Genomic DNA, 337,861 nt, shown 5'->3' with positions numbered 1-337,861 from the left:
CCATCAACGGCCGAGGGAGTCGGCATCGTGATGCCCAACCCTACATTGCAGCGGACCTGCGCCAGCTATGCTGGCTGGTCCGCTGAATTCGCACGTTAGCCCGATGACCTACGATCCAATTTCGGACGTCGCCGACGAACCTCTGACCGTTCTACTCAGCGTTATAGACGCGCTCGCTGAATATCGTGCGTTGTCAAAACTTGATCTCCTGCCCGGAGTCGACACGACCGCCGAAAGAGGTCGGCTCACTGACTTAGTCAATGGGCTTACCGATCAGTTGCTTGCCGGGGTAGCAGAGCATCCGTCCAAGCTGTGGGTCATGCGGAAGTTTCAAAGCACGCTCCTGCGACTCGAAGATCACGACACCGAGGCCCGAGAGCATTTGGGCATGGAGTTGGAGAAGCTTATGGACATCCTGGGAATCGAGAGCTCTGATGGCCTTCTCTCGTTTTATCTTGGTGGCCTGTGACCGGGCTAACTGGTCTTTGCAGCGGATCGCCTGCGGCGCCCGCTGAAATTCAACTACAAGGGCATCCCCATTCGTCAAGCAATACCCAGCCAAGATGAATCGCGGCGCGATTCATCTTGGAATTGAGATCGGTATTCCGCCCACCACGACAGCAGCGCAAGAAGAAGAACAAGGATGCGGACTGCAAAACTACAACCGGCCTTTGTTGCAGCGGTTTGTGCTGCTGGCCCTGATGAAAGACGCGCGCGAGGGCTCCCATCGTTAGCCGCGGTTGTCGATGACGCCGCCTTGAATTAACCGAGCACTCCCCATGCGGGTCCAACCTTGTTCCATCAATGCAGGCATCTCGCGGTTGCAATTTCGATGTCCGGGGCGCAGCCTGCTGGTCGGAGGGTGAATCGTCGGGGCTCGCGTGGTTTACGCCGCTGCAGGCGGTTTGAAATCCTCGCCCTTGGCCAGCATCGCCCAGGCCATGCGCGCGTGCTTCGCCGCGATGGCGACCACGGCCGTCCAGTACCCGCGCCGCTCGGCCAACTGTGTCGCCCAGCGGCTCGGGCGGTCATGCTTGTCATTGGCCGCCGCCAGCACGGCGCGGGCACCCAGGATCAGCAGGGTTCGCAAGTAGCTGTCGCCGGCTTTGGTGATCCGTCCCAGCCGTGGCTTGCCGCCCGAGCTGTATTGCCCGGGTACCAGGCCGAGCCAAGCGGCGAATTGCCGCCCGTTGGCAAAGTCGTGGCCGTGGCCGATGTGGGCCAGCAGCGCGCTGGCGGTGGTGGGGCCGATGCCGGGCACCTGCATCAGCCGCTGCGACCGATCCTCCGCTTGGGCGATCAGTCGAACATGGCCGTCGTAGGCGTCGATGCGCTCGTCGAGCCGGCGCAGTTCGTCCAGCAGATCGGCGCCGACGGTGCGCATCCAGCCGGGCAAGCGCTCCAGGTGCTCGGCGGCTTGGCGCCGCACTGTCTGCGCCTTCAGCGGCAGCACGATGCCGAATTCGCTGAGCAGGCCGCGCAGCCGGTTGATGCACGCCGTGCGGGCCTGCACCCAGCCCTGGCGCGCGACATGCATGGCCAGCCGGGTCTGGGACAGTTCGCTCTTGACCGGCACGAAGCGCATCGCCGGGCGCTGCACGGCTTCGCAGATCGCCGCGGCATAGGCCGCGCCGTTCTTGCCGCGACGCCCGCTCATGCGGTACGGCGCGACGAACTTCGGTGCCATCAACCGCGCGGTGTGGCCGAAGCGAGAAAACTGCCGGGCCCAGTGGTGCGCGCCGGAGCAGGCTTCCATGCCGATGGTGCACGGCGGCGGCTTGACGACCAGTTCCAACAGCTGGTCCCGACGCACAGCCGGGCGCGCCAGCGCGGGCTTGCCGCGTTCATCCACGCCATGCAGGGCAAACACGTCCTTCGCCAGATCGATACCCAAGGTCAGAATGTTCATGGACATCCCCTCCGATGAAAACGACGATGAGATTGCGTAACCCCATCGTCGCACTCGGTGCCTGCCGACGCTTCAGGTCAAACCTGCAGCGGCGTTGTCGGGACGGGGATGTCCCTTTCATTCGTTAGGCGTCATGGACACTGGCCTCATCACGCGTTTCGTCGCAGCCCTAGAAGCAACACCTTCGACTGAAGCCGCACGGTCAGTCGTTGATGATTACGCGGGGGCACGGGGCAGGGCAGCGAGCGAATTCTTGAACGAACTGGCTATCTCGGTGGGAGAGGGGTTTGCTTCTGGTGGGATCGGCTTTGACGAAGCGATGGGTACCATGGCTGGCATCTATAACGCTCTCTTCCCTAGCGACTTGCTCATCGCAAAGGATGGAGAGTCGCTTGCGTATCGGCTGTATTGGGCGCTTGATGAAGGGGAGTACCGCGTCGAAAGTGACGGCAACACTGATCCCATCGAAGCACGAGCGCTGCCCGCAGTTCGAAGGGTGCTTGCAGAAGCAAGTCCCCCTTCGCGGGCACAGCGGCAATGACGCCTAACCTTTCCATCGAGCGGACGGTCTCCGGCGCACTTTGTGCGCCTACGTCCGCCGCTCACGTCGTTAGACCCCGCACTCGCATCTGACGGAGCACGCCATGGAGATCTCCGCCACTGTCACGAGCTCATCCTCGGCTCACGAGGCAACCGTCCGCACGGGGGCAGCTTCGCAGCCTCTCGCCGTACCGGCGAAGGCTGGCGGTCGCGGCTCTGCTATCAACGGTGGCGAGTTCCTGATGCTTGCTCTTGCCACCTGCTACTGCAACGACCTATATCGCGAAGCGGAGCGTTTGCGCATACCGATTGAAGGTGCTCAGGTCGAGGCAACCGCCGAGTTTCCCGGGATTGGCCTCGCAGCCACAAATATTCGCTACCGTGCAACCGTCAAGTCTTCGGCCAGTGCCGAGGTCTTGGCCCAGTTGCTGCGCGAAACCGATGCGGTGGCTGAAGTCCACAATACCGTCCGTGCCGGCGTGCCCGTCAAATTACTTCGTGAATGAGCGCGGCGATGCACCAGCCAGCGGGAGGCCGGCCACCATGGAGGAACAGACTGCCCCCGTGCTGAAAAGACGCCGGGGCGCAAGGAGATCGGAATGAATCCATCGCTCGATCAACTCGCCAAACAGGTCGACTTGAACGCGCCGTCCAACGAGCGCCTGCGCCTCGCGTTCGGCCACGCCTGCGTGCTCCGCGTGCAGCACCTGCTCGAGGAGCCGGCCGTGGCCGATTGCCTCGGGGGTCTGGGCCAATATCTGGGCGGATCGCTGAGTCGCACGCAGCTTGAGCAGCTTGCCGCCGAAGCAGCTCGCCTGGCCAATCACCACCAGGGTTCGAAGTCGATCGACGGCTGCGGTCATGCCGCAGTGTCTGCAACCTACGCCGTCGCCAACGCGCTGGCGGGCAAGGCGCTGGCGGCGGCCGAGTACGCCGCCTATGCCACGGTATATGGCCAGGGCGGTTACGCGGCGGTCGCCGATCTGGAGTCCTTCGAGCCAGAGTTCGATTGGCAGGTGCAGTGCCTCGCATCACTGGCGGGGCAGGAGCCCTCGCCGCACCGGCCGCCGCTCGTCGCTTCGGAGCAAACCTCATGACCGTCAAGCGCATGGACAACGTCGGCATCGTGGTGGAAGACATCGATGCCGCCATCCAGTTCTTCATCGAGCTCGGCCTGGTCCTCGAAGGGCGCATGCCGATCGAAGCCGAATGGGCCGGCCGCGTCACCGGCGTGCGCGGCCAGCGCGTCGAGATCGCCATGCTGCGCACGCCCGACGGCCACGGCCGTGTCGAGCTCTCGCGCTTCAACGCGCCCGCCATCGCGTCCGATCACCGCACCGCCCCGGTGAACTCGCTGGGATACCTGCGCGTGATGTTCACCGTCGAGGACATCGACGACACCCTCGCCCGGCTCAGCAAGCTCGGCGCGACGCTGGTCGATGAAGTCGTCAATTACGAAGACGTCTACCGGCTGTGCTACATCCGGGGCCCCGAAGGGATCCTCATCGGCATCGCCCAGCAGCTCGGGCAGCAGGCCGCCCGGGCCAACCCCGTGGAGCGGCAGCCTTGAGGCATCGGGCGTCGGCGGCCCAGGGGCCGCACCCGGCTGACGCCACTGCTGGACCCTGACACACTGGGCGCCGGCGGCCCGGTGCGTGCTGCCTGCGCCGGCGGTGCCGTCCTCAGCCGCTCCCTGCTGTTGATCCTGCAAACCGAAGGAGTCGCATCCATGAATGCTTCCCGCCCCAGCCCGATCACCCCGGCCCTGCTGGCCGCCGCCTTGGCCGCCGCGCTGTGCGCGCCCGCGCAGGCCCAGGAGACCGTCATCCCCATCGGCCTGAGCAGCCCGCTGTCGGGCCCGCAGAGCGCCTACGGGCAAGACAACGTGGCCGGCGCCAAGCTGGCCGTCGACGAACTGAACGCCCGCAAGCCCCGCATCGGCGGCAAGCCGGTGCGCTTCGAGCTGAAGGCCGAGGACGACCAGGCCGACCCGAAGCAGGGCGTGGCCGTCGCGCAGAAGTTGGCCGATGGCGGCGTGCGCTTCGTCGTCGGGCCCTACAACTCCGGCGTGACGATGCCGGCCTCGCGTGTCTATGACCAGGCGGGCATCGTCGTCGCCACGGTGTCGTCCAACCCCAAGATCACGCAGCAGGGCTACCAGCGGCTCTTCCGCATCGGCGCGGCCGACACCGCCCTGGGCGTGAAGATGGCCCAGTACGCCGCCAAGGAGCTGAAGCTCAAGCGCGTCGCCGTCATCGACGACCGCAGCGCCTACGGCCAGGGCCTGGCGCAGGAGTTCGCGGCGGCCGCCAAGGCCAGCGGCATGGAGGTGGTGAAGACGGAGTACGTCTCCGACAAGACCACCGACTTCACGCCCGTGCTCACCGGCATCAAGGCGGCCAAGCCCGACGCCGTCTTCTTCGGCGGCTATTCGGCGCAGGGCGGCCCGATGGCGCGGCAGATGCGGCAGCTGGGCATCAACGCCAGCCTGCTGGGCGGCGACGGCATCTGCTCCGCCGAGACGGCCAAGCTGGCCGGCGGCGACACCGTGGGCGAGAACGTCTGGTGCACGCAGGGCGGCGCGATGATCAACCGGGCGAATGAAGGCCAGGCCTTCATCAAGGCCTACCGCGCCGCCAATGCCAACCGCGATCCGCTGACCTACGCCGCCGCCTTCTACGACGGCGTGCACCTCTTCGCCCACGCCATGCAGCAGGCGGGCAGCACCGATCCGGCCAAGGTGGCGGAGGCGATGCAGAAGGGCAGCTACAAGGGCGCGGCCGGCACCTACGAGTTCGATGCGCAGCGCGACCTGAAGTCGTCGCCGGTGACGGTGTTCAATTTCAAGGCGGGGCAGCCGAGCGCGGTGACGTCGTACTGACGGCCTGCCGGCGGCCATAACCAGCAGGGGAGCAGCCGCGTGTTTTCGCACATCATGGTGGGCGTCACCGACTTCGAGCGGGCGCTGGCCTTCTACAGGCCCGTGCTCGATGCGCTGGGCATCGCGTTCCGCTTCCAGGAGCCCGGGCGCCCGTGGGCCGGCTGGCAGTCGTCGCCGGATCCGCGGCCGCTCTTCTTGATCGGCCGCCCGCACGACCAGCAGCCGCACCATCCCGGCAATGGCCAGATGGTGGCCTTCCTGGCGGCGTCGCGGGCGCAGGTCGACCACGTCCATGCGCTGGCGCTCCGGCACGGCGGACGCTGTGAAGGTCCGCCCGGCTTGAGGCCGGAGTACCACGCCCACTACTACGGCGCGTACTTCCGTGACCCGGAGGGCAACAAGCTGTGCGTCGCCTGCCATCAGGCGGAATGAGCTGCTGAACAAGCTCTCCGCACAGGCGCCGAACACCGAGGAGGAACGCCATGGTGACCCCACCCGCAGCAGCGGCTGCCAAGGACGACGCCGGCAAGCCCAAGCCGGCGCCGTCGCTCGCCGACATCGTGCCCACGGTCTACTACGACCTGATCGCGCGGGTCTGCCCCGGCGCCGCGTTCTGGATCACTCTGTCGCTGGTGTCGCCCGAGGTGCAGCGGGTCTTCAGCGTCGAGAAGATCGGCGGCACGTCGCTGGTCCTGCTCATCCTGCTGAGCTACCTGGCCGGCATCGTGCTGTCGGGCTTCTGCCTGGTGTGGGACGCGATCTCCTACCGGCTCCTCAGCGCCCCCGGCTGGCTGAGCAGCCCGCTCGGCCTCAGAAGCAGCCACGGCCTGGCCCGGCAGTGGCAGCTGGTGGCGCAGAAGATGGAGGCCATCGCCAAGGCCTCGCACGATCCCGGACGCATCGTCACGAAGGCGCTCGCCGAGGTCACGCTGTGCCAGAACCTGCTCACCGGCCTGGTGGTTCTGGGCGCGATCGGCCTGTACAGCAGCGGCCGCCATTTCTTCAGTCCGGCGACGTACCCGGGCACCTTCGGCGTGGTGTTCGTGGCCTTCCTCGTCTCGATGCTGTTCCGCCAGGCCATGTTCCTCGGCCGCACCGAGGCGCTGTACGAGATGCACGTGCTCGGCAAGTCGGCCTGAGCGGCCTGCACGCTTCATCGACGTTCCATGTCCGACGTCGATTCCGCCCCGCGCCTCACATGATCGTAGCCTGCGGGCTACAATGCGCACATGCGAGTTGAGAAGACCGACGAGTACCGCGCCTGGATCGACAACCTCAGGGATCCGGCCGGTCGGGCTCGCATCCTGATGCGTGTAGACAGGCTCATACACGGCAATCCTGGCTCGCACCGGAACCTGACGCACGGCGTCTCCGAGCTCAAGGTCGATGTGGGTCCCGGCTATCGCGTCTACTACACGCAGCGAGGAAGCCGCCTCATCCTCTTGCTCGCCGGCGGTGACAAATCGACGCAGGCGAAGGACATTGCCTGGGCCATTCGACTTGTGCAAACGTATGGAGAGTAGAAACATGGCCGCCCCTGCTCGCAAGAAGCCCTCCAAGCTGAAAACGTCCACTTACGACGTTGCTGAACACCTGCGCACGCCAGAAGAGATGGCTGCCTATCTCGATGCATGGCTCGATGAGGCGCCGGATGACGTCTCAGGCATTGCCCGGGCGCTCGGCGATATCGCCCGTGCCAAGGGAATGAGCCAGGTCGCCAAGGAGGCTGGGCTGAGCCGTGAGAGTCTCTATCGCGCGCTCAGTGAAGGGGGCAATCCCAGCTTCGCCACGGTGCTCAAGGTCGCCAGGGCCCTGGGGGTGCGCCTGCACGCTCAACCGGCTTGAGTGTCGCGCCCATCAGTTCGCATCTTCACCGAGCCCCATGCCCGACGGCAACCTCTACGCCGCCTCCGACGCGCCCGCCGCGGGCGAGCGCTTCGATACCCTGCTCCAGCACCGGCAACTGGTGGTGGAGCGCATCGTCAGCGCCGCGGGCGCCTCGTCGGCCGAGTTCGTGCAGGCGCAGGACGAGTGGGTGCTGCTCGTCCGCGGCTCGGCCGTGCTCGAGGTCGCCGGGCGGGCGAGGGCGCTGGAGGCCGGCGACTACCTCTTCCTGCCGGCCGGCACGCCCCACACTGTGAAGCACACCTCCGGCGGCGCGCTGTGGCTGGCAGTCCACCTCCACCCTGCGCCTGCGCCGCCCGCCGGTGACCCGCCTCCCTGACTAGGCGCCGGCCCCGGCGCCCTGCGGCAGGTCCTCGTGCAGGCACAGGAAGTTGCCTTCCGTGTCCTTGAACCACGCCGCCTTCTCCGCGCCGAGCACGCACACGTGGTTGACCGTCTTGAAGTCGGGGAAGTCGTAGTCCTCGAACACGACGCCCGCCCGCTTCAGCGCCGTGATGGCCGCGTCGATGTCGGGCACCTGGAAGCTGATCGCCGTGTGTTCGGCCTTGGTGCCGTCCGGCTTGGGGAACAGCGCCAGCGTGCTGCCGCCCACCTGGTAGACGAACTTGCCGTCCGGCCGCAAGCCGCCGGGCACCAGCCCCAGGCGGGCCTCGTAGAACGCCCGTGCGCGCGCCATGTCGATGACCGGCAGCATCGTGGTAACCGCAGCATTGGCCAGCATATGCACTCCTTTCGCCCAAGGTCCGGGGACGGGCCGGCGGGGTGGGCGCAGGCGCCTCGGGCCGGCTTCTCAAGCATAGGCGGCGATGGCCGGCCCTCCAGGGCCCCGAACAGGGCGTGCCTGCGCCGCCGGACGTGACAATCGCCGGCCGCCACAGATGCCCCCGGGAGACGACATGAAGGCCGATCCACACGCAGACCTCCTCGATACCCTGAAGGCCCGCTTCGACAGGCACATGGCCCGTCATGAAGGCCTCGAGTGGGCGAAGGTCCAGGCCCGGCTGGCCACCCACCCGGGCAAGCTGCGGGTGCTGCAGGAGATGGAGCACACCGGCGGCGAGCCGGACGTCGTCGGCCACGACCCGGCGACGGGCGAGTTCACCTTCGTCGACTGCGCCGCCGAAAGCCCTGCCGGCCGCCGCAGCGTCTGCTACGACCGGGAGGGGCTCGAATCGCGCAAGGAGAACCGGCCCGCGGACTGCGCCGTCGACATGGCGGCCGCGATGGGCGTCGAGATCCTGACGGAGGCGCAGTACCGCGATCTGCAGCAGCTTGGCGCCTTCGACACCAAGACCTCGAGCTGGGTGCAGACCCCGCCGGCCATCCGCCGGCTCGGCGGCGCGCTGTTCTGCGACCGCCGCTACGGCCACGTCTTCACGTACCACAACGGCGCGCAGTCGTACTACGCGGCACGCGGCTTCCGCGGCCTGGTGAAGGTCTGACGGCGCCGGGGCGGCCCGCCCCGCGCGTTCATTCGTCGTCGGCTTCCACCAGCACCCCGCTGGTGACGATGTGCTGCGCCGCGCCCTCGATGTCCAGGCGCAGCCCCTCCACCGCCATCGCCGGATCGCGCCGGACCATGCCTTCGATCATGCGGGCGTGCTGGATCACCGGCATGCGCTGCGCCACCCGCTGCGACTGGCCGCGCAGGTCGTAGTTGAGGATCGGGCCGATCCGCAGCCACAGGCTCTCGATCATCTTCAGCAGCGTGGGCATGCCGGCGGCGCGGTAGGCGCTGAAGTGCAGCTCCTTGTTGAAGGTGATGAGCTTCGACGCGTCGGGCTTCTTCAGCGACATCTCGCGTTCGAGCCGGTCGTTCCAGCCCTGCATCTCGGCCACCAGCGCGTCGCTGGCGTGCTGCGCGGCGCGCTCCACCGCCAGGCCTTCCACGTGGATGCGGATCAGCGTGATCTCGCGGAAGCGGCTCACCTTCATCAGCGGCACGCGGATCGCGCGGTTGGGCGTGATCTCCAGCGCCTGCTCGGCCACCAGCTGGTACATGGCCTCGCGCACCGGCATCACGCTCACGCCCAGCGCCTGCGCGGTGCTGCGCAGCGATATCTGCTCGCCCGGCATGAGCTGCCCCGACATCAGCAGCTCGCGCATCTGCGCGTGCACGTCGGCGCCCAGCGTCTGGCGCTTGGCTACAGGGGTGACGAGGGCGGTGAGGGCCATGGCCGATTGTAGATAGGGTATCTCCTGTGCTGCTATCTGTGATCACAGATATACATTGAGTGCATTCCCCTAGCCGATCCGACAACAGGAGACACCCGTGAGCCATTTCGAGCGTCCGTCTTCGCCAGCGCTGCTGCCCTCGTCCGCCCGCCGCCGCCTCGTGCTGGGGGCCACCGGCGCCGCCGCGCTGGGCCTGGCCGCGCCGGCCCTCGTGCGTGCGCAGGCCGAGGCCTTCACGCTCGGCCACCTCACGCCGCGCACCGGCTTCCTGGGCCCGATGGGCGAGTACGCGGTGATGGGCGCCACGCTGGCGGTGGAAGAGGTCAACGCCGCTGGCGGCGTGCTGGGCCGCCCCTTCAAGTTGATGAGCGAGGACAGCGTCAACCCGCAGACGGCCTCGTCGAAGGCGCAGCGCATGGTCGAGCGCGACAAGGTCTTCGCCCTGGTCGGCGAGATCAGCTCGGCCTCGGGCCTGGCCATCTCCCAGGTGGCGGCGCGTGCCGGCAAGCTCTTCTTCCAGACGGGCTGCAACTCCGACGAACTGCGCGGCAAGACCTGCAGCCGCACCATGTTCCACACCGAGGCCAACAACTCGATGTACGTCAACGCCATGGGCCGCGCGCTGCTGCGCGACAACATGGTCAAGGGCAAGCGCTGGATGGCCTTCACCGCCGACTACGCCTTCGGCCACGACCTGTTCGCGCGCACCAAGGCCTTCATGGAAGCCAACGGCGCGGTGTTCGTCTCCAACGACCTGGTGCCGACCGACACCACCGAGTTCAGCTCGCTGATCCTGAAGATCCGCCAGCAGAAGCCCGACCTGGTGATGAGCAACCTGGCCGGCAACCAGACCACCAACTTCATGAAGCAGTACAACGAGTTCAACCTGCCGATCCCGCTGGCGGGCGCGGACCTGAACTGCGTGAGCATCTGGGGCGCGGGCCGCGAGGGCTTCAGCGGCGTGTGGCCGATCATCTGGACGCACCAGGTCAAGGCGCCGTCGGCGCAGGCCTTCGTCGCGGCCTTCAACAAGCGCTTCGGCAAGCCGCCCGAGAACCAGGCGGTGTCCGACTACCTGGCCGTGAAGATCATCGCCCGCGCGATGAACGAGACCAAGAGCGACGACCTGAACAAGCTCATCGCGTACCTGGAAAGCGGCGTCAAGTTCGACGTGCTGCGCGCCCGCGAAGGCTCGTTCCGCAAGGCCGACCACCAGCTGCTGTTCGAGATGTACACCGTCACGCCCAACCCCGACAAGAACGCCGGCAAGTGGGACGTGATGACCACCAGCGCGCCGGTGCCGGGCCCGAACGAGAGCCTCGAGATCCTGCAGCCGCAGGACAACACCTGCACCTTCGCCTGACGTCGACATGGCGCTGATCTTCATCGCCGAGCAGGTCGCCAACGGCCTGCTGCTGGGCTTCTACTACCTGCTGATCGCGCTCGGCCTGTCGATCATCTTCAGCCTGGGCGGCATCGTGAACCTGGCGCACGGCGCCTTCTACGCGATCGGCGCCTACCTCATGGTGTCGCTCACCGCGGTGATGGGCTACGGCGCGGCCTTCGTCGCTTCGCCGCTCATCGTCGCGGCGCTCGGCATGGCGCTGGAGCGGCTCTTCCTGCGCCGCTTCTACCAGGCCGATCCGGTGCTGAGCCTGCTCTTCACCTTCGGCCTGGCGATGGTGATCGAGCAGGTGCTGCGCATGACCTTCGGCGCCTCGCCGCTGCAGTTCAGCACGCCGCCCTTCGCGCGCGGGCAGTTGTCGGTGGGCGACTTCATGTACCCCAACTACCGGCTGGGCATGTTCGTCGTCGCGCTCGGTGCGCTGGTCTGCACCTGGTGGGTGCTGCACCGCACCTCGTTCGGCAAGGTGGTGCGTGCCGGCATCAACGATCCGGACATGGTGCGTGCGCTCGGCATCTCGCTCAAGCCGGTGCTCACCGCGGTCAGCGGCATCGGCATCGGCCTGGCGGGGCTGGCCGGCGCGCTGATGGCGCCGCTCACCGGCGTGCACCCCGCGATGGGCCACGAGATCGTCACCGCGGCCTTCGTCGTGGTGGTGATCGGCGGGCTCGGCAGCTTCTGGGGCGTGGTGCTGGCCGCGATGCTGGTGGGCGTCATCCGCGGGCTCACCTCGTACTTCTATCCGCCGGCCTCCGAGGCCTCGCTCTACCTGCTGATGCTGGTGATCCTGCTGCTGCGGCCGCGCGGCCTGCTCGGCGAACGCATGCACCGCCTCGAATGAACGGGAACCCCATGGACGCCAAGCTCCGCACCCATCCCTCCGGCCCGGCCGCCGGGCCCAGCCCGCAGGCCGCCAAGCCCGCGCTGACCCGCGAGCACAAGACGCTGCTCGCCCTCGCCATCGGCCTCGTGCTGCTGCCGCAGGTGCTGCTGGCCGGCGGCCTCACCGTCACCTCCGCGGTCGACTGCGTGGTGCTGGCCATCGTCGGCCTGGGCCTGAACGTGCTGCTGGGCCATGCCGGCCTGGTGTCGTTCGGCCACGGCGCGTGGTTCGGCATCGGCGCCTACGCGGTCGCCATCCTGCAGCTGCGCTGGTTCCCCGAGCAGGTGCTGCTGCCCATCGCCGGCATGCTGGTGCTGCTGGTGGCGGGTTCCGCCGCCGTCGGTGCGCTGGTGCTGCGCCGGCGCGGCGTGTACTTCTCGCTGCTGACGCTGGCCTTCAGCGCGCTGTGCTTCGCGGTGGCCTACCGCTGGACGGCGCTCACCGGCGGCGAAAACGGCCTGGGCGGCATCCAGCGCGGCACGCTGTTCGGCGTCGCGCTCGACACGCCCGCGGCTTTCTACACGCTGGTGGCGGTCATCGGCTTCCTGGTGGCGGCCGCGCTGCTGCGGCTCACCGAATCGCCCTTCGGCAAGGTGCTGCTGGCGATCCGCGAGAACGAGACCCGCGCCGCCTTCCTCGGCTACCCGGTGCGGCGCTACAAGCTGCTGGCGTTCATCGTCTCGTCGACCGTCACCGGCCTGGCCGGCGGGCTCTTCGTGCTCAACCACCGCATCGCCTCGGCCGAGAGCCTGTCGGTCACGTTCTCGGGCGAGCTGCTGGCCATCGTGCTGATCGGCGGCATGCGCAGCTACGCCGGGCCGATCATCGGTGCGCTGTTCTACCTGCTGTTCCGTGAATACCTGTCGATGCTGACCGAGAACTGGCTGCTGTACTTCGGCCTGGTGTTCATCGGCTTCATCCTCTTCTCGCCGAGCGGCCTGGTGGGCGTGGGCACGCGGCTGTGGCGCATGGTGGTGCCCGAGAAGACCACCGAGGCCGCGATGTCGGCGCGCAGCACGCCGCCCACGGTGGGCGAGTTCCCGGCCTTCCTGCCGCACAGCCGCGGCGAGTCGGTCAAGGCCCGGGGCATCACCAAGAGCTTCGGCGGCGTGAAGGCGGTGGCGGGTGTCACCGTCACCGTGGCTGACCGCGGCGTGCATGCGCTGATCGGTCCCAACGGCGCGGGCAAGACCTCGTTCTTCAACCTGCTGTCGGGCATGTTCGCGCCCAGCGCGGGCACCGTGGCCTTCGCCGGCCGGCAGCTCGAAGGCGCGTCGCCCGACCGCGTGTGCAGTGCCGGCATCGCCCGCTCGTTCCAGATCACCAACCTGTTCAAGGGCCTGAGCGTGCGCGACAACCTCGTGCTGTCGGTGATGGCGCGCAGCAGCGCGCGCACCTCGCCCTGGCGGCGGGTGGATGCGCTGCCCGACGTGCAGCGCGAGACGGACGAACTCACGCGTTTTCTCGGCATCACCGGCATGGAGCACGCGACGGCCGAAGACCTGTCGTACGGCGGCCAGCGCCTGGTGGACATGGGCCTGGCGCTGGGCTCGGCGCCGCGCGTGCTGCTGCTCGACGAGCCGCTGGCCGGCCTGGCCGTGGCCGAGCGCGACCGCATCGGCCGCCTGATCCGCGCGCTGGGCGACCGCATCGGCGTGCTGCTGGTGGAGCACGACGTGGACCGCGTGTTCGCCATCTCCGACCACATCACCGTGATGAACCAGGGCCAGGTGCTGGTGGAGGGCAACTCCGCACGGGTGCAGGCCGACGAGCGGGTGCGCGAGATCTACATCGGCTCGGGCACCGAGGCGCTGGCGCAGAAGGTGCCCGCATCGCAGGTGGCCGAGGCGGTGTCGCTGAAGGTGCAGGGCATCGAGGCCTTCTACGGCAAGAGCCACATCCTTTCGGGCATCGGCTTCGAGGCCCATGAGGGCGAGATCATGGCCGTGCTGGGCCGCAACGGCGCCGGCAAGTCGACGCTGCTGAAGAGCCTGATCGGCCTGGCGCGGCTGGGCGACGGCGAGGTGCACATCGCCGGCCAGGCGGTGCGCACGCCGGTGCCCGAGACCATGGCGCGCCTGGGCATCGCCTTCGTGCCGCAGGGCCGGCGCCTGTTCCCCGGGCTGACGGTGCGAGACAACCTGATGCTGGGCCGCCTGCGCCGCAGCGGGCCCGAGGCCGATGCGTGGAGCGACGAGCGCATCTTCGAGGTGTTCCCGCGGCTGCGCGAGCGCTACGAGGTGAATGCCGAACTGCTGTCGGGCGGCGAGCAGCAGATGGTGGCCATCGCCCGCGCGCTGGCCGGCCACGTGCGCGTGCTGCTGCTCGACGAGCCGTTCGAGGGCTTGTCGCCCGCGATGACGGAGGAGGTCTTCAACGCGGTGCTGCGGCTCAAGGGCAAGGTCACGATCCTGATCGTCGACCACAACCTGGACCTGACGCTGGCGCTGTCGGACACCGCGCTGGTGCTCGACCGCGGCCGCGTCTCCCACTTCGGCCCGGCGCTGCCGCTGCTGAAGGACCTGGCCTTCCGCCGCGAGAAGCTGTGGGTCTGACTTGGCGTGTGATGGACGGAGACATTCGATGACATGGGCTGAACCTTCACTGGCATCCAAGCGGGTGCTGATCACGGCCGGCGCCGACGGCATCGGGCTGGAGATCGCCCGGGCGTTCTCGGGCGCCGGCGCGCGCGTGCTGGTGTGCGACGTGCGGCAGGAGAACCTCGACCGGCTCGACGCCGACCTGCCCGGCGTGCAGGGCGTGCGCGCCGACGTGTCGAGCGAAGCCGACGTGGCCGCGCTGTTCGAAGCGGTGGATGCCCGGCTGGGCGGGCTCGACGTGCTGGTCAACAACGCAGGCATCGCGGGGCCGACCGGCGGCGTCGAGACACTGTCGCTCGCCGACTGGGAGCGCACGCTGGCCGTCAACATCACCGGCCAGTTCCTGTGCGCGCGGCTGGCGGTGCCGCGGCTGCGCCAGGGCCGGGGGCCGTCGATCATCAACCTGTCGTCGGCCGCGGGGCACCTGGGCATGCCGGGGCGCTCGGCCTATTCGGCCTCGAAGTGGGCGGTGGTGGGCTTCACCAAGTCGCTGGCCATCGAGCTGGGCGGCGACGGCATCCGCGTCAACGCCATCCTGCCCGGCGCGGTGGACGGGCCGCGCATCCGCGCGGTGATCGCCGCCAAGGCCCAGGCGCTGGGCAAGCCGCTGGAGGAAGTGACGCGCGACTACACCGGCCAGGCCGCGCTGGGCCGCATGGTCACGGCGCAGGATGTCGCCCACATGGCGCTGTTCGCCGCCAGCGACCTGGCGCGCAACGTCACCGGCCAGGAACTGGCGGTCGACGGCCACACCCAGGCCCTGAGTTGAAGGAGCACACCGCATGAAAGTCGCCGTCATCGGCACCGGCCTCATCGGCCAAGCCTGGGCCATCGTGTTCGCCCGCGGGGGCTGCGACGTGGCGCTGTGGGACGGCGACGCCGCCGCGCTCGACCGCGCCGTGGCGCTCATCGCCGGCCAGCTCGACGAGCTGCAGGCGCAAGGCCTGGTCGACGATGCCGCCGCGCTGCGCGCGCGCCTGCAGCCTTGCGCCACGCTCGAAGCGGCACTGGCCGGGGTGGCCTACGTGCAGGAGAACCTGCCCGAGGTGCTGGCGATCAAGCGCGACATCTTCGCGCGCCTGGACGCCCTCGCGCCGCCCGGCGCGGTGCTGACCAGCTCCACGTCGAGCATCCCCGCCTCCGCCTTCACCGAGGACCTGCCCGGCCGCCACCGCTGCCTGATCGCGCACCCGGTGAACCCGCCGTACCTGGTGCCGGTGGTCGAGCTGTGCGGCGCGCCGTGGACGGCGGCCGACGCGGTGCAGGCCGCCGACGCGCTGATGGTGCGCGTGGGCCAGCGGCCGGTGATCGTCAAGCGCGAGCTGGAGGGCTTCATCCTGAACCGGCTGCAGGGCGCGCTGCTGCGCGAGGCCTTCCGGCTGGTGGAGCAGGGCTACGTCGATGTGGACGGGCTGGACGCGACGATCCGCGACGGCCTGGGCCTGCGCTGGGCCTTCATGGGCCCATTCGAGACCATCGACCTCAATGCCCCCGGCGGCCTGGCCGACTACTGCGGCCGTTACGGCGGGCTGTACCAGTCGATCGCCGAGGAGCAGACCTCCACCGAGCCCTGGTCGCCGCAACTGGTGGCCGCGCTCGACGCCGAACGCCGCGCGCTCCTGCCGGCCGACCAGCTCGTGCAGCGGCGGCTGTGGCGCGACAAGCGGCTGATGCAGCTCGCACGCCACAAGCGTGAAGCGGCGCAAGAAGACTGAACCTGTCCAGACAACCCACCGAGGCCCACACCACCATGGCACGCGCATCCCGCAAAGTCATCATCACCTGCGCGCCCACCGGCGCGATCCACACGCCCAGCATGTCGCCGCACCTGCCGGTGACGGCCGACGAGATCGCCCGCGCCGCCATCGACGCCGCCGCCGCGGGCGCCGCCATCCTGCACCTGCATGCACGCGATCCGAAGGACGGCAAGCCGTCGCAGGATCCGGACCTGTTCCGCCCCTTCCTGGCGCAGATCAAGGCCGCCACCAACGCCGTGATCAACATCACCACCGGCGGCAGTCCTCACATGACGGTGGACGAGCGCATGCGCCCGGCCACTACCTTCCAGCCCGAGCTGGCCTCGCTGAACATGGGCTCGATGAACTTCGGCCTGTTCCCCATGCTGCAGCGCTTTCCCGAGCTGAAGCACGACTGGGAGCGCCAGCACCTGGAGAACAGCCGCAACCTGGTCTTCAAGAACACCTACGCCGACATCGAGCGCATCCTGGAGCTGGGCAACGCCAACGGCACGCGCTTCGAGTTCGAGTGCTACGACATCAGCCACCTCTACAACCTGCACCACTTCGTTGAGCGCGGGCTGGTGAAGGGCCCGATCTTCATCCAGTCGGTGTTCGGCATCCTCGGCGGCATCGGCCCCGACCCCGAGGACCTGATGCACATGCGCCGCACGGCCGACCGGCTCTTCGGCGACCAGTACCGCTGGTCGATCCTCGGCGCGGGGCGCCACCAGATCCCGCTGGCCACGATCGGCGCGGCGATGGGCTCGAACGTGCGCGTGGGGCTGGAGGATTCGCTGTGGATCGGCCCGGGCCAGCTGGCCGCCTCGAGCGCCGAGCAGGTCACGCGCATCCGCACCGTGCTGGAGGCGCTGAACCTGCAGATCGCCACGCCCGACGAGGCGCGCGACCTGCTGGGCTTGAAAGGCGCGGCCGGCGTGGCATTCTGAGGGCATGGGCACATCGCTGTTCGACCTGGCCGGCCAGGTGGCCGTGGTCACCGGCTCCAGCCGGGGCATCGGCCTGGCCGCCGCGCGTGCGCTGGCCGGGCAGGGCGCCACCGTGGTGCTGAACGGCCGCCGGCCGGAAGCGGTGCTGCCGGTGCGCGACGCCCTGCGCGCCGATGGCCTGGCGGTCGACGTGGCGTGCTTCGACGTCAACGACGTGCCGGCCGCCACCGCGGCGCTCGACGAGCTGCAGGCGCGCCACGGCCGCATCGACATCTTCTTCGCCAACGCCGGCATCAACCACCGCGCGCCGCTGCTCGAGTTCGAGCAACCGGTGTTCGAGCAGGTGCTGTTCACCAACCTCACCGCGCAGTGGGCGATCGCCCGCCACGCGGCGCGGCACATGGTGGCGCGGGGGCATGGGCGCATCCTGTTCACCGGCTCGGTGACGGCGTTGCGCGGGCGGCGCAACGTCACCGCCTACACCGCGGCCAAGGGCGCGCTGCATGCGCTGGTGCGCCAGTGGTCGGCCGAGCTGGCCGACCGGGGCGTGACGGTGAACGCGCTGGCGCCGGGCTACATCCGCACCGAGCTGACGCAGGCGCTGCAGGACGATGCCGAGTTCGACGCCTGGCTGCGCGCGGCCACGCCCGCCGGGCGCTGGGGCACGCCGCAGGACCTGGCGGCGGCCGTCGTCTTCATCAGCTCGCGCGAGGCGGGCTTCATGACGGGGCAGGTGCTCACCGTCGACGGCGGGCTGACGGCGGCGCTGTAGCGCGCCGCCGCTAGGCCTTGCGTCCGCGCGGCGGCAGGCTGCCGTCGAACAGCAGCACGGCCTGGCCGCGGCCCTTGGCCGCGTACATCGCCGCGTCGGCGTGGCGCAGCAGGGTGTCTGCGTCCAGCCCCGCCTCCGGGTGCACCGCGATGCCGATCGACGCGCCGACGTCGAGCTTCACGCCGTCGATCTCCATCGGCGCGGCGATCTGCTCGGCGAGCCGGTGCGCCAGGCCCAGCGCCTGGTCGGGCGCCTGCACATGGCGCTGCAGGATCGCGAACTCGTCGCCGCCGATGCGCGCGACCATGTCGGTGTCGCGCGCCACCGCGCGCATGCGCAGCGCCACCTCGGCCAGCACCTTGTCGCCGGTGGCGTGGCCGTGCTCGTCGTTGATGGGCTTGAAGCGGTCGAGGTCGATGAAGTGCACCGCGAAGGGCTCGGGGCTGCGCTGCAGCGCGGCGGCCAGCTGCTCCAGGAAGACCTCCCGGTTGGCCAGCGCGGTCAGGCCGTCGTGTTGCGCGACATGGCGGATGCGCTCCTCGTGGCGCCGGCGCTCGGTGATGTCGGTGTAGGTCCGCAGCATGCCGCCGCCGTCGATCGGCACCGTGCATACCTCGATCACCCGGCCGTCGGGGCGCTTGCGGTCGTAGACGTTCGGCCGGTCCAGCATGCCGCCTGCCGCCACGATGCGGCGCACCTCCTCCGGCGCATCGGCAAATTCGTCCTGGTGCACCTGGTAGTCGATCACCGCCTGGAAGTGCGGCTTGCCGGCCATCAGCGCCTCGGGCAGGCCCAGCAGCTCGATCGCGCGCCGGTTGCACACCTCCACCAGGCCCCGGGCGTCGACCATCACCACGCCCTGGTCCATCCGCTCCAGCGTGGCCTCCAGCAACGCGGATTTCGCGCGCAGGCTGGCTTCGCTGTCGCGTGCGCGCTGCTCGGCCTCCCGCAGCTGGCGCTGCTGCCGCTTCAGCGCGGTGATGTCGGCGTGCACCGCGAACACGCGGCCGTCGGGGCGACGCTCCTCGATCACCCGGCTGCAACGCCCGCCCGGCAACGGCACCTCGAAGGGCGCACCGGTGAAGCGCATGCGCTCGGCCAGCACGCTCAGGCCCTGCTCGAACTCGGGCGCGTCCTCGCTGCCTTGCCAGGCCTGGCGGTACACCTCGGTGAACTGCCGCCCCCGCGCCGCCACGCGATCGGGCAGCCCGTAGATCACGACGAACGCCTGGTTCACTTCCAGCAGCTGGCCGTCGTCCGCCGCCACGGCCACGCCGTCGGCGATGTGGTCGAACCACGCCGTGCCGCCGAGCGCATCGGGCACCGCCTCGCCGGCCGGCGTCGCGGCGGGTTCGGCGCCCTCCTGGCGCCGCCACATCCGCAGGCGGCCGCCCTGCGGCAGCGGCAGCGATGCCACCTGCAGCCGCTGGCCGCGGTGCTCGAACGAAAAGGGCCGCCGCTGCGCATGGTGCCGCGCGACGCCTTCTTCGACGTAGCGCTCGAGCTGGGGGCGTTCCTCGGGGCCGAGCCGGCCTTCGTAGAAGCGGCGCAGGTTCTCCCGGTACGGCTCGCCGACGTGGATGTGCGCCGCGTGCTCCGGGAAGAAGACGAGGAAGTGCCGGTTCCATACCTGCAGCCGGTCGTCTTCGTCGAATGCGCACAGCGCCACGTCGAGGCTGTCGAGCATGTCGGCGAGCACCCGCAGCAAGGGAAGGTGACTGACCATCGAGGGGAGCCGTTTCGAGTCGCGAGCAGTACCCATGCTACCGAGGTGGCGGCGCGGCCGCGTGGTGGCAGACCCTCAGCGGGGCGCCGCCGCCGCCGTTCCCCGCGGCAGGCCGGCTCGCGTTGCCTTGCCGGGGGTGCGTTCCTATAGTGCCTGGGCACCCCGGAGCTTGCGATGCAGACGCCAACAGACGCCCCCCGCCCGTTCATGGACTTCGCGGCGCAGCTGCGGCCTCAAAGCGTGCTGCGCGCGGCCGTCACCTCCGCCTATCGGCGGCCGGAGCCCGAGGCCGTCGCCCTGCTGCTGGAGCAGGCGCGGCTGGCGCCTGCCCAGGCAGCCGCGGCGGAGCAGCTGGCCGGCCAGCTCGCGACGACGCTGCGCGAGCGCAAGTCGGCCGGCGGCCGCGAAGGGCTGGTGCAGGGCCTGGTGCAGGAGTTCTCGCTGTCGAGCCAGGAGGGCGTCGCGCTGATGTGCTTGGCGGAGGCGCTGCTGCGCATCCCCGATGCCGCGACACGCGACGCGCTGATCCGCGACAAGATCGGCGACGGCAACTGGGCGGCGCACCTGGGGCGCAGCGGCTCGCTCTTCGTCAACGCGGCCACCTGGGGGCTGGTGGTGACCGGCAAGCTCGTCACCACGCACAACGAGACGGGGCTGGCCAGCGCGCTGGCGCGGGTGGTGGCGCGCAGCGGCGAGCCGCTGATCCGCAAGGGCGTGGACATGGCGATGCGGCTGATGGGCGAGCAGTTCGTCACCGGCCAGACGATCGACGAGGCGCTGGCCAACGCGCGCCGGCGCGAGGCCGAGGGCTTCCGGTACTCGTACGACATGCTCGGCGAGGCGGCGCTGACGGACGCCGACGCGCAGCGCTACCTGGCGGCGTACGAGGCGGCGATCCACGCGATCGGCCGTGCGTCCGCCGGGCGCGGCATCTACGAAGGGCCGGGCATCTCGATCAAGCTCTCGGCGCTGCACCCGCGCTACAGCCGCGCGCAGGTCGAGCGCACGATGGCCGAGCTGTACCCGCGGCTGCGCACGCTGGCGCTGCTGGCGCGGCACTACGACATCGGCCTCAACATCGACGCCGAGGAGGCCGACCGGCTGGAGCTGTCGCTCGACCTGCTGGAGCTGCTGTGCGCCGAGCCGGGGCTGGAGGGCTGGCACGGCATCGGCTTCGTGGTGCAGGCCTACCAGAAGCGCTGCCCGCACGTCGTCGACTTCATCGTCGATCTGGCGCGCCGCACGCGGCGGCGCATCATGGTGCGGCTGGTGAAGGGCGCCTACTGGGACAGCGAGATCAAGCGCGCGCAGGTCGACGGCCTGGAGGGCTACCCGGTCTACACCCGCAAGGTGCACACCGACGTGAGCTACCTGGCCTGCGCGCGCCGGCTGCTGGCGGCGCCCGACGCGGTGTTCCCGCAGTTCGCCACCCACAACGCCCACACGCTGGCGGCCATCCACACGATGGCGGGGCAGAACTACCACGCGGGGCAGTACGAATTCCAATGCCTGCACGGCATGGGCGAGCCGCTGTACGGCCAGGTGGTGGGCACACGCGCCGAGGGCGGCCTGGCGCGGCCCTGCCGCATCTACGCGCCGGTGGGCACGCACGAGACGCTGCTGGCCTACCTGGTGCGCCGGCTGCTGGAGAACGGCGCCAACACCTCCTTCGTGCACCGCATCGCCGATGCCGGCGTGCCGATCGCCGAGCTGGTCGCCGACCCGGTGGCGGCGGTGGACCGGCAGGCTGCGGCCGACGGCGAGGCGGGGCTGCCGCACCCGGCCATCCCGCTGCCGCAGGCGCTGTTCGGGCCGGCCGGCACGGCGCGGCGCAATTCGAGCGGCATCGACCTGTCGAACGAGCACCGGCTGGCCTCGCTGGCCGGCGCGCTGCTGAGGCCGGGGCAGGCATGGAGCGCGGCGCCGGTGCTGGCGGGCGCCGACCCGTCGGCCGGCACCCCGCAGCCCGTCACCAACCCGGCCGACCGGCGCGATGTCGTCGGCCACGTCGTCGACGCCACGCCGGCCGATGCAGCGCAGGCGGCGGCTGCCGCCGTGGCGGCGCAGCCCGCGTGGGCCGCGACGCCGCCGGCCGAGCGCGCCGCGCGGCTCGAGCGCGCGGCCGACACGCTGGAAGCGCAGATGCAGCCGTTGCTCGGGCTGATCGTGCGCGAGGCCGGCAAGACGCTCGCCAACGCCGTGGGCGAGGTGCGCGAGGCGGTGGACTTCCTGCGCTATTACGCCGCGCAGGCCCGCGCCGAGCTGACCGAGGCGCATGCCCCGCTGGGGCCCATCGTCTGCATCAGCCCGTGGAACTTCCCGCTGGCGATCTTCACCGGCCAGGTGGCCGCGGCGCTGGCCGCCGGCAACACGGTGCTGGCCAAGCCCGCGGAGCAGACCCCGCTGATCGCCGCGCAGGCCGTGCGCCTGCTGCACGAGGCCGGCGTGCCGGCGGGGGCCCTGCAGCTGCTGCCCGGCCCGGGCGAGACGGTGGGCGCCGCGTTGGTGGCCGACGAGCGCATCCGCGGCGTGATGTTCACCGGCTCCACCGACGTCGCCCGGCTGCTGCAGCGCAGCCTGGCCGGCCGGCTCGACGAGCGCGGCCAGCCGCTGCTGCTGATCGCCGAGACCGGCGGGCAGAACGCGATGATCGTGGACTCGTCGGCGCTGGCCGAGCAGGTGGTGGCCGACGTGATCGCCTCGGCCTTCGACAGCGCGGGCCAGCGCTGCTCGGCGCTGCGCGTGCTGTGCCTGCAGGAAGACTCGGCCGACCCCGTGCTGGCGATGCTGCGCGGTGCGCTGCAGGCGCTCTCGCTGGGCGTGCCCGACCGCCTGTCGACCGACGTCGGTCCGGTGATCGACGAGGCGGCGCGCGAAGGCATCGAGGCGCACATCGCCGCGATGGCCGCGCAGGGCCGCCGGGTGCTGCGCCTGGCGGCCGATGCGCAGGCGATCGCGTACGGCAGCTTCGTCGCCCCGGCGGTGATCGAGATCGAGTCGCTGGCCGAACTGCAGCGCGAGGTCTTCGGGCCGGTGCTGCACGTGCTGCGCTACCGCCGGGAACGGCTGGACGCCTTGATCGCGCAGATCAACGCGACGGGCTACGGCCTCACGCTGGGGCTGCACACCCGCATCGACGAAACCATCGCCCAGGTGACCGAGCAGGTGCACGCCGGCAACCACTACGTCAACCGCAACATCGTCGGCGCGGTGGTGGGCGTGCAGCCGTTCGGCGGCGAGGGGCTGTCGGGCACCGGGCCGAAGGCGGGCGGGCCGCTGTACCTGCGGCGGCTGGTGGCGGGCGGCGCATGGCCGCCGTCCCCCGCGGACCCGGTGCCGCCCGCGGCCGTGGTCGCGGCGCCGGGTGCGCGAGCGCAGGCGCTGGCACCCCTGCTGGCGTTGCGCGACGCGGCGCAGGGATCGCCCGCGCTGCGGGCCTGCTGCGCCCGCCTGGCCGACGACACGCCGGCCGCGGCGCAGCAGGTGCTGCCGGGCCCGACGGGGGAACGCAACCTCTACCGCTGGCTGCCGCGCACCGCGGTGCTCTGCCTGGCGGGCGACGCGGACGACCTGCGCTGCCAGCTGGCGCATGTGCTGGCCGTGGGCTCGACGGCGGTGTGGCCGGCGGAGGGCGCGGGCCGCGCGGTGTTCGACACGCTGCCGGCCCTGGCGCGCGCGCGCGTCCGGCTGCTGGAGGGCACGGCACCGTCGGCGCTGCGCGAGGCGGCCTTCGATGCGGTGCTGCTGCACGGCACCGCCCAGGCCGTGCAAGAGGCCAGCCGTGCGCTGGCGGAGCGCGCCGGCCCCATCGTCGGCCTGCAGGCCGCGGCCCCCGGCCGCCACGAGGCGGGCGCTTTTTTGCTGGAGCGGCTGCTGGTCGAACGCAGCGTGTCGATCAACACCGCGGCGGCCGGCGGCAATGCGAGCCTGATGGCCCTGTCCTAGGCTGGCGGCGGTGGGCGCGGCTCAGCGCGTGGCGTGGCGCCGGTCGCGGGCGGTCAGCCAGGTGCCCAGGGCCCCGCACACGCCGATCATCGCGATGCCGGTGATCGACCAGCCGTCCGGCACATGGGAGAACGCGATCCATCCGGCAAGCGTGGCGAAGGCGATCTGCAGGTACAGGTAGGGCGTGAGCACCGCCACCGGGGCGCGGCTGTAGGCGAGGATGAGCAGGTAGTGCCCCAGCGTGCTGCAGATGCCGATCAGCACCAGCACCGTCCAGACACCGGCGCTCAGCGGGGTCCATGCGAACGGCAGCAGCACCGTCGCGAGCCCGGCGCCGATGCAGCCGGTGTAGAAGTGCATGGTGGCGGCGTCTTCCGTCTTCGCGAGCCGGCTCGTCAGCAGCTGGTAGGCGGCGTTGGTCGCCACCAGGCCGAGCGGCATCAGGCTGGCCACGGTGAACATCTCCCCGCCGGGCCGGATGACCGTGAGGGCGCCGACGAAGCCGCCGCCCACGCACAGCCAGCGCAGCGGCGTGATGCGCTCGCCGAGCGAGGTGGCGGCCATCAGGGTGATGATCAGCGGTGTCAGCATCACGATCGCGGTGAACTCGCCCACGGGCATGTGGCGCAGGCTGAGGTACGAGAACGCGCTGGAGGCCGTGAGCAGCGCGCCGCGCGCGAACTGCAGGCCGGGCCGGCGGGTGCGCAGCATGCCCAGGCCGCGGCGCGGCAGCATGGCCAGCGCGGTCACCAGCGCCTGGAAGAGGTAGCGGAACCAGACCGCCATCACCACCGGCACGACGTTGCTGACCATCTTGGTGCCGGTGTCGAGGCCGGCGAAGCAGGCGACGGCGATCACGACGAAGCCGATGCCTTGCAGCGGGCGCTGCACGCCGCTCACCATGCCGTGGGGCCGGGCCCCGTCGACCGGCGGCCCGGCGCCGTGCCGGCAGGGGCGTGGTGGAGGCCGCATGCTTCGGCGGTGGCGGTACGGCGGCGCGGGAACATGCGCGGATTGTCGCGCCTGCGCAAGAATGCGGCCCTTATGTCCCAGCTCGGGTGGTCGTGCGTCGAACAGGCCTGCCGGTGCGAGCAGGCGAGGGTGCCCTTCCTGCTCGGCCGGACGGCGGTGGGCAGCGTCGGCGTGGCGCACCTGGGCGTGCTGGCGTTGCTCGCCGCGGCGTCGACGCGGCCGGCCCTGTGCCGGGTGGAGGCGACCGGGGTCGGCCTCTCGCAGGCTGCGCAGGCGACGGCATGGTTGTCGGAGGTCAACGACCGCCTGCGTGCGCGTGGGCTGATTCCCGGCTGGCGCGACGAACGCTACGCCGTGGTCGATCCCGCCGCGGCGGCGGGCGCGCCGGCCCTGGCGGTGATCGAGCGTGCGGCGGCGCGGTTCTGGGGCACGCTCACGGCCGGCGCGCATGCCAACGGCTATGTCGCCGATGCCTCGGGGCGCCCCACGCACCTCTGGATCGCACGGCGCGCGCTCAGCAAGGCGACCGACCCCGGCAAGCTCGACAACCTCGTCGGCGGCGGCGTGCCGCTGGGCCAGTCGCCGTTCGAGACGCTGGTGCGCGAAGGCTGGGAGGAGGCGGGGCTGGCCGCGGCGCGGTTCGCCGCCGCGCAGCCTGGCCGGGTGCTGCGCCTGCACCGGGACGTCCCCGAAGGCCTGCAGGCCGAGCGGCTGCATGTGTTCGACCTCGCGCTGCCTGCCGGCGTCCAGCCGGTCAACCAGGACGGCGAGGTCGCCGAGTTCCATTGCCTGCCCGTGGACGAGGCGCTCGCCCGGGCCCGCGCCGGCGAGATGACGGTGGACGCGGCGCTCGTGACCCTGGACTTCGCGCTGCGCCGCCGGCTGCTGCCGCCGCATGAGCACGACGGCGTGGCGCAGGCCTTCGCGCGGCTGTGCACGGAACCGGACGGCGTTCAACCCGTCTGAAGCCTGAGGTCAAGCGCGCTGAACAGGCCCGGTGCGCGCCGTCGGCACACTGCCGAGCCATGTCGTCCCCGCCCCTGCGCTACACATCCACCGCGATCGCGCTGCACTGGCTGCTGGCCGTGCTGATCATCGGCTCATTCTTCGTGGGGCTGCAGATGACCGGCATGCCCTTCTCGCCGCAGCGCCTCAAGCTCTACAACTGGCACAAGTGGGCGGGTGCCGTGATCCTGGGCCTGTCGGCGCTGCGGCTGCTGTGGCGCCTGACGCACCGCCCGCCGCCCGACGTGCCGATGCCGGCGTGGCAGCGGCGGGCCGCGCACGGCACGCACCACCTGCTGTACCTGCTGTTCTTCGCGGTGCCGCTGGTGGGCTGGGCCTACAGCTCGGCCTCGGGCTTCCCGATCGTGGTGTTCGGCGTGCTGCCGCTGCCCGACTTCGTGCCGGCGGACAAGGCGCTGGCCGAGGCGATCAAGCCCTGGCACGGCCGGCTGGCCTACGCGATGGCGGCGCTGGTCGTCCTCCATGCGGCCGGGGCGCTCAAGCACCATTTCATCGACCGCGACGGGCTGCTGCGCCGCATGCTGCCCGGCCGCCCCTGAGGTTCTCCATGTACAAGCACACGATCCCGTCTTCCGCCGCCCGCCCGCTCCTCGTCCGTGCGCTGCTGGCCGCCGCCGTGTGGGCGGCGGCATCCGCCTCGCCCGCCTGGGCGCAGGCCGATGCCAAGCTCGTGCCGGCGCAAAGCGACATCCAGTTCACCAGCCGCCAGATGGGTGTGCCGGTCGACGGCAAGTTCCGCAAGTTCGACGCGCAGGTCGCCTTCGATCCCAAGAAACCCGAGACCGCCCGGATCGGCCTCACCATCGACCTGGCCAGCATCAGCCTGGGCGCGCCGGAGAGCGAGGCCGAGGTGGTCAAGCCGCTGTGGTTCAACACCGCCAAGTTCCCGCAGGCGAGCTTCCAGTCGACCACGGTCAAGCCGACGGGGGCCGGCAAGTTCGACGTGGCGGGCAAGCTGACGATCAAGGGCCAGGCGCGCGACGTGGTCGTGCCCGTGGCGCTGGCCCAGGCGGGCGGCACCACGACGGCCACCGGCGCCTTCACGATCAAGCGCGGCGATTTCAAGATCGGTGAAGGCGAGTGGGCCGACACCTCGATGGTCGCCAACGACGTGCAGGTCAAGTTCAAGCTGCAACTTACCGGCATCGGCGCACTCTGATCCGGCTCCGCGCCCGCGCCGGCGCCCCCTCTTTCCAACCCTTGCTCCTCTTGCCGAGGATGTCCGACCCATGAAAAAAACCGCTCTCGCCCTCGCTGCCACCTTCGTCGCGCTGGCGGCACCCGCCCACGCCAACACCTACGCCATCGACCCGACGCACACCTTCGTGACCTTCGAGATCGACCATTTCGGTACCTCGACCAACCGGGCGCGGTTCGACAAGAAGGAAGGCTCGGTCAGCTTCGACCGCGCGGCCAAGACGGGCAAGGTCGAGATCACGATCGACACGACCTCGGTCAACAGCGGCACGGCGCCCTTCGACAAGCACCTGCAGAGCAAGGACATCCTGAACGCGGCCGAATTCCCGACGGCCAAGTTCGTCGCCGACAAGTTCAGCTTCAACGGCGACAAGGTCACCGAAGTCGGCGGCTCGCTGACGCTGCTCGGCAAGACGCTGCCGGTCACGCTGAAGGCCAACAAGTTCAACTGCTACAACAGCCCGATGCTCAAGCGCGAGGTGTGCGGCGGCGACTTCGAGACCACGATCGCCCGCAGCCAGTTCGGGGTGAACTACGGCTTGAACTACGGCTTCAGCGACAACGTCCGGCTGATCGTGCAGGTGGAAGCCGTCAAGCAGTAAACGTCCAGCGCCGCGGGCCGAGACGAGCCGGCAGGGTCATGCAAAAAAGACATACCGTTACGTTTACCCGCCTGTAGGGTGGTGGCGTTCCCCCTTTGAAGCTTGTACGCTACAAGAAATTAAGGGAGAACCCGTACATGAATCAACAAAGAGCCGTCCAAATGGCCATGGTTGTCGTCCTGCTCGTCTTGGTGGTATTCCAGGGCGTTCTGTAGCCGCCGCGGCCATCCCGCCAAGAAGGCGCCTGGGTTCCAGGCGCCTTCTTGCGTTTCGAGGGTCCGTGCCTGTGCGCAAGGGCGCGGCGCGGGTCAGGCTGCAGGTGCCGTGGCCGTTTTGGCGGCCAGTTCGGCGCGCAGCCGCTTGAGGCGCTCGCGCGGGTCTTCCTTGTTGTGCGATTCGTGCAGCTTCATCTCCAGGATGAAGCGGCTCGGGATGCCTTGCACCGTCTCGCGGCCCTTCTTGCGGCGCCGCAGCGTGCTCACCGCCAGCGTCGTGCGCGCGCGGGTGATGCCCACATACATCAGGCGGCGCTCTTCCTCCAGCCGCTCGGGCGTCATCTCTTCCGAATCGCTGCGGAACGGCAGCAGCCCTTCGTTGATGCCGACCAGCGTGACGTGCGGCCACTCCAGGCCCTTCGAGGCGTGCAGCGTCGACAGCGTCACCACGTCCTGCTCGTCGCCGCGCTCGGCCAGGCTGATGATGACGCTGATGGTCTGCGCCACCTCGAGCACGCTCTTCTTCTCGGTCTCGAAGGTGCCGCCTTCCTGGGTGATCTCGCCGCCGCAGCGCTTGGCGATCCAGTCGACGAAGTCCATCACGTTGCTCCAGCGCGCGGCGGCGAGCTTCTCGCTCTCCTCGCCGTCGTACAGGTGCTGCTCGTAGCCGATGTCCTTCAGCCATTCCAGCAGCAGCGCCTTGGCGTCCTCGCCGCCGGTGGTGTGGCGGGCCTTGTGTTCCAGGTCGTTCAGGTAGCGGCCGAACTCGTGCAGCCCGCCGATGGCCTTCGCGTTGAGCGCGACGCCCAGGCTTTCGGAGAACAGCGCCTCGAAGAGGCTCAGCTTCCACTTGCCGGCGAATTCGCCCAGCTTGCCCAGTGTCTGGTGGCCGATGCCGCGCTTGGGCGTCGTCACCGCGCGCAGGAAGGCGGGGTCGTCGTCCTGGTTGACCAGGAGGCGCAGCCAGGCGCACAGGTCCTTGATCTCGGCGCGGTCGAAGAAGCTCTGGCCGCCCGACACCTTGTAGGGGATCTGCGCGCCGCGCAGCTTCTGCTCGAACACACGCGCCTGGTGGTTGGCGCGGTAGAGCACGGCGAAGTCGCTGAACTTCACCTGTCCGCCCTGCGCACGCAACGACTGGATGCGCGCCACCGCGCGCTCGGCCTCGTGCTCCTCGCCGTCGCACTCCATCAGGTGCACCGGCTCGCCGTCGCCGAAATCGCTCCACAGCTTCTTTTCGAAGAGCTTCGGGTTGCCGGCGATGACGTTGTTGGCCGCGCGCAGGATCGAGCCGGTGGAGCGGTAGTTCTGCTCCAGCGGGATGACCTTCAGGTTCGGGAAGTCCTGCGGCAGCCGGCGCAGGTTGTCGATCGTGGCGCCGCGCCAGCCGTAGATGCTCTGGTCGTCGTCGCCCACGGCGGTGAAGCGCCCGGCGATGCGGTCGTCGGGGTGGCTCACCAGTGCCTTCAGCAGTTCGTACTGCACGGCGTTGGTGTCCTGGTATTCGTCCACCAGCACGTGGCGGAAGCGGCCCTGCCAGGCGGCGCGCGCCTCGTCGTCGGTGGTCAGCAGCTTCAGCGGCAGGCTGATGAGGTCGTCGAAGTCGACCGCCTGGTAGGCCGACAGGCGCTCCTCATAGAGCTTCATCACGCGCGCGGCCACCTGCTCGTCGGCGTCCTTGGCCGCGTGCAGGGCGCTGTCGCTGTTCAGGCCCTGGTTCTTCCACAGGCTGATGGTCCACTGCCAGCGGCGCGCGGTGGCGGCGTCGGTCGTGCCGCCGGCGTCGCGCAGCACGCCCAGCACGTCGTCGCTGTCGAGGATCGAGAACTGCTCCTTCAGGCCGAGCCGCGTGCCGCTCTCGCGCAGCATGCGCACGCCCAGCGAGTGGAAGGTGCTGACGACCAGGTCCTTCGCCGCGCGCGGGCCCACGAGCGACTTGGCGCGCTCGCGCATTTCCTGCGACGCCTTGTTGGTGAAGGTGATGGCCGCGATCTGCCTGGGCTCGAGCCCGGCCTGCAGCAGGCGCGCGATCTTGTGGGTGATGACGCGGGTCTTGCCGGAGCCGGCGCCGGCCAGCACGAGGCAGGGGCCGTTCAGGTGGTGCACGGCCTCGAGCTGCGCGGGGTTCAGGGTGTCTGCCATGGGAGGCGCGCATCATAGGCGGGGGCCGGTATCCCGCTGCTACACTCGGCCACCATGTTCATGCCACGCAAACTGACGACGAGGTCGAACGACCGGGGAGCCTGGCCCTGGCGTCGCCAGCCTGCTTCCGCCGTCTAGTTTGCCACGGGCTTTACCCTCTGCATGCCGGTTGCTGCCGGTGCCGCATCGGGCCTGAGACCGCCTACCGCTTCCCCGCATTTCCGTCGATCGACCCGCGCCGCTGCATTGGCTGGCGGGGTCCGGAGGGCTGAACACATGATCACCGAACTCGAATTCAAGAGCCTCGCGTCGCAGGGCTACAACCGCATCCCGCTGATCGCCGAGGCGTTCGCGGACCTGGAGACGCCGCTGTCGCTGTACCTGAAGCTGGCCGGCGGCCAGAAGTACAGCTTCCTGCTGGAGTCCGTCGTCGGCGGCGAACGCTTCGGGCGGTACTCGTTCATCGGCCTGCCGGCGCGCACGATGCTGCGCACCCGCGGCTTCGGCGCCGAGGCCGTCACCGAGGTGGTGACCGACGGCGCCGTGGTCGAGCGTCACGAAGGCAACCCGCTCGACTTCGTCGCGGCCTACCAGCAGCGCTTCAAGGTGGCGCTGCGGCCCGGCATGCCGCGCTTCTGCGGCGGCCTGGCCGGCTACTTCGGCTACGACGCGGTGCGGCACATGGAGCCCAAGCTTGCGAAGACGGCCAAGACCGGCGGCATCGACACGCCGGACATCCAGCTGCTGCAGTGCGAGGAACTGGCCGTCATCGACAACCTGTCGGGCCGGCTCTACCTGATCGTCTATGCCGATCCGTCGCAGAGCGAGGCTTACTTCCGCGGCAAGCGCCGCCTGGCCGAGCTGGCCGACAAGCTGAAGTACAGCGTCACCGCGCCGGCCGTGAAGCGCGGCGCCTCGTACGCGGTGGAACGCGAGTTCGACAAGGCCGACTACCTGAAGGCCGTGGCGGTGGCCAAGGAGTACATCGCGGCCGGCGACATGATGCAGGTGCAGGTGGGCCAGCGGCTGAAGAAGCGCTACACCGAGTCGCCGCTGTCGCTGTACCGCGCGCTGCGTTCGCTGAACCCGTCGCCGTACATGTACTTCTACGACATGGGCGACTTCCAGATCGTCGGCGCGTCGCCCGAGATCCTGGTGCGCCAGGAGCACACGGCTGACGGGCAGAAGGTGACGATCCGCCCGCTGGCCGGCACGCGCCCGCGCGGCGCCACGCCCGAGCTCGATGTCGCGCTCGAAGCCGAGTTGAAGGCCGATCCGAAGGAGCGCGCCGAGCACCTGATGCTGATCGACCTGGCGCGCAACGACCTGGGCCGCATCGCCAAGACCGGCAGCGTCAAGGTGACCGAGGCCTTCGTGGTGGAGCGCTACTCGCACGTGATGCACATCGTGAGCAACGTGGAGGCCACGCTACTCGACGGCACAACCAACCTCGACGTGCTGAAGGCCACGTTCCCGGCCGGCACGCTGACCGGCGCGCCGAAGATCCGGGCGATGGAGATCATCGACGAGCTGGAGCCCGTCAAGCGCGGCATCTACGGCGGTGCCTGCGGCTACCTGAGCTTCGCCGGCGACATGGACGTCGCGATCGCGATCCGCACCGGCATCGTCAAGGACCAGACGCTCTACGTGCAGGCGGCCGCGGGCGTGGTGGCCGATTCGGTGCCCGAGCTCGAATGGAAGGAAACCGAGGCCAAGGCCCGCGCGCTGATCCGCGCGGCCGAGCTCGTCGAAGAGGGCTTCTGACGTGGCGCCCGCCATCCTCAAGCTGGGCGCGGTGATGCCCGGGGTGCCCGATGTCGATCACCCGAAACCCGAGCGTCTGATCCGTGGCAACCCGCGTCGCGAGACCTGGAACGTCGCTGAACTGCCGGTGCGAGGCCAGTTCTACACCGGCGTGTGGCGCTGCGAGCCCGGCCAGTGGCGCATCGCCTTCGGCCCGGCGGAGGTCGAGCTCTTCACCGTGCTGCAAGGCCGCTGCCGCCTGCATGCCGACGACGGCACCGTGCAGGAAGCCGGCCCCGGCGAGGCGCTTTTCATTCCAGCGGGTTTCACCGGCGCCTTCGAGGTGCTGGAAACCCTGACCAAGACCTACGCGATCGTCGACGGCGACGCGGCCCAGTCGTAAGGAGCGGACGATGCTGCTGATGATCGACAACTACGACAGCTTCACGTTCAACCTCGTCCAGTACTTTGGTGAACTTGGCGAGGAGGTGAAGGTGTTTCGCAACGACGAGATCGACCTCGCCGGCATCGAGGCGCTGAAGCCCGACCGGCTGGTGCTGTCCCCCGGCCCGTGCTCGCCGGCCGAGGCGGGCATCTGCGTCGAGGCCATCCGCCACTTCAAGGGCAAGCTGCCGCTGCTGGGCGTGTGCCTGGGCCACCAGGCGATCGGTGCGGCGCTGGGCGGCCAGGTGATCCGCGCGCAGGTGCAGATGCACGGCAAGCTGAGCCGCATCAGCACCGACCGGCAGGGTGTGTTCGCCGGCCTGCCGGAGCAGTTCGATGTGGTGCGCTACCACTCGCTGGCGATCGAGCGCGAAACGCTGCCGGCGGAGCTGGTGGTCACCGCCACGACCGATGACGGCGAGATCATGGGCGTGCGGCACAAGGAAGTGCCGCTGGAAGGGGTGCAGTTCCATCCGGAATCCATCCTCAGCGAACACGGCCATGCGCTGCTGCGCAACTTCCTGCAGTTCCGCGTATGAACGTGATCGACCTGCGCAGCGACACCGTCACGCGGCCGACCGCCGCGATGCGCGAGGCCATGCTGCGCGCCGAGGTGGGTGACGACGTGTTCGGCGACGATCCGACCGTCAACGCGTTGCAGGCGCGCATCGCGCGGATGCTGGGCTTCGAGGCCGCGCTCTTCATGCCCACCGGCACGCAGAGCAACCTCGTCGCGCTGATGACGCATTGCGGCCGCGGCGACGAGTACCTGGTCGGCCAGATGGCGCACACCTACCGCTGGGAAGGTGGCGGCGGCGCGGTGCTGGGCAGCATCCAGCCGCAGCCGATCGTGCAGCAGCCCGACGGCAGCATCGCGCTGGCGGACATCGAGGCCCACATCAAGCCCGACGACGCGCATTTCGCGCGGACGCGGCTGCTGTGCCTCGAGAACACCTGGGGCGGCAGCGTGCTGCCGATGCCGTACGTCGAGGCGGCGACCGCGCTGGCGCGTTCCCGTGGCCTGGCCACGCACCTCGACGGCGCACGGCTCTTCAATGCCGCCGTGGCGCTGGACCGGCCGGCCAGCGACATCACGCGCCATTTCGACAGCGTGTCGGTGTGCGTCAGCAAGGGGCTGGGCGCGCCGGTCGGCTCGGCGCTGTGCGGCTCGCGCGAGTTCGTCGCCCGCGCGCACCGCTGGCGCAAGATGGCCGGCGGTGGCATGCGGCAGGCGGGGGTGATCGCTGCCGGCGCGCTGCATGCGCTCGAGCATCACATAGCCCGACTGGCCGACGACCACGCCCATGCGCGCCGGCTCGCCGAAGGGTTGCAGGGCCTGCCCGGCGTGACGGTGCAGGTGCCGCAGACCAACATCGTGTTCGTCGATGTGCCGGCGGAACGCTCCAATGGCCTTGTCGAGCGCCTGGCCCAACGCGGCGTGCTGTGCACCGGGCTGTACCGGCTGCGCTTCGTCACCCACCTCGACGTGAGCGCGGACGACATCGAGCGTGCGCTCCCCATCCTGCGTGAGGCGCTGGCTGGCTGAGGCTGCCGGGCCGACCTGTTGCTCCCCGCGCTGGTGCGCCGACAATCCGCCGCAGCGCCAACGCCAACTTTCTGCACCATGACCATCAGCAACACCGACGCGCTGACCCGCGTCATCGAGCACCGCGAGATCTTCCACGACGAAATGCTGTCGCTGATGCGCCGCATCATGACGGGCGAAACCTCCCCGGTCATGATCGCCGCGCTGGCGGTGGGGCTGCGCGTCAAGAAGGAATCGGTCGGCGAGATCACCGCCGCCGCGCAGGTGATGCGCGAGTTCGCGACGCCGGTGGCGGTGGCCGACCGCACGAACCTCGTCGACCTGTGCGGCACCGGCGGCGACGCGGCGCACAGCTTCAACATCTCCACCGCGTCGATGCTGGTGGCCGCAGCCGCCGGCGCACGGGTGGCCAAGCACGGCGGGCGCAGCGTGTCGTCGAGTTCGGGCAGCGCCGACGTGCTGGAGGCGCTGGGCGCGCACATCGACCTCACGCCGGAGCAGGTCGCGGCCTGCCTGGCTGAAACGGGGATCGGCTTCATGTTCGCGCCGAACCACCATGCGTCCATGAAGCATGCCGCGCCGGTCCGCAAGGAACTGGGCGTGCGCACGATCTTCAACATCCTCGGCCCGCTGACCAATCCGGCCAACGCGCCCAATCAGTTGATGGGCGTGTTCCACCCTGATCTCGTCGGCATCCAGGTGCGCGTGCTGCAGCGGCTGGGCAGCGAGCACGTGATGGTGGTGCACGGCATGAACGGCATGGACGAGCTGTCGCTGTCGGGCGAGTCGATGGTGGGCGAACTGAAGGACGGCGCGGTGCGCGAGTACGTGGTGCATCCCAGCGACTTCGGGCTGCCGGTCTATGACTCGCGCGTGCTGCGGGTCGCCAACCGTGACGAGTCGGTGCTGTGCATCCAGCGTGCGCTGGCGAACGAGGACGGCCCGGTGCGCGACATCGTGCTGCTCAACGGCGGCGCGGCGCTCTACTGCGGCAATGTCGCGACATCGGTCGCCGAGGGGGTGCGCATGGCGCGCGAAGCGGTGGCCTCCGGTGCGGCGGCGGCCAAGCTCAGCCAGTTCGTGGCGGCCACGCAGAAACTGAGGCAGGTGGCATGAGCGCGCCGGGCTGCTCCCAAGCGCTCGTCCCGGGGCACGCAGTGCGGAGGGTCGTCCTGTGAGCGACATCCTGAAGCGCATCGTCGAGGTCAAGCACGAGGAGATCGCCGCGGCCCGTTCGCGCCGCGATCTGGCTTCCGTTCGCCGCGAAGCGGAGGCGCGGCGCGATGTGCGCGGTTTCGAAGCGGCGCTGCGTGCAAAGGTCGCTGCGGGACACGCCGCGGTGATCGCGGAGGTGAAGAAAGCGAGCCCCAGCAAGGGGGTGCTGCGCGAGCACTTCGTGCCGGCCGACATCGCGGCGAGCTACGAGCGTGGCGGTGCGGCCTGCCTGTCGGTGCTGACCGACGAGCGCTTCTTCCAGGGCTCGGCCGCCTACCTGCAGCAGGCGCGGGAGGCCTGCACGCTGCCGGTGCTGCGCAAGGATTTCATGGTCGATGCCTACCAGGTGTTCGAGGCGCGGGCGATGGGCGCGGATTGCATCCTGTTGATCGCCGCCTGCCTCGATGACGCGCAGATGGCGGACCTGGAGGCCACCGCGGACGCGCTCGGGCTGGCGGTCCTGGTGGAGGTGCATGACGGGGCCGAACTGGAGCGGGCGCTGAGGCTGAAGACGCCGCTGGTCGGCATCAACAACCGCAACCTGCGCACGTTCGAGGTCACGCTCGACACGACCATCGGCTTGTTGCCCGGGGTGCCGGCCGATCGGCTGCTGGTGACCGAGTCCGGCATCCTGGGCCGGGGCGATGTGCAGCGCATGCGGGGCGTCGGCGTGCACGCCTTCCTGGTCGGGGAAGCGTTCATGCGGGCCGCGGAGCCGGGCGAAGCGCTGGCGGCGCTGTTCGGCCCGTGACGGCCGCGAACCGGCTCGATCGCCCCCTGGCCGAGCGCCTGCAAGGCGTCGGCGCAGGGTGGCAGGCGGTCGTCGACGCCTGGCGGGCCACCGAGGCCGGGAGGCGGCTCGTGGCTCATGTCGACGCACGTGTCGCGGCGGGCGCGGTGGTCTACCCGTCCCATCCGCTGCGCATGCTGGAACTGACACCGCTGGACGCGGTGCGCGTGGTGATCGTCGGCCAGGATCCGTACCACGGCCCAGGCCAGGCCCAGGGGCTGGCGTTTTCGGTACCGGCCGGTGTGCGCATCCCGCCGAGCCTGCGCAACATCTTCAAGGAACGGCAGCGCGACCTCGGGCTGCCGCCGCCGGCCGCCGGCGACCTGACCGCCTGGGCGCGCCGGGGCGTGCTGCTCACCAACACGTCGCTGACCGTCGAGGAAGGGCAGGCTGCCAGCCACGCGGGACGCGGCTGGGAAGCGCTCACGCGGGCGATCCTGCACCGCGTGGCGGAACATCCACGCCCCAAGGTCTTCATGCTCTGGGGCGCGCATGCGCAGGCCTTCGCCGAGCCGATCGCGGCGGTGCATCCGCAGCACCTGCTGCTGTGCGCCAATCATCCTTCGCCGTTGTCCGCGACCCGGGGCCCGGTGCCCTTCATCGGCTGCGGACACTTCGGCCGCGCCGACGCGTTTCTGTCGTCCAACCAAACTTCGGTGCAGATGGATTGGACACTCGGCTGAACGCTGCTATACTCATCGGCTCGCCCAGGAGGGGTGCCCGAGTGGCTAAAGGGGGCAGACTGTAAATCTGTTGGCTTACGCCTACGCTGGTTCGAATCCAGCCTCCTCCACCAAAGCGAGTTGTTTGAAGAAGTTGAGTATCAGGTGCTGACTCCCGGGCGGGAGTAGTTCAATGGTAGAACCCCAGCCTTCCAAGCTGATGACGCGGGTTCGATTCCCGTCTCCCGCTCCAGTGTGTCGACACAGCTTTGCGCCGCAGAGGTCGGTGCAAGTCTGTGTCGATGCCCATGTGGCTCAGTGGTAGAGCACTCCCTTGGTAAGGGAGAGGTCGCGCGTTCGATCCGCGCCATGGGCACCACCGTCAACGTGTAAAAAATCGTTTCTCAGCCAGGAGCGCGCAAATGGCAAAAGGTAAGTTTGAGCGGACCAAGCCGCACGTGAACGTGGGCACGATTGGTCACGTGGACCATGGGAAGACGACGCTGACGGCGGCGATCACGACGATTCTGTCGGCGAAGTTCGGCGGCGAGGCGAAGGCGTACGACCAGATCGACGCGGCGCCGGAAGAGAAGGCGCGCGGGATCACGATCAACACGGCGCACGTGGAATACGAGACCGCGAACCGGCACTACGCGCACGTTGACTGCCCCGGGCACGCCGACTACGTGAAGAACATGATCACGGGCGCGGCGCAGATGGACGGTGCGATCCTGGTGTGCTCGGCCGCTGACGGCCCGATGCCCCAGACGCGCGAGCACATCCTGCTGGCCCGCCAGGTTGGTGTGCCGTACATCATCGTGTTCCTGAACAAGTGCGACATGGTCGACGACGCCGAGCTGCTTGAGCTCGTCGAGATGGAAGTGCGCGAACTGCTCAGCAAGTACGACTTCCCCGGCGACGACACCCCGATCGTCAAGGGCTCGGCCAAGCTGGCGCTCGAAGGCGACAAGGGCGAGCTGGGCGAGCAGGCCATCCTGGCGCTGGCCGATGCGCTGGACAGCTACATCCCGACGCCGGAGCGTGCCGTGGACGGCGCCTTCCTGATGCCCGTCGAAGACGTGTTCTCGATCTCCGGCCGCGGCACCGTCGTGACCGGCCGTGTCGAGCGCGGCATCGTCAAGGTTGGCGAAGAAATCGAAATCGTCGGCATCCGCGCCACGCAGAAGACCACCTGCACGGGCGTCGAAATGTTCCGCAAGCTGCTGGACCAAGGCCAGGCGGGCGACAACGTCGGCATCCTGCTGCGCGGCACCAAGCGTGAAGACGTCGAGCGCGGCCAAGTGCTGTGCAAGCCGGGCTCGATCAAGCCGCACACGCACTTCACCGCCGAGGTGTACGTGCTGAGCAAGGAAGAAGGCGGGCGCCACACGCCGTTCTTCAACAACTACCGTCCGCAGTTCTACTTCCGCACGACGGACGTGACGGGCGCGGTGGAGCTGCCGAAGGACAAGGAAATGGTGATGCCTGGCGACAACGTGAGCATCACGGTCAAGCTGATCGCGCCGATCGCGATGGAAGAAGGCCTGCGCTTCGCCATCCGTGAAGGCGGCCGCACCGTCGGTGCGGGCGTCGTCGCCAAGATCATCGAGTAAATTGTAGTCAAGGCTGCAGGGGCATAGCTCAATTGGCAGAGCGTCGGTCTCCAAAACCGAAGGTTGGGGGTTCGAGACCCTCTGCCCCTGCCACCGAAAGCCGCTGAACTCGGCGTCCGGTGAAGCCAAATCAGCCCGCGGGTGGTGCGCGACTCCAGCGCCGGCCCGGCGGGCTTTGCTGCTGGTGCGTGTCCATCGTGATGGTGCCGGGCGGTTCACGATCCCATTGAATTGAATTGAAAGCGATGGCCACCACCAATCCTCAAATCGAAACCGTCTCCAGCGGTGCCGACAAGGCCAAGCTGGCCGTCTCGGGTGTGCTGGTGGTCGGCGCGGTGGCGGCGTTTTACCTCCTTGCGGCCCAACCGCTGTGGCTGCGCGTGATCGCGCTGCTGCTGCTGCTGGCCGCCGCGGTCGGCATCTTCCTGGTGTCGGAGAACGGCAAGCAGCTCATCGCGTTTGCACAGGATTCCGTGCGGGAAACCCGCAAGGTGGTCTGGCCGGCCCGCAAGGAGGCGATCCAGATGACGGGATACGTCTTCGTGTTTGTGTTTGTCATGGCGCTCTTCCTGTGGCTGACCGACAAGACGCTGGAATGGGCCTTGTACGACCTGGTCCTGGGCTGGCGGCGTTGACGCAAGCGAGAAGAACATGACTGAAACCCAAGTGACTTCCACCGAGGCTGCGGCCCCTTCTCCGCTGCGTTGGTATGTCGTCCACGCCTATTCGGGCATGGAGAAGGCGGTCGAGCGCAACCTGCGCGAGCGCATCGATCGTGCCGGCATGAATGCCAAGTTCGGTCGCATCCTGGTGCCGACCGAGGAAGTCGTCGAGCTGAAGAACGGCAAGAAGGCGGTCACCGAGCGTCGCTTCTTTCCCGGCTACGTGCTGGTCGAAATGCTGATGGACGACGAGAGCTGGCACCTGGTGAAGCACACCAGCAAGGTGACGGGCTTCGTCGGCGGTGCGAAGAATCGACCTGTGCCCATCTCCGAGGCAGAGGTGATGAAGATCGTCAACCAGATGCAGGAAGGCGTGGAGAAGCCGAAGCCGAAGGTCGAGTGGACCGTGGGCGAGACCGTCCGTGTCAAGGAAGGTCCCTTCACCGACTTCAACGGCGCCGTGGAAGACGTCAACTACGAGAAGTCCAAGGTCCGTGTGTCGGTCACCATCTTCGGTCGCGCCACCCCGGTCGAACTGGACTTCTCGCAGGTCGAGAAGGTCTGAAGTTTCAGGACAGGCGGCGCGGCGCGACCCGGCGCTCGCCTTTCGTCATTGCAACAGGGTCGCACTAGACGAGGAGTCGGGCCTGCCGGAAGGCGGGTTGGGCGCTTGAACTCGAAAGGAGCCATTCATGGCAAAGAAAATCGTCGGCTTCATCAAGCTGCAGATCCCGGCCGGCAAGGCCAATCCGTCGCCGCCGGTCGGTCCGGCGCTCGGCCAGCGCGGCCTCAACATCATGGAGTTCTGCAAGGCGTTCAACGCGCAGACCCAGGGGATGGAACCCGGCCTGATGCTGCCGGTGGTGATCACCGCCTTCGCGGACAAGTCGTTCACCTTCATCCTGAAGACGCCGCCGGCCACCGTGCTGATCAAGAAGGCGCTGAAGCTGGACAAGGGCTCCGGCCGCCCCCACCTCGAGAAGGTGGGCAAGCTGACGCGTGCGCAGATCGAAGAGATCGCCAAGACCAAGCAGAAGGACCTGACGGCAGCCGACCTGGAAGCCGCGGTCAAGACGATTGCCGGTTCCGCCCGTTCGATGGGCGTGCTGGTGGAAGGAGCCTGACATGGCCAAGCTGACGAAAAAAGCCAAGGCCCTGCAGGGCAAGGTCGACAGCCTGAAGCTGTATGCCATCGATGACGCGCTGAGCCTGGTCAAGGAATGCGCGACCGCGAAGTTCGACGAATCGATCGACGTGGCGGTGCAACTTGGCATCGACGCCAAGAAGTCGGACCAGGTCGTGCGCGGCGCCGTCGTGCTGCCCAACGGCACCGGCAAGACCAAGCGCGTCGCGGTGTTCGCGCAAGGCGCCAAGGCCGAGGAAGCCAAGGCCGCCGGCGCTGACGTCGTCGGCATGGAAGACCTGGCCGAGCAGATCAAGGGCGGCAACCTGAACTTCGACGTCGTGATCGCTTCGCCGGACACGATGCGCATCGTCGGTACGCTGGGTCAGGTGCTCGGTCCGCGCGGCCTGATGCCGAACCCGAAGGTCGGTACCGTCACGCCCGACGTCGCCACCGCCGTGAAGAACGCCAAGGCCGGCCAGGTGCAGTTCCGTGTCGACAAGGCCGGGATCATTCACACCACCATCGGCCGTCGTTCGTTCGAGTCCGACAAGCTGGTGGGCAACCTGGCTGCGCTGCTGGAGGCGCTGAACAAGGCCAAGCCGGCGTCGAGCAAGGGCATCTACCTGCGCAAGGTGGCCGTGAGCTCGACGATGGGTGTGGGCGTGCGCGTGGACGCATCGACCATCACCCTGCAGCCGCAGGCCTGAATCGGTTGAAAGCCGTGCGCGAGTCTGGCGCACGGCTGACGAATTGGTGGGCCGCCGCAGCTTGAGCAAGGCCGCGGCGGGTCATCCAAGACCGCTGGTGGCGTCTGTGCGTTGCGCAGGCGCCGTAATCGAGGTCCGGGGGTCTTCCTCGGGCCGAAGCCAGCGCAGATGGCGTCCCGCTGTTTTCCCTGGAAACAGATGGTCGCTGCAATCCGGTGTGCCGGACGTGTCCGCAAGGACGCCAAGGCACGTGATGTGAGGAGCAGACCTTGAGTCTCAATCGCAACGAGAAAGCTACCGTGATCTCGGATGTGGCCGCGCAGGCAGCGCGGTCGCAGACGCTCGCGCTGGCCGAGTACCGTGGCCTCACCGTGGCTCACCTCGACAAGCTGCGTCGCGACGCGCGGGAAAAGGGCGTGTACCTTCATGTTTTGAAGAACACGCTCGCCCGACGCGCCGTGGCCGGCACGCCGTTCGAGGCTGCCTCGGAAGCCATGGTCGGTCCGCTGATCTACGGTTTTTCCGAAGACGCCGTCGCCGCGGCCAAAGTCCTGTCGGACTTCGCCAAGGGCAACGACAAGCTGATCGTCAAGGGCGGTGCCTTTGGCGGCAAGGCGCTCGATGCGGAGGGTGTGAAAGCCCTGGCGTCGATCCCCAGCCGCGAAGTCCTGCTCACCCAACTGGCCGGCCTGCTGCAGTCGCCGATCGCCCGCTTCGCGCGTGCGGTGGCCGCGGTGTCCGACAAGAAGGGCGGCGGCGCCGAAGCAGCGCCTGCCGAGGCAGAAGCTGCCGCAGCCTGACGACACGCATTCAAGCAAATCATCTGTTTCGAGGAATCCAAAATGGCATTCGACAAAGACGCTTTCCTGTCCAGCCTGGACACCATGACCGTGCTCGAACTCAATGACCTGGTGAAGGCCATTGAAGAGAAGTTCGGCGTTTCGGCCGCTGCCGTGGCCGCGCCGGCTGCTGGCGGCGGCGGCGCTGCCGCCCCGGCTGCCGAAGAGAAGACCGAATTCAACGTCGTGCTGCTCGAAGCCGGCGCGAACAAGGTTTCCGTCATCAAGGCGGTGCGCGAACTGACGGGCCTGGGCCTGAAGGAAGCCAAGGACCTGGTGGACGGCGCTCCGAAGCCCGTCAAGGAAGCCATTCCCAAGGCCGACGCGGAAGCCGCCGTCAAGAAGCTGGTGGAAGCTGGCGCCAAGGCCGAAATCAAGTAATCGATCGGTTCGAAGCCAAGGCTGGGTGCTCTACAGGCGCCCAGCCTTTCGCGCTTCAGGGTTTTCCTGTCTTGAGGTCACTCGGAAAGGGAAAAGGCGGCAGAATCTCCGCCCTTCCTTTTCCAAGTGTTCTCTGATCCGACTGCAGAGAACAGGTTTGGTCGGACTCCGGTGCAACGCCGGGGTTGTCCGCCAGCGGTTGGTAGTGGCCAACCACCAAGCCTCGGGTGCAAGACCCGAGTTGCCAGTCGCCGACGAAATCTCTGCCACGGCCAGGCGGTGGTTTTCGACACGGAGTGTTCAATGGCGCAAGCATCCCCCAACTACAGCTATACCGAGCGCAAGCGGATCCGCAAGAGCTTCGGCAAGCGCGAGAGCGTTCTCAACGTCCCCTACCTGCTGACCATGCAGCGGGAGTCCTACGTCGCGTTCCTGCAAAAGGACGTGGCGCCTGCCAAGCGCAAGCCCGAGGGGCTGCAAGCTGCCTTCCTGTCCGCGTTCCCGATCGTGTCGCACAACGGGTACGTGGAGATGAAATTCATCGAATACAACATCGCGAAGCCGCCGTTCGACACGCGCGAATGCCAGCAGCGCGGCCTGACCTACGCCGCCGCGGTGCGCGCGAAGCTGCAGATGATCATCTATGACCGTGAAGCCGCGCAGGCCAAGACGGTCAAGGAGATCAAGGAGCAGGAGGTCTACATGGGCGAAGTGCCGCTCATGACCGACTACGGCTCGTTCATCGTCAACGGGACCGAGCGCGTCATCGTCTCGCAGCTGCACCGGTCGCCGGGCGTGTTCTTCGAGCACGACAAGGGCAAGACGCACAGCTCGGGCAAGCTGCTGTTCAGCGCGCGGATCATTCCGTACCGCGGCTCGTGGCTCGACTTCGAGTTCGACCCGAAGGACATCCTGTACTTCCGCGTCGACCGCCGCCGCAAGATGCCGGTCACGATCCTGCTGAAGGCCATCGGCCTGAACCCTGAGCAGATCCTGGCCCACTTCTTCGTCTTCGACAACTTCCGTCTGATGGACTCGGGCGCGCAGATGGAGTTCGTGGCCGACCGCCTGCGGGGCGAAGTCGCGCGCTTCGACATCACCAACAAGAACGGTGAAGTCGTCGTCGAGAAGGACAAGCGCATCACCGCGCGCCATGTGCGTGCGCTGGAGCAATCCGGCACCAACCACATCACCGTGCCGGAAGACTTCCTGGTCGGCCGCGTCGTCGCACGCAACATGGTCGACCCGGACACCGGCGAGATCGTGGCCAAGGCCAACGAGGAGCTGACCGACACCTTGCTGAAGAAGCTGCGGCAGTCGGGCATCAAGGAGATCCAGGCGCTCTACACGAACGAGCTGGACGAAGGTGCCTACATCAGCCAGACGCTGACCAGCGACGAAACCGCCGACCAGCTGGCCGCGCGCGTCGCGATCTACCGCATGATGCGGCCCGGCGAGCCGCCGACCGAAGACGCGGTGGAAGCGCTGTTCAACCGCCTGTTCTACAGCGCCGACACGTACGACCTGTCGCGCGTGGGCCGCATGAAGTTCAACGCCCGCGTGGGCCGCGACTCGGCCGAAGGCGCGATGACGCTGTCGAACGAGGACATCCTCGACGTCGTGAAGATCCTCGTCGAACTGCGCAACGGCCGCGGCGAAGTCGACGACATCGACCACCTGGGCAACCGCCGCGTGCGCTGCGTGGGCGAACTGGCCGAGAACCAGTACCGCTCGGGCCTCGCCCGGATCGAGAAGGCCGTCAAGGAGCGCCTCGGCCAGGCCGAGACCGAAGCCCTGATGCCGCACGACCTGATCAACTCCAAGCCGATCTCCGCGGCGCTGAAGGAGTTCTTCGGTGCGTCGCAGCTGTCGCAGTTCATGGACCAGACCAACCCGCTGTCCGAGATCACGCACAAGCGTCGTGTCTCGGCCCTGGGCCCGGGCGGCCTGACCCGCGAGCGCGCCGGCTTCGAGGTGCGTGACGTGCACCCGACCCACTACGGCCGGGTGTGCCCGATCGAGACGCCGGAAGGCCCGAACATCGGCCTGATCAACTCGCTGGCGCTGTACGCACAGCTCAACGAGTACGGCTTCCTCGAGACGCCCTACCGCCGGGTGAACGACGGCCAGGTCACCGACCAGATCGACTACCTGTCCGCCATCCAGGAAGGCAAGTACGTCATCGCGCAGGCCAACGCGTCGCTCGACGATGCGGGCCGCCTGGTCGACGAGCTGGTCTCGGCGCGCGAGAACGGCGAATCGGTGCTGACCTCGCCCGAGCGCATCCAGTACATGGACGTTGCGCCGACGCAGATCGTGTCGGTGGCTGCGTCGCTGGTGCCGTTCCTCGAGCACGACGATGCGAACCGCGCACTGATGGGCGCGAACATGCAGCGCCAGGCCGTTCCGACCCTGCGCCCCGAAAAGGCGCTGGTGGGCACCGGCGTCGAGCGCGTGGCGGCCAAGGACTCGGGCACCGTCGTGGCGTCGCGCCGTGGCGGCGTGGTGGACTACGTCGACACCAACCGCATCGTGATTCGCGTCAACGACGACGAGACGGTGGCCGGCGAAGTCGGCGTCGACATCTACAACCTGATCAAGTACCACCGTTCGAACCAGAACACCAACATCCACCAGCGCCCGATCGTGCGCCGGGGCGACAAGGTGTCGGCCGGGGACGTCATCGCGGACGGTGCGTCCACCGACCTGGGCGAACTGGCGCTCGGCCAGAACATGCTGGTCGCGTTCATGCCCTGGAACGGCTACAACTTCGAAGACTCGATCCTGATCTCCGAACGCGTGGTCGCCGAAGACCGCTACACCTCGATCCACATCGAGGAACTGGTGGTGATGGCGCGCGACACCAAGCTGGGCTCGGAAGAAATCACCCGCGACATCCCCAACCTGTCGGAGCAGCAGCTAGCGCGCCTCGACGAGTCGGGCATCGTCTACGTGGGCGCCGAGGTGAACCCGGGCGACGTGCTGGTGGGCAAGGTCACGCCGAAGGGCGAGACCACGCTGACGCCGGAAGAGAAGCTGCTGCGCGCGATCTTCGGCGAGAAAGCTTCGGACGTGAAGGACACGTCGCTGCGCGTGGACCAGGGCACCAACGGCACCGTCATCGACGTGCAGGTCTTCACCCGCGAAGGCATCCAGCGCGACAAGCGGGCGCAGCAGATCATCGACGATGAGCTCAAGCGCTTCCGCCTCGACCTGAACGACCAGTTGCGCATCGTCGAGGCCGACGCGTTCGACCGGATCGAGAAGCTGCTCGTCGGCCGGACCGCGAACGGCGGCCCGCAGAAGCTGGCCAAGGGCACCGCGATCGACAAGGCCTACCTGGCGTCGATCGAGAAGTACCACTGGTTCGACGTACGCCCGGCCGAAGACGACGTGGCCAACCAGCTCGAGTCGATCAAGAACTCGCTGGAGCAGACGCGCCACAGCTTCGACCTCGCGTTCGAAGAGAAGCGCAAGAAGCTCACGCAGGGCGACGAGCTGCCGGCCGGCGTGCTGAAGATGGTCAAGGTCTACCTGGCCGTCAAACGGCGCCTGCAACCCGGCGACAAGATGGCCGGCCGCCACGGCAACAAGGGTGTGGTGTCGAAGATCGTTCCGATCGAGGACATGCCCTACATGGCCGACGGCACGCCGTGCGACATCGTGCTGAACCCGCTGGGTGTTCCGTCGCGGATGAACGTCGGGCAGGTGCTCGAGGTTCATCTGGGCTGGGCCGGCAAGGGCATCGGCCAGCGCATCGGCTCGCTGCTGCAGCAGGAATCGCGTGCCGCCGAACTGCGCAAGTTCTTCGACGAGCTTTACAACAAGTCGGGCGGCAAGTCGGAAGACCTGTCGTCGTTCTCTGACGACGAAGTGGTCGAGATGGCGCAGAACCTCAGCAACGGCGTGCCGTTCGCGACCCCCGTCTTCGACGGCGCGGCCGAAGAGGAAATCCGCGGCATGCTGAAGCTGGCCTACCCGGACGACATCGCCAAGGCCAAGGGCCTGACCGAGACGCGCACCCAGGCCACGCTGCATGACGGCCGCACCGGCGATGCCTTCGAGCGTCCGGTCACGGTCGGCTACATGCACGTGCTGAAGCTGCACCACTTGGTCGACGACAAGATGCACGCCCGTTCCACCGGCCCGTACTCGCTCGTCACCCAGCAGCCGCTGGGCGGCAAGGCGCAGTTCGGCGGCCAGCGTTTCGGCGAAATGGAAGTGTGGGCGCTGGAAGCCTACGGCGCCTCTTACATCCTGCAGGAGATGCTGACCGTCAAGTCGGACGACGTGAACGGCCGCACCAAGGTGTACGAGAACATCGTCAAGGGCGAGCACTCGATCGAAGCCGGCATGCCGGAGTCGTTCAACGTGCTGGTGAAGGAAATTCGTTCGCTCGGCATCGACATCGAGCTCGAGCGCAACTAAGGGAACAGGAGAAAAGGCATGAAGGGACTACTCGACCTTTTCAAGCAATTCACGCCCGACGAACACTTCGACGCGATCAAGATCGGGCTGGCCTCGCCCGAGAAGATCCGCTCGTGGTCGTTCGGCGAAGTGAAGAAGCCCGAGACGATCAACTACCGGACGTTCAAGCCCGAGCGCGACGGCCTGTTCTGCGCCAAGATCTTCGGCCCCATCAAGGACTACGAGTGCCTGTGCGGCAAGTACAAGCGCCTGAAGCACCGTGGCGTGATCTGCGAGAAGTGCGGCGTCGAAGTCACGCAGACCAAGGTTCGCCGTGACCGCATGGGTCACATCGACCTGGCGGCGCCGTGCGCGCACATCTGGTTCCTGAAGTCGCTGCCGTCGCGTCTGGGCCTGGTGCTCGACATGACGCTGCGCGACATCGAGCGTGTGCTGTACTTCGAAGCCTATGTCGTCGTCGACCCGGGCATGACGCCGCTGAAGAAGTTCTCGATCATGAGCGAGGACGACTACGACGCGAAGCGCATCGAGTTCGGCGAGGAGTTCGTCGCCCTGATGGGCGCTGAAGGCATCAAGAAGCTGCTCGAGGAGATGGACCTCGACGTCGAGATCGAGAAGCTGCGCGGCGACATGACCGGCAGCGAGCTCAAGATCAAGAAGAACTCCAAGCGCCTGAAGGTGATGGAAGCCTTCAAGCGTTCGGGCATCAAGCCGAGTTGGATGGTGCTGGAAGTGCTGCCCGTGCTGCCGCCGGACCTGCGTCCGCTGGTGCCGCTGGATGGCGGCCGTTTCGCGACGTCCGACCTGAACGACCTGTACCGCCGCGTCATCAACCGCAACAACCGCCTCGCGCGGCTGCTGGAGCTGAAGGCGCCCGAGATCATCGTCCGCAACGAAAAGCGGATGCTGCAGGAAGCCGTCGACTCGCTGCTCGACAACGGCCGTCGCGGCAAGGCCATGACCGGCGCGAACAAGCGCGCCCTCAAGTCGCTGGCCGACATGATCAAGGGCAAGAGCGGCCGCTTCCGCCAGAACCTGCTGGGCAAGCGCGTCGACTACTCGGGCCGTTCGGTCATCGTGGTCGGCCCGACGCTCAAGCTGCACCAGTGCGGCCTGCCGAAGCTGATGGCGCTGGAGCTGTTCAAGCCCTTCATCTTCTCGCGCCTCGAGGCGATGGGCATCGCCACGACCATCAAGGCGGCGAAGAAGGAAGTCGAGTCCGGCACGCCGGTGGTCTGGGACATCCTCGAAGAAGTCATCAAGGAGCACCCGGTCCTGCTGAACCGCGCGCCGACGCTGCACCGCCTGGGCATCCAGGCGTTCGAGCCGGTGCTGATCGAAGGCAAGGCCATCCAGCTGCACCCGCTGGTCTGCGCGGCGTTCAACGCTGACTTCGACGGCGACCAGATGGCCGTCCACGTGCCGCTGTCGATCGAAGCGCAGATGGAAGCCCGCACGCTGATGCTGGCTTCGAACAACGTGCTGTTCCCGGCCAACGGGGAACCGTCGATCGTGCCGTCGCAGGACGTGGTGCTGGGCCTGTACTACGCGACCCGTGAACGCACCAACGGCAAGGGCGAGGGCCTGGTGTTCTCCGACGTGGTCGAAGTCCAGCGCGCGCTGGACAACGGCGTGGTCGAGATCACCGCGAAGATCGCCGTGCGCCTGGTGCAGTACACGAAGAACAAGGATACCGGCGAGTTCGTGCCGGAGACCAAGCTCGTCGATACCACCGTCGGCCGCGCACTGCTGTCCGAGATCCTGCCCAAGGGCCTGCCCTTCAGCAACATCAACAAAGCGCTGAAGAAGAAGGAGATCTCCAAGCTCATCAACGTGTCCTTCCGCACCTGCGGCCTCAAGGAGACGGTGGTGTTCGCGGACAAGCTGCTGCAGTCGGGCTTCCGCCTGGCCACGCGCGCGGGCATCTCGATCGCCATCGACGACATGCTGGTGCCGAAGGAGAAGCAGGGCCTGATCGACCGCGCCGAGAAGGAAGTCAAGGAGATCGAGCAGCAGTACGTCTCGGGTCTCGTGACGGCCGGCGAGCGATACAACAAGGTCGTGGACATCTGGGGCAAGACCGGCGACGAAGTCGGCAAGGTCATGATGTCGCAGCTGTCCAAACAGAAGGTGACCGACCGCCACGGCAACCAGGTCGACCAGGAGTCCTTCAACTCCATCTACATGATGGCCGACTCCGGCGCCCGGGGTTCCGCCGCGCAGATCCGCCAGCTGGCCGGCATGCGGGGCCTGATGGCCAAGCCGGATGGCTCGATCATCGAGACGCCGATCACCGCGAACTTCCGCGAAGGCCTGAACGTTCTGCAGTACTTCATCTCGACCCACGGTGCCCGTAAGGGCCTGGCGGACACGGCCCTGAAGACCGCGAACTCCGGCTACCTGACACGCCGTCTGGTCGACGTGACGCAGGATCTGGTGGTCACCGAGAACGACTGCGACACCGAGAACGGCATCGCGATGCGCGCGCTGGTCGAGGGTGGCGAAGTCATCGAGTCGCTGCGTGATCGCGTGCTGGGCCGCGTCGCCGCCGTCGAAGTGCTGCATCCCGAGACCCAGGCGATCCTGGTGCCGGCGGGGCAGATGCTCGACGAAGAGACGCTGGACGTGCTCGAGTCGGCAGGCGCCGACGAGGTGAAGGTCCGCACGCCGCTGACCTGCGCCACGCGGTTCGGCCTGTGTGCCAAGTGCTACGGCCGCGACCTGGGCCGCGGCGGCCTGGTGAACGTCGGCGAGGCGGTCGGCGTGATCGCCGCGCAGTCGATCGGCGAACCCGGCACGCAGCTGACGATGCGTACGTTCCACATCGGCGGCGCCGCATCGCGCGCCGCCGTGGCGAACAGCGTCGAGGCGAAGAGCGACGGCATCATCGGCTTCAACGCCACGATGCGCTACGTGACGAATGGCAAGGGCGAACTGGTGGTGATCTCGCGTTCCGGCGAAATCGTCATCCTCGATCCGCACGGCCGCGAGCGCGAGCGCCACAAGGTGCCGTACGGTGCCACGCTCAACGTCACCGCAGACCAGCAGATCAAGGCCGGTACGGTCCTGGCGAACTGGGATCCGCTGACCCGTCCCATCATCACGGAGTTCGCCGGCAAGGCGCGCTTCGAGAACGTGGAAGAGGGTGTGACGGTCGCCAAGCAGGTCGACGAAGTGACGGGCTTGTCGACCCTGGTCGTGATCGACCCGAAGCGCCGCGGCGCGACCAAGGTGGTGCGTCCGCAGGTCAAGCTGCTGGATGCCGCCGGCCAGGAAGTGAAGATTCCCGGCACCGACCACTCGGTGACGATCGGCTTCCAGGTCGGCGCGCTGATCCAGGTGCGCGACGGCCAGGACCTGGCGCCGGGCGAAGTGCTGGCACGTATTCCGGTCGAAGGCCAGAAGACGCGGGACATCACCGGCGGTCTGCCGCGGGTGGCCGAGCTGTTCGAGGCGCGTTCACCGAAGGACGTCGGCACGCTGGCTGAGCGCACCGGCACGGTGTCGTTCGGCAAGGAGACCAAGGGCAAGGTGCGCCTGCAGATCACCGATCCGGAAGGCCAGGTCTACGAGGAACTGGTGCCGAAGGAAAAGAACATCCTGGTCCACGAGGGCCAGGTGGTGAACCGCGGCGAACTGATCGTCGACGGCGCGGCGGACCCGCAGGACATCCTGCGCCTGCTGGGCATCGAGGAACTGGCGCGCTACATCGTCGACGAAGTGCAGGACGTCTACCGCTTGCAGGGCGTGAAGATCAACGACAAGCACATCGAGGTGATCGTTCGCCAGATGCTGCGCCGCGTGCAGATCGTCAACCCGGGCGATTCGTCCTACATCGCCGGCGAACAGGTCGAGCGCTCGGAGCTGCTGGATACCAACGACCGCCTGCGCGGCGAAGGGAAGATCACCGCGACGCACGCCGACGTGCTGCTCGGCATCACGAAGGCTTCGTTGTCGACCGATTCGTTCATCTCCGCCGCGTCGTTCCAAGAAACGACGCGCGTGCTGACCGAGGCGGCGATCATGGGCAAGCGCGATGAGCTGCGTGGCCTGAAGGAAAACGTCATCGTCGGCCGCCTGATCCCCGCGGGCACCGGCATGGCCTTCCACGAGGCTCGCCGTGTCAAGGAAGACATGGACGAGAGCGAACGCCGTGCGATCGCCCTGCAGGAGGCCGAGGAGCTGGCGGCAGCCCAGCTGGCGGCCGTTGGCAGCGACTCGCCTTCGGACGACGCGGCCGAGTAAGCATCGGCACCGGGCCTGGCAACAGCGCCCCGGGTCGAACAAAAGGGCAGCTTCGGCTGCCCTTTTTCCTTTTTGGTGCTCCGCCACTCAGGCGGGGGCGGCAAAAGCCTGAATCCAGCGCTCCGGGGTCACCACGTCCACATCCCATCGGCGCGCACGCTTGGCCAGCTTCAACAGCGCACGATCGCGGGTGAGCAGCCAGCGGACGCGGAACACGACGGCGAAGTCGATGAACACCTGGTCGTCCGCGTCGGTGCAGTGCAACCGTTCGCCCGCGCCCGGCGCGTGCAGGGGCCGGAGCTGCGCATGCGCGTCCCAGCACGACAGCGCCTGGCTGCCCGCATCGGGCGGGCCGCCCACCCCGCGACCCAGCACGTGCGCCAATTCGTCGCGCATGCGCTGGCAGGCCAGCCACTGCACGCGGCCTGCGCGAATGGCTTCAGCGAGTGGACGCACCACGGGGTTGTCGAAGACCATCCAGTCGAGCACCACGTTGGTGTCCAGCACGGCGCTGGGGATGTTCTGCATTCCTACGGCGTTGCTTGCTGTCTCTCAGGGGTTCCGAATATACTCGCCGGTTCTTCGGCAGATCCTGCTGCGCTCTTTGTCGCCTGCTGCTTCCCGCGCGGTCCGCGTTTGAGAGTGCTTGTCAGGGGCGTTGGTGGGTCTCCCGAAAGAAACCATTGCGTGACTTCAAACGGGAACAAGTCCACATGCCTACCATCAACCAGCTCGTGCGCCATGGCCGTGAGGTCGAGGCCACGAAATCCAAGTCGCCTGCTATGCAGGGCGGCCCCCAGCGCCGCGGTGTCTGCACCCGCGTCTACACCACCACGCCGAAGAAGCCGAACTCCGCGCTTCGTAAGGTTGCCAAGGTGCGCCTGACCAACGGCTTCGAGGTCATCTCGTACATCGGCGGTGAAGGCCACAACCTGCAAGAGCACAGCGTCGTGCTCGTGCGTGGCGGCCGGGTCAAGGATCTGCCGGGTGTGCGCTACCACATCGTTCGCGGCTCTCTTGACCTGCAAGGCGTCAAGGACCGCAAGCAGGCGCGTTCGAAGTACGGCGCCAAGCGCCCGAAGAAGGCTTAAAGCCGAAAGCGCAATCGGAACTCGCCGATTGCACGTTGCGGTGAGCCTGCAGGTTCGCCGAGTAAGTGGGTGGCCTCATGTCATATGGCCGTCCGCGGTGCGGGATGAAATCCGTGCCAACTGAAGCTGAAAAGGAAGATTGAAATGCCACGTCGCCGCGAAGTACCCAAGCGCGAGATCCTGCCCGACCCGAAGTTCGGCAGCGTCGATCTCTCGAAGTTCATGAACGTCGTCATGGAGTCCGGCAAGAAGGCCGTGGCCGAGCGCATCATCTACGGTGCCCTCGACCAGGTCGAGAAGAAGGCCAACAAGGATCCGCTCGAGATCTTCATGACCGCGCTGAACAACGTGAAGCCGATGGTCGAAGTGAAGTCCCGCCGTGTCGGTGGTGCGAACTACCAAGTTCCCGTGGAAGTTCGCCCCGTCCGCCGCATGGCGCTGGCCATGCGTTGGCTGAAGGACTCGGCGCGCAAGCGTGGCGAGAAGTCGATGGCTGCCCGTCTGGCCAATGAGCTGCTCGAAGCCTCGGAAGGCCGCGGCGGCGCGATGAAGAAGCGCGACGAAGTGCACCGCATGGCCGAAGCCAACAAGGCCTTCTCGCACTTCCGCTTCTAAGCCGACCTTTCCAACGTTCCCTTGGCCGCTCCTCGGGTTTACACGAACCCGCGAGCGGCCCCTGCATTTGGAGCTACACCATGTCCCGCAAGACCCCCATCGAGCGCTACCGCAACATCGGTATCTCGGCGCACATCGATGCTGGCAAAACCACCACGACCGAGCGCATCCTGTATTACACCGGTGTGAACCACAAGATCGGCGAGGTGCACGACGGCGCTGCGACGATGGACTGGATGGAGCAGGAGCAGGAGCGGGGGATCACGATCACCTCGGCCGCCACGACCTGCTTCTGGAAGGGTATGGACATGTCCTACCCGGAACATCGCTTCAACATCATCGATACGCCGGGGCACGTCGACTTCACCATCGAGGTCGAGCGCTCGATGCGGGTGTTGGACGGCGCGTGCATGGTGTACTGCGCGGTCGGTGGCGTGCAGCCGCAGTCCGAGACGGTCTGGCGCCAAGCCAACAAGTACAAGGTGCCGCGCCTGGCATTCGTCAACAAGATGGACCGCACCGGCGCCAACTTCTTCAAGGTCTATGACCAGATGAAGGCCCGGCTGAAGGCCAACCCCGTGCCCGTCGTCGTGCCCATCGGCGCCGAAGACAACTTCAAGGGCGTGGTTGACCTCTTCAAGATGAAGGCGATCATCTGGGACGAGGCCTCGCAAGGCATGAAGTTCTCGTACGAGGACATCCCGGCCGAACTGCAAGCTGAGTGCGAGAAGTGGCGCGAAGGCATGGTGGAGGCTGCGGCTGAAGCCAGCGAAGAACTGATGAACAAGTACCTCGAGTCGGGCGAACTGACCGAGGAAGAGATCAAGCAAGGCCTGCGCATCCGGACGATCGCGACCGAAATCCAGCCGATGCTGTGCGGCACCGCCTTCAAGAACAAGGGTGTGCAGCGCATGCTGGACGCCGTGATCGACTTCCTGCCTTCGCCGATCGATATCCCGCCGGTGGCTGGTACCGATGACGACGAGAAGGAGACCACCCGCAAGGCCGACGACAACGAGAAGTTCGCGGCCCTGGCGTTCAAGTTGATGACCGACCCGTACGTCGGCCAGCTGACGTTCGTCCGCGTGTATTCGGGCGTGCTGAAGTCCGGCGACTCGGTCTACAACCCGATTCGCGGCAAGAAGGAGCGCATCGGCCGGATCCTGCAGATGCACGCGAACCAGCGCGAGGAAATCAAGGAGATCCTGGCGGGCGACATCGCCGCTTGCGTCGGCTTGAAGGACGTCACCACCGGCGAAACGCTGTGTGATCCCGACTCGGTGATCACGCTCGAGAAGATGGTGTTCCCGGAGCCCGTGATCTCGCAGGCCGTGGAGCCGAAGACCAAGGCCGACCAGGAAAAGATGGGTATCGCCCTGGGCCGTCTGGCGCAGGAAGATCCGTCGTTCCGCGTACGCACCGACGAAGAGTCCGGCCAGACCATCATCTCCGGCATGGGCGAACTCCATCTGGAAATCATCGTCGACCGGATGAAGCGGGAGTTCGGCGTGGAGGCGAACGTCGGCAAGCCGCAGGTGGCTTACCGCGAAACGATTCGCAAGGCCGTCGAGGACGTCGAAGGCAAGTTCGTTCGACAGTCGGGCGGTAAGGGCCAGTACGGCCACGTCGTGCTGAAGGTCGAGCCGCAGGAACCCGGCAAGGGCTTCGAATTCGTCGATGCCATCAAGGGTGGCGTGGTGCCGCGCGAGTTCATCCCGGCGGTCGAGAAGGGCATCATCGACACGCTGCCGAACGGCGTGCTCGCAGGCTACCCGGTGGTGGACGTGAAGGTCACGCTGACCTTCGGTTCGTACCACGAAGTGGACTCCAACGAAAACGCCTTCAAGATGGCGGCGTCGATGGGCTTCAAGGACGGTTGCCGCAAGGCCAATCCCGTCATCCTCGAGCCGATGATGGCCGTGGAAGTCGAGACGCCCGAGGACTACGCCGGCACGGTGATGGGCGATCTGTCCTCCCGCCGCGGCATGGTGCAGGGCATGGACGACATCGCCGGTGGCGGCAAGATCATCAAGGCGGAAGTTCCGCTGTCGGAGATGTTCGGCTACTCCACCACGTTGCGTTCGGCCACGCAAGGCCGGGCCACGTACACGATGGAGTTCAAGCACTACAGCGAAGCTCCGAAGAACGTCGCCGACGCGATCATCACCGCGCGCGGCAAGTAAAACGCTGTTCTAAGCCGGTCTTCGGCCGGGTGCCGTTCGCTGCCAGTGGCGAACGAGTCAGCATCCGGCCGGAAACCTAAAACCCCGCACTGGAACTGCTCTTTGATACGGAGAAATTGAAATGGCAAAAGGTAAGTTTGAGCGGACCAAGCCGCACGTGAACGTGGGCACGATTGGTCACGTGGACCATGGGAAGACGACGCTGACGGCGGCGATCACGACGATTCTGTCGGCGAAGTTCGGCGGCGAGGCGAAGGCGTACGACCAGATCGACGCGGCGCCGGAAGAGAAGGCGCGCGGGATCACGATCAACACGGCGCACGTGGAATACGAGACCGCGAACCGGCACTACGCGCACGTTGACTGCCCCGGGCACGCCGACTACGTGAAGAACATGATCACGGGCGCGGCGCAGATGGACGGTGCGATCCTGGTGTGCTCGGCCGCTGACGGCCCGATGCCCCAGACGCGCGAGCACATCCTGCTGGCCCGCCAGGTTGGTGTGCCGTACATCATCGTGTTCCTGAACAAGTGCGACATGGTCGACGACGCCGAGCTGCTTGAGCTCGTCGAGATGGAAGTGCGCGAACTGCTCAGCAAGTACGACTTCCCCGGCGACGACACCCCGATCGTCAAGGGCTCGGCCAAGCTGGCGCTCGAAGGCGACAAGGGCGAGCTGGGCGAGCAGGCCATCCTGGCGCTGGCCGATGCGCTGGACAGCTACATCCCGACGCCGGAGCGTGCCGTGGACGGCGCCTTCCTGATGCCCGTCGAAGACGTGTTCTCGATCTCCGGCCGCGGCACCGTCGTGACCGGCCGTGTCGAGCGCGGCATCGTCAAGGTTGGCGAAGAAATCGAAATCGTCGGCATCCGCGCCACGCAGAAGACCACCTGCACGGGCGTCGAAATGTTCCGCAAGCTGCTGGACCAAGGCCAGGCGGGCGACAACGTCGGCATCCTGCTGCGCGGCACCAAGCGTGAAGACGTCGAGCGCGGCCAAGTGCTGTGCAAGCCGGGCTCGATCAAGCCGCACACGCACTTCACCGCCGAGGTGTACGTGCTGAGCAAGGAAGAAGGCGGGCGCCACACGCCGTTCTTCAACAACTACCGTCCGCAGTTCTACTTCCGCACGACGGACGTGACGGGCGCGGTGGAGCTGCCGAAGGACAAGGAAATGGTGATGCCTGGCGACAACGTCAGCATCACGGTCAAGCTGATCGCGCCGATCGCGATGGAAGAAGGCCTGCGCTTCGCCATCCGTGAAGGCGGCCGCACCGTCGGTGCGGGCGTCGTCGCCAAGATCATCGAGTAATTGCGTGACGGCCCGGGTTCTTGCGAGCCCGGGTTCCACAACCTCGCAGCTTCGGCTGCCCGCTCTTTGAAGGAATCGTCATGCAAAAGCAAAAGATCCGCATCCGCCTGAAGGCTTTCGATTACAAGCTGATCGACCAGTCGGCCCTCGAGATCGTCGACACCGCCAAGCGTACCGGCGCCATTGTCCGTGGCCCCGTGCCGCTGCCGACGCGCATGCAGCGTTTCGACATCCTGCGTTCGCCGCACGTCAACAAGACGTCGCGTGACCAGTTCGAAATCCGCACCCATCAACGCCTGATGGACATCGTCGATCCGACGGACAAGACGGTCGACGCGTTGATGAAGCTCGACCTCCCGGCCGGTGTCGACGTCGAGATCAAGCTGCAGTAACGCATTGAGCCGCTTTCCAGCGGCTTGCCTGCGGTGGGTGGCTCAATCTGCTACACTCGCAGGCTTTTCGCGCCAGCCCTAAGGGGTTGGCGACGAAAACCTAGTCAACCCGGCCAATCGATGTCGGGTGTTGTGCAACCGGGCTCTCTGCATCGGCAGGGGGCTGGAGAAGAACCATGACGACCGCAAGCGCGAGCCATCGGCTCGGATTGCTGGGCCGCAAGGTGGGCATGATGCGCATCTTCACGGACGACGGCGATGCCGTGCCCGTGACGGTGCTCGACGTGTCCAACAACCGCGTCGCCCAGGTCAAGACCGTCGAGACCGACGGTTACAGCGCCATCCAGGTGGCGTTCGGCACGCGTCGCGCATCGCGCGTGACCAAGCCTGAAGCCGGTCACCTCGCCAAGGCGGGTGTGCTCGCAGGCGAAGTGCTCAAGGAATTCCGCGTGCCCGCCGAAGTGGCGGCCGAATACAAGGCTGGCGGCACCGTGCCGGTGACCTTGTTCGCCGCGGGCCAGGTCGTCGACGTGCAGGGCACGTCCATCGGCAAGGGCTTCACGGGCACCATCAAGCGCCACAACTTCGGTTCGCAGCGCGCGTCCCACGGTAACAGCCGTTCGCACAACGTGCCCGGCTCGATCTCGATGGCGCAGGATCCGGGTCGTGTGTTCCCGGGCAAGAAGATGTCCGGCCACCGTGGCGACGTCACCGTGACGACCCAGAACCTCGACATCGTGCGCGTCGACGAAGCCCGCCAGCTGCTGCTGGTCAAGGGTGCCGTCCCCGGTGCCAAGAACGGCCACGTGGTCGTGCGCCCGGCGATCAAGGCCAAGGCTGTGAAGGGAGCCCAGTGATGCAGCTCGAGCTCCTGAACGAACAAGGCCAAGCCACCGACAAGGTGGAAGCACCCGATACCGTTTTCGCCCGCGACTACAACGAAGCGCTCGTGCACCAGGTGGTGGTGGCCTACCAGGCCAACGCCCGCCAAGGCACGCGTGCCCAGAAGGATCGTGGCGTCGTCAAGCACTCGACGAAGAAGCCGTTCCGCCAAAAGGGCACGGGCCGCGCGCGTGCCGGTATGACGTCGTCGCCGCTGTGGCGTGGGGGCGGTCGGATCTTCCCGAACAGCCCGGACGAAAACTTCACCCAGAAGGTCAACAAGAAGATGTACCGCGCCGGCATGGCGTCGATCCTGTCGCAGCTCGCGCGCGACGGTCGCCTGGCGGTGGTGGATTCCTTCACTGTTGATTCGCCGAAGACAAAGCAGCTCGCCCAGAAGTTCAAGGGCATGGGTCTGCAGTCGGTCATGGTGATCGCCGACAGCGTCGACGAAAACCTGTTGCTGGCATCGCGCAACCTGGCCAACGTGCTGGTTGTCGAGCCGCGCTATGCCGATCCGCTCTCGCTGGTCTTCTACAAGAAGGTGCTGGTGACCAAGGCGGCCATCGAGCAGCTCAAGGAGATGTTTGCATGAGCACCGCTCCGCAAAAATTCGATGAGGGCCGTCTGGCCCAGGTGCTGGTCGCGCCGATCGTGTCTGAAAAGGCCACCAGCGTGGGCGAGAAGAACAACCAGGTGTTGTTCAAGGTCCTGCGCAATGCCACCAAGCCCGAGATCAAGGCGGCCGTCGAGCTGATGTTCAAGGTCGAAGTGGACTCCGTGCAGACCGTGAACCAGAAGGGCAAGGTCAAGCGATTCGGTCGTTCCATCGGCCGTCGTGACCATGTCAAGAAGGCCTACGTCTGCCTGAAGGCTGGCCAGGAACTGAACTTCTCCGGGGAGAGCGCGTAATGGCTGTCGTCAAAGTCAAGCCGACTTCGCCTGGCCGCCGTGCCGTGGTGAAGGTGGTGCACAAGCATCTGCACAAGGGCAAGCCCGAGGCATCGCTGCTTGAGCCGCAGAAGCAAAACGCCGGCCGTAACAACAACGGCCACATCACGATTCGTCACCGTGGCGGCGGTCACAAGCAGCACTACCGTGTTGTCGACTTCGTTCGCAACAAGGACGGCATTCCGGCGAAGGTCGAGCGCATCGAGTACGACCCGAACCGCACGGCCCACATCGCGCTGGTGTGCTACGCCGACGGTGAGCGTCGCTACATCATCGCGCCGCGCGGTCTGGAAGTCGGCGCGACGCTGCTGAGCGGTGCCGAAGCGCCGATCAAGGCGGGCAACACGCTGCCGATCCGCAACATCCCGGTCGGTTCGATCGTGCATTGCATCGAGCTGCTGCCCGGCAAGGGCGCGCAGATCGCGCGCTCGGCCGGCACCTCGGTGACGCTGATGGCGCGCGAAGGTTCGTACGCTCAGCTTCGCCTGCGTTCCGGCGAGGTTCGCCGTATCCACATCGATTGCCGTGCCACCATCGGTGAAGTCAGCAATGAAGAGCACAGCCTGCGCCAGTACGGCAAGGCCGGTGCGATCCGCTGGAAGGGCATCCGCCCGACCGTCCGCGGTGTGGCGATGAACCCGGTGGATCACCCGCACGGTGGTGGTGAAGGTCGTACCGGCGAAGGCCAGGTGCCTGTGTCGCCGTGGAACACGATGACCAAGGGCTACCGTACCCGCAGCAACAAGCGCACGCAGACGTTCATCGTCTCGCGTCGCAAGAAGTAAGAAGGCGGAGGACACCCATGACACGTTCTCTCAAGAAGGGCCCCTTCGTAGACCATCACTTGCAAGCCAAGGTCGAGAAGGCCGTGGCCATCAAGGACAAGAAGCCGATCAAGACCTGGTCGCGCCGCTCGACGATCCTGCCCGAGTTCATCGGCCTGACGATCGCCGTGCACAACGGCAAGCAGCACGTGCCGGTCTACGTGAGCGACCAGATGGTCGGTCACAAGCTGGGCGAGTTCGCGCTGACGCGGACCTTCAAGGGTCACCCGGCCGACAAGAAGGCCAAGAGGTAAGGGGCAGCGACGATGGAAACTCAAGCAATCGTTCGCGGCGTGCGTCTTTCCTGCGACAAGGGCCGGCTGGTGGCCGACCTGATTCGCGGCAAGAAGGTCGATCAGGCGCTCAACATCCTGACGTTCACGCCCAAGAAGGCCGCCGGCATCATCAAGAAGGCGCTCGAATCGGCCATCGCCAATGCCGAGCACAACGATGGTGCCGACATCGACGAACTGCGCGTCAAGTCGATTTACGTCGAGCAAGGCGCGACGCTGAAGCGGTTCTCCGCCCGGGCCAAGGGCCGCGGCAACCGCATCAGCAAGCCGACCGCGCACATCTACGTGACCGTCGGCAACTAAAGGAAGACCATGGGACAGAAGATCCATCCAACCGGCTTCCGCCTGCCCGTCACGCGTGCGTGGGCCTCGCGCTGGTTCGCGACGAACAAGAACTTCAGCCAGATGCTGGCCGAGGACTTGGATGTCCGCGACTACCTGAAGGCGAAGCTCAAGAACGCCGCGGTGTCGCGTGTGCTGATCGAGCGTCCGGCCAAGAATGCCCGCATCACCATCTTCTCGGCGCGTCCGGGCGTGGTGATCGGCAAGAAGGGCGAGGACATCGAGAACCTCAAGGCCGAGCTGACGCGCCGCCTTGGCGTTCCCGTCGCGGTGAACATCGAAGAAGTGCGCAAGCCTGAAGTCGATGCCCAGCTGATCGCCGACTCGATCACCCAACAGCTCGAAAAGCGCATCATGTTCCGCCGCGCGATGAAGCGCGCCATGCAGAACGCGATGCGCCTGGGTGCCCAGGGCATCAAGATCATGTCGTCGGGGCGCCTGAACGGCATCGAAATCGCACGATGCGAGTGGTATCGCGAAGGCCGTGTGCCTCTGCATACGTTGAAGGCGGACATCGACTACGGCTTCTCCGAGGCTAAGACCACGTACGGCATCATCGGTGTCAAGTGCTGGGTCTACCGAGGTGACCGACTGGCCAATGGCGAAGTGCCGGCGCTGAAGTCGGATGTGCCGGAAGACGATCGCCGTCCGCGTCGTGGTCCGCGCCCCGGTGGTGCTCCGGGCGGTCGTGGCCGTCCTGGTGAGCGCCGCGATGGCGCTGCGCCTTCGGGTGACGCCCGCGGGCCGGCCGGTGCGAAGCGCGTGCCGCGTACGGCCGCTGCACCTGGCGCCAAAGGAGAATAAACATGCTGCAACCCTCTCGTCGTAAGTTCCGCAAGGAACAGAAGGGCCGCAACACCGGCGTGGCCACGCGCGGCGCTGCCGTGTCGTTCGGCGAATTCGGTCTCAAGGCCACCGAACGTGGTCGCCTGACTGCGCGTCAGATCGAGGCGGCTCGTCGCGCGATCTCGCGTCACATCAAACGCGGTGGCCGTATTTTCATCCGCATCTTTCCTGACAAGCCGATTTCTCAGAAGCCGGCGGAAGTCCGGATGGGTAACGGTAAGGGCAACCCAGAGTACTACGTTGCCGAGATCCAGCCAGGCAAGGTGCTGTACGAGATCAACGGCGTGCCGGAAGCGTTGGCCCGCGAGGCGTTCACGCTCGCTGCAGCCAAGCTGCCCTTGAGCTGCACCTTCGTGGCGCGCCAAGTCGGCACCTGATCGAAGGAAACACCATGAAAGCATCCGAACTGCGTAGCAAGGACGTGGCGGCGCTCGAGAAAGAAGTCTCCGACCTGCTGAAGGCCCATTTCGGCCTGCGCATGCAGAAGGCGACTCAGCAACTGAGCAACCACACCGTTCTCGGCAAGACGCGCCGCGACATCGCTCGCGTCAAGACCGTCCTGGCCGAGAAGAAGAAGGAGGCCGCGAAATGAGCGAGCAAGCCACCGAGCAAGGACAAGACAAGGTGACGCCGAACCGCGTCCCTCGCTCTTTCATCGGCACGGTCGTCAGCGACAAGCGTGCGAAGACCGTGACCGTGCTGGTTGAGCGGCGTTTCATGCATGAGCTGTACGGCAAGATCGTCGCCCGCTCCAACAAGTACCATGCGCATGATGAGTCCGGTGAGTACAAGACAGGCGACGTGGTGGAAATCACCGAAGGCCGTCCCATCTCCAAGACGAAGTCTTGGCGCGTGACTCGCCTGGTCAAGAAGGCGGAAGCGGTCTAAGGCTACTTACGTTGCATCATCATGGCGGCCGGTGCACTCGAGGGTGCACCGGCCGTTTTCTTTGACTGTTGGGCCATTTCCGGCCTCTGGGGGATCGAGCCATGCTGAAAGTAGGGGACCGCTTGCCTGCGGTCACATTGCAGGAGTTCGTCGACACGGCAACGGAGGGTTGCGCGCTCGGCCCGCGACCGGTCGATGTGACGTCGGACGCGGCTGGGAAGACTGTGGCGGTTTTTGCGTTGCCAGGGGCTTTCACGCCCACCTGCTCCGCGAAGCACGTACCCGGCTATGTGGCGCTGGCGGACGAACTGCGGCGCGCGGGCGTGCATGAGATCTGGTGCGTCTCCGTGAACGACGCCTTTGTCATGGGGGCCTGGGGAAGAGAGCAAGGCGTCGCGGGCAAGATCCGCATGCTGGCGGACGGAAGTGCGGACTTCACCAAAGCTGCCGGCCTCACGCTGGATCTCACCGGGAAAGGCATGGGGGTGCGGTCGCAACGCTATTCGATGCTCGTGGTCGATGGCGTCGTGCGGGCGCTTCACATCGAGGCACCTGGCAAGTTCGAGGTCAGCGACGCCCAGACGATGTTGAAGCTCGTGCAGCAGCAATGAAGATTTTTCCCGGCGCTGTTGACATGGTGGCGCGCGGGAGCTGATAATCCACCCTTCGCCGCAAAGCTGATCCTTGCGCGCACCCGGCGCCCGCCGGCTGTGCAGGGATTGGTCAGCGGATCCGCCCACACCACGGGCCCAAGACTGCCTGACATCCCGGCCACACAGGTCGGGGTGGCTGGACAAGTTGGGATGACAACATGATCCAAATGCAATCGCGGCTTGACGTCGCGGACAACACTGGCGCCAAGTCCGTCATGTGCATCAAGGTGCTTGGTGGCTCCAAGCGCCGCTATGCCGGCATCGGTGACGTGATCAAGGTCAGCATCAAAGAAGCTGCGCCTCGTGGTCGCGTAAAGAAGGGTGAGGTTTACAGCGCTGTGGTGGTCCGCACCGCCAAGGGTGTGCGCCGCCAGGACGGTTCGCTTGTGAAGTTTGACGGCAACGCTGCGGTGTTGCTCAACGCCAAGCTGGAGCCCATTGGTACCCGCATTTTTGGTCCGGTGACGCGCGAGCTTCGTACCGAGCGCTTCATGAAGATCGTGTCGCTGGCGCCGGAAGTCCTCTGACGCTCGCTACTCAAGGACAAGCCATGAACAAGATTCGCAAAGGTGACCAGGTCGTCGTGTTGACCGGTCGCGACAAGGGCAAGCGAGGTGTGGTTGCGCAGCGCGTTGATGCTGACCGCATCGTCGTGGAAGGCGTGAACCTCGTGAAAAAGCACGTCAAGCCGAACCCGATGAAGGGCACGACCGGTGGTGTTGTCGACAAGACGATGCCTATCCACCAGTCCAACGTCGCGATCTACAACGCGGCCAGCGGCAAGGCTGACCGTGTGGGGGTCAAGGTGTTGGCCGACGGCAAGAAGGTGCGAGTCTTCAAGTCCAGCGGCGAAGAGATCAAGGCTTAAACATCATGGCGCAAGACAAAGCGGCCCAAAAGGCGGGCAAGGCTCCCAAAGCCGAGAAGTCGGTTGCGGTGCCGGCGGGTGAATCTTCTCCGGTTGGTGTGGCTCGCCTGCAGGCGATCTACCGCGAAAGCATCGCGCCGGGTCTGATCGAGAAGTTCGGCTACAAGTCGTCGATGGAGGTGCCGCGCATCTCCAAGATCACGTTGAACATGGGTGTCAGCGAGGCGGTTTCGGACAAGAAGGTCATGGACCACGCTGTGGCCGATCTGACCAAGATTGCCGGACAGAAGCCCGTGGTGACCAAGTCCAAGAAGGCGATCGCGGGTTTCAAGATTCGAGATGGCGTGCCCATCGGCTGCATGGTTACTCTGCGCGGCGTTCGGATGTACGAGTTTCTTGACCGCTTCGTGACCGTGGCGCTGCCGCGTGTTCGCGATTTCCGTGGTATCTCTGGCCGTGCTTTCGATGGTCGAGGCAACTACAACATCGGCGTCAAAGAGCAGATCATCTTCCCGGAAGTCGATTACGACAAGGTGGATGCGCTGCGCGGTCTGAACATCAGTATCACGACCACCGCCAAGACCGACGACGAAGCCAAGGCGTTGCTGACGGCCTTCCGCTTCCCGTTCAAGAACTGAGGTGCCTCGTGGCCAAAGTTTCCCTGATCCAACGTGAACTGAAGCGCGAGCAACTCGCTGCCAAGTATTCCAAGAAGTACAACGAGCTCAAGGCCGTCATCAACGACGCCAAGCGCACGGAAGAAGAGCGTTACGCTGCTCGCCTGGAACTTCAAAAGCTGCCGCGCAACGCTTATCCGACGCGCCAGCGTAACCGTTGTGAGTTGACCGGGCGGCCTCGTGGCACGTTCCGCAAGTTTGGGCTGGCTCGCAGCAAGATCCGTGACTTGGCGTTCAAGGGTGATATCCCTGGCGTCATCAAAGCCAGCTGGTAATCGGCAGTCGAAGGAGATCCATAAATGAGCATGAGTGATCCGATCGCCGACATGCTGACTCGCATCCGCAACGCGCAGATGGTCGAGAAAGCTACGGTGACGATGCCGGCTTCAAAGCTGAAAGTTGCGATTGCCCAGGTCCTGAAGGATGAGGGCTACATCGACGGTTTCGCGGTGAAGGGCGACAGCAAGGCTGAGCTCGAGGTGACGCTGAAGTACTACGCCGGACGCCCGGTGATCGAGCGTATCGAGCGTGTCAGCCGCCCGGGCTTGCGGGTCTACAAGGGCCGGCACGACATCCCGCAGGTGATGAATGGCCTGGGAGTGGCGATCGTCACGACGCCGCGTGGTGTGATGACCGATCGCAAGGCGCGTCAAGCTGGTATCGGCGGCGAAGTCCTTTGCTACGTCGCATAAGGAGAGGCTGAAAATGTCCCGCGTAGGAAAGATGCCGATTGCCGTGCCGCAAGGCGTGGAAGTCGCAATCAAGGGCGGCCAGATTATGGTGAAGGGTGCGCTGGGCTCTTTGTCCCGCCCTTCCCACAGCTTGGTTGAAGTGAAGGCTGATGCTGGCAATCTGCTGGTATCGCCCGTGGATGAAAGCGCGACTGCAAATGCCATGAGCGGCACAGTTCGTGCGCTGGTTGCGAACATGGTCACCGGCGTCAGCAAGGGTTTCGAGCGTAAGCTCAACCTCGTCGGCGTGGGCTTTCGTGCCCAAGCCCAAGGCCAAAAGCTGAATTTGCAGATTGGTTTTTCGCACCCGGTGGTGAAGGACATGCCTGCGGGGATCACGGTCACGTGCCCCACGCAGACGGAGATCGTCATCAAGGGCGCAGATCGTCAAGTCGTGGGCCAAATTGCTGCTGAAGTGCGCGCTTTCAGGCCGCCCGAGCCCTACAAGGGCAAAGGGATCCGCTACAGCGACGAACGCGTGGTTCTCAAAGAGACCAAGAAGAAGTAAGGAGCGGGCAGATCATGACGATGACGACCAAAAAGGAACAGCGGCTGCGCCGCTCGCGTCAGACGCGTGCGCGTATCGCGATCCAGCGCGTGGCGCGCCTGACCGTGTTCCGGTCAAACCTCCACATCTACGCCAGCGTCGTTTCCGACGATGGTACGAAGGTGCTGGCCAGCGCTTCGACCGCAGAGAAGGAAGTGCGCGACCAACTTGGCGCCGCCGGCAAGGGCGGAAATGCCGCGGCGGCCACCATCATCGGCAAGCGCATTGCGGAGCGGGCAAAGGCAGCTGGCATCGACAAGGTCGCATTCGACCGGGCTGGTTTCGCTTATCACGGTCGCGTGAAGGCGCTTGCAGAGGCGGCGCGCGAAGCCGGCCTGCAGTTCTGATCGGATTGAGGAACTAGAACATGGCGAAGTTTCAACCTCGCGCCCAGACCGAAGGCAATGACGACGGTCTGAAGGAAAAGATGATCGCGGTGAACCGCGTCACCAAGGTGGTCAAAGGCGGTCGCACGCTGAGTTTTGCGGCGCTGACGGTCGTTGGCGATGGCGATGGCCGGATCGGCATGGGCAAGGGCAAGGCCAAGGAAGTGCCGGTAGCGGTGCAAAAGGCCATGGACTCTGCGCGCCGCAACATGGTCAAGGTCTCGCTGAAGAACGGCACCATTCACCACACCGTGCGTGGAGTTCATGGCGCCGCCAAGGTGATGATGGCGCCGGCGAAGCCGGGTGACGGGATCATCGCCGGTGGCCCCATGCGCGCCGTCTTCGAAGTCATGGGTGTGACCGACATCGTGGCCAAGAGCTTCGGCTCGACCAATCCGTACAACATGGTTCGCGCGACGCTCGACGCGCTGAAGAACTCTACGACGCCTGCTGCTGTCGCTGCGAAGCGTGGCAAGACGGTCGAAGAACTCTTCAACTGAGCCGCCGCCTGATCGGGAAATTCACATGTCCGACAAGAAAACGCTGACCGTCAAGTTGGTCAAAAGTGTCGCAGGCACGCGCCAGTCGCACCGCGATACGGTGCGTGGCTTGGGGCTGCGCAAGCTCAACAGCGAGCGCCAGTTGGAAGACACGGCCGCTGTCCGCGGAATGATCAACAAGGTTTCTTACCTCGTTAAGGTGCTCTGATGCAACTCAACACGATCAAGCCGGGTAGCGGCTCGAAACATGCAAAGCGTCGTGTAGGGCGCGGTATCGGTTCTGGTCTTGGCAAGACTGCGGGACGGGGGCACAAAGGCCAGAAGTCTCGCGCTGGTGGCTACCACAAGGTGGGCTTCGAAGGCGGCCAAATGCCGCTGCAGCGGCGCTTGCCCAAGCGTGGCTTCAAGTCCATGTCGCTGAAGTTCAACGCCGAGATCACGTTGGCCGATCTGCAATTGCTGGACGCGGACGAAGTGACGCTGGTGACGCTGAAGCAAGCTGGCCTGGTCGGTGAGCTGGCGAGGGTCGTGAAAGTGATCAAGTCCGGCGAACTCAGCAAGAAGGTCGCGCTGCAAGGCGTCGGTGCTACTGCAGCAGCCAAGGCCGCTATCGAGGCTGCCGGCGGCTCGCTCGCCTGATATCGCGCACGGCGCAAGGACGATTTCGCGTGGCAACCAACGCCAATCAGCTAGCCAAAAGTGGGAAATTCGGCGACCTGCGTCGTCGCCTCGTTTTCTTGCTGTTGGCGCTGGTCGTCTACCGCATTGGTGCTCATGTGCCCGTGCCAGGTATCGATCCAGTACAACTGCAGCAGCTCTTCAAGAGTCAGGGCGGCGGCATTCTGAACTTGTTCAACATGTTCTCGGGTGGTGCGCTGTCGCGCTTCACCGTGTTCGCGTTGGGCATCATGCCGTACATATCTGCGTCGATCATCATGCAGTTGATGACCTACGTCGTACCGTCGCTGGAGGCGTTGAAGAAGGAAGGCGAAGCCGGCCGCAGAAAGATCACGCAGTACACCCGTTACGGTACGCTGGGGCTCGCCATATTCCAATCCCTGGGCATTGCGCTGGCGCTGGAAGGCTCTCCGGGACTGGTGCTTGCGCCGGGCTTTGGCTTCCGCCTGACGACAGTGGTGAGCCTGGTGGCCGGCACCATGTTCTTGATGTGGCTGGGCGAGCAAATCACTGAGCGGGGGCTGGGTAATGGCATTTCGATCCTGATCTTTGCCGGCATCGCGGCGGGTCTGCCGAGCGCCATAGGTGGTTTGTTCGAGCTGGTGCGTACCGGCGCGATGAGCACCATTGCAGCTCTGTTCATCATTGCGGTGGTTGTGCTGGTGACTTTCGCGGTCGTGTTTGTAGAGCGAGGTCAGCGGAAGATACTCGTCAACTATGCCAAGCGCCAAGTTGGCAATAAGGTCTACGGCGGGCAGTCGTCGCACCTGCCGCTGAAGCTGAACATGTCGGGCGTGATTCCGCCGATCTTTGCATCGTCGATCATTCTGCTGCCCGCAACCGTGGTGGGTTGGTTTGCCACGGGCGAAGGTCTCCAGTGGTTGAAGGATATCTCATCCGCGTTGTCGCCCGGGCAGCCGATCTACGTGATGCTCTACGCTGCGATGATTGTGTTCTTCTGTTTCTTTTATACGGCGCTGGTATTTAACAGTCGTGAAACAGCGGACAACCTGAAAAAGAGCGGCGCATTTATTCCAGGTATTCGCCCCGGTGATCAAACGGCCAAGTACATCGACCGAATTCTGTCTCGGTTGACATTGTCTGGTGCCGTCTATATTACGGCGGTCTGCTTGTTACCCGAGTTTCTAGTCCTGAAGTACAACGTTCCGTTTTACTTCGGTGGCACGTCCTTGCTTATCATCGTCGTCGTGACCATGGACTTCTGGGCTCAAGTCCAGAGCTATGTGATGAGCCAGCAGTATGAGTCGTTGCTGAAGAAGGCCAACTTCAAGGCGAGCTGAGGCGTTAGACCAGATGGCTAAAGACGATGTCATCCAGATGCAGGGGGAGATCTTGGAAAATCTCCCTAATGCGACTTTCCGCGTAAAGCTTGAGAATGGACACGTTGTTCTTGGGCATATTTCCGGAAAGATGCGCATGCACTACATCCGAATCCTTCCCGGCGACAAGGTCACCGTGGAATTGACCCCGTATGACTTGAGCCGGGCACGCATCGTGTTCCGAGCGAAATAAGGAGAAGACCATGAAAGTTGCAGCATCGGTCAAGAAGATGTGCCGCAATTGCAAGATCATCCGCCGCAAGGGGGTGGTACGTGTGATTTGTACCGACCCGCGCCACAAGCAGCGCCAGGGTTGATCTGCATCGAACGAGAGTAAGAGGACACCATGGCACGCATTGCTGGTATCAACATCCCGCCGCACAAGCACACTGAGATCGGTCTGACCTCCATTTATGGTATCGGCCGCACGACCGCGCAGAAGATTTGTGATGCTGCCGGCATCGAGTACAACAAGAAAGTCAAGGATCTGACTGACGGCGATCTGGAGAAGATCCGGGACGAGATCGGTCGGATGACGATCGAGGGTGACCTTCGGCGCGAGCAGTCGATCAACATCAAGCGGTTGATGGATCTGGGTTGTTATCGGGGCATGCGTCATCGTCGTGGTCTGCCGCTCCGCGGTCAGCGCACGAAGACCAACGCGCGCACCCGTAAGGGGCCGCGCAAGTCTGGTGCGCTGGTGAAGAAGTGATCGGCGCAGTCGGCAACGGATTGAAGGAATAAGACATGGCCAAGGCACCTAATAACAGCGCTGCTCGACGGGTTAGCAAGAAGGTTCGCAAGAACATCGCTGACGGCATCGCTCACGTGCACGCGTCGTTCAACAACACGATCATCACGATTACCGATCGCCAAGGCGGCGCCTTGTCGTGGGCATCCAGTGGCGGTCAGGGCTTCAAGGGTTCGCGCAAGAGCACGCCATTTGCGGCGCAGGTGGCCGCGGAGACGGCGGGTCGCGCCGCGCAAGAGCAGGGCATCAAGAACCTGGACGTTCGGATCAAGGGCCCTGGTCCTGGCCGTGAGTCGTCTGTTCGTGCGCTCGCTTCGCTTGGAATTCGCATTACTTCGATTTCCGACGTGACGCCAGTGCCGCATAACGGCTGCCGTCCGCAAAAGCGCCGTCGTATCTGATTGGATTTGACTGCGTCGGCGGCGTCCGAGGGCGCTGCCGGCGTTTGTCCTTCAGCCCACCGTTTGCATCGTGACGTCGGTGCAAACTCGCGCGACAAAATCGGTCGCGTTTGATTGAACCAAGGAATACCAAGTGGCACGTTACCTCGGCCCGAAGGCCAAGCTCTCCCGCCGTGAAGGCACCGATCTGTACCTGAAGAGCGCGCGTCGCGCGATCGGGGACAAAGCCAAGTTCGACAGCAAGCCGGGCCAACATGGCCGTACCAGCGGGTCGCGCACCAGCGACTTCGGGCTGCAACTGCGGGAGAAGCAGAAGGTCAAGCGCATGTACGGCGTGCTGGAACGCCAGTTCCGCCGCTATTTCGAGGAAGCCGAGCGTCGCCGTGGCAACACGGGCACCAACCTGCTGGCTCTTCTCGAATCCCGTCTGGATAACGTCGTGTACCGCATGGGCTTCGGATCCACTCGCGCAGAAGCCCGCCAGCTTGTTTCGCACAAGTCGATCACGGTCAACGGCCAAGTCGTCAACATCGCTTCGTACATGGTGAAGGCCGGTGACGTTGTAGGTGTGCGCGAGAAGGCGAAGAAGCAACTGCGCGTCACGGAAGCGTTGAAGCTGGCCGAGTCGATCGGCCTGCCTGCCTGGGTTGAAGTGAACGCTTCGAAGCTCGAGGGCGTGTTCAAGAAGACCCCTGACCGTGACGAGTTCGGCGCCGAGATCAAAGAAGCGCTGATCGTGGAACTCTATTCGCGCTGATCGTCGCAAATCACGCGCGGGTGGCCTGGAAGGCTGCGCGCGCGTGTTGTCGTTTTCGGCCGCTGCATTTGCCGGGCACGCAGCGGATACGTAAAGCCCGGCATGTCCATCAGCCTTATCGGTGTAACGAGCCGAGGGTATTGACAGGAACACCACTCAATGCAAACCAATCTGCTGAAACCCAAAGCCATTCAGGTCGAGCCGCTGGGCGATCGCCGTGCCAAGGTGACGCTGGAGCCGTTCGAGCGTGGCTATGGCCATACGCTGGGGAACGCCCTGCGTCGTGTGCTGTTGTCCTCGATGGTGGGTTATGCACCGACGGAAGTCACGATCGCAGGTGTGTTGCACGAGTACTCCACCGTCGATGGCGTGCAGGAGGACGTGGTTCACATCATGTTGAACCTCAAGGGAGTGACCTTCCGCCTGCACAACCGCGACGAAGTGACTCTGGTGCTGCGGAAGGAAGGCGAGGGCCCTGTGACGGCGGGCGACATCCAAACGCCGCACGACGTCGAGGTGATCAACCCCGATCACGTGATCGCGCATTTGGCCAAGGGCGGCAAGCTCGACATGCAGATCAAGGTGGAGAAGGGACGCGGCTACGTGCCCGGTAATCTGCGACGTTTTGGTGACGAGCCTACGAAGTCGATTGGCAGGATTGTTCTGGACGCATCTTTCTCGCCGGTCCGCCGCGTGAGCTATGCCGTCGAAAACGCCCGTGTCGAGCAGCGAACTGACCTCGACAAGCTCGTGATGGAGATCGAGACCAACGGCGCGATCAGTCCGGAAGAGGCCATCCGCGCATCGGCGAAGATTCTTGTGGAGCAGTTGGTAGTCTTTGCGCAGCTGCCTCACGAGGATGGGGAGATCTTCCAGACTGCGCAACCTGCGCGCGCCGGCGGTAATTTTGATCCGATTCTGCTGCGACCCGTCGACGAACTGGAGTTGACCGTTCGTTCCGCGAATTGCCTGAAGGCCGAGAATATTTACTACATCGGCGATCTCATTCAGCGCACGGAAACTGAACTGCTGAAGACGCCGAACTTGGGTCGTAAATCTTTGAACGAAATCAAGGAAGTGCTCGCGTCGCGTGGCCTGACGCTGGGTGCTCGACTGGAGAACTGGCCTCCTCAAGGTTTGGACAAGCGTTGAACGACGCTGCCATGTGCAACCCCCGGTACCTGATCCGGCCGGGGTTCAATAAGTAAAGGAACGCACCATGCGTCATCGTAACGGTCTTCGTAAACTCAACCGCACCAGTGCGCATCGCCAAGCGATGCTGCGCAACATGGCCAATTCGCTCATTCAGCATGAAGCCATCAAGACCACGGTGCCCAAGGCCAAGGAACTGCGTCGGGTGGTGGAACCCCTGATTACCCTGGCGAAGGAGCCCACGCTGGCCAACCGCCGCCTGGCCTTCTCGCGCACGCGTGATCGTGATGTCGTCACCAAGCTGTTCAATGAACTGGGTCCGCGGTACCAGGCACGTCCCGGCGGCTACACACGCATCCTGAAGATGGGCTTTCGTGTCGGTGACAACGCACCGATGGCATTCGTGGAATTGGTTGACCGTCCTGAGCCCGTGGCGGCCGAGCAGGCAGTTGAAACCACGGAGTGAGACACCGCTCCCGGCGCACAACAGAAATTTTGTGCGTGGGGGCTGTCAGCATGCGCAAACCATGCTACACTTCTAGCTTCCGTCGCGGGGTGGAGCAGTCTGGTAGCTCGTTGGGCTCATAACCCAAAGGTCGCAGGTTCAAATCCTGCCCCCGCAACCAGAATCCGAGACAGGCCCCCACGAAAGTGCGGGGCCTGTTTTTATTTGGGGCCCTTCTTGCGCCGCGCGGGATTTTTTTGATCCGACCTGCATCGAACGGGTCCTCTAAACCAAGGACGGCAACACCGTGTTCATTTCCGAAGCTTTCGCACAAACCGCTCCCGCCGCGGCCGAAGGAGCCGGCTCCAGCCTGCTGAGCATGCTGCCTCTGGTGCTGATGTTCGTGGTGCTCTACTTCATCATGATTCGCCCGCAGATGAAGCGCCAGAAAGAGCACAAGGCGATGATCGATGCGATTGCGAAGGGCGATGAGGTCGTGACCGCGGGCGGGCTTCTCGGAAAGATCAGCAAGGTGGGCGAGAGCTTTGTCCACGTGGAGTTGGCGAGCGGTGTCGAGGTGCAGCTGCAGCGCACCGCGATCACGCAGGTTCTGCCCAAGGGCACGATCAAGTAGTCCGCCACAGTTCGCTTTCAGCCTGGTGGCATTGCTCGCCAGGGAGGTGTTTCGATGAACCGCTATCCATGGTGGAAGTACGCGATGCTTGTCGTCGCGTTCTTCATTGGGCTGCTTTACACGCTGCCGAACTTTTTCGGGGAAGCGCCTGCCGTGCAGGTGTCCAGCGGCAAGGTGACTGTCAAGATCGACTCCTCGATGGTCGCAAGGGTCGAGCAGGTGCTGTCCCAGGCCAATGTCGTGGCGGACTTTGTGCAATTCGACGGCAACTCGGTCCGCGCTCGGTTTTCGGATCCGGATACCCAGATCCGGGCGAAAGATGTTCTGAGCAGGGCCCTCAACCCCGATGCTGCCGACCCAGCGTACATCGTCGCGCTCAACCTGGTGAGCCGATCGCCGTCTTGGTTGACTTCGATGCGCGCGCTGCCGATGTATCTCGGCCTGGACCTTCGGGGTGGTGTCTACTTCCTGATGCAAGTGGACATGAAGTCAGCGCTGACGAAGCGCGCCGAGGCGTTGACGGGTGACATTCGCTCGTTGCTGCGCGATAAGAACATCCGCCATGCGGGCATTTCTCGTGAAGGCAACGCGGTGCGAGTGGTGTTTCGCGACGCTGCGACTTTGGGGGCTGCGCAGTCGGTGTTGCTCGCAAGCTTGCCCGACCTGCAATGGACCCAAGGCACCGCCGGGAATGGTGACTTGCAACTCACCGGCGCTTTAAAGCCCCAGGCTGCGGCGGCCGTGCAGGAGGCCGCGCTGAAGCAGAACATCACGACGCTGCACAACCGCGTCAATGAGCTGGGCGTGGCAGAGCCCGTCATTCAGCAGCAGGGCGCTGATCGGGTCGTCGTGCAGTTGCCTGGGGTACAGGACACGGCCAAGGCGAAAGACATCATCGGCCGCACCGCCACGCTGGAGGTCCGGCTGGTGGATGACAGCACGGAGGCGGCTGCAGCTGCGATTGGGTCCGCGCCCGTGCCGTTCGGTACCGAGCGGTACGTCGAGCGCGGCGGCGCGCCGTTGATCGTCAAACGCCAGGTCATCCTGACCGGCGAGAACCTCACGGATGCGCAGGCAGGCTTCGATGGGCAGAACCAGGAGCCGGCTGTCCACCTGACGTTGGATGCAAAGGGTGCGCGTATCTTCCGCGACATCACCCGGGAGAACGTCGGCAAGCGCATGGCGATCCTGCTGTTCGAGAAGGGCAAGGGTGAAGTCGTCACGGCTCCCGTCATCCGCAGCGAGATCGGCGGCGGCCGTGTGCAGATCAGTGGCCGCATGACCACGCAGGAGGCCAACGACACGGCGTTGCTTCTGCGCGCGGGGTCGCTTGCTGCACCGATGGAGATCGTCGAAGAAAGAACAATCGGTCCGAGCCTCGGCGCAGACAACATCGCCAAGGGCTTTGATAGCGTGATGTACGGCTTCGCCGCGATCGCGCTGTTCATGTGTTGCTACTACCTGCTGTTCGGCGTGTTTTCGACGATCGCGCTGGCCTTCAACCTGCTGCTGCTGGTGGCTGTGTTGTCGATGCTGCAGGCGACGTTGACGCTGCCCGGCATGGCGGCGATCGCGCTGACGTTGGGCATGGCGATCGACGCAAACGTGCTGATCAACGAACGGGTCCGCGAGGAACTGCGCAATGGCAGTTCGCCGCAAGCGGCCATCCAGGCGGGGTACGAGCGTGCATGGGGCACGATCCTCGATTCCAACGTGACGACGATGATTGCAGGCATCGCGCTGTTGGCCTTTGGCTCTGGCCCCGTGCGTGGGTTCGCGGTGGTGCACTGCCTGGGCATTCTCACTTCGATGTTCTCGGCCGTCGTGTTCTCGCGCGCCCTGGTGAACCTGTGGTACGGCCGCAAGAAGAAACTCAAGTCGGTGTCGATTGGCCAGGTGTGGCGGCCCGACAGCGATCAGACGACGGCGGCCAAGGCCTGACCGCGAAGGGACCGATCCATGGAGTTTTTCCGAATCCGTCGCGACATTCCGTTCATGCGCCATGCCTTGGTGCTGAACGTGGTGTCCGCGGCGATGTTCTTCGCCGCAGTGTTCTTTCTCGTCACCCGCGGTCTGCATTTTTCGATCGAGTTCACCGGCGGCACGGTGGTCGAGGTTGCCTATGCGCAGCCTGCCGACATCGACAAGGTCCGCAGCACCGTGGAAGGCATGGGCTTCGGCGAAGTCCAGGTGCAGAACTTCGGGACATCCCGGGACGTGCTGATCCGCCTGCCGCTGCGCGGCGACGTGAAGCAGACGGAGGTCGTGGGCCGCGTGTTCGCCGGTTTGTGCCAGGCCGAAGGCGGCGGTGTCGAGTCGACGACGGTGACCACGCCTCAAGGCGAGCAGGTCAGCAAGCAGCAGTGTGTCAAGGGGGCGGAGCATCCGCTCGAGTTGTCGCGCAGCGAAGTGGTGGGCCCGCAGGTCGGGCGCGAGCTGGCCATCGACGGGGCGAAGGCGCTGGCCTTCGTGATCATCGGCATCGTGATCTACCTGGCCATCCGTTTCGAATGGAAGTTCGGGGTGGCAGGCATCATCGCGAACCTGCACGACGTCGTCATCATCCTGGGATTTTTCGCGTTCTTCCAATGGGAGTTCTCGCTCACCGTGCTCGCGGCGATCCTGGCCGTGCTGGGCTATTCGGTGAACGAGTCCGTGGTCATCTTCGACCGGATCCGCGAAGCGTTCCGCAAGTACCGGAAGATGACCACGCCCCAGGTCATCGACCATGCGATCACCAGCACGATCAGCCGCACGATCATCACGCACGGATCGACCCAGATGATGGTGTTGTCGATGCTGTTGTTCGGCGGGCCTTCCCTGCACCACTTCGCGATGGCCCTGACGATCGGCATCTGCTTCGGTATTTACTCGTCGGTCTTCGTTGCTGCGGCCATCGCCATGTGGCTGGGAGTCAAGCGTGAGGATCTCGTGAAGGGGTCTCCGACGGGCAAGGCCTCTGACCCCGACGATCCGAACGCCGGGGCGGTGGTGTAGAGTCGATTGCATGTCGACCTCAGCCGACTTCTCTGCACTCGCGGGCCAAGTTCGGCGCCTCTATACGGAAGAACTGGTCAAGGGGATGGCCGGGGTTGTGAGCGCTGCCGAAACAGCCGCTCGCAACCAGCTCGACAAGCCGGCAGACTACGCGACGGGACAGCGCCGCCGCAATACCGTAGCCGCCCTGCAGACCGGCAGTGCTGCCTGGCACCAGGCGATCGTGGGCGGTTTGCGCAATGCGATGCTCTACGGCGTGTCGGCAACGCGGCCGGGCGATCTGCCTCGCTCTCCGCGCGGTGTTGAAGACAAGTTGTCGCTCGTCGACGACGACACGATAGAGCGCGAGATTCTCGGTTCCCGTTTGGCGCTGGCCATCATGGACAAGGCGTCCTGGGAGTTCACCGATCTGCGATCTCGCATGGCGGTGCTAGAGCGGCGAGAGGAACTCGAGCCCAACGACATGATGCGGGCGCACGTGCTGGCGCGCATTGCGGTCGATGCTTGGTGCAACGCTGGGCTCTCGCTGGAAGCGTGGCGCGATTTGCAGCAGGTCTTGCACGAGGAACTGGCGGCGCTGGGCGAGTCGGCTTACCACCAGTGCAACCAATGGCTCGCGGCGCATCAGGTCTTGCCTCAGGTGGACCTGCGTCCGATGATCAAGCGGGGCTCGCAGGGAGCGTCGTCTTTCGGCGCATTGCCGTCGCGGGCGGGCGGTGGCGCGAGCACGCCCGGCGTCTTGCTGCCGGGCAACCAGCCGGCCACGTTGGCGCGATCGCGCCCTGCGGTCATGGGCTATGCAACCCCTGGCATGCCTCGCGGTTCGGCTGGTGCGGTTCGTCCGGCGCAGCATGCGGGCCTCGCCGACGAGACCCGGCTGATGACCGCCGCAACGCCGTTGCCGCGCGGCGGTGACCATGCAGAGGCGGTGCTGGGACGGTTGAACAAGCTCGTAGGGCGTCAATTGCCGGAGTTCACCGAGAGCACCCAGCGCGGTACTTCCCGCTCGGCCTCACCAGGGCTGACGGCCGCGATCGGCCTCGCACAGCAGGGCATCCAGCGGCGGTTCAGGGTGACGCAGCCCGGTGCACAGGCGTCGGTCAGCCCCCCTACGCTGATCGAGGACCTCCAGCAGCGCAAGCAGGTCTTGAAGAACGCGGCGGAAACGCCGGTGGAGCGGGCCACGATCGAGATCGTCGCGCTGCTCTTCCAAGCCATCCTCACCGAGGAAAGCATACCGGCGACGGTGCGCGTGTGGTTCGCCCGGTTGCAGATGCCGGTACTGCGGGTGGCGGTTGGGGAGCCTGACTTCTTCGCCACGACGGACCATCCCGCGCGCAAGCTGATCGACCGGATGGGCGCCTGCGTGATGGGCTTCGATGCCTCGTCACGGGCGGTCGGCGACGCGCTCGAGCGTGAGATCAAGCGCGTCGTGCAGGTCGTCGAGGCCTACCCCGACACGGGGCGGCGTGTGTTCCAGACGGTGTTGACCGAGTTCGAGAAGTTCCTGGAGCATTACTTCAAGAACGAGAACGAGACGACTCGCAAGGGCGTGTCGCTGGCGCAGCAGGTGGAGCAGCGCGAAACCCTGGCGATCCAGTACACGATCGAGCTACGAAAAATGCTCAACGAGGTGCCGGTGCAGGAAGGCGTCCGCCAGTTCCTTTTCCAGATCTGGGCCGACGTGCTGGCCATGACCGCGGTGAAGTACGGCGGCCAGAGCGACGAGACCAAGAACATGAAGCGCGCTGCCGCCGATCTCATCTGGTCTGCCAGTGCGAAGGTCTCACGCGAAGACCGCGCTGAGGTGATCCGACGGCTGCCGCCGCTGCTGAAGATCCTGCGGGACGGCATGGCTTCGGCCGGTGTGGCGCCCGACAAGCAGGACGAGCAGGTGCGGGCGCTCAACAACTCGCTGGCTGCAGCATTCACCGCCAAGGCCGCAGCGATTCCGCACGATCGGTTCGAGGAACTGATGGAGCGCCTGGAAACCTTGGAAGAGCTGCTGCCGGACTCGCAGGACGTTCAGATCGACGAGTCGACGGTGCTTGACCTCTCGGGCCATGAAAGCTCGGAACTCGAAGTGGCGACCGAAGGAGGATCCGCGCCAACGCCGGCCATGCTCGCCTGGGCGAGAGAGTTGCAGGTGGGGAGCTGGTTCATGCTCGATTTCCGGGGGCGCAACGAGCCGGTGCAACTGGCCTGGCAGGGCCTGCGCCGCCAACTTTCGCTGTTCGTGACGCCCAGTGGTCGCTGCGTGCTGTTTCAGCAGCAACGGCTGGCGGCCTTCCTGCAGGCGGGGATGTTGCTGCCCGCTCAGGACGAGGCGCTCACCGTGCGTGCCACGCGCAACGCATTGGCCCGGCTCGACGTGGACCCGGCACGTTTGTTGAATTGATCCTGCCCGCCGCCTGCAGGCGGGGCAGCGGCCCCCAGCCGGTCAGTGGATCAGCCGGTCTTCCGGTGCCACGAAAAGTTCGTCCAGCACCAACGTATCCGGCTCCTTGCCGAGGCTCCAGAACACCATCAGGACGATGATCTTGATGTCGTCGAGCGGTATCGGTGCGACACCAATCGCGCTGGCACGATCGACGACCATCTCACGCAGGGGCGGTGGCAGCACGCCTGCCGATTCGAGGAAGCTGATGAAGCTGATCGACTCCTCGCCGAGCAGATCCTGCTCGGCCGCGGTGTAAACGCGGATGCTGGACTGCTGTTGTTCGCCCGTGTAGCACTCCGCGACGGTCGCCAAGCCATCCAGCCACGACAGCGCTTCCTGGATCTCGTCGGATTCGAACCCCGCGGATGACAGCTTTCGCGTCAGTTGCTCATGGTCGGGGCAGGCATCCGGCCGCCAGTAGTTTTCGTACAAATACACGAGCACGTCGAACATGGAATTGACTATACCCCAGGGGTTTTTGGCTAGTCGCCGAAATGGTGGGGCGGCGGTGGTGGAGCCTGCTCAGGCGATCGCGCGATCGTTCAAGCCAGGCCGCGGCGCTGGAAAAAGCCGCCGGGCAGGCGGGTGACGGCGCCATCCAGCTCCAGCTCCAGCAGCCGGGCGTTCAGCCGCGGTGCTGGCCAGCCACAACGGTCGATCAATGCATCCAGCGTGGCCGGTTCATGGCCGAGTGCCCGCAAGACAGGATCGGTGTCATCGGGGACCTGCGCTGGCCTGGCGGCCGGCGGGGAAGCCTGCACCGGTGACCAGGCGCGGAGTTCGCACAGGATGTCCTCCACCTGCTCGACCAGCGCAGCGCCTTGCCGGATCAGGGCGTGGCAGCCCCGGGACTGCGGGGCGTGGATCGACCCCGGGATGGCGAAAACCTCCCGGCCGCCTTCGGCGGCCAGCCGCGCGGTGATGAGCGAGCCCGATGCCAGGGCCGCCTCGACGACGAGGGTGCCGCGGGTCATCCCGGCGATGATGCGGTTGCGTAGCGGGAAATGTTCGCGCAAGGGCAGCGAGCCGAGCGCAAATTCCGACAGCAGCAGTCCTTCACGTGCGATGCGGTGGGCGAGTGCCCGATGGCGGCCGGGATAGACGCGGTCGAGTCCGGTGCCCACGACCGCGATCGTGCTGCCCGGGCCGTCCAGGGCGCCCTGGTGCGCCGCGCCGTCCACACCCAGCGCCATGCCCGACACGACCGTGAACCCGGCTGCACTCAGCGCCGCACCGAACGCCTTCGCGTTGTCCGCCCCCTGCGCGCTCGGGCGGCGGCTGCCGACGATGGCGATGCTCGGCTTTGCGAGCAGTTCCAAACGCCCCTGCGCATACAGCATCAGTGGTGGATCCGCCGTCTCGAGCAGCAGTGCCGGGTAGGCCGGATCGCCCAGCGTGATCACGGCGCGTTGCTCGCCACGGGCCAGCCAGGCCAGCGTGCCTTCGATCAGGTGGGTCAATCCGTCGCTGGGCGTCGACAGGGCCAGCGCAAGCGCAGGGCCGATCACGTCGGCCAAGGCAGCCTGCGGCGCTTGCACCGCAGCCTGCGGGCTGCCGAACGCCGCCATCAGCCGCCTGGCGCGCGAGCGGCCGATGCCCGGTGTTTCGAGCAGTCGCAGCCACGCCGTGAGTTCGTCCGTGTCGATCACGGCGAGGCGGGGGTCAGTCTGGCTGCGTGAACCGGTCGCCGGCCCGGACGGGCGCCTGCACCTGGAGGATCAGGGCGTACGACACACGGTCGAACACGCTGAAGACGAACAACATGCCGTGGCGCTCGTCGGGCAGCTTCATCACCGCCCGCTCCGGATCCTGGCGGTCGACCACCGTGGCGCCACGCTGCCAGAGCGCCAACACATGCCCGCGCTCCATGCCGTCCGCCGATCCGCGGTTGAGCGAGACGATCTGGTTCTGGCCTGCGCTGAGCGCGTCGCCGTACACCGCGATGATGCGGCCGTTGACGGCAGAAGCCGGTGCATGCGGCGCATAACTGCTGAAATCGCGCGCCGGCACCGGGACCAGGCGATCGCCGATACCGACCTCCTCCCGATTGCCCGTCACCCGCACCGTCGCCGGCACGACCTGCGATTTCCCGTTGTCCAGCGTCAGTGTTTCGCCGGCGCGCACGTATTCCGCGGTCCCGACGAAGCGTGCTTCGTAGCCCAGCACTTCCTGTGTCTCGGGGTCGCGCAGGGGCTTGGCTTCGCGGAACAGCCGCCAATCGCGCAGCCCGCCCATCTCGCCGCGCACATAGGCGAGATCGCCCCGCGCCATCAGCACGCGGCCTTCCGGTGCCGCGACGACGCGGGGTGCCGTCACCAGCTCATCGCCGGTGAAGACGACCGCTTCGTTCAGGAAGGGCGCGATGAGGTGCAGGGGCACGGAGGAGATCGCGTCGCCTCCGACCGGGCCGCTGCGCACCCGGGGTGACAGCTTGACGGTGCCGCCGTCGCGCACCGGCTGCGCAAGCCGCAGGCGAGCCCGTTCGCCGCTGCGGTCGAGGTAGAGCACCTGGCCGGGATAGATCAGGTGCGGATTGCGGATCTCGGACAGGTTCATGCCCCAGAGCTCGGGCCAGCGCCACGGCCGGCGCAGGAAGATGCCTGAAATGCCCCACAGCGTGTCGCCCGCCTTCACGGTGTACGAGTCCGGTGCTTCCGGCGCCAGTTCGTCGAACGGTACGCCTTGCTGGGCGACCTGCTGCGCCGTGCTGCGCTGCGCCGGCGTGACCGGAAAGTTGGGCTGCGCCGTGGCGGCCGCGGCGGCGGCGAGAAGCACCAGGCCCAGCCCGGCCCCGACGGGGGCGGCAAGGCGCTGGCGCGGCGGGCGACGGATCATGGAAGGCTCTCCGGGGCGATGACAATCACGGCCAAGGGCGACGGTGCAAAATCACGGGCTGCCGCCGGTTTGCGACGAAGCATCCGCGTGACCTCGATCCTCGTCGCGCAAATGCTCACATGTTGCCGTAGATTTTGTCCGTAGACCCTTGATCTCGCAATGAAAGCGCCCATTTGTGGCGCTGTGCGCAAAGCGGCTTTCTGCTAGTCAATCCGCCCGCGCCGTTTTCCGCATTCCTCCCATGGCCTTGCTTTCGATCCTCCGTTACCCCGATCCCCGTCTGCACACGGTCGCCAAGCCCGTGACGGCGGTGGACGACCGCATCCGCCAGTTGGTCGACGACATGCTCGAGACCATGCGCCATGCGGAGGGCGTGGGCCTGGCCGCGACGCAGGTCGACGTCCACGAGCGGGTGATCGTCATGGACACCTCCGAGACCCGCGACGAGCCGCGGGTGCTGATCAATCCGGAGATCGTTGCGCGCAGCGAGGAGCGCGTGGTGGGCGACGAGGGCTGCCTGTCGGTGCCGACGGTCTACGACCGGGTCGAGCGCCATGCGCGGGTGACCGTTCGCGCCCTCGGCCGTGACGGGGAGCCGTACGAATTCGAGGCGGAGGGGCTGACCGCCGTCTGCGTCCAGCACGAGATGGACCACCTGATGGGCAAGGTCTTCGTCGAATACCTCAGCCCCCTCAAGCGCAACCGCATCAAGAGCAAGATGCTGAAGAAGGCGCGGGAAGACGGCCAGTGACGGCCGCCCTGCGCGTCGCGTTCGCAGGCACGCCCGAGTTCGCGCAGGTGGCGCTGGCCCGCCTGCACGGCACCGGCTTCGAGGTGCCGCTCGTGCTGACCCAGCCCGATCGCCCGGCGGGCCGCGGCATGAAGCTGCAGGCCTCGCCGGTCAAGCAGTTCGCTGCGGCCCATGGGATCCCTGTCGTCCAACCGCGCAGCCTGCGGCTCGACGGCAAGCACCCCGACGAGGCGCAGGCGGCGCGCGCCGCGCTCGAAGCCTGCCGCGCCGACGTGATGGTGGTGGCGGCCTACGGCCTGATCCTGCCCGCGTGGGTGCTCGAGCTGCCCCGGCTGGGCTGCCTCAACATCCACGCCTCGCTGCTGCCGCGCTGGCGCGGCGCTGCGCCGATCCACCGGGCGATCGAGGCGGGCGACAGGCACACCGGCATCACCATCATGCAGATGGACGCCGGCCTGGACACCGGTGACATGCTGATGGTCGAGCGCTTGCCGATCGAGGGTGCAGACACGACGGCGACGCTGCACGACCGGCTGGCAGCCCTGGGTGGCCGGCTGATCGTCGAGGCGCTGGAGGCGGCGGCCTGCGGCGGCCTGAGGCCGACGCCGCAGCCCGCGGACGGCGTGACCTACGCGCACAAGATCGAGAAGTCGGAGGCGGCCATCGACTGGCGCCAGCCCGCGGGCGCGATCGCCCGGCGCGTGCGGGCTTTCGATCCGTTTCCCGGCGCCAGCTTCGACTGCGGCGGCGAGCCGGTCAAGCTGTGGCAGGCCGAGGAGCGCCCTGAGCTCGGCGGGGAGCCTGGCACCGTGCTCGCCGCGCCCCCCGGCCGGCTGGTCGTCGCGTGCGGCGAGGGCGCGCTCGAACTGCACATGCTGCAGCGCCCGGGCGGCAAGCGGATCCCGGCAGCGGCTTTTTTGCAGGCGAGGCCCGGGGTTCGTGCGGGCCTTGTCCTGGCCCCCGGCGCCGTCCGGGCGGATTGAACTCCGCGCGGGCAGCCGCATCTATCGCGGCAACGATGCCTGATGGCACGACGAAAGGAACTGCTCCATGTTCAACCTTCTGAAGACCGCTGTGCTGATGGCGGCCATCACGGCGCTGTTCATGGCCATCGGCGGCCTGATCGGCGGCCGAAGCGGCATGATGATCGCGTTGATTGTCGCGCTGGGCATGAATTTCTTCAGCTACTGGTTCAGCGACAAGCTGGTGCTGAAGATGTACAACGCGCGGGAGGTCGACGAAAGCACCGCGCCGCAGTTCTATCGCATGGTGGCCGAGCTGGCCCAGCGCGCGCAACTGCCGATGCCCAAGGTCTACCTGATCCAGGAAGACGCGCCCAACGCCTTCGCCACCGGCCGCAACCCCGACAACGCCGCCGTGGCCGCCACGACGGGCATCCTGCGTGTGCTCTCGGACCGCGAATTGCGCGGCGTGATGGCACATGAGCTGGCGCACGTGAAGCACCGAGACATCCTGATCAGCACCATCAGCGCGACGATGGCCGGCGCGATCTCGATGCTGGCGAACTTCGCGATGTTCTTCGGCGGCCGTGACGGCGAAGGCCGGCCGCAGAACCCGATCGTCGGCATCCTGGTGATGATCCTGGCGCCGCTGGCGGCCAGCCTCATCCAGATGGCGATCAGCCGCGCGCGCGAGTTCGAGGCCGACCGCGGCGGCGCCGAGATCTCCGGCGACCCGCAGGCGCTGGCCAGCGCGCTGCAGAAGATCCACAACTATGCGCGCGGCATCCCGTTCGAAACGACCGAGCGCCACCCCGAGACGGCGCAGATGATGATCATGAACCCGCTGTCGGCCGGCGGCCTGCGCGGGCTGTTCAGCACGCATCCCTCGACGGAAGAGCGGGTGGCGCGGCTGCTGGCGATGGCGCGCTGAAGCGCGGCGCGCCGCCGTTACGAGGCCGTTACGCGGCGCAGCCTCAAGTCGCCCGGCGCGTCGACCGAAAAGGCGGGGACGACCGTTCCGTTCCCCGCCATGTTCCGCCCCCTGCTGCCCGCCATGTTCCTTGCCGCCGCCGTGTTGTCCGGCTGCGAGCGCCTGGGCATCGAGACGCCCGAGTTGCTCGCGCAGCGCAAGGAAGCCGAGAGCAAGGCGATCGGCGCGGCCTGCCGGCACGCCGCCCGCGCCATCGAAGATTGCTACACGCTGAACAAGAAGGCCGACAAGGCCGCCATGTTCGCCGGCTGGCGCGAGATGAACGACTACATGCGCGAGAACCAGATCGAGCCGGTCACCCCGCAGATCGCCCGTGCCGATCCCGCGCCCCAGCCCGCCTCGGCGCCGGCCGAGAACGCCGACGCGGCGGATGCCGAGAGCGACAAGCCGGCGGCCAAGGGCCACGGAAAGCAGGCGTCCTGAACTCGATTTCCGTGCCAGGCTGAAGCCGGTGCGCAGCGCGGTCGCCGCGCAGCGCCGACAATGGCGCCAATGAACCCACAGAGTTCTTGTCACCTGCCTGACATGCGGGCCTGGCGCCATCCCGAGTTCCGCCGCGGTGCCATCGAGATGCTGGAGATCGCGCCGGGCATCGCGGCCTGGGGCCTGGTGGCCGGTGTCGCGATGGCCAAGAGCGGCCTGTCGATGCCGATGGCGATGTTCATGTCGCTCATCGTGTTCGCGGGCAGTGCGCAACTGGCGTCGGTGCCGCTGATCGCCGCGGGCGCGCCGATCTGGGTCGTCTGGGCCACCGCGCTGTGCATCAACCTGCGCTTCGTCGTCTTCAGTAGCCAGTGGCGTCCCTACTTCGGCCACCTGCCGAAGCGCATGCGCACGCTGCTCGGCTACTTCACGGCCGACCTCAACTACGTGGTCTTCATGCGCCGCTTTCCCGATCCGCGGCCGGCGCCCGAACAGTTGCCGTATTTCTGGGGCGGCGTGGGCTGCAACTGGATCTTCTGGCAGGTGCCCTCGTTCGCCGGCATCGTGCTGGCCGACCAGATCCCGGCCTCCTGGGGCCTGGCCTTCGCCGGCACGATGGCGCTGGTCGGCCTGACGGCGACGATGCTCGGCAGCCTGTCCACCTGGGCGGCGGCGGGGGTGGCGGGCTGCGCGGCGGTGGCCGCCTATGCGCTGCCGCTGCGATTGAACATCGTCATCGCGATCGCCGCGGCGGTGGGGATGGGCGTGATGCTCGAGCACATGGGGCTGCGCCCGAAGGGGCCGGGCCGGTGAGTACCTGGGAGACCATCGTCACCATCGTCGGCCTGGCCGCGATCACCGTGCTCACGCGCTCGTTCTTCCTGATCCCCGACCGCGAGGTGCCCATCCCGGCCTGGCTGCGCGAAGGCCTGCGCTACGCGCCGCTGGCGGCGATGGTCGCCGTGGTGGTGCCGGAGCTGGTGCTGGTGCAGGGCGAGCTGATCGGCACCTGGCGCGATGCACGCCTCTTCGGTGCCGCCGCAGGCGGGCTGTGGTTCTGGTGGCGCCGCGGCATGCTGGGGACCATCGTCGCCGGCACGGCCACGATGCTGCTGCTGCGCTTCGGGCTCGGTTGGTAGCGATCCTAGAATCGCGGCCTTCAGTTCCGAGGGCCCCATGAACGTCATCCGCTTCTCCGATCTCATCGCGCAAGGCCGCGTCGCCGGCCAACGGGTCTTCATCCGCGCCGACCTCAACGTCCCGCAGGACGACCACGGCCGCATCACCGAGGACACGCGCGTGCGCGCCTCGGTGCCGTGCATCCGGGCCGCGCTCGACGCGGGCGCCGCGGTGATGGTGACCTCGCACCTGGGCCGCCCGACCGAGGGCGCGTTCAAGCCCGAGGATTCGCTCGCGCCCGTGGCCGAGCGCCTGGGCGAGCTGCTGGGCCGCGAGGTGCCGCTGGTCTCGAACTGGGTCGACGGCGTGGACGTGAAGCCCGGCCAGGTCGTGCTGCTCGAGAACTGCCGGGTGAACAAGGGCGAGAAGAAGAACGACGAGGCGCTGGCCAAGAAGATGGCCGCGCTGTGCGACATCTTCGTGCACGACGCCTTCGGCACCGCCCACCGCGCGGAGGCCTCCACCTACGGCATCGCGCAGTTCGCGCCGGTGGCGTGCGCCGGCCCGCTGCTGGCGGCCGAGATCGACGCGATCAGCCAGGCCCTGGCCAACCCGAAGCGCCCGCTGGTGGCGATCGTGGCCGGCTCCAAGGTGAGCACCAAGCTCACGATCCTGCAGGCGCTGGCCAGCAAGGTCGACGGCCTGATCGTCGGCGGTGGCATCGCCAACACCTTCATGCTGGCCGCCGGCCTGCCGATCGGCAAGAGCCTCGCGGAGCCCGACCTGATCGGCGATGCCAAGGCCGTGATCGAGGCGATGAAGGCCCGCGGCGCCGAGGTGCCGATCCCTGTCGACGTGGTGGTCGCCAAGACCTTCGCCGCCGATGCCCCGGCCACCGTGAAGGCCGCGGCCGACGTGGCCGCCGACGACATGATCCTCGACATCGGCCCCAAGACCGCGGCGATCCTCGCCGACAAGCTCAAGGCCGCCGGCACCATCGTCTGGAACGGCCCGGTGGGGGTGTTCGAGTTCGACGCCTTCGCCGCGGGCACCGAGACCATCGCCCGCGCGATCACCGAGAGCAGCGCGTTCAGCATCGCCGGCGGCGGCGACACGCTGGCGGCCATCGCCAAGTACGACGCCAAGGTGGGCTACATCTCGACCGGCGGCGGTGCGTTCCTCGAGGTGCTCGAGGGCAAGACGCTGCCGGCGTTCGAGATCCTGACCAAGCGCGCCGCAGGCTGAAGCGCCGCGCCCGCCAACCCCTGACGACGGGCCGCTCCACGCGGCCCGTCGCCGTTGTGCGCGGCCACGCAGCCCCGCATCGGCCCGGCGGCGCCGGCATAAACCAAATTCGCAGTGGGAATACAGGCGGTACAACGCGGTTCCGCAGTACGCTGCGGAACCTTGCGTGAAGCTTGCAAGGCTGAATGCGGAGACCCCGAGGAGACCCCATGGCAAAAGAACTTTCCCCTGCAGAGCAGGCCCTGCGCGACGCCGCGTTCGAATACCACCGCGCACCGTCGCGGGGCAAGATCTCGGTCACGCCGACGAAGGCGCTGGTGAACCAGCGCGACCTGTCGCTGGCGTATTCACCCGGTGTCGCCTACCCCTGCCTGGCCATCGAGGAAGACCCGAACGCCGCCGCCGAATACACCTCGCGCGGCAACCTGGTCGGCGTGGTCACCAACGGCACCGCGGTGCTGGGCCTGGGCGACATCGGCCCGTTGGCCGCCAAGCCGGTGATGGAAGGCAAGGGCTGCCTGTTCAAGAAATTCGCCGGCATCGACGTGTTCGACATCGAGCTGGCCGAGAAGGATCCGGACAAGCTGATCGAGATCATCGCCGCCCTGGAGCCCACGCTCGGCGGCGTGAACCTCGAGGACATCAAGGCGCCCGAGTGCTTCTACATCGAGCGTGCGCTGAAGGAGCGCATGAAGATCCCCGTCTTCCACGACGACCAGCACGGCACGGCCATCATCTCGGGCTCCGCGCTGCTGAACGGCCTGGAGCTGGTGGGCAAGAAGATCGACGAGGTGAAGCTGGTGGCCTCGGGCGCCGGCGCCGCCGCGATCGCCTGCCTCGACGTGATGGTGGGCTTGGGCGTGAAGCGCGAGAACATCTTCGTCGTCGATTCGCGCGGCGTGATCCAGCACGAGCGCGAGGATGCCCGCACCGGCAAGCTCGACGAATCGAAGCAGCGCTACTGCCAGCGCACCAACGACCGCACGCTGGCCGACGTGGTGAGGGGCTGCGACGTGTTCCTGGGCTGCTCCACCGCCGGCGTGCTGACCGGCGAGATGGTGGCCACCATGGCCCCGCAGCCGCTGATCCTGGCGCTGGCCAACCCCGAGCCGGAGATCCGCCCCGAGCTGGCCAAGGCGGCCAAGCCCGACTGCATCGTCGCGACCGGCCGTTCGGACTACCCGAACCAGGTCAACAACGTGCTGTGCTTCCCGTACATCTTCCGCGGCGCGCTCGATTGCGGCGCCACCCGCATCACCGAGGAGATGAAGCTCGCCTGCGTGCGCGAGATCGCGGCACTGGCCAAGGCCGAGATCAGCGACGAGGTCGCCGCCGCCTACCCGGGCCAGGAGCTGCACTTCGGCCCCGAGTACATCATCCCCAAGCCCTTCGACTCCCGGCTGATCCTGCGCATCGCGCCCGCGGTGGCCGAGGCTGCCGTGGCCAGCGGCGTGGCCACGCGGCCGATCGCCGACATCGAGGCCTACCGCCAGTCGCTGACGCGCTTCGTCTACCAGACCGGCATGGTGATGCGGCCGGTGTTCGCCGCGGCGAAGGCGCAGCCGGCGCGCGTGGCCTATGCCGAGGGCGAAGACGAGCGCACGCTGCGCGCCGTGCAGATCGTGCTGGACGAGGGCCTGGCCAAGCCGATCCTGATCGGCCGGCCGGCGGTGATCGCGATGCGCATCGAGCGCGCCGGCCTGCGCCTGAAGCCGGGTGTCAACGTCGAGATCGTCGACCCGGAGAACGACAACCGCTTCCGCGCGTACTGGGAGGACTACCAGCGCCTGATGGGCCGCGAGGGCATCACGCCCGACATGGCCAAGGCCGCGGTGCGCCGCTCCAACACGCTGATCGCGTCGCTGATGGTCAAGCGAGGGGATGCCGACGCGATGCTGTGCGGCCTCGTCGGCCGCTACGACCACCACCTCGACCATGTGCGCGACGTGATCGGCCGCTCGCCCGACGCCAGCACCTTCGCCGCGATGAACGCGGTGCTGCTCGAAAGCCGCATGCTCTTCATCGCCGACACCTTCGTGAACGAGGAGCCGAGCGCCGAGCAGTTGGCCGAGATCGCCTCGATGGCGGCCGACGAGCTGCGCCGATTCGGCGTGCAGCCGAAGGCGGCGTTCCTGTCGCACTCGATGTTTGGCTCCAGCACGCGGGCGTCGGCCAAGCGCATGCGGCAGGCGGCCACGCTGTTCCGCCAGCGCAATCCGGATGTGGAGTGCGAAGGCGAGTTGCACGGAGACGCCGCGCTCTCGGCCGAGATCCGCGACCGCTTCCTGCCCGACAACCAGCTCACCGGCGAAGCCAACCTGCTGCTGCTGCCGAACATCGACGCCGCCCACATCCTCTTCAACGTGCTGAAGATGACGAGCGGCAACGGCGTCACCGTGGGCCCGGTGTTGCTGGGCGCGGCGCGGCCGGCCCACATCCTCACGCCATCGGCCACCGTGCGCCGCGTGGTCAACATGACGGCGCTCGCGGTGGCCGACGTCGCCGCACGCACGGCGGGCTGACACGTGAACGGAGCAGCATCCCACCCCATGAATCGACAAACCAAGATCGTCGCCACGCTCGGCCCCGCGTCCTCGTCGCCTGAAGTGCTGGAACGCATGATCCGCGCCGGCGTGGACGTGGTGCGCCTGAACTTCTCGCACGGCAAGGCGCAGGACCACATCGACCGCGCCGCGCTGGTGCGCGAGGTGGCGCAGCGCGTGGGCAAGGCGGTGGCCATCATGGCCGACCTGCAGGGCCCGAAGATCCGCGTCGGCAAGTTCGACGGCGGCAAGACCGAGCTCATCCCGGGCCAGTCCTTCGTGCTCGATGCGGGCCGCACCGAGCTCGGCAACAACGACGGCGTCGGCCTCGACTACAAGGAGCTGCCGCGCGACGTCAAACCGGGCGACACGCTGCTGCTGAACGACGGCCTGCTGGTGCTCGACGTGGATGCCGTGGCCGGCGAGCGGGTGCACACCACCGTGCGCATCGGCGGCGAGCTGTCGAACAACAAGGGCATCAACAAGCAGGGCGGCGGGCTCACCGCGCCGGCGCTCACCGGCAAAGACATGGAGGACATCAAGACCGCCGTGAGCTTCCAGTGCGAGTACGTGGCGGTGAGCTTTCCCAAGAACGCCACCGACATGGAGATGGCCCGCCAACTCGCCAACATGGCCGGCGAACCGTGGCGCCACAAGCCCGCGATGATCGCCAAGATCGAGCGCAGCGAAGCCATCCCGGTGCTCGAGCAGATCCTGAAGGCGAGCGACGGCATCATGGTCGCGCGCGGCGACCTGGCGGTGGAGGTCGGCAATGCCGCGGTGCCGGCGCTGCAGAAGAAGATGATCAAGATGGCGCGCGAGATGGACAAGGTCGCCATCACCGCCACGCAGATGATGGAGAGCATGATCGTCAACCCGGTGCCCACGCGCGCCGAGGTGAGCGACGTGGCCAACGCGGTGCTCGACGGCACCGATGCGGTGATGCTCAGCGCCGAGACGGCCGCCGGCCGCTACCCCGTGGAGACCATCGAGCAGATGGCCGCCATCGCGCTGGAAGCCGAGCGTGCGGAAGACGTGCGGCTCGACGCCGACTTCCGCAACAAGACCTTCGGCCGCATCGACCAGTCGATCGCGATGGGCGCGCTCTTCACCGCGCACCACCTCGGCTGCAAGGCGATCCTGGCGCTGACGGAAAGCGGCTCCACCGCGCTGTGGATGAGCCGCCACCGCCTGCACACCCCGATCTACGGGCTGACCAGCCAGAGCACCAGCGAGCGGCGCATGGCGCTCTACCGCAACGTGCGGCCGATGATCATGCCCAACTTCACCGACCGCGATGCCGCCCTGGCCAAGGCCGAGGCGCTGCTGGTGGAGCGCGGCGTGCTGATGCCGGGCGACACCTATGCCATCACCTGCGGCGAGCCGATGGGCTACCCCGGCGGCACCAACATGCTGAAGGTCTGCCGAGTGGCCTGATCAGTCGATGCGGAAGGAGACGCCCGTGATGAACAGGGTGTCTCCCTTCTTCAGCCCGGGGCCGGGGTCGCTGTCGTAGCGATGTGACACGGTGGCAGTCAGGCTCAGGCGCTGCGTCATCGCGACCGACAGGCCCGCGTCGAAGACGGCGCGGTACTGGCTGTTGTTGCGCAGGTTGGGCAGCACCGTCAGCTTCTGCTTGAAGCTGGTCGTGTCGGTGAACTTGTGGGTCGATTCCTCCGACAGGATCAGCTCGAGGTTGTTGTAGCGGCTGCGGGACTGGCCGTCGACGATCTCCGGCTCCACGTAGCGCTCCCGCGAGTACCCGAGGCCGCCGGAGACGTCGAAGGTCAGGTCGTCGCGACGGATCACGTGGTAGCCGAGGCCGCCGCCCACCGAGGCGCGCGAGGAGAGGTTGGCCGGCTCGTCCCGCAGCGCGTCGAACTGCCCGAAGCCGAAGACGCGGGTCGTGATGTCGCGCTGGTAGTGCACCCCCGCGGCCACGCGGTTCTCCGATTCGGCGCCGTCGTTGTTGACGTAGAGCGCGCGTCCGTTGAGCGAGAGCTTGTCGAACGACCTCGCCTTCACGGCTTCGCCGCTGAGGTTGACGGTCGTCGAGTCGCTGTTGCCCGATGAAACGCTGGCGCCGGCGGTGAACAGCGCGCGCCACTGGCCGTCGTTCTTGATGGTCACCTGCGCCCCTGAGGCGAGGGGCGCGGCGATCAGGCAGGAGGCCACGAGGATATGCATCGGCGGCATGGGTTCTTCCTTTCCGGGTCGAGTGGATGACGCGGGGCTGTTGGCAACTGCCGCTCCCGCGGTGCTGCGGTGCAGCACCCGCTGCGCCGGGTTTGCGTGGCCGGTGCGTCCGCGCCGCTTAAAATCACCGCCTTCGGCTGTCGCGTGGCGACCGCGCGCGCCCCCAGATTCCATCCACTCTTCAGGAAGCTCGACATGCCTCTCGTCTCGATGCGCCAACTGCTGGACCACGCCGCTGAAAACGGCTATGGCATCCCGGCCTTCAACGTCAACAACCTCGAGCAGGTGCAGGCCGTGATGGCCGCCGCCGACGAAGTGGGTGCCCCGGTCATCCTGCAGGCCAGCGCCGGGGCACGGAAGTACGCCGGCGAGAGCTTCATCAAGCACCTGATCCAGGCCGCCGTCGAAGCCTACCCGCACATCCCGCTCGTCATGCACCAGGACCACGGCACCTCGCCCAAGGTCTGCGAAGGCGCGATCGGACTGGGCTTCGGCTCGGTGATGATGGACGGCTCGCTGATGGACGACGGCAAGACCCCGGCCTCGTTCGACTACAACGTCGACGTCACGCGCAAGGTCGTCGACATGGCGCACAAGGTCGGCGTCACCGTCGAAGGCGAACTGGGCTGCCTCGGCAACCTGGAAACCGGTGATGCCGGCGAGGAAGACGGCATCGGCGCCGTCGGCAAGCTCGACCACAGCCAGATGCTGACCGACCCCGAGGAAGCCGCGGTCTTCGTCAAGGCCACGCAGCTCGACGCGCTGGCCATCGCCATCGGCACCAGCCACGGCGCCTACAAGTTCAGCCGCAAGCCCACCGGCGACATCCTGGCCATCAGCCGCGTGAAGGAAATCCACAAGCGCATCCCCAACACCCACCTGGTGATGCACGGCTCCTCGTCGGTGCCGGCCGAACTGCTGGCCATCATCAACCAGTACGGCGGCAAGATGAAGGAGACCTACGGCGTGCCGGTCGAGGAGATCCAGGAAGCCATCAAGCACGGCGTGCGCAAGATCAACATCGACACCGACATCCGCCTGGCGATGACCGGCGCGGTGCGCAAGTTCATGGCCGAGAACCCGGACAAGTTCGACGCCCGCGAGTGGCTGAAGCCCGCCCGCGAAGCCGCCAAGCAGATCTGCAAGCAACGCTACCTCGAGTTCGGCTGCGAAGGCCAGGCGCCGAAGATCAAGGGCATCACCCTGGCCGAGATGGCCAGCCGCTACGCGTCGGGCGCGCTGGCGCAGACCGTGGTCTGAGCACGATGAGCGAGATCCCCGCGCTGCACACCTCGTCGATCCGTTCGCTGCCGCTGCTGGCGCGCGGCAAGGTGCGCGACAACTACGCCGTCGGCGACGACCGCCTGCTGATGGTGGCGAGCGACCGCCTCTCGGCCTTCGACGTGATCATGGGCGAGCCGATCCCCGGCAAGGGCGAGCTGCTCACCAAGATGGCGCTCTTCTGGTTCGACAAGCTCAAGGGCATCGTGCCGAACCACCTGACCGGCGAGGCGCCGGAAAGCGTGGTCGCGGCCGACGAGGTGGCGCAGGTGCGGGGCCGTTCGATGCTGGTCAAGCGGCTGCAGCCGCTGCCGATCGAGGCGGTGGTGCGCGGCTACCTGGCCGGCAGCGGCTGGGCCGAGTACCAGGCCAACGGCCAGGTGTGCGGCGTGCCGCTGCCGCCGGGGCTGCGCAACGCGAGCAAGCTGCCCGAGCCGATCTTCACGCCGGCCACCAAGGCCGAGATGGGCACGCACGACGAGAACATCTCGTTCGAGCGCATGGTCGAGGTGGTGGGCCGCGAGCGGGCCGAAGAGGTGCGCCGCATCGCGATCCGCCTGTACGCCGAGGCGGCCGCTTACGCGCTCACCAAGGGCATCATCATCGCCGACACCAAGTTCGAGTTCGGGCTCGATGCCGACGGCACGCTGACGCTGATGGACGAGGTGCTGACGCCCGACTCCTCGCGCTACTGGCCGGTGGAGAGCTACCGCGAGGGCGAGAACCCGCCGAGCTACGACAAGCAGTTCGTGCGCGACTGGCTGGAGCAGGTGCGCATCGACGGGCAGCCGTGGGGCAAGCAGGCGCCGGCGCCGGCGCTGCCAGCGGACGTCGTCGACCGCACGGCCGACAAGTACCAGGAAGCGTACCGGCGCCTCGTCGAGGCGGGCTGAGCCCGCGCCGGCCATGCGATCGCGCTTGCTCACCCGGCTCGATGGCGCGATCGCGAAGGCGCGCAATCCGGTCGAGGTGGCGTGCCTGAAGGCCGAGCGGGCCTGCTTCCTCGCGCGGCAGGGCCAGATGGCCCAGGCGCGCATGCTGATCACCGCGTTGCAGTCCCAGTTCGCGTGGCGCCCTCACGCGGCGGTGAGCGCGTGGCTGAGCCTGGCCGAGGGCCTGCACGACTACTACACGCACCTCGGGCCTTCGGCCCGCGACCGCGTGCTGCGCGCCCACGCGCTGTCGGGCGCGGCGCACCTCGCCCCGCTGCGCGCCCTCAGCGCGGCCTGGCTGGCGCACATGGACGTGGCCAACCACGACATGGTGCGCATGGCCCAGCACGTGCACGAGGCGCTCGCCAGTGCACAAGCCGACCACCATTCGGCACGCTCGCGCGCCTGCCTCGTCGTCGCCTATGCCTACCACTTTGCCGGCGACGAGCGGCGTGCGTTGCCGTGGTACGCACGCTCCCGCTTCCATGCGGCCGCCGACGGCGACGAGGCGCACCTGTCCGCGCTGATGCACAACCAGGCCTCGCTGCGCGGCAGCCAGGCACGGCTGGCCGCGATGTTCGGCGAGGGGTCGGCCGACGTGACGCGCCAGGCCCTGATGAGCACCGAGTCGATCACCCGCTTCGACGCCGGCATCGGCGCCGCGGCCCTGGTGTCGCTGGTGCCGATGGTGCAGGCGCAGCTTCTGACGCACGACCAGCAATGGGCCGAAGCCCTGGCGGTCTACACGCAGCACTACGACGCCGCGCTCTCGGAAGGCCTGGAGCGGATGAAGCCCTGCTTCCTGGCCGACATGGCCTGGTGCAGGCTCCAGCTCGGCGATGCGCAGCAGGCCCAGGCCGATGCCCGGGCCGCCGAAAGCAGCCTGCGCCAGCCCTGCGATCTGGACGACCGCGCGCTGGCCGAGGCGCGCCTGGCGCAGGTGTTCGACAAGCTGGGCGAGGCGCGCACCGCCGCGGTGCTGCGCGAAAGGGCCCGCAGCGACCTGCAGGCCCACCGGGGGGAGCAGGAGCGCCTGGTCGCGTTGCTCGACGAGGCGCTGAAGGACATCGTCCCGGCGACCGCGTGACGCGGTCTCAGAACAGCGCCATGCTCAGCTTGCGGCGGTACTGGTCGATCACCGGGTCGGCCGGCACGGCAGCTGTCTTGCCGGTGACTTCCAGCGTGCCCTTGGCTTCCGCCGCCGCAGGCTTGGGGGCCGGCTTGGCCATCACCTCGAGGATCGCGACGTAGGTCTTGCGGGCGAGCTCCTCGGACCACGCCTTGTCGCGCATCACGATCTCCAGCAGCTCGTCCATCGCCTGCGTGAAGCGGCCGGCCGCGAAGTGCGTCTGCGCCAGCTCGAAGCGTGCGTCGAAGTCGCGCTTGTTGGCCTGGAGCGCCGCGGCGAGCGCCGCCTCGCTGCGTGCCGTGGGGGCCTTCTCGCACGCGGCCAGCCAGTGGCCGAGCGCGGCGATGCGCGCGTCGACGAGGGCCTTGCTCGCCACCGGTTCGTAGGCGCTGCGGGCCTGTTCGACGAGGCCGTTCTCGATCAGCAGCTTCACGTAGTCGCAGCGCACGGCGTCGTTGCCCGGGTCGATCGCGACCGCGTGCTGCAGCTTGTCGAGCGCGGCGCCGGTGTCGCCGTCGGCGGCGAGCGCCTCGGCTTCCTCGGTTTCCTGCTCGGCCTCGAGCGCATCGGTCGACGGCACGTGCTTGTCGAGGAACTGGCGGATCTGCGCCTCGGGCAGCGCCCCCACGAAGCCGTCGACAGGCTGCCCCTGGTGGAACATCACGCAGAAGGGGATGGAGCGCACGCCGAAGGCCTGGCTCAGCTGGCCGGCGATCTCGGGCTGGTCGTCGCTGTTGAGCTTGGCGAGCGTGAAGCGGCCGGCGTATTCGGTCTCGAGCTTCTCCAGCATCGGCCCGAGCGTGCGGCAGGGCCCGCACCACGGGGCCCAGATGTCGAGCAGCACGGGCTGCTGCATCGATGCTTGGATGAGGTCGGCCTCGAAGTTCTGGAGCGTGATGTCGATCATGGCTTCTAAGGAGTTGAATGCGGACGCCTACAATTCAAGGCTTCCTGCATTCCACGGAGCGAGCCTTGACAAGCGCCCCGCCCGTGGTCGGTGTGGTGATGGGCTCCAGCAGCGACTGGGATACCCTGCAACACGCGGCCGCGATTCTCGCCGAGTTCGGCGTTCCCTACGAAGCCCGGGTCGTCTCGGCCCACCGCATGCCCGACGACATGTTCGCCTACGCCGAAGGCGCGCAGCCGCGGGGCTTGCGGGCCATCATCGCGGGTGCCGGCGGCGCCGCGCACCTGCCCGGCATGCTGGCGGCCAAGACGGTCGTGCCGGTGCTCGGCGTGCCGGTGGCCAGCCGGCACCTGCAAGGCGTCGATTCGCTGCACTCCATCGTCCAGATGCCCAAGGGCATCCCGGTCGCGACCTTCGCCATCGGCACGGCCGGCGCCGCCAACGCGGCGCTGTTCGCGGTGGCGATGCTCTCGGCGGGCGACGACGCGCTTCGCGCCAAGCTCGAGGCCTTCCGGGCCCGGCAGACCGAGGCCGCGCGCGCGATGACGCAGGATCTGAAGTGAGCGCCGCGGCACCTCGTGCGCCGATCCTGCCTGGCGCGACGCTGGGCGTGATGGGCGGCGGCCAGCTCGGCCGCATGTTCGTGCATGCCGCGCAGGCGATGGGCTATGCCACCGCCGTGCTCGAAGCCGACGCGGGCAGCCCGGCAGGCCAGGCGTCCCAGCACCACATCGCTGCCGGCTACACCGATGCGCAGGGCCTTTCGGCGCTGGCGCAGTGTTCGGCCGCGATCACCACCGAGTTCGAGAACGTGCCCGCCCAGGCGCTGCGCACGCTGGCGGCGCAGCGGCCCGTGGCCCCGGGCGCCGAAGCGGTGGCCGTCTGCCAGGACCGCGCGGCCGAGAAGCTGCATTTCCAGCGCTGCGGCGTGCCCTGCGCGCCGTTCGCGGTGATCGAGACGGCGCAGCAGCTCGCCGCCGTGCCGGACGCGTTGCTGCCCGGCATCCTCAAGACCTCGCGGCTGGGCTACGACGGCAAGGGCCAGGCGCGCGTGGCGGACCGGGCCGGGCTGGCGGCGGCGTGGGCCTCGCTCCAGCACGCACCCTGCGTGCTGGAACAGCGCCTGCCGCTGGCGCACGAGATCAGCGTCGTGCTGGCGCGCGGCGCCGATGGCGCCTGCGTGCACCTGCCGGTGCAGCAGAACCTGCACCGCGAGGGCATCCTCGCCGTTACCCAGGTGCCGGCGCCCGACGTGCCGCAAGCGCTGCAACAGCAGGCGGTGCACTGCGCCGAGGCGGTGGCGGGGTCGCTGGACTACGTCGGCGTGCTCTGCGTCGAATTCTTCGTGCTGGCGGACGGCCGGCTGGTCGCCAACGAGATGGCGCCGCGGCCGCACAACTCGGGCCACTACAGCATCGACGCCTGCGACGTGTCGCAGTTCGAGCTGCAGGTGCGGGCGATGTGCGGCCTGCCGCTGGCCGCGCCGCGCCTGCATTCGCCGGCGGTCATGCTCAACCTGCTGGGCGACCTGTGGTTCGGCGCGGACGGCGCCGAGCGCCAGCCGCCCTGGGCGCAGGTGCTGGCGCTGCCGGGCGTGCACCTGCACCTCTACGGCAAGGCCGAGCCCCGCCGCGGCCGCAAGATGGGCCACCTGACGGTCACCGCCGCCGATGCGGCCGCGGCCAGGGCGGTGGCGCTGCAGGTCTCGGCGCTGCTCGGCCTGGCGGCCTACTGAGGCGGCCGCCATGCGACTGGATGCGCAGGACCCGGCGGCCATCGACGAAGCTGCCGACAGGCTGGCCGCGGGCGAACTGGTGGCGTTCCCGACCGAGACCGTCTACGGGCTCGGTGCCCGGGCCGACGACGACGCCGCGGCAGCGCGCATCTTCGAGGCCAAGGGCCGGCCTGCGGGCCATCCGCTCATCGTGCACGTGGCGGATGCCGCCGCGGCCGCGGCCTTCGCGGCGCAGTGGCCACCGCTCGCGCAGCGGCTGGCCGAGCATTTCTGGCCGGGTCCGCTGACCGTCATCGTGCCGCGCGCCGACGGCGTGGCCGCGGTGGCGGCCGGCGGGCAGCCCACGGTCGGCCTGCGCTGCCCGTCGCATCCGGTGGCGCTGGCGCTGCTGCGCGCGGCTGCCGCCCGCGGCGTGCGCGGCGTGGCAGGCCCCAGCGCCAATCGCTTCGGCCGCGTGAGCCCGACCACGGCGGCGCATGTCGAGTCGGAGTTCGGCGATGCCGTCGCCGTGCTCGACGGCGGCGCCTGCGACGTCGGCATCGAATCGGCCATCGTCGACTGCACACGCGGCGTGCCGGTGCTGCTGCGCCCGGGCGTCCTGACGCCGCAGGAGATCGAGCAGGCCGCCGGCCAGCCGCTGGTGCGCCCCGACGGCCAGGCGCCGCGGGCCCCGGGCACGCTGGCCTCGCACTACGCACCGCATGCCAAGGTCCGGCTCATGCCGGCGGCCGCGCTGCGCGAGGCGCTGGCGGTGTTCGCCGATGCGGCGACGGCCGGCAACACCCGCTCACCGACCGGCAAAACGCTGGCGGTATATTCCCGCACCGTGCTGCCGCCGCCTGGCGCCGCTCACCATCGGCGCATGCCGGACGACGCAGCCGCCGCGGCGCAGGCCTTGTTCGCCACGCTGCGCGACCTGGACGGCACCGGCGTGTCGCTGATCTGGGTCGAGCAACCGCCCGCCGGGCCCGAATGGGACGGCGTGCGCGACCGGCTGCAACGGGCCGCGGCTGATTGATCCAACGGAGAACCGATGAACTTGAAGAAACTTTGGCGCGGCGCTTTCGCGATCGGCGCGGCCGCCGTGCTGTCGGCATGTGGCGGAGGGCAGGTCGATGAGTTCGAGCCGTCGCGCCTGCTTGCCTTCGGCGACGAGATGAGCATCATCGTGCCGGCCGACACCACCGGCGCCGGCGGCGTGGCCCTCAAGAAGGGCAGCAAGTACAGCGTCAACTTCGTGGACAGCGACGGGGCGCTGAACTGCCGGACCTATCCCCTCTGGACGCAGTACGTCGCCTCCGGCTTCGGCTTCACGTTCGAAGGCTGCAAGTCCGGCACCGAGGAGGCCAAGGCCCTGGTGCTGGCGACCGCCAACGCCAAGGTTGCCGATTTCGAGGCCCAGATCAACGGCGCCAGCGCCCTGACGAGCAAGGACCTGGCGACCGTCATGGTGGGCACGCACGACGTGAAGGAGCTCTACGAGCGCCTGCGCGACGGCGGCGGCACCGTCACGCGGGCGCAGGTCATCGAGGAAGCCCAGGCCCGCGGCAAGCAATGGGGCGAGCTGATCAACAAGCTGGCCAAGGCCGGGCCGCGCGTGGTCGTCTCGACGATTCCCGACCTCGGCCTGTCGCCCTACGCCAAGGCCGAGAAGGCCGAGGCGCTGCTGTCGGAGCTGGTCAAGGAATACAACCTGGCGATGCGCCTGGCGCTCATCCAGGACGGCCGGCTGATCGGCCTCGTCTTCGGCGAGCTGGAGACGCAGGAGATGGTCAAGTACGACGGCAACTACGGGCTGGACAACGTCACCGAGGCGATCTGCGCCGACACCGCCGTGCTGCCCAACTGCAGCAACAAGACGCTGAAGAGCGGCATCGCCGAGGACAAGGTCGACAACTACCTGTGGGCCGACAGCTTCCGCCCGGGCACCGAGTTCCACGAGCGCATGGGCGATCTGGCCGAGTACCGCGCCAAGAACAACCCGTTCTGATCGTTCAGGGCGGGCCGCCCGCCGGCCCGTCGTCCAGCGTCCACTGCACCAGGGCATCGAAGGCCGGCCGCGCCGCGGCGGCATTCGGGTGGTTGACGATGGCCACCACCAGGTAGCGCCGGCCGCTGTCCCCGAGCACGTAGCCGGCCACGCCGGCCACGTCGCGCAGCGAGCCGGTCTTGAGGTGCGCGCGGCCGGCCGGCGCCTGCGAGCGCCGCAGCGTGCCGTCGGTCGCCGTCGCCGGCAGCGACGCGACGAGGTCCGGCATCACCGGGCTGCGCCAGGCCGACTGCAGCATCCGCGACAGCAGCCCCGCAGTCAGCCGTGTGTCGCGCGACAGGCCCGAGCCGTTGTCCAGCTGCAGCCCGTGCAGCGCGGCGGCGGGCAGGCGCAGGCGGTCGGCCAGCCAGCGCAGCAGCACCTCGCGCGCCGCCTCGGGCGATCCCTGGCCGCCGCGTTCCAGCCCCAGCGTGAGGAACAGCTGCTGCGCCATCACGTTGTTGCTGTACTTGTTGATGTCGCGCACCACCTCGGCCAACGGCGGCGACGCGAACTCGAAGCTGGGCGGGGTGGCGGTGGGGGCCGAGCCTTCGCGCACCCGGCCCGCCAGGCGACCGCCGGCGTCCTCCCACATCTGCGCGATCAGGCGTGCCGCATAGGTCTGCGGCTGCTGGTCGGCGACCGGCCATTGCCGCTCGCCGCAGGCCTCGGCGTACCGGCCCTCGAAGCGGACGTTCGACGGCTCCTCGAAGCGTGCGCGCAAGGCGCCGCGCCAGTCGCCGCAGGCCCCGGCGGCGAGCGGCACCTCGGCCTGCACTGCCGCGCCGGCGAGCACCGGGTCGGCGCTCACCACCGCCACCTGCCGCGCCGTGTCGGGCGTGAAGCGGTAGACGACGGTCTTCTGGTTCAGCAGCAGCGCGTCGGCCCGCACGTTGTAGGGCCGCAGCGGTTCGTTGTCGAAGTCGCCCGGTGCCGCCCGGGGCGGCGCAAAAACGCTGCCGTCGAGCACGATGTCGCCGCGGATCTCGCGCACGCCGGCCTGCTGCACGCGGCGCAGCAGCAGCCACACCCGCTCGAGCACGAGCTTGGGATCGCCGCGGCCCTGGATGATCAGGGAGCCGTCGAGCACGCCGTCGTGCACCTCGCCGTTGAGCCAGACCGGCGTGTTCCACGTCCAGGCCGGGCCCAGCAGGTCGAGCGCCGCGTAGGTCGTCAGCAGCTTCATCAGGGACGCCGGGTTGAGCGGCCGGTCCGCCTGGTGGCGCAGGCGGACGCTGCGTGCGGGCGGGGAGCCGGCGGCGTTGGCACCCCCGGCGTTCGCCTCGGCGCCGACCTCCTCGACCACGACGGAGAGCGCCTCCGCCGGAATGCGCTCGCGCTGCAGGACCGCCGCCACCGCCGGCGGCAGCATCGGCGCGGCCTGCAGCGGGGCGGGCGGCACCACCACGAGCGCAGCGGCCAGCAGGAGGTGCTTCGCGACCAGGTGCGCGGGCATCGTCGCCGCGCGGGAGAACAGGCAGGGCGGCAGGGGCATCGGGGCATGATCGCACGGGCTCGCCGAGCCGGGCACAGGCCTGCCGGGAGGCCCGGCCGGGCACGGGCTTCCCCTACACTGGACACCATGTCGTCGTCGCCCATCACCGCGTGCACCACGCACGCCGAGGCCGCTGCCGCCTCGCCTGCCCTGCTGGCCATCGACACCTCCACAGAACGCCTGGCCGTCGCCGTGCAGGCCGCGGGCCGCGAGGCAGGCGTGAGCGAACCCGGCGGCGCGCTGGCCTCGGCGCGGCTGCTGCCGGTGGTGCAGATGCTGCTGGCGAAGCTGGGCACGCGCCTGTCGGCCCTGGACGCGATCGCCTTCGGCCAGGGCCCGGGCGCGTTCACCGGCCTGCGCACGGCGTGTGCGGTGGTCCAGGGGCTGGCGCTGGGCGCCGGCAAGCCCGTGCTGCCGGTCGACAGCCTGGCCCTCGTGGCCGAGGATGCCCGGGCGCAGCTCGGCGATGCGGCGGGCACGGTGTCGGTGGCGATGGATGCGCGCATGGACGAGATCTACGCCGCCACCTACCGCTGGACGGGCAGCCGGTGGCAGGTGCTGGCCGCACCGGCGCTCTGGGCGGCCGATGCGCTGGCCGCCCGCTGGCAGGCCGAGCCGCCCGCCTGCGTGGCCGGCTCGGCGCTGGCGGCGTTCGGCGAGCGCCTGCCCACCGGCGCCGCCCGCCGCGTGATGCACGAGCATGACCGGGCCGCGGCGCTGCGGCGGCTGGCGGAGCAGGCCTGGCATGCCGGCCTGGCCATCGATCCCGCGCTGGCGCTGCCGCTGTACGTGCGGGACAAGGTCGCGCTCACCACCGCCGAGCGGGCGGCGAAGGTGCTGCCGTGATGCGGGCGGTGTCGCGTTGAGCGCCTTGCTGCAAGCCGTGCCGCCGCCACCCTGGCGGCGCTCGCCGATGACGCTGTCGATGCTCGACGCGGTGCTGGCCGTGGAGCAGGCGGCCTACCCCTTCCCGTGGTCGCGCGGCAACTTCATCGATTCGCTGGCCGCGGGCTACGCCGCCTCGGTCCTGTGCGCCGCCGACGGCGCCCTGATCGCCTACGACGTCGCGATGCGCGGGGTCGACGAGATGCACCTGCTGAACCTCACGGTGGCGCCCTGCTGGCAGCGGCAGGGCCATGGCCGCACCCTGCTCGATGCGCTGGCGGCCGATGCGCGGGCGGCCGGGCTGTCGCGGCTGCTGCTGGAGGTGCGCACGAGCAACGAGCCTGCGCGGCTGCTGTACGAGAAGACCGGCTTCCGCCACATCGGCCTGCGGCGCGGCTACTACCCCGCGCCGGGCGGCCAGCGGGAAGACGCCCTGGTGATGGCGCTGGACCTGGGAGCGTTCGATGCGCTGGAATGACCGCCAGCGCGCGATGCTCGGCGAGATGGGCATCCGCCTCTTCGAGCCGCCCGGCCACGCGGCCGGCCAGCCGCCGCCGGCCGATGACGCGCCGGCGGCGCCCGTCGAGCGCCCGGTAGAGGTCGCCGCGGCCGCACCACCGGCTGCCGCCGCCGCGGCGCCGGGGCCGTCCTCGATCGCCACGCTCGACTGGCAGCCGCTGCGTGAGGCGGTGGCGGCATGCACGGCGTGCCCGCTGTGCGCGTCGCGGCGCAACACCGTCTTCGGCGTCGGCAACACCCGCGCGCACTGGATGATCGTCGGCGAGGCGCCCGGCGAGCAGGAGGACCGGCTGGGCGAGCCGTTTGTCGGGCCGGCCGGCCAGCTGCTCGACAGCATGCTGCAGGCCCTGGGGCTGACGCGGGCCGAGGCGCCGCCGGCGCAGCAGGTGTTCATCGCCAACACCCTGAAGTGCCGACCGCCGCGCAACCGCAATCCCGAACCGGCCGAGCTGGCCCGGTGCGAGCCCTACCTCCAGCGGCAGATCGCCCTGGTGCAGCCCCGCGTCATCCTCGCGATGGGCCGCTTCGCGGTGCAGGCCCTGCTGCGCAGCAGCGAGCCCATCGGCCGGCTGCGCGGCCGGGTCCACCAGTACGAGGGCGTGCCGCTGGTCGTGACCTACCACCCGGCCTACCTGCTGCGCCAGCCGGCCGACAAGGCTCGTTCGTGGGACGACCTGTGCCTGGCGGCACAGGTGCTGGAAGGCCGGCTGGCGCCGGCCTGACGGCCGTCAGCCCTTCGGCGCTTTCACCGGCCGCGTCCACCCCGTCAGGGCGACCTGCTTCGCACGCGCCACGCTGAGTTGCCCGGCAGGGGCGTCCTTGGCGATCGTGGAGCCGCCGCCGATCGTCGCGCCGTCGCCCAGCGTCACCGGCGCCACCAGCACGCAGTTGCTGCCCACGTGCACGTCGTTGCCGATCACCGTGCGGTGCTTGTTCGCGCCGTCGTAGTTGGCGGTGATCGATCCGGCGCCGAAGTTCACCCGCGCGCCCACGGTGGCGTCGCCCAGGTAGGCCAGGTGGTTGGCCTTGGCGCCGTCGGCCAGCGTCGAGTTCTTCACCTCGACGAAGTTGCCGATGTGCACCTCCGCGCCCAGCTCGGCGCCCGGCCGCAGCCGGGCGTACGGGCCGATCAGCGAGCCCGGGCCCACGTGGGCCTGCTCGATGTGGGTGAAGGGGTGGATCACCGCGCCGGCGTCGATGCGCGCATCGCGGACCACGCAATGGGCGCCGATGCGCACGCCGTCGCCGAGCTGCACGTCGCCCTCGAAGATGCAGTTGACGTCGATCTCCACGTCGCGTCCGCACTGCAGGCTGCCCCGCACGTCGAGCCGCGCCGGGTCGGCCAGCCGCACGCCGGCCTCCATCAGCGCCTGCGCCTGGGCGGCCTGGTGCAGCCGCTCGAGCTGCGCCAGCTCGGCCGGGCTGTTCACGCCGCGGACCTCCGCCTCGCTGCGCGCCGCCGAGGCGACCACCGGCAGGCCCTGCGCCACGGCCATGCGCACGATGTCGGTGAGGTAGTACTCCTGCTGCGCGTTCCGGTTGTCGAGCGCCATCACCGCCTGCTTCAGCCACGCCGTCGGCGCGGCCATCATGCCGGTGTAGACCTCGCGGATCTCGCGTTGCGCCGGCGTGGCGTCCTTGTGCTCGACGATGGCCGCGACGCCGCCGGCGGCGTCGCGCACGATGCGGCCGTAGCCGGTGGCGTCGGGCAGCGTCACCGTGAGCAGCGCCAGGCGAGTGCCGCCGCAGGCATCCGCCAGCGCCTGCGCGGTCTCGGTGCGGATCAGCGGCACGTCGCCGTTGAGGATCAGCGTGGTGCCGTCCTCGTCGAGGTGGGGCACCACCTGCTGGATCGCATGGCCGGTGCCGAGCTGGGGCACCTGCTGGACGAAGGCCACGCCGGGCACATGGATTGCCTTCTCGACCTGGTCGGCGCCATGCCCGACGATCACGAGCGTGCGGCGGGCCGGCAGCGGCCGCGTGCTGTCGAGCACGTGCAGCAGGAGGCTCCTGCCGGCCAGCCGATGCAGGACCTTCGGCCGGTCGGATTTCATGCGGGTGCCTTTGCCCGCGGCCATGATGACGATGTGGAGAGCCATGCGTGAACCGAGCAGTGATGTGCTTTGGCGGAGGTGGACGCGGATTATCGGCGCGGCCCTCCTGGCGGCCGCGGTCGCCGGCTGTGCGGTGGTGCAGCTGGCCTACAACCAGGCGCCGCAGTGGGTGGCCTGGCGGCTCGGCGGCTACGTGGACCTCGACGACGACCAGGGCCCGCGTGCGCGCGAGGCGATCGATGCGTGGTTCCGCTGGCACCGCAGCACGCAGCTGCCCGACTACGCGGCGCAGCTCGCGCGCCTGCAGTCCCAGGTGATGGCCCCCACGACGCCCGCGGCCGTCTGCCAATGGGAGACCGAGCTGCTGCAGCGCGCGGACGCCGCACTGGCGCAGGTGGTGGCCCCGGCCGCCGCGATCGCGGTGACGCTGACGCCGGTGCAGTGGCAACAGATCGAACGCCGGTACGAGAAGAGCAACGAGGACTGGCGAAAAGACTTCCTGCAGCCCGACCTGCGTGTGCGCCGCGAGGCCCACCTGGAGCGCAACCTCGAACGGCTGGAGCGCCTGTACGGCCGGCTCGATGCGGCGCAGCAGGCCCGCGTGGCGGCGGCGCTGGCGGCTTCGCCCTTCGATCCGCAGGCGTGGCAGCAGGAGCGGCTGGCGCGCCAGCAGGACACGCTGCAGACCCTGCGCAGCCTGGCGCCGGAGGGCCGGGCCGTGCCGGCGGCCACGGCGCAGGCCGCGGTGAGGGGCCTGCTCGACCGCTGGGTGCGCTCGCCGCGCCCGGCCTATGCGGCCTACCAGCGCAAGCTCAACGACCACAACTGCCACTGGATCGCCGAACTGCACAACAGCACCACACCGGCGCAGCGCCAGCACGCGCGCGAGCGGCTCAGGGGCTGGGAGGCCGATGCCCTGGCGTTGTCGCGGCGCCCCTGAGGCGCCGGCGCGAGGTGCCGCCGGTCAGCGGGCCATCGGGACGGTCACGCGCCGCGGGCTGACGGCGGGGGTCGGGAAGTCCTTCAGCGCCGCCTCGTACATCGCGGCCAGCGTCTGGGCATCGCCGCTGGACATGCCGTCGGTGACCGCACGCGACTCGTACAGCGGCGCGCCGGTGGCGCGGTCGCGGATCAGCACCGCCACTTCGCGCTCGTAGCGCTGGCTGTCGAAGCGGTAGCTGAGGCCCACGCCGGAGCGCCAGCCGCCGTAGCGCCCGTAGCCGAAGCCCCAGTTCCACCACATGGGGTCGTCCCAGGGGGCGCTTTCGTAGCGGGTGATGCGCGAACCGAGCTGCACGGTGACATCGGCCCGCGCCGGATCGGCTGCGGGCTTGAAGCCGGCCTGTTCCACCGCCGCGCGCGCGGCGTCCTCCAGCGCCGCCTGCTGCTGCGGCTGCGCGGCCTGCGAAGGCAGGCGCTCGAACACATAGGTGCCCGGCGCCCGGCCCGCCGGCCAGGTGCCGTAACTGGACACGTCGCTGGTCACGCTGTCGAGCGCGGCGCAGCCGGCCAGCACGGCCAGCGCCGCCGCGGTGGCGGCCAGCCGCACGCCACGGGCCGCAGGGGAGGACAGGAGCTTCATCGCGGTTCCCTTGTATCAGTCGTCGAGCCGCAGCTTCACCACCGAAGGGGCTGCAGGCTCGCAGGGGTCGTCCTCGTCGAAGGCCTTGTCGCCCGCGGGATCGGCCACGCCAGTGGCTTGGAGGCTCGTGAAGGGGTACAGGTTCCTGTCCATCATGTGCGAGGGCACGATGTTGCCCATCGCGGTGAACATGTTGTCGATGCGGCCCGGGTACTGCCGGTCCCAGTCGCGGATCATGGCCTTGATCTGCGCGCGCTGCAGGCCTTCCTGGTTGCCGCACAGCGTGCACGGGATGATCGGGAACGCGCGGTGCTCCGCCCAGCGCTCCAGGTCGGTCTCGGCCACGTAGGCCAGCGGGCGGATCACCACATGCTTGCCGTCGTCGCTCACCAGCTTGGGCGGCATGCCCTTCATGCGGCTGCCGAAGAACATGTTCATCAGCAGCGTCACCACCATGTCGTCGCGGTGGTGGCCCAGCGCGATCTTGGTGGCGCCCAGTTCGCTCGCGACGCGGTACAGGATGCCGCGCCGCAGCCGCGAGCACAGCGAGCACATCGTCTGGCCTTCGGGGATCAGGCGCTTGACGATCGAATACGTGTCTTGCTCCTCGATACGGAAGGGCACCCCCACCTGCTCCAGGTACGCCGGCAGCACATGGGCCGGGAAGCCCGGCTGCTTCTGGTCGAGGTTGACGGCGACGAGCTCGAACGGGACCGGCGCGCGCTTGCGCAGGTTCATCAGGATGTCGAGCAGCGCGTAGCTGTCCTTCCCGCCCGAGACGCAGACCATGATCTTGTCGCCCGCCTCGATCATGTTGAAGTCGGCGATGGCCTGGCCCACCTGGCGGTGCAGCCGCTTGCTGAGCTTGTTGGCTTCGAAGGCGGCCTTGCGGTCGGCGCCGGCGGCTGGCGGGGTGTCGAGGGCGGTGTCGCTCATGGCAGATGCTCTGTTCTGTGGCGCGGCTCAGCGCCGGATGCCGAAGACCTCGACGCCCACGGCGTCGCAGTCGGGGTAGACGTCGGGTTTCTCGGTGGAGACCCGCGCGGCCTTGACCCGCGGGTTGGCCAGCAGCGCCTTCAGCACGTCGTCGGCCAGGGTTTCCTGGAGGTGCACATGGCCGCGCTGCACGCGCTCGGCCACCGTGCGCCGGATGAAGTCGTAGTCGACCACCTCGTGCAGCGCATCCGCGACGGGCGTGGAGACCGCCAGCGGGATGAACAGGTCGACGTTGATCAGCACGCGCTGCTCGCCGCGCTTCTCGAAATCGTGCACGCCGATGTTGATCCACACCTCGTAGTCGCGCAGGAAAAGGCGCCGGCAGTCGGCGAGGTCGGGGTGCAGGAGGTTCATGAGGCGAGGAACATCACGTCGCGCGGCTGGGCCGCGAGGTGCTGGCCGCCGTCGACCAGGATCGTGGTCCCGGTGATGGCGGGCGATTCGAGGACGAAGCGCACCGCATGCGCCACGTCCTCGGGCGTGGAGGAGCGCTCCAGCGGCGTCATGCGGTGCGCCCGCTGGAACTCGGCCTCGCTCATCGGACCCGAGGGCAGCGTGACGCCGGGCGCCACGCCCGCCACGCGCAGGCACGGCGCCAGCGCCATCGCGAGCATCGTGGTCGCGCTCTCGAGCGCCGCCTTCGACAGGGTGTACGAGAGGTGGTCGGGGTTCGGGTTCCAGAGCTTCTGGTCGAGCAGGTTCACCACGCAGCCCCGTGCGCCGCGCGCCTGCGCATGCGCATGCAGCGCCTGCGCGAGCAGGATGGGCGCGGCGGTGTTGGCGCGCCAGTGGCGCTCCATCGTGGCGTGCTGGAACGAGGCGGCGTCGTCGTGCTCGAAGACCGAGGCGTTGTTGACCACGGCGTCCAGCTGCCCGAGGCGCTCGACCACGGCGGGCACCAGGGCGCGGCAGGCGGCTTCGTCCGCCAGGTCGGCGGCCAGCAGCTCGGTCCGCACGCCCAGCGCGCGCACGTCGTCGACGGTGGCCTGCGCGTCGCCGTCGATCTGGTGGCAGTGCACCGCCACGTCGAAGCCATGGCGCGCCAGGTCGAGCGCGATCGTCCGGCCGACCCGCCGGGCCGCTCCGGTGACGAGCGCAACGCGTCGCGTGACCATGGTTTCTAGAATGCCGGAATGCACGAAGTAGAACCCGCCAGTGTATCGAGCGCCCTGCTGGCGCACCTGCGCGGGGAGATCGCGCGCGCCGGCGGCTGGCTGCCGTTCGACCGGTACATGTCGGCGGCGCTGTACACGCCCGGCCTGGGCTACTACGCCCACGGCAGCGTGAAGTTCGGCGCCCTGCCGTCGTCGGGCAGCGATTTCGTGACCGCGCCGGAGCTCTCGCCGTTGTTCGGGCAGGCGCTGGCGGTGCAGTCGCGCCAGGCGCTCGACGCCACCGGCACCGACGCGCTCTGGGAGTTCGGCGCCGGCTCCGGCGCGCTGGCCGAGAGCTTGCTGCAAGCGCTGGGCGACCGCGTGCGGCGCTACACCATCGTCGACCTGTCCGGCAGCCTGCGCGCACGCCAGCAGGCGCGGCTGGCACCCTTCGGCGACCGGGTGCGCTGGGTCGACGCGCTGCCGCCGGCGCTCGAGGGGGTGGTCGTCGGCAACGAGGTGCTCGACGCGATGCCGGTGCAGCTGCTGCACTGGGACGGCACGCGTTGGTGCGAGCGCGGCGTGGCGCTCGACGCCGACGGCGCGCTGGCCTTCGCCGACCGCGCCACCGGGCTGCGCCCGCCGGTGCAGGCCCCGTTCGTGCCCGGCACCACGGTCGAGATCCACCCGCAGGCCGAGGCCTTCGTCCGCACGCTGGCCGAGCGACTGCAGCGCGGCGCGGCGTTTTTCATCGACTACGGTTTCCCGGAGGACGAGTACTACCACCCGCAGCGCACCGGCGGCACGCTGATGTGCCACCGCGCGCACCAGGCCGACGCCGATCCGCTGGCCGATCCGGGGCTGAAGGACATCACCGCGCACGTCAACTTCACCGGCATCGCGCTGGCGGGGCAGGACGCCGGGCTGGAGGTGCTGGGCTACACCTCGCAGGGCCGCTTCCTGCTGAATTGCGGCATCGCGCCCGCGATGGCCGAGGCCCAGGCCCGCGGCGACGTGCGCACGCTCGCGAACGCGCAGAAGCTGGTGGCCGAGCACGAGATGGGCGAGCTGTTCAAGGTCGTCGGCTTCGTCCGCGGCGAGCCCTTCGACGCCGTCGGCTTCAGCGCGGGCGACCGCTCGCACCGGCTGTAGCCGAGGCACCGCGCATGCGCTGGCTCATCGTCTTCCTGCTCGCCTGCCTGATCTTCAACGGGCTGCAGCACTGGCTGCGCCGCATCGGCCTCGGGCGGCTGCCCGGCGACTTCCGCTTCATCCTGTTCGGCCGCGAATGGTTCCTGCCGGTGGCCAGCAGCCTGGTGCTGAGCCTGATCGCGATGGGGATCGGGATGCTGATCTGACACGGCCGCAGAATCGGCGCTTTGCGCGGGGCGCGGCCATGTACGCATCGACCTTCATCTTTGCCAAGAAGCAGTACGACGACGAGTTCCATCGGCTCGACGAAGCGATCGCGACCGCGGCGCGCGCCATTCCCGGCTACATCGGCGAGGAGGCCTGGGAGAACGCGGCCACGGGGCAGATGTCGAACGTGTACTACTGGGCCTCGCTCGAAGCGCTTCAGGCGCTGATGCAGCATCCACGGCACCTCGAAGCCAAAGCGGCGCAATCGAGGTGGCTCGACGGCTACCGCGTCGTCATCTCGCAGGTGCTGCGCAGCTATGGCGACGAGGGGCTGGCACACCCGCTGTCGGGCTTCAGCGCGGCCTGATCAACAGTCCGTGCCGGCGTCCAGCCCGGCCGCCAGCGCCGCCGTGCGCGCCTCGCGCACCGCCTCCCCCACCGCCGGCCCGCGCAGGCCGCGCGCGGCGGCCGCCGCCGACGCCGCCTGCGCATCCACCCCCTGCACGATCGACAGCGCCTTCAGCAGCCGCGCCCGCTGTGGGTAGGGTGCGTCCTCGAAACCCGTGCGCCCGCGTGCATCGCACTCGCAGGCCAGCAGCATCTGGGCGAAGCGCTCGGGCCGGCGCAGCGCGTCGCAGCGCTCCAGCAGGCGCATCACCGCCGCGGCGTTCAACTCGGCGCTGCGGTGCACGTTGCCGTGCTCGCGCGCGGTGACCTCGCCCAGCTCGCGGCACTCAGCCGGCACGCGAAGGCGTTCGCACAGCCGCTGCACCAGCTTCACGCTGCGCGCCTCGTGGGCGATATGGCGCGGCCATTCCTCGGGCGGCGTGCTGCCCTTGCCGAGGTCATGCACCAGGCAGGCGAAGCGCGCGGGCAGCGGTGCGTGCAGGCGTGCGGCCATGTCGACCACCAGCATCACATGCACGCCGGTGTCGACCTCCGGGTGGTGCTGCGGCGGCTGCGGCACGCCCCACAGGCGGTCGACTTCCGGCAGCAGGCGCTGCAGCGCGCCGCACGCGCGCAGCACCTCGAACATGCGGCTGGGCCGCGCCTCCATCAGCCCGCGCGACAGCTCCTGCCACACGCGTTCGGGCACCAGCGCGTCGACCTCGCCGTCGGCCACCATGCGCCCGGCCAGCGCCATCGTCTCGGGCGCGACGCTGAAATCCGGCCAGCGCGCCGCGAAGCGCGCCAGGCGCAGGATGCGCACCGGGTCTTCGGCAAACGCGCCGGACACGTGCCGCAGCACACGTGCCGCCAGGTCCTGGCGGCCGCCGAACGGGTCGATCAGCGTGCCGTCCTCGGCCTCGGCGATGGCGTTGACGGTGAGGTCGCGCCGCTGCAGGTCTTCCTCCAACGTGACGGATGGATCGGCGTGCATCACAAAGCCGCGGTAGCCGGGCGCGGACTTGCGCTCGGTGCGCGCCAGCGCGTATTCCTCGCGCGTCTGGGGGTGCAGGAACACGGGGAAATCGCGCCCCACCGGCACGTAGCCCAGCGCCCCCAGCTGCTCGGCCGTGGCGCCCACCACCACCCAGTCGCGGTCGCCCTCGTGGGGCCCGTCGGGCTGGCCGGCCTGCTCGCGCAGCAGGCGGTCGCGCACCGCGCCGCCCACGCCGTAGATGCGCATCGCGGCTGCTCGCCGGTCAGCGCCGCGCGGTGGCGCGCAGCGGATCGAGCCGCGCCACACCGTCGCGCCGGCCGAGGTAGGAAGGGGCGACCTGCTCCAGCGGCGCCGGCGTGATGCCCAGCGCCGGCAGCCCCGGCAGCGCGCCGGTCGCGACGTTGGGCACCTTCATCGAATCGAGGTTGTCGCACGACATCAGCGGCTCGCCGGGCATCAGCGACATCGCGCCGGCCTGCAGCCGCCCGAGGGCGCCGGGCAGGGCGAGCACCGGCCGGGGGTGGCCCGCCCAGCGCCCGGCCAGCCGCACCAGTTCGCGCAGCGTGTAGACCTGCGGCCCCGCGCACTCGTAGGTCTGCCCGATGGTCTCGGGCCGCTCGAGGCAGCGCACCAGCGCTTCGGCCACGTCGTCGACCCAGCAGGGCTGGAAGCGCGCATCGGCCCCCGCGAGCGGGATCACCGGGAACACGGCCTGCAGCCCGGCGAACGTGTTCAGGAAGCGGTCTTCCGCGCCGAACAGCACCGAGGGCCGCAGCACCGTGAGGTCCAGCCCCGAGGACTCGAGCACCGCCTCGCCGGCGGCCTTGCTGCGCAGGTAGCGCGACGGCGCGCTGCTCGACGCGCCGAGCGCGCTCACGTGCAGCACGCGCCGCACCCCGGCGGCGCGGCAGGCTTCGGCCAGCTGCCGGGGCAGTTCGGCATGCGCGCGGCGGAAGGCCTCCTCGCTGCCGTGCAGGATGGCCACGAGGTTGACCACCGCGTCGCAGCCGTTCAGCAGGCGTGCCAGCTGCCGCGGGTCGTTGACGTCGGCCTGGACGACCTCCACGGTGGGCAGGAAGCGCAGCGCGTTGCCGCGTGCGGCGCGCCGCGTCGGCACGACGATGCGGCCGCCGGCGCCGCCGCTGCGGCGTACCAGCCGTTCGACGAGGACGCGGCCGACGAAGCCGGTGCCGCCCAGCACGAGGATGTTGCGCAGGTGGTTGTCTTGGTTCATGGCAGGTCCCGGTCGTTGGTGATCGGCGAGCGCGGGCCGATCGGGCCGCCCAGGCGCGGCTTCAGGGCAGGGGGCTTGCCGGTGATCAGCGCGCTGTACACCGTGGCGTTGCCCAGCACCTTCTTCACGTAGTCGCGCGTCTCGCTGAAGGGGATGTTCTCGGCCCAGGCCGCGGCCTCCACCGTGGCGCCTTCGCGCCAGCGGCGCGGCCGGCCCGGCCCCGCGTTGTAGGCCGCGGCGGCCATGGCCTGCGAGCCGCCGAAGTCGTCCAGCGCGAGCTTCAGGTAGGCCGTGCCCAGCCGCAGGTTGGTGTCGCGGTCGTTGATCATGTCGGCGCTGTAGTCGAGGCCGATCTTCTTGGCCGTCCAGCGTGCGGTGGCCGGCATGATCTGCATCAGCCCCGAGGCGCCCACATGCGAGCGCGCGTCCATGATGAAGCGCGACTCCTGGCGGATCAGGCCGTACACGTAGGCCGGATCGAGGCCGATCGAGCCGGCCTGCTCCACCACGTGGCGCCGCAGCGGCATCGGGTAGCGCTGCTCGAGGTCGATCTCGTTGCGCGTGCGGTCGCTGGTGTTGATGCAGCGGTCCCAGACCTCGCGCTCGCAGGCCCACTGCGCCGCGGCGAGCAGCTCGCGGTCGGCCATGCCGCGCAGCGTGAAGTTCCATTCCCGCACGCCCTCGCTGCGCAGGCCCAGGCCGATCAGCTGCAGCGCCCGCTGCAGGCCCGGGTTGGCGCGCGCGGCGGCCCGCTCCTGCGCGGTGAGCGGCGCCGGCGCCGGCGGCAGCGCGAGGCTGCGGCCGAGGTCTTCCGTGGCGAGCTGGCCGTAGAAATGCAGCGGCGATGCGATGGCCTGCAGCACCGTCTCGGCCTCGCGGCGCTGCTCGTCGCCCCGCGGGCCCTGCGGCGCGGTCTCGCGCAGCGCGCGGCCCTTCCAGTACTGCCAGCCCGCGTCGGCCTGCTCCTCGGCGCTCATCTCGTCGATCGCACGGGCGACGATGGCCCAGCGCTCTGCCGCCGGGAAGCGCAGCGCGCTGCGCACGGCCCAGGCCAGCGTGTCGTCGGTCCATTGCGAATCGCTGGCATGGGGCTTCTGCTCGCGCTGGGCGAAGGCCTCGGCGTAGGCCGTGACCGCGTCGGCCTGGAGCTTCTGCGCATGGCTGCGGCCCACCTGCGACCAGGCCCAGCCCGCGGGCGCCTGCGGCAGCAGCCGCGCCCAGCGCGCGCGCAGCAGCGCGGTGGCGTTGTCCGGGTCGTCGGCGGCCATGCGGGCCAGCGCCACCGCGGTGACTTCGGCGGTGTCGTGGGTCATCACCACGGCCTTGCGGCCCAGCGGCTTGGCCGGCTGCGCAAAGGCCTCGGCCACCGCTGCCGCGAGCTGCGGGCTCACCAGCGCGGCGGCGGACCGGGCGGCCGCGGGCTTGTTGCCCTCGGCCGCCTGGCGGATGCGGCGCCAGACGTCGTCCTTCGTGAAGACCTTGGCTTCGTACAGCGTGGCGGCCATCAGGGCGCAGCCGTCGTCGAGGTCGCGCTGCGCGAGCCAGGCCGGCAGCGCCGCATCGCGCACCTGCTGGCCGTCCAGGTGCGCGGTGAGCAGCGCGTAGCAGGTGACCTGGCGGTCGTCGTTCATCCGGAAGCGCGGGAAATCGCGGCTGAAGTTGGCCCAGTCGCGCCGCTTGCCCAGCTCGAGCAGCCAGTCGTTGCGCAGGCGGTCTTCGACGTAGCTGCCGGGCCAGCGCGCGTAGAAGGCTTCCAGTTCGTCCTGCTGCGCCGTGTTCAGGCGGCTGCCGAGTTCCCAGTAGTCGACCCAGGACGCCAGCGGATGGCGGGTGGCTTGCGCGGCGTCGCGCAGCGCGACCAGGCGCACGCGGTCTTTCTTGCGCTGCGCCTCGCGGGCCTCGAGCACGAGGCCGTCGGCGCCCTGGGCGCGCACGAGCGGCGCCTGCGTGGTGAGGAGAAGGGCGGTGGCCAGGCCGATGAGGCTGGCCAGGGGGCGGGGCTTTTGCATCGGTGCTTCGGTGAATGCGTGGAGCGGCCGCGGTGCGTTGAAGGCGCTGCGGCGCGGGCGGGGGGCGCAGGGGGCGCGGCAGATGGATTTGAATGTAGCGCAGCGGTTCCGCCGCGCGTTGACAAGGGCCCGCCCTCGTCAGGCGGATTCGCCCAGCGTTCGCCGCGTCTCGCGGGCCTGTTCCACCACCCAGTCGATGAAAGGCTGCAGCTCCGGCCGGCGCTGCGCGTTGCTGCCGTGGATCAGCCAGTAGGCGAAGGGCGAGCGCTCGCGGCCCGCCTCGCCGAACGGTTCGATCAGCTCGCCGCGCTGGATCGACTCCTGCACCAGCGCCAGCCGCGCCAGTGCCACCCCTTGCGCCGCGAGGGCCGCCTGGATCTGCTGGTGGGTGTAGTTCAGGTAGATCCAGCGCAGGGGCTCGAGCTGCGGTTGCCCGCGCTGGCGCAGCCAGTAGCGCCAGGTGAGGAACTCGGCGCTGGGGCGGTGGTCGTCCTCCTCCAGCAGCGCATGGCGGGCCAGGTCGGCCGGATGGGCGAGGGGCGGCGCCTGCCCGCGCTGCGCCTGCTCGGCGAGCACCTGGCAGACCACCGGCGTGAGCACCTCGCCGAAGAGGTGGATCGAACCAGGCGGCGCCTGGTCCGGGTGGCAGTAGCGCAGGCCGATGTCCAGCTCCGGGTCGTCGATGTCGAGCAGGGCATCCGTCGCGGAGATGCGGATGTCGATGTCGGGGTGCATGCGCTGGAACGAGTGCAGCCTCGGGATCAGCCACAGCGATGCGAAGGACGCGAAGGTGGTCACGCCGACATGCCGCCGGCCGGCCGAGACGCGGATCTGCCGCACCGTGGCGTCGAGCCGGTCGAGCAGCGGCGCGGCCGAGCGCAGCAGCGTCGCCCCGGCGCCGGTGAGCTCCACGCTGCGGGTGCCGCGCAGGAACAGCACGGCGCCCAGTTCTTCTTCCAGCGCGCGGATCTGCCGGCTGATCGCCGACTGCGTGAGGTGCAGTTCCTGCGCCGCGCCGCTGAAGCTCAGGCGCCGGGCCACCGCCTCGAAGGCGCGCAACGGGCCGACGGAGAGGGGGCGCTGCCGCAGTCTATTCATGATCAATGCGCATCAATCGGGGTCGAACTGCTCATTCGACAGGGGGCCTGTCGTTGACGAGAATTTCCTCTACACACCCAGCCACCGGAGTATGTCATGAGCACCGCATTGATGAGCTTTTCGCAAGCTGACGCAGCGGCTTGGTCCGTTGCCTTGCCGGCCGGTACCGCTCGCCGCATCGCACCGGCCCGGCATGCCCGCTGGCTCGCGGTCACCGAAGGCCAGGTCTGGCTCACGACCGACGACGCCCGCCCGGGTGCCGGCGGCGACATCTGGCTCTCGCCCGGCGAGGGCCATGCGCTCGGCGCCGGCGTCGAGGCGGTCGTGGAAGGGCGGGCCGCCGCGGTCTTCCAGCTGGTCGAGGCGCCTCAGCCCCGTACCGTGCCCGGGCGCAGCGCCTGGCAGCGGCTGGGCGGCGCGCTGGAGGCCTCGCGGCGTTCGCTGCAGTTCGGCGCGATCGCACCGACCTGCGTGTGATCCGTGCGCCGGCTCAGCGCCGCTGGCGCGGCCGCGGGGCCGCCAGGGCCGCCTGCAGCGCCAGCCGCGCCCAGGGCTGCATCAGCGCCGGCGATTCCATCGCCTCGGCCGGCGCGGTCCAGTAGTTCATCGTCACGCGCCGGTCGCCCTTGGCTTCGTAGGTGAAGGGCTCGCAGCCGGCCTCGCGGAAGCGCGCCTGCGTTGCCTCGTTCGCCTTCAGGTACAGGCGCTCCCACGCGACGATCGCGATGAAGTGCCCGTCCAGGTAGATGCCGTGGCCGCCGAACATCCGCCTGGCGCGCGCGTCGCCCAGCGGCGCGAGCAGCTCCAGGCAGTGGGCGACGATCGGGTCGGCGGGGGCGGTGGCGCGCATCCGGGCAGTCTAGGCCGGCCACAATCGGGTTTCCGCCACCGACCCCCTCGCCCGCCATGCCTGCCGACTTCAGCCTGGAACCGTCCCGCGACAAGAAGGTGCTGCGCCGCCAGCTCCAGGCCGAGCGGCTCGCGATGATCGACCGCCACGAGCGCGCGATGCACCTGCAGCGGGTGCTGCGCGTGTGGCTGGTGGCCCGCAAGGAGACGACGATCGGCGCCTACTGGCCCATCAAGGGCGAGTTCGATGCGCTGCCCGCGCTCTTCCGCTGGAGCGAAGCCGACCCGGCGCGCCGCATCGGCCTGCCGGTGATCGACCGCGAGACCAAGCAGCTGCGCTTCCACGTCTGGTACCCGGGGTGCCCGATGGAGGAGGATGCCTTCGGCATCCCCAAGCCCAAGGACACCGAGGAATTCCAGCCGCAGATGCTGCTGGTGCCCTGCGTGGGCTACGGCCCCGGCGGCGTGCGCCTGGGTTACGGCGGCGGCTTCTACGACCGCACGCTGGCGGCGATCGAACCCAAGCCGTACACGGTGGGCGTCGGCTATTCGCACGGCTTCCTGCCGTGGCTCCAGCCCGAGCCGCACGACGTGCCGCTCGACGCGATGCTCAACGAGGACGGCGTCGTCGCCGACGCCGATCCGCAGTGACCTGAACCTGCCTCAGGCGGCCGGGCCGAGCTGGAGGCGTTTGCAGAGCTCCAGCGTCAGCGGGCTCTGGTTCATCGTGTAGAAGTGGAGGCCCGGCGCGCCGCCGGCGATCAGCCGCTCGCACAACGAGGTGACCACGTCGAGGCCGAACGCGCGGATCGAGGCCGCGTCGTCCAGGAAGCCCTCCATCTTCAGCGCCACCCAGCGCGGGATCTCGATGCCGTCGCGCTGCGCGAACTGCGCGATCTTCGCGAAGTTGTGGAAGGGCATGATGCCCGGCACCACCGGCACCTCGGCGCCCAGCTTGCGGGTCTGCTCGACGAAGTGGAAATACGCGTCGGGGTTGAAGAAGAACTGCGTGATCGCGGCGGTGGCGCCGGCCTTCACCTTCTCGACGTAGTGCTGCACGTCGCGGGCGGCGTAGCGCTGCTCGGGGTGGTATTCCGGATAGGCCGCCACCTCGATCTGCCAGTCGGGGCCCTGCGTCTCGCGGATGAAGCGCACCAGCTCGGCGGCATAGCGGAACTCGCCCGCGACCGCGGTGCCGCTGGGCAGGTCGCCGCGCAGCGCGACGATGCGGCGGATGTTCTGCGCGCGGTAGGTGGCCAGGATCTCGGCCAGCCCGGCGCGCGTGGAGCCCACGCAGGACAGGTGCGGCGCGGCCTCGAAGCCGGCCTTGGCGATGGCGCTCACGGTGGCCAGCGTCTTGTCGCGCGTGGCGCCGCCGGCGCCGTAGGTCACGCTGAAGAACTCGGGCTTCAGCGCGCCCAGCTCCTGCACCACGGTCTTGAGCTTGTCGTCGCCGACCGGGGTGTTGGGCGGAAAGAACTCGAAGCTGATCGGCACGGTCATGGGGTTGCTCTCGGAAGATCGGGGGTTCGTGCGTGCACGAAGAACTCGGTGTTGCCGTCGCCGCCGGCGATCGGGCTCGGGAAATAGGCGGCCACCGCCAGCCCGTGCGCGGCGCAGGCCTCGCGGATGCGCTGCTCCACCACAGGGTACGACGCGGCGCTCTTCACCAGGCCGCCCTTGCCGATGTCCTGCGGCTGCAGTTCGAACTGCGGCTTCACCAGCATCAGCAGCTCGCCGCCCGGCTCGAGCAGCGGCGCCAGCGCGGGCAGCACCAGCGTGAGCGAGATGAAGGACAGGTCGCCGGTGACGAAGCCGAAGCGCCCGAGCCCGGCGTCGACATGGCGGGCGTTGACGCCTTCCAGCGCCTGCACGCGCGGGTCGCCGCGCAGCTTCGGGTGGAGCTGGCCGTGGCCGACGTCGATGCCGACCACACGCGCCGCGCCGCGCGCCAGCAGCACGTCGGTGAAGCCGCCGGTGCTCTGGCCCACGTCGAGGCAGGTGCGGCCGGCCACGTCGACGCCCGCCTGTGCAAGCGCGCCTTCCAGCTTGAGCCCGCCGCGCGACACCCAGCGCAGCTCGGCGTCGTCGGTCAGCTCGACGGTGCAGCCTTCGGGCAGGTCTTCGCCCGCCTTCTTCGGCACCTGCCAGCCCTGCGGGCCCTGCCAGCGCACTGCGCCGCGCTCGATCAGCCGCTGCGCAGCCGAGCGCGTGGGCGCCAGCCCTTGCTGCACGATGAGTTGGTCAGCGCGTGTCACAACCGTGGATAAGGAAAGGCGAATTGCTCCAGCAGACACCGCGGATCCGGCTCTGCCGGTCCGCTGGTGGCGCCCCCTTGAGGGGGAGCGCCGGAAGGCGCTCCGGGGGTGGTCTCAATACCTGTACGTATCGGGCTTGTAGGGGCCGTTCTTGTCCACGCCGATGTACGCGGCCTGCGCGTCGGTCAGCGTGGTCAGCTGCGCGCCCAGCTTCGACAGCTGCAGGCGCGCGACCTTCTCGTCCAGGTGCTTGGGCAGCACGTACACCTTGCCGACCTTGTATTCCTTCGGCTTGGTGAACAGCTCGATCTGGGCGATGGTCTGGTTCGCGAAGCTGGAGCTCATCACGTAGCTCGGGTGGCCCGTGCCGCAGCCCAGGTTCACCAGGCGGCCCTTGGCCAGCAGGATGATGCGCTTCTCGGGCTTCTTGCCCTTGGCCGGGAAGATCACGTGGTCGACCTGCGGCTTGATCTCTTCCCACTTGTACTTCTCGAGCGACGCGACGTCGATCTCGTTGTCGAAGTGGCCGATGTTGCAGACGATGGCCTGGTCCTTCATCGCGGCCATGTGCTCGTGGCGGATGACGTCCTTGTTGCCGGTGGTGGTGACGAAGATGTCGGCCTTGTCGGCGGCGTACTCCATCGTCACGACCTTGTAGCCTTCCATGCAGGCCTGCAGGGCGTTGATCGGGTCGATCTCGGTCACCCACACCTGGGCCGACAGCGCACGCAGCGCCTGCGCCGAGCCCTTGCCCACGTCGCCGTAACCCGCCACGACGGCGACCTTGCCGGCGATCATCACGTCGGTGGCGCGCTTGATGCCGTCGACCAGCGATTCGCGGCAGCCGTAGAGGTTGTCGAACTTGCTCTTGGTGACCGAGTCGTTGACGTTGATGGCGCGCAGCATCAGCGTGCCCTTGGCCGACATCTCGTTCAGGCGGTGCACGCCGGTGGTGGTTTCCTCGGTCACGCCGATGATGTTCTTCAGGCGGCGGCTGTACCAGGTCGGGTCGACCTTCAGCTTGGCCTTGATCGCGGCGTGCAGGATCTTCTCTTCCTCGCTGGTGGGCTTGCCCAGCGCCTTGATGTCCTTCTCGGCCTTGGCGCCCAGGTGCATCAGCAGCGTGGCGTCGCCGCCGTCGTCGAGGATCATGTTCGGGCCGTCGGCGCGGCTGCCGCGGGTGGGCGTGAACTCGAAGATGCGGTGGGTGTAGTCCCAGTAGTCTTCCAGCGACTCGCCCTTGACCGCGAACACCGGCGTGCCGGCCGCGGCGATGGCGGCCGCAGCGTGGTCCTGCGTCGAGAAGATGTTGCACGAGGCCCAGCGCACTTCGGCGCCCAGCGCCTGCAGCGTCTCGATCAGCACGGCGGTCTGGATCGTCATGTGCAGCGAGCCGGTGATGCGCGCACCCTTCAGCGGCTGGGTCTTCGCGAACTCCTCGCGGATCGCCATGAGGCCGGGCATCTCGGTCTCGGCGATCTTGATCTCCTTGCGGCCCCACTCGGCGAGCGACAGGTCGGCAATGGCGTGGTCGGGGGCGGGGACGGGTTTGAGGACGGCGTTCATAGAGGGCTCCGGTTCAAGGGGCCCGCCGAATCGCGAGAAGGGGAGGAAGGATCCGCTCACCCAGGACACGACTCGTGCGGGTGAGCGTTGTTGCAGGCCGCGGCGGCGGGTGCCGCGGCGGTGGTCCGAGCCTGGGGCACGTGCCGTGCCTTGCAACGCTCCTCGGAAAGTGCCGGGATTGTAGTGGCGTGCGCGGCCGCCTGCCGACGGTGCAAACGCCGGAAAAGCCCGGTCGAACGCGGCCATTCGTCTGTGCAAGACTGGCGCCATGTCCCTCCCCCCGTCCGCCGCCCGCCCCTGGGCGCAGGCGCCGGCGGCCGCGCTGGCGGCCGTGCACGGCGTCTTCACCGACATCGACGACACCCTGACGCGCGACGGCGCGATCGATCCGCCCGCGCTGGCCGCGTTGCAGGCGCTGCACGAGGCCGGCGTGCCGGTGATCGCCATCACCGGCCGGCCGCTCGGCTGGAGCCGCGAGCTGGCCAGCCGGTGGCCGTTGCGCGCCATCGCGGCCGAGAACGGCGCGGTGGCGCTGCTGCGCGAGGGCGGCGGCTGGCGCGAGGCGTATGCCCAGGACGAGGCCACGCGCGCGGCCAACGCCCCCCGCCTGCGCGCGGCCGCCGCCCGCCTGCTGCACGAGGTGCCCGGCGCCCGGCTGGCGCGCGACAGCGCCGGCCGCGTCACCGACATCGCGATCGACCACAGCGAGTTTACCCACCTGCCGCCCTCGGCCATCGCGCAGGCGGTGCGGGTGATGCACGAGGAAGGCATGCACGCCAGCGTCAGCTCGATCCACATCAACGGCTGGTACGGGGGGCACGACAAGTGGAGCGGCGCCTGCTGGATGCTGCAGGCGCTGGCCGGCCGCGAGCTGCCCGATGAAGTGGACCGGTGGATCTACGTGGGCGACTCCACCAACGACCAGGCGATGTTCGCGCGCTTTGCGCTGAGCGTCGGCGTGGCCAACCTGCGGCGCTTCGCGGCCGAGCTGCACACCTGGCCGGCGTACCTCACCCACGGCGAGCGGGGCGCGGGCTTTGCCGAAGTCGCGCAGCGCGTGCTGGCCTGCCGGCCGGGCGCGCCGGGGCGGTGAAGGCCGCGCCCGCACCCGGCATCGGCACCGCGCTGGCCCTGGCGCTGGCGGCCGCGGTGTCGCTGGGCCTGGCGCGGTTCTCCTACGCCTTGCTGCTGCCGCCGATGCGCGCCGACCTGGGCTGGAGCTACTTCACCGCCGGCGCGATGAACACCGTCAATGCCGCCGGCTACCTGGCCGGCGCGCTGCTGCTGCCGCCGCTGCTCGCGCGGCACGACGCCCGGCGGGTGCTGCTGGCGGGCAGCGTCGGTGCCGCGGCGCTGCTGGCGGCCCACGGCGCGGCCACCGGCGAGCTGCCGCTGTTCCTGCTGCGCTTCACCACCGGCGTGGCGAGCGCGGCGACCTTCGTGGCCGGCGGCCTGCTGGCCGCGCGGCTGGCGCAGTCGGCGCCCCATCCCGGCCTGGTGCTCGGCCTCTACTACGGCGGCACGGGCCTGGGCATCGTCGCCTCCGCGCTGGCCGTGCCGCCGCTCGCGGCGCGCAGCGGCCTGCATGCGTGGCAGGGCGCCTGGTGGGCCCTGGGCGCGCTGGCGGCGCTGTGCACCGCGGCCCTGGCCGCGGCGACGCGGGGCCTGGCGTCGCCGAAGCCGCCGGCCGCGGCCGCCCGCGAGGCGGTGCGCTGGCGCCGCTTCGGCTTCATGCTGGCAGGCTACCTGATGTTCGGGCTCGGCTACATCGGCTACATGACCTTCGTGGTCACGCTGCTGCGCGAGCAGGGCCTGGCCGAGCCGCTGATCGTCGCCTTCTACGTGGTGCTCGGGCTGGGCGTCGTCGCGTCGTCGTGGCTGTGGGCCGGCCTGCTGCAGCGCTACCGCGGCGGGCAGCCGCTGGCGCTGCTCAACGGGCTGCTGGCGGTGGCGACGCTGCTGCCGGTGCTGCTGGCCCACCCGGTGGCGGTGTTCGCCTCGGGCGCGCTGTTCGGCGGCGTGTTCCTGTCGGTCGTCGCCTCCACGACCGCGTTCGTGCGCCACAACCTGCCGGCCTCGGCGTGGCCCGCCGGCATCAGCGCCTTCACCATCGTGTTCGCGGCGGGGCAGATCGTCGGCCCCAGCGTGGTGGGCTGGATCGCCGACGGCCCGGGTGGGCTGGCGCGAGGCTTCGTGTGCTCGGCCGCGGTGCTCGCGCTGGGCGCCGCGATCGCGCTGCGTCAGCGGCCGCTGGGCTGACGCGGCGGGCCGGTCGGCCCGTGGCGCGGCTCGGCACCGCGCACCTCGAAGCGCACCTGCTGCACGAGCCGCCCATCCCGGCCGTGCAGCGCCAGCACATGCCGGCCGGGCCAGGGTGCCCACTGCAGGTGCGACCCTTCGCCGATGCGTCGGCCGTCGAGGCGCCAGACGCCGTCGGCGCCCTCGAAGACGATGCGCTGCGCGCCGGGCGGCATGTCCGGGTCGATGGCGAACAGGCTGCCGTCGCGCGGCTGCACGATGCCGAAGGGCGCACGCTGCGCGCTGCGCTGCCACACGGCCTGCTCGGTGCCGGCGATGAACCACTCGTCGCGCGGCGCCTCGTCCATCCCCTCGAAGCGCACGGCCTGGCGCAGCACGCCCGCCGGCGCGGCGGGGCGGGCTGCGCGCTCGCCGTCCTGCAGCGCCTGCACGATGCCGCGCCAGACCGGCGCGGCGCCGGTGGTGCCGCTCACGTGGTGCATCGGCTCGCCATCGGCATTGCCGACCCAGACGCCCACCGTGAAGCGCTCGGTGAAGCCGATGCACCAGTTGTCGCGCAGGTCCTTGCTGGTGCCGGTCTTCACCGCCGCGAAGCGCCGCGTGACGAGCGGGCTGTCGAGCCCGAAGGTCAGCGCGCGGGCGTTGTTGTCCGCCAGGATGTCGGCCACGAGCCAGGCGGCCCGCGGGTCCATCACCTGCAGGCCGGCGCGCGCGGGGGCCGGGCGGCCCGGCGCGGCCGGCAGCCACACGGCCGGGCCGAAGCGCCCGCCGTTGGCCAGCGCGCGGTAGGCGTTGGCCAGGTCGAGCAGCGTGACGTCGGCGCTGCCCAGCACCAGTGCGTGGCCGTGGTACCCCGCGGTGTGGTCGATGTGCAGGCCCAGCGCGTTGAGCCGCTCGAACACGGCGTCCGGGCCCAGCATCGCGCCCACCCGCACCGCCGGCACGTTCAGGCTGGCGCCCAGGGCGCTGCGCGCGCTCACCCAGCCCTTGAAGCGCCGGTCGTAGTTCTGCGGCTGGTAGAGCCCGCCGATGCCGTCAACGCCGGTGGCCAGCTCGGCCGGCGTGTCGTCGAGCAGGCTGGCGGGCGTGATCAGCCGGCGCTCGAACGCGAGGCCGTAGACGAACGGTTTCAGCGTCGAACCGGGCTGGCGGCGCGCCACCACCGCATCCACCTCGTGCGCCGCCGACAGGCCCGCGCCGGCCGAGCCTACCCAGGCACGCACCTCGCCGCTGGCGTTGTCGATCACCACCACGGCGCCGTCCTGCACGTTGCGGCGCTGCAGCTCGGCGAGCTGCTGGCGCAGCGCCTGCACGGCCAGGCGCTGGACCGCTGCGTCCAGCGTGGTCCGCACGTCGCCGCGGACGGGGGCCCGGCTGCCCAGCGCCTGCACCACGCGGCGCGCCAGGTGCGGCGCCAGCGGCTCGACGGCGGTGGGCCCGGGCCGCCGTGCCAGCGCGTGGGCGGCCAGGGTCTCGATGCCGGCGCACGGCAGCCGCTGCGCCTGGAGCACGCCGCAGGCGCGGCGGGCCACGTCGGCCGCCGCGGCGTTGGGTGCGCGCACCAGGGCCGACATCACCGCCGCCTCGGGCGCGTCGAGCCCGCTGGGGTGCTTGCCGAAGAGCTGCTGCGACGCGGCCGCCACGCCCACCAGTTCGCCGCGCAGCGGCACGCGGTTCAGGTAGGCCTCGAGGATCTCGGTCTTGCGCCAGCGCGCCTCCAGCTCGCGCGCCATCGCGATCTGGCCGATCTTCTGCGCGACGCTGCGCCCGCCGGCCGGCCGCGCCAGGCCGTCGTCGAGCAGGCCGGCGAGCTGCATGGTCAGCGTCGAGCCGCCCTGGGTGCGCGTGTTGACGGCGTTCGCCCAGGCGCTGCGCGCCAGCGCCGCCCAGTCGACGCCGCTGTGCGCCCAGAAGCGCCGGTCCTCGCCGAGCACGAGCGCGGTCCGCAGCGCGGGCGACACCTCGTCGAGCGCCGTCCAGGGGCCGACGCGCACGCGGGAGTCCACGCGCACGCCCTGCAGCGGCTCGCCATGACGGTCGCGCACGACGATGTCCGACGGCAGGTGCGCGGCCCGCACGTCGGCGAAGCCCGGCAGCCCCGCGGCCAGCGCGCCGCCCGCCGCCGCCGCGGTGGCGGCGAGCGCGGCAAGGGCGCGCCGGCGCATCGTCAAGGCTGCACCTCCAGCGTCTCGTTCGGCACCTCGCCGAAGACCTCGGGCGCGTACATCGCCTCGACGCGGGTGGGCGGCAGCGCGAAGCGGCCGCTGCTGTTCAGGCGCAGCGTGTACTCCAGCAGGTGGGTGCCGCGCGGCATCCACTCGTGGTACGCGCGCCAGGCCGCCGGCGCCCGCTCGACGTAGGCCAGCAGCGCGCCGCCCTCGCGCCGCTCGCCGCGCGTGGCGATCTGCGAGTCGCGGTTGCCGCCGCCGCCCAGCACCGTCGCGCCGGTGGGCAGCGGATCGCTGACGACCACCCAGCCCATGTCGCCCAGGGCCTGGAGCTCCAGCCGCACCCGCAGCAGGTCGCCGCGCGACCACCGGCCCGGCGTCTTCTGCGCCACCGGCACGATGCTGCGGCCGATGCGGTAGCCGGCGGCGACCGGCGCCTTGAGCGGCACCGCGGCCAGCGCCTGCAGCGTGGCCCAGGGCCGGCCGCTGCCCTGCTGCGCCAGTTCGAGCGTGGCGGGGGCGCCCTCGGGCCACGCCAGGCTGAGCGCGCCGCCGGCCGGCTGCAGCGCCCAGTCGAACGCGCCGCTCTCGGCGCCCAGGCGCACCGCGGTGCGGCCGGCCACCGGCGTGCCCTCGAAGGCCGCGGAGAAGCGGTCGAGCGCCAGCGATCCCCACAGGTTGGCCGGGGTCGTGCGCCAGGCGCCGCCCTGCTGGCGGGCGAGGGCGCCGGTCACCAGCCGGGGCAGCTCGGCGCGCCACGAGGGCTCCTCGAGCAGCGCCAGCACCAGCCGCGCGGCGTTGGCATCGGCGCTGTCCATCAGCCACCACCAGCCGTCGCTGTCCTCGGTGGAGAAGCGCAGCGTCGTGCCGCTGTAGGCGAGCCGCGCGCGCAGCAGCTGCCGGGCCTCGTCGAGGCGCTGCGCCCGCCCGGGCACGCCCTCCACGCGCTGCAGGATCTGCAGCCAGTCGATCAGCGCCGCCGTGGGCCAGGCCGCCGGCGCGATCGCGATCGACCCGAGCATGCGGGCGCTGGCACGGCCGTGGCGCGACAGCGCCTCGATCGCCGCGAGCTTGCGCACGTCGAGGTCGGGCCGCGGCGCACGCGTGCTGCGGGTGAGCCGGCCTTCGACGAAGGCGGCCAGGCCCTGCAGCATCGGCTCCAGCGCGGACGCCGGCAGCGCGAAGCGCGGGTCGAGCAGCGCGGCTTCGTGGCTGGCCTGCACCAGGTAGGCGGTGAGCCGGTCGTGGCCGCGCGGCGCGTCGCCCGCCGCCGGCGGGAAATACAGCGCGAGGCCGTCGCTGTCGAGGTGGTCGGGCAGCTCGGCCACCACGCGCTGCCAGCGGGTGGCGTCGCGCAGCCCGATCGCGACCGACGCGCGCTGCTCCAGGCAGCTGTACGGGTAGGCCTCGAAGAAGCGCCGCAGCCCGGGCAGCTCGGCCGACAGCCGCGGCTGCAGCGCGATCTGCACGCCGCCGGCCTTGGGGCCGTGCGCCGGCAGCGCGTCGGCCGGCGCGGCCAGCGGCACCGAGAGCGTGCCGTCGAGCTGCGTCAGCGTGGCCTGCATCACCCGCAGCGGCACCGCGGGCGCGATGGACTGCGTGATGCGCAGCTGGTCGCGCGCGGCGCCGCCCCGTTCGGCGACCGCGGCCTCCCAGGCCAGCAGCTGTACGCCGGCAGGCACCGTCACGGGCCACACCACCTCGGCCGCGCCGCCGGCGGGCAGGCTGACGCTGCGCGCCTCCAGGCCCGGCACGCCGGCCGCCTTCAGCGTGGCCTGGACCTCCATCGCGCGCGAGGTGGTGTTGCGCAGGGTGAAGACGGCGTTGTAGCTGTCGCCCTCGCGCGCCAGCGGCGGCAGGCCGGAGAGCATCTGCAGGTCCTGCGAGACGCGCACCTGCGTGCTGCCGGAGCCGAAGCGGTCGGTGCCCGCGTCGGCGACCGCGACGAGCCGGAAGCTCGTCAGCGAATCGTTCAGCGGCACCTCGATCGACGCTTCGCCGCGGGCGTCCAGCTGCACGTCGCCGCGCCACAACAGCAGGGTGTCGAACAGCTCGCGCGTGGGGTTGCGGCCCCCGCCGCCGCCGGCGGGCACCGCCTTGCGGCCGTAGTGCCGGCGCCCGATGACCTCGCCCTGCGCGGTGGCGGTCTGCACGCTCCACGGCCGCGGCTGGAACATCGCGCCGAGCAGGTCCCACGAGGTGTTGGGCTGCAGCGCGAGCAGGCCCTCGTCCACGGCGGCGAAGGCGACCGACGTGCCCGCCAGCGGCTGGCCGCCCTGCGTCACGCGCACCTTGACCTTCGCCGTCTGCCGCACCTGGTACTGCGGCTGGTCGGCGCTGACCTGCACGTCGAGCCGGTGCGCATCGAGCCCGACCTGCAGCTGCGTCGCGCCGAACTTGTAGGCCGGCTTCGCGAGGTCGACCATCGCGGCGGGGGGCCGCCAGTCGGGGGCCTCGTGGCGGTACGCCCGCCACCAGTCGACCGGCGCCCGCCAGCCCCAGCGGAAGAACGAGTACCAGGGCACCTCGCGCAGCCGCCCGCGCAGCGCGAGCACGCTGACGTAGACGTTGGGCGCCCAGGAGCCGGCCTCGTCGCCGCCGGCCGCCGCGCCGCGCGGGATCGGCACCTCGATCACCGGTTCGGCGCCACGCAGCGCAACCACCTGGGTGTGCAGCACCCCTTCGCGCTCCACGGCCACCAGCGCCGTCGCTTCCCGGAACGGCATGCGCACCTGCAGGCGCGCGGTGCCGCCGGGGGCGACGCTGCGCTGCTCGGGCAGCAGGTCGATGCGGTCGTCGTTGTCCTGCGCAAACCAGAACTCGCCCTGGCCGGTGATCCAGACTGAGGTGGCGGCCTGGGCGGTGCGGCCGGCGTCGTCCTTGGCGCTGGCGACCAGCTCCACCTCGCCCGCCTCGGCCAGCGTGGCCTCGCACAGCACCAGGCCGCGCGCATCGCTGCGGCCGGTGCACAGCGTGCCCAGCGCCTTCACTTCCCGCCGCTGGTCGTAGGCATAAAAGCCGCCGACGAGCCGCTTGCGGCTGCTGATCCACTGGGTCCGCCGGCCGGCCACCTCCACCGTCCGGCCCGCCAGCGGCCGCCCGGCGGTGTCGAGCGCCACGGCCTGGAAGCGAAGCTGCCCGGGGCTGGCCGCCCAGGACCGCGCCCGCACGCCGACCACGACCGCGGCGGGCCACAGCGCGAGGCGCTGGCTGGCGGTCTGCACCTCCCCGTTGGGATCGTCGAAGCGCAGCTCGGCGACGAGCTCGGTGGGCGTGCGCGACGGCGGCAGCCCATCGATCGTGATGCGCGCGGCGCCTTGTGCATCGGTGGTGGCCGCGAGCTTGTCGGCCACCAGCCGCGCGCCGTCGGGGGTGGTGTCCTCGTCGGCCGCGGCGTCTTCCCGGCCGGGTTCGCGCGGCGGCTGGAAGCTGTAGTCCTCGTAGCCCGGGAAATCCACGCCGCGTTCGCGCAGCAGGGCGCTGAGCTGCACCGGTGCGCCGGCGACGCCGCCGCCGGACAGGTGCGTGAGCTGCACCGACATCGGCAGCGCCTGCGGCGCGACCAACGGCCCGGGCGGCGCGCCCAGCCGGGCGTCGACCAGCGGCACGCGGAACGCCTCGACCCGGAAGCTGCCGGCCGGCCACTGCCGCTCGCCGCGCTGCAGCGCCACCTCGTACAGCCCGAGCTTCGCGGTGCGCGGCACGGCCCATTGCGACAGCGCATGCCGCCCGCCGGCCTGCCAGGCGACGGGCTGCTCGATGCGGGCGTTGCTGCCGACGTGGGTGATGACCAGGGCCGTCGGCCGGTCCGCCGCCTCCAGGGGCTGCAGGCCGCGCGCCGTCTCGCGCCGCATGAAATGCTTCATCGACACGGTGTCGCCGGCACGCAGCAGGGTGCGGTCGAACACCGTGTGGGCGCGCAGGTCGGGGCCCGCCTCGGGCTCGCCCGGTTCGCCGGTGGGCAGGTTGAAGCGCCAGGGCTCGATGCCGCGGTTCCAGCGGCCAAACACCCACGACAGGTCGCCGCCCTGGCGGGCGGTGACGAAGAGCCCCTCGTCGACCAGGCAGGCGCTGCCGTGGTGTTCGTCAGGCAGCGGCACGGCGATGCGCGCGATGCCCTGCGCATCGGTGCGGCCCTGCCAGAGCGGCCGGCCCCGGCAGTCGCTGACCGCCACCTGTGCCTCGGCCACCGGCCGGCCGCGATCGAGCGTGGTCACCCAGACGGCGCTCGATTCGCGTCCGTGCTTGAAGTGCACGCCGAGGTTGGTCACCAGCACGCCGGTGCGCACGAACATCGGCCGGGGCGCCGCCAGCAGCTTCTCGCCGAGCGTCGGGGAGGCGATCTCCACCACGTGGTAGCCCGCGCCGGCCAGCGGCAGGCCGATCACTTCGGTGTCGAGCGGGCGGGCCGTGGCCGGCGGCAGCGCCAGGCGCGTGGTGCCCGCCTCGTCCGCCAGCAGCGGCAGCGTGCGGGTGGCGAGCCGGCGGTCGCGCGTGACGTGCCGCGTGCGGCCGGCGTCGTCGGTGACGGCGACGCGTTCGGTCCACTGCGCACGCGGCAGGCCGGCGTCCTTGGCGCTGATCTCTCGGTCGTGGTAGCGCTCGATGCGGCCCAGCCAGCGCAGCAGCTCGGCGTCGGGCGTGGCGGCGTCCAGGCGCTTGACGGTGGCGCGGCTGCGTGCATCCGGGCCGAGCAGGTCGGGCTGCACATGGCGCAGCGTGAGGGGCAGCACCCCCTGCGTGCCCTCCAGCTCGACGATCCCGAAGGGCGCCGCCGCGAACTTGGCCAGCGGCGGCATCGCCCCGGTCGCGACGGCCAGCGGGAAGGCCTGCGCGTTGGCCAGCGCGCGGCCGCTGTCGTCTTGCAGGCCGGCCGGCAGCGTGAGCGTGAAGCGGGTGTCGGGCGGCAGCGGCGCCGCGAACTGCAGCGAGGTGACGGCGTCCTCGCCGGGATCGAGCCGGGGCGCGCGCGCGGCGCCCTGCGCCGGCTGCAGCCGCACGGCCTGCGCCTGGGCCCGGGGCACGGGTGCGGAAAAGTTCAGCACCATCGGCTGCAGCGGCAGGCAGCCGGCATCGGCGCGCTCGCGCGGGCAGCTGAAGTCGGCGGAGAAGCGCGCCCGAACGGTGAACTCGAAGCGCTGCGCCTGGCGCGTGACCACCTGCGGGTTGATCGCCGCGGCGATGCCCGGGCCCCAGACCAGCCGCAGCCGCGCCTGCGCCGGCAGCGGCCGCTGGCAGGCCAGCAGCAGCAGGTTCGACGCGGCCGGCTTGCGCCGCTGGCCCTTGAAAACCTGCGTCAGCACCTGCTCGCGCAGCGCGCCGTCGACGATGCGCACCGGCAGGCGTTCGCCGATGCCCTCCACCTCGCAGGCCGCGCGGGCCGTGACGCTGGCGGGCGTGGCCGGGCCGGTGAGGGTGAGCAGGAAGTGCGCGTCCTCCTCGACCTCGCTGCCGGGCCAGGGGCGCACCTGCACGACTGCCGGGCCGCCGGTGGAAAAGCCGAACTCGGCCGGCCCTTCGACCGTGGGGCTGCCCACGCCGGGCCGCCAGCCGGGCTGCAGGCGCACCGTGCAGCGTGTGCCCGGGGGCAGCGGGGCCTGCAGGTCGAACAGCCAGACGCGGTCGTCCGACCAGCGGCCGCTGCCGGCCGGCGGGGCGCCGTTGCAGCTCAGCGCGACCGGCGCCGGCTGGCGGGGATCGCCCATCGGCACCACCGGTTCGGCGAAGCGCACGGTGACCTGCCGCACCTGGTCGACCTCGCCGCGCGGCTGCACGCTGTCGATGCGGGCCGCGGCGGCCGGGCCCGACAGCGCGGCCGCCAGGATCAAGGGCAGAAAGGGGGCGTGTGGCCGCATGGGGTTCTCCTCGCCGGAGCCTAGCCGATGCGCGCCAGCGAGCGGCGAGCAGCGGGCCGGCCGCGGGCCGGCGCCGCGTTCAGGGCGGCGGGCCGTTGCGGCTGTCGGCCTGCAGCGAGCGCCGCAGTGCGTCGATCTGCCGCAGCCGCGCGTCGATGACGGAGGCATCGATGAAGTCGGTGCGGCCCGGCGCGGCGTCGCGGGCGAGGCGCTGGCCGGCGCGCAGCCGGTCGATGGCGCCGTTCAGGTCGCCGAGCGCGGCGCGCTCCTCGGCCTCGGCGCGCACGGCGCGCAGCGGCAGGCCCTGGTGGGCGTTGCACTGCGCGAGCAGGCTCCAGGCGGTGGCGTCCTGCGGGTGCTCGGCCACCCAGGTCTGCAGCAGGTCGGTGCCGCGCCGCAGCGCGTCGGACTGCGGGCTGCGGGCCGCGCGGGCGGCGTCCAGCGCGGCCTGGGCGCGCATCAGCATCACCGGGCGCGAGCCGTCGTCGAGGCTGTCGGCCAGCGCCAGGGCGCGCGGGGCTTCGCCGCCGTCGAGCCAGATGCGCGCCTGCAGCATCGAGAGGATGCGCTGCGCCGCGGCGTCGTCGCCCGCCAGCGCGCGCGCCGCATCAAGCGAGGCCTGCGCCCGCTGCGTCTCGCGCAGCTGCGACGAGGCGAGCGCGCTGCCGTACAGCGCGGCCATGCGCTGCGGCGCGGCCTGCGTGCGGTCGGACTCGCCGGCCTGCGCCTGCACGCGCCGCAGCGAGGCGACCATCGGATCGCCCAGCACCCGCGCGCGGGCCTGCATCAGCAGGTGCTCGGGTGTGGGCGTGGCGGCGTCCGCGTGGCCGGCGGCCTGCGCGCGGGTGCGGGCCTCGCCGATGCGCTCGGTGGTCAGCGGATGGCTGCGCAGGTAGGGGTAGTTGCCGCTGTCGTTCAGGCGCGAGGCGTTTTCGAGCTTCTCGAACATCGCACCCATGCCCTCGGGCGAGAAGCCGGCTTCGGTCATCACGTTGAAGCCGATGCGGTCGGCCTCGCGCTCCATGTCGCGAGAGAAGTTGAGCTGGCCCTGGATCATTGCGGCCTGGCTGCCGACGATGGCCGCGTTGATGCCGTCGGGGCTGTTGGCGCGGCTGGCCGCGAGCACGCCGAGGATCATCGCCGCCATGCCCACCATCGACTGGCGCGACGAACTGGAGATGCTGCGCGCGATGTGCCGCTGCGTGACGTGCGACAGCTCGTGCCCGAGCACCGAGGCGAGCTCGTCGCGCGTGCCGGCGGTGGCGATCAGCCCCAGGTGCACGCCGACGTAGCCGCCCGGCAGCGCGAAGGCGTTGAAGCTGCGGTCGCGCACGAGGAAGGCTTCCCAGGCGAACACCGCGTCGGTGTCGGCGCCGATGTCGCCGCGCTGGCGGGCGGCGGCGACCAGCCGGCTCCACAGCCGCTGCACGTAGTCGAGCAGCAGCGGGTCGTCGATGTAGTCCGGGTCGCGCCGGATCTGGCGCATGATCTCGTCGCCCAGGCGCTTCTCCGAGCCGACGCCGACGTCGTCGGAGACCGCGTCGCCCAGCGACGGCAGCCGCACCTGTGCCTGGGCGGGCGGGGCGGCGAGGGGCGGCGCGAGCAGCGCCGCCGCGAGCGCGAGGATGAGGGCGATGGGCTTCATGGGCAGTCCACAATGATGACACCGACCCTTTTCTACGGCGTTTCGCAATGTCCCCATCCCCTGCATTGACCCACTTCGACAGCCACGGCCAGGCCCACATGGCGGACGTGGGCGACAAGGCGGAAACGCACCGCAGCGCGCGCGCCACCGGCGTGATCCGCATGCAGCCGGCCACCTTCGCGCTGCTGGCCCAGGGCAGCGCGAAGAAGGGCGACGTGATCGGCGTGGCGCGCATCGCGGCGATCCAGGGTGCCAAGCGCACCTCGGAGCTGGTGCCGCTGTGCCATCCGCTGCCGATCACCCGGGTGGCCGTCGAGTTCGAGGCCGACGAGGCGGCCGCGCAGCTGCGCTGCACCGCGCAGGTCGAGACGCGCGGGCGCACCGGCGTCGAGATGGAGGCCCTCACCGCGGTGCAGGTGGGCCTGCTGACCGTCTACGACATGCTCAAAGCCGTCGACCGCGGCATGGTGATCGACGGCGTGCGCGTGCTGGAGAAGCACGGCGGGAAGTCGGGCGACTGGGTCGCCGCCGGCGCGCCTACCTGAAGTCGCGCCAGTCCATCGGCCCGGGCGCCGGGTCGCACTGGAAGGGCCGCGGCGTGCGTGCCGGATCGTCGCATTCGGCGAAGAAGGCGTCGGCGTTGGGGTTGCGGAACTCGCGCAGCCGGTCCGCCAGGTGGCGCGCCCGCGCCAGGTCGCCCACGCCCGCGTAGGCCTTGGCCCAGGCGATCATCAGGCGGGTGTCGATCAGGTTGTGGGTGGCGCGCCCGAAGGCCGGCATCGCCTGGGAGGGCGGCTCGGCCGTCGTCGCGGCGGCGTAGTCGCCCTGGTGGCCGAAGAGCCAGGCGGCCTGGCCTTCGCGGATGCGCTGCGCCAGCGGCGCGGCATCGGACGGCGGCGCGTAGATGACCACGGCGCGCCGGTAGTCGGCCACCGCGGCCAGCGCGGCCACCAGCATCGTGATGCCGGCGGCGCGCAGCAGCAGCGGTGGGTGCGTGGCGGCAGCGGCCGCGGGCGGCGTGCGGCCCGCCCCGAGGCAGGCGCCCCAGGCCCAGGCCGTCGGCAGCAGGAAGTAGAGGTACCACAGCGGGTACTCCAGCTGGCTGTGCAGCGCCATCATCAGCACCATCATGAAGGCCGCGCGCACCGCGCTGCCTTCGGCGCCCGCCACCTCGAGGCTGCGACGCCAGGCCCGCCACAGCCCCCAGGCCAGCAGCCCGAGCACCAGCGCCGCGAGCGGCAGGCCCAGCTCCACCGCGAACTGCAGCGGCAGGTTGTGCGTGTGGTCGAAGAAGGCCACCGGGCGGTGGGGAAAAGGCGTCAGCGACCAGGCGAAGTTGAACTCGCCGAAGCCCACGCCCGTCCAGGGATGCATCGTGATCAGCGACAGCGTGTCGCGCCAGATGCCGAAGCGGCTGCTCGAGATGTCGCCGCCGGCGGCCATGTGCAGCGCGGCGCCGAAGGTCTGCGCGGTCTGGCCGGCCCACACCGTCATCAGCGCCCAGCTCAGCGCGAACATCAGGGGCACGGCCAGCAGCAGAGCGCGGGCGGGGCGCTGCAGCCGGCCGTCGAGCAGGCCCCAGAGCGTCAGCACGGCCATGCCGACCAGGCCGGTGCGCGAGCCGGACAAGGTGATGCCGAACACCAGCAGCGCCATCAGCGCCGCCGCCGCGGCCCGCGGCAGGCGCCGGGCTTCCAGCAGCGGGACGACGGCGATGGCCGACCACAGCAGCAGGCTGCTCAGGTGGTTGGGCTGCCGCAGGTTGCCGACCGCCCGGCCCAGCAGGCCGGAGCGGGCGATGACGTTGCCGTCGGCGAGGCCGGGGAGGAACACCTGCACGACGCCGATGGCGGCGCTGAGCACGCCGGCGACGAGCCAGCCGATCCAGAAGGCCTGCAGCAGGGTGCCGCGCTGCGCGCTGTGCGCGGCGGCGACGCCGCTGGCGACCATGACGGCGGCTGCTGCGAGCGAGACGACGCCGGCGGTGGCGAGCGACGGGGGGAGGCTGCCGAAGGCGGTGGAGAGCCAAGCGGCGAGGGCAAGGAGGGCGAGGGCGAGCAGCAGGGGCGCGGCGTCACGCAGCGCGGGGGCGCGGGGGGCGGCCGTCCGGCGGCTGGCGGCGATGGCCGGGGCACACACTGCGACGAACACGGCCCACAGCGCGGCGGCGGCCGCCTGGTTGTAGAAGGTGGAGGAGGGCGGCTGGTTGAAGCCGATCAAAGCAGGTGCCGACGCCGCCAGCGTTGCTGCTAAAAATGACAGACGAAGATTTAGGTATTCTGAGCTGGTCATCAAGGCCGACGTGAGTGCGCTTAACGACAAAAGGGCCACACTCTTGGTTCTGGGCTGCTCGAAATTTTACATGCTCGGGAACGAAATAGTTGCGAGGGCAGGATATTTTTGAATTGCTGCTTCCCAAGCGTGTTTCGCTTCGGTGCATCTGAGCGGTATGTGGATTTTGCAGATTTTGGAAAGTGTTTTAGTTGCGCCGTGTGGGTTCGCGTTCAGTGCCTGCGCAATCGCAAAGCGAAGAAGGACTGGCGGCGTTGGATTTCTCTCTGCTACGTCCTTCATTTTGGAGATTTCCTCATTGGTCATGTTGGCGCGTGCCGGTGTGCTCCAAAATCGAATGTATTCTCTTGGTGCATCGAGTGCAGTAGCCCTCTCGAGAAGATATTTAGATTCTTCGAAGTCGCCGATTCCCATTGCCGCCAACTGCGACTGTCTTGCAGATTCTTCCAGCGGAAAATACTGAAGAGCAACAATGATCGATGCAGTGCCTGCCAGCGCAGTGCCGCAGAGAACTAAAAACCTCGGAATCTTGTAGTTGCTGTATTTTCCATTGATGCGATGGATTGCGCCGAGCATCAAGCCCATTGGCAGCAGGAAATATGTGTATTCGAGTGGATATTCGAGCAGTGAATGAATTAGTATGACGCCAGTCCCGGACAACAGTACCCAGGAGTTGCTGTTGTCGCACTTCAAAGCCTGCTGAATTACGTTGCCGTAGAGAATCAAGCCAGCGGCCAGTCCGATTGGAATTCCAACCCAGATCGCCAAGTCAAGAAGGAGGTTGTGAGCACTTTGCGTGTAGCGCATGCCGTCGGAAAGCAGCGTGGTTTCCGCCGTGAGCGCTTTGCCGATCTGGTTCCAGCCGTAGCCTAGCCAAGGTTCTTGCAGAGCGGCGTGCGCTAGGCTTCGCCAAATCGCCTCACGGGGTCCTACCTGTAGCCGCTCATTGATGACCTCCGTGGGCAGGCTGCTTACATGATCGATAAATGGCCACAGCAGCGCCGCGGTCAGAAAAAGAATTCCACCCGCCAATACAACTGGCAGCGTCATTCGCAACTTCGACTTGCGCCGGCCGAGCGCGTACCAGGCCAGCAACGCCAGAACGTTAAGCAGACCGGTTCTAGATTGCGTTAATACCAAACCAAAAGCCAAGCACATGGCCAGAAACGCCGCGGCCAGTGGTCCCAGGCGGCGTAGCTCAAACAACCCTGCGATAGCCACAAGGCCCATACACAGCAATGTAGCCAACTGGTTGGCCTGACCGAGATTCGCAAAAGGACGTGATGCTGGCGGCACATCTGCGATGATCCAGCCAAAAGAAAATCCTAGCCACTGCAGCGTAGCGATGAGTGTGCTCACCGTGGCCGCGCAAACAAGGGTAAGGTAGAAAGCCCCGAGCCATCCGGTGTCATGCTTATCCGTCAGCGTGGCCCCAGCAAGGATTGAGAGGCTAAACAGTGACAAATAAAGCGCGCAAATTAGTGCGTCGCTCGAGAAGGTTATTGAGCCTGCGCTCCACTGCAGCAGTGGAGTTAGTGCCATGGCAAAAACAAAAGCTACCAGCGGCGAATGGAGAAAAAGTTTTTTGGCTGTGAGAAGGGCAGGGCTAGCTACCAAAAAGAAGCCCAAGGTTGTTGCTGCTTGCTGGTGAAACGATACCCATGGGAGATAATGGCCTGGCATGACATATGCCAGGCCAATTATCATCAGGCCGATATGGATAAAAAATTTTTCCATAAAAAAAGGCGCTCAAAGAGCGCCCTTTTATGCGGTGTATTTATTACTTGCAAGAACCGGGTAGATATTTGGCCGGCAGATCGCCTGTTGCGCACTTGAAGCCGCCAACCTGAGTTCCCGGAGACCAGGTCAACGCGCCGCCGCTGCTGTTCGTGGGAGTCAGCGTAATCGTCTTTCCTTGAACTTCACTCGGCAAATCGCTTGCAGTGGAGCTCTTGACGGTGATCACGCCGTTGGCATCGGTCGCCACCGAGGCGACATACTTGCTCGATTGCGAGGCAGTTTCGCATCCCCAGTTGCCGGCACCCGGGCTGGTGGAATTGGACGAGGTCTGGTAGACCTCGGCAATGGTCGTCCGGCACTGGCTGGTGGCGAGAATGACTTCGGAGAGCTTTGCCTTGACGGTGTAGTCCCGATAGGCCGGCAGTGCGACGGCGGCCAAGATACCGATGATCGCGACAACGATCATCAGTTCAATAAGTGTGAAACCTTGTTGAACGCGCTTCATGGAGGGGGCTCCTTCGGAGGTGGGCAGGGGAGAAAAGCTGGTCACTGACAGAGTGCTGGGTTGCACGCCCCGTGCCCGGCGTCCCGGGCGGCCGATCTGCTCGCACTTTGTGCACTTGCACACATCCCCTGACAAGCTTCGTCACTCCCCACCGCCGCATTGCGGCGCGCAGTGACACAAAACGTCAGTCAGTCCAGCGCGATCACCTGGCCCGTGGCCAGCGCGCTGATGGCGTGCTCGCTGCCCAGCGCGCGCACCTGCGCCATCACGGGCGCGACCTCGCCGGGCTTGATGTGGGTGATGTACACCCGCACGCTGCCCGCGAGCTGCGCCAGCTCCTCGCCCAAGCTGCGCGGGCAGAGATGGCGGCTCAGGTCGGCCAGCGCGTGCTCGTCGTCCCCGAAGGCGGTCTCGATCACCAGGTGGTCGGTCGGCAGGTGCCGCAGGCGCGCCCACAGCGCCGGGTTGGGGCCGGTGTCGCCGGTGTAGGCCCAGGCAGCGCCCGGCCCGCGGCGTTCGTCGCGCAGCAAGGCGAAGCCGACGGCCGGCACCGTGTGCTGCGCGGGCAGCACCTCGATGCGGCGCTGGCCGAAGGCCAGTACGTCGCCGGTGGTGAAGGGCGAAAAGGCGAGGATCGGCCGTTCCCGGCTGGGAAGGCAGGTGAAATCGGGCCAGATCACGCCGTTGAAGACGTGCTCGCGCAGCGCGGCGATGGTGGCGGGCAGCGCATGGACCTGGATGGGCGGCCTGCTCGCGGCGGTGCGCCTGCGCATCACGCTGTCGGCCAGCAGCGCGATCGACAGCACGTGGTCGAGGTGGCTGTGGCTGACGAGGATGTGGTCGATCCGCGCCAGCTCGTCGAGGGTGAGGTCGCCGACGCCGGTGCCGGCATCGATCAGCACGTCGTCGTCGAGCAGGAACGAGGTGGTGCGGCTGCCGGCAGCGATCGACCCTGAGCAGCCGAGGACACGGATCTTCATGAAGGAGGGAGCGGCAACGCGGTGTTGCGGGATGCAAGGGGGGCGGGCCGGTGACGCATCACCGTTCCCGGAGCTCTGCCGCCAGCGCGCGCTGCAGGTGCCACAGGAGATCGCCTTCGTCGACGGCCGCTTCCAACGCCTGCAGCCGCGCTTCGGCTTCCCGCCAATGTTGCGAGCGCGCTGCAGCCAGCGCAAGCCGCCAAATGCGCAGTTGCTCTTCACGTTGTTGCGTGTGCCTTGCAGCGGCGGCTTCAATTGTGAAAAGTGTCACTGGTTGTGATCGGCCTTTCACGTGGACCTCGCCGACCTCGATCCACACGATGTCCGGGGGCAGGTCGCCGAGGGGCGGGCAGGCCGCTTCCCGCGTGGCGGCGCTGGCCAGCACGTCGACGCCGTAGCGGCGTGTCAGCCCCTCGATGCGCGAGGCGAGGTTCACGCTGTCGCCCAGCGCGGTGTAGGCGCGCCGCAGGTTCGATCCCATGTCGCCCACGCACGCGATGCCGGTGTGCACGCCGATGCCCATCGAGAGCGTGGGCTGGCCCCGCGCGGCGAGCTCGGCGTTGAGCGCCTGCAGCGCGGCCTGCATCGCCAGCGCGGCGCGCACCGCCTGCGCGGCGTGCCGGGGTTCGGCGAGCGGGGCGCCCCAGAAGGCCATGAGGGCGTCGCCGATGAACTTGTCGAGCGTGCCGCCGTGGGCGTGGATGACCGCGCTCATGCGGGAGAAGAACTCGTTGAGCAGCTCCCGCAAGGCCAGCGGCTCGAGGTGTTCCGACAGCGTGGTGAAGCCGCGCAGGTCGCAGAAGAGCAGGGTCAGTTCGCGGTTCTCGGCCAGCAGGGCCGCGGTGGCGTAGCGCTCCGGGTTGCGTGCCATGCGGGCCACGAGCGCCGGGGGCACGTAGCTGCCGAACAGGCGCATCAGCGTGCGCCGCGTGCGCCCTTCGACGATGTAGCCCCACGCCATGGTGGCGGCGAAGCCGATCGACAACATCGCCAGTGCCGTACCCAGCGGCAGCAGCAGGCCCTGCGCCTGCCACGCCCACTGGTGCAGCGCCAGCAGGGAGGCCAGCACGGCGGCGCACAGCAGCGCGGCGCGGGTCGGCGACAGGCGCCACAGGCCGAAGCCCAGGCCCGCGGCGAGCATCAGCAGCAGCAGCGACTCGTAGCCGGCGGTCCAGTCCGGGCGCACCGGCAGGCGCCCCGCGTCCAGGCCGGCGATCAGCGCCGCGTGGATCTCGATGCCCGGCTGCGCGGGATGGATGGGCGTGGCGCGGAGGTCGCCGAGCGCCGGCACGGTGGTGCCGATCAACACCCGGTAGCCGGCCAGGGCCCCCGGCGGCAGCCGCCCGGACAGCACATCGGAGGCGCTGTGCCGCTCGAAGGCGCCCGACAGCGGCCCGCTGTGGCGGCGGAACGGCACCTGCACCGCGCCCCGTTCGTCGATGGCGAAGCGGGCGTCGCCCATGCGCAGGCCGGACAAGGTGGGGCCGCTGGGCGAGGCGGCGGTCTGCACCACCGGCTGCGGCGCGCCCGCGGCCAGGCGCCACACGGCCAGCGCCAGCGCTTCGTGGAAGCGGACCTGCGTGCCGTCGTCGAAGGCCGTGAGGAGCAGGGCCGAGCGGAGCAGGCCGTCGCCGTCGGGCAGGGAGTTGATGAACCCGCCGGCCGCGGCCGCTTCGGTCAGGCGCGGCAGCGGGGCGCTGTAGCCGCCCCATCGCAGGACGCCGGGCGGCAGGGGGTCGGGCAGCGGCGTGGCCAGCGCGGGCGGCAGCCGGCCCTGGCGCGCGCCGCCCCGGTCGCTGGTGAAGTAGTGGCCGAGCACGGCGGCGCGGCCCTCGAGCGCGCGGGCGAAGACACGGTCGTTGTCGAGCTGTGCACGCAGGCGCGGCAGCTGCGCGGCGAGCGCGGCGTCGTCGCGCGCCAGGCGTTCGATCAGCGCGAGGTTGCCGGTGTCGGGTTCGGCGAAGACGAGGTCGAAGCCCGCGGCGGCCACGCGCTGGCGGTCGAACAGCTCGTCGGTGAGTTGTGCGAGCTTGTCGCGCGGCCAGGGCCAGCGGCCTATGGCGGCCAGGCTGGCTTCGTCGATGTCGATGATCGCCAGGCGCGGCGGCACCTCGGCGGCGGCGGTCCAGCGGGTGCGGGTGTCGGCGAGGGCCTGGTCGAGGCGCTCGATCAGCGGCAGCGGCAGCAGCCGCAGGGCGTGGCCGATGCCCAGCAGCAGCAGCGTGGACCAGAAGGCCAGCGCAACGAGCTGGGTCCGTCTGCGGCGGCTCACGGGTGGTGGCGGGGCGGCGCGGCAGGTCCGCGCCGCAGGCCCATCAGCCCTGGATGAACTGCATCTGCGTGCCGGCGAGCTCGATCACGTCGCCGTTTTTCAGCGGGACCGATTCGCCGACCAGCGGCACGCCGTTGACGGTCGGGCGCATCGTGCCTTCTACATGGGCGAGCACGTAGCCGCCGGGGCGCTTGGTGATCGACGCGACCTGTACGCCCGGCTTGCCGACGGTGGTGACGACCTTGGTGAGCGTGACCTCGCGCCCCGCGGCCGCGCCGTTCAGGACCTTGATCGATGCCGTGCCGGTGGCGGGCCCCAAGTTGCCGAAGCTCGACACGGGCGCGGGCGCTGGGGCGTACGACGGTGCGGCGGGCGCGGCCGTGGCCATGCCGGGCCGCATGATCATGGTCTTCTCGTAGTCGGTGCTGTCCTCGACCAGGTACTTGATCTTGTACTTGCCGATCTCGACCGTGTCGTTGTGCGCCAGCAGCTGCTTCTTGATCGCCTTGCCGTTGATGTAGGTGCCGTTGGTGCTGTTGAGGTCTTCGATGAAGACGTCGGCGCCCACCATCTGCAGCACGGCATGCTCGCCGCTGACGGCGAGGTTATCGATGACGATGTCGTTGTAGGGGCGCCGGCCGAGCGTGGTTTTGTCCTTGGTGACCTGGACTTCCTTGATGACCACCCCGTCCAGCGACACGACCAGTTTGCCCATGCTTGACCTTATGTTTTGCTAGCGTTTGAAGCGCCACCAGGGGCGCGAAGCGCTGCCGCCGCCTTCCTGCACGCGCACCAGAATCACGGCGATATTATCCTTTCCACCTGCCTCGTTGGCGGCGGCTATCAGCGCGCGGCCCGCGCCTTCCAGCGATTCATGCGTGAGCAGCAGCTGTGCGATGCGCTGGTCGTTCACCATGTCGGAGAGGCCGTCGGAGCACATCAGGTAGATGTCTCCCGGCTCGGTGCCGTGCAGGTGGGCTTCGAGCATCACGGTGTCCTCGACACCGACGGCGCGGGTCACCAGGTTCTTGTTCGACGAGAAGGCCGCCTGCTCCGGCGTGATGAGCCCGGCATCGAGCTGCTCCTGCAGCAGCGAATGGTCGCGCGTGAGCTGCGACAGCCGCCCGGCGCGCAGGCGGTAGGCCCGCGAGTCGCCCACATGGCCGAACAGCACGCGGGCTTCGCGGAACACGGCCAGCACCAGCGTCGTGCCCATGCCGGCGTATTGCGGGTTGGCATTGGCCGCGTCGAAGATCGCCCGGTTGGCGTTGTCGACGCAGATGTCCATCGCCCGCCGCACGTCCGCATCCGAGGCCTGCGCGCTGGCTTCGTGCAGCCAGCGGCCCAGCTCGGTCTGGATGAACGAGGTCAGCATGCCGCTGGCGACTTCGCCTGCGTTGTAGCCGCCCATGCCGTCCGCCAGCACCGCCAGCGCGGCCTCTTCGTCCAGCGCGACGGCGTCTTCGTTGTTGCTGCGCGCGCGACCTGTATCGATGGCACTGAAGAACTCGAAAGGCATTGCGGCGCTGTACGGCGGTTGGACGGGGCGGCACGGATTGTGCGCCCTTGTGAGCGGCCCTGGCGAGGCGATGAACGTGGGCATTTCCCGCCGGCACGGGTTCTGTCGCAACGGATCAACGGTGCAGCGCGGCCGAAGGCCAGCGGGCGATGTGCTCGCGCAGCTCGGCCGCCAGCGCGGTGCCGTCGGCGGGCCGGGTGAGCGGCGACTTGTCGAGCAGGCGTGCCACCAGGGCGCCCAGGCCGGCGGGCAGGTCGGGCCGCAGGGTGGCGAGGGCCTGCGGCGGGCCGCTGGCGATGGCACGCAGCAGGGCGCCCATCGAGTCGCCCTCGTACGGCAGCCGGGCGGTGAGCAACTGGAACAGCAGCACGCCCAGCGCGTACAGGTCGCTGCCCGGATGGGCTGCCGATCCGGCGAGCAGTTCGGGCGCCATGAAGGCGGGTGTGCCGAGCACGAGGCCGGTGCGCGTGCGTGCGTTGTCGGTCAGGCGCGAGAGGCCGAAGTCCAGGAGCTTCACCCGGCGTGAGGCCGCTTCCAGCATCACGTTGGCCGGCTTGACGTCCCGGTGCAGCACGCCGTGGGCATGGGCATGGGCCAGCCCCTCGCCCACGCTGGCGGCCACGTGCAGCGCCAGCGGTTCGGGCAGCAGGCGCGCGGGCTGCGCGTACCGGTCGAGGCTGCAGCCGGGCAGCGCCTGCATCACGAGGTAGTCGATGCCGCGGGCTTGTCCGCTCGTGTAGACGCGGGCGATGCAGGGGTGCTTGAGGCGCGCGGCCGAGCGCGCTTCCGTGGCAAAGCGCTCCCGTGCGGCGGGCAGGTCGTCGCGATCGAATTGGGCTGCGAGCGCCAGCGCCTTGATGGCAACCAGGCGGCGCCTGGCATTCGATGCGAGGTAGACCGCGCCCATCGCGCCGCGGCCGAGCAGCCGGTGGATACGGTAGCCCTCGAAGTCGGAGCCGGGGCGCAACGGGCCGTCGCTGCTGTCGGCCGGGGCCGGTCGCCGCGCTGCGTTGTCGCCCATGCCCTCGCCGTGATCCGCTCTGGTGGTGTGGGCGCCGACCTTATCACGGGGGGCCGGCAGGCCGGCCCCGGAGCGCGTCAGGCTGCCTGCGTGGCGGCACTGCCGCGGCGCGACGCGTAGCGCCCTGCCAACAGCACGCCGGCGACCGTGATGGCGTAGACCGACCAGCGGGCCGCGGCGTTCGGGTCGAACACTTCGTCCAGCAGCGGTTCGCCGACGACCATCTTCGCGGCCGTGAAGGCGAGGACGCCCGCGCCGACGTAGGTGATCGCGGGGAAGCGGTCGACCAGCTTCAGCACGATGCTGCTGCCCCACACGACGATCGGGATGCTGATGAGCAGGCCGATGACGACGAGGTCGAACGAGCCATGGGCCGCGCCGGCAACGCCCAGGACGTTGTCGACACCCATCAGCGCATCGGCAATGACGATCGTCTTCATCGCGCCGACGAACGTCGTCGCCCCCGGGCCGCCGTGCTCATCGCCGCCGGAGGGCACCAGCAGCTTGTAGGCGATCCACACCAGCCCCAGGCCGCCGACGAGCATGAGCCCCGGCACCTTCAGCAGCCAGACCACGCCCACGGTCATCACGGACCGCACGGCGATCGCCCCGACGGTGCCCCACACGATGGCCTTGCGCTGCAGGTGCGCGGGCAGGTTGCGCGCGGCCAGGGCGATGACGATGGCGTTGTCGCCGGCCAGGACCAGGTCGATCAGGATGATGGCGGCCAGCGCCGAGAACCACGCGGGGGACAGGAACTCCATGAAGCTTTCTCCGAAAGGGTTGCAGTGCGGTCAAACGCATGCCGCAGACGGGCACAACCCTGGGGAGGCACGGGAGGAGCGTGCCGCCTTCGAGCAGCCGCGTACTGCGGCATGCGTCGAAGGTCTTGCTCGGCGTGGCTGATGCTGCCTGGCAGGCCGGAAGCGTCGCGATGAACGCCGCTTCGTATTGACGACCTGCCGATCCCCGCCGATCCAACCTTCCCAGGCCGACCGCGGGCAGAGCTACTCCCCTTCAGGAGCGGATTGGAACAGAGGCGGCGGCGCCGCACAAGCAAAACCGCCGCGCTGAGGGCGCGGCGGTTGGGCGATGTTGCAGGCCGGCAAAGGCCTGCGGATCGGTCGGTCAGGCCGGTTGGCCGCCCTCGGGCCGCTTGCGCGAGGCCAGCCACTTGCCCCAGGCCAGCACCAGCAGCGCACCCGCGATACCCGCGCCGTAGCGCAGCACGGCGCTGACTTCGAGCGGCGCGTCCGGCGTGGCGCCCGGATGGTTCGGCAGGTACGGCACGATGCCGGGGTCGGTCACCGCCATGGTGCCGGCGATCCAGCCCAGCAGCATGCCGCCCAGCGTGATGACGATCGGGAAGCGGTCCATCAGCTTGATGACCAGCTGGCTGCCCCAGATGATGATCGGGATGCTGATCAGCAGGCCGAAGATCACCAGCGGCATCTGGTGGTGGTCGTCGGCGCCTTGCGCGGCACCGGCGATCGCGATGACGTTGTCGAGGCTCATCACGAAGTCGGCCACGATCACGGTCTTCACCGCGGCCCACAGCTTGTCGCTGGCCTGGATGTTGGCGTGGTCGTCGTCGTGCTCGGGCACGAGCAGCTTGATGCCGATCCACACCAGCAGCGCGGCGCCCACGAGCTTGAGGTAAGGGATGGCCAGCAGCGTCAGCGCGAAGAAGATCAGAATCACCCGCAGGATGATGGCGCCCGCGGTACCCCACAGGATGCCCTTGGTGCGCTGCGCCGGCGGCAGCTTGCGGCATGCCAGTGCGATCACGACCGCGTTGTCGCCGCCCAGCAGGATGTCGATCATGATGATCTGACCGACCGCGATCCAGAAATGTGCTGTGAAGAACTCTGCCATGTCGATGGCCCAGGGGGTTGGATGGAATGGCCGCCAGTGTAGGCAGATGTGCCTGCGCCGCCGGTGCGGGAATTACATAGTCCGGAAAAGAAAAGCCGGCCGCGTGGGCGGCCGGCTTTCCGGGTCGACCGGTGGGCGCCTGCTTACAGCAGGGCCTTCAGCAGCTTGGCCATTTCCGACGGGTTGCGCGTGACCTTGAAGCCGCACTCTTCCATCACGGCCAGCTTGGCGTCGGCCGTGTCGGCACCGCCCGAGATCAGCGCGCCGGCGTGGCCCATGCGCTTGCCCGGAGGCGCCGTGACACCGGCGATGAAGCCGACGATCGGCTTCTTCATGTTGGCCTTGCACCAGCGGGCGGCTTCGGCCTCGTCGGGGCCGCCGATCTCGCCGATCATGATCACCGCGTCGGTGTCCGGATCGTCGTTGAACGCCTTCATCACGTCGATGTGCTTCAGGCCGTTGATCGGGTCGCCGCCGATGCCGACGGCGCTCGACTGGCCGAGGCCGATCTCGGTCAGCTGGGCGACGGCTTCATACGTCAGCGTGCCGGAGCGCGAGACGACGCCGATGCGGCCCTTCTTGTGGATGTGGCCCGGCATGATGCCGATCTTGATCTCGTCGGGCGTGATCAGGCCAGGGCAGTTGGGGCCCAGCAGCAGCGTCTTCTTGCCGCCGGCGGCTTCCTTGGCCTTCATCTTGTTGCGCACTTCCAGCATGTCCCGGACGGGGATGCCTTCGGTGATGCAGATCGCCAGGTCGAGGTCGGCCTCGACGGCTTCCCAGATGGCGGCCGCGGCACCCGCGGGCGGCACGTAGATGACGCTGACGGTCGCGCCGGTCTGGCCCTTGGCTTCCTTGACGCTGGCGTAGATGGGAATGTCGGAGAACGATTCGCCGGCCTTCTTGGGGTTCACGCCCGCGACGAAGGCGTTCTTGCCGTTGGCATAGGCCTGGCAGCCGAGCGTGTGGAACTGGCCCGTCTTGCCGGTGATGCCTTGCGTGATGACCTTGGTGTCTTTGTTGATGTAGATCGACATGAATCTGCTCCCGTCTTACTTCACGGCGGCGACGATCTTCGTCGCGGCCTCGGCCATGGTGTCGGCGCTGATGATGGGCAGGCCCGACTCGGCCAGCAGCTTCTTGCCGATTTCCTCGTTCGTGCCCTTCATGCGCACGACCAGCGGCACGCTCAGGTTCACCGCCTTGCACGCGGTGATGACGCCGGTGGCGATGGTGTCGCACTTCATGATGCCGCCGAAGATGTTCACCAGGATGCCTTTGACCTCCGGGTTCTTCAGCATGATCTTGAAGGCCTCAGTCACCTTCTCGGCCGTGGCGCCGCCGCCGACGTCGAGGAAGTTGGCCGGCTCGCCGCCGAACAGCTTGATGGTGTCCATCGTGGCCATCGCCAAGCCGGCGCCGTTCACCAGGCAGCCGATGTTGCCGTCGAGGCTGATGTAGGCGAGGTCGAACTTGCTGGCTTCGATTTCGGCCGGGTCTTCCTCGTCTAGGTCGCGGTAGGCGACGATTTCAGGATGACGGAACAGGGCGTTCGAGTCGAAGTTGAACTTGGCGTCCAGGGCGATCAGGTTGCCCTTGCTGTCGCAGTTCAGCGGGTTGATCTCCACCAGCGACGCGTCGGTGTCCATGTAGCACTTGTAGAGCTTGGCGAACAGGTCGACCGCCTGGTCCACCGATGCGCCGGTGAGGCCGATGGCCGTGGCGATCTTCTTGCTCTGCTCGGCGGTCAGGCCCGTCAGCGGGTCGACCAGCTCGGTGATGATCTTCTCGGGCGTGGAGTGCGCCACTTCCTCGATGTCCATGCCGCCTTCGCTGGAGGCGATGAAGGCCACCTTCTGCGAAGCGCGGTCGGTGACCAGCGAGACGTAGAGTTCCTTCTGGATGTCGGCGCCTTCTTCGATGTAGAGGCGGCGGACCTTCTGGCCTTCCGGGCCGGTCTGGTGCGTGACGAGCTGCATGCCGAGGATCTCGCCGGCCAGCTTCTTCACGTCTTCCATCGAGCGGCCGAGCTTGACGCCGCCGCCCTTACCGCGGCCGCCAGCGTGGATCTGCGCCTTGACGACCCAGACGCTGCCGCCCAGTTTCTGCGCAGCCTCGACTGCTTCCTGCACGGTGAACGCGGGGTAGCCGCGCGGCACCGGAACGCCGAACTGGCGCAGCACTTCTTTGCCTTGGTACTCGTGGATCTTCATAGGCTTGTCTTCTGGGGGAGGGGCAGACAGCGGCGCGCTGAGGACGGTGGTCCGTCGTCAATGCGCCGCGACGGGCGGGAACGGGACGTTATTGTCAATCACGGCGCGCGGCGTCCCGATGCGCGAGACGCCACGCAGGACGATCGTGCATCGATGCCTGGGACGACGGAGGGCGGCGGAACGGAAGGCCATGATCGCGGTGCGTTGCGGGCAGATGGCGCGTTGCAGCACCTCGGCACGCTAGGGAAAACCGCGGGAATGTAGCATTTTGCAGTGCAGCAAGCAGCCAGCGCCCTGAGGCTGATTGCAAGTCAGGGGCTGGCCGGCCCGTTCGACCGCCGGTTCACTCGCCGTCGCCGCCCCGCACCACGCGGCGGATGACGTCACCCGAAAACCCTCGTCCGGCCAGAAAGCGCATCTGCTTGGCGCGTTGTGCCGCATCGGTGGCGGGGCTGCCGAACTTGCGCCGCCACACGGCCTGGGCACGTTCGAACTCGGTGAGTTGGAGCTGCGTGGCGGCGGTGCTGTCGAGCGCTACGCCGTGCCGCGCCAGTTCCTGTTGGATGCGCAGGTTGCCGAAGCGCGGCGACCTCGCGTGCACGCGGCTCTCGACGAACCGCTCCTCCGACAGGTAGCGGTGCGCCTCCAGCCAGTCGAGCAGCTTGTCGAGGCAGGGGCCAGGGGCGGACGATGCCTCTTCGCCCGTGGCCGCGACGGCGTTGCAGGCCTCCACCGCGTGCCGCATCAGCTTGCGGCGAAGCTCGCTGCGGCTGTGTTCGCGCTGCGCGAGCAGCTGCAATGCCCGCGCTTTCAGCGAGATCCGCGCAGGCGCAGGCACAGCCGGCCGTCGAACGAGGTCCCGCCCTTATTCAGCGGCAGCGGCCGGGGCGCCGCTCGGCAACAGGGGGATGCCGAGCGTCTCTCGCACCTTGTTCTCGATTTCCTGCGCCACATCAGGGTTCTCGCGCAGGAACTCGCGTGCGTTGTCCTTGCCTTGGCCGATCTTTTCGCCGTTGTAGGCGTACCAGGCGCCGGACTTGTCGAGGATGCGTGCGTCGACGCCCATGTCGATGATCTCGCCCTCGCGGCTGATGCCTTCGCCGTAGAGGATGTCGAACTCGGCGGTTTTGAACGGGGGCGATACCTTGTTCTTGACGACCTTGACCTTGGTCTCGCTGCCGATGACTTCCTCGCCCTTCTTGATGCTGCCGGTGCGGCGTATATCCAGGCGCACCGAGGCGTAGAACTTCAGCGCATTGCCGCCGGTCGTGGTTTCGGGGTTGCCGAACATCACGCCGATCTTCATGCGGATCTGGTTGATGAAGATGACCATGGTGTTGGTCTTCTTGATCGTGCCGGTGAGCTTGCGCAGGGCCTGGCTCATCAGGCGGGCCTGCAGGCCGGGTAGCGAATCACCCATCTCGCCTTCGAGTTCCGCCTTGGGGGTGAGGGCGGCCACGGAGTCCACGACGATCAGGTCGATGGAGCCGGAGCGCACGAGCGCATCGACGATCTCCAGGGCCTGCTCGCCGGTGTCCGGCTGGGAAATGAGGAGGTCTTGCAGGTTGACGCCGAGCTTTTGCGCGTACTGCACGTCCAGGGCGTGTTCCGCATCGATGAAGGCGCAGACGCCGTGCTGCTTTTGCATCTCTGCGATGACCTGCAGCGTGAGCGTGGTCTTGCCTGACGATTCCGGCCCGTAGATCTCGACGACGCGGCCGCGCGGCAGGCCGCCGACACCCAAGGCGATGTCGAGGCCGAGCGAGCCGGTTGACACGACTTGTATGTCTTCCGCCACCTCGCCGTCGCCCAGGCGCATGATGGAGCCCTTGCCGAACTGCTTTTCGATCTGCGTGAGGGCGGCTTGCAGGGCCTTGGCTTTTTCGGTGTTCAAGGCTTTCACGGGTGCGTCCATGGCGTTCTCCGGGGAATGGTCGCGATGATAGCCTGAAGCTGGATATTCGTACAGTGCTTTGCGGCCCGATTCGCAGCTTCGCCGGATCCCTAGAATCAGCGAGACAGGAGACAACATCGTGCGCATTCTGATAGCCGAAGATGATCAGGTTCTCGCCGATGGGTTGGTGCGCTCCCTGCGCAATGCCGGCTACGCGGTCGACCAGGTGAGCAGCGGCAGCGAGGCGGATGCCGCGCTGGCGGCACACGAGTTCGACCTGCTGATCCTCGACCTCGGGCTGCCCAAGCTGCACGGCCTGGAGGTGCTGCGCAGGCTGCGCACGCGCGGGGCGAGCGTGCCGGTGCTCATTCTCACGGCCGCCGACAGCGTCGAGCAGCGGGTCAAGGGCCTGGACCTGGGCGCCGACGACTACATGGCCAAGCCGTTCTCCCTGGCCGAACTGGAGGCGCGTGTGCGTGCGCTCACGCGCCGCGGCCTCGGCACGGCGGCCACCGTCATCAAGCATGGGCCGCTGAGCTTCGACGCCACCGGTCGCGTCGCGTACCTGAACGACCAGATGGTCGACCTGTCGGCGCGCGAGCTGTCGCTGCTGGAGGTGCTGCTGCAGCGTGCGGGCCGGCTCGTCAGCAAGGACCAGCTCGTCGAACGCCTGTGCGAGTGGGGCGAAGAGGTGAGCAACAACGCGATCGAGGTCTACATCCACCGCCTGCGCAAGAAGATCGAGCAGGGCCCCGTGCGGATCGCGACGGTCCGCGGCCTGGGCTACTGCCTCGAGAAGATCCCGGGCTGAGTGCCCGGGGTTCGATCACCGGGCATGCCAGCTCCCCAGCGTGAGCAGCGCTCGCTGTTCGGCGAGATCCTCGATTGGATGCTCGCGCCGCTGCTGCTGCTGTGGCCGATCAGCGTCGCGCTGACCTGGCTCGTCGCGCAGGGCATCGCCAACCGCCCCTACGACCGTGAACTGGGCGAGCTGGCACGCACGGTGGCGCGGCGGGTGTCGGTGGAGGCGGGCGGCAGTCTGCCGGCGATGGTCCGGGTGAAGATCCCGGAAGCCGCAGCGGAGATCCTGCGCAGCGACGACACCGACCAGGTCTTTTACCAAGTGCTGGGCCTGCGGGGCGAGTTCGTCGCGGGAGACCGCGACCTGCCGGTGCCGGACGAGGAGCGTGCGGCCCCGGGCGAATTGAGGTTCCGCGACGACGTGGTACTGAGCGATCCGGTGCGCATCGCCTACATGTGGCTCGCGGATCCCAACGCCCCCGCCGGCGCGGTGCCGCTGGTGCAGGTCGCCCAGACGCTGGACAAGCGGTCGAGGCTGGCCACCGAGATCTTCCGCGGCGTGATCCTGCCGCAGTTCGTGATCCTGCCGGTGGCGGTGCTGCTGGTCTGGCTGGCGCTGGCGCGCGGGCTCTCGCCGCTCAATGCGCTGCAGCGGCGCATCCGCGAGCGGGAGAGCCACGACCTGTCGCCGATCGAGGAGCGCGACGCACCCGACGAGGTGGCGCCGCTGGTGCGCTCGATCAACGACCTGCTGAGCCGGCTCGATGTCTCCATCGGTGCGCAGAAGCACTTCCTGGCGGACGCGGCCCACCAGCTGAAGACGCCGCTGGCCGGACTGCGCATGCAGGCCGAGCTGGCGCAGCGCGAGATCGACGACGGGGGCGATGCGCAGTCGGTCAAGCGCTCGCTGCAGCAGATCGCGCGCTCCACGCAGCGGGCCGCGCACATGGTCAACCAGCTGCTGGCGATGGCGCGTGCCGAGGACAAGGAGCAGGCCCACCGCCGCCAGGAAATGAGCCTGCCGCGGCTGGCCGTGGAGACCGTGCGCGACTTCGTGCCGCGGGCGCTCGACAAGCGCATCGACCTGGGCTACGAGGGGCCGGATGCGCACAGCGCGGGGCCGTCGGTGCGCATCCTGGGGCAGCCCGTCCTGGTACGCGAGCTGATGCGCAACCTGGTCGACAACGCGCTGCAATACACCCCGTCCGGGGGCGCGGTCACCGTGCGCGTCGTGGCCGATCCGTTCGGCCAGGTGGTGGTGCTGCAGGTGGAGGACACCGGGCCCGGCATCCCGGAATCGGAACGCGAGCTGGTCTTCCAGGCGTTCTACCGGGCGCTCGGCACGAACGTGGACGGTTCGGGGCTGGGCCTGGCCATCGTGCGCGAGATCGCGCAACAGCACGGGGCGGTGGTCGCGCTGGAGGACGCCCATCCGCGCAGTACGCCGCCGGGCACGCGTTTCACCGTGAGGTTCCCGCTGGCGCAGCCGCCCGCGCCGACGCCGGCCGCCTGAGGCGCGCGCATCAGCTCTGCATCATCCGGCGGCTCTTGGCGATCGACATCAGGATGCCGAGGCCGAGGCCCATGGTCACCATCGCGGTGCCGCCGTAGCTGATGAACGGCAGCGGCACGCCCACCACCGGCAGGATGCCGCTGACCATGCCCATGTTCACGAAGCAGTAGGTGAAGATGCTGAGCGACAGCGCGCCCGCCAGCAGCCGCGAGAACAGCGTCGGCGCCTCGGCGGCGATGATCAGCCCGCGGAACAGCAGGAAGACGAAGCCCAGCAGCAGCCCGACCACGCCCGCCAGCCCGAACTCCTCGCTGAAAGCGGCGAAGATGAAGTCGGTGGTGCGCTCGGGGATGAACTCCAGGTGCGTCTGCGTCCCGTTCATGAAGCCCTTGCCGTGGATGCCGCCGGAGCCGATCGCGATCATGCCCTGGATGATGTGGAAGCCCTTGCCCAGCGGGTCCTGCGTGGGATCGAGCAAGGTGCACACGCGGTGCTTCTGGTATTCGCGCAGCACGTACCACACCACGTCGGGCTGGCAGATGGCGTCTTCGGACAGCACCAGCGCCGTGACGCCCACGACCCCCACCGCCAGCACCGGCAGGATCAGCCGCCAGCTCAGCCCGGCAAAGAACATCACGTACAGGCCGCCCGACAGGATCAGGATCGCCGTGCCCAGGTCGGGCTGCTTCATCACCAGCCCCACCGGCACCGCGAGGATCAGCGCGCCGACGGCGAAGTCGAATGCCCGCAGCTGGCCTTCCCGCTTCTGGAACCACCAGGCCATCATCAGCGGCATGCCGATCTTCAGGATCTCGCTCGGCTGGATCACGATCCCGAGGTCCAGCCAGCGCGTCGCCCCTTTCTTCGTGATGCCGAACAGCGCGGTGGCGAGCAGCAGGGCCACGCCGATCGCGTAGATCGGCAGTGCGAGCGCCATGAGCCGCTGCGGGGGCACCTGCGCCACCACCAGCAGCAGGCCCGCGGCCAGCATCATGTTGCGCCCGTGGTCGACGAAGCGCGTGCCGTGGTCGAAGCCGGCGGAATACATCGTCACCATGCCCGCGCCGGCCAGCAGCAGGATGGCGGCGATCAGCCAGAAGTCGTAGCCGACGAACAGCGGCTTCAGCCGCAGCCAGAGCGAGGGGCGCTCGATGACGGTGCTCATCGGGCGCTCCGTGATGCGGGCACCGCAGCGAGCTGCTGCGGCGCCGATGCGGGCGGCCGGGCGGGCGAGGGTGCGGCCCGGTCCGCGGCACCGTCGGGCACGGTGCCCTGCAGCGTGGCCATGGCGCCGCTCCCGGCACCCGGCAGCGGCACGTCGACGGCGTGCCGCGGCGTGCCGATCGGGGCGACCGACTTGCCCTGCTGCGTGGCCGCCATGTCTTCGTCGCTGGGCCACAGGCCCAGCAGCGCGTAGTCGAACACCCGGCGCGCCATCGGCGCCGCGGCGGCGGCGCCCCAGCCGGCGTTCTCGACGATCACGGCCAGTGCGATGCTGGGGTTCTCCATTGGCGCGAACGCCATGTACACCGAGTGGTCGCGCTGGTGCTCCGCCAGCTTGGCGGCGTTGTACTTCTCGTTGGCCCGCACGCCGACGGCCTGCGCGGTGCCGGTCTTGCCGCCGGTCTTGTAGGGCGCGCCGGCAAACACGCCGGTGGAGGTGCCCTCCTGCGTCACCCCGTGCAGCGCGCGCATGATCAGCGCGACGTGCTCGGGCTGGAACGGCAGCGGCGCCAGTGCATCGCCCGAGACCTTCTTCTTCTCGTGGGTGACGACGTTCTCGATCTCGCGCACGAGCCGGGGCTGGTAGCGCTGGCCGCCGGCCACGAGCGTCGCCGTGGCGCTGGCGAGCTGCAGCATGGTGAAGTTGTTGTAGCCCTGGCCGATGCCGAGCGAGATCGTCTCGCCGGCATACCACTTCTGCTGCTCCGGCCGCTTGTAGGCCCGCTTCTTCCAGGCCGTGGAGGGCAGCAGGCCGGTGCCTTCGTTCTCGAGGTCGATGCCCGTGCGCCGGCCGAAGCCCATCGGCGACAGCTGCTCATGCATCAGGTCGACGCCCATCTCGTTGGCCAGCGAGTAGTAGTAGACGTTGCTCGACTTGACGATCGAGCGGTACATGTCCACCGGCCCCAGCCCCTTGTCGCCGTGGCTGCGGAAGGTGTGGTTGCCGAAGACGAAGCTGCCGTTGTCCTGGATCACGGTGCTCGCGCTGCGCTTGCCGGTGTTGAGGGCGGCCAGCGCCATGAACGGCTTGAACGTCGAGCCCGGCGGATAGGTGCCCCGCAGCGCACGGTTCAGCAGCGGCTTGTCGATGGACTCGTTGAGCTCCTTCCAGCTCTCGTAGTCGATGCCGTCGACGAAGAGGTTGGGATCGAAGGTCGGCTTGCTGACGAAGGCGAGCACCTCGCCGTTGCGCGGGTCGATCGCCACCAGCGTGCCGCGGCGATCGCCGAACATCTGCTCGACCATGGCCTGCAGCTTGATGTCGATCGACAGCATCAGCGTGTTGCCCGGGGTGGGCGGGTGGCTCTTCAGGCGGCGCACGGCGCGGCCGCCGGCGCTGGTCTCGACTTCCTCGAAGCCCGTCTGGCCGTGCAGTTCCTGCTCGTAGCTCTGCTCCACGCCCAGTTTGCCGATGACCTCGGTGCCGCGGTAGTTGGCCTGGGTGTCCTCGTCCCAGTCCTCCATCGCCTTCTTCTCGGCCTGGTTGATGCGTCCGATGTAGCCGAGGAAGTGGCTGCCGGTGTCGCCCAGCGGGTAGTTGCGGAACAGCCGCGCCCGCACGTCGACGCCCGGGAAGCGGAAGCGCTGCGCCATGAAGCGCGCCACCTCGGCATCGGTCAGCTTGGTGCGGATCGGCAGCGACTCGAAGCTCTTGCTCTCGTCCACCAGCCGCTTGAAGCGGCGCCGGTCGCGCGTCTGGATCTCCACCAGCTGCGACAGCGCGTCGATCGTGCCTTCGAGGTCGCTGACCTTCGAGGGCGTGATCTCCAGCGTGTAGGCGGAGTAGTTGGTGGCCAGCACCACGCCATTGCGGTCGACGATGAGGCCGCGGTTGGGCACCACGGGCAGCACCGCGATGCGGTTGGCCTCCGCGCGGGTGGCCAGCTCCTCGTGCCGGTAGACCTGCAGGTAGACCATGCGCGCGCCGATCAGCCCGAACCCGACCAGCACGAGCGCCGCCGCCGCCGCCAGGCGGCCGCGGAAGCGGCTCATTTCCTGCTCGAGGTTCTTGATCTCGGTCACAGCGGTCGATTCTGATCGGGGTCGGGCGCACGGCGCTGCGGCGCGAGCAGCAACCACGTGGCCGGCAGCCACAATGCCGCTTCGATCGCGGGGGCCCACAGAAGTTGCCAGCCGGGCAGCATGCCGCCGGCCATCAGCCTGACCAGGGCCGACACCGCGTGCGCCGCCGCGAACAGCGGCAGGACATGCAGCGCCTGCGCCGGCAGGCCGAACCAGCGCAGCCGGCGGTGGATGGTGATCGCGAAGAAGGACAGCAGCGTGTAGGCCAGCGCGTGCTGGCCGAGCAGCGCCGCCTCGTGCACATCCATCAGCAGGCCGAAGAGGAACGCCGCGCCCACCCCCACCCGGCGCGGCTGGTGCACGTTCCAGAACACCAGCACCAGCGCCAGCAGGTCGGGAATGGCGGGTTCACGGCCGAACGGCAGCAGGTTGAAGCCGAACGCGAACAGCAGCGTGAACCAGACGAAGAAGGGGTTGGCCGGCAGCAGCAGCTGGTCCGAGCCGCGCGGCATGATCATGGCTTGCGCTTGCTCCGGGGGTCGACGGCGGCAGCCGGTTCAGGCGCCGGCGGCGGGGGCAGCTGCGCGTTCAGTGGTTCGAGCACCAGCACATGGCGAACGCCGTCCAGGGGCGCCGAGGGCTTGAGCGCGATGCGTGCGAAGCCGGCATCGGCCTGGCGCTCGACCTGCATCACCGTCGCGACGGGCAGGCCGGAGGGGTAGATCCCGTCGACGCCGGAGGTGGTGAGCACGTCGCCGGCGCGCACGTCGGAGTTGGCCGCCATGAAGCGCAGTTCCATCGCGGTGCCCTGGCCGGCGCCGCCGAAGGCCGCGCTGCGCTGCTGCGTGCGCGTGTTCAGCACCGGGATCGCCGCATCCTTGTCGGTCAGCAGCGTCACCTCGGCGGTCAGCGGGTACACGCGGGTCACTTGGCCCATCACGCCTGCTTCATTGATCACGGGCGATGCCAGCATCACGCCGTGGCGCTCGCCGCGGTCGATGAAGAGCTTGCGGGAGAACGGGTCGGCCGCCTCGTACAAGACCTCCGCCGCGATCGAGCGCACCTGCAGCGGCGGGCGCAGCTCGAGCAGCGCGCGCAGCCGGTCGTTCTCGCGCGCCAGCAGGTCGACCTGTGCGACGCGCTCGGCCTGGCGCAAGAGCTGCTGCCGTGCCGCGTCCTCGGCGGCCCGCGCCTGGCCCAGGCCCTCGAGGTAGTCGCGGCCGCCGTGGATCATTTCGCGCGGCACCAGCAGCGCCCGCTCGACGGGGGCGAGCGCGGTGGCCAGCACGGCACGCGCCGCCACCACCAGCTGGAAGCGGTTGTCGGCCACCATCAGGAACACGGCCAGCGCCGAGAAGAACAGGAGCTTGGTCAGCGCCGACACGCCCTGTCGGAAGAACGGCGGCGGCGTGCGGTCGAGGGTACCCAACTGCATGGTGACGGCTCAGATGAAACGAGGCCGGCTACGTTGTTCACGCGCCGGCCCCATGGCGGAACGGGTAGGGAGGTTACTCGGAGGTGAAGATGCTGCCCAGGCGCTCCATGCGCTCCAGCGCCATGCCGCAGCCTCGCACGACGCAGGTCAGCGGATCTTCGGCGACGAGCACCGGCAGGCCGGTCTCCTCGGCGAGCAGGCGGTCCAGGTCGCGCAGCAGCGCGCCGCCGCCGGTCAGCATCATGCCGCGTTCGGCGATGTCGGCGCCGAGCTCGGGCGGCGTCTGCTCCAGCGCGTTCTTGACGCTGGAGACGATGTTGTTCAGCGGGTCGGTCAGCGCTTCCAGGATCTCATTGCTGCTGATCGTGAAGCTGCGCGGCACGCCCTCGCTGAGGTTGCGGCCCTTGACCTCGATCTCCTTGACCTCGGAGCCGGGGAAGGCGCTGCCGATGTTCTTCTTGATCGCCTCGGCCGTCGGCTCGCCGATCAGCATGCCGTAGTTGCGGCGGATGTAGTTGATGATGGCTTCGTCGAACTTGTCGCCGCCGACGCGCACGCTGCCTTTGTAGACCATGCCGCCGAGGGAGACGACGCCGACTTCCGTCGTGCCGCCGCCGATGTCGACGACCATCGAGCCCGAGGCTTCGCTCACCGGCAGGCCGGCGCCGATCGCGGCGGCCATCGGCTCCTCGATCAGGTAGACCTCGCTCGCGCCGGCGCCGAGCGCCGATTCGCGGATCGCGCGCCGTTCCACCTGCGTCGAGCCGCAGGGCACGCAGATGATGATTCGCGGGCTCGGCTTGAGCACCGAGCGCGGATGCACCATCTTGATGAACTGCTTGAGCATCTGCTCGGTGACGGTGAAGTCGGCGATGACGCCGTCCTTCATCGGGCGGATCGCCTCGATGTTGCCGGGCACCTTGCCCAGCATGGCCTTGGCTTCCGCGCCGACGGCCTGGATGGTCTTCTTGCCGTGGGGGCCGCCTTCGTGTCGGATGGCGACGACGGAGGGTTCGTCGAGCACGATTCCCTTGCCGCGGACGTAGATCAGCGTGTTGGCGGTGCCAAGGTCGATGGCGAGGTCGGTGGAGAAGTAACGTCGGAACGATTCGAACATGGCGTAGGAAGGGCTGCGCTCAGGGGCGGCAGGCATCGACCGGAGCCGCCGGGCCCGGGACGCATCGCTGCAGCGGCTTGCGCATCGAATGTGGAGGGTTGTTCGTTCGAAGGGCGTGGCACCCGGCCTCAAGGGCCGAGCGGCACCTGTATCTGTCGCCCTGAACCCAGGGCGCTGCAGACGTCGCTGGAGGCGATGTGTGGCATGCCGAGGGCTTGCGGGGAACGGGGGATAATACCCCATCAACTCTCGCCGTCCGGTGGTTATGCGCTGCGTTTCTGCAGTGCGCGGTGCCGCCCGGCGCAACTCCTACTGGTCCCGACCGATGGCCCTGACTCCCGAGGACGTGAGCCGCATCGCGCACCTGGCGCGCCTGGAACTGAAACCCGCCGCGGAGGCCGAGCTGCTCACGCAGCTCAACGGCTTCTTCGGCATCGTCGAGCGCATGAGCGCCGTCGACACCAGCGGCGTCGAGCCGCTGTACACGCCCTTGTCCGCGATCCAGGCGGTGCGGCTGCGGCTGCGCGACGATGTGGTCTCCGAAACCGGCGACCGCGACGCCAACCAGCGCAGCGCGCCCGCCGTCCAGGACGGCCTGTTCCTCGTGCCCAAGGTGATCGAATGAGCGGCGCGCTGCATGAACAAGGCGTCGCGGCGCTGGCACGCTCGCTCGCCGCTGGCGAGGTCTCGAGCGTCGAGCTGACCACGCACCTGCTCGGCCGCGTCGCGGCGCACGCGTCGCTCGGCAGCTTCCTGCATGTCGATGCCGAGCGCGCGCTGGCCCAGGCCCGCGGCGCCGACGAGCGGCGCGCCCGCGGCGATGCACAGGTGCTGACCGGCGTGCCGATCGCGCACAAGGACGTCTTCGTCACCGCCGACGCGCCGACCACCGCCGGCTCGAAGATGCTCGCCGGCTACCGCAGCCCGTTCGATGCCACCGTCGTCGCCCGCCTCTGCGGCGGTGCCGACGGCGTGGCGGGCGCGGGCATGGTCAGCCTCGGCAAGCTCAACTGCGACGAGTTCGCGATGGGGTCGGCCAACGAGAACTCCGCGTACGGCGTGGTGCGCAACCCGTGGGACACCCAGCGCGTGCCGGGCGGCTCCTCGGGCGGCTCGGCCGCGGCCGTGGCGGCGCGCCTGCTGCCCGCGGCCACCGGCACCGACACCGGCGGCTCGATCCGCCAGCCCGCCAGCTTCTCGGGCGTGACCGGGATCAAGCCCACCTACGGCGTGTGCTCGCGCTACGGGATGATCGCGTTCGCCTCCAGCCTCGACCAGGCCGGTCCGCTGGCGCGCAGCGCCGAGGACTGCGCGCTGCTGCTGTCCGCGATGAGCGGCTTCGACCCGCGGGACGCCACCAGTGCGGAGCGTCCGCCGCAGGACTTCCATGCGCAGATGCGCCAGGGCCGCGAAGGGGCGACGGCCGGCCGTCCGCTGCAGGGCCTGCGCATCGGGCTGCCGCGGGAGTTCTTCCCCGCGGCGCTCGCGGCCGACGTGGATGGCGCGGTGCGCGCCGCGCTGGCCGGGCTGGAGCAGCTGGGCGCCACGCTCGTCGACGTGAGCCTGCCGCGCACCGAGCTGTCGATCCCCGTGTACTACATCATCGCGCCGGCCGAGGCCAGCTCGAACCTGAGCCGCTTCGACGGCGTCAAGTTCGGCCACCGGGCCCAGCAGTACACCGACCTGCTCGACATGTACAAGAAGACGCGGGCCGAAGGCTTCGGCACCGAGGTCCAGCGCCGGATCATGATCGGCACCTACGTGCTCAGCCACGGCTACTACGACGCCTACTACCTGCAGGCGCAGAAGCTGCGCCGCATGATCGCCGACGACTTCCAGGCCTGCTTCCGGCAGTGCGACGTCATTGCCGGTCCTGTCGCCCCCAGCGTGGCCTGGCGGCTCGGCGAGCAGGGCGACGATCCGGTCAAGGCGTACCTGGCCGACATCTTCACGCTGCCCGCGAGCCTGGCCGGCCTGCCCGGCATGAGCGTGCCGGCGGGCTTCGGCGAGGGCGGCATGCCGGTCGGGCTGCAGCTCATCGGCAACTATTTCGCCGAAGGCACGCTGCTGCATGCGGCGCATGCCTTCCAGCAGGCCACCGACTGGCACACCCGCGCCCCGGCGGGCTTCTGAGACGAACACCGGGGAACGCCCATGTCCACAGTCCCATTGATCCGTGGCTACGAGGTCGTGATCGGCCTCGAGACACACGCCCAGCTGTCCACCCGCAGCAAGATCTTCAGCGGCGCCAGCACGCAGTTCGGGGCGGAGCCCAACACGCAGGCCTGCCCCGTCGACCTGGCGCTGCCCGGCACCTTGCCGGTCATGAACCGCGGCGCGGTCGAGCGCGCGATCCGCTTCGGCCTCGCGGTGGGCGCCAAGGTCGCGCCGCAGTCGATCTTCGCGCGCAAGAACTACTTCTACCCCGACCTGCCCAAGGGCTACCAGATCAGCCAGTACGAGATCCCGGTGGTGCAGGGCGGCAAGGTCGGCTTCTTCGTCGGTGACCATCGCAAGACGGTCAACCTCACCCGGGCGCACCTCGAGGAGGACGCCGGCAAGTCGCTGCACGAGGACTACCACGGCCAGACCGGCATCGACCTCAACCGCGCGGGCACGCCGCTGCTCGAGATCGTCTCCGAACCGGAGATGCGTTCGTCGGCCGAGGCGGTCGAGTACGCGAAGGCGCTGCACGCGCTGGTGGTGTGGCTCGGCATCTGCGACGGCAACATGCAGGAAGGCAGCTTCCGCTGCGACGCCAACGTCTCGGTGCGCAGGCCCGGCCAGCCCTACGGCACGCGGCGCGAGATCAAGAACCTCAACAGCTTCCGCTTCCTGCAGCAGGCGATCGACTACGAGGTGCAGTGGCAGATCGAGCAGATCGAGGACGGCCTGCCGATCGTGCAGGCCACGGTGCTGTTCAACCCCGACACCGGCGAAACCCGTTCGATGCGCACCAAGGAAGACGCGCACGACTACCGCTACTTCCCCGACCCCGACCTGCCGCCGCTGGTGATCGATCCGGCCTGGGTCGAGCAGGTGAAGGCCGCGATGCCCGAGTTGCCCTCGACGATGGCCGAGCGGTTCCAGCAGGAAGACGGCCTGCCGGCCTACGACGCCACGATGATGACGCAGAGCCTGGCGATGGCCCGCTTCTACGAGGCCGCGCGTGATGCGAGCGGCCAGCCCAAGCTGGTCGCCAACTGGCTGATGGGCGAGGTCTCCCGGCGCTTGAACACCGAAGGCGGCTCGATCGAGGCCAGCCCCGTCGCCGCCGGCACGCTCGCGGCGCTGATCGGGCGCATCGTCGACGGCACGGTGTCGAACAACGGAGCCCGGCAGGTGTTCGACGCGCTGTGGGGCGGCGACACCGACGTCGATGCCGTCATCGAGGCCAAGGGCCTGAAGCAGATGAACGACGAGGGGGCGCTGGCGGCCATCGTCGACCAGGTGCTGGCGGCCAACGCCAAGTCGGTGGACGAATACCGCGCCGGCAAGGACAAGGCCTTCAACGCCCTGGTCGGCCAGGTCATGAAGGCGAGCAAAGGCAAGGCCAATCCGGCGCAGGCCGGCGAGTTGCTGAAGAAGAAGCTCGGCTGACGGGCCGCCCCGGGGCGGCGTGCGTCAGGGCTTGACGCCCGTGCGCGTGTCGCTCGCAGGCAGCGCCTGCACGGAGCCCAGCGATCCCGCGGGTGCGCCCGCCCACAGGCGCCGCAGCCGCTCCAGCTCGATGTCGTACAGCCGGTTGATGCGGCTCAGCTCGGCGGACTGCGTCTGCGCCGCGGCGCGCTGGGCCTCCGCGGCGGCCTCGTTGGCATCGATCTGCTGGCGCAGCCGCGGCGGCAGCGTGCGGCCCCGGTAGAACTCCGCCTCCGTGTCGAGCGGCTTGCGCTCGGCCGCCAGCCGCTCCAGCCGGAGTTCGGTGTTGCGGATGGCCACCCGCACCGTGTCCAGGGAAGCTTCGCGGGCCTTGCGATGGGCGGCCTCGTTCGGGAAACGGCTCATCAGGTTGCGGTCGCGGCGGATGGCATCGAGCTGCGCGGTGCGCTCGGCCTGCGCGCGGCGGTCGGCCGCCTCCCGGGCGGCCCGCTCCTCGGCCGTCAGGGACGGGGGATGGATGCGCTGCAGCGATCCGTCACTGTTGAGAACACGCTGCTCCTGCGCATTGCATGCCGGGATCGGCCGGTCCGAGGACAGCCGGCGCCCGTCGGCGGTGACGCAGGTGTAGATGCCCGCGCTCGACGAGGCCTGGCCCTGCGGCTGGGCCGCGGCGGCCGAGGCCATCCCGGCGACGAGTGCTGTCGTGAGCCATCGTGCAGGGCGGCAGTCTGTCGAACGTTGCATTCAGATTCCGTAGCGCGCCCGGTAGCGGGCGACGTTGTCGCCATGCGCGGCGAGCGAGCTGTCGCTGGTGGTCGCCAGATAGTCGAGGAGATCGTTCAAGGTCGCAATCGACACCACGCTCAAGTTGAAACGCTTGGTGACGTCCTGGACGGCGGACCAGGCGACGTCCGTCCCGTTCTCGGTGGCCTTTTCCTGGCGGTCGAGGGCGATGGCCACGCCCACCGGCCTGCCGCCGGCCGCCTCGATCATCGAGATGGATTCCCGCACCGAAGTTCCGGCGGAAATCACGTCGTCGATGATGAGCACCCGCCCCTGCACCGGCGCGCCGACCAGCGTGCCGCCTTCGCCGTGGTCCTTGGCTTCCTTGCGGTTGTAGGCGAACGGCTTGTTGTGCCCCAGCCTCGCGAGTTCGATGCTGACCGCGGCCGCCAGGGTGATGCCCTTGTAGGCCGGGCCGAACAGCATGTCGAACTGCAGGCCCGAGGCGAGCAGCCGCCGTGCATAGAATTCCGCGAGGCGGCCCAGCTTGGCGCCGTCATCGAACAAGCCGGCGTTGAAGAAATAGGGCGACATCCGCCCCGCCTTGGTCTTGAACTCGCCGAAGCGCAGCACACCGGCCTCCACCGAGAACGCGACGAATTCTTGGGCCAGCGGGTCGGTGGGCGCGTGGGTGCTCATGAAGGAAGGTCCTCAGCGTATGTTTCGGCTCGTCACCCTGAATCTGAATGGCATCCGCTCTGCGGCGAACAAGGGCTTCGAGGCCTGGGCTGGCGAAACGGGCGCAGATTGTATGGGGGTGCAGGAGGTCAAGGCCCAGGCCGATACGGTGGCTGGCCGCTTCGACCGCCTCGACGGGATGGACGGCCATTTCCACTATGCCGAGAAGAAGGGCTACTCCGGCGTGGGCCTGTACACCCGCACGGCGCCGAGCGACGTGGTCTTCGGGTTCGATCCGGACGAGTTCGATGCGGAGGGCCGCTACGTCGAGGCCCGCTACGACACGCCCGGGCGCAGGTTCAGCCTGGTCAGCTGCTACTTCCCCAGCGGCAGCAGCGGCGAGGAGCGCCAGGCCGCCAAGTTCCGCTTCCTGGCCAAGATGTACCTGCACCTGGCGCGGCTGAAGTCGGAGCGCGAGTTCATCCTGATGGGCGACGTCAACATCGCCCACAAGGAGATCGACCTGAAGAACTGGCGCAGCAACCAGAAGAACAGCGGCTTCCTGCCCGAGGAGCGCGCCTGGATGACCCGGCTGCTCGACGAGCTCGGCCTGGTGGACGTGTTCCGCACGCTGAACCCGCACCCCGAGCAGTACACCTGGTGGAGCAACCGCGGGCAGGCCTGGGCGAAGAACGTGGGCTGGCGGCTGGACTACCACCTCGCCACCCCGGCCGTCGCCGCCACGGCGCGCCGGGAGCACATCTACCTCGACCAGCGCTTCTCGGACCACGCACCGCTGGTGATCGACTACGACTTCACGCTCTGACGGGGCGCCACCTTTTTCGCGTGTGAATATTCACGCCTTCCGGGCCCCGTATTGACCACCTCGGTCCGGTGGCTGCCCGCTACGCTTCCTGCATGCGGCCGGTAGCTGCAGACCGGAGGAAGGCATGCTCAACGTACTACTGCCGGCTTTGGGGGGCGTCCTCGGCGTGCCTTCGGGCCACCGTGCGCCGCGGCCCGACCAGGGCCCGGAGCGGCGAGCGTCCGCAGCGCCGTGGCACTGGCTGAAACTGGCGCTCGACGAGGTCGACTACGGCCTGGTGATCGTCGTGCAGCCCGGCCGCGTGGTCCACATGAACCACGTGGCGCGTGCCGAACTCGACGGGGAGCACCCGCTGCGCATGGCGGGCGAACACCTGCAGACACGCTGGAGCGGTGACGAAGGGCCGGTGCGCGATGCGCTGGCCGACGCGGCGCAGCGCGACCGGCGCTGCATGCTGGCGATCGGCCAGGGCACCGGGCGCGTGAGCATCGCGGTGGTGCCGCTGCCTGCCGCGGACGTCGGCGAAGTGGGCGCCACGCTGCTGATGTTCAGCAAGCGCCAGGTCTGCCAGCAGTTGTCGGTCGAGGGCTTCGCCCGCTGCCACGGCCTCACCGCCGCCGAGACGCAGGTGCTCAAGGCCTTGTGCGCCGGCGTCACCCCGAACGAGGCCGCCAAGTGCCTGGGGGTGCGGCTGTCCACCGTCCGCACGCAGGTCGGCAGCATCCGGGCCAAGACCGGGGCGCAGAGCATCCGCGACCTGATGCAGCAGGTCGCCAGGCTGCCGCCGCTGGTCAGCGCCCTGCGCACGCAGGCGGCGGCGGATCGGCGGCCCGCTCCCCGGCTCGACGCTTGACGCCCGAGCTTCCCGCTGCCGGGCGGGGCCGGTACGATGCGGCGCGCGAGCATCGGAGCTCGCAGCGCCCAGCGATGTTGAACCAGCACTGCGAAGAAGATTTCTCGAGTCCTTTCCTGAGCCCGCTGTTGCACCGGCTGGCGCAGCGCGGGCGAACCTGCCATTACCGTCCCGGCGCCCTGCTCATCCAGGAGGGTGACCATGACGACACCATCTTCATCCTGCTGGCGGGCCGGGTGAGGGCTTTTTCGGCGGGCGACAAGGGCCAGGAGATCACCTATGGCGTCTATGGCCCCGGCGAGTACCTGGGCGAGCTGAGCTTGGACGGCGGCCCGCGCTCGGCGAGCGTGATCACCCTGGAGCGCTGCACCTGCACGCTGGTGAGCCGGCAGACGGTGCTGGAGCACATCGCCCAGCATCCCGAGTTTGCGTTCGAGCTGCTGTCCAAGGTGATCCGCCGGGTGCGCAGCGCGACCATGAACGCCCGCCAGCTGGCCCTCAACGACGTCTACGGCCGCCTCATCTACATGGTCAACACCGTGTCGGAGCCCAGCGGCGACGGCACCCGCGTCATCCACGAGCGCTGGACGCACAAGGAATTGTCGAGCCGGCTCGGGTGTTCCCGGGCCATGGTCAGCCGGCTGCTCAAGGACCTGGAAACCGGTGGCTACGTGCGGCTCGAGCCCCAGCGTTTCGTGATCTGCCGCCCGTTGCCCGCCCGCTGGTGAACGCCGCCGGCCCGCCGCCTGCCGCGCGCCGCAGGTGGCGGACCCTGCTGCCGGCCCTGGGCCTGGCGCTGCTGGGGCTGGCCGCCATGGGATTGGCGCCGGTGCTGCCGCTCGAATCCTCGGTCGGGCTGCGCGTGCTCTTCGCCTTGCGGGGCACCGTGGCGCCGCCGGCGGACGTCGTGGTCGTCGCGATCGACGAACGCTCTGCCGCGGCGCTCGGGCTGCCCGAGCGGCCGCGGCAATGGCCCCGCCGGCTGCATGCAGACCTGCTGCGCTCGCTGCACGCCCACGGCGCGCGGCTGGTGGCGTTCGACCTGACGTTCGACACGCCCACCGACGACGACGCCGTGTTCGCCGAGGGGCTGCGGGCGACGGGCCGCGGGCTGCTCACCTCGTCGCTGCGCTCGGACGTGTGGGAGGGCGGTGGCGCGCAGGCCGTGGTGGAGCAAGTGCTGCCGGCCGTGTCGCCCATCGGCGAGTCCGCGCGTGCCCAGGCGCCCTTCGTGCTGCCCAAGGATGCGCGCGTGGACGCCTACTGGACCTTCCGGGGCGGCGCCGACCACACGCCCAGCCTGCCCGTCCTCGCGTTCCACCTCTTCCATCCCGCCGCGGTCGATGGCCTGCGCAGCCTGTCATGCGCCGGCGCACCGGCACCGTACTGCGGCGTCCAGGCCGGCCCCTTCGAGGCCGCGGGTGATCCCGCAGCGCTGGTGCGGCGGTTGCGGGAGCGGCTGTGGGGGGATCCGGCGCATGCCGCAGCGGTCTCGCAGCGTCTGCAGGGTGCCGCGGCCGGCGCCCTGCCGGCCCCTGCCGGGCGGGTGGCCGCGCTGCTCGCGCTGCACCGGGACGACGACGTCGCCTACCTCAACTACTACGGCCCGGCGCGCAGCGTCCGCACCGTGTCCTATGCAGACGTCGACGCCGCGGCAGCGGCGGACCCGGCGCTCTTTCGCGGCAAGATGGTGTTCGTCGGCTTCTCCGCCCAGACCGCCGGCGCCCAGGACCGGCTGCGCGACGACTACCGCACCGTGTTCTCGGATGCCCGGGGCGTCGACGTCAGCGGTGTCGAGATCGCCGCCACCGCCTTCGCGAACCTGCAGGAGGACCGCGTGCTGCGCCCGCTGCCGGCCGGCGCGGCGGCGTGGGTGGTCGCCGGATGGGGCGTCGTGCTGGGCCTCCTGGCCAGCCGGCTGGCGCCTCGTGCGCAGCTCGTGGCGATGGCGGCCCTCGCGGCCGCGTACGCGGCCGGTGCCTGGGCCGCCTTCGGGCACGCATCGCAGTGGTGGCCGTTGGTGGTGCCTCTCGGCCTGCAGTGGCCCGCGGCCGTCGCCCTCGGGCTGTGGCTGGGCTACCGCCGCAGCCGCGGTGACCACCACCGCATGCAGCAGGCCTTCGGCTACTTCCTGCCGCGGCACATGGTGGAGCAGCTGGCGGGCGCCCCTGGCCAGGTCGCTTCGGCCTACCGCCTGGCCAGGGGCGCCTGCCTGTTCACCGACGCGGAGCGCTACACCGCGCTGGCCGAGCAGATGGATCCGCAGTCGCTCGGCGACACGATGAACCGCTACTACGCCTGCCTGTTCGAGCCCGTGGAGCGGCACGGCGGCTGGGTGGTCGACGTGGTGGGCGACGCGATCGTGGCGGTGTGGGACCTCGGCCAGGACGAGCTGGCGCTGCGCCGCCGGAGCTGCGAAGCGGCGCTCGACATGCAGGCGGCCATCGCGGCGCTGCCGGTCGACGCACCCTCGCGCCTGCCGACGCGCATCGGTCTGCACTGCGGCGAGATGCGCATCGGCACGGTGGGGGCCGGGCAGCGCTACGACTTCCGCGCGGTGGGCGACGCGGTCAACACGGCCTCCCGCCTCGAAGGGCTGAACAAGCTGCTGGGCACGCGCATCCTGGCGTCCGCCCAGGCGGTCGAAGGCCTGGAAGAGGTGCTGCTGCTGCGGCCGGTGGGCGCGTTCCGGCTGGCGGGCAAGCGCGAGGCCGTGGACGTCGTCGAGGTGCTGGCGCGGCAGGCGCAGGCCGACGAGCCGCTGCGCGCCGGCTGCAGCGCCTTCGCGACGGGCCTCGCGCGGTACCGGCGCGGGGAAGCGGCCGCGGCGCTGCCGTCATTCGCCGAGGCGCTGGCGCAGCGGCCCGACGACGGGCCGGCCGCGTATTACCTGCAGCGCTGCCAGCGGTGGCTGCGTGACGGCCCGGACCAGGACCCCGCTGCGCCGGTGACCGTCGCAACAAAGTGACACAGCACATCCGTAAAGTTGCGAGTGTGCGTTAGCCTACGCGCCGACGAATATTTGCGTCTGAGTGAAAAAGTTTGCAACCAAGCACCCATTCGAGTGGGCGGACAACGGCCCGCCACCGCCGCTGGATCCGCAGGGCCGCCGTCACCGGGGTGACGTTGGTGTTGTGGTGCGCGGTGCCGCGGGCGTGGGCCGCGCCCGCCTGCGCCGAGCCGGTGGCGCGTGTGGCTTCCGTGCAGGGCGCGGTGGAGCTGCGCCGAGGGGCGGCTGACTGGGTGCGGGTCGCGCCCGAGCAGCCCCTGTGCGCCGGGGACGTGGTGCGGGTCGGCGAACGCAGCCGCGCCGCGCTGCTGATGCGCAATGAGACGTCGCTGCGCCTGGACCAGCACACCAGCGTGACGCTGCAGGCTCCCGAGGCGCCAGGCGGAACGTTGATCGAGCAGCTGCGCGGCATCGTCAACGTCATCACCCGCACGCCGAAGCCGTTCCGCCTGACCACACCCTTCGTCAACGCGAACGTCGAGGGCACCGAGTTCCTCGTGAAGGTCGGCACGGCCGATGCGAGCGTCCTGGTGTACGAGGGCCGCGTCGTCGCGAGCAACCCGGCCGGTGAGGTGGCGCTGGGCGCCGGCGAGATGGCTTCGGGCGGCGCGAACACCCAGCCCGTCCGGTCCCTGGCGGTGCGACCGGCCGAGGCTGTGCACTGGGCCGTGCACTACCCCACGGTGCGCCCAGCGGCCGGTACGGAGCTGCCCGCCGTGCGCGAGGCGCTGGCGCTGCGCGACGCCGGCCGGGTCGCCGAGGCCGTCGCGCGGCTCGATGCGGTCCCGGCGCAGGAGCGTTCCGGCGCCTGGCGCCTGCAGCGCGCGGCACTGCTGCTCGACGTCGGGCGGGTCGACGAAGCCGCCCCCGAGCTGGCGGCGATCGATGCAGGCCCCGCGTACGCGGAGGCGCTGGCGCTGCAGGCCGTCGTTGCGCTGGTGCACAACGATGCGCCGCGCGCCCGGGCGCTGGCGGAGCGGGCCGTCGCCGCCGACGGGCGCGCCGCGGCCCCGCAGCTGGCGATGTCGTACGTGCAGCAGTCGCGTTTCGCGCTGGACGACGCGGCAGCCCACGCCCGGGCTGCGGTCGCGCTCGATCCGGGCAACGCGCTGGGCTGGGCGCGGCTGGCCGAGCTGTACCTGTATGCCGGCGATGCCGCCGCCGCCCGCGCTGCCGCGCTGCGTGCGGTGGAGGCCGGCCCGGGGCTGTCGCGTGCGCACACGGCCTTCGGCTTCACGCTGCTGGGCCATTTCGACACCGCGACCGCCCGGGCGGCCTTCGAGCGCGCGCAGCAGCTCGACCAGGGCGACCCGCTGCCCCGCATGGGCCTGGGCCTCGCGCAAATCCACGAGGGCGATCTGGTGGCCGGGCGCCAATCGATCCAGATCGCCGTCAGCCTCGACCCCGAGAACGCGCTGCTGCGCAGCTACCTCGGCAAGGCCTACGCGCAGGAGCGGCGCGGCCACCACGCCGAAACGCAGTTCGCGCTCGCCAAGGCGCGGGATCCCAACGATCCGACGCCCTGGTTCTACGAGGCGATGCACAAGCTGCTCACGCACCGCCCGGTCGAGGCGCTCGACGACATCACGCGCTCGATCGCGCTGAACGACCGGCGCGCGGTGTTCCGCTCGCGGCTGCTGCTCGACGAGGACCTGGCCGTGCGCGGCGCGGGGCTGGCCCGGGTGTACGACGCCCTGGGGTTCGGGCGCCTGGCGCTCACCGAGGCGGCGAAGGCGCTGGCCGTCGACCCCGGCAACGCCGCGCCGCATCGCTTCCTGGCCGACGTCTATCGCTCGCTCGACCGGCACGAGGCCGCGAGCGCGAGCGAGGAACTGCAGGCGCTGCTGCTGCAGCCGGTGCAGGCGACCCCCACCCGGCCGCCCCACCGCTCCGCCCCGGTGATGGGCTTGATCGACGACAGCGTGCTCGGCCAGCCTGACGACCACACCCGGCTGTTCGACGAGCGCGGCGCGAGCGGACGCATCGACCTCGCCGCCGGCAGCCGCGGGCTGTGGTCGCTGGGCGTCGACACCTCCTACGCCGCGGAGCGGTGGGCGCTGAGCGCCGGGCTCTTCCGCTACCACAGCGACGGCTTCCGCTCCAACAGCGACATCACGCACCACATCGAGAACGTGCTGCTGCAGGCGGCCCCGGACCCTTCGCTCAACCTCCAGCTCGAGCTGGCGCGGCGCAGCACCCGCGCCGGGGAGCTGCAGCAGGTCTTCGATCCGGCAGACCGCCAGCCCGGGCAGCGCAACGAGACGCAGCAGCGCGTCGGGCGGCTGGGGGTGGCGTGGCGGCCGGGGGCCGGCCACCTGTGGCTGCTGTCGCGCCAGGACGTCGAACTCGAGGACCGGCGCCTGCTGAGTTCGACGCCGCTCACCGAAGTGTTCGGCGGCTCCGACGCGCCCGGCCACATGACCGAGCTGCAGTACCAGTGGCGCACCGCGCGCTCCACGGTCCTGCTGGGTGCGGGGAACGCCCAGGTCCGGCACCGCATCGACGTGCGGGTCGTGCTTGCCGACGAAGTCGGCCTGTGCCCCGCCGCGGCGCCATGCGTGAGCAGCGCCGTCGATCCCACCCACGAGCGGCAGGCCTACGCCTACTGGCTCCACCGCCCCTCCGCGGCCTGGTCGACCACGCTGGGGCTGTCGCGGGAGCACCGCGAGGCGCAGGGCGCGGACATCCGGCGCTGGCACCACAAGCTCGGCGCGATCTGGTCGCCGTCCGACGGTTTTGCGATGCGCCTGGCCAGCTTCCGCACGCTCAAGCGGGGATTCGGCGCGGACCGCACGCTGGAGCCGACCCAGGTGGCCGGCTTCAACCAGTTCTTCGACGATCCCAGCAGCACGCGCGCCGAAGTGCTCGCGGCGGCGACCGACCTCACGATGCGCCCGGACCTGCGGCTGACCCTGTCGGTGCAACGCCGCAAGCTAATGGGCGCGCCCGGCCTGCAGGGGGGGCAGTGGCACCCCGGGGAATCGATGTCCGAGCGGCTGCTGCACGCGCAGGTCTTCTGGACGCCGGCCCCGCGCGTGGCCGTGCGGGCCGGCGTCGAGCAGGACCGCTTCGGCCGGATTCCGGTGCGGGCCCAGATGGACACGCCGACGCTGCTGCGCACCACTTCGGTCCCGCTGGCGGCGCGCTATTTCTGGCCCGGCGGGCGGTTCGCCGAGCTGGCGGTCACCTCGGTGCGCCAGACCGTCGAGCGGCAGCCCGACGCCCGGCAGGCCACGGGGCGCGAGCGTTTCACGCTGGTCGACCTCACGCTGGGCATGCAGGTGCCGGGCAGGCCGGTCACCGTTTCGCTCACCGCCAAGAACCTGTTGGGAGAACGTTTCCGATTCCAGGACGACAGCTTCCGCTCCGGCGAGCTGCGCCTCGGCCGCTACCTGCCCGCGCGCAGCGTGGTGCTGGCGACGCAGATGTCGTTCTGATCCCCTCGCCCTTGACGGCGAACGCCCGCCGGACCGCCTGACGCAGGCGCCGGCACTTCCTATCACTCGAACCACTGGAGAACCTCTTGAGCAGTACCCCCAACTCGCCGATCGCCCAGACCACCGAGCACCGCATCGCTGCCGACTCCCCGTTGGTGCAGCTGCTGGAGAAGGAGTTCGGCATCACCGATCCCAAGCTGTTTTTCGTCTACGGATCGGCCAAGGCCGGGGGCGTGTCGGAGGACGTGCTCTACGTCGCGGACAGCGACCTGCGCATCGCCGACCTCAAGGGCCCGGTCGTGCTGGCGAACACGCGCGTGCGGCCCGACGAGGGCGAGGTGATCAAGGTCGAGTACGCCGCCGCGCGGGCGCAGTACTGCACCATCCTCAACGGCGTGCCGGTCTGGATCCCCTGAGGTGGCGTCCGGCCGGATGCCCGAGGGCCGTGCATCGCGTGCCGATGCAAGGCTGCAGCCCCTGCTGCGCGACCTGCAGGGCAACATCCTGCGCGGCCACGGCCGCGAGCGCTGTGCGTTGATCCTGCTGCGCTTCCACTGCGCGCCGCGCGAGGCGAGGCGCTGGGTCAGCGCGTTCGGCGGCTGGGTGGAGACCGCCGCGGTGCAGTTCGCAGGCGGCAACGCCTACGAACTGCCGGGGGCGGCCCCGTTCTGGGGCTTCTACCTCAGTGCCGCGGGCTATCGCCACCTCGGCGTGCCGCAGGCGCTGCAGCCGGCCGATCCGGCGTTCCAGGCCGGCATGCGCGCCGCGGCGCAGCGCCTGGGCGACCCGTCGCCCGACACCTGGGACGCCGACCTGCAGCACGAGCTGCACGCCATGGTGCTGCTGGCGCATGCCGAGGCGCCGCGGCTGCAGCAGGAGCAGGCGCGGCTGGTCGCCAGCCTCGACGGCATCGCACACTGGTCCGTGGAGCAGGGCCAGGCGCACCAGCGCAAGCACCGCGATGGCCTGCTGCCGGCCTACCGGTTCGTGGAGCATTTCGGTTTCGCCGATGGCCGCAGCCAGCCGCTGTTCTTCGAGGAGGATCTGGCGGAAGACTTGGAGGGTGCGGCCGCCCACGTGCACCACGACCCGTCGGCGCCGCTGTCGCTGGTGCTGGCGCCCGACGCGGCCGGCGGTGCGCAGGCCTTCGGCAGCTACCTGGTCTGGCGCAAGCTCGAGCAGGACGTGCGCGGTTTCCACCGCGCGCTGCGGGCCCTGGCGCAGACCCACCCCGATGCGCGCGGCGACGCGGCGCGGGCCGGGGCGCTGATGGTCGGCCGCTACCCCGACGGCTCGCCGCTGCAGCCGCCGGGCGCGGCGGACACGGGGCGCCCGGGCGAGGTCAACGACTTCGACTTCAGCGGCGATGCCGAAGGCCGGCATTGCCCCTTCAGCGCCCACATCCGCCGCATCAACCCGCGCGACGGGCAGGGCCGGGACGAACGCATCGTGCGACGCGGCATCAGCTACGGCACCGTGCCGCAGACCTTCGACGAGCTGGCGGCCGCGCCGCTGGAGGCCTTGCCGGAGGGCGGCGTGGGCCTGCAGTTCATGTGCTTCCAGAGTGCCATCGGCATGCAGTTCGAGCGCCTGCAGCAGCGGGCGAACGTGCAGGCCGAGGGCGACGGCCCCGATGCGATCGCCGGCACCGCGGCGGGCGGCAGCCTGCGCTGGCCGGCAGGGCCCGCGGGTTTCCAGTCCTTCGTGACGCTCAAGGGGGGCGAGTACTTCCATGCCCCTGCGCGCTCGGTGCTGACGCGGATGGTGCACCTGCCCGGTTGAGCCGGGCTCAGCCCTTGCCGGGCGCCGGCGGCTCGAACTTGCGCGGCGGCTTGGCCGCGCGGGTGTAGAGCGGCTGGACCTTCGGCAGCTTGGCCTGGATGTCGCGGATCCGCGTCTCGCCCGCCGGGTGGGTGCTCAGGAACTGCGGCGGCGCGCCCTTGCTCGCCTGCAGCATCTTTTGCCACAGCGTGACGCCCGCCGCCGGGTCGTAGCCCGCGCGCGCGGCGAGGTCCATGCCGACGATGTCGGCCTCGGACTCGTCGTCGCGGCTGAACTTCAGCGTCAGCAGCTGGCTGCCCATGTTGAGCAGGGCGTCGCCCGTGCCGCCCAGCCCCAGCACGCTGGACAGCAGGCTCGCGCCCAGCCGCGTGGCGGTGGTCTTGCCCATGCGCTCGCGCGCGTGTTCGCGCAGCGCGTGGGCCATCTCGTGGCCCATGATGGTGGCCACCTCGTCGTCGCTCAGCTGCAGCTGCTGCAGGATGCCGAAGTAGAAGGCGATCTTGCCGCCCGGCATGCAGAAGGCGTTGAGCTGCTGGCTGCCGATCAGGTTGACCTCCCAGCGCCACTGGGTGGCCCGGCGGTTCCAGCCGTCGCAGAAGGGGATCAGCCGCTGCGAGATCGTGCGCAGCCGCACCACCTGCGGATGGTTGTCGGGTGCCAGTGCGCGCTGCTGGGCGGCTTCGCGCTTCATCTGCTCGTACTGCTGGGCGGCGGCCTGCTCGACCTGCTCGGCCGGCACCAGCTTGGAGAACTGGGATTCCTTGCCCACGTCGCCGCGCACGCCCTCGGGGTCGCGCTGCTGCGCGAGCGCGGGCAGCGCGGCACCCGCGACCAGCGCGCCGGTGAAGAGCCGCCGGCCGTGCAGCGCGCATCGGCAGCCCCAGCCGTGCGGCACGGCGATGTCGGCATCGGTACGGAAGGTCTGGGTCATGGCGTTCGGTGGGAAGTTGGCCGGATTCTAGGAAGGGCGGTCAGTCGTCCGCTGCCGCGGCCCCTGCCGGCACTTCGAGTGCCCGGATGCTCGCGCGCAGCTTCCACAGCATGATCAACGCCGGGACGGCGGCCACCGTGGACACGAGGAAGAAGCTCGCCCAGCCGATCGACTCGGCCAGCACGCCGGCGAGCGGCCCCACCCAGACCCGGCCCACCGACGCGAACGCCGACAGCAGCGCGAACTGCGTCGCGGTGAAGCGCTGGTTGCACAGGCTCATCAGGAAGGCGACGAACGCGGCCGTGCCCATGCCGCCCGAGAGGTTCTCGAAGGCGATCACCATCAGCAGCCCCCCGTCGACCCGCGTCGCCTGCGCCAGCTGCACCACGCCCCAGTCGAAGGCCGGCAGGGTCAGCCCGGGCAGCACGCCGGGGCCATGGACGGCCAGCCACCAGAAGCCCAGGTTGCTGGCCATCTGCAGCAGCCCGAAGGCGAGCAGCGCACGCCACAGGCCCAGCTTCAGCATCAGCGCGCCGCCCAGCAACGCGCCGCCGATCGTCAGCCACAGGCCGATCACCTTGTTGACCACGCCGACCTCGGCCGGGCTGTACGCCATCGCCTTGAGCAGGAACGGCGTCATCAGCGAGCCGGCGAAGGCGTCGCCCAGCTTGTAGAGCACGATGAACGCGAGGAAGGCGGCGGCGCCCGGCTGCGCGAAGTAGTTGGCCAGGCCCGACAGCAGCGTCTCGAAACGGGCCCGCCGGGCCGCCCACGCCGCCAGCGGCAGCGTGACGCCGATGCCCATCAGCAGCCCCAGCAGCTCCGCCCACTTGGCCTGCAGCGCCGGGGCGAGGCTGCTGCCGGCGAAGACGGGCGATAGCAGCGCGCGCGCCAGCGGCTGGGCCGCCCGGTCGGTCAGCACCACGCCCACCGCGACCGCCGCGACGACGGCGAGGAAGCCCAGCAGGTCGTTGCGCGCCACCGTGCGCGGCACGGCCGCATGCGGCAGCCGCGGCAGCAGCAGCGCCGACACGGCGGCGGCGCCCAGCATCAACGCGGCCATCAGCCGGTAGACGCCGGGCCAGCTCCAGCCGTGGCCCGCGAGCGCGTTGGCAGGGTCGGTCCAGATCAGCGCGACGCCGCCCGAGACGATCATCGCCAGCCGGTAGCCGAGCACGTTCAGCGACGAACCCAGCCCGCGCTCGGCGGGCGCGAGCAGGTCGGTGCGGTAGGCGTCGATCACCACGTCCTGGGATGCCGAGACGAAGGCCGTGAGCACGGCCAGCAGCGCGAAGGTGCGCAGCGCCGCCGACGGCGAGGTGTCCGCCAGCAGCCACAGCACGGCCGCCAGCGCCAGCTGCGTCAGCACCAGCCAGCCGCGCCGCCGCCCCAGCCAGGGCAGCTCGAAGCGGTCCATCAGCGGGGCCCACAGGAACTTGAAGGTGTAGGGCAGGCCGACCAGGCTGAGGAAGCCGATCGTCGCGACGTCCAGCCCTTCGAGGCTCAGCCAGGCCTGCATCGCCTGCCCTGTCAGCGCCAGCGGCAGGCCCGAGGCGAAGCCCAGGACCGTCACCGCCAGCAGCCGGTGCCACGCGGCCACGCGCTGCGCCGCCGTGCGCTGCAGGGGGGGGCGCGCGCGGGCGGCGGAGGCGGGTTCGGACATCGGGCGATTCTAGGCAGCCCCCTGCCGCGTCATTGCCCGGGTGTGGAAGCAGGTGTGCCGGCGGTCGGGGCCGGCTGCTGGCGGTGGATCGCCTCGGCCAGCGACAGCAGCCGCTCGCGCGGCAACGTGCCTGCCAGGGCGTAGCCGGCGCCGGCCTCGACCCAGTAGAAGAGGCCCAGCGCCCCTTGCCGCTCGTAGCGGAACGCCGCTGGCGTGTCCGCGTCGGGCTTGCGCAGGTAGACGGTCACGCGCTGGCCTGCGTCATCTTGATACATCAGTTGCGCGCTCGGGCTGGCGCCGTCGGGCAGCAGCCGGCCGCCGATCAGTTCGAAGCCCTGGTCGCGCAGGTCGAACAGCTTGACCGGGATGGTGGTGCGGCGCGTCAGCCAGCGGGCCAAGTGTTCCTCCTGCGCCCGCACCTCGACCGGATGGCGCCGCTCGGGCACGTACACGCCGTGCGCCAGCGCGGCCCGCTGCACCCAGGGCGCCGGCGCGGCCTGCATCTGCGCGATGCCGGCGGCGCCTTCGCCGCGGCCCCACCAGACGGTGCCCCCGCCCGCCAGCGCGCCGGCGGCGAACAGGCCCGCCGCCATCGCGGCGCGGGCCCAGGCGGCGCGTTGCGGCCGGCGCCACACCGTCCGCGCCAGCGCCGCAGGCACGGGCTCGTCGGCCACCCCCGCGAAGTGGCCGCGCAGCGCATCCCGGTCGGCCGCCCAGGCCTGGACGCGCGATGCGTCCTCCGGGTGCTCCGCCATCCAGGCGATCACGCGGGCGTGCTCGGCGGCATCGAGCTCGCCGTCGAGCCAGGCGCCGAGCACGGTGTCGTCGGGACGGGGGGAGGAGGCGGTCATGGTCGTCGGGCCATCAGATCACGCGGCGCAGCGTGGGGATCGCGGGCGCCGGCGCGTGGCCGTCCAGCGCCTGCCGCAGCGCGGTGCGCGCGCGCGACAGCCGCGACATCACCGTGCCAATAGGGATGCGCAGCAGCTCGGCGGCCTCCGCATAGCTCAGCTGCTCGACCCCCACCAGCATCAGGATCTCGCGCTGGTCGTGCGAGAGGCGGCGCAGCCCGGCCTCCAGGTCGATGCGCAGCCCCGGGTCGCTCGCACCGCGCACGGCCTGGGCGTCGATCTCGGCGGCCACATCGGCGGGGTCCATCGCGGTGGTGCGCCCTTCCCGGCGCCGCAGGTCGAGGTGCGCGTTGTGCAGGATCGACAGCAGCCACATCGCCAGGTCGCGCTGCTGGTCGAACTGGTGCCAGTGCGCCAGCGCCCGCTCCAGGGCCGTCTGCACCAGGTCGTCGGCGAGGTGGACTTCGAACACCAGCGAACGGGCGTAGCGGCGCAGGCGCGGGATGGCGCCCAGCAACTGCTGGCGGAAGGCGGCGGGGGCTTGCACCAACGGTGTACGCGGGGATGCCGCGGTTCATTCCCGCACCGCGCGGGCCCGGGCGGCCGCATCGATGTCGACCCGGTGCCACCACTCGTTCCAGAACAGCGGCCGGCGGTAGCCGACGACCCAGGGGTGCAGCAGGTCGGTGCTCACCCGGTGCACCGTCGCCTTGTACGGCATGTAGGCAATCGACAGCCGCTTCGCGTCGAGGAAGAGCGCGTCGCGCTCGGGGCCGTCGGGCAGCGCGGACAGGCGCTCGTACACCGCGTCGAAGGCCGGCAGCCTGAAGCGTGCGAGGTTCTGGCCGCCGGCCTGCGGCCCGTGCAGGCGCTGCAGCGCATCCTGGCCGTCGGGCCCCGAGGCGCTGCTGCCGAGCATCCACATCATCAGCCTGCCCGCGCGCGCCTGCTTCAGCTGCTCGGGCCACTGCCCGGTCACGAAGCGCACCCGCACGCCGATGGCCTCCATGTCGCGCCGGAACTGCTCGTCGAACTGGCGGTAGATCTGCTCGGGCTGCGTCGCCAGCTGCAGCCGCAGCGGCGCGCCGTCCGGCTGCTCGCGCCAGCCGTCGCCGTCGCGGTCGGTGTAGCCATAGACGTCCAGCAGCGCCTTGGCGCGCACCGGGTCGTGGTCGCCGTTCTCGCTCTTGAACGCGGCGTCGTAGCCGGTGGTGTGCGGCACCACGATCGACTGCGCGGGCACGGCCTGGCCGCGGCGGATCAGGCGGGCCTCGCGCCGGCTGTCCATCGCCAGCCCGATCGCCCGCCGCAGCGCGACGCGCTCGGCCGTGTAGCCGCCGACCACCGGATCCTCCATGTTGAAGTAGGTCAGGACGACGTCGGCATTGACCTGCCGCTGCGCGGTGATGCCGCGCCGGGCCAGGTGGGGCGCGAGCCGGCCGTTGGGCACGGCCGTCGGGGCGAAGCTGCCGGGCAGCGAGCCGTAGGCCCCCGCGACGGCGTCGATCTGGCCGTTCAGGAAGCTCAGCCAGCGGGGCTGCTCCTCTTCGATGACGGTGATGTGCACCTCGTCGACCATCGGCAGGCGCCGCCCCTGGAAGCGGGCCAGCAGCGCCTGGCCGGCGGCATCGTCCGCGGCGGGCTCGGCGTCGTAGTGCAGTTCGCGGAAGTCGGGGTTGCGCTCGAGCACGATGAGCGAATTGCGGCGCCACTGGCGCAGCCGGAAGGGGCCGGTGCCGACCGGGTGCTCGGCGACGCTGCCGGCATGGCGCTCGACCACCTCGCGCGCGACCGCGCCGAAGACGTCGCTCGCCGCGAGCACCGAGGCGAAGCGCGGCCGCGGTTCGCGCAGCGTGAACTGCAGCGTGTAGCGGTCCGGTGCATGCACGCCGTCGATCGCCTGGTCGTAGGCGAAGGGCCGCCGGCCGTCCAGCGCCTGCTGCCGCAGTTCGGCCAGCCCGACGAGGCCCAGGCTCTCGAGGGTGGACCACACCGGGCTGGCATTGGCCGGATCGGCGAAGCGCTTGAAGGTGTAGACGTAGTCCTGCGCAACGAGCTCGCGCGGCCGCCCGCCGAAAGCCGGATGGTCGGCGAAGTGGATGCCCGGGCGCAGCTTCACCGTCCAGCGGCGGTGGTCGGCGCTGTGCTCGGGCAGCGCCGCGGCCGTCAGGGGCCGCAGTTTCGCCGGCCGGGCCAGCGGGTCGTAGGCGTAGGGCGCCTCGAAGATGTGCGCGGTGACGGTGCGCGAGTAGATGTCGCTGATCCTGACGGGATCGAAGCCCGTCTCCGCCGAATTGAAGGCCACGCGCAGCACCTTGGCCGGCGCCCCGGCGGCGGCGGGCCCCGCCGCGCCGCCCGCCTGCGGCAGCAGCAGCGCCGCGGCCAGGCCGCACACGAGGCGCGCCAGCCGGCGGGCGGCGGTGCGCGTCACGGCTGCATGCGGGCCTGCTGCGCCGCGGCGTCGATGTCGACGTACTGCCAGAAGTCCTGCCAGAAGACCGGGCGCCGGTAGCCGATCAGCCAAGGCTGAGCCATGTCGGTGGCGATGCGGTGGGTGTGCGCCTTGTAGGGCATGTAGGCCACGGCCAGCTTGCGCGCCTCGTCGAACAGCGCATTGCGCTCGGGGCCGTCGGCCATGGCGTCGAGGCGGTCGTAGATCGCGTCGAATGCCGGCAGCTTGAAGCGCGCCATGTTCTGGCCGCCGATCTGCTGGCCGTGGAAGCGCTGGAAGGTGCCCAGCCCGTCGGGGTCGGCCGCCAGGCCGCCCACGCCCCACATCATCAGCGTGCCGGCGCGCGCGGCCTTCAGGTTCTCCGGCCATTTGGCGGGCTTGAACCGGATGCGCACGCCGATCGCGTCCATGTTGCGCTTCCAGAGGTCGTCGTGCTGGCGGCTGACCTGGTCGGGCTGGGTGGCCTTCTCGAGCAGGAGCGGCGAGCCGTCGGGCATGTCACGCCAGCCATCGCCGTCGCGGTCGACGTAGCCGTAGAGGTCGAGCAGGGCCTTGGCGCGTGCCGGGTCGTGGTCGCCGTTCTCGCTCTTGAAGGCGGGGTCGTAGCCCCAGGTGTTCGGCACCACCGGGCTTTGCGCGGGGATCGCCTGGCCGCCGCGGATCAGCCGGATCTCCGACTCGATGTCGAGCGCGAGGCCGATCGCACGGCGCAGCGCCACCTTGTCGGGCGTGTACCCGCCGACGATGGGGTGGTCCATGTTGAAGAAGGTCACCGTCACGTCGGACCGCTTGTTCCGGTAGGCCTGCAGCCCCCGCTGCGCGAGGTACGGCGCCAGCTTGCCGTTGGGCATGGCCTGGTTGACGAACTCGGGCGGCAGCGCCTCGATCAGGTCGGCCTGCTGCTGCAGGAAGCTCAGCCAGCGCGGCTGGTTCTCCTCGATGATCGAGATCTCCACGCGGTCGATCATCGGCAGGCGGCGGCCCTTGAAGCGTGCCAGCAGCGCCTGGCCCTCGGCGTCGTCGGGCGCAGGCTCGGCGACATAGCGCACGTCGCGGTAGGCCGGGTTGCGCTCGAGCACGATCAGCGAGCTGCGCCGCCACTGCTTCAGCACGAAGGGGCCGGTGCCGACCGGGTGCGCCGGGATGTCCGCGCCGTAGCGCTCGGCCACCTCGCGCGCGACGGCGCCGGTGAGGTCGCTGCCCGCCAGCGCGCCGGTGATGAAGCGGGGCGCCGGCTTGGCGAGCTTGAACTGCACGGTGTAGCGGTCCAGCGCCTTCAGTCCCTCGATCGGCGTGTCGTAGTCGAACGGCCGCTTGTCCTTCAGCGCGGCGTCGCGCAGGCCCTCCAGTCCGAGGAAGCCGAACTGCGCCAGCCAGGTCCAGGCCGGGCTCCTGACGGCCGGGTCGGCGAAGCGCTTGAAGGTGTAGACGTAGTCGGCGGCGACCAGCTCGCGCGGCTTGCCGCCGAAGGCCGGGTCGTCGGCGAAGTAGATGCCCGGCCGGAGCCGGACCGTCCAGGTGCGGTAGTCGGCGCTGTGCTCGGGCATGCCGTCGGCGGTGAGCGGGCGCACCTTGGCCGGCCGCGCGAGCGGGTCGTACTGGTACAGCGCCTCGAAGATGTGCGGCGTGACGGTGCGCGAGTACAGGTCGCTCACCTGCGCCGGATCGAAGCCCGTCTCCGCCGTGGGGAACGCGTAGCGCAGCACCTTGGGCGGCGTGCCGGCGGCCGCCGGTGCGGCCTGCGGCGCGGGTGCCTGGGCCAGCGCCAGCCCCGCGGCCAGCGTGCCGAGCGCGGCCAGGCTGCGGGCCGCGCGCATCATCGCCGTGCCTCGGCCTGCAGCGCCGGGTCCACGTCCACGTACTTCCAGAAATCGCGGACGAAGATGTTGCGGTGGTAGCCGATCAGCCATGGTTGCGCGAGGTCGGTGAAGATGCGGTGCAGGTGGATCTTGTACGGCATGTACGCTACCAGCAGGTCGCGCGCCTGGCCCATTGCGGCCGCGCGCTCGGGGCCGTCGGGCAGCGTGCGCTGCAGCTCGTACAGCGCGTTGAATGCCGGCAGGTCGAAGCGCGCGAGGTTGGCCGAGCCCTTGTTGCCGCCGTAGCCCAGCGCCAGGAAGGTGTCGCCGTCCGGCTGGGTGGCCCCCCAGCCCACGCCCCACATCGTCAGCTGGCCGGCGCGCGCGGCCTTGAGGTTCTCGGGCCACTTGGCGGTGCGGAAGTTCACCCGGATGCCGACGGCGCGCATGTTCTTCTGCCACAGCTCGGCCAGCTGGCGGCTCTGCTGGTCGGGCTGGCTGGCGTAGTCGATCGCCATCGGGCGGCCGTCGGGCTGCTCGCGCCAGCCGTCGCCATCGACGTCGCGGTAGCCGTAGAGGTCGAGCAGGGCCTTGGCGCGGGCCCGGTCGTGGTCGCCCATCTCGCTCTTGTAGGCCGGGTCGTGGCCCCAGGTCAGCGGGGCGATCGGCCCCTGCGCCGGCACGGCCTGCCCGCCGCGCGCCACGCGGATCTCGGTGGGCACGTCGACCGCCAGCGAGATCGCCCGCCGCAGCGCCACCTGCGCGGGCGCGTGGCCGCCAACCAGCGGGTGCTCCATGTTGAAGTACGAGAGCGCGGCGTCCGCACGCGGGTAGCGGTGCATCGTGATGCCGCGCCGGTGCAGGTGCGGCGCGAGCTGGTTGTTCGGGATCGCGAGCGGCGCGTACTCGGCGGGCAGCTCCTCCAGCAGGTCCATGCCGCCGTCCAGGAAGGACAGCCAGCGCGGCTGGTTCTCCTCGATGATCGACAGCTCGATGCGGTCGATCATCGGCAGCCGCCGGCCGCGCAGCTGCGCGGCGATGGCGGCCAGGCGCGCGTCGCCTTCGGGCGGCTGCTCGTCGTAGCGCCGGTCGCGGTAAGCCTCGTTGCGCTCGAGCACCATGCGTGCGCTGCGCTGCCAGCGCACGAGGCGGTAGGGCCCGGTGCCCACCGGGTGCTCCATGATCGCGTCGCCGTAGCGTTCCACCACCTCGCGCGCGACGGCGCCGGTGAACGAGGCGTCGGCGAGGTTGTAGAGGAAGCGGGGCGCCGGGTCGGCCAGGCGGATCTGGAAGGTGTAGCGATCGAGGGTCCGCAGGCCTTCGACCTCGCGGTCGTAGTCGAAGGGCTGCTTGCCCTCGAGCGCCTGCGTGCGCAGCGCCGCCAGGCCCAGGATCTTCGCGTTCTCCAGCACGTAGAGCTGCGGGCTCTTCCAGCGCGGGTCGTAATGGCGCTTGATCGAGTAGACATAGTCCTCGGCGGTCAGCTCGCGCGGCCGGCCCCCGAACGCCGGGTCGTCGGCGAAGTGGATGCCGGGGCGGATGCGGACGGTGAAGGTGCGGTGGTCGGCGCTGGCCTCGGGCATGGACGCAGCCGTGCTGGGCCGCAGCCGCGCCGGCTGGGCGAGGAATTCGAACTCCAGCGGCGCCTCGAACACCGATGCCAGCACGATGCGCGAGTAGAGGTCGATCACCTGCGCGGGATCGAAGCCCGTCTCGGCCACGCGGAACGCGTAACGCAGCACCTTCGGGCCCGTGGCGGCAGCCGGCGCCACCGCCGTCCCCGCCGGGGCGGCCATCGCGGCCGGCATGAACGCGGCCGCCGACACCACGAGCAAGGTACAGCGCCAGAAGGCCATCGCAGCGGCTGGGGAGTTCATCGGCCGAGTCTAGCGACGGCCGAGTGTTCCTCGGCCGGCATTCGCCTTGGCGCAATGCAGCGTTAACAGGCGCTTCATGAAGGCGTGCTTTCTGCTGCCTACACTGGTTAACCCTAGTATTCCCGTGGCACCACGTCTTTCATGGACATGCTCAGAGCCATGCGGGTCTTCGTCAACGTGGTGGACGAAGGCAGCTTCGCCAACGCGGCGCGGGCCCTCAAGATGACGCCCGCCGTCATCACCCGCACCGTGGCGCAGCTCGAAGCGCATCTGCAGGCCCGGCTCCTGCACCGCACCACGCGCCGGCTGTCGGTCACCGACGTCGGGGCCGCCTACCTCGACCGCGTCCGCAGGATCCTCGCGGCGGTCGAGGATGCGGAGCAGCGCACGCGCAGCGACGCCAGCGACGAGGCCGGCGTGCTGCGGATCGCCGCACCGCCGACGCTGCTGTCCCACCAGCTGGTGCGGCTGCTGCCGGAGTTCCGCGAGCGGCATCCCCGCGTGGCGCTGCACATCGAGCCGACCCAGGCGCCCGACGTGCTCGACGACAACGCCGACGTCACGCTGCTCGTGGCGCCCGAGGATTCGCTCGACGGCGAATTCGTCGCGCGCCGGCTGGCGCGGTCGGAGCTGCTGCTGTGCGCCGCACCGTCCTACCTCGACCAGCGCGGCCGGCCGCGGCATCCGTCGGAGCTGGCGCAGCACGAGCTGCTGGTGTCCAGCGTCACCCCGGGATTGCGCCCCTGGCGCTTCGAGCCGGCGGACGACGCGGGGCGGGACAGCATCGTCGTGCGCGGCCGGCGCGGCGGCGCCATCGACACGATGCACCACGAGACCCTGTACGAGGCGGCGATGGCGGGCATGGGCATCGTCAACACGCTGTCCTTCGTGGCCGGGCAGGCGGTGCAGCGCGGGCAACTCGAGCGCGTGCTGGGCGACTGGCGGCTGGGCGCCTACGAGCTGCATGCCGGCATGCCCAGCCGCAAGCACCAGACGGCGAGGTCGCGGCTGTTCATCGATTTCCTCGTCGAGAAGTTCGGCGGCCAGGCGCACGACCCCTGGCTGCAGGCGATGGCCGAGGCCAGAGATGACACGGAGATGACGGCCGCATGACAATCGTGTGAATTGGTTGATGGAATCAACCAATTCCTAGCACATCGATTGTTGCGATGCCGTCAATGCTGTGTTGTGTGCACACCGGCTCGTCCTGCCTGCGGTTCCTCCCTATCGTTAACCCTGACGGTTCAGTTCGAGCGCGGCTTGACGGGATTCGCCCGCTGCCCGGCCGTCCTCTAACCCACGGAGAAGTTCGCAAATGAAAAAGACCCTGTTCGCTCTTGCCGCCCTCGGTGCCTTCGCCGGCGCCGCCTCCGCCCAGTCGTCGGTCACGCTGTTCGGCGTCGTCGACGTGGCCGGCCGCTACGTGAAGAACGGCGACGTCAAGCAATGGCAACTGGCCAACAACGGCAACTCCAGCAGCCGCTTCGGCGTGCGCGGCGTCGAGGACCTCGGCGGCGGCCTGAAGGCCGGCTTCTGGCTCGAGTCCGCGATCAACCCCGATTCGGGCACGGCGGACAGCAGCAAGTTCTGGGGCCGCCGCTCCACCGTCAGCCTGATGGGCAACTTCGGTGAAGTGCGCCTGGGCCGCGACAAGACCCCGACCCAGCTCGCGCTGGAATCGTCGGATCCGTTCGGCGCCACCGGCATCGCCGACATCAGCAACCTGTACGTCTCGGCCCCCGGCTCGACCGTCGTCTCGAAGAGCCGCGCCGACAACATGGTGCAGTACTTCCTGCCGAGCACCCTGGGCGGCGTGTACGGCACGCTGGCCGTCGCGGCCGGCGAAGGCACCACGGGTGCCAAGTACATGGGCGGGCGCATCGGCTGGAAGTCGGGCCCGGTGGACGTGAGCTTCGCCTACGGCCGCAACGAGGAAGTGCTCGGCAACGAGGACCTCGACCTGTACGTGCTGGCCGGGACCTACGACTTCGGCGTGGCCAAGCTCTTCGCGTCGTTCCAGAACGCCGAGATCGACAACATGAAGGACCGCCTGCTGACGGTCGGCACCGCGGTGCCGTTCGGCGCCGGCGAGTTCCGCGCGTCGTACTCGAAGGTGGACGGCAAGGGCGGTGCGATCGACGACCGCGAGGCCGACAAGTTCGCCATCGGCTACGTGCACAACCTGTCCAAGCGGACCGCGCTGTACACGACCTACGCCTATATCAAGAACGACGGCACCGGCGCATACTCGGTGGCCGGCAACGGCGCGACGTCGGCGCAGCTGCGCGGCGAGAAGTCGCAAGGCTTCGACCTGGGCATCCGCCACTCGTTCTGATGGCTTGACCCTGCACGGCGCCTCGGTGCGCCGCTTGCATAGACAAACTGGTTGAACAAGAGGTTTTCCAACCTCCTTCGGGCCCTGGCGAGTTCTCGTCCGGGCCCTTTTTTACGCCCGCCCGCCGGGCCGGAAGCTGGTCCTACACTGCGCCATCCTTGACGTCACCGCACCGTGCGCCGCCGCCGGCGTGCGGCTTGCATGGAGTTGTGATCGATGACGGCCTACCTCGTGCGCCGCCTGTGGCAGATGGTCCCGACCCTCGCGGGCGTCGTGCTGCTGGTGTTCCTGCTGTTCAAGTTCTTCGGCGGCGACCCGGCCGAGATCCTCGGCGGGCTCAACGCGACCGCCGAGCAGGTCGACGCGATCCGCGAGCAGCTCGGGCTCAACGAGCCCTGGTACGTGCAGTTCTGGATCTTCCTGAAGAGCATCGCCACCTTCGACTGGGGCAAGAGCTGGGCGACCAACGAGGCGGTGAGCCATCTCTTCGCGACGCGGCTGCCGGCCACGCTGACGGTGATGGTGCCGATCCTGGTGCTCGACGTGCTGCTCGCGCTGCCCATCGCGATGTGGGTGGCCTACCGCCGCGGCTCGCTGACCGACCGCGTCATCATGGTGGCCACCACCGTGGCGCTGTCGATCTCGTTCCTGGTCTACATCATCGTCGGCCAGTACGTCTTCGGCTTCCAGCTCGGCTGGTTCCCGGTGCAGGGCTGGAGCGACTCGACGCTGACCAACCTGCTGACCTACGCCCCGCTGCCGGTGCTGCTGGCGGTGGCGGTGGGGCTGTCGCCGCAGACGCGGCTGTACCGCAGCTTCTTCCTCGACGAACTGGGCCACGACTACGTGCGCACCGCGCGCGCCAAGGGGCTGCCGGAGCGCACGGTGCTGTTCAAGCACGTGCTGCGCAACGCGATGATCCCCATCCTCACCAACATCGGGCTGCAGCTGCCGGGCATCTTCGTCGGCTCGTTCCTGATCGAGGTCTTCTTCTCGATCCCCGGCCTGGGCCGCGAGGTGCTGCTGGCGGTCAACCGCAGCGACTACCCGGTCATCCAGGCCGTCACGGTCTACCTGGCGGTGCTGACGATGGTGATCAACCTGGGCGTGGACCTGCTCTACAAGCTGGTCGACCCGCGGGTGGTGCTGAAATGAGCGCGGTCCTGCCGACCTCGCCGGCGGTGGCCGCGGCCGAACGTTCCGAAGGCGTCTGGCATGCCGCGTGGCGGCGCTTCCGGCGCGACCGCATCGGCATGGCGTCGTCGATCGTCGTGCTGGCCTTCCTGGTGCTGATCACGCTGGCCGGCCTGGGCTGGCTCGCTTCCGGCTGGCAGCGCGAGATCGGCGTGCCCAACGCGCCGCCGACCCTGCTCGGGCCGGCGGACGCCCAGGAGCAGGCCGCGATCGAGGTGCCCCCGGGGCCCAACGTCGATCTCTCGGCGGTCGATCCGCTGGCGCCGCGCTACAAGGAGTGGGACGAACGCGCCCGGCAGTTCGCGACCGAGGAGGTGCACAAGGCGGAGACCCTGCCGCTGGGTGGCGACCGGCTCGGACGCGACGTGCTGGCCAAGGCCGTCAAGGGCACGCAGATCTCCGTCTTCGTCGGCGTGCTCGCCGCCGCGCTGGCCGCGCTGGTGGGCACGCTGCTCGGCGCGCTGGCGGGCTTCTTCGGCCGCCGGCTGGGCGATTTCATCGAGTGGATCTACAACGTCTTCACCTCGATCCCCGACATCCTGCTGATCTTCGCGTTCGCGGCGGTCTTCGGCCGCGGCATCGGCACGGTGGTGCTGATCCTCGGGCTGACGGGCTGGACGGGCATCTACCGCCAGGTGCGCGCCGAGTTCATCAAGCATGGCAGCCGAGAGTACGTGCGCGCGGCCGAGGCCATCGGCGCCTCGGCGGCGTCGCGCATGTTCCGCCACATCCTGCCCAACGTCAGCCATGTGATCCTCGTGCGCATGTCGCTGCTGGTGGTGGGCTTCATCAAGGCCGAGGTGATCCTGAGCTACCTGGGCCTGGGCGTGCCGGTCGACCAGGTGAGCTGGGGCACGATGCTCGCCGAGGCGCAGAGCGAGCTGATCCTCGGCCACTGGTGGCAGCTGGCCGCCGCCACGCTGTTCATGGCGGTGTTCGTCACCGCCTTCTCGTTGATGGCCGATGCGCTGCGCGATGCGCTCGACCCCAAGCTGCGCGGGCTGGAGTGAACATGACCCTGTTGAGCATCCAGGACCTGCACGTGGCCTTCCGCATGGGCAAGGCCGGCGGGGTGATGCAGCGCACCGAGGCGGTGGGCCGCGGCGCGGTCGGCGTCAGCTTCGACGTGCCGGAGAACACCACGGTCGCGCTGGTCGGCGAGTCGGGCTCCGGCAAGAGCGTGACGGCGATGTCCATCCTGAACCTGCTGCCGGACAACGCCGAGCGCCGCGGCCGCATCGGCTACCGCGGGCGTGACCTGCTGCAGGCCGGCCCGGCGGCGCTGCTCGCCCTGCGCGGCCGCGAGATCGCCTGCGTGTTCCAGGATCCGATGAGCTCGCTGAACCCGGTGTTCACGGTCGGCCAGCAGCTGTGCGAGCCGCTGGTCCGGCACCTGGGTCTGGGCCGGCGGGCGGCGCTGGCGCGTGCCGAGGCCTTGCTGGCCGAGGTCGGCATGCCCGAGCCGCGGCGCCGGCTGGGTGCGTATCCGCACGAGCTGTCGGGCGGGCAGCAGCAGCGCGTGATGATCGCGATGGCCCTGGCCTGCGAGCCCCGGCTGCTGATCGCCGACGAGCCCACCACGGCGCTCGACGTGACCATCCAGCGGCAGATCCTCGAGCTGCTGGCGCGGCTGAAGGACAAGCACCGCATGAGCGTGCTCTTCATCAGCCACGACCTGGGCGTGGTCGGGGAGATCGCCGACCAGGTGGTGGTGATGCGCCACGGCGTGATCCGCGAGCAGGGGCCCGTGGCGCAGATCTTCAGCGCACCGCAGGACGCCTACACGCAGGCGCTGCTGGCCTGCCGCCCGAGCCTGGACCGGCATCCTGCGCGGCTCGCGGTGATCGACGACTACATCGCGGGCCAGCCGACGCAGCCGGCCGTGCAGCCCCCGCCCAAGGACGCCGCTGCGCCGGTGGTGCTGGAAGTGCGCTCGCTCGCCAAGAGCTTCTTCCTGCCCCACGGGCTCTTCCGCAAGCGGGAGTTCCCCGCCGTGCGCGGCGTCAGCTTCCAGTTGCGCCGCGGTCATACGCTGGGCGTGGTCGGCGAGTCGGGCTCCGGCAAGACGACGATGGGCCTGACGCTGCTGCGGCTGCACGAGCCGACCGGCGGCGAGGTGATCTTCGACGGCCGGAACCTGCTCACGCTGACCGACCGGGAGCGCCAGGCGATGCGTCGGCGCATCCAGATCGTGTTCCAGAACCCGTACGCGTCGCTGAACCCGCGCTTCACGATCGGGCAGGCGCTCATCGAGCCGATGGCCATCCACGGCATCGGCGCCGACACCACCGAGCGGGAGCACCGCGCGCGCTTGCTGTTGGACAAGGTGGGGCTCGACGGGGGCGCCTTCGGCAAGTACCCGCACGAGTTCAGCGGCGGCCAGCGCCAGCGCATCGCCATCGCGCGCTGCCTGACGCTGCAGCCCGAGGTGCTGGTGCTCGACGAGGCGGTGAGTGCGCTCGACGTCTCGGTCCAGGCGCAGGTGCTCAACCTGCTGAAGGACCTGCAGGACGAATTCGGCCTGGCCTACGTCTTCATCAGCCACGACCTCGCGGTGGTGCGCTTCATCAGCGACGAGGTGCTGGTGATGAAGGACGGCGAGGTGGTCGAGCAGGCCAGCGCGCAGCAGATCCTGGCGGCCCCCCAGCACGACTACACCCGGCGGCTGCTCGGCGCCGTGCCCCGCGGCTACCAACCCGCCGTGTGACAAAACGCGTCGCTTGCGGCGCCGGGTGGCACAAAGCGTCGGCGGCCTGCCGGCTCGGGGTGTCACATCTTGTCGCATTCGGGGTGCGGCGTGACGGATCGGGGCCTCGGCGGCGATGGCATGGAAGCTGCGCTGTCCGTGCACGCCAAGGAGCTTGCCATGTCCACGCCGCCCGACCGTCCCCCGCTGCACCGCGTGCTTGCCGCGCCCACCGGCACGACGGCGGGGCGATCGCAGGCGACCCCGGCGCAACCGCGGGTCCCCCAGTCGGCCCGGGCGCCGGCACAACTTGCGTTCATTTTCCGTCGCGTTTGACCGCATGGACACGCGGCTGCGTGGACTGAGTGGAATCACTCAGCGAGGGGGCTACGGCGCTGTAGCAGACTGCCCGTCCTTCCCACTCACAAGGACGAACGGCCGATGAGCATCTCTCGCCGAACCTCGCTCGCGGCAGCCTGCGCCGCGCTGTCCCTGGCTGCCATTCCGCTCGCCGCATCCGCCCAGGCCGCCTGGCCGACCAAACCGGTGCGCATCGTCGTGCCCTTCGCGGCCGGGGGCACCACCGACCTGATGGCGCGCGCCATGGCCCCCGAACTGCAGCGCGCCTTCGGTCAGCCCTTCATCGTCGACAACAAGCCCGGCGCGGGCGGCAACATCGGCGCGGCCGAGGTGGCCCGCTCGGCACCCGACGGTCACACGCTGCTGATGGGCACCGTCGGCACCCACGGCATCAACGCCGCGCTCTACGGCAAGCTGCCCTACGACCCGATCAAGGACTTCGCGCCCATCACGCTGGTGGCGGCGGTGCCGAACGTGCTGGTGTTCAACCCCGCCAAGGCCGAGCAGCTCGGCATCCGCAACGTGGCGGACCTGATCAAGTACGCCCGCGCCAACCCCGGCAAGCTGAACATGGCCAGCGCCGGCAACGGCACCTCGATCCACCTGTCGGGCGAGCTTTTCAAGAGCATGACGGGCAGCTACATGCTGCACTTCCCGTACCGCGGCTCGGGCCCGGCGCTGATCGACCTGATCGGCGGCAACATGGACCTGATGTTCGACAACCTCCCCTCGTCGATGCAGCAGATCAAGGCCGGCAAGCTCAAGGCGCTGGCGGTGACGAGTGCGGTGCGCTCGCAGGCGCTGCCCGACGTGCCGACGATCGCCGAGGCCGGCCCGGTCAAGGGCTATGAAGCCACGAGCTGGTTCGGGCTGCTCGCGCCGGCCGGCACGCCGGCGGACGTGGTCAACCGCATTCAGCAGGAATCCGCCAAGGCGCTCGCCAGCCCGTCGCTGAAGGAACGGCTGGTGGCGCAGGGCGCCATCCCGGGCGGCGGCACGCCGGCGGAGTTTGCGAAGCTGATCGGCACCGAAACCACGAAGTGGGCGCAGGTGGTGAAGGTGTCCGGCGCCAAGGTCGACTAGACAAGCCAGTGGAAGGCCCGGCCCGGCTGCGGGGAGGAACCGCAGCCGGGTGGCCAACGGCAAGGCCGTCAGAACTTGTGGCGCAGGCCGACGGCGTAGGTGTTGCCGGTCTTCACGTCGGTGAGCTTGTCCTGCAGGTAGATGGCGTACACGTCGGTGCGTTTCGAGAGGTTGTGGTCGTAGCCGACCGTCAGCGTCTTGTTGTTCCGCTCGACCGCGCCGGCGTCGCGCTTGGATTCGCCGTACGACGCCAGGACCGCACCGGCCGGGCCGACCGGGATCGAGGCGCCGATCTGCACCGTCTTGGTCTTGACCTCGGTGGTGGCGTCGGTCTCGATCTGCCCGTACTGGCCGAAGAGCTTGGCCATGCCGAAGTCGTAGGCCGCGCCCAGCTGCCAGGCGGTCTGGTGATCGAAGCCCGCGAAGTTGGTCAGGCTGTTGCCGCCGGGGCCGTTGGCTTCCACGTGCTGGTAGGCCACCGTCGCCGAGAACGGGCCGGCGAAGTACAGCACGTTGCCGCCATAGTTCGGCCCCTTGTTGACACCCCCTTCACCGGCCGCCACCGCGATGTTCGCGCTGAGGCCGCCGAACTTCGGCGTGCCGTAGAAGATGGCGTTGCCCCAGCCCGAGTCGCCGATCAGCGGCGTCTGGAACACGGCGTTGCCCGGGCCCTTATTGTTGTTGTACCACTGGCGGATGGCGGGCGAGAAGCCGAAGGAATCGCCGAACGGATTGAAGAGCAGCGTCGACACGAACAGCGGCGTGCCGGCACGGCCGGCGCGCAGCGTGCCGAAGGCGCCGCTCAGGCCGACGTTGGCGCTGCGCGCCCAGAACACGTCGGGGCCGAACCGGCCGGCCGTGCCGACATCCGCGAGGAAGAAGCTCTCCAGAGCGAAGGTGGCCTTCAGGCCGCCGCCCAGGTCTTCGGCGCCGCTGAAGCCGATGTAGCTGGTGGCCATCCTGCCGCTCTCGACGCGTTTGAGCTTGGCTTCGCCTGCGTTCTGGAACTGGCCGGCCGACAGGTCGAGCAGGCCATAGATGGACACGGACTGGGCCTGCGCCATGCCGGCGAGGCCCAGGAGCAGCGCCAGTGCGGCAGGGCGGCGGCCGGCGTGAAACGGGATCTGCATGATCGGGGGAACTCCTCGAGTGATCTACAAATGATGGAGGCCCCTTGCGCAAGTCGCGTGCCCGCCAAAACTGTATGCAATCGATGCCGCGCGGCACCAAATGCGGCGGCTCCCGTTCGCTTGTGGTGCGCCGCGCACCCGGGCGGCTTCAGAGCGATCCCAGCCCCATCGCCTCGGCCAGCGCGGCATGCAGGCGCACGGCATCGATCGGCTTCGTGAGGAAGTCGTTCATGCCGGCCGACAGCGCCTGCTCGCGTTCCGAGACCAGCGCCGCCGCCGTCAACGCGAGGATCGGCAGCGTCCGCGCGTCGTACTGCTGGCGCAGCCGCCGCGTGGCCTCGTGGCCGCTCATCACGGGCATCTGCACATCCATCAGCACCGCGTCGAAGAGCCGGCCGCTGCGTGCCGCCTGCGCCACCGCCTCAAGCGCCTGCTGACCGTCGGCAGCCTGCTCCACCTCGACGCCCCATTGCTCGAGCAGCGTGACGCCGATCATCATGTTGACGGGGTTGTCCTCGACCAGCAGCACGCGGCGGCCCGACAGCGGGCTGTCGTTGTCCAGGGGCCCGAAGGCCGACGGCGCCCCGTCCTCCTCGCTCGTCGGCAGCGGCAGCTCGACCCAGAAGCAGCTGCCTTCGCCGGGCCGGCTGAGCACGCCGACGCGGCCTCCCATCAGCGTCGACAGCTCGCGGCAGATCGACAGGCCGAGCCCGGTACCGCCGAAGCGGCGTGTCGTGGATTCGTCGCCCTGCGTGAAGGGCCGGAACAGCCGCTCCTGGATTGCCGGGTCGATGCCCGGGCCGGTGTCGATCACCTCGATGCGTACGGACGATTCGCTGGCCAGCGGATCGGGCCGCCCCCTCACGCCATCCCTGCGCGCCGGCCGGGCGCGCAGCCGGACGCTGCCCGAGCCGGTGAACTTCAGTGCGTTGCTCAGGAAGTTGCCGACGATCTGGCGCACGCGCACCGGGTCGCCGAGCACGCGCCGCGGCAGCGCGGGGTCGATGTCCAGCCGAAGCGCCAGGCCCCGGGCCTGCGCCGGCGGGAGGCTGGCGCGGTACAGGCTGGACAGCAGGCCGTGCAGGTCGAACGGCAGCGTCTCCAGCCGGAGCTCGCCCGCCTCCACCTTCGACAGGTCGAGGATGTCCGAGACGATGGCCGACAGCAGCTTGGCGCTGTCGATGATCTGTTCCAGGTACTGGCCACGCAGCTGGGCGTCGATGTCGGGCTGGTGCGCGAGGCGGGCCAGCCCGACGAGCGCATTGAGCGGCGTGCGCAGCTCGTGGCTGGTATTGGCCAGGAAGGCGCTCTTGGCCTGGCTGGCCGCCTCCGCGGCGTCGCGGGCCTTGGCCAGCGCCTGTTCCACGGCGCGGCGGTCGGTCACGTCGTCGGCGATCCAGATGGTGCTGCCGCCGTTGGGGCGGTCGGGGTCGACCGCACGGGCGAGCAGCCGGCACAGGAACAGGCTGCCGTCGCGGCGGCGCATCGGCGCTTCATACTCCACCTGCTCGCCGCGCGCGAGCGCGGGGCCGACCGCCTCGCTCATCGCCGCGTAGGCGGCTTCGTCGGGCCACACCGCGATGCCCGGCTGGCCGGCGATGCTGCCGCGGTGCCAGCCGAACATCTGCTCGAAGCGCGGGTTCGCGAGCTGGAACGTGCGGTCGCGCGTGAGCGCGATGCCGATCGACGCGTTCTCGAGGATGGCCTCGCGCTCCAGCCGGGCGCGCTCCGCCACCGTCACGTCGCGGGCGTTGAGCACGAGGTACTGCCGGTTGTCCATCTCGAAGCGCGCGGCGGACACCAGCATCGCCAGGTGCCGGCCGTCCTTGATGCGGAAGTGCGTCGCCAGGTCGCGCACGACGGCGTCGCCTTCCAGCGCCTCGACGATCCGCCGCCGGTCGCGCGGCGAGGTCCAGATGCCCAACTCGTCCGCCGTGCGGCCGATGACCTCGTCCATCGTGTAGCCCGTCAACCGCACGAAGGTGTCGTTGACCATCACGTAGCGCTGCGTCGACATCTCCGTGAGCGTGATGACGTCGGGGCTCGTCGCCACCAGGTGCGACAGCAGTGCCTCCGAGCGGCGCACCGCATCCTCGGCGCTGCGGCGGTCGGTGTCGTCCAGGAAGCTCGACAGCGTGGCCGGCTCGCCGTCGGCTTCCACCGTCACGCCGGACACCCGCACCACGCGCTGGCCGCCGTCGATCGTCCTCAGGACGAACTCCGACGGCACGGCGCTGGGCGTACCGGGGCGGGCCTCCAGCAGCAGATGGCTCGGCAGCGTCGGGCCTCCCTCGGCCGGCGCGAGGGCGCCGAAGACTTCCTGGCCGACCATCGAGGCCAGGTCGCGGTATCCGAACAGCGCCGCCGCCGCGGGATTGGCGTCGAGCACACGGCCCTGCCGGTGCAGCAGCAGTGGCGAGGGCAGGCGGCTGAACAGGTCCTGGTAGCGCACCTCGGTGGCCAGCAGCGCGGCGCGGGCGCGCATGTCCAGGGTCACGTCGCGCGACACGCCCCAGTAGCCGATGAAGACGCCGCGCCGGTCGAACCGCGGCTCGCCGCTCAGCACCTCGTGGCGCGTGCGGCCGTCCGGTTGATGCTCGCGCACGTGCACCTCGCGGAAAGGGCGGCGTGCTTCGAGGTCGGCGCGCAGCGCGTCCAGCACCTCGTCGTCGAACAGGCGGCCCGGCAGTTCCCACAACGCGCAATGGGGCGGCGGCCACTGGTTCTCGAACCGGTGGTCGCCGCTGCGGATCGACAGGTGCATCAGCCGCAGGCCGGTGTCGAGCTCCCAGTAGGCATCGGCGGCGATGCCCAGCAGGCCGATGAACCGCTGCTCGCGTTCGCTGCTCGCCGCCACATGCTGGCGCAGCACACGCGCCAGCAGCGCGCCGCAGGCGAGGCCCGCCGCCAGCAGCAGCCACTGGTTCAGCAGCCGGCGCAGCAGCGGGACGTCGGCCACCGCTTCGGCGCCGGCGATCCAGTGCCGGTACTCCGCCCACGCCAGCAGCGTGAGCGACAACGCCCCGCCGAGCGCCACCAGCGCCCCGCGCCGCACCGAGGCGATCGCGCAAGCGGTGCAGGTCAGCAGGCTGTAGAAGCCGATCGCCGCGCTGTTGAGTCCCCACTGGAAGCCCAGGCTGGTCAGCGTGATCAGCACGATGGTGCCCAGGGCGACGGGCATCACCGCCAGGTCGATCACCGGACCGCGCTGGCGATGGAGCGCGGCGCCGGCGATGCCCAGCGCCAGGAAGCCGCTGGCCAGCAGCAGCCGCTGCCAGAAGGGGCCGGGCTGGGCCAGCATCAGCAGCGCGGCCGCGGCGGCGCTCGCGGCGGCCGTGGTGCCGTAGAAGTAGCGGGCGACGAGAGCGCGGACCGACGGCAGCGGGTCCGCCAGCGGCGACGAGGTCACGTCGGCCACCGCGTGCGTGCGCCGCGGCCCGCAGGGCGTGGACAGCCGGCAGCCGGGTGTCGCATGCAGCCGCCGGCAGGCGTCAGGGCGCGGCCGGCGGCCGGGCGGCGTTCAGCGCGTCGCGGGTGGCGAGCGCCGCGGTGCGCGCCGCGGCCGCGAAGTCCTCGCCCCGCGAGGCGTACAGCACCGCCCGCGACGACGAGACGATGATCGGCCCGTCGGTCTGCCAGCCCGCGCGGACCGTGGCCTGCGCATCGCCGCCCTGGGCGCCCACGCCCGGGATCAGCAGCGGCAGCGTGGGGGCCAGCTCCCGCACGCGGGCGACTTCGGCCGGGAAGGTGGCGCCCACCACCAGCCCGATCTGCCCGTTGGCGTTCCAGGGGCCGGCGGCCAGGCGGGCGATGTGCTCGTAGAGCATCTCGCCGCTGGCCAGGCGCTGGGCCTGCAGGTCGCTGCCGCCGCTGTTGGAGGTCCGGCACAGCAGGATCGCGCCGCGGCCCTCGTAGCGCAGGTAGGGCTCGATCGAGTCGAAGCCCATGAAGGGCGACAGCGTCACCGCATGCGCCTGGTAGCGCTCGAAGGCCTCGCGGGCGTACTGCTCGGCGGTGGCGCCGATGTCGCCGCGCTTGGCGTCGAGGATCACCGGCACGCCGGGCGCCACGCGGCGGATGTGCGCGACCAGCCGTTCGAGCTGCTCCTCGGCGCGGTGCGCGTGGAAGTAGGCGATCTGCGGCTTGAACGCGCAGACCAGGTCGTGCGTCGCATCGACGATGGCGGCGCAGAAATCGAAGATGCGGCCCGCGTCGCCCGCCCAGGCGCCGGGGAACCGCGACGGATCCGGGTCGAGCCCCACGCAGAGCATCGAATCGTGGGCATCGGCGGCTTGCCGTAGGGCGGCGACAAAGTTCATGCCGCGATTCTAGGCAGCAGGCCCGGCGTGCCGCGCCGGGCCGCGCTTCAGATCCGGCGGGCGAGCTCGGCGGCGCTGCCGGTGTACGAGCCTGGCGTCAGCGCCAGCAGGCGGGTCTTCTCGGCCTCGGGGATCTCGAGCGTGGCGACGAACTGCTGCATCGCCTCGCGCGTGATGCCCTTGCCGCGCGTCAGCTCCTTCAGGCGCTCGTACGGGTTGGGCAGCGCGTAGCGGCGCATCACGGTCTGGATGGGCTCGGCCAGCACTTCCCAGGCGGCGTCGAGGTCGGCGGCCAGCGCCGCTTCGTTCAGTTCCAGCTTGTCGAGCCCGCGCGAGAGGCTGTCGCAGCCCAGCAGCGCGTAGCCGAGTGCCACGCCCATGTTGCGCAGCACGGTGGAGTCGGTCAGGTCGCGCTGCCAGCGGCTCACCGGCAGCTTCTGGCTCAGGTGGGTGAGCAGCGCGCTGGCCAGGCCGAAGTTGCCTTCCGCGTTCTCGAAGTCGATCGGGTTGACCTTGTGCGGCATCGTCGAGCTGCCGATCTCGCCGGCCTTGGTCTTCTGCTTGAAGTAGCCCAGCGAGATGTAGCCCCAGACGTCACGCGACCAGTCGATCAGGATGGTGTTGGTGCGGGTGAAGGCGTCGAACAGCTCGGCCATCCAGTCGTGCGGCTCGATCTGGATGGTGTAGGGGTTGAAGGTCAGGCCGAGCTGCTCTTCCACCACCTTGCGCGCATGCGCCTCCCAGTCGTGTTCGGGCCAGGCGGAGAGGTGCGCGTTGTAGTTGCCCACCGCACCGTTCATCTTGGCCAGCGGCTGCACCGCGGCGATGCGCGCGCGGGCGTTGCGCAGGCGCGCGACGACGTTGGCGATCTCCTTGCCCACCGTGGTGGGGCTGGCCGTCTGGCCGTGGGTGCGGCTCAGCATCGGCGTGGCGGCGAACTCGTGCGCCATGCCGGCCAGCTTGTCGGCGATGCGGTCGATGGCCGGCAGCATCACCTCGTCGCGCGCGGCCTGCAGCATCAGCGCGTGGCTGGTGTTGTTGATGTCCTCGCTGGTGCAGGCGAAGTGGATGAACTCGCCCGCGGCTTCCAGCTCGGCGGTGCCGGCGATGCGCGACTTCAGCCAGTACTCGACCGCCTTCACGTCGTGGTTGGTGGTCTTCTCGATGTCCTTGATCGCCTGCGCGTCGGCCTCGGAGAAGCGCACCACCAGCCCGCGCAGCAGGCCGCGGCCGGCTTCGGACAGCGGCTTGAACTCCGAGAAGCCGGCGTCCGACAGCGCGATGAACCACTCCACCTCGACCTGCACGCGCCGGTGCATCAGCCCGAACTCGGACAGCAGCGGCCGCAGCGCGGCGACCTTGCCGGCGTAGCGGCCGTCGAGGGGGGACAGGGCGGAAAGCGTGGAGGGCGTCATGGCCGGGCCGTCGAATCTGGGGAGCCGGCGATTGTAGGAGCGGGCCCTGCGCACGATGCCTGCGCGGCCCGGGCGCCCGGCATTGCGCTTGGCAACAGCTCGGACCGCGGCACATCACCATAATGCTCGGTTTCCCCAAACGGAGAACGCATGCATCCAACCCGCCGCCAAGCCGTGCTCGTCGGCGCGAGCCTGGCCCTCGGCGCCTGCTGGCCTGCGCAGGCGCAGGCCAGGTTGAAGGTCGCCGCGGTGTACACCGTTCCGGCCGGGCAACAGTGGGTGGGCCGGGTCGACAAGGCGCTGAAGGCCGCCGCGGCGCGGGGCGAGATCGACTACGTGTTCAGCGAGAACGTGGCCGCGGCCGACTTCGAGCGCGTGGTCCGCGAGTACGCGGAGCAGGGCTGCGCCCTCATCGTCGGCGAGGCCTTCTCGGTGGAGGCCGCGGCGCGCAAGGTCGCCCGGGCCTTTCCCAAGACCGCTTTCCTGATGGGCAGCAGCGGCCGGCCGCAGGCGCCCAACTTCGCGGTGTTCGACAACTACATCCACGAGCCGGCCTACCTGACGGGCATGATCGCCGCCGGCATGAGCAAGACCCGCCGGGTGGGCCTGGTGGCCGGCTATGCGATCCCCGAGGTCAACCGGCTGATGAACGCGTTCATCGCCGGGGTGAAGGAGGTCGATCCCAAGGCGCGCATCAGCGTCGCGTTCATCGACAGCTGGTTCGATCCGCCCAAGGCGAAGCAGGTCGCGTTCGGGATGATCGACGACGGCGTGGACGTGCTCTACGCGGAGCGCTTCGGCGTCAGCGACGCCGCGAAGGAGCGCAAGGTGCTGGCGATCGGCAACGTCACCAACACGCAGGACAAGTACCCCGAGACCATCGTCGCGTCGGCGCTGTGGAACGTCGAGCCCACCATCGATGCCGCCGTGGCCGCCGTCAAGGCCGGCAAGTTCCGCGGTGCCGACTACGGCAAGTACTCGCGCATGCAGTACAAGGGCAGCGAACTGGCCCCGCTGGGGACCTTCGAGGACAAGGTGCCGGCGGAGCTGAAGGCCCGCGTCGCGAAGAAGCAGAAGGCCATACTCGACGGCAAGTTCATCGTGAAGGTGAACGACGCCGCACCGCGCGCCACCCGGTAGCGGCTGCTGCCGCTACCGCGGCGGCTGCATCAGCCGGCGCACCAGCCCGCTTGCACGGACCCGCTCGAACGCGCGCCGCGTGCGCTGCACGTGGCTGTCCGGCGTCGAAGCGCTGAAGGCCAGGTAGAGGCCCACGGTCAGGTCGTCGAGGGTGAAGGCGCGTTCCAGCCGCGTGCAGTCGAAGCCGGTCTGCGCGCACAGGCCCGCCGCGTTGTCGTCGGAGATCGGCAGCAGCTGCACCTGCCCCTGCAGCAGGCTGCGGAAGCTGTCGAGGTTGCTCGGCGACACCACCAGCTTCGGGAAGCCCTTGGCGCGCAGGTACTGGTGGCGCACGTCGTCGCGCGACACGCCGATCGTGTAGTGCTTGGCGTCGTCGAGCGTGTCGACACGCACGTCGGTGCGCTCCTTCAGCTTGTAGAAGTGGTAGGCCACCTGGCGGAACTCGCCCACCCACTGGAACTGCTTCTCGCGCTCGGGCGTGCGCGCGAGCAGGAAGATCAGAACGTCGGGTTCGTGCAGCGCCATGTCGTAGGCGCGCGCCCACGGGTACAGGCTCATGCGGTGGTCGCGGAAGCCCGCTTCGCGCAGCACGGCCTCGACGATCCGCGGCGCGGGCCCCTTGACCTGGCCGCCCTCGAGCCGGGCGTACGCGGTCGCCTCCGTCACCGCATGGATCGTCTGGGCCTGCGCCGCACCGGGCGCCTGGCATCCGGCGGCCAGCACCAGGGCCGAGCACAGGACGGTGGCGGTCTGCATCGTGGCGTCCTTCCGGGCTTCAGCGGGCGACCTGGTTGCGGCCACGCCGCTTGGCGAGGTAGAGCGCTTGGTCGGCCTGCTGGAAGAGGGTGTCGAAGCGGTCCATCGTCGACGGGTCGAACTGTGCCACCCCGATGCTGAGCGTCAGGTGCGCCGCGACGTTCGAGGCCTCGTGCACGATGGCCACGGCGGTGACGGCCTGGCGCAGGCGCTCGGCGGCGGCCATGGCTCCCTCGGCATCGGTGCCCGGCAGCAGGACCGCGAACTCCTCGCCGCCGATGCGCGCGGGCAGCTCCCCGGCACGGCTGAAGCAGGTCTGCAGCACCTGGCCGACGCGGCGCAGGCAATCGTCGCCGCCGGCGTGGCCGTAGCTGTCGTTGTAGTGCTTGAAGTGGTCGACGTCGCACAGCAGCAGCGACAGTGGCTGGCCGCTGCGCTGGGTGCGGCGGAATTCGGCCTCCTTGACCTCGTCGAAATGGCGGCGGTTCGGCAGGCCGGTCAGCGGATCGCAACGCGATTGCGCCTCGAGCTGCGCATTGGCGGCCTGCAGCGCTTCGGTGCGCTGCTGCACCAGTTCGGCCAGCCTGTCGCGGTGTGCGGCGAGTTCCCGCTCGTCCTCGCGCTGGCGCGCGAGGTAGTCGGACAGGCTGCGCTGCAGCTGGTTGACGCCCCGGGCGAGCAGGCTGAGCTCGTCGTGGTGCGTGGCGGGGCGCACCAGTTCGAGCCGCGTCGACAGGTTTTCCGGCGAGAGCTGCGCCAGGTGCTGGGCGACGTGCCTGACATGCACCGTGACGGACCGGTTGAAGAGCCACATCACCAGCGTGGCCAGCAGCAGCGATTGCAGCACCTGCGTGAGCACGATGCTGCCCACTTCGCCGCGCAGCCGGGCCCACATCACGCGCTCGTCGCCGTCGAGGCCGATGCGGCCGACGACCTCGCGCGCGCCGGCGTAGGGCTCGTACACCAGCTCCCGGTCCAGCGTCGGCACCAGCGTCGACGGCTGCCATGCCTCGCTGCGCACCAGCAGCTGCTCCGGCTGGCGGCCCGGCCGCCGGATCTCCAGCGTCACGCGTCCGACGGAGGCCACCTTGGCGGCGCTCGCGAGGTGCGCTTCCAGCGACTCGCGGTCCATCTCCCAGATCGCCCGCGACAAGGTGCGCCGCAGTACCTGTTCGGTCTGCGACAGTTCGGCGGCAATGGTGTTGCGCTGGTCGCGCCAGGCCGAAGCGGTGCGTACCGCCACCGTCAGCAGCGTGAAGGCCGCGCAGAAGCCCAGCGTCGCGAGCACCAGGCGGCCTGCCAGCGAGGCTGGCGATCCACGGGGGTCGCGGTTCACGGCGGCACGGCACTGCTCATCGGGCAGCTTTCGGCCCGCCCGGCCCGGAACTTGAATGGGCTTCGTTATGCTTGAGCGAATTTCCGCGTCCGGAGGACCGAGATGACCACCCCGCCTGCCGCACCGGCGCGGCACATCCGACTCACGTCGCACCCCGGACAGCAGGGCGCCGTCGGCGCGCCGCCGATCCGCTGGGGGGCGGCCGATCCCGTCGAGCGCGGTCCCATCGTCGGCAGCACCACCAACCGCTCGCAGCGCAACGTCATCGGCACGCACAGCGGCAGCTACGGCGTCTACCGGGCGCTGGCGGTGGCCGCGGGCAACCTCACGCGCGGCCACCGCGCCGACCTCACCAACACTGCGCCCACCGACCCCATCGGCCCCCATCCCCAGTGGGCGGATGCCGAAAAGATCGTCTCGATCGACCCGTGGGGTGCCTCGGTGCAGTCGGTGTACGAGGGCTTCCTCGCGCAGGGCTACGACATCCGGCCGACGATTGCGGTCACCAAGGCGCACGTGCATCTGCCCGAGGTCAAGCAGGCGATCGCGTTCCAGCGCCTCGCCCCCGACGGCACCTTCCTGCTGGAAGACGGCTCCGCGGTCGTGACCAAGGTCGCGGTGGAGCCGGTGTGGTGGCTGCCGGGCGTGGCGCGGCGCTTCGGCGTCCAGGAGTCGGACCTGCGCCGGGCGCTCTTCGAGGAGACGGGAGGCATGTACCCGGAGCTGGTCACGCGCGGCGACCTGGAGGTGTTCCTGCCGCCGATCGGCGGACAGACGCTCTATGTCTTCGGCGACATCCGCGACCTGGCCGACCCGCAGGTCACGCTCACCGCGCGCGTGCACGACGAATGCAACGGCTCCGACGTGTTCGGCTCCGACATCTGCACCTGCCGGCCCTACCTCACCCATGCGATCGAGGAGTGCATCCAGGGCGCCCAGAAGGGCGGCGTGGGGCTCATCGCCTACAGCCGCAAGGAAGGCCGTGCGCTCGGCGAGGTGACGAAGTTCCTCGTCTACAACGCGCGCAAGCGCCAGGAGGGCGGCGACCGCGCCGACAAGTACTTCCTGCGCACCGAGTGCGTGGCCGGCGTGCAGGACATGCGCTTCCAGGAGTTGATGCCCGACGTGCTGCACTGGCTGGGGATCCGCAGGATCCACCGGCTCGTGAGCATGAGCAACGACAAGTACGACGCGATCACCGGCAGCGGCATCGAGGTGGGCGAGCGCGTGAAGATCCCCGACGCCCTCGTGCCGGCCGACGCCCACGTCGAGATCGAGGCGAAGATCGCAGCCGGCTACTTCACCGACGGCGGCGTGATGACCGATGCCGACCTGGCGCAGGTGAAAGGACGCGGCCTTGTCTGAACCGTTCGATGCCGCCGGCGGCGTGCCGCCCGCAGTCGACGTGCTGCGCCGCGCCGCGACCATCCGCGAGCGCTGCCGCAACATCGCCCGCGGTGTCGAGGCCGGCCGCTCCCGCCACTTCACGCTGGAGCCGCGCCGGCTCGATGCGGTGGCCGATCGCGTCGCGGCGCTGACGAGGGCGCGCTTCCCGACGTTCCCCGCGCACGCGGGCATGCCGTACCACAGCCGCTGGCGGCACTTCGAGGCCGGCGGCGTCGACCGCAAGGCCGAGCTGGATCGCCGGCTGGCCGGTCGCAGCACGGCCGAGGTGGCGCGGGCGCGCATCGACCTCGCGCTCGTCAGCGTGCTGCTCGACGCCGGCGCGGGCCCGCAGTGGTGCTACCACGAAGGGCCGGACGCCATCCCGTTCCGGCGCTCCGAAGGCCTGGGCGTCGCGAGCTTCCGTGCGTTCCTGGGCGGGTGCTTCTCGTCGGACCGCGCCGACCCGCTGCGCGTCGATGCGCAGGCGCTCGCCGCGATCGATGCGCACGCACTGGCCGAGTGGTTCCAGGTGCGGCCCGACAACCCCCTGGTCGGCCTCGACGGCCGTGCGGCCCTGCTGCGCCGCCTGGGGCAGGCACTGGCCGGACAGCCGGCCGCCTTCGGGGCCGAAGGGCGGCCGGGTCGGCTGTTCGAGTTGCTCGCGTCGGGGGGCGGCACGGTGCAGGCCGAGGCCCTGCTGCGGGCCCTGCTCGACGCGTTCAGCGCGATCTGGCCCAGCGGGCAGCAGATCGGCGATCCGCCCGTGCCGGTGGGCGACGCCTGGCCGCACCCGCTGGCCGGCGGGGAAGGCCCCAGCGCCGGCTGGGTGCCCTTCCACAAGCTGAGCCAGTGGCTGAGTTATTCGCTGCTGGAGCCGTTCGAGTGGGCCGGCGTGAAGGTCGAGGGCCTGGACGCGTTGACGGGCCTGCCGGAGTACCGCAACGGCGGCCTGCTGCTGGATGCCGGCGTGATCGTGCCGCGCCGGCAGGATTTCGCCGCGCAGGTGCGCACCCCGGCCGACGAATGGGTTGTCGAGTGGCGCGCCCTGGCGGTCGTGCTGCTCGACGAACTGGCGCCGCGCGTGCGCGAGCGGCTGGGCGCGACGCCGCAGCAGATGCCCTTGGCGTGTGTGCTCGAAGGCGGCACCTGGCAGGCGGGGCGGCAGATCGCCGCGGAACGGCGCGAGGGCGGCGGGCCACCCGTGCAGATCGAGAGCGACGGCACGATCTTCTGATCTTCCACCCGTCCCGGCGATGCACGTTCGCCGCCGAGGCCTCACAATGCTGCACTGCACAAGCCGCGTGGGCGCCGACGGCGCCGCCGGCATTTTTCAGCTTTCCGGAGGATCGGGTCCATGAGCGCGCGCATCGCCTACGTCACCAGCGGCATGGGTGGCGTCGGCACCGCCATCTGCCAGGCGCTGGCACGCAGCGGCCACACCGTGGTGGCGGGTTGCGCACCGGCTTCGCCGCGCCGTGGTGCCTGGCTGGCGGCGCAGAAGGCGCTCGGCTTCGATTTCATCGCCTCCGAAGGCGACGTCACCGACTGGTCGTCCACCACCCGGGCCTTCGCGACCGTGCAGGAGCAGTGGGGCCCCGTCGACGTGCTCGTGCACAACGCCGGCCGCTCGTGCGAGCAGCGGTTCCGCGAGATGCACCAACGCGAGTGGCAGGCGGTGGTGCGCGGCAACATCGATTCGCTCTTCAACGTCACCAAGCAGGTCGCCGAAGGCATGATGGAACGCCGCTGGGGCCGCATCGTGCTGATGGCGTCGCTCACGGGCGGGCAGGGGCGTGTGCGCGAGGTGAACTACGCGACCGCCAGGGCCGCGGCCCAGGGCTTCGCGCGTTCGCTGGCACAGGAGCTCGCGCCGCACGGGGTCACCGTCAACACCGTCTCGCCCGGCCACATCGCGGGGGCCGGTGCGCGCGCGCTGCCGGCCGATGTGCTGCAGCAGCTGGTGGCGTCCACGCCGGTGCGCCGGCTCGGCAGGCCGGAAGAGGTCGCCAGCCTGTGCAACTGGCTCGCCTCGGACGCCGCTGCCTTCGTCACCGGCGCGGACTTCCCGGTCAACGGCGGCGCCTCGATGGGCTGAGGCCGAGGCCGGCACGGCGTATGCTCCGATGGCCTGTCGTTTCACCCGCCTGCCGCCGATGAGCCTGCCCCAAGTCCACCACATCACCCACCCGCTGGTTCAGCACAAGCTGACGCTGATGCGCCAGAAGGACCGCAGCACCAGCGGCTTCCGCCGGCTGCTCAACGAGATCAGCATGCTGATGGCCTACGAGATCACCCGCGACATCCCGACGCAGCTGATCGAGATCGAGACGCCGCTCGAGACGATGCAGGCGCCGGTGATCGACGGCAAGAAGACGGTGTTCGTCAGCATCCTGCGCGCCGGCAACGGTTTCCTCGACGGCATGCTGAACGTGGTGCCCGGCGCGCGCGTCGGCCACGTGGGCCTGTACCGCGACCCGAAGACGCTGGTGGCGGTGGAGTACTACTTCAAGATGCCCAGCGACATGCACGAGCGCGACGTGATTGTGCTCGACCCGATGCTGGCCACCGGCAACTCGGCCGTCGCGGCGGTGGAGCGGCTGAAGGAATGCAATCCGAAGTCGATCCGCTTCGTGTGCCTGCTGGCCGCGCCCGAGGGCTTGAAGAACTTCCACGGCAGCCATCCCGACGTGCCGGTCTACACCGCCGCCATCGACCGCGGCCTGAACGAGCACGGCTACATCGTGCCCGGCCTGGGCGACGCGGGCGACCGGATCTTCGGCACGAAGTGACGGGGCCGGTGCCGTGCCGGCCGCGCTGCTGATCCGCAACGCCGCACTGCCTGACGGCCGCACGGGTGTCGATCTGCTGGTGCAGGACGGCCTCATCGCCGCCGTCGGGCCGCAGCTGCCCGCGCCCGAGGGCACGCCGATGCACGACGCGCAGGGCTGGCTGCTGAGCCCGCCCTTCGTCGACGCGCATTTCCACATGGATGCGACGCTGAGCTACGGCCTGCCGCGCGTCAACGCCAGCGGCACGCTGCTCGAAGGCATCGGCCTGTGGGGCGAGCTGAAGCCGCTGCTGACGCAGGAGGCGCTGGTCGAGCGCGCGCTGGCCTACTGCGATTGGGCGGTGGCCAAGGGGCTGCTGGCCATCCGCACGCACGTCGACGTGTGCGACGACCGGCTGCTGGCCGTGGAGGCGCTGCTGCACGTGCGGGAACGGGTCAGGCCGTACCTCGACCTGCAGCTCGTCGCCTTCCCGCAGGACGGCGTGCTGCGCTCGCAGACCGCGCTGGCCAACCTGGTGCGTGCGCTCGACCGGGGCGTGGACGTGGTCGGCGGCATCCCGCATTTCGAGCGCACGATGGCCGACGGTGCCGAATCGGTGCGGCTGCTCTGCGAGATCGCGGCCGCGCGCGGCCTGCGCGTCGACATGCATTGCGACGAGAGCGACGACCCGCTGTCGCGCCACATCGAGACGCTGGCGTTCCACGCGCAGCGGCTGGGCCTGCAGGGCCGCGTGACGGGCTCGCACCTCACGTCGATGCATTCGATGGACAACTACTACGTGTCCAAGCTGATGCCGCTGATTGCCGAGGCGGGCGTGCACGCGGTGGCCAACCCGCTGATCAACATCACGCTGCAGGGCCGGCACGACACCTACCCGAAGCGCCGCGGCATGACGCGCGTGCCCGAGCTGATGGCCGCGGGCGTCAACGTGGGCTTCGGCCACGACTGCGTGATGGACCCCTGGTACGCGATGGGCTCCGGCGACATGCTCGAGGTGGCCGCGATGGGCCTGCATGTGGCGCAGATGACGTCGCAGGCCGGCATGCGGGCGTGCTTCGATGCCGTCACCGCCAACAACGCGCGCATCCTCGGCCTCGAAGGCTACGGGCTCGACGTGGGCTGCCGGGCCGACTTCGTGCTGCTGCAGGCGCGTTCCCCGGTGGAGGCGCTGCGCCTGCGGGCGCACCGGCTGCTGGTGGTGCGCGGTGGCGCGGTGCTCGCGCAGGCGCCGCCGGTGCAGGCCACGCTGTCGTTGCCCGGGCGGCCGTCCGGGGTCGACTGGACGCTGCAGCGCTGAGCGCGCTGCAGGGAGGTGGACACGGGCTCGCCACGATGTTGCAACAGGTCGAAAGACCCATGACTAGAATCCGCCGCAAGAGGGAAGGCCTGCCACATCATGAAACTCATCGGATCGCTGACCAGCCCTTACGTGCGCAAGGTGCGCATCGTGTTGGCTGAAAAGAAGCTGGACTACCAGTTCGTGCTGGAAGACGTGTGGGGCAACGATGCCATCCTCGCCTCCAACCCGCTCGGCAAGGTGCCGTGCCTCGTGATGGAGGGCGGCGAGGCGGTGTTCGATTCGCGCGTCATCGTCGAGTATGTCGACGCGCTGTCGCCCGTCGGCAAGCTGCTGCCCTCGTCGGGGCGCGAGCGGGCCGAGGTCCGCACCTGGGAGGCCTTGGCCGACGGCGTGCTGGACGCGCTGATCCTGGCGCGGCTGGAGCAGACCTGGCCGGGCCGCGCCGACGGCCAGCGCTGCGAGGCCTGGGTCGACCGGCAGATGCTCAAGGTCGACGCCTCGCTCAAGGCCATGGCCAAGGGCCTGGGCGAGAAGCCCTGGTGCTGCGGCGGCAACCACCTGACGCTGGCCGACATCGCCGTGGGCTGTGCGCTGGGCTACCTGGATTTCCGCTTCCCGCAGATCGACTGGCGCGGCCCGCACCCGAGCCTGGGCAAGCTGCTGGACAAGCTCGCCGTGCGCACCAGCTTCGCGGACACCGCCCCGCCGTCCGCCTGATCGAGGCAGGCGCCGGGCGCCCGGATCAGGCCGGGTTGGCCGCGCGCTCCAGCGCGGCGCCTTCGCCCGTGAAGGGCTCGAAGCTCTCCGGCCGTGCGAGCGGCCAGTAGAGGCTGTAGACCGCATGCGGCCACGCCTCGCGACCGTCCATCGCCGCGAGCAGCTGCCCCGGCCGCAGGAACGGCATCTGGTTGATCAGCAGCCGCACCTCGTGGTCCGATACCCGGTGCACGATGTGCGCGGCGGTGATCTCGCGCGGATGCCGCAGGCCCGCGGCCTGCACCAGCTCCTTCAGCGCCTCGAGCGTGTTGCGGTGGAAGCGGTAGACGCGCTCGGTCTTGTCGGGCACGACGAGCGCGCGCTGGCGGTGCGCGTCCTGCGTGGTCACGCCCGTCGGGCAATGGCCCGTGTGGCAGGCCTGGGCCTGGATGCAGCCCAGCGCGAACATGAAGCCGCGCCCCGAATTGCACCAGTCGGCGCCCAGCGCCATCATCCGCGCGATGTCGAAGGCGCTGATGACCTTGCCGGCGCAGCCGATGGCGATGCGCGAGCGCAGGTTCAGCCCCACCAGCGTGTTGTGCACGAGCAGCAGGCCTTCCTGCAGCGGCGCGCCGACGTGGTTGGTGAACTCCAGCGGCGCCGCGCCGGTGCCGCCTTCGGCCCCGTCGACGACGATGAAGTCGGGCGTGATGCCGGTGGCGAGCATGGCCTTGCAGATCGCGAACCATTCCCAGGGATGGCCGATGCACAGCTTGAAGCCCGTGGGCTTGCCGCCCGACAGCGTGCGCAGGCGGTCGATGAATTCGAGCATGCCGACCGGCGTGTCGAAGGCGCGGTGCCGCGACGGGCTGATGCAGTCCACGCCCACGGCCACGCCGCGCGCGGCGGCGATCTCGACCGTCACCTTCGGCCCGGGCAGCACGCCGCCATGGCCGGGCTTGGCGCCCTGGCTGAGCTTCAGCTCGATCATCTTGACCTGCGGGTCGAGCGCGTTGGCGACGAAGCGCTCTTCGTCGAACGAGCCGTCGTCGCGGCGGCAGCCGAAGTAGCCGGAGCCGATCTCCCAGATCAGGTCGCCGCCGTGCTCGCGGTGGTAACGGCTGATCGATCCTTCACCGGTGTCGTGCGCGAAGTTGCCGCGCTTGGCGCCGCCGTTGAGCGACAGGATGGCGTTGGCCGACAGCGCGCCGAAGCTCATCGCCGAGATGTTGAAGACGCTGGCGCTGTAGGGTTGGGCGCGTGTGGGGCCGATGGTGATGCGGAAGTCGTGGGAGTCGATCTGCGTCGGCGCGATGGAATGGTTGATCCACTCGTAGCCGGCCAGCTTCACGTCCATCTGCGTGCCGAAGGGCCGGTTGTCGGGCTCGCCCTTGGCGCGCTGGTACACCAGCGAACGCTGCTGGCGCGAGAACGGCGCGGCCTCGTTGTCGCTCTCGATGAAGTACTGCCGCATCTCCGGCCGGATGAACTCGAACAGGAAGCGCAGGTGGCCGATCACCGGGTAGTTGCGCAGGATCGAGTGGCGCCGCTGCCGCGTATCGCGCACCCCGAGAAGCACCCCCGCGGCGCCCAGCAGGCCCGCCCAGCCGCCGCGGCCCGAGGCCAGCCACGTCAGCGTGCCGGCCACGAACAGGGCGGCGCAACAGAACCACGCGAGGTATCGCAGCGGCACGAACCGGTTCAGTGCGGTGAGCCAGGCAGGCGTCATGGGCGTCGGGCGGCAATGGAGGTGCGCGCATCCTAGGGGCGGCATGCCCGGGCCATGCGCCGATAAGCGCCGGGCCCGGGCCGTTCCAGCCAGCGGCGCCCGCCGGGCGCGTTCAGCGGTCCGGGGCCGGCGGTGCGCCGCAGGGGCCGTCGGCCGGGGCGCGGACCGCCTGCGGTGCCGCCAGCGTGTCGAGGATGGGGCAGTCCGGCCGGTCGTCCCCATGGCAGCAGTGCACCAGGTGCTGAAGCGATGCCTTCATCGCGAGCAGTTCACGCGCCTTGCTGTCCAGCGCGTCGATGTGCGCCTGCGCCAGGGCCTTCACCTGGCGGCTTGGGCGCTGGCGGTCCTGCCACAGGCCGACCAGCTCGGCGATTTGCGCGATCGGGAAGCCCAGGTCGCGTGCGTGGCGGATGAAGCGCAGCGTGTGCATGTCCGCCTCGGTGTATTGGCGGTAGCCCGCTTCGGTGCGCCGGGCCGCGGGCAGCAGCCCCACCTGCTCGTAATGCCGGATCATCTTGGCCGACACCCCCGAGGCCCGGGCGGCCTGGCCGATGTTCATCGTGTCGTGCATGGAAAGGCTCCTCAGGGGCGGCCGGGGCGCCAGCGGCGCAGCAGCAGGGCGTTGCCCACCACGCTGACGCTGCTGAACGCCATCGCGGCGCCGGCGATCACGGGGCTCAGCCAGCCCAGCGCAGCGAGCGGGATGCCCACGACGTTGTAGGCGAAGGCCCAGAACAGGTTCTGCCGGATCTTGGCGTAGGTGCGGCGGGAGATGTCGATGGCGTCGGCCACCAGCGAGGGGTCGCCCTGCATCAGCGTGATGCCCGCCGTCTCCATGGCCACGTCGGTGCCCGTGGACATCGCGATGCCCACGTCCGCCGCCGCGAGCGCCGGTGCATCGTTGATGCCGTCCCCCACCATCGCGACGATCCGGCCGCCGGCACGCAGGGCGGCGACCGCGCCGGCCTTGTCGGCCGGCAGCACGTCGGCCTGCACCTCCCGGATGCCCAGCTCGGCGGCGACGGCTTGCGCGCTGCCGCGGTTGTCGCCGGTGAGCATCACCGTGCCGATGCCCATCGACTGCAGCCGTTGCACGGCTGGCGCGGCCGCGGGCTTGACGGTGTCGCCGAAGGCCAGCAGGCCGAGCACGGCGGCGTCGTCGGTGCAGATCAGCCAGGCCACCGTGCGGCCTTCGGCCTGCAGGCGCTCCCCTTGCGCGGCCAGCACGCCGGCTGCCGCGCCGGACTCGGCGAGCAGCCGGTTGCTGCCCAGCGCCAGGGTCCGGCCATCCACTTGCGCCTGCAGGCCGCGGCCGGGCAGCGCCTGGGCGTTCTGCGCCGCCGCAGGGGCCAGGCCGCGCGCCTCGGCCTGTGCGAGCACGGCCCGGGCCAGCGGATGCTCGCTGTGGCGCTGCAGCGCGGCCGCCAGGCGCAGCAGTTCGTCTTCAGCGATGCCCGGGGCGGGCCGCACCGCGACGAGCGTCGGCCGGCCTTCGGTCAGCGTGCCGGTCTTGTCGAAGGCCACGGTGTCGATCGCATGCGCGATCTCCAATGCCTGCGCGTCCTTGATGAGGATGCCGTGGGTGGCCGCCACGCCGGTGCCGGCCATGATCGCGGTGGGTGTGGCCAGGCCCAGCGCACAGGGGCAGGCGATGACGAGCACCGCCACGGCGTTGATCAGGGCCTGCTCCCAGTCCCCGGTGGCGGCCACCCAGGCGAGGAGCGTCACCAGGGCGATCACCAGCACCACGGGGACGAACACGGCGCTCACGCGGTCGACGATGCGCTGGATGGGCGCCTTCGCGGCCTGCGCCGATTCCACGAGCCGGATGATGCGGGCCAGCGTCGTCTCGGTGCCCACCGCCAGCGTGCGCACGAGCAGCGCGCCTTCGGCATTGAGGGCGCCGCCAGTGACCCGGCCGCCCACGCTGCGGGCGACGGGCAGGCTCTCGCCGGTGATCATCGATTCGTCGAGGTGGCTGCGGCCTTCGACGATCTCGCCGTCGACCGGCACCCGTTCGCCGGGCCGGACCACGACCAGATCGTCGATGCGCACCTGCCGGATCGGCACGTCGGCCTCCAGGCCGTGGCGGCGCACGCGGGCGGTGGCGGGCCGCAGCGCGTTGAGCGCCCGGATCGCCTCGGTGGTCTGCCGCTTGGCGCGCTCCTCCAGCCATTTGCCGAGCAGCACCAGGGTGATCACCGTGGCGGACGCCTCGAAGTACAGGTGGGGCATGCCGCCGTGGCCGGCGTGGGCGAGCAGCAGGTACGCCGACAGGCCGTAGGCGGCCGAGGTCCCGAGCGCCACCAGCAGGTCCATGTTGCCGCTGCCTGCCCGCACGGCCTTGTAGCCGGCGCGGTAGAAGCGCCAGCCCAGGCCGAACTGCACCGGCGTCGCAAGCAGCCACTGCCAGGCGCCCGGCAGCATCGCGTCGACGCCCAGGGGCGCGAGCAGCATCGGCAGGATCAGCGGCAAGGTCAGCAAGCCGCTCAGCGCGATCGGCCACCAGGACGGCAGTCCGCCCGCCGACGGGCGGTCCGCCGCCTCGGCGGGCGCGTCGCCCTCGTTGATGCGCGTGGCACCGTACCCCGCCCGGACCACCGCGGCTTCCAGCGCGGCGGCATCGAGCGCCGGGTCCGCCTGCACCGTGGCGCGTTCGGTGGCCAGGTTGACCGATGCCTCGGCGACGCCGGCGACCTTCCTGAGCGCCTTCTCCACGCGTGTCGCGCAGGACGCGCAGGTCATGCCGCTGATCTGCAACTGGAGTTCGCGCGGAGGGGCGGCCGAAGCCGGGTGGGCGAGGGTGGACATGGTCTGGTTCCTGCGTGGCTGCTTCACGAACGGTGCCAGTGTGAACTCTCCCATCATGGCAAGGTCAAGCGCTGCGGGCCGGTGCTTGACCTTGCCACCATGTCAAGGTCGACAGTGGAGGCCCGAGTACTTGCAGGAGCGAGTGATGATTGCGTTTCACGTCGAGGACATGAGTTGCGGCCACTGCGTGGCCGCCATCACGCAGGCGGTGCAGGCGGTGGCGCCGGGCGCGCAGGTGAATGTCGACCTGGCGGCGCACCGCGTGGAAGTGGCGTCGGCCGAGGTGGACAGCAGCGTGTTGCGTGCGGCCATCGAAGAGGCCGGCTATTCGCCGCAACCACTTTGAGCATCCTTCACGGGCTCGTTGATCGGCGCTGCGGGCGGGTGCCCGGGCAGGCCTTTGCGGCAGCCCGGATGTGTACTATGCCGGACGGGCGCTCAGCCTCTGCGGAGTTGTAACGCGCGTTGGGTCCTCCTCTCTACTGTCGACATCGAGAAGTGCGAGCAAGCGTGGTTCGAAAGGCTTTCCAGGGTTCCAAGGGGCGGGTCGTCCTCGCCGCCATCTCGGCCGCGTTGCTGGCCGGATGCGGCCAGGAGTCGCCCGATGCGCTGGTGACATCGGCGAAGACCTACATCGCGCGCAATGACGTCCAGGGCGCGGTCATCCAGCTGAAGAACGCCTTGCAGCAGAACGCGGAGCATCCGGAGGCGCGGTTCCTCATGGGAACCACCGCGTTGAAGGCGGGCGACGCCGTCTCGGCCGAGGTGGAGTTGCGCAGAGCGCTCAAGCTGGGCTACCCGGCGGACGAGGTGATCCCCCCGTTGGCGCGGGCCATGCTGCTGCGCAACAAGACCAGCGAAGTGCTGGCCGAGTTCTCAGGGCAGAAGCTCAGCAGCCCGCGTGCGGGCGCCGCGCTGAAGACGGCGCTCGCGTCGGCCTATGCGTCGCAGCAGAAGTTCGACCAGGCCACGGCTGCGGCGGGCGAAGCGGCCGCACTCGATGCAACCTATGTGCCGGCGCAGGTGCTGCAGGCGCGGCTGGCGGTCGCCCTTGGCCGCGTCGACGATGGCCTGGCCGCGCTCGACCAGATCGTCGCCGCGCATCCCGGTGAAGCGGACGCCTGGCATGCCAGGGGCGATGTGCTGTGGCACCGCCGAAAAGGTGCCACCGAAGCCCTGGCGGCCTACCGCAAGGCGATCGAGATCGACCCGACGCATGCGGCGGCGCGCTCCGCCGAAATCTCGCTGCTGTTCGAGCTTGGCGACGGCAAGGCCGCCCAGGAGCGCATGGCCGAGCTGCGCAAGTTGCCCGGCCAGCAGATGCAGGTGGCGTTTTTCGATGCCCAGTCGGCGCTGGCGGCGGGCCAGCGCGACCGGGCCTACGAACTGATCCAGCAGGTGCTCAAGGTCGCGCCGCTGCATCCGCTCGCCTTGCAGGTGGCGGGCAGCATCGAGCTGAGCACGGGACGCCTGCTCGCTGCCGAGCGCACCTTGGCCAAGGCGGTCCAGGCCGGCCCCGAGCTGCCCTCGCCGCGCCGGTTGCTGGCGCAGACACATCTGCGGGCGGGCGAACCGGACAAGGCCCTGGCCGTGCTGCGCCCGTTGCTGGCCTCCACCGACCATCCGGATCCGCAGGCGCTCGCGCTGGCCGGGGAGGCCTATCTGCAGCGTGGCGACCTGGCGAACGCGGAGCGTGCCTTTCACACCGCCCTCGAGGCCGATCCCGCCAGCAGCCAGAGCCGCACGGCCGTCGCGCTGCTCCAGATGCGCAAAGGCGACACGGCCAAGGGCCTCCAGGCCCTGACTGCCATTGCCGACGAAGACAAGAAGGGCATCCAGGCGGACCTGGCGCTCGTCAGCTACTACCTGGAGCGGGGCGATCACGCGAAAACCCTCGCCGCGGTCGATCGCCTGGCCGCCAAGCAGCCCGACAAGCCGCTGCCGGTGCAGCTGCGCGCCCTGTCCTTGCTGGCGCAAGGCCAGCGCGCGCAGGCGCGGGCTGCGTTCGAGCGTGCGTTGTCCATCGACCCCGTCTTCGTTCCGGCCGTCGCCCAGCTCGTCAGCCTGGACATCGCCGAGCGCCGGTTTACCGAAGCCCGCGCGCGGCTGGAGAAACTGCTGGCGGCCGACCCCGGCAACCTGCAGGCGATGCTGGGCATCGCGGGGCTGATGGTGCGTGCGCAGGAGCCGGCTGCGCAGATCGAGGCCTGGCTGCGCAAGGCCGTCGAACTGAATCCGACCGACGTGCGCGCGCGCATCGTGCTGGTCGATCATCTGCTGTCCCGGCAGCAGGTGCAGCCGGCGCTGGAGGCCGCCCAGGCCGGCGTCGCGGCACAGCCCGAAAGCGTGGAACTCCTCGATGCCCTGGGGCGGGCACAGACCGCGGCAGGAGAGCGCAACCAGGCGGTGGCGACCTTCAACAAGCTGATCGGCCTGGCGCCGAAATCGCCGCAGCCGCATGTGCGGCTCGCGGCGCTGGCCATGATGGACAACGATCGCGCGGCGTCCCGGGCCAGCCTGGAGCGGGCGTTGCAGGTGGCCCCGGCGCTGCTCGCGGCCCAGGAGAGCCTGATCAACCTCGACCTGGGCGAGTCGCGCTTCGACCATGCGCTGCGCATCGCCCGTGACATCCAGCAGCAGCGCCCGCGTGAGTTGACCGGGCACCTCTGGGAGGCGGACATCCGGGCGCGCCAATCCGGCGAATCGGCCGTGGAGGTCTACCGCAAGCTGTTCGCCAAGGCGCCTGCGACGGAAACCGCCACGCGCCTGTACATGGCATTGGTCGATGCAGGCCAACGCAAGGAGGCCGCCGCGGTGGCTGCGGCCTGGCTGCAATCCCATCCCAAGGACTTCGCGTTCCGGATCCAGCTGGGCGAGAGCCTGCTGCGTAGCGACGACTACGCTGGGGCCGCGGTGCAGTTCCAGGCGGTGCTGGCGGAGGACGGCGAGCATGTCGGTGCGCTCAACAACCTGGCCTGGGCGCTGGTGAAACAAGGCTCGCCGTCGGCCGTCTCGTATGCCAACAAGGCCGTGGCGCTGCGCCCCGACACCCCGACGCTGCTGGACACGCTCTCGTCCGCACTGGCGGTGGACGGCCAACTGCCCAAGGCGATCGAAACCCAGAAGAAGGCGATCGCGCTGGCGCGCGGCGAGCCCTCGCTGAGGCTCGGCCTGGCGCGGCTCTACATCCAGGCCGGCGACAACGCCGCCGCGAAGAACGAACTGAATGCGCTGGCGAGCTTGGGTGACAAGTTCCCCCAGCAGGCCGAAATCCGGAAACTGCTGGCGCCGTTGTAGCCGCGCAGGCGCGCCTCGGGGCGCAGCAGGAAGCGAACTGGTGGAGGGAGGTCCGGTGGATCTTCATGGAAATGTCACTGCGCACGCGCGGCAGGTGTCGGCCACCTTCACGCCGAAAACGGTGGCGGAGGTCGTGCACCTCGTGCAGTGGGCCCGGCAGACACGCACGCCGCTGTATCCGGTCTCGCGCGGGCTCAACTGGGGGTACGGGTCGTCGTCGCCGGTCGTCGACGGTTGCGCGGTCGTCGACCTGAGCGGCATGCGGGAGATCCGCAACAAGACCGAGATCTCCGCCCGCAACCCGGTGGCGGTCATCGAGCCGGGGGTGACCCAGGGCGACCTGCACGACCACCTCGCCGAGCACCACCCCGACCTGACCTTCAACGTCACCGGCTCGGGCCGGCAGACCAGCGTGCTCGGGAATGCGCTGGACAGGGGCGTCGGCTACATCGGGCCACGCAAGGAGGACATCTACGGGCTGGAGTTCGTCGATGGCCAGGGGCGCGTGTTCGAGACCGGATTCCGCCGCCTGGGCGAGCACTCGCCGCTCGCGCACACGCATCCCTACGGGCTGGGTCCGATGCTGGACGGGCTGCTGTCCCAGAGCAACTTCGGCATCGTGACGAGCGCCTGCTTCCGGCTGCTGCCGCGCCGGCCCAGGGAGGCGGCGGTGTCGTTCTCCCTTCGCGAGCCGAAGGATCTCGGCGCATTCCTCGATGCGCTGATCGCGATGAAGCGGGAAGGCCTGCTGGCGACCGTCACGCACGCAGGCAACCGGGCCCGGACGCAGGCCACGCTGACCTACGGGCTGTCGAAGTACCTGGCGGCCGAGTGCGGCCTGCGGGGCGAGGCGCTCGAGCGCGCGGCGGTGCAGGCGCTGCGGCTGGTGGCACCGTATGAGTGGACGGCGCTGGGCAGCGTGATGGGCAGTGCGGGGCAGCTCCGGGCGACGCTGAAGGAGATCGACGCGCGCAGCCGGCGCTGGGCGCGGGTGCGCGTGGTGACCGAGGAGCGCCTGCGGCTCGGGTATGCGGTGCTGCACCGGCTGCGCTGGCTGCCAGCGGCACGGGCCCAGGCCGCGGCGATCGCGGCGATCCGACCGCTGCAGGGGCTGGCCCGGGGCGTTCCAACCGATGCCCCCATCGACAACCTGCTGTGGAAGTTCGGCCGGCCCGAGCTGCCGGCGGAGCATCTGGACCGCTCCCGCTGCGGCCTGCTGTTCATCAACCCGGCGCTGCCCGCGGACGGCGGGTTCGTCGCACGGCTGATGGACGAACTGGATCGGCTGGCGGCGACCTTCGGCCACACGTTGAATACGACGATCAACATCGAGACGCCCACCTCCGTGGTGGCGGTCATCAACCTGCTGTTCGATCGGGCCGATCCCCAGGCCGTGGCGCAGGCGCACCGCTGCGCCGACGCGCTGTACCGCTGCATCGATGCGTCGGGACTGAGCGTCTACCGGGCCCGTGCGGACATGATGGCCGACGTGGTGGCGCGCAACCCGGCGTACTGGGCCCTGGTTCGCTCCCTGAAAGACGTGCTGGACCCGCAGGGTGTCATTGCGCCCGGCCGGTATTGCCCGGCCTGACCGGCCAGTCGGCGTCGGGTTTCTTTACAGAATCCCGCGAGAAGATTGGATGTTTCCTGTAAGTGCTTGATGCGTAAGCAAAATTTTTCCTGGTACGCCTTGTGCTTATTGGTGTCGCAGGCGGAGGCAGTTGATCGTTCTGCCCGATGCACCAACTGGTTCTCAAGGAGCGAAACATGAAGATGTTCAAGTACGCAGGCGCCATCGCCGCAGCGACGCTGGTCGCCGGTTCGGCCATGGCCGCCCCGATTTTCGAAGTGACGCCCAGCGCACTCGGCTATGCCGTGGCGCCGTTCAACGCCGACAAGATCGACGGTGGCGCGGCTGCGCTGCTGACGCTCGACGCGGCGACGCAAACCGTCACCGGCACTGGCTACGTCGAGTTCACCTCGTTCGCACTGAACAACTCGTCGCTGAACTCGGGCAACACGGGTCTGAACATCGGCGGCCCGCTGAACCTCGGCTACCAGATGTGGACGGTCTTCAGCTACAAGACCTCCTACACCGGCGGCGGCACGGGTTTCGGTACCGCGGGTAGCCAGTACAACATCCTCGAGCTGAGCTTCGAGGTCTATGCCCGTCCGTTCGCCGCTGCCGGCAACGCGGTGTTCAACCCCGGCTCGCCGGCCGGTGTGGCACCGTCGGTGTCGGTCGGCGCAGGCGCGCAACTGGTGGGCACGGGTCTGCTGGATGCCACCGGCCCGAACGCCGCGTCGTTCAATGCTGCTGGGGGCACCTCCTTCAATGCCAATTCGCTGTTCTCGCTGACCGCGTTCGGCGAAACGGTGTTCACGCAGCCCGACCCGTTCTACACGAATGCCTTCAACAGCTTCACGAACACGTCGACCGGCTTCGTGCAAAACGGCCAGTTCATCCAACTGACGCAAGCCACTGGCAGCATCGACTTCGCGGGCCAAGTGCCGGAACCGGGCAGCCTGGCCCTGGTTGGCGCGGCGCTGCTGGGCCTGGCCTTCGCGCGTCAGCGCAAGGGCGGCAAGGCTTAAGCCAAGCTCCGCTCTACAAGAAACCCTGCGGGCCAAGCCCGCAGGGTTTTTTTTCGTCCGTGCGGCGGTGCAACGTGGCGCAGGTATGTGCTTCAGTTCATGGGTGGCGTGCCGATCTCTTCGCGATTGCACAGGAGCAGCCATGACCTCGCCGACCTACCGCCTCATTACCCGCAGCGACTTCGACGGCCTCGTCTGCGCGGTGCTGCTGAACGAGCTGAAGCTGATCGACGAGATCAAGTTCGTGCACCCCAAGGACATGCAGGACGGAAAGGTCGAGGTCAGCGCACGCGACATCACCACCAACCTGCCCTACGTGCCCGGCGTGCACATGGCGTTCGACCACCATGCCTCGGAAACGCTGCGCAACACTGGCGACCGGCCCAACCACGTCATCGACGCCAAGGCACCCTCGGCAGCCCGTGTGGTGTACGACCACTACGGTGGCGCCAAGGTCTTCCCGACGATCGCGCCCGACATGATGGACGCCGTCGACAAGGCCGATGCGGCGCAGTTCACCCGCGACGAGATCCTGAACCCGACCGGCTGGGTGCTGCTGAACTACCTGATGGACGCGCGTACCGGCCTGGGCCGCTTCCGCAACTTCCGCATCAGCAACTACGCGCTGATGATGGATTTGATCGCCTACTGCCGCAACCACGGCATCCAGGACATCCTCGGCCTGCCCGATGTCAAGGAACGCGTCGAGCTGTACTTCGAACAGGCCGAACGTGCCAAGGAGCAGATCGTTCGATGCAGCACGGTGCACGGCAACCTCGTCGTGCTCGACCTGCGGCACGAGGAAACGATCTGGGCGACCAACCGCTTCATGATCTATGCGCTGTTCCCGCAGACCAACATCTCCATCCACGTGATGTGGGGCGTGCAGCAGCGCAACACGGTGTTCGCCACCGGCAAGTCGATCCTCGACCGCAGCAGCCGCACGCACGTCGGCGAGCTGATGCTGCAGTACGGCGGCGGCGGGCATGAAGCCGCCGGCACCTGCCAGGTCGAGAACGACCAGGCCGAAGCCAAGCTGGCCGAACTGATCGAGCGCATCCGCCGCGACGGCTGACGCATACTGCCTCCGTGCCGCCGACGCGAGCGGCGGAGGAGGCCGAGGCATGCGTGACGTCGCCCGTACAGCCCTGCTGCCGGCGGTGCTCGGCGCAGTGGCCGCCTGCAGCCCGCCCGCCGAGCCGCCCATCACCGGCTACGTCGAAGCCGAATACCTGCGGGTCGCCTCGCCGGTCGCCGGCCGGCTCGTGGCCCTGTCGGTCGAACGCGGCGCCAGCGTCTCGGCCGGTGCACCGCTCTTCGCCGTCGAACCGGATCTGGCCGCCTTGGCGCTGCGCGAGGCCGAGTCGCGTGCCCAGGCGGCGCAGGCCAGCGCGCGTGATCTCACCCGCGGCGCCCGCCGCGACGAGCTTGCGGCAGCGCAGGCCGCCCTGGCAGCCGCGCAGGCCGCGGCCGCCCAGGCGGCGAGCGACCTGAAGCGCCAGCAGGCCCTGGCTGCCCAGGGCTTCGTTTCCAGCGCCGGGCTCGATGCCTTGCGCGCACGCCGCGACGCCACTGCCGCCGATGCGCAGCGCCTGGCGGCCGACCTGCGCACGGCCCGGCTCGGCGCCCGCGACGATCGCCAGGCGGCCGCCGAAGCGGAAGCCGCGGCCGCCCGCGACGCCGTCGCGCAGCAGCGCTTCCGGCTCGGCCAGACATCGGTGGCCGCGCCGGCCGCCGCACGGGTGGTGGACACCTTGCTGCGCCCCGGCGAATGGGCGGCGGCCGGTGCACCGGTGGTTCAAATGCTCGAGCCCACCGCACTGAAGCTGCGCTTCTTCGTGCCCGAAGCCCTGCTGGCGCGCGTGCCGGTCGGCAGCCGAGTGCGCGCCACCTGCGACGGCTGCAGCGCGCCGTTCGACGCCACCGTGCGCTACGTGGCGCCCGAGGCCGAGTTCACGCCGCCGGTCGTCTACACCGAGCGGCAGCGCCAGCGCATGGTGTTCCTCGTCGAGGCGTGGCCGGTGCCGGGTGCGGTGGCCACGCTGCACCCGGGCCTGCCGGTCGACGTGCAGCTCGGCGTGCCAGGGCCCGGGGGCCACCAGAACACGCGCTGACCATGGCCGACGACGCACTCGTCATCGACGTGCAGGGCCTGACCAAGCGCTACCGCGGCCGCGCGGTGGTCGACGGCCTGTCGATGCAGGTGCGCCGCGGCGAGGTGTTCGGCTTCCTCGGCCCCAACGGCTCCGGCAAGACCACCTCGATCCGCATGATGTGCGGCCTGCTGACGCCCGATGCCGGCGCGGGCCAGACGCTGGGCTTCGACGTCGTGCGCGAGTCGGCGGCCATCAAGCGCCGCGTCGGCTACATGACGCAGCGCTTCGGCCTCTACGAAGACCTCTCGATCCGCGAGAACCTCGACTTCATCGCGCGCGTGTACGGGCTCGACCGCCGCGCCGCGCGCGTGGACGAAGCGCTGCAGCGCCTGGGCCTGGCCACCCGCGCGGCGCAGCTCGCGGGCAGCCTGTCGGGCGGGTGGAAGCAGCGGCTGGCGCTGGCCGGCTGCATGATCCACGAGCCGCAACTCCTGCTGCTCGACGAGCCCACGGCCGGTGTCGACCCCGGCGCGCGGCGCGCCTTCTGGGCCGAGATCCACGAGCTCGCCTCGCGCGGCATCACGGTGCTCGTCTCCACCCACTACATGGACGAGGCCGAGCGTTGCCACCGCCTCGGCTACATCGCCTACGGCCGCCTGCTGGCGCTGGGCACGCCCGAGGCCCTGCTGGCCGACAGCGGCCTCGTTGCCCGCGTGCTCGAGGGCCCTGGTGCCGCGCAGGCTGCGGCTGCGCTGTCGGCGGTGCCGGCGGTCGAAACCGCCACGCGCCTGGGCGACCAGTGGCGGCTGAGCGGCGTCGACGCCCGCGCGCTCGACGAGGCGCTGGCGCCGTGGCGCGGCCGTGACGGCCTCGCGTGGCACACGGCGTCGCCTTCGCTCGAAGAGCTGTTCATCCACCTGTCGCGGCGCAGCGCCGACAACATGGCATGAAGCAGGCGCGCGAACCGTTCAGCGCCGGCCGGCTGTGGGCGGTGATCCTGAAGGACCTCATCCAGCTGCGCCGCGACCGGCTCACCTTCGCGATGATGATCGGCATCCCGATCATCCAGATGGCGCTGTTCGGCTTCGCCATCAACGGCGACCCGCGCCACCTGCCCACCGCCGTCGTCGCGCAGGAGCAGGGGCCGTACACGCGCAGCCTGGTGCAGGCGCTGGAGCACACCGGCTACTTCCGCGTCACGCACGCCGGCATCGGCGAGCGCGAGGCCGACCGCCTGCTGTCGCGCGGCGAGGTGCAGTTCGTGCTGACGGTGCCGGCCGGCTTCGCCCGCGCGGTCGACCGCGGCGAACGCCCCGCGCTGCTGCTGGAGGCCGACGCCACCGACCCCGCCGCCACCGGCAATGCGCTGGGCGCCGTGCAGCAGCTGGCGGCCGGCGCGCTGCGCCACGACCTGCGGCACCTGCCCGCGGCCGCGCCCTCCACGCAGGCGGTGCCGTTCGAGTGGCGCATCCACCGCCGCTACAACCCCGAGGGCATCACGCAGAACAACGTGGTGCCCGGGCTGATGGGCGTCATCCTGACGATGACCATGGTGATGATGACCTCGCTCGGCCTCACGCGCGAGGTGGAGCGCGGCACGATGGAGAACCTGCTGGCCACGCCGGTGCAGCCGCTCGAGGTGATGGTGGGGAAGATCGTGCCCTTCGTGGCCATCGGCCTGGTGCAGGTCGCCGTCATCCTGCTGGCGGCCCGCCACGTCTTCGGCGTGCCGTTCAACGGCTCGACGGTGCTGCTGATGCTGGGCACGCTGGCCTTCATCGGCGCCAGCCTGATGGTGGGCATCACCATCTCCAGCGTCGCGCGCAGCCAGATGCAGGCGATGCAGATGACGTTCTTCTTCTTCCTGCCGTCGATGCTGCTGTCGGGCTTCATGTTCCCGTTCCGCGGCATGCCCGGCTGGGCGCAATGGCTGGGCGAGGCGCTGCCGCTGACACACTTCCTGCGGCTGGTGCGCGGCCTCATGCTCAAGGGCAACGCGGCAGCAGACGTCTGGCCGCACCTGTGGCCGCTGCTGTTGTTCACGGCGGCCATGCTGGCTGTCGGGCTGCTGCGCTTCCGCCGCACGCTGGATTGATGGCGCCCCCAAGCTCGCTTCGCTCGCTACCCCCCGAGGGGGCCGCCCGCTGAAGGACCGGCGGAGCCGGCTCCTTGGCGGGAGCTGGATCAAGACCCGTCTGGTGTGCTGGTGCGCTGTACACTCTTCAGCTCCAGCGCCGATTTGCTTCTCCGATTGCGGGCGCTTCAACAAATGCAGCTAAAGAGGGATGCCTGGCCCGGTGTCCGCTTCTTTGGCGTCACCGGGTTTTTCTTTCGATGGCATCCCTTGGTCACGTCACGCCGCAGAGCATGCACTTCGCCGAGCCGCTGCCGCTGAAAAGCGGGGCGCAGCTCGCCGATTACACGCTCGTCTACGAAACCTACGGCACGCTCAACGCCGACCGCAGCAACGCGGTGCTGGTGTGCCACGCGCTCAACGCGTCGCACCACGTGGCCGGCACGTACGAAGGCCAGGAGCGCAGCGAAGGCTGGTGGGACAACCTCGTCGGCCCCGGCAAGCCGCTCGACACCGAGCGCTTCTTCGTCATCGGCATCAACAACCCGGGCTCCTGCTTCGGCTCGACCGGGCCGATGCAGACCAATCCGGCCACCGGCCAGCCCTACGGCGCGAGCTTCCCGGTCGTCACCGTCGAGGACTGGGTCGACGCCCAGGCCCGCCTGCTCGACCGCCTGGGCATCACGCAGCTGGCCGCGGTGCTGGGCGGCAGCCTGGGCGGCATGCAGGCGCTGAGCTGGTCGCTGCGCCACCCGGCGCGGCTGCGGCACTGCGTGGCGGTGGCGACGGCGCCCAACCTCTCGGCGCAGAACATCGCGTTCAACGAAGTCGCGCGCCGCGCCATCGTGACCGACCCCGACTTCCACTGCGGCCATTTCTACGCGCACGGCGTGCTGCCCAAGCGCGGCCTGCGCGTGGCCCGGATGATCGGCCACATCACCTACCTGTCCGACGATTCGATGGAGGCCAAGTTCGGCCGCAGCATGCGCGCCGCCGAACTGGGCTACAGCACGCAGGACATCGAGTTCCAGATCGAGAGCTACCTGCGCTACCAGGGCGACAAGTTCAGCGAGTACTTCGACGCCAACACCTACCTGCTGATCACCCGCGCGCTCGATTACTTCGATCCCGCGCGCGAGCACGGCGGCGATCTCACGCGCGCCTTCGCCGCCGCGCAGGCCAAGTTCATGCTCGTGAGCTTCACCACCGACTGGCGCTTCTCGCCCGCCCGTTCGCGCGAGATCGTGAAGGCGCTGGTCGACAACCAGCACGACGTGAGCTATGCCGAGATCGACGCGCCGCACGGCCACGATGCCTTCCTGCTCGACGACCCGCGCTACCACGCCGTGCTGCGGGCGTACTTCGACAACGTGGCCAAGGAGGCGCGGGCATGAGCGACAGATCGGACATGGAAGTCATCGCCTCGCTGGTGCCGGTGGGCAGCCGCGTGCTCGACCTCGGCTGCGGCGACGGTGCGTTGCTGGACCACCTGCGCACGCACCGCCAGTGCCGCGGCTTTGGCGTGGAGATCGACGACGCCAAGGTTGCCGCCTGCGTGCGGCGCGACGTGAAGGTGCTGCAGCTCAACCTCGAGGAAGGCCTCGCGCTGTTCGAGGACCGCTCGTTCGACGTGGTGCTGCAGCTCGACACGCTCCAGCACCTGCGCAACACCGAGAAGATGCTGCAGGAAACCGCGCGCGTGGGCCGCATCGGCATCGTCGGCTTCCCGAACTTCGCGCACTGGCCCAACCGCCTGCGGGTGGTGAGCGGCCGCATGCCCGTGACCCGCGCGCTGCCCTACGAGTGGTACGACACGCCCAACATCCGCGTCGGCACCTATGCCGACTTCGAGGTGCTGGCCCGCAAGAACGGGCTGTCGATCCTCGACAGCTTCGGCATGCACCAGGGCAAGGTCGTGCGCGGCTGGCCGAACCTGATGGCCAGCGTGGCGGTGTTCAAGTTCGAGCGAGCCTGAGCTTTGCCTCTGGGGCCCTTCAGTGGCTGATCATCCACGGCCGCTTCGAGGGGAACGCCTTGTTCCCGTTGCCGCCTGTCACCGTGGCGCTGCGGCGTGCGCCCGAACAGCAGCCGCAGCCCGACGGGTGCTTCAGCCGCGCGTAGTCGCTCGACCGCTGCGGCTCGTGCCGGGCGCGTTCGTTCGTCTCCATCGCCAGCCGCAGGCCGGTGTCCATGTCGGACACCCGCGCCGCGGCCAGCCAGGTGCGGGGCGAGTCGGCGCCGCAGTTCGGACAGGGCAGCGGCTGCTCGCGGTCGGCGATGCGGCGCACTGCGTCGAACGGGCCGCAGCGGTCGCAGCGGTAGTCGTAGGTCGGCATGCGTCGGGCCCCGTGCTCAGAGGTCGGGCGACAGCGGCATGTCGACGCTGCCGTCGAGGAACTTGGTCGGCCCGGCCGCGCTCGGGTTGATGTCGAACTCGAAGATCTGCGTCGGCAGCCACAGCGTGGCGCAGGCGTTGGGCACGTCCACCACGCCGCTGATGTGGCCCTGCACCGGCGCCGTGCCCAGGATGCTGTACGCCTGTGCGCCGGAGTAGCCGAACTTCTTCAGGTACTCGATCGCGTTCAGGCAGGCCTGGCGGTAGGCCACGTTCACGTCCAGGTAGTACTGCTTGCCGCTCTCGTCGACGCTGATGCCTTCGAAGATCACGTAGTCGTTGTACGTGGGCACGATCGGGCTGGGCTTGAAGATCGGGTTCTTGATGCCGTACATCGCCATCCCGCCCTTGATGACGCTGACCTTCATGTGCACCCAGCCGGCCATCTCGATCGCGCCGCAGAAGGTGATCTCGCCATCGCCCTGGCTGAAGTGCAGGTCGCCGACCGACAGGCCCGCGCCGTCCACGTAGACGGGGAAGAAGATCTTCGAGCCGCGCGACAGGTCCTTGATGTCGCAGTTGCCGCCGTGTTCGCGCGGCGGCACGGTGCGCGCGCCGGTGGCCGCGGCCTGGGCCTTGGCATCGCCGGTGAGCTTGCCCATGTGGGCCGTGCCCGCGAAGGGCGGGTTGGCCAGGCCGCTGGTGGCCGGGTCGGAATCGATCAGCGCCTGCTCGCGCGTGTTCCAGGTCTCCAGCATCTTCGGGTCGGGCAGGCAGCCGATCAGGCCGGGGTGGATCAGCCCCGCGTACTTCACGCCCGGCACGTGGCGCGAAGTGGTGAACATGCCGTGGAAGTCCCAGATCGACTTCTGCGCCTGCGGGAAGTGTTCGGTCAGGAAGCCGCCGCCGTTCTGCTTGCTGAAGAAGCCGTTGAAGCCCCACAGGCTGTCCTGCTTGGCGCCGATGTCCAACAGTTCCACCACCAGCAGGTCGCCCGGTTCGGCACCCTTCACGCCCACCGGGCCGCTCAGGTAGTGCACCGTGGTCAGGTCGATGTCGCGCACGTCGTCGGCGCTGTCGTTGTTCTTGATGAAGCCGCCGGTCCAGTCGTAGGTTTCCAGGATGAAGTCGTCGCCGGGCTTCACCCAGCAGGCCATCGGGATGTCGGGGTGCCAGCGGTTGTGCACGTTCTCGTTGCTGGGTGCGGGCTGGTTCAGGTCGACCTTGATCAGGGTTTCGGGCATGGTCACGCTCCTCGTGTTGACGTTCGTTCAGACGGACAGGAACTGCTTGATGCGCTCGGCGTCGATGCCGGCGCGCGGGCTCTCGTGCACGAGCCGGCCGCCTTCGATGACGAACAGGCGGTCGGCGACGTCCATCGCAAAACTCAGCACCTGTTCGGAGACGACGATCGTGATCTCGCGCAGCTTGCGGATCTCGTTCAGCGCACGGGCGATGTCCTTGATGATCGAAGGCTGGATGCCTTCGGTCGGCTCGTCGAGCAGCAGCACCTTGGGGTCCGTCACCAGCGCCCGCGCGATCGCAAGCTGCTGCTGCTGGCCGCCCGAGAGGTTGCCGCCCTTGCGGTTGCGCATGTCGAAGAGCACCGGGAACAGCGCATAGATTTCGTCGGGGATGCGCTGGCTCTTCGCGTTCTCGAGCCCAGTCTGGATGTTCTCGGTGACCGTGAGCGTCGGGAAGATCATCCGCCCCTGCGGCACGTAGGCGATGCCCTTGGCCACGCGCTGGTAGCTCTCCAGCTTCGATACGTCGTGCCCGTCGACTTCGATGGTGCCCGCCTTCAGCGGCAGCACGCCGATCAGGCTCTTGAACAGCGTGGTCTTGCCCATGCCGTTGCGGCCCATGATGGCAACCGTCTCGTTGCGCTTGGCCGAGAAGTCGATGCCGTGCAGCGCTTCGCTTTGGCCGTAGGACGTGTGCAGGTTGGTGACGTTCAGCATGGCGGGCGTCCTTTCAATGGCCGAGGTACACGTCGATGACCTTGGGGTCGTTCTGCACCTCGTCCATCGAGCCTTCGGCGAGGATCTTTCCCTGGTGCATCACCGTCACCTTGTGGGCGATGCGCTTGACGAAGTCCATGTCGTGCTCGATCACGATGACCGAGCGGCCCTGGCAGATGCGCTGCAGCAGCTCGGCGGTCAGCTCGCGCTCGCGCACGCTCATGCCGGCGATGGGCTCGTCCAGCATCAGCAGCTCGGGCTCCTGCATCAGCAGCATCCCGATCTCCAGCCATTGCTTCTGGCCGTGCGAGAGCAGGCCAGCCTCGGTCTCGAGCTGGTCGCCCAGGCCGATCTCGTCGGCCACCGCCTGCACGCGCTGCTTCACCTCGTCGTCGCACTGGAAGGCCAGCGCGCCGAACACGCTGCGCCCGCGCGGAAAGGAGACTTCCAGGTTCTTGAAGACCGACAGGTTTTCGTAGATCGACGGCGTCTGGAACTTGCGGCCGATGCCGGCGCGCACGATGCGGTGTTCGGCCAGCTTCGTCATCTCCTGGTTCTTGAACTTGATGCTGCCGTGGCTGGCGCGTGTCTTGCCGCAGATCAGGTCGAGCAGCGTGGTCTTGCCTGCGCCGTTGGGCCCGATGATCACGCGCAGCTCGTTCTTGTCGACGTACAGCGTCAGGTTGTCGATGGCCTTGAAGCCGTCGAACGAGACGGTGAGGTCTTCGACTGCCAGGGCGAAGTCTGTGTTGCTCATGGGGTTTGTGCTCCGGCGGGGCGCTGGGGGTCGGTGCTTGTGCTGCGGGGTGTGCAGGTATGCCGTGGCCTGCGACTGAGGCGGTCGGCGCGGAGCGCCGACTTCCCTGCGTTGCTCGGTCGCCTGGGGTTGCCGCCGAACTCACTTCGCTCACTGCGTTCGCTGCGTTCAAACAGGCGTCGGCAGATCAGTTGACGAAGCGCGCTGCGCGCGCACCCCAGGCGCCCTGCGCTACTCGGCGCCTCACACGCAGGCCCCAGCGCACGCGCACACCCCGCAGCAGGCACGGTGGGTGATTCGCGGCGATGGATTGCTCGCTTCGCCTCGGGCTCTGTCGGGCTGAGGCGTGGGTTTGCTTTTATCCAAGCAAGGAAAAGCCGGTGCCAGCGCAGCAGGCGGTGCCCGGTGGGGGCGATTTCTGGGGTGGCGAGAAGCGCAGGGCCGAGGTCGGCGCGCGCAGCGCGCATCAACATCTGACTTGCCGACGCCTGTTTGAGCGCAGTGAGCGAAGCGAACGTAGCGAGTTCGGCGGCACCGACCTCGGCCCGAGCATCGCAGCGGAGTCGGCGCGGAACGCGCCGACCACCCCAGCATGAGCCCCCACCGGGCACCGCCTGTTGCGCATTCCAGCCCCAACGAGGTAGCGCACCGGGCAGTTGCTTCGACGACAGCAGCGACAACTCAAGACGTCTCATCTTGCGGCGCTCCTGTCTTAGCCGTGTTGGCCCTGGACGCTCGGCGGCAGCGGTGCATCGGTCGCGCCGTTGCCTTCGGTGGCGCGGCGCAGCGGCGTTGCCGCGACAGCGGCGGGTGCTGCCGCCTCAGCCTGCGGCGCGGCAGGGCCGCGGCCCATCCGCTTCATCAGCCACGGCTTCACCTTGTCGGTGTACAGCCCGGCCAGCCCGTCGGGGAATGCCAGCACCACGCCGAGGAAGAGGCCGGCCATCATGAAGAGCCACAGGTCCGGGAAGGTCTCGGAGAAGTAGGTCTTGCCGTAGTTCACCAGCAGCGCGCCGTACACCGCGCCCACCAGCGACATGCGCCCGCCCACCGCGGCGAAGATCACCATCTCGATCGACGGGACGATGCCCACCAGCGACGGCGACATGAAGCCCACCTGCAGCGTGAACATCGCGCCGCCGACGGCCGAGAGCATCGCCGCCAGGCAGAACGCGAACACGCGGAAGTTGGCGACGTCGTAGCCCGAGAAGCGCACTCGGTCTTCCTTGTCGCGCATCGCCAGCAGCAGCGTGCCGAGCTTGCTCTTCTGGATCCAGGTACACAGCACGATCGCGCCCAGCAGCAGCCCCACGCAGACGAAGTACAGGATCACCTTGGCGCTGTCGGTGCGCGTGTCCCAGCCCGCCAGGGTCTTCAGGTCGGTCATGCCGTTGACCCCGCCGGTGTAGCCCTGCTGGCCGATGATCAGCACCGTGAGGATCAGCGCCACCGCTTGCGTGATGATCGCGAAGTACACCCCGCCCACGCGGCGCTTGAACATCGCGAAGCCGATGACGAAGGCCAGCAGCGTGGGCACGCCCAGCACCAGCAGCACCGTCGCCGGGAACGAATGGAAGGGCAGCCACCAGGTGGGCAGCTCGGTCACCTGGTTCCAGTCCATGAAGTCGGGGATGCCGGGCGTCGACTGGATCTTGGTGGTCTCCGGGTCGCTGGCCTCCAGCTTCAGGAACATCGCCATGCCGTAGCCGCCGAGGCCGAAGAACACGCCCTGGCCCAGGCTCAGCACGCCGCCCCAGCCCCACAGCATCACCAGGCCGAGCGCCACGAAGGCGTAGCTCAGGTACTTGCCGACGAGGTTGAGGCGGAAGAGGTCGAGCGTGAGCGGGAACACCACCACCAGCACCACGGCCAGCAGCAGCACGCTGCCCATGCCGGTGCGGCCCATCCACTGCTTGAAGCCGTTCATATGCACTGTCCGATCGATGAGGCGAGAAGAAGCAGGGCGGCCATCAGCGCCGAACCTTGACCGCGAACAGGCCTTGGGGGCGGAACATCAGGATCACCACGATGGCCGACAGCGTCAGCACCTTGGCCATCGAGCCCGTCATGAAGAACTCCGAGATCGACTGCGTCTGCGCGATGCCGAAGGCCGAGACCACCGTGCCGAACAGGCTGGCCGCGCCGCCGAAGGTCACCACCAGGAAGGCGTCCACGATGTAGAGCGAGCCCGAGGTCGGCCCGGTCGAACCGATGGTGGTGAAGGCCGCGCCGGCCACGCCGGCGATGCCGCAGCCGATCGCGAAGGTGAGCCGGTCGGTCTGGCGGGTGTTGATGCCGGTGGCGTTGGCCATCACGCGGTTGGCCACCGTGGCACGCACGCGCAAGCCCCAGCGCGACTTGTAGAGCGCGATCAGCACCCCGGCCGTCACCAGCAGCGTCAGCCCCATCACGAAGAGGCCGTTGATCGGGATGTCCAGGCCTTCGGCGGGTGCCCAGGAGCCCATCAGCCAGTCGGGCAGCGTGGGGCTCACCTCCTTGGCGCCGAAGGTCGAGCGGAAGATCTGCTGCATCGCCAGCGACAGGCCCCAGGTGGCCAGCAGCGTGTCGAGCGGCCGGCGGTAGAGGTGGCGGATGACCAGCCACTCCACCGCCCAGCCCACCGCGAAGGCGAACAGGAAGGCCGCGGCGATCGCGAACGGGAAGTAGGCCTGCACCAGCTTGGGCGCGTAGGCCTCAGCGAGGTGCGAGAAGAGGTAGATCGTGTAGGCGCCGATCGTCATGAACTCGCCGTGCGCCATGTTGATGACGCCCATCTGGCCGAAGATGATGGCCAGGCCCAAGCCCATCAGCAGCAGTACCGAGAAGAGGCTCAGGCCGGCGAAGCCCTGCATCAGGCCGATGTTCATCATGTCGGTCAGCGTCATGGCGTCATCTCCCTCGCGGTGCGGCTTACTTGTAGCCCTCGGGGAACGGGTTCGGCTCGATCAGGTTGGGCGACTCCGCCACCACCTTGAACTGCCCGTCCGCCTGCGCCTGGCCGATGCGCGTCTTGCTCCACAGGTGGTGGTTGGGGTGCAGCTTCACGTAGCCTTCGGGCGCGGTCTTCAGCTCGATGTCGGCCGAGGCGGCGGCGATCTTGTCGACGTCGAAGCTGCCGGCCTTCTCGACCGTGGCCTTCCACAGCCAGGGGCCGAGGTAGCCGGCCTGCGTCACGTCGCCGATCACCGCGTCCTTGCCGTACTTGGCCTTGAAGGCGGCGACGAACTTCTTGTTGTTCTCGTTGTCCAGCGACTGGAAGTACTTCATCGACGAGTAGAAGCCCGCCATGTTCTCGCCGCCGATGCCCAGCACCTCGTCTTCCGTGACCGAGATGGTCAGCAGGAACTGCTTGTCGGCGGTGACGCCCGCGGCCTTCAGCTGCTTGTAGAAGGCCACGTTCGAGCCGCCCACCACCGCCGCGAAGATCACGTCGGGCTTGGCCACCTTGATCTTGTTGATCAGCGAGTTGAAGTTGGTGTGGCCCAGCGGGTAGTACTCCTCGCCCACCACCTTGTTCTTCAGCACGTTCTCGATGTGCTTGCGGCCGATCTTCATCGACGTGCGCGGCCAGATGTAGTCGGAGCCGATCAGGAAGTAGGTCTTCGCGCCCTTGGTCTTCTGCGCCCAGTCCAGGCCCCACAGGATCTGCTGCGTGGCTTCCTGGCCGGTGTAGATCACGTTCTTGCTCTGCTCCAGGCCTTCGTAGAAGGTCGGGTAATAGAGCATGCCGTTCTCCTTCTCGAAGATCGGCAGCACGGCCTTGCGCGAGGCCGAGGTCCAGCAGCCGAACACGGCCGCGACGCGGTCGTTGACCAGCAGCTTCTTCGACTTCTCGGCGAAGGTCGGCCAGTCGGAGGCGCCGTCTTCCTTGATGACCTTGATCTTGCGGCCCAGCACGCCGCCCATCGCGTTGATCTGGTCGATGGCGAGCTGCTCGGCCTGGATGGAGCCGGTCTCGGAGATGGCCATCGTGCCGGTGGCCGAGTGCAGCTGGCCCACCGTCACCTCGGTGTCGGTGACGGCCAGCTTGGTGGTGTTGACCTTGGCGGTGGGGAACTGCTGGGCCAGCGCCAGGCCGCCCAGGCCGGCCAGCGGCAGCGCGGCCGCGCCCTGCAGCAGGCGGCGGCGGCGCAGCGAGGCCAGGGTCGGGTCGATGTCGCGGGGGTCGATGGTCATGCGGGTTCTCCTCGAGATGCGTTGGTGAAGCGGGGCGTTGCCGCATCTTGGGAGAAGCCCTGATACGCACGAATACGTCATTCGACGTAGCCGCCGCCGAGCGCGCCTGGGTTCGCTTCTTGCAAGCGCCCGGCCCCCGCCGTGCCCATTCCGAGGAGCCCCGCTTTGGCGCAGCCCACGCAGAAGATCTTCCGCATCCGCCGCGACTACAACAGCTGGGTCGCCGACGAGACGCTGGAGGACTACGCGCTGCGCTACACGCCCAGCACCTTCCGCAAGTGGAGCGAGTTCCGCGTCGCCAACACCGCGTTCGGCGCCACCTCGTTCCTGGCGCTGGAAGCCATCGGCGCGGCCATCGCGCTGAGCTACGGCTTCCAGAACGCGCTGTGGGCCATCCTCGTCGTCGGGCTCATCACCTTCCTCACCGGCCTGCCCATCAGCTACTACGCCGCGCGCTACGGCGTCGACATGGACCTGCTCACCCGCGGCGCCGGCTTCGGCTACCTGGGCTCGACGATCACCTCGCTGATCTACGCCACCTTCACCTTCATCTTCTTCGCGCTGGAGGCGGCCATCCTGGCGCACGCGCTGGAGCTCTACTTCGGCTGGCCGCTGCTGCTGTGCTACCTGCTGTCGTCGCTGCTGATCGTGCCGCTGGTGATGCACGGCATCACGCTCATCTCGCGCCTGCAGTGGTGGACGCAGCCGGTGTGGATCGTGCTGTTCTTCTGCCCCTTCCTGGCCATCGCGGTCAAGGACCCGTCGCTCTACGCGCAGTTCACCGGCCTGGCCGGGCGGGTGTCGGGCGGCCCCGGCTTCGACGGCCTGATGTTCGGCGCCGCCACCACGGTGGCGTTCTCGCTGGTGGTGCAGATCGGCGAGCAGGTCGACTACCTGCGCTTCCTGCCCAAGAAGACGCATGCCAACCGCCGGCAGTGGTGGGCGGCGGTGCTGGTGGCCGGGCCGGGGTGGATCGTGCCCGGCATGCTGAAGATGCTGGGCGGCGCGTTCCTGGCGTTCATCGCGCTGCAGCACCAGGTGTCGGCCGAGAAGGCGGGCGACCCCACGCAGATGTACATCGCCGGCTTCGCCTATGTGTTCGACAACCCCGAGCACGTGCTGCTGGCCACCATCGTGTTCGTGGTCATCGCGCAGGTGAAGATCAACCTCACCAACGCCTACGCCGGCTCGCTGGCGTGGAGCAACTTCTTCGCGCGGCTCACGCACAGCCACCCGGGCCGCGTGGTGTGGCTGGTGTTCAACGTGATGATCGCCGTGCTGCTGATGACGCTGGGCGTGTTCGAGGCGCTGGAGCGCGTGCTGGGCCTCTACAGCAACGTCGCCATCGCGTGGGTGGGCGCGCTGGTGGCCGACCTGGTCATCAACAAGCCGATGGGCTGGAGCCCGCGCGGCATCGAGTTCCGCCGCGCCTACCTGTACGACATCAACCCGGTGGGCCTGGGCGCCACGCTGGTGGCGGCGCTGCTGGCGGTGGCCGCGTACGCGGGCGTGTTCGGGCCGGCGGCCGGGGCGTTCTCGCCCTTCATCGCGCTGGTGGTGGCGATGGGCGTGTCGCCGCTGCTGGCGTGGCGCACGCAGGGCCGCTACTACCTCGCCCGCCGCAACACCGCAGCCTGGGCGCCCGGCGAGACGGTGACCTGCTCGGTGTGCGAGAACCGCTTCGAGTCGGAACACATGGCCCAGTGCCCGGCCTACGACGCGCCCATCTGCTCGCTGTGCTGCACACTCGAATCGCGCTGCCACGACCGCTGCAAGACCGGCGCGCGCGCGGCCGAGCAGGTGGGCCGCGCGCTGGCGGCGGTGCTGCCGCCGTCGGTGGCCGCGCACGGGCACTCGCGCGTGGCGCAGTACCTGGGCGTGGCGCTGTCGCTGATGGCCTTGCTGGCCGCCATCCTGGGCGTGGTGTACGACCAGGAGACGGTGGTGGGCGCGGCCGACGCCGCCTCGCTGCAGGCACCGTTCCTGAAGGTGTTCGCGCTGCTGTCGCTGGCCGCGGCGGTGGCGGCCTGGTGGATCGTGCTGGCCAGTGAAAGCCGGCGCATGGCGCAGGACGAATCGAACCGCCAGAACCAGTTGCTCACGCGCGAGATCGAGGCGCACAAGCGCACCGACGCCGCGCTGCAGGCCGCGAAGGACTTGGCCGAGGCCGCCAACCAGGCCAAGACGCGCTACGTCGCCGGCATCACGCACGAGCTGCGCACGCCGCTCAACAGCATCCTCGGCTATGCGCAGATCCTGCTGAAGGACGAGCAGATCCAGGGCGCGCGGCGCGCGTCGGTCGACACCATCCAGCGCAGCGGCGAGCACCTGCGCAGCCTGATCGAAGGCCTGCTCGACCTGGCGCGCATCGAGGCCGGCCGGCTGCGGCTCGACCCGGCGCCGCTGCCGATGCACGAGTTCCTCGACGACCTGGTGCGCATGGTCGCGCCGCAGGCCGAGGCCAAGGGCCTGGCCTTCGCGCTGCAGACCAGCGGGCGCGTGCCGGCCTACGTGAACGCCGATGCCAAGCGGCTGCGGCAGATCCTCATCAACCTGCTGGGCAACGCGGTGCGCTTCACCGACCAGGGCGGCATCACACTGCGGCTGGATTACCGCCGCGAGGTGGTGCGCTTCGAGGTCATCGACACCGGCATCGGCATCGCGGCCGAGGAGCAGGAGCGCATCTTCCTGCCCTTCGAGCGTGGCAGCGCGGGCCGCCGCACCGGTGAGCCCGGCACCGGCCTGGGCCTGACCATCACGCACCTGCTCACGCAGCTGATGGGCGGCGAACTCACGCTGAAGAGCGCGCCCGGCGAGGGCAGCACCTTCGTCGTGCGGCTGTACCTGCGCGAGATCCACGAGCCCGCGCCCGCACGGCCCACGCACCGGCCCGTCAGCGGCTACTTCGGCGCGCGCCGCACGCTGCTGGTGGTGGACGACCAGCCGACGCACCGGCAGATGATCGCCGGCATGCTGATGCCGCTGGGCTTCCGCATCCGCGAGGCGGCCAGCGGCCGCGAGTGCCTGGAGAGCGTGCGGGCCCAGCCCCCCGACGCGGTGCTGCTCGACGTGACGATGGACGGCATGGACGGCTGGCAGACCGCCGCGGCGCTGCGCGAGGCGGGCTTCGTGTCGCTGCCGATCATCATCGTGTCGGCCAACGCGTTCGAGAACCAGCCCGAGCGCCTGGCCGCGGCGCAATGCCAGGGCTTCGTCGACAAGCCGGTGATGGAGTCGGAGCTGCTCGCGCAACTGCAGAAGCACCTGCAGGTGGAATGGCTGGCCGAGCTGGCGCTGCCGCACTGGACGAACGGCGTCCCGGCCGCGGCCGAGGGCCCGGCGCTGCCGATCGGCCTGGTCAGCGAGCTGATGCGCGAGGCCCGGCTGGGCCACGTGCACGGCCTGCAGCGCACGCTCGACATCGCGCTGGGCCAGCACCCCGCGTGCGCCGCCGAGATCGCGCGCCTGCGCCAGGCGGTCGACCGCTTCGAGCTCGATGCGCTGGCCGACGAGCTGGCGCTGATGCTGCGGCAGGATTCGGACGACGAGGTCGAGGAGGACGTGCGATGAACGGGAACCTCTCCCGCATCGTCCTCGTCGTCGACGACGCGCCGCAGTCGCTGGGGCCGCTGTGCACGGCGCTGGAGGAGGACGGCTACACCGTGCTGGTGGCGCGCGACGGCGCCTCGGCGCTCGAACGGCTCGGCCTCGTCGTGCCTGACGCCATCCTGCTCGATGCGGTGATGCCGGGCCTGTCGGGCTTCGAGACCTGCCGCCGCATCAAGGCCGACCCGGCGCTGTCGCACATCCCGGTGATCTTCATGACCGGGCTGTCGGAGACCACGCACATCGTGGAGGGCTTCGACAGCGGCGGCGTCGACTACGTCGTCAAGCCGCTGCGCGCCCAGGAGGTGCTGGCGCGCCTGGCCACGCACGTGCGCAACGCGCGCAGCGTGCGCCTGGCGCGCGAAGCGGTCGACGTGGCCGGCTACGGCGTGCTGGTGGTCGATGCGCAGGGCCGCGCGGCCTGGCGATCGCCGCAGGCGGCCGCCTGGCTGGCCGACTTCTTCCCCGACAGCGGCACCGCGCCGCTGGCCGAGCTGCTGCGCGCGCTGGCCTCGCCCGACGCGCAGCCGCGCGAATGCCCTGCGCCCGACGGCCGCGTGCTCACCGTTCGGCCGCTGGGGCCTGCCGGGCTGGGCGAGCGCATGCTGCTGATGCAGGTGCGCACCGCGGCCGCGGCGGCACCGAGCCGGCTCAGCCAGGCCGCGCTCACCCCGCGCGAGGCCGAGGTGCTGTCGTGGCTGGCCAAGGGCAAGACCAACCGCGACATGGCCGAGATCCTCGGCATGAGCCCGCGCACGGTGAACAAGCACCTGGAGCACGTGTTCGAGAAGCTGGGCGTCGAGACGCGGGCGGCGGCGGCGGCGCTGGCGAGCCGGGAGCTGGGTGCCGGTGCTTAAAAAGTATCGTAATCGATACACAATGGAGAAAATGCATCGTTTAAGATCCATCCCATGGATGCCGACCTGCTGCTGGAGCGTGTAGGTGCGCAGTTGCGCGAGCTGCGGCTGCAGCGTGGTTTGACGCAGGCCGCACTCGCCGAGCGGGTGGGCCTGCCGCGGCTGAAGGTGGTCCAGGCCGAGGCCGGCCGGGCCACGGTATCGGCGGGGGCCTATGCGCGCCTGCTGGGGGCGCTGGGGGCCGAACTGAAGGTGGTACCGGCGCGGCGCCCGACGCTCGACGAGCTGGAAGACTTCCTGAAATGAGCATCGATCGCCTCGATGTCTCCACCCCGCAAGGGCCGGCCGGCGTGCTGGCGCGCGAAGCATCGGGCTACGTCTTCGCCTACGGCGGCCACGCGGCGCCACAGGCCGCCGTCTCGTTGACGATGCCGCCGCGCCTGCAGGCCTACGAGCGGCCCGAGCTGCATCCCGTCTTCCAGATGAACCTCCCCGAAGGCTATCTGCTGGAGCGCCTGAAGAACCTGCTGGCGAAGACCAGTGGCACCGATCCGATGGTGCTGCTGGCACTGCTCGGCGGCGGTGCGCCGATCGGGCGCGTTCGATTTGCCGCTGCGGCGTCAGCGGGCGTCGCGGCGCCATCGTCCGGCGCAGGCCCGATGCCCGGCGAACGGCTCACCGACATCCTGGCCTACCGCGGCGCGGGCGGCCTGTTCGACAGCCTCATCGACCGCTACCTCACCCGCTCCGCGCTCAGCGGCGTGCAGCCTAAGGTGCTGGTGCCGGAGGCTTCGCCGCAAGCCCCTTCGAAGGCGGCGGCGTTCACGTCCGATCTCATCGTCAAGTCGGGGCTGGGCGAGTTCCCGGGCCTTGCGATCAACGAGTTCCTTTGCATGAGCGCCGCGCAGCGTGCCGGCATGCCGGTGCCGGCGTTCTACCTGTCCGACGACCGCACGCTGTTCGTGATGCGCCGCTTCGATCGCACCGAAGAGGGCCGCGCGATCGGCTTCGAGGACATGGCCGTGCTGTCGGGCAAGGGGGCCGGCCTCAAGTACAGCGGCCGCTACGAAGACATCGCCAGGCTCATCGGCGCCTTCTGTTCGCCGGAGCACGTGGCGCCCTCGCTGGCCCAGCTGTTCGACATCGTGGCGCTGTCGTGCATCGTGGGCAATGGCGATGCGCATCTGAAGAACTTCGGCCTGCTGTACGACACGCCGGAGGACGCCCCCGTGCGCCTGGCGCCTGCCTTCGACATCGCCAGCACCACCTGCTACCTGCCGGAGGATGCGCTGGCGCTCACGCTGTCGGGCAGCAAGAGCCTCTTCGCCTCGCGCCTGCACCTGCTGGACTTTGCCGACAGGTGCCGCATCGCGCGCGCGCGTGCCGGCGAACGGCTGCTCGAATTGTGCGACGCCGTTGCCGGGGTCTTGTCCGAGCACGCCGGCCTGGCGGCCGAAGTCCCCGGCTTCGAAGCGGCGGTGCGCAAGGGTGTCGACGATTTCCGGGTGACCTTCCGCCAGCGCGGGCGTGGCGCTGCGTCGTAACCTCCCGGCCTCGGCAGCGAGGGCTGTTTCAGGAGCGAATGATGAAGAAGGCGATCAAGAGGAGCGTGGCGATGGTGGCGCTGGCCGCCGCGATGGTCGCGCACGCGGGCGCGCCGCAGGTGGGCACGCAGGCGCCTGGGTGGTACCGCATGATGCTGGGCGACTTCGAAGTGACCGCGCTGTCCGACGGCACGGTCGACCTCGACGTCAAGCAGCTGCTGACCAACGTCAAGCCCCGCGAGGTGGACGCGCTGCTGAAGCGCTCGTTCACCGCCAATCCGGTGCGCACCTCGGTCAACGGCTACCTCGTCAACACCGGCGACAAGCTGGTGCTGATCGACACCGGTGCCGCGGGCCTGTTCGGCCCGACGCTGGGCAAGCTGGTCGAGAACCTCAAGGCCTCGGGCTACCAGCCCGAGCAGGTGGATGCGGTCGTCATCACCCACCTGCACCCCGACCACGTCGGCGGCGTGATGGCCAACGGCCAGGCCGTGTTCCCCAACGCGACGCTGCACGTCGACCAGCGCGATGCCGGCTACTGGCTGAGTGCCGAGCAGCTGGCCAAGGCGCCCGAGGCCGCCAAGGGCTTCTTCCAGGGCGCGATGGCCTCGGCCAAGCCCTATGCCGATGCCGGCAAGCTCAAGACCTTCGACGGCAACACCACGCTGGTGCCCGGCGTGCGCGCGCTGGCGGCCTACGGGCACACGCCCGGCCACAGCGTCTACGCGGTGGAATCGAAAGGCCAGAAGCTGCTGCTGTGGGGTGACCTGATGCACGTGTCGGCGGTGCAGTTCGCGAAGCCGGTGGTGACGATCCAGTTCGACGTCGACAGCAAGTCGGCTTCGGTACAGCGCCGCAATGCCTATACCGATGCGGCCAAGGGCGGCTACCTCGTGGCCGCCGCGCACCTGCCGTTCCCGGGCATCGGCCGGCTGCGGGCCGAGGGCGCCGGCTACCGCTTCGTGCCGATCGATTACGCGCCGGTCAAATAAACGGCGTTTGACATGGCTAGCGGGCGGAGCCCACAATCCGCCCCGCTCCGGGGTGCAGGCCGACAGGTCTGCTGAGATGGTGAATCCGAACCCGCGAACTTGAACCGGTTAATACCGGCGGAAGAAGAGCTGTGTCATGTCCCTTCGCGCGAGGCGCCCCGTTGCGGGCCCTCCGCGCCGCGGGGCCGACCTTCGGAGCATGCAACCGCCACGCCCCCGAAGGAGACCCGCATGAACGCCCCCGACAAGCTCGCGCAACTGCTCACGCTGACGCGCGAACCCTTCCCCGCATCCCGCAAGGCCTGGATCGAAGGCTCGCGGCCCGACCTGCGCGTGCCGGTGCGCGACGTGTCGCTGACCAACGGCGAGGTGGTCTCGCTCTACGACACCTCCGGCCCCTACACCGATCCGGCCGCGGCCATCGACGTGCGCCGCGGCCTGCCCGACGTGCGCACGCCGTGGCTCGACGAGCGCGCCGACACTGAACACTACGAAGGCCGGGCGCGCATGGCGCTGGACGACGGCGCCAAGCACGAGGACCGCGACGCGCAGCGCATCGCCGCGCTGCGGGCCGAAGCCGCCGGCCTGCAGCGCACGCCGCGCCGTGCGAAGCCGGGCGCCAACGTCACGCAGATGCACTACGCCCGCCGCGGCATCGTCACGCCCGAGATGGAATACGTGGCGCTGCGCGAGAACGGCAAGCGCGAGTGGATGCGCGAATACCTGGCCGATGCCGGCCGCGAGCAGCGCCTGCGCGGCAACCCGATGGGCGCGGCGATCCCCGCGCTGATCACGCCCGAGTTCGTGCGCGACGAAGTGGCGCGCGGCCGCGCCATCATCCCGGCCAACATCAACCACCCCGAGGTGGAGCCGATGGCGATCGGCCGCAACTTCCTGGTGAAGATCAACGCCAACATCGGCAACTCGGCGGTCACGTCGAGCATCGAGGAAGAGGTCGAGAAGCTGGTGTGGGCGATCCGCTGGGGCGCCGACAACGTGATGGACCTCAGCACCGGCCGCAACATCCACACCACGCGCGACTGGATCGTGCGCAACAGCCCGGTGCCCATCGGCACGGTGCCGATCTACCAGGCGCTCGAGAAGGTGGGCGGCGTGGCCGAGGACCTCACCTGGGCCATCTACCGCGACACGCTGATCGAGCAGGCCGAGCAGGGGGTGGACTACTTCACCATCCACGCCGGGCTGCGGCTGCCGTTCATCCACCTCACCGCCAACCGGCGCACGGGCATCGTCTCGCGCGGCGGCTCCATCATGGCCAAGTGGTGCATCGCGCACCACCAGGAGAGCTTCCTCTACACGCACTTCGAGGAGATCTGCGAGATCATGAAGGCGTACGACGTGAGCTTCTCGCTCGGCGACGGCCTGCGCCCCGGCAGCGGCGCCGATGCCAACGACGAAGCCCAGTTCGCCGAGCTGCGCACGCTGGGCGAGCTGACGCAGGTGGCCTGGAAGCACGACGTGCAGACCATGATCGAGGGCCCGGGCCACGTGCCGATGCACATGATCCAGGCCAACATGGACGAGCAGATCAAGCACTGCCACGAGGCGCCGTTCTACACGCTGGGGCCGCTGACGATCGACATCGCACCGGGCTACGACCACATCGCCAGCGCCATCGGCGCGGCCATGATCGGCTGGATGGGCACCGCGATGCTCTGCTACGTCACGCCGAAGGAGCACCTCGGCCTGCCCGACCGCGAGGACGTGAAGCAGGGCATCGTCGCCTACAAGATCGCCGCGCACGCGGCCAACGTGGCCAAGGGCCACCCGGGCGTGCGGGCGCGCGACGAGGCGCTCTCCAAGGCGCGCTTCGAGTTCCGCTGGACCGACCAGTTCAACCTCGGCCTCGACCCCGACACCGCCCGCGACTTCCACGACGAGACGCTGCCGAAGGACTCCAGCAAGGAGGCGCACTTCTGCTCGATGTGCGGGCCGAAGTTCTGCTCGATGAAGATCACGCAGGAGGTGCGCGACTTCGCCGCCAAGGGCATGAGCGAGAAATCGGCCGAGTTCAAGGCGGCCGGCGGCGAGCTGTACGTGCCGATCCGGCCGGTGGCGTAGAAACTATTGCGGCTTGTGGCCGGCGTTCTTCACCATCGTCGTCCAGGCCGCGTGGGTGGCCTGCATGCGTGCGTTCAGCTCGGCCGGCGTGCTGGACGCGGCGACGATGCCCAGCTCGGCCAGCTTGCCGACGAACTCGGGCGACTTCACGATCTTCGCGAGCGCCGTGCTGTAGCCCTGCAGCAGCGGGGCGGGCGTGCCGGCGGGCGCGAACATCGCGGTGAAGATCACTTCCTCGTAGCCCTTGATGCCCAACTCGGCGTAGGTGGGCACCTCCGGCAGCAGCGGCAGGCGCGTGCTGCCGTTGACCGCCACGATGTGCAGCTTGCCGGCCTTGGCCGCGGGCAGCATGGCGCCCACCGAGCCGATGCCCGCGGGGATCTGGCCGCCCATCAGGTCCTGCGCGACCGGGCCGTCGCCGCGGTAGGGCACCGACTTCAGGTCCGCGCCCAGCGCGTTGGCCACCACGCCCACCGCGAAATCCGGCGCGCTGGCCTGGGCCGGCACGCCCACGTTGCCCTGGCCCGGGTGGGCCTTGGCCCATTGGCCGAATTCGCGCAGGCCCATGCGTTCGCTGCCGGGCACGGTGGCGCTGACCGCGAACACGTCGGGGTTCACCGCCACCAGGCCCACCGGGGCGAAGTCCTTCGACGGCTCGAAGCCGGGCTTCAGGATGGTCAGCGGGATCATCGAGACCGTGTGGCTGTTCGACAGGAACAGCGTCTCGCCGTCGGGCCGCGCGGCCTTGAGCGCCTGCGCGGCGATCTGGCCGCCGGCGCCGGGGCGGTTCTCCACCAGCACCGTGCGGCCGAGTTCCTGCTGCAGGCCGGCGGCGAGGTGGCGGGCGATGGCGTCGGTGCTGCCGCCGGCCGCGAAGCCGACGAGGATCCGGACCGGCCGGGCGTCCTGCGCAGGCGCGGCGGCCGCACAGGCGGCCAGGCCCAGGGCCAGCGCGGCGCGGGCGAGGGTCATGAGGGAGGCTGAAGGCTTCATGGCGCGTTCTCGGCTCGATGGGTTGAGGGGTGCCGGCGGCGCTGATGCGCGGAACTCTCGTGCGCGGGCCGCTGCGTTCCGCGCCATTGTGGCCGCCGCATAATCAATTCTCCAGATCAAAGCTTGAGGGTCGCTTGATGCGCTCGGACATCGACACGGTGGATCGCCAGCTGCTGGCTGCGCTGCAGACCAACGCGCGGCTGACCACCGGCGAGCTGGCGCAGATGGCGGGCCTGTCGCAGTCGCCCTGCTGGCGGCGCATCCGGCGCATGGAGGAGGCAGGGCTGATCAAGGGCTACCACGCGCGCCTGGACCGCCGGGCCCTCGGCTACGGCGTGGTGGCCTTCGTCAACATCAGTATCGACTTCCAGAACGACGAGCGCTCGTTCGAGTTCGTCGAGGCCGTGCGCAGGATCCCGCAGGTGGTGATGTTCCACGCGGTCACCGGCAGTTCGGACTTCCTGCTGATGGTGGTCGCGGAAGACCTGGATGCCTATTCCGCGCTGCTGCAGCGCCAGCTGCACCGCCTGCCGGGCGTCAAGCAGGTGCACACCAGCTTCTCGCTGCAGGAGTTCAAGCCCTACGACGACCTGCCGATCCCGCCTGCCAGCGACGGGCGCTGAGCGGCCCGCGCCCGGCTGCCGTGCTCAGGCCGCGAGGGCCAGCCCCGCGGGCAGCACCGGGCCGAGCGCCAGCATCCGCTCGATCGGCACCGCGCGAGAGAACAGGTAGCCCTGGCCGTACTCCAGCCCCAGTGCCCGCAGCCGCTCGCATTGCGCGCGCGTCTCGATGCCCTCGGCGATCAGCGTGGCGTTGTAGCGGCGCGCGCTTTCATGGGCCAGCGACACGGCGGCCTGCATGCGCGGCTGGTCGAGCCGGGCCACCATCGAATGGTCGACCTTCACTTCGCTGAAGGGGAACTTGGCGAGCAGCGACAGCGCCGAATAGCCGGTGCCGAAATCGTCCAGCGACAGCCGCACGCCCATCGCGTGGAGCTGCTGCATGTTGTGGCGCACGGTGTCGATGTCGGGCACCGGGCTGGTCTCGGTGATCTCGAGCGCGAGCTGGCGGCCCGGCACGCCGGCGCCGTGCAGCAGGTCGGCCACGCGGCGCCCGAAGCTCGGCACCCCCATCGAGGCCGCGGAGACGTTCACCGCCAGCGAGATCGGCAGACCCGTGCGGCGGCAGCGATCGATGTCGCGCACCACCGCATCGATGGTGCACCACTCGAACTCGGCCAGCAGGTGGTGGCGCGCGGCGATGTCGATCACGTGGCCGGGTGCGATCGGCCGCGCCTGGCCGTCCTGCGCGCGCAGCAGCGCCTCGGCACCCACCACGCGGCCGGTGCGCAGGTCGCACTTCGGCTGGTAGTGCAGGGGCGGTTCCCGCGAGACGATCCACTGTGCCAGCAGCTGCCGCACCTGTGCATCGAGCTGTGCCTTCTCGGCGATCGACTGGCGGAAGTAGCGCACCGTCTGGCCATCGCTGCGCAGCGCAAGGCTGATGTTGCGCAGCGCCGCGGCGGTGCTGGCTGTTGCCCCGGGCCCGGCCTCGGCCACGCCGTAGTGCAGCTGCGGCAGCGGGCCGGGCCGCCGGCAGCGCAGCGCGTCGCACAGTTCGGCATGCAGCCGGGGCACGAGGTTCCGCGATTCGACGTCCGCCAGCGCCACCCGGTGCAGCACCACGGCGAGCGTGAGGTCGGAGAACAGGAAGCAGGCCGGTGCGTAGGGCTGGAGCAGCCCGCCCGCGCGGTCTTCGTGCATCAGCGGCGCCAGGTCGCGCCAGAAGCGGTCGGTCCAGTCGTGGCCGTGGGCCAGCACCATGTCCGTCATGTTGCCCACCTCGATCAGCACCAGCGTGTGGGCCGCCTGGGGATCGTGCGAGAGGAGGCGGTCGAAGTACTCCGTCAGGCCGCGTCGGTTGGGCAGGCCGGTGAGCGGGTCGATGCGGGCGCTGGCGAGCTGCTGCACGTGAGCCTCGTGCTCCCGGGCCTCGCGCCGCAGGAGCGCGAAGATCGCCGCGATCAGGGCCAGCGAGATGGCGGCCCCCAACGTGCGCAGCGCGAGGTTCTGCGCCGCGGCGACCGGCGCCGCCAGCTGAAGCCACAGCGCGAGCGGCAGCGTGGCCATCCCGGCCAGCGTGCGCACCGCCCAGGCCGCCAGCACGTCCTTCGGCGCCAGGCCCGCCCGCGCGCGGCGCAGCAGCCACGGGTGCATCAGCGTGCCGGCCAGCGTGACCACGCCCATGTCGAGGACGGCCGCGGCGAGCTGTGCGTGCCCGCCCAGCATGACGCGCGTCGCGCACGCCATCGCCAGGCACACCGCGGCGGAGCGCCATCCGCCCAGCAGGCCCGCGAGGAACAGCAGGTCGCTGCGCAGATAAGGCTTCTGGGGCAAGTGCATCCACTCGACCACCATCAGCGCGAGCAGCGTGCCCAGGGTGCCCAGCAGCAAACCGGTGCCGACGCCGCGCCTGCGAAGCCCGACCATGGCGAGGATGCCGCCCACGGCCGCTGCCTGCAGCAGCAGGAAGGGCAGCTGTCGGGCGGCCTGGGCCCAGATGGCCGGCAGCGCTTCCGGGATCGGAGCCATGCGGTGTCCTCGAAGTGCGTGTGCAGCCTGCATGTGCGACAGGCACCCCCTGAATATGGGGTTAATTGATAAAAAATGCAAATGTGATTTCGGTTTGCCTGGTGGTTTGACGCGCATCAACCTGCGCCTCGACGGCGCGCCGAGCCGCTGGCGCTTTTTGCGCTGGGACAAACCCTGGGCGTGCACGGCACGGCTCAATGGCGTGCGGGCCCTTGATGCCCGCACCCCCTCATCCCACCAAGGAGTTCGAATGAACAAGCGCTGGAATGCGCTGGCGCTCGCCGCCGCTGCCGCCCTGACGATCGCCGCCCCCGCCGCCCGGGCGCAGGACACCGGCCACTGGATCGTGCGCGCCCGCGCGCTGCACCTCGATTCGGCCGACAAGGACGGCACCCCGCTCGACCTGAGCCTGAAGAACAAGACCTTTCCGGAAGTCGACGTCACCTACTTCTTCACGCCGAACATCGCCGCCGAGTTGGTCCTGACCTACCCGCAGAAGCACGACCTGCGGGCCGGCGGCAGCAAGATCGGCTCGCTGAAGCACCTGCCGCCCACGCTGAGCCTGCAATACCACTTCACCGGCATGGGCTGGCGGCCGTACGTCGGCGCGGGCATCAACTACACCCGCTTCTCCAGCGTCGACCTGCCGCCCGGCGTGCGCATCGACAAGAACAGCTGGGGCCTGGCGCTGGGTGCGGGCTTCGACGTACCGATGGGCAACGGATGGCTCGTCAACGTCGACCTGAAGAAGGTGCAGATCCGCACCGACGTGTCGGCCGCCGGCGCGAAGCTCGGCGAGTTCAAGGCCGATCCGCTGCTGTTCTCGGTCGGGTTCGGCAAGCGCTTCTGATGCCGCGGGGCATTGCGGGCCCGGGGCCGGCGCCCAGGCGCAGCCAGGCGTAACACCGCTCGCTGCACGGCGCTCATGGCTGTATATTCATACAGCTATTTAAGCCGCCGTCCATGGAACTCCAACGCAAGCTCGCCATCCTGGCCGATGCCGCCAAGTACGACGCCTCGTGCGCCTCCAGCGGCACCACGAAGCGGGACTCGGTCGGCGGGCGCGGCATCGGCTCGACCGAGGGCGCTGGCATCTGCCACAGCTATGCACCCGACGGGCGGTGCATCTCGCTGCTGAAGATCCTGCTGACCAACTACTGCCTGTTCGACTGCCTCTACTGCATCAACCGCGTCAGCAGCAACGTGCCGCGCGCGCGCTTCAGCGTCGACGAAGTGGTGCAGCTCACCCTCGACTTCTACCGCCGCAACTGCATCGAAGGGCTGTTCCTCAGCTCCGGCATCATCCGCAGCCCCGACTACACGATGGAGCGGGTGGTGGAGGTGGCGCGCCGCCTGCGCGAGGAGCACGATTTCCGCGGCTACATCCACCTGAAGACCATCCCCGAGGCCAACGCCGAGCTGCTCGCGCGCGCCGGCCGCTACGCCGACCGGCTGAGCATCAACGTCGAGCTGCCGACGACCGAAGGCCTGCAGGCGCTGGCGCCCGAGAAGGACGGCCAGGCCATCCGCCGCTCGATGGCGCGGCTGCGCCTGCACATCGACGACGCCCGCGAGGCGGCGGCGCCCAAGCCCGTGGCCTCGATGCCGGCCGCCCGGCCCCGGCGCGCCGCGGCGCCGGTGTTCGCGCCCGCGGGGCAGAGCACGCAGATGATCGTCGGCGCCGATGCCGGCACCGACCGCCACATCCTCACCACCAGCGCGACCCTGTATGGCTCGTACCGGCTGAAGCGCGTGTACTACTCGGCCTTCAGCCCGATCGCCGATGCCTCGCCGCAGCTGCCGCCCACCGCGCCGCCGCTGGTGCGTGAGCATCGCCTCTACCAGGCCGACTGGCTGATGCGCTACTACGGCTTCGCGCACGACGAGATCGTCAGCGCGGGCGACGGCATGCTGTCGCTCGAGGTCGACCCCAAGCTCGCCTGGGCGCTGGCGCACCGCGAGCGCTTCCCGGTCGACCTGAACCGCGCGCCGCGCGAGCTGCTGCTGCGCGTGCCGGGACTGGGCGTGTCGTCGGTCGACAAGCTGCTGCAGGCGCGGCGGGTGCGCACGCTGCATGCCGACGACCTGGCGCGGCTGCGTGTGCCGCTGAAGAAGGTGACGCCGTTCGTGAAGGTGCCGGGGCTGCGCGCGGGGCAGGGGCTGGATGCGGCGGACTTGGCGGCGCGGGTGCGGCCGCAGCGGGCCCCCGTTGCGGCGGCCGTGGCGGGGCCCGCCGTGCAGACGTCGCTCTTCGATGAACCCGCGCTCGCTGTTTGAGCCGGCCGCGCCGGCCGCCGCGGCGCAGGTCGTCCGGCTCGCCAGCCTCGACGATGCCGGGGCCTTCCGAGATGCGGCTCGCCGCCTGCTGCTGCAGCAGGTGCCGCCCGAGGGCGTGCAGTGGCTGGAGCCGCAGGCGGCCGATCTGTTCATCCCGGCCGCCGGGAGCGCCGCCGATGCTGCCGAGGCGATGCGCCTCGACGCGGCGAACGGCCCGGCGTTGAAGCTGCCCGCCGCCTTCGTCGAGCTCTGCCAGCATGCCGCGCTGCACGCCGACCCCGGCCGCCACGCGCTGCTGTACCGCCTTGCCTGGCGGCTGCTGCACGAGCCCGGCCTGCGCGCCGATCCGCTCGACGCCGACTGGATGCAGGTGCAACGCATGGCCCGCGCGGTGCGGCGCGACATGCACAAGATGACCGCCTTCGTCCGCTTCCGGCCGCTGCCCGCGCCCACCGACGATGACTGGCGCATCACGCACGTGGCGTGGTTCGAGCCGGTGCATCACACCCTGCGCGCGACGGCGCCGTTCTTCGCGCGGCGCTTCGCGCAGATGCCCTGGGCCATCCTCACGCCCGAAGCCAGCGCGCGCTGGGACGGCCGCCGCCTCGCCTTCGGCCCCGGCGCGCGTCGAGACGAGGCCCCCGGCCCCGATGCCGCCGAGCAGCTCTGGCTCACCTACTACGAAAGCATCTTCAACCCCGCGCGGCTGAAGCTGACGATGATGCGCAAGGAGATGCCGCGCCGCTACTGGAAGAACCTGCCCGAGGCCGCGCTGATCCAGCCGCTGGCCGCGCGGGCGGCCGAGCGTGGCGCACGCATGGTGGCGCAGGGCGGCACCGAGCCCGTGCGCCGGCGTCCTTTGGCTTCCCTTGCGCTGCGCATCGAGCCGCCGCCGCCGGTCACCGATGCCGCGGCCGCGCCGGCGACGCTGGCCGAGCTGGGCCAGGCGCTGTCGCGCTGCCGCGCCTGCCCGATCGGCCAGCACGCCACGCAGGCCGTGGCCGGGGAAGGGGCGCCGGGTGCGCGGCTGATGCTGGTGGGCGAGCAGCCAGGTGACCAGGAGGACCTGCAGGGCCGGCCCTTCGTCGGCCCCGCGGGCCAATTGCTGGACAGGGCGCTGGCGCAGCTGGGCTGGCCGCGCCAGGCGCTGTACCTCACGAATGCCGTCAAGCACTTCAAGTTCGAGCCGAGGGGCAAGCGCCGCATGCACAAGACGGCCGGGCAGCGCGAGGCGGCCGCCTGCGGTCCCTGGCTGGAGCACGAGATCGCGCTGGTCAGGCCTGCCGCGCTGGTGGCGTTGGGCGCAACCGCGGCCCGCGCGCTGCTGGGCCGCCCGGTGGCCGTGACCGAGGCGCGCGGCCAGTGGCTGCCGCGCTTCGACGGCCTGCCGGTGCTCGTCACGCTGCACCCGGCGGCGCTGCTGCGCGGCGATGCCGAGCTGGAAGACGCCTTCGCGGCGTGGGCGGCCGACCTGGCCCGGGCGACGGAGCACCTGGCGGCCTGACACGGCGTGCACTGGGTTTGCCTTGGCGCAAAGCGCCCCGCGTCGGGCGCCGATAGGCTGGGGCCTTCTTCGACAACGCTCGAGCCCCCGATGACCGCACTGGCCTGGACCGAATCGCTGCGCCTGCACCAGCCGCAGATGGACGCGACGCACGAGGAGTTCGTCGACCTGCTGGCGCAGGTGCGCACGGCGCTGGTGGACGGCGAACAGGCCAGGGCGCTGGCCGCCTACGAGCGGCTGGTCGAGCACACTGCCGAACACTTCGCGCAGGAGGACCGCTGGATGCTGGCCACCGGCTTCGCGCCCGGCAATTGCCACACGCGGCAGCACGAATCGGTGCTGCGGGTGATGCGTGAAGGGGTCCGCGTGCTGCGCGAACACGGCGACTGGTCGGCGCTGGGCGAGATCGTGCGCGAGCTCGGCCAGTGGTTCCCGCAGCATGCCCGCATGATGGATGCGGGGCTGGCGGTGCACATGGCCGAGGTCGGCTTCGATCCCGCCACCGGCCACGTGGCCGGCACGCTGCCCGAAGCCGCGCTCACGCATTGCGGCAGCGCGGGCTGCCGATGAGGTCTGCCCCGGGCCGGCCTCAGCGCCTGTGGTGGGGCGCCTCCCGCCCGAACACCGGCGTGTCCAGCCCTTCCTGCCGCGCCTTCAGCTGCAGCGCCAGGTACTGTGAGTAGTGCCGCGACTGGTGCAGGTTGCCGCCGTGGAACCACATCTGCGGCTGCGCGGTGGGCTTCCACATGTTGCGCAGCTCGCCCTCCCAGGGGCCCGGATCCTTCGTGGTCGCGGAGCCCAGGCCCCAGCACTTGCCCACCGCATCGGCCACCTCGGGGGACACCAGGTCGGCCAGCCAGTTGTTCATCGAGCCGTAGCCGGTGGCATAGACGAGCAGGTCGGCCGGCAGCTCGGTGCCGTCGGTCAGCGTCACCGATTTCGGGTTGACGCGCTCGATGTTGACGCCGCTCTTGAGCTTGATGCGGCCGTCGGCCACCAGCTCGGAAGCGCCCACGTCGATGTAGTAGCCCGAGCCGCGGCGCAGGTACTTCATGAAGAGGCCCGAGCCGTCCTCGCCGAAGTCGAGCAGGAAGCCGGCCTTCTCCAGCCGCGCGTACAGGTCGGCGTCGCGCTTCTTCATCTCCTCGTACACCGGGATGTGGAAGGTGTGCATGATCTTGTACGGCACCGAGGCGAAGATCAGGTCGGCCTTGTCGGTGGTGATGCCGTTCTTCAGCGCCTGCTCCGAATACAGCCCGCCCAGCGCCAGCTCCATCAGCGAGGCCGACGGCGCGATGTGGGTGGACGAGCGCTGGATCATCGTCACGTCGGCGCCGTGTTCCCACAGGTCGGCGCAGATGTCGTGCGCCGAGTTGTTGGAGCCCAGCACCACGCACCGCTTGCCCTTGTAGGCCTCGCCGCCCGGGTGCTTGCTGGAGTGGTGCTGCACGCCTTCGAAGGTCTCGGCGCCCGGCACCTTCGGCACGTTGGCGTAGCCCGACACGCCCAGCGCGAACACGAGCTGCTTCGGCCGCAGCGTCACCGGCTGGCCCTCGCGTTCGACCTGCACCTCCCAGGTCTGCGTGGCCTCGTCGAAGCGCGCCTTCTTCGCGACGGTCGAGCTCCAGTAGTTGAGCTCCATCACCTTCGTGTACATCTCCAGCCAGTCCCCCACCTTGTCCTTCGGCGCGAACACGGGCCAGTCGTCGGGGAAGGGCATGTAGGGCAGGTGGTCGTACCAGACCGGGTCGTGCAGGCACAGCGACTTGTAGCGGTTGCGCCAGGAGTCGCCCGCGCGGGCGTTCTTCTCGATGACGATGGTCGGCACGTCCAGCCGCCGCAGCCGCGACGCGAGGCCGATGCCGCCCTGGCCACCGCCGATGATCACCACGTACGGCTGCTCCTCGTAGCCCAGCGATGCTTCGCGCGCCTGCTTGCGCTCGAGCCAGCTCTGCCGGCCGCCGGCCTGGGCACGGTGCTCGGTGCCGGCGATGCGGCGTTCGCCCTTCTTCTCCTCGAAGCCTTTCAGCTCCGTCATGGTGGTGAGCAGCGTCCATGCGCGGCCCTGCTTCAGCCTGAGCAGCCCGCGGCCGCGGGCCACGCGCGTCTCGAACGTGAACCAGGCCTCAACGACGCCGCCGGCTTCGGTGGCCTCGCCCTCGAGCTGCCACTGGGAAGGCGCCACGTCGGCCAGCCGCGCCTGCAGCATCGTGCGGATGGCGTCGCGGCCTTCCTGGGTCTTCAGGTTCCAGGTGAAGGCGACGAGGTCGCGCCAGTAGCACTCGTCGTCGAACAGCGCGAGCGCGGCGTCGATGTCACGGGCGGCCAGGGCCCGCTCGAACGCGGCGAGCCAGTGGCTGGCCTGCGCGGACGGGGTGGTCTGCGAGAGGGTGGTATCGGTCATGGGCTTGTCTCCGTGGTGGGCCGATGAAAGCCGGCGGGTGCCGGTCTGGGCTGGGGGAGATCAAGCGCCGTGCCATGCGGCGTGCGAAGGGGCGAATCGAGCGCCAGGGCGCGCCGTTGCTGGGTTTGCGGGTGTAGGGTCAGATCGATCGCCGGTGCTGCGGGTGTCACGCTGAGGCAGGTGTCACAGCGGCAGGGTGTGACAGGTGTGCACGGCTTCGGCCCGCCGGACTGCGTTCAGTCGGCGAGTTTTTCCGCCGCGGCGTGCAAGCCATCCAGCACGCTGTCGGCCAGCGCCGTGGGAAACCCTTCGGGCAGGCTCGCCCGCACCGACGCCGCCGTTTCGGCCGTCCGCGCCACCAACTCATCCAGCACGAACGCCGCCCCACGCCCGTCGGCCGTCACCACGCCATGCCGCTCGCCCACCGCCAGCCAGTGCCGCCGCTGGATCTCGCGCATCTTCCAGTGGGCGTTCTTCGCGCGCACGGCCATCGCCATCCGGGCCTTGAAGGGCGACAGCCTGCCCGGCCCTTCGCCGAGCACCGGGTACGCCGAGAGCACGTCGTACAGCGGCGTGAGCTGGTAGCGGCCGCCGGGCCGCAGGAAGAGGCTGAAGTTCTTCGCGTGGCCGTCGGTGGCGCACAGCATCCAGAAGATCACTTGGGCCTGGAAGAAGGTGCGCCGGTCGTCGTCTCGGCTCATGGCGCCGTCGAGCACGTCCATGATGCCGTCGATGCCCGGGCCGCCGTCGGCCTCGTACTTGGCGGCGGGCGGCACGCCGCGGGCCTGGCACAGGTCTTCCTGCGGCAGGCGGATCAGGCGGCGTTCGCCGGCGGGGCCGGTCCACCAAGCGCGGTCGAATCGTTCGACGGCGAGGGCCTTCATGTCCTCGAACTGCACCGGCTCGCAGGCGGCCACGGGCAGGCCGAAGGCCTTCAGGACCTGCGCACACAGCCACTCGTTCTCCACCGAGTCGCTCATGTCGAACCTCAGGCCGCCCACCAGGCCCAGCGGCAGCTTGAGGATGTGGGTGGTGGGCGTGGCGCCGTGCGGCACGTACCAGCGGCCGTCCATCTTCAGCAGCGCCGTCTTCTCCTGCGCGCCGGCGATGGAGATGCGGAAGTCGCCTTCGTCGGCCCCCAGGCCCAGCGGGGCGGCGGCCGTCGTGCCGCGCAGCGCCTGCGCCACCTCCGCATCGGTGAGCGGCGTGGCGTCGACGGCCTGCACGTCGGGCGGCGCGGCGCCGTCGGGCAGGACCTGCAGCGCGCCCACGCAGTCGCGGCCGATCTGGGCCAGCAGGTCGAACGCGTCGGTGGTGGCCTGGTAGCGGCGCGCCACGCGCTCGCGGATCTGCTGGCTGTCGGGTAGCAGGTTCTCGAACCAGGCCCGCACCCGGGCGCCCCGGTGCGGCGCGTTGCCGGGCATGAAGGGCAGCGACAGCGACAGGGGCCGGCCCTGCGGCGCGTTCTGCCATTCAGGCGCGTACTGCAGGGTGTCGCCCGACTGCGGCGCGAGGCTCCAGGTGCCGACGAAGGCACCGTTCATCCAGAGACCCAGCGAGCGGGTGTGCGAACGCCGGCCCACGCGTTCACCAGGCCGGTTCGGCGCCGGCTTCGCCGGTGGAGGCGGCAGCGGGGCCATCGCCCGCGTTGCGCAACACCATCTCCACGTCCAGGATGCCGAGCAACTGCAGCAGGCGCCCGGCGTTCACCCGGTCGGCGTTGCGCTCCAGCGCGGACAGGGTCTGCTGCGTGACGCCCAGGCGCAGCGCGACCTCGGCCTGCGTCATGCCCGAAGCCTTGCGGAATGCCTGCAACAGCGTCGGCAACTGCTCCGAGGTGCGGACGGCGAACTCGCTCATACAAACCTCCTGCTGTAGCGCGGGTCAACAAACCAACGTTTGTTGGTCCAGCATACGCATTCTAGTTTGTTTTCCGTGAATACAGCTTATGAGTTGTAAACAAAGAAGACAGGCTTTGGTTTGTATGGCGACGCGCGGCCGTCAATGGCTGCTGCCGTCCATCGAGTTCGGCGACACGATGCCCCACCGTTTCATCCGCCGGTACATCGTCATGCGCGACAAGCCCAGGTCGCGCGCGACGGCGCTGACGTTCCAGTGCGCAGCGCGCAGGCGTTGCTGCAACTCGGCGGCTGCGGCGGCTTCGCTGGCGGCCACCGGCTGGCGGGGTCGGGCAGGGTCGGGTGTCGGCGCATGGCGCGCTGCAGCAGGCCCGGCGCCATCCCGGGGCGGCGCCATGGCGTGCACCCGCAGCTCCGGCAAATCCGCCCGCTGGATGGCGCCGGTGCTGCGCACCGCCCGCGCATAGTCCAGCACGTTGCGCAGCTCCCGCAGGTTGCCCGGCCAGCGGTGCGCCAGCAGGCAGCCGCGCGCGTCGGCGCTCATCTCGGCCGGGCCCTCGTCGCCGCCCAGCAGCGTGTCGATCACCCAGCCGATGTCGCCGCGTTCGCGCAGCGGCGGCAGGTGGAAGCGCGCGCCATTCAGGCGGTAGTAGAGGTCGTCGCGGAAGCGGCCCTCGCGCACCAGCGCCTCCAGGTCGCAGTGGGTCGCGGCGATCACGCGCAGGTTCACCGGCACCGCACGCGTCGCGCCGAGGGGCAGCACCTCGCGTTCGGCCAGCACGCGCAGCAGCCGCGCCTGCAGCGGGCGCGGCATGTCGCCGATCTCGTCGAGGAACAGCGTGCCGCCGTCGGCTTCCTGGATGAGCCCGCGCTTGGCGCGCGGCCCGGCGCCCGAGAAGCTGCCCGGCAGGTGGCCGAAGAGTTCGCTCTCGATCAGCGTCTCGGGGATGGCGGCGCAGTTCACCGCGATGAAGGGGCGCGAGCGGCGCTCGCTGCTGGCGTGCAGCGCCTTCGCGAAGAACTCCTTGCCGGTGCCGGTCTCGCCGGTCACGAGCAGGCTCATCGGCGAATTGACGAGCCGCGCCGCGCGTTCGATCTGTCGGTCCAGCGCCGCATCGCCGCCGCTCAGGGCGGCCAGCGGCGCGGGCAGGCGCCTTTCCTTGGGGATGGCGGGCGCGGCGGGGCGGGGCGGCGGGGGCGTCGCGGTCATGAAAAGCAGCTGGCGGCCATCGGCCAGCATCACCGCCCGCTGGTCGGCCGGCCGCGCCTGCACGAAGCGGCCGATTTCGTGGAACGGCGCGTCGAACACCTGCTCGTAGCCGCGGCCCCGCAGCGGGCGCCGCAGGTCGGTTTCCAGCAGCCGCTGCGCGCGGCGGTTGTGGCCGATCACGCGGCCCGCGCTGTCGACGGCCAGCAGGTACTCGGGGTTCACGTCGAGGAACTGCGGCGCCGGCGCCAGCCGCAGGATCCATTCGCCGCGGAAGCGGTGCAGGAAGTCGGCGTTCTCGATCTGCGTGGCGTAGAGCTTCACCATCTGCAGCGCCAGGTGCTGGCTGCCCTTGGGCTGCGGGGCGCTCATCGCGGAGATGTCAAGCACCGCGGTGAGCCGGCCGGTGGCGTCGTGGATGGGCGCGGTGGTGCAGGTGAGCGGGATGTGTGTGGCGTCGAAGTGGTCGTCGAGGTGCACCGTCAGTGCCTCGCCGGTGGTGATGCAGGTGCCCACGCCGCAGGTGCCGGCGTGGTGCTCGCTCCAGTCGGCGCCGAGGTACAGGCCCGCGCGGCGCAGGTCGCCGTGCTGCAGGTCGCCGAGGAAGTCGACCGTGACGCCGCGGGCGTCGGTCAGCAGCACCACGTAGCCCATGCCGGCCACCTGCTGGTAGAGCGCCTCCAGCCCGTGGCGTGCGATGTGGAGGAAGGCCTCGAGCTGGTCCTGGTGCTCGCGCAGGCGGCCCGAGGGCAGGATCACCGCCTCCTGCATGCGCGTCGGGTCGAGCGCGTGCTCCTGCACGCAGCGCAGCCACGAGCGGCGGATCACCTCGTCGTGCCGCAGGGCGGCGGGGGCATCGGCGCCCAGGGCGGCGAGCTGGACCACGGTGTCGATGTGGGCGCGCTGGAACGGTTGCATGCGCTGTGTCTCCGGTCGGTATCTGCCTCTGGCGGGCGTGCGCACCTTCGCCGTCCCGCCGCGGCCTGTCAAGCGGCCCGCGCCAGGCGGCCGCGTACGGCTTGATACGTCTTGGCTACCCGTGCTTCACCGGGCTTTCACGTCGGCGCCCGAGACTGCGGCCAGACGCAGGAGAACAACGATGAAAAGGCAACCCTTCCGTTTCTGGATGACGGGCTGCGCCGCGGTGCTGGTGGCGACGATGGCCGGCCCCGATGCCCCCGACGACGAGCGCAGCGCCCAGGCGCGAGACAGCCGCTACGGCCTGCGCGAGACGGTGGAGCGCCTCTCGGCAAGCGCGCAGCGCCACGGGCTGTCGGTGCTGGCGCAGGTGGCCGCGCCGCGCCGCATCGGCGGCGCCGGCGAGTCGCTGCTGATCGTCTTTGCCTCTGCCGAGGGCGGCACGCCGGTGGTGATGGCCGAGCGCGGCGCCGCGCCGCAGGCGCCGCTGGCCGTGGTGGTGCGTGCCGATGCGCTCGGCGCCGCCCAGGTCGACCTTCCATCCGCCGACTGGGACGGCCTGCCGGACGGCGTGGTACGCGAACTCACCGCGCTGCCGCAGCTGGTCGACGACGCGCTGAAGGGCTGAAGCGACGCCGTGCCTACGCGGGCGCGAGGCCGCCGCCGACAGCAGCGGCCCGGCCGGGCGATATGCTGCGGGCGCCCGATCGACCACCCGGGGCGCCCGCCCTGCGTACATGAACACACCCGCGCTGCACCGCAAGACTTTCCTGTTGCTGCTGATCCTGGTCACGCTCGGGTTCGGCTGGATCCTCTGGCCGTTTTACGGAGCGGTGTTCTGGGGCGCGATCCTCGCGCTGCTGTTCTCGCCGCTGCAGCGCCGGCTGCTGCGGCGCATGCCCCAGCGCCGCAACCTCGCGGCGCTGGCCACGCTGCTGGTCTGCCTGCTGATCGTCATCCTGCCGATGGTGCTCATCACCACCTCGCTGGTGCAGGAGGCCGCGCTCGTCTACCAGCGCATGCGTTCGGGGCAGTGGAACGTCGGCAGCTATGTGCGCCAGGTGTTCGATGCGCTGCCCGGCTGGCTGGTGCAGTTGCTCGACCGCTTCGGCCTCGGCAACTTCGACGCGCTGCAGGAGCGCCTGTCCTCGGTGGCCGGCGAGATCAGCCAGTACGCCGCCACCCAGGTGGTGAACATCGGCTCCAACACGCTGCAGTTCGTCGTGGCCTTCGGCGTGATGATGTACCTGCTGTTCTTCCTGCTGCGCGACGGCGCCGTGCTGTCGGCGCACATCCAGCGCGCCATTCCGCTGGGCGAGGGCCACAAGCGCAGCCTGCTCGGCAAGTTCGCCACCGTCATCCGCGCGACCGTCAAGGGCAACGTCGTGGTGGCCATCACGCAGGGCGCGCTGGGCGGCTTCATCCTGTGGGTGCTCGGCATCCAGGGCGCGCTGCTGTGGGGCACGCTGATGGCCTTCCTGTCGCTGCTGCCGGCCGTGGGCGCGGGGCTGGTCTGGGGGCCGGTGGCGATCTACTTCCTCGCGGTCGGCCAGGTCTGGCAGGCCGTCGTGCTGATCGCCTTCGGCGTCTTCGTGATCGGGCTCGTCGACAACATCCTGCGCCCCATCCTCGTCGGCAAGGACACCAAGATGCCCGACTACGTCGTGCTCGTGTCCACGCTCGGCGGGATGTCGATCTTCGGCATCAACGGCTTCGTGATCGGCCCGGTGATCGCCGCGCTGTTCATCGCGGCGTGGGACCTGTTCGTCAGCTCGGGCGAGCTGGAGGACGAGTGAGGCGCGGGGCGCGCCCCTTCAGCCCGCCGGAGGCTTCAGGCCGCGGCGCGGGATGGGCGTGGAGAACACGATCGACGTGCGCGTCTCGCCGTAGCCGTTGATCGTGCCGAGGAAGCGCTCCAGGTCGGCGAGGTCGCGCGCGACCACCGTCATCAGGTAGGAGTCGGCGCCCGCGACGTGGTGGCACTCGAGCACCTCCGGCGACTGCTGCAGCGTGTCGAGCAGCCGCTGCTTGCCGGGCTGCGGCGCGGTGATGCCCACCACCGCCTGGACGCCGTAGCCGACGCGCGCGGGTGCCAGCTCGGCGCCGATCGACCGGATCACGCCTGCCGCCTGCAGGCGCTCCAGCCGGTCCACCGTGGCGGGCACCGAGAGCCCGGCCGCAGCGGCCAGCGCCTTGAGCGGCGCACGGCCGTCCGCCTGCAGCGCCTGCAGCAGGCGCCAGGCCTTGTCGTCGAGGCGCATGGCGGCGTTGGATTCGGTCATGGGGGCGATCGGCCTGAAATATCGAAAGCGAATGGCGCACCGGCCTGAAATTCCGGCTGGATGCGGTCGGTGCGCCTTCACAGAATAGACGGCATGACGCCCGCTGCCACGCTGTTCGCCCAATCGATGCTCATCGGCCTGTCGATCGCCGCGCCGGTCGGGCAGATCGGCGTGCTCGCCATCCAGCGCACGCTGCAGCACGGCGCACGGTCGGGGTTGGCCACCGGCCTGGGCGCGGCGCTGGCGGATGCGGTGTACGGCGCGATCGGCGCCTTCGGCGTCGTGATGGTCACCGACTGGCTGCTCGGCGCGCGCGCTTGGCTGCATGCCTTTGGCGCGCTGTTCCTGTCGGTCATCGCGTGGCGGACCTGGCGCCAGCCGCCGGCGCAGCGCGGCAGCGCGCCGCCGGGCGGCGGGGCCCTGCTGCGCCAGATGGGCGGCACCTTCCTGCTGACGCTGTCCAACCCGTCCACCATCCTGTCGTTCATCGCCGTGTTCGGCATGCTGGCCGGCCGCAGTGCCGCGCCGGCCTCGCCGTGGGTGATGGTGGGCGGGGTGCTGCTCGGCTCGGCGCTGTGGTGGTTCGTGCTGGCCGGCGCGGTCGCCCGGCTGCGTTCGCGCTTCGACGCGCGCTGGCAGCAGCGCGTCAACCGCATGTCGGCGCTGCTGCTGGGCAGCTTCGCCGTGTGGCAACTGCTGGCCCTGGGATCCTGACGCCAACCCGCCGGCGGTCAACCGGCCTGGCGGGCGGCCTGGTCGCCCTTGCGGTCGGCGTCGACGCGCTGGGCTGACGGGCGCTCCGAGACGCGCTTGGCGTAGGCCTTCCAGTCGATGCCGTGCGCCAGCACCAGGTCCTCGCCGTAGATGATCCGCGTCGAGAGGCCGACCAGCGGCAGGTGCACGTAGGCCGCGCAGTCGGCCATCGTGAAGTCGGGCCCGGCCACGTAGGGCGTGAACGAGGCGAGCCGGCGGAAGCCGGCGAGGTGCTTGTCCAGCCGCTTCCTCACGCTGGCCTGGATGGCTTCGCTGACGCTGCCGCCGAAGAAGGCCTGCGGATACAGCTCGCGCGCCACCAGCTCGAGGTGCAGGTCGAGAAAGGTGATCAGCTCGTGCTGCTTCGCCCGGCCCCAGGCATCGGCCGGCAGCAGCGCCGGCGCCGGGTGCACGGCCTCGATGTAGTCCAGCATCGGCTGGCTCTCGCACAGCGCGCCGTGCGCCGTGCGCAGGAAGGGGATCTTGCCCAGCGGCGAGCACGACAGCACCGCCTCGTCGGTGGCGCCGATCGCCACGCGTTCCTCGGTGAAGTCCACGCCCTTCTCGAGCAGCGCGAGCTTCACCTTGTTGTAGTAGTTCGACAGCGGAAAGCCGCACAGCGTGATCATCGGGTCGTCTCCTGGCCGGTCTCGTGGCCGGGCAGTCTACCCAGGCGCCCCCGCGCGGCTTCAGCGCCGGTTGACGAGCACCAGCCCGGCCACCACCGTGCCCAGCGCGAGCACCAGCCGCAGCGTGACCGGCTCGTCCAGCAGCAGCGCCCCGGCCAGCAGGCCGGCGATCGGCGTGAGCAGCGTGAACGACGCGATGCGCGTGGCCGGGTAGTGCCGCACCAGCCAGAACCACATCAGGTAGCTCGCGAAGGTGACGACCACCGTCTGGAAGCCGAGCGCGCCCCAGGACAGCAGCGAGGGTGCCTGCGGCCACCGCTCGCCGGCCACCGCCGCGGCCCCCGCCAGCAGCACCGCGGAGACGCCGAGCTGGTACAGCAGGGTCTTCTCGGGTGCGGCGCTGGCGAGCGGCGTGCCGCGGATGACCAGCGTGGTCGCGCCCCACAGCACCGCGGCACCGACCCCGCAGGCATCGCCCAGCCACTGGCGCGGGCCCGCGCTGGGCTGCGCGAAGCCTTCGGCGAACGCGGCCGCCACGCCGGCGAACGCCAGGGCCAGCCCGCCGAACTGCCGCGCCGACAGGCGCTCGGCCGGGGAGACGAAGGGCATGCCCAGCGCGACGACGAAGGGCGCGAGGTAGATGAAGACCACCATGCGCGAGGCCGTCGTGTACTGCAGGCCGAAGAAGATCAGGCCGAACTCGCCTGCGAAGAGCAGGCCCGTCAGCAGCCCGCCGGCCAGCGAGCCGTCCCGGCCGAACAGCGGCAGGCCGCGCAGCCGCGTCCAGCCCAGCACCAGCAATGCCGCGACGGCGGAGCGCAGCCCGGCCTGCAGGAAGGGCGGGAAGTCCGCCAGCGCGACCTTGGTCGCGACCTGGTTCAGGCCCCAGAGCCCGCAGCAGGTCAGCAGCAGCGCGATCGCGCCGGGGTCGAGCGCCGTGCGGCGGTCAGTCATGGAAGGCCTCGCGGGGGTGGTGGCGCCGTCGGCGGTGCAGCGCCTGCACCGCGGCCACCGCCGCCAGGCAGGCCACGGCCGCGGCGGCGCCGGTGGCATGGGCGATGGGCGCGATCGGGATGTCCCACCCCGGCACCTGCCGCACCGGGCCCAGCCAGGGCTTCTCGTTCACCAGCTTGGCGAGCAGGCCGGCGAATACCAGCGCGCCGACGATGCGCTCCCGCCGCGTCGGACCCGCCGCGACGCACAGCGCGGCGATGGCCGCGCCGCCGTGCAGCACGCCCGACAGGCCGCCGTAGAACGCCAGTGCCGGCTGCAGCGCGAGCAGGGCGTGCCCGAGCGGCCAGGCCAGCAGCCAGGCCAGCGCCGCACGCGGCGGCACGCCGCCCATCCAGCCGAACGCGGCCACCGCGGCGCAGCCCAGCAGGTTGGCGACCAGGTGCCGGGGGCTGAGGTGGACAAACGCCGCCGTCCAGGCGCGCCAGGGCTCGGTGGCGGCCAGCGCGGGCCGCCAGTCCAGCACCGGGGCCGGCAGCAGCGCGCCGGCCAGCGCCCCCAGGGCCAGCGCCGCGCACAGCAGCACCCAGGCGGCACCGGGGCGGGCCGCCCACGACCCGCGCCGGGGCGGGGGCGCCATCTAGCCGAAGACCGCGCGCCAGACGGCCAGCACGGCATCCCGTTCGCGGGCCAGGGTGTCGGGGGGGAACTGCGTGGGCTGCTCGTCCAGGCGGGCGCGGTGCTGCGCGCGGCGCAGCTCGCGGTAGGCGTCGGCCGCGGCGTTGCCGGTGCCGGGCGGCAGCAGCCCCGCCGACTCGGCCCGCTGCAGCAGCGCGATGTTGCCGACGTTGGGGCGCAGCTCGGGATGGTCGGCCGAGTGCGCGAGCACCAGGTACTGCACCGCGAACTCGGCGTCCATCATGCCGCCGGCGCTGTGCTTCACGTCGAAGAAGCCCGGCTTGGTCGGATGCGCCGCGCGCACCTTCTCGCGCATCGCATGGATCTCCTCGCGCAGCGCCGCGGGCTCGCGCGGGGCGGTCAGCACCGCGCAGCGGATGGCCTCGAAGCGCTCGGCCAGCTCGGGCGTGCCGGCGCAGCAGCGGGCGCGCGTGATGGCCTGGTGTTCCCAGGTCCAGGCGGTGTTGCTGCCGCGGCCGACCTGGTACTTCTCGAACGAGGCGATCGAGGTGACCAGCATCCCCGAGTTGCCGTTCGGCCGCAGCGCGGTGTCGATCTCGAACAGCTCGCCGGTGGCCGTGCGCAGCGTGAGCCAGGTGATGAACTTGCGCACGAAGGCGCTGTAGATCTCGCTGGAGCGGTCCGGGTCCTCGTCGCCCTCGGCGTCGTAGACGAACACCACGTCGAGGTCGCTGCCGTAGCCCAGCTCCTTGCCACCGAGCTTGCCGTAGGCGATGACGGCGAAGCGCGGCTCCTCGCGGTGGCGCTGCTTCAGGTGCTGCCAGGCCCAGCGCTGCGCGCAGGCCAGTGTGGCATCGGCCAGCGCAGAGAGGTCGTCCGCCACCTGCTCGACGGTGATGTGGCCTTCCACGTCGCGCACCAGCGTGCGGAACACCTCGGCGTGGTGGGCGCGGCGCAGGGTATCGAGCAGCGCTTCTTCGGAGGCCTCACCCGAGCGCGCCCAGGCGGCGTGGCGTTCCTCCAGCTCGGCGGTGAAGGCCTCGCGGTCGAAGCGGCTGTGCAGCAGCCGGGCGTCGGCCAGCTCGTCGATCACGCCGGGATGGCGCATCAGGTAGCGCATCGGCCAGCGCGCCAGCCCCAGCAGGTGGAGCAGCCGGGTCTGCACCTCCGGGCGTTCGACGAGCAAGGCCAAGTAGCTCTCGCGGCGCAGCAGCGGCTCGATCCAGTCGACGAAGCGCAGCGCCGCGTTCATCGTGCAGCTCTCTTCGGCCACGCGCTTGGCGGCACGCTGGACCAGCCGGCCCAGGCGCAGCTTGCTCTCGTCGCGCAGCGACTGCACGCGCGGGTGTTCGGCCCAGCGCTGCACACGCTCGCGCAGCTCGGGCGGCAGCAGCTCGTGCAGGGTCTCGCTGTCGATCGGCAGCGGCCCGGTGCCGCAGGTGCGGCAGCCGCCGCGCCCGCCCGCGCCGGGGCTCGGGGCCTGGCCGTCGTGCAGCAGGGCGTCGAACTCGGTGGCGACGAACTCGCGGGTCTCGCCCAGGTGGTGCAGCAGCGCGCAGGCGTTGTCCTGCGCGGCCAGGCCGAGGCTGCCGGCGATCCAGCGCAGGTCGCCGTCGCCGGTGGGCAACAGGTGCGTCTGCTGGTCGTCGAGGAACTGGATGCGGTGCTCCACCCGGCGCAGGAAGGTGTAGGCCTGCGCCAGCCGGTCGGCGGTGGCGGCCTTCATCAGGCCGCGCGAGACCAGCCGCTGCAGCCCGCGCAGCGTAGAACGGGTGCGGATCTCGGGGAACTGCCCGCCGCGCACCACCAGCAGCAGCTGCACGATGAACTCGATCTCGCGGATGCCCCCGCGCGACAGCTTCACGTCGTTGGCGCGCTCCGGCCGGCCGGCGGCGCGGCGCTGCGCCTCCTCGCGGATCTTGCGGTGCAGCTGGCGCAGGCCCTCGAACACGCCGTAGTCGAGGTAGCGGCGGTAGACGAAGGGCGTGACGAGGTCGCGCAGCTGCAGCGCCCGCCCGCTGTCCACCGCGGCCTGCGGCGCGACGACGCGGCTCTTCAGCCAGGCGAAGCGCTCCCATTCGCGCCCCTGCACCAGGAAGTACTCCTCCAGCATCGCGAGGCTGACGGCCGGGGGGCCCGAGTTGCCGTTGGGCCGCAGCATCAGGTCGACGCGGAAGACGAAGCCGTCGTCGGTGGTGTCGCCGATCAGGCCGTGGATGCGCCGCACCACCTTGGCGAAGTACTCGTGCGCGCTGATCACCTCGGGCCCGGTCGTCTGGCCGTCCTCCTCGTAGACGTAGACCAGGTCGATGTCCGACGAGACGTTGAGCTCGCGCGCGCCGAGCTTGCCCATGCCGACGATCCACAGCTCCACCGGGCGGCCGTCGGCCGTGCGGGGCGCGCCGTGGCGCACGTCCTCGTCGGCGCGCGCCTGGGCGAGCGCCATCTCCAGCGTCACCTCGGCGAGCGAGGTCATCGTGTGGGTGATGTCGTCGAGCGAGGCCTGCTGCTCGATGTCGAGCACCGCCAGGCGCTCCAGCACGATCTGCCGCGCCACCCGCAGCGCGGAGGCCAGCGGCCGGCCGTCGGCCTGCAGCCGCTCGACCAGGGCACGGAGATTGCCGGGGCTCGGCACGCCCGGCGGCAGCAGTTCGCATTCGGCGGGGTAGCGGCGGCGGATGCGCTGGACGAAGCGGCTGTGGTCGGCCGTGGGCAGGGGCATGTTGTTCGACGAAGTCTGCAAACGTGAATGGAAGGAAACGGCCGGTTTCGCCGGGGTGCGGTGCCGCGCGCGCGCCGGGATGCCTGTGCTAGATTGCCTGGCTTAAGTTCATTCGATGCCTCCGTCCCTCGTGGCTCCTGCCGTTGCCGACCTGGTGCCGCGCCGTTGGCGTTGGGCGAGAACGCTGCTGCGATGGCTGGCCGCCGTTGTCGTCGCGGGCTGGAGCTTATTGCTCATCGCTTGGCTGACTTTGTACTGGGGAATTCTGCCCCACGTCGGCGAATGGCGCCCGCAGATCGAAGCCCGTGTCAGCGCGGCCGTCGGGCTGCCCGTGACGATCGGCGCCATCCATGTGCGGTCGGGCGGCTGGGTGCCGGCGCTGGAGCTCACCGACGTCGTGCTGCACGACGCCCGGCAGCACGAGGCGTTGCGCCTGCCGCGCGTCGCGGCGGCGGTGTCGGCCCGGTCGCTGCTCGCGCTGCAGCTGCGGTTCGAGCAGCTGCTGATCGAGGGCGCGCGGCTCGAAGTGCGGCGCGATGCGCAGGACCGCGTGTTCGTCGCGGGCCTGGAGATGACCGGCGGCCGCCCCGGCCAGGGCAGTCCGGCCGCCGACTGGTTCTTCCAGCAGCATGAATTCGTGATCCGCCACGGCACGCTGCGCTGGATCGACGAACGGCGCGGCACCGAGCCGCTGGAGCTGACCGACGTCGACGTCGTCGTGCGCAACCGCCTGCACCGCCATGCGATGCGCCTGGACGCCACGCCGCCGGCCGCCTGGGGCGAGCGCCTGTCGCTGCGCGGCGAGTTCACGCAGCGGCGCCTGCTGGGCCGGCCGGGCGACTGGCGGCGCTGGAACGGCACGGTCTTCGCCGACCTGCCGCGGGCGGACGTGTCGCAGCTCGGCCGCCATGTCGACCTGCCGTTCGAGCTGCACGACGGCGACGGCGCGCTGCGCGTGTGGGCGGATGTGGAGGCCGGCAAGGTGCGCCGCGCCACCGCCGACCTCGGGCTGCGCGAGGTCTCCGTGCGCCTGCCCGACACCGTGGCCGAGCCGCTGACGCTGACGCAGGTGCAGGGTCGGCTGCAGGGCGAGCGCGACGCACGGGGCTGGCGCGTGTCGGCCCAGCAGTTCGGCTTCGTCACCGGCGAGGGCCTGCGCTGGCCGCGCGGCAACTTCTCGCTGGCCGTGCGCGAGGGCGACGGCGACGTGCTGGGGGGCGAACTCAGCGCCGACCGGCTCGACCTGGGGCTGATGGCGCGCATCGCCGCGCACCTGCCGCTGGCGCCCGCGCTGCGCCAGACGCTGCAGGAGCGTGCGCCCGAGGGCCTCGTCAACCAGCTCTCGGCCCGGTGGGACGGCCCGGCCGACGCACCCGCGCGCTACGGCGTGCAGGCCCGCGTGGTCGGCCTGTCGATCGCTTCCCTGCCTTCGCAGGTGGCCGGCGGCGTCGGCCAGCCGGGGTGGCGCAATGCCAGCATCGACCTCGACGCCAGCGAACGCGGCGGCCACGCCAAGCTGTCGCTCGACCAGGGGGCGCTGCTGCTGCCGGGCGTGTTCGAGCAGCCCGAGCTGCCGTTCGACCGCTTCGCCGCGCGGCTGGAGTGGCGCATCGACGAGGCGAAGACCCCCGGCCTGCCGCCCGCCCTGACGCTGAAGGCCCAGGACGTGGCCTTCGCCAATGCCGACGCGCAGGCCGAGCTGACCGCCACCTGGCGCACCGGGCCGGGGCCGGCCGATGTGCCGTCCGGCACCGGCCACCGCTTCCCGGGCCGGCTGGAGATGAGCGGCAAGCTGCTCGGCGGGCGCGGCACGGCCGTGGCCCGCTACCTGCCGCTGGGCGTGCCGGCCGCCACGCGGCACTACGTGGCCGAGGCGGTGCAGGCCGGGGAGGTGAAGTCCGCCACCTTCAAGGTGCGCGGCGACCTGTGGGATTTCCCGTTCTCCGACCCGCGCACCGGCGAGTTCCGCATCGCCGGCCAGGTCGAGGGCGTGAAACTGGCCTACGTGCCGGCGAGCCTCGAGGCCAGCCCGGCCGACTCCGCGCTGCCCGCCTGGCCGGCCTTCGAGCAGGTGGCGGGCGAACTGGTGTTCGACCGTGCGTCGATGGCGATCCGCAACGCCAGCGGCAAGGTGTACGGCGCGGCGCTGCAGCGCGTCAACGGCGCGATCCCCGACCTCGAGCACCCGGTGCTCGCCATCGACGGCCTGGTGCGCGGGCCGGCTGCGGAGCTGCTGCGCTACGTGCATGCATCGCCCCTGCAGGCGTGGTCGGGCGGCAGCTTCGCCCAGTCCACCGCCACCGGCGCGGCCGAGCTGAAGCTGGACCTGCGCATCCCGCTCGACGACGTCGACCGCACGCAGGTCAAGGGCAGCGTCGTGCTGGCCGGCAACGACGTGCGGCTGCGCCCCGACGTGCCCCTGCTGGCCGCCGCACGCGGCCGGGTCGACTTCACGCAGGACGGCGTCCGGCTCGTCAACACCGCTGCGCGTGTGCTGGGCGGCGACATGAACTTCGACGGTGGCACGCAGCCCGACGGCGCGCTGCGCTTCAACGGCCAGGGCACCGTCACGGCCGAGGCCCTGCGGCGCGCGGACGAACTGGGCGGCGCCGCGCGCCTGGCCTCGGCCTTGAGCGGCCAGCTGGCCTACCGGCTGTCGCTCGGCTTCGTCGACGGGCAGGTCGAAGCCACGCTGAGCAGCCCGCTCACCGGCCTGGGCATCGACCTGCCGGCTCCGCTGGGCAAGCCCGCCGAGCAGCCGATGCCGCTGCGCCTGGAGACCCGCCTGCAGCGCGGGGCGGGCGCCGGCGCGCCGCTGCGCGACACGCTGCGGCTGGACCTGGGCGGCGTGCTGCAGGCGCAGTACCTGCGCGACCTATCCGGCCCCGTGCCGCGGGTGCTGTCGGGCGGCATCGGCGTGCGCGCACCGGCGCCGCAGCCGGCGGCGGGCGTGCAGGCGCAGGTGGTGTTGGCCAGCCTCGACGTCGATGCGTGGCAGGGGGCGATCGAGCGCCTGGGCGGCAGCCCTGCCGCCCCCACCGGCCCCGCCGCGCCCGGGGGCGCCGACGGCTACCGGCCGACGACGCTGAAGCTGCAGGTGCAGGAGCTGGCAGCCAGCAGCCGAACGCTCACCCGGGTGGCGGCGAGCGTGAGCGAGGCGGACGACGGCACCTGGCGCGCCAGCGTCGACGCCGCGGAGATGAACGGCGACCTCGAATGGCGGCCGCCGCGCGGCGGCGGCGCGGCCGGCCGGCTGTACGCGCGGCTGAAGCGGCTGTCGCTGCCGCCCAGCGAGGCGCAGACCGTCGAGACCTACCTCGCCAGCTCGCCCAACAGCGTGCCGGCGCTGGACATCGTCGTCGACGACTTCGAGCTCTCCGGCAAGCGCCTGGGCCGGGTCGAGGTGCAGGCCGTCAACCGCGGCAGCGGGCTCGCGCGCGACTGGCGCCTGACCAAGCTGGAGGTGGCCGTGCCCGAGGCGCGGCTGGCGGGCACCGGCCAGTGGACCGGCGGCGGCCGCAGCCGCAGCCGCATGGTGATGGACTTCCAGCTCGACCTGTCGGACAGCGGCGCGTTCGCCGAGCGGCTGGGCCTGGGCCGGGTGCTGCGCGGCGGCAAGGGCCGCATGAACGGGCAGATCGCCTGGGACGGCTCGCCGCTCGCCTTCCACGTGCCTTCGCTCGACGGGCGCGTGCACCTCGCGCTGGATGCGGGGCAGTTCCTGAAGGTGGCCCCCGGCATGGGCCGGCTGTTGGGCGTGCTGAGCCTGCAGGCGCTGCCGCGGCGGCTGACGCTGGACTTCCGCGATCTCTTCGGCGAGGGCTTCGCCTTCGACAACGTCACCGGCGACGTCACCATCCGCAACGGCGAGGCGCAGACCAACAACCTGCGCATGCGCGGCGTGCAGGCCGCGGTGCTGATGGAGGGCCGCGCCGACATCGAGGACGAGACGCAGGACCTGCGGGTGATCGTCGTGCCCGAGCTGAACGCCGGCACCGCGTCGCTGGCGTACGCGGTGATCAACCCGGCGCTGGGGCTGGGCAGCTTCGTCGCGCAGATGTTCCTGCGCAAGCCGCTGATGGCGGCGAGCACCCGGGAGTTCCACATCTCGGGCACCTGGGCCGATCCGAAGGTCGAGCGCGTAGCGCGGGCGCTGGATGCGCCGCTGCCCGACATGGACCGGCCCGCCTCCGCACCCCTCCCGTCCCGTCCCCCGGAGAACCGACCATGAAGATCGCCGCGCTGCAGATGGTGTCCACGCCCGATGTCGACCGCAACCTCGCCGCCGCGCAGCGCCTCATCGCCGAGGCCGCGGGCGGCGGCGCGGCGCTGGTGGCGCTGCCCGAGTACTTCTGCCTGATGGGCCGGCGCGACACCGACAAGCTCGCCCACGCCGAGACCCCGGGCGACGGGCCGATCCAGCGCTTCCTGTCGGAGGCCGCCCGCACGCACGGCCTCACCGTCATCGGCGGCACGCTGCCGATGAAGACCGCCGACCCCGCGCGCGCACGCAACACCTGCTGCGTGTACGGCCCCGACGGCGCGCTGCTCGCCCGCTACGACAAGCTGCACCTCTTCCGCTACGACAACGGCAAGGAACGCTACGACGAGGGCGCGGTGCTGGAGGCCGGCGACCTGCCGGTGGCGGTCGACCTGCCGACCGCGCAGGGGCCGCTGCGCACCGGCCTGTCGGTCTGCTACGACCTGCGCTTTCCCGAGCTGTACCGCGCGATGTCCTTCACCGAAGGCGAAGGCCCCTGCGACCTCATCAGCGTGCCGGCCGCCTTCACCTACCCGACCGGCCAGGCCCACTGGGAGCTGCTGCTGCGCGCCCGGGCGGTGGAAAACCAGTGCTACGTCATCGCGGCCGCGCAGGGCGGCACGCACGAGAACGGCCGCCGCACCTGGGGGCACAGCATGGTCGTCAACCCGTGGGGAGAGGTGGTCGCGGTGCAGGCGGAGGGCGAGGGCGTCGTGATGGCCGAACTCGACCGCGCGCGCATGGCCGCCGTGCGCATGCAGCTGCCCGCGCTGGGGCACCGGCGCCTGGGCTGACGGCCCGCCCCCGCGGCCTTCAGGCGCCCAGGCGCAGCGCGCGCGCCGCGTTGATCGCCTGTGCGCGATTGCCGACGCTCAGCTTCGCGTAGATGTTCTTCAGGTGGAACTTGACGGTGTTCTCGGAGACGAAGAGCCGCGTCGCGATCTCCTTGTTCGACACGCCGTTGCACAGGAACAGCAGCATCTCCTGCTCCCGCTCCGACAGCGGGCTCAGCGCCGCGGCCCGCGGCGCGGGGCGTTCGGCCGGCCACGGCAGGCCGGCGCCGGCGGCCGCCAGCAGCGCCTCCACGTAGCGGCGGGCGCCGCGGTCGTGGTCGCCGGCCACCGGATCTTCCGGCGCAGCGAGCAGTTGCCGGTGTTCGTGCTGCAGCATCTCCACCACCGCCGGGCCTTCGTCGAGGAAGCTGCGCACCAGCCCGCCCGGACGCGCCAGCCCCAGCGCCTTGCGCAGGCTGCGGTGCGCCGCGTTCAGCAGGCCCTTGCGCCGCTGCAGCAGCGCGTCCAGCACCAGCAGCTTGACCTGGCGCTGCAGGCGCCCCGGCTGCCGGGAAGACTCCGCCGCGAAGTGCCGCGAGGCGCCCAGCAGGTCGTCGCGGTGGATCGCGAGCCGCAGGCGCCCGAAACCGTCGCCCTCGATGTCCTCGGCCAGCAGCACCCAGCCCGGCGGCACGGCCTGGCCGGCAGGGCCGATGCGCTCGGCGATCGCCTGCGCACGCTGCAGCTCGCCGGTGGCGATGGCGCGCCGCACGCGCTCCCAGTCGGCGAGCCGGACCAGCCGCGGCCAGTGGCTGTCGTGGCCGATGCGCTCCAGCTGCTCGACGGCCTCGGCGGCCTGTTCGGGCCGCCCGCGCGCCTCGTGCATGCGCGAGATGGCGATGTGCGCGATGGCGATGAAGTCGGGAATCGCCGATTCGGCGATCGCCTGGCGGCTGGCCGCGGCCAGCGTCTCCATCTCCGCCAGCTCGTTGGCCTCGTACAGCGCCCAGAGCATGCAGGCCGGCAGCGCCGTGGCGGCGGTGGACTTGTCCAGCCGCGCCTGCGGCTCCGACAGGCCGGCGCGCAGGTGGGCCAGCGCCTCCTGCAGCCGCCCCTCGGCCATCAGGTTCGCGCCGCCCACCGCCGCCGTGTAGCCGCCGCTGAACGAGGCGCCGCCGCGCCGGTTGTGCGTGCGGGCCATCGCCAGCACCTTGCGTGCGGATTCGAAGTCGCCGGCGGCGACCTTGCCGAACGCCAGCAGGTTGGCCGCCGCGCCCAGCTCGAAGGCCGGGAAGCCGCCGTCGGCGCGGTGCCAGATCTCCTGCTTGTCGACGGCGCGCACGGCGCCGTGCAGGTCGTCCTCGAACACCGCGGCCATGGCCAGCGCGAAGTCGGGGTGCGTCGTCGTGCCCACGTCGCCGCGGCCGCGGTGCTGCGCCAGCACGCCCACCAGCGGGCGCAGCTTGTCGCGCCGGCGCAGGAAGGTCAGCGCGTACGCCGCCTTGATCGCCAGCGCGGGCTGCAGCGCGACGGAGTCGAAGGGCAGGGCCTCGTACCAGCGCTCGACGGTGACGAGCTCGGCGCTCGCGATCAGCCGCGACGCCCAGGCGCTGAGCGTCTGCCCGGCCAACGCCCAGTCGCGCGCCTGCAGCGCATGGAACACCGCCTCCTCGTGCAGGTCGTGCGCCACGTACCAGCGCGCCGCCTGCGCATGCACTTCCTGCGCCTGCTCGGGCGACGTGCGCCGCAGGCCGGCCGCCAGGAAGCTGGCGAAGAGCCCGTGGTACTTGAACCAGTGGCCGCCGGCGTCGAGCGGCCGCACGAAGAGGCCGGCGGCGTCGAGCTGCGCGAGCAGCAGGCGCGCATCGCCGAAGCCGGTGACGGCCTCGCACAGGGGCGCGCACATCCGCCGCAGCAGCGATGTGCGCAGCAGGAACGCCTGCGTGCGCGGCGGCTGCAGCGAGACGACGTTGTCGGTGAGGTATTCGGCCAGCTCGCGCGGGCCGTCGCTGTCGAGGCCGTCGAGCGCATCGCGCACCGCCGGGTTGGCCAGCGCGAGGCGGTAGAGCTGCAGCCCCGCGGGCCAGCCCTCGGTGCGCTGGTGGATGGCCTCGACCTCCTCGCGCCGCAGGCCCAGCGTGGTGTCGGCCGCGAAGAACTGCGCCGCCTCGTCGCACGAGAAGCGCAGGTCGTCGGCGCGCAGCACGAAGGCCTGGCGGTTGACCAGCAGCGTGGCCAACCCCAGCTCGGGCAGCGTGCGCGAGCTGATGAACAGCCGCACCCGCGCGGGCAGGTGCTGCAGCAACGCGCGGAAGAAGTGCAGCACCGTCTCGCTGCGCAGCGCCTGGAATTCGTCGAGGAACACCGCGACCGGCTCGCCCAGCCGCGACAGGCGGTCGAGCAGCCAGTCCGACAGGTCGCGGCCCGCGTCCGTGCCGGCGCCGCCGGGCCTGCCGCCCGCGGGCCGGCGCTCGAGCCGGGCCGCCACCGCCTCCATGTGGGCCTCGAGGCGCTGCGGGTCGTTGTCGGCCTCGTCGAGGCTCAGCCACGCGGTGCGCCAGCCGCGGGCACTGCAGGCCTGCAGGATCTGCTGCATGGTGGTCGTCTTGCCGCTGCCCGCCGGCCCCTGCAGCACGGCGACCGGCTCGCAGCCCTCACGCAGCACACGCGCGACGATGCCGCTGCGTTGGATCGCCCCTGCGTAGCTCGGGGGCGGGAACAGCTTGTACATGCGGATGTCGACCGGCGGGCTCTCGGGTGCTTCGGTGGCCTGCACCACGCCGTCTCGGGGCGCCATGGTGCCTAGGCCTGCGGGGCGAATGCGTGGTGCACCGCACGTTCCCGGCGTGCTTGCCCAGGCGGTGTGGCGCGGGCTGTCGCCAGCGGCATCGCCATCGTTCGTTGGCCCTCCCTGGGCTTGATCTTGAGTCGCATCTCGTCACTGCCTTCGTGCGCTGCAATCCGCCGCGGCAGTGGCCTGCCGCCGTTTGCAATGTCCAAAAAGTATCCCCGTTGTCGGGAGGCTTGAGGGGGGTGATGCGGCCGGTGTTTTCCCGTGCCGGAGCTGATTGGAAGTTCCACCCTTTTGGGTAGGCCAGCAGCCCGGGCAGGCGCCTACAACCTCGCCCTGCAAACGGCCGTCGATGCCGTTGCTGATGGACACGACAAAGGAGACAAGCGATGGTCGAGCGACTGGTTCGGTGGCTCATGGCTGCGGCATGGCTGCTGCTGTGCACGGCCTGTGGCGGCGGTGGCGGCTACAGCGGCAAGCCGGCCGCGCCGGCACCTTCGAGCGGTGCGTCGGCGCCGGCGTCGTTCGCCACCGCGCAGGACTTCCTGGTGGCGCGCGTGCAGCCGCGGCTCGACTACTGCCGCACCTGCCATGTGGCCGGCGGTGTGGCCGACACCGAGGCTGGCGCACGCATGCGGCTCGGCGCAGATCGTGCCGACGACGAGGCGCATCTCAAGGCCTCATGGACCGCCATGGGCGGCAACAGCCCGGTCTCCCGCATCCTGCTGATGGCGTCGGGGCAGGCGGGTGCCCACAGCGGCGGCACGCCGTGGCCGGTGGACGGCGATGCCTACCGCGATGTCTCGGTGATGCTCGCCTGTCTAGACAAGCCGGATGAATGCATGCCGAAGATCGCCGCGCTGTCGACCGGCGCGGTGGCGCAGGCGCAGCCCCTGCTCGGCGGCCGGCGGGGCTCTTCGGCGTTCGAGCTCCACTGCGAAGGCCTCGACGGCACGACCCCGCGCGGCGACGATGCCGAGCTGCCGGTGGACCCGCGCACGCTGGTCGTCAACGGCGCCAACGTGGGCAAGGCGGTGTACTTCAATGCCTTCTACGAGAACTGCCTCGTCAACCAGCCGGCGTCGATGCAGCCGCCCAAGACCTGCGGCGAGTACCGCCGGGGCCGGGACGCAGGCTGGGAGCTGCTGAACCGCGGCGACGCGATCAAGCAGGGCCCGGTGGTCACCGCGGCGCAGTTCGGCAGCCGGTGGCACGACTGGGGCATGAGCAGCCGCCCGGACAACTTCGACGAACTGCTGCGCCTGCAGGTCGGCCTGTCGCAGGCGCCGTTCGACAACCCCTACCCGCTGCCGGGCGAGGATCCCAACCTGACCGGCGGCGGCTCCGGGCAGCTGCCGATCGGCTACGTGCAGACACGCGACGCCGAGGGCCGGTGGACCGGCAGCGTGTCCGGCGGCTACAGCTGCGCGAGCTGCCATGCCGGCACCATCGGCGAACGTGCGCAGGGTCTCGGCGGGATGTGGGGGCTGGGCGCGTCTGCGCTCGACGGCGCCGTCCAGGCCCGCCTGCAACGCGGGCAGAGCGACGCGGTCACCGGGTTCGAGGTGGGCAAGTTCGTGATGTCGGACTGGGACTCGCTGGACACCGTGCCGAACCCGCAAAAGTACGCCGCGTCGCACATGCCATCGCGCCAGGACACGCCGGCCTGGTGGAACACCGGATCGCGGCCGCGCAAGTTCTTCGACGGCGGGCCCTCGTCGAACTCGCTGCGCATCCTCTCCTCCGCGTTCCTGCTGTACAGCGGCACCGGCGCCGAGAAGCGCGCCTATTCCGACCAGATCGCGATGAATGCTTCGCTGGCGATCGACTCGATCCGCGCGCCCAAGTACCCGCTGCCGGTCGACACCGCCCTGGCGGAGCAGGGCGCGGTGCTGTTCCACACCAAGGACCTGTGGGCCCAGCCCGGCAATGCCCAGCGCATCCGGCCGGCGGGCGGCAACGGCTCGTGCGCCGGCTGCCACGGCGCGTACTCGCCGCGCTTCGTCAACGACAAGGCCTACCTGTCCACGCCGGCGCTCGAAGGAATCGCCGCGCATATCTCGCCGGTCGAGGCGATCGGCACCGACCGACTCCGCGTCGACCAGCTCTCCGGCATCTTTGCCGACGTGTGGGACAAGAGCTGGTGGAGCTACCCCGAGGGCCGGCCCGGCTACGTGCCGCCCGAGTCCAAGACGCCGCAACAGGAGGCCGCCGACGAGAACCTGGGCGCGCCCGGCCGCGTGCTCGGCGCCTGCCGCTGGCGCCCGGGCGTCGTCGGCTACCTGGCGCCGCCGCTCTACGGCGTGTGGGCCTCGGCGCCGTACCTGCACAACGGCAGCGTGCCGACGATCGAGCAGCTGCTGGATCCGTCGTCCCGCCCGTCGATCTGGCGCCGCCAGGCGCGCACGGTCGACGGCGTCACCGGGCCCGACACGCGGCTGGACGCGCTCGACACCGCACGCCTGGGCTGGAAACACGACACGCTGAGCTGCGACCCCGCCGCCACGACCAAGTGGCTGAGCTGTGCGCCTGTGCGTGACCAGGCGACGATCTTCGAGTCCTTCAGCGGCAACGCCCCGCCGGTGCAGAACGGCAGCTCCGCCGAGCGCATGATCTACAACACCCGCATCCCCGGCAACGGCAACCAGGGCCACGAGTTCACCGATGTGCTGACCCGCCAGGAGCGCGCGGCCCTCATCGAATACCTGAAGACCCTGTGATGCGCTGGCTGCTGTTGCTGGCGGTGCTCGCGGGCCTGTGCGGGCCGGCGCGGGCCGCGCGGATCGGCGAGGCGGCACCGGACTTCGAGCGCGCCGCGCTGGCGGCGGCGGGCGAGCCGCCCTCGCAGCGGCTCGCCGGGCTGCGCGGGCGGGTCGTGCTGCTCGACTTCTGGGCGTCGTGGTGCGCGCCTTGCCGGCAGTCGCTGCCGGTGTACGAACAACTGCAGTCCGCGCTGGCGGACCAGGGCTTCGTGCTGGTCGCCGTCAACGTCGACCGGAACGTGCAGGACGCGCAGCGCCTGCTGGCGACGCTGCGGCTCGAGGCGCTCGCCCGGCACGCGGTGCACGACGCAGACGGCCGGGTGGCCACGCTGTACGGCGTGCAAGCCATGCCCTCGAGCTACCTGATCGACCGCCGCGGCGTCGTGCGGGCCGTGCATGCCGGCTTCCGCCCCGGCGACGTGGCTGCGCTGCGCCATTCGATCCTTCAATTGCTGGAAGAACGATGAACATCCGAAGTCTGCTTGCGCCGCTGCTGCCGGCGCTGCTGCTGAGCGCCTGCGCCGGCCCCGTGCCGGCGCCCTGGCAGCGCGGCGACCTGGCCCGGCCCGAGATGGCCTGGGAGCCCGATCCGCTCGGCAGCGCGGCGCGTGGCCAGGCCTATCGGAGCAAGGAGGCCGCCACGGGCGGCGGGACGGCGGCCGGTGGCGGCTGCGGTTGCCGGTGAGGCGCGGCGCATGACGAGCTCCACTCCCCCCTGCGGCGTGCTGGCCGCGCTGACCGCGGCGGCCCTCGCGATCCCGGCGCCCGCCGGGGCCGGCGAAGCGCCCGGCGCACCGCTGCAGCTCGACTACCGTTTCAGCGCCTACCGCGAAGGCCGCCTGGGCGCGGGCCGGCTGGCCGCCGGCAGCGGCGAGCGCTACCACGTCGACTCGCACCTGCTGCGCGCCGCGAAGACGCTCGACGGCACGACCGAACTGGCGGCCGAACTGGCGATCGAGACGATGGGCGGCGCCTCCCCCTGGTTCGTCACGCCCGGGGCCGACGGCAGGCCGCTGCAGGTGATGAGCGGCGCCAGCATCTCCGAACGCCGGCAGGCCGTGAAGCTCGGCGGCACGCACCGCCTCGGCGAGGCCAGCATCGGCGTGACCGCGAGCTACTCGCACGAGCGCGACTACCGCTCGGCCGGCATCGGCGTCGAGGGCAGCTGGTCCTTCAACCAGCAGCTCGACACGCTGAGCGCCGGCCTGGCCTACACCGACAACCGCCTGTCGCCGACCGAAGGCGGCAGCGCGCGCTTCCCGGGCCGCATCGAGCGGGCGTCCAGCCACGAGTTCACCGGCGTCATCGGCTACGCCCGCGTGCTGGACGCGCACACGCAGGTGCAGGCCAGCCTGAGCTACAGCCGGCTCGGCGGCCACCTGTCCGACCCGTACAAGCTCGCCTACGTGGGCGGTGCGCTGCTGGCCGACCAGCGGCCCGATGGGCGGCAGGAGCTGGCCTGGCTGACCCGGCTGCGCCGGCACGTGCCGGCCTGGGGCGCCACGCTGCACCTGGACTACCGCTACTTCTCGAACGACTGGCGGGTGCGCTCGCACACCGTGGACGCCGCCTGGTACCAGCCGCTGCCGCAGGGCTGGCAGGTGGTGCCCCGCATGCGGTGGTACAGCCAGAGCCAGGCCTTCTTCTACGCGCCCTACTACCAGGGTGCACGCGCCGACCACTTCAGTTCCAGCGACTACCGCCTGTCGCCCTACGGCGCGCTGAGCCTGAGCCTGGAGGCCTCGCGGCAGATCGACGACTGGACCGTGCGGCTGCGCTACGAGACCTACCGCAGCGGACGCCGCTTCGCGCTGCGCCGGGTGGACATGGAGCACCCGGGCCTCGTCGACTTCCAGGTGCTGTCGATCGCGGTCGGCAAGCCGTTCTGACGCCGTGACGGGCGCACGGGAGAGGACGCCGCGCGAAGGCGGCCAGGACGCCGGCGCCGGCACCTTGCGCCACGCCTTCCGCGCGATGGGCGGCCCCTGCGAGGTAAGGTTGCAGGCGGACGACCCGGCGCTCGCGGCGCGCGCCGCCCGGGCGGCCGAGGCGGAGGTGCGCCGCCTGGAGGCACGCTTCTCGCGCTACCGCGCCGACAGCATCGCCAGCCGCATCAACCGCAGCGCGGGCAGCGGCACGGCGATCGAGGTCGATGCCGAGACCGCGGCGCTGATCGACTACGCGCAGACCGCGTGGGTGCAGAGCGAAGGCCTCTTCGACATCACCTCGGGCGTGCTGCGCCGCGTATGGGACTTCCATGCGGCGCGTGTGCCGTCGCAGGCGGAGATCGCGCCGGTGCTCGCGCTCGTCGGCTGGCAGCAGGTGCGCTGGCGGCGCCCGTGGCTGTCGCTGCCGGTGGCCGGCATGGAGCTGGACTTCGGCGGCTACGTCAAGGAGTACGCGGCCGACCGCGCGGCCGCCGCGGCCCGGACGGCAGGGGCGTGCCACGGCTTCGTCGAGCTGGGCGGCGACATCGCGCTGGTCGGCCCGCATGCCGACGGCGCGCCGTGGCGGATCGGCATCCGCCATCCCCGCGAGCCCGCACGGGCGGCCGCCGAGCTGCGGCTCGCCCGCGGCGCCGTGGCCAGCAGCGGCGACTACGAGCGCTGCTTCGAGCAGGGCGGACGGCGCTACAGCCATCTGCTCGACCCCCGCAGCGGCTGGCCGGTGCAGGGCGGCCTGGCCGCGGCCAGCGTGGTGGCCGGGCAGTGCCTGGTCGCCGGCACGGCCACGACGATCGCGATGCTCAAGGGCGCCGGCGATGGCCTGCGCTGGCTGCAGGCGCTGGGCCTGCCATACCTCGCGGTCGACCACCACGGGACGCCGCACCCCGGCGGCGGCTGGACCGCCGCGCCGGGCGCCGATCCGCCGTGCGAAGACTACCCGTTCGTGTGGCGTGGCGACGAAGCCCGCTGCCTACCCTGAACGTCCCCACAAGGGCCGCGAGGCCCGCACATGGCGCCCCGGCCCCGGGCCCGGGCGCGCCGCACAGGAGACCGGTTGTCGTCATGGCGCCCTCGAAACATCCCCCCCCGCGCGCCGCGCTGCGCGAACGGCTCGCCCACCTGGTGATCGGCCACCCCCTGGCCGTGCTGCTCGCGATGGCGGCGCTCACCGTGTTCTTCGCGGTCGGTGCGATGCGCCTGGACGCGCGGACCATCTTCTCCGACCTGTTCCCGAAGAACCATCCGTTCGTGCAGGTGTTCAAGGACCACCTGAACTTCGGCAACCCGCTGACCGTCACGCTGATGGTCAAGCGCGTCGACGGGCGCGACATCTACGAGGCCGACACGCTGGACAAGGTGTGGCGGCTGTCGCGCGACATCGACCTCGCGCCCAACGTCGACCACGACCAGATCCTGTCGATCGCGACCTCGAAGGCGCGCTATACGGTGGTGACGCCCGACGGCATCTACTCGAACCCGATCATGGACGAGCAGCTGCCCACGACGCCGGCCGAGCTGCGCGAGATCCGCCGCCGCGTCGACGAATCACCGGGCGCGCGCAGCTTCCTGGTGTCGGCCGACGCCCGCGCCACCGTGATCAACGCGACCTTCATCGAGGAGGGCCTCGACTACGGCGAGCTCTTCGCCTACGTGCAGAAGCTCGTGGCCGAGCAGCGCGATGCGCGGCACGAGATCCATGTCGCCGGCTTTCCGACCATGACCGGCTGGATCTACCACTTCGGCGACGACACGGCGAAGATCTTCGCGCTGACGCTGCTGCTGATGTTCGGTGCGCTGGCGCTGCACATGCGCAACATCACCGGCATCGTCACGCCGGTGGTCGTCAGCGCGGTGTCGGCCATCTGGGGCTTCGGCCTGGTCGGCTGGCTGGGCCTGCCGGTCGAGCCGCTGCTGATGGTGGTGCCGCTGCTGCTCATCGCGCGCTGCTTCAGCCACTGCGTGCAGGCGACCGAGCGCTACTACGAGCTGCTGGAGCGCGTGGGCGAGCCGCGCGAGGCCGCCCGGCTCTCGCTGGTGTCGCTGATGTGGCCGGGCACCCTGGGCATCTTCACCGACGTCTGCGGGCTGCTGCTGGTGGCGCTCGCGCCCATCCCGGCGATGGAGCGCTTCGCCCTCTTCACCGGCTTCTGGGCGATGAACCTGGTGCCCACCAGCGTCTTCCTGACGCCGGTGCTGCTGAGCCTGCTGCCGCGGCCGCGCAACCTCGACCACCTGCTGGCGCGCGGCGGCCGCGGCGGCGTGCTGCAGTCCGGGATGCAACGCCTGCTGCAGGGCCTGGGCACGCTCTCCCATGGCCGGCGGGCGCGCTGGAGCGCCACCGCGTTCGCGCTGCTCACGGCCGCCTCGCTGGTGCTGATGACACGCGTGCAGATCGGCAACCCGGTGGAGGGCAGCAACCTGCTGCACGAGGGCTCGCAGTTCAACACCGCGGTGCGCGAGATCAACCGGCACTTCCCCGGCCTGATGACGCTGGAGGTGATCTTCGAAGGCAAGGGCGAACGCATCGCGCGCCAGCACGACACGCTGGCGACCATGCAGCGGCTGCAGCGCTGCCTGGAGGCGGGCCCCAACCCGCCGACCGCCACGCTGTCCTTCGCCGACTATGCGCTGGAGGCCAACCGCGTGTTCAACGGCGGCAACCCGAAGTGGTCGCCGATCGACGGCGACGACGCCTCGGCCGCCGGCGCCGCCACCGCGCTGATGGCCGGCACCAACGCGAAGACCTACCTGAACGTCATCGACTTCGAGCAGAAGAACGCCACCGTCTCGCTCTGGTACGCCAACAACCGGCAGCCGACGGTGGACGCCGCGCTGGTGCAGGCGCGCCGCTGCATCGCCGAGGTGGGGCCGGACCACCCCGGCTTCCGCATCCGGCTGGCCTCGGGCGCGATCGCGCTGCAGCAGTCGATCAACGAGACGGTGGCGGTGTACCACTGGATCATCCTGGGGGCGCTGAACCTGGTGATCTTCGTCGGCTGCTCGCTGGCCTACCGCTCGCTCGCCGCCGGTGCGCTGCTGCTGGTGCCGGTCAACCTCGCCAACGCGATGCTCACCGCCGCGATGGTGCTCGCCGGCATGGGGCTCGACGTGAACTCGCTGCCCATCCTCGCGATCGGCATCGGCGTGGGCATCGACTACGGCATCTACCTGCTCACCCGCATCTGCGAGGAATACCACGGCGCCGGCCGCGACATCGGCGCGGCGATCGGCGTGTCGCTCGCCACCTGCGGCAAGGCCATCTTCTTCACCGCCGGGCTGATGACGCTGGGGCTCGCGCCCTGGTGCCTGTCGGAGCTCAAGTTCCTGTCCGACACCGGCCTGCTGCTGATGGTGGTGATGCTGATCAACATGGTGCTGGCGCTGCTGCTGGTGCCGCTGCTGGTCTACCTCTTCAAGCCCCGCTTCCTCGACGCCGACCTGTCCGTGATGTCGGAAGCGCTGCCCGCCCCCGGCGCCGCCGGCGCGGCCTGATTCCCCGGGGCGAGGTGCCCCACCTGCAAGGAGACAACGATGCACATCCGCAAGTACGGCTTCGACTACGGCCGCCGCCACTTCCTGCGCCAGCAGGCGCTGGGCGCGGCCACCGCCGGCGTGCTCACGCCGCTGTGGCCGCTGATCGCGAGCGCGGGCGACGTGAGCAAGGCCTACCCCGACGAACTGCTGTCGATCGATGCCCACACCAAGGGCAGGCTGAAGGCCGGCGACACCGTCACCGCGGACAACGTCGACATCGTCAAGCACCTGCTCGATCCGGTGGTGCTGAAGCAGGTGAAGGAGATGGGCCGGCGCATCAAGCTCGTGCCCTCGACCACCGACGTGACGCGGCTCTACCCGCACGAGTACCTCGAGGCCACGCTGCGCAACCAGGGCAAGGCCGTGCTCGATAAGGACGGCAACGTCTTCACGCGCGACGGCAAACCCTGGATCGGCGGCAACCCGTTCCCCAACGGCAAGGACGCGCTGGAGCTGTTCTCCAACCTCACGCTGTCCTGGGGCCGGCACGACAGCTCGATCTACGCGGTGCGCGACTGGGAGATCGGCCCCGACGGCAACGCGGCCTACCAGTACGACTTCGTGTGGGTGGAGGAGAACACCGCGGCGCGCACCGGCGCGGGCGGCCCGTACCTCAAGGGCGAGGAGGACAAGCTGCGCTACCAGTCGGTGTTCTTCGCCTCGCCGACGGACGTGAAGGGCACCTCGTACCTCAACACCTGGTACTACGACCAGCGCAAGCTGCCCGAGCTGGTGGGCTACCTGCCGGCGTTCAAGCGGGTGCGCAAGTTCCCGGCCAACCAGCGCTTCGAGCCGCTGGTGGCCGGCATGGCGTTGTACCTGTCCGATGCCTGGGCCGCCGGCGACCCGATGCTGACCTGGGGCAACTACAAGGTCGTGGGCCGCGGGCCCTTCCTCGGCGCGGTGTCGCAGAACTGGTACGGCGACCATCCCAACTGGGAGCGGCCGGTGCACGGCGGCCCGAAGAACCAGACCTTCTTCGACACGCACATGGAGCTGTGTCCCGAGGTGGTGGTGATCGAGGCCGAGCCGGTGGGCTTCCCGCGGGCGCCGGTGGGCAAGAAGCGCGTGTGGATCGACGTGCGCAACATGATGTACGTGGCCTACGTCACCTACGACCGGCGCGGTGAAGTGTTCAAGTCCTTCGAGCCGCAGTACAGCCTGTACGAGAAGGGCAATCAGCGCGTGATGGACGGCGCCCACACCGCGTGGTCGTGGACGGCGGTGCAGTGCCACAGCGTGCAGGACAACCGCATGTCGCGCTTCGTGCAGGCCAAGGGCGTCACCGGCGGCTACACCTCGGGCTACAACCGCGCCGACCTGCGCGAGAAGTACCTGACCGAGCAGGCCATCCAGCGCATGGGGACCTGAGCATGCGCAACAAGCTGTTCACGCTGCTCGGCACGCTGGGCATGGTCACCTCGTGCATCGCGGCGGGCGCCGTCGGCGCGCCGGCCGAGGCGATGACCGTGGCATTGCGCGGCACGCCGCACGATGCCCTCTTCGACCTGGCCTTCGACGGCCGCATCGGCGTTGCGGTCGGCGCGCATGGCTCGGTCTACCGCAGCGACGACGGGGGCACGCGCTGGCGCCGCTCGCCCGAGCTGCGCAGCGACGTGGCGCTGCTGGGCGTCGCGGTGCGGGGCGGCCGCTGCATCGCGGTGGGCCAGCAGGGCACGGTGCTCACCAGCCCCGACTGCATCCAGTGGACGGTCGCCGCGCCGGTCACGGCCGCGCGGCTGACCTCGGTGGCGATGAACCGCCGCGGCCTGGCCTACGCGGTCGGCGCGTTCGGCACGCTGCTGAAGTCCGACGATGCCGGCCGCCACTGGCAGGTGGTGCCGATCGACTGGTCGCGCATCGGCGCGCTCCCGGCCGAGCCGCACCTGTACGCCGTGCACGTCGACGACGACGACGGCGTCGTGGTGGCCGGCGAGTTCGAGCTGATCCTGCGCAGCACCGACGGCGGGGCGCAGTGGAAGCTGTTGCACCGCGGTGAGCGGTCGCTGTTCGGCCTGCGCCTGCTGGAGGGCGGCCGCGGCTACGCGGTGGGCCAGAGCGGCGCGCTGCTGTCGACCCTGGACGGTGGTGCCACCTGGCGCTCGCTGCCCACCGGCATGCAGTCGATCCTGACCGGCATCGACGCCGATGCCAACGGCCGGGTGGTGCTGTCCGGCGTGAACGTGGTCGCGCTCAGCAGCGACGGCGGCGCGAGCTGGCGGCAGCTGCCGTCGCGTGCGGCCATCCGCGGCTGGCAGCAGTCCGTGGCCCGTGCGGTCGATGCCCAGGGCCGGCCGCGGTTCCTCACGGCGGGTGCCGGCGGAACGATCCTGCAGATCAACGACGAGGAGGTGGCGAAGTGATCCCTGTCCATGAGATGGGCGCGCGTGCGCGCCGTTGCGCACCGGCCGTGCTGGCGATGGCGGCGTGCCAGTGCCTGGCCGCGGACTGGTCGGTGTCCGGCATGCTGCGCGAGGAGATCGCCGCGCCGGTCGACACCCGCGCCAACGCGGCCAGCAGCCACGGCAACCTGTTCAACGGCGTGCCAGTGGCCAATACCGGCCTGGGCCCGGTGCTGGCCCCGGGCAGCAGCCCGGCGACGCTGGGGCGGCCGCGGTCGCTGGCCGGCAAGAACGACCTGAACCTGCTGGCCACGCGCGTCGAGCTGAACCTCGATGGCAAGTTCGGCGAGCGCTGGGCGCTGCACGGCAAGCTGCGCGGCTTCTACGACGCGGCCTACGGCAGCGGCGTGCTCGACGGCGGCAACGCCTACCGCCAGCCCTTGCGCGGCAGCGGCGGCGGCACGGCGTTCGAGAAGGCCGGCAAGTCCTACGCGGTCGACCTGCCGGCGCTCTACCTCGACTACAACGACGGCCCGCTGTGGGTGCGCATCGGCAACCAGCAGATCGCGTGGGGCGAGGCGATCTTCTTCCGCGTGCTCGACGTGCCCAACGGCCTGGACCTGCGGCGCCACTCGATCCTCGACGTGGCGGCCGAGGAGTACGCCGACAAGCGCGTGTCGTCGCCCGCCATCCGCGCGAGCTGGCGTGCCGGCAACGATTGGGAGGTGGAAGGTTTCACCAGCCGCTTCCAGCCCACGGTGCTGGCTGGCGCCGACTCGGCCTACAACCTGATCCCGAACCAGTTCGAGGTGCACCAGCGCGAGGGCTACGGCGCGGTGCGCAACAAGTGGAACTTCGGCGCTCGCCTGAAGGGCCGCATCGGCGACACCGGTGTGCAGCTGATGGCCACCAGCCGCATCAACCCCGACGGTGTGTTCCGCTGGACCGATTCGAAGGCCGGCCCGATGAGCGGCACGGCCTTCGAGGCCGGCAGCACGCGCGGCGTCTACAGCGCGGCCGAATGGTTCCGCTACGCGAACCTGGTGCGGCTGGACCCGGTGACCGCGCTGCAGAGCGCGCTCAACGAGTTCCCGGCGTCGCAGGGCCTGGGGTCGGCGGCGGTGGCGCAGGGCTGCGGCGGCAACGTCTCGGCCGGCAACCGCATCACGTTCCCGACGGCCGCGTCGGCCGCCTGCATGCTCGACACCTTCTTCGATCCGAGCGTGGGGGCAGGCAACCTGGTGGGCCACATCACGCGGGAATACCACCGCGAACAGGTCTTCGGCTTCGGCCTGAACCATGTGTTCGAAGGCGCCCCCGATACGCTGCTCGACCAGCTGGTCGCGCGCTTCGAGCTGACCCACACGCCGCGCAAGAAGTTCACCCACCCGTCGCTGTCGGCCGGGCTGCTGTCGAAGGACGAGACCCAGTTCGCGCTGATCTTCGAGAAGTACCACAAGTTCAGCGCCGAGGTGCCCGCGACCTACATGGTCGCCCAGTGGCTGCACAAGAGCGCGAGCGACCTGTTCGGGCGGTCCCTGGCCGGCATGGGCCGGCTCGATCCGGTGACGGGTCGGCCGAAGGGCGTGGGCAGCTTCAACGCCTTCGCGCTCGCACTGCAGCAGCCCTCGCCGACGCTGGCCTGGCGCGGCGACCTGACGGTGCTGACCGATTTCCGCGGCGGCTGGCTGCTGCAGCCGGGCGTGATGTGGAAGCCGAGCAAGTCGCTGCAGTTCGACCTGTACGGCAACTACGTCCGCAGCAACGGCGGCAACGACGACTTCGCCGAGAACCTGAAATCCGCGCGCGAGGTGTTCGTGCGGGCCAGCTTCTATTTCTGAGGCTGCCATTCCCGCGCGACTACCCGTTGGTGTGGCGCGGCCCCGAGGGCCGCTGCCTAAGCTGGAGCGCGAGCCGTGTCCCCCCGCGGCGCCGTTCCCAAACGACATGGAGACATCCCGATGAACCCGACATCCGCCGAAGCCCGCCCCCGGCGCGGGGCGAGAGGCAAGCTGATCAACATCGACAACGGCGGCACGCTGACCGACATCTGCGTGATCGACGGCGACCGCGTGCACCGCACCAAGACGCTGACCACGCCGCACGACCTGTCGGCCTGCCTGCTGGACGGCCTGCGCAAGGCGGCACGCACCGTGTATGGCACCGAGGACCTGCAGGCGCTGCTGCTGTCGACCGAGTCGATCCGCTACTCGACCACGCAGGGCACCAACGCCCTGGTGGAGCGCAAGGGCCCGCGGCTGGGCGTGCTGCTCGGCGGCGGGCTCACGCCGAAGGCGCTGCGCGACGCCGAGGGCGCGGCCGAGCTGTACCCCGCGCTCATCGGCGTGCGCGCCGTGGCACTTGACGCCGCGCTGGGCGGCGAGGCGCTGGAGGAGGCGGCGATCCAGGCCGTCAACACCCTGGCCGCCAGCGGCGCCAGCCGGCTGATCGTCTCGTTCGCCGGGCCGGGCCGCGAGGCCGCGGAGGCCGCGCTGAAGCGGCGGCTGCTGCGCACCTTCCCGCCGCACCTGCTGGGCGCGCTGCCGATGCTCTTCACGCACGAGCTGGCCGACGACGCCGACGACGTGCGCCGCACCTGGACGGCCGTCTTCAACGCCTTCCTGCATCCGGCGATGGAGCACTTCCTCTACAACGCCGAGCACAAGCTGCGCGGCCTGCACGTGCAGAGCCCGCTGCTGGTGTTCCGCAACGACGGCCTGGCCGGCCGCGTGGCCAAGACCATCGCGGTCAAGACCTACAGCTCGGGCCCGCGCGGCGGCATGGAGGGTGCGCGCGCCCTGGCATCGCACTACGGCTTCTCGCGCCTGCTGACGATGGACGTGGGCGGCACCACCACCGACATCGGCCTGGTCGAGGGCGGCGTCGTGCGCGCCACCGCACAGGGCAGCATCGAGGGCGTGCAGAGCTCGTTCCCCCTGTGCGACGTGGTCAGCGCAGGCGTGGGCGGCAGCTCGATCTTCCGCGTCGAGCGCGAGCGGCTTCAGGTGGGGCCGCAGAGCGTGGGCAGTGCGCCCGGGCCCGCCTGCTTCGGCCTCGGCGGCCGCGAGGCGACGATGACCGACGCCTTCTTGCTGGGCGGCCTGCTCGACCCGGCCTCGTACTTCGGGGGCGACCTGAAGATCGACGTCGACCGGGCACGCGCCGCGGTGCGCGAGCAGGTGGGTGGCCCGCTGGGGCTGGACGACGACGCCGCGGTGCAGGCGATGGAGGCGGCCTGGGTGCGTGGCATCGCCGAGAGCCTGCGCGGCTTCGCCGGCATCACGCCGGACACGACGCTGGCGGCCTTCGGCGGCGCCGGCCCCTTCGTCGCCTGCCGCGTGGCGGACGAACTCGGTGTCTCGCGCGTCGTGATCCCGGCGCTCGCCGCGGTGTTCTCGGCCTACGGCATCGGCTTCTCCGACGTCGGCCACCAGTTCTCGGCCCCGCTGCCGGCCAACGACGACGACGGCCTGGCGACCGCGATGCTGCAGGTGTTCGACCGCGCGGCGCGCAGCATGTTCGGCGAGGGCGCGTCGATCGAAGACTGCCGCCTCACCTATGCGCTGGAAGTGGCCGACGGCGCCGGCACGCGCACCGTGCCGCTGCAGGGCACGGCGCTGCCCGCCGAACTGCGGCAGGGCCTGGCGGCCGGTGCGCGGCTGTCGCTTCAGCTCACCGCCGTCAAGCCGGTGCCGCATGCCTCGATCACCGGCCGCTTCGGCGGGGCGGCCGTGCCGGCCTTCAGCGGTGCGACGCGCACGGTGCTGGTCGGCTCGGGCGCGGGAGCCCGGCGCGCCGCGTTGCCGCTCTACCGCGTGGAGGCGCAGCCACCGGGCGCGCAGGCCGCCGGCCCGGCGGTGCTGGAGGAGGCCTTCTTCACCTGCCGCATCGACGATGGCTGGCGATTCGAGATCAACGATGCAGGCGACATCCTGCTGAGCAAGGAGACGACACGATGAAAGTGCTGGTGACCGAATACCTGCGCATCGACCTGGAGACCGAGGCCTGGGAATGCCGGCGCTGCGGCCATGTGCACGGCAGCGCACGCGACAACTACAAGCGCGGCCTGCTGGTGTACGACCGCGACCCGCGCGAAGTCCACAAGCCGCTGCTTGACACGAAGCTCTACGCGCGCACCTATTCGCCGGACCCGGACTGGTGCCGCATCCTCGAGTACTACTGCCCGCAGTGCGGCACGATGGTCGAGGCCGAGTACCTGCCGCCGGGCCACCCGCCGGTGCACGACATCGAGCTCGACATCGATGCCCTGAAGCTGCAATGGAAGGACCGGCCCGAGGTGCTGGAGCCGGTGGCCGCGCCCGACCTGGCGCTCGAGAAGGTGAAGCAGCAGCGTGCGCTGCATGCGCAGCACCACTGCGGACACTCCCACTGAGGACCGGCATGAAGCGAGTATCCGTAGACATCGGCGGCACCTTCACCGACTGCTTCGTGGCCTGGGGCCAGCGCTGCGTCGAGGGCAAGGCGCTGACCACGCACCAGAACCTGGCGCTGGGCTTCAACGAGTCGCTGGCCGACGCCTGCCGCCAGCTCGAGCTGACGCCGGCCGAGCTGCTGGCCGACGTGGACTCGGTGCGTTACGCCACCACGTTGGGCACCAACGCGCTGATCGAGCGCAAGGGCCCGCGCGTGGGCCTGCTGGTGACCACCGGCTTCAAGCACACCGTGCCGCTGTCGCGGGCGCGGGGCTACGGCGAGGGCCTCACCGAGCCCGAGCAGATGGACATCCCGAATGCCCGGCGGCCCGAGCCGATCGTGCCGATGACGATGATCCGCGAGGTGCGCGAGCGCGTGGACTACCTCGGGCAGGCCTTCTGGCCGCTCGACGAGGACGACGTGCGGCTGCGCATCCGCGAACTGGTGGACGGCGGGGCGCAGGCGCTGGTGGTGATGTTCACCAACAGCGTGGTCAACCCCGCGCACGAGCTGCGCGTGCGCGAGATCTTCCTGGAGGAGTACCCCGCCCACCTGCTGGGCGCGATCCCGATGGTGCTGTCGCACCAGGTCGCAGGCCGCAAGGGCGAGTACGCCCGCGGCACCTCGGCCATCATGGACGCGTTCCTGCACCAGACCATGTTCCACGGGCTGGGCACGCTGGAGCTGAACCTGCGCGCGCAGGGCTACCACAAGCCCATGCTGGTGAACCACAACTCCGGCGGCATGGCGCAGCTCAACTCCACGGATGCGCTGCAGACGGTGCACTCCGGCCCGGTGTCGGGCATTGCCGCGAGCGAATGCCTGGCCGCGCACGCCGCGCTCGGCAACGTGGTGGCGACCGACATGGGCGGCACCAGCTTCGACATCGGCGTGGTGGTGCAGGGCGGGCTGAAGTACTACGACTTCAACCCGGTGATCGACCGCTGGCTGGTCAGCGTGCCGATGGTGCACCTGGTGACGCTGGGGGCCGGCGGCGGCTCCATCGCGCGCTACGAGCGCATGTTCAAGACGATCGAGATCGGGCCGCAGTCCGCCGGCTCCGACCCCGGGCCGGCCTGCTACGACCGCGGCGGCATGAAGCCCACCGTGACCGACGCCGACCTGCTGCTGGGCTACCTCGATCCGAAGAACTACGCCAACGGCCGCATCCCGCTGAACGTGCGCCGCGCCCGCCAGGCGATGGAAGAGCACCTGTGCGAGCAGCTCGACATGGACCTGGTGGAGGCCGCGAAGCTGATCAAGCGGCAGGTCGACGCCAGCATGGCCAACGGCATCTCGACCGAGCTGCGCACGCTGGGCTACGAGCCGAAGGACTTCACCATCCTCGCCTACGGCGGCAACGGCCCGCTGCACGCCTGCGGCATCGCCGAGGCGCTGGGCGTCACCAAGATCCTGGCGCCGCCGTACTCGTCCACTTTCTCGGCCTGCGGCGCGGGCAACGTCAACCAGATGCACATCCACGAGATGAGCACCTGGACCGTGCTGTTCAACCCCGCCACGCGCTCCTTCTTCACCGACTACGAGGCATTCAACCGCGGCGTCGAGGAGCTGGAGCGCCGCGGCCGCGAGGACCTGATCCGCCAGGGCATGAACGACGGGCAGATCCGCTACCGCCTGGAGCTGGACATGCGCTACGGCAACCAGCGTGTGCAGACCGCGGTGGTCACCGCGCTGTCCAGGCTGCGCTGCCAGCGCGACGTGCTGGCGCTGATGGACCAGTTCCATGAGCGCTACGGCGAGCGCTTCGGCGAGGGCAGCCAGTCGCCCGAGACGGGCGTGCGCATCAACACGCTGCGCGTGTGCGCCTACGTGGAGCAGCCCACGGTGCAGTTCGCCAACCTGCAGATCGCCGGCACGCCGCTGCCGCCGCCCGATCCGGTCGGCCACCGCGAGTGCCATTTCGTGGGCCACGAGGGTGCGGTGAAGACGCCGGTGTACGACGACGGCGCGCGCACCGAGGGCGTCGAGATCGACGGGCCGGCGATCGTCACCACGCGGGCGACGACCTTCCTGGTCGAGCCGGGCTGGAGCTACCGCGCCGTGGCGCAGGGCGCGGTCTGGTTCATCCGCAAGTGAGCAACGAGGGGACATCCATGCAAGACCACACCACCGCAGACGACCGGGCGCTGCTCGACAAGTTCCTGGCCGACAACACGCTGTTCCTCGGGCCTGATCCGGAGATCATGCGCAACCACGGCGTATCGAAGCGCTCCGAGGCCGAGGAGGCCGCGCTGGCCCGCGGCATCGACCCGCACCAGGTGCACCACGTGCGCGGGCTGATCAACGCGGCGCTGTCCGAGGCGTACACGATGGTCAACCAGATGGGCGCGGCGCCGGGCGCCAAGTGGGGCGACCTGGTGACCGGCATCTACACCGCCCAGGGCGACCTGGCGATGATCGCGCCGCACGGGGTGATCGCGTTCGCGGCCTGCTGCTTCTACCCGATCCGCTTCATCATCAAGAACTGGATCGACGACCCGACGGTGGGCGTGCGCGACGGCGACGGCTTCATCCACAACGACGCGCGCTACGGCGGCATCCACAACACCGACCAGTCGATGATGATGCCGCTCTTCTACAAGGGCGAACTCATCTGCTGGCTCAGCTCGACGATCCACGAGGGCGAGAACGGCGCCTGCGAGCCGGGCGGCCTGCCGGCGGCGGCGCTGAGTAAGTACGACGAAGGCATCAAGATGCCGCCCTTCAAGGTCGTCGAGAACTTCCAGCTCAAGCGCGACCTGGTGACCTTCCTGCAGAACTCGGTGCGCGACCCGAAGCTGCAGCTCGAGGACATGAAGGTCAAGCTGCATGCGGTGATGCGGCTGCGCGAGCGTGTCATCGCGATCCTCGACCAGTTCGGCAAGGACGTGCTCACCGGCACGCTGCGCATGCACCTCGAGGACGTGGAGACCGAGATGCGCCGACGCATCGCCGAGCTGCCCGACGGCACCACGCGCGTCGTGCAGTTCATGGACTCGACGCTGCGCGAGAACGCGATGCAGAAGATCTCGCTGGCGATCACCGTCAAGGGCGACCGCATGACGCTGGACTTCCGCGGCACGGCGCCGCAGTTCATGAACCGGTCGGTCAACACCAACATCGCCTCGTTCAAGGCCGCGCTGTGCACGGGGCTGCTGCAGAACATCTGGCCCGACCTGCCGCACACGATGGCGGTGTTGTCGCCGATCGAGGTGCTGACCGACCGCAACTCGATCATCGACGCCGAGGGCGAGATGCCGCAGGCCATGAGCCTGATGCCGCTGTTCAAGGCCTGCGTGGTCTGGACCATCCCGATGAGCAAGCTGAACTACAGCCTGCCGTACCGCTATTCGGCGGTGATCGCATCGCAGTACGACCAGGCGGCCACCTTCATCTACGGCGGCCTCACGCAGCACGGCGACGTCACGGGCAACTTCTGCGCCGACATCAACGGCAACGGCCAGGGCGCGCGCAGCAACGCCGATGGCGAGCACTCCATCTCGCCGGTCTTCGGCTTCATGTGCGACACCGGCGAGCACGAGGTGAGCGAGGAGGACACGCCCATCATCCGCCTCGGCGCGCAGCGCCTGGCCAAGGACCGCATCGGCTGGGGCAAGTACCGCGCCGGCATGGGCTACGAGCAGATCGCCACCGCCCGCGGCTCCAGCATGTGGGGCTTCATGACCGGCTGCGAGGGCTCGAAGTTCCCGTCGGCGCAGGGCCTCTTCGGCGGCTATTCGTGCCCCTCCTACCAGCTGATGAAGATCAAGGGCATCAACATCTTCGAGGTGCTGAAGGAGAACCCGAAGGCGGTCGAGGTGTTCGACATCGTCAAGCTGATGAACGAGCGGCCCATCGCCGGCGCGCAGTACAGCAGCAACGACATGGGCATGACCTTCGAGCTGTGCAACGAGGGCGAGGTCTACATGATCTGCCAGGGCTCGGGCGGCGGCTACGGCGACGTGCTCGAACGCGACCCGGCGTTGGTGGCCAAGGACCTGGCCGAGGACCTGATGTCACACGAGAACGCGCTCGACATCTACCAGGTGGTGTGCGACCCGGAGACCCTGGTCGTCGACGAGGAGGCCACCATCGAGCGCCGCGCCGCCTACCGGCGCGAGCGCATCGCGCGCGGCGTGCCGTTCGACGAGTTCTGCGCCCGCTGGGTCACCGCCGAGCCGCCGGCCCACCTGCCGTACTTCGGCAGCTGGGACGACCCGCGGCGCATCTACGCCACCAGCGCGGGCCAGCGCATCGTGATGGACGCGGACCAGCTGCAGGGCGTGTACATGCCCGACCCCAAGGACCTGCGCATCGCCGAGCTGGAGTCGCGGCTGGCCGCACTGCAGGCGCAGGCCTGACCGGGAGGGCGCCATGGGCTTGTTCAGCGACCGCTTCTCGGCCGGCGCGCACCGGCTGCGCTGGCTGGAGTACACGCAGTATGCCGGCCGGCTGCTGGCCGGCGGCCGTGCGCCGTGGCGCGACACCGCGGCCTGCATCGCCTGGTACCGCAAGGCACAGGGCCTGCTGCGCTCCGACGTGGTGACGCTGCCGGTCGACGCGGTCTGCGATGCGTGGCTCGAGGCGCACCCGCTGCTGCGCGAGGCGATGGCGGCGAAGGCGCGCCCCCTCGCGCCGCTGCGCACGCTGCTGGCCGACGAGGGGCTGCGGCGCCACATGGCCGACCTGGCCGGGGGCGTGCGGGCCGGGCTGCCCGGCGCCGTGCTGGCGCTGGCCTGCCCCTCGCCGCGGCGCTGGGTGGGTGACGCGTTCCGCGCCGCCCACCGCACCGAGGCCGAGGTGGGCGAGGACGAGGCCGACGGCGCGTCGCTGTACATCGCGGACTTCCTGCGCAGCTTCGCGGGCGCGGGGCTCGACGTGCTGCTGCTCGCCGAATCGGCCGCCACGGAGCCCGGCGACGCGGCAGGCATCGAGTGCTACCGCTCGGTGCTGAACGTGGCCGGGCAGTACCGCTGGGACGCCGGCCTGCTCGTGCCGGCGGGCCGCTACCGCGGCGGCGAGGCCGGGCTGCAGTTCGTCATCGCACCGGGCCCGCTGCCCGGGGCTTCGTGGGGGGCGCTGCAGCCCGCCGCGTTCTGGGACGGCGCCGGCATGCTGCCGGGGCCGGCCTTCCACTACGCCGAGATCCCCGACTGGATCGAACCCGAACGTGTGCTCGACCGGCTGGCCCGGTTGAACTGACGCGGCGGGGCGCAAGTACGGCAAGAACACTCAGGAGGACGGCGATGATTGCCGAGGGACAACGCCTGTGGACGCCGCGTGCCGCGTTCGCGGCCGAATCGCAGATGGCGCGCTACATGGACTGGCTGCGCGAGCGCCACGGCCTGGACCTGCCCGACTACGCGGCGCTGTGGCGCTGGTCGATCGACGAAAGCCAGGCGTTCTGGCGCTCGATCTGGTCGTACTTCGACGTGCGCCACGACGGCGCCGCCGAGCCGGTGCTGGTGGGCGAGGGCCTGCGGGGCGCACGCTGGTTCACCGGTGCGCGTGTCAACTACGCCGAGCACCTGCTGCTGCACGAGGCCGATGCCGCGCCGGGCGCCCCCGCCTTCCACCACCTGGGCGAGGCGCGCCCGCGGGGCGCGATGAGCTGGCAGGAACTGGGGCGGCAGGTGCGCATCGTCGCGACGCGGCTGCGGGCGATGGGGGTCGGGCCCGGCGACCGGGTCGTTTCCTACATGCCCAACGTGCCGGAGACGGCGGTGGCGATGATCGCGACGGTGGCGATCGGCGCGGTGTGGTCGTCGGCGGCCATCGAGTTCGGCGTGCGCACGGTCGTCGACCGCTTCGCGCAGATCGCGCCCAAGGTGCTGCTGGCCGCCGACGGCTACCGCTTCGCCGGCAAGTGCATCGACCGCCGGGCGGAGGCGGCCGAGATCGCCGCGGCGCTGCCCTCGCTGGAGCGTGTGCTGTGGCTGCCCTGCCTCGACCCCGGCGGCGCCCCGCCGGCGATCGCGGGGCTCGAGACCTGGGCCTCGTGGCTCGACCATCCCGAGGTGCCGCGCGCCGGCTTCCGCTTCGAGCGCGTGGCGCACGACCATCCGCTGTGGGTGGTGTTCTCCTCGGGCACGACCGGCCTGCCCAAGGCCATCGTGCACGGCCACGCCGGCATGCTGGCCGAGCACCTGAAGCTGATGCACCTGCACCTCAACCTCGGGCCGGGCGCGGTGATGTTCTTCTACAGCACCACCGGGTGGATGATGTGGAACCTGCTGGTCGCGGCGCTGCTCACCGGCGCCGCCGCGGTGCTCTACGACGGCAGCCCGATGCACCCCGACCCCGGCTTCCTGTGGCAGCTGGCGGCCGAGACGCGCACCACCTGCTTCGGCGCCAGCCCGACCTACGTGCAGCACATGGAAAAAGCCGGCCTGCGCCCGGGCGAGGTCTTCGACCTGTCGGCGCTGGAGTCGGTCATCGTCAGCGGCGCGCCGAGCACGCCGGAGACCTTCGGATGGCTCTACGAGTGCGTCAAGCGCGACCTGTGGGTGACCTCGCAGTCCGGCGGCACCGAGATCTGCAGCGGCTTCGTCGGCGCCTCGCCGCTGCTGCCGGTGTATGCCGGCGAGATCCAGGCCCGCATGCTCGGCATGGCCGTGCAGGTGTGGGACGACGCGGGCCGCGAGCTGCACGGCGAGGTTGGCGAGCTGGTGGTGACGCGGCCGTTCCCGTCGATGCCGATCCGGTTCTGGAACGACCCGGACGATGCCCGCTACCGCGAGGCGTACTTCGAGCACTTCCCCGGCGTGTGGCGGCACGGCGACTTCATCCGCATCAACGAGCGCGGCGGCTGCTACATCCACGGCCGCTCTGATTCGACGCTGAACCGCCACGGCGTTCGCATCGGGTCGGCGGAGATCTACCGCGTGGTGGAGGAGCTGGACGAGGTGGCTGACAGCCTGGTGGTGTGCTGCGAGCAGCCGGGCGGGCAGTTCTACATGCCGCTGTTCCTGCGTCTGGCCCCCGGCCGGGTGCTGGACGTCGCGCTGCGCGAGCGCATCGCGCAACGGCTGCGCACCCAGTGCAGCCCGCGCCACGTGCCCGACCGCATGGTCCAGGTCGACGCGATCCCCTACACGCTGACGGGCAAGAAGATGGAGGTGCCGGTGCGCAAGCTGTTGATGGGCTGGCCGCCCGCCGCGGTGGCCAGCCGCGATGCCATGGCCGATCCGGCGGCGCTGGACTGGTTCGCGGGTTTCGCACGGGAGCAGGTGCTCGGATGACGGCAGGAGGCGATGTGCAGCTCAACCTCGATTTCACCGGACGCCACGTCTTCGTCTTCGGCGGCACGACGGGCATCAACTTCGGCATCGCGCAGGCGTTCGTGCGCCAGGGGGCGCAGGTCAGCGTGGCCAGCCGCCGGCCCTACAACGTGCAGGCCGCCGTCGAGGCGCTGGCTGCCATGCCGTCGCTGGCGCGCTCGCCCGAAGGAGCGGCTGCCGTGCACGGCGTCTGCGCGGACGTGCGCGAGTTCGACGAGGTCGGCCGCGCCTTCGAGGAGGCCGCGGCGCGGTTCGGCCCGATCGACGTGCTGGTCTCCGGCGCGGCCGGCAACTTCCTGTGCGAGGCCAAGGCCATGTCGGCCAACGGGTTCCGCGTGGTGGTCGACATCGACCTGATCGGCAGCTTCAACGTGCTGCGGCAGGCCTACCCGCACCTGCGCAGGCCTGGGGCGTCGGTGATCAACATCACGGCGCCCCAGTCGGCGGTGCCGATGCGCTACCAGGCGCATGCCTGCGCGGCCAAGGCCGGCGTCGACCAGCTCACCCGCGTGCTGGCGCTGGAGTGGGGCGGCGAAGGAGTGCGGGTCAATGCGATCTCGCCGGGGCCGATCGAGGGCACCGAGGGCTTCCGCAAGCTGATGGCGCCCGACGCGGTGGCCCGCGAGGCGGCGGTGGCCGCGGTGCCGCTGCAGCGCTTTGGCAGCACCGACGACATCGCCAACCTGGCGCTGTTCCTTGCGTCGCCGTATGCCGGCTACGTCTCCGGCGCGGTGATCCCGTGCGACGGCGGCGGCGCGCTGGACAGCGTGAAGCCGACGCTGGAACGCGCCGGCCAGGAGGACGCCGCGGCGGCGTAGGCCCAAGAGGGCAGGGTGCGGACCCCGAGGCGTGGCGGGCCGTGGTGCCCGCCCGGCGGGTGGCGGCATGTACCCGTGACGCCGGGTGCCCCATCCCCCGCGGGCCAGCGCCGGGTGCCCCATTCCACCGGGTGCCCGATCTACCGGCGCCCGAACATCATCTGCCGCGCGAGGGCCTTCTTGACGGGCGGCAGCTTGTCCAGCAGCGCCAGCCCCAGCCCGCGCGCCGCACCCATCCCGGGCCACTGCCAGGTGAAGCTGCGGGCCAGGAAGTCGGTCGCGGCGATCATCGCCCACCGGTCGGGGGCGCGCTGCCACTCCACCTGGCGCAGCGCGGCGTCGAGGTCCGGCGCACGCCGCGCCAGCCGCGCGGCCTCGGTCGTGCGGCGCAGCGATTCGGCCAGCGCGTAGGCGTCGCGCAGGCCCAGGTTGAGCCCTTGCCCGGCCACCGGGTGCAGCGTCTGCGCCGCATTGCCGATGCGGATCTGCCGGCCGCGCACCAGCGTGCGTTCGGCCGCCAGCCCGAGCGCGAAGTGCTTGAGCGGCGACACCGCCGCCACGCGCCCCACCTCGGGCGGGAACAGCGTGTTCAGCACCGCGACGCGCTGCGTGTCGTCAAGTTCCGCCACCGGGTCGTCGTCACCCGGCACGCACCACACCAGCGCCGCGCGCTGCCCGCCGTCGATGCCGGGCCGCAGTGGCAGCAGCGCGGCGGGTCCGTGGCGCGTGAAGCGCTCGACCGCCATGCCGGGGCGGCCGCCTTCCAGCGTCACGGTGCCGACCCACGCCGTCTGGCCGTAGTCGTGCGCCAGCCGCCGGCCGCGCCCGGCGGGCACGGCGACACGGTCGGCGAACACGCCGCCTTCGGCGATCACCGCGAGGTCGAAGCGCTCGGCGACGCCGGCATCGAGCTCCACGCCGTGCGGCACGTCCTTCAGCGCGGCCACCGGCGTGCCGAACCGGGTGTGCAGGCGCTGCGGCGCCGCGGCGGCTTCGGCCTCCCAGACCCGCTGCAGCGGCGCGACCAGCGCGCCGTAGCTCAGCACGGCGCCCAGCATGGGCACGCCCTGGTCGGCGGCCCGCAGCCGCACCTGCGGCGCCAGCAGCGTCGAGCCCAGCGTGGGCGGCTGCTGCGAGACGTGCACCTCGTCGATCGGCTGCGCCTGCGTGGCGTCCCAGGCCCCCAGCCGCTGCAGCAGGTGCACGCTGCCCAGTGCCAGCGCGAGCGTGCGCGGATCGGCGGAGACGTCGCGGTCCGCGGGCCGCGCGTCGAAGAGCGAGACCTGCGCGTCGGGCAGGCTGCGGGCGGCCAGCAGCGCGAGCGCGAGGCCCGCCGGCCCGGCGCCGACGATGGCCAGATGGAGCGGTTGGTCAGGGGTCACGCCGCGTATTATTCGCCGCCACGCGGGCCATGCCTGTAACGAGAGGGAGCGATCGAATGGCGCTGATGGATTTCATCAAGAAGCAGTTCATCGACATCATCGAGTGGACCGAGGCGCGCGACGGCGTGCTGGCGTGGCGGTTCCCGATGCAGGACCGCGAGATCCAGAACGGCGCCTCGCTCACGGTGCGCGAATCGCAGCTCGCGATGTTCGTCAACGAAGGCCAGGCGGCCGACGTCTTCGGCCCCGGCATGCACAGTCTGACGACGCAGACGCTGCCGGTGCTCACCTACCTGAAGCACTGGGACAAGCTGTTCCAGAGTCCGTTCAAGAGCGACGTCTACTTCTTCAGCACGCGCCAGCAGGTCGACCGCCGCTGGGGCACGAGCCAGCCGGTGACCATCCGCGACAAGGACTTCGGCGCCGTGCGGCTGCGCGCCTTCGGCAACTACGCCTACCGCGTCGTCGACCCCAAGCTGTTCCACACGCAGATCTCGGGCACGCGCGACACCTACACGGCCGAAGACCTCGATGGCCAGCTGCGCGGGCTGATGTTGCAGCACATCAGCGACGCGGTGGCGGGCAGCGGCATCCCCTTCCTCGACCTCGCGGCCAACCAGGTGGAGTTCGCGGCGCAGCTGCGCGAGGCCACGGGCCCGGCCTTCGCGGCGCTGGGCCTGGCGCTGGAAAGCGTGACGGTGCAGAACGTCTCGCTGCCGGAAGAGCTGCAGAAGATCCTCGACCAGAAGATCGGCATGGGCATGGTCGGCCAGGACATGGGCAGGTTCATGCAGTACCAGACGGCACAGTCGCTGCCCAAGTTCGCCGAGGGCGCGGCGGCGGGCGGCGGCATCGCGGGCGATGCCATGGGCCTGGGCGCCGGCGTGGCGCTGGGCCAGGTGATGGCGCAGCAGCTCGGCCAGGGCCTGCAGGGGCAGGGAGCGGCCGCGCCGGCGGGGGCCACCCCGGCCGCATCGGCCCCGGCGGGCATCGCGCCCGACGAGGTGATGGCCACGATCGAGAAGCTGGCCGACCTGAAGGCCAAGGGCATCCTGACCGACGAGGAATTCAGCGCCAAGAAGGCCGAGCTGCTGAAGAAGCTCGTTTGAGCCGGGCTGCGTTCAAGCCGGCCCGTGTCCCTTCCGGGTGCGGGCCGACCTGCCCGGCGGGCGGGGGGCGGACATGACCGGCCGCACCTGGCGCGCGGCCTGCCCCAGCTGCGGCGCGCCGGTCGACTTCCAGTCCGCGGCGTCGGCCAGCGCCGTCTGCAGCTACTGCCGCAGCACGCTGGTGCGCGACGGCGAGGCGCTGCGCCGCATCGGCCAGAGCGCCGAGCTGTTCGACGACCACACGCCGCTGCAGCTCGGCGCGGCCGGCCGCTACCAGGGCGAGCCGTTCACGCTGCTCGGCCGGCTGCAGATGGCCTACGAGGGCGGCACGTGGAACGAGTGGCACGCGCTGTTCGACAACGGCCGCACCGGCTGGCTGAGCGAGGACAACGGCGCCTACGTATTGGCGTTCGACGCACCCGTGCCGGCCGATGCGCCGCAGCCCGGCGCGCTGCGAGCCGGCGAGCGGCGTGCGGTCGGCGGCCAGGCCTGGGAGGTGGCCTCCGTGCAGCGCGCGAAGCTGCTGGCCGCCCAGGGCGAGCTGCCCGCGCCGCCGCCGCGGGCCGCCGAGTTCACCGTGGCCGACCTGCGCAGCACGCGCGGCGAGGTCGCCACGCTCGACGACGCCGACCCGGCACGCCTGGGCTGGTCGGTGGGGCGCGCAGTGGCGCTGGCCGAGCTGTCGATGACCGGCCTTTCCGAGGAGAGCGAGAAGACGCTGCGCGGCCGCAGCTTCGAATGCCCCCATTGCGGCGCCCCGCTGACCGCGCGGCTCGCCAGCACGCAGAGCATGGTCTGCGGCCAGTGCAAGGCGGTGGTCGACCTGTCGGCCGGCGTGGGCGCCGACCTGGCCCACTACACGCAGGCCCAGGGCCACCTCGACGGCGGCCAGCCGCAGATCCCACTGGGCAGCACCGGCACGCTGGCGCTCGGCGGCGAGGCGCTGCCTTGGCAGGTGGTGGGCTACGTGGAGCGTGCGGAGCTGCCCGAGGAGGCGGAGGACGAGCAGACCTTCTGGCGCGAATACCTGCTCTACCACCGCAGCGCCGGCTTCGCGTTCCTGGTGGACGCGGACGACGGCTGGAGCTGGGCCCGCCCGATCACCGGCGTGCCGGAGCGGGTGGGCGAGCACGTCAAGCAGGACGGCGTGCAGTACAAGCCGCTCTACACCTACACCGGCACGGTGACCTACGTGCTCGGCGAGTTCTACTGGCGGCTGCAGCGCGACGAGCGCACCCGCAACACCGACTACCGGGGCCTGGGCGCCCACGCGCGCAAGCGGCTCAACCGCGAGGCCGCCGGCAGCGAGGTCACCTGGTCGGCCGGCGAGGCGCTGGAGGCGGCCACGGTCGCCCGGGCCTTCCGGCTGCCCGACGACCGGCTGTCCGCGCTGCAGCGCGACACGCTGCCCCTGGGCGGCGGCAGCGGCGCCGGCCTGCTGAAGCCCTTGTTGATCTTCGGGCTGCTGGTGGTGATCATCGTCGTGCTCACCCAGTGCGGCGGCGATGATTGCGACGAGCTGCGCAGCACCTTCGGCGCCGGCAGCAACGAATACCGCCAGTGCCTGCAGTCGGGCGGCGGCGGCACCGGCATGCGCACCGGCGGCGGCGCGTTCGGCGGCTTCAGCACCGGCGGCGGCCACAAGTGACCATCCCCCCGACGATCTGCACCACACGAGGAGAACACGATGATGGGTTTTGAATGGCTGCGGCCCGCGGCGGTGTTCGGCTCGCTGCTCTATGCGTTGATCGGCGTGCTGGTGTTCTGGATCTGCTTCGTCATCATCGACAAGCTCACGCCGTACGACCTGTGGGCCGAGATCGTCGAGAGGAAGAACACCGCGCTGGCGATCGTGGTCGGAGCGATGTGCATCGCGATCGGGCTGATCGTGTCGGCGGCCGTGCACGGATGACCGAGCCCCCGCTGCTGCGCGTGGCCGCCGTCGCGCGCATCTCGCCGGCCGAACTGGCGCTGCTGGCGTCGGTCTTCGTCGTCGCGGCCTGCGGGCTGGTCTACGAGCTGGCCGCAGGCGCGCTCGCGAGCTACCTGCTCGGCGACTCGGTGCTGCAGTTCTCGACCATCATCGGCGCCTACCTGTTCGCGATGGGCATCGGCTCGTGGCTGTCGCGCTTCGTCGAGCGGCAGCTGATCGCGCAGTTCCTGCGCATCGAACTGCTGGTCGGGCTGGTCGGCGGCCTGATGCCGGCGGCGCTGTTCGTCGCGCACAGCCTGCTGCCGGTGTCGGCGCTGCTGCCCTTCCGCACGCTGCTGTACGGGCTGGTGCTGCTCGTGGGCACGCTGGTGGGCTTGGAGATCCCGCTGGTCATGCGCATCCTCAAGCGGCATTTCGGCCAGCGCTACGCGCTCAAGGAGCTGGTGTCGCAGGTGCTGACCTTCGACTACCTCGGCGCGCTCGCGGTGGCGCTGGCCTTCCCGCTGCTGTTCGTGCCGCAGCTCGGCCTGGTGCGCACCGGGCTCTTCTTCGGGCTGCTCAACGTGGCGGTGGCGGTGTGGGCGCTGTGGCTCTTTCGCGGCGAGCTGCGCCAGGCCGCCGCCCACGGGCTGGCCTGCGCGGCGGTGGGCGGCACGCTGGCGCTGGTGTGGGCGATGTCGGACCACATCACCACCTGGGCCGAAGACCGCTTCTACGGCGAGGGCGTGGTGCTGCGCGCCAGCAGCGACTACCAGCGCATCGTCGTCACCTCGGGCCCGGCGGGCGTGCGGCTCTTCCTCAACGGCAACCTGCAGTTCCATTCGCGCGACGAGTACCGCTACCACGAGGCGCTGGTGCATCCCGCGATGGCGGCGCACGGCGCGCCGCGGCGCGTGCTGGTGGTCGGCGGCGGCGACGGCCTGGCGGTGCGCGAGGTGCTCAAGTACCCGACCGTCGAGCAGGTCACGCTGGTGGAGCTGGATCCGCACATCACGCGGCTCTTCGCCGAGCAGCCGATGCTGCGCAAGCTCAACGCCGATGCGCTGCATTCGCCCAAGCTGCGCATCGTCAACGCGGACGCCTTCCTGTGGCTCGAGCAGAGCGAGGAGACCTTCGACGTGATCGTGGTCGACTTCCCCGACCCCAGCAACTTCTCGCTCGGCAAGCTCTACACCACCAGCTTCTACCAACTCGTCGACCAGCACCTGTCGGCCGACGGCTATGCGGTGGTGCAGACGACGTCACCGCTGGTGGCGCGCCGCAGCTTCTGGACCGTGGACGCCACGATCCGGGCCGTGGGCCTCGACACCCGGCCGTACCACGCCCATGTGCCGAGCTTCGGCGAGTGGGGTTTCATCATCGCGAGCCGCCGGCCCTGGCGCATGCCGCAGGCCCTGCCCGGCGGGCTGCGCTTCCTCACGCTGGAAGGGCTGCCGGGGCTGCTGCAGTTCCCTCCCGACATGGCCTGGCTGCCGGCCGAGCCGAACCGCCTGTCGAACCAGGTGCTGGTGCACACCTTCGAGGAGGAGTGGGGGCGGGTGCATCAATGAGACATCCTGGGTCAACCTCCCCCAGTAAGGGCGAGCTTTGCGAGGCCGCCGTGCAGTGCCGGGTCGTAGGGTTTGCGGTCGGTCCAGGCACGCCAGATCACGCGCAGCCAAGCGCGAGCCAGGATGCGGATGGCGTGGGTGTGATCGCATCCCCGGGCGCGGGCGGCCTGGTAGGTGCTGCGTGCCCAGTCATTGGCGTGGCGCGAGTTGTCGGCCAGACAGGTGATGGCTTGGCGCAGGCGGTGGTTACAGGCCCAGCGGAAGGCCACGCTGCGGGTCTTGCCCGACTGGTAGGTCACAGGCACGGCGCCGGCCTCAGCGGCGAGCAGATCAGCGCTGGGGAAGCGCTCGCGCACGTCGCCGAGCTCGGCCAGGATCTGCGCTGCGCAGACCTGGCCCGCGCGCGGGAAAGACATCATCAGCAACCCATCGGGCAGCGAGTGCATGAACTGCTCGATGCGTCGGGTGAGGTCGGTGATCTGGCCCACGATCGGGACCAGCACGGCCACATGCGCACGCACGACGTCCGCCATCGCCTGCTCGGTGTGCTCGCCCACGCGGCCCGGCGCCGCAGCGCGCAGCCTGCTGAGCAAATCCTCTGCGCTGCGCCGACCGCTGTAGTGCTGGACCTTGCAGAAGCGCTGCAGCTGCGCTTCGGTGAGTCGACGAGCGGAGCGCGGCGAGGGGTAGCGCCGCAGGAATGCCAGGCCGATGGGCGAGGCGACGTCGGCAAAGATGCAAGCCGCACCAGGCCAGAACGCCTGCAGCGTGGCGGTGAGCTGGTTTGCTGCGGCCACTCGAGCAGCGACGAGATCGTCACGCGAGCGCACCAGCGCGCGCAGCGCGCGGATGTCATCGGACTGCTGAGCCAGTGCACGCCAGCGATGGCCGTCGGTGCGCAGCAAGTCGGCCAGCAGGTAGGCATCGCTGGCATCGCTCTTGGCGCCGTGGCTGCGGTAGCGCGGGCGACTGGCCTTGACCGCATTGGGGTGGATCGGGAAGACCTCGTGACCGGCCTCGACCAACGCATCGACGATCAGGCCAGAAGGCCGCTCGATGGCGATGCGCAGGCGTGGACCGTGGCGCAGCAGCCGGCGCTTCAACTCCGCCAAGCCGTCGCGATCGTGAGCGACCTCGAAGCGATCGAGCACCGCGCCGGCGGCGTCGATGATGCACACCGCGTGCGTATGCACCGCCCAGTCCAGCCCGGCGAAAACATCGTTGCTCATGGACAAACTCCTGGCAGTTGCGGTATGACTGCCGATGTCGGAAGGCGCGGCGGGGAGCTCATAAACAGGCGCTCCAGCTTGTCCGGCCTGGCGCTACATCTTGGGGCCCGTCGTGGCCTTCCGGCACCCTGGGGGCTGCAGGTCTCATTGGGGCCTTGGGCAGGCAAGCGCCGCAGGCAGTCACCGCAGGGGCACGGAAGTCGAGTCACACCTTGGGCGCCATTAGCCCGAGGTGTCAAGAACACGGCACGCGCGACAGGGCACGTTGAACACGGGTTGCCCACCGCGGCGGTCGGCCGGTTCGTCGCAAGCGCCGACCGACCGCCGCCGTGGACAACCCTGCATCGCAACGCTTCAATGGTCCTCATGGACCGAGAGGTTGCCTTATGAGCCCCGTGCCGAAGCCGGCGGTGCGCGCCGGAGGCCTCGCCCGCCGGGACGTGCTGGCGGGCCTGTGCGCGGCCCCGTGGCTGGCGGGCTGCACGCCGCCGGCGGCCACGGGGTGGGCGGGCGGCTGGGTCGGGGCGCGCGCCGAGCGCGGGCACCTGCTGCGCGGCACGCCCGGCGCCGAGCCGGCCGCGCCGGCATTGCAGCGGCGCGCCGCCGTGCTCGTCGTCGGTGCCGGCGTGGCCGGGCTGGCGGCGGCGCGTGCGCTGGTGCAGGGCGGCGTCGACGACGTGCAGGTCTTCGACCTGGAGGACCAGGCCGGCGGCAACAGCCGCGGCCATGCGATGGGCGGCATGGCCTGCCCGCTGGGGGCGCACTACCTGCCGCTGCCCGGCCCGGGGGCGCCGGAGGTGGCCGAGTGGCTGGCCGAGCTGGGCGTGTCGCGGCAGGAGGCCGGCCGCACGGTCTATGACGAGCGCCACCTGTGCCACAGCCCGCAGGAGCGCCTGTTCATCGACGGCGCCTGGCACGAGGGGCTGCTGCCGCCCGCCGAGCCCGGCTCGCGCACGCTGGCGAGTTACCGCCGCTTCGCCGCCGCGGTGCGCGACGTGCAGCGTGCGCTGCCGTTCGCGGTGCCGACGCTCGGCACCCCCTGGTATGCCGGCCATGCCGCGCTGGACGCGCAGACCTTTTCCGCCTGGCTGCAGGTGCGGCAGTTCGACGATGCGCGCCTCGTCGCCTACCTCGACTACTGCTGCCGGGACGACTACGGCGCCGGCATCGCGACGGTGTCCGCCTGGGCCGGCCTGCACTACTTCGCGAGCCGCCACGGTTTCCATGCGCCCGGCGAGGAGGCCGAACCGGAACCGGTGCTCACCTGGCCCGAGGGCAACGGCTGGCTGGTGCGCCACCTGGCGCAGGCGGTCGGTGGGGACCGCCTGCACACGGGCTGCCTCGTGCAGCGCGTGGTCGAGGAGCGCCACGGTGTACGGATAGACGTGTGGAACGCCGCGGCCGAGCGGGCCGAGCGATGGACGGCAGACCACGCGGTGCTGGCGCTGCCGCTCTTCGTCGCGGCCCGGGTGCTGCAGACGCCGCCGCCCGCGCTGGCCGAGGCGGCCGCCGTGCTGCGCTACGCGCCGTGGCTGGTGGCCAACCTGCAGCTGGGGGAGGCGCTGCTCGACCGCCCGGGCGCGCCGCCGTCTTGGGACAACGTGCTGCATGGCAGCCGGATGCTCGGCTACGTCGATGCGATGCACCAGCGCACGCGCCCGCATGCCGGCCCGACGGTGCTGACCGCGTACTGGGCGCTGCCGCAGGACGAACGCTCGGCCCTGCTGCTGCGCCCGTGGGAAGCCTGGGCGCAGGCCATCGTCGACGAGCTCTCGCTGGCCCACCCCGACCTGCCGCGCAAGGTGGTGCAGGCGGACCTGATGCGCTACGGCCACGCGATGAGCATCCCGGTGCCCGGCGTGCGCGGGCACGCCGCCCTGCGTGCGCTGGGCGAGCCCCAGGGCCGGCTGCACTTCGTGCATGCCGACCTGTCGGGCTGCTCGATGTTCGAGGAGGCCTTCACCCGCGGCACGCAGGCCGGGCGGCGCATCGCCGCCGGGGCCTGAGGCGCGGCGGCGCGCGTCAGTCCAACGGCGCCCAGTTGCTGCGCCGGTCGTTGCGGCGGTTGGCGTAGAAGCTGCGCTTGGACTCGTACATCTGCTGGTCGGCGCGGTGCACCATCGATTCGAGCCGCGTGCCGGCCTCGCCGATCGACAGGCCCATCGACAGGCTCAACGGCAGGCCGCCGTGGAACTGGTTGTTCAGCGCCAGCAGCTCGCGCAGCTGTTCCATCATCCGCTCGCCGCCGGCCTGGTCGGTGCCCGGCAGCAGCAGCGCAAACTCGTCGCCGCCGATGCGCGAAGCCGTCGCGGGCGCCTCGACGAGCTTGGACAGCACCTCCCCGGTGCGGCGCAGCAGCGCGTCGCCGGCGACGTGGCCGCCCTTGTCGTTGGCGGCCTTCAGGCCGTTGAGGTCGACCATCACCACGGCGATCGGCCACGGGCCCTTGCGCTCCAGCCGCTGCAGCTCCTCGGTGAAGAAGGAGCGGTTGGTCAGGCCGGTCAGCACGTCGTGCCGGCCCAGGTATTCCAGGTAGGCCTCGGCCTTCTTGCGGGCGGTGATGTCGGTCAGCGAGATCAGCACCTGGTCCCAGCGCTGCTCGTGGCCAGGCAGCACCGAGAACTGCATGTAGACGTTGAGCTTGTCGCCGTTGAGCGCGTAGTTCACCACCTCGCGCTGCTGGAACAGCTTGCCGTTCCACAGGTCGTGCAGCTGCTCGGCGAAATGCGCGCGCATCTCGTCGCGGAAGACCTTGCCCAGGCTGGCCAGCAGCGTGGGCTTGTCGGGCGCCTGGAACATCGCCAGCGTCTGCCGGTTGACGTCGATCACGCGGATCTCCTGCATGCAGCGCTCGACGAACTCCGGGTGCACGTCGGTGAACACGCGGAAGTCGTCGATGCCCTGCATGCGCACCTCCTCGAGCAGGCGGCGGATGGTGCCGAAGTCCTCGACCCACAGCGACACCGGGGAGTGCTCGAAGAGCCCGCGAGCGTACTGCTCGCTGGCGCGCACCGCGCGCTCGGCGCGGGCGCGGTCGGTCACGTCGTCGATCGCCAGCAGCACCCGGCTCCAGTCGTGCTCGTGGCCCGGCAGCACCGTGGCGTCGAGCGTGATGGCCAGCCGCCGGCCGTCGAGCGTGTAGTTGACGGTGTGGCTGCTGAAGTGCAGGTGGCCGTCCCACAGCTGCGCCAGCTCCTCGACGTGCTGGTCGAACATGTCGTCGCGGAACACGCGGTCGAGGTTGCCGACCAGTTCTTCGAAGCTCGACGCCTTGAACATCTGCAGCGTGCGGCGGTTGACGCGCAGCAGCTTGATGCTGCGCGAGCACTCGGCCACCCGGTCGGGCTGGCCGCGCAGGAAGGCCCGCAGGTCCTTCACGCCGGCCGCGCGCCACTGGTCGAACAGCGGCCTCAGGCCTGAAAAGTCTTCCAGCCAGAGCGACACCGGGGCCAGCTCGAACATCTCGGCGTAAACATCAACCAAGGTAGACCGCTCCACAAGAGGGGGACTTTGAGGGGAACTCAAAATTGTCTCATTTGGTTGCAATTGCGCCGTAGCTGCGCACCGCGTCAGGCCAGCCCGGCCAGTTGGGCGGGGGTGCCTACGTTATCCCACGCGCCAAGGTAACGCTCGGCGCTGACGCGGCGCCGACGCATGCCTTCGAACAGCAGCGGGCCGAGGGCGGCGCGCGTGCCGGGCGCCACCGGCGCGACCAGCGAGGCCCGCACCAGCGCGAGGTTCGCGTAGGTCCAGCGCCGGCCGTCGGGGCCGGGCCCGTCGGCCAGGCCGAGGCCCTCGGCGTCGATGCCGAAATCGCCCTGCGGATGGAAGGGCGGGTTGGGCACGAGCCACAGGTGGGCGTCCAGCCCGTCGCGGGCCCGGAAGGCCTGGGCGGCGGCGGCCTCGAAGCGGAAGCCAGGGGCATAGATGTCGCCGGAGACCACCCAGAACACGTCGTCCGGCGACTCGGCCAGCCACGGCAGCGCCTTGGCGATGCCGCCCGCGGTTTCGAGCGCGCCGCCGTGGTCGCGGCCTTCCATCGAGTAGTGGATCTTCAGCCCCCAGCGCGTCCCGTCGCCGAGGGCGGCGGGGAACTGCGTTTCGAGCCAGGCGGTGTTGATCACCACCTCGCGCACGCCGTCGCGTGCCAGCGCCTCGAGGTGCCATGCGATCAGCGGCTTGCCATGCACCGGCAGCAGCGGCTTGGGCGTGTGGTCGGTCAGGGGGCGCATGCGCTCGCCGCGGCCCGCGGCCAGGATCAGCGCCTTCACGTTGGGATGGTTCATGCCTCGGGGGCGGCCGCCGCGGCAGCCGCCAGGTGGCCGCGCTCCATCTGCTGGCGCCGCACCGCCCGCGGCGCGAAGGCCGCCAGCAGGCTGTCGATCAGCAGGCGGGCGCGCGCCGAGTTGTCGGTGCCCACGTTGCAGACGTAGACGTCCAGCGTCACGGCCTGCAGCTCGGGCCAGGTGTGCACGGCCAGGTGCGATTCCGCCAGCAGCACGACGCCGGTCACGCCCTGCGGCGCCGGCGGCGCCCCGGCCGGCGGCACGAAGCCGTGGAACAGCTCGCCCACCGGGTGCAGGCCGGCGGCCCGCACCGCGCGCAGGCACAGCGCACGCAGCACGCCGGGCTCGGTCAGCACGGCCGCGGCCGGGCAGCCTTGCAGATCGGCGGTGAGGTGCAGTCCGTGCATGGCGGCGGATTATCGGCGGGGGTTGGCCCTGCAACCCTAAAATGCGCGGCTTCGCTCCCCTCCCGCGCCGCCCGCCGGCACACAGCATGAGTTCGACCCCGCAAGACACCTCCTTGATGGCCAACGCCATCCGCGCCCTGGCCATGGATGCCGTCCAGCAGGCCAATTCAGGCCACCCCGGCGCGCCGATGGGCATGGCGGACATCGCGGTGGCCCTGTGGAGCCGTCACCTTAAGCACAACCCGGCCGACCCGCTGTGGATCGACCGCGACCGCTTCGTGCTCAGCAACGGCCACGGCTCGATGCTGATCTACGCGCTGCTGCACCTCACCGGCTACGAGCTGCCGATGAGCGAGCTGCGCCAGTTCCGCCAGCTGCACAGCAAGACGCCGGGCCACCCGGAAGTGGATGTGACGCCGGGCGTCGAGACCACCACTGGCCCGCTGGGCCAGGGCATCACCAACGCGGTGGGCATGGCGCTGGCCGAGAAGCTGTTGGCGCACGAGTTCAACCGCCCCGGCCACGAGGTCGTCGACCACCACACCTACGCCTTCCTCGGCGATGGCTGCCTGATGGAAGGCATCAGCCACGAGGCCTGCGCGCTGGCGGGCGCCTGGAAGCTCAACAAGCTGATCGCGATCTACGACGACAACGGCATCAGCATCGACGGCCAGGTTGCGCCCTGGTTCATCGACGACACCCCCCGGCGCTTCCAGGCCTACGGCTGGAACGTGATCGACAAGGTCGACGGCCACGACGTCGCCGCGGTCGATGCCGCGATCGCCAAGGCCCGCCAGAGCACCGACAAGCCCACGCTGATCGTCGCGAAGACGACCATCGGCAAGGGCTCGCCCAACCGCGCCGGCACGGCCAAGGCGCATGGCGAGGCGCTGGGCGGCGAGGAGATCCGGCTGACCCGCGACGCGCTCGGCTGGTCGCACGAGCCCTTTGTGCTGCCCGAGGCGGCCTACGCCGCATGGGATGCACGCGTGACCGGCGAGGCCGCGCAGGCGGCGTGGAACACACGCTTCGCCGCCTACAAGACCGAGTTCCCCGAGCTGGCCGCCGAGCTGGCCCGCCGCATGCGCGGCGAGCTGCCGGCGTCGTTTGCGCAGCATGCCGTCGACGCGATGATCGCCGCGCACGAGAAAGCCGAGACGGTCGCCTCGCGCAAGGCGAGCCAGATCGCGCTGGAAGCCTTCACCCGCGTGCTGCCCGAGCTGCTGGGCGGCTCGGCCGACCTGACCGGCTCCAACCTCACCAACACCAGCAGCACGCCCGCGCTGCGCTTCGATAAGGACGGCACGCCCAACGGCGGCCGCCACATCAACTACGGCGTGCGCGAGTTCGGCATGGCCGCCATCATGAACGGCGTGGCGCTGCACGGCGGCTTCATTCCCTACGGCGGCACCTTCCTCACGTTCAGCGACTACAGCCGCAACGCCATCCGCATGGCCGCGCTGATGAAGCGCCGCGTCATCCACGTCTTCACGCACGATTCCATCGGCCTGGGCGAGGACGGCCCCACGCACCAGAGCGTGGAGCACGCCGCGGCGCTGCGGCTGATCCCGGGGCTGGACGTGTGGCGCCCGGCCGACACGGCCGAGACCGTGGCGGCGTGGACGATGGCGCTGGGCAACGCGTCGCGTCCCTCGGCGCTGCTGCTGAGCCGCCAGAACCTGCCGTACCTGCCGAAGGCTGGCCTCGACGAGATCAGCAAGGGCGCCTACGTGCTCGCCGAGCCGAGCGAGGTGGGCCTGAAGAAGAAGGCGCAGGCCGTCATCCTCGCCACCGGCAGCGAGGTGGGCCTGGCGCTGCACGCGCAGCAGCAGCTCGCGGTGCAGGGCATCGCGGTGCGTGTGGTGTCGGTGCCCAGCACCACCGTGTTCGACCGCCAGAGCGTGGCCTACAAGAGCCAGGTGCTGCCGCCCAAGCTGCCGCGCATCGCGGTGGAGGCGGGCGTCACCGACTTCTGGTGGAAGTACGGCTGTGCCGCCGTGATCGGCCTCGACCGCTATGGCGAGAGCGCCCCGGCCAACGTGCTGTTCAAGGAGTTCGGGTTCACCGCGGAAAACCTGGCCGCCACCGTGCGCAAGGTGCTGCGCGGCTGAGGGCCGCCGCCGCACATCGGCTTTTTTTGACCTACGAGGAGATTGATCTCATGGCTATCAAGATCGGCATCAACGGCTTCGGCCGCATCGGCCGCATGGTGTTCCGCGCCGCCATCCAGAACTTCCAGAACGACATCGAAGTCGTCGGCATCAACGACCTGCTGGAGCCCGACTACCTGGCCTACATGCTGAGCTACGACAGCGTGCACGGCCGCTTCAAGGGCGACGTGGCGGTCGACGGCAACACGCTGATCGTCAACGGCAAGAAGATCCGGCTGACCGCGGTGAAGGATCCGGCCGAGCTGAAGTGGGGCGAGATCGGCGCCGACATCGTCGTCGAGTCGACCGGCCTCTTCCTGACCAAGGAAACCGCGCAGAAGCACATCGCCGCCGGCGCCAAGAAGGTGGTGATGTCGGCCCCGTCGAAGGACGACACGCCGATGTTCGTCTACGGCGTCAACGACAAGAGCTACCAGGGCGAGGCGATCATCTCCAACGCCTCGTGCACCACCAACTGCCTGGCCCCGGTGGCCAAGGTGCTGAACGACACCTTCGGCATCAAGCGCGGCCTGATGACCACCGTGCACGCCACCACCGCCACGCAGAAGACCGTGGACGGCCCGAGCAACAAGGACTGGCGCGGCGGCCGCGGCATCCTCGAGAACATCATCCCGTCGAGCACCGGCGCCGCCAAGGCCGTGGGCGTGGTGATCCCCGAGCTGAACAAGAAGCTCACGGGCATGTCGTTCCGCGTGCCGACCTCCGACGTCTCGGTGATCGACCTGACGGTCGAGCTGAACAAGGAAGCCAGCTACGAGGACATCTGCGCCGCGATGAAGGCCGCCTCCCAGGGCTCCATGAAGGGCGTGCTCGGCTACACGGAAGACAAGGTCGTCTCGACCGACTTCCGCGGCGAGTCGATGACCTCGGTGTTCGACGCCGAGGCTGGCATCGCGCTGGACAAGACCTTCGTCAAGGTCGTGGCCTGGTACGACAACGAATGGGGCTACTCCAACAAGGTGCTGGAGATGGTTCGCGTCATCGCGAAGTAAGGGCAAAACGCCCCCGGCGGCCTGCGCCGCCGGTGCCCCGAAAAAAGCCCGCCGCCGCGGGCTTTTTTCTTGCAAGCGGAGCGTACCGACAGCAACACTCAGGCGGCCTTGCCTTGCCTACACTTCGCCAGATGAAACACCTGCTTTTGCCCATCGTGCTGGCCGTGGCCTCGGTGGCGGTCCACGCCGAGAGCGCTTCTTCACCGGTGGCGTCCCCGGCAGGCACCGCTGCCAGCGCACGGGTTGTCGTGCAGTTCAAAGCCGATGCGACGGTTATCCGTGCGCGTGCGCTGGCGGCAAACGCCACCGCCAGCACGGTGGCGCAGGTGCTGGGCGAGCGCGCCAGCACCCTAGGTGGCCGGGTCGGCGTGGCGCTGCGGGCTGGTCCTGCGATCACGGCGCGGACCCAGGTCGTGACGGCGGAGGGCATCAGCAGCGCGGAACTCTCGGCGAAGCTGGCTGCCGACAGCGCGGTGGAATACGCCGAGCCCGACCAGCGCGCGCGTGCGATGGCGGTGCCGAACGACACGTACTACCACTCCGGCCCACCCGTCGTGGGGCCGGCGGCGGGGCAGTGGTACCTGCGCGCACCGGACAGCCTCGTGACCTCCGGGATCAATGCGCCGGCCGCATGGGACATCTCCCAGGGCGGGGCTGCAGGCGCCGGCGTCATCGTCGCCGTGCTCGATACCGGCGTGCGCAGCGATCACCCCGATCTGGCCGGCAAGGTGCTTCCGGGCTACGACATGGTGTCGAACCCCAGGTTTGCCGGGGACGGCGACGGGCTGGACAGCGATGCGCAGGATCCGGGTGATTACGTGACCGAGGCGGAGGCAGCGACGGCGGAGTTCCGCGATGCAGATTGTCGCGTTGCGGTGCCCAGCAGCTGGCATGGTACGCAGGTGGCGGGCATCGTCGGTGCGTCGACCAACAACGGCGTCGGCGTTGCGGGGGTGGGCTGGAACGTGCGCATCCTTCCCGTCAGGGTGCTGGGCAAGTGCGGTGGTGACATGAGTGACATCGCCATGGGCATTCGCTGGGCCGCAGGGCTGGAAGTGCCGGGCGTGCCTGTCAACCCGAATCCGGCCCGTGTCATCAACCTCAGCCTGGGATTTCAGGGCGCATGCCCCTCCGGCTCGGCATACCAGGCTGCGATTTCGGAAGCGGTGTCGCAGAAGGGTGTGGCCGTCGTCGTGGCGGCGGGCAATGCCAACGGCCTGGCCGTCAGCAGTCCGGGGAACTGCAAGGACGTGATCACCGTCGGGGCGGTGCGCCACATGGGCACCAAGGTGGGTTTTGCCAACGTGGGTCCCCAGGTCACCGTCAGTGCCCCCGGCGGCAACTGTGTGAACTTGGCCGACGGCACCCCGTGTCTATATCCGATCATGTCGACCTTCAACGAGGGCACGACTACGCCGGTGCTGGGAAGTGCCAGCTATACCGACGGCCTGGAACATTGGGCCTTGGGAACCAGTTTCGCCGCGCCGATCGTGTCAGGTACCGTGGGCTTGATGCTTGCGGTGCAGCCAGCGCTGTCGCCGGCCCAGGTGACGGCGCTGTTGAAGCAAAGCGCACGCGCATTCCCGACCAACGTTCCTTCGGATGACGGGAGCGTCATTCAACAATGTCAGGCACCCAGCTCTGTCAGGCAGATCCAGTGCTACTGCACCACCTCGACCTGCGGAGCCGGGATGCTCGATGCCGGGGCGGCAGTAGCTTTGGCAGCAGCCGCGCCTCCGGACGACGGCGACGGCGGCGATGATGGTGACGACGACGACGACGGCGGCGGTGGCGGCGGCGGCGGCGCTCTCGCACCCGCCTGGCTGATCCTGATGGCGCTCGCCGCCGGCGCCCTGCGCCGCCGTCCTGCCCGCTGATACACCGCGCGTCCACCCCGCGAATCCCAGTGCTCTCTTTCGAGTGAGCGCTGCCGATAATCCGGCGCATGCGCCGCGTAACTTTTTGTGTTTTGGCCGCCGCCGTTCTGGCGGCGGGTGGGACGGCCCAGGCATCGCCCGGCGCCGACGGCGTGATCGTGCAGCTTCGCGATGCGCCGTCGCACGGCGTTGACCGGGCAGTGACGCTGTCGGCCAACGCGGCCGCCGCACGCGCGGAGGCTGCCCGCTGGGAGCGGGTGGTGTTGGCGGCGGCAACCGATGCGGGGCAGCCGCCGCCCACGCGCATGCCCACCGGCCGTGCGGCCTACCTGCTACGCAGCACGCAGCCGCTGTCGGCCGAAGCCGCGCGCCGTTGGACCGAACGCCTGGCTGCGCAGCCCGAGGTGGCGTGGGCCGTGCCCAACGATCGCGAGCGCCGGCTGCAGGTGCCCAACGACCCGATGTACGCCGGCGCCGTCCACGCCCAATGGTGGCTGCATGCCCCAGGCGGGAGCGACGGCCTGCCGCTGGCGTCGCGCCTGCGCGGCGTGCCGGGCTTCCGGCCGGCGTGGCAGCGCCACACCGGCCTGCCTGCCGTGGCGGCGGCGCGTGTCGCGGTGCTCGACACCGGCATCACCGCGCATCCGGAGCTCGCCGGCCACACGCTGGGCGGCCACGACTTCGTCACCAACCCGCTGATCGCCAACGACGCGGACGGCCGCGACGCGGACCCCACCGACCCCGGCGACTGGGTCGACGAGGCGGACCGCACCCAGGCCGTCTTCCGGGACTGCATCGCCGAAAGCAGCAGCTGGCACGGCACGATGACGGCCGGGATGCTGGCCGCGGGCACGCACAACGCCGCGGGCGTGGCGGCCGTGCACTGGGACGGCCGCGTGGTGCCGGTACGGGTGGCCGGCAAGTGCGGCGCCGACGTGGCCGACATCATCGACGGCCTGCGCTGGGCGGCCGGGCTGCCCGTGCCGGGCGTGCCGAGCAACCCGCATCCCGCGCGCATCGTCAGCCTCAGCTTCGGCGGCAGCGGCGCCTGCAACGCGGCCTACCAGCAGGCGATCGACGAGGTCCGGGCCAGGGGGGTGGTCTTGGTGGCGGCGGCAGGCAACGAACACACGGCCCTGACCCGTCCCGCCAACTGCCGCGGCGTCGTGGGCGTCGTCGCGTTGAACCGCGACGGCTTCAAGACCACCTATTCCAATTTCGGCCCCGAGGCGGTCGTCGCCACGGTCGGCGGCGACAACACCGACGGCGCGTGGGGCGGCCTGCTCGCCGACGGGGGCCTGCTGTCGATCTACAACAGCGGTGTGCGCCAGGCGGGCGAGGGCGGCTACGCCTACCTGTTCGGCAGCAGCTTCGCGGCGCCGGTGGTGGCCGGCACGGTGAGCCTGATGCTCGGCGTGCACCCGGCGATGACGGTCGACCAGATCGTCGAGGGACTGCGCGCTTCGGCCCGTCCGCATGTGCAATCGGCGCTGATCGGACTCTGCAGCCCGGCCAACCCGGGGCGGTGCCTCTGCACGGCCGCCACCTGCGGCGCGGGCATCCTCGATGCCGACGAGGCGCTGCGCTACGCACAGGAACTGGCGGCGGGCCGCGGCTACGTGCGGCCGGCGGGATCGGCCGCGGTGCTCGACAGCGCCGAACTACGACAGGCCGCGGCCCTCGGGCCCGACCGGCCCGCCAATCCCGCAGAAGTCACGTCGGATCCCCGGCCTGCCGCGGAGGACGGCAGCGGCGGAGGCGGCGGTGGCTCGGGCCCGGGCGCGCTGCTGGCCCTGGCCGCTGCGGCGGCCATGCTGCGCCGCCGGCCGGCCGTGGCTCAGCGCTGCTTGCAGGTATCGAAGCCGCCGGCGAGCGCCGTGGTCGGCAACGCGACGATCTGAGCGGCCACCGGCGCGGTTGCGCGCTCCACGCGCAGCCGGTGCTGCAGGCGGGGCGGCGCCAGCACCACCACGCGGGCCGAACGCACGCCGCGCTGCGTCGCGGCCGCGAGCGAGGCGTCGGCCTCTTCGCGGGTGTTGAAATGGCCGAGCGAGAGGCCGTTCTCCAGTTCGGCCGGCGCCTTGACCTCCTCGTAACCGATCTTCAGCCGCCGCAACTCGTCGCTCTTCTTCTGCAGCGCATCGCGGTTGGGGTAGCGGCCCATGTAGACGAGGTAGCTTCCCGGCAGGTCGACCGAGATGCGGTGCCAGCTGCCGGTGGGCAGTTCGGCGATGGCCTGCTCGGCCGCGGCGATGTCGGTGTCGCTGAAGGGGCCGGCTTCGAGGCAGGTGCCTTGCGCGGCCAGCGCCGCCGCGGAAGCGGCTTCCGCCAGCACGGCGCTGGCGGCCTCCGGGGGCAGCAGCGCGACGGCGTCGGGCTGCACCTGCCGCGTCAGCCGCTCCGGCTCGCGCTCGCGGGCCGCCGGGCCGAGCAGGGGGGCGAGCCAGTGCTCGGACCAGGCGAAGAACAGGACGTTGGCCAACAACAGCAGCAGGACGAGGGCTCGGAGCATGCGGTTCAGTTTCCGTCGATCCGCACGCTGACGTCGCCGCTGGAGACCAGCTGCACGGCCGCGTCGGCGCCCTGCCCGACCCGCACGCGCAACGATCCATCCTCGCCGACACCGTCGGCCACGCCGGCCGGTACCTGCGGGAGCGTCGTGGTGATGGGCTGGCCGCGCAGCAGGTCGCGCTGCGCGAAGCGCCCGGCGAAGGCGGCAAAGCCTTCGCGCTCGAACAGCAGCAAGGCCGCGGCCAGCGGCGCAGCCACCTGGTGCAGCGCGGCGGGGGCGTCGACGCCGGGCTGGCGCTCCTGCAGGCAGGCATAGCCCGAGCTGAGGTCGCGGGTGGGTTGCGGCGCGACGTTGAGTCCCACGCCGACGATCGCCATCCTGCGCGAGCCGACCATCACGGTCTCGATCAGCACGCCGCCGAGCTTGCGCCCGCTGCCGGGGGCGTCCATCAGCCAGAGGTCGTTCGGCCACTTGAGGCCGATCGCCGGGCCGCCGGCGCCCGGCACGGCCTCGAGGGCCTCCGCCAGCGCGACGCCCACGGCCAGCGACAGGCCCGACCAGTCGCGCGGCGACAGCGCGACCGCGAGCGAGAACGTGAGCGAGGCGCCGGTGCTCGATTGCCAGTTGCGGCCGTGGCGGCCCCGGCCGCGGGTCTGGCTTTCGGCGACCAGCAGGCACGGGTGCGTATCGCCCGTGCGCCGGCCGTGGGGGGAGTGTTCGTCGCGGTCCTGCAGTTCCAGCGCGCCGGGAATGGTGACGGGCTGGTCGCGGCGGCCGCTGAACATGCGGGCCCGGTCGATCAGCTGCGAGTTGGTGGAGTCCGCGCGGGCCACGACCTCGATCGAGATGCCGGGCATCAGCGGCTGCAGCTGCTCCCACAGCAGTTCTGCGCCCCAGGACATGTGGCTGGGCTCGTTGGACATCACGGCCTCTTCGGGTAGGTGAGTGGTTTCAGCGTTTGGGTGCCAGCATAGTGCCGCGGCAGGCCGCCGCGCCGCAATAGCAGGCGAACTGCTTCTTCACCTTGGCAGTATGGCGGCCCTCGAGCACGAGGCCGTAGTCGAAGCTCAGCTCCTCGCCCGCCGCGACCGGCCGCAGCGTCCGGATGAACACGCGGCCTTCGACTTCGTCGGCCTCGCAGTTCGGATCGCACGAGTGGTTGATGAAGCGCGATGCATTGCCGCCGTGCGCGCCGTCGATGACGTGCTGGTCGTCGATGTGGAAATAGAAGGTATGGTCGGGCTGTGACGGGTCGTGGGGGTGCCTGCGCAGCGCCTCGGCCCAGGTGATGACCTCGCCGGCATACTCGAACAAGGTCGTGCCGGCCGCGAGCGGCCGCAGCGCGAACACGCCCTTGCCGTGTACGCCGGAGCTGCGGACTTGGGTCCGGCGGCCGCCGGCTTTGGCCCGCGTGCCAGCGGCGGCAGGGCCTTCGGTGGGGGCGGCTTGCGTGTCGGTCTTCATTCGGTACATTGAAATCACGGATGCGCGCGCGTATGTACGTGTACGTGCGCGCGAGAAGCGGAATTGTAGGCAGACAAGCGGCTCCCCCAGGGAACTCTTGTCGGCCAGAGAAGGCACAACAAGGCTCATGGGCAAATCACTCATCATTGCGGAAAAGCCGAGCGTGGCGCAGGACATCGTGCGTGCGCTGACGCCGGTGGCCGGCAAGTTCGAAAAGCTCGCGGACCATTTCGAGAACGACCGCTACGTGGTCACCTCGGCCGTGGGCCACCTGGTGGAAATCAAGGCGCCGGAGGAATACGACGTCAAGCGCGGCAAGTGGAGCTTCGCCAACCTGCCGGTGGTGCCGCCGCACTTCGACCTGGCGCCGATCGACAAGGCCAAGTCGCGGCTGAGCGCGGTGGTCAAGCTCGTCAAGCGCAAGGACGTCACCGAACTCGTCAACGCCTGCGACGCGGGGCGCGAGGGCGAACTGATCTTCCGGCTGATCGTGCAGTACGCCGACGGCGGCAAGGGCAAGCTCGAGAAGCCGGTGCGCCGGCTGTGGCTGCAGAGCATGACGCCGCAGGCCATCCGCGAGGGGTTCGAGCGGCTGCGCAGCGACGAGCAGATGCGCGGCCTGGCCGACGCGGCGCGCAGCCGCAGCGAGGCCGACTGGCTGGTCGGCATCAACGGCACGCGGGCGATGACGGCGTTCAACTCGCGCGACGGGGGCTTCTTCCTCACCACGGTCGGCCGGGTGCAGACGCCGACGCTGTCGATCGTCGTCGAGCGAGAGGAGAAGATCCGCAAGCACGTCGCACGCGACTACTGGGAGATCAAGGCCCAGTTCGCCGCGAAGGCCGGCGAGTACGAGGGCAAGTGGTTCGATCCGGCGTTCAAGAAGAACGATCCGGCCGGGGAGGGGGCCCCGGACGCTGCCGGTGCCAGCGAGCGCCGGGCCGACCGCCTCTGGACGGCCGCCGAGGCCCACGCGATCGCCGAAGCCTGCCGCGCGCAACCGGCGGTCGTCACCGAGGAAGCCAAGCCCAGCACGCAGGCCAGCCCGCTGCTCTATGACCTGACGACGCTGCAGCGCGAAGCCAACTCGCGCTTCGGCTTCTCGGCCAAGACCACGCTGTCGATCGCGCAGGCGCTGTACGAGAAGCACAAGGTGCTGACCTACCCGCGGACAGACTCGCGCGCGCTGCCGGAAGACTATGTCGGCGTCGTCAAGGAGACGATGCAGATGCTGGCCACCGACGACCTGCCGGGGCCGCTGCGCGAGCTGGGCGGCCATGCGGCCAAGGCCCTGAAGGAAGGCTACGTCAAGCCGATGAAGCGCGTGTTCGACAACGCCAAGGTGTCGGACCACTTCGCCATCATCCCGACGCTGCAGGCGCCGCGCAGCCTGACCGAGATCGAGGCCAAGCTGTACGACATGGTCGTCAAGCGCTTCCTGGCCGTGTTCTATCCGTCGGCCGAGTTCATGGTCACCACGCGCATCTCGACGGTCTCGCGCGAGGGCAAGGAGTACAAGTTCCAGACCAACGGCAAGGTGCTGGTCAAGCCGGGCTGGCTGGCCGTCTACGGCCGCGAGGCCCAGGAAGACGACGCCAACCTCGTGCCGGTGGACAAGGGCGAGGTGGTGCGCACCGAGAGCGTCGACGTCAACCAGCTCAAGACCAAGCCGCCCGCGCGCTACACCGAGGCGACGCTGCTGAGCGCGATGGAAGGCGCGGGCAAGCTGATCGACGACGACGAGCTGCGCGAGGCCATGGCCGAGAAGGGCCTGGGCACGCCGGCCACGCGTGCGCAGACGATCGAAGGCCTGATCCTCGAGAAGTACATGCTGCGCGAGGGCCGCGAGCTGGTGCCGACCGCCAAGGCCTTCCAGCTGATGACGCTGCTGCGCGGCCTGGACATCGAAGACCTGACCAAGCCCGAGCTGACCGGCAACTGGGAATACCAGCTTGCCGAGATGGAGCACGGCCGGCTCGACCGCGACCGCTTCATGGGCGAGATCGCCCGCATGGCCGAGCGCATCGTCAAGAAGGCCAAGGAGTACGACCGCGACACCATCCCGGGCGACTATGCGACGCTCGCCACGCCCTGCCCGAAGTGCGGCGGCAAGGTGAAGGAGAACTACCGCCGCTTCGCCTGCGTCGGTGCCGAGACGGCCGCCAACCCCGGCTGCGGCTTCTCGATCAGCAAGATCCCCGGCGGCCGCGCGTTCGAGATCGCCGAGGCCGAGGCCTTCCTGCGCGACAAGAAGATCGGCCCGCTGGAAGGCTTCCGCTCCAAGGCCGGCTGGCCCTTCACGGCCGAGCTGAAGCTCGCGTTCGACGAGGAGATCGACAACTGGAAGCTCGAGTTCGACTTCGGCGAGGACGCGAAGAAGGCCGAGGGCGACGGCGAACCGGTGGACTTCAGCGGCCAGGAAAGCCTGGGCGCGTGCCCGAAATGCAAGGGCCACGTGTACGAGCACGGCAGCAACTACGCCTGCGAGCACGCCGTGAGCGCCCCGGTGACCTGCGACTTCAAGACCGGCAAGATCATCCTGCAGCAGCCGATCACCCGCGAGCAGGCGCACAAGCTGCTGGCCGAGGGCAAGACCGACCTGCTGGAGAACTTCGTGTCCAACAAGACGCGCCGCAAGTTCAAGGCGCGGCTGGTCTTCGACGCCAAGGACGGCAAGGTCGGCTTCGAGTTCGAGCCGCGCGCGGCCAAGACACCGGCGAAGAAGGCGGCGCGCAAGGTGGCCTGACCCACGCGCGGGCGCGCGTCCGCGCCGGCGCATATTTACCTCGGGCAGGCACGGTGCCCGTGGCGAAAATCCACGGCTTTCTCGGGGAGGAAGCTGATGGAAATGAGAACGATCGCGACAGCGGCGCTGGCTGCGCTCGCGGCATCGATGACCCTGGGGTGCGCCACGGAGGCATCGCGCACTGTGGACGTGCCCAAGGTCGAGGCCGCGGCGATGCCCTACCAAGGCCCGCGAACGCCGGTTGTCGTCGGCCGGATGGACAACCGCTCGAGCTTCATGCGCGGCATCTTCTCCGACGGCGTCGACCGCCTTGGCGGGCAGGCCAAGACCATCCTGATGGCCCACCTGCAGCAGACGCAGCGCTTCAATGTGCTGGACCGCGACAACCTCGCCGAAGCGAAGCAGGAGGCGCAGTACAAAGCGCAGACCCAGTCGATCCGGGGTGCCGACTTCATCGTCACCGGCGATGTGTCGGAGTTCGGGCGCAAGGAAGTCGGTGATCACCAACTGTTCGGCTTGCTCGGTCGCGGCAAGCAGCAGATCGCCTACGCGAAGGTGACGTTGAACGTCGTCAGCCCGACGACGTCGGAGGTCGTGTACTCGGTACAAGGTGCGGGCGAATACAGCCTGTCGAACCGCGAGATCGTCGGGTTTGGCGGCACGGCCGGCTACGACGCGACCTTGAACGGCAAGGTGCTCGATCTGGCTGTGCGCGAAGCCGTCAATCGCCTGGTGACAGGCTACGACGGCGGCACCTGGAGTCGGAGGACGACGCCGTGAACGGACTTCACCTGCGCGCCGCGGCGCGTCTGGCGGGCCTCGTTGTGTTGACGGCGCTGGCGACCGGCTGCGCGCAGCAGCCGAAACCGCTTTATCACTGGGGTGGCTACCAGACCAACCTCTACGAGTACTTCAAGGCCGATGGCCGCACGCCAGCCGAGCAGATGCAACGCATGGAGGCCGAGGCCGACCGCGCGGGGGCGAGCGGTGCGGTGTTGCCGCCGGGCTTCCGTGCCCACATGGGCCTGCTGAGCCTGAAGCTTGGCCGCGATGGCGAAGCACGCGGGTACTTCGAGGCCGAGAAGAGGGCATTTCCCGAGTCCACGGCATTCGTTGATTCGATGCTGCGTCGCATGGACGCGAAGAAAACCGAGCCGAGCACCTGATGATGGCCCGACTGTTCCCCCTGCGCCGCACGGCGGCGTTGACCGCCGTGTCGGCTGCGCTGCTGCTCGGCGGTTGCGCCACCCGGCAGCCGTACGACTACACCGCGTTCAAGGCGAACAGGCCGGCCTCTCTGGTCGTGCTGCCGCCGCTGAACCAATCGCCCGACGTGAAGGGCAGCATCGGCGTGCTGGCGCAGGCCACAGCCCCGTTGGCCGAGGCCGGCTACTACGTGCTGCCGGTGTCGCTGGTCGAAGAAGCTTTCCGTGAAAACGGCTTGACGACGGCACATGACATCCACGACGTCGCGCCCGCGAAGCTGCGCGAGGTGTTTGGCGCGGATGCGGTGGTCTACCTCAACGTGAAGCGCTACGGTACCTCCTACGCCGTGATCAGCAGCGAGACGGCGGTCGCGGTAGAGGGGCGCATCGTCGATCTGCGCTCCGGTGATCTGCTGTGGAAAGGCGAGGCGGTCGCATCTTCGGCCGAAACCCAGGCCAGCAACCAGGCCGGTCTGATCGGCCTGCTCGTGCAGGCGGTGGTCAATCAGATCGTCGCCACGACGACCGACCAGAGCTTCACCTACGCCGGCATGGCATCGAACCGGTTGCTCGGCCCAGGTGTCTTCAACGGTGTACTCGCGGGCCCGCGGTCACCAAAGTTCAAGCAAGACTGATCAGGGTTTCCCTGGGTATCGCTGCCGCCGCGGCGATACTCGCGGACCGATGACCCTCGCCGTCTTCTACAAGCTCGTCGCCATCTTCCTCACGGCCGGACTGGGTTGGATCGTCGGCCGCATGCGCTGGCTGGGCAACGAGCGCCAGGGTGCCGACCCGGCGCGCACGCTGTCGAACGCGGCGTTCTACATCTTCGTGCCGGCGCTGCTGTTCCGCACCACCGCGCGGCTCGACTACGCGCACCTGCCGTGGGGGCTGATCGTCGCGTTCTTCGTGCCGGTGGTCGGGCTGGCGATCGTGGTCTACGTCGTCGAGCGGCACCGCAACCGGGGCGGGCGCCTGTCGGTGGCCGCGCCCTCGGTGAGGGCGGTGTCGGCCAGCTTCGGCAACACGCTGCAGATCGGCGTGCCGATGGCGGCGGCGCTGTTCGGCGAGGCCGGCCTGGGCCTGCACATCACCATCGTCAGCATGCATTCGCTGACGCTGCTGACCGTGCTCACCACGCTGGCCGAACTCGACCTCGCCCGGGCCCGTGCGCGCCATGAGGAAGCCGGCGGCGGCTCGCTGCTGTCGACGCTGAAGCTGACGGTGCGCAACACCATCATCCACCCGGTGGTGCTGCCGGTGCTGGCCGGCATGGCCTGGAACTTCACCGGCTGGCGGCTGCCGCCGGTGGTGGACGAGGTGCTGCAGCAGCTCGGCGCGGCGGTGGTGCCGCTGTGCCTGACGCTGATCGGCATGTCGCTCGCGTACAACGGCCTCCGCGGCGGGCTGCGCGGGGCCGTCAAGCTCAGCGCGATGAAGCTGCTGGTGCTGCCCGCGGTGGTGCTGGTGGTGGCGCACTGGGGCTTCGGCCTGGCCGGCCTGCCGCTGCAGGTGGCGGTGATGATGGCGGCGCTGCCGGCCGGCAGCAACACGCTGATGTTCTCGCAGCGCTACGAGACGCTGGAAAGCGAGACCACCTCGACCATCGTGCTGTCGACCCTGGCCTTCGCCGCCACGGCGCCGCTGTGGCTGGCGGTGCTGGCGCTGGTCGACTAACGCGGGGCTGGCCGAGCCCCCGGCTGCGCAGGGCCGGCGGGGCTCGGCGACAATCAGCGGATGACGCTGCTGACCGACATTCCCGCCTACATGGCCCGCGTGGGCAACGCCGCCCGCGCGGCGTCCACCGTGATGGCCGCCTCGTCGACCCGCGCCCGCAACGAGGCGCTGACCACGCTGGCGCGCCTGCTGCGCGCCGAGGCGCCCCAGCTCGCGGCCGACAACACGCGCGACCTCGACGCCGCGCGTGCCGCCGGCCTGGCGGGCCCGATGGTCGACCGGCTGAAGCTCACGCCGCAGGTCATCGAGACGGTGGCCGAAGGCTGCGAGCAGATCGCCGCGATGCCCGACCCGATCGGCGAGATCACCGGCGTGAAGCGGCGCCCGAGCGGCATCGCCGTGGGCCAGATGCGCGTGCCGCTGGGCGTGTTCGGCATGATCTACGAGAGCCGGCCGAACGTGACGATCGAGGCGGCCTCGCTGGCCATCAAGAGCGGCAACGCCGCCATCCTGCGCGGTGGTTCGGAGGCGATCCATTCCAACCTGGCGCTGTGGCGCCTGGTGCAGCGCGCGCTCGCGCAGGCCGGCTTGCCGCCCGAGGCCGTGCAGCTGATCGAGACCACCGACCGCGCCGCGGTGGGCCGGCTGATCGCCATGCCCGAGAGCGTGGACGTCATCATCCCGCGCGGCGGCAAGTCGCTGATCGAGCGCATCAGCGCCGAAGCCAAGGTGCCGGTGATCAAGCACCTGGACGGCAACTGCCACGTGTACGTCGATGCCGAGGTCGACCTCGACCTGGCCGTGACGGTGACCGACAACGCCAAGACGCAGAAGTACAGCCCCTGCAATGCCGCCGAATCGCTGCTGGTGCACGAGCGCCAGGCGGCGCCCTTCCTGGCGCGCATCGGTGCGGTGTTCGCGGCCAAGGGCGTGGAGATGCGGGCCGACGACCAGGCCGCCGCGATCCTGCGCGACGTGCCGGGCGCGAAGGTGGTGCCGGCCACCGAAGCCGACTGGAGCGAGGAATACCTGGCCCCGGTCATCAGCGTGAAGATCGTGGCCAACCTCGACGAGGCCATCGCCCACGTCAACCGCTACGGCTCGCACCACACCGACGCGATCCTGACGACGAACCACCCCCACGCGATGCGCTTCCTGCGCGAGGTCGATTCGGCCAGCGTGATGGTCAACGCCAGCACGCGTTTCGCCGACGGCTTCGAGTACGGCCTGGGCGCCGAGATCGGCATCTCCACCGACAAGTTCCACGCCCGCGGCCCGGTGGGCCTGGAGGGCCTCACGTCGATGAAGTGGGTGGTGCTGGGCAACGGCGAAGTGCGCGGCTGAGGCCGCGCACCTGTCGCCGCCGCGGCCGGCTTACGGCAGCACCGGGTTCGCCACCGCCTGCTGGATGCGCAGGTCCGCGTCGCGCTGCAGCAGCAGCCGCTCCGCCACCAGCGCGTTGGCCGCCGTGGTGACGGCCGCTACGTAGCCGGCCTGCGTGCCGTACAGCGACTCCAGCGAAGGCCGCGTGTCGCCCGCGGCGATGCGCGCGGCCTCGGTCTTGTGGAACGGGATGAAGCTGCCCGTCAGGTTTGACAGGTCGACGATGCCCGGCGTCGCGACGTAGTTGAACTCGATGCTGGTGCCCAGCGGCGCGCGCGCCTCCACGCTCTTGACGCCGGCCTTCGTGAGGCCGGTGGTGGCGTCCACCTGCGGCACCAGGATCGCGTAGTCGCGGCCGGTGTAGTAGGGCGGCAGCAGCGTCGCGATGCCCGACTCGTCCTGCGGCACGTACTGCGGCCCGAAGTCGAACAGCGGGAAGCTGTTGTAACGCCCCAGGTAGTTGAAGTCGGGGATTGCCGTCGGCGTGCCGCCCACGTTCCAGGTCAGGCCCTTCATCGTCGGGAAGACGAGCTGGTCGGGCCGCGCCAGCGTGCCGTCGGCCAGCTTCGGCACCTGGCTCGCCGGCGGCTCGGTGCCGCGCACCACCCAGTCTTCCAGCGCGACGAAGAGCGCGCGGAAGGTGTCGGTGAAGTGCACCACCGTGCCCGCCGGGTAGACGTTGCGTGCCGGCGCGTAGCTGATGCTCGCGGTGCCGCCATTGCCGCCGTGCTGCGTGCTGGCGTAGTAGTAGATGCGCGCGTTGTCGGGCTGCGCCAGGTCGCGCTGGCCGTAGGCGTCGGTCAGCACCGGCGAGCCCTGCAGCTGCCAGAACTCGGTGCCGGACAACCCGAGGAAGAACTTCGGACAGGTGCTGGTGGCCGCGCAGCGCTTCATCACGCCGCCTTGCCGGCCGCTCACGTCGTCCATGTAGTCGGCGGCCAGGCCGCGCGGCGCCGTCTGGCCGAAGGCGGTGTGGTCGGTGCGCAGGCCGCCGCCGCCGCCGGGCACGGCGAAGCGGGTGTTGATGTTGGTCTGCCGCGCGGCCACGTGCGCGAACATCCCGTCGAACACCTTGCCGCCGTCCAGCGCCTGGTTGAAGCCCAGGTGCAGGAAGGTCTTCATCGCGTTGCCCGACTGCGAGGTGCCCTGGCCGATCGTGTGCGTGATGCGGCCGGCCAGCGGGTTGGCCGTGCCGGCGCTGTCGGCGGCAGCCTTGCGGAAGAAGCTCACCGTGTCGCGCAGCGCGGCCAGGCCCACGCCCATCACCTTCGGGTCCTTCGCGACGTAGACGAGCTCGTACAGGTACTTCGGATCGAAGCCGCCCTTCAGGCAGATGCTGGCGCCGCTGGCGGTGCCGGGGAAGGGGTTGGCCGAGGTGTCGCAGGTGGCGAACTTCCAGTCGGAGGCGGGCACCAGGATGCGCGCGTCGGTCTCGTTGGCGCGCCGCGTGAGCGAGTAGCCGGGCTGCGTGTTGTCGAGGCTCGCGGGCTCGTAGGGGATCATCGAACCGTTGAACACGCCGCCAGGCAGGGTCATCGCCGGCGTGGCCGCGTTCGGCACCAGCTCGCTGCGGTAGGGGCCGGTGATGGCGCTGCCGTCCTTGTTCTTCGCGACCGGCACGGTCACGGTCAGGCGCGCGGCCGTGCTCTTGGGCACGTCGCCCTGCCAGGCCGAGTACAGCAGCACGTAGCCGCGCTCCAGGTACACCGCGTCGCTGGGCGTCGCCGCCGGGTTCAGCATCGTCAGGATGTTGCCGCGGTTGGGCGCGTCGTAGCGCAGCACGCCGCTGGCCTTGCTCATGTCCTTGGGCTTGAGCATCACGAAGTCGGCGCTGTACTCGACCATGCCGTTCGCGTTGACCGGCGCCAGCGCCAGGTCCTGGATCACGGCGTTCTTCGGGTCGGCGGGATCCACCTCGCCGGAGATCGTGCCGGTGAGCTTCTCGTAGGCGCCGACGCTGCCGTAGGTGCCGGCGAAGTCCTCGGTGGCGGTGATGGTCAGCTTGAGCTGCGGCGTCTTGACCGGGGTGGCGGGCGAATCGCCGCCGCCGTCGCCGCCGCAGGCGGCGAGCAGGCCCGCCGCCAGCAGGGCGGCGAGGCGGGAGGTGGGTGCATGCATGGTGTTGTTTCCTCGAGGCATGTCGTGTGGCAAGGGATGTGCAGGCCGCGCCGCGTTCAGCGGCAGGTGAAGTTCGCCGCGTCGTCCGTGCTGCCGCTGCCGCTGTAGACGGCTTGGGCGGGCCACGCGCAGATCGGCCGCGTGCGGGTGACGGTGCCGCCGCTCAGGCGCGAGGCGACGATGCGCGTCGGCGCCGTGCCTTGCTCCACCCAGCGGTCGAGCGCCGAGAGCAGGTCGTGGTCGGCATCCACCACCGGCGGCGCACCGGCGTTGCCGAAGCTCGTCGCGCCCGGCCCGCCCGAGCAGTGGCCCATGCCCGGCACCACGAACAGGCGCATGAAGCCGTCGATCTCCGCCTGCGAGCCCTGCGCGGCCTTCACCTTGTCGTAGTAGGCGATGGTGTCGGTCGCCACCACCACCGGGTCGATCCAGCCCTGGTAGACCAGCAGCTTGGCGCCGCGGGCCTTGAAGGCTGACAGGTCGGTGCTGGTCTGGTCGACGCGGCTGCCCACCTTGGCCAGCGAGAAGGCGAAGTCGCGGTCGAAGTCGAAGGTCCACCAGTTCCAGGCCGGGTCTTCGAACGCCCAGTAGCGCCAGAAATCGGCACGCACCGGCTCGGCGCCGCCCCAGTAGCCGGGCCAGCCCGATTCGCTGCCCACCACCTGGCCGGGGTAGATCTGCGCGCCGGTGCGCGGGTTCTTCGGGCCGGCGTAGATCTTCTGCGCCGCGGCCACCTGCGCGGCGGTGAGGCAGGTGGCGTTGTCGGCGCCGGTGCACTGCAGCGAGGCGATGTCGAAGCGCGCGGGGGTGCAGGCGCGCGGGTCGTCGATCACGCCGTCGGCCACGCCGTCGATCGTGTCGCAGGCCGCCACCGCGGACGTGGTGATCAGCGCCGCCTTGGCCGGCGTGAGGATCAGCGCCGGGTCGGCCTGGCTGTTGCGGTTGGACAGGTAGCGCCACAGGAACTCGGCGTTCAGCGCCGTGCGGTTGTTGCCCGGCGCGCCGGCGATCACGCCGTCGAAGTCCGCCGGGTACTTCTGCACCTGCGCGTAGCCCTGGTGGCCGCCGGTCGAGCAGCCGTAGTAGTAGGCGCGGCGTGCGGCCTGGCCCTGCAGCGTGGCCACCACCTGCTTGGCCGGCACGGTGATGGCATGGATCGACCGCGTACCCCAGTCGGTGATCTTCTCCGGGTGGCCCAGGCCCCAGAGCATGTCGTTCGGGTCGCCCTGGTGGCCGGTGTCGCCGCCGATCGCGGCGTAGCCCTGCGCGAGCGCGTAGGCCATGTCGCGGTAGCTCAGCGCGGGGCTGTAGCCGCCGTTGCCGGTGGTCACGAGCTTGCCGTTCCACGAGGCCGCGGCCGGAATCCAGGCCTCGAAGTTGATCAGCGAATCGCTGGTCGGCGTCGCCTGCCCCTTCACGAGGCAGAAGGCCGGCAGGTTGTTGTAGGCCGTCGACGTGCCGGCCGGGGTGTAGCTGCCGGCGGGCACGGAAGTGGCCGAGAGCACGGTGGCGTTGTCGAGCTTCAACCCGGCGAACGATGCGGTCTCGCAGGCCAGCGGCGTGGCGGCCGGCGTGTCGTCATCGTTGTCGGAGCCGCCACAGGCGGTGAGCAGGGTGCCGGCAAGCGGCAGCAGCAGCACGGCGCCCAGCCGGCGTGCGGGGAGGGAAGGGGTCATGGTCGTCTCCATCTGGTGCGTCAGGCAGGCAAAGCGCTGCCCGGGCGGCCATTGCAGGGCCGCCGCCTGGTCGAACTGGGGCCCGCCGCGTGGCGGGTGGGAGGCGCGCCCTCCTGTGGGCGCGCGGGCCGCTTACTCGGCCTCGATGCCCGCGGCCCGGATCACCTTGCCCCATTTCTGCGTCTCGGCCGCCTGGAACTTCGCGAGCTCGTCGGGCGAGGTCGTCCAGGGTTCGGAGCCGGACACGTCGAAGAACGACTTGGCGGCCTGGCTCTTCACGGCCACGCCCAGCAGCTCGTTCAGCCGTGCCACCACCGGCGCGGGCGTGCCGGCGGGGGCATAGGCCGCGAACCAGTAGCCCATGTCGTAGCCCTTGACGCCCGCCTCGTCGATCGTCGGCACGTCGGGCAGCTGGACGCTGCGCTGCTGCGTCGAATAGCCCAGCGCCCGCAGCTTGCCCGCCTTGACCTGCGGCACGCCGGTGGAGGTGTCGGTGATCATCAGGTCGATCTGGCCGCCCAGCAGGTCGGTGATGCCCAGCGGGTTGCTCTTGTAGGGCACGTGCAGGATGTCGACGCCCGCGAGCTGCTTCAGCATCTCGCCGGCCATGCGGCTCGACGAGCTGCCGCTGCCGAAGGTCAGCTTGCCGGGGTTCTTCTTCGCGGCGTTCACCACGTCGGCCACGCTCTTGTAGGGCGAGTTGACGTTCACCACCATCACCTGCCCGCCCTTGCCCAGGCCGGTGAGCGGCACGAAGTCCTTCACCGGGTCGTAGGGCAGCTTCTTGTAGAGGTGCTCGTTGGCGGCGTGCGTGGTGTTGGTGGTGATCAGCACCGTGTAGCCGTCGGCCGCGGCGCGGGCCGCCTGCTGCGCGGCCGGCATGCCGCTGGCGCCGGCCTTGTTCTCGACGACCACCGCCTGCTTGGTCTGCTCGGTGATCGACTGGCCCAGCGCACGCGCGAGCTGGTCGGTCGCGCTGCCGGCCGCGAACGGCACGACGAAGGTGATCGGCTTGTCGGGGTACTTGCCCTGCGCCGAAGCGGTCATCGCGACGGGGGCCAGCAGCGTGGCCGTCAGCAGGGCCAGGGCGTGGCGGCGGGGGCGGCGGTGGATGAAGGTCATGGTCTTGTCTCCAGAGGGTTGTCAGTTGTGGACGGAAAAGGTGTGCGGCCCGCGCAGCAGCGGCGCCAGCGAGGCCGGCAGCACGAGCGGCATGTCGAGCAGCAGGAAGGACAGCGACTTGCCGTGGCTGTCGAGGTTGAGCGCATCGTTGACGCCGCCGTCGAGCACGTCGTCGAGCACGAAGTTCATCGCGTGCAGCGTCGGCAGCAGGTGGCGCTGCACGCGGCTGGGCCGGCGGTGGGCGAAGCGCGTGGCCACCGCGGCGTCGGTGATCTGCTCGACGAGGGGCGCGTACAGGTCGGCGTGCCAGGCGATCACGCTGATGTTCGAGCGGTTGCCCTTGTCGCCAGTGCGGCCGTGGGCGGCGCGCCAGAGCGGGACCGTGATCATGTCCGCCCCTTGCGCGGCATCGCGTCTGTCATCCTTTTTTCCTCGATGAGTTCGAAGCGTGCCGGCACCGCCTCGCGCGGCATCAGGCAGGACAGCGTGCCCAGCGTGGGCCGCAGCGCGGTGCGCACGCCGCCGCCGCCGGCGGGGCCGCAGGTGTACAGCGCGACCACCTCGCGCGCCAGGCGCTCGGCGCAGGTGCGGTCGGCATGGCGCAGGGCCACGCGCAGCCGCACGTCGGTGGCACCGCCGTCGGGCGTGTCGGCCAGCCAGGCGCCGCCGTCGTCGGCAAAGATGCTGGCCACGCCGATCAGGTCGGCCCGCAGCGGCCCCAGGCCGGCCAGGCGCTCCCGCAACACGCCGGCGGCCAGCCGGGCGCGGCCTTCGGCGCGGGGGCCGGCGTACGAGATCTCGCCTTCTGCGAGCCAGCCCGATTCAAAGCAGGCGTTGACCTTCAACGTGCCGGTGCGCGGGTGGCCGCGCACGCCCGACAGGCGCACCCGGTCGGGGCCGACCTGTTCCACGCAGGCCTGGCTGATGTCGGCCACCACGTCGGGCGTCAGGTAGGCGGCGGGGTCGTGCACCTCGTAGAGCAGCTGCTCCTTCACCGTGTGCTCGGTGACCTCGCCGCCGGTGCCGGGCGGCTTGCCGATGGTGCAGTTGCCTTCGGCGTCGATCTCGGCGATCGGGTAGCCGAGCGTGGCGAGGCCTTCCACGTCCTTCACGCCCGGATCGGCGAAGTAGCCGCCGGTGACCTGGGCGCCGCATTCGAGCAGGTGGCCCGCCATCGTGGCCCGGGCGAGCCGGTCCCAGTCGTCCGCGGCCCAGCCGAAGTGCGCAAGCGCCGGGCCGACGACGAGCGACGGGTCGGCCACGCGGCCGCAGACGACGATCTGCGCCCCGGCCCGCAGGGCGTCTGCGATCGCCTCGGCGCCGAGATAGGCGTTGGCGCTGACGAGGCGCCGGCCGCCGAGGTCGGCGCCCAGGCAGCGGGCCAGCGCGGCCTGGTGGGCCGGGCCGGAAACGTCGTCGCCGCTCACCACGGCGATGCGCGGCGCCGGCACGCCCAGCTCGGCCGCCAGCGCCTGGATGCGCCGGGCCGCGCCATGGGGGTTGGCCGCGCCGAAGTTGCTGACGATGCGGATGCCATGTGCCAGGCAGTCGGCCAGCACCGGCCGCAGCAGGTCGTCCAGCAGCGGCTCGTAGCCCGCCTCGGGATCTTGGCGGCGCGCGAGCTGCGCGAGCGCCAGCGTGCGCTCGGCCAGCGTCTCGAAGATCAGCACGGCCGGCCCGCCGGCGGCGACCAGCGCACGCACCACCGGGGCGGCCGCGTCGGTGCGGTCACCGGAAAAGCCGGCGGCGCCACCGATGCGCAAGGGTTGCGGCTGCATGGGTCTCCTCTTGGTTTACACGGAATGTAGGCGGCCTGTATTGATCAGAGAATTCGAGAATTCGGATCACTTGATCGAAACTGCAGATGAATGTCTCCACCCGCCAGCTGCGGGCCTTCCTGGCACTGGCAGCGCAGCGCAACTTCACGCGGGCCGCGTCGTTGAGCCACCTGTCGCAGCCGGCCTTCAGCGCGCTGATCCGGCAGCTCGAGGAATCGCTCGGGCTGCGGCTGTTCGACCGCAGCACACGCTCGGTCGAGCTGACCGCCGAAGGCCGGGAGTTCGAGCTCTCCGCGCGGCGGGTGATGGAGGAATTCGAGCGCGCGCTGGGCGGCATGCACGACCAGGCGGCCCGGCGCAGGGGCCGGGTCTCCGTGGCGCTGCTGCCGTCGCTGGCGGCGGGGTGGCTGCCGCAGGTGCTGGCGGGCTTCCAGGCCGACTACCCGGGGATCGAACTGCAGGTGGCCGACGTGCTGTCGGAGCCCTGCATCGAGCTCGTGCGCCGCGGGCAGGCCGATTTCGCGCTGGCCGCGACCCGCGCCGAGACGCCCGAGCTGCGTGCCGAGCCGTTCTGCAGCGACGACTTCTACCTGGTCTGCCCGGTCGAGCACCCGCTGGCGGCCCTGCGCGACGTGCGGCCGCGCGATGTCGCGGCCTGGCCCTTCATCCACCTGTCGCGCACGTCGAGCGTGCGGCAGTACCTCGATGCGGCCACCCATCCGCAGACGATGCAGTCGGTGATGGAGGTCGACCAGCTCGCCACCGTGATGGGCATGGTGCGGGCGGGCATCGGCATCAGCGTGGTGCCGTGGCTGACCCTGTTCCATTTCCAGGCGCCCGGCGTCGTCACGCGGCGCCTGTCATGGGCGGGGCTGAAGCGCCACATCTACCTGGTGCGCCCGCGCGACCGCAGCCTGTCGGTGGCCGCCCAGGGCTTCTACGAATGGGTGATGGCGCGGCGCCCGGAGGGCACGGCGCCGGCCGGGCGCGGCCGGCTCAGCGCGCCGCGCCGTCCGGCAGCTCGATCTTGACCTCGAGCACTTCGTAGTCGTCCTGCTTCTCGAGGTGGACCTTGATGTCCTCCGGGGAGATCGACACGTACTTCGAGATCACCGCCACCAGCTCGCGCTGCAGCGCGGGCAGGTAGTCGGCGGCCCGGCTGGTGCCGCCGCCGCTGCGCTCGTGGGCGAGGATGATCTGCAGCCGCTCCTTGGCGACGCTGGCGGTCTTCTTCTTCTCCCCGAGCAGGAAGGAAAGGAACGACATCGGCCTTACCTCCCGCCGAACAGCCGCTTGAAGAAGCCCGGCTTCTCGGCGTCGATGAAGCGCATCGGCTTGTCCTCGCCCAGGAAGCGCGCCACCACGTCCTGGTAGGCCTCCGCCACGTCCGTGCCCTTCAGGTGGATCGCCGGCACGCCCTGGTTCGACGCGTCGAGCACCGATTCGGACTCGGGGATCACGCCGATCAGCTTGATGCGCAGGATCTCCTGGATGTCGTTCAGCGACAGCATCTGCCCGCCCTCGACGCGCGACGGGTTGTAGCGCGTGATCAGCAGGTGCTCCTTGATGGGCTCCTGGCCCTCGATGGCGCGCTTGGTCTTGCTCGACAACATGCCGAGGATGCGATCGGAGTCGCGCACCGAGGAGACCTCGGGGTTGGTGACGACCACCGCCTCGTCGGCGTAGTGCATCGCCATCATCGCGCCGGTCTCGATGCCGGCGGGCGAGTCGCAGACGATGTACTCGAAGCCCATCTCCGACAGGTCCTTCAGCACCTTCTCCACGCCTTCCTGCGTGAGCGCTTCCTTGTCGCGCGTCTGCGAGGCGGCCAGCACGAAGAGGTTCTCGCACTGCTTGTCCTTGATCAGCGCCTGGTTCAGGTTGGCTTCGCCCTGGATGACGTTGATGAGGTCGTACACCACGCGGCGTTCGCAGCCCATGATGAGGTCGAGGTTGCGCAGCCCGACGTCGAAGTCGATCACGGCCGTCTTGTGGCCGGCCAGGGCCAGGCCCGAGGAGAAGCTGGCGCTGGTGGTGGTCTTGCCCACACCTCCCTTGCCGGAGGTGACGACGATGATTCTGGCCATCGGAGGCTGGTCCTTTCTGTGCAGACTTTGTCGGTGCGGGCGCGTCAGGCGCCCAGGCGTTCGATGACGAGCTTCTCGCCTTCGAGCCGCACTTGTGCCGGCTGCCCGAGGATGTCGGAGGGCAGCGGCACGTCGGTGGTCCGGTAGATGCCTGCCACGGAGACGAGCTGCGCCTCCAGGCAGGTGGAGAAGATGCGGGCGCCGGCATTGCCGCGGGCCCCGGCCAGCGCCCGTCCGCGCAGCGGTGCATAGACGTGGATGTGGCCGTCGGCGATGACCTCGGCGCCGAAGTTCACCGCGGCCAGCACGATCAGGTCGCCGCCGCGGGCATACACCTGCTGGCCCGAGCGCAGCGGCTTGTCGACGACCATCGTCGGCACCGGCTCGCCGGGCACGCGCACCTCGCGCACGACCTCGACCTCGTGGATCACTTCGCGCACGACCTCGCGCACCTCGGGCGCCGGAGGCTCGGCGCGCGGGGCACGCGCCGGGGCGGCGAAATCGGGAGCCTCGACCAGGCCGGCGGCCAGCGCCGCGGCCATCTGCTCCGGGCTGCCGCCCTTGGCGGCCACCGGCATCATGCGGTGCGTGCGCAGCAGCGCCACGAGCGCCGCGAAGTCGATCGGCGAGGGGTCGTCGCGCACCGGCGACAGGTCGACGGCCACCGGATCGTTGTCGAACAGGCCCGGGTTGTCCGCCGTGCGGGCATCGAGCTCCCGGGCCAGCACGGCCAGGTCGGCGGTCTTCAGGACCACGGCGATCAGCGTCAGGGCGGCGCTGCGCAGGTCGAAGATGTCGGGTGAGTTCGGCGGGGCGGCGACGGCCATGGGTCGGGTGTCGGGAAAGGCCGGAGTTTACCGGCGCGGGTCGGCCTTCCCCGGCCGGGCATGTGTGTTCAGACGTAGGCTGCGCTGCGCTAGGCTTCCTGCGCCAGCGCCTCCAGGCCCGCCAGGACCGGCGCGAGGTCGTTCTCGACGCGGGCGAGCAGCAGGTCGATCTCCGGCTCCGGGGCGCCCCGGCCGCAGGCGTCCTCCAGCATGCGGGCCGAGACCTGCACCGACTGGGCGCCCAGGCTGCCGGAGACCGTGCGCAGGTTGTGCGCCATGCGCAGCGCGCCGGAGGCGTCGCCGCTCGTGCGGGCGGCGCGGAACAGCGGGCCGAAGTCGCGCTGGCCCTTCAGGAACATCAGCAGCAGCCGGCGGTACAGCACGTCGTTGCCCATCGTGCTGGTGCGGCCCACCCGCACGTCGATGCCCGGCAGCTGTGCCAGCCGGTCGACGGCGGGCGCCTCGGCCGCCGGCTCGGCCAGCACCGGCTCCGCCGGGCGCACCCAGCGCGCGATGGCGTTGAACAGCAGCTCGACGACGATGGGCTTGGCGACATGGTCGTTCATGCCGGCGGCCAGCGCGCGCTCGCGGTCGCCGCGCATGGCGTTGGCCGTCATCGCGATCACCGGCAGGTCCTTCAGGTGCGGCTGCTCGCGGATCGCCCGGGTCGCGGCGTAGCCGTCGAGCACCGGCATCTGCACGTCCATCAGCACGCCGTCGAACACCTGGTCCTGGAGCATCGCCAGCGCCTTGCGGCCGTCGTTGGCGACGCTGACGATCATGCCGGCGCTGGCCAGCAGCTCCTGCGCGAGCTCGAGGTTGATCGCGTTGTCGTCGACCACCAGCATGCGCGCGCCGCGCAGCCGGGCGCGGTGGCTGCCGAGCGGGTCGTCCTGCCGCGGCGGGCGGCGGTGCGCCGGGTGGCCCAGCAGCGTCGCGTACGCCACCTGCAGGCTCGACGGCGTCAGCGGCTTGGTCAGCACGGCGTCGACGGGCACGCGCTGGGCCGCCAGGCGCGACGTCACGTCGTCGCGGCCGAAGGCCGTCATCATCGCGACCTTCGGCGCGGGGCGGCCCGGGGACGGCGCCAGCAGTTGGCGCGCGCACTCGACGCCGTCCATGCCGGGCATCCGCCAGTCGAGCAGCACGAGGTCGAAGGGCGCCTGCGCCTCGTGGGCGAGCGCCACGGCGCGCAGTGCATCCCAGCCGTCGCGCGCCGCCTCGGCGTGCAGGCCGAGCGCCTGGGTCATGCGCAGCAGGATGCTGCGGGCGCTTGCGTTGTCGTCGACCACCAGCACCTTGGCGCTGCGCAGCGCCTCCGGCGCCTTGCGCGCCTGCGGCTGCAGGCCGAAGCTCAGGGTGAAATGGAAGGTGCTGCCCTGGCCCTGCTTGCTGTCCACGCCGATCGTGCCGCCCATCATGGCGACGAGGTGGTGCGTGATGGCCAGCCCCAGGCCCATGCCGCCGAAGCGGCGCGCGGTGCCGGCGTCGGCCTGCGTGAAGGGCTGGAAGAGCCGCCGCTGCTCGTCGGGCGTCATCCCGATGCCGGTGTCGCGCACCGCAAAACGCAGCGTGACGGCCTGCTCGGCGCGCTCGACCTCCTCGACGCTGACAGTGATCTCGCCGCGGTCGGTGAACTTGATCGCGTTGTTGCACAGGTTGGTCAGGATCTGCCCGAGCCGCTGCGCGTCGCCCACCAGCAGCGTGGGCAGGTCGGCCGGCTCGTTGAAGACCAGCTCCAGCCCTTTTTCGTCGGCAGCCAGCGCGACCAGGTTGGCCAGGTTCTCCAGCGTCTCGGTCAGGTCGAAGGGCACGGCCTCGATGTCGAGCCGACCGGCCTCGATGCGCGAATAGTCGAGCAGGTCGTTGATCAGCGCGAGCAGCGACTCGGCGGAGCGCTCGACCTTCAGCACGTAGTTGTGCTGCTGCGGGTTCAGGCCGCTGCGCAGCGCGAGGTGCGACATGCCGAGGATGGCGTTCATCGGCGTGCGGATCTCGTGGCTCATGTTGGCCAGGAAGTCGGCCTGGGCGCGGCTGGCGTCCTCGGCGACGCGGCGCAGCTCCTGCAGCTCGGCGGTGCGTGCGGTGACGAGGAACTCGAGGTTGCGGCGCGCTTCCGCGTTGTCGTAGGCCGCCGCGAAATGCGGCAGCAGGTGCTCCAGCGTGGCCAGCCCGGCGGACGGTGCCGCCAGGGAGGAGGGCGCCTCCAGGTACAGCCAGCCGCGGGGATGCTCGGGGGCGCCGAGCAGCAGCGGCAGCGCGGCGCAGCGCCCGTCGTCGGCCAGCCACCGCGGCGCGCCCGCGGCCAGGGCCTGCGGCAGCGCGGGCGGCAGCGGCCGGTGGGGCGACGCGTCGCCGGCGTGCCAGGTGACGGTGCCGTCGAAGCCCGCCCGGGGCGTCCAGCGGCCTTCCTCGTTCCACAGCAGGAGGGCCCGGCAGGCAGGGGTGTGGGCGCGCAACCAGTCGAACAGCAGGGCCGGCAGCGCGTCGGGCTGCTGGGCCTGCATGAACCGGCGGCACGCCTCCAGGGTGTCTGCGATGTCGGGGGGCGCTGCGTGGCCGGGGGGGGCAACCATCGGGAGAAAGCGGCTGTCGTGGCCAGTGGCGTTGAAGGAGGAGACGGTAGTGGCTGGGTGAGGTGCATGCAATAGGTGCCGGCTATGCTCGGGCCACCATGCATTCCAAACGTTCGGCCATTGTGCTGTTTTCTGGCGGGCAGGACTCCACGGCCTGCCTGGCCTGGGCGCTCGACCGCTTCGCCTCGGTGGAAACCGTGGGGTTCGACTACGGGCAGCGGCACGCGGTGGAGCTCGACTGCCGCCTGCGTGTGCTGCAGGCGTTGCGCGAGGGCTTTCCCCAGTGGGCCGCCCGGCTGGGCGGCGACCATGTGCTGGACCTGCGCCTGCTCGGCCAGATCTCGGACACCGCGCTGACGGACGAGCGCGCCATCGCGTTCGCCGCCGGCGGCCTGCCCAACACCTTCGTGCCGGGCCGCAACCTGCTGTTCCTGACCTTCGCGGCCGCGTTGGCCTACCGCCGCGGCGCCAGCGTGCTGGTGGGTGGCATGTGCGAGACCGACTATTCGGGCTACCCGGACTGCCGCGACAACACGATGAAGGCGATGCAGGTGGCGCTGTCGCTCGGGATGGACGGGCCGATGACGATCGAGACGCCGCTGATGTTCCTCACCAAGGCGCAGACCTGGGCCTTGAGCGCGCAGCTCGGCGGCCAGGCGCTCAACGACCTGATCGTCGAGCACACCCACACCTGCTACCTGGGCGACCGCAGCCGCCGCCACGCGTGGGGCTATGGCTGCGGAACATGCCCCGCGTGCGAGCTGCGGGCGCGCGGGCATGCCGAGTACCTGGCCGGCGCGGCCGTGCAGGGAGGCATCCGTTGAGCGTGCGCGAGATCGTGCTCCTCGGGGCCGCCGCGGTGCTCATCTTCTGGATGGTCGGGGCGTACAACCGCATCGTCGCGATGCGCCTGCGCATCGTGCAGTCGTGGGCGCAGGTGGATGAGCCGATGCGCCGGCGCAGGGAGACGCTGCCGCTGCTGCTGGCGGTGTTGCGCGAGGCCTGGCCGCAGGAGCAGGGGGCGGTGGAGGCTGCGTCGTCTGCGTTGCAGCAGGCCGCCGCGGCCGCCGATGCGCTGCGCGCCAAGCCGGCCCATGCGCCGGCGGCGGCGCAGTTCGTCATGGCGGAGCGCCAGCTGGCATCGGCCCTGGCGCGCTTGAGCGCGTTGCTCGACCAGCATCCCGACCTGCGGTCGAACCCCGAGGTGGCGGGCTGGCAGCGCGAGCTGCACGACGCCGAGCAGCGCCAGGCTTTCGCCCGGCAGCTCTTCAACGACGCGGTCGCCGCCTACAACGATGCGGCGCACCAGTGGCCCACGCGCTTGCTGGTGAAGCTCTACGGCTTCGAGGACGCCGGCCCGCTGTAGCGGGGTGCCGGGTGCCCCATCCCCGCGGCCAGCGCCCGGCCGCTCCGAAGCGGCCGCGGACCCGCTCGGCGGGTGGCGCCGCGTACACGCGGCGGCGGGTGCCCCATCCCCCCGCGGCCAGCGCCCGGCCGCTCCGAAGCGGCCGCGGACCCGCTCGGCGGGTGGCGCCGCGTACACGCGGCGCCGGGTGCCCCATCCCCCCGCGGCCAGCGCCCGGCCGCTCCGAAGCGGCCGCGGACCCGCTCGGCGGGTGGCGCCGCGTACACGCGGCGCCGGGTGCCCCATCTACCCCCGCTCCCCCATGATCGAAGCGGTGGCCAGCAGCTCTTCGAACAGCGCCATCGACGCCTCGCCCGAGACCTTGTACGGATCGAGCATCGGCGTTTCCGAGTACTTCAGGATGGTGGCCGGGTTGAGCCGCGACATGCTGACCTGCCCCATGGCCCAGCCGGCGAACCGCCGCTCGCAGATCTCGCGATAGTCGAGCAGCACCACGTCGGTGTGGCGCGGGTCGGCGGCGATCCGGTTGTACAGCCGGTTGACCGCGTCGCGGCCGCCTTCGAGCACCTGCATGAAGATGTCCGACGAGAGGCACAGCACGCCGGTGATGCCGTGCCGCGGGTTCTCGGCCTTGCAGTGCCGCAACAGCGCGTGCATCCCTTCCTGGTCGAGCGGCGCAGTCGCGCGGCTCGCATACATGAGGCGTACCAGCATCACGGGCTCCGGTTGAGCGGGGGTATCAGCCGCCGTTCTTCTTCGGCAGCAGCGACAGGAACTCCCTGCGCAGTGTTGCATCCTTCAAGAAGGCGCCGCGCATCACCGAGTTGGTCATCATCGACTCGTCGTCCTTCACGCCGCGCCAGTGCATGCAGAAGTGGTCGGCCTCCATCACGATGGCCAGACCGTCGGGCTTGACACGGTCCTGGAGTTCCTCGGCCAGCATCGTCACGGCCTCCTCCTGGATCTGCGGCCGGCTCATGATCCACTCGCAGATGCGCGCGTACTTCGACAGCCCGATCAGGTTCGAGTGTTCGTTCGGCAGGATGCCGATCCACACCTTGCCGAGGATGGGGCAGAGGTGGTGCGAGCAGGCGCTGCGCACCTTGACCGGGCCGACGATCATCAGCTCGTTCAGCCGCGAGAAGTTCGGAAACTCCGTCACCGGCGGCATCGGCACGTAGCGGCCGCGGAACACCTCGTCGATGAACATCTTCGCGACGCGGCGCGCCGTGTCGTTGGTGTTGTGGTCGCTGTCGGTGTCGATCACCAGCGACGACAGCACCGCCTGCATCTTGGCCGTCACCTCGGCCTTCAGTTCCTCGATCTCGCCTTCGCGCACGTGGGCGGAGATGTTGTCGTTGGCGTGGTAGCGGCAGTCCGCGCCGATCAGGCGGTAGCGGATGCGTTCCGACGCAGGCAGCCGGGCGAGGTCTTCTTCGCTCGGGAGGATCGGGGGGGAACTTCGGGACATGCTGGTGCAAAGCCTGCTGGAGCGCGCGATTGTCGGGCAGCGCAGCGTGCGCTGGGTAGACTGCCCCGATGACCCCGCATGCCCTGCCGCTTTCACGCCTGCTCGACCACACGGCCGATGCCGTCCTGGCCGTGCGCAGCGGCCAGTCGCTCACCGACGTGCTGGCCCGCGTGCCGGCCGATGCGCGCGCCGGCACGCAGGCGTTGAGCTTCCACGTGCTGCGCTGGCTCGGCGGCGCCACGCGCGTGCGCGAGGCGGTGGCGCCCAAGGCCCCGCCGCCCAAGGTCGATGCGCTGCTGACGACCGCGCTGGCGCTGCTCTGGCCGACCGACGCGCCGCCCTACAACGACCACACGCTGGTCGACCAGGCCGTCGCTGCAGCCCACCACCGCACGCCCGCGGCGGCCGGCTTCATCAATGCGGTGCTGCGCCGCTTCATCCGCGAGCGGGCTGCGCTGGTGTCGGCGGCTGCGCACGATCCGGTCGGGGCCTTCAACCATCCGCTGTGGTGGATCGAGCGCGTGCGCCAGGACTGGCCCTCGCAATGGCAGGCCATCCTGCAGGCCGCCAACCGCCATCCGCCAATGACGCTGCGGGTCAACGCGCGCCGCGGTACCGCGCAGGCCTATGCGCAACGGCTGGCCGCCCAGGGCCGGGCCGCCACCGTGCTCGGCCCCCACGCGCTGGCGCTGGCGCAGCCCTGCCCCGTGCAGCAGCTGCCCGGCTTCGCCGAAGGCGAGGTCTCGGTGCAGGATGCCGCGGCCCAGCGCGCCGCGCCGCTGCTGCTGGGCGGGGAGGGCGCGGCCGCATTGCCGGCGGGCGCGCGCGTGCTCGATGCGTGCGCCGCGCCCGGCGGCAAGACGGCCCACCTGCTCGAACTGGCCGACTTGGACGTGCTGGCGCTCGACAGCGATCCCGTCCGCCTCGCGCGGGTGCGCGACACGCTGAACCGCCTGCAGCTGCGTGCCGAGATGGTGGCGGCCGATGCGCGCGACACACGTGCCTGGTGGGACGGCCGCCCGTTCGACGCGATCCTGCTCGATGCGCCGTGCAGCGCCTCGGGCATCGTGCGCCGGCACCCCGACATCCGCTGGCTGCGCCGGGCCGACGACGTGGACGCGCTGTCGCGCATCCAGGCCCAGATGCTCGACGCGCTGTGGCCGCTGCTGGCGCCGGGCGGCCGGCTGGTGTACGCCACCTGCTCGGTGTTCCGTGCCGAAGGAAGCCTGCAGATCGACGCGTTTTTGCAACGGCAGGGCACCAGTTCGGTGCGCCTCGACCCGGCATCGCCGGGACACCTGCTGCCCGTGCCCGACAATCCCACGGAGGCCGACAGCCTCGATGGCAGCGCGCCGGCGGTAGCCGACGGCTTCTACTACGCCCTGTTGCACAAGCCCTGATTGATCCGGAACGCCGTGACCCTGACCCGCCGCTGGAAGGTCCGCGCCCTGTTCGGCCCCGCCGCGTGGCGGGGCTTGCTGCTCGCGTGGTGCCTGGTCGCGGTGGCAGGGGCGCGGGGGCAGGGCGCCGATCTGCTGGAGCTGGACGTTCGCCGCACCGAGTCCGGCCTCGTGCTCGACTATGCGGTGCGCCTGCAGCTGCCGCGGGCGGTCGACGAGGCGCTGCAGCGCGGCGTGCCGATCTACTTCGAGGCGCAGGCCACCACGTACCGCCCGCGCTGGTACTGGCGCGACGAGCGCGTGGGCCGCGCCACGCGCGCCTGGCGCCTGTCCTACCAGCCGCTGACCTCGGGCTGGCGCGTCAGCCAGGGCGGACTGCACCAGACCTACGCCACGCTGGCCGAGGCGCTGTCGGCCATCTCGCGCGGCACGGGCTGGCCGATCGCCGACGGTGCGCGCGTCGAGCCCGACGAGGCCTACTACACCGACTTCAGCTACCGGCTCGACACGAGCCAGCTGCCGCGGCCGATGCAGATCGGCATCGGCAGCCTGGCCGACTGGACGCTGCAGGTCGAGCGCACCGTGCGGCTCGATCCGCCCTGACACCGGCATGACCAAGTCCGCCCGCTGGGCCTGGATCGTCTCGCTGGTGGCGTTTGTCGGCGTCGCGCTGGTGCTGACCTTCGTGCTCGCGCTGACGACCGACACGCGCGTCTTCTACGAACGCAACTTCGTCTGGCTCTTCTGGCTCAACGTGACCGTCGCCGCGGCGCTGGCGCTCGTAGTGGCGCTGGCCGCGCTGCGCCTGGTGGTGCGGCTGAAACGCGGCAAGTTCGGCAGCAAGCTGCTGTTCAAGCTCGCGGGCATCTTCGCGCTGGTCGGCGTGGTGCCGGGCGTGCTGATCTACACGGTCAGCTACCAGTTCGTCTCGCGCAGCATCGAGGCCTGGTTCGATGCCAAGGTGGAGGGGGCGCTCGACGCCGGCCTCAACCTCGGGCGCAGCACGCTCGACGCGCTGGTGGTCGACCTGGGCAGCCGCACACGCGCCGCCGCCGACCGCATGGCCGAAACACGGGTGCCGCCCGACACGCTGCAGCTCGAGCGCCTGCGCGAGCAGCTCGGCGCCGAGCAGGTCGCCCTGCTGGGCGCCAACGGGCAGAGCCTGGTGGCCGCAGGGGGCGGGGCGGGGGCGTCCATCGCGCCCGAGCGGCCGCCGGCCTCGCTGCTGCGCCAGGCGCGGCTGCTGCGCGCGGCCAGCCAGCTCGACGGCCTGGACGACGAGCCGGCCGCCGGCGCCGCGCCGCGCGCCCGCGTGAGGGCGCTGGCGCTGGTGCCGAACAACGACATCACGTTGGCCGGGGAAGACCGTTTCCTGCTGGTGGTGCAGGCGGTGCCTACCACGCTGGCCAGCAACGCGCTGGCGGTGCAGGCCGCCTACCGCGAGTACCAGCAGCGTGCGCTGGCGCGCGACGGCCTGCGCAAGATGTACATCGGCACGCTGACGCTGGCGCTCATCCTCGCGGTGTTCGGCGCCGTGCTGCTGGCGGGCCTGCTCGGCACGCAGCTGGCGCGGCCGCTGCTGCTGCTGGCCGAAGGCGTGCGGCAGGTGGCGCGGGGCGACCTGACGGCCAAGCCGGTCTCCACCGCCAGCGACGAGCTCGGTGGCCTCACGCGGTCGTTCGCCGACATGACCGAGCAGCTCGGCCAGGCGCGCGAGCAGGTGCAGCGCGGCGTCTCGCAGCTCGAAAGCGCACGGACGCACCTGCAGACCATCCTCGACAGCCTCACGGCCGGGGTCGTCGTCTTCGACCGCGACCGCCGCATCGAGAGCGTCAACCCCGGCGCCACCCGCATCCTGAAGCTGCCGTTGTCCGCGCACGTGGGCCAGCGCCTCGACGAGATCGGCGGGCTGGAAGCCTTTGCGCAAGGCGTGTGGCAACGCTTCGAGCTGCACCGTTCCAGCCCCGAGGCCGGAGAGCGCGACCATTGGCAGGACTCCTTCGAGCTGCAGCCCACGGCGGCCGACCGCGCCGCGCTCACGCTGCTCGTGCGCGGCGCCGTGCTCCCCAACGACGCACGGCTGATGGTGTTCGACGACATCTCCGACGTGGTGTCGGCGCAGCGCTCGGCGGCGTGGGCCGAGGTGGCACGGCGGCTGGCGCACGAGATCAAGAACCCGCTGACGCCGATCCAGCTGTCGGCCGAGCGCCTGCAGCACAAGCTCGAGGCCAAGCTGCAGGGCCCCGACCAGGCCATGCTCGTGCGCTCGGTGGGCACCATCGTGGCGCAGGTGCAGGCGATGAAGCAGCTGGTCAACGAGTTCCGGGACTACGCGCGGCTGCCGGCCGCGAAGCTGGAGCCGCTCGACCTCAACGCGCTGGTGGCCGAGGTGCTGGCGCTGTACGGCGCCCAGGTCGAGCAGGGCCGGCTGACCGCGCACGGCGCCCCCGACCTGCCGGCCATCCTGGGCGACGCGACGCAGCTGCGGCAGGTCGTGCACAACCTCGTGCAGAACGCGCTCGATGCCGTCGACGAAGCGCCCGACGGGCATGTCGATGTGGTCACCGAGGCGGTGCGCAACGACAGCGGCGACGTCCGGGCCGTGCGCCTGAAGGTGCTCGACAACGGGCCCGGCTTCGCCGACAAGGTGCTCAAGAGCGCCTTCGAACCCTATGTCACCACCAAGAGCAAAGGCACCGGCCTGGGCCTTGCTGTGGTCAAGAAGATCGCCGAGGAGCACGGGGCCCGCGTGCGCATCGGCAATCGAACGGATGAACACGCCGCCTCGGGCGAAACGGTTCAATTGGCAGGCGCGCAAGTTTCGTTATCATTTTCGAACCTCGCCGCCGCACCCGCCGCCGCCGTGGTGGTGGCCGGTTCACTCCCTTTGGCGCCCTGAGGATCATGGCCACAATACTTGTTGTTGACGACGAACTCGGCATCCGTGCGCTGTTGTCCGAGATCTTGACCGATGAGGGTCACACCATCGAGCTCGCCGAGAACGCCGCGCAGGCCCGTGCCGCGCGCGAACGCCGGCGGCCCGACCTGGTGCTGCTCGACATCTGGATGCCCGATGTCGACGGCATCACCTTGCTCAAGGAATGGGGCAGTACCTCGCAGCTGACCATGCCGGTCATCATGATGAGCGGGCACGGCACCATCGATACCGCCGTGGAGGCCACGAAGTACGGCGCGATGGCCTTCCTCGAGAAACCCATCACCCTGCAAAAGCTGCTGCGGGCCGTGGAGGCCGGCCTGGCCAAGCCGGCCCCGCGCCAGGCCGATGGCGGCGCGCCCGGCGGCCTGCCGCTGCGTGGCGATGCCGGCCTCACCGTCGAATCGGCGATGACCGGCGGGCTCGGCCTGCCGCCGGCGCAACCGCTGCAGCTCGGTCCGCAGAGCGAGCAGTCGTTCGACCTCGACCGTCCGCTGCGGGAGGCGCGCGACGCGTTCGAGAAGAGCTACTTCGAGTTCCACCTCGCGAAGGAAAACGGCAGCATGACGCGCGTGGCCGAGAAGACCGGCCTCGAGCGCACGCACCTGTACCGCAAGCTCAAGCAGCTCGGTGTCGACCTGAGCCGCAACAAACGCGGCGCCCTCTGAAAAACACGCTATACTCCCGCCTCTTGGCCAAGTAGCTCAGTTGGTAGAGCAGCGGATTGAAAATCCGCGTGTCGGTGGTTCGATTCCGCCCTTGGCCACCAGAATTCCTAATGAAATCAACGGGTTGTGTCTCACGATGCAACCCGTTTTTCGTTGGCTGTCAACGAAGTGTCAACCAGCCCAAAGGGTTCAGGTTCTTTGCTTCCTGCGGGTGCTCGTCATCGTCACGTTCGCGTGGCCTAGGATGCGCTGCAGCGTCAGGATGTTGCCGCCGTTCATCATGAAGTGGCTGGCGAACGTGTGCCTGAGTACGTGGGTCATCTGGCCATCTGGACGGTTAAGGCCAACCCGTTCCACGGCCTCCCTGAAGGCCGATATCGCGTAGCCAAAGATTCGGCCCAGTTGGCCGGGTAGTCTGGCTGACGCATGAGAACTCCCGGCCGGCCTTTGGCTGCTCCGTTTCCCGTGGGAAACGCTTGCGCCAATATACAAAAACTTGTATTGTCCATGGGTGAGCGATGCCAAGCCTATCGAGTTCCGGGGCAGTTCCCTTGATGATTTGCGCGCCTTTCCGTTGGACGCCCGGCGCGAGGCGGGCTATCAGCTCGACCTGGTGCAAGGCGGGCGCGACCCAGACGATTGGAAGCCGATGAACACCGTGGGTGCCGGCGTCAGGGAAATTCGCATCCGGGACGCTGCAGGCGCCTTCCGCGTGATCTACCTGGCGAAGCTGGCGGATGCCGTGTACGTCCTTCACTGTTTCCAGAAGAAGACCGAGAAGACCAGCAAACCGGATTTGGACTTGGCGACGCGGCGCTTCCGCGACTTGATGCAGGAGTTGAAGCCATGACCGACCAACGATTCACCAGCGTGTGGGAAGCCATCGAGGACACGCCCGAGCAGGCCGAGAACATGAAGCTGCGCGCGACGCTCATGACTGCGTTGAAGGACCGCATTGCCCAAAGCGGGATCAGCCAGGCGCAAGCTGCTGAGCTGTTCGGCGTCACTCAGCCGCGCGTGTCCGACCTGGTGCGGGGAAAGATCAACTTGTTTGGCCTGGATGCTTTGGTGAACATGGCGACTGCTGCCGGCCTGCACGTCGAACTTCGCGTTTTCGAAGCCGCCTGATCTTTCTACCTCGCGGAGTTGCTGCGCCTCGGTCGTTTCACCGGCCTTGGCGGGCCACCGTCCTCATGAGCCGGTATTCACGGCCTTGGCGGACCACCACCGTCACCCGAGGAGCATTTCGCGGTGTCCTCTCCAGTGGACAGGGCATGGGGCCGGTAGGAGCCGGCCGGGTAGGGCTCCGATTCGCCTGAGCGGATCGAACTCCGTAGCCCGGCCGAAAGCATGCGACGAACTGCTGCCCGTGGCGTTCAACTGTTCTTCTGCCTGGTAGCGATGCGCACCGGTGCGGGCCGGGCAAGCCCCCGTGCTCTGCGCTCTTGCTATCTTTTCCAGTCAATGAACAGGGAGAACAGAACATTATCCGATTTGCGCGCCTGGTGGCCATGGCGGCGGTGGCGCTGAGCCTCACCGGCTGCTTGCTGCCTGAGA

Annotated in this window: 304 protein-coding genes, 6 tRNA genes and 2 riboswitches (1 of these 312 running past the window's edge); of the genes, 205 read left to right on the top strand and 105 right to left on the bottom strand. The window is 69.9% G+C overall.

The features are described from left to right. Positions 1 to 103: 103 nt before the first annotated feature. Both V4F39_RS15625 and V4F39_RS15620 read left to right on the top strand, forming a co-directional pair. Positions 104 to 469: a DUF4844 domain-containing protein gene (locus V4F39_RS15625; protein WP_332290535.1), complete on the top strand. Its 366-nt coding sequence runs from the start codon at positions 104 to 106 to the stop codon at positions 467 to 469. Between the two features lie 94 nt (positions 470 to 563). Then, positions 564 to 734 carry a hypothetical protein gene (locus V4F39_RS15620; protein ID WP_332290533.1) on the top strand — a complete coding sequence of 57 codons (171 nt, stop codon included), beginning with the start codon at positions 564 to 566 and terminating at the stop codon, positions 732 to 734. A gap of 152 nt (positions 735 to 886) precedes the next feature. Here the strand turns inward: V4F39_RS15620 and V4F39_RS15615 are convergent, their stop codons facing one another. After that, positions 887 to 1,909: an IS110 family RNA-guided transposase gene (locus V4F39_RS15615; protein WP_332290531.1), complete on the bottom strand. Its 1,023-nt coding sequence runs from the start codon at positions 1,907 to 1,909 to the stop codon at positions 887 to 889. 133 nt (positions 1,910 to 2,042) lie between these two features. On the opposite strand from V4F39_RS15615, the gene V4F39_RS15610 reads away from it, so the two are divergent. The 10 genes from V4F39_RS15610 to V4F39_RS15565 all read left to right on the top strand — a co-directional run bounded on the left by V4F39_RS15610 (position 2,043) and on the right by V4F39_RS15565 (position 7,554). Further along, positions 2,043 to 2,450 carry a hypothetical protein gene (locus V4F39_RS15610; RefSeq protein WP_332290529.1) on the top strand — a complete coding sequence of 136 codons (408 nt, stop codon included), beginning with the start codon at positions 2,043 to 2,045 and terminating at the stop codon, positions 2,448 to 2,450. Between the two features lie 103 nt (positions 2,451 to 2,553). Then, positions 2,554 to 2,955: an OsmC family protein gene (locus V4F39_RS15605; protein ID WP_332290527.1), complete on the top strand. Its 402-nt coding sequence runs from the start codon at positions 2,554 to 2,556 to the stop codon at positions 2,953 to 2,955. A gap of 93 nt (positions 2,956 to 3,048) precedes the next feature. Then, entirely contained in the window at positions 3,049 to 3,546 is a 498-nt protein-coding gene (locus V4F39_RS15600; protein WP_332290525.1) for a hypothetical protein, read from the top strand. After that, on the top strand, positions 3,543 to 4,019 hold the full coding sequence (locus V4F39_RS15595; RefSeq protein ID WP_332290524.1) for a VOC family protein: 477 nt from the start codon (positions 3,543 to 3,545) through the stop codon (positions 4,017 to 4,019). The genes V4F39_RS15600 and V4F39_RS15595 overlap by 4 nt, the downstream gene beginning before the upstream one ends. Before the next feature lie 159 nt (positions 4,020 to 4,178). Then, positions 4,179 to 5,330: a branched-chain amino acid ABC transporter substrate-binding protein gene (locus tag V4F39_RS15590; protein WP_332290523.1), complete on the top strand. Its 1,152-nt coding sequence runs from the start codon at positions 4,179 to 4,181 to the stop codon at positions 5,328 to 5,330. 39 nt (positions 5,331 to 5,369) lie between these two features. Continuing rightward, positions 5,370 to 5,762 carry a VOC family protein gene (locus tag V4F39_RS15585; RefSeq protein ID WP_332290522.1) on the top strand — a complete coding sequence of 131 codons (393 nt, stop codon included), beginning with the start codon at positions 5,370 to 5,372 and terminating at the stop codon, positions 5,760 to 5,762. Between the two features lie 50 nt (positions 5,763 to 5,812). Then, positions 5,813 to 6,469 (top strand): hypothetical protein, encoded by a 657-nt coding sequence (locus V4F39_RS15580; RefSeq protein WP_332290520.1) that lies wholly within the window; start codon positions 5,813 to 5,815, stop codon positions 6,467 to 6,469. 90 nt (positions 6,470 to 6,559) lie between these two features. Beyond that, positions 6,560 to 6,853: a type II toxin-antitoxin system RelE/ParE family toxin gene (locus V4F39_RS15575; protein ID WP_332290519.1), complete on the top strand. Its 294-nt coding sequence runs from the start codon at positions 6,560 to 6,562 to the stop codon at positions 6,851 to 6,853. A 4-nt stretch (positions 6,854 to 6,857) separates the two neighbouring features. Beyond that, a complete protein-coding gene (locus tag V4F39_RS15570; RefSeq protein WP_332290518.1) occupies positions 6,858 to 7,175 on the top strand; it encodes an addiction module antidote protein in 318 nt (105 codons plus the stop codon). Positions 7,176 to 7,212: 37 nt separating this feature from the next. After that, positions 7,213 to 7,554 (top strand): cupin domain-containing protein, encoded by a 342-nt coding sequence (locus V4F39_RS15565; RefSeq protein WP_332290517.1) that lies wholly within the window; start codon positions 7,213 to 7,215, stop codon positions 7,552 to 7,554. Here V4F39_RS15565 and V4F39_RS15560 read toward each other — a convergent pair whose 3' ends face one another. After that, positions 7,555 to 7,956, bottom strand: a complete 402-nt coding sequence (locus tag V4F39_RS15560) for a VOC family protein (protein ID WP_332290516.1) — start codon at positions 7,954 to 7,956, stop codon at positions 7,555 to 7,557. It abuts the gene before it with no gap. A gap of 175 nt (positions 7,957 to 8,131) precedes the next feature. On the opposite strand from V4F39_RS15560, the gene V4F39_RS15555 reads away from it, so the two are divergent. Next, entirely contained in the window at positions 8,132 to 8,677 is a 546-nt protein-coding gene (locus V4F39_RS15555; RefSeq protein ID WP_332290514.1) for a DUF4256 domain-containing protein, read from the top strand. 28 nt (positions 8,678 to 8,705) lie between these two features. Here V4F39_RS15555 and V4F39_RS15550 read toward each other — a convergent pair whose 3' ends face one another. Further along, positions 8,706 to 9,410: a GntR family transcriptional regulator gene (locus tag V4F39_RS15550; RefSeq protein ID WP_332290512.1), complete on the bottom strand. Its 705-nt coding sequence runs from the start codon at positions 9,408 to 9,410 to the stop codon at positions 8,706 to 8,708. Between the two features lie 97 nt (positions 9,411 to 9,507). Between V4F39_RS15550 and V4F39_RS15545 the strand changes: the two genes are divergently transcribed. From V4F39_RS15545 to V4F39_RS15515, 7 genes are read left to right on the top strand one after another with little or no spacing between them, the layout of a single operon-like run. Further along, positions 9,508 to 10,773: an ABC transporter substrate-binding protein gene (locus tag V4F39_RS15545; protein ID WP_332290511.1), complete on the top strand. Its 1,266-nt coding sequence runs from the start codon at positions 9,508 to 9,510 to the stop codon at positions 10,771 to 10,773. Positions 10,774 to 10,780: 7 nt separating this feature from the next. Continuing rightward, positions 10,781 to 11,656, top strand: a complete 876-nt coding sequence (locus V4F39_RS15540; protein WP_332290510.1) for a branched-chain amino acid ABC transporter permease — start codon at positions 10,781 to 10,783, stop codon at positions 11,654 to 11,656. 11 nt (positions 11,657 to 11,667) lie between these two features. Further along, on the top strand, positions 11,668 to 14,253 hold the full coding sequence (locus tag V4F39_RS15535; protein WP_332290509.1) for a branched-chain amino acid ABC transporter ATP-binding protein/permease: 2,586 nt from the start codon (positions 11,668 to 11,670) through the stop codon (positions 14,251 to 14,253). Positions 14,254 to 14,281: 28 nt separating this feature from the next. Next, positions 14,282 to 15,067, top strand: a complete 786-nt coding sequence (locus V4F39_RS15530) for an SDR family oxidoreductase (protein ID WP_332290507.1) — start codon at positions 14,282 to 14,284, stop codon at positions 15,065 to 15,067. A 13-nt stretch (positions 15,068 to 15,080) separates the two neighbouring features. Further along, positions 15,081 to 16,013: a 3-hydroxyacyl-CoA dehydrogenase gene (locus V4F39_RS15525; RefSeq protein ID WP_332290505.1), complete on the top strand. Its 933-nt coding sequence runs from the start codon at positions 15,081 to 15,083 to the stop codon at positions 16,011 to 16,013. Positions 16,014 to 16,048: 35 nt separating this feature from the next. Continuing rightward, positions 16,049 to 16,984: a 3,5-dioxohexanoate:acetyl-CoA acetone transferase gene (gene kce, locus V4F39_RS15520; protein ID WP_332290504.1), complete on the top strand. Its 936-nt coding sequence runs from the start codon at positions 16,049 to 16,051 to the stop codon at positions 16,982 to 16,984. 4 nt (positions 16,985 to 16,988) lie between these two features. Next, positions 16,989 to 17,756, top strand: a complete 768-nt coding sequence (locus V4F39_RS15515) for an SDR family NAD(P)-dependent oxidoreductase (protein ID WP_332290502.1) — start codon at positions 16,989 to 16,991, stop codon at positions 17,754 to 17,756. A 10-nt stretch (positions 17,757 to 17,766) separates the two neighbouring features. On the opposite strand, the gene V4F39_RS15510 is transcribed toward V4F39_RS15515, so the two are convergent. Then, positions 17,767 to 19,482, bottom strand: a complete 1,716-nt coding sequence (locus tag V4F39_RS15510) for a PAS-domain containing protein (RefSeq protein WP_332290501.1) — start codon at positions 19,480 to 19,482, stop codon at positions 17,767 to 17,769. A 174-nt stretch (positions 19,483 to 19,656) separates the two neighbouring features. On the opposite strand from V4F39_RS15510, the gene putA reads away from it, so the two are divergent. Further along, positions 19,657 to 23,427 carry a trifunctional transcriptional regulator/proline dehydrogenase/L-glutamate gamma-semialdehyde dehydrogenase gene (gene putA / locus V4F39_RS15505; RefSeq protein ID WP_332290500.1) on the top strand — a complete coding sequence of 1,257 codons (3,771 nt, stop codon included), beginning with the start codon at positions 19,657 to 19,659 and terminating at the stop codon, positions 23,425 to 23,427. Positions 23,428 to 23,448: 21 nt separating this feature from the next. Here the strand turns inward: putA and V4F39_RS15500 are convergent, their stop codons facing one another. Beyond that, the gene (locus V4F39_RS15500; RefSeq protein WP_332290499.1) at positions 23,449 to 24,399 is read right to left on the bottom strand and encodes a DMT family transporter; all 951 of its coding nucleotides are present in this window, start codon (positions 24,397 to 24,399) and stop codon (positions 23,449 to 23,451) included. A 129-nt stretch (positions 24,400 to 24,528) separates the two neighbouring features. On the opposite strand from V4F39_RS15500, the gene V4F39_RS15495 reads away from it, so the two are divergent. The 4 genes from V4F39_RS15495 to V4F39_RS15480 all read left to right on the top strand — a co-directional run bounded on the left by V4F39_RS15495 (position 24,529) and on the right by V4F39_RS15480 (position 27,224). Next, complete coding sequence (locus tag V4F39_RS15495; protein WP_332290498.1) at positions 24,529 to 25,365, top strand: NUDIX hydrolase; 837 nt, start codon at positions 24,529 to 24,531, stop codon at positions 25,363 to 25,365. A gap of 59 nt (positions 25,366 to 25,424) precedes the next feature. After that, positions 25,425 to 25,964 (top strand): cytochrome b, encoded by a 540-nt coding sequence (locus tag V4F39_RS15490; RefSeq protein ID WP_332290497.1) that lies wholly within the window; start codon positions 25,425 to 25,427, stop codon positions 25,962 to 25,964. Positions 25,965 to 25,972: 8 nt separating this feature from the next. Next, on the top strand, positions 25,973 to 26,584 hold the full coding sequence (locus V4F39_RS15485) for a YceI family protein (RefSeq protein WP_332290495.1): 612 nt from the start codon (positions 25,973 to 25,975) through the stop codon (positions 26,582 to 26,584). 70 nt (positions 26,585 to 26,654) lie between these two features. Further along, positions 26,655 to 27,224, top strand: a complete 570-nt coding sequence (locus tag V4F39_RS15480; protein ID WP_332290493.1) for a YceI family protein — start codon at positions 26,655 to 26,657, stop codon at positions 27,222 to 27,224. A 308-nt stretch (positions 27,225 to 27,532) separates the two neighbouring features. Here the strand turns inward: V4F39_RS15480 and V4F39_RS15475 are convergent, their stop codons facing one another. Next, on the bottom strand, positions 27,533 to 29,581 hold the full coding sequence (locus V4F39_RS15475) for an ATP-dependent helicase (RefSeq protein WP_332290492.1): 2,049 nt from the start codon (positions 29,579 to 29,581) through the stop codon (positions 27,533 to 27,535). A 276-nt stretch (positions 29,582 to 29,857) separates the two neighbouring features. On the opposite strand from V4F39_RS15475, the gene trpE reads away from it, so the two are divergent. The 20 genes from trpE to rpoC all read left to right on the top strand — a co-directional run bounded on the left by trpE (position 29,858) and on the right by rpoC (position 49,982). Beyond that, the gene (gene trpE, locus V4F39_RS15470) at positions 29,858 to 31,345 is read left to right on the top strand and encodes an anthranilate synthase component I (protein WP_332290491.1); all 1,488 of its coding nucleotides are present in this window, start codon (positions 29,858 to 29,860) and stop codon (positions 31,343 to 31,345) included. A gap of 1 nt (position 31,346) precedes the next feature. After that, on the top strand, positions 31,347 to 31,727 hold the full coding sequence (locus V4F39_RS15465) for a cupin domain-containing protein (RefSeq protein ID WP_332290489.1): 381 nt from the start codon (positions 31,347 to 31,349) through the stop codon (positions 31,725 to 31,727). A gap of 10 nt (positions 31,728 to 31,737) precedes the next feature. Continuing rightward, positions 31,738 to 32,307, top strand: coding sequence for an aminodeoxychorismate/anthranilate synthase component II (locus V4F39_RS15460; protein WP_332290487.1), 570 nt, complete (start codon positions 31,738 to 31,740; stop codon positions 32,305 to 32,307). Then, positions 32,304 to 33,314, top strand: coding sequence for a low-specificity L-threonine aldolase (ltaE, locus tag V4F39_RS15455; RefSeq protein ID WP_332290486.1), 1,011 nt, complete (start codon positions 32,304 to 32,306; stop codon positions 33,312 to 33,314). The genes V4F39_RS15460 and ltaE overlap by 4 nt, the downstream gene beginning before the upstream one ends. A 78-nt stretch (positions 33,315 to 33,392) precedes the next feature. Beyond that, the gene (gene trpD, locus V4F39_RS15450; RefSeq protein WP_332290485.1) at positions 33,393 to 34,430 is read left to right on the top strand and encodes an anthranilate phosphoribosyltransferase; all 1,038 of its coding nucleotides are present in this window, start codon (positions 33,393 to 33,395) and stop codon (positions 34,428 to 34,430) included. A gap of 58 nt (positions 34,431 to 34,488) precedes the next feature. After that, positions 34,489 to 35,280 (top strand): indole-3-glycerol phosphate synthase TrpC, encoded by a 792-nt coding sequence (trpC, locus tag V4F39_RS15445; protein ID WP_332290484.1) that lies wholly within the window; start codon positions 34,489 to 34,491, stop codon positions 35,278 to 35,280. Continuing rightward, complete coding sequence (locus tag V4F39_RS15440) at positions 35,277 to 36,002, top strand: uracil-DNA glycosylase (RefSeq protein WP_332290483.1); 726 nt, start codon at positions 35,277 to 35,279, stop codon at positions 36,000 to 36,002. Before trpC ends, V4F39_RS15440 begins: the two co-directional genes overlap by 4 nt. A 27-nt stretch (positions 36,003 to 36,029) precedes the next feature. Next, positions 36,030 to 36,115 (top strand) — tRNA-Tyr (locus tag V4F39_RS15435). A gap of 45 nt (positions 36,116 to 36,160) precedes the next feature. Next, positions 36,161 to 36,234 (top strand) — tRNA-Gly (locus V4F39_RS15430). A gap of 51 nt (positions 36,235 to 36,285) precedes the next feature. Further along, positions 36,286 to 36,360 (top strand) — tRNA-Thr (locus V4F39_RS15425). Positions 36,361 to 36,403: 43 nt separating this feature from the next. Next, positions 36,404 to 37,594, top strand: a complete 1,191-nt coding sequence (gene tuf / locus V4F39_RS15420; protein ID WP_332290467.1) for an elongation factor Tu — start codon at positions 36,404 to 36,406, stop codon at positions 37,592 to 37,594. 17 nt (positions 37,595 to 37,611) lie between these two features. Continuing rightward, a tRNA-Trp gene (locus V4F39_RS15415) sits at positions 37,612 to 37,687 on the top strand. 152 nt (positions 37,688 to 37,839) lie between these two features. Next, complete coding sequence (gene secE / locus V4F39_RS15410; RefSeq protein ID WP_332290481.1) at positions 37,840 to 38,229, top strand: preprotein translocase subunit SecE; 390 nt, start codon at positions 37,840 to 37,842, stop codon at positions 38,227 to 38,229. A 16-nt stretch (positions 38,230 to 38,245) separates the two neighbouring features. After that, positions 38,246 to 38,821, top strand: coding sequence for a transcription termination/antitermination protein NusG (gene nusG / locus V4F39_RS15405; RefSeq protein WP_332290478.1), 576 nt, complete (start codon positions 38,246 to 38,248; stop codon positions 38,819 to 38,821). Between the two features lie 127 nt (positions 38,822 to 38,948). Then, a complete protein-coding gene (rplK, locus tag V4F39_RS15400) occupies positions 38,949 to 39,380 on the top strand; it encodes a 50S ribosomal protein L11 (RefSeq protein WP_332290477.1) in 432 nt (143 codons plus the stop codon). 1 nt (position 39,381) lies between these two features. Then, a complete protein-coding gene (rplA, locus tag V4F39_RS15395; protein WP_332290476.1) occupies positions 39,382 to 40,089 on the top strand; it encodes a 50S ribosomal protein L1 in 708 nt (235 codons plus the stop codon). 269 nt (positions 40,090 to 40,358) lie between these two features. Next, positions 40,359 to 40,889, top strand: a complete 531-nt coding sequence (rplJ, locus tag V4F39_RS15390; RefSeq protein ID WP_332290475.1) for a 50S ribosomal protein L10 — start codon at positions 40,359 to 40,361, stop codon at positions 40,887 to 40,889. A gap of 42 nt (positions 40,890 to 40,931) precedes the next feature. After that, positions 40,932 to 41,309, top strand: a complete 378-nt coding sequence (rplL, locus tag V4F39_RS15385) for a 50S ribosomal protein L7/L12 (RefSeq protein WP_332290474.1) — start codon at positions 40,932 to 40,934, stop codon at positions 41,307 to 41,309. A gap of 303 nt (positions 41,310 to 41,612) precedes the next feature. Then, positions 41,613 to 45,737 (top strand): DNA-directed RNA polymerase subunit beta, encoded by a 4,125-nt coding sequence (rpoB, locus tag V4F39_RS15380; protein WP_332290473.1) that lies wholly within the window; start codon positions 41,613 to 41,615, stop codon positions 45,735 to 45,737. Positions 45,738 to 45,755: 18 nt separating this feature from the next. Further along, positions 45,756 to 49,982 (top strand): DNA-directed RNA polymerase subunit beta', encoded by a 4,227-nt coding sequence (gene rpoC, locus V4F39_RS15375; RefSeq protein WP_332290472.1) that lies wholly within the window; start codon positions 45,756 to 45,758, stop codon positions 49,980 to 49,982. A gap of 87 nt (positions 49,983 to 50,069) precedes the next feature. Here the strand turns inward: rpoC and V4F39_RS15370 are convergent, their stop codons facing one another. Continuing rightward, positions 50,070 to 50,510: a PIN domain-containing protein gene (locus tag V4F39_RS15370; protein ID WP_332290471.1), complete on the bottom strand. Its 441-nt coding sequence runs from the start codon at positions 50,508 to 50,510 to the stop codon at positions 50,070 to 50,072. A 185-nt stretch (positions 50,511 to 50,695) separates the two neighbouring features. On the opposite strand from V4F39_RS15370, the gene rpsL reads away from it, so the two are divergent. The 39 genes from rpsL to V4F39_RS15175 all read left to right on the top strand — a co-directional run bounded on the left by rpsL (position 50,696) and on the right by V4F39_RS15175 (position 76,516). Next, positions 50,696 to 51,073, top strand: coding sequence for a 30S ribosomal protein S12 (rpsL, locus tag V4F39_RS15365; RefSeq protein ID WP_250198100.1), 378 nt, complete (start codon positions 50,696 to 50,698; stop codon positions 51,071 to 51,073). A gap of 144 nt (positions 51,074 to 51,217) precedes the next feature. Then, positions 51,218 to 51,688: a 30S ribosomal protein S7 gene (rpsG, locus tag V4F39_RS15360; protein ID WP_046116048.1), complete on the top strand. Its 471-nt coding sequence runs from the start codon at positions 51,218 to 51,220 to the stop codon at positions 51,686 to 51,688. 80 nt (positions 51,689 to 51,768) lie between these two features. Continuing rightward, complete coding sequence (gene fusA, locus V4F39_RS15355; RefSeq protein WP_332290469.1) at positions 51,769 to 53,871, top strand: elongation factor G; 2,103 nt, start codon at positions 51,769 to 51,771, stop codon at positions 53,869 to 53,871. A 121-nt stretch (positions 53,872 to 53,992) separates the two neighbouring features. Continuing rightward, on the top strand, positions 53,993 to 55,183 hold the full coding sequence (tuf, locus tag V4F39_RS15350) for an elongation factor Tu (protein ID WP_332290467.1): 1,191 nt from the start codon (positions 53,993 to 53,995) through the stop codon (positions 55,181 to 55,183). Between the two features lie 80 nt (positions 55,184 to 55,263). Further along, complete coding sequence (gene rpsJ / locus V4F39_RS15345) at positions 55,264 to 55,575, top strand: 30S ribosomal protein S10 (RefSeq protein ID WP_046110754.1); 312 nt, start codon at positions 55,264 to 55,266, stop codon at positions 55,573 to 55,575. Positions 55,576 to 55,751: 176 nt separating this feature from the next. Then, positions 55,752 to 56,432 carry a 50S ribosomal protein L3 gene (gene rplC, locus V4F39_RS15340; protein ID WP_332290466.1) on the top strand — a complete coding sequence of 227 codons (681 nt, stop codon included), beginning with the start codon at positions 55,752 to 55,754 and terminating at the stop codon, positions 56,430 to 56,432. Next, a complete protein-coding gene (gene rplD, locus V4F39_RS15335; RefSeq protein WP_332290465.1) occupies positions 56,432 to 57,052 on the top strand; it encodes a 50S ribosomal protein L4 in 621 nt (206 codons plus the stop codon). The genes rplC and rplD overlap by 1 nt, the downstream gene beginning before the upstream one ends. Further along, positions 57,049 to 57,369 (top strand): 50S ribosomal protein L23, encoded by a 321-nt coding sequence (rplW, locus tag V4F39_RS15330; protein ID WP_332290464.1) that lies wholly within the window; start codon positions 57,049 to 57,051, stop codon positions 57,367 to 57,369. The genes rplD and rplW overlap by 4 nt, the downstream gene beginning before the upstream one ends. Further along, positions 57,369 to 58,193: a 50S ribosomal protein L2 gene (rplB, locus tag V4F39_RS15325; protein ID WP_332290463.1), complete on the top strand. Its 825-nt coding sequence runs from the start codon at positions 57,369 to 57,371 to the stop codon at positions 58,191 to 58,193. The genes rplW and rplB overlap by 1 nt, the downstream gene beginning before the upstream one ends. A gap of 17 nt (positions 58,194 to 58,210) precedes the next feature. Beyond that, on the top strand, positions 58,211 to 58,486 hold the full coding sequence (rpsS, locus tag V4F39_RS15320; protein ID WP_332290462.1) for a 30S ribosomal protein S19: 276 nt from the start codon (positions 58,211 to 58,213) through the stop codon (positions 58,484 to 58,486). A 12-nt stretch (positions 58,487 to 58,498) separates the two neighbouring features. Continuing rightward, positions 58,499 to 58,828 carry a 50S ribosomal protein L22 gene (gene rplV, locus V4F39_RS15315; RefSeq protein WP_046110760.1) on the top strand — a complete coding sequence of 110 codons (330 nt, stop codon included), beginning with the start codon at positions 58,499 to 58,501 and terminating at the stop codon, positions 58,826 to 58,828. A gap of 9 nt (positions 58,829 to 58,837) precedes the next feature. Beyond that, positions 58,838 to 59,671 (top strand): 30S ribosomal protein S3, encoded by an 834-nt coding sequence (gene rpsC / locus V4F39_RS15310; RefSeq protein ID WP_332290461.1) that lies wholly within the window; start codon positions 58,838 to 58,840, stop codon positions 59,669 to 59,671. A gap of 2 nt (positions 59,672 to 59,673) precedes the next feature. Beyond that, positions 59,674 to 60,090, top strand: coding sequence for a 50S ribosomal protein L16 (gene rplP, locus V4F39_RS15305; protein ID WP_250198092.1), 417 nt, complete (start codon positions 59,674 to 59,676; stop codon positions 60,088 to 60,090). 14 nt (positions 60,091 to 60,104) lie between these two features. Next, complete coding sequence (rpmC, locus tag V4F39_RS15300) at positions 60,105 to 60,305, top strand: 50S ribosomal protein L29 (protein WP_332290458.1); 201 nt, start codon at positions 60,105 to 60,107, stop codon at positions 60,303 to 60,305. Next, positions 60,302 to 60,601 carry a 30S ribosomal protein S17 gene (gene rpsQ / locus V4F39_RS15295; RefSeq protein WP_332290456.1) on the top strand — a complete coding sequence of 100 codons (300 nt, stop codon included), beginning with the start codon at positions 60,302 to 60,304 and terminating at the stop codon, positions 60,599 to 60,601. Before rpmC ends, rpsQ begins: the two co-directional genes overlap by 4 nt. A 101-nt stretch (positions 60,602 to 60,702) precedes the next feature. Beyond that, on the top strand, positions 60,703 to 61,212 hold the full coding sequence (locus V4F39_RS15290; protein WP_332290455.1) for a peroxiredoxin: 510 nt from the start codon (positions 60,703 to 60,705) through the stop codon (positions 61,210 to 61,212). Positions 61,213 to 61,412: 200 nt separating this feature from the next. Continuing rightward, positions 61,413 to 61,781 carry a 50S ribosomal protein L14 gene (gene rplN / locus V4F39_RS15285; RefSeq protein WP_011831006.1) on the top strand — a complete coding sequence of 123 codons (369 nt, stop codon included), beginning with the start codon at positions 61,413 to 61,415 and terminating at the stop codon, positions 61,779 to 61,781. A gap of 23 nt (positions 61,782 to 61,804) precedes the next feature. Beyond that, positions 61,805 to 62,122 carry a 50S ribosomal protein L24 gene (rplX, locus tag V4F39_RS15280; RefSeq protein ID WP_332290452.1) on the top strand — a complete coding sequence of 106 codons (318 nt, stop codon included), beginning with the start codon at positions 61,805 to 61,807 and terminating at the stop codon, positions 62,120 to 62,122. 98 nt (positions 62,123 to 62,220) lie between these two features. Next, on the top strand, positions 62,221 to 62,760 hold the full coding sequence (gene rplE, locus V4F39_RS15275; RefSeq protein ID WP_332290592.1) for a 50S ribosomal protein L5: 540 nt from the start codon (positions 62,221 to 62,223) through the stop codon (positions 62,758 to 62,760). An 8-nt stretch (positions 62,761 to 62,768) separates the two neighbouring features. Beyond that, the gene (gene rpsN / locus V4F39_RS15270; RefSeq protein WP_332290451.1) at positions 62,769 to 63,074 is read left to right on the top strand and encodes a 30S ribosomal protein S14; all 306 of its coding nucleotides are present in this window, start codon (positions 62,769 to 62,771) and stop codon (positions 63,072 to 63,074) included. 24 nt (positions 63,075 to 63,098) lie between these two features. After that, positions 63,099 to 63,491 carry a 30S ribosomal protein S8 gene (gene rpsH, locus V4F39_RS15265; protein ID WP_332290450.1) on the top strand — a complete coding sequence of 131 codons (393 nt, stop codon included), beginning with the start codon at positions 63,099 to 63,101 and terminating at the stop codon, positions 63,489 to 63,491. A 13-nt stretch (positions 63,492 to 63,504) separates the two neighbouring features. Then, the gene (gene rplF / locus V4F39_RS15260; protein ID WP_332290449.1) at positions 63,505 to 64,038 is read left to right on the top strand and encodes a 50S ribosomal protein L6; all 534 of its coding nucleotides are present in this window, start codon (positions 63,505 to 63,507) and stop codon (positions 64,036 to 64,038) included. A 20-nt stretch (positions 64,039 to 64,058) separates the two neighbouring features. Beyond that, positions 64,059 to 64,424, top strand: a complete 366-nt coding sequence (gene rplR, locus V4F39_RS15255; protein WP_332290590.1) for a 50S ribosomal protein L18 — start codon at positions 64,059 to 64,061, stop codon at positions 64,422 to 64,424. 20 nt (positions 64,425 to 64,444) lie between these two features. Continuing rightward, positions 64,445 to 64,963, top strand: coding sequence for a 30S ribosomal protein S5 (gene rpsE / locus V4F39_RS15250; protein WP_332290448.1), 519 nt, complete (start codon positions 64,445 to 64,447; stop codon positions 64,961 to 64,963). A gap of 25 nt (positions 64,964 to 64,988) precedes the next feature. After that, a complete protein-coding gene (gene rpmD, locus V4F39_RS15245) occupies positions 64,989 to 65,171 on the top strand; it encodes a 50S ribosomal protein L30 (protein ID WP_332290447.1) in 183 nt (60 codons plus the stop codon). Next, a complete protein-coding gene (gene rplO, locus V4F39_RS15240; protein ID WP_332290446.1) occupies positions 65,171 to 65,602 on the top strand; it encodes a 50S ribosomal protein L15 in 432 nt (143 codons plus the stop codon). The genes rpmD and rplO overlap by 1 nt, the downstream gene beginning before the upstream one ends. 29 nt (positions 65,603 to 65,631) lie before the next feature. Continuing rightward, a complete protein-coding gene (secY, locus tag V4F39_RS15235) occupies positions 65,632 to 66,942 on the top strand; it encodes a preprotein translocase subunit SecY (RefSeq protein WP_332290445.1) in 1,311 nt (436 codons plus the stop codon). 13 nt (positions 66,943 to 66,955) lie between these two features. Continuing rightward, positions 66,956 to 67,174: a translation initiation factor IF-1 gene (gene infA / locus V4F39_RS15230; protein ID WP_009855680.1), complete on the top strand. Its 219-nt coding sequence runs from the start codon at positions 66,956 to 66,958 to the stop codon at positions 67,172 to 67,174. A 10-nt stretch (positions 67,175 to 67,184) separates the two neighbouring features. Further along, complete coding sequence (rpmJ, locus tag V4F39_RS15225; RefSeq protein ID WP_009548427.1) at positions 67,185 to 67,298, top strand: 50S ribosomal protein L36; 114 nt, start codon at positions 67,185 to 67,187, stop codon at positions 67,296 to 67,298. 29 nt (positions 67,299 to 67,327) lie between these two features. Continuing rightward, a complete protein-coding gene (rpsM, locus tag V4F39_RS15220; protein ID WP_332290443.1) occupies positions 67,328 to 67,693 on the top strand; it encodes a 30S ribosomal protein S13 in 366 nt (121 codons plus the stop codon). Positions 67,694 to 67,728: 35 nt separating this feature from the next. Next, the gene (gene rpsK, locus V4F39_RS15215) at positions 67,729 to 68,133 is read left to right on the top strand and encodes a 30S ribosomal protein S11 (RefSeq protein ID WP_046110776.1); all 405 of its coding nucleotides are present in this window, start codon (positions 67,729 to 67,731) and stop codon (positions 68,131 to 68,133) included. Positions 68,134 to 68,266: 133 nt separating this feature from the next. Then, positions 68,267 to 68,890 carry a 30S ribosomal protein S4 gene (gene rpsD, locus V4F39_RS15210; protein ID WP_332290442.1) on the top strand — a complete coding sequence of 208 codons (624 nt, stop codon included), beginning with the start codon at positions 68,267 to 68,269 and terminating at the stop codon, positions 68,888 to 68,890. 159 nt (positions 68,891 to 69,049) lie between these two features. Continuing rightward, positions 69,050 to 70,042, top strand: coding sequence for a DNA-directed RNA polymerase subunit alpha (locus V4F39_RS15205; RefSeq protein ID WP_332290441.1), 993 nt, complete (start codon positions 69,050 to 69,052; stop codon positions 70,040 to 70,042). A gap of 67 nt (positions 70,043 to 70,109) precedes the next feature. Further along, entirely contained in the window at positions 70,110 to 70,508 is a 399-nt protein-coding gene (gene rplQ, locus V4F39_RS15200) for a 50S ribosomal protein L17 (protein ID WP_332290440.1), read from the top strand. 83 nt (positions 70,509 to 70,591) lie between these two features. Continuing rightward, a tRNA-Met gene (locus V4F39_RS15195) sits at positions 70,592 to 70,668 on the top strand. Between the two features lie 126 nt (positions 70,669 to 70,794). After that, positions 70,795 to 71,121, top strand: coding sequence for a preprotein translocase subunit YajC (yajC, locus tag V4F39_RS15190; RefSeq protein WP_332290439.1), 327 nt, complete (start codon positions 70,795 to 70,797; stop codon positions 71,119 to 71,121). 54 nt (positions 71,122 to 71,175) lie between these two features. After that, positions 71,176 to 73,062 (top strand): protein translocase subunit SecD, encoded by a 1,887-nt coding sequence (gene secD / locus V4F39_RS15185; RefSeq protein ID WP_332290438.1) that lies wholly within the window; start codon positions 71,176 to 71,178, stop codon positions 73,060 to 73,062. Positions 73,063 to 73,080: 18 nt separating this feature from the next. Continuing rightward, positions 73,081 to 74,118: a protein translocase subunit SecF gene (secF, locus tag V4F39_RS15180; protein WP_332290437.1), complete on the top strand. Its 1,038-nt coding sequence runs from the start codon at positions 73,081 to 73,083 to the stop codon at positions 74,116 to 74,118. A gap of 10 nt (positions 74,119 to 74,128) precedes the next feature. Beyond that, entirely contained in the window at positions 74,129 to 76,516 is a 2,388-nt protein-coding gene (locus tag V4F39_RS15175; protein ID WP_332290436.1) for a DUF1631 family protein, read from the top strand. 42 nt (positions 76,517 to 76,558) lie between these two features. Here the strand turns inward: V4F39_RS15175 and V4F39_RS15170 are convergent, their stop codons facing one another. From V4F39_RS15170 to V4F39_RS15160, 3 genes are all read right to left on the bottom strand, one after another. Continuing rightward, positions 76,559 to 77,011 carry a Smg family protein gene (locus V4F39_RS15170; protein WP_332290435.1) on the bottom strand — a complete coding sequence of 151 codons (453 nt, stop codon included), beginning with the start codon at positions 77,009 to 77,011 and terminating at the stop codon, positions 76,559 to 76,561. A gap of 89 nt (positions 77,012 to 77,100) precedes the next feature. After that, on the bottom strand, positions 77,101 to 78,204 hold the full coding sequence (gene dprA / locus V4F39_RS15165; RefSeq protein ID WP_332290588.1) for a DNA-processing protein DprA: 1,104 nt from the start codon (positions 78,202 to 78,204) through the stop codon (positions 77,101 to 77,103). Between the two features lie 16 nt (positions 78,205 to 78,220). Next, positions 78,221 to 79,393, bottom strand: a complete 1,173-nt coding sequence (locus V4F39_RS15160) for a LysM peptidoglycan-binding domain-containing protein (protein WP_332290434.1) — start codon at positions 79,391 to 79,393, stop codon at positions 78,221 to 78,223. A 241-nt stretch (positions 79,394 to 79,634) separates the two neighbouring features. Between V4F39_RS15160 and def the strand changes: the two genes are divergently transcribed. From def to pyk, 9 genes are all read left to right on the top strand, one after another. Continuing rightward, positions 79,635 to 80,144, top strand: coding sequence for a peptide deformylase (gene def, locus V4F39_RS15155; protein ID WP_332290433.1), 510 nt, complete (start codon positions 79,635 to 79,637; stop codon positions 80,142 to 80,144). Between the two features lie 8 nt (positions 80,145 to 80,152). Next, on the top strand, positions 80,153 to 81,127 hold the full coding sequence (gene fmt / locus V4F39_RS15150) for a methionyl-tRNA formyltransferase (RefSeq protein ID WP_332290586.1): 975 nt from the start codon (positions 80,153 to 80,155) through the stop codon (positions 81,125 to 81,127). A gap of 67 nt (positions 81,128 to 81,194) precedes the next feature. Further along, positions 81,195 to 82,037, top strand: a complete 843-nt coding sequence (gene htpX, locus V4F39_RS15145; protein ID WP_332290432.1) for a zinc metalloprotease HtpX — start codon at positions 81,195 to 81,197, stop codon at positions 82,035 to 82,037. A 99-nt stretch (positions 82,038 to 82,136) separates the two neighbouring features. Beyond that, entirely contained in the window at positions 82,137 to 82,520 is a 384-nt protein-coding gene (locus tag V4F39_RS15140; RefSeq protein WP_332290431.1) for a hypothetical protein, read from the top strand. A gap of 102 nt (positions 82,521 to 82,622) precedes the next feature. Further along, complete coding sequence (locus V4F39_RS15135) at positions 82,623 to 83,333, top strand: AzlC family ABC transporter permease (protein WP_332290430.1); 711 nt, start codon at positions 82,623 to 82,625, stop codon at positions 83,331 to 83,333. Then, a complete protein-coding gene (locus V4F39_RS15130; RefSeq protein WP_332290429.1) occupies positions 83,330 to 83,659 on the top strand; it encodes an AzlD domain-containing protein in 330 nt (109 codons plus the stop codon). Before V4F39_RS15135 ends, V4F39_RS15130 begins: the two co-directional genes overlap by 4 nt. Before the next feature lie 37 nt (positions 83,660 to 83,696). Next, entirely contained in the window at positions 83,697 to 84,884 is a 1,188-nt protein-coding gene (locus tag V4F39_RS15125; RefSeq protein ID WP_332290428.1) for a phosphoglycerate kinase, read from the top strand. Between the two features lie 209 nt (positions 84,885 to 85,093). Beyond that, positions 85,094 to 87,406 (top strand): NADP-dependent malic enzyme, encoded by a 2,313-nt coding sequence (locus V4F39_RS15120; RefSeq protein WP_332290427.1) that lies wholly within the window; start codon positions 85,094 to 85,096, stop codon positions 87,404 to 87,406. A gap of 27 nt (positions 87,407 to 87,433) precedes the next feature. After that, entirely contained in the window at positions 87,434 to 88,864 is a 1,431-nt protein-coding gene (gene pyk, locus V4F39_RS15115) for a pyruvate kinase (RefSeq protein WP_332290426.1), read from the top strand. Here pyk and V4F39_RS15110 read toward each other — a convergent pair whose 3' ends face one another. After that, on the bottom strand, positions 88,865 to 89,623 hold the full coding sequence (locus V4F39_RS15110) for a DUF481 domain-containing protein (protein WP_332290425.1): 759 nt from the start codon (positions 89,621 to 89,623) through the stop codon (positions 88,865 to 88,867). 195 nt (positions 89,624 to 89,818) lie between these two features. Here V4F39_RS15110 and fba point away from each other — a divergent pair, with 195 nt between their 5' ends. Genes fba through V4F39_RS15095 form a run of 3 tightly spaced genes read left to right on the top strand, consistent with a single transcriptional unit; the run spans position 89,819 to position 92,923 of the window. Then, positions 89,819 to 90,883, top strand: coding sequence for a class II fructose-bisphosphate aldolase (gene fba, locus V4F39_RS15105; RefSeq protein ID WP_332290424.1), 1,065 nt, complete (start codon positions 89,819 to 89,821; stop codon positions 90,881 to 90,883). Positions 90,884 to 90,888: 5 nt separating this feature from the next. Then, positions 90,889 to 91,797 carry a phosphoribosylaminoimidazolesuccinocarboxamide synthase gene (locus V4F39_RS15100; RefSeq protein WP_332290423.1) on the top strand — a complete coding sequence of 303 codons (909 nt, stop codon included), beginning with the start codon at positions 90,889 to 90,891 and terminating at the stop codon, positions 91,795 to 91,797. Between the two features lie 13 nt (positions 91,798 to 91,810). Further along, positions 91,811 to 92,923, top strand: a complete 1,113-nt coding sequence (locus V4F39_RS15095; RefSeq protein WP_332290421.1) for a hypothetical protein — start codon at positions 91,811 to 91,813, stop codon at positions 92,921 to 92,923. 7 nt (positions 92,924 to 92,930) lie between these two features. Here the strand turns inward: V4F39_RS15095 and V4F39_RS15090 are convergent, their stop codons facing one another. Next, positions 92,931 to 93,872 (bottom strand): tetratricopeptide repeat protein, encoded by a 942-nt coding sequence (locus V4F39_RS15090; protein ID WP_332290419.1) that lies wholly within the window; start codon positions 93,870 to 93,872, stop codon positions 92,931 to 92,933. Between the two features lie 98 nt (positions 93,873 to 93,970). Between V4F39_RS15090 and purE the strand changes: the two genes are divergently transcribed. Genes purE through V4F39_RS15070 form a run of 4 tightly spaced genes read left to right on the top strand, consistent with a single transcriptional unit; the run spans position 93,971 to position 97,597 of the window. Continuing rightward, positions 93,971 to 94,435, top strand: a complete 465-nt coding sequence (purE, locus tag V4F39_RS15085) for a 5-(carboxyamino)imidazole ribonucleotide mutase (protein ID WP_332290585.1) — start codon at positions 93,971 to 93,973, stop codon at positions 94,433 to 94,435. Further along, positions 94,432 to 95,607, top strand: a complete 1,176-nt coding sequence (locus V4F39_RS15080) for a 5-(carboxyamino)imidazole ribonucleotide synthase (RefSeq protein WP_332290416.1) — start codon at positions 94,432 to 94,434, stop codon at positions 95,605 to 95,607. The genes purE and V4F39_RS15080 overlap by 4 nt, the downstream gene beginning before the upstream one ends. Positions 95,608 to 95,617: 10 nt before the next feature. Further along, complete coding sequence (locus tag V4F39_RS15075; RefSeq protein ID WP_332290414.1) at positions 95,618 to 96,625, top strand: L-threonylcarbamoyladenylate synthase; 1,008 nt, start codon at positions 95,618 to 95,620, stop codon at positions 96,623 to 96,625. A 15-nt stretch (positions 96,626 to 96,640) separates the two neighbouring features. After that, positions 96,641 to 97,597, top strand: coding sequence for an SGNH/GDSL hydrolase family protein (locus tag V4F39_RS15070; RefSeq protein ID WP_332290412.1), 957 nt, complete (start codon positions 96,641 to 96,643; stop codon positions 97,595 to 97,597). A 4-nt stretch (positions 97,598 to 97,601) separates the two neighbouring features. On the opposite strand, the gene dacB is transcribed toward V4F39_RS15070, so the two are convergent. Next, the gene (gene dacB, locus V4F39_RS15065) at positions 97,602 to 99,131 is read right to left on the bottom strand and encodes a D-alanyl-D-alanine carboxypeptidase/D-alanyl-D-alanine endopeptidase (protein WP_332290410.1); all 1,530 of its coding nucleotides are present in this window, start codon (positions 99,129 to 99,131) and stop codon (positions 97,602 to 97,604) included. Positions 99,132 to 99,218: 87 nt separating this feature from the next. Here dacB and tsaB point away from each other — a divergent pair, with 87 nt between their 5' ends. The 3 genes from tsaB to V4F39_RS15050 are packed head-to-tail and all read left to right on the top strand — an operon-like array spanning position 99,219 to position 101,257. Beyond that, positions 99,219 to 99,977, top strand: coding sequence for a tRNA (adenosine(37)-N6)-threonylcarbamoyltransferase complex dimerization subunit type 1 TsaB (gene tsaB, locus V4F39_RS15060; RefSeq protein WP_332290408.1), 759 nt, complete (start codon positions 99,219 to 99,221; stop codon positions 99,975 to 99,977). Positions 99,978 to 99,993: 16 nt separating this feature from the next. Next, positions 99,994 to 100,494 carry a ribosomal protein S18-alanine N-acetyltransferase gene (gene rimI, locus V4F39_RS15055; protein WP_332290406.1) on the top strand — a complete coding sequence of 167 codons (501 nt, stop codon included), beginning with the start codon at positions 99,994 to 99,996 and terminating at the stop codon, positions 100,492 to 100,494. Beyond that, positions 100,481 to 101,257: a uracil-DNA glycosylase gene (locus V4F39_RS15050; RefSeq protein ID WP_332290404.1), complete on the top strand. Its 777-nt coding sequence runs from the start codon at positions 100,481 to 100,483 to the stop codon at positions 101,255 to 101,257. Before rimI ends, V4F39_RS15050 begins: the two co-directional genes overlap by 14 nt. 6 nt (positions 101,258 to 101,263) lie before the next feature. On the opposite strand, the gene glmU is transcribed toward V4F39_RS15050, so the two are convergent. After that, complete coding sequence (gene glmU, locus V4F39_RS15045) at positions 101,264 to 102,634, bottom strand: bifunctional UDP-N-acetylglucosamine diphosphorylase/glucosamine-1-phosphate N-acetyltransferase GlmU (protein WP_332290402.1); 1,371 nt, start codon at positions 102,632 to 102,634, stop codon at positions 101,264 to 101,266. An 88-nt stretch (positions 102,635 to 102,722) separates the two neighbouring features. On the opposite strand from glmU, the gene V4F39_RS15040 reads away from it, so the two are divergent. After that, the gene (locus V4F39_RS15040) at positions 102,723 to 103,529 is read left to right on the top strand and encodes a DUF6279 family lipoprotein (protein WP_332290400.1); all 807 of its coding nucleotides are present in this window, start codon (positions 102,723 to 102,725) and stop codon (positions 103,527 to 103,529) included. 24 nt (positions 103,530 to 103,553) lie between these two features. Here the strand turns inward: V4F39_RS15040 and V4F39_RS15035 are convergent, their stop codons facing one another. Genes V4F39_RS15035 through V4F39_RS15020 form a run of 4 tightly spaced genes read right to left on the bottom strand, consistent with a single transcriptional unit; the run spans position 103,554 to position 106,282 of the window. Further along, complete coding sequence (locus V4F39_RS15035; RefSeq protein ID WP_332290398.1) at positions 103,554 to 104,171, bottom strand: DUF4136 domain-containing protein; 618 nt, start codon at positions 104,169 to 104,171, stop codon at positions 103,554 to 103,556. Between the two features lie 15 nt (positions 104,172 to 104,186). Further along, positions 104,187 to 105,107 (bottom strand): tRNA 2-thiocytidine(32) synthetase TtcA, encoded by a 921-nt coding sequence (ttcA, locus tag V4F39_RS15030; RefSeq protein ID WP_332290396.1) that lies wholly within the window; start codon positions 105,105 to 105,107, stop codon positions 104,187 to 104,189. A 27-nt stretch (positions 105,108 to 105,134) separates the two neighbouring features. Then, the gene (locus tag V4F39_RS15025; RefSeq protein ID WP_332290394.1) at positions 105,135 to 105,521 is read right to left on the bottom strand and encodes a dihydroneopterin aldolase; all 387 of its coding nucleotides are present in this window, start codon (positions 105,519 to 105,521) and stop codon (positions 105,135 to 105,137) included. Continuing rightward, positions 105,518 to 106,282, bottom strand: a complete 765-nt coding sequence (locus V4F39_RS15020) for an SDR family oxidoreductase (RefSeq protein ID WP_332290392.1) — start codon at positions 106,280 to 106,282, stop codon at positions 105,518 to 105,520. Before V4F39_RS15020 ends, V4F39_RS15025 begins: the two co-directional genes overlap by 4 nt. 18 nt (positions 106,283 to 106,300) lie before the next feature. On the opposite strand from V4F39_RS15020, the gene V4F39_RS15015 reads away from it, so the two are divergent. Genes V4F39_RS15015 through V4F39_RS15005 form a run of 3 tightly spaced genes read left to right on the top strand, consistent with a single transcriptional unit; the run spans position 106,301 to position 107,987 of the window. Next, on the top strand, positions 106,301 to 107,413 hold the full coding sequence (locus tag V4F39_RS15015) for a class I SAM-dependent methyltransferase (protein ID WP_332290390.1): 1,113 nt from the start codon (positions 106,301 to 106,303) through the stop codon (positions 107,411 to 107,413). A gap of 14 nt (positions 107,414 to 107,427) precedes the next feature. Beyond that, complete coding sequence (locus V4F39_RS15010; protein WP_332290388.1) at positions 107,428 to 107,619, top strand: DUF2905 domain-containing protein; 192 nt, start codon at positions 107,428 to 107,430, stop codon at positions 107,617 to 107,619. Positions 107,620 to 107,657: 38 nt separating this feature from the next. Next, entirely contained in the window at positions 107,658 to 107,987 is a 330-nt protein-coding gene (locus V4F39_RS15005) for an antibiotic biosynthesis monooxygenase family protein (RefSeq protein WP_332290386.1), read from the top strand. Here V4F39_RS15005 and V4F39_RS15000 read toward each other — a convergent pair whose 3' ends face one another. The 4 genes from V4F39_RS15000 to V4F39_RS14985 form a co-directional block, all read right to left on the bottom strand. Beyond that, on the bottom strand, positions 107,988 to 109,250 hold the full coding sequence (locus tag V4F39_RS15000; protein WP_332290384.1) for a multifunctional CCA addition/repair protein: 1,263 nt from the start codon (positions 109,248 to 109,250) through the stop codon (positions 107,988 to 107,990). 16 nt (positions 109,251 to 109,266) lie between these two features. Beyond that, entirely contained in the window at positions 109,267 to 110,220 is a 954-nt protein-coding gene (locus V4F39_RS14995; RefSeq protein ID WP_332290584.1) for a complex I NDUFA9 subunit family protein, read from the bottom strand. A 14-nt stretch (positions 110,221 to 110,234) separates the two neighbouring features. Then, positions 110,235 to 112,247 (bottom strand): lytic transglycosylase domain-containing protein, encoded by a 2,013-nt coding sequence (locus V4F39_RS14990; protein WP_332290382.1) that lies wholly within the window; start codon positions 112,245 to 112,247, stop codon positions 110,235 to 110,237. 138 nt (positions 112,248 to 112,385) lie between these two features. Then, complete coding sequence (locus V4F39_RS14985; RefSeq protein ID WP_332290380.1) at positions 112,386 to 113,345, bottom strand: LysR substrate-binding domain-containing protein; 960 nt, start codon at positions 113,343 to 113,345, stop codon at positions 112,386 to 112,388. Positions 113,346 to 113,441: 96 nt separating this feature from the next. Between V4F39_RS14985 and V4F39_RS14980 the strand changes: the two genes are divergently transcribed. Next, positions 113,442 to 113,822 carry a DUF2917 domain-containing protein gene (locus V4F39_RS14980; protein WP_332290378.1) on the top strand — a complete coding sequence of 127 codons (381 nt, stop codon included), beginning with the start codon at positions 113,442 to 113,444 and terminating at the stop codon, positions 113,820 to 113,822. 13 nt (positions 113,823 to 113,835) lie between these two features. On the opposite strand, the gene V4F39_RS14975 is transcribed toward V4F39_RS14980, so the two are convergent. Next, positions 113,836 to 114,195 (bottom strand): TfoX/Sxy family protein, encoded by a 360-nt coding sequence (locus V4F39_RS14975; protein WP_332290376.1) that lies wholly within the window; start codon positions 114,193 to 114,195, stop codon positions 113,836 to 113,838. Positions 114,196 to 114,251: 56 nt separating this feature from the next. Here V4F39_RS14975 and V4F39_RS14970 point away from each other — a divergent pair, with 56 nt between their 5' ends. Next, positions 114,252 to 114,845: a 5-formyltetrahydrofolate cyclo-ligase gene (locus V4F39_RS14970; protein ID WP_332290373.1), complete on the top strand. Its 594-nt coding sequence runs from the start codon at positions 114,252 to 114,254 to the stop codon at positions 114,843 to 114,845. Positions 114,846 to 114,857: 12 nt separating this feature from the next. On the opposite strand, the gene metF is transcribed toward V4F39_RS14970, so the two are convergent. The 3 genes from metF to ahcY form a co-directional block, all read right to left on the bottom strand. Beyond that, positions 114,858 to 115,697: a methylenetetrahydrofolate reductase [NAD(P)H] gene (gene metF / locus V4F39_RS14965; RefSeq protein ID WP_332290371.1), complete on the bottom strand. Its 840-nt coding sequence runs from the start codon at positions 115,695 to 115,697 to the stop codon at positions 114,858 to 114,860. Beyond that, the gene (locus V4F39_RS14960; RefSeq protein WP_332290369.1) at positions 115,694 to 116,452 is read right to left on the bottom strand and encodes a TlyA family RNA methyltransferase; all 759 of its coding nucleotides are present in this window, start codon (positions 116,450 to 116,452) and stop codon (positions 115,694 to 115,696) included. Before V4F39_RS14960 ends, metF begins: the two co-directional genes overlap by 4 nt. Positions 116,453 to 116,566: 114 nt before the next feature. Next, positions 116,567 to 118,018: an adenosylhomocysteinase gene (ahcY, locus tag V4F39_RS14955; protein ID WP_332290367.1), complete on the bottom strand. Its 1,452-nt coding sequence runs from the start codon at positions 118,016 to 118,018 to the stop codon at positions 116,567 to 116,569. Positions 118,019 to 118,093: 75 nt separating this feature from the next. After that, a riboswitch (S-adenosyl-L-homocysteine riboswitch) is annotated at positions 118,094 to 118,188 on the bottom strand. 98 nt (positions 118,189 to 118,286) lie between these two features. Here ahcY and V4F39_RS14950 point away from each other — a divergent pair. After that, the gene (locus tag V4F39_RS14950; protein WP_332290365.1) at positions 118,287 to 119,111 is read left to right on the top strand and encodes an HAD family hydrolase; all 825 of its coding nucleotides are present in this window, start codon (positions 118,287 to 118,289) and stop codon (positions 119,109 to 119,111) included. Then, positions 119,108 to 120,277 carry a YbfB/YjiJ family MFS transporter gene (locus V4F39_RS14945; RefSeq protein ID WP_332290364.1) on the top strand — a complete coding sequence of 390 codons (1,170 nt, stop codon included), beginning with the start codon at positions 119,108 to 119,110 and terminating at the stop codon, positions 120,275 to 120,277. The genes V4F39_RS14950 and V4F39_RS14945 overlap by 4 nt, the downstream gene beginning before the upstream one ends. On the opposite strand, the gene pbpC is transcribed toward V4F39_RS14945, so the two are convergent. From pbpC to V4F39_RS14930, 3 genes are all read right to left on the bottom strand, one after another. Further along, a complete protein-coding gene (gene pbpC, locus V4F39_RS14940) occupies positions 120,259 to 122,442 on the bottom strand; it encodes a penicillin-binding protein 1C (RefSeq protein ID WP_332290582.1) in 2,184 nt (727 codons plus the stop codon). The genes V4F39_RS14945 and pbpC overlap by 19 nt on opposite strands. A 2-nt stretch (positions 122,443 to 122,444) precedes the next feature. Then, positions 122,445 to 128,300, bottom strand: coding sequence for an alpha-2-macroglobulin family protein (locus V4F39_RS14935; protein ID WP_332290363.1), 5,856 nt, complete (start codon positions 128,298 to 128,300; stop codon positions 122,445 to 122,447). 79 nt (positions 128,301 to 128,379) lie between these two features. Continuing rightward, entirely contained in the window at positions 128,380 to 129,945 is a 1,566-nt protein-coding gene (locus V4F39_RS14930; RefSeq protein ID WP_332290361.1) for a M48 family metalloprotease, read from the bottom strand. Between the two features lie 47 nt (positions 129,946 to 129,992). Between V4F39_RS14930 and moaC the strand changes: the two genes are divergently transcribed. After that, positions 129,993 to 130,490: a cyclic pyranopterin monophosphate synthase MoaC gene (gene moaC, locus V4F39_RS14925; RefSeq protein ID WP_332290359.1), complete on the top strand. Its 498-nt coding sequence runs from the start codon at positions 129,993 to 129,995 to the stop codon at positions 130,488 to 130,490. Here moaC and V4F39_RS14920 read toward each other — a convergent pair. The 14 genes from V4F39_RS14920 to recA form a co-directional block, all read right to left on the bottom strand. Beyond that, positions 130,483 to 132,237, bottom strand: a complete 1,755-nt coding sequence (locus V4F39_RS14920; protein WP_332290357.1) for a PglL family O-oligosaccharyltransferase — start codon at positions 132,235 to 132,237, stop codon at positions 130,483 to 130,485. The two genes, moaC and V4F39_RS14920, sit on opposite strands and share 8 nt — an antisense overlap. Before the next feature lie 66 nt (positions 132,238 to 132,303). Beyond that, complete coding sequence (locus V4F39_RS14915) at positions 132,304 to 133,974, bottom strand: PglL family O-oligosaccharyltransferase (protein ID WP_332290354.1); 1,671 nt, start codon at positions 133,972 to 133,974, stop codon at positions 132,304 to 132,306. 43 nt (positions 133,975 to 134,017) lie between these two features. Then, positions 134,018 to 134,482 (bottom strand): pilin, encoded by a 465-nt coding sequence (locus tag V4F39_RS14910; protein WP_332290351.1) that lies wholly within the window; start codon positions 134,480 to 134,482, stop codon positions 134,018 to 134,020. Between the two features lie 188 nt (positions 134,483 to 134,670). After that, the gene (locus tag V4F39_RS14905) at positions 134,671 to 135,462 is read right to left on the bottom strand and encodes a 3',5'-cyclic-nucleotide phosphodiesterase (RefSeq protein ID WP_332290349.1); all 792 of its coding nucleotides are present in this window, start codon (positions 135,460 to 135,462) and stop codon (positions 134,671 to 134,673) included. Between the two features lie 58 nt (positions 135,463 to 135,520). After that, complete coding sequence (locus tag V4F39_RS14900; RefSeq protein WP_332290348.1) at positions 135,521 to 137,734, bottom strand: CHASE2 domain-containing protein; 2,214 nt, start codon at positions 137,732 to 137,734, stop codon at positions 135,521 to 135,523. Between the two features lie 43 nt (positions 137,735 to 137,777). Then, a complete protein-coding gene (locus V4F39_RS14895) occupies positions 137,778 to 138,449 on the bottom strand; it encodes an FHA domain-containing protein (RefSeq protein ID WP_332290347.1) in 672 nt (223 codons plus the stop codon). Between the two features lie 18 nt (positions 138,450 to 138,467). Then, entirely contained in the window at positions 138,468 to 139,253 is a 786-nt protein-coding gene (locus V4F39_RS14890) for a Stp1/IreP family PP2C-type Ser/Thr phosphatase (protein WP_332290346.1), read from the bottom strand. Between the two features lie 115 nt (positions 139,254 to 139,368). Continuing rightward, positions 139,369 to 140,274, bottom strand: coding sequence for a serine/threonine-protein kinase (locus tag V4F39_RS14885; protein ID WP_332290345.1), 906 nt, complete (start codon positions 140,272 to 140,274; stop codon positions 139,369 to 139,371). A 77-nt stretch (positions 140,275 to 140,351) separates the two neighbouring features. Continuing rightward, complete coding sequence (locus V4F39_RS14880) at positions 140,352 to 141,038, bottom strand: TerC family protein (RefSeq protein ID WP_332290343.1); 687 nt, start codon at positions 141,036 to 141,038, stop codon at positions 140,352 to 140,354. A 364-nt stretch (positions 141,039 to 141,402) separates the two neighbouring features. Beyond that, positions 141,403 to 142,149, bottom strand: a complete 747-nt coding sequence (locus tag V4F39_RS14875) for a TerC family protein (protein ID WP_332290342.1) — start codon at positions 142,147 to 142,149, stop codon at positions 141,403 to 141,405. Between the two features lie 143 nt (positions 142,150 to 142,292). After that, positions 142,293 to 143,186 (bottom strand): succinate--CoA ligase subunit alpha, encoded by an 894-nt coding sequence (gene sucD, locus V4F39_RS14870; RefSeq protein WP_332290341.1) that lies wholly within the window; start codon positions 143,184 to 143,186, stop codon positions 142,293 to 142,295. A 15-nt stretch (positions 143,187 to 143,201) separates the two neighbouring features. Continuing rightward, positions 143,202 to 144,362: an ADP-forming succinate--CoA ligase subunit beta gene (gene sucC / locus V4F39_RS14865; protein WP_332290340.1), complete on the bottom strand. Its 1,161-nt coding sequence runs from the start codon at positions 144,360 to 144,362 to the stop codon at positions 143,202 to 143,204. Positions 144,363 to 144,705: 343 nt separating this feature from the next. Next, complete coding sequence (recX, locus tag V4F39_RS14860) at positions 144,706 to 145,200, bottom strand: recombination regulator RecX (RefSeq protein WP_332290339.1); 495 nt, start codon at positions 145,198 to 145,200, stop codon at positions 144,706 to 144,708. 27 nt (positions 145,201 to 145,227) lie between these two features. Continuing rightward, a complete protein-coding gene (gene recA, locus V4F39_RS14855) occupies positions 145,228 to 146,277 on the bottom strand; it encodes a recombinase RecA (protein WP_332290581.1) in 1,050 nt (349 codons plus the stop codon). A 118-nt stretch (positions 146,278 to 146,395) separates the two neighbouring features. Here recA and V4F39_RS14850 point away from each other — a divergent pair, with 118 nt between their 5' ends. Continuing rightward, the gene (locus V4F39_RS14850) at positions 146,396 to 147,067 is read left to right on the top strand and encodes a response regulator transcription factor (protein ID WP_332290338.1); all 672 of its coding nucleotides are present in this window, start codon (positions 146,396 to 146,398) and stop codon (positions 147,065 to 147,067) included. A 24-nt stretch (positions 147,068 to 147,091) separates the two neighbouring features. Next, positions 147,092 to 148,570, top strand: a complete 1,479-nt coding sequence (locus V4F39_RS14845) for a sensor histidine kinase (RefSeq protein WP_332290337.1) — start codon at positions 147,092 to 147,094, stop codon at positions 148,568 to 148,570. Positions 148,571 to 148,580: 10 nt separating this feature from the next. On the opposite strand, the gene rodA is transcribed toward V4F39_RS14845, so the two are convergent. From rodA to V4F39_RS14820, 5 genes are all read right to left on the bottom strand, one after another. Continuing rightward, the gene (gene rodA / locus V4F39_RS14840) at positions 148,581 to 149,735 is read right to left on the bottom strand and encodes a rod shape-determining protein RodA (protein ID WP_332290336.1); all 1,155 of its coding nucleotides are present in this window, start codon (positions 149,733 to 149,735) and stop codon (positions 148,581 to 148,583) included. Beyond that, positions 149,732 to 151,816 carry a penicillin-binding protein 2 gene (gene mrdA / locus V4F39_RS14835; protein ID WP_332290335.1) on the bottom strand — a complete coding sequence of 695 codons (2,085 nt, stop codon included), beginning with the start codon at positions 151,814 to 151,816 and terminating at the stop codon, positions 149,732 to 149,734. Before mrdA ends, rodA begins: the two co-directional genes overlap by 4 nt. Continuing rightward, positions 151,813 to 152,334 carry a rod shape-determining protein MreD gene (gene mreD, locus V4F39_RS14830; protein WP_332290334.1) on the bottom strand — a complete coding sequence of 174 codons (522 nt, stop codon included), beginning with the start codon at positions 152,332 to 152,334 and terminating at the stop codon, positions 151,813 to 151,815. The genes mrdA and mreD overlap by 4 nt, the downstream gene beginning before the upstream one ends. Continuing rightward, the gene (mreC, locus tag V4F39_RS14825; RefSeq protein ID WP_332290333.1) at positions 152,331 to 153,251 is read right to left on the bottom strand and encodes a rod shape-determining protein MreC; all 921 of its coding nucleotides are present in this window, start codon (positions 153,249 to 153,251) and stop codon (positions 152,331 to 152,333) included. The genes mreD and mreC overlap by 4 nt, the downstream gene beginning before the upstream one ends. Before the next feature lie 73 nt (positions 153,252 to 153,324). Then, a complete protein-coding gene (locus V4F39_RS14820) occupies positions 153,325 to 154,368 on the bottom strand; it encodes a rod shape-determining protein (protein WP_046112886.1) in 1,044 nt (347 codons plus the stop codon). A gap of 325 nt (positions 154,369 to 154,693) precedes the next feature. Between V4F39_RS14820 and gatC the strand changes: the two genes are divergently transcribed. Genes gatC through gatB form a run of 3 tightly spaced genes read left to right on the top strand, consistent with a single transcriptional unit; the run spans position 154,694 to position 157,968 of the window. Further along, positions 154,694 to 154,993, top strand: a complete 300-nt coding sequence (gene gatC, locus V4F39_RS14815; protein WP_332290332.1) for an Asp-tRNA(Asn)/Glu-tRNA(Gln) amidotransferase subunit GatC — start codon at positions 154,694 to 154,696, stop codon at positions 154,991 to 154,993. Further along, positions 154,990 to 156,501 (top strand): Asp-tRNA(Asn)/Glu-tRNA(Gln) amidotransferase subunit GatA, encoded by a 1,512-nt coding sequence (gene gatA, locus V4F39_RS14810; protein ID WP_332290330.1) that lies wholly within the window; start codon positions 154,990 to 154,992, stop codon positions 156,499 to 156,501. The genes gatC and gatA overlap by 4 nt, the downstream gene beginning before the upstream one ends. 21 nt (positions 156,502 to 156,522) lie before the next feature. Next, positions 156,523 to 157,968: an Asp-tRNA(Asn)/Glu-tRNA(Gln) amidotransferase subunit GatB gene (gene gatB / locus V4F39_RS14805; protein ID WP_332290328.1), complete on the top strand. Its 1,446-nt coding sequence runs from the start codon at positions 156,523 to 156,525 to the stop codon at positions 157,966 to 157,968. A 24-nt stretch (positions 157,969 to 157,992) separates the two neighbouring features. On the opposite strand, the gene V4F39_RS14800 is transcribed toward gatB, so the two are convergent. Together V4F39_RS14800 and pyrE are read right to left on the bottom strand one after the other, a co-directional pair. Continuing rightward, positions 157,993 to 158,712 carry a hypothetical protein gene (locus tag V4F39_RS14800; protein WP_332290327.1) on the bottom strand — a complete coding sequence of 240 codons (720 nt, stop codon included), beginning with the start codon at positions 158,710 to 158,712 and terminating at the stop codon, positions 157,993 to 157,995. Beyond that, the gene (pyrE, locus tag V4F39_RS14795; protein WP_332290325.1) at positions 158,713 to 159,390 is read right to left on the bottom strand and encodes an orotate phosphoribosyltransferase; all 678 of its coding nucleotides are present in this window, start codon (positions 159,388 to 159,390) and stop codon (positions 158,713 to 158,715) included. A 19-nt stretch (positions 159,391 to 159,409) separates the two neighbouring features. Here pyrE and V4F39_RS14790 point away from each other — a divergent pair, with 19 nt between their 5' ends. From V4F39_RS14790 to V4F39_RS14760, 7 genes are all read left to right on the top strand, one after another. After that, complete coding sequence (locus tag V4F39_RS14790) at positions 159,410 to 160,195, top strand: exodeoxyribonuclease III (protein WP_332290324.1); 786 nt, start codon at positions 159,410 to 159,412, stop codon at positions 160,193 to 160,195. Positions 160,196 to 160,319: 124 nt separating this feature from the next. Next, positions 160,320 to 161,048, top strand: coding sequence for a helix-turn-helix transcriptional regulator (locus tag V4F39_RS14785; RefSeq protein ID WP_332290323.1), 729 nt, complete (start codon positions 160,320 to 160,322; stop codon positions 161,046 to 161,048). 74 nt (positions 161,049 to 161,122) lie between these two features. Next, positions 161,123 to 161,776, top strand: coding sequence for a Crp/Fnr family transcriptional regulator (locus V4F39_RS14780; protein ID WP_332290322.1), 654 nt, complete (start codon positions 161,123 to 161,125; stop codon positions 161,774 to 161,776). Beyond that, positions 161,773 to 164,016, top strand: coding sequence for an adenylate/guanylate cyclase domain-containing protein (locus V4F39_RS14775; protein WP_332290321.1), 2,244 nt, complete (start codon positions 161,773 to 161,775; stop codon positions 164,014 to 164,016). Before V4F39_RS14780 ends, V4F39_RS14775 begins: the two co-directional genes overlap by 4 nt. 152 nt (positions 164,017 to 164,168) lie before the next feature. Further along, positions 164,169 to 167,495: a FecR domain-containing protein gene (locus tag V4F39_RS14770; protein ID WP_332290319.1), complete on the top strand. Its 3,327-nt coding sequence runs from the start codon at positions 164,169 to 164,171 to the stop codon at positions 167,493 to 167,495. An 86-nt stretch (positions 167,496 to 167,581) separates the two neighbouring features. Continuing rightward, positions 167,582 to 167,911, top strand: coding sequence for a hypothetical protein (locus tag V4F39_RS14765; RefSeq protein ID WP_332290317.1), 330 nt, complete (start codon positions 167,582 to 167,584; stop codon positions 167,909 to 167,911). Position 167,912: 1 nt separating this feature from the next. Then, positions 167,913 to 169,277, top strand: a complete 1,365-nt coding sequence (locus V4F39_RS14760; RefSeq protein ID WP_332290315.1) for a Dyp-type peroxidase — start codon at positions 167,913 to 167,915, stop codon at positions 169,275 to 169,277. Positions 169,278 to 169,284: 7 nt separating this feature from the next. Here the strand turns inward: V4F39_RS14760 and V4F39_RS14755 are convergent, their stop codons facing one another. The 7 genes from V4F39_RS14755 to V4F39_RS14725 are packed head-to-tail and all read right to left on the bottom strand — an operon-like array spanning position 169,285 to position 178,850. Next, positions 169,285 to 170,208 (bottom strand): M48 family metallopeptidase, encoded by a 924-nt coding sequence (locus tag V4F39_RS14755; RefSeq protein WP_332290313.1) that lies wholly within the window; start codon positions 170,206 to 170,208, stop codon positions 169,285 to 169,287. Positions 170,209 to 170,248: 40 nt separating this feature from the next. After that, positions 170,249 to 171,871: an AmpG family muropeptide MFS transporter gene (locus V4F39_RS14750; protein ID WP_332290311.1), complete on the bottom strand. Its 1,623-nt coding sequence runs from the start codon at positions 171,869 to 171,871 to the stop codon at positions 170,249 to 170,251. Positions 171,872 to 171,900: 29 nt separating this feature from the next. Further along, positions 171,901 to 172,722, bottom strand: coding sequence for an anti-sigma factor family protein (locus V4F39_RS14745; protein ID WP_332290309.1), 822 nt, complete (start codon positions 172,720 to 172,722; stop codon positions 171,901 to 171,903). Between the two features lie 13 nt (positions 172,723 to 172,735). Then, positions 172,736 to 173,269, bottom strand: a complete 534-nt coding sequence (locus tag V4F39_RS14740) for a sigma-70 family RNA polymerase sigma factor (protein WP_332290307.1) — start codon at positions 173,267 to 173,269, stop codon at positions 172,736 to 172,738. 27 nt (positions 173,270 to 173,296) lie between these two features. Beyond that, positions 173,297 to 175,153, bottom strand: a complete 1,857-nt coding sequence (locus V4F39_RS14735) for an ABC transporter substrate-binding protein (RefSeq protein ID WP_332290306.1) — start codon at positions 175,151 to 175,153, stop codon at positions 173,297 to 173,299. After that, positions 175,150 to 176,994 carry an ABC transporter substrate-binding protein gene (locus tag V4F39_RS14730; protein ID WP_332290305.1) on the bottom strand — a complete coding sequence of 615 codons (1,845 nt, stop codon included), beginning with the start codon at positions 176,992 to 176,994 and terminating at the stop codon, positions 175,150 to 175,152. The genes V4F39_RS14735 and V4F39_RS14730 overlap by 4 nt, the downstream gene beginning before the upstream one ends. Next, complete coding sequence (locus V4F39_RS14725) at positions 176,991 to 178,850, bottom strand: ABC transporter substrate-binding protein (RefSeq protein ID WP_332290304.1); 1,860 nt, start codon at positions 178,848 to 178,850, stop codon at positions 176,991 to 176,993. Before V4F39_RS14725 ends, V4F39_RS14730 begins: the two co-directional genes overlap by 4 nt. 141 nt (positions 178,851 to 178,991) lie before the next feature. Between V4F39_RS14725 and V4F39_RS14720 the strand changes: the two genes are divergently transcribed. The 6 genes from V4F39_RS14720 (at position 178,992) to V4F39_RS14695 (ending at position 186,508) form a co-directional block, all read left to right on the top strand. Further along, positions 178,992 to 179,963, top strand: coding sequence for a LysR family transcriptional regulator (locus V4F39_RS14720; protein WP_332290303.1), 972 nt, complete (start codon positions 178,992 to 178,994; stop codon positions 179,961 to 179,963). 202 nt (positions 179,964 to 180,165) lie between these two features. After that, positions 180,166 to 181,185: a porin gene (locus V4F39_RS14715; RefSeq protein ID WP_332290302.1), complete on the top strand. Its 1,020-nt coding sequence runs from the start codon at positions 180,166 to 180,168 to the stop codon at positions 181,183 to 181,185. Positions 181,186 to 181,401: 216 nt separating this feature from the next. Continuing rightward, positions 181,402 to 182,340 (top strand): ABC transporter permease, encoded by a 939-nt coding sequence (locus V4F39_RS14710; RefSeq protein WP_332290301.1) that lies wholly within the window; start codon positions 181,402 to 181,404, stop codon positions 182,338 to 182,340. Further along, positions 182,337 to 183,389, top strand: a complete 1,053-nt coding sequence (locus V4F39_RS14705) for an ABC transporter permease (protein ID WP_332290300.1) — start codon at positions 182,337 to 182,339, stop codon at positions 183,387 to 183,389. Before V4F39_RS14710 ends, V4F39_RS14705 begins: the two co-directional genes overlap by 4 nt. Positions 183,390 to 183,391: 2 nt before the next feature. Then, on the top strand, positions 183,392 to 185,086 hold the full coding sequence (locus V4F39_RS14700; RefSeq protein WP_332290298.1) for an ABC transporter ATP-binding protein: 1,695 nt from the start codon (positions 183,392 to 183,394) through the stop codon (positions 185,084 to 185,086). A 420-nt stretch (positions 185,087 to 185,506) separates the two neighbouring features. Further along, complete coding sequence (locus tag V4F39_RS14695) at positions 185,507 to 186,508, top strand: Bug family tripartite tricarboxylate transporter substrate binding protein (RefSeq protein ID WP_332290296.1); 1,002 nt, start codon at positions 185,507 to 185,509, stop codon at positions 186,506 to 186,508. A gap of 68 nt (positions 186,509 to 186,576) precedes the next feature. Here V4F39_RS14695 and V4F39_RS14690 read toward each other — a convergent pair whose 3' ends face one another. The 4 genes from V4F39_RS14690 to purB form a co-directional block, all read right to left on the bottom strand. Beyond that, the gene (locus V4F39_RS14690) at positions 186,577 to 187,638 is read right to left on the bottom strand and encodes a porin (protein WP_332290295.1); all 1,062 of its coding nucleotides are present in this window, start codon (positions 187,636 to 187,638) and stop codon (positions 186,577 to 186,579) included. Between the two features lie 148 nt (positions 187,639 to 187,786). Continuing rightward, positions 187,787 to 191,056, bottom strand: a complete 3,270-nt coding sequence (locus V4F39_RS14685) for a PAS domain-containing hybrid sensor histidine kinase/response regulator (protein ID WP_332290293.1) — start codon at positions 191,054 to 191,056, stop codon at positions 187,787 to 187,789. 73 nt (positions 191,057 to 191,129) lie between these two features. Beyond that, a complete protein-coding gene (gene pyrF / locus V4F39_RS14680; RefSeq protein WP_332290292.1) occupies positions 191,130 to 191,957 on the bottom strand; it encodes an orotidine-5'-phosphate decarboxylase in 828 nt (275 codons plus the stop codon). A 47-nt stretch (positions 191,958 to 192,004) separates the two neighbouring features. Next, positions 192,005 to 193,372: an adenylosuccinate lyase gene (gene purB / locus V4F39_RS14675; protein WP_332290290.1), complete on the bottom strand. Its 1,368-nt coding sequence runs from the start codon at positions 193,370 to 193,372 to the stop codon at positions 192,005 to 192,007. 150 nt (positions 193,373 to 193,522) lie between these two features. Here purB and V4F39_RS14670 point away from each other — a divergent pair, with 150 nt between their 5' ends. Further along, a complete protein-coding gene (locus V4F39_RS14670; protein ID WP_332290288.1) occupies positions 193,523 to 194,512 on the top strand; it encodes a BMP family protein in 990 nt (329 codons plus the stop codon). 12 nt (positions 194,513 to 194,524) lie between these two features. On the opposite strand, the gene V4F39_RS14665 is transcribed toward V4F39_RS14670, so the two are convergent. Both V4F39_RS14665 and V4F39_RS14660 read right to left on the bottom strand, forming a co-directional pair. Continuing rightward, positions 194,525 to 195,268 carry a substrate-binding periplasmic protein gene (locus V4F39_RS14665; protein ID WP_332290286.1) on the bottom strand — a complete coding sequence of 248 codons (744 nt, stop codon included), beginning with the start codon at positions 195,266 to 195,268 and terminating at the stop codon, positions 194,525 to 194,527. A 19-nt stretch (positions 195,269 to 195,287) separates the two neighbouring features. Next, positions 195,288 to 196,604 (bottom strand): diguanylate cyclase domain-containing protein, encoded by a 1,317-nt coding sequence (locus V4F39_RS14660; RefSeq protein ID WP_332290285.1) that lies wholly within the window; start codon positions 196,602 to 196,604, stop codon positions 195,288 to 195,290. Positions 196,605 to 196,706: 102 nt separating this feature from the next. Here V4F39_RS14660 and V4F39_RS14655 point away from each other — a divergent pair, with 102 nt between their 5' ends. From V4F39_RS14655 to V4F39_RS14630, 6 genes are all read left to right on the top strand, one after another. After that, positions 196,707 to 197,969 carry a GTP cyclohydrolase II gene (locus V4F39_RS14655; RefSeq protein ID WP_332290284.1) on the top strand — a complete coding sequence of 421 codons (1,263 nt, stop codon included), beginning with the start codon at positions 196,707 to 196,709 and terminating at the stop codon, positions 197,967 to 197,969. Beyond that, positions 197,962 to 199,224 carry a URC4/urg3 family protein gene (locus V4F39_RS14650; RefSeq protein WP_332290283.1) on the top strand — a complete coding sequence of 421 codons (1,263 nt, stop codon included), beginning with the start codon at positions 197,962 to 197,964 and terminating at the stop codon, positions 199,222 to 199,224. Before V4F39_RS14655 ends, V4F39_RS14650 begins: the two co-directional genes overlap by 8 nt. A gap of 120 nt (positions 199,225 to 199,344) precedes the next feature. Continuing rightward, positions 199,345 to 200,085 (top strand): SDR family oxidoreductase, encoded by a 741-nt coding sequence (locus V4F39_RS14645; RefSeq protein WP_332290281.1) that lies wholly within the window; start codon positions 199,345 to 199,347, stop codon positions 200,083 to 200,085. A gap of 58 nt (positions 200,086 to 200,143) precedes the next feature. Next, positions 200,144 to 200,779, top strand: a complete 636-nt coding sequence (gene upp / locus V4F39_RS14640; RefSeq protein ID WP_332290280.1) for a uracil phosphoribosyltransferase — start codon at positions 200,144 to 200,146, stop codon at positions 200,777 to 200,779. Positions 200,780 to 200,792: 13 nt separating this feature from the next. After that, a complete protein-coding gene (locus V4F39_RS14635; protein ID WP_332290279.1) occupies positions 200,793 to 202,076 on the top strand; it encodes an amidohydrolase family protein in 1,284 nt (427 codons plus the stop codon). Between the two features lie 99 nt (positions 202,077 to 202,175). After that, positions 202,176 to 202,796: a glutathione S-transferase N-terminal domain-containing protein gene (locus tag V4F39_RS14630; protein ID WP_332290277.1), complete on the top strand. Its 621-nt coding sequence runs from the start codon at positions 202,176 to 202,178 to the stop codon at positions 202,794 to 202,796. Positions 202,797 to 202,821: 25 nt separating this feature from the next. Here V4F39_RS14630 and V4F39_RS14625 read toward each other — a convergent pair whose 3' ends face one another. The 3 genes from V4F39_RS14625 to V4F39_RS14615 all read right to left on the bottom strand — a co-directional run bounded on the left by V4F39_RS14625 (position 202,822) and on the right by V4F39_RS14615 (position 207,315). Then, entirely contained in the window at positions 202,822 to 204,504 is a 1,683-nt protein-coding gene (locus tag V4F39_RS14625; RefSeq protein ID WP_332290276.1) for an FMN-binding glutamate synthase family protein, read from the bottom strand. A gap of 112 nt (positions 204,505 to 204,616) precedes the next feature. Further along, on the bottom strand, positions 204,617 to 205,075 hold the full coding sequence (gene cueR / locus V4F39_RS14620; RefSeq protein WP_332290274.1) for a Cu(I)-responsive transcriptional regulator: 459 nt from the start codon (positions 205,073 to 205,075) through the stop codon (positions 204,617 to 204,619). An 11-nt stretch (positions 205,076 to 205,086) separates the two neighbouring features. After that, complete coding sequence (locus V4F39_RS14615; RefSeq protein ID WP_332290273.1) at positions 205,087 to 207,315, bottom strand: heavy metal translocating P-type ATPase; 2,229 nt, start codon at positions 207,313 to 207,315, stop codon at positions 205,087 to 205,089. A 145-nt stretch (positions 207,316 to 207,460) separates the two neighbouring features. Here V4F39_RS14615 and V4F39_RS14610 point away from each other — a divergent pair, with 145 nt between their 5' ends. The 10 genes from V4F39_RS14610 (at position 207,461) to metW (ending at position 219,352) form a co-directional block, all read left to right on the top strand. Then, complete coding sequence (locus V4F39_RS14610; RefSeq protein WP_332290271.1) at positions 207,461 to 207,661, top strand: heavy-metal-associated domain-containing protein; 201 nt, start codon at positions 207,461 to 207,463, stop codon at positions 207,659 to 207,661. Between the two features lie 164 nt (positions 207,662 to 207,825). Then, a complete protein-coding gene (prsT, locus tag V4F39_RS14605; RefSeq protein WP_332290269.1) occupies positions 207,826 to 210,612 on the top strand; it encodes an XrtA/PEP-CTERM system TPR-repeat protein PrsT in 2,787 nt (928 codons plus the stop codon). 55 nt (positions 210,613 to 210,667) lie between these two features. Continuing rightward, positions 210,668 to 212,203: an FAD-binding oxidoreductase gene (locus tag V4F39_RS14600; protein WP_332290268.1), complete on the top strand. Its 1,536-nt coding sequence runs from the start codon at positions 210,668 to 210,670 to the stop codon at positions 212,201 to 212,203. A 176-nt stretch (positions 212,204 to 212,379) separates the two neighbouring features. Beyond that, positions 212,380 to 213,207 carry a flocculation-associated PEP-CTERM protein PepA gene (pepA, locus tag V4F39_RS14595; protein ID WP_332290267.1) on the top strand — a complete coding sequence of 276 codons (828 nt, stop codon included), beginning with the start codon at positions 212,380 to 212,382 and terminating at the stop codon, positions 213,205 to 213,207. Between the two features lie 142 nt (positions 213,208 to 213,349). Further along, a complete protein-coding gene (locus tag V4F39_RS14590) occupies positions 213,350 to 214,282 on the top strand; it encodes an exopolyphosphatase (protein ID WP_332290266.1) in 933 nt (310 codons plus the stop codon). Between the two features lie 49 nt (positions 214,283 to 214,331). Further along, positions 214,332 to 215,321 (top strand): HlyD family secretion protein, encoded by a 990-nt coding sequence (locus V4F39_RS14585; RefSeq protein WP_332290265.1) that lies wholly within the window; start codon positions 214,332 to 214,334, stop codon positions 215,319 to 215,321. Positions 215,322 to 215,323: 2 nt separating this feature from the next. Next, positions 215,324 to 216,253 (top strand): ABC transporter ATP-binding protein, encoded by a 930-nt coding sequence (locus V4F39_RS14580; RefSeq protein ID WP_332290264.1) that lies wholly within the window; start codon positions 215,324 to 215,326, stop codon positions 216,251 to 216,253. Further along, the gene (locus tag V4F39_RS14575) at positions 216,250 to 217,398 is read left to right on the top strand and encodes an ABC transporter permease (RefSeq protein ID WP_332290263.1); all 1,149 of its coding nucleotides are present in this window, start codon (positions 216,250 to 216,252) and stop codon (positions 217,396 to 217,398) included. Before V4F39_RS14580 ends, V4F39_RS14575 begins: the two co-directional genes overlap by 4 nt. A 239-nt stretch (positions 217,399 to 217,637) precedes the next feature. Next, complete coding sequence (metX, locus tag V4F39_RS14570; RefSeq protein ID WP_332290261.1) at positions 217,638 to 218,771, top strand: homoserine O-succinyltransferase MetX; 1,134 nt, start codon at positions 217,638 to 217,640, stop codon at positions 218,769 to 218,771. Further along, positions 218,768 to 219,352: a methionine biosynthesis protein MetW gene (metW, locus tag V4F39_RS14565; protein ID WP_332290260.1), complete on the top strand. Its 585-nt coding sequence runs from the start codon at positions 218,768 to 218,770 to the stop codon at positions 219,350 to 219,352. Before metX ends, metW begins: the two co-directional genes overlap by 4 nt. Before the next feature lie 19 nt (positions 219,353 to 219,371). On the opposite strand, the gene V4F39_RS14560 is transcribed toward metW, so the two are convergent. From V4F39_RS14560 to urtA, 7 genes are all read right to left on the bottom strand, one after another. Continuing rightward, positions 219,372 to 219,713: an FmdB family zinc ribbon protein gene (locus V4F39_RS14560; RefSeq protein WP_332290259.1), complete on the bottom strand. Its 342-nt coding sequence runs from the start codon at positions 219,711 to 219,713 to the stop codon at positions 219,372 to 219,374. Positions 219,714 to 219,729: 16 nt separating this feature from the next. Continuing rightward, positions 219,730 to 220,956 (bottom strand): formamidase, encoded by a 1,227-nt coding sequence (gene fmdA, locus V4F39_RS14555; protein WP_332290258.1) that lies wholly within the window; start codon positions 220,954 to 220,956, stop codon positions 219,730 to 219,732. Positions 220,957 to 220,983: 27 nt separating this feature from the next. Continuing rightward, entirely contained in the window at positions 220,984 to 221,673 is a 690-nt protein-coding gene (gene urtE / locus V4F39_RS14550) for an urea ABC transporter ATP-binding subunit UrtE (RefSeq protein ID WP_332290257.1), read from the bottom strand. 13 nt (positions 221,674 to 221,686) lie between these two features. Next, the gene (urtD, locus tag V4F39_RS14545) at positions 221,687 to 222,430 is read right to left on the bottom strand and encodes an urea ABC transporter ATP-binding protein UrtD (RefSeq protein ID WP_332290256.1); all 744 of its coding nucleotides are present in this window, start codon (positions 222,428 to 222,430) and stop codon (positions 221,687 to 221,689) included. A gap of 712 nt (positions 222,431 to 223,142) precedes the next feature. Beyond that, positions 223,143 to 224,357, bottom strand: a complete 1,215-nt coding sequence (urtC, locus tag V4F39_RS14540) for an urea ABC transporter permease subunit UrtC (RefSeq protein WP_332290255.1) — start codon at positions 224,355 to 224,357, stop codon at positions 223,143 to 223,145. A 43-nt stretch (positions 224,358 to 224,400) separates the two neighbouring features. Continuing rightward, positions 224,401 to 225,315: an urea ABC transporter permease subunit UrtB gene (gene urtB / locus V4F39_RS14535; protein WP_332290254.1), complete on the bottom strand. Its 915-nt coding sequence runs from the start codon at positions 225,313 to 225,315 to the stop codon at positions 224,401 to 224,403. A 25-nt stretch (positions 225,316 to 225,340) separates the two neighbouring features. Beyond that, positions 225,341 to 226,606, bottom strand: coding sequence for an urea ABC transporter substrate-binding protein (gene urtA, locus V4F39_RS14530; RefSeq protein WP_332290253.1), 1,266 nt, complete (start codon positions 226,604 to 226,606; stop codon positions 225,341 to 225,343). A 165-nt stretch (positions 226,607 to 226,771) separates the two neighbouring features. Between urtA and V4F39_RS14525 the strand changes: the two genes are divergently transcribed. The 6 genes from V4F39_RS14525 (at position 226,772) to thiC (ending at position 235,687) form a co-directional block, all read left to right on the top strand. Then, positions 226,772 to 230,176, top strand: coding sequence for a hybrid sensor histidine kinase/response regulator (locus V4F39_RS14525; protein WP_332290251.1), 3,405 nt, complete (start codon positions 226,772 to 226,774; stop codon positions 230,174 to 230,176). Further along, positions 230,173 to 231,069 (top strand): response regulator transcription factor, encoded by an 897-nt coding sequence (locus tag V4F39_RS14520; RefSeq protein WP_332290249.1) that lies wholly within the window; start codon positions 230,173 to 230,175, stop codon positions 231,067 to 231,069. The genes V4F39_RS14525 and V4F39_RS14520 overlap by 4 nt, the downstream gene beginning before the upstream one ends. Before the next feature lie 54 nt (positions 231,070 to 231,123). Next, a complete protein-coding gene (locus V4F39_RS14515; protein ID WP_332290247.1) occupies positions 231,124 to 231,375 on the top strand; it encodes a helix-turn-helix transcriptional regulator in 252 nt (83 codons plus the stop codon). Then, entirely contained in the window at positions 231,372 to 232,613 is a 1,242-nt protein-coding gene (locus tag V4F39_RS14510; protein ID WP_332290246.1) for a type II toxin-antitoxin system HipA family toxin, read from the top strand. The genes V4F39_RS14515 and V4F39_RS14510 overlap by 4 nt, the downstream gene beginning before the upstream one ends. A gap of 41 nt (positions 232,614 to 232,654) precedes the next feature. Beyond that, positions 232,655 to 233,605 (top strand): MBL fold metallo-hydrolase, encoded by a 951-nt coding sequence (locus tag V4F39_RS14505; protein WP_332290245.1) that lies wholly within the window; start codon positions 232,655 to 232,657, stop codon positions 233,603 to 233,605. Between the two features lie 38 nt (positions 233,606 to 233,643). Further along, a riboswitch (TPP riboswitch) is annotated at positions 233,644 to 233,748 on the top strand. Positions 233,749 to 233,836: 88 nt separating this feature from the next. Continuing rightward, positions 233,837 to 235,687, top strand: coding sequence for a phosphomethylpyrimidine synthase ThiC (thiC, locus tag V4F39_RS14500; protein ID WP_332290244.1), 1,851 nt, complete (start codon positions 233,837 to 233,839; stop codon positions 235,685 to 235,687). Positions 235,688 to 235,690: 3 nt separating this feature from the next. Here thiC and V4F39_RS14495 read toward each other — a convergent pair whose 3' ends face one another. Further along, a complete protein-coding gene (locus V4F39_RS14495) occupies positions 235,691 to 236,659 on the bottom strand; it encodes a tripartite tricarboxylate transporter substrate-binding protein (protein WP_332290242.1) in 969 nt (322 codons plus the stop codon). A gap of 158 nt (positions 236,660 to 236,817) precedes the next feature. Here V4F39_RS14495 and V4F39_RS14490 point away from each other — a divergent pair, with 158 nt between their 5' ends. After that, the gene (locus V4F39_RS14490; RefSeq protein WP_332290240.1) at positions 236,818 to 237,303 is read left to right on the top strand and encodes an Lrp/AsnC family transcriptional regulator; all 486 of its coding nucleotides are present in this window, start codon (positions 236,818 to 236,820) and stop codon (positions 237,301 to 237,303) included. A gap of 24 nt (positions 237,304 to 237,327) precedes the next feature. Here the strand turns inward: V4F39_RS14490 and V4F39_RS14485 are convergent, their stop codons facing one another. Next, positions 237,328 to 239,271, bottom strand: coding sequence for a GGDEF domain-containing phosphodiesterase (locus V4F39_RS14485; protein WP_332290239.1), 1,944 nt, complete (start codon positions 239,269 to 239,271; stop codon positions 237,328 to 237,330). A gap of 250 nt (positions 239,272 to 239,521) precedes the next feature. Between V4F39_RS14485 and V4F39_RS14480 the strand changes: the two genes are divergently transcribed. The 4 genes from V4F39_RS14480 (at position 239,522) to V4F39_RS14465 (ending at position 243,622) form a co-directional block, all read left to right on the top strand. Then, positions 239,522 to 240,121 carry an OmpW/AlkL family protein gene (locus V4F39_RS14480; RefSeq protein ID WP_332290238.1) on the top strand — a complete coding sequence of 200 codons (600 nt, stop codon included), beginning with the start codon at positions 239,522 to 239,524 and terminating at the stop codon, positions 240,119 to 240,121. Positions 240,122 to 240,234: 113 nt separating this feature from the next. Next, entirely contained in the window at positions 240,235 to 241,548 is a 1,314-nt protein-coding gene (locus tag V4F39_RS14475) for a putative DNA modification/repair radical SAM protein (RefSeq protein ID WP_332290237.1), read from the top strand. Further along, on the top strand, positions 241,526 to 243,052 hold the full coding sequence (locus V4F39_RS14470; RefSeq protein ID WP_332290236.1) for a UdgX family uracil-DNA binding protein: 1,527 nt from the start codon (positions 241,526 to 241,528) through the stop codon (positions 243,050 to 243,052). The genes V4F39_RS14475 and V4F39_RS14470 overlap by 23 nt, the downstream gene beginning before the upstream one ends. A gap of 90 nt (positions 243,053 to 243,142) precedes the next feature. After that, positions 243,143 to 243,622: a hemerythrin domain-containing protein gene (locus V4F39_RS14465; RefSeq protein ID WP_332290235.1), complete on the top strand. Its 480-nt coding sequence runs from the start codon at positions 243,143 to 243,145 to the stop codon at positions 243,620 to 243,622. Positions 243,623 to 243,641: 19 nt separating this feature from the next. Here V4F39_RS14465 and V4F39_RS14460 read toward each other — a convergent pair whose 3' ends face one another. The 4 genes from V4F39_RS14460 to V4F39_RS14445 all read right to left on the bottom strand — a co-directional run bounded on the left by V4F39_RS14460 (position 243,642) and on the right by V4F39_RS14445 (position 249,440). Further along, entirely contained in the window at positions 243,642 to 245,456 is a 1,815-nt protein-coding gene (locus tag V4F39_RS14460) for an NAD(P)/FAD-dependent oxidoreductase (protein WP_332290234.1), read from the bottom strand. Positions 245,457 to 245,692: 236 nt separating this feature from the next. Next, complete coding sequence (locus tag V4F39_RS14455; RefSeq protein ID WP_332290233.1) at positions 245,693 to 247,000, bottom strand: type II toxin-antitoxin system HipA family toxin; 1,308 nt, start codon at positions 246,998 to 247,000, stop codon at positions 245,693 to 245,695. 43 nt (positions 247,001 to 247,043) lie between these two features. After that, entirely contained in the window at positions 247,044 to 247,316 is a 273-nt protein-coding gene (locus tag V4F39_RS14450; protein ID WP_332290232.1) for a helix-turn-helix domain-containing protein, read from the bottom strand. A 141-nt stretch (positions 247,317 to 247,457) separates the two neighbouring features. Beyond that, entirely contained in the window at positions 247,458 to 249,440 is a 1,983-nt protein-coding gene (locus tag V4F39_RS14445; RefSeq protein ID WP_332290231.1) for a sigma-54-dependent Fis family transcriptional regulator, read from the bottom strand. A 181-nt stretch (positions 249,441 to 249,621) separates the two neighbouring features. On the opposite strand from V4F39_RS14445, the gene V4F39_RS14440 reads away from it, so the two are divergent. Together V4F39_RS14440 and V4F39_RS14435 are read left to right on the top strand one after the other, a co-directional pair. Then, positions 249,622 to 250,068, top strand: coding sequence for a DUF302 domain-containing protein (locus V4F39_RS14440; protein ID WP_332290230.1), 447 nt, complete (start codon positions 249,622 to 249,624; stop codon positions 250,066 to 250,068). A 109-nt stretch (positions 250,069 to 250,177) separates the two neighbouring features. Continuing rightward, positions 250,178 to 251,236: an AI-2E family transporter gene (locus V4F39_RS14435; RefSeq protein WP_332290228.1), complete on the top strand. Its 1,059-nt coding sequence runs from the start codon at positions 250,178 to 250,180 to the stop codon at positions 251,234 to 251,236. Positions 251,237 to 251,254: 18 nt separating this feature from the next. Here the strand turns inward: V4F39_RS14435 and V4F39_RS14430 are convergent, their stop codons facing one another. Continuing rightward, complete coding sequence (locus V4F39_RS14430) at positions 251,255 to 251,722, bottom strand: Lrp/AsnC family transcriptional regulator (protein WP_332290227.1); 468 nt, start codon at positions 251,720 to 251,722, stop codon at positions 251,255 to 251,257. A gap of 93 nt (positions 251,723 to 251,815) precedes the next feature. Here V4F39_RS14430 and V4F39_RS14425 point away from each other — a divergent pair, with 93 nt between their 5' ends. Continuing rightward, entirely contained in the window at positions 251,816 to 252,436 is a 621-nt protein-coding gene (locus V4F39_RS14425; protein WP_332290226.1) for a LysE/ArgO family amino acid transporter, read from the top strand. 17 nt (positions 252,437 to 252,453) lie between these two features. Here the strand turns inward: V4F39_RS14425 and V4F39_RS14420 are convergent, their stop codons facing one another. Genes V4F39_RS14420 through glnE form a run of 4 tightly spaced genes read right to left on the bottom strand, consistent with a single transcriptional unit; the run spans position 252,454 to position 257,416 of the window. After that, positions 252,454 to 253,104, bottom strand: a complete 651-nt coding sequence (locus V4F39_RS14420; protein ID WP_332290225.1) for a glutathione S-transferase family protein — start codon at positions 253,102 to 253,104, stop codon at positions 252,454 to 252,456. A 60-nt stretch (positions 253,105 to 253,164) separates the two neighbouring features. Continuing rightward, positions 253,165 to 254,058, bottom strand: coding sequence for a DMT family transporter (locus V4F39_RS14415; protein WP_332290224.1), 894 nt, complete (start codon positions 254,056 to 254,058; stop codon positions 253,165 to 253,167). Beyond that, a complete protein-coding gene (gene rrtA, locus V4F39_RS14410) occupies positions 254,051 to 254,695 on the bottom strand; it encodes a rhombosortase (RefSeq protein WP_332290223.1) in 645 nt (214 codons plus the stop codon). Before rrtA ends, V4F39_RS14415 begins: the two co-directional genes overlap by 8 nt. Beyond that, positions 254,696 to 257,416 (bottom strand): bifunctional [glutamate--ammonia ligase]-adenylyl-L-tyrosine phosphorylase/[glutamate--ammonia-ligase] adenylyltransferase, encoded by a 2,721-nt coding sequence (gene glnE / locus V4F39_RS14405; RefSeq protein ID WP_332290221.1) that lies wholly within the window; start codon positions 257,414 to 257,416, stop codon positions 254,696 to 254,698. A 115-nt stretch (positions 257,417 to 257,531) separates the two neighbouring features. Here glnE and V4F39_RS14400 point away from each other — a divergent pair, with 115 nt between their 5' ends. Both V4F39_RS14400 and V4F39_RS14395 read left to right on the top strand, forming a co-directional pair. Then, a complete protein-coding gene (locus V4F39_RS14400; RefSeq protein WP_332290219.1) occupies positions 257,532 to 261,647 on the top strand; it encodes a YhdP family protein in 4,116 nt (1,371 codons plus the stop codon). After that, entirely contained in the window at positions 261,644 to 262,471 is an 828-nt protein-coding gene (locus V4F39_RS14395) for a carbon-nitrogen hydrolase family protein (protein WP_332290218.1), read from the top strand. The genes V4F39_RS14400 and V4F39_RS14395 overlap by 4 nt, the downstream gene beginning before the upstream one ends. Before the next feature lie 19 nt (positions 262,472 to 262,490). On the opposite strand, the gene V4F39_RS14390 is transcribed toward V4F39_RS14395, so the two are convergent. After that, complete coding sequence (locus V4F39_RS14390) at positions 262,491 to 265,247, bottom strand: winged helix-turn-helix domain-containing protein (RefSeq protein ID WP_332290216.1); 2,757 nt, start codon at positions 265,245 to 265,247, stop codon at positions 262,491 to 262,493. A 383-nt stretch (positions 265,248 to 265,630) separates the two neighbouring features. Here V4F39_RS14390 and V4F39_RS14385 point away from each other — a divergent pair, with 383 nt between their 5' ends. From V4F39_RS14385 to V4F39_RS14310, 16 genes are all read left to right on the top strand, one after another. Continuing rightward, the gene (locus tag V4F39_RS14385) at positions 265,631 to 267,961 is read left to right on the top strand and encodes a c-type cytochrome (RefSeq protein WP_332290215.1); all 2,331 of its coding nucleotides are present in this window, start codon (positions 265,631 to 265,633) and stop codon (positions 267,959 to 267,961) included. Then, positions 267,961 to 268,470, top strand: coding sequence for a TlpA family protein disulfide reductase (locus V4F39_RS14380; RefSeq protein WP_332290214.1), 510 nt, complete (start codon positions 267,961 to 267,963; stop codon positions 268,468 to 268,470). The genes V4F39_RS14385 and V4F39_RS14380 overlap by 1 nt, the downstream gene beginning before the upstream one ends. After that, positions 268,467 to 268,688, top strand: coding sequence for a DUF4266 domain-containing protein (locus V4F39_RS14375; RefSeq protein WP_332290213.1), 222 nt, complete (start codon positions 268,467 to 268,469; stop codon positions 268,686 to 268,688). Before V4F39_RS14380 ends, V4F39_RS14375 begins: the two co-directional genes overlap by 4 nt. Before the next feature lie 10 nt (positions 268,689 to 268,698). Further along, positions 268,699 to 269,892 carry a DUF3570 domain-containing protein gene (locus tag V4F39_RS14370; RefSeq protein WP_332290212.1) on the top strand — a complete coding sequence of 398 codons (1,194 nt, stop codon included), beginning with the start codon at positions 268,699 to 268,701 and terminating at the stop codon, positions 269,890 to 269,892. Between the two features lie 4 nt (positions 269,893 to 269,896). Continuing rightward, on the top strand, positions 269,897 to 270,928 hold the full coding sequence (locus tag V4F39_RS14365; RefSeq protein WP_332290210.1) for an FAD:protein FMN transferase: 1,032 nt from the start codon (positions 269,897 to 269,899) through the stop codon (positions 270,926 to 270,928). Positions 270,929 to 271,011: 83 nt separating this feature from the next. Continuing rightward, a complete protein-coding gene (locus tag V4F39_RS14360) occupies positions 271,012 to 273,441 on the top strand; it encodes an efflux RND transporter permease subunit (protein WP_332290209.1) in 2,430 nt (809 codons plus the stop codon). A gap of 39 nt (positions 273,442 to 273,480) precedes the next feature. After that, on the top strand, positions 273,481 to 274,854 hold the full coding sequence (locus tag V4F39_RS14355; protein ID WP_332290208.1) for a DUF1329 domain-containing protein: 1,374 nt from the start codon (positions 273,481 to 273,483) through the stop codon (positions 274,852 to 274,854). 2 nt (positions 274,855 to 274,856) lie between these two features. Then, complete coding sequence (locus V4F39_RS14350; protein WP_332290207.1) at positions 274,857 to 275,846, top strand: WD40/YVTN/BNR-like repeat-containing protein; 990 nt, start codon at positions 274,857 to 274,859, stop codon at positions 275,844 to 275,846. Next, positions 275,843 to 277,666: a DUF1302 family protein gene (locus V4F39_RS14345; RefSeq protein ID WP_332290206.1), complete on the top strand. Its 1,824-nt coding sequence runs from the start codon at positions 275,843 to 275,845 to the stop codon at positions 277,664 to 277,666. Before V4F39_RS14350 ends, V4F39_RS14345 begins: the two co-directional genes overlap by 4 nt. 120 nt (positions 277,667 to 277,786) lie before the next feature. Next, positions 277,787 to 279,784: a hydantoinase/oxoprolinase family protein gene (locus tag V4F39_RS14340; RefSeq protein WP_332290204.1), complete on the top strand. Its 1,998-nt coding sequence runs from the start codon at positions 277,787 to 277,789 to the stop codon at positions 279,782 to 279,784. Further along, positions 279,781 to 280,218 (top strand): acetone carboxylase subunit gamma, encoded by a 438-nt coding sequence (locus V4F39_RS14335; RefSeq protein ID WP_332290203.1) that lies wholly within the window; start codon positions 279,781 to 279,783, stop codon positions 280,216 to 280,218. Before V4F39_RS14340 ends, V4F39_RS14335 begins: the two co-directional genes overlap by 4 nt. Positions 280,219 to 280,226: 8 nt before the next feature. Beyond that, complete coding sequence (locus V4F39_RS14330; protein WP_332290202.1) at positions 280,227 to 282,356, top strand: hydantoinase/oxoprolinase family protein; 2,130 nt, start codon at positions 280,227 to 280,229, stop codon at positions 282,354 to 282,356. A 17-nt stretch (positions 282,357 to 282,373) separates the two neighbouring features. Continuing rightward, on the top strand, positions 282,374 to 284,620 hold the full coding sequence (locus V4F39_RS14325; RefSeq protein WP_332290201.1) for a hydantoinase B/oxoprolinase family protein: 2,247 nt from the start codon (positions 282,374 to 282,376) through the stop codon (positions 284,618 to 284,620). Between the two features lie 13 nt (positions 284,621 to 284,633). Beyond that, complete coding sequence (locus V4F39_RS14320) at positions 284,634 to 285,461, top strand: hypothetical protein (protein ID WP_332290200.1); 828 nt, start codon at positions 284,634 to 284,636, stop codon at positions 285,459 to 285,461. 44 nt (positions 285,462 to 285,505) lie between these two features. Beyond that, on the top strand, positions 285,506 to 287,500 hold the full coding sequence (locus V4F39_RS14315; RefSeq protein WP_332290199.1) for an acetoacetate--CoA ligase: 1,995 nt from the start codon (positions 285,506 to 285,508) through the stop codon (positions 287,498 to 287,500). After that, a complete protein-coding gene (locus V4F39_RS14310; RefSeq protein WP_378234961.1) occupies positions 287,497 to 288,357 on the top strand; it encodes an SDR family oxidoreductase in 861 nt (286 codons plus the stop codon). Before V4F39_RS14315 ends, V4F39_RS14310 begins: the two co-directional genes overlap by 4 nt. Before the next feature lie 140 nt (positions 288,358 to 288,497). Here the strand turns inward: V4F39_RS14310 and V4F39_RS14305 are convergent, their stop codons facing one another. Next, positions 288,498 to 289,739 (bottom strand): FAD-dependent monooxygenase, encoded by a 1,242-nt coding sequence (locus tag V4F39_RS14305; protein ID WP_332290197.1) that lies wholly within the window; start codon positions 289,737 to 289,739, stop codon positions 288,498 to 288,500. A gap of 56 nt (positions 289,740 to 289,795) precedes the next feature. Here V4F39_RS14305 and V4F39_RS14300 point away from each other — a divergent pair, with 56 nt between their 5' ends. From V4F39_RS14300 to V4F39_RS14285, 4 genes are all read left to right on the top strand, one after another. Further along, on the top strand, positions 289,796 to 290,848 hold the full coding sequence (locus V4F39_RS14300; protein ID WP_332290196.1) for an SPFH domain-containing protein: 1,053 nt from the start codon (positions 289,796 to 289,798) through the stop codon (positions 290,846 to 290,848). A 73-nt stretch (positions 290,849 to 290,921) separates the two neighbouring features. Next, positions 290,922 to 292,496, top strand: a complete 1,575-nt coding sequence (locus V4F39_RS14295; RefSeq protein ID WP_332290195.1) for a DUF4178 domain-containing protein — start codon at positions 290,922 to 290,924, stop codon at positions 292,494 to 292,496. A 42-nt stretch (positions 292,497 to 292,538) separates the two neighbouring features. Continuing rightward, on the top strand, positions 292,539 to 292,760 hold the full coding sequence (locus V4F39_RS14290) for a DUF350 domain-containing protein (RefSeq protein WP_332290579.1): 222 nt from the start codon (positions 292,539 to 292,541) through the stop codon (positions 292,758 to 292,760). Then, a complete protein-coding gene (locus V4F39_RS14285) occupies positions 292,757 to 294,331 on the top strand; it encodes a polyamine aminopropyltransferase (protein WP_332290194.1) in 1,575 nt (524 codons plus the stop codon). Before V4F39_RS14290 ends, V4F39_RS14285 begins: the two co-directional genes overlap by 4 nt. Before the next feature lie 11 nt (positions 294,332 to 294,342). Here V4F39_RS14285 and V4F39_RS14280 read toward each other — a convergent pair whose 3' ends face one another. Beyond that, on the bottom strand, positions 294,343 to 295,560 hold the full coding sequence (locus V4F39_RS14280; RefSeq protein WP_332290192.1) for an IS110 family RNA-guided transposase: 1,218 nt from the start codon (positions 295,558 to 295,560) through the stop codon (positions 294,343 to 294,345). Between the two features lie 386 nt (positions 295,561 to 295,946). Here V4F39_RS14280 and V4F39_RS14275 point away from each other — a divergent pair, with 386 nt between their 5' ends. Continuing rightward, a complete protein-coding gene (locus V4F39_RS14275) occupies positions 295,947 to 297,566 on the top strand; it encodes an FAD-dependent oxidoreductase (RefSeq protein WP_332290191.1) in 1,620 nt (539 codons plus the stop codon). A 16-nt stretch (positions 297,567 to 297,582) separates the two neighbouring features. Here V4F39_RS14275 and V4F39_RS14270 read toward each other — a convergent pair whose 3' ends face one another. The 3 genes from V4F39_RS14270 to speD form a co-directional block, all read right to left on the bottom strand. Beyond that, on the bottom strand, positions 297,583 to 299,022 hold the full coding sequence (locus tag V4F39_RS14270) for a sensor domain-containing diguanylate cyclase (RefSeq protein WP_332290578.1): 1,440 nt from the start codon (positions 299,020 to 299,022) through the stop codon (positions 297,583 to 297,585). 107 nt (positions 299,023 to 299,129) lie between these two features. Continuing rightward, on the bottom strand, positions 299,130 to 299,846 hold the full coding sequence (gene murU, locus V4F39_RS14265; RefSeq protein WP_332290190.1) for an N-acetylmuramate alpha-1-phosphate uridylyltransferase MurU: 717 nt from the start codon (positions 299,844 to 299,846) through the stop codon (positions 299,130 to 299,132). Beyond that, the gene (gene speD, locus V4F39_RS14260; protein WP_332290189.1) at positions 299,843 to 300,253 is read right to left on the bottom strand and encodes an adenosylmethionine decarboxylase; all 411 of its coding nucleotides are present in this window, start codon (positions 300,251 to 300,253) and stop codon (positions 299,843 to 299,845) included. Before speD ends, murU begins: the two co-directional genes overlap by 4 nt. Positions 300,254 to 300,339: 86 nt before the next feature. Between speD and tkt the strand changes: the two genes are divergently transcribed. The 4 genes from tkt to V4F39_RS14240 all read left to right on the top strand — a co-directional run bounded on the left by tkt (position 300,340) and on the right by V4F39_RS14240 (position 307,194). Then, positions 300,340 to 302,364 (top strand): transketolase, encoded by a 2,025-nt coding sequence (gene tkt / locus V4F39_RS14255; RefSeq protein WP_332290187.1) that lies wholly within the window; start codon positions 300,340 to 300,342, stop codon positions 302,362 to 302,364. 50 nt (positions 302,365 to 302,414) lie between these two features. Continuing rightward, on the top strand, positions 302,415 to 303,416 hold the full coding sequence (gap, locus tag V4F39_RS14250) for a type I glyceraldehyde-3-phosphate dehydrogenase (RefSeq protein ID WP_332290185.1): 1,002 nt from the start codon (positions 302,415 to 302,417) through the stop codon (positions 303,414 to 303,416). A gap of 131 nt (positions 303,417 to 303,547) precedes the next feature. After that, positions 303,548 to 305,293 carry a S8 family peptidase gene (locus tag V4F39_RS14245; RefSeq protein ID WP_332290184.1) on the top strand — a complete coding sequence of 582 codons (1,746 nt, stop codon included), beginning with the start codon at positions 303,548 to 303,550 and terminating at the stop codon, positions 305,291 to 305,293. Between the two features lie 92 nt (positions 305,294 to 305,385). Next, entirely contained in the window at positions 305,386 to 307,194 is a 1,809-nt protein-coding gene (locus V4F39_RS14240) for a S8 family peptidase (protein ID WP_332290183.1), read from the top strand. Here the strand turns inward: V4F39_RS14240 and V4F39_RS14235 are convergent. Genes V4F39_RS14235 through V4F39_RS14225 form a run of 3 tightly spaced genes read right to left on the bottom strand, consistent with a single transcriptional unit; the run spans position 307,131 to position 309,269 of the window. Next, on the bottom strand, positions 307,131 to 307,805 hold the full coding sequence (locus V4F39_RS14235; protein WP_332290182.1) for a hypothetical protein: 675 nt from the start codon (positions 307,803 to 307,805) through the stop codon (positions 307,131 to 307,133). The two genes, V4F39_RS14240 and V4F39_RS14235, sit on opposite strands and share 64 nt — an antisense overlap. 5 nt (positions 307,806 to 307,810) lie before the next feature. Further along, positions 307,811 to 308,728 (bottom strand): biotin--[acetyl-CoA-carboxylase] ligase, encoded by a 918-nt coding sequence (locus V4F39_RS14230; RefSeq protein ID WP_332290181.1) that lies wholly within the window; start codon positions 308,726 to 308,728, stop codon positions 307,811 to 307,813. Positions 308,729 to 308,756: 28 nt separating this feature from the next. Then, positions 308,757 to 309,269: an SET domain-containing protein gene (locus V4F39_RS14225; RefSeq protein ID WP_332290577.1), complete on the bottom strand. Its 513-nt coding sequence runs from the start codon at positions 309,267 to 309,269 to the stop codon at positions 308,757 to 308,759. 127 nt (positions 309,270 to 309,396) lie between these two features. On the opposite strand from V4F39_RS14225, the gene V4F39_RS14220 reads away from it, so the two are divergent. From V4F39_RS14220 to V4F39_RS14195, 6 genes are all read left to right on the top strand, one after another. Further along, complete coding sequence (locus V4F39_RS14220; RefSeq protein WP_332290180.1) at positions 309,397 to 312,015, top strand: DNA topoisomerase III; 2,619 nt, start codon at positions 309,397 to 309,399, stop codon at positions 312,013 to 312,015. A gap of 102 nt (positions 312,016 to 312,117) precedes the next feature. After that, the gene (locus tag V4F39_RS14215) at positions 312,118 to 312,795 is read left to right on the top strand and encodes a CsgG/HfaB family protein (protein WP_378234973.1); all 678 of its coding nucleotides are present in this window, start codon (positions 312,118 to 312,120) and stop codon (positions 312,793 to 312,795) included. Next, entirely contained in the window at positions 312,792 to 313,181 is a 390-nt protein-coding gene (locus tag V4F39_RS14210; protein ID WP_332290178.1) for a DUF4810 domain-containing protein, read from the top strand. The genes V4F39_RS14215 and V4F39_RS14210 overlap by 4 nt, the downstream gene beginning before the upstream one ends. After that, the gene (locus V4F39_RS14205) at positions 313,181 to 313,855 is read left to right on the top strand and encodes a DUF799 domain-containing protein (protein WP_332290177.1); all 675 of its coding nucleotides are present in this window, start codon (positions 313,181 to 313,183) and stop codon (positions 313,853 to 313,855) included. Before V4F39_RS14210 ends, V4F39_RS14205 begins: the two co-directional genes overlap by 1 nt. A 49-nt stretch (positions 313,856 to 313,904) precedes the next feature. Next, a complete protein-coding gene (locus tag V4F39_RS14200) occupies positions 313,905 to 314,897 on the top strand; it encodes an AEC family transporter (RefSeq protein WP_332290175.1) in 993 nt (330 codons plus the stop codon). A gap of 90 nt (positions 314,898 to 314,987) precedes the next feature. Further along, positions 314,988 to 316,241: a glutamate-5-semialdehyde dehydrogenase gene (locus V4F39_RS14195; protein ID WP_378234971.1), complete on the top strand. Its 1,254-nt coding sequence runs from the start codon at positions 314,988 to 314,990 to the stop codon at positions 316,239 to 316,241. A gap of 30 nt (positions 316,242 to 316,271) precedes the next feature. Here V4F39_RS14195 and V4F39_RS14190 read toward each other — a convergent pair whose 3' ends face one another. The 5 genes from V4F39_RS14190 to V4F39_RS14170 all read right to left on the bottom strand — a co-directional run bounded on the left by V4F39_RS14190 (position 316,272) and on the right by V4F39_RS14170 (position 322,974). Further along, positions 316,272 to 318,398, bottom strand: coding sequence for an alpha/beta hydrolase domain-containing protein (locus V4F39_RS14190; RefSeq protein WP_332290173.1), 2,127 nt, complete (start codon positions 318,396 to 318,398; stop codon positions 316,272 to 316,274). 56 nt (positions 318,399 to 318,454) lie between these two features. Next, positions 318,455 to 320,074 (bottom strand): tannase/feruloyl esterase family alpha/beta hydrolase, encoded by a 1,620-nt coding sequence (locus tag V4F39_RS14185; RefSeq protein WP_332290172.1) that lies wholly within the window; start codon positions 320,072 to 320,074, stop codon positions 318,455 to 318,457. 132 nt (positions 320,075 to 320,206) lie between these two features. After that, positions 320,207 to 321,196, bottom strand: a complete 990-nt coding sequence (locus V4F39_RS14180; RefSeq protein ID WP_332290170.1) for a Bug family tripartite tricarboxylate transporter substrate binding protein — start codon at positions 321,194 to 321,196, stop codon at positions 320,207 to 320,209. A 21-nt stretch (positions 321,197 to 321,217) separates the two neighbouring features. Continuing rightward, a complete protein-coding gene (locus V4F39_RS14175) occupies positions 321,218 to 321,586 on the bottom strand; it encodes an AtuA-related protein (protein WP_332290168.1) in 369 nt (122 codons plus the stop codon). Next, positions 321,583 to 322,974 carry an acyclic terpene utilization AtuA family protein gene (locus V4F39_RS14170; RefSeq protein WP_332290165.1) on the bottom strand — a complete coding sequence of 464 codons (1,392 nt, stop codon included), beginning with the start codon at positions 322,972 to 322,974 and terminating at the stop codon, positions 321,583 to 321,585. Before V4F39_RS14170 ends, V4F39_RS14175 begins: the two co-directional genes overlap by 4 nt. Before the next feature lie 86 nt (positions 322,975 to 323,060). On the opposite strand from V4F39_RS14170, the gene V4F39_RS14165 reads away from it, so the two are divergent. After that, positions 323,061 to 324,005: a LysR family transcriptional regulator gene (locus V4F39_RS14165; RefSeq protein WP_332290164.1), complete on the top strand. Its 945-nt coding sequence runs from the start codon at positions 323,061 to 323,063 to the stop codon at positions 324,003 to 324,005. On the opposite strand, the gene minE is transcribed toward V4F39_RS14165, so the two are convergent. The 4 genes from minE to V4F39_RS14145 form a co-directional block, all read right to left on the bottom strand. Then, on the bottom strand, positions 323,971 to 324,240 hold the full coding sequence (minE, locus tag V4F39_RS14160; protein ID WP_332290162.1) for a cell division topological specificity factor MinE: 270 nt from the start codon (positions 324,238 to 324,240) through the stop codon (positions 323,971 to 323,973). The two genes, V4F39_RS14165 and minE, sit on opposite strands and share 35 nt — an antisense overlap. Before the next feature lie 5 nt (positions 324,241 to 324,245). After that, on the bottom strand, positions 324,246 to 325,061 hold the full coding sequence (gene minD, locus V4F39_RS14155; protein WP_332290161.1) for a septum site-determining protein MinD: 816 nt from the start codon (positions 325,059 to 325,061) through the stop codon (positions 324,246 to 324,248). A 44-nt stretch (positions 325,062 to 325,105) separates the two neighbouring features. Continuing rightward, on the bottom strand, positions 325,106 to 325,888 hold the full coding sequence (gene minC / locus V4F39_RS14150) for a septum site-determining protein MinC (protein WP_332290160.1): 783 nt from the start codon (positions 325,886 to 325,888) through the stop codon (positions 325,106 to 325,108). An 89-nt stretch (positions 325,889 to 325,977) separates the two neighbouring features. Then, positions 325,978 to 328,464 (bottom strand): response regulator, encoded by a 2,487-nt coding sequence (locus V4F39_RS14145; RefSeq protein WP_332290159.1) that lies wholly within the window; start codon positions 328,462 to 328,464, stop codon positions 325,978 to 325,980. Between the two features lie 98 nt (positions 328,465 to 328,562). On the opposite strand from V4F39_RS14145, the gene queC reads away from it, so the two are divergent. Together queC and V4F39_RS14135 are read left to right on the top strand one after the other, a co-directional pair. Continuing rightward, positions 328,563 to 329,288, top strand: a complete 726-nt coding sequence (gene queC / locus V4F39_RS14140; RefSeq protein ID WP_332290157.1) for a 7-cyano-7-deazaguanine synthase QueC — start codon at positions 328,563 to 328,565, stop codon at positions 329,286 to 329,288. Positions 329,289 to 329,290: 2 nt separating this feature from the next. Next, on the top strand, positions 329,291 to 329,830 hold the full coding sequence (locus tag V4F39_RS14135) for a LemA family protein (protein ID WP_332290575.1): 540 nt from the start codon (positions 329,291 to 329,293) through the stop codon (positions 329,828 to 329,830). Between the two features lie 285 nt (positions 329,831 to 330,115). Here the strand turns inward: V4F39_RS14135 and V4F39_RS14130 are convergent, their stop codons facing one another. Then, positions 330,116 to 330,544: a BLUF domain-containing protein gene (locus tag V4F39_RS14130; RefSeq protein WP_332290156.1), complete on the bottom strand. Its 429-nt coding sequence runs from the start codon at positions 330,542 to 330,544 to the stop codon at positions 330,116 to 330,118. Between the two features lie 25 nt (positions 330,545 to 330,569). Beyond that, positions 330,570 to 331,301, bottom strand: coding sequence for a GTP cyclohydrolase I (gene folE / locus V4F39_RS14125; RefSeq protein ID WP_332290154.1), 732 nt, complete (start codon positions 331,299 to 331,301; stop codon positions 330,570 to 330,572). A 68-nt stretch (positions 331,302 to 331,369) separates the two neighbouring features. Here folE and rsmB point away from each other — a divergent pair, with 68 nt between their 5' ends. The 5 genes from rsmB to V4F39_RS14100 all read left to right on the top strand — a co-directional run bounded on the left by rsmB (position 331,370) and on the right by V4F39_RS14100 (position 336,405). Then, complete coding sequence (gene rsmB, locus V4F39_RS14120) at positions 331,370 to 332,701, top strand: 16S rRNA (cytosine(967)-C(5))-methyltransferase RsmB (RefSeq protein ID WP_332290153.1); 1,332 nt, start codon at positions 331,370 to 331,372, stop codon at positions 332,699 to 332,701. Positions 332,702 to 332,716: 15 nt separating this feature from the next. After that, a complete protein-coding gene (locus V4F39_RS14115) occupies positions 332,717 to 333,304 on the top strand; it encodes a DUF4390 domain-containing protein (RefSeq protein ID WP_332290151.1) in 588 nt (195 codons plus the stop codon). A gap of 7 nt (positions 333,305 to 333,311) precedes the next feature. Next, a complete protein-coding gene (locus V4F39_RS14110; protein WP_332290150.1) occupies positions 333,312 to 335,600 on the top strand; it encodes a sensor histidine kinase in 2,289 nt (762 codons plus the stop codon). A 5-nt stretch (positions 335,601 to 335,605) separates the two neighbouring features. Further along, on the top strand, positions 335,606 to 336,304 hold the full coding sequence (locus V4F39_RS14105) for a response regulator (RefSeq protein ID WP_332290149.1): 699 nt from the start codon (positions 335,606 to 335,608) through the stop codon (positions 336,302 to 336,304). 25 nt (positions 336,305 to 336,329) lie between these two features. Next, positions 336,330 to 336,405 (top strand) — tRNA-Phe (locus V4F39_RS14100). An 88-nt stretch (positions 336,406 to 336,493) separates the two neighbouring features. Here the strand turns inward: V4F39_RS14100 and V4F39_RS14095 are convergent. Continuing rightward, complete coding sequence (locus V4F39_RS14095) at positions 336,494 to 336,625, bottom strand: tyrosine-type recombinase/integrase (protein WP_345786516.1); 132 nt, start codon at positions 336,623 to 336,625, stop codon at positions 336,494 to 336,496. A gap of 190 nt (positions 336,626 to 336,815) precedes the next feature. On the opposite strand from V4F39_RS14095, the gene V4F39_RS14090 reads away from it, so the two are divergent. From V4F39_RS14090 to V4F39_RS14080, 3 genes are all read left to right on the top strand, one after another. After that, complete coding sequence (locus V4F39_RS14090; RefSeq protein WP_332290148.1) at positions 336,816 to 337,154, top strand: type II toxin-antitoxin system RelE/ParE family toxin; 339 nt, start codon at positions 336,816 to 336,818, stop codon at positions 337,152 to 337,154. After that, a complete protein-coding gene (locus V4F39_RS14085) occupies positions 337,151 to 337,432 on the top strand; it encodes a helix-turn-helix domain-containing protein (protein WP_332290147.1) in 282 nt (93 codons plus the stop codon). The genes V4F39_RS14090 and V4F39_RS14085 overlap by 4 nt, the downstream gene beginning before the upstream one ends. Before the next feature lie 377 nt (positions 337,433 to 337,809). Beyond that, on the top strand, positions 337,810 to 337,861 hold the 5' end (the start) of the coding sequence (locus tag V4F39_RS14080) for a hypothetical protein (protein WP_332290146.1). It continues 401 nt past the right edge of the window; the window shows 52 of its 453 coding nt (coding positions 1-52); it begins with the start codon at positions 337,810 to 337,812; its stop codon lies off the right edge, out of view.

The sequence above is a fragment of the Aquincola agrisoli genome (genome assembly GCF_036621135.1).
GTDB lineage: Bacteria > Pseudomonadota > Gammaproteobacteria > Burkholderiales > Burkholderiaceae_C > Aquincola > Aquincola agrisoli.
The sequence above is the reverse complement of the archived record's forward strand: the minus strand, read 5'-3'. Positions and strand labels throughout refer to the sequence as shown.

Coding starts and splice junctions, on each gene's coding strand:
- rplX (WP_332290452.1), top strand. CDS start 61,805: ATGAACAAGATTCGCAAAGGTGACCAGGTCGTCGTGTTGACCGGTCGC.
- V4F39_RS15000 (WP_332290384.1), bottom strand. CDS start 109,250: ATGCGCATCTACGGCGTGGGCGGCGCGGTGCGCGACCGCCTGCTGCGC.
- V4F39_RS14445 (WP_332290231.1), bottom strand. CDS start 249,440: ATGCAACCGTTCCAGCGCGCCCACATCGACACCGTGGTCCAGCTCGCC.
- dacB (WP_332290410.1), bottom strand. CDS start 99,131: ATGCCCCTGCCGCCCTGCCTGTTCTCCCGCGCGGCGACGATGCCCGCG.
- V4F39_RS15020 (WP_332290392.1), bottom strand. CDS start 106,282: ATGGTCACGCGACGCGTTGCGCTCGTCACCGGAGCGGCCCGGCGGGTC.
- rodA (WP_332290336.1), bottom strand. CDS start 149,735: ATGAGCACCGTCATCGAGCGCCCCTCGCTCTGGCTGCGGCTGAAGCCG.
- V4F39_RS14820 (WP_046112886.1), bottom strand. CDS start 154,368: ATGTTCGAATCGTTCCGACGTTACTTCTCCACCGACCTCGCCATCGAC.
- V4F39_RS15140 (WP_332290431.1), top strand. CDS start 82,137: ATGTTCCGCCCCCTGCTGCCCGCCATGTTCCTTGCCGCCGCCGTGTTG.
- secD (WP_332290438.1), top strand. CDS start 71,176: ATGAACCGCTATCCATGGTGGAAGTACGCGATGCTTGTCGTCGCGTTC.
- V4F39_RS14980 (WP_332290378.1), top strand. CDS start 113,442: ATGAGCACCGCATTGATGAGCTTTTCGCAAGCTGACGCAGCGGCTTGG.
- metF (WP_332290371.1), bottom strand. CDS start 115,697: ATGACCGTGCCGATCAGCTTCGAGTTCTTTCCGCCCAACACCCCGGTC.
- rplD (WP_332290465.1), top strand. CDS start 56,432: ATGCAGCTCGAGCTCCTGAACGAACAAGGCCAAGCCACCGACAAGGTG.
- V4F39_RS14755 (WP_332290313.1), bottom strand. CDS start 170,208: ATGACCCAGACCTTCCGTACCGATGCCGACATCGCCGTGCCGCACGGC.
- rpsE (WP_332290448.1), top strand. CDS start 64,445: ATGGCGAAGTTTCAACCTCGCGCCCAGACCGAAGGCAATGACGACGGT.
- V4F39_RS14510 (WP_332290246.1), top strand. CDS start 231,372: ATGAGCATCGATCGCCTCGATGTCTCCACCCCGCAAGGGCCGGCCGGC.
- putA (WP_332290500.1), top strand. CDS start 19,657: ATGCAGACGCCAACAGACGCCCCCCGCCCGTTCATGGACTTCGCGGCG.
- htpX (WP_332290432.1), top strand. CDS start 81,195: ATGTTCAACCTTCTGAAGACCGCTGTGCTGATGGCGGCCATCACGGCG.
- V4F39_RS14325 (WP_332290201.1), top strand. CDS start 282,374: ATGCAAGACCACACCACCGCAGACGACCGGGCGCTGCTCGACAAGTTC.
- rpmD (WP_332290447.1), top strand. CDS start 64,989: ATGTCCGACAAGAAAACGCTGACCGTCAAGTTGGTCAAAAGTGTCGCA.
- V4F39_RS14085 (WP_332290147.1), top strand. CDS start 337,151: ATGACCGACCAACGATTCACCAGCGTGTGGGAAGCCATCGAGGACACG.
- V4F39_RS15485 (WP_332290495.1), top strand. CDS start 25,973: ATGTACAAGCACACGATCCCGTCTTCCGCCGCCCGCCCGCTCCTCGTC.
- V4F39_RS15560 (WP_332290516.1), bottom strand. CDS start 7,956: ATGCTGGCCAATGCTGCGGTTACCACGATGCTGCCGGTCATCGACATG.
- V4F39_RS14695 (WP_332290296.1), top strand. CDS start 185,507: ATGAGCATCTCTCGCCGAACCTCGCTCGCGGCAGCCTGCGCCGCGCTG.
- rpsK (WP_046110776.1), top strand. CDS start 67,729: ATGGCCAAGGCACCTAATAACAGCGCTGCTCGACGGGTTAGCAAGAAG.
- urtA (WP_332290253.1), bottom strand. CDS start 226,606: ATGACCATCGACCCCCGCGACATCGACCCGACCCTGGCCTCGCTGCGC.
- V4F39_RS14950 (WP_332290365.1), top strand. CDS start 118,287: ATGTCCCTCCCCCCGTCCGCCGCCCGCCCCTGGGCGCAGGCGCCGGCG.
- V4F39_RS15070 (WP_332290412.1), top strand. CDS start 96,641: ATGAACTTGAAGAAACTTTGGCGCGGCGCTTTCGCGATCGGCGCGGCC.
- V4F39_RS14310 (WP_378234961.1), top strand. CDS start 287,497: ATGACGGCAGGAGGCGATGTGCAGCTCAACCTCGATTTCACCGGACGC.
- rpsH (WP_332290450.1), top strand. CDS start 63,099: ATGAGCATGAGTGATCCGATCGCCGACATGCTGACTCGCATCCGCAAC.
- V4F39_RS15550 (WP_332290512.1), bottom strand. CDS start 9,410: ATGGCCCTCACCGCCCTCGTCACCCCTGTAGCCAAGCGCCAGACGCTG.
- V4F39_RS14580 (WP_332290264.1), top strand. CDS start 215,324: ATGGCCGACGACGCACTCGTCATCGACGTGCAGGGCCTGACCAAGCGC.
- V4F39_RS15590 (WP_332290523.1), top strand. CDS start 4,179: ATGAATGCTTCCCGCCCCAGCCCGATCACCCCGGCCCTGCTGGCCGCC.
- urtC (WP_332290255.1), bottom strand. CDS start 224,357: ATGAACGGCTTCAAGCAGTGGATGGGCCGCACCGGCATGGGCAGCGTG.
- tkt (WP_332290187.1), top strand. CDS start 300,340: ATGAGTTCGACCCCGCAAGACACCTCCTTGATGGCCAACGCCATCCGC.
- V4F39_RS14185 (WP_332290172.1), bottom strand. CDS start 320,074: ATGACCCCTTCCCTCCCCGCACGCCGGCTGGGCGCCGTGCTGCTGCTG.
- V4F39_RS14225 (WP_332290577.1), bottom strand. CDS start 309,269: ATGAAGACCGACACGCAAGCCGCCCCCACCGAAGGCCCTGCCGCCGCT.
- V4F39_RS14750 (WP_332290311.1), bottom strand. CDS start 171,871: ATGTCCGAACCCGCCTCCGCCGCCCGCGCGCGCCCCCCCCTGCAGCGC.
- V4F39_RS14590 (WP_332290266.1), top strand. CDS start 213,350: ATGACCTCGCCGACCTACCGCCTCATTACCCGCAGCGACTTCGACGGC.
- rplQ (WP_332290440.1), top strand. CDS start 70,110: ATGCGTCATCGTAACGGTCTTCGTAAACTCAACCGCACCAGTGCGCAT.
- V4F39_RS14290 (WP_332290579.1), top strand. CDS start 292,539: ATGGGTTTTGAATGGCTGCGGCCCGCGGCGGTGTTCGGCTCGCTGCTC.
- kce (WP_332290504.1), top strand. CDS start 16,049: ATGGCACGCGCATCCCGCAAAGTCATCATCACCTGCGCGCCCACCGGC.
- V4F39_RS14915 (WP_332290354.1), bottom strand. CDS start 133,974: ATGGAAAAATTTTTTATCCATATCGGCCTGATGATAATTGGCCTGGCA.
- V4F39_RS14245 (WP_332290184.1), top strand. CDS start 303,548: ATGAAACACCTGCTTTTGCCCATCGTGCTGGCCGTGGCCTCGGTGGCG.
- urtB (WP_332290254.1), bottom strand. CDS start 225,315: ATGACGCTGACCGACATGATGAACATCGGCCTGATGCAGGGCTTCGCC.
- V4F39_RS14235 (WP_332290182.1), bottom strand. CDS start 307,805: ATGCTCCGAGCCCTCGTCCTGCTGCTGTTGTTGGCCAACGTCCTGTTC.
- rpmC (WP_332290458.1), top strand. CDS start 60,105: ATGAAAGCATCCGAACTGCGTAGCAAGGACGTGGCGGCGCTCGAGAAA.
- V4F39_RS15370 (WP_332290471.1), bottom strand. CDS start 50,510: ATGCAGAACATCCCCAGCGCCGTGCTGGACACCAACGTGGTGCTCGAC.
- V4F39_RS15035 (WP_332290398.1), bottom strand. CDS start 104,171: ATGAAGCTCCTGTCCTCCCCTGCGGCCCGTGGCGTGCGGCTGGCCGCC.
- V4F39_RS15290 (WP_332290455.1), top strand. CDS start 60,703: ATGCTGAAAGTAGGGGACCGCTTGCCTGCGGTCACATTGCAGGAGTTC.
- queC (WP_332290157.1), top strand. CDS start 328,563: ATGCATTCCAAACGTTCGGCCATTGTGCTGTTTTCTGGCGGGCAGGAC.
- V4F39_RS14190 (WP_332290173.1), bottom strand. CDS start 318,398: ATGCATGCACCCACCTCCCGCCTCGCCGCCCTGCTGGCGGCGGGCCTG.
- pepA (WP_332290267.1), top strand. CDS start 212,380: ATGAAGATGTTCAAGTACGCAGGCGCCATCGCCGCAGCGACGCTGGTC.
- V4F39_RS14455 (WP_332290233.1), bottom strand. CDS start 247,000: ATGAACGGTGCCTTCGTCGGCACCTGGAGCCTCGCGCCGCAGTCGGGC.
- V4F39_RS15555 (WP_332290514.1), top strand. CDS start 8,132: ATGAAGGCCGATCCACACGCAGACCTCCTCGATACCCTGAAGGCCCGC.
- V4F39_RS14220 (WP_332290180.1), top strand. CDS start 309,397: ATGGGCAAATCACTCATCATTGCGGAAAAGCCGAGCGTGGCGCAGGAC.
- recA (WP_332290581.1), bottom strand. CDS start 146,277: ATGGACGCACCCGTGAAAGCCTTGAACACCGAAAAAGCCAAGGCCCTG.
- V4F39_RS14655 (WP_332290284.1), top strand. CDS start 196,707: ATGACCACCCCGCCTGCCGCACCGGCGCGGCACATCCGACTCACGTCG.
- rplO (WP_332290446.1), top strand. CDS start 65,171: ATGCAACTCAACACGATCAAGCCGGGTAGCGGCTCGAAACATGCAAAG.
- rplN (WP_011831006.1), top strand. CDS start 61,413: ATGATCCAAATGCAATCGCGGCTTGACGTCGCGGACAACACTGGCGCC.
- rpsM (WP_332290443.1), top strand. CDS start 67,328: ATGGCACGCATTGCTGGTATCAACATCCCGCCGCACAAGCACACTGAG.
- V4F39_RS15095 (WP_332290421.1), top strand. CDS start 91,811: ATGCGATCGCGCTTGCTCACCCGGCTCGATGGCGCGATCGCGAAGGCG.
- V4F39_RS14975 (WP_332290376.1), bottom strand. CDS start 114,195: ATGCGCGCCACCGCCCCCGCCGACCCGATCGTCGCCCACTGCCTGGAG.
- V4F39_RS14360 (WP_332290209.1), top strand. CDS start 271,012: ATGGCGCCCTCGAAACATCCCCCCCCGCGCGCCGCGCTGCGCGAACGG.
- V4F39_RS14575 (WP_332290263.1), top strand. CDS start 216,250: ATGAAGCAGGCGCGCGAACCGTTCAGCGCCGGCCGGCTGTGGGCGGTG.
- pyk (WP_332290426.1), top strand. CDS start 87,434: ATGAATCGACAAACCAAGATCGTCGCCACGCTCGGCCCCGCGTCCTCG.
- cueR (WP_332290274.1), bottom strand. CDS start 205,075: ATGCACGACACGATGAACATCGGCCAGGCCGCCCGGGCCTCGGGGGTG.
- V4F39_RS15570 (WP_332290518.1), top strand. CDS start 6,858: ATGGCCGCCCCTGCTCGCAAGAAGCCCTCCAAGCTGAAAACGTCCACT.
- V4F39_RS14920 (WP_332290357.1), bottom strand. CDS start 132,237: ATGACCAGCTCAGAATACCTAAATCTTCGTCTGTCATTTTTAGCAGCA.
- V4F39_RS14300 (WP_332290196.1), top strand. CDS start 289,796: ATGGCGCTGATGGATTTCATCAAGAAGCAGTTCATCGACATCATCGAG.
- gatA (WP_332290330.1), top strand. CDS start 154,990: ATGAGCGGCGCGCTGCATGAACAAGGCGTCGCGGCGCTGGCACGCTCG.
- minE (WP_332290162.1), bottom strand. CDS start 324,240: ATGTCGTTCCTTTCCTTCCTGCTCGGGGAGAAGAAGAAGACCGCCAGC.
- V4F39_RS14630 (WP_332290277.1), top strand. CDS start 202,176: ATGAAACTCATCGGATCGCTGACCAGCCCTTACGTGCGCAAGGTGCGC.
- V4F39_RS15525 (WP_332290505.1), top strand. CDS start 15,081: ATGAAAGTCGCCGTCATCGGCACCGGCCTCATCGGCCAAGCCTGGGCC.
- minC (WP_332290160.1), bottom strand. CDS start 325,888: ATGGCCGTCGCCGCCCCGCCGAACTCACCCGACATCTTCGACCTGCGC.
- rpsQ (WP_332290456.1), top strand. CDS start 60,302: ATGAGCGAGCAAGCCACCGAGCAAGGACAAGACAAGGTGACGCCGAAC.
- V4F39_RS14470 (WP_332290236.1), top strand. CDS start 241,526: ATGAACCCGCGCTCGCTGTTTGAGCCGGCCGCGCCGGCCGCCGCGGCG.
- V4F39_RS15625 (WP_332290535.1), top strand. CDS start 104: ATGACCTACGATCCAATTTCGGACGTCGCCGACGAACCTCTGACCGTT.
- V4F39_RS14460 (WP_332290234.1), bottom strand. CDS start 245,456: ATGACCGATACCACCCTCTCGCAGACCACCCCGTCCGCGCAGGCCAGC.
- V4F39_RS15100 (WP_332290423.1), top strand. CDS start 90,889: ATGAGCGAGATCCCCGCGCTGCACACCTCGTCGATCCGTTCGCTGCCG.
- V4F39_RS14935 (WP_332290363.1), bottom strand. CDS start 128,300: ATGCGGCCACACGCCCCCTTTCTGCCCTTGATCCTGGCGGCCGCGCTG.
- V4F39_RS15575 (WP_332290519.1), top strand. CDS start 6,560: ATGCGAGTTGAGAAGACCGACGAGTACCGCGCCTGGATCGACAACCTC.
- V4F39_RS14095 (WP_345786516.1), bottom strand. CDS start 336,625: ATGACCCACGTACTCAGGCACACGTTCGCCAGCCACTTCATGATGAAC.
- V4F39_RS14930 (WP_332290361.1), bottom strand. CDS start 129,945: ATGAAGCCCATCGCCCTCATCCTCGCGCTCGCGGCGGCGCTGCTCGCG.
- V4F39_RS14875 (WP_332290342.1), bottom strand. CDS start 142,149: ATGGCAGAGTTCTTCACAGCACATTTCTGGATCGCGGTCGGTCAGATC.
- V4F39_RS14800 (WP_332290327.1), bottom strand. CDS start 158,712: ATGCAACGTTCGACAGACTGCCGCCCTGCACGATGGCTCACGACAGCA.
- V4F39_RS14520 (WP_332290249.1), top strand. CDS start 230,173: ATGAACGGGAACCTCTCCCGCATCGTCCTCGTCGTCGACGACGCGCCG.
- V4F39_RS14885 (WP_332290345.1), bottom strand. CDS start 140,274: ATGGGCGACAACGCAGCGCGGCGACCGGCCCCGGCCGACAGCAGCGAC.
- rplB (WP_332290463.1), top strand. CDS start 57,369: ATGGCTGTCGTCAAAGTCAAGCCGACTTCGCCTGGCCGCCGTGCCGTG.
- secE (WP_332290481.1), top strand. CDS start 37,840: ATGGCCACCACCAATCCTCAAATCGAAACCGTCTCCAGCGGTGCCGAC.
- tuf (WP_332290467.1), top strand. CDS start 53,993: ATGGCAAAAGGTAAGTTTGAGCGGACCAAGCCGCACGTGAACGTGGGC.
- V4F39_RS14715 (WP_332290302.1), top strand. CDS start 180,166: ATGAAAAAGACCCTGTTCGCTCTTGCCGCCCTCGGTGCCTTCGCCGGC.
- rpoC (WP_332290472.1), top strand. CDS start 45,756: ATGAAGGGACTACTCGACCTTTTCAAGCAATTCACGCCCGACGAACAC.
- minD (WP_332290161.1), bottom strand. CDS start 325,061: ATGGCCAGAATCATCGTCGTCACCTCCGGCAAGGGAGGTGTGGGCAAG.
- fba (WP_332290424.1), top strand. CDS start 89,819: ATGCCTCTCGTCTCGATGCGCCAACTGCTGGACCACGCCGCTGAAAAC.
- V4F39_RS14450 (WP_332290232.1), bottom strand. CDS start 247,316: ATGAGCGAGTTCGCCGTCCGCACCTCGGAGCAGTTGCCGACGCTGTTG.
- V4F39_RS14275 (WP_332290191.1), top strand. CDS start 295,947: ATGAGCCCCGTGCCGAAGCCGGCGGTGCGCGCCGGAGGCCTCGCCCGC.
- V4F39_RS15125 (WP_332290428.1), top strand. CDS start 83,697: ATGAACGTCATCCGCTTCTCCGATCTCATCGCGCAAGGCCGCGTCGCC.
- V4F39_RS14315 (WP_332290199.1), top strand. CDS start 285,506: ATGATTGCCGAGGGACAACGCCTGTGGACGCCGCGTGCCGCGTTCGCG.
- V4F39_RS14375 (WP_332290213.1), top strand. CDS start 268,467: ATGAACATCCGAAGTCTGCTTGCGCCGCTGCTGCCGGCGCTGCTGCTG.
- pbpC (WP_332290582.1), bottom strand. CDS start 122,442: ATGCGCCGGCGCGCCCTTGCCGCGCTCGCCGCCACCGCGGCGGCGGCG.
- rpmJ (WP_009548427.1), top strand. CDS start 67,185: ATGAAAGTTGCAGCATCGGTCAAGAAGATGTGCCGCAATTGCAAGATC.
- V4F39_RS14560 (WP_332290259.1), bottom strand. CDS start 219,713: ATGCCGACCTACGACTACCGCTGCGACCGCTGCGGCCCGTTCGACGCA.
- rpsS (WP_332290462.1), top strand. CDS start 58,211: ATGACACGTTCTCTCAAGAAGGGCCCCTTCGTAGACCATCACTTGCAA.
- V4F39_RS15015 (WP_332290390.1), top strand. CDS start 106,301: ATGCACGAAGTAGAACCCGCCAGTGTATCGAGCGCCCTGCTGGCGCAC.
- rplP (WP_250198092.1), top strand. CDS start 59,674: ATGCTGCAACCCTCTCGTCGTAAGTTCCGCAAGGAACAGAAGGGCCGC.
- V4F39_RS14420 (WP_332290225.1), bottom strand. CDS start 253,104: ATGATCACGCTGTGCGGCTTTCCGCTGTCGAACTACTACAACAAGGTG.
- V4F39_RS14910 (WP_332290351.1), bottom strand. CDS start 134,482: ATGAAGCGCGTTCAACAAGGTTTCACACTTATTGAACTGATGATCGTT.
- V4F39_RS14425 (WP_332290226.1), top strand. CDS start 251,816: ATGACGCCCGCTGCCACGCTGTTCGCCCAATCGATGCTCATCGGCCTG.
- V4F39_RS14505 (WP_332290245.1), top strand. CDS start 232,655: ATGAAGAAGGCGATCAAGAGGAGCGTGGCGATGGTGGCGCTGGCCGCC.
- V4F39_RS14295 (WP_332290195.1), top strand. CDS start 290,922: ATGACCGGCCGCACCTGGCGCGCGGCCTGCCCCAGCTGCGGCGCGCCG.
- pyrE (WP_332290325.1), bottom strand. CDS start 159,390: ATGAGCACCCACGCGCCCACCGACCCGCTGGCCCAAGAATTCGTCGCG.
- V4F39_RS14585 (WP_332290265.1), top strand. CDS start 214,332: ATGCGTGACGTCGCCCGTACAGCCCTGCTGCCGGCGGTGCTCGGCGCA.
- gatB (WP_332290328.1), top strand. CDS start 156,523: ATGTCCACAGTCCCATTGATCCGTGGCTACGAGGTCGTGATCGGCCTC.
- V4F39_RS14370 (WP_332290212.1), top strand. CDS start 268,699: ATGACGAGCTCCACTCCCCCCTGCGGCGTGCTGGCCGCGCTGACCGCG.
- V4F39_RS15615 (WP_332290531.1), bottom strand. CDS start 1,909: ATGAACATTCTGACCTTGGGTATCGATCTGGCGAAGGACGTGTTTGCC.
- V4F39_RS14615 (WP_332290273.1), bottom strand. CDS start 207,315: ATGTCCACCCTCGCCCACCCGGCTTCGGCCGCCCCTCCGCGCGAACTC.
- V4F39_RS14330 (WP_332290202.1), top strand. CDS start 280,227: ATGAAGCGAGTATCCGTAGACATCGGCGGCACCTTCACCGACTGCTTC.
- V4F39_RS14665 (WP_332290286.1), bottom strand. CDS start 195,268: ATGCAGACCGCCACCGTCCTGTGCTCGGCCCTGGTGCTGGCCGCCGGA.
- V4F39_RS14105 (WP_332290149.1), top strand. CDS start 335,606: ATGGCCACAATACTTGTTGTTGACGACGAACTCGGCATCCGTGCGCTG.
- V4F39_RS14730 (WP_332290305.1), bottom strand. CDS start 176,994: ATGATGCGCGCGGCCCGCAGCCTGGCCGCGCTCGGCACGCTGGCCGCG.
- V4F39_RS14880 (WP_332290343.1), bottom strand. CDS start 141,038: ATGGAGTTCCTGTCCCCCGCGTGGTTCTCGGCGCTGGCCGCCATCATC.
- V4F39_RS15025 (WP_332290394.1), bottom strand. CDS start 105,521: ATGAACCTCCTGCACCCCGACCTCGCCGACTGCCGGCGCCTTTTCCTG.
- V4F39_RS15460 (WP_332290487.1), top strand. CDS start 31,738: ATGCTGCTGATGATCGACAACTACGACAGCTTCACGTTCAACCTCGTC.
- V4F39_RS14895 (WP_332290347.1), bottom strand. CDS start 138,449: ATGGGCAAACTGGTCGTGTCGCTGGACGGGGTGGTCATCAAGGAAGTC.
- metX (WP_332290261.1), top strand. CDS start 217,638: ATGGCATCCCTTGGTCACGTCACGCCGCAGAGCATGCACTTCGCCGAG.
- V4F39_RS15605 (WP_332290527.1), top strand. CDS start 2,554: ATGGAGATCTCCGCCACTGTCACGAGCTCATCCTCGGCTCACGAGGCA.
- trpE (WP_332290491.1), top strand. CDS start 29,858: ATGATCACCGAACTCGAATTCAAGAGCCTCGCGTCGCAGGGCTACAAC.
- V4F39_RS14515 (WP_332290247.1), top strand. CDS start 231,124: ATGGATGCCGACCTGCTGCTGGAGCGTGTAGGTGCGCAGTTGCGCGAG.
- V4F39_RS14380 (WP_332290214.1), top strand. CDS start 267,961: ATGCGCTGGCTGCTGTTGCTGGCGGTGCTCGCGGGCCTGTGCGGGCCG.
- V4F39_RS14440 (WP_332290230.1), top strand. CDS start 249,622: ATGAAAAGGCAACCCTTCCGTTTCTGGATGACGGGCTGCGCCGCGGTG.
- glnE (WP_332290221.1), bottom strand. CDS start 257,416: ATGCCCCTGCCCACGGCCGACCACAGCCGCTTCGTCCAGCGCATCCGC.
- V4F39_RS14625 (WP_332290276.1), bottom strand. CDS start 204,504: ATGACGCCTGCCTGGCTCACCGCACTGAACCGGTTCGTGCCGCTGCGA.
- sucD (WP_332290341.1), bottom strand. CDS start 143,186: ATGTCGATCTACATCAACAAAGACACCAAGGTCATCACGCAAGGCATC.
- V4F39_RS15005 (WP_332290386.1), top strand. CDS start 107,658: ATGTACGCATCGACCTTCATCTTTGCCAAGAAGCAGTACGACGACGAG.
- V4F39_RS15540 (WP_332290510.1), top strand. CDS start 10,781: ATGGCGCTGATCTTCATCGCCGAGCAGGTCGCCAACGGCCTGCTGCTG.
- metW (WP_332290260.1), top strand. CDS start 218,768: ATGAGCGACAGATCGGACATGGAAGTCATCGCCTCGCTGGTGCCGGTG.
- V4F39_RS14165 (WP_332290164.1), top strand. CDS start 323,061: ATGAATGTCTCCACCCGCCAGCTGCGGGCCTTCCTGGCACTGGCAGCG.
- ltaE (WP_332290486.1), top strand. CDS start 32,304: ATGAACGTGATCGACCTGCGCAGCGACACCGTCACGCGGCCGACCGCC.
- V4F39_RS14215 (WP_378234973.1), top strand. CDS start 312,118: ATGAGAACGATCGCGACAGCGGCGCTGGCTGCGCTCGCGGCATCGATG.
- V4F39_RS14485 (WP_332290239.1), bottom strand. CDS start 239,271: ATGGCTCCGATCCCGGAAGCGCTGCCGGCCATCTGGGCCCAGGCCGCC.
- fusA (WP_332290469.1), top strand. CDS start 51,769: ATGTCCCGCAAGACCCCCATCGAGCGCTACCGCAACATCGGTATCTCG.
- mreC (WP_332290333.1), bottom strand. CDS start 153,251: ATGCAGTTGGGTACCCTCGACCGCACGCCGCCGCCGTTCTTCCGACAG.
- V4F39_RS14280 (WP_332290192.1), bottom strand. CDS start 295,560: ATGAGCAACGATGTTTTCGCCGGGCTGGACTGGGCGGTGCATACGCAC.
- V4F39_RS15090 (WP_332290419.1), bottom strand. CDS start 93,872: ATGATCGACATCACGCTCCAGAACTTCGAGGCCGACCTCATCCAAGCA.
- V4F39_RS14710 (WP_332290301.1), top strand. CDS start 181,402: ATGACGGCCTACCTCGTGCGCCGCCTGTGGCAGATGGTCCCGACCCTC.
- V4F39_RS15610 (WP_332290529.1), top strand. CDS start 2,043: ATGGACACTGGCCTCATCACGCGTTTCGTCGCAGCCCTAGAAGCAACA.
- V4F39_RS15050 (WP_332290404.1), top strand. CDS start 100,481: ATGCGCTGGAATGACCGCCAGCGCGCGATGCTCGGCGAGATGGGCATC.
- V4F39_RS14130 (WP_332290156.1), bottom strand. CDS start 330,544: ATGCTGGTACGCCTCATGTATGCGAGCCGCGCGACTGCGCCGCTCGAC.
- V4F39_RS15175 (WP_332290436.1), top strand. CDS start 74,129: ATGTCGACCTCAGCCGACTTCTCTGCACTCGCGGGCCAAGTTCGGCGC.
- V4F39_RS15565 (WP_332290517.1), top strand. CDS start 7,213: ATGCCCGACGGCAACCTCTACGCCGCCTCCGACGCGCCCGCCGCGGGC.
- V4F39_RS14690 (WP_332290295.1), bottom strand. CDS start 187,638: ATGCAGATCCCGTTTCACGCCGGCCGCCGCCCTGCCGCACTGGCGCTG.
- urtD (WP_332290256.1), bottom strand. CDS start 222,430: ATGAGCAACACAGACTTCGCCCTGGCAGTCGAAGACCTCACCGTCTCG.
- V4F39_RS14180 (WP_332290170.1), bottom strand. CDS start 321,196: ATGACCTTCATCCACCGCCGCCCCCGCCGCCACGCCCTGGCCCTGCTG.
- rsmB (WP_332290153.1), top strand. CDS start 331,370: ATGACCCCGCATGCCCTGCCGCTTTCACGCCTGCTCGACCACACGGCC.
- folE (WP_332290154.1), bottom strand. CDS start 331,301: ATGTCCCGAAGTTCCCCCCCGATCCTCCCGAGCGAAGAAGACCTCGCC.
- moaC (WP_332290359.1), top strand. CDS start 129,993: ATGTCCCCATCCCCTGCATTGACCCACTTCGACAGCCACGGCCAGGCC.
- V4F39_RS14905 (WP_332290349.1), bottom strand. CDS start 135,462: ATGAAGATCCGTGTCCTCGGCTGCTCAGGGTCGATCGCTGCCGGCAGC.
- V4F39_RS14970 (WP_332290373.1), top strand. CDS start 114,252: ATGCCTGCCGACTTCAGCCTGGAACCGTCCCGCGACAAGAAGGTGCTG.
- V4F39_RS15010 (WP_332290388.1), top strand. CDS start 107,428: ATGCGCTGGCTCATCGTCTTCCTGCTCGCCTGCCTGATCTTCAACGGG.
- V4F39_RS14200 (WP_332290175.1), top strand. CDS start 313,905: ATGACCCTCGCCGTCTTCTACAAGCTCGTCGCCATCTTCCTCACGGCC.
- fmdA (WP_332290258.1), bottom strand. CDS start 220,956: ATGCCCGAAACCCTGATCAAGGTCGACCTGAACCAGCCCGCACCCAGC.
- V4F39_RS14495 (WP_332290242.1), bottom strand. CDS start 236,659: ATGACCCTCGCCCGCGCCGCGCTGGCCCTGGGCCTGGCCGCCTGTGCG.
- V4F39_RS14335 (WP_332290203.1), top strand. CDS start 279,781: ATGAAAGTGCTGGTGACCGAATACCTGCGCATCGACCTGGAGACCGAG.
- V4F39_RS14355 (WP_332290208.1), top strand. CDS start 273,481: ATGCACATCCGCAAGTACGGCTTCGACTACGGCCGCCGCCACTTCCTG.
- V4F39_RS15530 (WP_332290507.1), top strand. CDS start 14,282: ATGACATGGGCTGAACCTTCACTGGCATCCAAGCGGGTGCTGATCACG.
- V4F39_RS14785 (WP_332290323.1), top strand. CDS start 160,320: ATGCTCAACGTACTACTGCCGGCTTTGGGGGGCGTCCTCGGCGTGCCT.
- rpsL (WP_250198100.1), top strand. CDS start 50,696: ATGCCTACCATCAACCAGCTCGTGCGCCATGGCCGTGAGGTCGAGGCC.
- V4F39_RS15110 (WP_332290425.1), bottom strand. CDS start 89,623: ATGCCGCCGATGCATATCCTCGTGGCCTCCTGCCTGATCGCCGCGCCC.
- V4F39_RS15075 (WP_332290414.1), top strand. CDS start 95,618: ATGCGACTGGATGCGCAGGACCCGGCGGCCATCGACGAAGCTGCCGAC.
- def (WP_332290433.1), top strand. CDS start 79,635: ATGGCCTTGCTTTCGATCCTCCGTTACCCCGATCCCCGTCTGCACACG.
- rplC (WP_332290466.1), top strand. CDS start 55,752: ATGACGACCGCAAGCGCGAGCCATCGGCTCGGATTGCTGGGCCGCAAG.
- sucC (WP_332290340.1), bottom strand. CDS start 144,362: ATGAAGATCCACGAGTACCAAGGCAAAGAAGTGCTGCGCCAGTTCGGC.
- V4F39_RS14195 (WP_378234971.1), top strand. CDS start 314,988: ATGGCCCGCGTGGGCAACGCCGCCCGCGCGGCGTCCACCGTGATGGCC.
- V4F39_RS14110 (WP_332290150.1), top strand. CDS start 333,312: ATGACCAAGTCCGCCCGCTGGGCCTGGATCGTCTCGCTGGTGGCGTTT.
- V4F39_RS14725 (WP_332290304.1), bottom strand. CDS start 178,850: ATGAACTCCCCAGCCGCTGCGATGGCCTTCTGGCGCTGTACCTTGCTC.
- V4F39_RS14845 (WP_332290337.1), top strand. CDS start 147,092: ATGCCAGCTCCCCAGCGTGAGCAGCGCTCGCTGTTCGGCGAGATCCTC.
- V4F39_RS14270 (WP_332290578.1), bottom strand. CDS start 299,022: ATGTTCGAGCTGGCCCCGGTGTCGCTCTGGCTGGAAGACTTTTCAGGC.
- V4F39_RS14170 (WP_332290165.1), bottom strand. CDS start 322,974: ATGCAGCCGCAACCCTTGCGCATCGGTGGCGCCGCCGGCTTTTCCGGT.
- V4F39_RS15120 (WP_332290427.1), top strand. CDS start 85,094: ATGGCAAAAGAACTTTCCCCTGCAGAGCAGGCCCTGCGCGACGCCGCG.
- V4F39_RS14385 (WP_332290215.1), top strand. CDS start 265,631: ATGGTCGAGCGACTGGTTCGGTGGCTCATGGCTGCGGCATGGCTGCTG.
- V4F39_RS14320 (WP_332290200.1), top strand. CDS start 284,634: ATGGGCTTGTTCAGCGACCGCTTCTCGGCCGGCGCGCACCGGCTGCGC.
- V4F39_RS14645 (WP_332290281.1), top strand. CDS start 199,345: ATGAGCGCGCGCATCGCCTACGTCACCAGCGGCATGGGTGGCGTCGGC.
- V4F39_RS14610 (WP_332290271.1), top strand. CDS start 207,461: ATGATTGCGTTTCACGTCGAGGACATGAGTTGCGGCCACTGCGTGGCC.
- thiC (WP_332290244.1), top strand. CDS start 233,837: ATGAACGCCCCCGACAAGCTCGCGCAACTGCTCACGCTGACGCGCGAA.
- V4F39_RS14145 (WP_332290159.1), bottom strand. CDS start 328,464: ATGGTTGCCCCCCCCGGCCACGCAGCGCCCCCCGACATCGCAGACACC.
- upp (WP_332290280.1), top strand. CDS start 200,144: ATGAGCCTGCCCCAAGTCCACCACATCACCCACCCGCTGGTTCAGCAC.
- urtE (WP_332290257.1), bottom strand. CDS start 221,673: ATGCTGAACGTCACCAACCTGCACACGTCCTACGGCCAAAGCGAAGCG.
- rplF (WP_332290449.1), top strand. CDS start 63,505: ATGTCCCGCGTAGGAAAGATGCCGATTGCCGTGCCGCAAGGCGTGGAA.
- V4F39_RS14705 (WP_332290300.1), top strand. CDS start 182,337: ATGAGCGCGGTCCTGCCGACCTCGCCGGCGGTGGCCGCGGCCGAACGT.
- V4F39_RS14790 (WP_332290324.1), top strand. CDS start 159,410: ATGTTTCGGCTCGTCACCCTGAATCTGAATGGCATCCGCTCTGCGGCG.
- V4F39_RS14490 (WP_332290240.1), top strand. CDS start 236,818: ATGCGCTCGGACATCGACACGGTGGATCGCCAGCTGCTGGCTGCGCTG.
- V4F39_RS14230 (WP_332290181.1), bottom strand. CDS start 308,728: ATGTCCAACGAGCCCAGCCACATGTCCTGGGGCGCAGAACTGCTGTGG.
- V4F39_RS14415 (WP_332290224.1), bottom strand. CDS start 254,058: ATGACTGACCGCCGCACGGCGCTCGACCCCGGCGCGATCGCGCTGCTG.
- V4F39_RS15475 (WP_332290492.1), bottom strand. CDS start 29,581: ATGGCAGACACCCTGAACCCCGCGCAGCTCGAGGCCGTGCACCACCTG.
- V4F39_RS15600 (WP_332290525.1), top strand. CDS start 3,049: ATGAATCCATCGCTCGATCAACTCGCCAAACAGGTCGACTTGAACGCG.
- V4F39_RS14670 (WP_332290288.1), top strand. CDS start 193,523: ATGCATCCAACCCGCCGCCAAGCCGTGCTCGTCGGCGCGAGCCTGGCC.
- gatC (WP_332290332.1), top strand. CDS start 154,694: ATGGCCCTGACTCCCGAGGACGTGAGCCGCATCGCGCACCTGGCGCGC.
- V4F39_RS15205 (WP_332290441.1), top strand. CDS start 69,050: ATGCAAACCAATCTGCTGAAACCCAAAGCCATTCAGGTCGAGCCGCTG.
- V4F39_RS14780 (WP_332290322.1), top strand. CDS start 161,123: ATGTTGAACCAGCACTGCGAAGAAGATTTCTCGAGTCCTTTCCTGAGC.
- rpsJ (WP_046110754.1), top strand. CDS start 55,264: ATGCAAAAGCAAAAGATCCGCATCCGCCTGAAGGCTTTCGATTACAAG.
- rpoB (WP_332290473.1), top strand. CDS start 41,613: ATGGCGCAAGCATCCCCCAACTACAGCTATACCGAGCGCAAGCGGATC.
- V4F39_RS15580 (WP_332290520.1), top strand. CDS start 5,813: ATGGTGACCCCACCCGCAGCAGCGGCTGCCAAGGACGACGCCGGCAAG.
- V4F39_RS14700 (WP_332290298.1), top strand. CDS start 183,392: ATGACCCTGTTGAGCATCCAGGACCTGCACGTGGCCTTCCGCATGGGC.
- speD (WP_332290189.1), bottom strand. CDS start 300,253: ATGCACGGACTGCACCTCACCGCCGATCTGCAAGGCTGCCCGGCCGCG.
- V4F39_RS14285 (WP_332290194.1), top strand. CDS start 292,757: ATGACCGAGCCCCCGCTGCTGCGCGTGGCCGCCGTCGCGCGCATCTCG.
- V4F39_RS15170 (WP_332290435.1), bottom strand. CDS start 77,011: ATGTTCGACGTGCTCGTGTATTTGTACGAAAACTACTGGCGGCCGGAT.
- ttcA (WP_332290396.1), bottom strand. CDS start 105,107: ATGAGCGACACCGCCCTCGACACCCCGCCAGCCGCCGGCGCCGACCGC.
- gap (WP_332290185.1), top strand. CDS start 302,415: ATGGCTATCAAGATCGGCATCAACGGCTTCGGCCGCATCGGCCGCATG.
- V4F39_RS14205 (WP_332290177.1), top strand. CDS start 313,181: ATGATGGCCCGACTGTTCCCCCTGCGCCGCACGGCGGCGTTGACCGCC.
- V4F39_RS15595 (WP_332290524.1), top strand. CDS start 3,543: ATGACCGTCAAGCGCATGGACAACGTCGGCATCGTGGTGGAAGACATC.
- V4F39_RS14390 (WP_332290216.1), bottom strand. CDS start 265,247: ATGGCGCCCCGAGACGGCGTGGTGCAGGCCACCGAAGCACCCGAGAGC.
- infA (WP_009855680.1), top strand. CDS start 66,956: ATGGCTAAAGACGATGTCATCCAGATGCAGGGGGAGATCTTGGAAAAT.
- rplA (WP_332290476.1), top strand. CDS start 39,382: ATGGCCAAGCTGACGAAAAAAGCCAAGGCCCTGCAGGGCAAGGTCGAC.
- tsaB (WP_332290408.1), top strand. CDS start 99,219: ATGTCGTCGTCGCCCATCACCGCGTGCACCACGCACGCCGAGGCCGCT.
- pyrF (WP_332290292.1), bottom strand. CDS start 191,957: ATGAACTTTGTCGCCGCCCTACGGCAAGCCGCCGATGCCCACGATTCG.
- purB (WP_332290290.1), bottom strand. CDS start 193,372: ATGACGCCCTCCACGCTTTCCGCCCTGTCCCCCCTCGACGGCCGCTAC.
- mreD (WP_332290334.1), bottom strand. CDS start 152,334: ATGATCATGCCGCGCGGCTCGGACCAGCTGCTGCTGCCGGCCAACCCC.
- trpD (WP_332290485.1), top strand. CDS start 33,393: ATGACCATCAGCAACACCGACGCGCTGACCCGCGTCATCGAGCACCGC.
- V4F39_RS14990 (WP_332290382.1), bottom strand. CDS start 112,247: ATGCAAAAGCCCCGCCCCCTGGCCAGCCTCATCGGCCTGGCCACCGCC.
- murU (WP_332290190.1), bottom strand. CDS start 299,846: ATGAACCATCCCAACGTGAAGGCGCTGATCCTGGCCGCGGGCCGCGGC.
- purE (WP_332290585.1), top strand. CDS start 93,971: ATGGGCTCCAGCAGCGACTGGGATACCCTGCAACACGCGGCCGCGATT.
- glmU (WP_332290402.1), bottom strand. CDS start 102,634: ATGGCTCTCCACATCGTCATCATGGCCGCGGGCAAAGGCACCCGCATG.
- rrtA (WP_332290223.1), bottom strand. CDS start 254,695: ATGGCGCCCCCGCCCCGGCGCGGGTCGTGGGCGGCCCGCCCCGGTGCC.
- rpsG (WP_046116048.1), top strand. CDS start 51,218: ATGCCACGTCGCCGCGAAGTACCCAAGCGCGAGATCCTGCCCGACCCG.
- rplR (WP_332290590.1), top strand. CDS start 64,059: ATGACGACCAAAAAGGAACAGCGGCTGCGCCGCTCGCGTCAGACGCGT.
- V4F39_RS14395 (WP_332290218.1), top strand. CDS start 261,644: ATGAAGATCGCCGCGCTGCAGATGGTGTCCACGCCCGATGTCGACCGC.
- V4F39_RS15620 (WP_332290533.1), top strand. CDS start 564: ATGAATCGCGGCGCGATTCATCTTGGAATTGAGATCGGTATTCCGCCC.
- V4F39_RS14435 (WP_332290228.1), top strand. CDS start 250,178: ATGAACACACCCGCGCTGCACCGCAAGACTTTCCTGTTGCTGCTGATC.
- rplW (WP_332290464.1), top strand. CDS start 57,049: ATGAGCACCGCTCCGCAAAAATTCGATGAGGGCCGTCTGGCCCAGGTG.
- V4F39_RS14350 (WP_332290207.1), top strand. CDS start 274,857: ATGCGCAACAAGCTGTTCACGCTGCTCGGCACGCTGGGCATGGTCACC.
- V4F39_RS14465 (WP_332290235.1), top strand. CDS start 243,143: ATGACCGCACTGGCCTGGACCGAATCGCTGCGCCTGCACCAGCCGCAG.
- rplV (WP_046110760.1), top strand. CDS start 58,499: ATGGAAACTCAAGCAATCGTTCGCGGCGTGCGTCTTTCCTGCGACAAG.
- V4F39_RS15535 (WP_332290509.1), top strand. CDS start 11,668: ATGGACGCCAAGCTCCGCACCCATCCCTCCGGCCCGGCCGCCGGGCCC.
- V4F39_RS15515 (WP_332290502.1), top strand. CDS start 16,989: ATGGGCACATCGCTGTTCGACCTGGCCGGCCAGGTGGCCGTGGTCACC.
- V4F39_RS14720 (WP_332290303.1), top strand. CDS start 178,992: ATGGACATGCTCAGAGCCATGCGGGTCTTCGTCAACGTGGTGGACGAA.
- V4F39_RS14400 (WP_332290219.1), top strand. CDS start 257,532: ATGCCTCCGTCCCTCGTGGCTCCTGCCGTTGCCGACCTGGTGCCGCGC.
- V4F39_RS14430 (WP_332290227.1), bottom strand. CDS start 251,722: ATGACCGAATCCAACGCCGCCATGCGCCTCGACGACAAGGCCTGGCGC.
- V4F39_RS15510 (WP_332290501.1), bottom strand. CDS start 19,482: ATGGTCAGTCACCTTCCCTTGCTGCGGGTGCTCGCCGACATGCTCGAC.
- secF (WP_332290437.1), top strand. CDS start 73,081: ATGGAGTTTTTCCGAATCCGTCGCGACATTCCGTTCATGCGCCATGCC.
- V4F39_RS15490 (WP_332290497.1), top strand. CDS start 25,425: ATGTCGTCCCCGCCCCTGCGCTACACATCCACCGCGATCGCGCTGCAC.
- rplK (WP_332290477.1), top strand. CDS start 38,949: ATGGCAAAGAAAATCGTCGGCTTCATCAAGCTGCAGATCCCGGCCGGC.
- V4F39_RS14340 (WP_332290204.1), top strand. CDS start 277,787: ATGAACCCGACATCCGCCGAAGCCCGCCCCCGGCGCGGGGCGAGAGGC.
- V4F39_RS15480 (WP_332290493.1), top strand. CDS start 26,655: ATGAAAAAAACCGCTCTCGCCCTCGCTGCCACCTTCGTCGCGCTGGCG.
- rplL (WP_332290474.1), top strand. CDS start 40,932: ATGGCATTCGACAAAGACGCTTTCCTGTCCAGCCTGGACACCATGACC.
- rpsC (WP_332290461.1), top strand. CDS start 58,838: ATGGGACAGAAGATCCATCCAACCGGCTTCCGCCTGCCCGTCACGCGT.
- ahcY (WP_332290367.1), bottom strand. CDS start 118,018: ATGAACGCCGTCCTCAAACCCGTCCCCGCCCCCGACCACGCCATTGCC.
- V4F39_RS14175 (WP_332290168.1), bottom strand. CDS start 321,586: ATGATCACGGTCCCGCTCTGGCGCGCCGCCCACGGCCGCACTGGCGAC.
- V4F39_RS14745 (WP_332290309.1), bottom strand. CDS start 172,722: ATGACCGCCTCCTCCCCCCGTCCCGACGACACCGTGCTCGGCGCCTGG.
- nusG (WP_332290478.1), top strand. CDS start 38,246: ATGACTGAAACCCAAGTGACTTCCACCGAGGCTGCGGCCCCTTCTCCG.
- V4F39_RS14985 (WP_332290380.1), bottom strand. CDS start 113,345: ATGAATAGACTGCGGCAGCGCCCCCTCTCCGTCGGCCCGTTGCGCGCC.
- V4F39_RS14475 (WP_332290237.1), top strand. CDS start 240,235: ATGGAACTCCAACGCAAGCTCGCCATCCTGGCCGATGCCGCCAAGTAC.
- V4F39_RS14890 (WP_332290346.1), bottom strand. CDS start 139,253: ATGCCTTTCGAGTTCTTCAGTGCCATCGATACAGGTCGCGCGCGCAGC.
- V4F39_RS15135 (WP_332290430.1), top strand. CDS start 82,623: ATGCGGGCCTGGCGCCATCCCGAGTTCCGCCGCGGTGCCATCGAGATG.
- V4F39_RS14480 (WP_332290238.1), top strand. CDS start 239,522: ATGAACAAGCGCTGGAATGCGCTGGCGCTCGCCGCCGCTGCCGCCCTG.
- V4F39_RS15160 (WP_332290434.1), bottom strand. CDS start 79,393: ATGATCCGTCGCCCGCCGCGCCAGCGCCTTGCCGCCCCCGTCGGGGCC.
- V4F39_RS15500 (WP_332290499.1), bottom strand. CDS start 24,399: ATGCGGCCTCCACCACGCCCCTGCCGGCACGGCGCCGGGCCGCCGGTC.
- tuf (WP_332290467.1), top strand. CDS start 36,404: ATGGCAAAAGGTAAGTTTGAGCGGACCAAGCCGCACGTGAACGTGGGC.